This window comes from Peribacillus simplex NBRC 15720 = DSM 1321 (genome assembly GCF_002243645.1).
GTDB classification, from domain to species: domain Bacteria; phylum Bacillota; class Bacilli; order Bacillales; family DSM-1321; genus Peribacillus; species Peribacillus simplex.
Genome location: NZ_CP017704.1, coordinates 4,232,474 through 4,693,846, shown reverse-complemented (window position 1 = coordinate 4,693,846; position 461,373 = coordinate 4,232,474). Strand labels below are relative to the sequence as shown.

Annotated in this window: 455 protein-coding genes, 1 other RNA gene, 6 pseudogenes, 4 riboswitches and 4 other annotated features (2 of these 470 only partly in view); of the genes and pseudogenes, 69 read left to right on the top strand and 393 right to left on the bottom strand. The window is 40.9% G+C overall.

All coding sequences use genetic code 11. The features are described from left to right. The 16 genes from hpaI to BS1321_RS22655 form a co-directional block, all read right to left on the bottom strand. Positions 1–793: the 5' portion of a 2,4-dihydroxyhept-2-ene-1,7-dioic acid aldolase gene (gene hpaI / locus BS1321_RS22730; protein WP_063233344.1), read on the bottom strand. The gene continues 128 nt to the left of window position 1, outside the view; only the first 793 of its 921 coding nucleotides appear in the window; its start codon is at positions 791–793; its stop codon lies off the left edge, out of view. Positions 794–899: 106 nt separating this feature from the next. Beyond that, positions 900–1,577 carry a GntR family transcriptional regulator gene (locus BS1321_RS22725; RefSeq protein ID WP_063233241.1) on the bottom strand — a complete coding sequence of 226 codons (678 nt, stop codon included), beginning with the start codon at positions 1,575–1,577 and terminating at the stop codon, positions 900–902. A 289-nt stretch (positions 1,578–1,866) separates the two neighbouring features. Further along, positions 1,867–3,051, bottom strand: coding sequence for a pyridoxal phosphate-dependent aminotransferase (locus BS1321_RS22720; RefSeq protein WP_063233240.1), 1,185 nt, complete (start codon positions 3,049–3,051; stop codon positions 1,867–1,869). A 19-nt stretch (positions 3,052–3,070) separates the two neighbouring features. Continuing rightward, positions 3,071–3,547 (bottom strand): cell wall elongation regulator TseB-like domain-containing protein, encoded by a 477-nt coding sequence (locus tag BS1321_RS22715; protein ID WP_063233239.1) that lies wholly within the window; start codon positions 3,545–3,547, stop codon positions 3,071–3,073. A gap of 18 nt (positions 3,548–3,565) precedes the next feature. Next, positions 3,566–3,736: a YpmA family protein gene (locus BS1321_RS22710; protein ID WP_065310840.1), complete on the bottom strand. Its 171-nt coding sequence runs from the start codon at positions 3,734–3,736 to the stop codon at positions 3,566–3,568. Between the two features lie 156 nt (positions 3,737–3,892). Beyond that, the gene (gene dinG, locus BS1321_RS22705) at positions 3,893–6,673 is read right to left on the bottom strand and encodes an ATP-dependent DNA helicase DinG (RefSeq protein WP_063233238.1); all 2,781 of its coding nucleotides are present in this window, start codon (positions 6,671–6,673) and stop codon (positions 3,893–3,895) included. A gap of 160 nt (positions 6,674–6,833) precedes the next feature. Next, positions 6,834–7,217 carry an aspartate 1-decarboxylase gene (panD, locus tag BS1321_RS22700; RefSeq protein WP_054400285.1) on the bottom strand — a complete coding sequence of 128 codons (384 nt, stop codon included), beginning with the start codon at positions 7,215–7,217 and terminating at the stop codon, positions 6,834–6,836. A gap of 25 nt (positions 7,218–7,242) precedes the next feature. Beyond that, positions 7,243–8,091: a pantoate--beta-alanine ligase gene (panC, locus tag BS1321_RS22695; protein ID WP_063233237.1), complete on the bottom strand. Its 849-nt coding sequence runs from the start codon at positions 8,089–8,091 to the stop codon at positions 7,243–7,245. Continuing rightward, positions 8,088–8,924 carry a 3-methyl-2-oxobutanoate hydroxymethyltransferase gene (panB, locus tag BS1321_RS22690; protein ID WP_063233236.1) on the bottom strand — a complete coding sequence of 279 codons (837 nt, stop codon included), beginning with the start codon at positions 8,922–8,924 and terminating at the stop codon, positions 8,088–8,090. Before panB ends, panC begins: the two co-directional genes overlap by 4 nt. Before the next feature lie 339 nt (positions 8,925–9,263). Then, positions 9,264–10,244, bottom strand: coding sequence for a biotin--[acetyl-CoA-carboxylase] ligase (locus tag BS1321_RS22685; protein WP_063233235.1), 981 nt, complete (start codon positions 10,242–10,244; stop codon positions 9,264–9,266). Further along, positions 10,229–11,410, bottom strand: a complete 1,182-nt coding sequence (locus tag BS1321_RS22680) for a CCA tRNA nucleotidyltransferase (protein ID WP_063233234.1) — start codon at positions 11,408–11,410, stop codon at positions 10,229–10,231. The genes BS1321_RS22685 and BS1321_RS22680 overlap by 16 nt, the downstream gene beginning before the upstream one ends. 13 nt (positions 11,411–11,423) lie before the next feature. Further along, positions 11,424–12,563: an N-acetyl-alpha-D-glucosaminyl L-malate synthase BshA gene (gene bshA / locus BS1321_RS22675; RefSeq protein ID WP_063233233.1), complete on the bottom strand. Its 1,140-nt coding sequence runs from the start codon at positions 12,561–12,563 to the stop codon at positions 11,424–11,426. 4 nt (positions 12,564–12,567) lie between these two features. Then, positions 12,568–13,281: a bacillithiol biosynthesis deacetylase BshB1 gene (gene bshB1 / locus BS1321_RS22670; RefSeq protein ID WP_063233232.1), complete on the bottom strand. Its 714-nt coding sequence runs from the start codon at positions 13,279–13,281 to the stop codon at positions 12,568–12,570. After that, a complete protein-coding gene (locus BS1321_RS22665) occupies positions 13,265–13,690 on the bottom strand; it encodes a methylglyoxal synthase (RefSeq protein ID WP_063233231.1) in 426 nt (141 codons plus the stop codon). Before BS1321_RS22665 ends, bshB1 begins: the two co-directional genes overlap by 17 nt. A gap of 18 nt (positions 13,691–13,708) precedes the next feature. Next, on the bottom strand, positions 13,709–14,509 hold the full coding sequence (gene dapB / locus BS1321_RS22660) for a 4-hydroxy-tetrahydrodipicolinate reductase (RefSeq protein ID WP_063233230.1): 801 nt from the start codon (positions 14,507–14,509) through the stop codon (positions 13,709–13,711). After that, positions 14,502–14,861, bottom strand: coding sequence for a nucleotide pyrophosphohydrolase (locus BS1321_RS22655; protein ID WP_063233343.1), 360 nt, complete (start codon positions 14,859–14,861; stop codon positions 14,502–14,504). The genes dapB and BS1321_RS22655 overlap by 8 nt, the downstream gene beginning before the upstream one ends. A 167-nt stretch (positions 14,862–15,028) precedes the next feature. On the opposite strand from BS1321_RS22655, the gene BS1321_RS22650 reads away from it, so the two are divergent. After that, positions 15,029–15,901 carry a YitT family protein gene (locus tag BS1321_RS22650; protein ID WP_063233229.1) on the top strand — a complete coding sequence of 291 codons (873 nt, stop codon included), beginning with the start codon at positions 15,029–15,031 and terminating at the stop codon, positions 15,899–15,901. Positions 15,902–16,040: 139 nt separating this feature from the next. Here the strand turns inward: BS1321_RS22650 and BS1321_RS22645 are convergent, their stop codons facing one another. The 33 genes from BS1321_RS22645 to BS1321_RS22485 all read right to left on the bottom strand — a co-directional run bounded on the left by BS1321_RS22645 (position 16,041) and on the right by BS1321_RS22485 (position 49,593). Then, a complete protein-coding gene (locus BS1321_RS22645; RefSeq protein ID WP_063233228.1) occupies positions 16,041–16,715 on the bottom strand; it encodes a zinc metallopeptidase in 675 nt (224 codons plus the stop codon). 85 nt (positions 16,716–16,800) lie between these two features. Beyond that, on the bottom strand, positions 16,801–17,586 hold the full coding sequence (gene ypjB, locus BS1321_RS22640) for a sporulation protein YpjB (RefSeq protein WP_063233227.1): 786 nt from the start codon (positions 17,584–17,586) through the stop codon (positions 16,801–16,803). 118 nt (positions 17,587–17,704) lie between these two features. Further along, on the bottom strand, positions 17,705–18,301 hold the full coding sequence (lhaT, locus tag BS1321_RS22635) for a lipoprotein heptaprenylglyceryl N-acetyltransferase LhaT (protein WP_063233226.1): 597 nt from the start codon (positions 18,299–18,301) through the stop codon (positions 17,705–17,707). Between the two features lie 176 nt (positions 18,302–18,477). After that, the gene (locus BS1321_RS22630; protein WP_063233225.1) at positions 18,478–19,245 is read right to left on the bottom strand and encodes a menaquinol-cytochrome c reductase cytochrome b/c subunit; all 768 of its coding nucleotides are present in this window, start codon (positions 19,243–19,245) and stop codon (positions 18,478–18,480) included. A gap of 56 nt (positions 19,246–19,301) precedes the next feature. Next, a complete protein-coding gene (qcrB, locus tag BS1321_RS22625; RefSeq protein WP_053346766.1) occupies positions 19,302–19,976 on the bottom strand; it encodes a menaquinol-cytochrome c reductase cytochrome b subunit in 675 nt (224 codons plus the stop codon). A gap of 3 nt (positions 19,977–19,979) precedes the next feature. Continuing rightward, positions 19,980–20,486, bottom strand: a complete 507-nt coding sequence (locus BS1321_RS22620; RefSeq protein ID WP_063233224.1) for a QcrA and Rieske domain-containing protein — start codon at positions 20,484–20,486, stop codon at positions 19,980–19,982. 160 nt (positions 20,487–20,646) lie between these two features. Beyond that, positions 20,647–21,108, bottom strand: a complete 462-nt coding sequence (locus BS1321_RS22615; protein WP_063233223.1) for a YpiF family protein — start codon at positions 21,106–21,108, stop codon at positions 20,647–20,649. A 162-nt stretch (positions 21,109–21,270) separates the two neighbouring features. Beyond that, positions 21,271–21,822, bottom strand: coding sequence for a ReoY family proteolytic degradation factor (locus BS1321_RS22610; protein ID WP_063233222.1), 552 nt, complete (start codon positions 21,820–21,822; stop codon positions 21,271–21,273). Between the two features lie 41 nt (positions 21,823–21,863). Further along, positions 21,864–23,135 carry a tetratricopeptide repeat protein gene (locus BS1321_RS22605; protein WP_063233221.1) on the bottom strand — a complete coding sequence of 424 codons (1,272 nt, stop codon included), beginning with the start codon at positions 23,133–23,135 and terminating at the stop codon, positions 21,864–21,866. A gap of 367 nt (positions 23,136–23,502) precedes the next feature. Next, positions 23,503–24,789: a 3-phosphoshikimate 1-carboxyvinyltransferase gene (gene aroA / locus BS1321_RS22600; protein WP_063233220.1), complete on the bottom strand. Its 1,287-nt coding sequence runs from the start codon at positions 24,787–24,789 to the stop codon at positions 23,503–23,505. Positions 24,790–24,812: 23 nt separating this feature from the next. Further along, entirely contained in the window at positions 24,813–25,916 is a 1,104-nt protein-coding gene (locus tag BS1321_RS22595) for a prephenate dehydrogenase (RefSeq protein WP_063233219.1), read from the bottom strand. Positions 25,917–25,963: 47 nt separating this feature from the next. Next, entirely contained in the window at positions 25,964–27,076 is a 1,113-nt protein-coding gene (gene hisC, locus BS1321_RS22590) for a histidinol-phosphate transaminase (RefSeq protein WP_063233218.1), read from the bottom strand. An 81-nt stretch (positions 27,077–27,157) separates the two neighbouring features. Beyond that, on the bottom strand, positions 27,158–27,526 hold the full coding sequence (gene aroH, locus BS1321_RS22585; RefSeq protein WP_063233217.1) for a chorismate mutase: 369 nt from the start codon (positions 27,524–27,526) through the stop codon (positions 27,158–27,160). Positions 27,527–27,550: 24 nt separating this feature from the next. Next, positions 27,551–28,630 (bottom strand): 3-dehydroquinate synthase, encoded by a 1,080-nt coding sequence (aroB, locus tag BS1321_RS22580; protein ID WP_063233216.1) that lies wholly within the window; start codon positions 28,628–28,630, stop codon positions 27,551–27,553. Positions 28,631–28,633: 3 nt separating this feature from the next. Continuing rightward, on the bottom strand, positions 28,634–29,806 hold the full coding sequence (gene aroC / locus BS1321_RS22575) for a chorismate synthase (protein WP_063233215.1): 1,173 nt from the start codon (positions 29,804–29,806) through the stop codon (positions 28,634–28,636). A 255-nt stretch (positions 29,807–30,061) separates the two neighbouring features. After that, positions 30,062–30,835, bottom strand: a complete 774-nt coding sequence (locus BS1321_RS22570) for a CheR family methyltransferase (protein ID WP_063233214.1) — start codon at positions 30,833–30,835, stop codon at positions 30,062–30,064. Between the two features lie 188 nt (positions 30,836–31,023). Then, positions 31,024–31,470 carry a nucleoside-diphosphate kinase gene (gene ndk / locus BS1321_RS22565; protein ID WP_034308008.1) on the bottom strand — a complete coding sequence of 149 codons (447 nt, stop codon included), beginning with the start codon at positions 31,468–31,470 and terminating at the stop codon, positions 31,024–31,026. Positions 31,471–31,566: 96 nt separating this feature from the next. Next, on the bottom strand, positions 31,567–32,529 hold the full coding sequence (hepT, locus tag BS1321_RS22560; protein WP_063233213.1) for a heptaprenyl diphosphate synthase component II: 963 nt from the start codon (positions 32,527–32,529) through the stop codon (positions 31,567–31,569). Positions 32,530–32,563: 34 nt separating this feature from the next. Then, on the bottom strand, positions 32,564–33,274 hold the full coding sequence (locus tag BS1321_RS22555) for a demethylmenaquinone methyltransferase (protein ID WP_063233212.1): 711 nt from the start codon (positions 33,272–33,274) through the stop codon (positions 32,564–32,566). 3 nt (positions 33,275–33,277) lie between these two features. After that, a complete protein-coding gene (locus BS1321_RS22550; RefSeq protein WP_063233211.1) occupies positions 33,278–34,108 on the bottom strand; it encodes a heptaprenyl diphosphate synthase component 1 in 831 nt (276 codons plus the stop codon). A gap of 247 nt (positions 34,109–34,355) precedes the next feature. Then, positions 34,356–34,604 (bottom strand): trp RNA-binding attenuation protein MtrB, encoded by a 249-nt coding sequence (gene mtrB, locus BS1321_RS22545; protein WP_063233210.1) that lies wholly within the window; start codon positions 34,602–34,604, stop codon positions 34,356–34,358. Positions 34,605–34,624: 20 nt separating this feature from the next. Next, entirely contained in the window at positions 34,625–35,191 is a 567-nt protein-coding gene (gene folE / locus BS1321_RS22540) for a GTP cyclohydrolase I FolE (RefSeq protein ID WP_063233209.1), read from the bottom strand. A gap of 305 nt (positions 35,192–35,496) precedes the next feature. Beyond that, complete coding sequence (locus BS1321_RS22535) at positions 35,497–35,769, bottom strand: HU family DNA-binding protein (RefSeq protein ID WP_034308023.1); 273 nt, start codon at positions 35,767–35,769, stop codon at positions 35,497–35,499. A gap of 504 nt (positions 35,770–36,273) precedes the next feature. Then, positions 36,274–37,752, bottom strand: a complete 1,479-nt coding sequence (spoIVA, locus tag BS1321_RS22530) for a stage IV sporulation protein A (RefSeq protein WP_034308024.1) — start codon at positions 37,750–37,752, stop codon at positions 36,274–36,276. Positions 37,753–37,984: 232 nt separating this feature from the next. Then, positions 37,985–38,710: a hypothetical protein gene (locus BS1321_RS22525; protein WP_375781422.1), complete on the bottom strand. Its 726-nt coding sequence runs from the start codon at positions 38,708–38,710 to the stop codon at positions 37,985–37,987. Between the two features lie 13 nt (positions 38,711–38,723). After that, complete coding sequence (locus tag BS1321_RS22520; protein ID WP_048681698.1) at positions 38,724–38,921, bottom strand: DUF2768 domain-containing protein; 198 nt, start codon at positions 38,919–38,921, stop codon at positions 38,724–38,726. Between the two features lie 712 nt (positions 38,922–39,633). Next, positions 39,634–41,007: a putrescine aminotransferase gene (locus BS1321_RS22515; protein ID WP_063233207.1), complete on the bottom strand. Its 1,374-nt coding sequence runs from the start codon at positions 41,005–41,007 to the stop codon at positions 39,634–39,636. 308 nt (positions 41,008–41,315) lie between these two features. Next, positions 41,316–43,421 carry a sigma 54-interacting transcriptional regulator gene (locus tag BS1321_RS22510; protein ID WP_063233206.1) on the bottom strand — a complete coding sequence of 702 codons (2,106 nt, stop codon included), beginning with the start codon at positions 43,419–43,421 and terminating at the stop codon, positions 41,316–41,318. 399 nt (positions 43,422–43,820) lie between these two features. After that, positions 43,821–44,030 carry a hypothetical protein gene (locus tag BS1321_RS22505; protein ID WP_063233205.1) on the bottom strand — a complete coding sequence of 70 codons (210 nt, stop codon included), beginning with the start codon at positions 44,028–44,030 and terminating at the stop codon, positions 43,821–43,823. Positions 44,031–44,368: 338 nt separating this feature from the next. Then, positions 44,369–45,706, bottom strand: coding sequence for an APC family permease (locus tag BS1321_RS22500; RefSeq protein ID WP_063233204.1), 1,338 nt, complete (start codon positions 45,704–45,706; stop codon positions 44,369–44,371). A gap of 385 nt (positions 45,707–46,091) precedes the next feature. After that, a complete protein-coding gene (locus BS1321_RS22495) occupies positions 46,092–47,144 on the bottom strand; it encodes an NAD(P)H-dependent glycerol-3-phosphate dehydrogenase (protein WP_063233203.1) in 1,053 nt (350 codons plus the stop codon). Between the two features lie 16 nt (positions 47,145–47,160). Next, the gene (gene der / locus BS1321_RS22490; protein ID WP_063233202.1) at positions 47,161–48,471 is read right to left on the bottom strand and encodes a ribosome biogenesis GTPase Der; all 1,311 of its coding nucleotides are present in this window, start codon (positions 48,469–48,471) and stop codon (positions 47,161–47,163) included. 501 nt (positions 48,472–48,972) lie between these two features. Beyond that, positions 48,973–49,593 carry a YphA family membrane protein gene (locus BS1321_RS22485; protein ID WP_063233201.1) on the bottom strand — a complete coding sequence of 207 codons (621 nt, stop codon included), beginning with the start codon at positions 49,591–49,593 and terminating at the stop codon, positions 48,973–48,975. Positions 49,594–49,706: 113 nt separating this feature from the next. Between BS1321_RS22485 and BS1321_RS22480 the strand changes: the two genes are divergently transcribed. Further along, positions 49,707–49,838: a YpzI family protein gene (locus BS1321_RS22480; RefSeq protein ID WP_069981702.1), complete on the top strand. Its 132-nt coding sequence runs from the start codon at positions 49,707–49,709 to the stop codon at positions 49,836–49,838. A 65-nt stretch (positions 49,839–49,903) separates the two neighbouring features. Here BS1321_RS22480 and fni read toward each other — a convergent pair whose 3' ends face one another. The 20 genes from fni to BS1321_RS22380 all read right to left on the bottom strand — a co-directional run bounded on the left by fni (position 49,904) and on the right by BS1321_RS22380 (position 68,916). Next, entirely contained in the window at positions 49,904–50,950 is a 1,047-nt protein-coding gene (gene fni, locus BS1321_RS22475; RefSeq protein ID WP_063233342.1) for a type 2 isopentenyl-diphosphate Delta-isomerase, read from the bottom strand. Between the two features lie 19 nt (positions 50,951–50,969). Continuing rightward, entirely contained in the window at positions 50,970–52,109 is a 1,140-nt protein-coding gene (gene rpsA / locus BS1321_RS22470; protein ID WP_063233200.1) for a 30S ribosomal protein S1, read from the bottom strand. 215 nt (positions 52,110–52,324) lie between these two features. Continuing rightward, on the bottom strand, positions 52,325–52,906 hold the full coding sequence (locus BS1321_RS22465; RefSeq protein ID WP_063233199.1) for a lysophospholipid acyltransferase family protein: 582 nt from the start codon (positions 52,904–52,906) through the stop codon (positions 52,325–52,327). 2 nt (positions 52,907–52,908) lie between these two features. Beyond that, on the bottom strand, positions 52,909–53,583 hold the full coding sequence (gene cmk, locus BS1321_RS22460) for a (d)CMP kinase (protein WP_063233198.1): 675 nt from the start codon (positions 53,581–53,583) through the stop codon (positions 52,909–52,911). A 378-nt stretch (positions 53,584–53,961) separates the two neighbouring features. After that, positions 53,962–54,147: a YpfB family protein gene (locus tag BS1321_RS22455; protein WP_048681726.1), complete on the bottom strand. Its 186-nt coding sequence runs from the start codon at positions 54,145–54,147 to the stop codon at positions 53,962–53,964. Between the two features lie 66 nt (positions 54,148–54,213). Continuing rightward, positions 54,214–54,873, bottom strand: coding sequence for a flagellar brake protein (locus BS1321_RS22450; protein ID WP_063233197.1), 660 nt, complete (start codon positions 54,871–54,873; stop codon positions 54,214–54,216). Between the two features lie 164 nt (positions 54,874–55,037). Further along, positions 55,038–56,393, bottom strand: coding sequence for a germination protein YpeB (gene ypeB / locus BS1321_RS22445; protein ID WP_063233196.1), 1,356 nt, complete (start codon positions 56,391–56,393; stop codon positions 55,038–55,040). 14 nt (positions 56,394–56,407) lie between these two features. Continuing rightward, positions 56,408–57,247, bottom strand: coding sequence for a spore cortex-lytic enzyme (gene sleB / locus BS1321_RS22440; RefSeq protein ID WP_063233195.1), 840 nt, complete (start codon positions 57,245–57,247; stop codon positions 56,408–56,410). Between the two features lie 125 nt (positions 57,248–57,372). Beyond that, a complete protein-coding gene (gene prsW, locus BS1321_RS22435) occupies positions 57,373–58,059 on the bottom strand; it encodes a glutamic-type intramembrane protease PrsW (protein ID WP_063233194.1) in 687 nt (228 codons plus the stop codon). Positions 58,060–58,156: 97 nt separating this feature from the next. Further along, positions 58,157–59,122 carry an asparaginase gene (locus tag BS1321_RS22430; RefSeq protein ID WP_063233193.1) on the bottom strand — a complete coding sequence of 322 codons (966 nt, stop codon included), beginning with the start codon at positions 59,120–59,122 and terminating at the stop codon, positions 58,157–58,159. Positions 59,123–59,148: 26 nt separating this feature from the next. Continuing rightward, positions 59,149–60,117 carry a YpdA family putative bacillithiol disulfide reductase gene (locus BS1321_RS22425; RefSeq protein ID WP_063233192.1) on the bottom strand — a complete coding sequence of 323 codons (969 nt, stop codon included), beginning with the start codon at positions 60,115–60,117 and terminating at the stop codon, positions 59,149–59,151. Between the two features lie 152 nt (positions 60,118–60,269). Next, a complete protein-coding gene (locus BS1321_RS22420; protein ID WP_048681753.1) occupies positions 60,270–61,547 on the bottom strand; it encodes a Glu/Leu/Phe/Val family dehydrogenase in 1,278 nt (425 codons plus the stop codon). A 268-nt stretch (positions 61,548–61,815) separates the two neighbouring features. Further along, positions 61,816–62,391 (bottom strand): genetic competence negative regulator, encoded by a 576-nt coding sequence (locus BS1321_RS22415; protein WP_063233191.1) that lies wholly within the window; start codon positions 62,389–62,391, stop codon positions 61,816–61,818. 91 nt (positions 62,392–62,482) lie between these two features. Further along, positions 62,483–63,376, bottom strand: a complete 894-nt coding sequence (locus tag BS1321_RS22410; protein WP_063233190.1) for a MerR family transcriptional regulator — start codon at positions 63,374–63,376, stop codon at positions 62,483–62,485. A gap of 98 nt (positions 63,377–63,474) precedes the next feature. After that, entirely contained in the window at positions 63,475–64,290 is an 816-nt protein-coding gene (locus BS1321_RS22405) for a metallophosphoesterase (RefSeq protein ID WP_063233189.1), read from the bottom strand. Positions 64,291–64,385: 95 nt separating this feature from the next. Continuing rightward, positions 64,386–64,844 carry a YpbF family protein gene (locus tag BS1321_RS22400; RefSeq protein ID WP_063233188.1) on the bottom strand — a complete coding sequence of 153 codons (459 nt, stop codon included), beginning with the start codon at positions 64,842–64,844 and terminating at the stop codon, positions 64,386–64,388. Between the two features lie 144 nt (positions 64,845–64,988). After that, positions 64,989–65,753, bottom strand: a complete 765-nt coding sequence (locus BS1321_RS22395; protein ID WP_094246650.1) for a LysM peptidoglycan-binding domain-containing protein — start codon at positions 65,751–65,753, stop codon at positions 64,989–64,991. Next, positions 65,731–66,357 (bottom strand): CPBP family intramembrane glutamic endopeptidase, encoded by a 627-nt coding sequence (locus tag BS1321_RS22390; protein WP_063233173.1) that lies wholly within the window; start codon positions 66,355–66,357, stop codon positions 65,731–65,733. Before BS1321_RS22390 ends, BS1321_RS22395 begins: the two co-directional genes overlap by 23 nt. After that, complete coding sequence (locus BS1321_RS22385) at positions 66,347–67,852, bottom strand: RecQ family ATP-dependent DNA helicase (RefSeq protein ID WP_063233172.1); 1,506 nt, start codon at positions 67,850–67,852, stop codon at positions 66,347–66,349. The genes BS1321_RS22390 and BS1321_RS22385 overlap by 11 nt, the downstream gene beginning before the upstream one ends. Beyond that, positions 67,852–68,916: a YpbB family protein gene (locus BS1321_RS22380; protein ID WP_063233171.1), complete on the bottom strand. Its 1,065-nt coding sequence runs from the start codon at positions 68,914–68,916 to the stop codon at positions 67,852–67,854. Before BS1321_RS22380 ends, BS1321_RS22385 begins: the two co-directional genes overlap by 1 nt. Positions 68,917–69,206: 290 nt before the next feature. Between BS1321_RS22380 and BS1321_RS22375 the strand changes: the two genes are divergently transcribed. Then, positions 69,207–69,455 (top strand): ferredoxin, encoded by a 249-nt coding sequence (locus BS1321_RS22375; RefSeq protein ID WP_034308087.1) that lies wholly within the window; start codon positions 69,207–69,209, stop codon positions 69,453–69,455. 140 nt (positions 69,456–69,595) lie between these two features. Here the strand turns inward: BS1321_RS22375 and BS1321_RS22370 are convergent, their stop codons facing one another. Further along, entirely contained in the window at positions 69,596–70,177 is a 582-nt protein-coding gene (locus tag BS1321_RS22370) for an ECF transporter S component (protein WP_063233170.1), read from the bottom strand. Between the two features lie 162 nt (positions 70,178–70,339). After that, positions 70,340–70,476, bottom strand: a riboswitch (FMN riboswitch). 338 nt (positions 70,477–70,814) lie between these two features. On the opposite strand from BS1321_RS22370, the gene serA reads away from it, so the two are divergent. After that, positions 70,815–72,389, top strand: a complete 1,575-nt coding sequence (gene serA, locus BS1321_RS22365; protein ID WP_063233169.1) for a phosphoglycerate dehydrogenase — start codon at positions 70,815–70,817, stop codon at positions 72,387–72,389. Positions 72,390–72,491: 102 nt separating this feature from the next. Here serA and BS1321_RS22360 read toward each other — a convergent pair whose 3' ends face one another. From BS1321_RS22360 to BS1321_RS22275, 18 genes are all read right to left on the bottom strand, one after another. Beyond that, a complete protein-coding gene (locus tag BS1321_RS22360) occupies positions 72,492–73,715 on the bottom strand; it encodes a GerMN domain-containing protein (RefSeq protein WP_063233168.1) in 1,224 nt (407 codons plus the stop codon). Further along, positions 73,687–74,241, bottom strand: coding sequence for an RNA polymerase sigma factor SigX (gene sigX, locus BS1321_RS22355; protein ID WP_063233187.1), 555 nt, complete (start codon positions 74,239–74,241; stop codon positions 73,687–73,689). Before sigX ends, BS1321_RS22360 begins: the two co-directional genes overlap by 29 nt. 218 nt (positions 74,242–74,459) lie before the next feature. Beyond that, positions 74,460–76,253 (bottom strand): ATP-binding protein, encoded by a 1,794-nt coding sequence (locus tag BS1321_RS22350; protein WP_063233167.1) that lies wholly within the window; start codon positions 76,251–76,253, stop codon positions 74,460–74,462. Then, positions 76,250–76,966 (bottom strand): response regulator, encoded by a 717-nt coding sequence (locus BS1321_RS22345; RefSeq protein ID WP_063233166.1) that lies wholly within the window; start codon positions 76,964–76,966, stop codon positions 76,250–76,252. Before BS1321_RS22345 ends, BS1321_RS22350 begins: the two co-directional genes overlap by 4 nt. A 295-nt stretch (positions 76,967–77,261) precedes the next feature. Continuing rightward, positions 77,262–78,440 carry a c-type cytochrome biogenesis protein CcsB gene (gene ccsB / locus BS1321_RS22340; RefSeq protein WP_063233165.1) on the bottom strand — a complete coding sequence of 393 codons (1,179 nt, stop codon included), beginning with the start codon at positions 78,438–78,440 and terminating at the stop codon, positions 77,262–77,264. After that, positions 78,433–80,082 (bottom strand): cytochrome c biogenesis protein ResB, encoded by a 1,650-nt coding sequence (gene resB, locus BS1321_RS22335; RefSeq protein ID WP_063233164.1) that lies wholly within the window; start codon positions 80,080–80,082, stop codon positions 78,433–78,435. Before resB ends, ccsB begins: the two co-directional genes overlap by 8 nt. Before the next feature lie 18 nt (positions 80,083–80,100). Then, positions 80,101–80,631, bottom strand: coding sequence for a thiol-disulfide oxidoreductase ResA (gene resA / locus BS1321_RS22330; RefSeq protein WP_063233163.1), 531 nt, complete (start codon positions 80,629–80,631; stop codon positions 80,101–80,103). A gap of 208 nt (positions 80,632–80,839) precedes the next feature. Next, positions 80,840–81,580, bottom strand: a complete 741-nt coding sequence (gene rluB, locus BS1321_RS22325) for a 23S rRNA pseudouridine(2605) synthase RluB (RefSeq protein WP_053535625.1) — start codon at positions 81,578–81,580, stop codon at positions 80,840–80,842. Between the two features lie 313 nt (positions 81,581–81,893). Further along, positions 81,894–82,433, bottom strand: coding sequence for a spore maturation protein (locus tag BS1321_RS22320; protein ID WP_144478470.1), 540 nt, complete (start codon positions 82,431–82,433; stop codon positions 81,894–81,896). A gap of 1 nt (position 82,434) precedes the next feature. After that, the gene (locus BS1321_RS22315) at positions 82,435–83,028 is read right to left on the bottom strand and encodes a nucleoside recognition domain-containing protein (protein WP_063233162.1); all 594 of its coding nucleotides are present in this window, start codon (positions 83,026–83,028) and stop codon (positions 82,435–82,437) included. Continuing rightward, entirely contained in the window at positions 83,021–84,181 is a 1,161-nt protein-coding gene (locus BS1321_RS22310) for a D-alanyl-D-alanine carboxypeptidase family protein (RefSeq protein WP_063233161.1), read from the bottom strand. Before BS1321_RS22310 ends, BS1321_RS22315 begins: the two co-directional genes overlap by 8 nt. A 156-nt stretch (positions 84,182–84,337) precedes the next feature. Then, positions 84,338–85,984 carry an FAD-dependent oxidoreductase gene (locus tag BS1321_RS22305; protein ID WP_063233160.1) on the bottom strand — a complete coding sequence of 549 codons (1,647 nt, stop codon included), beginning with the start codon at positions 85,982–85,984 and terminating at the stop codon, positions 84,338–84,340. A 177-nt stretch (positions 85,985–86,161) separates the two neighbouring features. Next, positions 86,162–86,725 carry an alkyl hydroperoxide reductase subunit C gene (gene ahpC, locus BS1321_RS22300; protein WP_063233159.1) on the bottom strand — a complete coding sequence of 188 codons (564 nt, stop codon included), beginning with the start codon at positions 86,723–86,725 and terminating at the stop codon, positions 86,162–86,164. 859 nt (positions 86,726–87,584) lie between these two features. Then, positions 87,585–88,460 carry a superoxide dismutase gene (locus BS1321_RS22295; protein ID WP_063233158.1) on the bottom strand — a complete coding sequence of 292 codons (876 nt, stop codon included), beginning with the start codon at positions 88,458–88,460 and terminating at the stop codon, positions 87,585–87,587. Between the two features lie 121 nt (positions 88,461–88,581). Then, complete coding sequence (locus tag BS1321_RS22290; protein WP_034308117.1) at positions 88,582–89,070, bottom strand: YpuI family protein; 489 nt, start codon at positions 89,068–89,070, stop codon at positions 88,582–88,584. 22 nt (positions 89,071–89,092) lie between these two features. Next, positions 89,093–89,509 (bottom strand): hypothetical protein, encoded by a 417-nt coding sequence (locus tag BS1321_RS22285; protein ID WP_063233157.1) that lies wholly within the window; start codon positions 89,507–89,509, stop codon positions 89,093–89,095. A 55-nt stretch (positions 89,510–89,564) separates the two neighbouring features. Further along, positions 89,565–90,146 carry an SMC-Scp complex subunit ScpB gene (scpB, locus tag BS1321_RS22280; RefSeq protein ID WP_063233156.1) on the bottom strand — a complete coding sequence of 194 codons (582 nt, stop codon included), beginning with the start codon at positions 90,144–90,146 and terminating at the stop codon, positions 89,565–89,567. Beyond that, a complete protein-coding gene (locus tag BS1321_RS22275; RefSeq protein WP_063233155.1) occupies positions 90,133–90,900 on the bottom strand; it encodes a segregation/condensation protein A in 768 nt (255 codons plus the stop codon). Before BS1321_RS22275 ends, scpB begins: the two co-directional genes overlap by 14 nt. A 215-nt stretch (positions 90,901–91,115) precedes the next feature. Here BS1321_RS22275 and BS1321_RS22270 point away from each other — a divergent pair, with 215 nt between their 5' ends. Continuing rightward, the gene (locus BS1321_RS22270; RefSeq protein WP_081108854.1) at positions 91,116–91,208 is read left to right on the top strand and encodes a YjcZ family sporulation protein; all 93 of its coding nucleotides are present in this window, start codon (positions 91,116–91,118) and stop codon (positions 91,206–91,208) included. Positions 91,209–91,374: 166 nt separating this feature from the next. Then, the gene (locus BS1321_RS22265; protein WP_063233154.1) at positions 91,375–91,911 is read left to right on the top strand and encodes a DUF309 domain-containing protein; all 537 of its coding nucleotides are present in this window, start codon (positions 91,375–91,377) and stop codon (positions 91,909–91,911) included. 34 nt (positions 91,912–91,945) lie between these two features. On the opposite strand, the gene BS1321_RS22260 is transcribed toward BS1321_RS22265, so the two are convergent. Next, positions 91,946–92,284, bottom strand: coding sequence for a GNAT family N-acetyltransferase (locus BS1321_RS22260; protein ID WP_063233153.1), 339 nt, complete (start codon positions 92,282–92,284; stop codon positions 91,946–91,948). Positions 92,285–92,866: 582 nt separating this feature from the next. Here BS1321_RS22260 and BS1321_RS22255 point away from each other — a divergent pair. Beyond that, the gene (locus tag BS1321_RS22255) at positions 92,867–93,736 is read left to right on the top strand and encodes a DUF1002 domain-containing protein (protein ID WP_063233152.1); all 870 of its coding nucleotides are present in this window, start codon (positions 92,867–92,869) and stop codon (positions 93,734–93,736) included. A 37-nt stretch (positions 93,737–93,773) separates the two neighbouring features. On the opposite strand, the gene lysA is transcribed toward BS1321_RS22255, so the two are convergent. From lysA to spoIIM, 17 genes are all read right to left on the bottom strand, one after another. After that, positions 93,774–95,102: a diaminopimelate decarboxylase gene (gene lysA, locus BS1321_RS22250; RefSeq protein ID WP_063233151.1), complete on the bottom strand. Its 1,329-nt coding sequence runs from the start codon at positions 95,100–95,102 to the stop codon at positions 93,774–93,776. Positions 95,103–95,371: 269 nt separating this feature from the next. Then, positions 95,372–96,865: a spore germination protein gene (locus BS1321_RS22245; RefSeq protein ID WP_063233150.1), complete on the bottom strand. Its 1,494-nt coding sequence runs from the start codon at positions 96,863–96,865 to the stop codon at positions 95,372–95,374. Beyond that, positions 96,843–97,424, bottom strand: a complete 582-nt coding sequence (gene spoVAEA / locus BS1321_RS22240; RefSeq protein ID WP_063233149.1) for a stage V sporulation protein SpoVABEA — start codon at positions 97,422–97,424, stop codon at positions 96,843–96,845. Before spoVAEA ends, BS1321_RS22245 begins: the two co-directional genes overlap by 23 nt. Positions 97,425–97,467: 43 nt before the next feature. After that, the gene (locus tag BS1321_RS22235; RefSeq protein ID WP_063233148.1) at positions 97,468–97,890 is read right to left on the bottom strand and encodes a stage V sporulation protein AB; all 423 of its coding nucleotides are present in this window, start codon (positions 97,888–97,890) and stop codon (positions 97,468–97,470) included. Then, on the bottom strand, positions 97,880–98,500 hold the full coding sequence (locus BS1321_RS22230) for a stage V sporulation protein AA (RefSeq protein ID WP_094246728.1): 621 nt from the start codon (positions 98,498–98,500) through the stop codon (positions 97,880–97,882). The genes BS1321_RS22235 and BS1321_RS22230 overlap by 11 nt, the downstream gene beginning before the upstream one ends. Positions 98,501–98,655: 155 nt before the next feature. Further along, on the bottom strand, positions 98,656–99,945 hold the full coding sequence (locus BS1321_RS22225; RefSeq protein ID WP_063233185.1) for an NCS2 family permease: 1,290 nt from the start codon (positions 99,943–99,945) through the stop codon (positions 98,656–98,658). 291 nt (positions 99,946–100,236) lie between these two features. After that, complete coding sequence (gene sigF / locus BS1321_RS22220) at positions 100,237–101,004, bottom strand: RNA polymerase sporulation sigma factor SigF (protein WP_034308137.1); 768 nt, start codon at positions 101,002–101,004, stop codon at positions 100,237–100,239. Positions 101,005–101,017: 13 nt separating this feature from the next. Continuing rightward, positions 101,018–101,458, bottom strand: a complete 441-nt coding sequence (gene spoIIAB, locus BS1321_RS22215; protein ID WP_034308139.1) for an anti-sigma F factor — start codon at positions 101,456–101,458, stop codon at positions 101,018–101,020. Position 101,459: 1 nt separating this feature from the next. Further along, the gene (gene spoIIAA, locus BS1321_RS22210; RefSeq protein ID WP_034308142.1) at positions 101,460–101,810 is read right to left on the bottom strand and encodes an anti-sigma F factor antagonist; all 351 of its coding nucleotides are present in this window, start codon (positions 101,808–101,810) and stop codon (positions 101,460–101,462) included. 131 nt (positions 101,811–101,941) lie between these two features. Further along, positions 101,942–103,108 carry a D-alanyl-D-alanine carboxypeptidase family protein gene (locus tag BS1321_RS22205; RefSeq protein ID WP_063233146.1) on the bottom strand — a complete coding sequence of 389 codons (1,167 nt, stop codon included), beginning with the start codon at positions 103,106–103,108 and terminating at the stop codon, positions 101,942–101,944. A gap of 207 nt (positions 103,109–103,315) precedes the next feature. Next, the gene (locus BS1321_RS22200; protein ID WP_063233145.1) at positions 103,316–104,620 is read right to left on the bottom strand and encodes a pyrimidine-nucleoside phosphorylase; all 1,305 of its coding nucleotides are present in this window, start codon (positions 104,618–104,620) and stop codon (positions 103,316–103,318) included. A gap of 68 nt (positions 104,621–104,688) precedes the next feature. Next, positions 104,689–105,501, bottom strand: coding sequence for a purine-nucleoside phosphorylase (locus BS1321_RS22195; protein ID WP_063233144.1), 813 nt, complete (start codon positions 105,499–105,501; stop codon positions 104,689–104,691). Further along, positions 105,502–106,704, bottom strand: coding sequence for a phosphopentomutase (deoB, locus tag BS1321_RS22190; RefSeq protein WP_063233143.1), 1,203 nt, complete (start codon positions 106,702–106,704; stop codon positions 105,502–105,504). It abuts the gene before it with no gap. Positions 106,705–106,987: 283 nt separating this feature from the next. Continuing rightward, complete coding sequence (gene xerD / locus BS1321_RS22185; protein WP_063233142.1) at positions 106,988–107,881, bottom strand: site-specific tyrosine recombinase XerD; 894 nt, start codon at positions 107,879–107,881, stop codon at positions 106,988–106,990. Positions 107,882–107,886: 5 nt separating this feature from the next. Beyond that, positions 107,887–108,117, bottom strand: a complete 231-nt coding sequence (locus BS1321_RS22180) for a YqzK family protein (protein WP_375781423.1) — start codon at positions 108,115–108,117, stop codon at positions 107,887–107,889. 165 nt (positions 108,118–108,282) lie between these two features. After that, positions 108,283–108,732 (bottom strand): ferric iron uptake transcriptional regulator, encoded by a 450-nt coding sequence (fur, locus tag BS1321_RS22175; RefSeq protein WP_034311309.1) that lies wholly within the window; start codon positions 108,730–108,732, stop codon positions 108,283–108,285. Positions 108,733–108,851: 119 nt separating this feature from the next. Further along, on the bottom strand, positions 108,852–109,499 hold the full coding sequence (spoIIM, locus tag BS1321_RS22170; protein ID WP_034308157.1) for a stage II sporulation protein M: 648 nt from the start codon (positions 109,497–109,499) through the stop codon (positions 108,852–108,854). A 138-nt stretch (positions 109,500–109,637) separates the two neighbouring features. Between spoIIM and BS1321_RS22165 the strand changes: the two genes are divergently transcribed. After that, positions 109,638–110,201, top strand: coding sequence for a GNAT family N-acetyltransferase (locus tag BS1321_RS22165; protein ID WP_063233141.1), 564 nt, complete (start codon positions 109,638–109,640; stop codon positions 110,199–110,201). Positions 110,202–110,218: 17 nt separating this feature from the next. On the opposite strand, the gene BS1321_RS22160 is transcribed toward BS1321_RS22165, so the two are convergent. Both BS1321_RS22160 and BS1321_RS22155 read right to left on the bottom strand, forming a co-directional pair. Continuing rightward, a complete protein-coding gene (locus BS1321_RS22160; protein ID WP_063233140.1) occupies positions 110,219–111,418 on the bottom strand; it encodes an endonuclease Q family protein in 1,200 nt (399 codons plus the stop codon). Continuing rightward, complete coding sequence (locus tag BS1321_RS22155) at positions 111,419–111,970, bottom strand: NUDIX hydrolase (protein ID WP_063233139.1); 552 nt, start codon at positions 111,968–111,970, stop codon at positions 111,419–111,421. It abuts the gene before it with no gap. Between the two features lie 75 nt (positions 111,971–112,045). Here BS1321_RS22155 and mciZ point away from each other — a divergent pair, with 75 nt between their 5' ends. From mciZ to BS1321_RS22140, 3 genes are all read left to right on the top strand, one after another. Further along, positions 112,046–112,207 carry a Z-ring formation inhibitor MciZ gene (gene mciZ, locus BS1321_RS22150; protein WP_081112906.1) on the top strand — a complete coding sequence of 54 codons (162 nt, stop codon included), beginning with the start codon at positions 112,046–112,048 and terminating at the stop codon, positions 112,205–112,207. A 56-nt stretch (positions 112,208–112,263) separates the two neighbouring features. After that, positions 112,264–113,172 (top strand): aldo/keto reductase, encoded by a 909-nt coding sequence (locus BS1321_RS22145; RefSeq protein ID WP_063233138.1) that lies wholly within the window; start codon positions 112,264–112,266, stop codon positions 113,170–113,172. Between the two features lie 288 nt (positions 113,173–113,460). After that, positions 113,461–113,886 (top strand): Ohr family peroxiredoxin, encoded by a 426-nt coding sequence (locus tag BS1321_RS22140; RefSeq protein WP_053535641.1) that lies wholly within the window; start codon positions 113,461–113,463, stop codon positions 113,884–113,886. Positions 113,887–114,255: 369 nt separating this feature from the next. Here the strand turns inward: BS1321_RS22140 and BS1321_RS22135 are convergent, their stop codons facing one another. Together BS1321_RS22135 and BS1321_RS22130 are read right to left on the bottom strand one after the other, a co-directional pair. Then, positions 114,256–114,693 carry a MarR family winged helix-turn-helix transcriptional regulator gene (locus BS1321_RS22135; RefSeq protein WP_063233137.1) on the bottom strand — a complete coding sequence of 146 codons (438 nt, stop codon included), beginning with the start codon at positions 114,691–114,693 and terminating at the stop codon, positions 114,256–114,258. A gap of 154 nt (positions 114,694–114,847) precedes the next feature. Beyond that, entirely contained in the window at positions 114,848–115,108 is a 261-nt protein-coding gene (locus BS1321_RS22130) for a YqkE family protein (RefSeq protein WP_063233136.1), read from the bottom strand. A 129-nt stretch (positions 115,109–115,237) separates the two neighbouring features. Here BS1321_RS22130 and BS1321_RS22125 point away from each other — a divergent pair, with 129 nt between their 5' ends. Next, positions 115,238–116,137 (top strand): alpha/beta hydrolase, encoded by a 900-nt coding sequence (locus BS1321_RS22125; RefSeq protein ID WP_063233135.1) that lies wholly within the window; start codon positions 115,238–115,240, stop codon positions 116,135–116,137. 41 nt (positions 116,138–116,178) lie between these two features. Here the strand turns inward: BS1321_RS22125 and BS1321_RS22120 are convergent, their stop codons facing one another. The 3 genes from BS1321_RS22120 to BS1321_RS22110 form a co-directional block, all read right to left on the bottom strand. Beyond that, positions 116,179–116,502, bottom strand: a complete 324-nt coding sequence (locus BS1321_RS22120) for an iron-sulfur cluster biosynthesis family protein (RefSeq protein ID WP_063233183.1) — start codon at positions 116,500–116,502, stop codon at positions 116,179–116,181. 219 nt (positions 116,503–116,721) lie between these two features. Continuing rightward, the gene (locus tag BS1321_RS22115) at positions 116,722–117,054 is read right to left on the bottom strand and encodes a YolD-like family protein (RefSeq protein WP_063233134.1); all 333 of its coding nucleotides are present in this window, start codon (positions 117,052–117,054) and stop codon (positions 116,722–116,724) included. A 26-nt stretch (positions 117,055–117,080) separates the two neighbouring features. Beyond that, on the bottom strand, positions 117,081–118,340 hold the full coding sequence (locus BS1321_RS22110) for a Y-family DNA polymerase (protein WP_063233133.1): 1,260 nt from the start codon (positions 118,338–118,340) through the stop codon (positions 117,081–117,083). 414 nt (positions 118,341–118,754) lie between these two features. Here BS1321_RS22110 and BS1321_RS22105 point away from each other — a divergent pair, with 414 nt between their 5' ends. Then, positions 118,755–119,414 (top strand): C40 family peptidase, encoded by a 660-nt coding sequence (locus BS1321_RS22105; protein ID WP_057278768.1) that lies wholly within the window; start codon positions 118,755–118,757, stop codon positions 119,412–119,414. A gap of 82 nt (positions 119,415–119,496) precedes the next feature. Here BS1321_RS22105 and BS1321_RS22100 read toward each other — a convergent pair whose 3' ends face one another. The 3 genes from BS1321_RS22100 to BS1321_RS22090 all read right to left on the bottom strand — a co-directional run bounded on the left by BS1321_RS22100 (position 119,497) and on the right by BS1321_RS22090 (position 121,957). Then, complete coding sequence (locus BS1321_RS22100) at positions 119,497–120,024, bottom strand: DUF3221 domain-containing protein (protein ID WP_063233132.1); 528 nt, start codon at positions 120,022–120,024, stop codon at positions 119,497–119,499. Between the two features lie 150 nt (positions 120,025–120,174). Further along, entirely contained in the window at positions 120,175–120,966 is a 792-nt protein-coding gene (locus BS1321_RS22095; RefSeq protein WP_063233131.1) for an SDR family NAD(P)-dependent oxidoreductase, read from the bottom strand. A 22-nt stretch (positions 120,967–120,988) separates the two neighbouring features. Further along, complete coding sequence (locus BS1321_RS22090) at positions 120,989–121,957, bottom strand: MBL fold metallo-hydrolase (protein ID WP_063233130.1); 969 nt, start codon at positions 121,955–121,957, stop codon at positions 120,989–120,991. A 508-nt stretch (positions 121,958–122,465) separates the two neighbouring features. Between BS1321_RS22090 and proC the strand changes: the two genes are divergently transcribed. Further along, positions 122,466–123,311 (top strand): pyrroline-5-carboxylate reductase, encoded by an 846-nt coding sequence (gene proC / locus BS1321_RS22085; RefSeq protein ID WP_063233182.1) that lies wholly within the window; start codon positions 122,466–122,468, stop codon positions 123,309–123,311. A 103-nt stretch (positions 123,312–123,414) separates the two neighbouring features. Here proC and BS1321_RS22080 read toward each other — a convergent pair whose 3' ends face one another. After that, on the bottom strand, positions 123,415–123,846 hold the full coding sequence (locus tag BS1321_RS22080) for a VOC family protein (RefSeq protein WP_063233129.1): 432 nt from the start codon (positions 123,844–123,846) through the stop codon (positions 123,415–123,417). Positions 123,847–124,130: 284 nt separating this feature from the next. On the opposite strand from BS1321_RS22080, the gene BS1321_RS22075 reads away from it, so the two are divergent. Further along, positions 124,131–124,682, top strand: a complete 552-nt coding sequence (locus tag BS1321_RS22075; protein WP_063233128.1) for a MerR family transcriptional regulator — start codon at positions 124,131–124,133, stop codon at positions 124,680–124,682. A gap of 149 nt (positions 124,683–124,831) precedes the next feature. Here BS1321_RS22075 and BS1321_RS22070 read toward each other — a convergent pair whose 3' ends face one another. The 5 genes from BS1321_RS22070 to rnz form a co-directional block, all read right to left on the bottom strand. After that, positions 124,832–125,626, bottom strand: a complete 795-nt coding sequence (locus tag BS1321_RS22070) for an ABC transporter ATP-binding protein (protein ID WP_063233127.1) — start codon at positions 125,624–125,626, stop codon at positions 124,832–124,834. Beyond that, on the bottom strand, positions 125,601–126,632 hold the full coding sequence (locus BS1321_RS22065; protein ID WP_063233126.1) for an ABC transporter permease: 1,032 nt from the start codon (positions 126,630–126,632) through the stop codon (positions 125,601–125,603). The genes BS1321_RS22070 and BS1321_RS22065 overlap by 26 nt, the downstream gene beginning before the upstream one ends. Before the next feature lie 32 nt (positions 126,633–126,664). Next, positions 126,665–127,660: an ABC transporter substrate-binding protein gene (locus BS1321_RS22060; protein WP_063233125.1), complete on the bottom strand. Its 996-nt coding sequence runs from the start codon at positions 127,658–127,660 to the stop codon at positions 126,665–126,667. 203 nt (positions 127,661–127,863) lie between these two features. Further along, positions 127,864–128,682, bottom strand: a complete 819-nt coding sequence (locus BS1321_RS22055; protein WP_063233124.1) for a squalene/phytoene synthase family protein — start codon at positions 128,680–128,682, stop codon at positions 127,864–127,866. A 64-nt stretch (positions 128,683–128,746) separates the two neighbouring features. Next, on the bottom strand, positions 128,747–129,688 hold the full coding sequence (gene rnz / locus BS1321_RS22050; RefSeq protein WP_063233123.1) for a ribonuclease Z: 942 nt from the start codon (positions 129,686–129,688) through the stop codon (positions 128,747–128,749). A 229-nt stretch (positions 129,689–129,917) separates the two neighbouring features. Between rnz and zwf the strand changes: the two genes are divergently transcribed. Next, positions 129,918–131,417 carry a glucose-6-phosphate dehydrogenase gene (gene zwf / locus BS1321_RS22045; RefSeq protein ID WP_063233122.1) on the top strand — a complete coding sequence of 500 codons (1,500 nt, stop codon included), beginning with the start codon at positions 129,918–129,920 and terminating at the stop codon, positions 131,415–131,417. Positions 131,418–131,461: 44 nt separating this feature from the next. Here the strand turns inward: zwf and BS1321_RS27635 are convergent, their stop codons facing one another. After that, positions 131,462–131,623: a hypothetical protein gene (locus tag BS1321_RS27635; protein WP_155726464.1), complete on the bottom strand. Its 162-nt coding sequence runs from the start codon at positions 131,621–131,623 to the stop codon at positions 131,462–131,464. Between the two features lie 304 nt (positions 131,624–131,927). On the opposite strand from BS1321_RS27635, the gene BS1321_RS22040 reads away from it, so the two are divergent. Continuing rightward, positions 131,928–132,101, top strand: a complete 174-nt coding sequence (locus tag BS1321_RS22040; RefSeq protein ID WP_034308217.1) for a hypothetical protein — start codon at positions 131,928–131,930, stop codon at positions 132,099–132,101. 138 nt (positions 132,102–132,239) lie between these two features. Here the strand turns inward: BS1321_RS22040 and gndA are convergent, their stop codons facing one another. From gndA to mce, 5 genes are all read right to left on the bottom strand, one after another. Beyond that, positions 132,240–133,652 (bottom strand): NADP-dependent phosphogluconate dehydrogenase, encoded by a 1,413-nt coding sequence (gndA, locus tag BS1321_RS22035; RefSeq protein ID WP_063233121.1) that lies wholly within the window; start codon positions 133,650–133,652, stop codon positions 132,240–132,242. A 42-nt stretch (positions 133,653–133,694) separates the two neighbouring features. Then, entirely contained in the window at positions 133,695–134,969 is a 1,275-nt protein-coding gene (locus BS1321_RS22030; RefSeq protein ID WP_063233120.1) for a DNA polymerase IV, read from the bottom strand. 555 nt (positions 134,970–135,524) lie between these two features. Beyond that, entirely contained in the window at positions 135,525–136,646 is a 1,122-nt protein-coding gene (locus tag BS1321_RS22020) for a tripeptidase T (RefSeq protein WP_063233118.1), read from the bottom strand. A gap of 235 nt (positions 136,647–136,881) precedes the next feature. Continuing rightward, positions 136,882–138,432 (bottom strand): acyl-CoA carboxylase subunit beta, encoded by a 1,551-nt coding sequence (locus BS1321_RS22015; protein ID WP_063233117.1) that lies wholly within the window; start codon positions 138,430–138,432, stop codon positions 136,882–136,884. Further along, positions 138,429–138,854 (bottom strand): methylmalonyl-CoA epimerase, encoded by a 426-nt coding sequence (gene mce, locus BS1321_RS22010; protein ID WP_063233116.1) that lies wholly within the window; start codon positions 138,852–138,854, stop codon positions 138,429–138,431. Before mce ends, BS1321_RS22015 begins: the two co-directional genes overlap by 4 nt. A 167-nt stretch (positions 138,855–139,021) precedes the next feature. Between mce and prli42 the strand changes: the two genes are divergently transcribed. Next, positions 139,022–139,117 (top strand): stressosome-associated protein Prli42, encoded by a 96-nt coding sequence (prli42, locus tag BS1321_RS28805; RefSeq protein WP_155726463.1) that lies wholly within the window; start codon positions 139,022–139,024, stop codon positions 139,115–139,117. A 41-nt stretch (positions 139,118–139,158) separates the two neighbouring features. Here prli42 and BS1321_RS22005 read toward each other — a convergent pair whose 3' ends face one another. The 15 genes from BS1321_RS22005 to BS1321_RS21935 all read right to left on the bottom strand — a co-directional run bounded on the left by BS1321_RS22005 (position 139,159) and on the right by BS1321_RS21935 (position 158,629). After that, on the bottom strand, positions 139,159–139,674 hold the full coding sequence (locus BS1321_RS22005) for a L,D-transpeptidase (protein WP_063233115.1): 516 nt from the start codon (positions 139,672–139,674) through the stop codon (positions 139,159–139,161). Positions 139,675–139,706: 32 nt separating this feature from the next. Then, a complete protein-coding gene (locus tag BS1321_RS22000; RefSeq protein ID WP_063233114.1) occupies positions 139,707–140,696 on the bottom strand; it encodes an aromatic acid exporter family protein in 990 nt (329 codons plus the stop codon). Positions 140,697–140,887: 191 nt separating this feature from the next. Further along, a complete protein-coding gene (locus BS1321_RS21995; protein ID WP_063233113.1) occupies positions 140,888–141,610 on the bottom strand; it encodes an amino acid ABC transporter ATP-binding protein in 723 nt (240 codons plus the stop codon). Continuing rightward, positions 141,603–142,262 (bottom strand): amino acid ABC transporter permease, encoded by a 660-nt coding sequence (locus BS1321_RS21990; protein ID WP_063233181.1) that lies wholly within the window; start codon positions 142,260–142,262, stop codon positions 141,603–141,605. Before BS1321_RS21990 ends, BS1321_RS21995 begins: the two co-directional genes overlap by 8 nt. A gap of 131 nt (positions 142,263–142,393) precedes the next feature. Then, the gene (locus BS1321_RS21985) at positions 142,394–143,197 is read right to left on the bottom strand and encodes a transporter substrate-binding domain-containing protein (RefSeq protein ID WP_174524163.1); all 804 of its coding nucleotides are present in this window, start codon (positions 143,195–143,197) and stop codon (positions 142,394–142,396) included. Between the two features lie 831 nt (positions 143,198–144,028). Next, on the bottom strand, positions 144,029–144,466 hold the full coding sequence (locus tag BS1321_RS21980) for a BrxA/BrxB family bacilliredoxin (RefSeq protein WP_034308239.1): 438 nt from the start codon (positions 144,464–144,466) through the stop codon (positions 144,029–144,031). 209 nt (positions 144,467–144,675) lie between these two features. Further along, a complete protein-coding gene (meaB, locus tag BS1321_RS21975) occupies positions 144,676–145,803 on the bottom strand; it encodes a methylmalonyl Co-A mutase-associated GTPase MeaB (protein ID WP_063233111.1) in 1,128 nt (375 codons plus the stop codon). Continuing rightward, positions 145,803–147,995: a methylmalonyl-CoA mutase gene (gene scpA, locus BS1321_RS21970; RefSeq protein ID WP_063233110.1), complete on the bottom strand. Its 2,193-nt coding sequence runs from the start codon at positions 147,993–147,995 to the stop codon at positions 145,803–145,805. The genes meaB and scpA overlap by 1 nt, the downstream gene beginning before the upstream one ends. Position 147,996: 1 nt before the next feature. Further along, on the bottom strand, positions 147,997–149,868 hold the full coding sequence (locus BS1321_RS21965) for a methylmalonyl-CoA mutase family protein (RefSeq protein ID WP_063233109.1): 1,872 nt from the start codon (positions 149,866–149,868) through the stop codon (positions 147,997–147,999). A 354-nt stretch (positions 149,869–150,222) separates the two neighbouring features. Then, the gene (locus BS1321_RS21960; RefSeq protein ID WP_063233108.1) at positions 150,223–151,509 is read right to left on the bottom strand and encodes a dihydrolipoamide acetyltransferase family protein; all 1,287 of its coding nucleotides are present in this window, start codon (positions 151,507–151,509) and stop codon (positions 150,223–150,225) included. Positions 151,510–151,535: 26 nt separating this feature from the next. Continuing rightward, the gene (locus tag BS1321_RS21955) at positions 151,536–152,519 is read right to left on the bottom strand and encodes an alpha-ketoacid dehydrogenase subunit beta (RefSeq protein WP_063233107.1); all 984 of its coding nucleotides are present in this window, start codon (positions 152,517–152,519) and stop codon (positions 151,536–151,538) included. Positions 152,520–152,531: 12 nt separating this feature from the next. Next, positions 152,532–153,527 (bottom strand): thiamine pyrophosphate-dependent dehydrogenase E1 component subunit alpha, encoded by a 996-nt coding sequence (locus BS1321_RS21950; protein ID WP_063233106.1) that lies wholly within the window; start codon positions 153,525–153,527, stop codon positions 152,532–152,534. Between the two features lie 24 nt (positions 153,528–153,551). Further along, positions 153,552–154,973: a dihydrolipoyl dehydrogenase gene (gene lpdA, locus BS1321_RS21945; RefSeq protein ID WP_063233105.1), complete on the bottom strand. Its 1,422-nt coding sequence runs from the start codon at positions 154,971–154,973 to the stop codon at positions 153,552–153,554. A 133-nt stretch (positions 154,974–155,106) separates the two neighbouring features. Next, positions 155,107–156,204 carry a branched-chain amino acid dehydrogenase gene (gene bcd, locus BS1321_RS21940; RefSeq protein WP_063233104.1) on the bottom strand — a complete coding sequence of 366 codons (1,098 nt, stop codon included), beginning with the start codon at positions 156,202–156,204 and terminating at the stop codon, positions 155,107–155,109. Between the two features lie 367 nt (positions 156,205–156,571). Continuing rightward, a complete protein-coding gene (locus BS1321_RS21935) occupies positions 156,572–158,629 on the bottom strand; it encodes a sigma-54 interaction domain-containing protein (RefSeq protein WP_063233103.1) in 2,058 nt (685 codons plus the stop codon). A gap of 205 nt (positions 158,630–158,834) precedes the next feature. Here BS1321_RS21935 and BS1321_RS21930 point away from each other — a divergent pair, with 205 nt between their 5' ends. Beyond that, entirely contained in the window at positions 158,835–159,071 is a 237-nt protein-coding gene (locus BS1321_RS21930; RefSeq protein WP_063233102.1) for a DUF2627 domain-containing protein, read from the top strand. 43 nt (positions 159,072–159,114) lie between these two features. Here the strand turns inward: BS1321_RS21930 and BS1321_RS21925 are convergent, their stop codons facing one another. From BS1321_RS21925 to BS1321_RS21790, 28 genes are all read right to left on the bottom strand, one after another. Beyond that, on the bottom strand, positions 159,115–159,849 hold the full coding sequence (locus BS1321_RS21925) for a glycerophosphodiester phosphodiesterase (protein WP_063233101.1): 735 nt from the start codon (positions 159,847–159,849) through the stop codon (positions 159,115–159,117). 140 nt (positions 159,850–159,989) lie between these two features. Continuing rightward, positions 159,990–160,727 (bottom strand): flagellar assembly protein A, encoded by a 738-nt coding sequence (locus tag BS1321_RS21920; protein ID WP_157732821.1) that lies wholly within the window; start codon positions 160,725–160,727, stop codon positions 159,990–159,992. A gap of 354 nt (positions 160,728–161,081) precedes the next feature. Continuing rightward, positions 161,082–161,873: a sporulation transcription factor Spo0A gene (gene spo0A, locus BS1321_RS21915; RefSeq protein ID WP_063233099.1), complete on the bottom strand. Its 792-nt coding sequence runs from the start codon at positions 161,871–161,873 to the stop codon at positions 161,082–161,084. A gap of 329 nt (positions 161,874–162,202) precedes the next feature. Next, positions 162,203–163,495: a SpoIVB peptidase gene (spoIVB, locus tag BS1321_RS21910; protein WP_063233098.1), complete on the bottom strand. Its 1,293-nt coding sequence runs from the start codon at positions 163,493–163,495 to the stop codon at positions 162,203–162,205. Positions 163,496–163,656: 161 nt separating this feature from the next. Continuing rightward, positions 163,657–165,372 carry a DNA repair protein RecN gene (recN, locus tag BS1321_RS21905; protein ID WP_063233097.1) on the bottom strand — a complete coding sequence of 572 codons (1,716 nt, stop codon included), beginning with the start codon at positions 165,370–165,372 and terminating at the stop codon, positions 163,657–163,659. A 22-nt stretch (positions 165,373–165,394) separates the two neighbouring features. Further along, positions 165,395–165,844: a transcriptional regulator AhrC/ArgR gene (gene ahrC / locus BS1321_RS21900; RefSeq protein WP_034308279.1), complete on the bottom strand. Its 450-nt coding sequence runs from the start codon at positions 165,842–165,844 to the stop codon at positions 165,395–165,397. Positions 165,845–166,174: 330 nt separating this feature from the next. Next, positions 166,175–167,002 carry a TlyA family RNA methyltransferase gene (locus BS1321_RS21895; RefSeq protein WP_063233096.1) on the bottom strand — a complete coding sequence of 276 codons (828 nt, stop codon included), beginning with the start codon at positions 167,000–167,002 and terminating at the stop codon, positions 166,175–166,177. A gap of 4 nt (positions 167,003–167,006) precedes the next feature. Beyond that, positions 167,007–168,899 carry a 1-deoxy-D-xylulose-5-phosphate synthase gene (gene dxs / locus BS1321_RS21890; protein WP_063233180.1) on the bottom strand — a complete coding sequence of 631 codons (1,893 nt, stop codon included), beginning with the start codon at positions 168,897–168,899 and terminating at the stop codon, positions 167,007–167,009. A 249-nt stretch (positions 168,900–169,148) separates the two neighbouring features. After that, entirely contained in the window at positions 169,149–170,042 is an 894-nt protein-coding gene (locus BS1321_RS21885) for a polyprenyl synthetase family protein (protein ID WP_063233095.1), read from the bottom strand. A 1-nt stretch (position 170,043) separates the two neighbouring features. Continuing rightward, positions 170,044–170,277, bottom strand: a complete 234-nt coding sequence (locus BS1321_RS21880) for an exodeoxyribonuclease VII small subunit (protein ID WP_034308286.1) — start codon at positions 170,275–170,277, stop codon at positions 170,044–170,046. Continuing rightward, on the bottom strand, positions 170,274–171,626 hold the full coding sequence (xseA, locus tag BS1321_RS21875; protein WP_063233094.1) for an exodeoxyribonuclease VII large subunit: 1,353 nt from the start codon (positions 171,624–171,626) through the stop codon (positions 170,274–170,276). Before xseA ends, BS1321_RS21880 begins: the two co-directional genes overlap by 4 nt. A gap of 150 nt (positions 171,627–171,776) precedes the next feature. After that, positions 171,777–172,652: a bifunctional methylenetetrahydrofolate dehydrogenase/methenyltetrahydrofolate cyclohydrolase FolD gene (folD, locus tag BS1321_RS21870; RefSeq protein WP_063233093.1), complete on the bottom strand. Its 876-nt coding sequence runs from the start codon at positions 172,650–172,652 to the stop codon at positions 171,777–171,779. 69 nt (positions 172,653–172,721) lie between these two features. Next, positions 172,722–173,114 (bottom strand): transcription antitermination factor NusB, encoded by a 393-nt coding sequence (nusB, locus tag BS1321_RS21865; RefSeq protein ID WP_063233092.1) that lies wholly within the window; start codon positions 173,112–173,114, stop codon positions 172,722–172,724. 452 nt (positions 173,115–173,566) lie between these two features. After that, positions 173,567–173,971: an Asp23/Gls24 family envelope stress response protein gene (locus BS1321_RS21860; protein WP_222620245.1), complete on the bottom strand. Its 405-nt coding sequence runs from the start codon at positions 173,969–173,971 to the stop codon at positions 173,567–173,569. Positions 173,972–174,008: 37 nt separating this feature from the next. Further along, complete coding sequence (gene accC / locus BS1321_RS21855; RefSeq protein WP_063233091.1) at positions 174,009–175,361, bottom strand: acetyl-CoA carboxylase biotin carboxylase subunit; 1,353 nt, start codon at positions 175,359–175,361, stop codon at positions 174,009–174,011. 14 nt (positions 175,362–175,375) lie between these two features. After that, on the bottom strand, positions 175,376–175,873 hold the full coding sequence (gene accB / locus BS1321_RS21850) for an acetyl-CoA carboxylase biotin carboxyl carrier protein (protein WP_063233090.1): 498 nt from the start codon (positions 175,871–175,873) through the stop codon (positions 175,376–175,378). Positions 175,874–176,496: 623 nt separating this feature from the next. Beyond that, a complete protein-coding gene (locus BS1321_RS21845) occupies positions 176,497–177,090 on the bottom strand; it encodes a SpoIIIAH-like family protein (protein ID WP_063233089.1) in 594 nt (197 codons plus the stop codon). Between the two features lie 14 nt (positions 177,091–177,104). After that, a complete protein-coding gene (gene spoIIIAG, locus BS1321_RS21840) occupies positions 177,105–177,776 on the bottom strand; it encodes a stage III sporulation protein AG (protein ID WP_063233088.1) in 672 nt (223 codons plus the stop codon). Between the two features lie 7 nt (positions 177,777–177,783). Further along, positions 177,784–178,392 carry a stage III sporulation protein AF gene (gene spoIIIAF / locus BS1321_RS21835; protein WP_063233087.1) on the bottom strand — a complete coding sequence of 203 codons (609 nt, stop codon included), beginning with the start codon at positions 178,390–178,392 and terminating at the stop codon, positions 177,784–177,786. Positions 178,393–178,408: 16 nt separating this feature from the next. Further along, positions 178,409–179,617, bottom strand: coding sequence for a stage III sporulation protein AE (gene spoIIIAE / locus BS1321_RS21830; RefSeq protein WP_063233086.1), 1,209 nt, complete (start codon positions 179,615–179,617; stop codon positions 178,409–178,411). Between the two features lie 33 nt (positions 179,618–179,650). Then, a complete protein-coding gene (gene spoIIIAD, locus BS1321_RS21825) occupies positions 179,651–180,040 on the bottom strand; it encodes a stage III sporulation protein AD (RefSeq protein ID WP_094246647.1) in 390 nt (129 codons plus the stop codon). Between the two features lie 14 nt (positions 180,041–180,054). Next, entirely contained in the window at positions 180,055–180,258 is a 204-nt protein-coding gene (gene spoIIIAC / locus BS1321_RS21820; RefSeq protein ID WP_034308319.1) for a stage III sporulation protein AC, read from the bottom strand. Between the two features lie 21 nt (positions 180,259–180,279). After that, positions 180,280–180,795, bottom strand: a complete 516-nt coding sequence (gene spoIIIAB / locus BS1321_RS21815) for a stage III sporulation protein SpoIIIAB (protein WP_063233084.1) — start codon at positions 180,793–180,795, stop codon at positions 180,280–180,282. Then, positions 180,788–181,720, bottom strand: a complete 933-nt coding sequence (spoIIIAA, locus tag BS1321_RS21810; protein ID WP_063233083.1) for a stage III sporulation protein AA — start codon at positions 181,718–181,720, stop codon at positions 180,788–180,790. The genes spoIIIAB and spoIIIAA overlap by 8 nt, the downstream gene beginning before the upstream one ends. A gap of 168 nt (positions 181,721–181,888) precedes the next feature. Then, positions 181,889–182,446 (bottom strand): elongation factor P, encoded by a 558-nt coding sequence (efp, locus tag BS1321_RS21805; RefSeq protein ID WP_034308328.1) that lies wholly within the window; start codon positions 182,444–182,446, stop codon positions 181,889–181,891. 26 nt (positions 182,447–182,472) lie between these two features. After that, positions 182,473–183,534 (bottom strand): M24 family metallopeptidase, encoded by a 1,062-nt coding sequence (locus BS1321_RS21800; RefSeq protein ID WP_063233082.1) that lies wholly within the window; start codon positions 183,532–183,534, stop codon positions 182,473–182,475. Then, positions 183,535–183,981 carry a type II 3-dehydroquinate dehydratase gene (gene aroQ / locus BS1321_RS21795; protein ID WP_063233081.1) on the bottom strand — a complete coding sequence of 149 codons (447 nt, stop codon included), beginning with the start codon at positions 183,979–183,981 and terminating at the stop codon, positions 183,535–183,537. A gap of 94 nt (positions 183,982–184,075) precedes the next feature. After that, the gene (locus BS1321_RS21790) at positions 184,076–184,588 is read right to left on the bottom strand and encodes a YqhR family membrane protein (RefSeq protein ID WP_063233080.1); all 513 of its coding nucleotides are present in this window, start codon (positions 184,586–184,588) and stop codon (positions 184,076–184,078) included. A 333-nt stretch (positions 184,589–184,921) separates the two neighbouring features. Between BS1321_RS21790 and BS1321_RS21785 the strand changes: the two genes are divergently transcribed. Together BS1321_RS21785 and BS1321_RS21780 are read left to right on the top strand one after the other, a co-directional pair. Next, positions 184,922–185,872 carry a DUF1385 domain-containing protein gene (locus tag BS1321_RS21785; protein WP_063233079.1) on the top strand — a complete coding sequence of 317 codons (951 nt, stop codon included), beginning with the start codon at positions 184,922–184,924 and terminating at the stop codon, positions 185,870–185,872. A gap of 136 nt (positions 185,873–186,008) precedes the next feature. Further along, positions 186,009–186,383, top strand: coding sequence for an SA1362 family protein (locus BS1321_RS21780; protein WP_063233078.1), 375 nt, complete (start codon positions 186,009–186,011; stop codon positions 186,381–186,383). Between the two features lie 22 nt (positions 186,384–186,405). Here the strand turns inward: BS1321_RS21780 and BS1321_RS21775 are convergent, their stop codons facing one another. Together BS1321_RS21775 and splB are read right to left on the bottom strand one after the other, a co-directional pair. Further along, positions 186,406–187,287 carry a patatin-like phospholipase family protein gene (locus tag BS1321_RS21775; protein ID WP_063233077.1) on the bottom strand — a complete coding sequence of 294 codons (882 nt, stop codon included), beginning with the start codon at positions 187,285–187,287 and terminating at the stop codon, positions 186,406–186,408. Between the two features lie 85 nt (positions 187,288–187,372). Then, entirely contained in the window at positions 187,373–188,398 is a 1,026-nt protein-coding gene (gene splB, locus BS1321_RS21770) for a spore photoproduct lyase (RefSeq protein ID WP_063233076.1), read from the bottom strand. A 136-nt stretch (positions 188,399–188,534) separates the two neighbouring features. Between splB and BS1321_RS21765 the strand changes: the two genes are divergently transcribed. Next, positions 188,535–188,720: a hypothetical protein gene (locus tag BS1321_RS21765; protein WP_063233075.1), complete on the top strand. Its 186-nt coding sequence runs from the start codon at positions 188,535–188,537 to the stop codon at positions 188,718–188,720. A gap of 147 nt (positions 188,721–188,867) precedes the next feature. Here BS1321_RS21765 and BS1321_RS21760 read toward each other — a convergent pair whose 3' ends face one another. Together BS1321_RS21760 and BS1321_RS21755 are read right to left on the bottom strand one after the other, a co-directional pair. Beyond that, positions 188,868–191,438, bottom strand: coding sequence for a vitamin B12-dependent ribonucleotide reductase (locus BS1321_RS21760; RefSeq protein ID WP_063233074.1), 2,571 nt, complete (start codon positions 191,436–191,438; stop codon positions 188,868–188,870). Positions 191,439–191,829: 391 nt separating this feature from the next. Beyond that, positions 191,830–192,666 carry a lipoate--protein ligase family protein gene (locus BS1321_RS21755; RefSeq protein WP_063233073.1) on the bottom strand — a complete coding sequence of 279 codons (837 nt, stop codon included), beginning with the start codon at positions 192,664–192,666 and terminating at the stop codon, positions 191,830–191,832. 203 nt (positions 192,667–192,869) lie between these two features. On the opposite strand from BS1321_RS21755, the gene BS1321_RS21750 reads away from it, so the two are divergent. Next, positions 192,870–193,253, top strand: a complete 384-nt coding sequence (locus tag BS1321_RS21750) for a rhodanese-like domain-containing protein (protein WP_063233072.1) — start codon at positions 192,870–192,872, stop codon at positions 193,251–193,253. A gap of 158 nt (positions 193,254–193,411) precedes the next feature. On the opposite strand, the gene gcvPB is transcribed toward BS1321_RS21750, so the two are convergent. From gcvPB to gcvT, 3 genes are read right to left on the bottom strand one after another with little or no spacing between them, the layout of a single operon-like run. Further along, positions 193,412–194,869, bottom strand: a complete 1,458-nt coding sequence (gene gcvPB / locus BS1321_RS21745; protein ID WP_063233071.1) for an aminomethyl-transferring glycine dehydrogenase subunit GcvPB — start codon at positions 194,867–194,869, stop codon at positions 193,412–193,414. Beyond that, complete coding sequence (gene gcvPA / locus BS1321_RS21740; RefSeq protein WP_063233070.1) at positions 194,862–196,208, bottom strand: aminomethyl-transferring glycine dehydrogenase subunit GcvPA; 1,347 nt, start codon at positions 196,206–196,208, stop codon at positions 194,862–194,864. Before gcvPA ends, gcvPB begins: the two co-directional genes overlap by 8 nt. A gap of 17 nt (positions 196,209–196,225) precedes the next feature. After that, the gene (gene gcvT / locus BS1321_RS21735) at positions 196,226–197,332 is read right to left on the bottom strand and encodes a glycine cleavage system aminomethyltransferase GcvT (RefSeq protein WP_063233179.1); all 1,107 of its coding nucleotides are present in this window, start codon (positions 197,330–197,332) and stop codon (positions 196,226–196,228) included. Positions 197,333–197,470: 138 nt separating this feature from the next. After that, positions 197,471–197,554, bottom strand: a riboswitch (glycine riboswitch). Positions 197,555–197,557: 3 nt separating this feature from the next. Then, positions 197,558–197,645: riboswitch (glycine riboswitch) on the bottom strand. A 376-nt stretch (positions 197,646–198,021) separates the two neighbouring features. On the opposite strand from gcvT, the gene BS1321_RS21730 reads away from it, so the two are divergent. Both BS1321_RS21730 and BS1321_RS21725 read left to right on the top strand, forming a co-directional pair. Then, on the top strand, positions 198,022–199,710 hold the full coding sequence (locus BS1321_RS21730; protein ID WP_063233069.1) for a DEAD/DEAH box helicase: 1,689 nt from the start codon (positions 198,022–198,024) through the stop codon (positions 199,708–199,710). Next, entirely contained in the window at positions 199,688–200,485 is a 798-nt protein-coding gene (locus BS1321_RS21725; protein WP_063233068.1) for a YqhG family protein, read from the top strand. The genes BS1321_RS21730 and BS1321_RS21725 overlap by 23 nt, the downstream gene beginning before the upstream one ends. A gap of 46 nt (positions 200,486–200,531) precedes the next feature. On the opposite strand, the gene BS1321_RS21720 is transcribed toward BS1321_RS21725, so the two are convergent. The 9 genes from BS1321_RS21720 to BS1321_RS21680 form a co-directional block, all read right to left on the bottom strand. Next, positions 200,532–200,717 (bottom strand): YqzE family protein, encoded by a 186-nt coding sequence (locus BS1321_RS21720; RefSeq protein ID WP_063233067.1) that lies wholly within the window; start codon positions 200,715–200,717, stop codon positions 200,532–200,534. Between the two features lie 111 nt (positions 200,718–200,828). Beyond that, positions 200,829–201,215: a competence type IV pilus minor pilin ComGG gene (gene comGG / locus BS1321_RS21715; RefSeq protein ID WP_063233066.1), complete on the bottom strand. Its 387-nt coding sequence runs from the start codon at positions 201,213–201,215 to the stop codon at positions 200,829–200,831. Next, the gene (gene comGF / locus BS1321_RS21710) at positions 201,208–201,687 is read right to left on the bottom strand and encodes a competence type IV pilus minor pilin ComGF (protein ID WP_081112903.1); all 480 of its coding nucleotides are present in this window, start codon (positions 201,685–201,687) and stop codon (positions 201,208–201,210) included. Before comGF ends, comGG begins: the two co-directional genes overlap by 8 nt. Beyond that, on the bottom strand, positions 201,635–201,973 hold the full coding sequence (locus tag BS1321_RS21705; protein WP_063233064.1) for a hypothetical protein: 339 nt from the start codon (positions 201,971–201,973) through the stop codon (positions 201,635–201,637). Before BS1321_RS21705 ends, comGF begins: the two co-directional genes overlap by 53 nt. Continuing rightward, positions 201,960–202,403: a competence type IV pilus minor pilin ComGD gene (gene comGD, locus BS1321_RS21700; RefSeq protein WP_063233063.1), complete on the bottom strand. Its 444-nt coding sequence runs from the start codon at positions 202,401–202,403 to the stop codon at positions 201,960–201,962. Before comGD ends, BS1321_RS21705 begins: the two co-directional genes overlap by 14 nt. Positions 202,404–202,410: 7 nt before the next feature. Further along, positions 202,411–202,722, bottom strand: coding sequence for a competence type IV pilus major pilin ComGC (gene comGC / locus BS1321_RS21695; protein ID WP_063233178.1), 312 nt, complete (start codon positions 202,720–202,722; stop codon positions 202,411–202,413). Between the two features lie 77 nt (positions 202,723–202,799). Then, positions 202,800–203,834 carry a competence type IV pilus assembly protein ComGB gene (comGB, locus tag BS1321_RS21690; RefSeq protein WP_063233062.1) on the bottom strand — a complete coding sequence of 345 codons (1,035 nt, stop codon included), beginning with the start codon at positions 203,832–203,834 and terminating at the stop codon, positions 202,800–202,802. Continuing rightward, positions 203,818–204,903 carry a competence type IV pilus ATPase ComGA gene (gene comGA / locus BS1321_RS21685; RefSeq protein ID WP_411836501.1) on the bottom strand — a complete coding sequence of 362 codons (1,086 nt, stop codon included), beginning with the start codon at positions 204,901–204,903 and terminating at the stop codon, positions 203,818–203,820. Before comGA ends, comGB begins: the two co-directional genes overlap by 17 nt. Before the next feature lie 94 nt (positions 204,904–204,997). Next, positions 204,998–205,378, bottom strand: coding sequence for a Spx/MgsR family RNA polymerase-binding regulatory protein (locus tag BS1321_RS21680; protein ID WP_063233061.1), 381 nt, complete (start codon positions 205,376–205,378; stop codon positions 204,998–205,000). Between the two features lie 215 nt (positions 205,379–205,593). Here BS1321_RS21680 and BS1321_RS21675 point away from each other — a divergent pair, with 215 nt between their 5' ends. Beyond that, the gene (locus tag BS1321_RS21675; protein ID WP_063233060.1) at positions 205,594–206,295 is read left to right on the top strand and encodes a helix-turn-helix transcriptional regulator; all 702 of its coding nucleotides are present in this window, start codon (positions 205,594–205,596) and stop codon (positions 206,293–206,295) included. Positions 206,296–206,380: 85 nt separating this feature from the next. Continuing rightward, the gene (locus tag BS1321_RS21670) at positions 206,381–206,623 is read left to right on the top strand and encodes a DUF2626 domain-containing protein (protein WP_034308393.1); all 243 of its coding nucleotides are present in this window, start codon (positions 206,381–206,383) and stop codon (positions 206,621–206,623) included. Positions 206,624–206,675: 52 nt separating this feature from the next. Here the strand turns inward: BS1321_RS21670 and BS1321_RS21665 are convergent, their stop codons facing one another. Both BS1321_RS21665 and BS1321_RS21660 read right to left on the bottom strand, forming a co-directional pair. After that, a complete protein-coding gene (locus BS1321_RS21665; protein ID WP_063233176.1) occupies positions 206,676–207,776 on the bottom strand; it encodes a class I SAM-dependent methyltransferase in 1,101 nt (366 codons plus the stop codon). Positions 207,777–208,140: 364 nt separating this feature from the next. Further along, the gene (locus BS1321_RS21660; RefSeq protein ID WP_063233059.1) at positions 208,141–208,767 is read right to left on the bottom strand and encodes an MBL fold metallo-hydrolase; all 627 of its coding nucleotides are present in this window, start codon (positions 208,765–208,767) and stop codon (positions 208,141–208,143) included. Between the two features lie 233 nt (positions 208,768–209,000). Here BS1321_RS21660 and BS1321_RS21655 point away from each other — a divergent pair, with 233 nt between their 5' ends. Continuing rightward, positions 209,001–209,174, top strand: coding sequence for a DUF2759 domain-containing protein (locus BS1321_RS21655; protein ID WP_034308396.1), 174 nt, complete (start codon positions 209,001–209,003; stop codon positions 209,172–209,174). A gap of 41 nt (positions 209,175–209,215) precedes the next feature. On the opposite strand, the gene BS1321_RS21650 is transcribed toward BS1321_RS21655, so the two are convergent. From BS1321_RS21650 to BS1321_RS21630, 5 genes are all read right to left on the bottom strand, one after another. Beyond that, complete coding sequence (locus BS1321_RS21650) at positions 209,216–210,388, bottom strand: YqgU-like beta propeller domain-containing protein (protein ID WP_063233058.1); 1,173 nt, start codon at positions 210,386–210,388, stop codon at positions 209,216–209,218. Between the two features lie 173 nt (positions 210,389–210,561). Beyond that, entirely contained in the window at positions 210,562–211,728 is a 1,167-nt protein-coding gene (locus BS1321_RS21645) for a M14 family metallopeptidase (RefSeq protein WP_063233057.1), read from the bottom strand. Between the two features lie 142 nt (positions 211,729–211,870). Next, positions 211,871–213,724, bottom strand: a complete 1,854-nt coding sequence (locus BS1321_RS21640) for an LTA synthase family protein (protein ID WP_411836500.1) — start codon at positions 213,722–213,724, stop codon at positions 211,871–211,873. Between the two features lie 184 nt (positions 213,725–213,908). Next, positions 213,909–214,880, bottom strand: a complete 972-nt coding sequence (locus BS1321_RS21635) for an ROK family glucokinase (RefSeq protein WP_063233056.1) — start codon at positions 214,878–214,880, stop codon at positions 213,909–213,911. 14 nt (positions 214,881–214,894) lie between these two features. Further along, a complete protein-coding gene (locus tag BS1321_RS21630; protein ID WP_063233055.1) occupies positions 214,895–215,104 on the bottom strand; it encodes a YqgQ family protein in 210 nt (69 codons plus the stop codon). Between the two features lie 214 nt (positions 215,105–215,318). On the opposite strand from BS1321_RS21630, the gene BS1321_RS21625 reads away from it, so the two are divergent. Next, positions 215,319–216,176 carry a hypothetical protein gene (locus BS1321_RS21625; protein ID WP_063233054.1) on the top strand — a complete coding sequence of 286 codons (858 nt, stop codon included), beginning with the start codon at positions 215,319–215,321 and terminating at the stop codon, positions 216,174–216,176. On the opposite strand, the gene BS1321_RS21620 is transcribed toward BS1321_RS21625, so the two are convergent. The 5 genes from BS1321_RS21620 to BS1321_RS21600 all read right to left on the bottom strand — a co-directional run bounded on the left by BS1321_RS21620 (position 216,171) and on the right by BS1321_RS21600 (position 219,790). After that, the gene (locus tag BS1321_RS21620) at positions 216,171–217,709 is read right to left on the bottom strand and encodes a rhomboid family intramembrane serine protease (protein WP_063233053.1); all 1,539 of its coding nucleotides are present in this window, start codon (positions 217,707–217,709) and stop codon (positions 216,171–216,173) included. The genes BS1321_RS21625 and BS1321_RS21620 overlap by 6 nt on opposite strands. Before the next feature lie 178 nt (positions 217,710–217,887). Next, entirely contained in the window at positions 217,888–218,076 is a 189-nt protein-coding gene (locus tag BS1321_RS21615; RefSeq protein WP_063233052.1) for a hypothetical protein, read from the bottom strand. 76 nt (positions 218,077–218,152) lie between these two features. Then, the gene (locus BS1321_RS21610; RefSeq protein WP_063233051.1) at positions 218,153–218,725 is read right to left on the bottom strand and encodes a 5-formyltetrahydrofolate cyclo-ligase; all 573 of its coding nucleotides are present in this window, start codon (positions 218,723–218,725) and stop codon (positions 218,153–218,155) included. A 179-nt stretch (positions 218,726–218,904) separates the two neighbouring features. Beyond that, a complete protein-coding gene (rpmG, locus tag BS1321_RS21605) occupies positions 218,905–219,054 on the bottom strand; it encodes a 50S ribosomal protein L33 (protein WP_028391797.1) in 150 nt (49 codons plus the stop codon). A gap of 118 nt (positions 219,055–219,172) precedes the next feature. After that, entirely contained in the window at positions 219,173–219,790 is a 618-nt protein-coding gene (locus tag BS1321_RS21600; protein WP_063233050.1) for a hypothetical protein, read from the bottom strand. 412 nt (positions 219,791–220,202) lie between these two features. Between BS1321_RS21600 and BS1321_RS21590 the strand changes: the two genes are divergently transcribed. Both BS1321_RS21590 and BS1321_RS21585 read left to right on the top strand, forming a co-directional pair. Then, positions 220,203–220,583 (top strand): hypothetical protein, encoded by a 381-nt coding sequence (locus BS1321_RS21590; protein WP_063233048.1) that lies wholly within the window; start codon positions 220,203–220,205, stop codon positions 220,581–220,583. A gap of 2 nt (positions 220,584–220,585) precedes the next feature. Continuing rightward, positions 220,586–221,038 carry an endolytic transglycosylase MltG gene (locus tag BS1321_RS21585; RefSeq protein ID WP_063233047.1) on the top strand — a complete coding sequence of 151 codons (453 nt, stop codon included), beginning with the start codon at positions 220,586–220,588 and terminating at the stop codon, positions 221,036–221,038. Between the two features lie 68 nt (positions 221,039–221,106). On the opposite strand, the gene phoU is transcribed toward BS1321_RS21585, so the two are convergent. The 9 genes from phoU to BS1321_RS21540 all read right to left on the bottom strand — a co-directional run bounded on the left by phoU (position 221,107) and on the right by BS1321_RS21540 (position 231,032). Next, the gene (phoU, locus tag BS1321_RS21580; RefSeq protein WP_063233046.1) at positions 221,107–221,760 is read right to left on the bottom strand and encodes a phosphate signaling complex protein PhoU; all 654 of its coding nucleotides are present in this window, start codon (positions 221,758–221,760) and stop codon (positions 221,107–221,109) included. A gap of 20 nt (positions 221,761–221,780) precedes the next feature. Further along, positions 221,781–222,608 carry a phosphate ABC transporter ATP-binding protein PstB gene (gene pstB / locus BS1321_RS21575; RefSeq protein ID WP_081112900.1) on the bottom strand — a complete coding sequence of 276 codons (828 nt, stop codon included), beginning with the start codon at positions 222,606–222,608 and terminating at the stop codon, positions 221,781–221,783. Positions 222,609–222,623: 15 nt separating this feature from the next. Continuing rightward, the gene (gene pstA / locus BS1321_RS21570; RefSeq protein ID WP_063233045.1) at positions 222,624–223,502 is read right to left on the bottom strand and encodes a phosphate ABC transporter permease PstA; all 879 of its coding nucleotides are present in this window, start codon (positions 223,500–223,502) and stop codon (positions 222,624–222,626) included. Between the two features lie 3 nt (positions 223,503–223,505). After that, a complete protein-coding gene (gene pstC, locus BS1321_RS21565) occupies positions 223,506–224,405 on the bottom strand; it encodes a phosphate ABC transporter permease subunit PstC (RefSeq protein ID WP_054400661.1) in 900 nt (299 codons plus the stop codon). A gap of 138 nt (positions 224,406–224,543) precedes the next feature. Next, positions 224,544–225,506 (bottom strand): PstS family phosphate ABC transporter substrate-binding protein, encoded by a 963-nt coding sequence (locus tag BS1321_RS21560; protein WP_063233044.1) that lies wholly within the window; start codon positions 225,504–225,506, stop codon positions 224,544–224,546. 206 nt (positions 225,507–225,712) lie between these two features. Beyond that, the gene (locus BS1321_RS21555; RefSeq protein WP_063233043.1) at positions 225,713–227,881 is read right to left on the bottom strand and encodes a peptidoglycan D,D-transpeptidase FtsI family protein; all 2,169 of its coding nucleotides are present in this window, start codon (positions 227,879–227,881) and stop codon (positions 225,713–225,715) included. 192 nt (positions 227,882–228,073) lie between these two features. Next, positions 228,074–229,294 (bottom strand): MFS transporter, encoded by a 1,221-nt coding sequence (locus BS1321_RS21550; protein WP_063233042.1) that lies wholly within the window; start codon positions 229,292–229,294, stop codon positions 228,074–228,076. Between the two features lie 500 nt (positions 229,295–229,794). Further along, positions 229,795–230,403, bottom strand: coding sequence for a superoxide dismutase SodA (sodA, locus tag BS1321_RS21545; RefSeq protein WP_034308436.1), 609 nt, complete (start codon positions 230,401–230,403; stop codon positions 229,795–229,797). Positions 230,404–230,546: 143 nt separating this feature from the next. After that, positions 230,547–231,032: a DUF456 domain-containing protein gene (locus BS1321_RS21540; protein WP_063233040.1), complete on the bottom strand. Its 486-nt coding sequence runs from the start codon at positions 231,030–231,032 to the stop codon at positions 230,547–230,549. 163 nt (positions 231,033–231,195) lie between these two features. Between BS1321_RS21540 and BS1321_RS21535 the strand changes: the two genes are divergently transcribed. From BS1321_RS21535 to ispG, 4 genes are all read left to right on the top strand, one after another. Further along, entirely contained in the window at positions 231,196–231,963 is a 768-nt protein-coding gene (locus BS1321_RS21535) for a DUF1189 domain-containing protein (RefSeq protein ID WP_063233039.1), read from the top strand. A 226-nt stretch (positions 231,964–232,189) separates the two neighbouring features. Further along, positions 232,190–232,282: a hypothetical protein gene (locus tag BS1321_RS28800; protein WP_419555892.1), complete on the top strand. Its 93-nt coding sequence runs from the start codon at positions 232,190–232,192 to the stop codon at positions 232,280–232,282. Between the two features lie 113 nt (positions 232,283–232,395). Next, positions 232,396–232,728 carry a type IV pilus assembly protein FimV gene (locus BS1321_RS21525; protein WP_063233038.1) on the top strand — a complete coding sequence of 111 codons (333 nt, stop codon included), beginning with the start codon at positions 232,396–232,398 and terminating at the stop codon, positions 232,726–232,728. A gap of 213 nt (positions 232,729–232,941) precedes the next feature. Continuing rightward, complete coding sequence (gene ispG, locus BS1321_RS21515) at positions 232,942–234,054, top strand: flavodoxin-dependent (E)-4-hydroxy-3-methylbut-2-enyl-diphosphate synthase (RefSeq protein WP_185116202.1); 1,113 nt, start codon at positions 232,942–232,944, stop codon at positions 234,052–234,054. A gap of 103 nt (positions 234,055–234,157) precedes the next feature. Here ispG and BS1321_RS21510 read toward each other — a convergent pair whose 3' ends face one another. After that, positions 234,158–234,625 carry a hypothetical protein gene (locus BS1321_RS21510; RefSeq protein ID WP_094246646.1) on the bottom strand — a complete coding sequence of 156 codons (468 nt, stop codon included), beginning with the start codon at positions 234,623–234,625 and terminating at the stop codon, positions 234,158–234,160. A gap of 167 nt (positions 234,626–234,792) precedes the next feature. Between BS1321_RS21510 and BS1321_RS21505 the strand changes: the two genes are divergently transcribed. Next, positions 234,793–235,377: a 5' nucleotidase, NT5C type gene (locus tag BS1321_RS21505; protein ID WP_063233035.1), complete on the top strand. Its 585-nt coding sequence runs from the start codon at positions 234,793–234,795 to the stop codon at positions 235,375–235,377. Between the two features lie 35 nt (positions 235,378–235,412). On the opposite strand, the gene BS1321_RS21500 is transcribed toward BS1321_RS21505, so the two are convergent. Genes BS1321_RS21500 through BS1321_RS21490 form a run of 3 tightly spaced genes read right to left on the bottom strand, consistent with a single transcriptional unit; the run spans position 235,413 to position 237,473 of the window. Continuing rightward, positions 235,413–235,838, bottom strand: a complete 426-nt coding sequence (locus BS1321_RS21500; protein ID WP_063233034.1) for a Fur family transcriptional regulator — start codon at positions 235,836–235,838, stop codon at positions 235,413–235,415. Positions 235,839–235,853: 15 nt separating this feature from the next. Continuing rightward, a complete protein-coding gene (locus BS1321_RS21495; RefSeq protein WP_063233033.1) occupies positions 235,854–236,687 on the bottom strand; it encodes a metal ABC transporter permease in 834 nt (277 codons plus the stop codon). 21 nt (positions 236,688–236,708) lie between these two features. After that, positions 236,709–237,473, bottom strand: coding sequence for a metal ABC transporter ATP-binding protein (locus BS1321_RS21490; protein WP_063233032.1), 765 nt, complete (start codon positions 237,471–237,473; stop codon positions 236,709–236,711). Between the two features lie 215 nt (positions 237,474–237,688). Between BS1321_RS21490 and BS1321_RS21485 the strand changes: the two genes are divergently transcribed. Further along, the gene (locus tag BS1321_RS21485) at positions 237,689–237,949 is read left to right on the top strand and encodes a DUF2624 family protein (protein ID WP_063233031.1); all 261 of its coding nucleotides are present in this window, start codon (positions 237,689–237,691) and stop codon (positions 237,947–237,949) included. 109 nt (positions 237,950–238,058) lie between these two features. Here the strand turns inward: BS1321_RS21485 and BS1321_RS21480 are convergent, their stop codons facing one another. Next, entirely contained in the window at positions 238,059–238,955 is an 897-nt protein-coding gene (locus BS1321_RS21480) for a deoxyribonuclease IV (protein ID WP_063233030.1), read from the bottom strand. A gap of 12 nt (positions 238,956–238,967) precedes the next feature. Further along, the gene (locus tag BS1321_RS21475) at positions 238,968–240,281 is read right to left on the bottom strand and encodes a DEAD/DEAH box helicase (protein ID WP_063233029.1); all 1,314 of its coding nucleotides are present in this window, start codon (positions 240,279–240,281) and stop codon (positions 238,968–238,970) included. 644 nt (positions 240,282–240,925) lie between these two features. On the opposite strand from BS1321_RS21475, the gene vrrA reads away from it, so the two are divergent. Together vrrA and BS1321_RS21465 are read left to right on the top strand one after the other, a co-directional pair. Next, positions 240,926–241,612, top strand: a complete 687-nt coding sequence (gene vrrA, locus BS1321_RS21470; RefSeq protein WP_063233022.1) for a VrrA/YqfQ family protein — start codon at positions 240,926–240,928, stop codon at positions 241,610–241,612. A gap of 125 nt (positions 241,613–241,737) precedes the next feature. After that, complete coding sequence (locus BS1321_RS21465) at positions 241,738–242,682, top strand: 4-hydroxy-3-methylbut-2-enyl diphosphate reductase (RefSeq protein WP_063233021.1); 945 nt, start codon at positions 241,738–241,740, stop codon at positions 242,680–242,682. Positions 242,683–242,730: 48 nt separating this feature from the next. Here BS1321_RS21465 and BS1321_RS21460 read toward each other — a convergent pair whose 3' ends face one another. From BS1321_RS21460 to rpsU, 26 genes are all read right to left on the bottom strand, one after another. Further along, positions 242,731–243,849, bottom strand: coding sequence for a Nif3-like dinuclear metal center hexameric protein (locus BS1321_RS21460; RefSeq protein WP_063233020.1), 1,119 nt, complete (start codon positions 243,847–243,849; stop codon positions 242,731–242,733). Then, complete coding sequence (locus BS1321_RS21455; protein ID WP_063233019.1) at positions 243,846–244,553, bottom strand: tRNA (adenine(22)-N(1))-methyltransferase; 708 nt, start codon at positions 244,551–244,553, stop codon at positions 243,846–243,848. The genes BS1321_RS21460 and BS1321_RS21455 overlap by 4 nt, the downstream gene beginning before the upstream one ends. Positions 244,554–244,768: 215 nt before the next feature. Beyond that, positions 244,769–245,137: a cytochrome c550 gene (gene cccA / locus BS1321_RS21450; RefSeq protein ID WP_063233018.1), complete on the bottom strand. Its 369-nt coding sequence runs from the start codon at positions 245,135–245,137 to the stop codon at positions 244,769–244,771. A gap of 234 nt (positions 245,138–245,371) precedes the next feature. Continuing rightward, the gene (locus tag BS1321_RS21445) at positions 245,372–245,902 is read right to left on the bottom strand and encodes a hypothetical protein (protein ID WP_063233017.1); all 531 of its coding nucleotides are present in this window, start codon (positions 245,900–245,902) and stop codon (positions 245,372–245,374) included. Positions 245,903–246,107: 205 nt separating this feature from the next. Beyond that, positions 246,108–247,241, bottom strand: coding sequence for an RNA polymerase sigma factor RpoD (rpoD, locus tag BS1321_RS21440; RefSeq protein ID WP_034308477.1), 1,134 nt, complete (start codon positions 247,239–247,241; stop codon positions 246,108–246,110). A 35-nt stretch (positions 247,242–247,276) separates the two neighbouring features. Next, on the bottom strand, positions 247,277–249,082 hold the full coding sequence (gene dnaG, locus BS1321_RS21435) for a DNA primase (RefSeq protein WP_094246725.1): 1,806 nt from the start codon (positions 249,080–249,082) through the stop codon (positions 247,277–247,279). Positions 249,083–249,133: 51 nt separating this feature from the next. Then, entirely contained in the window at positions 249,134–249,589 is a 456-nt protein-coding gene (locus tag BS1321_RS21430; protein ID WP_063233028.1) for a YaiI/YqxD family protein, read from the bottom strand. 511 nt (positions 249,590–250,100) lie between these two features. Next, a complete protein-coding gene (locus tag BS1321_RS21425) occupies positions 250,101–250,922 on the bottom strand; it encodes a pyruvate, water dikinase regulatory protein (RefSeq protein WP_230160715.1) in 822 nt (273 codons plus the stop codon). Between the two features lie 16 nt (positions 250,923–250,938). After that, positions 250,939–251,577: a transcriptional regulator CcpN gene (locus tag BS1321_RS21420; RefSeq protein WP_063233015.1), complete on the bottom strand. Its 639-nt coding sequence runs from the start codon at positions 251,575–251,577 to the stop codon at positions 250,939–250,941. A 162-nt stretch (positions 251,578–251,739) separates the two neighbouring features. Then, positions 251,740–253,809: a glycine--tRNA ligase subunit beta gene (glyS, locus tag BS1321_RS21415; protein ID WP_063233014.1), complete on the bottom strand. Its 2,070-nt coding sequence runs from the start codon at positions 253,807–253,809 to the stop codon at positions 251,740–251,742. After that, positions 253,796–254,692 carry a glycine--tRNA ligase subunit alpha gene (glyQ, locus tag BS1321_RS21410; protein WP_034308488.1) on the bottom strand — a complete coding sequence of 299 codons (897 nt, stop codon included), beginning with the start codon at positions 254,690–254,692 and terminating at the stop codon, positions 253,796–253,798. The genes glyS and glyQ overlap by 14 nt, the downstream gene beginning before the upstream one ends. Before the next feature lie 99 nt (positions 254,693–254,791). Further along, positions 254,792–254,968: a binding site (T-box leader), on the bottom strand. A 58-nt stretch (positions 254,969–255,026) separates the two neighbouring features. After that, a complete protein-coding gene (recO, locus tag BS1321_RS21405; RefSeq protein WP_063233013.1) occupies positions 255,027–255,779 on the bottom strand; it encodes a DNA repair protein RecO in 753 nt (250 codons plus the stop codon). A 33-nt stretch (positions 255,780–255,812) separates the two neighbouring features. Beyond that, complete coding sequence (locus tag BS1321_RS21400) at positions 255,813–255,956, bottom strand: YqzL family protein (RefSeq protein WP_069981699.1); 144 nt, start codon at positions 255,954–255,956, stop codon at positions 255,813–255,815. Between the two features lie 100 nt (positions 255,957–256,056). Next, positions 256,057–256,986 (bottom strand): GTPase Era, encoded by a 930-nt coding sequence (gene era, locus BS1321_RS21395; protein WP_034308493.1) that lies wholly within the window; start codon positions 256,984–256,986, stop codon positions 256,057–256,059. Beyond that, positions 256,979–257,377: a cytidine deaminase gene (locus BS1321_RS21390; protein WP_094246724.1), complete on the bottom strand. Its 399-nt coding sequence runs from the start codon at positions 257,375–257,377 to the stop codon at positions 256,979–256,981. The genes era and BS1321_RS21390 overlap by 8 nt, the downstream gene beginning before the upstream one ends. Before the next feature lie 41 nt (positions 257,378–257,418). Continuing rightward, the gene (locus BS1321_RS21385; RefSeq protein ID WP_063233011.1) at positions 257,419–257,796 is read right to left on the bottom strand and encodes a diacylglycerol kinase family protein; all 378 of its coding nucleotides are present in this window, start codon (positions 257,794–257,796) and stop codon (positions 257,419–257,421) included. Then, positions 257,774–258,250 (bottom strand): rRNA maturation RNase YbeY, encoded by a 477-nt coding sequence (ybeY, locus tag BS1321_RS21380; protein ID WP_063233010.1) that lies wholly within the window; start codon positions 258,248–258,250, stop codon positions 257,774–257,776. The genes BS1321_RS21385 and ybeY overlap by 23 nt, the downstream gene beginning before the upstream one ends. Then, positions 258,247–260,421, bottom strand: coding sequence for an HD family phosphohydrolase (locus BS1321_RS21375; RefSeq protein WP_063233009.1), 2,175 nt, complete (start codon positions 260,419–260,421; stop codon positions 258,247–258,249). Before BS1321_RS21375 ends, ybeY begins: the two co-directional genes overlap by 4 nt. A 191-nt stretch (positions 260,422–260,612) precedes the next feature. Next, entirely contained in the window at positions 260,613–261,575 is a 963-nt protein-coding gene (locus tag BS1321_RS21370; protein WP_063233008.1) for a PhoH family protein, read from the bottom strand. Between the two features lie 3 nt (positions 261,576–261,578). Next, entirely contained in the window at positions 261,579–262,766 is a 1,188-nt protein-coding gene (gene yqfD / locus BS1321_RS21365; RefSeq protein ID WP_063233007.1) for a sporulation protein YqfD, read from the bottom strand. Between the two features lie 15 nt (positions 262,767–262,781). Further along, positions 262,782–263,066: a sporulation protein YqfC gene (gene yqfC / locus BS1321_RS21360; protein ID WP_034308511.1), complete on the bottom strand. Its 285-nt coding sequence runs from the start codon at positions 263,064–263,066 to the stop codon at positions 262,782–262,784. 117 nt (positions 263,067–263,183) lie between these two features. Continuing rightward, positions 263,184–263,687 (bottom strand): hypothetical protein, encoded by a 504-nt coding sequence (locus BS1321_RS21355; RefSeq protein WP_063233006.1) that lies wholly within the window; start codon positions 263,685–263,687, stop codon positions 263,184–263,186. A 22-nt stretch (positions 263,688–263,709) separates the two neighbouring features. Continuing rightward, positions 263,710–264,702 carry a flotillin-like protein FloA gene (floA, locus tag BS1321_RS21350; protein WP_375781440.1) on the bottom strand — a complete coding sequence of 331 codons (993 nt, stop codon included), beginning with the start codon at positions 264,700–264,702 and terminating at the stop codon, positions 263,710–263,712. Positions 264,703–264,752: 50 nt separating this feature from the next. Continuing rightward, positions 264,753–266,078, bottom strand: coding sequence for an NfeD family protein (locus tag BS1321_RS21345; RefSeq protein WP_063233004.1), 1,326 nt, complete (start codon positions 266,076–266,078; stop codon positions 264,753–264,755). Positions 266,079–266,375: 297 nt separating this feature from the next. Further along, positions 266,376–266,819 carry a GatB/YqeY domain-containing protein gene (locus tag BS1321_RS21340; RefSeq protein WP_063233003.1) on the bottom strand — a complete coding sequence of 148 codons (444 nt, stop codon included), beginning with the start codon at positions 266,817–266,819 and terminating at the stop codon, positions 266,376–266,378. 14 nt (positions 266,820–266,833) lie between these two features. Next, a complete protein-coding gene (rpsU, locus tag BS1321_RS21335) occupies positions 266,834–267,007 on the bottom strand; it encodes a 30S ribosomal protein S21 (protein ID WP_028391853.1) in 174 nt (57 codons plus the stop codon). 236 nt (positions 267,008–267,243) lie between these two features. On the opposite strand from rpsU, the gene BS1321_RS21330 reads away from it, so the two are divergent. Beyond that, on the top strand, positions 267,244–268,176 hold the full coding sequence (locus BS1321_RS21330; RefSeq protein WP_063233002.1) for a Na/Pi symporter: 933 nt from the start codon (positions 267,244–267,246) through the stop codon (positions 268,174–268,176). A 250-nt stretch (positions 268,177–268,426) separates the two neighbouring features. Here BS1321_RS21330 and BS1321_RS21325 read toward each other — a convergent pair whose 3' ends face one another. The 14 genes from BS1321_RS21325 to gpr form a co-directional block, all read right to left on the bottom strand. Next, complete coding sequence (locus BS1321_RS21325; protein WP_155726462.1) at positions 268,427–268,798, bottom strand: hypothetical protein; 372 nt, start codon at positions 268,796–268,798, stop codon at positions 268,427–268,429. 374 nt (positions 268,799–269,172) lie between these two features. Continuing rightward, entirely contained in the window at positions 269,173–269,844 is a 672-nt protein-coding gene (deoC, locus tag BS1321_RS21320; RefSeq protein WP_063233000.1) for a deoxyribose-phosphate aldolase, read from the bottom strand. Between the two features lie 157 nt (positions 269,845–270,001). Next, the gene (gene mtaB, locus BS1321_RS21315; protein WP_063232999.1) at positions 270,002–271,339 is read right to left on the bottom strand and encodes a tRNA (N(6)-L-threonylcarbamoyladenosine(37)-C(2))-methylthiotransferase MtaB; all 1,338 of its coding nucleotides are present in this window, start codon (positions 271,337–271,339) and stop codon (positions 270,002–270,004) included. A 6-nt stretch (positions 271,340–271,345) separates the two neighbouring features. Then, positions 271,346–272,098: a 16S rRNA (uracil(1498)-N(3))-methyltransferase gene (locus tag BS1321_RS21310; RefSeq protein ID WP_063232998.1), complete on the bottom strand. Its 753-nt coding sequence runs from the start codon at positions 272,096–272,098 to the stop codon at positions 271,346–271,348. Positions 272,099–272,236: 138 nt separating this feature from the next. Next, positions 272,237–273,178: a 50S ribosomal protein L11 methyltransferase gene (gene prmA, locus BS1321_RS21305; RefSeq protein ID WP_063232997.1), complete on the bottom strand. Its 942-nt coding sequence runs from the start codon at positions 273,176–273,178 to the stop codon at positions 272,237–272,239. Between the two features lie 36 nt (positions 273,179–273,214). Then, positions 273,215–274,330 carry a molecular chaperone DnaJ gene (dnaJ, locus tag BS1321_RS21300; RefSeq protein ID WP_063232996.1) on the bottom strand — a complete coding sequence of 372 codons (1,116 nt, stop codon included), beginning with the start codon at positions 274,328–274,330 and terminating at the stop codon, positions 273,215–273,217. A gap of 300 nt (positions 274,331–274,630) precedes the next feature. Beyond that, positions 274,631–276,463: a molecular chaperone DnaK gene (gene dnaK / locus BS1321_RS21295; RefSeq protein ID WP_063232995.1), complete on the bottom strand. Its 1,833-nt coding sequence runs from the start codon at positions 276,461–276,463 to the stop codon at positions 274,631–274,633. A 37-nt stretch (positions 276,464–276,500) separates the two neighbouring features. Further along, positions 276,501–277,091, bottom strand: coding sequence for a nucleotide exchange factor GrpE (grpE, locus tag BS1321_RS21290; RefSeq protein WP_063232994.1), 591 nt, complete (start codon positions 277,089–277,091; stop codon positions 276,501–276,503). Positions 277,092–277,190: 99 nt separating this feature from the next. Then, complete coding sequence (gene hrcA / locus BS1321_RS21285) at positions 277,191–278,219, bottom strand: heat-inducible transcriptional repressor HrcA (protein WP_063232993.1); 1,029 nt, start codon at positions 278,217–278,219, stop codon at positions 277,191–277,193. 124 nt (positions 278,220–278,343) lie between these two features. Continuing rightward, positions 278,344–279,495 carry a radical SAM family heme chaperone HemW gene (hemW, locus tag BS1321_RS21280; RefSeq protein ID WP_063232992.1) on the bottom strand — a complete coding sequence of 384 codons (1,152 nt, stop codon included), beginning with the start codon at positions 279,493–279,495 and terminating at the stop codon, positions 278,344–278,346. 89 nt (positions 279,496–279,584) lie between these two features. Continuing rightward, positions 279,585–281,420, bottom strand: a complete 1,836-nt coding sequence (gene lepA, locus BS1321_RS21275; RefSeq protein WP_063232991.1) for a translation elongation factor 4 — start codon at positions 281,418–281,420, stop codon at positions 279,585–279,587. A 176-nt stretch (positions 281,421–281,596) separates the two neighbouring features. After that, a complete protein-coding gene (locus BS1321_RS21270; protein ID WP_053535740.1) occupies positions 281,597–281,920 on the bottom strand; it encodes a YqxA family protein in 324 nt (107 codons plus the stop codon). A gap of 21 nt (positions 281,921–281,941) precedes the next feature. After that, on the bottom strand, positions 281,942–283,141 hold the full coding sequence (gene spoIIP / locus BS1321_RS21265; RefSeq protein WP_063232990.1) for a stage II sporulation protein P: 1,200 nt from the start codon (positions 283,139–283,141) through the stop codon (positions 281,942–281,944). An 82-nt stretch (positions 283,142–283,223) separates the two neighbouring features. Next, positions 283,224–284,342, bottom strand: coding sequence for a GPR endopeptidase (gene gpr, locus BS1321_RS21260; protein ID WP_063232989.1), 1,119 nt, complete (start codon positions 284,340–284,342; stop codon positions 283,224–283,226). 274 nt (positions 284,343–284,616) lie between these two features. Here gpr and rpsT point away from each other — a divergent pair, with 274 nt between their 5' ends. After that, positions 284,617–284,883, top strand: coding sequence for a 30S ribosomal protein S20 (gene rpsT, locus BS1321_RS21255; protein ID WP_034308554.1), 267 nt, complete (start codon positions 284,617–284,619; stop codon positions 284,881–284,883). An 88-nt stretch (positions 284,884–284,971) separates the two neighbouring features. Here the strand turns inward: rpsT and holA are convergent, their stop codons facing one another. Next, entirely contained in the window at positions 284,972–285,985 is a 1,014-nt protein-coding gene (gene holA / locus BS1321_RS21250; RefSeq protein ID WP_063232988.1) for a DNA polymerase III subunit delta, read from the bottom strand. 343 nt (positions 285,986–286,328) lie between these two features. Here holA and BS1321_RS21245 point away from each other — a divergent pair, with 343 nt between their 5' ends. Then, positions 286,329–286,463, top strand: coding sequence for a YqzM family protein (locus BS1321_RS21245; RefSeq protein ID WP_081112897.1), 135 nt, complete (start codon positions 286,329–286,331; stop codon positions 286,461–286,463). A 76-nt stretch (positions 286,464–286,539) separates the two neighbouring features. On the opposite strand, the gene BS1321_RS21240 is transcribed toward BS1321_RS21245, so the two are convergent. The 3 genes from BS1321_RS21240 to BS1321_RS21230 form a co-directional block, all read right to left on the bottom strand. Further along, on the bottom strand, positions 286,540–288,846 hold the full coding sequence (locus BS1321_RS21240) for a DNA internalization-related competence protein ComEC/Rec2 (RefSeq protein WP_063232987.1): 2,307 nt from the start codon (positions 288,844–288,846) through the stop codon (positions 286,540–286,542). A gap of 17 nt (positions 288,847–288,863) precedes the next feature. After that, positions 288,864–289,424: a ComE operon protein 2 gene (locus BS1321_RS21235; protein ID WP_063233027.1), complete on the bottom strand. Its 561-nt coding sequence runs from the start codon at positions 289,422–289,424 to the stop codon at positions 288,864–288,866. 78 nt (positions 289,425–289,502) lie between these two features. Next, a complete protein-coding gene (locus BS1321_RS21230; RefSeq protein ID WP_063232986.1) occupies positions 289,503–290,138 on the bottom strand; it encodes a helix-hairpin-helix domain-containing protein in 636 nt (211 codons plus the stop codon). A 143-nt stretch (positions 290,139–290,281) separates the two neighbouring features. On the opposite strand from BS1321_RS21230, the gene comER reads away from it, so the two are divergent. Beyond that, on the top strand, positions 290,282–291,079 hold the full coding sequence (gene comER / locus BS1321_RS21225) for a late competence protein ComER (RefSeq protein WP_063233026.1): 798 nt from the start codon (positions 290,282–290,284) through the stop codon (positions 291,077–291,079). Positions 291,080–291,183: 104 nt separating this feature from the next. On the opposite strand, the gene BS1321_RS21220 is transcribed toward comER, so the two are convergent. Genes BS1321_RS21220 through BS1321_RS21185 form a run of 8 tightly spaced genes read right to left on the bottom strand, consistent with a single transcriptional unit; the run spans position 291,184 to position 296,197 of the window. After that, positions 291,184–291,927, bottom strand: coding sequence for a class I SAM-dependent DNA methyltransferase (locus BS1321_RS21220; RefSeq protein WP_063232985.1), 744 nt, complete (start codon positions 291,925–291,927; stop codon positions 291,184–291,186). Next, on the bottom strand, positions 291,924–292,280 hold the full coding sequence (rsfS, locus tag BS1321_RS21215; protein WP_063232984.1) for a ribosome silencing factor: 357 nt from the start codon (positions 292,278–292,280) through the stop codon (positions 291,924–291,926). The genes BS1321_RS21220 and rsfS overlap by 4 nt, the downstream gene beginning before the upstream one ends. Beyond that, positions 292,280–292,852, bottom strand: a complete 573-nt coding sequence (yqeK, locus tag BS1321_RS21210; RefSeq protein WP_063232983.1) for a bis(5'-nucleosyl)-tetraphosphatase (symmetrical) YqeK — start codon at positions 292,850–292,852, stop codon at positions 292,280–292,282. Before yqeK ends, rsfS begins: the two co-directional genes overlap by 1 nt. Then, positions 292,842–293,411: a nicotinate-nucleotide adenylyltransferase gene (locus BS1321_RS21205; protein ID WP_063232982.1), complete on the bottom strand. Its 570-nt coding sequence runs from the start codon at positions 293,409–293,411 to the stop codon at positions 292,842–292,844. The genes yqeK and BS1321_RS21205 overlap by 11 nt, the downstream gene beginning before the upstream one ends. A gap of 11 nt (positions 293,412–293,422) precedes the next feature. Further along, positions 293,423–293,713, bottom strand: coding sequence for a ribosome assembly RNA-binding protein YhbY (yhbY, locus tag BS1321_RS21200; protein WP_063232981.1), 291 nt, complete (start codon positions 293,711–293,713; stop codon positions 293,423–293,425). After that, on the bottom strand, positions 293,707–294,549 hold the full coding sequence (gene aroE, locus BS1321_RS21195) for a shikimate dehydrogenase (protein ID WP_063232980.1): 843 nt from the start codon (positions 294,547–294,549) through the stop codon (positions 293,707–293,709). The genes yhbY and aroE overlap by 7 nt, the downstream gene beginning before the upstream one ends. Positions 294,550–294,569: 20 nt before the next feature. Continuing rightward, complete coding sequence (gene yqeH, locus BS1321_RS21190) at positions 294,570–295,679, bottom strand: ribosome biogenesis GTPase YqeH (RefSeq protein WP_375166213.1); 1,110 nt, start codon at positions 295,677–295,679, stop codon at positions 294,570–294,572. Continuing rightward, positions 295,676–296,197 carry a YqeG family HAD IIIA-type phosphatase gene (locus tag BS1321_RS21185; protein WP_034308582.1) on the bottom strand — a complete coding sequence of 174 codons (522 nt, stop codon included), beginning with the start codon at positions 296,195–296,197 and terminating at the stop codon, positions 295,676–295,678. Before BS1321_RS21185 ends, yqeH begins: the two co-directional genes overlap by 4 nt. Positions 296,198–296,662: 465 nt before the next feature. On the opposite strand from BS1321_RS21185, the gene BS1321_RS21180 reads away from it, so the two are divergent. Next, positions 296,663–296,803: a sporulation histidine kinase inhibitor Sda gene (locus BS1321_RS21180; RefSeq protein WP_034311351.1), complete on the top strand. Its 141-nt coding sequence runs from the start codon at positions 296,663–296,665 to the stop codon at positions 296,801–296,803. A 52-nt stretch (positions 296,804–296,855) separates the two neighbouring features. Here BS1321_RS21180 and BS1321_RS21175 read toward each other — a convergent pair whose 3' ends face one another. Further along, complete coding sequence (locus tag BS1321_RS21175) at positions 296,856–297,641, bottom strand: phosphatidylserine decarboxylase (RefSeq protein WP_063232979.1); 786 nt, start codon at positions 297,639–297,641, stop codon at positions 296,856–296,858. A 136-nt stretch (positions 297,642–297,777) separates the two neighbouring features. Here BS1321_RS21175 and pssA point away from each other — a divergent pair, with 136 nt between their 5' ends. Next, complete coding sequence (gene pssA, locus BS1321_RS21170) at positions 297,778–298,317, top strand: CDP-diacylglycerol--serine O-phosphatidyltransferase (RefSeq protein ID WP_063232978.1); 540 nt, start codon at positions 297,778–297,780, stop codon at positions 298,315–298,317. Positions 298,318–298,384: 67 nt separating this feature from the next. Here pssA and BS1321_RS21165 read toward each other — a convergent pair whose 3' ends face one another. Both BS1321_RS21165 and sigK read right to left on the bottom strand, forming a co-directional pair. Then, a complete protein-coding gene (locus BS1321_RS21165; protein ID WP_063232977.1) occupies positions 298,385–300,175 on the bottom strand; it encodes a M3 family oligoendopeptidase in 1,791 nt (596 codons plus the stop codon). A gap of 660 nt (positions 300,176–300,835) precedes the next feature. Then, on the bottom strand, positions 300,836–301,558 hold the full coding sequence (sigK, locus tag BS1321_RS21155) for an RNA polymerase sporulation sigma factor SigK (RefSeq protein WP_034308596.1): 723 nt from the start codon (positions 301,556–301,558) through the stop codon (positions 300,836–300,838). A gap of 190 nt (positions 301,559–301,748) precedes the next feature. On the opposite strand from sigK, the gene BS1321_RS21150 reads away from it, so the two are divergent. Further along, entirely contained in the window at positions 301,749–301,931 is a 183-nt protein-coding gene (locus BS1321_RS21150) for a hypothetical protein (RefSeq protein WP_063232975.1), read from the top strand. A gap of 321 nt (positions 301,932–302,252) precedes the next feature. On the opposite strand, the gene BS1321_RS21145 is transcribed toward BS1321_RS21150, so the two are convergent. From BS1321_RS21145 to BS1321_RS21120, 6 genes are all read right to left on the bottom strand, one after another. Further along, positions 302,253–302,393 (bottom strand): YrzI family small protein, encoded by a 141-nt coding sequence (locus BS1321_RS21145; protein ID WP_072273247.1) that lies wholly within the window; start codon positions 302,391–302,393, stop codon positions 302,253–302,255. Positions 302,394–302,880: 487 nt separating this feature from the next. Then, a complete protein-coding gene (locus BS1321_RS21140; protein ID WP_069981698.1) occupies positions 302,881–303,147 on the bottom strand; it encodes a YrhC family protein in 267 nt (88 codons plus the stop codon). Between the two features lie 113 nt (positions 303,148–303,260). After that, entirely contained in the window at positions 303,261–304,397 is a 1,137-nt protein-coding gene (locus BS1321_RS21135; protein WP_063232974.1) for a bifunctional cystathionine gamma-lyase/homocysteine desulfhydrase, read from the bottom strand. A 1-nt stretch (position 304,398) separates the two neighbouring features. Next, on the bottom strand, positions 304,399–305,322 hold the full coding sequence (locus BS1321_RS21130; protein ID WP_063232973.1) for a PLP-dependent cysteine synthase family protein: 924 nt from the start codon (positions 305,320–305,322) through the stop codon (positions 304,399–304,401). A gap of 93 nt (positions 305,323–305,415) precedes the next feature. Continuing rightward, complete coding sequence (gene mtnN, locus BS1321_RS21125; protein WP_063232972.1) at positions 305,416–306,111, bottom strand: 5'-methylthioadenosine/S-adenosylhomocysteine nucleosidase; 696 nt, start codon at positions 306,109–306,111, stop codon at positions 305,416–305,418. A gap of 16 nt (positions 306,112–306,127) precedes the next feature. Next, positions 306,128–306,766 (bottom strand): class I SAM-dependent DNA methyltransferase, encoded by a 639-nt coding sequence (locus tag BS1321_RS21120; RefSeq protein ID WP_063232971.1) that lies wholly within the window; start codon positions 306,764–306,766, stop codon positions 306,128–306,130. 154 nt (positions 306,767–306,920) lie between these two features. Here BS1321_RS21120 and BS1321_RS21115 point away from each other — a divergent pair, with 154 nt between their 5' ends. After that, the gene (locus tag BS1321_RS21115; RefSeq protein WP_048682770.1) at positions 306,921–307,133 is read left to right on the top strand and encodes a DUF2536 family protein; all 213 of its coding nucleotides are present in this window, start codon (positions 306,921–306,923) and stop codon (positions 307,131–307,133) included. Positions 307,134–307,200: 67 nt separating this feature from the next. Here the strand turns inward: BS1321_RS21115 and BS1321_RS21110 are convergent, their stop codons facing one another. The 8 genes from BS1321_RS21110 to mltG form a co-directional block, all read right to left on the bottom strand. Then, positions 307,201–307,914 carry a YrrS family protein gene (locus tag BS1321_RS21110; protein WP_063232970.1) on the bottom strand — a complete coding sequence of 238 codons (714 nt, stop codon included), beginning with the start codon at positions 307,912–307,914 and terminating at the stop codon, positions 307,201–307,203. A gap of 87 nt (positions 307,915–308,001) precedes the next feature. Next, the gene (locus tag BS1321_RS21105) at positions 308,002–309,753 is read right to left on the bottom strand and encodes a peptidoglycan D,D-transpeptidase FtsI family protein (RefSeq protein WP_063232969.1); all 1,752 of its coding nucleotides are present in this window, start codon (positions 309,751–309,753) and stop codon (positions 308,002–308,004) included. A gap of 110 nt (positions 309,754–309,863) precedes the next feature. Further along, entirely contained in the window at positions 309,864–310,340 is a 477-nt protein-coding gene (gene greA, locus BS1321_RS21100) for a transcription elongation factor GreA (RefSeq protein ID WP_063232968.1), read from the bottom strand. 304 nt (positions 310,341–310,644) lie between these two features. Continuing rightward, on the bottom strand, positions 310,645–311,283 hold the full coding sequence (gene udk / locus BS1321_RS21095) for a uridine kinase (RefSeq protein WP_063232967.1): 639 nt from the start codon (positions 311,281–311,283) through the stop codon (positions 310,645–310,647). A 1-nt stretch (position 311,284) separates the two neighbouring features. Then, on the bottom strand, positions 311,285–312,556 hold the full coding sequence (locus BS1321_RS21090; RefSeq protein WP_063232966.1) for a peptidase U32 family protein: 1,272 nt from the start codon (positions 312,554–312,556) through the stop codon (positions 311,285–311,287). A 32-nt stretch (positions 312,557–312,588) separates the two neighbouring features. Beyond that, the gene (locus BS1321_RS21085; protein WP_063232965.1) at positions 312,589–313,518 is read right to left on the bottom strand and encodes a peptidase U32 family protein; all 930 of its coding nucleotides are present in this window, start codon (positions 313,516–313,518) and stop codon (positions 312,589–312,591) included. Beyond that, positions 313,505–314,170, bottom strand: a complete 666-nt coding sequence (locus BS1321_RS21080) for an O-methyltransferase (RefSeq protein WP_081112895.1) — start codon at positions 314,168–314,170, stop codon at positions 313,505–313,507. The genes BS1321_RS21085 and BS1321_RS21080 overlap by 14 nt, the downstream gene beginning before the upstream one ends. A 255-nt stretch (positions 314,171–314,425) precedes the next feature. Then, positions 314,426–315,562, bottom strand: coding sequence for an endolytic transglycosylase MltG (gene mltG / locus BS1321_RS21075; RefSeq protein ID WP_063232963.1), 1,137 nt, complete (start codon positions 315,560–315,562; stop codon positions 314,426–314,428). A gap of 336 nt (positions 315,563–315,898) precedes the next feature. Here mltG and BS1321_RS27925 point away from each other — a divergent pair, with 336 nt between their 5' ends. Further along, complete coding sequence (locus BS1321_RS27925; protein WP_169803977.1) at positions 315,899–316,054, top strand: hypothetical protein; 156 nt, start codon at positions 315,899–315,901, stop codon at positions 316,052–316,054. 58 nt (positions 316,055–316,112) lie between these two features. On the opposite strand, the gene BS1321_RS21070 is transcribed toward BS1321_RS27925, so the two are convergent. The 14 genes from BS1321_RS21070 to cymR form a co-directional block, all read right to left on the bottom strand. Continuing rightward, positions 316,113–316,403 carry a DUF1292 domain-containing protein gene (locus BS1321_RS21070; RefSeq protein ID WP_063232962.1) on the bottom strand — a complete coding sequence of 97 codons (291 nt, stop codon included), beginning with the start codon at positions 316,401–316,403 and terminating at the stop codon, positions 316,113–316,115. Positions 316,404–316,414: 11 nt separating this feature from the next. Further along, positions 316,415–316,840 carry a Holliday junction resolvase RuvX gene (gene ruvX / locus BS1321_RS21065; protein ID WP_063232961.1) on the bottom strand — a complete coding sequence of 142 codons (426 nt, stop codon included), beginning with the start codon at positions 316,838–316,840 and terminating at the stop codon, positions 316,415–316,417. Beyond that, positions 316,840–317,109 carry an IreB family regulatory phosphoprotein gene (locus BS1321_RS21060; protein ID WP_034311358.1) on the bottom strand — a complete coding sequence of 90 codons (270 nt, stop codon included), beginning with the start codon at positions 317,107–317,109 and terminating at the stop codon, positions 316,840–316,842. The genes ruvX and BS1321_RS21060 overlap by 1 nt, the downstream gene beginning before the upstream one ends. Positions 317,110–317,175: 66 nt before the next feature. After that, positions 317,176–319,812, bottom strand: coding sequence for an alanine--tRNA ligase (gene alaS, locus BS1321_RS21055; RefSeq protein WP_063232960.1), 2,637 nt, complete (start codon positions 319,810–319,812; stop codon positions 317,176–317,178). Between the two features lie 310 nt (positions 319,813–320,122). Beyond that, a complete protein-coding gene (locus BS1321_RS21050) occupies positions 320,123–321,199 on the bottom strand; it encodes an AI-2E family transporter (RefSeq protein WP_063232959.1) in 1,077 nt (358 codons plus the stop codon). Positions 321,200–321,425: 226 nt separating this feature from the next. Next, complete coding sequence (locus BS1321_RS21045; protein ID WP_063233024.1) at positions 321,426–321,641, bottom strand: hypothetical protein; 216 nt, start codon at positions 321,639–321,641, stop codon at positions 321,426–321,428. After that, positions 321,631–322,089: a PRC-barrel domain-containing protein gene (locus BS1321_RS21040; protein ID WP_063232958.1), complete on the bottom strand. Its 459-nt coding sequence runs from the start codon at positions 322,087–322,089 to the stop codon at positions 321,631–321,633. The genes BS1321_RS21045 and BS1321_RS21040 overlap by 11 nt, the downstream gene beginning before the upstream one ends. A 147-nt stretch (positions 322,090–322,236) precedes the next feature. Next, positions 322,237–323,010, bottom strand: coding sequence for a TPM domain-containing protein (locus BS1321_RS21035; RefSeq protein ID WP_063232957.1), 774 nt, complete (start codon positions 323,008–323,010; stop codon positions 322,237–322,239). Further along, on the bottom strand, positions 323,010–323,579 hold the full coding sequence (locus BS1321_RS21030; protein WP_411836499.1) for a LemA family protein: 570 nt from the start codon (positions 323,577–323,579) through the stop codon (positions 323,010–323,012). The genes BS1321_RS21035 and BS1321_RS21030 overlap by 1 nt, the downstream gene beginning before the upstream one ends. A gap of 89 nt (positions 323,580–323,668) precedes the next feature. Further along, complete coding sequence (recD2, locus tag BS1321_RS21025; RefSeq protein ID WP_063232955.1) at positions 323,669–326,074, bottom strand: SF1B family DNA helicase RecD2; 2,406 nt, start codon at positions 326,072–326,074, stop codon at positions 323,669–323,671. A 36-nt stretch (positions 326,075–326,110) separates the two neighbouring features. Then, positions 326,111–326,776 carry a tetratricopeptide repeat protein gene (locus BS1321_RS21020; protein ID WP_063233023.1) on the bottom strand — a complete coding sequence of 222 codons (666 nt, stop codon included), beginning with the start codon at positions 326,774–326,776 and terminating at the stop codon, positions 326,111–326,113. Positions 326,777–326,898: 122 nt separating this feature from the next. Then, complete coding sequence (gene mnmA, locus BS1321_RS21015; protein ID WP_063232954.1) at positions 326,899–328,014, bottom strand: tRNA 2-thiouridine(34) synthase MnmA; 1,116 nt, start codon at positions 328,012–328,014, stop codon at positions 326,899–326,901. 29 nt (positions 328,015–328,043) lie between these two features. After that, positions 328,044–329,189 carry a cysteine desulfurase family protein gene (locus BS1321_RS21010; protein ID WP_063232953.1) on the bottom strand — a complete coding sequence of 382 codons (1,146 nt, stop codon included), beginning with the start codon at positions 329,187–329,189 and terminating at the stop codon, positions 328,044–328,046. 60 nt (positions 329,190–329,249) lie between these two features. Further along, on the bottom strand, positions 329,250–329,669 hold the full coding sequence (cymR, locus tag BS1321_RS21005; RefSeq protein WP_034308657.1) for a cysteine metabolism transcriptional regulator CymR: 420 nt from the start codon (positions 329,667–329,669) through the stop codon (positions 329,250–329,252). Between the two features lie 338 nt (positions 329,670–330,007). On the opposite strand from cymR, the gene BS1321_RS21000 reads away from it, so the two are divergent. Next, positions 330,008–331,279 carry a replication-associated recombination protein A gene (locus BS1321_RS21000; protein WP_063232952.1) on the top strand — a complete coding sequence of 424 codons (1,272 nt, stop codon included), beginning with the start codon at positions 330,008–330,010 and terminating at the stop codon, positions 331,277–331,279. 738 nt (positions 331,280–332,017) lie between these two features. Here the strand turns inward: BS1321_RS21000 and BS1321_RS20995 are convergent. The 3 genes from BS1321_RS20995 to BS1321_RS20985 all read right to left on the bottom strand — a co-directional run bounded on the left by BS1321_RS20995 (position 332,018) and on the right by BS1321_RS20985 (position 333,222). Further along, on the bottom strand, positions 332,018–332,416 hold the full coding sequence (locus tag BS1321_RS20995) for a hypothetical protein (protein WP_094246645.1): 399 nt from the start codon (positions 332,414–332,416) through the stop codon (positions 332,018–332,020). A gap of 133 nt (positions 332,417–332,549) precedes the next feature. After that, complete coding sequence (locus tag BS1321_RS20990) at positions 332,550–332,762, bottom strand: hypothetical protein (RefSeq protein WP_094246644.1); 213 nt, start codon at positions 332,760–332,762, stop codon at positions 332,550–332,552. Positions 332,763–333,003: 241 nt separating this feature from the next. Next, entirely contained in the window at positions 333,004–333,222 is a 219-nt protein-coding gene (locus tag BS1321_RS20985) for a hypothetical protein (protein ID WP_063232949.1), read from the bottom strand. A gap of 413 nt (positions 333,223–333,635) precedes the next feature. Between BS1321_RS20985 and tagU the strand changes: the two genes are divergently transcribed. Next, entirely contained in the window at positions 333,636–334,565 is a 930-nt protein-coding gene (gene tagU / locus BS1321_RS20980) for a polyisoprenyl-teichoic acid--peptidoglycan teichoic acid transferase TagU (protein WP_063232948.1), read from the top strand. 1,058 nt (positions 334,566–335,623) lie between these two features. Here the strand turns inward: tagU and BS1321_RS28530 are convergent. The 3 genes and pseudogenes from BS1321_RS28530 to BS1321_RS20965 form a co-directional block, all read right to left on the bottom strand. Beyond that, positions 335,624–335,755, bottom strand: coding sequence for a YwzD family small protein (locus tag BS1321_RS28530; RefSeq protein ID WP_257790326.1), 132 nt, complete (start codon positions 335,753–335,755; stop codon positions 335,624–335,626). A gap of 927 nt (positions 335,756–336,682) precedes the next feature. Continuing rightward, positions 336,683–336,799, bottom strand: coding sequence for an anti-repressor SinI family protein (locus tag BS1321_RS20970; protein ID WP_081112894.1), 117 nt, complete (start codon positions 336,797–336,799; stop codon positions 336,683–336,685). 6 nt (positions 336,800–336,805) lie between these two features. Next, positions 336,806–336,889: riboswitch (cyclic di-GMP riboswitch) on the bottom strand. Positions 336,890–337,289: 400 nt separating this feature from the next. Beyond that, positions 337,290–337,603: pseudogene (locus tag BS1321_RS20965) on the bottom strand (ATP-binding cassette domain-containing protein); the annotation flags it as partial. 765 nt (positions 337,604–338,368) lie between these two features. On the opposite strand from BS1321_RS20965, the gene purF reads away from it, so the two are divergent. Then, positions 338,369–339,739, top strand: a complete 1,371-nt coding sequence (gene purF / locus BS1321_RS20960; protein WP_063232944.1) for an amidophosphoribosyltransferase — start codon at positions 338,369–338,371, stop codon at positions 339,737–339,739. Between the two features lie 292 nt (positions 339,740–340,031). On the opposite strand, the pseudogene BS1321_RS27920 reads toward purF, so the two are convergent. From BS1321_RS27920 to BS1321_RS20920, 9 genes and pseudogenes are all read right to left on the bottom strand, one after another. Next, positions 340,032–340,188: pseudogene (locus BS1321_RS27920) on the bottom strand (ABC transporter ATP-binding protein); the annotation flags it as partial. Positions 340,189–341,367: 1,179 nt separating this feature from the next. Continuing rightward, the gene (locus tag BS1321_RS20950) at positions 341,368–343,167 is read right to left on the bottom strand and encodes an ABC transporter ATP-binding protein (protein WP_063232942.1); all 1,800 of its coding nucleotides are present in this window, start codon (positions 343,165–343,167) and stop codon (positions 341,368–341,370) included. A gap of 270 nt (positions 343,168–343,437) precedes the next feature. Next, positions 343,438–343,920, bottom strand: coding sequence for a lasso peptide biosynthesis B2 protein (locus tag BS1321_RS20945; RefSeq protein ID WP_063232941.1), 483 nt, complete (start codon positions 343,918–343,920; stop codon positions 343,438–343,440). A 31-nt stretch (positions 343,921–343,951) separates the two neighbouring features. Then, on the bottom strand, positions 343,952–344,257 hold the full coding sequence (locus tag BS1321_RS20940) for a lasso peptide biosynthesis PqqD family chaperone (protein WP_063232940.1): 306 nt from the start codon (positions 344,255–344,257) through the stop codon (positions 343,952–343,954). Beyond that, positions 344,250–345,188: an HPr kinase/phosphorylase gene (locus BS1321_RS20935; RefSeq protein WP_063232939.1), complete on the bottom strand. Its 939-nt coding sequence runs from the start codon at positions 345,186–345,188 to the stop codon at positions 344,250–344,252. Before BS1321_RS20935 ends, BS1321_RS20940 begins: the two co-directional genes overlap by 8 nt. A 211-nt stretch (positions 345,189–345,399) precedes the next feature. Next, complete coding sequence (locus BS1321_RS27625) at positions 345,400–345,531, bottom strand: paeninodin family lasso peptide (RefSeq protein ID WP_155726460.1); 132 nt, start codon at positions 345,529–345,531, stop codon at positions 345,400–345,402. A gap of 14 nt (positions 345,532–345,545) precedes the next feature. Further along, positions 345,546–347,486: an asparagine synthase-related protein gene (locus BS1321_RS20930; RefSeq protein ID WP_063232938.1), complete on the bottom strand. Its 1,941-nt coding sequence runs from the start codon at positions 347,484–347,486 to the stop codon at positions 345,546–345,548. A 1,637-nt stretch (positions 347,487–349,123) separates the two neighbouring features. Beyond that, positions 349,124–350,854: a right-handed parallel beta-helix repeat-containing protein gene (locus tag BS1321_RS20925; RefSeq protein ID WP_155726459.1), complete on the bottom strand. Its 1,731-nt coding sequence runs from the start codon at positions 350,852–350,854 to the stop codon at positions 349,124–349,126. An 885-nt stretch (positions 350,855–351,739) separates the two neighbouring features. Beyond that, the gene (locus BS1321_RS20920; protein ID WP_063232936.1) at positions 351,740–352,939 is read right to left on the bottom strand and encodes a nucleotidyltransferase domain-containing protein; all 1,200 of its coding nucleotides are present in this window, start codon (positions 352,937–352,939) and stop codon (positions 351,740–351,742) included. Between the two features lie 2,077 nt (positions 352,940–355,016). On the opposite strand from BS1321_RS20920, the gene BS1321_RS20915 reads away from it, so the two are divergent. Both BS1321_RS20915 and BS1321_RS20910 read left to right on the top strand, forming a co-directional pair. After that, positions 355,017–356,408 (top strand): glycosyl hydrolase family 28-related protein, encoded by a 1,392-nt coding sequence (locus tag BS1321_RS20915; RefSeq protein ID WP_063232935.1) that lies wholly within the window; start codon positions 355,017–355,019, stop codon positions 356,406–356,408. Between the two features lie 592 nt (positions 356,409–357,000). Further along, positions 357,001–358,284 (top strand): annotated as a pseudogene (locus BS1321_RS20910) (IS3 family transposase). A 196-nt stretch (positions 358,285–358,480) separates the two neighbouring features. Here the strand turns inward: BS1321_RS20910 and BS1321_RS20905 are convergent. The 15 genes from BS1321_RS20905 to BS1321_RS20835 all read right to left on the bottom strand — a co-directional run bounded on the left by BS1321_RS20905 (position 358,481) and on the right by BS1321_RS20835 (position 374,808). Beyond that, positions 358,481–359,740, bottom strand: coding sequence for a lipopolysaccharide biosynthesis protein (locus BS1321_RS20905; protein WP_063232934.1), 1,260 nt, complete (start codon positions 359,738–359,740; stop codon positions 358,481–358,483). 9 nt (positions 359,741–359,749) lie between these two features. Next, positions 359,750–360,919 carry an O-antigen ligase family protein gene (locus BS1321_RS20900; RefSeq protein WP_063232933.1) on the bottom strand — a complete coding sequence of 390 codons (1,170 nt, stop codon included), beginning with the start codon at positions 360,917–360,919 and terminating at the stop codon, positions 359,750–359,752. 21 nt (positions 360,920–360,940) lie between these two features. Next, positions 360,941–362,107: a glycosyltransferase gene (locus BS1321_RS20895; protein WP_063232932.1), complete on the bottom strand. Its 1,167-nt coding sequence runs from the start codon at positions 362,105–362,107 to the stop codon at positions 360,941–360,943. A gap of 47 nt (positions 362,108–362,154) precedes the next feature. Next, the gene (locus BS1321_RS20890) at positions 362,155–362,571 is read right to left on the bottom strand and encodes a serine O-acetyltransferase (RefSeq protein WP_063232931.1); all 417 of its coding nucleotides are present in this window, start codon (positions 362,569–362,571) and stop codon (positions 362,155–362,157) included. A 10-nt stretch (positions 362,572–362,581) separates the two neighbouring features. Further along, positions 362,582–363,790 carry a glycosyltransferase gene (locus BS1321_RS20885; RefSeq protein ID WP_063232930.1) on the bottom strand — a complete coding sequence of 403 codons (1,209 nt, stop codon included), beginning with the start codon at positions 363,788–363,790 and terminating at the stop codon, positions 362,582–362,584. Between the two features lies 1 nt (position 363,791). Then, positions 363,792–364,601: a glycosyltransferase family 2 protein gene (locus tag BS1321_RS20880; protein ID WP_063232929.1), complete on the bottom strand. Its 810-nt coding sequence runs from the start codon at positions 364,599–364,601 to the stop codon at positions 363,792–363,794. 485 nt (positions 364,602–365,086) lie between these two features. Further along, positions 365,087–366,466 (bottom strand): nucleotide sugar dehydrogenase, encoded by a 1,380-nt coding sequence (locus BS1321_RS20875; protein ID WP_063232928.1) that lies wholly within the window; start codon positions 366,464–366,466, stop codon positions 365,087–365,089. 153 nt (positions 366,467–366,619) lie between these two features. After that, complete coding sequence (locus tag BS1321_RS20870) at positions 366,620–367,732, bottom strand: glycosyltransferase family 4 protein (protein ID WP_063232927.1); 1,113 nt, start codon at positions 367,730–367,732, stop codon at positions 366,620–366,622. Continuing rightward, on the bottom strand, positions 367,726–368,613 hold the full coding sequence (locus BS1321_RS20865) for an NAD-dependent epimerase/dehydratase family protein (protein WP_063232926.1): 888 nt from the start codon (positions 368,611–368,613) through the stop codon (positions 367,726–367,728). The genes BS1321_RS20870 and BS1321_RS20865 overlap by 7 nt, the downstream gene beginning before the upstream one ends. A 46-nt stretch (positions 368,614–368,659) precedes the next feature. Next, positions 368,660–369,268, bottom strand: a complete 609-nt coding sequence (locus BS1321_RS20860) for a sugar transferase (protein ID WP_063232925.1) — start codon at positions 369,266–369,268, stop codon at positions 368,660–368,662. Positions 369,269–369,338: 70 nt separating this feature from the next. Continuing rightward, entirely contained in the window at positions 369,339–370,220 is an 882-nt protein-coding gene (galU, locus tag BS1321_RS20855; RefSeq protein WP_063232924.1) for a UTP--glucose-1-phosphate uridylyltransferase GalU, read from the bottom strand. A gap of 19 nt (positions 370,221–370,239) precedes the next feature. After that, positions 370,240–372,060, bottom strand: a complete 1,821-nt coding sequence (locus tag BS1321_RS20850) for a polysaccharide biosynthesis protein (protein ID WP_063232923.1) — start codon at positions 372,058–372,060, stop codon at positions 370,240–370,242. Between the two features lie 443 nt (positions 372,061–372,503). Then, positions 372,504–373,214: a tyrosine-protein phosphatase gene (locus tag BS1321_RS20845; RefSeq protein ID WP_232522825.1), complete on the bottom strand. Its 711-nt coding sequence runs from the start codon at positions 373,212–373,214 to the stop codon at positions 372,504–372,506. 198 nt (positions 373,215–373,412) lie between these two features. Continuing rightward, positions 373,413–374,099 (bottom strand): CpsD/CapB family tyrosine-protein kinase, encoded by a 687-nt coding sequence (locus BS1321_RS20840; protein ID WP_232522824.1) that lies wholly within the window; start codon positions 374,097–374,099, stop codon positions 373,413–373,415. A 28-nt stretch (positions 374,100–374,127) separates the two neighbouring features. Next, positions 374,128–374,808, bottom strand: coding sequence for a YveK family protein (locus tag BS1321_RS20835; RefSeq protein WP_063232921.1), 681 nt, complete (start codon positions 374,806–374,808; stop codon positions 374,128–374,130). A gap of 473 nt (positions 374,809–375,281) precedes the next feature. Between BS1321_RS20835 and BS1321_RS20830 the strand changes: the two genes are divergently transcribed. Then, positions 375,282–375,581, top strand: a complete 300-nt coding sequence (locus BS1321_RS20830; protein ID WP_063232920.1) for a helix-turn-helix domain-containing protein — start codon at positions 375,282–375,284, stop codon at positions 375,579–375,581. Between the two features lie 248 nt (positions 375,582–375,829). Here BS1321_RS20830 and BS1321_RS20825 read toward each other — a convergent pair whose 3' ends face one another. Beyond that, positions 375,830–376,111: an SGNH/GDSL hydrolase family protein gene (locus BS1321_RS20825; protein ID WP_063232919.1), complete on the bottom strand. Its 282-nt coding sequence runs from the start codon at positions 376,109–376,111 to the stop codon at positions 375,830–375,832. Positions 376,112–376,557: 446 nt separating this feature from the next. Between BS1321_RS20825 and BS1321_RS20820 the strand changes: the two genes are divergently transcribed. From BS1321_RS20820 to BS1321_RS20810, 4 genes are all read left to right on the top strand, one after another. Further along, positions 376,558–377,736, top strand: a complete 1,179-nt coding sequence (locus tag BS1321_RS20820) for an MFS transporter (RefSeq protein ID WP_063232918.1) — start codon at positions 376,558–376,560, stop codon at positions 377,734–377,736. A 277-nt stretch (positions 377,737–378,013) separates the two neighbouring features. Beyond that, entirely contained in the window at positions 378,014–378,205 is a 192-nt protein-coding gene (locus tag BS1321_RS20815) for a hypothetical protein (protein ID WP_063232917.1), read from the top strand. 126 nt (positions 378,206–378,331) lie between these two features. Next, positions 378,332–378,457: a VOC family protein gene (locus tag BS1321_RS27620; protein WP_155726457.1), complete on the top strand. Its 126-nt coding sequence runs from the start codon at positions 378,332–378,334 to the stop codon at positions 378,455–378,457. Between the two features lie 899 nt (positions 378,458–379,356). Further along, entirely contained in the window at positions 379,357–379,737 is a 381-nt protein-coding gene (locus BS1321_RS20810; protein ID WP_232522823.1) for a helix-turn-helix domain-containing protein, read from the top strand. Between the two features lie 137 nt (positions 379,738–379,874). On the opposite strand, the gene BS1321_RS20805 is transcribed toward BS1321_RS20810, so the two are convergent. The 16 genes and pseudogenes from BS1321_RS20805 to BS1321_RS20720 all read right to left on the bottom strand — a co-directional run bounded on the left by BS1321_RS20805 (position 379,875) and on the right by BS1321_RS20720 (position 396,563). After that, positions 379,875–381,758 (bottom strand): S8 family peptidase, encoded by a 1,884-nt coding sequence (locus BS1321_RS20805; protein ID WP_063232915.1) that lies wholly within the window; start codon positions 381,756–381,758, stop codon positions 379,875–379,877. A 757-nt stretch (positions 381,759–382,515) separates the two neighbouring features. Then, a complete protein-coding gene (locus BS1321_RS20795; protein WP_063232914.1) occupies positions 382,516–383,223 on the bottom strand; it encodes an ABC transporter ATP-binding protein in 708 nt (235 codons plus the stop codon). Next, positions 383,223–384,005: an ABC transporter ATP-binding protein gene (locus BS1321_RS20790; RefSeq protein ID WP_034308746.1), complete on the bottom strand. Its 783-nt coding sequence runs from the start codon at positions 384,003–384,005 to the stop codon at positions 383,223–383,225. Before BS1321_RS20790 ends, BS1321_RS20795 begins: the two co-directional genes overlap by 1 nt. Then, a complete protein-coding gene (locus BS1321_RS20785) occupies positions 383,977–384,942 on the bottom strand; it encodes a branched-chain amino acid ABC transporter permease (protein ID WP_063232913.1) in 966 nt (321 codons plus the stop codon). The genes BS1321_RS20790 and BS1321_RS20785 overlap by 29 nt, the downstream gene beginning before the upstream one ends. Before the next feature lie 13 nt (positions 384,943–384,955). Continuing rightward, on the bottom strand, positions 384,956–385,834 hold the full coding sequence (locus BS1321_RS20780) for a branched-chain amino acid ABC transporter permease (RefSeq protein WP_063232912.1): 879 nt from the start codon (positions 385,832–385,834) through the stop codon (positions 384,956–384,958). A 164-nt stretch (positions 385,835–385,998) separates the two neighbouring features. After that, on the bottom strand, positions 385,999–387,177 hold the full coding sequence (locus tag BS1321_RS20775) for an ABC transporter substrate-binding protein (RefSeq protein ID WP_063232911.1): 1,179 nt from the start codon (positions 387,175–387,177) through the stop codon (positions 385,999–386,001). Between the two features lie 547 nt (positions 387,178–387,724). Beyond that, complete coding sequence (locus BS1321_RS20770; RefSeq protein ID WP_063232910.1) at positions 387,725–388,432, bottom strand: ABC transporter ATP-binding protein; 708 nt, start codon at positions 388,430–388,432, stop codon at positions 387,725–387,727. Beyond that, entirely contained in the window at positions 388,432–389,211 is a 780-nt protein-coding gene (locus BS1321_RS20765; RefSeq protein WP_063232909.1) for an ABC transporter ATP-binding protein, read from the bottom strand. Before BS1321_RS20765 ends, BS1321_RS20770 begins: the two co-directional genes overlap by 1 nt. Continuing rightward, positions 389,186–390,157 carry a branched-chain amino acid ABC transporter permease gene (locus BS1321_RS20760; protein ID WP_063232908.1) on the bottom strand — a complete coding sequence of 324 codons (972 nt, stop codon included), beginning with the start codon at positions 390,155–390,157 and terminating at the stop codon, positions 389,186–389,188. The genes BS1321_RS20765 and BS1321_RS20760 overlap by 26 nt, the downstream gene beginning before the upstream one ends. A 13-nt stretch (positions 390,158–390,170) precedes the next feature. After that, positions 390,171–391,049, bottom strand: coding sequence for a branched-chain amino acid ABC transporter permease (locus BS1321_RS20755; RefSeq protein WP_063232907.1), 879 nt, complete (start codon positions 391,047–391,049; stop codon positions 390,171–390,173). 76 nt (positions 391,050–391,125) lie between these two features. Then, positions 391,126–392,313, bottom strand: a complete 1,188-nt coding sequence (locus BS1321_RS20750) for an ABC transporter substrate-binding protein (RefSeq protein ID WP_063232906.1) — start codon at positions 392,311–392,313, stop codon at positions 391,126–391,128. Between the two features lie 187 nt (positions 392,314–392,500). After that, on the bottom strand, positions 392,501–393,262 hold the full coding sequence (locus BS1321_RS20745) for a tRNA threonylcarbamoyladenosine dehydratase (protein ID WP_063232905.1): 762 nt from the start codon (positions 393,260–393,262) through the stop codon (positions 392,501–392,503). A gap of 111 nt (positions 393,263–393,373) precedes the next feature. Next, positions 393,374–394,480, bottom strand: a complete 1,107-nt coding sequence (locus BS1321_RS20740) for a M20 family metallopeptidase (RefSeq protein ID WP_094246722.1) — start codon at positions 394,478–394,480, stop codon at positions 393,374–393,376. Positions 394,481–394,687: 207 nt separating this feature from the next. Continuing rightward, positions 394,688–394,961, bottom strand: a pseudogene (locus tag BS1321_RS28240) (DUF2325 domain-containing protein). Between the two features lie 252 nt (positions 394,962–395,213). Next, positions 395,214–395,507, bottom strand: a pseudogene (locus tag BS1321_RS20725) (ATP-binding cassette domain-containing protein); the annotation flags it as partial. A gap of 12 nt (positions 395,508–395,519) precedes the next feature. Continuing rightward, positions 395,520–396,563: an ABC transporter substrate-binding protein gene (locus BS1321_RS20720; protein WP_232522713.1), complete on the bottom strand. Its 1,044-nt coding sequence runs from the start codon at positions 396,561–396,563 to the stop codon at positions 395,520–395,522. 610 nt (positions 396,564–397,173) lie between these two features. Here BS1321_RS20720 and BS1321_RS20715 point away from each other — a divergent pair. Then, complete coding sequence (locus BS1321_RS20715) at positions 397,174–398,085, top strand: TauD/TfdA dioxygenase family protein (RefSeq protein ID WP_063232903.1); 912 nt, start codon at positions 397,174–397,176, stop codon at positions 398,083–398,085. A 277-nt stretch (positions 398,086–398,362) separates the two neighbouring features. On the opposite strand, the gene ssrS is transcribed toward BS1321_RS20715, so the two are convergent. The 4 genes from ssrS to BS1321_RS27915 form a co-directional block, all read right to left on the bottom strand. Further along, a non-coding RNA gene (gene ssrS, locus BS1321_RS20710) (6S RNA) lies at positions 398,363–398,548 on the bottom strand. An 86-nt stretch (positions 398,549–398,634) separates the two neighbouring features. After that, positions 398,635–400,404 carry an aspartate--tRNA ligase gene (aspS, locus tag BS1321_RS20705; RefSeq protein ID WP_063232902.1) on the bottom strand — a complete coding sequence of 590 codons (1,770 nt, stop codon included), beginning with the start codon at positions 400,402–400,404 and terminating at the stop codon, positions 398,635–398,637. A gap of 12 nt (positions 400,405–400,416) precedes the next feature. Then, positions 400,417–401,688, bottom strand: a complete 1,272-nt coding sequence (gene hisS, locus BS1321_RS20700; RefSeq protein ID WP_063232901.1) for a histidine--tRNA ligase — start codon at positions 401,686–401,688, stop codon at positions 400,417–400,419. Between the two features lie 97 nt (positions 401,689–401,785). Next, positions 401,786–402,022, bottom strand: a binding site (T-box leader). Positions 402,023–402,100: 78 nt separating this feature from the next. Beyond that, positions 402,101–402,274 carry a hypothetical protein gene (locus BS1321_RS27915; RefSeq protein ID WP_057911594.1) on the bottom strand — a complete coding sequence of 58 codons (174 nt, stop codon included), beginning with the start codon at positions 402,272–402,274 and terminating at the stop codon, positions 402,101–402,103. Between the two features lie 129 nt (positions 402,275–402,403). Here BS1321_RS27915 and BS1321_RS20695 point away from each other — a divergent pair, with 129 nt between their 5' ends. Beyond that, positions 402,404–404,173, top strand: coding sequence for an N-acetylmuramoyl-L-alanine amidase family protein (locus BS1321_RS20695; protein WP_063232900.1), 1,770 nt, complete (start codon positions 402,404–402,406; stop codon positions 404,171–404,173). Between the two features lie 74 nt (positions 404,174–404,247). Here the strand turns inward: BS1321_RS20695 and dtd are convergent, their stop codons facing one another. The 6 genes from dtd to BS1321_RS20665 form a co-directional block, all read right to left on the bottom strand. Next, a complete protein-coding gene (dtd, locus tag BS1321_RS20690) occupies positions 404,248–404,691 on the bottom strand; it encodes a D-aminoacyl-tRNA deacylase (RefSeq protein WP_063232899.1) in 444 nt (147 codons plus the stop codon). A gap of 15 nt (positions 404,692–404,706) precedes the next feature. Beyond that, complete coding sequence (locus tag BS1321_RS20685) at positions 404,707–406,905, bottom strand: RelA/SpoT family protein (RefSeq protein ID WP_063232898.1); 2,199 nt, start codon at positions 406,903–406,905, stop codon at positions 404,707–404,709. A gap of 316 nt (positions 406,906–407,221) precedes the next feature. Further along, the gene (locus tag BS1321_RS20680; RefSeq protein WP_061464220.1) at positions 407,222–407,734 is read right to left on the bottom strand and encodes an adenine phosphoribosyltransferase; all 513 of its coding nucleotides are present in this window, start codon (positions 407,732–407,734) and stop codon (positions 407,222–407,224) included. Then, complete coding sequence (recJ, locus tag BS1321_RS20675; protein WP_063232897.1) at positions 407,725–410,100, bottom strand: single-stranded-DNA-specific exonuclease RecJ; 2,376 nt, start codon at positions 410,098–410,100, stop codon at positions 407,725–407,727. The genes BS1321_RS20680 and recJ overlap by 10 nt, the downstream gene beginning before the upstream one ends. 146 nt (positions 410,101–410,246) lie before the next feature. Continuing rightward, on the bottom strand, positions 410,247–412,508 hold the full coding sequence (gene secDF / locus BS1321_RS20670; RefSeq protein WP_063232896.1) for a protein translocase subunit SecDF: 2,262 nt from the start codon (positions 412,506–412,508) through the stop codon (positions 410,247–410,249). A 197-nt stretch (positions 412,509–412,705) separates the two neighbouring features. Next, positions 412,706–413,011 (bottom strand): post-transcriptional regulator, encoded by a 306-nt coding sequence (locus BS1321_RS20665; protein WP_063232895.1) that lies wholly within the window; start codon positions 413,009–413,011, stop codon positions 412,706–412,708. Between the two features lie 170 nt (positions 413,012–413,181). On the opposite strand from BS1321_RS20665, the gene spoVB reads away from it, so the two are divergent. Beyond that, complete coding sequence (gene spoVB / locus BS1321_RS20660) at positions 413,182–414,744, top strand: stage V sporulation protein B (RefSeq protein ID WP_063232894.1); 1,563 nt, start codon at positions 413,182–413,184, stop codon at positions 414,742–414,744. Positions 414,745–414,772: 28 nt separating this feature from the next. Here the strand turns inward: spoVB and BS1321_RS20655 are convergent, their stop codons facing one another. Beyond that, a complete protein-coding gene (locus BS1321_RS20655) occupies positions 414,773–415,429 on the bottom strand; it encodes a DUF421 domain-containing protein (protein ID WP_260399481.1) in 657 nt (218 codons plus the stop codon). 193 nt (positions 415,430–415,622) lie between these two features. Here BS1321_RS20655 and BS1321_RS20650 point away from each other — a divergent pair, with 193 nt between their 5' ends. Continuing rightward, positions 415,623–415,994, top strand: a complete 372-nt coding sequence (locus BS1321_RS20650) for a TIGR04086 family membrane protein (protein ID WP_174524159.1) — start codon at positions 415,623–415,625, stop codon at positions 415,992–415,994. A 45-nt stretch (positions 415,995–416,039) separates the two neighbouring features. Here the strand turns inward: BS1321_RS20650 and yajC are convergent, their stop codons facing one another. The 10 genes and pseudogenes from yajC to safA form a co-directional block, all read right to left on the bottom strand. After that, positions 416,040–416,324 (bottom strand): preprotein translocase subunit YajC, encoded by a 285-nt coding sequence (yajC, locus tag BS1321_RS20645; RefSeq protein WP_063232891.1) that lies wholly within the window; start codon positions 416,322–416,324, stop codon positions 416,040–416,042. A gap of 42 nt (positions 416,325–416,366) precedes the next feature. Next, on the bottom strand, positions 416,367–417,506 hold the full coding sequence (gene tgt, locus BS1321_RS20640; RefSeq protein ID WP_063232890.1) for a tRNA guanosine(34) transglycosylase Tgt: 1,140 nt from the start codon (positions 417,504–417,506) through the stop codon (positions 416,367–416,369). A 38-nt stretch (positions 417,507–417,544) separates the two neighbouring features. Continuing rightward, positions 417,545–418,573 (bottom strand): tRNA preQ1(34) S-adenosylmethionine ribosyltransferase-isomerase QueA, encoded by a 1,029-nt coding sequence (gene queA, locus BS1321_RS20635; protein WP_063232889.1) that lies wholly within the window; start codon positions 418,571–418,573, stop codon positions 417,545–417,547. A 38-nt stretch (positions 418,574–418,611) separates the two neighbouring features. After that, entirely contained in the window at positions 418,612–418,818 is a 207-nt protein-coding gene (locus BS1321_RS20630) for a DUF2905 domain-containing protein (RefSeq protein ID WP_063232888.1), read from the bottom strand. Then, a complete protein-coding gene (ruvB, locus tag BS1321_RS20625) occupies positions 418,815–419,813 on the bottom strand; it encodes a Holliday junction branch migration DNA helicase RuvB (protein WP_034308811.1) in 999 nt (332 codons plus the stop codon). Before ruvB ends, BS1321_RS20630 begins: the two co-directional genes overlap by 4 nt. 11 nt (positions 419,814–419,824) lie before the next feature. Continuing rightward, entirely contained in the window at positions 419,825–420,439 is a 615-nt protein-coding gene (gene ruvA / locus BS1321_RS20620; protein ID WP_063232887.1) for a Holliday junction branch migration protein RuvA, read from the bottom strand. 177 nt (positions 420,440–420,616) lie between these two features. Next, a complete protein-coding gene (locus BS1321_RS20615; protein ID WP_375781439.1) occupies positions 420,617–421,126 on the bottom strand; it encodes a BofC C-terminal domain-containing protein in 510 nt (169 codons plus the stop codon). A gap of 101 nt (positions 421,127–421,227) precedes the next feature. Then, positions 421,228–421,827 carry a YhcN/YlaJ family sporulation lipoprotein gene (locus BS1321_RS20610; protein ID WP_063232885.1) on the bottom strand — a complete coding sequence of 200 codons (600 nt, stop codon included), beginning with the start codon at positions 421,825–421,827 and terminating at the stop codon, positions 421,228–421,230. Positions 421,828–421,929: 102 nt separating this feature from the next. Continuing rightward, positions 421,930–422,892 carry a phosphotransferase gene (locus BS1321_RS20605; protein ID WP_081112886.1) on the bottom strand — a complete coding sequence of 321 codons (963 nt, stop codon included), beginning with the start codon at positions 422,890–422,892 and terminating at the stop codon, positions 421,930–421,932. A gap of 2,448 nt (positions 422,893–425,340) precedes the next feature. Then, positions 425,341–425,485 (bottom strand): annotated as a pseudogene (gene safA / locus BS1321_RS28795) (SafA/ExsA family spore coat assembly protein); the annotation flags it as partial. Positions 425,486–425,859: 374 nt separating this feature from the next. On the opposite strand from safA, the gene ypfJ reads away from it, so the two are divergent. Beyond that, positions 425,860–426,705: a KPN_02809 family neutral zinc metallopeptidase gene (gene ypfJ / locus BS1321_RS20595; protein ID WP_063232848.1), complete on the top strand. Its 846-nt coding sequence runs from the start codon at positions 425,860–425,862 to the stop codon at positions 426,703–426,705. A gap of 97 nt (positions 426,706–426,802) precedes the next feature. On the opposite strand, the gene nadA is transcribed toward ypfJ, so the two are convergent. The 3 genes from nadA to nadB are packed head-to-tail and all read right to left on the bottom strand — an operon-like array spanning position 426,803 to position 430,321. Beyond that, positions 426,803–427,909 (bottom strand): quinolinate synthase NadA, encoded by a 1,107-nt coding sequence (gene nadA, locus BS1321_RS20590; RefSeq protein ID WP_063232847.1) that lies wholly within the window; start codon positions 427,907–427,909, stop codon positions 426,803–426,805. Further along, on the bottom strand, positions 427,906–428,757 hold the full coding sequence (gene nadC / locus BS1321_RS20585) for a carboxylating nicotinate-nucleotide diphosphorylase (protein ID WP_063232846.1): 852 nt from the start codon (positions 428,755–428,757) through the stop codon (positions 427,906–427,908). Before nadC ends, nadA begins: the two co-directional genes overlap by 4 nt. Continuing rightward, positions 428,738–430,321, bottom strand: coding sequence for an L-aspartate oxidase (nadB, locus tag BS1321_RS20580; protein WP_069981690.1), 1,584 nt, complete (start codon positions 430,319–430,321; stop codon positions 428,738–428,740). The genes nadC and nadB overlap by 20 nt, the downstream gene beginning before the upstream one ends. Positions 430,322–430,424: 103 nt before the next feature. On the opposite strand from nadB, the gene BS1321_RS20575 reads away from it, so the two are divergent. Together BS1321_RS20575 and BS1321_RS20570 are read left to right on the top strand one after the other, a co-directional pair. After that, the gene (locus BS1321_RS20575; protein WP_063232845.1) at positions 430,425–431,552 is read left to right on the top strand and encodes an IscS subfamily cysteine desulfurase; all 1,128 of its coding nucleotides are present in this window, start codon (positions 430,425–430,427) and stop codon (positions 431,550–431,552) included. Between the two features lie 49 nt (positions 431,553–431,601). After that, on the top strand, positions 431,602–432,132 hold the full coding sequence (locus BS1321_RS20570; protein ID WP_063232844.1) for a transcription repressor NadR: 531 nt from the start codon (positions 431,602–431,604) through the stop codon (positions 432,130–432,132). Between the two features lie 57 nt (positions 432,133–432,189). Here BS1321_RS20570 and BS1321_RS20565 read toward each other — a convergent pair whose 3' ends face one another. The 11 genes from BS1321_RS20565 to BS1321_RS20515 form a co-directional block, all read right to left on the bottom strand. Beyond that, positions 432,190–432,882, bottom strand: coding sequence for a DUF6944 family repetitive protein (locus BS1321_RS20565; RefSeq protein ID WP_063232843.1), 693 nt, complete (start codon positions 432,880–432,882; stop codon positions 432,190–432,192). A 401-nt stretch (positions 432,883–433,283) separates the two neighbouring features. Then, positions 433,284–434,159, bottom strand: a complete 876-nt coding sequence (gene pheA, locus BS1321_RS20560; RefSeq protein WP_063232842.1) for a prephenate dehydratase — start codon at positions 434,157–434,159, stop codon at positions 433,284–433,286. 130 nt (positions 434,160–434,289) lie between these two features. Further along, a complete protein-coding gene (locus BS1321_RS20555; RefSeq protein WP_230160348.1) occupies positions 434,290–434,682 on the bottom strand; it encodes an ACT domain-containing protein in 393 nt (130 codons plus the stop codon). Between the two features lie 97 nt (positions 434,683–434,779). After that, positions 434,780–436,069 (bottom strand): GTPase ObgE, encoded by a 1,290-nt coding sequence (gene obgE, locus BS1321_RS20550; protein ID WP_063232840.1) that lies wholly within the window; start codon positions 436,067–436,069, stop codon positions 434,780–434,782. 48 nt (positions 436,070–436,117) lie between these two features. Next, complete coding sequence (locus BS1321_RS20545; RefSeq protein ID WP_063232839.1) at positions 436,118–436,669, bottom strand: Spo0B domain-containing protein; 552 nt, start codon at positions 436,667–436,669, stop codon at positions 436,118–436,120. Between the two features lie 540 nt (positions 436,670–437,209). Beyond that, a complete protein-coding gene (gene rpmA / locus BS1321_RS20540) occupies positions 437,210–437,500 on the bottom strand; it encodes a 50S ribosomal protein L27 (protein WP_034308845.1) in 291 nt (96 codons plus the stop codon). A gap of 12 nt (positions 437,501–437,512) precedes the next feature. After that, positions 437,513–437,845: a ribosomal-processing cysteine protease Prp gene (locus BS1321_RS20535; protein WP_063232838.1), complete on the bottom strand. Its 333-nt coding sequence runs from the start codon at positions 437,843–437,845 to the stop codon at positions 437,513–437,515. Between the two features lie 13 nt (positions 437,846–437,858). Further along, positions 437,859–438,167, bottom strand: coding sequence for a 50S ribosomal protein L21 (gene rplU, locus BS1321_RS20530; protein ID WP_034308849.1), 309 nt, complete (start codon positions 438,165–438,167; stop codon positions 437,859–437,861). A 13-nt stretch (positions 438,168–438,180) separates the two neighbouring features. Next, positions 438,181–438,264: a sequence feature (ribosomal protein L21 leader region), on the bottom strand. A gap of 75 nt (positions 438,265–438,339) precedes the next feature. After that, complete coding sequence (locus BS1321_RS20525) at positions 438,340–439,812, bottom strand: Rne/Rng family ribonuclease (protein ID WP_232522822.1); 1,473 nt, start codon at positions 439,810–439,812, stop codon at positions 438,340–438,342. A gap of 42 nt (positions 439,813–439,854) precedes the next feature. After that, entirely contained in the window at positions 439,855–440,721 is an 867-nt protein-coding gene (locus tag BS1321_RS20520; protein WP_063232836.1) for a M50 family metallopeptidase, read from the bottom strand. Then, positions 440,714–441,463, bottom strand: coding sequence for a M23 family metallopeptidase (locus tag BS1321_RS20515; RefSeq protein ID WP_063232835.1), 750 nt, complete (start codon positions 441,461–441,463; stop codon positions 440,714–440,716). Before BS1321_RS20515 ends, BS1321_RS20520 begins: the two co-directional genes overlap by 8 nt. 260 nt (positions 441,464–441,723) lie before the next feature. Between BS1321_RS20515 and BS1321_RS20510 the strand changes: the two genes are divergently transcribed. Continuing rightward, on the top strand, positions 441,724–442,167 hold the full coding sequence (locus tag BS1321_RS20510) for a S1 domain-containing RNA-binding protein (protein WP_034308861.1): 444 nt from the start codon (positions 441,724–441,726) through the stop codon (positions 442,165–442,167). Positions 442,168–442,297: 130 nt separating this feature from the next. On the opposite strand, the gene minD is transcribed toward BS1321_RS20510, so the two are convergent. The 10 genes from minD to BS1321_RS20460 all read right to left on the bottom strand — a co-directional run bounded on the left by minD (position 442,298) and on the right by BS1321_RS20460 (position 451,800). Then, the gene (gene minD / locus BS1321_RS20505) at positions 442,298–443,101 is read right to left on the bottom strand and encodes a septum site-determining protein MinD (RefSeq protein WP_034308862.1); all 804 of its coding nucleotides are present in this window, start codon (positions 443,099–443,101) and stop codon (positions 442,298–442,300) included. Positions 443,102–443,103: 2 nt separating this feature from the next. Then, positions 443,104–443,787 (bottom strand): septum site-determining protein MinC, encoded by a 684-nt coding sequence (gene minC, locus BS1321_RS20500; protein ID WP_063232834.1) that lies wholly within the window; start codon positions 443,785–443,787, stop codon positions 443,104–443,106. 116 nt (positions 443,788–443,903) lie between these two features. After that, positions 443,904–444,422 (bottom strand): rod shape-determining protein MreD, encoded by a 519-nt coding sequence (mreD, locus tag BS1321_RS20495; protein WP_063232833.1) that lies wholly within the window; start codon positions 444,420–444,422, stop codon positions 443,904–443,906. After that, the gene (gene mreC / locus BS1321_RS20490; RefSeq protein ID WP_034308869.1) at positions 444,419–445,291 is read right to left on the bottom strand and encodes a rod shape-determining protein MreC; all 873 of its coding nucleotides are present in this window, start codon (positions 445,289–445,291) and stop codon (positions 444,419–444,421) included. Before mreC ends, mreD begins: the two co-directional genes overlap by 4 nt. Positions 445,292–445,427: 136 nt before the next feature. Then, positions 445,428–446,447, bottom strand: a complete 1,020-nt coding sequence (locus tag BS1321_RS20485) for a rod shape-determining protein (protein ID WP_063232832.1) — start codon at positions 446,445–446,447, stop codon at positions 445,428–445,430. A gap of 150 nt (positions 446,448–446,597) precedes the next feature. Continuing rightward, a complete protein-coding gene (gene radC / locus BS1321_RS20480; protein WP_053537324.1) occupies positions 446,598–447,272 on the bottom strand; it encodes a RadC family protein in 675 nt (224 codons plus the stop codon). A gap of 59 nt (positions 447,273–447,331) precedes the next feature. Continuing rightward, positions 447,332–447,901, bottom strand: coding sequence for a Maf family protein (locus BS1321_RS20475; protein WP_063232831.1), 570 nt, complete (start codon positions 447,899–447,901; stop codon positions 447,332–447,334). Positions 447,902–448,094: 193 nt separating this feature from the next. Then, positions 448,095–449,069, bottom strand: coding sequence for a hypothetical protein (locus BS1321_RS20470; RefSeq protein WP_144479544.1), 975 nt, complete (start codon positions 449,067–449,069; stop codon positions 448,095–448,097). A gap of 307 nt (positions 449,070–449,376) precedes the next feature. Beyond that, positions 449,377–450,129 carry a prepilin peptidase gene (locus BS1321_RS20465; RefSeq protein WP_063232829.1) on the bottom strand — a complete coding sequence of 251 codons (753 nt, stop codon included), beginning with the start codon at positions 450,127–450,129 and terminating at the stop codon, positions 449,377–449,379. A gap of 381 nt (positions 450,130–450,510) precedes the next feature. Next, complete coding sequence (locus BS1321_RS20460) at positions 450,511–451,800, bottom strand: bifunctional folylpolyglutamate synthase/dihydrofolate synthase (protein ID WP_063232828.1); 1,290 nt, start codon at positions 451,798–451,800, stop codon at positions 450,511–450,513. Between the two features lie 98 nt (positions 451,801–451,898). Here BS1321_RS20460 and BS1321_RS20455 point away from each other — a divergent pair, with 98 nt between their 5' ends. Further along, positions 451,899–452,840, top strand: coding sequence for an ATP-grasp domain-containing protein (locus BS1321_RS20455; protein ID WP_063232827.1), 942 nt, complete (start codon positions 451,899–451,901; stop codon positions 452,838–452,840). Beyond that, a complete protein-coding gene (locus tag BS1321_RS20450; RefSeq protein WP_063232826.1) occupies positions 452,809–453,651 on the top strand; it encodes an ATP-grasp domain-containing protein in 843 nt (280 codons plus the stop codon). The genes BS1321_RS20455 and BS1321_RS20450 overlap by 32 nt, the downstream gene beginning before the upstream one ends. Positions 453,652–453,724: 73 nt before the next feature. On the opposite strand, the gene BS1321_RS20445 is transcribed toward BS1321_RS20450, so the two are convergent. Next, positions 453,725–456,376 carry a valine--tRNA ligase gene (locus BS1321_RS20445; RefSeq protein ID WP_063232825.1) on the bottom strand — a complete coding sequence of 884 codons (2,652 nt, stop codon included), beginning with the start codon at positions 456,374–456,376 and terminating at the stop codon, positions 453,725–453,727. A gap of 44 nt (positions 456,377–456,420) precedes the next feature. Next, positions 456,421–456,650, bottom strand: a binding site (T-box leader). Positions 456,651–456,876: 226 nt separating this feature from the next. Between BS1321_RS20445 and BS1321_RS20435 the strand changes: the two genes are divergently transcribed. After that, positions 456,877–457,071 (top strand): hypothetical protein, encoded by a 195-nt coding sequence (locus BS1321_RS20435; RefSeq protein WP_063232823.1) that lies wholly within the window; start codon positions 456,877–456,879, stop codon positions 457,069–457,071. A 56-nt stretch (positions 457,072–457,127) separates the two neighbouring features. On the opposite strand, the gene ysxE is transcribed toward BS1321_RS20435, so the two are convergent. The 3 genes from ysxE to hemL all read right to left on the bottom strand — a co-directional run. Continuing rightward, entirely contained in the window at positions 457,128–458,198 is a 1,071-nt protein-coding gene (gene ysxE, locus BS1321_RS20430; RefSeq protein ID WP_230162594.1) for a spore coat protein YsxE, read from the bottom strand. Between the two features lie 95 nt (positions 458,199–458,293). Then, on the bottom strand, positions 458,294–459,703 hold the full coding sequence (locus BS1321_RS20425) for a LysM peptidoglycan-binding domain-containing protein (RefSeq protein ID WP_063232822.1): 1,410 nt from the start codon (positions 459,701–459,703) through the stop codon (positions 458,294–458,296). 389 nt (positions 459,704–460,092) lie between these two features. Next, positions 460,093–461,373, bottom strand: the 3' portion of a protein-coding gene (gene hemL / locus BS1321_RS20420; RefSeq protein ID WP_063232821.1) for a glutamate-1-semialdehyde 2,1-aminomutase. It continues 9 nt past the right edge of the window; 1,281 of the gene's 1,290 nt are visible here — the last part of the coding sequence; the start codon falls outside the window, past its right edge — the gene reads right to left on this strand; it ends in the stop codon at positions 460,093–460,095.

Here is a 461,373-nt window from a genome sequence, read left to right as displayed (position 1 = left end):
TTGCAGCTTTTAAAGGTCCTGGATTGGTTTCTTTAAACAAAACATCATTCAATGGCATTAATTTGTAATGGAGGTCAAGTGCCTTATCCACATCACCCTCCACCCAATGGTTATAAATTTCCGCCACTTCTTTAGGAGTGATATTAGCTGTAGCACTTATATGTCCAGCCCCTCCAATAGCCAACATTGGATAGCATAATAATTCGATGCCCGAATATAAGAGAAAATCCCTTCCACAATTCAATAAGACACGGTTAACATGTTCAAAATCCTTATTTGATTCCTTCACACCAATAATATTTTCACAATCTTCAGCAAGACGTGCCAATGTCTTCACTTCTAAATTCGTCGCCGTTCTTCCGGGAATGTTATAAACGATAAGCGGGATATCAACAGAATCAGCTACCGTCTTAAAATGATTGTAAAGTGCCTGTTGATTCGGTTTATTGTAATAAGGAACGATGACTAATGCAGCATCCGCGCCCATTTCCTGTGCCCTTTTTGTCAAATGCAACGTTTCTTTCTGATTAGCAGATCCAGTACCTGGTGCAACTGGAACACGGGCTTTTGCTGCTTTAATTGCCGTTTCCATCACTAATTCCCGTTCCTCAATCGTTAGTGAACTCGGCTCGCCGGTAGTCCCGCATACCGAGACACCATGGGAACCGCTTTCAATATGCCAGTTTACTAGATTTTCAATTGCCTTTACATCCACTTCCATCTTGTCATCAAACGGAGTGATAACGGGAGCGATGGATCCTCTTAAACGACTTTTGATTTCCTCGTACATTATTTCTACCACCTTTTTATTATTTGAATATTCCGAATAATTCAAGTGAAAAAATCGGCTTTGATTTTATGAATAATCGATCGACTATTATAAAACAAAGCCTGGGTCATCAAAGTGCCTGATCGTGATTAGTTTCCGCCCTCTGCTTGAATGTGCTGATGGCATTCAGTTTATGCTTTCTCACCAATGATTCAATTTCTTCAAAAGATGCTTTTTCCTTTAGAAGCTTTATGATGCTTTCATGTTCGCGAATCGATTGGACTGCGCGTTGCGGCACCATGGTGAACATGGACTTTCTGACTCTATTCATTCTTTGTTGCGCTTGTTTAATTTCTTCCTTTAAAAAGGAATTTCCGCACTTTTCATAAATTTCCGCATGGAAGCATTCGTTTAACTTACCAAACAGCTCTAATTCAAAGTTATGGAGGGCTTTTTCCATTTCTTTGTTTAAATTAATTAGATTTTCAAAATCATGATCATTCATCGTTAAAGAACTGAGGGCAGCTGCATATCCTTCAAGCAAAGATAAAACTGAAAGAGTTTCAATGTATTCGCTTTCATTAATGCTTGTAACCACTGCTCCACTATATGGCTTATATTGAATAAGGCCGTCAGATTCCAGTTGTCTGATTGCTTCCCTGACAGGAATCGGACTTAAACTTAGTTCTTTTGCCGTTTGATCGATAATGATCCGCTGTCCAGAACCATATGTTCCATCCAAAATTAATTTACGAAGGTGCTCATAAGCTATTTGCTTTTTACTAGGGTTTTTGTTTTTATCTTCCATATTTTCATCATATATGAAATCATATATGATTGCAATCGATTTTTATTAAAAATCATATATGATTTTCATTTTTCTTTACAAGCTTGGTTTGCCATATATAATGATCGGTTCCTATGAATAGTCTGAATGTAACAAAAAAATCAAGTAGTTCACCTTTTCCTTTGCCATAGTGAAGTGAGCTAAAATGCTTATCATGCCTTCTTCCCGAAAGTACCATATCGAAATATAATCCAACAAAAAAACCTGCAGATCCTGATGGTAGCCAGGTAGTCTGCAGGTTATTAAAAATTTATGCCATTTTTGATTTAACGAATGAATGTATTCTTTCAACGGCTGCTTCCAGCAGCTCCAGTGAAGTCGCATAAGAGAGCCTGATGTTATCAGGTGCACCAAACCCTGAACCTGGAATAACAGCCACTTGAGCTTCTTCCAGTAACGCAGTCGTAAAATCTTCGACATTGCTGTACCCTGTTAATTCAACTGCACGTTTAACGTTCGGGAATAAATAAAATGCCCCTTGTGGTTTAATGCAGCTAAAGCCTGGAATTTCAACCAATTTATCATATATCTTATTCAAACGGCCTTCAAATGCCTGACGCATTTCTTCAACAGGCTCCTGAGTACCTTCATAAGCGGCAATCGCACCATATTGAGCAGTTGTGGTAGGGTTGGAGGTGCTATGGCTGGCAAGGTTCGTCATTGCTTTAATGATGGACTCTTCACCGACTGCATAACCAATTCTCCAGCCAGTCATCGAATGCGATTTAGAAACACCATTGATGATGATCGTTTGCTTTTTCAATTCAGGTGAAATCTCTGCAATAGATGTATGTTTAGCATTTCCATAAACCAATTTTTCGTAAATTTCGTCGGAAACGATCAAGATATCATGAGCCAGGCAAACTTCCCCGATAGCCGCCAATTCTTCCCTGGAATAAAGCATGCCCGTTGGATTGCTTGGCGAGTTGATGATAACCGCTTTCGTTTTTTCGGTAATTGCTTGTTCTAATTGTTCTTTAGTAATTTTATATTGATTTTCTTCCGTACCGACTACATAAACTGGCTTTCCGTCAGCAAGCTTGATTTGCTCAGGATAGCTCACCCAATATGGTATCGGAACAATGACTTCATCTTCTTCATCCAAGATAGCTTGAAACAATGTGTAAAGCGCGTGCTTTGCACCTGAGCCAACTAAAATTTCAGACGGTTTGTATTCCAGGCCTTGATCACGCTTCAATTTAGCCGCAATTGCTTCTTTTAGCTTCGGCAGACCAGCGGATGGCGTGTATTTAGTTTGACCTTCATTCATGGATAGAAGTGCTGCATCTATGATATGTTTGGGCGTATTATAGTCTGGTTCACCAGCACCCAAACCAATTATATCTAGACCTTGGGCCTTAAGTTCCTTTGCTTTTGCCGTGATGGCCAATGTTGTTGATGGCGTTAATGACTGAACGCGGTTCGCTAATTTCATTTTAAATTAATCCTCCATTCTAAATGCTTCGATAATACTTTAGCCATTCCCCAGTTTTAAAATCATAATAGTCATAGTTAAAACGCTCGGATTCATCAAGATACGTTACTTCCCAAAGCGGAACGTTCTTTTCCATGCCTAGCTTAACCGATATGATTTTTTGGGGATTAAGCTTTTCTTTGACAATGTTTAAGATCTCTTTTTTTGATTTACCATCTTTATAGTTTTCCACTACTATTTCTTTCTTCTTGTCCTCAGGAAGCCAGACTATTTTTTTAGTCCCTTTTTCTCCCTTACCAATGATGACGGAGTATGAATCCTGCCCATTATAAAGGTAGAATTCTTCCATGGTCACAAGGCCGCCCTCTTCCTTCGCCTTTTTAAAAGCCTCATTACCAGCCTCTTTTTTAGGCTGCAACGCTTTAATATATGCCCCGCTGACAAATCCGATAAAACAAAGGACTAGGATGGAAGCAATAATCAACCATTTTTTCAAAGTTGCTTTTCCTTCTTTCTATGTACGATAAATTGTAAATATCGCTTTTTCTTGATCTTGGGAATCTAATGCCAGACCGAACATTAAATCATCTTTTTTCAATGTTCGGTTCAAAGAATCCACAATTTTATACAGATCAGGAGAATGTTGCAACCTGACTGTTGAAATTACTTCGATTTTACTTTCCATGAAAACGCCCCTCCATTTTAATAAATTGTCAACAACCACTGGTATGAATAGGATTTGAAGGCTCTACCACCTATCACATTATACCAGTTCAAAGGTTATTTTTCTTTATAAATTCATAAAAATTCATTTTGGATTAATGAATAATCTAAAGATTCTTTAAATCCACTCTTCTATCATTTCGGCCATTTCTGTTATTGAGGCTTGGTGCCAGTCCACTTCCGGAATGGACTTCTGAAATTCAGGTCCATATTTGGCAGTGATGATGCGGCGATCAAGAATAACCAATACCCCTTTATCTTCTGGAGTGCGTATAAGCCTGCCGAATCCTTGTCGAAACCTTAACAGGGCTTCAGGTAAAGAATACGCAGAGAAAGGATTACGCCCTTGCTTCTCGAGAAGTTGGCATTTTGCAGCTGTCACTGGTTCATCCGGTGGCGAAAAAGGCAGCCTGACAATGATTAAACAAGATAAATCCTCGCCTGGGATATCGACGCCTTCCCATAGGCTGGTTGTCCCAAACAGGACGGCTTTCTCGAAGTTTTGGAAATTCCTGAGCAGCCTCATCCGGCTTCCGCCAGAAATCCCTTGCGCAAACAGGGTGAACTCATCCAGAACGCCACTGTCTTTGATGGAATGATAGGTTGCCCGCAGCATTTCATGCGAGGTGAATAATACCATCATCCTCCCTTTCGCTGCCTGAGCGGCTGCAATAATATGGTTTGCCGCGGTTTCGGAGAATTCCTCCACCGATAAGCAATTAATATCTGGTAGATCATTTGGAACCAGTACCTTTACGAGTTCCTTATAAGGAAAGGGTGAAGGAAAACTTGCTGTCTGCATTGGCTCATTCTCTAAACCGAGTTGTTCTTTAAAATACTTAAAAGAATCCTTCACCACGAGGGTTGCCGATGTCATGACCACACTTTTCTGGCGCCCGAAATAGGAATCCCATAACCGTTTACTTCCTGCAATCGGCTGAACCGTCAAAGTCACCCCATGCTGAGGTGCTGCATTCGTATAATCAAGCCAATAAATATTTTCCTCATGCGGCTTGATGAAAAATTCATGCAAGGAGTCCCTGGTATCCTGTAAATGTCCAAGCAGCACCTCGATATCATTCAAGTGAAATAATGAATTTTTTCCTAAGGGGGACTCATTATTCAATAAAAGAGCCAATCTTTTCTCTAACTCCGTGATGATGTATCCTAATAAATCCACCAATCGCTCAGCAACAAGAATCGCTTTACCCCATCTTCCATCATCTATTTTGAATGAAAGCCGCTTCGGACTCATGGAACGTGAAAGTTTTCCTGACTGATTGGAAATGTAATAAAAAAGCTGTTCGAATTCATACGAAAAATCACTAAGCTTTTGATCTAATTCATGCTTAGACTTCACATCCGTCAGTCCATTATTTAAGAGCATCCTGTCCAATTTATATAATAATTGCTTTTGATCTGATGTCCCTAGCCTGTTCAAAAACGTCTTCACCGAAATGTAATTAAGCCTGCTCCCAAGCTGTTTGGATGCTGCCTGTTCCAAATGGTGTGCTTCATCGAGAATCAAGTACCCTTTTTTTGGAATCAAGGCGTCTTCTGTAAGCAGATCTGTCATCAAAAATGAATGATTAGTAATGATGATATCCGCCTTGGCAGCTGTTCTTTTTGCCCGTTCAAAAAAATCCAATTCAAGCCAGGGCTGTTTTAAACCGGCGTATGTAAGACCATCACTTTGAAGCCTATTCCAAAATAGCTGACCGCCGCTTGTAAGATTCAATTCATCTTTATCGCCTGTTACGGTTTCAGTAAGCCAAACCAATATCTGCATTTTCGTTAATGCCGTTTCATAATTATCTTCCTTCTCACGCAATGCCCTTTCGAACTTTGCCAAGCTCAAATAATTACTTCTCCCCTTTAGCAAAACTGCTTGAAAGGTGAATGGAAGGATTTTCTTAAGCTTAGGAACCTCGTTTTGAAGAAGTTGATCCTGTAGCTGAAGCGTATACGTCGAAACGACGACAGGTTTATGATGCTTTTTTGCAAAATAAACGGCCGGAAGCAGATAGCCTATGGATTTTCCAATACCTGTCCCAGCTTCAATGATTGCATCCTGGCTGGATTCGAAGGAATGGTGAATCATGTTCATCATATCAAGTTGTCCGCTTCTTGCTTCAAAGGCAGGGAATGCACTTTGAAGCATGGCTATTTTTTCCTCATCAACGAGCGGGAATTTCGACTCCGTATCTTTGTGTTCATCTTCTTCTTCGGCCTTTTTAAATGCAAGGCCCCTATAAGTAATGAGATCAGGTGAATGGACTTCTGCTTTAGAAAGTTTGCTTGCAATGCAAGCATCTATTAATTCGGAAACCTCACTTTGTAAGGAATAAGATAATCGATATAACTGTTTAAGTGTCATGACTGGAAGATTCATCAGCTTTTTTTTCAATTCCAACAATAATAAAGCGGTGGCATATGCATCACTATCCGCTTGATGGGGCCTGGAATGATCTAGGTTTTCTTCTTTAGCCAGCTGGTGCAGCTTATATCCATCGGATGTTGGTTTTAATATTTTCGCTAACTCTACTGTATCAAGGGTGGAACCATAAAACGGCTCAAACCCGCATCGTACTAGTTCTTCCTGTAAAAAAGATAAATCAAATAAAACATTATGGGCAACAAAACAAGCCCCTTCTATAAGCCGGGCAATATTTTCTGCTACATCTTCAAAGTCAGGTGCATTTTTTACCGTCTCGTTGCTTATTCCGGTCAATTCTTCAATAAACAAGGAAATTTCCTGTCCAGGGTGGATGAATGTCGAGTATTCATCCACAATTTGGTCATTTTCGATGACCACTCCAGCAAATTGAATAATCCTATCTCCTTTTTTCGGAGAATTCCCTGTTGTTTCCAAATCGACCACTACATATCGTTGCATCATGAATTGTACACCTCAAACTTTGCTTTCTTCACTTCCTGATGGAATTCTCTTATCTTTTTTATACCATAATAATCGTAATAAAGGAAACAAGCCGTTCATCAACAGACTAAAAAGGCCGGCATCTGTATGCATGATTCATGCACATGTGCCGGCCCTCCGCTTACATGATTGTAGCCGCAGGTTCGTTTGAAATCAAATCAATGATTTTGTTGTTTTCATCCATGATCGCAACTTTTGGTTTGTGATCTCCCAGTTTATCCTCTGAAACCATTACATAAGAAATGATTATCACGATATCATCCGGCTGCACCAGTCTAGCTGCCGCTCCATTCAAACACACGACACCGCTGCCCCGTTCACCCGCAATCACATACGTTTCAAGTCGTGCACCATTATTATTATTCACGATGGCGACTTTTTCATTAGGCAGAATACCCACCGCATCAATAATGTCTTCATCAATCGTAATACTGCCTACATAATTCAAATTAGCTTCAGTTACCCGTGCACGGTGGATTTTTCCATTCATCATCGTTCGAAACATCTCTATTCCCCCTGATCTTCATGAATTATTCTACATATAAGGTGATATTATCAATTAGTCTTGCATGCTCGAACTTTACAGCCATTGCAATGATGACGTTTCCTGCCAGCGATTCAAGTGGTTTAAGTTCAGGGTATTGATAGACTTCAATATAGTCGATCACTCCGCTTGTATGGGCAGCAATATGTTCACTTACTAAGGCCAAGACGGTTGCTGCATTTCTTTCACCTGATTCAACCGCCTCTTTGGCCTTTAATAAACTTTGGTACAGCTCTTTAGCCTCCATGAGTTCTTGATCTGATAGGTTAACATTTCGCGAGCTCTTCGCTAACCCATCTTCTTCGCGAACGGTATCTACAGCAACAAGCTGGATAGGGAAATTAAAGTCTTTGATCAGTCCATCTATCACGGCGACTTGCTGTGCATCCTTCTTACCAAAGTAAGCTCTATCCGGAAGGATGATATTGAAGAATTTCGTTAAGACTGTCGCTACACCATCAAAGTGTCCAGGCCTTTGCCTCCCGCATAAAACATCCGTCCTGCTTTGGACAACAACTTTCACAGATGGTTCTTCACCGTACATTTCGTGGACTGTTGGATAGAAGAGATAATCCACTCCGCCATTGGCTGCGACATTTTCATCCCGTTCCAAATCCCGCGGATATGTTTCAAAATCCTCATTGGGTCCAAATTGCATCGGATTCACAAAAATACTCAATACCACAATATCATTTTCTTCGCGCGCCTTTTCCAAAAGGGTGGCATGCCCCTCATGTAAAAACCCCATTGTCGCTACATAGCCAATGCTTTTGTGATTGTTTTTTTCCTCTCTAAGTGCCAGTTGCAAATCAGCTGCTGATGTAAAAGTTTTCATCTTTTCCCTCCGTAAAGTTCAGAAAGCTGCTCTTCCTTCATCGTAAAAGTATGTTCTACCGACGGAAAATCTTTAGATTTCACTTCATTCACAAAACTTGTTATCGATTGGCCTATCAGTTCATTTGCATCTCCATAAACTTTTACGAATTTCGCTAGCCGGTCTACCCCATACTTGATAACATCATGGTAAACGAGAACTTGTCCATCCGTTTCTGCGCCTGCCCCAATTCCAATGGTTGGAATTCCGAGGTTCCGTGTGACGAGTTCCCCCACTTGATATGGAACACATTCAAATACTACTGCCATCGCCCCCGCCGCTTCACACTTTCTCGCATCTTCCAAGAGCTGTGCTGCACTTTCGGCATCTTTTCCTTGCACTTTATATCCGCCCAGAACGCCGACTGATTGAGGAGTCAAGCCAAGATGGGCTACAACCGGGATGCCCGCCTTGGTCAATGCTGATATTTTTTCAACAACATCATCCGCTCCCTCAAGCTTCACGGCATCCGCATGACCTTCCTGCATGATCCGGGCTGCATTCTTGAGCGTTTCATCCATAGATAGGTGATAGCTCATAAAGGGCATATCCGTCACGACAAAAGTATCTGGTGCCCCGCGTTTTACTGCCTTTGTATGATGGATCATGTCATTCACCGTAACTGGAATCGTTGAGTCATATCCCAATACGACCATTCCTAAAGAATCGCCGACTAAAATCATGTCTACACCTGATTGTTCGGCTAACTTTGCTGACGGGTAATCATAAGCCGTCAGCATGACAATTTTCTCTTGATGTTGTTTCATTTTCAAAAAATCTCCGGACAATTTCATTACGTTTCCTCCTTTTGATGGAGGAGATGAAAACATCAGCGAAAACTGGTGTCTATACATTCATGCGCAAAAAAAAGATTGACTAAAAAAGTATCTGTTTCGCTACGAAAAATGGCTTAAAAAGCCAAATATCGATCAATAAACAGACTTATCTTTTTAGTCAACCTTTGTTTCATCAGAAGTTTCATCCCTCCGTCCCCGTCCAGTTCTCTGGATCAAGGCAGATTTTCAAATAATTTGGTATTGATGGGGGTGCAGTTCACATGAGATACTGCCCACTTGCATTATATCAAGACAAATTGAAAATTTCTATTTAATTTTCACGAATTTGACAAAAATCTACTGAATTTCGATATCTGCAGAATATATCGAATGTACGGTTCCTTTTCCGTCTTCAAGAAGTAAAACGCCTGAATCCGTTATTCCTAATGCTTTTCCGACAATCGTGTCATTAACGGTGCTGGCTTTGATAACCTGACCAAGACTGATCGCATAACTCTCCCATAAATCCTTTATTGGCATGAAGCCTTGATCTAAATAGAGTTCGTACAAATTTTCCAGACGAAACAATGCTCGTTGTATGACCTTGGACCTTGAAACCGTCCCTCCACTTTCTATGAGAAGGGAAGACGCTTTTTCCTGCAGTTCTTCAGGAAAATCCTCCAATTGCTGATTGATATTCATTCCAATTCCGATAATGACAGAATGGATTCTATCAGACTCCGCCTGCATCTCCGTCAGGATGCCCACCACTTTCTTGCGATTCACCAAAATATCATTCGGCCACTTTATTTGTGGCTTCAAATCAGTGGTATCCTCTATAGCCTGAGCAACTGCGACCGCGGCCAATAATGTAAGTTGTGGAGCCTCATGAATCGGGATTTTCGGTCTTAGGATGAGACTCATCCATATGCCGCTGAATTTTGGGGAATGCCAAGATCTCATTAGCCTTCCTTTACCGGATAACTGCTCCTCGGCAACGACGAGGGTTCCCTCCTGAACGCCTTCATTTGCTAGTTGATGCGCAATTTTTTGAGTGGATTCTACAGTTTCCTGATAGTGGATCATCTTGCCGATCGTTTTTGTTTCCAAGCCAAGTTGTATTTCGCTCTCGGAAACTTTTTCAGGCGCTGATAAGATCCGATAGCCTTTTTTCCTAACGGCTTCTACATTATAACCTTCACTGCGCAGGTCTTCTATATGCTTCCAGACGGCTGTGCGCGAACAGCCAATGTATTCAGCAATTTCCTGACCGGATATAAACGCACCATCCGCTTTTGAGAGGGCTTCCATCAGCTTCGTTCTTAACTCAGATTGCATTTCACCAGCCACCTCTTTATTTCTTCTTTATCATTTCTTAATTCTTCATTCAAGACAGCTTCCAATATTTTTTCCAAGTATTCTTTGACCCATGGACCTGGCTTTTCTTGTTGCCAATTCAATAAATCCGTCCCCGTAACGGCAAGATCCGACATTTGTTTTATAATAAGTTCATTGTAGCGTTGATGTGCATTCTCCTCCGCATCCGATACATTACCGCCAGTCAGTGCCGCCCTGACTTTAGCAGCTTGTACAGTTACGCCATGACCTGCCTGAAATACATCGATGACTGATGGTTCTTTCTTCACTAGCTGTATCGTACGTTGAACGTTTCTTATAGTTTTCATTGGCAGCTTCCAGGCCCTCAAAGATTCTTCCATTTCCTGATCCTTGGTGTGAATCATGATTATGGACCATATTTCTGCCGCTTTTAGCTGATGAAGCGGCAGGTTCAGCAATTCCATTAAATGATCTTTTTTACTCGAGAATAGAGGCAGGTATTGATATAATCCGCTTTCCAGCAAGAGTGAGAAAGCCCTTATCTTATTGGAGCCGGCCACTAGCTTCTCAAATTCAACCAGGATCCTTTCGACAGCGATTTCACTGATGATCTGGGCGTTCTCCTTAAGGGAATCAAAGGTTTCTTGATCCAGTTCAAAATCTAGTTGACTGACGAACCTTAAAGCACGCATCATTCTCAATGCATCCTCATGAAACCTTTCATGCGGGTTGCCAACCGTGATAATCCTTTTTTCTGCCAAATCACACTTACCATTAAATGGATCTATGATCTTTCCGGTCTTATCCATTGCCATTGCATTCATCGTGAAATCTCTTCTTTGCAAATCCTCAGTCAAAGAACGGACAAATTGCACAGCATCGGGTCTGCGAAAGTCCGAATACCCGCTTTCCGTTCTAAACGTTGTAATTTCGTATGTATCCGTATCCGTAATGACAAGCACTGTCCCGTGGTCGATCCCGATATCAGCCGTATTAGGAAAAATCCTTTTGATTTCCTGGGGTGTTGCTGAAGTAGCGATGTCCACATCGTTTATGGGCCTGCCAAGGATATAATCCCTTACAGAGCCGCCAACGAAATAAGCCTCGTATCCTGCTTCTTCAATCAATTCCAGAATGGGTACTGATTTTAAGAATAACCGATCCATCAGCATCCCCTCCCTATTCCATGGATTTACCTTCAAGTGCTTGAATGTAGATGGCTTCATATTCTGACATTATCGTATCGGAGTGAAAATTAGTATTGGCCCTTTCCAGCGCAGCTTCAGAAAAGCGTTTATGTAAAATCGGGTCGCTTAAAAGTCCAATCGCTTTTTCAGCAACCATTTTGACATCTCCCAATTCACAAATATAACCGGTCTCCCCATCAACGATGACTTCAGGAATTCCCCCGATATTCGTCCCGATACAAGGAACTCCACATGCCATCGCCTCGAGCAGCACAAGTCCGAAACTCTCTTTTTCCGATAACAGGAATATCAAATCACTGATTGAATATAATTCGGCAAGGTTATCCTGCTTACCAAGAAACAAGACCAAATCATCGATTCCAAGATCTTTAGCCAATTTCAATACGGTTGTCACTTCAGGCCCGTCTCCTACGAGTAGAAGCTTTGCTGGCATTTTCTTTTGAGTTAAATAAAACGCCTGGATGACGTCTTTCACTCGCTTGACCGAACGGAAATTCGAAACATGTATGATCACTTTTTCATCTTCACTGATTCCGTATTCATCCTTAAGGTAATCGGAATCAGATTTATGGTAATCTCTTTCATCAATAAAATTATAGACTGTTTTGATTACCTTATCCGGCGCGATTAATTCGTGCGTTTGCTGAACAAGGGAATTAGATACTCCCGTAACGACATCGGATTGCTCTATCCCGAATTTTATCAAATTGGTCAAAGAGGGATCATGGCCTAATACGGTTATATCCGTACCATGCAGTGTGGTTACGATCTTTACTTCATTACCTGACATCTGCTTTGCAAGGATCGCACAAACAGCATGTGGAATTGCATAATGAACGTGAAGGATATCTAATTTCTCTCGTTTTACGACATCAGCTATCTTGCTCGCAAGCGCCAGGTCATATGGTGGATATTGAAAGACTGAATATGAGTTCACTTCAACCTGGTGATAAAAAATATTACAGTACATCTTATTCAAACGAAAAGGGATGCTTGAAGAAATGAAATGTATTTCATGTCCTTTTTCTGCAAGCATCTTACCTAATTCAGTTGCTACGACACCAGAACCCCCAACTGTAGGGTAACAGGTAATTCCAATTTTTAATTTCATAAGATTATTTTTCTCCTAACAAGTCGGCATCGATCATTAACGGTTTTTTTGTCATGAATCCCTCCGCATAGGCGACACCCACTTCTTTACCGAACATTCGCTCCCGTGCCTCGACAGTCTCGATATAGCCATTAACTAACGGTGTTTCAACAGATACTTGACTTTTTTCGAATTGGCTGCCATATGCCCTAAGGCTATCCAGCTTTTTCGATATTGTCGAAGTGATGTCCACGACGAAGTCCGGTTTGTGAAACCCATTGATCATATAATAGTACATATTTTGGACACGATGAGAATCAAGGCCTTCTTCTTCCATATACTTTCTTACTCCTGCCGAAAAAACTGCTTCCTCGACTAATTTGGCACAGTTACCATGATCGGGATGGCGATCTTCCAAAAATGGTGCAAATACAAGGGCAGGTTTATATTGGCGAATGACCTTAATGATTTGATTTATGTATTCCGCTTTCATGTATAGTCCCCGGTCGGGTAGATCAAGGGAAATCCTCTTCACCCCAAGGATTTCAGCAGCTTTATGCGCTTCCTCTTGCCGCAATGGAACGGTTCCATTGGATGACATTTCAGCTTTTGTCAAATCACAAATGACAATTTTCCTGCCTTGTTGCACATATTTAGCGATCGTGCCACCCATACCGATTTCAACATCATCCGCATGTGCGCCGAAAGCCAGGATATCTATGTTACTTTTGTTTATCATTTATCTCACCTTGTTTTTGCCGTAGTTTTAGCCAGTCCATATACCCATGTTTCAAACCTTGAATCAGCACTTCTGCCGTGCCCATATTTGTCGCCAATGGAATTTCATATACATCTGATAGGCGTATAAGCGCCGATACATCAGGTTCATGTGGCTGTGATGTCAATGGATCGCGGAAAAATAGGACCATGTCCATTTCTCCGCGTGCAATCATTGCACCTATTTCCTGATCCCCGCCAAGAGGTCCTGAATGAAAACGATGGACGGGCAGTGATACTTCTTCCATGATTCGTTTCCCGGTCGTACCTGTTGCAAATAATTCATGCTGTTCAAATACAGTTTTATAAGCTGTTACAAATTGAATGATATCTTCTTTTTTCTTATCATGGGCAATTAAGGCAATTCTCATCGTAAATCCTCCTGATCCCTATTCGATAATATTTTCCAGGCCGTATACAAGAACATCCAATTTCATGACGGAATCGACAGCAAGTTTGACACCTGACATGAAGGACGCTCGATTAAAGGAATCATGCCGAACCGTCAATAGTTCTCCATCACTTCCGAAAAGCACCTGTTGATGGGCAACCAGTCCCGGTAGCCGTACACTGTGGATATGCATGCCATCTATATTTGCACCTCTTGCCCCCTGGATGGTTTCTTTTTCATTAGGGTGCCCCTGTTGTTTTGTTTCACGTACCGCTGCAATCATGTCTGCCGTTTTGGAAGCAGTGCCAGAAGGAGCATCCAGTTTTTGATCATGGTGCATTTCTATGATTTCCACATCCGGGAAATACTTTGCGGCCATTTGGGAAAACTTCATCATCAAAATGGCTCCAATTGCAAAGTTTGGCGCGATGATGCAACCAATTCCCTTTTCTTTTGTTAATGAATCAAGCTTCGCTAAATCTTCCTTGGTAAAACCAGTCGTTCCCACTACAGGGCGGATGCCATGATTAAGTGCCGTTTCGGTATGTAACATCCCCACTTCTGGTGTGGTCAAATCGATCAATACGTCCGCCTCTATAGATGAAAAGCATTCATTTATATCCGAAAAAACCGGTGCTTCAATACCGTGAAAACCTTCTATTGCGGAGAGGCTTTCCCCGTTATGCTTGCGATCTATGACGGCTGCCAATTCAAACCCTTCTGTCCTATGTACAAGCTTCACCGCTTCATTTCCCATTCTGCCACGTGGACCAGCTACAATCACTTTCACTTTACTCATCTTTACCTTCCTCCTCCATTTTCTCTTCTTTTCTTGTCCATCTATCTTTATCGCGGGTTGTAAACTTTTGCATGACCAAATCATGCGAGTTTTGAAGGTCTATCCCTAAAGAATTGGCAAAACAAATCAACACAAAAAGCATGTCCCCTAATTCCGCTTCAATCGTATTCTCTTCCTCTGTTGCCTTCTTAGGTTTTTCACCATGGTAATGATTGACTTCCCTAGCCAATTCCCCAAGTTCTTCAGACATGCGGGCGAGCATGGCCAGAGGGCTGAAATATCCTTCTTTAAATTGTCCTATGTATTGGTCGACTTCCGTTTGCATTTGTTGGATCGTCTTATGCTTTTCCATATAGTCACCCATTCTTGATTTTCGTTTTCAAACATCATACCTTCTCCATGTTAGCTAAAAGTGAAACAGATGACAACAGATACGTTCGCAAATTCAAATTGCCCATAGTTGGTTAATTAGTTATAATAAGTAAATTAATGATATGCAAACCTTTGGAGGTATGGGACATGCTTTTGGGCTTAAAATTGAAAAATATTATATTCATCCTTTTTGGGGCTGGAATCTTCGCCTTTGGCCTCGTGCATTTTAACATGCAGAACAACTTGGCCGAAGGCGGATTCACCGGTCTCACCTTGATTATATATCAACTTATCGGGATAAATCCTTCATATTCTAATTTGATTTTGAATATTCCTTTATTTTTAATAGGGTGGAAATATTTAGGGCGAACATCTTTCTTTTATACGATTATCGGAACGGTTGGCCTCTCCGTTTGGCTATGGGTTTTCGAGAGATACCAAATCGAAATCGATCTCGGAAACGACTTGATGCTGGTGGCATTGTTTGCCGGGGTCTCTGTTGGAGTCGGGCTGGGCATAATCTTTCGTTACGGCGGAACAACAGGCGGAGTGGATATCATCGCCCGTTTTGCCCATCGTTACTTAGGGATGGGCATGGGACGGACCATGTTCATCTTTGATGCCGTCGTCATTGGCCTTTCAATCCTTACCTACCTGGATTACCGGCAAGCGATGTATACCCTCGTTGCCGTATTTATAGGTGCCAGAGTAATCGACTTTATGCAAGAAGGAGCCTATGCTGCTAGAGGTGCAATGATCATTAGTGATAAAAACAAGGAAATTGCTGAAAAAATAATGAATGATATGGAGCGGGGCGTAACCGTATTAAGGGGATATGGGTCCTTTACACGCAATGACCGGGAAGTACTCTATTGTGTTGTTGGGAAAAATGAGTTAGTCCGCTTAAAAAATGCCATAACATCGGTGGACCCTCACGCATTCGTATCTGTAAGTGAAGTGCATGACGTATTGGGTGAGGGCTTTACCCTTGATGAAAACAAGAATCCCATTGAAAGGTAATCAAAGTGATTTGTTGCATACCGATGGAATGCAATCCTTATGAATGTTGCCCTGTCTAACTGAATTTTATTAGCAATATGCAACAAATACTTTTAAAAATGAAAAAGGACCCCATCCCAAGATGGTGTCCTTTTTCAAATTAATCTTCTTCCCGCATTCCTGTATACATAAGCAGAAGACGAACTAATTCCAGTACGGCTACAAGAGCGGCAGCAACATAAGTCATCGCAGCAGCACTTAATACTTTTTTCGTTTCTCGTTCTTCATCATTCCGGATGACCCCAGCGGAAACGAGTTGATCCATCGCCCGAGAAGAGGCATTGAATTCAACCGGCAGGGTTATCACTTGGAACAATACAGCGGCTGCCATAAATACGATACCCGCCAATAGCAACCCAGGAAGTGAAGCTAACATCCCGATTAAAATCAAAATCCAAGATATGTTAGAGCCAAAATTAGCTACCGGTACTAATGCATGGCGGAAACGCAAGAACGCATATGCTTCTTTATCTTGAATCGCATGTCCAACTTCATGGGCTGCAACCGCTACACCGGCAACTGAATGGCCGTGATAGTTATCCGTTGATAAACGCACCGTTTTATCCCTTGGGTCATAATGGTCCGAAAGCATTCCAGGCGTCTCTTCGACTCTGACATTGAACAGTCCATTTTGATCCAAAATGGCCCGCGCCGTCTCAGCACCATTCATACCAGATGAGGCCGATACCTTTGAATATTTTTTATACGTGCTTTTCACTTTCATTTGTGCATAAATCGGGATTAAAATGATAATCGCCAAATAAATGAAATACATGGTATCCTCCTATAACTATTATTACTCTTAATTCTATGGATTGAAGGCAACCGTGTCAAATATAGTGTTCTCTCCCCCTGTCTTTTTAATCATTATGTTCTTTCCTTGGTTTTTCCCTATCACCTTTATATTTTCTCCAGCCTACATAAGAAAGCGTCATAATAATGATTGAGCCTGTCGATATGATGACCCACCAAAGGGAAGGATCTGCATCATCTTCCCCCATATCATCAAAAATTGAGGTTAGTTCGCTTTGCAACGCATCCAGTTCCTTTTGACTTTCTCCATCATTGATTACCTCAGGACGGTATTGGTTGATGTATTGAATCCTCGTGTCCAGTTGCTGCATCGTTTCTTTAGAAAGGTCGACTTTCAAGCTTGGATATATCATTTCATATTGTGATAGGAATAAGTTCAATTGGCTATTGAATGTAATTGTGTCTTGATTGATCGCGGCATTCTTTGTCTGCTGGAAGGAATTCATCATTTGATCCTCCATCTCTGTCCAAAGGGGCTGATGTGTAGACTTGACCGCATCAACAACAAGCCGGAACTTTGTAACAGAATTAACCTTTTCGGAATCTCCCTTGTTCATATCCTTTATTGTCATCAACGCCTCATTATGAGCTACAGTAATAATTCGAAGTTCGTCCATGTCAAGGATCTGCTCTTTCGCTGTCTCTTTTAAAAACCGGTCAGAAAAAAACGTCAGCATCTTTTCCGAATCTCCATATCGCTTCAACTTGGTCATTTCCAAGGCTCTATCGGAAATGTTATCTAATTGCTCCAAACTTGAAGAGGATTCTGCATAGACAGGGAAATGTAAGACGACAAATAAAACAGCAATGGTTAATATGAATTTTTTCAACATGCTACTCGTCCCTCCTCATATCTCTACTAAAACGATATGAAAGAAAAAACATGAGTAGACCTCGTTCAACATAAAAAAGTTAACCCTGCTTTTACAAAGCTTATGCAGGGTTAACTTTTTAATGGATGAAGGATAGGGTGATTCGCTTTTTTCTATATCCAAAGTACCAGCCGACAAAAATGGAAAGTATGCTGAGCCAAAAAGTGAAATAACCTATCGAATTCATATATACCAATAAATCACGGTATACGGGCATCATTTCAAAAACATAATCGATTATGTCATTATGTATGGTCCAAATCCCTGCCACTATCAAATGCCAAGGTTTTATTCGATAAAATGGTGCATATAATACTCCTTGAATCGCCATTCCCAAATGAGAAGCCATTAACATATAACCTTCCCATGGCAATGAACCTGTTGTCACGAAGGTCATCAAATTCATTAAAACTGCCCATATGCCATATTTGAATAGTGTTATTATCGCCAATGCTTCCATAAGTCCGAAATTCCTTCTTAATAGGAACCCCAATAAAACAAATACAAAAAACAGGCTAGCTGTCGGGCTGTCCGGTACAAATGCCAAAAAAATCGCAGGAGTGTTTTCCAATTGACTACCGTACCAATAATATCCATAGGCGGTTCCGAATATATTTATTAATAATAACAAAACGAGCATTTGCCGATTTGCAAGCCAACTGTAGATAACATTCATTCTTTAACCCTCACTTACATTCTCATGTATACTCATTTTACAGGCCATCAACCAGAAAACCAAGCATTCATTTCAATTTCTTCTCATTAACACTTCAATTTACCAATAAAAAAGCCGACAACCGTGGTCGTCAGCTTCTTTTGCAGCATATGAAAGAAAATCTGTTGATGGCTATATTATTTTGTCGATAAACCTGATACAAATTCAGCTAATGTTGCCAATTCTTCATCTGTACCTTTGAACATGCCAGCTGGCATGGCTCCCTGGCCTTTGACTGCGATCTTAGAGATTTCTTCTGGCTTTAATCCAGTGTCAATTAAGCTTGGCGCTCCTGCTCCACCAGTTAATTCTGCTCCGTGACAGCTAATACAGCCATTAGAATCCATCAATTTATACCCATCGCTCTCTTTATCAATGTCTGCACCTTCCACGATTGCTCCTTGCTTCTTGGAAGCTTCCCAATCGTGATGGGCTGCGGACTCCCATGTTAAATAGAAAACGCCTGCCATTGCCAATAGCATGAAGCCTACAGCAAAAGGACGTTTCGCTGGGCTCCGCTCTGGACCACGATCTAGAAAAGGTGCCAAGAGCAATGCCCCGAAAGCCAAACCAGGTATTACCATGGACCCGATTGCATTGTAAGGACCTGAAGCATAGGTATACTTAAGTAATTGGTAAAGGAATAGGAAATACCAGTCCGGCAGCGGAATATACCCTGTATCTGTTGGATCTGCTATCCTTTCCAATGGTGACGGATGTGCGATTGTCAGGCAAAGATAACCTACAAGAAATACAGCTCCTACCATCCATTCTTTTAAAAGGAAATTAGGCCAAAATGCTTCAGTTTTCCCAGGATATTCTGAATAATCTTTCGGAATATTCGGTTTACGGTCCGCGGAGATACGCGAGTCACCTACGAATTTCATACCTTTCCCACGATGCATTGAACAATTCCCCTCCTTTATGAAAAGGTTTTTTTGGTTTTTGGTTCACCATTCTTTTATAGCGGACCTGAAATACCTTGTTTTCGGATCATCAGGAAATGAGCCGCTAGTAAAGCAAATAATGCTGCTGGCAGGAAGAATACATGTATTGCAAAGAATCGTGTCAATGTCTGTGCTCCAACGATGGTTGGATCTCCTGCTATCAATGTCTTGAGTGCTGGTCCCATTAACGGTACCGAATCGACAATTGTCAAAGTAACTTTCGTTGCGAATAGCGCTTTCATATCCCATGGCAATAAATAACCAGTCAAGCCTAATGCCAGCATGATGAAGAAAATCAATACGCCGACCATCCAGTTCAATTCACGCGGTTTTTTGTAAGCTCCCTGGAAGAAGACACGAAGAGTATGTAAAAACATCATAACGATAACTAGACTTGCTCCCCAGTGATGCATACCACGAACAATTTGACCGAAGGCAACTTCATTTTGCAAATAATAAACAGATTCCCAAGCGTTTTTAATGTCCGGGACATAGTACATCGTCAAGAACATGCCTGACAAGATTTGGATGACCGTAATAAAGAAAGTTAACCCACCAAAACAATATACGAATGCAGAAAAATGATGTGCGGGGTTAACATGTTCAGGAACCTCATGGTCAGCAATATCCCGCCATAACGGCGTAATATCTAAACGCTCGTCCACCCAGTCATATAACTTTGTTAGCAATGTTTACGCCTCCCCGTGCGGTTTTAGTTGACCCAAATAAAGTATTCCATCTTTTTCTTTCGTGTCAAAGACGTCCAATGGTGAAACCGGCGGTGTCCCTTTGACATTCATCCCATCTTTCGTATACCTGCCATAATGGCAAGGACAGAAAAATTGATTCGGATTAGTCTTATCCGTATTCCAACCTACCGTACAGCCTAAATGCTTACAGATTGGAGATAAAGCAACGATATTACCATCATCCGTTTTGTAAACCCAAGCTGTATTTGTTTCTTCAGACTCATACCAACCATCGACCTGTTTAAAACTAAAGTCGACACGGGTTGGTTCGGTAGTCAGTTCACTTACCTTCTGTTTAGTTGCAACGTAATCCCCGCCTTTATCTGCTGATAATACAGGATCAATTGCAAACCTAACCATAGGCATCAACATACCGGCCGCCATAAATCCACCAACGCCAGTAAGTGTGTAATTAAGGAATTGACGTCGTGAAACATTATGCTTGCTCATGCGTTTTCCCCCCCTCTATTACTATACTGAGAGCCCAAAGGACCAATTAATAGCGACACTATAAAACTAGGACATTTCCATGATATCTCAATAATTTACCAAGGTCAATATTTGTAAAACCCAAAAGGTGGCAACTATGTGTCAAATAATGCGAAAAATCCTACTTTTTTTCATTTTTCCAATTATAAGAGAAAATATCAAGGATTTGGAGAACTTGCTGGTTAATCATTTCCTTTGCTTGTTCAATTTCAAGCCCCTCCAAGGGGATGGCAGGAATCCATACTAAATTATTTTCCAATTCCCGCTCTTCCTTTTTCCACTCAAAATCCGATGTAAGAAAAAAAACATGCTCGAAATCATTTTCTTTCAATTCATTGGCCCAACGCTTTAACCGCTCAACCTTATCCATTTCACCACTCAAATAATGAAATGTTGGCAATAAAAGAATTCTTCCTTTCATCTGCTTTTCAATTTCCAAACTTAAAATGGTAAGAAATTCATTCATTGAGCCCGTTTGCTTCATTTGCCCTTTAAAAGATAGGGGAACCAAAGGAATCAAAACGGTATCCACATACTCTTTTGATTGCATATACATGTCAAGATCTTTTGCTGTCCACTTCATGTTTTTTCTTCACTCCCGATTTTTTAAATCAACTCCTTATCATTTTACCATTATTTTTATAACATCTTTACCATATACCCATAGTCTTTACAAAAATGTGGATTTTATCAATGTTTTATAAAAAATAAAAACCTTTCCTAATTACGGAAAGGTCAATTTATTTCATCCAAGTACTTTTAATTGATTCAATTGTTCGGTTAAGTTCTTAAATGCTTGCTCATCATGCTTATCAAGGGCTTCATCGATTTCCTTAAGCAGACGGTCCCTTTGAAAATACAACATGCTTCTTTCTAAAAATTGTTCAGCCAGCAACTGATCTTTTTCATTTGATGCCGTTGATTTCGGCATGAAGGGATTGTGCTCGAGTACCGCTGCATATTGATAGGAAGAGTATGACGATTTAAAATTGAGCTGAATATATATGTCTTCATCCCTATTTAAACGGATATCATGAAAAGATTTCTCTGCATCGGTCGTCATGATATTGGACTTATAAAACCTGAAAGGGACTTCATCCACACAATGTGTCGACATAATCAGTCCACGTGGGCAATATTGTGCATTTTCTACAAAATGAACCTTTTTCATTAGTTGGTCATGACTCATTAAGTAATTCAATATCCACACGCATTCTCTTCGTTTCAGTTGATAATGATTTAAAAACCACCGAATAAAATCCTTCTTCTCATTCACAGAAACAGGGGCAGCCACCATGAATTCCCTCCTCTGTCTTGATTTAGTTTTGTTTCGCTTATCTACATTTCATCTGTACTTTCACCTAGCCGCTCCAAAATCATCGCATACTCATCATTTGCCGGGTTCATCTCAAGCAGCTTATTAAATACTTCTCTAGATGTGGCTCTGTCTCCTTCTTCAATTAAAAAGAAACCATAATCTTCAAGGAAATCTTGATTGTTCTTGAATGAATTATATGCTTTATGATAGCTGGTTAATGACTCTTTAAATTGTTCAGTATGCTGATAAGATACAGCAGCTATCCATTCAAACTGCGGATCATCTTCTCCATATCGCCTTACTTCACCAATACACTCCAATACATCTTCATACCTTTCGTGGTGCATATACAATTTCAAGAGCGTAAGTGCAGCTTCCAGGTATCCCGGATCAATGGCAAGTGCTTCTTTAAATAGATTTTCCGCCTCTTCTTCATGCCCGCTTTTCAAGGCTATTTTTCCGCCGAAGAAGTAAAGTTCCTTATTGAATTCATCAGCCTTGATTCCTTCTCTGACCGTTTTCAAGGCATTTTCCAGATCTTCAAGATGCTCATAACTCTTTGCCAGGTACAAATATAAAGAATGGTATTCATGATCTAATTCTTTCAGTTCAATAAACTTTCGTACGGCTGTCTCATAAAGACCTGCCTGAAAAGCTGTAAATGCATATTCAAATAGGGTATTGATTTCAAGTCCATCATTTAAGGCCTTTTCAAAGTGCGGAAGGGCCTCCTCGAACTTCCCCGAACTGCTTAATGCTTCAGCAAGCCTCTGATTGACATTAACACCAGCGATTTCTTGTTCCTGTTCCAAAACCTTTATGTAATTTGCAATGGCTTCCTGATCCCTACCTTGATGAAAGAACAGTTCAGCTAGTGCAAAATCAATGATGATCTCATCTGGAAGCATTTCCTTGGCCTGCAGTAGCTTCCGTTCGCTGACCTCATCCATTCCCTGTAATTGATAAAGGTCCGCCTCCAAAAGCAAAGCACTTGGATATACTTCATCATCTGCACTTACTTTTTCAAGCATCAGCATCGCTTCATCTTCCTGGTCCATGTCAATCAGGATTTCCGCCAACGAAACAATCAATTCTCCTTCATCGGGATAGAGTTGCAGCAGATGTTCAAAAAGATCCTTTGCCTCCTCCGCAAAACCAAGCTGGAGCATTTCTTCGGCCAGCAACAATATGTCCTCTGCTGACTCTGATGATTTAATTCGATTTATATGTTTAAGAGCTTCTGTTAATTCCCCTTTTTTTAAATGCTGTATAACTTGTTCCACTGTGTTCATTGTTGAATCCCCTTTTGCATGATAGACTTGGTCCCTAGTCATACACACTCACGCCATAATGTAACATACCCTGCCAATAAGAACAAAATACCCATGTAATCGCGAGATGCATAGTAAACAGTATTCATTAGTTTACCATACTGTAGCCCTGTATTCCATTGATGAAGTCCCCTCCCATTCTCATTAAAAAAAGGTTACTAGTTAATTCTCCACGCTACGTTAAATCTCCTTTTTGATCTTGAACCCCTTTTTCATTATTTTCATGATTAATACAGGTTTAAAAAGCCAGGATGTTAGCGCTTTCAACACTTTCAAGCATTTAAAAAAAGTTTACAGACCAAATAAGGAATGTAAACTTTTTTTATATTTACTTTATCAATTGCGTCAAATGCCCAAAAAATTGTGGATATGATACATCTATGGCATCAGGGTCAGCAAGTTCCACTTCACCATCCGTTATCAAAGCCGCTACAGCAAGCATCATTCCGATACGATGATCTCCGTGGCTTGTAACCGTACCTCCATTCAGGGCTTTACGTCCTTTGATGATCAATCCGTCTGCTGTCGGGGTTATATCTGCCCCCAGGATGGAAAGCTCATTTGCAACAGTATCAATTCGATTCGTCTCTTTCACTTTAAGTTCTGCTGCATCCTTGATTGTCGTTATCCCTTCAGCCTGTGTTGCCAGAAGTGCAATTACCGGTATTTCATCGATGAGACGGGGAATTAAATCACCGCTGATGGTCGTTCCTTTTAGTCGGGAGCTTCTGACAGTAATGTCTCCTGCAGGTTCACCCTCGCTCGTCTTCTTCTCTATCGTAATATCCGCCCCCATCGATTTCATGACTTCGATTATTCCAGTCCTTGTCGAATTAAGGCCCACATTTTTTAACACCACTTCACTATTTTCCGTAATCGCTGCAGCCACCATGAAGAAAGCCGCTGAAGAAATATCACCCGGAACATGGATGGTGGTCCCTTTGAAGACTTGATTTCCGCTTACTTTAATCGTTTGACCGTCCTTTTCGATTTTCCCGCCAAACTCTTGGATCATTCGTTCTGTATGATCACGGGTCTCTTCCGGTTCGATAATGAGCGTTTCACCTTCTGCCTGTAAACCAGCCAAGATTATCGCTGATTTTACCTGCGCACTTGCCACAGGCAATTCATAGCGAAAACCTTGTAATTTGCCTCCTCTTATGAAGAGCGGGGTGTATTCGGCCCCTTTTCGGCCATCAATGACTGCTCCCATCTCGCGAAGAGGGTTTACTACCCGGGTCATTGGCCGTTTGGCTATCGATTCGTCACCTGCCAAAACGGCCGAAAATTCCTGTCCTGCCAAAATGCCCATCATTAACCTGATCGTGGTACCCGAATTTCCGACATCCAGCACTGATTCAGGTTCCGTTAATCCTTTAAAACCTTTGCCTACAATTTTGACGTGCTGGCCATCTTGTTCAATATGGACTCCAAGCTGCTTAAAACAGGAAATCGTACTTAAACAATCCGCTCCTGGAAGAAAATTAGTGACTGTCGTTTCCCCCTCGGCAAGGGCTCCGAACATTATCGAACGATGGGAGATCGACTTATCTCCAGGTATGGCAATCGAACCACGTAATGTTTGGATGTTCGTTTGTAATTTTTTTGTATTCATAAAACCATCCTTCCCTATTAATATTATGCCAGGATCGTTTCATAATCTGTATGTCTTGAAATACACTCCGCAGCTTTAATGCGATCAACATCCGTTTGGAAGCTGATGACCAGCACACCGTATATCTCTTCCCTGGTTTCAATGATCCTTATATTTGTAATGCTGATACCTTCTTGTGCCAAATATCCGGTAATCTCAGAAATTATTCCGGCATAATCCGGTATATCGATATATAAATCATAAAACGCTGGTATGGCGCCTTTCGCAGATGCTGGCAAATCATCCCTGAAAATCTTGGCATCGGTAAAGAATCGAAGGATTTCTTCACTATCTTCATTCGCGACCAGACCTTTTATATGCTCCATTTCATTCAGCCAATCATTCATTAATTCAAGTAGCACTTCCCGGTTATGTAACAAAATGTCACGCCACATTTCCGGACTGCTTGAAGCAATTCTTGTAATATCTCGAAATCCACCTGCTGCAAGCCTTGAAATCAACTTATTTTCCTTACTATAATTTTCTGCCTGCTTAACGAGCCCCGATGCGACAATATGCGGAAAATGACTAATGACCCCAGTCAGCTTATCATGAGTGGCAGGACTTACAACCAGAAAGTTCGCTCTTGTCCCTTGCAGCCACCCTTTCAACTGCTCAACTTTTTCTTCTTCGATGGAATCTCCGGGAGTAAGCAAATAAAATGCATGTTCGAATAAATGCAATTTGGCTGCCGCAGCGCCGCTTTTATGGGAACCAGCCATAGGGTGCCCCCCGATGAAGGCCACCCCTTTATCTATCAATGGTTTTGCTGCCTTAACGACTGTATCCTTCGTACTTCCTGCATCCGATATGAGGACATCACTTTTTAAATCCATATCAGCCAATTGAGCTAAAATCTTCACGGTTTCATTGACAGGCACAGCAAGTAGAATCAAATCAGCTTCACATGCTCCCGCTTCCAAAGATGATACAGAATCATCAATGATCCCCAATAGCATCGATAGTTGAATATTCTTTTCACTTAGGTCCGTACCAACAATCACGGCTTCGGGATGCGCATGGCGTACAGCCATGGCCAGTGATCCGCCAATTAGACCTAGACCTATTACAAAAACCTTACCCTTCACTCTTCTCTCCCCCGCATCTTTTATGCTCCTCTAGGTTTGATGAAACCTTAAAACAGCGAATCAGAAGGTGCCTCAACTTCATTCAAAAAAGTTTTAATAGCATTAATCATTCCTTCATTTTCTTCCGTAGAACCAATCGTTACCCTTAGGCTGTTAGGAAAACCGAAAGATTTCCCCGACCTTGCGATGTACCCGCGCTCAAGCAAATATTGAAACACCACATCGGCATCCTGTTCAAAATGGATAAAGATGAAATTACCTTGTGACGGGTAATAAGCTAAATTTTCCTTTTTGCAAAATTCATAGTACCGCTTGAGTCCTTTTTGATTTTCTTCCTTGCATTTTTCAATGAAGGCTTGATCTTCCAAAGCGACGATAGCAATATTCTGTGCGAAGGTGTTGACATTGAATGGTTCCCGGGAAGGATCTAGTTTCTGAATAATATCCTCATCCGCCAAACCGTACCCTACCCTAAAGCTCGCAAGTCCATAAATTTTTGAGAATGTCCTGAGTATGATCAAATTTTTATATTTATTAATCCATTGATTCGTTCTCGGGTAATCCTCAGCCGTTGCATATTCACAATAAGCTTCATCCAAAACGATAAGAACATCTTCCGGCACTTTTTCGATGAACGATAATAAGTCCTGTTCCGAAATGTATTTACCTGTTGGATTATTTGGTGTACAAAGCCAGACAACCGCTGTTTTGTCATCTATTACTTTAAGCATTCCTTCTAGATCATGAGCACCGTCAATATGAGGAACTTCCCTGATTTCAGCACCTTCTAGCGTGGCATTATGGCGATACTGCGAAAAAGTGCCTGTTGCCATGACCGTATTCTTTCCAGCTCCCAATAGACTCCTGGAGATGATTTGAATGTTCTCATCAGATCCATTTCCAAAAATAAGCTGAGTTTCTTTCACACCTGTATGTTTTGCAACAGCTTCCCTAAGCATCGTTGCATATCCATCCGGATAGATGGCAAACGAATGGGTTGAATTCCTAACCGACTCCTTGACCTTTTCCGAACAACCAAAAGGATTTTCATTTGAAGCTAATTTCGTGATTTTTTCCAACCCGTATAATTTTTTCACTTCATCAGTGGATTTTCCCGGTTGATAAGACTTCAAAGAAAGGACCGCTTCATTCCATTTCATGTCAATCACCTCTATATTTTTATCACTTTAAAGTAAGAAAGTGTGAGAATAGTATATCATATTCATAGCTTTAAATTCATCTTATATCTGCTTTGTCAAATCTGGCCGTAATACAGTAGCCCCTGCCTGGTATACATGCTTTATCTCTTGTTGAGATTTCGTCGTATTTACGTGGATCATGACCCGGATGCAAAATGGCAAGGAATTGCTCACCGGTATTTCTTTCATGCATGTAACCGGTACATAAGTCCAGCCTTCGAATTTCCTCAAGGCTTTGGCAGGGAAGACAGAACGAATTTCTTCCGTAGCAGAAAAAAATACGGAAGCCACCATATCAGGATCAATCTCGTTGACCTGAATGATCTCTGCCATCAACTTTTCGACAGCGGAAATCACTTCTATTTCTGTGTCTCTTTCTACTGTAGTGGCACCCCTTATTCCTCTTATCACACTTAGTCCCCCTTCTCCTGTACTCTATATCATATCCGCCATTTCCTCTATCAGCTCAGAGTCGCCTATATCCATTAACTGCGGTGACCCCACTTCGTTTAGCAGGACAAAGGTAGCTGCATCATTGACTGATTTTTTGTCCGTTTTCATTAATTCAAGTAGCAATGCATGTTCAAGTCGGGTTGGAATGGTTATTTGATAGCCTAAAGAAGAAACCCAGTTAATAAACTCATCTAGTTTAAAATCGAGATCCACTTTCTTTCTGCTTAATTTAAGAGCATATACCATCCCGATTAAAATGGATTCCCCATGCGTAAAGTTCCCATATCCCATTGAACCTTCCACTGCATGCCCAAGTGTATGACCAAAATTCAAATAGGCACGAATGCCGTTTTCCTTCTCATCCTCTTCGACAATTTTAGCTTTAATGCCAATCCCTTTTGTAATCATGGTTAGGAATTGCTCATCCGTTATATCATTCAAATCAACAATATTCGACTTTAACCATAGATAAAACTCATTATCGGCTATCAAGGAATGTTTAATGACTTCTGCAAAACCTGACCTTAATTCTTTAAGAGGCAATGTTTTTAAAAATTCAAGATCATAAATGACCGCTTCAGGCTGATGAAATGCCCCAATCATATTTTTCCCTAGCGGGTGATTGATGGCAACCTTACCGCCCACTGCACTATCGTGGGCGAGCAAAGTAGTCGGAACCTGTATAAATGGAATCCCTCTCATAAAAGTAGCCGCAACGAATCCAGCCAAGTCACCGACTGCACCACCGCCAAGGGCGATAATCAATGACTTGCGATTGATCTGTTGGGATAAGCAGAAGCTTTGGCATTCATAAAACACATCGAAAGTTTTAGCATGCTCCCCTTCTGGCACTACATGATGCAGGACCGGTTTTCCCGTCTTGATCAGGGCGTTTTTCACAGTCTGCAAATGAAGTGCAGCCACTTTCTCATCAGTTATGATCAGAATCTTGTTTAGATGATTTAATTCATGTGTTATTAATTCAGGCAATTCATTTATTGCCTTCTTGCCAATTAAAACCGGATATTGCTTGGATGCCGTTTTTATTTGGATGGATTCCATGATTTAAAACCCCTTTACTTCTTCCCTATATGATCTTATATATTCTGCTAATTGCTCATAACGATCTGAAGGGAATTGATCAACGATGGCAGCCGCCAGTTCCCATGCTACTACCGCCTCAGCAACTACTGCTGCTGCTGGAACCGCACAACTATCGGAACGTTCGACACTTGCTTCAAACACTTCCTTCGTATCAATATCAACACTTTTCAAAGGTTTATATAAAGTGGGAATCGGCTTCATCACACCGCGTACAACTATAGGCATTCCAGTTGTCATACCGCCTTCAAAACCACCAAGGCGATTGGTTTTCCGGTAATAACCCTGTTCTTCGTCCCATGCGATTTCATCATGGACATCACTGCCGAATAGATGGGCCGCTTCAAATCCAAGACCTATTTCCACCCCTTTAAATGCATTGATGCTCATTATCGCTGCGGCTAGTTTTGCATCAAGCTTACGGTCATAGTGCACATAACTTCCCACACCCACCGGCATTCCTTCTACAATGACCTCAACGATGCCGCCGATGGAATCTCCTTTTTGTTTCGCTTCATCAATTGCATCCTTCATCTGCTGCTCTACGTTTTTGTCAAAACATCTAACAGAAGATTCTTCTGTTACTTGTTGCAATTGCTGAATCGTTTCGTATTTTGGCGGTTCTGCCTTCACTCCGCCAATTTCCAAAACATGCGATGCCACTTCTATACCCAATAAAGACAATAGCTTTTTAGCGACAGCACCTGCTGCCACCCTTACTGTCGTTTCACGGGCTGAAGAGCGTTCCAGAACATTTCTCAAATCGCGGTGCCCATATTTAATCCCACCGTTCAAGTCGGCATGACCAGGACGAGGCCGGGTGATTTTACGTTTAATTTCTTCAGCTTCCTCTTCTGAAAGCCCTTCACTTCCCATAATCTTTGTCCAATGCTTCCAGTCATCGTTCTCAACCACCAAAGCAACCGGTGAACCGAGTGTGTAGCCATGTCTGATTCCCGAAGAAATAAAAGCCTGATCTTTCTCGATCTGCATCCTTCTTCCACGTCCATGCCCTTTTTGCCGGCGTCCTAATTCTTGATTAATATCCTCATTCGTAATCGGCATTCCTGCCGGTAATCCTTCAATGATAGTAGTCAGTTGCGGACCATGTGATTCTCCCGCTGTTAAATATCTCATCTTCCAGCCCCCTTTTAGCACTTTAAAGTGTATATGTATCAATATACCACAATTTTATGAAATGTGGGTATATGTAAAACGTAAAAACCATATTGTTTGAATTTAATCACTTTTCTTTCAATTTTACAAGTACTTAAACATTTTCGATATAGTTTAATCTTTCAAATTGAAGTTCTACTGGATTTGCTATTTACACGACAAACGAAAAGGGGCTGAATGCTCATGTGCAGAATCAGTCCCTTTTTTCAAAAGTATTTACTTTTTCTTATAAAAAAATGTGTCGATCGTTTCAAATTGATATTTTCCTGGTGTGAATATTTGCTCTGTACTTCCTACAAAAAAAACCCCGTCGCTTCTTAGTGATGCACTGAATTTTTCATATAATAAATTTTTGGCTTCTTCAGTGAAATAAATTAAAACATTGCGGCAAACGATTAAATCGAACCCCTGTTCGAATCGGTCTGCGAGAAGGTTTTGCTTTTTAAATGTCACCCTTCTCTTGATTTCATCATCGACACGATAAAGATCCGCTTTTTTTTCAAAGTATTTCTTTTTGATTTCTTCAGGAACTTCATTTAAGGAACGTTCAGGATAAATCCCCAATTTCGCTCGCGCCAATACATTTTCATCCAGATCCGTCGCCAATATCTCTATCTGGTTAAGTGGAACCAGATTGGATAATATCATTGCAATCGTATAAGGTTCCTCGCCAGTTGAACAGGCCGCACTCCAAATTTTCAACTTTTTTTTGCTTGCTAATAACCCAGGAAGGATTTTCCGCTCCAACACTTCCCATCTTTTCGCATTTCTATAAAATTCGGAAACATTGATTGTCATTCTATCCAAAAACTCATTTAAAACTCCGGGATTGGTTTGAATGTCTTTATAGTATTCACGAAATGAGTGATATCCTCTTTTTTCATATAGAGATGTTAGTCGCCTTTTCATTTGCCCTTCCTTATATAATGCCAAATCAATGCCTGTCAACATTTTGATATTACGAATAAACTCTTCATATTCTTGAGGCATTCCTACTACTCCCCTGCACATAATTATTTTAAGTGGTCCTTCCCTTTATATATCGGAGAGTGCCATATTTTCTTTAAACTAAAATAATTCCTTATGTTGCTGCTTGAAACTAAAAAAGCAATACAAAAAAAGCGGGTTCCATCGCATATTGACGATGGAACCCGCTTTTTATATAGTGATCGTATTAATTAATAAACCCACTCGTTTACAAGTTTAGAATACTCAACAAGTTCTTCTTCTTTGAAGAATAAACCGATTTCACGTACAGCGCTTTCAGCTGAATCAGATCCGTGAATAATGTTTTTGCCAACAGTTACGGCAAAATCGCCACGAATTGTTGCTGCTGCTGCATCTTTAGGGTTTGTAGCACCCATCATTTGACGTGCAGTAGCGATTACGTTTTCACCTTCCCAAACCATTGCGAAGACAGGACCTGAAGTAATGAAGTCCACTAATTCGCCAAAGAAAGGACGTTCTTTGTGCTCGCCATAATGTTGTTCAGCCAATTCTTGAGAAATGACCATTAATTTTGCTCCTGCTAGAAGGAAGCCTTTCTTTTCAAAACGGGAAACGATTTCACCGATTAAATTGCGTTGTACGCCGTCAGGCTTAACCATTAAAAATGTTCTTTCCATGAATGTCACTCCTAATATGTATCATTGTTATTTGCCTATATAAGGCAATACTTTTAGAATATTACCATTGTTTGATGAGTTTCGCAACTCCCATTATCAAAACTTTCTTTTTCCGATATTTTTCGCGATATCCGATAAAGTTTTTCTAGCTTTAATGGCAGGAAGACCTTTCAACTCAGTAAAAGCCTTTTCTAAATACATATCACTGATCCTCGCTGCTTGTTCAATGGCACCGGAAGTTTTTATCGCATTGATTATATGGGACATTTCGTCTTTTGGCGTATCTTCCCGAACTGTTTCGATAAGCTTTTTTAACTTTGGATCTTCCATAGCAATCAAAACGGGTAAAGTGATATTACCTTGAATCAAATCACTACCGGCTGGTTTCCCAAGCTCTTCTTCCGAAGCCGTAAAGTCCAATATATCATCGGTGATTTGATAGGACATACCGACATAATATCCGAATTTAAATAGCTTTTGGTGAATCCTCTCTTCAACACCTGCTGAAATGGCTCCCAACTGGCAGCTGGATGCAATGAGCAAAGCCGTTTTCCGTTTGATCCTTCTAAAATATATCCGCCAATTCTGTTCGAAATTGTACTTATCTTTTATTTGTTCAATTTCCCCAAGACATAGTTCAACCATGGTATCAGCGAGAATTTGATGCGCAAGCGGAGACTCGATAACCGCCATCATTTCCAGTGCACGAGCAAAAATGAAGTCGCCTGTGTACATGGCGACACGATTATCCCATTTTGACTTAATGGTAGCAGATCCCCTGCGTAAATCCGCATCATCCACAACATCATCATGTACAAGGGAAGCCGTATGGATCAGTTCCAAAGTCGCTGCGACATGCTTTACGACATGAATATCATAGTTGCCAAACTTCGCGCCCAATAGGACGAATACCGGACGGATCCGTTTTCCACCGGATTGCAGTAAATGCAGGGAAGCTTCCCTTAAAACCGTGGAATCCGCTTCAATTGCGGCTTCCAGTTCTTTTTCTATTAATTGCAAATCTGCATTCAAAAATGAATACATCATTTTAAATTTCATACATTCCACCCAGCTTTGTCCATTGCTATTATGCTTATTTTGAAGGCTTGTACCCGAAATGTGTTGCTGCTACACCACCGAAATGGGCCTTGTAACTTACATTTTCCATTCCTGCCTGCTTGAACATGTTTTCAAGCTTTTTCATGCCAGGGAAATCTCGAGCTGATTCCTGCAGCCATGAGTATTCGCTATAGCTTTTTGCGAATAATTTGCCGAACATGGGCATGATGAAACGGAAATAAAAATAATAGCCCTGTTTAAAGCCAAGCATCGTTGGCTGTGAAGTATCCAGGCAAACGACCATTCCACCCGGCTTGGCTACCCGGTTTAACTCTTTAAGCACTTTCATGTAATCGGGGACATTCCGCAGCCCGAAACCGATCGTGACATAGTCAAAACTATTATCCTCAAAAGGAAGCTCCATTGCATTCCCATGCATTAGGGACACTTGATCTAGATTGAGTTCAGTCACCTTTTGTTCGCCGATTTTCAGCATGTTCTTACTAAAATCCAGACCAACAACCTTTCCTTCTGGTCCTACTTCATTAGCAAGGGCAATGGTCCAGTCCGCTGTTCCACAGCATACATCCAGTGCATGGGCGCCTTTTGGGACATTCATGATGGCCATTGTAGCCTTCCGCCATTTAAGATGCTGTTTAAAGCTGATGAGGGAATTCATCTTGTCATAATTTCCATAGATCTTTTCAAAGACATGATGAACTTTTTGCTCTTTAGACTGCTCCATGATTCACCCTTCTTTCACATATGAATTTGCTATACTCTCTGTTTGTTCCAAGATGGCCTTCACTCTTTCCAGAAGTTCATCATCCAACTTTGCCAACTTCCGCATTGAGCGCTCTACGGATTGCCTGGCATCCCTAAGGCACTTGTCGAATTGGGTGCGTACCTGCTCTTCTTTTTCCGAAATGGGGACTTCCCCACTAATCAAGTCATCAAAAGGCATTTCCCTTAGGACATCAAAAACTATCGATTGCCCCGACTTCATATAACTGCTCTTCTCGGCATGCAACCGTTTTAAAAGCAGCAGATTTTCCGATATTTCTATCCAGGCAGGCTCATTATAGTAATCCGCAAGTTTATGAATCAGCGAAGCCTCGATTGCTTTTATCGTCATTAAAAGCGTTGGTACATCATTAATGAACCCTTGTTGGTAAAGAATGATTTTATTATCATTTATTTTTTTTATCGCGCTTGAAAGTATACGGATCATATCAACATTACCTACACTGGCAAGCCCTTGATAATATAAGCCACTATAGTAATCACCGGCAAGCACTTGTAATTGACGATTTTTCAATACCTCGGGCAACTCGATTCCTTCACCTGAATTCGAGACGATTTCATGGGTATCCAGAGCTACTTGCACTAACATGGTTGAAATGATGTATTGATTCCGTTTTTCGCTTGTAACGTCCAAATCGTTAAACAATCCCCAAAGCAATATCAGTTTATCTTCGTCCAAGCTTGGCTTTTGTATATGCTTCAATAAATATGGATGTTGAGCTTTCGTTTCTATTAATCGTTTTAATTGCCTTATGTCGTCCGTTATGTTTAACAATTGAGATCACCCTTGCATCCCCGAAAGATAATTTTTTTCATACATATTGGTTTCTGTCTGTGTAAAATACACATTATTATACCATAAAAACAATCAGATGAAATGGTCAACGTTTATAAAATGAAACTTCCAAAAATAAGGAAACCATCGTCTTTTGCTCTTCAAAAAATGGATGCGGGAAATTTGCAGCTTGTTAAACGCGATATCAGATGATTGATTTACTAATTAACCATGCATTGAGAAGCTATCATTTGTCAGGTGAATTCTTTTTGGAATCACTTTCTATCTCTCCGAATGGAGTATAGACTTTTGCATGGCCCCTGATTTTAATTGCCGAGGTATGCTCCGTGAATTGTGCGATCATCACCTCACCTGAGTCAAGTTTTTCGGAGTGATGAAACTTGGTGTCCGTTCCCCTTGTCAACCCGATGACATTCACACTATCCTCAATGGCTTTGATTACGACAAAATCATTCTGAATCTTTTTTTCATTCATTTTTTCCTGCCCCCATGTCCTTAGTCTTTAATGAATGCCAGCACTTCAGCTCTAGTACGGTGATCCTTCGCAAACGTTCCCCTTACAGCTGAAGTCACTGTTTTAGATCCAGGTTTTTTTACACCCCGCATGGTCATGCACATATGTTCAGCCTCTACTACAACCATTACACCGTGAGGCTCGAGCTTTTCCATTATTGAGTCAGCAACTGTAGAAGTGATGCGCTCTTGAAGTTGCGGACGCTTCGAAACAGCCTCAACCGCCCGTGCCAATTTACTTAAGCCAGTCACTTTTCCGTTTTTCGGAATATATGCTACATGGGCTTTCCCGTAAAAAGGGACTAAATGATGTTCACATACTGAGTAAAACGGAATATCCTTTACAAGTACGAGTTCTTCATGGTCCTCTCCAAAAACAGTATCGAAATATTCCTTTGGATCCTGATTAAGTCCGGAAAAAATTTCTTCATACATTCTGGCTACACGGCCAGGAGTATCCAGCAGTCCTTCCCTCGTTGGGTCTTCCCCTACAGCCTCAAGAAGCATTTTAACCGCTTCTTCTAATTTGGCATGATCAACATTAGCCATTTTTTGTACCTCCTAAAAATCAATAATATTATGTATTCAGATAAAAAATCCAAGGCGTTGCACTCGGATATACTTAATTGCAATTATTAAAGAAGACCCATTCCCCCATACATGACGCCCTTGAAAGAAAGTTTCGTCGGAATCGGTTTTCGGATGGGTATTTCTTTGTGACGGATTTACCATCTGCAGCGTTTCTAAAATATTCACTGTCTTTTATATTATCACAGATAGAAATTAAGAAGCAAAAAAAGGGCCGCGTTTTCACGCGGCCCTTTTCGGTTAAGCACCCGTATGTAATGGTAGAATTACTTCACTGCATCTTTCAGCGCTTTACCGGGTTTGAAAGCTGGCACTTTGCTAGCTGCAATTTCGATTTCGTCACCAGTTTGTGGGTTACGGCCTTTACGTGCCGCACGTTCACGAACTTCAAAGTTACCAAAACCAATCAATTGTACTTTATCACCGTTTTTTAGAGCTTCTAAGATTGTATCAAAAACAGCATCAACAGCTTTTGTAGCGTCTTTCTTAGAAATTTCAGTTGCTGTAACAACTTCATTAATCAATTCTGTTTTGTTCATGCCATTCACCTCCTCCCAAAAGGAATCTTTATAAAAAATCATTATTACAACACTATAATAGTGATTTGATATTAGCTTCGGTCCAAAAATTTTCATTTCCTGGCAATCAAGAATTACCAAGCCGAATTAATTTCCAAATAATTCATCTAGAAATTTAAAAATAGGTTGAAATCGCTGATATAACGCGTTTTCTGTATGTAGATTATCACAAATCCTATTAGCTTAGCAAGGGAATTCAAAAAATAATGGGAATCTTTTCATTAATAATTGTATATATTATAAATTTTGTCTTTCGCTATTCATCATTTCCCTTTTTTATAGAAATTAAACTTATTATATTGCTGAAAATCGCTTAACCACAGGGTTTTTTCAAGATTATACTAAAAAACAGCAGATTATTTCAAATATTAGCGTTCATAAATGATATTTTTCTTGCGAACCTGATGTCAGTTGCATGCAAAAAGACCAATCCATAAATGGAGTTGGTCCAGCTTTTAAACGTTTTTATAAGATGATGGCAATCAATCCCCCACTGCCCTCATTAATAATCCTCTCCAGTGTTTCTTTCAATTTATAGCGCGCATTGTCTGGCATCATCGCTAATTTCACCTGTATGCCTTCCCTTACGTAGGAACTTAGGCTTCTGCCAAAAATATCGGAGTTCCAAATGGAAAGTGGATTGTCTTCGAAATCCTGCATCAGATACCGGACTAATTCCTCACTTTGCTTTTCCGTACCGATGATTGGCGAGAATTCGGATTCGACATCGACCTTGATCATATGGATGGAAGGAGCTACGGCTTTTAGCCTGACACCGAACCTGGCTCCCTGACGGATGATTTCCGGTTCATCAAGACTCATATCGTTAAGGGATGGGGCTGCGACACCATATCCAGTTTGTTTGACCATTCTCAATGCATCGGCCACCTGATCATATTCTGCTTTCGCATACGCAAAGTCCTGCATCAAAGATAACAGATGATCCTTGCCCCGAATCTCTACGCCGACAATTTCCTTCAGAATATCATCATAGAGTTCATCAGGGGCGTATAGGTCGATTTCTGCAACACCCTGCCCCATCTCAATGCCTGCAAGCGCGGCACGGTCAATGAATTCGAATTCATTGAAATGACCCACTACACGATCAACATCCCTCAGGCGTTTAATATCCTTAACGGTCTCTTTAACCGCTTCCTGGTAACTTTCCCTTAACCAATGATCCTCGCGAAGAACCATTACCCAGCTCGGGAGATTAACATTGACCTCGAGAACAGGAAATTCGTACAGGGCCTCGCGCAGTACGCTGTAAACATCCGATTCCCGCATTCCTTCGACACTCATGGCCAATACTGGGATATCATACTTTTCCTGCAGGGATTCCCTTAGTGCTACCGTATTCGGGTGGTGAGGCTGAACGGAATTGACAATCATGATAAATGGCTTGCCAACCTCCTTCAATTCTTCTACAACCCTTTCCTCGGCCTCTAAATAATCACTTCGCGGAATTTCTCCTATTGATCCATCCGTCGTAACGACTACGCCTAATGTGGAGTGATCCTGAATTACTTTGCGAGTACCGATCTCAGCCGCTTCATTGAACGGAATCGGCTCTTCATACCAAGGCGTGTGAATCATGCGGGGACCATTTTCATCTTCATACCCTTTAGCCCCAGGTATTGTATAACCGACACAATCGACTAACCGGATGTTCACGTCGAGACCTTCAGCTACTTGAATCGATGCTGCTTGGTTCGGTACGAATTTGGGTTCCGTTGTCATGATCGTCTTTCCAGCTGCACTTTGAGGCAATTCATCCTGTGCTCTGGCACGGTCCGCCTCTGAAGGAATATTCGGAATGACGACTAGCTCCATGAATTTTTTAATAAATGTGGATTTTCCAGTCCTGACGGCACCGACCACCCCCAAATATATATCGCCACCGGTCCGTTCAGCTATATCTTTAAAAATATCTACCTTTTCCAAGGTATCCCCTCCCGAATTAGAGTTTTGGGATTTCGTTTATCCATTTGCATTTATTTAGGACATTATATATCTATGATGTTGTCCTAAAAATTTATTCCAATTATTTCCCTGGTTCTATCCCTTCCTCCACCAGAAATTTTATATAAGGGTTGTTATTTTAAAAGTAAGATGAAATAAAGATAAAAGAAATAACCCTTCCCCTACAATATATTTTGCAGAAGAAGGGTTATGCCTATTTTGTAAGAAATATTGGATTATTTGTTTTTTCATCAATTGTATATGGTAATGAATAGGCAGGGACGAACTCCGAACTCTGAACCAGCAGTTCCCGGATATCATCACCTGGCTTTATTTCCCCCTCATGCTTCTTCAATGCCTCAAGTAAGTCCGGGGTATAATCAACAAAAATGCTGCCTTGACCATCGACTACAAGATATAAGTCTTTTTGTGAAAATGGGCTCGTGACCGTCGGAGCTTCCTTCAGGCCCATTTTCTCATAATCAAGCGTGAAGACATTATCGGATAACCTTTCCTTAAATGGCGGGTATCCGTTGCTTTGCTGATAAGCAGTCAATCTCAAGGAAACATCCTGAATCTTCTGCGCCATCCTGACATCCAACAGCTTTACAGTCGGATCCTTTTCAACATTAACGAGGATGTATTGAAAGACACCTCCTGATTCAAAGGCATTGTCCGGTGGTTCAGCCATATACCTCGGTGAAATCTTAGAAAATTTTATGACATATTTTTGATAAATCGGTGTAACTGCATCTTTTGTAACGATGGGCAGTATGCCGCCTTCATCTTTCTGAAATTGGTCCACTGCACTTTGGACGGATTGTATTTGCTCTTTATAAGGCAGTTGGTTTTGCATTTTTTGCTTCTCCGGATATAAGCAGCCAGATAATGATACAGAGATGCATAATAAACATAATATTTTGAAAAAATTTCTCATCATTTCTCCTCACCTATCAAGTGGTTGGCCCGCTAAGAACAACGATAAGGATGATCAAGCCGGCTAGAATCATAAGTATGTATGCGATAATTGCTGTCAAGACTCTCCAAAAACCTTTTAATTTATAGCGACTTAAGTAGATTAGAAATATGGAGATAACCATAAAGCCCATAGCTATAAAGGATATCCACATTTTTTGCAGAGCAGGTGTCATATCTTCATCACTCCTTTTTCCAGAAATTATTATAACATACCAAATTACGTTAAAGGAATTAAATCCTTGTCCAATCTGTGTAATTCCCGTTTTCATGACTTATTTTCGCGAAAAAAATTTTTGAGGTACAGGTATATAACAAGAAATATGTATAGTAATTTCCATACCTCCTCCCTCCAATCAATAAAAAAACAGCCTAAAGGCTGTTTCAACTTATAGACAAACTCGATAATAATTGAGTTTGCCTAGTTTTTTAAGGTGTTTAAAATTTGACCGTTGAAAGGAACGTAGGACACTCGCTTTCCGCAGGAGTCTCGTACCTTCCGTTCCAATCAACTTTGTTTTAACATTAAGTTAGAACTCCTTTTACCTACAGTCTTTTTAAAATAGAAGGTGAAAACTTGAGGTGATGAGGATACTCTCTAAACATGATTCTATTCAGCAAGATCAGCTTGAAATGATTACTTTAGACCAACTGGTGCAACGAACCATTTGGTTCATAAAATTGAGGCTGCCATTAATGTAAAGAAGATGACCAACTGGACTTGGCGAAGTCTAGGAATGGCCTAAATAATGGCCTTGGGGAGGTCACTATTCTCTATAACTGTTTCAAATCCAATAAAAAATCAAAAAGGTTTCGGAATGAGACCATTCCGAAACCTTTTTGTCTAAAGTCAGAAAACGCCCAAAGGCTGTTTTCTGCTTACTTAAATTAAGATTGAAGCGTCGGCAAGACCTCTTTGAACGCTTTAATGACTGTATCGACTTCATCTAACTGAATAGTCAAAGACGGCTCAATCCTGATTGTTTTGGAATTTATAAGCGTACCTGCTACCAAGATGCCTTTATCAAAGAGGGCTTTTGAGAATTCATAACCCACTTCGTCTTTATGGAACTCAATACCAATCATCAAACCTTGGCCGCGAATCTCCAAAACCTTATCTTTGTGCTCATCAGCCACTTCCCTTAACCCAATTAAGAAGTATTCACCAACTTCTGCAGCACGCTGCGGTAAGTTTTCTTCCAAAAGTACGTCGATCGTAGCAATGGCCGCAGCACAAGCTAGTGGATTTCCTCCGAATGTGGTAGTGTGCATGAATGGATTGTCGAACCAGCTTTTAAACACTTTCTCATTGGCTACGACAGCCCCTGCAGGCATTACTCCGCCGCCAAATGCTTTCGCTAAACAAATAATGTCCGGAACAACATCATATAGCTCAGAAGCGAACATTTTACCTGTACGGCCCATTCCTGTTTGCACTTCATCCAAGATCAATAACGCATCATATTCATCACATAATGCCCGAACCTGCTTTAAATAACCTTGCGGAGGAAGGATGACCCCACCTTCGCCCTGGATAGGCTCCAACAGCACAGCAGCAACATCTTCACCGACCAACGCACAACTTTCAAACGTTTTTCTCATCATATCCACATCACCGAAAGGTACATGACGCACACCTGGTATCAATGGAATGAAAGGTTTTCTGAACATTCCCTTTGCCGTTGCCGATAGTGAACCAAGACTTTTCCCATGAAATGATTTTGTCGTGGAAATAATCGTGTAACGGTCACTGTACATTTTAGCAAGCTTAAGTGCAGCCTCCACGCTCTCTGTACCGCTATTCGTAAAGAACGAGTATTTTAGATCTCCCGGCGTGATTTCGGCAAGGATCTTGGCAAGCATTGCACGTAATGGATCAAGTAAGTCCTGGCTATGAAGGGCTTGTCTTTGCAATTGATCGGTTACGGCCTTTACTACTTTAGGGTTACGATGGCCAACATTATAAATACCAAAGCCACCTAAACAATCAATATATTTTTTTCCATTTACATCCGTAAAACAGGAATCTTGATCAGACCACTCCACCGAAGCGAATTGTGTGTCTTTAGTGACCGTCTTCCGGTATTCCAAAAACCCTGGATTTACATGGTTACGGAAATTCTCGACCGTTTCTTTTGTTACCCACTGCGCATCTTCTTTTGAAATTTCTTTTTGTTCGATTAATTGAAGCACTTTTTTAATATAATCTTGGGTTGCTGATTGGTTAGCTTGAGTGTTTTTACTCTCTACGTTAATTGACATTTTATAATCTCCTTTTTTTATAACTTTAGTGGATGGTTAATTGTTAATTAAGATTGCTTCTTTATGAAACTTTGATGCTTACCTCCCTTTTTTCTTATACTTACTAATCAAGCAAGAACCATGCCAAGTTAATTAACCATTAAAATCGCATTTTTTTTGATAAATCACTCTAAAACTATGCAAATATGCATAGCGTTATTTCCCTTTGCATAATCACCCTTGGAAAATCACAAAAAAGCTTCCCAAATGCCTGCATAAAAATAAAAGCCGTTGACAAGTGATTTTCATCACTCGGCAACGGCCTTTATTCAATATGCATTTTTTTCGATTTTCTTACTCTGTTCAGCTAACACTTTTTGATACTTCCTACTCACTGACGATTGACTTATCCCGAGCGCTTTTGCCGCTTTGGTCGTAGTTTTATACTGTTTCATGGCAAGCATGATCAATTGCTCTTCGACATGATCCTGCGCTTCCTGCAGTGGAAGAATTCTCGTAATGATTGGTTTCGTTTGTTTAAAGTCACTGCCCACAGGTATGAACCTTTGAATGAAGTCAGCATCGATCATCTCTTCATCTGCAGAAACAACCAATCTTTCAATCATGTTCTGCAACTCACGAATGTTCCCCGGCCAGGTATAGACTTCCAGTATATTTAACGCATCGGGGGAAAAGTGGTAATTCCGCTGATACCTTTCATTCAGTTTTTGCAGGAAATGAAAGGCTAGCGGTGGTATATCCTCCGGCCTTTCCCTTAAAGGGGGCACATGTATGGGTATGACATTCAATCGATAGAATAAATCTTCTCTGAACGTCCCCTTCTCGACCATTTTTTCCAGACTCTTATTCGTGGCCGCAACAATTTGAACATCAATGGAAATAGGTGTAGTGCTGCCAATCGGAATCACTTCCTGTTCCTGGAGGACCCGCAGCAGCTTGACTTGCAGATGTATAGGCATGTCACCCACTTCATCAAGGAATAAAACACCTTTATTGGCCTGTTGAAAGTATCCTACCTTCCCATTTTTATCCGCTCCTGTAAAGGAACCCTTCGTATAACCAAACAATTCACTTTCGAGGAGGTTTTCGGGAATCGCCCCGCAATTTATCTTCAGGAAAGGTTGCTTGGATCGCCTGCCCATTTTATGAATGGCTTCGGCTATTACTTCTTTACCTACTCCCGACTCCCCGTTGATTAATACAGTAGATGAAAAATGTGCGATTTTCTTGACTTGGCTGATTATCTGCTCCATTTTAGGACTTGCAAAAACCAACTCTTTATAAAACTGATCCTGTTTTTTGAAAGAGTCCAGCTCTTTCCTCATTTCATTTAATTCCGATTTCAATTGTGTCGTTTCCGTTATATCCCTTGATGCAATGACTATTCGATCTATATCCCCTTTTTCATTGAACACAGGGGTGCCGACGGAAAGGACTTTCTTATTCATTTTCGTATCTTGGACAATCGATACTTTCTTTTTTTGTTCAAGGACTAACCGGGTGACCGAAGGATTAAATATCCCTTCATCTTCTAATTGCAAGAGATTCTTCCCGATATAATCTTTTAAATTCTTCCCCCAGAATCCTGAGATGATGCTGTCACTATAGCGCAGCAGCTCTCCTTTTTGATTGACTACAAGTATTTCATCATAGATATTCGCTAAAATGGCATTCAAGTCTTTATTCGAGCTTTTTATCAATTCTATTTCCATGGCCATTTCCTCAACCATCGGTAAATCCTGAACGATGATGATCAGACCTTCGACTTCTTTTTCATGGTTCAAAATCGGGCTATAGTCGACAAGCACACTCATGACATCAGTAATCTCCAGCTGATTCAGAATACTGCTCCCGCTGGCAAACACGCTATGTATATGCTGCTTATTGAAGATGCTCGCAGCAGGTTCATTAAGGACTTGTTCTGAAGGTTTTTTTATCATCTTCAAGCCTGATTCATTGAAGTTCACGATATTTTTTTCTTTATCAGCCACAAAAATCCCCATAGGAATGGAGGTTAAAATAACATTTAGCAGGTCTAAATTTTGTTTGCTGTCCTGTTTGAATAATTCAGCTAACACATCTTCCCTTTTTACATAACCGGTAAGCAAGCCATCATCCGTTTTTATCAGTACGATAGGTTCACCGATAATTTGAAACAGTAGCGGCAAGGAAATGTTAGGATGCAATTTACAGACATTATCAATCGAAAAAGCATACTGTAAAAGCTGATCGACTGTCGTTATTTTTTCATTTAACGGGAGGTCATCCATGCGGATATACGCAAACACTTGATTTTCCTTCATAAGAAAGAAGAAAGGTTCCTGTATCTCATGAATTTTTTGGTCTGAAAATGTAGGCTGATCAATTGTTATAGTTATGAATGGTCTAATTTTATCATCCGGAATAGATAACACAGTTTCACTCTCCTTTTGTAACCTAACCTATATTTTATCACAATTCCGAATTGCAAGATAAAAAATAACATGTACCATTACTCATATCCAGCATTTACCTTTATTCGTTTCACAACAAAAGGGTCCTTTAACGGACCCTTTTAACCTAAAAACCAGATATGTACCTTAGACTTATTTATAGAGAACGGTTCACCTTTTCTAATAAATTCTAATCAGGTTAGCCTTTGCTTAACCTGATTGTTATGATTCGTGGATGGTCTTTAGTCCTCGTCGCCCTTGGCTTTTTATACAGATAGGTCAGCTTTATCCATCATTACGTTTGCTAGGTTAATAAAACACTTTAAGGACCCAAGGGTATATGATTTCAAAGCTCTGCTACCGTCACTTTTACTTGTTCATTCATGTAATTTCACGGATAGATAAAACGATGAATATGACCATGAAACGCAAGGCGACGAACGTTAGTACAGCATTTGCTTTCAAAGCTATTCTCACCCCCATGACACTGATAAACGTCACAATAATCAGTAAATTCAGTATCCATGCATAAACCGGTACAAAAGGAAAAGCTGCTAAAAAGAAAATGCTGAACAACAAGTAATTGACCATCGGAATGAATAATTAATCCATCAGTATCGACTATCCTACAAGAAAACCGGCATATGTATTAATAGATCTATGCGTATACGCATATACCGAAACTGCCGAAGGAATGACTTTGCCATCAGACCATAACTGTATGCCGTGAAAAGCATCACCATTATACCGAGCTCGCAGGTTCCCGGAACCATTCCATGTGACATCTATGCAGCAATCCCATAAATGTTAAAAACCCTTGCTAACGCCAGAACGAAAAACGAATAGAACAACAGGCATGAGCATTAACGACCACTTCATTTTCTCATCAGCCATATAACAACCTCCTTCGTTTCATGAATTGAGTAGATTCACTGTGCTTCTTCAAAACGGAATAGCGGAGGGGATTCCGTAAACCATTTTGTCCGATACAGAAGATAACCAATCCCAATTACCGCCCAGACAATTCCTAAAATCAAGGAATTTATCTCGAGATTAAGCCAAAGGATGAATACCGAAGCCGCGCCTAAAACCGGGGACAGAATAGTTGAAAGAAATCCTTTAATCGTTCTGAAGCTTTTGTTTCTTATTGCATGGACGATTACGCAAATATTCACGAAGGTAAAAGCGATTAAAGCCCCAAAGTTTATGAGGGAAGCGGCCGTAACCAAATCAAGGAATAAGGCAACCATTGATATGGACCCGACAAATATGACATTAAAAAATGGCGTGTTGTATTTGGGGTGGACAAACCCAAATAGTTTTTTCGGGATCATTTGGTCACGCCCCATGACATATAGCAACCTAGAAACACTAGCATGAGATGCAAGACCGGAGGCAAGGGTACCGCATAAGGTTCCTGCAAGAAAGAAAGACTGAAATAACTTCCCGCCCACGAAAAGGGCAATTTCCGGAGAAGCTGCTTCAGGATCGCTAAAACGGGAAACATCCGGAAAAAATAACTGTGTAAAGAATGATGCCGTAACAAATAAAACCCCTCCGATAAGGGCAGTCAAAAAGATGGCCCTGGGAACCGTTTTGGATGGATTCGGTGTTTCTTCCGATAAAGTAGTGACTGCGTCAAACCCCAAGAAAGAAAAACAAAGGATTGTAGCACCAGTTATGAGCGTCGACAATTCCATATGAGGCCCGATGAATGGCTGAACCGATAAGACCTCTCCAGTCCCTTCTCCACCCATGACTCCTTTAACGACAAGTGCCACAAAAATAACGATGACCAACATTTGAAAAAAAACAAGGAAGCTATTAAAGTTGGCTGCAAAATTAACATTGAATAAGTTAATGACTGTCATTAAAAGGACAAATGCCACCACCCATATCCACGGGTATACTTCCGGAAAAAGAGCAGTTAAGTATATTTTTGTTAAAATGCCGTTCACCATAGGTAAAAATAAATAATCAAGTAACGAAGACCACCCGACAAGGAAACCTAAATGTGGATTGATCGTTTTTTGTGTGTAAGTATAGGACGAACCAGCCTGCGGATAAATTTTCACCATTTTCCCATAACTGGCTGCAGTAAATAACATCGCTAAAAGGGCAATAACATATGCGGTTGGCACATGCCCCCCCGTTTTTCCGGAAACTATCCCGAATGTATCAAAAACGACCATCGGCGTCATATATCCAACACCAAGCAATACGATATGCCATAAGTTTAAAGACCTTTTCAGTTTACCTGTTTGCATGTATCATTCCCCTTCCTTTTTTAGCGAGAAAAGTTAACCAACTTTTCTCACCTCCCTTATAATTTTTTTGGTCATATTACACTTCGCAATTTTCATACCAAAAAAAATAGTCGATTTTTAATAAAAAACAAGGAAATATGTAGAATGCTTTATGCAAATTTGAATAACTTATTCAATTATTCATAAGTTAAAAGGTACCAGATGATTTTTTGCCCATAAAAAAGCAGAAGATATCTAGATATCTTCTGCTCAATTGACTAAATCCCCCGTGCCGAGGTCAAATTACTAGTTTACTTTCGTTGCATTGTATGCTGATACACGGCAAGGCGCATCATCAAATGCCTAATTTAATGAAATTCTTTTATAAAAATCAACAGATTGTAGGTTAATCCTGCTGCCTGCTATCCAATATGTTGAAAAGTTCTTCCATCTCATTCGTTTTTGAACGATTCATCAAAAGGTCAACTGCCTTTTTCACTTCTTCCCCATTGAATAAAACATCGTACAGGGCTTCAGTGATCGGCATGTTCACTTCGTACTTTTGAGCTAGTTGAAAGGCAGCTTTAGTGGTTCTGACACCTTCAACGACCATACCCATGTTTTCCAAAACTTCTTCAAGCTTTTGCCCTTTTCCAAGCATATTCCCAGCTCTCCAATTACGGGAATGGACGCTTGTACAAGTGACGATCAAGTCGCCAATCCCAGCTAAACCTGAAAACGTTAATGGGTTAGCCCCCATGGCCACCCCTAGACGGGATATTTCAGCCAATCCTCGTGTCATTAATGCAGCCTTGGCATTATCCCCGTAGCCTAAACCATCCGTAATGCCGGCAGCCAAAGCAATGATGTTCTTTAATGCCCCTCCGATTTCAACACCTATCAAGTCCGGATTTGTATAAACACGGAAATTATTATTGATAAAGATGTCCTGAACCCTTTCGGCAGCTTTCATATTCTTTGAAGAAACGGCAACTGTTGTCGGGTGACGTAGACTGACTTCTTCTGCATGACTCGGTCCTGAAAGAACCACTATATCTTTAAGCCAATCCGCCGAAGAGACTTCTTCAATCATTTCAGATATACGAAGCAAGGAATCAGGTTCAATCCCCTTACTTACATGAACGATTGTCAATGGCTTATCATGAGCCTCTTCAATCTGACCAAGCACTTCCCGGTAGGCTTTGGTCGGCACAGCCAAAATTATTATTTCAATCCCGACCAATGCTTCCTTAATCGAAGAATAGCCTTTAATCCCCAAAGGCAATTCAATCCCAGGCAAGTATTTTTCATTCGTATGATTTTGATTTATTTCATTGATTTGTTTCTGATTATGTCCCCATAATCTCACTTCATGCTGGTTATCAGCGATTACGAGCGCTAAAGCAGTTCCCCAGCTCCCAGCTCCAATCACTGCGATACTTTCTTTATCTTTCACCATGTTATAACCACCTTTACTATTTCCTCTGGCGTCCAAAAATTCGTATTGGTGTTCCTTCAAAACCAAAGGCATCCCTAATTCGATTTTCTAAAAATCTCTCATATGAGAAATGCAATAACTCCGGATCGTTAACGAATACAACGAAAGTTGGCGGCTTGATAGCTACCTGAGTCGTATAATAAATTTTCAAACGGTTGCCATTATGTGTCGGTGTCGGATTCATCGCCACGGCATCCATGACCACTTCATTCAATACATTTGTCTGAACTCGGATAGCATGATTCTCACTAGCCTGGTCAATGACCGGTATTAAGGTATGTGTCCGTTTTTTCGTTAAGGCAGAAAGATAAATGATTGGCGCATAATCCAAGAATAGGAAATGGGCACGGATCTTTTCTTCAAAATCCTTCATCGTTTTTTCATCTTTCTCGATGGCATCCCACTTATTGACGACGATGATGACCGCCCTACCCGCTTCATGGGCATATCCGGCAATTTTTTTATCCTGCTCACGAATACCTTCTTCAGCGTTCAGGACCACAAGAACAACGTCTGAACGTTCAATTGCCCTTAATGCACGAAGTACGCTATATTTTTCCGTGCTTTCATACACTTTACCTTTTTTCCGCATCCCTGCTGTATCAATAATGACATATTCTTTGCCATTGTATTTATAAGGAGAGTCAATCGCGTCGCGAGTCGTACCTTCAATATCACTTACAATGACACGTTCTTCACCTAACAATGCATTGACCAGTGATGATTTACCTACGTTCGGTCTTCCAATCAAACTGAATTTAATGACATCATCAGCATAATCCTGGCCGCTGAATTTAGGGAAATGTTTGGCCGCTTCATCCAGAAGATCACCAAGACCAAGTCCATGAGACCCGGAGATCGGGAATGGATCGCCAAAACCTAACGCATAGAAATCATAAATTTGATCTTTCATTTCTGGGTTATCGACTTTATTTACTGCAAGGACAACTGGCTTCCTCGATTTATAGAGTATCTTAGCGACTTCTTCATCAGCAGCCGTTACCCCTTCACGACCATTCGTCATAAAAATTATCACATCGGCTTCGTCGATGGCAATTTCAGCCTGCTGGCGAATTTGTTCTAGGAACGGCTCGTCACCGATATCAATTCCACCTGTATCAATAATGTTAAAATCATGTGTCAACCATTCACCAGAACTATAAATCCTGTCCCGAGTTACTCCAGGAACGTCTTCGACAATCGAAACCCGTTCTCCAACTATCCTATTAAAGATTGTCGATTTTCCCACGTTCGGACGACCGACTATCGCAATTACCGGTTTTGGCATTGCTATTCACCCTTTCTGCTACTATATCTCTGTCAAAGTCACGAAATTCATGAATGCATTTATTACGGTTGCTTTGCATTATTGATTTTCATTATTTCCTTTAAAAGGAAAAGGCTGTATCCATCATCATTTAAAGGAATCTTTCATCAGTATGAAAATCCCAACTGATGTTCAGTTAATCTCATCTAGTATTCACGGGCAGTTTGTCCACTTGACGCCCCAGTTCCTAAGGTGACGTGAAGCTGAACCCTCTGCATGCTCAAACTTGATTATAATCAGCCCAAAAAAATGAAGAAAGCTTCGACATACGGCTTCCTTTTTAATTGTTTAGAGCATTTTACGATTTATCTACAGACCTCTAACTATCCTATAGTAACAAATTTCTCGCCAATCAACAATGATTGTATGAATAAAAGCCTTCCAATTCCAATTGGTTCCATTTATACTTCTGCCTTTTGATAAAGCGGCTAATACCCCATACCTACTTTTCCAACATACTCTTCATTGATTAAAATTCTCTTTTCCTTGTTTTGATAAAAATCTCGATTGGGATATTAAATAAATGTATTGGCCAACCAGTTCCAACATTCTCCACAGTATGTTTGCGCCCAATACCAGAACTGCATTATCATGCCATGCGTAAGCAAGTGCCACATAAGGTAAAGAGTGGTAAGCAAGCAATCCAGCATATATGATATCTCCCATCATCATCCCAATTAAAAGGACGAACAATCGATGTTTCCAATTTTTAAAAAGTAGTAGGATAAGATAATTCAGGAAAATACACAAAAGATAAGAGGGTTTCATGATAAGCCATATCGGATCAAGCAAAGAAAAAAGTTGAAAACTAGCATAAGCGAGAGTGATAATAAGACTTCCGCTGATCAGTTCCATCATCTTGATGATTGATTTCTTCCTAATATACACACACAGTATAAAGAAAAGATACGGACCGCTCAAATGCACGGAAACCAAGGGAGCCTCCAGTTTATAGCACGCTAATACCATAACGGCTAATAGATGAAAAATAAAATCAAAACGAAAGGGAACCGTTTTCGGAATAAAAAACATGACAATGACCCAAACTATCCATGAAATCCAATAAAATATAATTCCATCCATGCTGCCGTCCCCCTTTTAGGAACATTATGGCTTGTTTATTCAAAGTATAAACGTAAAGCACGGCATTTGATGAGGAAAACCTTCCCCCTACCATTTAAAAAGGAGGTGTGAACATGGGAAAAGATCGGCAAGAGAAGAAATTGAAAGAAAGTAAACGGGTGGAGTCCGACAGGGACCAATCGCTGGATCATAAAGGGGCAACAAGAATGGAAAGCCCTGAAGAGGCACGAAAAAGGAATAGTTAAGTCTATTCCTGAACAAAAAGAAGCATCTCAATTCGTTTCAATTGAGATGCTTCCTTTGTGGTCATTCATTTAGCATAAGCCGAACAATCAATGCCTCTTTGAGATAACCAATGATAGGTATTTCCTTTGATGACTAATTTCGATTTCCTTAGCTCTGAGATATTAGCGCACCCGAGTGCAGTCATGATGACCTTCAAATCTTCATGTATGTAATTTACTTCTTTAATCAATTTTTCCAAGCCCAACTCTTTATAGAGCTTGAGGAAATGTCCGGCCAATCCGACACCTTTCGCTCCTAATGCCAGGCTTTTTGTAATTTCCAAAGGGCTTTGAATGCCACCCGACCCAATGACTGATAACTGTGGTGAAACATTAACTGCTTCGACAATCGAAGCGGCTGTCGGTATGCCCCATTCATTAAAATATCCGAGTATTTTTGCTCGTCTTTCATTCTCGATTTTAGCAAAATTCGTTCCGCCAAACCCGCCTACATCAATAATCGAAACACCCACGGAATGTAATTGCTGCACCGTTTCCATACTCATCCCAAATCCAACCTCTTTTACGATGACAGGAATTCCGATCGTTCTGCTGATTTTTTCTATTCTCGAAAGGGTACCCGCAAAATCCCTGTCCCCTTCAGGCATCGTCAATTCTTGGATGACGTTAATATGTATCTGAAGGGCATTGGCCCTGATCATTTCGATGGCCCGCTTAGCCTGTTCGACTGTTGCTTCACCACCGAGATTACCAATCAACACACCATCAGGATTTTCCTTCCTTACAACTTTAAAGGAAGCTTGCTGGCTAGAATCCTTGATAGCTGCCATTTGCGATCCTACCGCCATGGCGATTCCTGTTTCCCGTGCAGCAATGGCTAGGTCACCATTCAATTTTTCGGTTTCAGGGCCTCCGCCTCCGGTCATGGCATTTATAAAAATTGGCGAACTTAATTCAAGTTCGCCAACTTCTGATGTGAGGTTCACATTATTCAAGGAAATACCTGGTAAGCTTTGGTGAATAAACGAAATATCTTCTAGTCCTGTTTTATGCTGCTGTCCTGTCTTTAGCGCAAATTCTATATGATCTAATTTTCGTTGTTTTCTCTCCAAGGCCATCACCATTATTATCTTATTTTAGTTTTTTCAATTGATCACCGATCATTTCACCTAGCTGAAAGCCCTTCGATTCTTCAGGGAGCTCATAATCTGATGTGTTGTAATTGGATTGAGGTTCTTCAAGTTCCTTAATGCTCAATGATAGACGTTGATCCGTTTCATTGACCTCCAGCACTTTCACTTCCACAGACTGGCCTTCTTTAAGTACTTCTTGCGGTGTGGCAATATGCTTGTGTGAAATCTGTGAAATATGGACAAGCCCTTCTACTCCTGGAAAAATCTCCACGAAGGCACCGAAAGAAACAAGGCGTTTAACGATACCTTCCAGTGTAGAGCCTTTGGCCGCTTTTTCTGCAATGCCTGCCCATGGTCCCGGAAGGGTATCCTTAATGGAAAGTGAAATCCTTTCATTATCACGATCGATGGATAGTACTTTCACCTGCACCTTATCCCCTTCGGAAACGACATCGGATGCCTTGTCGACATGCTGATGGGAAAGCTGGGAAATGTGGACAAGGCCGTCTACGCCTCCAATATCCACGAAGGCACCAAAATCGGTAATCCTTTGGACCACGCCCTCAAGCACTTGCCCGCTTTCAATCTTATCCAAAACGTTTGCTTTTTGCTTTTCCTTTTGGTCTTGGACCACTGCCCGATGTGAGAGGATTAAGCGATTCTTGTCTTTCTCAAGCTCAACGATCTTGAATGTTAAAGTTTTGTTTTTGTAATCAGAAAAGTCTTCAACGAAATAGTCTTCTACTAGAGAAGCTGGAACAAAACCACGTACGCCTAGATCTACAACAAGCCCGCCTTTGACGACATCTTTAACTTCAGCCTCAAATACGTCTCCATTTTCAAATTTCAATTCCAGGTCATCCCATGCTTTAAGAGCGTCAATTTTACGTTTTGATAGAATGAGAGCTTCTTCTTCGACTTTAATTACTTCCAGCTCCAATGCATCACCTTCCGAAACGGCATCTGACGCCTTTTCGACATGCAGGCTTGAAAGCTCGCTGATAGGTATGATTCCATCAGTCTTGCTGTTTTCCACATTGACAATGACCTGTTTTTCTTCTACCTTCGAAACGGTTGCTTTAACTTGATCCCCAACTTTGTAATTGTTCACTTCTACCTGGTTCATATCTTCTGTCATTACTAACTCCTCCTTAACCCATGACTGATCAGCAAATTTCCTCTTCATCGGCCACATATTTTATTTAAAGTGGTTCAATAAAAACACTTTCCTAATAAAGATAAAAACAGTTTTTTTAGAGTAATAAAATTTATATTCCCTTTCATTCGCAATAAGGAACAATACCCTTATTTTATAAATTCTAACAAAATCAGAAAATTGTCAAGTATGAAGGACTATTTATGCTCGGAAATCAATTTCCCAATTTGGTCCATGATGATTTTTGTAGCTTCATCGGCTGATATTTTCTGTTCGCGATATTCGGTAAAATTTATTGGAGGACCGTAAACGACTTTCAACGGACGCAAAAATTTATATGGGCCGATGATTGCACAGGGTATGATAACGGCATCAGACCGCAACGCGAAAAATCCAGCACCCGCCAAACCTTCTCCCAATTCACCAGTCTTGCTTCTGGTTCCCTCGGGAAACAGACCAATCGCCTTGCCCTCCTTCAAAAGCTTTAAACCTTTTCTAAGGGATTCACGATCGCTATTGCCCCGCTTGACCGGAAAAGCATTCACTCTGGGTAATATACCCTTTAAAACAGGTGCTTGAAACAACTCTTCCTTCGCCATGAAATGAATATCCCTTGGAGATGTCATACCAACTACAGGCGGATCCAAATTATCAATGTGATTGGCACAGATCAATACTCCGCCCTCTTTAGGGATATGTTCCTTTCCGAGCGTCTTAACCCTATACGCAGGCGTTAAAACGCCTTTTACGACGTTTTTGGCAAATGTGTAAAAATCCAATTTTATCTTTTCCTCTCTTCTATTAAAGACATGATACTTTCTGCAACTTCCTGAATCGATAAAGAAGTCGTATCAATTTCGATAGCATCTGCCGCCTTTTTCAGGGGCGATACCTCGCGTTCCGAGTCTAGCTTGTCCCTTGTTGCAATTTCTTCCCTTAATTTTTCGATATCTGATGGAAAACCTTTCAATATATTTTCCTGATGCCTCCGCTGTGCCCTTTCATCCACAGAAGCGATTAGAAATACCTTTACTTCGGCGTTTGGTAAAACATGCGTACCGATGTCCCTGCCATCCATGACGACACCGCCATTTTCACCAAAGATTTGCTGCCTGCGAACCAATTCTTCCCGGATGCTCCGATGCTTTGCCACTTCCGAAACGGAACCAGTCACTTCATTGTTCCTGATTTGGGCTGTCACGTCCTCATTATCCAAGAACACCAACTGTCCATTTTCACTTGGTCTTAATTCGATTTCTGTATTGATGAGAACTTCAGATAATGCTTGTTCATCATCCAGGCGAATCTTTTGATTAAGGGCCTTATAGGTAAGCGCCCTGTACATTGCACCTGTATCCACATATATGTAATTGAACTTTTCTGCAACAATTTTAGCAACCGTGCTTTTTCCAGCAGCTGCTGGTCCATCGATTGCGACTGATAATTTTTTTTCCATAAATCCTCCCAAGAATCCTACAATCATGCTGATTATTTAGTACCCTTTCATTTTATCACAACTAGCGGGAAAATCATTAATAAAAGGGATGTGTACGTTCAAAATCACCGTTGTTCTTTTTTTTGATCACTACAGCCATCAAAAGTTTTCCTTAATTGAAAATCTTCATACAAAAAAAGCGGATCACCGCTTCAGACTGTAGACAAATTTGAAGAAAAACGAGTTAGCCTGCAGTTTTTTATTATACGTGCCAGTTGATTTCAGAAATCCGGTCCCTTAGTAAAAAACATGAAGAAAAACAAGTTTATTTTAAAATCATGGTTCGGGGAGAGCATTCCGAATCTCCTTTTATCGACAAACTGAAGCGGATCACCGCTTTTACTTATGGGTCCCATTGAATGTTTCAATGATTTTCGTATAATTATTGCTAGTGACACCTTCATACCTCGAGAGCTTGGTCAAATCAAAGATTTGATCCTCCCTGCTCAAAAGGAACTGGAAAAAAAATAAGCAGGCTAATTGGATGATGATCACTTTAATTAATAGTCTTTCAAATGTTTTCAAAAGCCGCACCCTCCATCTGTTTATATTAGCAGTATGGATGGAATCGCTGATTTTCATTCAATCATGTTAAACATACAAGCCTTTTTTCTTTAAATCGACCTGCTTTTCAAATATAAATCTCATTAATGTCTGTACATCATTTTTTGTAGGTTCAAGAAATTGGACGTGCAGCAGCATATTTCCATGTTCTTTCTCCGTTACGCGAATGACTTTGCTTTTTAACCTTAAATAATGAATTTCACCTGATTTTAGCGTAAGCGCCATCCACAGGTATAATTGCGAAACCGATTGTATATTAGTGCCTTTTAAAAGCCTTATGGAAGCTCCGCCTGCACTGATATCCTCGGTTAATGCGCGAAAAGGGGTAAACTCGGAATGTTCTGGATGAACGGCTGTATCCAAGGTTACATGCAGGCGCACGTATTGCCTCCGTTGGATTTTCACAAACGCTTCTGCTTCGGGCAGTAATAGTTGCATCATGGTTATTCTACCTTTCACTTTTCCAAGCACTTCAGAATCGAATACATAAACAGCCTGCTCTTCATTGGAAAATGTGACATTCAAGTGTGTCCCATCCATGAGGAATGCAATTTTTCCAGTCTCTAAATTGATTGGAAAGTCCGTATAGACACACCCCGTTCCCATTTCGACAACCATACAATTGAACTTTTCCTTCTGTGATGGATATTTCGGTTCGAGCATTAATATATCACCAATTTTAAACATCGTCGTCCACGTCCTTTTTGATAGGAAGAAAAACACATAATATTACCCATTAATTTTCTCATATAATCCAATAATCATTTAAGTTATTATTTCATGAAATAAGAAAAAGGGAAAGTGACTAAGCACATTTCCCTACAACTAATGATTCATGATAACAATTTAAATTAAATTAAATTCTCGTATACCGGTTCGGAATTCTTTAATTTATCCACCTTTTCTTCTTGACCGGTATCTGCATTAATGAAAATACGGTAGGTATCATCTTTAATCGTACCGAGAAATTCATAACAAAGAACTTCTTCACCAATATCATTGGTGATTAACGCCTTTCCTTCTTCCATTATTTTTACATTACTGTTGATTTTGTCCTTAGCTTCTTTCTCGGATATGTTTGGATTCCCTATTTCCCTGGTTTTATGTGATTTTAAATACTCGTCGGCTGAAAATCCTATAACGGATCCATCATCCAATGCGATTTTGACCTTGACTGAATCAGGATAAATCTTGACGCCATTTTCTGATGTCACGAAATTCAATAATGCAATATTATCGTACTGAGCACTTTCAAATAATTCAAGTGAACTGAAATCATGTTCCTTTAAAAAATCTTCGGCTTTTGTATAGGCTTGATTCAAATCAATATTTGTTTTGTTCACGTCCCTATTATTTATATACCAAATAGGATAACCGCCTTTTTTTGTCAAATCCATATTCAATTCGGTATCGGAACCTTTATCGAGGATACTGACACTATAAAATCCATAATCGGAACCTTTTCCATTTTCTTCAACATTCACCTGCAAATTTTCGCTTTTTGAGTGTGCATAGTTTTTTGCCGTCGCAATTGCTTCTTCCTTTGTAATGGTTTCACCTTGCAAATTTTTGAAGTTCTCATCCCTCTGTTGTGCGGAAGTAAAAGTCGGATTCATCTCATTCGTTTCCCCGTACCCAGATACTTTTTTCTCTACCGTCTTTAATCCGTCGATGATCGTGTTATCCGAATTTTCTTTCCCTGATGCAAGAGCCATTTCGACATCCATCCATCTTAAATTGTTTTTAAGGACCAGATACTGCACTTTTCTTAACTCACCCTGGATGTCCGCTGCCTGTGTGTACAAGGATTGTAGAGTCGCATATTCCTTATCATTAAGTGGTTCTTTTTCAAGGTCACGTACCGCTGTTTTATAACTGAAGTCCGCAATTTTTGCTAAGAATTCCTCTGTCTTATTAAATGGAAGCAAGGTCAATGGCAACTGCCCGACATCACTTTGGGCTTCGGAAGTGATACGCCAAACATCTGTTAAAGCCGGACTTAATGAATAACGTGAATTCATAGCCAAAGTACTGCCGACCTTATCGTGCAATAAATCTACTTGATAGCTTAAATCATGAAAGGCTCGCTGATACGTATTTTCCGCGTTGATTAATACAGCATTTTTTTCCTTATGTTCTTGATAGCCCCAGAATGCAGTTCCCGCAACAACTACAACAAGCAGGGCAATCACTATATTCCTGATCATTTCCCTTCACCTCTTTACTTACAAAAGATATGTTTTCCGATTCTTTTAATTTGTTGTCTTGACCAGATCCATTTGCTTGTTGCCGTATCGGGATTAAAATAATATTCTGCATTACCGCTTGGATCCCACCCATTAATAGCATCCACCACGGCTTCTTTCGCCCTTTCGTTCGGTGTCAGCCAAATCTGTCCATCTGCAACAGCCGTAAAGGCCCCAGGTTCAAAAATCACTCCCGAAATGGTATTAGGAAAGGCAGCACTTTCCACCCTATTCAGTATTACTGCTGCAACGGCAACCTGACCTGTATATGGCTCCCCTCGTGCCTCTCCATAAACAGCATTGGCCATCAGCTGTATATCGTTTTGAGAATATCCTCCTGGAAGATTGGCTGATGTCGTTGTTTTGGAAGGGGCCTTACCGGAAGTGGTCCCTCCAGACGAAGATCCATTTCCTTTCGTTTTTACCTGTTTCTCAATGGGGACTCCCCCATAATAGGTGAACTCGTTCCCTTTATTGATCTGTTCATGAACAAATTGTTTATTGAAATTAGAGGCATTCGTCAACTTCTGTTTTGTTGTAGTCCCTGCCAAACCATCGATTGGAAGACCGAAATCTTGTTGGAAGTTTCGAAGAGCCCAATAGGTGCCCCATCCATAGACTCCATCAATCTTTCCATTATAGTAACCGATGTTTTGTAGGCGTGCCTGCATTTCAATTACATCATCACCAACCGCACCCTTTTGAATGACTTGGCTCGAAAAGGCATTTGTTCTTGTTTCCGGGTAAATTCCGAAACAAATAGTTATACACGAAAACAGCAAAAGCCATTTCCATTTTGACGAAATTCCTTTCATCAAAAACACTCCTCTTTTTCTTGAATTAATGTAATTCTATTTTCTTCTTTACCGGCTTTTTTATTCCAAACATAAAAAAAACGGAGCGGGCAAAATATGCCAGCACTCCGTTTTGATAATATTCGTCATTTGCTGAGGTAATGATTTTGTGAAATTTTTTCTGCGTGAAAGTCAGACAACAAACGTGCTTTCTTTACTTTTTTCATGCCTAACCACCATAGATAAATCATGAATGGCATGATAAAGTACACCCATAATTTTTGGGAAACTAAAATATAATCGTAAACCCCATGTAACGAAATTGGTATGATCAATGCCAATAATAAATAGACCCTATTATTCGAAGCCGAAAATTTCGCCTTGCCCAAATAATATCCCATGATTACACCGAACAAAGCATGACTGGATACAGGGAGAACGGCCCTGAGAAAAGCGTGTTCCACCCCGTTGGCCAGCAGGTACAAAATATTCTCCATTGTAGCGAATCCAAGGGAGACTGCAGCTCCGTAAACAATCCCATCATATGGCTCATCGAATGCCACATGCTGATAAATAACATAAATGAGTATGAACCACTTGAAGAATTCCTCAAGCAGTGCAGCCCATAAAAAAGCATTTGCTAAATCGGTATTCAAGATATGTTCGGTTTCGAGCACATACTGTATGAACATAATCGGCAATACAAGGAATACACCGAATAAAAATGTTTTGACCACAACCGATATCGGTTCGGTTTCATATTGATCTTTTAAATAGAAATAGCTCAGTAGCGCCAATCCTGGCGCAATGGCCGCTGACAACATGACCAGCATTAGCTGACCCTCTTTTCATCTTCTTTTCCTTAATCGTACCATGGATTGAAGAAAAACTGAATCCAAGAATCAAGTCTTCCAAATTTTATTTAATCCTTCAATACTTAAAGAAGGTCTCATCCATAGGATTTTCGCTTGCCAGCATGACAGCTAATTTAATTCGAGCCTTCTTGCTGTCATAATCAGCGCCTAATATCACACCGCGTTGTTTTAAATCAAATGCGCTACCTTCATAATCATAAGCTGGGTAAACTTTTCCTTCTTCTGCACTTGTAGTCATGATGATCGTTATGCCTTTATCGATTGCAGCTTGTATGGAAGTTACCATTACAGGGGTAACTTGTCCCCTTCCTACACCCTCGAGCACAATGCCTTTCGCTCCGTTTGCAACCGCAGCATCAATAAAGAGGCCATCAGCGCCTGTATGGCACTTGATGATATCCACCCTGGGGATACTTTTCTGAATATCATAACACTCCCTATGTAAAGGTTTTTGATAGATGCTGACTACATCATTATCAATTATCCCCAAATAACCATAGCCAAAAGATTCGAACCCCTGCAAATTGGAAGCATGCACTTTTTTGACATACTTTGCTGAATAGATCCGCTCATTAAAAACGACCACTACGCCAACATCCCTAATAAGATCACTCGCAGCGCATAATATCGAATTCCTTAGATTGGAATATACATCAGTGCCCACCTCTTGAGGAGACCGTTGGGAGCCGGTTAATACGATTGGACGTTGATCCTTACTCGTGACATCAAGGAAATATGCCGTTTCCTCAAGTGTATCCGTACCGTGGGTCACGACGATTCCCGTAACTTCAGGATCCTCCAGTTCCTTTTGAATGGCTGATTTAAGCTGTTGCATTTTCTCAAAGGACATGGACATGCTTGAAATCTGGAAAAGATCAACCACTTTAACCTCGATATCGTTGGGCAATTCGCAAAGTGATGCCAACTCATGGCCAGTCAATGCACCAGAGGCCAACATACCATTCGCAGTTTCTTTACTGGCAATAGTCCCACCAGTCGTTATTAATGATATTTTTTCCATACGGTCCCAGCTCCTCATTTATATAATTATTTTTCTTTAACAGCCAAATGATAAGCAATCAATCCACCATGAAACCTGCCGTTCTCGATGAAGATTTCGTTCGCATTATTTCCAGCTGCCAGAACTCCTGCAATATAAAGACCTTTAACGTTCGTCTCCATCGTTTCCTCGTTATATGCAGGCCTTCCAGTCTCCTTATCAATAGTAATGCCCATTGAAGCTAAAAAGGAATGGTCAGGATGGTAACCAGTCATAGCAAATACAAAATCATTTTTAATAACTTTATCCTCATCACCTACGTGATAGAGAACGCTGTCTTCCGTTACCCTGTCAACATTCGCATTAAATTCCATCTTGATCGTTCCATTGCGGACTAATGATTCAAATTCCGGAAGAATCCAAGGTTTGATACTTGAAGAGTAATCCGATCCTCTATAAAGGACTGAAACCCTTGCTCCTGATTTGACCAATTCCAGTGCTGCATCCACACTTGAGTTTTTGCCACCGATGACTGCAACATCACAATTAAAGTAGGGATGGCCCTCCTTGAAGTAATGAAACACTTTAGGGAGCTGTTCACCCGGTATGCACATATAGTTAGGATGATCATAGTATCCGGTCGATATGATCACATGTAGAGCTGTATAGTCACCTTTCGATGTTTTGACTAAAAACTTCCCGTCTTCTCGTTTTTCCACCTTTTCCACTTTTTCGAATTTATTGACCCGCAATTCTTTCCTTCTGACTACCTCCCTATAATAGGCTAGCGCCTGATTGCGGACCGGTTTACGGTTTTCGATTATAAAAGCGATATCACCAATCTCCAGCTTTTCACTCGAACTGAAAAATGTTTGATGTGTCGGATAACGGTAAATGGAATCAACCACATTGCCTTTTTCAATGATCAGGGACTGTATTCCCACTTCTTTAAGAGCGATTGCAGCAGCCAATCCACAAGGGCCCCCACCTATGATAATGACTTCTTCAACATTCATCTTTATTCCACTGCCTTTCCATGCACTATGTAATTCGTTCGTCTAAAAAATAAAAACTCCTATCAATACATGATAGGAGTTTTTACAAATCATTTCAATGATAATGCAATGAACATGATTTTAACTATAAATTTATACATGATTTGAATCTTTTAGATCCAACCACGGAAGCGAGAAGCTTCAGCCATTTTTCTTACACCAATCATATAAGCCGCTAGGCGCATATCAACACGTCTTGATTGTGCAAGTTCATAAATGTTATTAAAAGATTTCACAAGGATTTTTTCCAGCTTTTCGTCCACTTCTTCTTCAGACCAGTAATACCCTTGATTATTTTGTACCCATTCGAAGTAAGAAACCGTTACACCGCCAGCAGAAGCAAGGACATCAGGAACAAGAAGGATTCCGCGATCCGTTAGGATTTGTGTCGCTTCAATTGTTGTAGGTCCGTTAGCTGCCTCGACAACGATTGATGCTTTGATATCAGCAGCATTTTCTTCAGTGATTTGGTTTTCAATTGCCGCCGGAACTAAAATATCACATTCCAATTCAAGCAGTTCTTTATTTGAAATTGTGCTTTTAAACAATTTCGTTACGGTTCCGAAACTATCTCTCCGATCGAGAAGATAATCGATATCCAATCCTTCTGGATCATGAAGAGCACCATATGCATCCGAAATCCCAATGACTTTAGCACCTGCGTCATGCATGAATTTAGCCAAGAAACTACCTGCGTTACCAAAACCTTGAATGACGACCCGTGCCCCTTTAATATCGATGCCGCGTTTCTTGGCAGCTTCATTGATACAAATGGTTACACCTTTAGCGGTGGCTGATTCACGGCCATGAGAACCACCAAGTACTAGCGGTTTACCCGTAATGAAACCTGGCGAGTTGAATTCATCCATACGGCTGTATTCATCCATCATCCAAGCCATGATTTGAGAATTTGTAAATACATCAGGTGCCGGGATATCTTTAGTCGGCCCCACGATTTGACTAATTGCGCGAACATAGCCCCGGCTCAGCCTTTCAAGCTCACGGAATGACATATTACGAGGATCACAAACGATACCGCCTTTTCCCCCGCCGTATGGCAAATCAACGATGCCGCATTTCAAACTCATCCAAATGGATAATGCCTTCACTTCACGTTCAGTTACATTAGGGTGAAAACGGATACCACCTTTTGTAGGCCCAACAGCATCGTTATGCTGTGCACGGTAACCTGTGAAAATTTTAACCGAGCCATCATCCATGCGGACCGGTATCTTCACCGTTAATAAACGCAATGGTTCCTTCAACAGCTCAAAAACTTCTTCCGGGTAACCCAGCTTATCCAAAGCTTTATGTATTACAGTTTGGGTAGACCTCAGTACGTCGTGTTTTTCTTCTTCATTTACATGGCTATTGCCTTTTGCCGATTCCATTAAAAGTACCTCCTAGAAAATCTCATCCATATATAAAATTATAATGTACAAATAGTCCTCTTCATGTGCTAGTATACACCTTCGTTACATTTATGCAAGAGTAAAAATGGGAATTTAAAAGTTGGAAATATTCTAAAAATGAAAACGTTATCATATCAACTGTTTTCTTACTCTTTTTCCGTTTAGCTTCTTCGGCAGAAAGTTGAGACAAATAAGGCAAACCGCATTGTTTTACCATAATGTGGCTGCCTTGTCTCATTCGTTTTACTCAGCTAAAGTGTTTGAGCAAAACATGTATCGCTTCATTTTCGATTATACATGTTCCATATTCATTGATGCGGCTGAGTGTCAATGTAGATGCATGGCCATACTCAGCCGCTAAAGATATGACCGTGTCATAGGTCGTGTCTTTAACATTTTCGATAAGTAAATAGTATCTTTCCTCAAAATGATAAAGAGTACTCTTAAGCAAACCTTGAAAAGATAATCTAAGAGATAATTGGACGATATCTTCAAAGTCATTGAAAACATACAGAATATGGGGGAAGTCATCAATTTTCACTTGTAAATCCAAGAATTCCTCTTCGTCAGTCAATAATTCCTCTTCGTCCTTTGTCACAATGATTATCAACCCTTGAGCAGGCAAGGAGAAAATTTCGATTGCAATGGAACCACTCATTTTAAAGCTGAGTTCTTCGCACGCTTCTTCGACCATATCCTGAAATAGCTTGTGGACCTTTAAGGAATTCCCTAAAATATCTTCTTTTGTTATACCTCTATCAATTAAATCATCAAGGGTCAAAAAAATCTTGATTTTATTATTAGTTAATCGCTCCAGCTTCATAAAAAAATGCCCCCTGGTTACCATCTTCATACATCATATGAAGCCTTGGTTGCAGGGTGCATATCCATTATTTCTCCTAAGCAGTCTGCCGCTAACCTTTCAGCCATTCCTCCCATTTAGATTGCGTGTCCCCCATTAAAACTCCGCTGAAGGCCGTACGGTTTTCTTCGGAAATAAGGCTCAGCGCCGCACCGCCAAGACCCACCTTCAAATCCGGGAAATCCTTTATTAACGCTTCAACCAGCCTAAATGTTCCATCAAGATTCTCTTTCAGTGAACATGACATGAATAGGTAAGAGGGCTTTATGATGTTTAATACGGTGAAAAGGTCCTTATCAGCAATGGATTCACCTAAATAAATGGTTTCATACCCTTTTCGCTTCAAAAAAATGGTGAAGACCAACAGTCCAAATTCATGTTTTTCACCGGGAGCACAAACGGTAAGGGCTTTCGGAAGAAAACCATTAGTCGGAATCGTATGCATAACTGAACTGATTCTGGATTTTAGGATGTTCGACGCAAAGTGTTCATGAGCGGAAGTAATTTCCCCTCTTTCCCACTTATCCCCAATCTGAATTAATATTGAACCGAGTACATCAACTATGGTTTGTTCGATTGTATACATGCTGAATGCTTGGCTTATCAGCATATGGGCTTTATTTTCATTGAAATTCAATAGAGCTTCAATTAATTCATCCGATAACTTAATCGCTTGTTCATCCTTACGATTCGTTTCTTGAACTCCAGGCGCTAGAGTGCCGGTACTTTCGAGAAGTGAAACAGCTTGGCTTATTGTAAAACCTTGCTTTGTTTTATTAATGAGCCACTTAAGGATTTGCAGATGTTTTTCTGTATACAGCCGGTGCCCTGATTCATTCCTGACAGGTTCGATAATTTTATAGCGCCTTTCCCATGCCCTAAGGGTTCCCGACTGAATGTCTAGCAGTTTTGAAACTGCCTTTATATTATATTTACCTTCTTGCATGGTTTTACAAGGCCTCCAATAACTGTACGATCATTTGTTGAAATTATAGTGGATTTTTCAAAGTCTGTAAAATCCCGATATGCTCAATCAAAAGCAGCCTAATAGGTTTTTTCCACAGCTTCGCCTATTTCAGTGTCTGTCCCCCTTTTCAGGGTGAAGAGGTGTGTTTCCGGCTTAGCCTCAAGCCTTAAAGGCACTGCGCTTGTCCCATAGCCGTTACTCGTCATATATAAACAGTCCCCCTCTTTTTTAATGCTGCCGATCTGATAGGGCCCGAATCCTAATATGCGAATCTGCCCGCCATGGGTGTGACCTGACAGGACGAGACTAATATGGTGTTCTGGAGTCAACTGTTTCTTGACCAATGGATTATGGCTCACCAAAATCCGAAAATCTTCATTCCCGCAATCCGACAGGGCAAGGTCAAGCCTATCACGTTCTTCCGATATATCATCAATGCCCAGAAGAGCGATTTTACTGCCATTTTGAGACTCAAAAGAAACAGCAGTATTATCAAGGATTTTCACACCGTGTTTCAAAAGAGTCGCATCCAATTCATGGAAGTCTCCTTCATAATCATTATTACCCCAAACAAAATATAGGGGACCAAGTTCTTTTAGTTTCAATATATTTTTTTCCACACGTTCTAAGGGAACCCCGCTTTCCCTAATGTCACCGCCGATTATCACCAAATCTGTCTTGTCACGAGCGTCCTCAATTAATTTGTCCGCAACGATCCGTCGATGAAGATCGGATATGAAAAAAATCCGAACATCGCCAAAGCCTTCAGGAAAGTCTTTGAAATATAAGTCTTGAAAAATCAACCTATCTTGCATTGCCGTACGCCACATGTAAATAATTGTGGCAAATAACAGCAGAATGATGACTAAAAATAATCCAGATAACCATAACATCTTAGTTAAACCTTCTTTCCATCCTTATCCCAAACGTACTTTCATATAACCATAAATCCATATTACCCGCAATTAAATATGATTTAACGCGATCATCATTTATTTTCATGATATAAGTTAATATCATAATTCTTCTTCATCATTTCAAAAACCTTATGGCGGCTTTTCCATTCTTCCTCTTTTTCCCACAATTGCTTACTTTTATTAATGATTTCACAGCGTAGCAGTTGAAACTCCTTTTCAGCTTTATCAAGCTTTTTTTTAATTAAAACCATATATCCATATAGACCAATTGCTGCCGCCAAAAAAAGGAAATGGCTAAAATGGTCGACGAAAACACTAAACATACTGAAAAAGGAATAGGAATAAGGTACAACGATATAAAAATAAAGATAAATCATAAAAAGGGCAGCAACAATCATGGTCGCCCATAAGCTTTGAAGGTGTTTCTTTTTAAGTGCCTCGAATTTTTTCTTTCGATCCACGACATTCTGCAGCATTTGTTTTGTTGCTTGATCCGTTTTCTCATCCAATAAAATGATTGTCGATTCCATCGCATTTCCTCCTCTACTCTTTCAAATCATGATATGAAAGAGTAGAGGAAAAAATGATAAAGTACCTATCACGTTTGCCTTCATACTGAACCAAGTCAAACAATTAAAAAACACCCTGCCTATAATAAAGACAGAGTGCCATCATTATTTCTTGATTGGAATTTTCAATACCTGACCTTTGGAAATTTCATTGCCATTCAGCCCATTCCACTCCCTGATCAGAGCAATCCCTTCCTGTGATTTGTAGTATTTCATGGAAATGCGAAATAATGTTTCTTCACCTTGAACAGTATGTAAAACAACTTTATAACTCTCTTTATCCGGTTTCGCGGCTTGAACATTTTCGGCAGCCTTTTTCTTTTCTGCTGCTGCCTTCTTTGCTTTTTCGTCAGCTATTTGCTGTGCTTTGGCTTTTTCCGCAGCTTCGTGCTCCGCTTTGGCCTTTTCCTCAGCTTCTTGCTCCGCTTTGGCCTTTTCTTCAGCTTCTTGCTCCGCTTTGGCCTTTTCTTCAGCTTCTTGCTCCGCTTTAGCTTTAGCCTCAGCTTCTTCTTTTTCTTTCTCAGCTCCAGCCTTTGCCGATTCTTTTTCCTTTAAATCATCTGCCGTTGCTGTAGTTGGAATCGATTCTTTATCTTCCTCTTTCAAAACGACTTGGTCACTTTTCGTAACAGGTACAGGCCTATCCTGCAGATATGTATAAAGGCTGTAAAATCCAATTGGAAGCAAAATAAAAAATAACGCTAATAATTGTATCATTGGGAACTTAATCTTCACTTTACTTTTTTTCTTTTTATTCTGGTGGACTTTGCTCCGCTTGGGCAATGATGACTTAGCCTTCTGACGTTCAATTCGCGAACGAAGTTCACCAGCCTGATCGTTTTCTTTTTCATTCTTTTGTACTCGGCTCATTCAAGTCACCCCCTTTCTTGCTAAACCCTCTTTGTTTTTTGTTCCTGATTAAAATACCAAGGATAAAGTCAATCAAAAAGTGGGCCGTTATCGTCACGATGATATTATTCGTCATTTCAAAAAGAAAACCGATAAAGAAGCTCAAAACCAAAACATTTAAAAATAAAAACCAATTAAAAAGGTAACGATAATGAACGGCTGCAAAAATGAGGCTGGTAAGAAGCAAACCAAAATGTGTTTGCAACACTCCACGGAATAATACTTCTTCACTTATCGCTACCACTAAAGCTACGACAAAAATCAACGGGTATGACAAATTACTGAAAATGCGTTCGTTAATACCACCATCATCCTGATAGGAAGATGGCGTCACTTTCATAAGCAATAAGTCAAATAACACGACAATGACTCCAGCGGGAATTCCAATCAGCAAAATGTTCAGGTCATCAAAGATAAATAAGTCGAAAAAAGCAGAACGGTCTTTAAATAAAATAATACCTAAAAAGATGGCTAACGTTAAGAGAATAATTTGTGTAAGAAATAAATTATATAGCAACTGTTTATCTGTAAGTTGTTTAATTATTTCTGCTTGCTTATTTTTCATTGCCATTTTCCTTTTTTAATAAGATATAAGCCAATTCCTTTTTCCACGTGGTAAAGGAATTGACCGGATCCACCTTGACTTCCGGCCATACATCAGCCATTTTTTCGGCATCCATCCCACAGATATCACAGCAGATGGGGTTTACTTCCCGATGCTTTTCTCCAAAGTAGTCCAGTATCCCTAAACGGCGACATTCCTGTGCATATATCCAGTGAAGGAATTTATGCAGCTTTTCTTGATTCCTTGATTTCCTCTCTTGACAATACTCTTTCATCTCTGCCACTTGATGTAAGTTATTGCCCGTAATAAACTGGGTAAAAAAACGCAGCTGGATTTCGTTCAAAGAAAAGGATTGAGAGAGCTGTTCTTGTTCTGAGAGGGTCAAATTCACCAGGATTTTTTGTGATGCATTTAGGAAAGAACATACACCATCGATTTGCGAATCCGTAGGCAACTGTTGCTCCATCAAATGAAGGGGAAGCCCTTCATCCCCTTCGCCATATAATAAGACAGCCACACTTTGCTTCCTATCCCGTCCCGCCCTGCCTATTTCCTGAAGATATGCTTCCATTGTCGATGGGAGATGAAAATGTATAACATATCTGACATCGGATTTATTCACACCCATTCCAAAAGCACTTGTTGCACATATAATTTTTAACTGGCCGGAAATGAATTGCTGCTGAATGAGCATCCTTTGTTCCTGTTCCATTCCACCGTGATAATAATTGACACTATCGATCCCGTTTTCCTGTAAAAACCCAGTGACCGATTCCGCCACTTTTTTAGAGGAAAAATAAATAATCCCACTTCCGGTAAATTTCCTGACAAGCTCCAGCACACGGGCTAGCTTCTCATCGTAGCTGAACATTCGCTCGACAATAATTGCAATATTTTCCCGATCAACAGATGAAACTGTTTCCTTGACCTGCCCAATGTTGAGTTTACCAACGATGTCCCTCCGGACCTCATCGGTTGCAGTTGCTGTCAGGGCAAGAGTCAACGGATTGTTCAATTCACGCCTCACTTCTCCTAAATTCAAATAATCCGGACGGAAATCATATCCCCATTGTGAGATGCAGTGTGCTTCATCTATGACGAACAAACCTATTTCTATGGATTTCAATGATTTTATCACTCCATCCAGGCTAAGCATTTCAGGAGATAAAAAGATAAAACGATAACTATGTAACCGGTCGAAAGCTTTCCTTTTTTGATTTAGCGTCAAAAAAGAGTTGAGCGTCAATACACTTTTTTCGCCACTCATCTTCAGCTGATCTGCCTGATCCTGCATTAATGATAATAACGGGGAGACAATTAGGACAGTCTTATTTAAAAGATAAGCCGGCAGCTGGTAACATAATGATTTACCTGATCCGGTCGGTAGCATCGCTAAAGTATGACGGCCGGACATCAATGATTCAACCACTTCCTTTTGTCCAGGACGGAATTCATCAAATCCGAATTTTTCTTTGAGGACTCGTTCTATATTCATCATCCATCACCTATTTTCGCAAGTACAAGTCTTATTTGGAAAAAGCTTATCTGTTTATTATCGACCATCTGCTTGATTGCTTTAAGCTTTTTCGTTCCAAGTTCCTTAATAGCTTCATCAATTTCCCTCTCATCCTCGATAGACACATAATCTGAAATCGGAAAACTCTTGTCAGATAAAACAATTTCTACGAGGTGATCTTCGATGGTGTTGACTTTCAATCTACGGATTTCGGCTATTTCGCCCAAATTTTTCCCTTCCTGGATGTATCGTAAAGTAGTCTGTGTAGATTGTGTCAAATGAGGATTCCCACTTCTTTTCCAATCATTGGTTAATGTGGACAAGAGAGGGTAATCCTTTCCCGATTCCATTTCTGCAAGCATTTGATGCAATGAGTCAAGGAATGTAAAGCGAACATACTCTTCTTCTACATCCTTCCTTTTTGCAATCTGTTCAAACGTAAGTCCAATCCTGTTTATCCCAGTTAATTTCAAAATGAAAATGTCTCGTTTCATATCACTTTGACTTTCTAAAAGGGATATCAGTTCATCATATAGATGTTGGGCAATCAAGGCTCGATCCTGACGATTGGCATGTAAAAATTCCTTAACGAAGAATTGGATTTTGGGATTTCGTTGTATCGGATAAAAACGTCTTTCATTGTGGACAATATGGGATATGGTTTGAATGAGTAAGTTTAACCTTCCCCAGAAAACCGGGGTGATATTGTGATACTTCCAACCATTTATATACGTCGGAAATGGATTATTTTTAAAGTAATCGACTAACATTCCCTCACCTTGCAAACTAATTTCATATGCATCTGATTTATCCGTTAAATTAATCAAGTCATGCTTAAGTAAATGTTCAATGTTTTGATTTAATTGCTGACGGGTAAATCGAGGTATTGTCCCAAATATATCCGTTAACCCGAATAAATGGGCATCCTGGATTGTTTGTGACGATTTCTTCCCCTGCAGCATATGGTATATAGCATAAATGGAACGCTCGCCTTGAAATTTTTTTATTGCATATAGAATGATGGCCTGTAGATAATTATTCATGGGACTCACATCCTTGCTTCATTTAACCAATAAACCCATTGTAACAAAAAACTGCAAAAATCGCCGTTATTATTGCTGAATACAAGGGAAATTATGTGACTAAATGACGAACCAAGGAAAGAACCAAGTTAATTATTTCAATGTTTTTTGTTGACATTCAGCTACATGATAGTCATTATCAATACAATTTCTATTGAAAAGTTTGGCATTCGGTCTTACAATAAGAAAGAGATAATAATCTGAAATAAAAAGATTATCAGTTGTTAATCAACTTAGGAGGGGTTATATTCATGGCTAAATTTACTATTGTGGATAAAGAAACATGCATAGCTTGTGGAGCTTGCGGAGCAGCGGCACCAGATATATATGATTACGATGACGAAGGGATTGCATTTGTTACCCTTGACGATAACGAGGGAATCGTTGAAATTCCAGATGTACTAATAGATGACATGATGGATGCATTTGAAGGATGCCCAACGGATTCTATTAAAGTTGCTGACGAGGCATTTGACGGAGATGCACTAAAGTTCGAATAGAGGTACAAGCCATTTTCAATCGAGAATGGCTTTTCTTTTTGCCAAAGTCGCATTACATGTTCTCATACAAAAATTATATAGACATAAAAAACAACCGAATATGGATATCCGGTTGTTTTTTATGTCTATCGTCAATGCCTTTAAGCATTTTTATATAATGTTTGCTTATTGATCCATGTCTGTAATTTAATGAACAGCAACATGAATACAGATGTGATGAGCACGCCTTTTATCACGTTAAAAGGCAAGATTGCCGTAGTAACGAACTTTCTTGACTCGGGTGCCGACATTGCATCCCATCCCATAAAGAATGTATAAGCCGGTAAAAAGACAAAATAGTTTAAAACACTCATGAATACTGCCATGGAAACTGTCCCCGCAAGTAAAGCGAACGTCATCCCTTTTTTTGAATTGATTTTCTGAAAAACATAATAAGTTGGCAAGACGAACAGTATTCCGGCTATAAAGTTAGCGATATGCCCCACAGGTACAGCAGTCAAGGTCCCTGTCATGACTAAATCCAATAGGTTTTTAATGAACTCGACTAGAATTCCAGCCATCGGACCGAAAATCAATGCCGCCATCAGTGCTGGTATGTCGCTAAAATCAACATTGAGAAAAGGCGGGAATCCTGGAAACGGGAAATTTAAAAGCATCAATAAATAAGAAATGCTTCCCATCATGGCAAGTGTGACCGTTTTTTTCACTTTGTTCTTTTTCATAGTTCTCTCTCCTTCTTTTCCGATCTACCTGAAAAAGAGGTTAGGGTTCCAAAATGTTGATGCTCAATAAAAAACCTTTAATTCCAATAGAATTAAAGGGATAAATTAAAGGTTACATCAAACAAACGTTCAGCAAATAACTGTTGAAACGCACTCAGGAACCTCCATCTTCTCCCATCCAGACTATACTGTCGGCTTTGGAATCACACCAAATCCTGCCTTGTAAGGCTCGCGGGCTTAGAAGAAGAGATTCCTTCATCACCGCCGGTGGGGAATTGCGCCCCGCCCCGAAGATAGACCTATAAAATTTTTTATACTTCCCATTATATCTGAAATCCCTTTTTTTTGATAGCATTTTTTCTCAGTTGATGCTTTTAGAATGAATATCGATCGTCACAGTGAATGGCTTAAAACACATAGTGATATACAAAATGTCAATTCTAACTAATGAAAATTTTTTTTGTATTGCGTAAACTAAGACGAAGCCATTTATATCGCGACATTAAACAATTGATCAGATGATAATCTTTTTATTAAGCGCTTACATACAGATAAGCCAAATTGACATAAACAGCATTTCAATTGTAAAATTAACTGAAATTTAAGATAATTCTTTTCCCTAGGAAGGTGTTTAGACGTGTATCGGATTTTAGTAGCAGACGCCATTAAACCAGAAGGACTCGGACCGCTATCAGAGGCATCCAATATTCATCTCATTCAGAAGACCGTAGAGGAAGCTGCAAACGAACTTGATCAGATCGATGCAATTCTTGTGAGAAGTGCAACGAAGGTTTCGGAAGATTTAATGAACCGTATGCCGCAGTTAAAAATTATAGCACGCGCCGGTGTCGGTGTTGATAACATAGACATCCCCGCGGCTACAAAACGCGGGATTGTCGTGGTTAATGCACCTGACGGCAATACTATTTCAACAGCTGAACATACATTCGCCATGATGGCTTCATTAATGCGCCACATTCCGCAAGCTTATGCTTCACTGAAGAATGGGGAGTGGAAACGTTCTTCATATACGGGAACTGAACTTCGTGGTAAAACATTAGGTATAGTTGGCTTTGGACGTATCGGAGGGGAAATTGCCAAACGTGCTAAAGTGTTTGGCATGGATGTCATTGTCTATGATCCGTTCCTGACTGTCGATCGTGCAAAGAAAATGTCCGTAATGGCCCTGCCATTAGATGAATTGCTTCCTAAAGCAGACATCATTACTGTTCATACACCACTAACGAATGAAACTAGAGGATTAATCAATAAAGAAAAACTGCTTACCTGTAAAAAAGGGGTTTATGTACTGAACTGCGCCCGTGGTGGAATTCTAGACGAAGATGATTTATATGAAATGTTAGTTGAAGGACATGTTGCAGGGGCTGCACTGGACGTTTTCGTCGAAGAACCTCCAATTGGCCATAAACTCCTTGAACTGGATAGCGTCATTGCTACACCGCATCTAGGTGCTTCCACAAAAGAAGCCCAATTAAATGTTGCCGTACAGGTTGCCCAAGAAGTATTGACCTATTTCGAAGGAAATCCAGTCTCAAGTTCAATCAACCTTCCAGCCATATCTAAAGAAGTGTTTGAAAAGGTACAGCCATTCTATCAACTTGTTCAGCAAATGGGATCCATTGCTTCTCAGTGCATGAATGAAGGGATTCAGGAAATCTCCGTTACGTATGCAGGGGAATCATTGGATTTCGATACAGCAATTCTTACAAAAAGTCTAATCTCTGGCTTTTTCAGATCAAGAGTTGATGCATCAGTCAATGAAGTGAATGCCTTGTTGATCGCAAAAGAGCGTGGCATAACCGTTGGTGAAAAAATCTCTGCGGACTCTTTAGGTTACTCGAATTTGATCAGCCTTAAAGTAAAAGGTGATAACCGTGAATTAACAATCAGTGGGACCTATATCGAAAATTACGGTTCTCGGATTGTAAGTTTGAATGGTTTCAAAATCGACTTTCATCCAGAATCGAATTTACTTTATATCCAGCATACCGATAAACCTGGTGTAATCGGTAACGTAGGTAAGGTCTTAGGTGATCACGGAGTGAATATCGCCACCATGCAGGTTGGCCGAAAAGAAGCTGGCGGGGAAGCCATCATGGTTTTGAGCTTTGATTTACCATTAGAAGACAACATGAAACAATTTTTAATGGAAACAGAAGAAATTACATTCATGGCCCGTATTTCATTATAAGAAGAAAAAAGTGCCCGTAAGCGCGGGCACTTTTTCTATGAATGCAAGGGGCTTATACCAACCATAGACTGGGTGTTTTTAACGCACCATCATATAGTTGCATCAATTCACTTGGTTCGGTGCTTTGGGCACCAATATATCTTCAGTTAAATTCAGCTGGCCTACCTCTTCAATAGGAGCATTTTCAAACTTCACTTTTTCAAAACCAAAATCCTTAGCTATGAAGAGTATGGCTTCTAAAGCTTGAAGGGATTCCTCATTATTTTCAATGGCAGCTTGATCTGATAATTGAATGATCACAAGATCTCCATCAGAGCTTATCCTTTCCCATTTCAGGTCATGCGGGATTGCAGGTGAAATCCCCTCGATGTCCGCCTCCCCTTTTCCAGCTTGCAGCGCCTCCTCAAAGTCCTGATAACCCATATTGCTTGGAACAAGGAACCTTGGGGAGGTCTTATCCCTTTGGTATAGAAGGTATGTGCGATTTTTTTGATGAGGTATATCCTCCTCCTTTAAATATCCCGCATGCGCAAACATGGCACCTTGCTTACCACCTGTAGAAAATGTCATTTTCTCTATATTGGTATAGGAAAGCGTTTCCTCCATCGAATGGAGAAAAAGGGTATCTTCGTCCAATAATTGGCTTTTTTCTTGAAAATCAATATTAGCAGTGGTCATATCGTTTCCTTGGCTAACCTTTATATCAAGTGGAAAATAATCAGATAGCCCATATTGCTCTTCATCGATTTCGGACATTTGATTAACTAACTGATTCAGCGTATCACTTTCGTCATAATGTTTGAGTTTAATTGAAATGGGAACGATGAAATTCATTTGATCATCTGGGACACCCATCGTAATGATCGATGCATTTTTAAGGTCATCTTGATAGATTGCTTGTGCAAATGTTTTTTCCTTTCCCCTTTTTCGAGGTTCCATTTCTGAAACCTTGTCTTTAGATTCGATTTCCGCTTGCTTACTCGAAAACTCTTGATTATACTGTTTATCTTCTGAAGGATTTTCTTTGTTACTTGCATCCTGCTGTTCAAGATCTGCCATTTCCTTATTTTCAGATATGGATAATTTCCCACTACTGCCGCTGCCCTCTTGACTTGTCGTTCCTTTTTTATCAATAATTATCGAAGATGCCAAAACAACCATTAAGAATAAGGAGGCAACACCCGCAATTAGTGGTATCCAGTGTTTCTTTCTCTTCTTTTCATGTATTCTCGCAAACACCTCTGCCTTGGTTCGGTCATCTTTTAATTTCGGAAGCTCGCGTAGCATGTCTTCAATTTCATTTTCTTTCCAACGGGTTCTTCTCAATGCGGTGGTCCTCCTTTCCTGATAATTCTTCCATCAACTTTTTGATTGCCTTCAAAGCACGGTGCTGGGTCGTTTTTACCTTACTTTCACTCCAATTCAATACTTCAGCAGTTTCCGTAATGGACAATCCCTGAATATATCGTAAAATGATGACGGATCTTTGATCGACGGTACACCGGTTTAAGCATTGATAAATATCTTGCATTTCATCGTTCATGATAGCCACTTCTTCGGGAATGGGCTCTTTATCTATTATCAATTGCCTATCCCAATCAAAGTTAGGAAAGATTTTGTCTTTCCACCCTTTTTGTTTCCGAAAGTAATCTATCGTCACATTTCTTGCAATCGAATACATCCACGTTTTTTCACTGCTTTTTCCTTCGAAGCGTTCATAGGCCTTCATTACCCGGATATAAACCTCCTGAACAAGGTCCTCAGCCGTTTCTCGATTTTTAGTCATATAAAAAATGAATTGATAAATTTCCTGATGATATTTTTCATAAAGATCGTGGAAAACGGAATCCATCATTTCCCCACATCCGTTCATAAATATAGTCGTCAATCCTAAATAAAAGTTACATACCTCGGCTTCAATCTTATTATAACATTCCGTTAATTTCCACTTATCAAGGACTTCTTATCTTGTATCCTAAAAAAAAACAAAGACAAGTTGGAAAGAAATCCAATTGCCTTTGTCTTCTCAGTTCCTTATGAAACAAGATTTTTTGGCATGCCACCCGTCATTCATTCAGCATTTTCCATAATTCGAGGCAGAATAAAACTGAACGTCGTCCCTTTATTAGGTAAACTGTTTACCGAAATGTAGCCATCATGGGCATTGATTATATTTTTTACGATTGCCAAACCCAATCCGGTACCCGAACGGCCGCGGGTCCTTGCTTTATCCGCTTTATAAAACCTCTCGAATACAAAAGGTAAATCTTCTTCGGGAATTCCAGATCCAGAATCCCTCACATCAATGATCAGACCCCTTCGATCACTTGTCCTCTGAATGACATCAATGTTACCGCCTGGAGGAGTATGACGGATTGCATTATCAATTAAATTGGTCAAAACCTGTTCAATACGGTCGGGATCGAAATGCCATTCGATTTGATTGTCTTGCAGACTGGCTGATATTGTAATCCCTTTTTCTTTGGCTAGTCCGGAAAACTTACTTGTAATCCTCTTTAAATAAGGCGAAATAGGTACACATTCATAGCTAAGGGTCATTTTACCCGATTCCAATTTAGCTAGATCGAGAAGATCATTGACTAAACGACCCATTCTCAAAGACTCATCATAGATGATGCGGGCCATTTCCACCTTTTCCTCTTCACTGCTCGCAATGTCATCCACGATCGCTTCACTATAACCTTGCAACATTGAAATTGGCGTTCTTAACTCATGGGAGACATTCGCTATGAAATCCGTCCTAAGTTTGTCCATACGCCTTTCATCACTCATATCCCGTATGATGGCCACCGCTCCGCGAATATTGTCGGCATTTGTATATAGCGGACTGACAATAAATCCCCAATCACGGCCCTGCAAGGTGATTTCACCGACTTGCTCCTTATCGAAGGACTCTGATTCATCAAATAGATTCATCAAAACCAAGGGGACATTCACGTCATCTTCCCGGTTAAAGCCCTTTTCAAAGTACCAAGATTGCAGAAACCTTTCCGCTGGCGGATTCGTTTCCAGAATTGTGCCATCTTTATTGAAGGTAATGACCCCATCAGCCATACTGCTAAGGATGCTTGAGAGATGTTCCTTTTCCTGACTAAGTGCATTCATATTGAATTTCAGTTGCTTCCTCATCTGATTAAACGCTATGGCCAACTCACCGATCTCATCTTGAGTCAGAATCGGGACCTTCGTATCAAATTTCCCCCGGGCAATCGCTAGCGCTGCTTCCCTCATCTTCACCAATGGGGCATTGATTCTTGTAGATAAAAAGAAAGCAAAAATCGTTGTCAAAATAATGGCGATGCCCGCTGCCAATAAAATGAACTGTGTAGTGGATTTTGTGGTTTCTTCCATGGACTCCAACGATTGAAATAGGAAAACTTCATCTTGTTCCCCGTTCAATTCAAGTGGAATGCCTACAACGATTGCGGATAATTCCTCGTTACCTGCATCATCGGATAATGCCATTTCTTTTTTTACAGTCTTTCTTTCCGTAAAAACCTTGAGCAATTCAGAATCATTTTTAATGGATTCCGGCGTGATTTCAAACTCATTATCTCCTCCGATGGACGAGAATACCATTTTGTCATCATTAAGAATGATCATTTTCGTTTCGTTGCCTATTAATTCCGAAGCTATTTGTAAAACCTCGTTGCTGGATCCCTGATGTTCATTGGTTACCTTAATGATTTGTTCAGCCGTTTTGGTTAAATCATTTTCAATATTTTCAATTTGGAAATTCTCAAAGAATTCGACCAGCAGAACTGTTAAAACGATTAATACAAACGACACGAGCAACAGGATCGTTGCCCATAGCTTCCCTACAACACTGCCCCATAGCATCAGTCATTAATGACTTCGAACTTGTAACCTACACCCCAAACGGTGACAATCATCTTGGCTGCGTTTTCGGATATGCGGTTTAATTTTTCACGTAAGCGTTTAACATGCGTGTCTACAGTTCGAAGATCTCCAAAGAATTCATAGTGCCAGACTTCTTTTAACAATTGCTCCCGATCGTAAACCTTATCTGGGGATTTCGCCAAGAAGTATAATAATTCATATTCTTTTGGTGTTAATGAAACCTCTTTGTCATCAGCAAGTACACGGTGTGCATCATTATCTATGGTTAGATGCGAGAAGACGATCACATCTTTTGCCGTCGTTTCCGTCTGCATATAACTTGTGCTTGAAGAGCGACGTAATAAAGCTTTGACCCTTAACACGACTTCACGAGGACTGAACGGCTTCACGATATAATCATCGGTCCCCACTTCGAACCCTTGTACGCGGTTCACTTCTTCCCCTTTAGCAGTCAGCATGATAATCGGTGTCGTTTTCTTTTCCCTTAATTCACGGCAAACTTCGATTCCATCTTTACCAGGCATCATAATATCCAATAAAATTAAATCATAATCATTTTCAAGGGCTTTCGTTAAAGCCATATCTCCATTTTCAGCTTCATCGATTATGTATTCTTCCCTTTCCAAATACATCTTTAGCAGCCGGCGGATTCTTTCCTCATCATCCACCACGAGAATTTTAATAGCATTATACATTATGTAATCAGCCTCCTATCATATATTCTACAAAATGAAAACTTCCATGACTAATAATTTTTCCTTATAAAGTACGATAAAGGGCCATTTTCACATAGCTTCCATGAACCTTTCACTATTTTGTCACAAAAAAAGTCTTCTACCGCTCACTAAGAGTTCATACATGCTATTTCACCGAAATATTCTTATTAAAGGGAGTGACGGAAAAAGGGATCATTCTCTAGAAAAATCGATAAGCCAACTCCTCGACGTTTCTATCAAAAGACCCCCTTCATCTAAATATTACAATACAGAATCAAGCATATGAATGCAAACCAGCAATTACAAGATTAACGAATATCAGGTTAAACATTATGATGGCAAAACCGATGACGGCAAGCCAAGCTGATTTTTCCCCTTGCCACCCCTTTGACATGCGCAGATGCAAGAAAGCCGCATAAAACAACCAAGTAACCAGTGCCCAGACCTCTTTCGGATCCCAGCCCCAGAATCGTGTCCAGGCCACTTGAGCCCAGATCATTGCAAAAATGAGGGCACCGAGTGTAAAGATCGGAAAACCGATAAGGACAGAACGATAACTAATCTCGTCCAATAAATTCAAATTCACATTTTTAACGATCGGTTTAATCAATGCTGCCACTCTTTTGCGAGCAATCAACCTTATTAAACCATACAGGACGAGTCCCATACCGACTGACCAAAGTACAGTATTCAGTTTCTTAGCATTGATCAGTGCAGGCATGTCCAACAGTGGTTCAAATCGATCCGTCTCGATAAGTTTCCCTTCATTGGGTCCTACCAATGCCGGTAGGTTGAATTCCTGTTTGACCTCGGCACCATGTTTATCGACCCAATCAAAATTCGACTTATAATCCATGGCAGCAAAAGAAGAAGTGCTGATGACGAAACCGATGGTGCAGACTAATATGAACATGATGACTTCAAGCCAGAACGTTCTTTTGCTTGATTGTGTCTGATCGACGAATTTGATTAAATAAATGATGGCAGTAACGAAACTTATGGCAAGGATCGACTGTCCTGCCGCTGCAGTCGTTACATGAATATGAAGCCAATCACTCTGCAAAGCAGGAATGAGTGGCGAAATTTCTGTAGGGAACATACTTGCATATGCGATTATCAATAACGCAATCGGTAAAGCGAATAGCCCAAGGGCAGGTGTTTTATAAAGAAAATAAATTAATATGAAAGCACCGACCAGCATCATTCCGAAAAAGGTCGTAAATTCAAACAGGTTACTTACCGGGGCATGGCCGGCAGCAATCCATCTAGTGATGAAATACCCAATTTGCGCCGCGAAACCGAGAATGGTGATGAAAATGCCCAGTTTAGCCCATCTGTTTTGTTTCTTTTCCTCCTCTCCGCGTTTATCCTTGATCGATCCCCCAAATAAAAAGGTAGCGATCAGATATAATAAGAAAGCTGCATATAAAAAGTTACTGCTTAATTCAGCCATTTAAAACTTCCCCCTTACTAGAAGATTTCTCCTCTTCAAGTTGATCCATTGGTTCGGAAAGTGATGTCGATTCTATCGCTTGTTTTATATCTCTTTTAATACCGTGCCAGTTTTTGTTTGTATGGCCGGCCATTAATATCTCATCATCTTTCCTCTTAATCCATATACGCCGGTGATTCCAATAAGACCCTTGGACAACGCCGATCATGAAAATGATACCACCCGTGAATAGGATCCAAAGCGTTAAATCCTTCCTGACGGTCAAAGCCGTGACATCTTGGGTTTCCACACCATTAAAAGCCATTTTATAAGTGTTTTCCCCTAAAGGCTCCACAGTCTCCTTAATCGCTACGAAACTGACTTCACCCTCTGGCTTATCCGGAGTATGCATTTTAAAGATAAATGCTGGATTATTCGGAATTTTCGATATCGTTCTAGGTTCGCCTTTTTCATCGAACTCGAAATCGGGGAAGTAACTGATCAAGTCAACGGAATATCCTTCTTTCAACTCGTATTTCTTTTGAGGATTATTCAAATCAACCTTTAAGCTTCCATATTTCTCTTCGGTTTTTTTATTTATCAAATTAAAAGCCATCGTACTGAGCTCATCCAGTTTATAGTCTACTTGGTAGAGGGCATAATGATCATGTTTCAGAGGTTCATTGACTTTGATTTTATAATCTTTAAGCTTATCAAGGTCCACTTTTTCCCCTGGTAAGGTTTCTCCCTTGCGCTCATACAACGTAACATCGGATTGATAGGTTTTTGCGATCGTACCGGTTTTATCAATTGCAGCACTGTACTGCTCATCTTCTTCATTCTCTTTGTCATACACCTCTAAGGTAAATTCATTATTCTGGAGGTAATATTCACCATTTGTACCCGGAATTTCTTTTCTCTCGCCTTCACGCAGCCAAAGTACTTTGTCGATATACATCCCAGGGACGGAACGCAATAATGCTCCAATTAAGAAAATGATAAGTCCAATATGGTTTACATAGGGTCCCCAACGTGAAAAACGACCCTTTTCGGCAAGTATATGACCGTTTTCCTCTCGTATATGATAACGCTGCCTTTTTAGTCTATCCTTTACTTCTTCAAGGTTTATATCTTGGTCTTCAAGCTTTGTCACCCCATAAATCCGCTGACGTTTCATGAAACCGTCATGACGTGTGACCCCTTGTTTTTTTAACGATCGATATAATGGAAAGAACCGATCGATACTGGCAATCAATAGTGATATGCCCAGCATGCCTATGATAATCAAATACCACCATGAACTATACAAGTTATGAAACCCGAGTTCATAATACACCATTCCGAACCAGCCGTATTCCTGTTCATAATGCTCTGCAGGCGTAGCTGTTGAAGGGATGTACATTTCCTGAGGTAAAATCGTCCCGATAGCTGAAGCGATCAAGGCAATGACAATGAGCGTCACCCCTACCTTAACGGAAGAAAAGAAGTTCCATATTTTATCGATGATCGTTTTTTTATATGTTTGTGAACGCCTGGCACTTCCTTCATATCTCATATCAATAAGCTTGTTTTCTTTTTCGTTACCAAGCACCATCCCGCATTTCCCACAAATCTTTGTGCCAAACGGATTTATATGACCACAATCGCATTTTACTTCTTTCATGTCAAAAACTCCCCAATATTATGGTTTAATTCTCTCCATATGCTTTTGGATGCTCTCTTCTGTCAAAGCTCCGGTGATGGTATCTATCACTTTCCCCTCTTTATCAACCAAAAAGGTGACAGGCAATATATCCACGCGATAAGCATTTTCCACTTCCCTACCTTTATCGATCATGACAGGAAAGGTTAGATCATGCTTTGTAATGAAATTATTGACAGCATAGTCAGATTCCCCGACATTAACCGCCAATATTTCAACGCCCTGATCTTTAAAGTTTTTATATTGATTTTCCATATAAGGCATTTCATATTCACACGGCTTGCAATATGTACCCCAAAAATTCAGGAAGACGCCTTTTCCCTTGTAATCGGAAAGTTTATGCTCTTTGCCTTCCATATCAGTCAAAACGAAATTGGGTGCATCGGATCCTTTTCTCAGACTTTCATTCTTATCTTTAGTGAAGTTCGTATAAAGGGCAAACACTAAAGCTGCACCTAAAAGCAGGAGAATGATGGTTCTACTAATTAGGCGTCGCTTCTTTTTATCCATAGAAATCCTCCTAAGGCCACACTAAATTTAACCATACCATTATACCATTTAACGCCATGTCCTTTTTATTTACATTTCTGAAGGTTTTGTGACATTCTTTCCCGATTCATGAAGGAAAAGGTATTTACAGGTTGTTTTCCACCACCTATTCTTCCAGGGGAAGAATGGGGTAGTGGTTTCAACCTATTAATACAGGAAAAATTCTTTCTTACATTCTCCGCTGTTTAGGTTCGGTCGTTGCTAAAGTCCGCATTAATTTAACTTCATGTGGAGTCAGCTCCCGGGAATCTCCTGCTGTTAAACCGTCCAAGGTCAAGAAACCATATTGTTCCCTCTTCAATTTAATGACGGGATGGCCAATTGCTTCGAACATCCGGCGGACTTGCCTGTTCCTGCCTTCATGTATTGTGATTTCAACTATCGCCGTTTCCTTTTTCTTGTCGGTAGACAATACCCTTGTCTTGGCTGGTGCGGTCTTGCCATCCTCCAACTTGATACCTTTATCCAACTTTTTCAAGCTTTCACGCAAAGGCATCCCTTTCACTTTTGCCACATACACTTTATCCACTTCATGCTTCGGATGCATTAACGTGTTTGCAAATTCCCCGTCATTGGTTAAAATCAACAAGCCCGAAGTATCGTAATCCAAGCGGCCAACTGGATAAATCCGTTCATTAATGTAAGGGAAATAGTCCGTTACGACTTTTCTATTCTTATCATCAGAAACTGCTGAAATGACGCCACGCGGTTTATAAAATAGGAAATAAACCGGGGCTTCTTTTTCAAGCGGGACTTCATTAACCTCAACTTTATCATTAGGCCCAACTTTCACACCTAATTCCTTCACTACTTTGCCGTTCACTTTTACCTTACCTTCTAAAATCAACTCTTCTGCTTTACGGCGGGAAGCCAGTCCAGCATGTGCTATAACCTTTTGTAATCGTTCCATCTATCTTCACCCCATAGTATAATCATTCGTTTGTTATTGTCTATACATACACAATCATACAATTATTACATATTGAGAAGCAAAAACAAAAGGTTTTTCGCGATTAAGAGCTTTTCTTTTATTATTACACCAATAATGGGACGGTTAAATGGGTTGGTTTCCATAATGAGTGTAACATAGCTTATTTTTCCATACAAAAAAATGTTTCTTTTAGATGAAAGTTTGAATCCGCTTAAAAATGGAGAGCGTAACATAGCGTTGTTTAAGAAAAAAGACAAAAAAAAAAGAAATGGAATCGCCCATTTCCCTACCTTTAATTCATACCGAAAACCAGTGTGACGACGACCACGGCAGCTATGATTCCGATCAAGTCCGCCAAAAGACCGACCTTAAGGGCATCTCCCATTTTTTTGATCCCGACTGCTCCAAAATAAACGGTCAATACATAGAAGGTGGTATCTGTACTTCCCTGAATCGTGGCAGCCAAGCGCCCAATAAAGGAATCCGGTCCATAAACAGATATCAGGTCGCTGGTTATTCCTAAAGCGGCTGTTCCGGATATTGGTCTAATAATCGCAAGGGGTAAAACCTCAGACGGAAAATGAAGAAGGGAAAGCAAGGGGTTCAGTGATTGTACAATGAAATCCAAGGCCCCTGATGCCCTAAATACTGAAATCGCCACAAGCATCCCTACCAGGAAAGGGATGAGGGAAAAAGACATGCTGATTCCTTCTTTCCCCCCCTCAACGAAGGTCTCATAGGTGGGAACTCTTTTCAATGTGCCATACAGTAATATACAGAGGATCAAAATCGGTATCATCCAAATTGAAATGGTGGTCATCCAGTGCAACATCCTATTCCCTCCCGCTCCTCTTTCTCCTGTAATAAAAATATCGATCTATCGCGATTCCTCCAACGGCAGAAATGGCCGTTGCTATAATGGTCGGAAAAACGATGTCCGTCGGGGAGTGGGAATCGTAATTCATCCGAATCGCAATGACAGTAGTTGGAATCAACGTTACGCTAGATGTATTGATTGCTAAAAAAGTGACCATCGAGCGGCTGACCGTTGTTTTTCCTCCATTTAGTTTCTTTAGTTGTTCCATGGCTTTTATACCAAGAGGCGTAGCTGCATTCCCCAATCCGAATGTGTTTGCCATCATATTGGAAAGTATATACCCCATAGCGGGATGATTAGCAGGCACTTCAGGGAATAGCCATCTCATGAACGGCTTGAACAAGTTGGATAGTTTATCTAACAGCCCCGATTCCTCCGCTATTTTCATCAAACCCAACCAAAAGACAAGTATGCTCATCAGTCCCAGGCAAAGGGTGACCGCTTCCTTTGCGCTGACAAATAAAGCTTCATTCACCTGATCCATCGTCCCATTAATCATGCCAAAGACAATACCGATCACAAACATCCCGACCCAAATGTAATTAACCATTGCGTCCGATTCCCAATACCGCTTCAAATACCTCAGCCCATGAAGATTGGAATGATTGTTGCTTGAAGCTTTCTTTTGATTCCCCATAAAAAATCGAACGCGTACCTATTTTCTTACCATCGAGATAGATGGATGCTCTTCCGACCACTTCCGGGATCTTCCTTTTATCTTTCCAAGCCTTCTGGGGCTTCAACAATTTCATTTTCACATTGACCAATTTTCTCTCTTCTTTTGTTAGTGGGTACGAAAAATCATTTTTAATGTAAACATGTCCTTTATACATTTTATTTTCCATATTTTTCACCATGCCTTCAGGTAAAATTTCTGTCGGCTTATAATCCTTAAAGGCTAATTCGTACATTTGTATATGATCATTCCAATCATCCGGACCATTCAATGTCACAGCAATCAGGTCATGCTCGTTTTTTGTTGCCGTCGTGACCAAGGTCCGTTTTGCTAGTTTGGTATACCCTGTTTTCCCCCCTGTGCAATACTCATATAATTGTGTAAGCAGGCGATTTTTGTTTTTCCATACATAATCCCATTGTTCTGTGGAATTAGGTGCCCTGTGTTCCTTTGTGCCGGAAATCTTTGCATACGTTTCATTTTGCATGGCATAACGAGTGAGTATGGCCATATCATATGCGGTTGAATAATGGTTCTTCGTATTATCCAAACCATGTGGATTTGAAAAATGGGTATTTTTCATCCCGATTTCTTCCGCCTTTTGATTCATCATCCAGACGAATCCATCCAGGCTTCCGCCAACCTTTTCGCTGATTGCGACTGCTGCATCATTACCTGAACGAAGCATCAAGCCATAAACCAAATCTTCGAGCTTAATTCTTTCTCCTTCTTTTAAATAAAGGGAAGAACCCTCCGTCCCGAAGGCATTGCTGCTTACCTTCACTGTTTCATCCATTTGTCCCGATTCAATAGCCAAGATAGCCGTCATTATTTTCGTAATGCTTGCTATGCGATTCTTTTCATGGGCATTCACTTCATAAATGACCCTTCCGCTATCCTCATCCATTAAAATTGCACTATGGGCACTTACGGATACATTTGCTTTGACGCTTTGTACAGGTGCCATAAAAGACAACAGGAGAATGACGATACACAAACTTGATAACCCTTTATATGGAAAACGCATGAGTGCCCCCTCGTCTCTTTACTTGTTTTTGTACAAGTTTATGCAAAGGGACAAGGGTTATGAATAAAAGAATGTAACCCTCCATGATATCTACTGATTTTCAAGGGCATAAAAAAAATCGATAGGAGGACATGCCCCTATCGATTTAGTGTTCTATCATACTAATAATGCAGCGATTTCATCAATTTTCTTAGCTCCGAATACCACTTCTTCATCATTGATGATCATGGCCGGCACGCTCATGACTTTATATTTCTTCTTGATTTCCTGGAAATTGCTTATATCGACCATTTCAGCTTCAACGTTAGGGTTTTCAATCGCTATGCGCTGTGCACCTACTACAACATCTGGACAGTAGTGGCATGCCAATGAAACCATAACCTTAATGTTCGCTTTTTTACTGATTCCCTTAATTGAATTCAGTACGACTGAATCCAATGCTTGACCAGGTCCGGCCAGGTTATAGATAGCCAAAATGAAAGAATTCAACTCATGGCCGCCTGGTACACCGTGGTATTTGACGCCACTGTATTCACCATTTGCATTTAAGAGGGAAACGACAGGGAACTTATCTGCATTGATTTTTTCTTCAATTTCCGTATTTTCCCCCTTGTTGTATAACTCAAGATGAAGCTTATCTCCTAATTCCGCAACATCCAACAAGAAGTCTCGCAATTCGACTGATTTTGGCAAACTTTTATCGACGATGGACACCAATGTAACGTCGCTCTCCATCTTGCCGAAGATTCCTTTTAATTGGCCACGTAACGCATCACTTAATAAAGCGCTCTTGCCTGCTGGGACAGCGGCCTGTTCTTTTTTCGCCGGTTTTTCAACTTCAGGTTCATCTTTGATTCCTAGGCGATCTTTTTCTTCTTCAATATATTTACCGGCATCCGTTGCTGCAATCGCTCCATCAGATACAGCTGTGATAATCTGGCGTAAGGATTTTGGCCTTAGGTCGCCCGCCGCATATACACCATTCACATTAGTCTTCATATCATCATCGGTTAAAATGTAACCAGCATGATCCATTTCGATATGGCCCTTGAAAATCTCTGTTTTCGGCTCGTAACCTATGAAAACGAATACTCCAAACGTATTGTCTTCTTCCTTAGCCTGATATTCAAATTCTTCTTTAGTCGCGTTATTGATGAAACGTGCACTTTGAATCATCCCGTCTCCATATACCCCAAGGATTTCCGTATTGAATTTCACTTCAATCTTATCATTTGCCATTACTTTATCAACAATGGACGGGGCACACGAGAAGTTTGATTCTCGGGCGATGATTGTAACTTTTGTAGCAAAGCGTGTCAGGAATATTGCTTCTTCAGCGGCTGCATATCCTGCCCCGATAACGAAAACTTCCAACCCTTCAAAGAATTCACCATCACATGTTGAACAATAAGCTACACCGCGGCCAGTAAATTCCTCTTCACCTGGAAATCCTAGTGTTCTTGGAGAAGCACCCGTTGCAATGATGACCGCGCGTGCATGGTAGTCCCCGCCAAGGGTTTTAACGACTTTCACCTCACCGGAGAAATCCACGCCCGTTACATCAGCTTTGGCGAATTCAACGCCAAAATCTTCGTTTTGAAGCTTCATTTCTTCAACTAACCTAGGGCCCGATATATGACGGATACCAGGATAATTGGCTATTTCCGACGTAGTTGCAGCTTGTCCGCCGCCAGTCCCTTTTTCAAGAATTATTGTTTTTAACTTAGCTCTTCCTGCATAAACGCCGGCTGAGAGGCCCGCAGGTCCGCCACCAATAATTAATAAATCATATATTTTTTTCATCTTTTGTGCTCCTTGCTGAATGATAATACGTGCAAAACTGATTATTTTGAAAAACAAAAGGCACTTATTTTAGGTAAGTGCCTTTTGTCATAAGATCTTGTAGGACGAATTGTCCCAGTAATCGTAATCAATGCTGGGTATGTCCATTACCTGTTTAAATGGACCATCCCATTAAAATTAAAGTTTACCTACAAGGTCTAGGCTTGGTTCAAGAGTAGCTTCACCTGGAGTCCATTTTGCAGGGCAAACTTTATCTCCATGTTCCGCTACGAATTGTGCAGCTTGAACTTTTCTTACAAGTTCTTCAGCATTACGGCCAATTCCTAGGTCATTAATTTCGTATGCTTTAATTTGTCCTTCTGGATTTACGATGAAAGTTCCACGTAGAGCCAATCCATCTTCTTCAATCAATACACCGAATTGACGGGATAAAACGTTTGCTGGGTCAGCTAACATTGGATATTGGATTTTACCGATTGTATCAGTAGCATCAGCCCACCCTTTGTGGCTGAAATGAGTATCTGTTGAAACTGAGTAAACTTCACAACCAATTTCCTTGAATGTTTCATAGTTATCTTGAAGATCAGCTAATTCAGTTGGACATACGAAAGAGAAGTCAGCTGGGTAGAAAAAGAATACTGCCCATTTTCCTTTAACATCTTCAAGTGTAACTTCTTTGAATTCTCCTGCATGGTAAGCTTGTACTTTAAAATCTTCAACTTGTTTATTGATCAATGACATAATAAATTCCTCCAATAGCTAATTTTTTTATCTGCTCCTGTTTATAATAATTATTAAATAGAAACTAGTCAATAAATATACCTTAATAATTTTTAAGTTCACAAATTGGTCACAGTTTTTATATTGATATAAATTAATTATTTTTAAAAACCCATAGTACTTAAAAGTAGCATATTTAACACATTTCCAATGTTATTTCAAGGATTTAAATAAGACACATGCTCATTATTTCGTGAGATGATATCATCTCCTTTTCAATCTAATTATAATATCCAAATGAGAATCATAAGTCGCTTTCAAATAAAATTTGCTGCTCCCTCTTCATATCTTTCCCAGATTTTCCCTAAAAAATTCTTGATACAAAATTTCAGGCAAAAAAAAAAAACGAAACTTCATGACTCGTGTCAGACTAAAGACAAATTCGATGAAAATCAAGTTTGTCTTCAGTTTTTTTGAGGGTCTGTAAAAACTCCAACGTTTGATTGGAGCGTAGGGCACTCGCTTTCCGCGGGCGGTCCGCCCTCTGCGCCTTTGCGCCTGTGAGGTCTCCCTTGGACGGGCTTTTCCCGCAGAAGCCTCGCACACCCATTCCAATCAACTTTGTTTAACTTTTAGATAAAACAACTTTTACCTTCAGTTATTTGTTTTAAAATACAAGTATTAAGGTGATAAAGATGCTTTTTTCAGCGAGATGATTAGTTTAGATCAAATGGTACCATCGTCGTAAAATGAAGGGCGCCATTGATTTAAAAAGGGTTTCGGAATGAAACCATTCCGAAACCCTTGTCTACAAACTGAAACTAACCTTCACGACTCGTATATTTGTAATTGGTTCTCCAAAGACTTTCCTATATTTTAGTTATTGCTTTTTCCAAATAAGCTTTTTCGCTTCGGTGAACCTTACGGCTGTTTTTGGCCAGTTTACAATGTCCCACCATTTGTCCACATATGCTGCCCGATTATTTTTATATTGCAGGTAATAAGCATGTTCCCATACATCAAGAACAAGGATTGGGATCGTATCCCACTGGGTCAAAACCATATGCAATTCCGATTGAAGTATTTCTAGCCGCCGCGCACGCGGAACCCAGACTAAAATTGCCCAGCCAACACCTTCTACTTGCTTGGCAGCTTCACTAAAATGACTTTTAAAAGCTGCAAAGCTTCCAAAATCCATCTCAATCTGTTTAAGTAAATCCCCTCTTGGCTGTCCGCCCCCTCCCGGAATCATCACTTCCCAGAACAGCGTATGGAGATAATGGCCTGATCCATGAAAGGCTGCTTCCTTTTCCCAATGTTTCAACAAGGAAAAATCATTCGTTTCCCTCGCTTTTTTCATCATCAATTCCGCTTTATTCAGACCATCTACATATGCTTGATGATGCTTATCATGGTGCAGATACATGATTTCCCTTGAAATCGTCGGTTCCAACGCATCATAGGCATAAGGTAACGGCGGTAGCGTATGCTTCCCAATCGGCACTGATTGCCTTTCCTGTATATTGAATTCCCTAGCAAGTTCTTCAATTTCCTCGTAGACCCGAGCCATCTCTTCTTCAATCAGGACCATATCCTCATAATCCATTTCTTCCTCATCCATATCTTTTGTCAACTCGGAAAGCCGTTCAATATTTGACAGCAATGGCGAATCGGTGATATCGATCTTCTCAAGATATTCCATCACTCCATCAACCCAATCACTTACCTCTTTAGAATAATCTCTTACTTCAGACATCTTGCAACCTCCTCTTAACCTTTATGCACATAAATCATCAAAGTATTTTATGTTTCGATTAAGCGGAGATTCCATTTATAGCTAAAAAAAACAGCAAGGCCTATTAAGCCTAGCTGTTTCATTATCTTGACTGTAACATTTTCGTCCGGTAATCCGTTTCATAAAACTCCAATTCTTCACGCATGGTCTGGAATCCACTTTCCACGGCCTTCAGAATGGATATAATGCTGTCAGGTACACTTTGGTGAAATTTAATCGAGTTTTTTCCTGTATAGGCAGATCTGCTGTCCTCAAACCACCGATCTGATTTTGGGGAAAAGTATTCTTCGATACATTGATGATAAACTCTATAAAGCGTCTTTTCAGCTGCAGCTTTATTGAAAACATCATTTTTCAGAACGATTTGGCAAGCCTCCAAGCCCTCTTCACAACTTACAAGCATTCTTCTTAAACTAGAAAGAATCCCTTTATAATAGGTTTCATCCCCGCTTTTTTCCTCTTGCAGCTTAGAATAGGTCGTCTCATTTATAAATTCTTCTAACTGAGCCACTGTCGTTTCTAAAAAGCCTTTTACATCCTCAAGCTGAGATTTTACCAATGTATTCCCCAACCGTGAACCCTCCTCAAAATGATTAAGATTGAATAAAATAGTCAACATGTGATTCTATATCATATGGTTTAGCTTGGTCAATAGATATAAACACTTTCTCCAATTTTTCAAAATCTATATTTTCGAAATAACCAGCCAGCTCTTTTTCTGCATTTATATATATACGTTTTCGGTTAACCAGGCTCGGGTCTTTGAGTAGACAGACCATGGCAATGATATCAGCCATATAAATATCTCTGTTAGGGCTTTTGAATATAGGATTGGCGGGATATGGGGTCCAACGAGTTACCATCTCATCAAAATAGCGAAGATACAGTACATTCAGCGTCTTTTCTTCTCCATCCTTTATGAATTGTATAACGGATCGATTAAAGAAGTCCTCAGGTGAATTTGACTTTTCCTTTTCAAGCCCAAATCCATTGCATGCTACAATTTGCACCCGCAATCCCCCCGCATTCATTTTTTTCTATATTATCACAATTTAAAGAAAAATGTTATTCGATTGTTTGCTGAAATTTTTCAAAAAACAGATCGGCTTCACCATTTTCAAAGCTATCATCCGAATTATCGGCTAGAGGCGGTAATTCATCTATGGAATTCAGGCCGAAGTAATCCAAAAACTCTTTTGTTGTCCCATATAAATAAGCCCTGCCTGAGCCTTCAGCACGTCCGACCTCTTTTATTAAGACTTTAGTGACAAGCGTATGAATGGGGCGTTCCGTTTTCACTCCGCGAATTTCATCAATTTCAGCTCTAGTAATCGGCTGCTTATAGGCAATGATAGCGAGTGTTTCCAAAGCCGCCTGGGACAAGCCTTGAGTGCTTGATGTTTCCACTAGTCTTTTCAAGTAATCCGAGTGCTCTTTCTTTGTCGTCATTTGATAAACACCCGCTATTTCAATCACCTGAATCCCGCGTACATCCGATATATATTCTTCCTTTAAACTTTCAACGATGTCCGTTGCTTGATATTCCGTAATTTCCAGGACAGAGGCAATTTGTTTGATGGAGAGCCCTTCATCTCCGGCAGCAAACAATAATGCCTCAAGAATCCCTTTCCAATTAATAACTTCCAACTGGTTCTACACCTTCCTTAGCAGCAATCATGATCTCCGAAAAATTATCTTCCTGTTCAACGATGATTTCATTTAATTTCATCAGTTCCAGCACCGCCATAAAAGTGATGACGATATGCTCTTTAACCGGGAGCGAAAACAGTTCAAAAAAACTTTTCTTCCCTTTAATTGATTGTAACTCAATCATGATTTCATCCATTCGTTTCTCTATCGATATCTCTTGTTTCGTTACTTTCGTGTAAAGAGGCTTTTGAATTTTTTGCCTTCGCAGCAGTTTTTGCAGAGCCCCCAACATATCGTATAGACTTACGTTCAACTCTTGTTTATCACTTTCCGCTTCTTTAACATAAACAGATAAATCACTTGGGGGTTTAGTGAACATCAAGCTGCGCTCTTCTTCCATCCCTTTTAATTCTTCAGCTGCAAATTTATACTTTTTATATTCTAATAGTTTTTCCACAAGCTCATCCCGTGGATCTTCCTCAAATATTTCCCCATCTTCATCAATCAATTGTTCATCCTCATGCTTTGGCAGCAACATTTTACTCTTGATGGCAAGCAGTGTTGCAGCCATCACCAGATATTCGCTGGCCACATCCAATTCCAGATGCTGCATCGTATGGATGTACCCTAGGTATTGATCTGTTATATCAGCCATCGGAATATCATAGATGTCTATTTCCAGGCGATTAATCAAATGCAGGAGTAAATCCATCGGACCTTCGAAAGCGTCAATTTTAATATTATAACCCATTAAATTACCTCATTTAAATCTAATTGGCCGATAAAGGCCTATTTCTTTTACTTATCAAGTATAGTGGATTGCCGCCCTTTATCCAAATAATAATTTACTGTCCTCAGAAAAGTTCTTTAAATGGATTTCCGACAAATGGGTTGATGCCCAATCACATTCCGAAATCCAACATAACCTAGAAATGTAAGAATAGCAGAACAAAGGAGGTACTCATTATGGGTGCAGGTGGTTTTGGACACGGCGGCGGATTCGCGTTTATTGTAGTATTGTTCATTTTATTAGTTATCGTCGGTGCTTCTTGGTGTTAAATGAAGGCTGATGAATCAAGCTGATTGCCTTGCAATCGGCTTTCTTTATTTTCCAAGAAAAAATTCTATGCTAAACTTATTGAGTATACATTGCGTGTGTTAAGCTATGGAAAATTGCTTTTTGCCTTACCTTACTTGATTCCATCAAACAAAAGGGGTGCTCCTATTGAATTACGCGGAAGACTACCTTTCTTTCCTTTTCCATTTCCATGGGACAAGGGATTACTTCGAATGTCATGAAATTCTTGAAGAATATTGGAAGGAAACCGCACCAAAAGAGCGTGACTCTCATTGGGTCGGGCTCATTCAAATTGCGGTTGCCCTGTATCATGATCGTAGGGGAAACAAAAAAGGGGCTGCAAGGACCCTGTCTAAAGCCCTGTCAAATCTTCACTCTAAAAAGACCGAGCTCCTGAAGTTGGGACTCGATCCAGAACGACTGTTCAAATTGCTCGAGGACACCCATGAGCGAATGTTATCACCAAAGCCATATGAAAGCATTAATCTGCCGATATCGGATCAAAGCTTGATCGAAAAATGCCAATCCATGTGTTTGCATGAAGGGTACATATGGGGTGCAGATAGCGACATGGCTAATTCATCAATAGTCGATAAGCATCTAATGCGCGATCGTTCGGATGTCATTTCTGAAAGAGCTCGACAGCTATCCCTTAGAAAAACAAGAATGGAGGACCGCCCTTAAAGGTGGTCCTCCATTCAAGCTTTCATATTCAAAATTATTCACACTTGTCAAGAAAGCTTTCCGTAAACTCATTTGCTTTTAATTCTTTGTCAGGATATTGTTCCTTGATGGCCCTGACCATCGTTTTACCGATACCTTGCTTCCGAAAGGATGGATTTACAGATATATGTTGTATCTCAATGTGGTTTGGAGAGACTTCTATCCCGATCAAGCCAGTAATCTCTTCATCTTTCCATAAGAACAGCTGTAGATTTTCATCCGTTTCATAATTCTTCATCGTATTTCGAAGCGTTTTTATCTCTTTTTCATTTGGCATGAAAGATAATAATCCCATGGCAAACTTCTCATAACTTTTCTTATACTTAATCAACATAATATCCCTCGTTACTAAATAACGTTTTTATTATCTTTCTGTTTCCAATTAATTTGCTTTGAATAATAATCCTCACATATAACATTTACATCATACATAAAAACCTCGTTCGTTTCAACATCACTTTCAGCACTTGATTTATCGATGTGCTATATGCTAAGCGATAAATAGCCAGTATACGATTCCCCACATCAAAGCGATAATAAGCATCATAAGTAAAAGAGTCTTATTACTTTTCCTCATCCCATACTCCCTTTATGAATGGTCCAAATATTTAAATAACGAATTCATTCTACTATAACTTAACACAATCTGACAAATATCCTTGCAATCTTGCTTCAATTTTACTACATTGGTAAAGTGATATAGGTTCATTGAGTGCCCTTCTTAGGTATAAAAGACAAAGATACACCCAACTTCTTCGTTAAAAAAACATAGCTTTCTTGGGCTATATAAATTTTTTTCCGGAAAATATGTATCTTTTTTATCCTTTGTTTCGTCAAATACTATGAATCTGATATAAAGTGCCGCCCTTTTATTGAAAGATTCCCAATTCAGCAGGAAAAGTTAAGGAGGATTATCATGAAAAAAATGAATAAATGGGTCATTGTAACCATTTTATTATGTCTATTATTGCCATATAAAGCTTTTGCAGATGCAGCTGTTGGTGAAATGATCGTCACACTTGGTGAGAATTTGACAAATGAACAAAAAAATATGATTTTATCAGAAATGAAAGCACCTAATGATGTTGAGGTTCTAACGGTTACAAATGCGGAGGAACATGAATACTTAGGAGACTATATCGCTAGCCGTCTGATCGGTACAAAAGCGATTTCATCTTCTGCCATTACTTTGGAGGAAAAAGATACCGGACTTAAACTGGAGTCGAAAAACATTAACTGGGTTTCCGATGAAATGTATATCAATGCACTGGCAACTGCTGGAGTAAAAGATGCTACCGTTTATGTCACCGCACCTATACCCGTTTCCGGTACAGCGGCTTTGACAGGGGTCATTAAAGCCTATGAAATCTCTGCCGACAAGAAGATTCCTGAAGATGTGAAACAGGCAGCGAATGAAGAAATGGTGAAAACAGCAAAATTGGGTGACGAAATCGGTACAGAGGAAGCCTCTGCACTGGTTACGAAAATCAAAGAGGAAATGGCTGCAAATCCACCAGCCAATACCGAAGAGGTCCGCGAGGTTGTCGAGTCTTCAGCAAAAGACCTTGGAATCGCCTTAAATGATGATCAAGTCCAAAGTTTAATTGATTTATTCAATAAGCTAAAAGAATTGGATATTGATTGGAACGCTGTCGGTGATCAGCTTACTGCAGCTAAAGATAAGCTTTCCAATTTTCTTGAATCCGAAGAGGGTCAATCGTTTCTTGATAAATTGAAAGAAGTCTTCAGTAGTTTAATAGACGCGATCAAATCACTTTTCAGTTGAATCAAATAAAAAAAGGATGGCCAATGCCATCCTTTTTTTATTCTTTATTGACGACTGCCGCTTCATGAAGGGCCAAATCCAAATGGATAAGATCTTCGTACGTCTCGCGTTTGATGACCAACCGTGCTTCTCCATTTTCGGCAAAGACGACAGCGGGTCTTGGAATCCGATTGTAATTATTAGACATGGAATATCCATATGCCCCTGTACAAAATACCGCTAAGACATCACCGCGGCCAGCTTTTGGCAATGGTAAATCCCAAATCAACATATCTCCGCTTTCGCAGCATTTCCCAGCAATGGACACTGTCTCTTCTACAGGGTCAAGTGGCCGGTTTGCAAGAATTGCATCATACTTTGCTTCGTAAAGAGCTGGACGTATATTATCACTCATGCCCCCATCAACGGCAATATATTTACGGACATTAGGCACTTCCTTTTCTGAACCTACCTTGTACAGTGTCACACCGGCGTCTCCGACTAATGAACGCCCTGGTTCGATCCAGATTTCTGGCATCACTAAATCAGAATCAGCAATCAGGTTCTGCACTTCCCTGACGATTTCCTCGACATATTGAGACGCAGGTAGCGGGTCATCCTCTTGTGTATACCGGATCCCGAATCCTCCTCCGAGATTCAATACCTTTGGTTGAAACCCTATCGAGCCATGCCAATCATTCAACTTACCGATAATTTTTTGGGCTGCAAGAAGGAAACCGGTCGTTTGAAAAATCTGGGAACCGATATGACAGTGCAGTCCTAGAACTTCCAGAAATTCACTTTGCAGTGCTTGTCGAAGGGCTCCTTCGGCCTGGCCGTTTATAAGATCAAAACCAAATTTCGAATCTTCTTGCCCTGTCAAGATATAATCATGCGTATGGGCTTCGATACCTGGTGTTACACGAAGTAGGATTTTCACCTTTTGTTCACGGTTTGTACAAATTTCCTCCAACAGTGTCAACTCTGAAAAATTATCGACTACTATACAGCCAATGTCATAATCCAAAGCCATATGTAGCTCTTCTTCACTTTTGTTATTTCCATGAAAGTGAATCCGTTCAGTTGGGAAATTTGCTTTAATTGCCGTATACAATTCCCCCGCTGAGACAACATCGAGAGAAAGTCCTTCTTGCTCAGCCAACTGGATCATGGCAATCGAAGAAAAGGCCTTACTTGCGTAAGCAACTTGAGCTGAAATCCCCAATTCCTCAAAAGTTTTCTTGAACCCTCTTGCCCGTTCGCGAATTAGCTCTACATCATAAACATATAATGGTGTACCAAATTTTTCGATCAGTTCGATCGTGTCCACTCCGCCAATCTCCAGATGTCCATGTTCATTGACACCACCGGTTCCGTACAAATGCATATAGCCTCACCTTCCTGACTTAAAACTAAAGATTAATAAGAAATGAGGCAGCCTCAAATAAAGAAACCCTGCTTAAGTGATAAAGGGTCCTCTATATGAACAAGCCTCATCCGAATCCTAAATATTGTTCTCTATGACTGCTTAGTAGTTCGAAGGGAAAGACAGATTGGTTTAAACTCCAAAGAGTCATAGTTGCTCTATCTCTTTGTGAAGCCTAACATTACCGCTTTATCCGAATAAAATTAAATTACCACAACTTTTCGACAACATCAACCTTTAGATTTTCTCGGCTGCCTATATAGATCCTGGGGATGTACAATACTCGGACGTTCTATAGTACCTGGATAAGGCCTTCTAAATATTATATGTGACAAGGCCTTTGGCTGAAACGGGAGAAGCGGCCATAAATAAGGTGTATTTAACGTTTTTATATTAGTAAGCATAATAATGTAGAGTGTGATGCCTATAATTAAGCCAGGCACTTTAAATAAAGCAACCAACACTAGCAGGACTAAACGGGAAATTTTATTTGCAACCCCTAATTCCAAACTTGGAGTGACAAATGTACCGATTGTCGCTACGGAAGCGTAGAGAACCACCTCAGGAACAAATAGGCCAACATCTATCGCTATCTGTCCTATCAAAACTGCCGCAACCAAGCCCATTGCCGTAGAAAGCGGGGTCGGGGTATGTACGGCTGCCATCCTTAAAAATTCTATCCCAATATCGGAAATGAAGATTTGGATTATAATGGGTATATGCGTTTTCTCATTCGGCCCGATATACTCGAACTTCTCCGGCAGGAGGGAAGGCTCTAAACAAAACAATAACCAAATCGGCAGTAAGAATAATGAAACGAAAATCCCGAGAAACCGGACCCAGCGCACCAAGGTTCCAACGGCAGGTGCCTGCCGATACTCCTCAGCGTGTTGCATGTGATGGAAAAGAGTGGACGGGGTAATGATGACACTCGGTGACGTATCCACATAAATAAGGACATGCCCCTCAAGCAAATGCGTTGCCGCCACATCAGCCCGTTCCGTGTATCTGACAAGCGGGTATGGGTTATATCTTTGCTTGACGATGAACTCTTCGATCGTTTTATCAGACATCGTTATGCCATCAACCTCAATACTATTCAATTCCTTACGAATGATATCTATCAAATCTGGATCGGCAATATCTTTAATGTAGCCGATGGATATATCCGTTTTCGATCGTTCCCCTACATGCAACATTTCGAAACGTAATCTTTCATCCCGGATCCTCCGTCTTGTTATCGCTGTGTTAACGATGATATTCTCAACAAAACCATCCCTTGATCCACGGACGACTTTTTCCGTATCGGGTTCTACTGGCTGTCTCCCGGGATAACTCCTGACATCTACAACCAATCCTATTGGTTTACCATCAACAACAATGACGATTAAACCGGATAATACCTGATCAACAAGCTCATCCATCGTCTTTATTTCTTCAACGGATTGGTGTACGAGCAAATCTTTGACTGCATCAAAAACTTTAGTAGTCAAGATTTCAGCATTTTTGTTATGAATAAGAGATTCGAGGATTTCCATGATGAACTCTGTATCCGTCAACCCGTTTATATAGTAAAGATGCACATCTTTTCTAAGGACCTTTATCCTTCTTACCCCTAAGTCGAAGCTGACGCCCAGACCTACTTTCTCTTTCATGTACGCGTCAACTTCCGCTACCCTACTCGGAATCGGTTTCATGTTTTCAGGTTTTTCTGAAGTCATCATGACCACTCCTTTCCAATATGATTTCCACCGCTAGCTTCGTTATTGGTGCTCCTCTTTTAAAATCGTCCTGATGGGACATTTTTCCGATATCCCCTATCCCCACTACTATGGGAACATGCAATTGATCGATGCAATACACCGTATCTCCTGTAATCTTGCCCAGTTCAAATTCCTCGGCGCCGTATTTATCAACCCCGTTCGGTGTCAAATTGCCATCACGGTCAATACAGATATCCACCTTGGTCCATTCTTCCCTTCTAGTCTTTGAAGCGACCGCTATCACTCCAAGGACATTAATATCAGGGTGACCGGTAACTACCTTCATTGCCTGTTCGCCGGATCCTTCACCAATAAAACCGCTATCATCAAACATGACCAATACAGGATCATACTTCGCCTTTTTTATTAATTCAACTAGCTCCAAGCCCGTATATCGTGATGGATTACCCTGGGACATGGAGATACATCTTCCCCCAATTTCCTTGGCTACATGCTCGACAGCCCGTTTCGCATACTCATCTCCATCCGTAATCAATATCACTTTTCTTTTGGTCACCATCTTGGGCCTACCTTTCATCATCAGGAATAGTTACCTCATAAACTTATAAATCGACAAAATAAATCCATTGGAATAATGATCCGGCTATTTTTCCCAATACGAGTGCCATTAACAGATAAATGATTTTCTCTTGAATTCCGATTCGCTTTGACAGAACCGGAAATACATTCAGGACTTCAGTTAAGGCAGCAGCAAGCATCCCATTAAAGATCCCGTCAGCCAAACCGATCGGAATTAATAAAAAATGCGGGAGGGAAAATTCCGTTTCCTGTAATCCGAACCATGTTCCTGCGACAACGCCGGCAATGATAGCGCCTTCGTAGTAATGTATCATTTTCATTGTTTTTGTCAGTTGAGTCAGTCTCGGAATCACCCCAAGTACAGTTAAAAACGCTACAAAACCAGCACCTGTCGCAAAACCCCCGGCTAAACCGACAAAGATTCCGAAGATGATTTTACCGGTCATCAAGGCGGCGCACGTTCTCCTTATTTTCATTCATGATTACATAACTGTCCAAATCCTGCTGATAGTTGAACATTTCAACCTCGAGCGGACTAGGTTCCTCATTGAAGCGTTTTTTAAAGAAGTGATTAAAAAATAGAATCATGCCTATACCAAGACCGAAGCTGTATGGGATTTGGATCAATAACGGCTTATCTTCCACTTTTCCCGTTATTATAGTAAAGATTTTTTGATGCACTTCCCCCATGCTGACATCCACATGAAAATTCATGATCGTCATCCCGCCGCCGACAAATAACAAAAACCAAACTAAGGCGAATGTCAGGTATGACATTTTCTTTTTCGAGAGGATGATTTCGATGATCGTTTGGGAGGGCCCGAATGTCTCCACTTCAATATTCTGATCCATTTTGCGGATGGCCATGATAACTTGAGCCAAATCAATGACAATAATATTCCTATCTTCCTTCTTGACCGTTAATAATATGATTTCTTCAATTATGGTAATCACTTCTTCAGGTCCGATTATCCTTGCAATATCTTTTATCCTCACCGTTTGATTTCCCTTTACTTGTACACGGTTCCTCATCCTGATATATACAACTGCCACTATCATCACATCCCGACCTTTTATTTCCTTATGCTAGTAGTATGGATTGGAAACTGATTGAAAATGCAGAAAGTGAACCATGTCCAAATATTACTAAATTGAAAACAAAAAAAGACACGCTGCAATGACAGCATGTCTTTTTGATTTACATTCATACATTAATGAGTGGGGAAGAAAATCAGCTGAACCAAAAATATCAATCCAAAAATATAAATGAGCGGATGTACCGATTTTCCTTTTCCACTGAATACCTTCATAAGGGGATATGTAATGAACCCAATTGCAATCCCTGTAGATATACTTGAAGTAAGCGGCATCGTTAAAATGATCGCAAATGCCGGAAAAGCTTCATCAAAAATTTTCCAATTGACTTTAGCCAGTCCTTCCATCATGAAACATCCTACGATGATTAAAACCGGAGCTGTAATTGCTTGAACTGAAGAAATTGCCGATATTAATGGAGAAAAGAAAATCGATGCAGCAAACAAGATTGCCACGACAGTAGCGGTTAATCCCGTACGTCCGCCTGCGGCCACTCCCGTGCTCGATTCAACATAGGCCGTTGAAGGGCTTGTACCAAACATCGAGCCGACTGTCGTCGCAATCGCATCACCTAAAAAGGCTTTCTTGGCACGAGGGATTTTCCCATCTTTCGTTAGTCCTGCCTGTTCCGTCACGCCAATCAAGGTTCCTGTCGTATCAAAGATCGTCACAAGTAAAAAGGCGAAAACAATTGAATATAAAGAATTCGTGAAGACCCCAGCAATATCGATATCGAAAAATACCGGTGTTGGAGGTACAGATAAGACCCCATCGAAGTTGAGCAAACCGATAAAGTAGCCAATGATTGCCGTAATGATCATACCAATGAAAATTGCCCCTTTAATATTACGGGCCATAAAAATCAAGGTAATGAATAAGCCTGCTAACGCTAAAACGGTTCCAGGCTGATGCAAATCGCCAAGCGTCACCATCGTTGATTCATTAGGCACTACGATTCCAGCATTTTTCAATCCGATAAACGCAATGAATAAACCAATTCCGGATGTGATGCCATATTTTAATGAGTTAGGAATCGCATCAATTATCATTTTACGCAAGCTTGTCACGCTAATTAATAGAAATAGCAAACCAGCAATGAAAACCGTACCGAATACAGTCTGGTATGAGAGGCCCTGTGCCCCCACCACGCTGGCAAAATAAGCATTCAAACCCATACCTGGTGCTATCGCAATCGGGTATTTTGCAACGAGCCCCATGATAAGGGTACCAATCACCGCTGATATGACCGTTGCCATGAAAACTTGTTCAAATGGAATTCCGATTGAAGACAATAAAGCCGGATTCACAATAAGGATATAAACCATAGTTAAAAATGTCGTAACACCCGCCATGACTTCTGTACGGACATCCGTCCCATTTTCTTTCAGGGAGAAAAACTTTTCCATAAACATTTTTTAGACCTCCAGATCTAAAGGAAACACCGACAACCGTTTGCACGAAAAGGCAAGGTGTCCTAAAATTGTACTGCATCGACGCTTTTCGTGATCATTATTCGTTGAAAGAAAGATAAAAAACGAATGAGAAACGCGACCTTTACTATAATATTCGTTTTTAATCCTAAATTCAACTAAAAAATTCGATCCCCACTCATATTTTCATCCTACCTGATAAGGAATCACTTTTACTTTTTCCTAAAATCAAGATTTATTTTCAGGTCAATAAAAAAACCACATGAATCACTGATTCATGTGGTTTTTCATTTGCTGAAGAATCTTCTTTTCCAGCCTTGACACCTGGACTTGGGAAATACCAAGCCTTGCCGCCACTTCTGATTGCGTCTGATCTTTATAATACCTCAGGAAAACAATCAGCCTTTCACGTTCATTCAATTCATGTATGGCTTCTTTCAAAGCGATTTGATCGAACCAGGATGTTTCATTATGGTCGGCAATCTGGTCAAGAAGAGTAATCGGATCTCCATCATTTTCGTAAACCGTTTCATGGATGGATGAAGGGCTCCTGCTAGCTTCTTGGGCCATGATGATTTCCTCTGGCGACAGCTCAAGGTGTTCCGCCAATTCATTGACAGTCGGAACACGGCCATACGTCTTTGAAAGTTCCTCTTTGGCCCTGCGAATTTTATTCGCCATTTCCTTTAATGACCGGCTCACTTTAACCGTTCCGTCATCACGGATAAAACGTTGGATTTCACCAATAATCATAGGCACAGCATACGTTGAGAATTTCACTTCAAACGATAAGTCAAATTTATCCACGGACTTCAACAGACCAATACAGCCTATTTGATAAAGGTCATCCGGTTCGTAACCTCGATTGAGGAATCTTTGCACGACTGACCATACAAGCCTCAGATTGCTATTTACAATCAGATTCCTCGCATCTTGGTCACCGCTCTGGCTGCGTTGGATTAAATTCCGCAATTCCTCATCTTTTAAATGGGGCTGGCCTTTCTTGCTCTTCTCGTTTTTAACCTCCACATCCATATGCAAGTCTCCCTTAATTGCACAAAGCTCTGCTTGTAGTTAAGTGCTTTTTTAATCGAATGATCGTGCCTTCGCCCTTATGGGAAATTATATTGATTTCATCCATGAAGTTTTCCATGATGGTGAATCCCATACCGGAACGTTCAAGTTCGGGTTTTGTCGTAAATAACGGCTGTTTAGCCTCCTCGACATCTTCAATGCCCAGTCCTTCATCCCGGATGGTCAATTCCACAGTATCTCCTTCGATGACCACTGAAATGTAGACCCAACCTTCCGGATCACTCTCATACCCATGGATAATCGAATTTGTAACGGCTTCCGACACGACAGTCTTGATCTCTGTCAATTCATCCATCGTCGGGTCCAGTTGGGCGATGAAAGCCGCAACAGTTACCCTGGCAAAAGATTCATTTTGGCTAAGTGCAGAAAATTTCGTTTCCATTTTATTTTTCATCTTAGGCAACCCCCAGTCTTTGCAAAGCGTTTTTTTCGGATAGTTCCATTTTAACAATTTTAAACAACCCTGACATCTCAAATAACCGCTTTACTGCTGGAGAAATTGCACAGACCACCATTTCACCTTGCTTTTTGTTTACCTGCTTATAGCGCCCTAGAATAACTCCGAGTCCTGAACTGTCCATAAAATCCAATTCTTCCATGTTAAGGATAATATGCTTGATATTATGCTTTTGAATGGCTGCCTCTGCCTGGTTTTTCAATTTTTCTGCTGTATGATGATCTAAATCACCTTTGAGACGAATGCACAATACGCGATTTTTCGCCTCCATATTAATCGTAAGACTCATTATATACAGCCTCCTTCACTGTCTTATAAAGAGTCAAATTCTCTTTTTCACCTGCCGATTCCTCCTTACTAGCAAAACTAGTGGAGTTTCGCCTAAATTAGTACGATTAACAGGCATTGCGACAATTTATTCTATTTCGCCTGGGTAAACATGCCGAAAGCCCGTTTATACAATTGCCACCAGCTGGCATTTTCAACAGTTTCCTTCGCAACAATCGGAGATTCGACATACACCTTACCATTTTTCTTCAATTCAAGCGTCCCAATTTCATCACCTTTTTTAATCGGGGCATCCAAATCTTTATCAAGCGTGATTTTTTTTGTAAAGTCCTTTGCCGTTCCGTTTTTGGCTGTCAAAACTGAAATAGGTTCACTCGTCACTCCCACCACGGATTTCTTTTCGCCTTTACTTAACTTAGCTTCACCTAACACCTCGCCGCGTTTATAAATAGGGTATGTGATGTATTGTGAAAATGCATAATCCAGCATCTTGGTGACCTGAGCGTTTCGTTCCTTTGGAGAAACAGCTCCGAAAACGACGGCAATGACACGCATATTCCCTTTTTTAGCAGTCGCTGTCAAACAATACTTCGCTTCATTTGTGAATCCTGTCTTCAGTCCATCGACCCCAGGATAAAATTTCACCAATCTGTTCGTATTGACAAGCCAGAATTTCTTTTCGGTATTTTCACGGAGATAATCTTCATATGTACCCGTGAACCTTGTAATCGTATCGTATTTCAATAATTCCTTCGCCATGATCGACATATCATGTGCAGAACTGTAATGATCTTTAACAGGAAGGCCTGTTGCGTTTTGGAACTTTGTATTTTTCAACCCGAGGTCTTTCGCCTTTTTGTTCATTTTCCTAACAAACTCTTCTTCCGATCCTTCAAGACGTTCAGCCATCGCCACCGATGCATCATTCGCCGAACCAATCGAGATGCCCTTGAGCATTTGTTCTGTGGTCATTTCTTCACCTGGCTCGAGGAAGATCTGGGAACCGCCCATCGATGCTGCATACTCACTAGTCCTGATTTTCTCCTTCATGCTAAGTTCGCCTTTATCGATTGCCTCCATGATCAGCAGCATCGTCATGATTTTCGTCATGCTTGCCGGTGAAAGACGAACATCTGCATTTTTATCATAGAGAACAGTACCTGTATCCCGTTCAATCAAAATAGCGGATTTAGCATTTGCCGCCAATTCGACTCCTTTTTCTTCAGCTGCTTTTGTATGCGGGATGCTAAAACCCATTGCTACCAATACGGTTAAAAATAGAGAAAGAATCCGCTTCATCTCCATACCCTCCAATCTTTATAGATTTTATTTTTTCCATTAAACCCATTTTTATACAAATAAAGATGAAATTTGAACATATACTGGATAACAAGTAACAAAATTAACCAAATTAAAAGAGGATGCGCATGGGCATCCTCTTTTAAACATTCAATGGGATAGACGTAAAAAGGCCGCTCAAAAGCGCGGCCTTTTTTTGGAAAATGTTTATTCCATGATCTCTTTATAGATCAATGTAGGTTTTTCTATTTTCTCTTTTGAAATCGCAATGCTCTCATACAATTTTTCTTTTACCTTTGAAACATCTTCAAAATTGCTGTAAATCGTCACAAGGGATTCACCTTTTGCCACCGTTTCCCCGATTTTTTTACGAAGTACCAGTCCGACTGCCAAATCAATCTCTGATTCTTTTGTCGCCCGCCCGGCGCCTAACAGCATGGCTGCCGTTCCTACTTCATCAGCGATGATTTCCGATACATATCCGTCCTCTTTCGCTTCCAGCTCGAAAGTATGGGCAGCCTGCGGTAGTTTTTCCGGCTGATCTACAACCGAACCATCGCCTCCCTGCGCTTCCAGGAAAACCTTGAATGAGTTAAGTGCAGAACCATCCTTAATCGCTTTTTCCAGCAAGGTTCTTGCTTCTTCCAGCGAGCTAGCCTTTTTGGCAAGATACACCATATGGCTTCCTAGTGTTAAAGAAAGTTCCGTTAAATCTTCCGGTCCCTCTCCTTTAAGCGTATCGATGGCTTCCTTCACTTCTAAAGCATTTCCGATTGCGTAACCCAACGGTTGGCTCATATCGGAAATGACAGCCATCGTGTTTCGCCCCACATTGTTTCCAATGCTAACCATTGCATGCGCCAACTCTTCGGAATCTTCGAGAGTTTTCATGAAAGCGCCCGCTCCTGTTTTAACATCAAGTACGATTGCATCAGCACCAGCTGCGATTTTCTTACTCATGATCGAGCCAGCAATCAAGCCGATACTGTTAACGGTAGCCGTAACATCGCGCAATGCATATAACTTTTTGTCGGCTGGAGTCAGGTTACCACTTTGTCCAATGACAGCTATCTTATTTTTATTAACAAGTCGAATGAACTCGTCATTTTCTATTTCGACATGAAATCCTTTTACAGACTCCAACTTATCGATCGTTCCGCCTGTATGGCCAAGACCGCGTCCTGACATTTTTGCCACTGGAACACCTACAGCAGCAACCAATGGTCCAAGCACCAGAGTTGTGGTATCGCCAACACCGCCTGTAGAATGTTTATCGACCTTAATTCCTTCAATCATCGATAAATCAATTTGATCTCCTGATTCGACCATTGCCATGGTTAGATCAGCACGTTCCTGCTCATTCATGCCTTTGAAATAAACAGCCATTGACCAAGCGCTCATTTGGTAATCCGGAATCGATCCATCGGTAAACCCTTTGATGATGAACTGTATTTCTTCTGTAGTAAGAGCCTTTCCATCACGCTTTTTCTCGATTAAATCTACCATTCTCATATTAGAATCCCCACTTTTTTTAAGACACCGCTTCTCTTTAGGTGTACTTGTATTTTTTTTGGTTCGTTTTATATGTCTTTAACGATATTCTTAACAAATTCCAGAAAACTGCTTTTCACTTTTTCTGTCGTTTCAATTACCTCTTCATGCGACAAAGGCTGATCCAGAATGCCTGCGGCCATATTGGTAAGGCATGAGATTCCGAGCACCTTCATATCACTATGCCTTGCTACGATAACTTCCGGAACTGTCGACATACCAACTGCATCCCCGCCAAGGATCCTTGCCATTTTCACTTCTGCTGGTGTCTCATAGGTCGGTCCTGTATTTCCGATATAGACGCCTTCTTTAATATCCAATCCTAGTGAAGCTGCTATTTTTTTTGCTTGCGCCCGAAGGTCTTTATTATAAGCCTCCGACATATCAGGGAATCTAGGGCCGAAACGCTCTTCATTAGGACCAATCAATGGGTTTGCCCCCATTAAATTAATATGATCCGTAATGAGCATCAAGTCACCTGGTTCATAGCTTTCATTAACGCTTCCGGCAGCATTCGTTACAATTAGCTGCTCAACACCAAGAAGTTTCATTACACGTACAGGAAAAGTGACCTTCTCCATAGAGTAACCCTCATAAAAGTGGAAACGTCCTTGCATGGCTACAACTTTTTTGCCACTTAAATGTCCAATGACAAGCTGTCCAGCATGTCCTTCAACAGTCGATACAGGGAATTCCGGAATTTCGTGGTATGGAATCGTTATGGGATTTTCAATTTCATCCGCCAATACTCCAAGTCCGGAACCAAGGATCAGTCCTATCTCCGGAGAACCTTCAATTTTACTTTTTATAAATGACGCAGCAGTCTCTATTTTATTAAACATCTATTTAATCTCCCCTAAATTTAGATCGCCCAATATATTTTTCCCGAAGGCAGGCATTTTCACATCAAAATTAGCAGCGACCGTCGCCCCAATATCAGCAAATGTATCTCTTATCGGGAGTTCGGCACCTTCTGTAAATCGTTTGGAATAGACTAATAATGGTACATATTCACGTGTGTGATCGGTTCCTTCATGGACCGGATCATTCCCGTGATCTGCAGTGATGATCAATAAATCATCCTCTTTCAGTTTATCAAGGACTTCCGGCATCCTAGCATCGAATTCTTCCAATGCCTTACCGTATCCCTCGGGATCGCGGCGGTGACCGTATAAAGCATCGAAGTCGACCAGATTAAGGAAACTTAACCCTTTGAAATCCTGTTCTACCGTTTGGATTAATTTATCCATTCCATCCATATTGGATACGGTCCGTAATGATTCAGTGACGCCTTCCCCATCAAAGATATCCGAGATCTTCCCGATTGCGAGCACATCATATCCAGAATCTTTCAACTCATCCATTACTGTCCGGTTAAAAGGCTTCAATGCATAATCATGACGGTTTGGCGTTCTTTTGAAGTTGCCCGGTTCACCTGTGAACGGTCTGGCAATCACGCGTCCAACCTTGAACTCATCAGCCATTGTCACTTCACGGGCAATTTCACAAATCTTGTATAATTCGTCTATCGGGACGATATCTTCATGTGCAGCAATCTGTAATACGGAATCAGCTGATGTATATACGATCAGCGCACCCGTTTTCATATGTTCCTCGCCAAGCCTTTCAATGATTTCCGTGCCGCTTGCCGGGACGTTCCCAATAATCCCCCGACCCATCTTCGCCTCGAGTTCATTGACTAATAATTCAGGGAAACCATCTGGAAATACACGGAATGGAGTCGATATGTTCAATCCCATGATTTCCCAATGTCCAGTCATCGTATCTTTTCCTGTAGAGGCTTCCTTCATTTTCGTATAGTATGCGAGAGGTTGCTGAGCTTTATCAATTCCCTTGATTTCACGGATATTGCCTAAACCCAATTTTGCGAGAGTCGGCATGTTCAATCCATTCATTTTTTCTGCAATATGGCCGAGTGTATCCGCCCCTTTATCGCCGAATAAATCTGCATCAGGTGCTTCGCCAATTCCAACTGAATCCATAACTATTACAAATATTCGTTTAAATGCTGAATTCCCTTTCATAAGTCATTCCTCCTAAAATAGTAAATCACTTTTTATACTCCCTATAATACCCTTATTCTGCTCAGTTACTCTTCATTTAAATGAAATCGCGAGAACGTCAGAAGTCTGACCTCTCTACATTGTAAACGATTACCATGATGGAGACAAATAATATATTTCGGAATGAAACAAAGTGCCATTAGACTGGCAAGAATCATCAGCAGCCATTATAGCAGGAAAAAAGGCTGCTCCTTCAACTGCCTCACAGTTAAATTCACAACCTCTCTATCATTCTACTATTCTTTTAAGCTCGCGGATGGAATTTTGAATATACATCCTTGATCCGTACGTTCGTAATATGTGTATAAATTTGAGTTGTCGAAATATCCGCATGACCAAGCATTTCTTGGACGGCACGTAAATCAGCCCCATTCATCAATAGATGTGTCGCGAAAGAATGTCTTAGTGTATGCGGTGTTATTTCTTTTTCTATTTGTGCCGATTTTACAAGTCCTTTTAGAATCTTCCAAAATCCCTGCCTTGTCAGCCTGTTTCCATGATGATTCAAAAAAAGTGAATCTGTCCTGTGCTTGGGGCTAGCCATTTTCCCCCGGGAACTTTCCATATAATGTTGAATCGCACCCAATGCAGTTTGTCCAATCGGAATGATCCTCTCTTTATTCCCTTTCCCTACACAACGGACAAAACCCATCGATGCATGGACATCACTCACATCCATGGATATCAACTCACTGACACGCATACCCGTCGCATACATCAGTTCTAGCATCGCCTTATCGCGTAAACCGAATTCATCCATTTTCTTCGGTGCTTCCAATAGTGCTTCAACCTCTTCCATGCTTAATACCTTTGGAAGGCTTCGTTCCGGTTTTGGCGTTTCTATATGTATGGACGGATCCTGATCGGTTACTTTTTCCCTTAGAAGAAATTGATGAAAAGACCGAATGGAGGCTATATGACGCGCCACCGTCTTCGATGATTTCCCTTGATCCTTCAAATGCATTAGAAAATGCAGGATGTTCCCCCGCCGTGAATCATTCCACTCTTCAATGGTTTCAACATCTTTCAGATAGCTCCAATATGATCTTAAGTCACGCTCATACGAGACGAGCGTATTCTTGGCAAGTCCTTTTTCAATGGTTAAAAAATGAATGAAATCCCTAATTTGATTCTCCATATTCATTACTCCCCGTTTAAATAAAACAACATTAAGCGTTCAAGCCATGCATCATCACCGGTATCAACAGCCTTCGATACTTTTACAGCCATGCCTTTCGGTTCATCATAACGATGATAACTTTGATATTCCTGATTTAACCATACCATTCCTATATAAAAAAGAACAGTGAAGCTAACAAAGAGAACCATCACTTTAGCCGTGTGCAAAAAAAGCGATAATGATGTTTTCATCATCTTTCCCCTCCCATTCGATCCTTTGTATCAATCTATGCCCAACCGGACAAGTTTTATACGTGTTTCGGAAAGGAGAAAACGAAAACAGCTCTTACTTGAGAAAATAGGCTTTTAAAATGCAGAAAACCTTCTCCATTAAATGGAAAAGGCCCAACTTCATTCACCTTAATTTTCTTCTTTGTCATGACATCGATGACAAATGCCATGAAAGGTTAATCTATGGTCTTTTATCTTGAAGTTCCAGTCGCGTTCCACAATGTCTTCTACGTCTTCAAGTAGGTCTTCCTGGATCTCATCTACCGCACCACATTCCACACAAACAAGATGATGATGGAAATGCGCAGCTCCTTCTTGTCTTAAATCATAACGGGAAACCCCGTCTCCAAAGTTAATTTTATCTACTATCTTCAATTCAGTCAGCAACTCTAGCGTACGGTAAACTGTTGCCAATCCTATTTCCGGCGACTTTTCTTTGACAAGGAGGTAAACGTCTTCTGCGCTTAAATGATCCTCTTCATGCTCAAGTAAAACGCGGACGGTCGCTTCTCGCTGAGGCGTTAATTTGTAGCTGGACGAGTGTAACTGCTTTTTTATCCTATCAATTCTGTTTTCTATTTCCATACCTAATATTCCCTCCCGCGCCGCTATCCTATCCATTATATCAAAAGAGGGAAAACTGTCAAAATAGATTTCTTGTTAATGATAAAAAAATTTCCGCGAACGGTAAATTTCCATCAATGACCCAATAAACTTACGACATTTTTCATTAAAGAAGGAGATAGGTACGCTTCAAATGCAGCAGCTGTAATCAAAAATAACCCCGACAAAACCAATGAGAAAATATACCGTGAAATTATCGGCTTCAGCGGTTCACGAACCTGCTTAAGGAAAATCCGGCTGATCATTTTCATTGATAGTGAGACGGCAAGGACGGTTATTACGATGAATATCGGGACGATGAATATATTTTGGGGCAGAATAGCGACAAACGATAATAAGAACCCGCTCCATCCCATTTGATTGACTAAAAAGCCGACTGTGAATCCAACAACCATCCCTTTTATAAATAACAAAACCAGGATGACAGGCAAACCGATGACCGATATTCCGAGAATCCAGATGACCCCGATATATTTTATATTATGCATAATACTTTGGCTGAACATATCATGCGAAGATGCAAATTCACCTTTGGATACTTGTCCGAAAAATTGCGATAAATAATAGAACAAGTCTTCCTTTTGGGTAAAGCTCAAACTATTCACCAATATTGCCCCAAAAATGACACCCATCAAAAAAAGCACAGTGATAAAGACATATAATGAGGAATGTTCGTTAATATGTTTCATTACGGCATTTTGTACGACAGATTTTTTTTTCATCTTTCATCCTCCCAACTCCGCTTACTAGAATCTATGTTTTCACTCTCTCGTTTATGCTAAGAAAACTTACCCATCAGCCGAACACCTTGAACCCATTTTATGTTATAATTTTCCACATCAATGATATGGAGGCAGGATATGAAAGCTATATTAATGGATTTCCCCGAAAAAATTGAAACCCCACGATTATATCTAAGACCTTGTCAGCCTGGCGATGGCCTGGACGTTCACGAAGCCATTGTCCATCCTAAACCTGAATTGAAACAATGGCTGCCGTTTGCCCATCAAGATGTTTCTTTGGAAACTTCTGAACAGAACGTCCTTAAGTCCTTTTCGGACTTTATTTTAAAAGAGGATATTAGACTCCATATTTATAGGAAAGAAGACGATCAATTCATCGGTTCCACTGGTTTGCACCGAATTAACTGGGATATCCCTAAATTCGAAATTGGCTATTGGATTGATACGAGATATAGTAAACTAGGCTACATAACGGAGGCAGTGGAAAAGTTAACTAAATTCGCCTTTTACCATTATGGCGCAAAACGAGTCGAAATCCGCTGTGACCCTAATAATATTGCCAGCAAAAGTATTCCCGAGAAGCTGGGGTATACCCTTGAAGGAATTTTGCGTAACGACTGCCTTAGTGCAGACGGCAAGGAAGTACGGGACACCTCCATTTATGCAAAAACATCAAACTAAAAAAGCCCTGACAGACCTCATCTGTCAGGGCTTTTTTTCAGTAATTCCTTTTTGACCTTTCCGTACTTTCCTCCGCCCCCCACTTCAAAAGAAAGCGTTCCTTTTCTGGCAGAATCGATGTAGCCCGCCAATTTTTCAGGAACGATTTCCATGAGCTGTTCAAGCGTAACTTCATGAAGGATATTCATCTCTGTTCCAAATGCCACCAGCAGTTTTTCCATGGATTTAGGTCCGAGTCCTGGAATGAAATCGAGTGGTACTTGATGGATATATGGCGGCCTTTCCCTTCCATATCTTCCTTCCATCTCGGAAATGGAGAGTTCTTCGATCCTGGACGATACCCCTTTAATAATGGATTTATTACCACATTCGGGACATTGTTCACTATCCCTCAATACCTGATGTAAGCACCCTGAACATACGGTTTGATGATACTTTCCCAATAAGGGGTTCAATCCATAATTACTGGTCACCTTACGATTCCCTTTTTCTTTAAGGGCTTTTGCCAGCTCATTGAAACTTGGTTCTTCAAGCAGGACTTTTTGATATTCACGAGCGATTTTCCCAAGCGAATGCGCATCGGAATTTGTCACGAATACATAGGAGTCCAACTCCTCGATATCCTTGACCATTTCTGTATCTGAACTTAAACCAAGTTCGATGGCATCAATTAGCTTCGGATCGAATACTTCTGTCAGGCTGGATCGCACCCCTTTTCCATACAAGCTTTTAAATGGGGTGAAAACATGTGCCGGGATAAACAGGCCGCCCAGTGACTTCACGATCTTTTGCAGCGTTCTTCCATCACAATAAATCCTTTGGGAGCTCAAGGTGATATTTTTGACATGTCCGCTCATCCATGAGGAGAATTCCTTCATCGCTTTTAAAGTGGGAAAATAGGCGAGGACATGGATCGGTCCATTACAATTCTGATCATAAATTTCAATCTCCGAGCCTGGAATGATGGTTGTATTCTTGTATTGAAGTCCGCCTTCAATCTTTTCCGTGATCTCGCCAACCAGAATCCCCGCTTCGATCTCTTCGATAATTTCAGGAGAATGGCAATCGATTATCCCGATCAGATCAAGACCCTTCCTTTCACTTGCCACTTGCAGCACTTTGCTGAAGGTTAACGTTTTAGCACCTGTTATTTTAACGGCCCTTCCGCTTCTCGTTCTGCCTATATGGATATGCAGGTCAGCGTAAAACTCTTTCATTTATGATGTCATCGCCTTTTTCAACTGCAGATACTGAACTGCATATGCCGTTTTGGCATCCTGGATCTTCCCTTCATCCATGTAAGCTTGAGCTTCCTCCAACGTGAGTTCAAGCATCTCGACAAATTCATCTTCATCCAGTGGAGCCGCATTTTCTTTCTTTTTCAAATTGTGGGCCACATACAGATGGACCAATTCATCGGCGAAACCTGGGGATGTATAGAAGGATATGATGTGCTCCATTTTTTCACATTCATAACCTGTCTCCTCTTCCAGCTCCCGTTCAGCCGACAAAACCGGTTCTTCGCCTTTTTCCAGCTTTCCTGCAGGAATTTCCACCAAGCTTCTCTCCAGCGCTTTACGGTACTGTTCAACCATGATGATTTTATTTTCTGCCGTGAGAGCTATGATGGCAACCGCTCCCGGATGTTTGATTATTTCACGTTTACCCGTTTTCCCATCAGGAAGCTCTACATCATCCACTTGCAGGCTGATTACCTTTCCTGTGAAGATTTTTTCCGAAGACAGCGTTTTTTCTTCAAATTTTTTCATCCTGACCACTCCTCTGTTCTAATTGCTGCATGATTCCTCATACATTTTACCATAATAGAGATGGAGGGCGATTTAATGAAAGTTTACGTATTGGAAAAAAGCGTTACTTTATCCGGAAAGAGTTGGGAAATCCTTCAAAAACTAAAACAATTACAAAGTCAATATGTCTATATCAATGATTGGATTGCCGACATACACGATCAGGTGCCGTCCACTCCTCTAAAACGGATCAAGTGAATTCTTTGAGTGAAATGGATTTCTCCTTTACAATGAATGTAAAGGGAGTGGATAACATGAAAAAACGAAAACTAGGAAATTCAGACTTGCTAGTTTCTGAAATTGGGCTCGGATGCATGTCATTGGGGACTGTTGAAAATCAGGCATCCGAAATCATACAGGCCGCTTTAGATGAAGGAATCAATTACTTTGATACTGCTGACTTATATGATTTCGGTATGAATGAAGAAATCGTCGGAAAGAATTTAAAATCGGTCCGCGATAAGGTATACATAGCCACCAAGGTCGGAAACCGCTGGAATGAGAATAAAGATGCCTGGAGCTGGGATCCATCTGGCGCTTATATTAAAACGGCAGTAAAAGATAGCTTAAAGCGATTGGGGACTGATTATATTGATCTTTATCAGTTACATGGCGGCACCATTTCAGACAATATCGGAGAAACGGTAGAAGCATTTGAAGATTTGAAAAAAGAAGGCTATATCCGATATTATGGAATTTCCTCGATTCGTCCGAATGTAATCAAGGAATTCACTGAAAAGTCTGAGCTTGATTCCGTGATGATGCAGTTTAATCTACTTGACCGCCGCCCAGAAGAGTGGATATCCCTTTTGGCCAACAAACAGATCAGCATCATTGCCCGTGGCCCCCTTGCCAAAGGGCTGCTCAGTGAAAAAATGCTTGAAAAGGCAAATGAGGATGGATACCTTGATTATAGCTATCACGAACTTAAAGATTTGCTTCCGCACATAAAGGACAAACTTTCTGATAGGAAGTTGAATGAAACGGCACTTCAATATGTATTGTCCCATCAAAGCGTCGCTACCGTTGTACCAGGAGCAAGCTCAATACAGCAGCTCCGTGAGAACTGCCAGGCCGCTAACAACCCTTCACTGTCCAAAACTGAGTTGGATATCTTGAAGCAGTTGACCAAAGCAAACAAATATGAAAGTCACCGGGATTAAAAAGAATAGAACTAAACTATATGTTTCAAATGAATGTCAGGATGACATTTAGGCTGCACTATCTCCGTTTAACCAACGTGATAGGCAGCCTTTTTCCGTTCCATTTTTTCGCCATGCTGCTTCTGTACCGCTTTCAAGTTTCCTATCATTCCAATCCCTCTCCAAACCAATTTTGATCGATTACTTCATACAAATGTTTTTTCAACTTTTTCATTGGACAATTTAAAATTAGTGTTGTACAATTCAGTTGTGCACAATTAAAAATAAGAAGATAAGGGAGAAAAAATTATGACAAAAACATTATTTACAACGTCTGTAACAGTTGATGGCGGAAGAGAAGGAACGGCAATTTCAGCTGATGGCAACTTCACGGTTGATATTGCAATGCCTGGAACACCAAGGGCTAAACAGATGCCTGAAGCATCTAATCCGGAACAGCTTTTTGCAGCTGGATATGCTGCATGTTTTGATAGTGCTTTGCAATCAGTTGGTAAAATTGAACGCGTTTCTTTCGATTCCAAAGTCACCGCAAGCGTCAGCCTATTGATGGGTGAGATGCATCAGTACAGCTTGGCTGTAACTTTGGCCGTGAAGGGATCCGGGGTCGACAAGGAGACATTCGAAACCCTTGTTCATAAAGCACATCAAATGTGTCCTTATTCAAAAGCAATTAATGGCAATGTGGATGTCGCCTTTGAAATAGATGTAGATTAACGGATCTTCTTCGTGAATATCCGACAAAAAGACGCTTGGGGTTACCAAGCGTCTCAGACTGCAGACAAACTCGAAGAAAAGCGAGTTTAGTCTGCAGTTTTTTATTTAAAAAACGTTCCAGTTGATTTTAGAAATTCGCTCCCTTTCCGACGACTGTCTGCCAAGCCTCCTCGCCGCAAGCGTCTGTGGGGTCTCGGCTAGCCAGTCAGGAGAGTTCCCAATTTCTTCAATCTAGTGAGAGTTTCTTCTATATAAAATAAAAAACATAAAGGATAAACAAGTCTTCTTTTAAAATCATGGTTCGGGGTGAGACCAATCCGAACCTCCTGTCGTAAACTCAGACGCTTGGGTTTCCCAAGCGTCTCTTTGCTAAAATTCCTGTAATGTTTTCAATAGTTGGATCAGTGAAGCCTTTAAATCCTCAACCACCTTCTTATCCTCACCCGACATAGCTGAAATGCGATCGGGAATGAAACAGGCCTCTTCCTGTAATCCAATTCCCTTTTCCGTCAACTTAATCATGACAGACCGTTCATCTTCAGTCGAACGTTCACGGACAATCAAGCCATTCTGCTCCATTCGTTTCAACATGGGGGTAAGCGTTCCTGAGTCGAGGGCAAGGAGCTCCCCTAGTTTTTTTACTGTAAGTGTATCCTGTTCCCATAATAGAAGAAGAACAAGATATTGAGGATATGTCACTTCGAGTTTATCAAGCAGCGGTTTATATTTCTTCGTCATTTCCCTTGAACTTGCATAAAGCAGGAAACATAATTGGTCTTCCAGTACTTTTTCTATTTTACTTTGCATCATATCACCAGCTAATAGTAGTCCATCCGATATGAAAGCATATCGAACTTATCTTTAATATAATCGTTATACTTTATAAAATAAAGGGATATCAGCAAGTCCTGAACAGAAAAAGGGAGCCAGCCCTCTTAAAACTTAAACTGCTCCCTGCTCTTCATTTATAGTTCTTCCAGTTCAGATTGCTTTCACCCAATAGTTCTTCGAATGATTTATTCTTCTCCCGCCGCTTTCTTTCTTCGCGTTTTTTTTCTTCTTCCGCTGCCCTTTTTTCTTGTTCAGCCTCATTAAGTTCCTTTTGCTTTTGACGAAGCTGGGACATGATATCTTGATTGATCATATCACCAAGTTTCAATGAAGATGAATCTTTATCTTGGCTTTTGCTTTGATTTTGATTTCGCTGCTGTTTCTTTTTCATCCTTAACCCCCCCTGGCCATTTATGAAATTATTATATCACGACTGCCGTTTTCCTCGTCATGGTTTTCAAACAGTGTTTTCCCATTTCCCTCATGGTAAAATAAAGAAAATCACTGAGGAGGACCTTTCATGAAGAAATGGTGGTTTACACTGGCTGGAATCCTATCGTATATCATCGGCGTCGGCATTTATTTTTCCAATCGGATCATGTACATGAAAAAGAAGGAAGATGATTTTATCCAGAATCGTGAAATTATGGCTAAACGCCTGATCACGGAGGATTTTGATAATTTGCCTAAAACGGAAATTTGGGTATCGTCTCCATCCGGATATTCCTTGAAATGCTTGTTTATCGAACCGCATGATACCAATAAGTGGGTGGTCATTTCTCATGGTGTGACGGAGAATAAAGTCAATTCGATTAAGTACATGAATATTTTTCTTAAGCGGGGCTTCAATGCAATCATTTATGACCACCGCCGGCATGGGGATTCCGGTGGCAAGACGAGCAGTTATGGACATTATGAAAAATTCGACCTGAAAGCCGTAATCGATGAATTGAAAAGACGTAAAGGTCCCGACCTTCATATTGGCATTCATGGAGAATCCATGGGGGCCGTAACCCTGCTTTTATATGCCGGAATGCTTGAAGATGGTGCTGACTTTTACATTGCCGACTGTCCATTTTCAAATTTCGAGGATCAGATCAAACACCAGCTTAAGCATGTAGTCCCACTTCCCTCTTGGACCGTGTTTCCGCTTGGGCGTACGTTCATCAAACTCCGTGATGGATATTGGACCAATGAAGTGTCCCCAATCGATTATATGAAAAATATCCGAAACCCCGTGCTCTTCATCCATAGTGAAAATGACAGTTTCATTCCCGCTTCCATGACAGCGGAATTATATGCAGCAAAAGAGGGCCCAAAGCAGCTGTACATCGCTAAAAAAGGGGCCCACGCTCAATCTTATAATGAAAATCCAAAAGAATATGAAGATCAAATCGATCAGTTTCTAAAACTTGTCTGAGAAGAAGAGAGAGGGTATTCAAGATTCCCTCTTTGCTTCATTTAGATTTTATTAAAATAGCTCATCCTCGGATTTAAGATTTGATTCGGACTTTTTAATTGAAAGCTGTTCGCTTCCGGAACAAAGTCTATTTTCATGACTTCATCAAGAAAAATCATTTTTGATTTCTCCACATATAGAGAAATTCCGTTTGTTTCCACTTTTTCGGTACCTTCTTCAGGTTCGTTGACCCACCATAGCGCCGTCACACCACTTACCACGCAGCCACAGCCATCAGTATCATATTTCAACTGTAAATATCCTTCTTGTCCCTGTACCTTATGGGCTATTTTCTCAGCCGCTGTTTCCGTCCATTCAATATACATGATTGCACACCTCCCGATGTCTTTGCATTCCCCCATTATAAACGATAAAAACGCTTCTGTTAAAGAAACTGCTTCCTTTTGCAAGATCACCCATACGAAAATCACATTCTTCATTGACCGTGCTAACAAATGCTGATTCTCTTATGTCACGTGATTCCTTTCATCACGATGTCGTTTCGAAAATGAAAGGCTGTCCCTTGGGAACAGCCCTTCCGCTCATCATTCCATTATCCTTACATCCGCTATATCGGAAAGCCTGATATAGTGAGCCCGATCAAACCGATCAACGATGTGAAGCTTGTGGCTAAGCTCATTATAATAATGGATCCTGCCGATTAACAGCTGATACCGGTTTCCTTCATAATGAGCAATCGTGACATCCTTTCTTTCCTCCATCGCTTCCCCCATTACCGCATTCATTTCTTCCAGTTGCTGCTCATCCAGGATGCGCTTCGTTTCATAGCCATCTTCCACCACCCAATCCCGAAGCATCTTCACATGCTCCGGCAACATCATCGATGTCCATTTGATACGGCCGCGATCACGAATCATTCTTTTCCCTCCCTTCAAAGTCACTCTTACGCCTTATGCCCACCAAGCAGCCTGCTTCGGTAAACGGCTGTCCCCGCTTCCGTATACGAAACTGCACGCAATAGCGATTTGGCTCCATATTTATGGCGGATTCGATCAACCGTGTAACTCAATTCCCGCTTCTTCCAGCGCGAAGCATCAAATAAAGTCAGCTGCATTTCGTTATCATCCACAATATTCGAGAGTCTTACCTCTATGCTCCGAACCGTTTTTTGCTTATAGTTCTCATGAAAAAGCTCCAGGCACACTTTATATAACTCCATCGTAATGTTGGTCGGTTCGCTAATCGAACGTGAACGATGGAAACCTCCGCCAAACTCATCCTTGCTGTAGCCAATGCTTAGGCTCACCGTCCTTCCTGCCTTGCGATGGGTGCGTGCCCTTCTTCCAACTTCTTCGCAAATTTCCAGCATGACCTGCTTTACCTCCTGCTCCTCCTTATAATCCCGCAGCAGGATTTGACTTTTGCCGAAGCTGACCTGCCCTTCGATGATCGCTGCCCCCATATCAGATAAATCTATTCCCCACGCATGGTGGTAAAGCTGATTGCCCATAATTCCAAACTTCGCTTCAAGTAATTCAAGATCATAATTGGCAAGCTGCCCAACGGTAAATATTCCCATTCCATGAAGGGTTTTTTCTACGCGCCTGCCGATCCCCCACATTTCACGAAGCGGGGAAATCGGCCAAAGTTTGCTTGGCACATCCTCATACTTCCATTCTGCAATCCCTTTATGTTTGGCTTCCAAATCAAGGCAAAGTTTTGCCATAAGCATGTTCGGTCCAATTCCAATGGCACAGGGGAGCTGTAATTCCCGTTCGATTTCATCTTTTATCTTTTCAGCTATCATCCGGGCATCTCCCCATAAAGAAGCGGCACCATCGACTTTCACAAAACTTTCGTCCACACTATATACGTGAATCGCTTCTTTGGGCACATAACGGTTGAACAAGCGGGTGATTTCCGTCGAGACCCTTAAATAGGTCGCCATTTTAGGTTCAACGACCACAATCCTTGGATCATTCGGGATCTCAAACATCCGCGAACCTGTCTTGATGCCAAATTCCTTCTTCATCTTTGGAGAAGCCGCAAGCACAATGCTCCCTGTTCTCTTCAAATCACCAACCACCGCCAGATAACAATCAAGCGGGTCCAGACCAAGCATGACCGCTGAACAGCTTGCATAAAAACTTTTCATATCGATACACATAATTGATTGTTTCGGCATCGTCCCATAATCCATCATTTCTTCACCCTAACAAGAATATACGTTCGCTTTTATTATATTCACAACTTTAACCGAATATACGTTCTTATTCAATGGAAGTTTTCATACAAATTTCTACTTTTTATTGTAATTTCCTTGAAAAATATAATAAATACTAAAAATGGATAATATACCAAATTTATACTATAAATCCAAATAGTTTTTTAAAAAAGAATCAATTGGTAGCTTGAATAATTTTCAATAGATCCTTATACTTAGTTTTTTTAATTTTTTTCACCCTATTCAACAGGCTTTCGTCTATTTAAACTTTAGTCTTAATGCTCATTTTTTGTAATGAAACTGTAACCAAAATTATGTCTAATTGTCATAATGGTATTGTAGGATAATATTGTTAAGAATAATAGAGAGATAGATAGAGAGGAAATGAAAATTATGAAGAAATGGATCGCTTCAGCTGCTGTTGCATCTGCCATGATGCTAACCCCACTGCAAGCCTTTGCCAATATTGGAGACCAAACCCTCAGACCCGGAATGACACATAGTGATGTCAAACAACTACAACAACTTTTAAAAACCAAAGGTTATTTCACATATTCAGGTTCACTGACTACATATTATGGTACCTATTCTGTATCCGCAGTAAAAAAATTCCAAAAAGCCAAAGGGTTAACTGCCGATGGAATTGCCGGCCGTGGCACATTTAATGCGCTTGGTGTTTATAAGGTCAATAATACAAGCTTGATCAGCTATGCAAAAACCTTAATAGGCAAACCCTACAAATGGGGCGGAACAACACCAACTGGATTCGACTGCTCAGGCTTCGTCTATTACGTATTCCAGAAATCACAAGGAATTACCTTACCGCGTACAACATCCTTGCTCTATTCCAATACGGGTTTAAAAGTATCTTCACCAGCTAAAGGTGATCTTGTATTCTTTGATACTTCTTCTGGAAGAACAGGAGTATCCCATGTTGGGATCTATATCGGAAATGGTCAATTCATTAGTGCTACGTCTTCAAAAGGAATAACCATCACGGATATGGATAATTCTTATTGGAAACCAAAATATTTAGGTGCGAAAACTTTATAAAATCCAGGACATGAGCTCATCCCTGCGAGCGAAATCCCATAAAAAAACCGGACTGAATTCGATTCAGTCCGGTTTTTTTGATTTATTTTATATATAATATTTCATCCGTTAAATCCTCTACAGTCACGATGAATGATGAATCTAAGTTGGAACGATTCATCATTTCGATATTATAAACATGCTCTGAGGGCAAATGGACGACATCAAGAACCATGAATCGCTGACTTTCCGCTTTGCTGACATGATCGAGGGCAGCAGTGACCGCCCTTTGTTCGGCTAAGCTTTTTTCATCCGTCAAAACAAGAATCAATTCCGCCTCCGCTTTCCCAGGAAATGATTTCTTCACCCCACCCCGATGCCATGGTTTCACTTTCATCCCGATCTCCAGGTCAGAGAAATCGAGGTCATTACCATGTTGATCTTGAATATATGTATCATTGGTCACCTTATAGTACGTCCCTTTAATCAAAATCCTTTTATCGTCAAGATCCGTAATGAAACCTTCTTCCCCCTTATCTATGGCTTCATGCATGTTCCAATCAGAGGATTGACAGCTAACCAGAATAAAGGCAACAATAATATATATAAAAAGCTTTACAATCATCTTCATGAAAATCCCTCCTAAGAAATAGACGGATTCCCCATGAAATAGTTACCAATTTATTCAGAATAAAACTTCCGTTATTTCATAAAAAAGGGGAATGTCATCGACATTCCCCTTTGCCTATTATTAGACCATCTTTCGCCTTTTTGAACTAGCCTACTTTTTAAAAAATGCTTTTTTCCCTAATGTTTCGGTGATCTTTGGGAACATGTTATACCATTTCCCAGCTAAATTCATCCAGCCAGGGAGATTGATTTCCCTCTTATTGGTCAGCATCGCCGCTACGATTTTAGTAGCGACATCTCCAGGCTTAAGCATGAATTTTTCAACGTTCTTTAAGTATGTACCTGATTCATCCGCAATGTTAAAGAAATTCGTTTCTATGGGGCCAGGATTGACGGTGGTCACAAAAACACGATCTTCCATCAGCTCGAGCCGAAGTGCGTTTGAATATCCAAGAACTGCGAACTTGGTCGAAGAGTACAATGTTGATTTAGGAGTGGCGATTTTACCGGCCTGTGAAGCGATATTGATGATATGCCCCGATTTTCTCTGCTTCATATACGGAAGAACCAGTTTTGTGCAGGCCATTAATCCAATGACGTTGACAGCAAACATTGCTTTCGTTTCATTCAATTCCGTATCCTGCGCTTCTTTAAACGTGCCGAAACCAGCATTGTTAACCAACACATCCACTTCACCTATTTGCGCATGGATGTCATTAAATACATTTGTCACCTGATCAGTGTCTGCAACGTCAAGCTTATAGGCATATGCATCAATCCCATATTGGGTGATCAGTTCATTCTTTAGCAGCAATAATTTATCCATGCTTCTGGCCAAGAGGACGAGACGGCCTCCCTGCTTTGCACTTTGAATGGCAACTTCCTTGCCAATCCCTCCGGAAGCACCCGTAATAACAATAACTTTGCCTTGCAACTTATTCAAAAAAGTGGCCTCCTTGCGAACATTAAGCGATTGAATACAGAATGACCCCTGATTGGATTTCTGTTTGGACTTCACCCAAGTCTTCTAAATAGTCCAGCTGACCGACCGTTTCAGAAAGTGTCAGGCCCACTTCCTGAAGGTATACTTTCGGAAACAACTGCTGACACACTTCAAAGGCCGATAAAGGCTTATCTTGAAGCATGCTTTTCACCTGCATGGCACGGTTATGCTGACGCTCGAATCTATATTGAATCAAGTCGGCAACCGCATCTCCTTCCACTTCAGATCCATGTCCGGAATAAACAGTGGATATGGAAAAATCTAATAATTTCTGAAGTGATGCATTATATTGCAGTAATGGACGAGGTCTCATGCCTCCGGGAAGTAAAGGTGGTTCCATTAATGGATTAGGTGAAATCTTTGCAAGCAAGTGATCGCCAGCGATCATGACCCCGTCACTTTCCCGGTAAAAAGATAAATGGCTTTGCGCATGGCCTGGAGTCTCGATCACTTTCCAGCCTGGAAGACCAGGGAGCTCATCCCCCTCAGCCAAATATCCATGCAGCTTCCGTTCACTAAGGAAACTGATTTCGTCGCGGTTATGGATCAGTTTATTTTTCAGCTCTTCTGCCACTCCGAACTTTTTGGCATAATCAAGGAAAAAACGATTATGGGTTTCAAGGAAATCATCACTGATAGTCAGCCAGCGCTGATTGTTTTTGTGTCCATAAACCGGGATTTCCTTTTCAAAGAAATCGAGTGCACCAGCATGATCAGGATGATGGTGGGTTAAAATGATTTGTTCGATATCAGTCAGTTTCAGACCCAAATCCCCAAGTCCGTTAGTCAAGGCTTCCTTTGATCGTTTTGTTTTCACTCCAGTATCGATTAACGTTAGAGCATCCCCTTTAACTACATAAACATTCACATCACCCACTGCAAACGGTGTGGGCAAGGCAATTTTTGCAATATCTCCATTCCAATTCGCCATAATCTTTTCCACCTTAGAAAATTATATTTATATAAATCTTTTTATACGCTAAACAGGATTCTAATTATACTTATCATGTATAATTACCATTTTACATGTATTTTTAATTACTGTCATTATTTTCACATAATTCATGTCTACTTTTTATCGTCCATGCATATATTATCATTGACAGAGTACTGATATATCCTTCATAATCACAAGTAATTAAAGACGGCGTGGCTTTGATTAAGGCCAAGTAAATTATTGATGGCGTAAAGAGAGTGAAGCTCGGAATGTGCTGAAAGGCTTCATCGCCCCCTCATTATTGAACCTACCTTATGAGCCTTCAGGAAAACCTGACGTAATTCCCGCGTTAGAGGAATCAAGTGCAGCTATTCTGTTATTTATAATGGAAAAGTTGAACAAAGGTGGTACCACGGAAGCAGACCTTTCGTCCTTTATTGGATGAGGGGTCTTTTTGTTTTTCAAAAAAGGCCGAAATTTAAAAGAAAAAGGAGCGGAAAATATGAAAAAAATCGCGTTTATCGGAGCTGGATCGATGGCAGAAGCAATTATTTCGGGGCTGGTGACCCAACAGGTAATTGAACCAGCAAATATTTTTGTAACAAATAAATCAAATGATGATCGGTTCGATTATTTAAAGAACCAATATGGTGTAACTGCTACAAGATCGCTGCAGCTATTAGTACAGGATGCAAACCTTGTCGTACTGGCGGTGAAACCGAAAGATATTTTAGAAACGATGCAATCAATAAAAGAATACATTCGTGAAGAAATGCTGTTCATTTCCGTTGTTGCCGGGGTTCATACAACAAGCTTGGAAGGAATCGCCAATAAGCGGTTCTCGATCGTCCGTGCCATGCCTAATACATCGGCAGCGGTAGGAAAATCAGCAACGGCCCTTGCGGCTAACTGTCATACGAAAGAATCGCAATTACAAACGGCGATTACCCTTTTCGAAACGGTAGGTACGGTGGCAGTCGTCGACGAAACCCAGCTAGATGCGGTAACAGGCTTATCAGGCAGCGGTCCGGCTTATATTTATTACTTGGTCGAGGCATTGGAAAAATCAGCAGAAAAAATAGGTCTCGATTCCGAAACCGCTAAGCAATTGATTCTCCAGACACTGATGGGTGCGGCCGATATGTTACAGAAATCACCTAAAACGCCTGCCGTACTAAGAAAAGAAGTAACTTCACCAGGCGGAACGACTGAAGCAGGTCTGAAAGCACTTCAAGCACATCAAGTGGAAGAAGCATTCATTGCCTGTGTACAAGAAGCGACGGAGCAATCGAAGCGAATGGGAGATCAAATAAGTAAAGAACTAGCCAAATATGTAGTTTCACAGTAAGAGCGCATGCTGTTGCTTGGCCACTCCCGTACGGCCGTGGCCAAGCAACAGCCCTTTTTATGATCCGGACTTTTTCTAAGGGGTAATCCTTCCGGTGTGAGCGTTACTTTATAATCAGCATATCATTTTCATCAAAACTCCAATCCTTTGAATACGCAACCTCCCAATAGTAACCATCGGGGTCTGAAAAATATCCGCTGTATCCTCCCCAAAAAACATCCTGAGGAGATTTCTCGATTGTTCCCCCAGCCTTTTCAGCCTTGTTGATCACATCATCCACTTCTTCAATTGATTTAGCATTATAAGCGAGCGTAAGACCCGGGAAACCATTTTTCTTAGGCGGTTCTTTCTGATTGATGTCTTTTGCTAGCTCCTCTAAAGGATACAAAGCAAGTTTCGTTCCGGCATTATTAAAAAAAACGATTGCGGGTTCGTCCTCTTTAATCGATGTATGGAATCCCAACCCGTCCCGGTAAAACCTTAATGATTCAGTAATATCCCTGACACCTAAAGTTATAATGTTGATCCTGTTCATACTAGTCCTCCTTTTTCCATGTTTTAAGGGTAATTCGACATCTGGATCACTTTTCCCTTTTTAGCTTGATTGACCATCAGGCACATCATCACAAATGCTTCTTAAAGTTCCTAACAACGCTCACCATTTGCAAAAAGCGGCTCCAAGGGTAATTCCACCTTGGAGCCGCTTTTTGCAAATTACGTAAGAATTCCACTTTCTTTGCCGAATGAATACATGTTTTGTCATCTGTAAAGGAATTCCCTCATACTTCTCGAATTCAACAACCAAAAGGGGGAATCTCGATGAATACAAGTGCAGTTGCCCGGTTACTGAATGTTTCCCATAGTACGATTCAACGCTGGGTCACCCAATTGAACATGGAAGTAGAACGGAATCAACTTGGCCACTACCAGTTTTCGGATGAAGACATTGCATTATTGAGAAAAATCCAAGATCAGCTGAACGAGGGCATCATTCTCCAAAAGGTCAGCATCTCAGAGAAAAAGATTAGAAAAGCAACCATCCAAAAACACTCCGAACCGAATAAAGAACATGATCAACTGCTTGAACGGGTCATCAGGCTTGAAAATGGACTGAAAACAAAAGCGGACGATGTTGTATCCTATCAGATTTTACAGCACAGAAGTGAAATGGAAGAAATGCACAAACTCGTTAAGAAGCTCGAAGCCCGTATCGAAGCGTTAGAAACACCAATAGGTCAGCCATTTGATTATTTCCTCGCGGCTGAAGAAGCTGCTGCCACTAAAAAGACGAAGAAAAGGCCATTCATAAAAATGATTTTTGGAAACAAAAAGAACGATAGTTCATCATGGAGCACAGCCGACAGCGATTAACATTCAAGATCGTTCAAGATCACCCCACGATAGCCATTTTTCTTATGCCAAGCATTTCTTCAGTAATAGAAACTGACCTGATTAATTACCCCAAAATAAAAAGGCCCTGACCCAAGATTAATCTCACTGGGTCGGGCCTTTTCATCATCTTAAATCAACACTGAACGGTCATTGAGCATTTTTTCGCCTTTGATGCGCTGGAATTCGTTAAGCAGCTTTTCAACGGTTAGCTTCTGCTTTTCAGCGCCTCTAGCTTCAAAAATGATCTGTCCCTTATCCATCATGATCAAGGAATTTCCAAGATCGATTGCCTGCTGCATATTATGAGTCACCATCAAAGTCGTTAACTGGTTCTTTTCGACGATTTCCTTCGTCAGATTTGTAACGAGCTCTGCCCGTGAAGGATCAAGTGCTGCTGTATGTTCATCAAGAAGCAGGATTTTAGGGTCGGTGAAGGTCGCCATCAGCAATGATAGTGCCTGGCGCTCCCCTCCTGATAATAATCCCACTTTTGCAGTCATCCGGTTTTCCAAGCCTAAATGAAGGGTACCCAAACATTCTTTAAAAAGTTCTTTCCGTTTTTTTGTCACCCCAAAGCCTAACCCTCTTCTATTGGTTCTGCCATAGGCAATCGCCATATTTTCTTCAATCGTCATATGTGGTGCCGTACCTAGCATGGGATCCTGAAAAACGCGGCCAATCATTTTAGCACGGGCATGTTCTTCAATTGCCGATACGTTTTCACCATCAATGATGACTTCACCGGCATCAGGGAGAATCTTACCGGAAATCATATTCATCAACGTCGATTTACCTGCTCCATTACTTCCGATGACTGTTACGAATTCACCTTTTGTCATCTGCAGTTCCAGATTTCCAAGGGCTAGCTTTTCATCTGGTGTTCCCTCATTGAAGACCTTATAAATCTGATTTAATCGAAGCATATTCTTCCCCCCCTTTCGATAAAGTCCCATCATGACGCATCTGTATTTCTTTAAGCCGCCTTTTCTTCCGGCCTTTTTCCTTTTGTTTATCGGAAATTTTAGGAATGACAAGTGCCCCGACCACAATAAGTGCCGTAATTAATTTAACATCACCTGTTTCAAGAAATTCTACGCGAAGCGCCAAAGTTACGACGATTCGGTAAATGATCGCCCCTCCAATAACCGCAAGCGTCGCACGAGCAATCGTTTTTGCACCAAATAAAGCCTCACCGATAATGACGGATGCCAATCCGATTACGATGATTCCAATCCCCATGCCTATATCACTAAAACCGTTATATTGGGCAACCAAGGATCCCGAGAAAGCCACTAGTGCATTTCCGATTGCAAGTCCCAGGATCTTCATGTTGCCGGTATGGGCGGAAAAACTCTTGACCATAGCTTCATTATCACCAGTCGCCCGTAAAGCAAGACCAATTTCCGTTTTTAAAAAAGCTGACATTCCAGCTTGGATGACTACAGCCACAATCAGCATAACGATTAATATTGCCCACGTTTTTGGAAGGCTGTCACCGAGACCCACGAATGATAAAAGACCATTCAACAAATTGTCCAGCCCGGTGGCAGCCCAGGCATCCTGGATATTCGTGATAATGGTTGTTTGAGAAAGCAACGGAATGTTGGATGCACCCATGATCCTCAAATTGATTGAGTAGAGCGCGATCATCATTAAGATACCTGCCAAAAGAGGATTGATTTTCCCTTTCGTATGCAGGAACCCCGTTATCGTCCCAGCGATGAACCCAGCCACCATTGCACTTAACGTGGCAACGATCGGCGAGAAACCGTTAACGATCATAATGGCAGCAACAGACGCCCCTGTCACAAAACTGCCTTCCACTGTCATATCCGGGAAGTCGAGAATCCTGAATGTTAAATAGACACCAAGTGCCATGATCGCATAAATCATTCCCGACTCAAAAGAGTTGAATAAGGCTGAGAACATTTTTTTCTTCCTTCCCCGAACAAAAGCAGAGTTTATTTTACAAACTCAGCATCTGCTTTCCATTCTTCTTTTATTTCAACACCCATATCTTTTGCTGCTTTTTCATTGATGACCAATTTCAGTTTTTGTGGATATTGAACCGGGATATCTCCAGGCTTTTTGCCATCCTTCAGGATTTCAACCGCTTTTTGCCCCGCTTCATAACCAATATCATAGTAACTGAAGCCATAGGCTGCAAAACCACCAGCATTCACGGAATCAAGCTCACCAACAAACAATGGAATATCTTTATCATTTGCCACCGAAATGACCGATTCCAGTGCGGAGACAACGGTATTATCAGTAATGATATAGAAAGCATCGGCTTTTCCGATTAATGATTCCGTTGCCTGTTTAACCTCGGCTGAAGTGGAGACGGATGCTTCCACGACTTTCAATCCCGCTTTTTTCGCTTCCGCTTTCACATTTTTTATTTGGACGACGGAATTTTGCTCCCCTGTATTATAAACGGTCCCAATTGTCTTGGCGCCAAGTTCTTCAGCTAGGAATTTCATTGATTTGGCAATGGCTTCAGGATGGGAATCCGTCGTACCCGTCACATTTCCGCCTGGCTTATCCAAAGATGTAACGAGCTCCGCCGCTACAGGATCGGTAACCGATGTAAAAACGATTGGTATATCCTTTGTCGCATTCAAAGCGCTAAGAGCACTAGGAGTAGAATTGGCAAAGATTAAATCCACTTTATCCCCAACAAAGTTATTGGCGATCGTTTGACTGTTATTTTGGTCACCCTGTGCAATTTGAAGATCATATTTGGCATTGATGTCACTGTCCTTCAATGCCGCCTGGAATCCTTCATAAGCCTGATCCAGCGAATCATGCTGAACGATTTGTGTTACCCCAATGTTGAAGGTATCCTTTTTGCTGTCATCCTTTGCCGCATCTTTTTCCTTGTCATTTCCACACCCAGCCAATAATAACCCTGCGACCAATGTCATAGCTGCAGTTGAATATAATTTCTTTTTCATATTTTCCCCCCGCTTTTTTCTTATTTAAGATTAGGTTTTTTCTAGCGACGTCAACTTTTTCGCTTTTATTTCCTAAATTATAATCGTTTAGTCCCAATTATTCCAATATATTTTTTAACTTTTTAGAATTTTTTGAGTTCTGAATGTAAAAAATGAAAAAAGCTGCTGTGAAAGGTATGGTTTCACAGCAGCTTTATGAAAAATTAGTGTTCGACAACCTGGCTGACAATTTCGGTAACTGTAGTACGATCGATTTTTTCTTTGCCTTCTTTTAGGGCTTTCAATGTGGCTTTTGCCAATTCCAAGGGTATTTTACAGAAGTGGATGATCTCTCTCGTTTCAATCTCTCCAATGTATGCATCGGCTAATGCAAGATTATGTTCCGTATGGGCAAGCATCTCGTCGAAACCCCAGCCATCCGGATAAAAGTTTACACCGCGTTCTGCATCTTCCTCACGGTTACGCAGGATATTGACCGTTTGAAGACCACGGCCAAATGCAATGGCAAGTTCACGGTCCGTTTCGGTTCCATCGTACCAGTTCCACATATCAGACAGCATGACTCCCACTAAACCTGCAACATAATATGTGTAATCATCGAGCTCTTCTTTATTATGGATTTGCCAGTCCTTAGTAACCCATTTTGCCATGCCTTCAGCCATTTCCTTTGTCGACTCCAAGACTTTGGCTTTTGCACCGGGAGGACAAAATTCAATCCAATCCGAAAGAAGCAGGGTCACTTCGGGCAGATCATCCTTATATGGTTCAAATAACGATTGAAGATCTTCTTCCCTGTAATCCGCATCAAGCATCTCACTAAGAGCTTGTAACAGGGAAACCTTATTATCTGCAGGAAGACCTGGGTGATCCTCGATTTCATCGATGGCTCGCATGCAAAGGTATGCAGCTCCAATGGCCTCTTGTAATCCCTTTGGAAGATAGCTGATTGGAATGAAAAAAGTCCGGCTAGTTTTTAAGAGAAAATCCATTGCTTTAGTATGTAGGTCGCTATTATCAGTCATATTTACACTCCTTTAAGTCTCCAATGAAACAATTGATTAATTATATCAAACATCGGCTTTGATTTCAGCTGCCCGATTCCTCTGAATATAAAGGAACTTTAATTGCCATTAGATCTTCACCCATTATCGTGTTTGAAAAGATCGCTTCGCTTTCCTTTCTTAACCTCTCAGCATCCTCCGGAGTATACCGTGAGCTGATATGGGTAAGGATTAGATGCTTGGCTCCCGCGTTCAAAGCCGTTTCTGCAGCCTGAACGGTGGTCGAATGATAATAGGCTGAAGCCAATTCAGATTCTTCCGCCGAAAAAGTAGCTTCATGAACAAGGTAATCCGCCGATTCCGCGAGAATGAGAGCATTGCTGCACATTCTTGTATCACCAAGAATTGTGATGATCCGGCCTTTTTGCGGAGCACTGAGGTAGTCCTTCCCATTTAAGACACGGCCATCGTCGAGACAGACTGTTTGCCCATTTTTCAATGCTTTAAAAAGCGGCCCCGGCTTCACACCTTCGGACCGCAGCCGGTCAACCAGTAAGCTTCCCGGACGATCTTTTTCCACAATCCGGTAACCGATGCTGTAAATGCCATGATCAAGCGACATGGCCGTCACTGTGAATTGTTCGTCCTCAAACACTGTGCCTTCCTCTATTTCGATGATTTCCAAGGGATATTTTAAATGAGTTCCACTCACCTGTAAGCTCGTCTTAATAAATGCATCTATGCCTTGTGGACCATATACGGTCAATTTCTCCACTCCGCCCTGAAAAGATCTGCTGCTTAAAAATCCAGGGAGTCCGAAGATGTGGTCACCATGTAAATGGGTGATGAAGATTTTTTCAACCTTTCGCGGTTTGACCGCCGTTTTTAAAATTTGATGCTGTGTTGCTTCCCCACAATCGAATAACCAAACCGTCCCTCGCTCTTCCAATAATTGAAGGGCGATTGATGTCACATTACGCGCTTTAGCCGGAACGCCAGCGCCTGTACCCAATAAAACAAAATCCACGATACTACCTCCGTTGCAAATACTTTATGACTTAACTATAGCATAACCAAGGTGCTCTTTCATTTATGACCCATTAAAACCAAAACCCAAATTAAACTTTTAATGAAATATGAGAAAAAATGCGCAAATTGATTGCTTTGAGGGAAAGCTAAACGTAAAATTAGAAATTGGTACACATAGGGGAATTCCAACTTTATAGACAGATTTAACGGAAAGTTGAGGTTTTAACATGACAGAAAATAATAAACCCACAGCATTGATCATGATTTTTGGTGCTACCGGAGATTTAGCGAAAAGGAAATTGTTTCCTTCCATATATCGACTATTTCAAAAAGAGAAAATCAATAAGTTCGCCGTCGTTGGAGTGGCAAGGAGGCCATTGACGAACGAGGAGTTCCAAACAAGTGTAAAGGACTCGATACTTACGTTCGGACATGCGGAAGAAAGGGTCGATGAATTCATTTCCCATTTCCATTATCACTCCCATGACGTCTCCAGTTCGGAATCATACCTGCAATTAAAAGACATTGCCAAAAAATTAGACGGACAATATCAATTAGAAGGAAACCGGATCTTCTATTTGGCGATGGCACCTGAGTTTTTCGGAACGATTGCCGAACAGATAAAAGCTCAAGGCCTAACTGACACGAATGGATATAAGCGCCTGGTCATAGAAAAGCCATTTGGACACAGTTTCGAAACAGCACAAAAATTGAATGAACAGATTCGAACTGCATTCGCCGAAGATGAAATCTACCGTATCGATCATTATTTAGGTAAAGAAATGGTACAAAATATTGAGGTCATACGTTTTTCCAATGCCCTATTCGAGCCGCTTTGGAATAACAGATATATATCTAACATCCAGGTAACTTCAAGCGAAACACTTGGCGTTGAAGAACGTGGCCGTTATTACGAAACCAGCGGTGCCCTAAGGGATATGGTCCAAAACCATCTGCTGCAAATGGTGGCCTTGCTTGCCATGGAACCCCCGATCGCTTTGACGACAGAAGAGATTCGAAGCGAAAAAGTGCGGGCATTGCGTTCACTTCGACCAATGAAAGTGGAAGAAGTCAATCAATACTTCGTCCGTGGCCAGTATGGTGAAGGTACGATAGATGATCAAACACTTCCGGCCTACCGCAATGAACATAACGTAAATTCCGAATCCAACACAGAGACCTATGTTGCGGGTAAATTGATGATTGATAACTTCCGATGGGCAGGTGTTCCTTTTTATATCCGTACCGGTAAGAGAATGGATGTCAAATCAACGAATATCGTTGTTCAATTCAAAGATATCCCAATGAATCTGTATTATAAAACGGAAGAAACGCTGAACCCGAATCTTCTCGTTATCAATATCCAGCCTGACGAAGGTATAACACTGTACTTAAATGTTAAGAAATCCGGGACGACATCCAATACAAAGCCAATGAAGCTGACCGTCTCAAACAAAGGGATCGAACACATCAATTCTCCCGAGGCATATGAAAAGCTATTGTTTGACAGTATGCGCGGGGATGCTACAAACTTTACGCACTGGGACGAGGTTGCCCTCTCATGGAAGTTCGTCGATACCATTTCTAATGCCTGGGAAAACACTAAAGACGAGTCTTTCCCTAACTATGAAGCGGGATCCACAGGTCCACTTGCATCCGATGAACTCCTTGCAGAAGATGGACATATTTGGTGGCAAGTCAAGAAAAACGAAAATAATGATGATTGAAATGAAGAAGGGATGCAGATTTGAATCTGCATCCCTTTTTTCATTCATGAAACACTCTTCCTCAGCAATTTATCCCGGATAATATCAAACATTTCCTTGGGCTTAGACATTTCTTCCTCTATTTCTGAATTAAGCCAAAATGAAACACCAGATTCTAAGGCAATGAAAAATATAAAAATGGCTACAGCCCACCAGATGATGAACATAAGTCATCCGCTCCTTCTCTCTTCTTTCTGCCTACTGTATCCTACAGTCCGTCCATCTCTTTCAATGTTTATATTCCTTTTTCCGCAGGTGTTTAAACCTAAAAAGCAAGGATGAATGACATACATCATACTACGTTTTCCCTAAAAAAGGTAAATTAATTGGCACTATTTACAACTAGTTCTTTTTTATCATTTTCACCCTTTTGATCTCTTTATTGAAAAAGAATGTTAAGGTCTTGCTAAGGTTACACTAGAAAAGGTGCCAGTGACGGCACCACTAACTTCGACGTGGAGGGATTAAACGATGGACATTCGTGAAGGATTAATTCCAACAGCGTTGGGCACAGCCGTGACAGCTGCGGGTTATGCAATGAAGCAGACCCGGGGCTCAAACAAAATGGTAGCTAATACGGTTTTTGGTTTCGGTTTGGCACATGTTGTATTAGGGGTCATTGACCTTGTAGAGCATCGGAGATAGTAAAAAAAGAGGGCGCATAGAAGCGCACTCTTTTTTTCTGTACATTCGAGGTCCTTACATGATGAATATTACAACTGGATTCCTTAACAAAAAAAGCCGGTATAAAAGGGAATCCCCTTTTAAGCCGGCTTGAACTTTTTATTTTTCCATCCATTCGGTATGGAACGTTCCTTCTTTATCAATGCGTTGATAAGTATGAGCTCCAAAATAGTCACGCTGAGCTTGAATCAGGTTAGCTGGCAGCGTTTCTGTACGATAGCTGTCGAAATAGGCAAGTGCAGATGACAAGCAAGGAACCGGAATTCCGTTCATCACTGCTGTTGATACCACCTCACGTAAAGCTCCTTGGTAGCTTTCAACGATCCCTTGGAAATAAGGATCAAGAAGCAAGTTATTCAAGTTCGCTTCACGATCGTACGCTTCCTTGATTTTTTGTAGGAATTGTGCACGAATGATACATCCGCCACGGAAAATCATTGCGATTTCCCCATATTGTAAGTTCCAGTCATTTTCTTCGGATGCTGCCTTCATTTGTGCAAAGCCTTGTGCATAGGAACAGATCTTGCTCATATAAAGTGCCTTACGGATACTTTCAATCAAAGCCTTTTTATCTCCAGTAAATGATTCGGCTTTTGGACCGCGAAGGATTTTACTCGCTTCAACACGCTCGTCCTTGATTGCTGAAATAAAGCGAGCGAATACGGATTCCGTAATGATTGGAAGTGGAACACCAAGATCAAGCGCACTTTGGCTTGTCCATTTCCCTGTTCCTTTTTGGCCAGCTTTATCTAAGATGACATCGACCATCGGCTTGCCAGTTTCTTCATCATATTTATTGAAAATATCAGCAGTAATTTCAATTAGATAGCTATCCAGTTCCCCATTATTCCATTCCGTAAAGACTTCATGGAATTCTTCAGCAGATAGTCCAAGAAGATTTTTTAAAAGGAAATAAGATTCGGAAATCAACTGCATGTCACCGTATTCAATACCATTATGTACCATTTTCACATAATGACCTGCTCCATCCGGTCCGATATACGTACAGCAAGCATCACCATCGACTTTAGCTGAAATATCCTTCAAGATCGGTGCAACAAGTTCATATGCTTCTTTTTGGCCTCCAGGCATGATGGACGGACCCGTTAGAGCTCCTTCTTCCCCACCTGAGACGCCTGTACCGATGAAATGAATGCCCAACTGGCTTAACTCCTCATTGCGGCGCTGAGTGTCCTTGAAGAACGTATTCCCTCCATCAATAACGATATCGCCTTTTTCAAGCAACGGTTTTAATTGCTCGATTGTTGCATCTGTTGCCGCTCCGGCTTTAACCATCAATAAAATTTTGCGTGGTGTTTCCAAAGAATTGACGAATTCTTCAAGCGTATATGCAGCTGTTACGTTTTTGCCTTCCGCTTCCTTCATCATTTCGTCCGTTTTTGATCCTGAGCGATTATACACGGAAATTGAATATCCCCTGCTTTCAATATTAAATGCAAGGTTCTTGCCCATTACGGCTAGTCCGATAACGCCAATCTGTTGTTTTGACATGATTCATCTTTCCCTTCTCTATATCTTTACACAGCTTGTACGCTATTCTTTGTCAAAAGAAGAATCATTCCTCCTGGATTGCTCAAAGAAATCTTTACTGAAGCTAGTGTCTGTTCCAATTGAACGGTTTTTCAAGGGTAATCCCTTTTTAATAATATTTTCTCCGTACTTATTTTGCAAGTGTTCCATCGCTTCATACAGAGGTTCTTTTTCCGCATCCTCTTGAAAGGAGAAAATATCCAGTTGCTTGAAGGCCGACTCTTTTTCGATGACATCATAGGCAGTGACACCAAGAAGCCTGATTCCTTCCCCATTCCAATTTTTCATAAAGAGATCGATAGCTCCATCCAAAATATCCTTTTTTTCAAAAACTGGATTAGGAACCGTTCTGCTTCTCGTTATTGTGCGGCGGTCTTTGTAACGGATCGTCACACCTATTTTTTGACCAAGCAGGCGTTTATTTCTCAAACGGACGGCTACCTTCCCGGAAAGCTTTTCCAATACACCGATCAGTTCTTTTTGATTGGTGGAGTCATGAGGAAGAGTTGTCGAGTTCCCAATGCTCTTATGCTCAAAAATCGCTTCGGGATCCACTACCCTTGGGTCGATTCCATTAGCCCTATCTTTTAAACGGATGCCATTGATCCCAAGAAGCTGTTTAAGTTGACTATCATTGGCGTGTGCAAGGTCCCTGATCGTCATTATCCCGATGGTTTGAAGCTTTTCCGAGGTCTTATCCCCGATGCCATGCATCTCGCCCACTTGTAAAGGCCAGAGTTTTTCTGAAATGTCCCGTTTCCTTAACACGGTGATTCCCATTGGCTTCTTCATATCAGAAGCAGTTTTGGCCAAAAATTTATTAGGGGCAATCCCGATGCTGCAAGGGAGATCCATCGTATTAAAAATTCTTTCCTGAATGCTATTGGCTATATCTAAAGGCGAACCCAATTCGGCGCATTCACTAATATCCAGATACCCCTCATCTATCGAAACCGGTTCAACCATCTCTGTATATTGCCTCAAAACATCGAAAATAGCCAGTGATGCCTTTCGATAGCGCTCGAAATTCGGTTTCTGAATGACTAATTGGGGACATAGTTTTTTCGCCTGCCAAATCGGCATGGTCGTTTTAACCCCGAACTTCCTCGCCTCATAGCTGCAGGTGACGATTATGCCCCTTCTCTCTTCAACATTGCCTGCAATGGCAAGCGGTTTACCTTTCAATGAAACATCATATGACATTTCCACTGAAGCATAGAAACTATTCATGTCTACATGGAGAATGACCCTGCCATTTTTGGGATACATGTCCTTCATGTTTGACCGTCACATCCTTGTAAAAATAAAAAACACAGGATAATAGGGCCAATAAAAAACCATTTCTATTAAGGTACCCCTATTTATCTTTGGTAACCACGGTGAAAGATGCTTCCACTCCAAGAAAAACAGCCATCATGTCATTGATGACTGTACATAAATTCCTTCAATACTTTGAACACCTTGGCAAATATATACGAGTTTTTTTGCTGATCAATGATCAGTAATCAAACGGCAACACCTTGAATATATTTTGTTTTTTGATAGCTTAATAAGACACCGTAAAAGGGTATTTCGGAAAAATTTAAGGATTTCACGGGTTCCTGGACAATGGTTTGATGGAGGCCGTCTTAATTGCATTCCGCATTTGACCATCATTGCCGAGAGCTGATTTACCTGGTTGCAAGAAACCCAGGAAAGCAAGGCATCAGGTTTTTCGATGGAAACACGGATTCAATCGGCAAGGCATATTCCCCGTCCTCTGCAAGAAATACGACAACCTTTATTGATTTACTCAGGAAACTCCCCTCCATCTCCCTGTCATATTACGGGTGATTATTCCCCTGATACTTCTTTGATGATACTGACAACCATTTCAGCTAACTTCGTTAATTCCTCAACTGGAATTCTTTCATTCGTAGTATGGATATCTTCATAGCCCACTGCGAGATTGACAGTAGGGATGCCAAAGCCCGCAATGACATTCGCATCGCTTCCTCCGCCGCTTTTAACCAGCTCGCATGGACGGCCGATTTTCTCTGCTGCTTTTCTTGCGATTTCGACTACATGATCACCAGCACCATATTTAAAACCAGGATACATGACGTTAACTTCAACTTCAGCACGTCCGCCCATTTCTATGGCTGCAGTCTCGAATGCCTCTTTCATTTTCGCTACCTGTATTTCCATTTTTTCAGGAATCAAGGATCTTGCTTCTGCAAGGATTTCAACATGGTCACAAACAATATTGGTTTGCTGTCCACCCTGGAAACGTCCGATATTTGCTGTCGTTTCATCGTCGATTCTGCCTAATGGCATTCTAGAGATTGCTTTGGCAGCGATCGTAATGGCCGAAACGCCTTTCTCGGGAGCGACACCAGCGTGAGCAGTCTTGCCTAAAATGGTTGCAGACACTTTCGCCTGAGTAGGTGCAGCAACAACTACATTGCCCACTTTTCCATCACTATCAAGAGCAAAACCGAATTTAGCCGTTACAAGGGAACGATCCAATGCCTTTGCCCCAACCAAGCCAGATTCTTCACCGACTGTAATGATGAATTCGATTGTACCATGTTCGATATTCTGTTCTTTTAACACTTTAAGCGTTTCTAACATGACCGCTAATCCAGCTTTGTCATCCGCCCCTAAAATGGTCGTTCCGTCTGAAACTATGTATCCATCTTTGATGGAAGGCTTGATTCCGTTCCCAGGTACAACCGTATCCATATGGGAGGTGAAATAAATGGTATCCACGCCTTCTTTCATACCTTTTAAAGTACATACTAAATTCCCTGCACCATGACCGGTAACTGCTGTTGTATCATCTTCAAAAACTTCTACACCCAGTGCCCCGAATTTTTCTTTCAGCACTTTGGCGATGGCTGCTTCATTTTTCGTTTCGGAATCAATCTGCACCAATTCCATAAATTCATTAACTAAACGTTCTTCATTAATCATAAAATAAAACCTCCAAAAAAGTTTTCCTCTTTAATTATACTTCTAAAAGCGGCGCCCCGGCAAATAATGTGAAAAGGAAGACCCCATCTTTAAAAAGCGTGCTGGTCATTTCCCTGCCAGAAGGCCGTTTTAAAAAGGTGAATGATGACTTATAAATGGTTTTCTTTAGAATGATATCTTCCCCAGTATGGAAAAGAGCCCAAAACAGATAGTTTGGGCTCCTTGCAATGTTGAATCACAACGGGATATTTCCGTGTTTTTTCCATGGTCGAGTTTCTTTTTTGTTACGTAGCATATCAAGAGATTGAATGATCTTAATCCTGGTTTCACGAGGATCAATAACATCATCCACCATTCCAAGACTTGCGGCAACATATGGATTGGCGAACTTCTCACGGTATTCTTCAATTTTTGCTGCACGTGTCGCTTCCGGATTTTCGCTATTTTGAATTTCACGGGCAAAAATGATATTTGCCGCTCCAGCAGAACCCATTACTGCAATTTCAGCATTCGGCCATGCAAACGTAAGATCCGCACCGATGGATTTACTATTAAGAGCCACGTAAGCTCCCCCGTATGCTTTACGGAGAATGATCGTCAATTTTGGTACTGTTGCTTCCGAATAAGCGTATAGCAGCTTTGCACCGTGGCGAATGATTCCGCCATGTTCTTGTTTAACACCCGGGAAAAACCCTGAAACGTCCTCAAAAGTAATTAGCGGAATGTTAAACGAGTCACAGAAACGAATAAAACGGGCAGCCTTATCTGATGAATCAATATCAAGTCCCCCTGCCAACACCTTTGGCTGGTTACAGACAAGCCCCACTGATTTTCCTTTGATCCGCGCCAAGCCGACCACTATATTTTTCGCAAAGCCCTCTTGAACTTCCATAAAGGAATCCTCATCGACAACCTGCTTCAATACTTTCCGAACATCATATGGACGGATCCCTTCATAAGGGACTACATCCGTTAAGTCCGGACGGTAGTCATCTCCATCGTCGGCTTCCAAAACCGGCGGCTTCTCTTCATTATTTTGTGGAAGATAGCTTAGGAGACGTCTAACGTCCGCCAATACTTGCTCCTCAGATGCTCCCTTGAAATGGGCATTACCACTTATGGTATTATGTACAGTCGCTCCACCCAGTCCTTCAGATGAAATCTTTTCACCCGTAACCGTTTCAATGACTTTAGGACCTGTTATGAACATTTGGCTCGTTTTTTCAACCATGAAGACAAAGTCGGTAATGGCTGGGGAATATACGGCTCCGCCTGCACAAGGTCCCATAATAACCGAAATCTGTGGAATAACCCCTGAATAAATGGAATTCCGGTAAAATATTTGGCCATATCCGTCAAGCGAAACTACGCCTTCTTGAATACGCGCACCGCCAGAATCGTTCAAACCTATGAAAGGGGCTCCATTCTCCGCTGCCAAATCCATAACATTGGCAATTTTCAGAGCATGCATTTCACCGAGTGCACCGCCAAAAACAGTAAAATCCTGTGAAAACAGATAAATGTCGCGGCCGTTGACCTTTCCGTAACCGGTGACGACACCTTCTCCCGGCCCTTCTTCCTTTTCCATGCCAAAATTGGTATTACGGTGTTTTATAAAAGGATTAAGCTCTATGAAGGTACCTGGATCAACTAAAAGTTCAATTCTTTCCCTTGCAGTAAGTTTTCCCTTTTCATGCTGCTTATCGATTCTTTCTTCACCGCCGCCCATTTCCACTTTGCGGCGTCTGTCATATAGGTCATTGATCGTATCATATATGTCTGTCATTCCTGCTCCTCCTTTGATAATGCTTGTTCACAAAGCTCATATAATACACCCGCGGTAGACTTGGGATGAACGAAAGCAACATCCGCATTGTGCGCTCCCTTTCTTGATGAATCATCAATCATGCGCAATCCAGCTTCTTTGATCTCTTTTATTCTATCTTCGATGTCATCGACGCCAAGTGCCACATGATGAATCCCTTCACCGCGTTTTTCGATGAATTTGGCGATTGGGCTTGCAGGTGACAACGCTTCCAACAACTCCAAACGGGTATTGCCTGCCAAGATGAAGGCCACTTTCACTCCTTGGCTCTCCACTGTCTCGATTCCTTCAAGTTTCAAGTTCAACGTTTCCGTGTAAAGCGGCAAGGCTTCATCTAGTGACTTGACGGCAATACCGATATGATCGATATTTTTAATCATCATTAAAACCCCCATGCTATGTACTATTGGATGACTCCATTAAAATACTACTAATCTTGCATTAAAGTCTTTTAAGATTCGGAATAATATGAACATTATACTTTTACTTGTTTCTACTAAATGTTCAAGTTAAAATAAAATCAATTAAACTGTATTAAGGGAGAGAGCATATGGGAAACAAGAAAATCAGAAAGATCGTCGTGTATTTAATGCTTATCTCAATGTTATTAACTAGCTTATTATCAGGTATCGCATTTCTTCTGTAATAGACACCGTAATGGGGAGGGGAGCAAAAGCTTCCCTCTCTTTATTTTATCGCTCCGTTTTTCTTTGCCAACGTTTTGAAATCCTCGTTCGATATGGTGATCAACACCTTAGTGCCGATGGGGACTTTTTCGTACAAGCGCTCTACATCGGATTTATGCATCCGTACACAGCCATTAGAAATATATTTACCAATTGATGATGGCTGATTCGTACCATGTATGCCGTAAATCCTCCCATCGGTATTTCGTGCATCGAATCCAATCCACCGCGACCCCAGAGGGTTCCTGGGATCGCCGCCAGGAATATTTTTTTTCCGGTAATATGGATTGACCGCTTTTACTTTGACCGTGAAAATCCCTTCAGGTGTCAGTTCCTGACTCTTTCCCGTACCGACCGGCAGAATCTCCTTGACTTCGTTATCATCAATGAACGCCAATTTATTGTTGGCTTTATTGATGATGATAAACGGATCGCCAGGCTTAACCGATTGAGGTTGGGCTTGTACCTGCAACGGCCACAAAGATAGCATAAGCAACAAAGAAAGGATCCATTTCATTTGTATCAATTCCTTTTACTTTTTTGCTTAGTTTAAGCCAAGTGCCTCTTTTTCATTCGGTTGCTGGTTAGCTTGGGTAATCCCTTGAAGGAATGCTTCAACAATAAATAGCGCTCCATTTCCTTCATGAGCTGCAGTAATGCGGCCCTAGATTCGAACTCTTCCCGTGTTTGCGGCAGTGCCATTCCCCTAAAATGAATCTCCATTTCTTCAAGCTTCTTCAGATAAAGGATAGCCGTATTTTGTGGGTGTACGTTTTCTGCCAAATCTTCTATAAAATCAGCCACTATCCCGCTTTGCTTGACGACCAACGGAATATTCGTGACCAGGGGAAGAATTCGTTCAATTATTTCAAATTGCTTTTCACGCATTTTGAAATAATGGTAATACAGGTCTTCTTCCCTTAAAAAATGATTTTCCACGTCCCTGAAGGCAAGGCTTTTGGCTTGATTAAGAAGATTGGCTGTTTCGGTGATTTCCCTACCATCCCATGTGTGATCATTATCCCTTAAATAGCGGACAATTCCCATCAAGATCGCACTAAAGTTCGTTTCGATACTTTCCTGATAGGCAAGCAGTTTGTCATCGACACTGGGCATGTACAGATTCATGACAAGCGCCACTCCAACTCCAACTGCAATTAATATCGTTTCATTGATCAGCAGGGAAAAAGTGATGTCACCCGCCCCGTATAGGTGCATGATGATGACGCTGCTCGTCACAATCCCCTCATTAATCTTCAAGGCAACTGTCGTTGGAATGAAAATCAAGAGGATCAAACCTATTATCAGCGGATGAAATGCGATGAACTGAAACAATAGGGATGCATAGGTCATTGCAATCAAACAAGCTAAAAACCGGTGCCAGGAGGCATACACCGACTTCTTTTTTGTAACTTGAATGCATAAGATCGCAATGATTCCCGCAGCAGAGAAATATTCGAGATTAAGCATTTGCGCAATAATAATTGCCAGGGTGGCCCCCAAAGCAGTTTTAATCGTCCTGTATCCGATTTTAAACATTGTTATGTATCACCTGGCTCTTTCTCTATCTATTATAATACTATCAGGAAATCAGATATTTTCACAGTCCTTTGCGAGTTAAATTTCCAATTTTTCTAAATACATTCACGCAAAAATACATTATAGGAAAAAAATAAAAAAGGTAACCTAAACGTTACCTTTTTTCTCAATTATATACTATTTGTTTTAGCTTATAAAACTTTTTCCAAGAAGTCTTTTGCACGCTGGCTTTTTGGATTGGAAAAGAATTCTTCCGGAGCACTTTCCTCAACGAGCAGACCCCCGTCCAGGAATAGTACTCGATCGGCCACTTCTTTTGCAAATCCCATTTCATGCGTTACGATCAGCATGGTCATCCCTGTATGTGCCAATGACTTCATAACCTCGAGCACTTCTTTTACCATCTCAGGATCAAGCGCTGAAGTGGGCTCATCGAAAAGCATTACTTCCGGGTTCATTGCCAATGCCCGTGCAATCGCAACCCTTTGTTTTTGCCCGCCTGACAGACGATTCGGGTAAGCCGATTCTTTATCGGCCAAACCGACTTTATTCAAGAGCTCACGAGCTTGTTTTACAGCCTCAGCCTTTGATAGTTTTTTCACCTTCATAGGTGCATATGTCAGATTCTCAAGTACTGTTTTATGTGGAAATAAATGAAAATGCTGAAATACCATTCCGACATTTTCACGCACTTTCATGATATTGGTCTTTTTTTCAGTGATGATTTGATCTTTAAACCTGATTTGACCATCAGTTGGAATTTCAAGCATATTGATGCAGCGTAAGAAAGTTGATTTTCCCGAACCGGAAGGACCGATGATCGCTAACACTTCACCCTGCCCTATCTCGGTGCTGATTCCTTTTAATACTTCGAGCTTACCATAATTTTTTTTGAGTCCATCAATTTTAATCACTGCGTCTCATTCTCCTTTCAATCACTTTGCCTAAGATGGTGAGAACCATGACCATCACATAATAAATGAGGCCGGCAAATAATATCGGTTCGAAGAATTTATATGTCTCACCGCCGACAATATAAGCACGGCGCATGATATCCCCTAATCCAATAATTGTGACAACGGCTGATTCCTTCGTTAAGGAAATCAATTCGTTAACAAGGGACGGCAGGATATTCTTGATGGCCTGCGGAAGGATAATATTAAGCATCATCCCTGAATAAGGAACCCCAAGTGCAAGCGAAGCCTCTCGTTGGCCTTTATCGACAGCTAAAATGCCTCCCCTGATAATTTCAGAGATGTATGCCGCTGAATTTAGCCCGAATGCTAAAAATGCTGCTTGGAACGCTTCGATTTGAATCCCTAATATTTGTGGTGAACCAAAATATATCAGCATTAATTGCAGCACCAAAGGGGTACCGCGAAAAATGGATGTATAAAAGTCAGCAATCCAATTTAAGGGCTTGATTCTGCTGATTTTAAGTATAGATAATAATATTCCTAAAACAAATCCGATTACTGCCGCTACCGCTACAACCTTTAATGTAGTCGGTATTCCCTCCAGGATATATGGAAGGGAAGGTATAATCCTTTCAAATTCCAGATTCACTCCATTCATCCTCTCTTATGAAGGCCGTTATATTAGGTCCTTCCTCCTGCTTCATTTAACTAACAATAAAGCGCGGAAAAACGTTCAGAAGGCATACTAAATCTCTTCTGAACGCTTTTCATCTCTCTGTATTATTCAGTTTCACTGCCACCGAACCATTTTATTATTAATTTTTCCATTTCACCATTCTCTAACATTTTTTTCAACTCGGCATTGAATTCTTCAGTTAACTTGCTTCCTTTTTGGAAAGCGATTGCCGAACCGGCATCTTGTTCACCGGACTCGATCAAATGGCCCACCAATTCTTTATTATCTTTCAAGTAGCCTTTTGCCACAGTATCTTCCATAATCACGGCGTCAAAACGTCCTGTTGACATTTCTTGTACAACCTCAGGAATACGATTCCGTTTTTCAACTTTCATCCCGATATCTTGGGATTTATTCAAGTCATTTGCCAATGTCTCCTGAATGGATGCAAGCTGTACGCCTACCGTTTTCCCTTTTAAATCTTCAACAGTTTTGATTTTACTGTCCTTTGTCGTGATGATCATGTTTTTAGCTGTATAGTAAATATCACTGAAATCGACTGATTGCTCACGTTTTTCTGTTGGAGTCATTCCAGAGATAACGAAATCGACCGATTTATTCTCCAGGGCAGGCACAAGACTATTAAAGTCAATGTCCTTCACTTGGACCTCATAACCTAATTTTTTTCCGATTGCTTTAGCGATATCAATGTCAAATCCTTTGATTTCATCACTTTTAGATGTTTCAACAAATTCAAATGGCGGATAATCCGCAGATGTTCCCATTACCAGGACCTTTTTGTCTTCTTTGTCAGCTGTGTTCTTATCTTCTTTTTCTGATGTTCCGCATGCCGCTAAAATACCTACTAATAAAACAGAAGTAAGCAACAATGCTAACTGCTTTTTCAACTTCATTATTATTCCTCCAAAATGATATTTTCAATTCTCTTGTTATTAAATTTGATTTAGTTAAATTTCGAATAACTAATATTCATACACTAATGTGTATTTTAACACACTCTAATAATTATTCAATAACGTAAATAATAGATTCATTTTTCAGAATATTGCTATAATTTTATTTCTGAGATCCGCGCTTTTTCACCAAAGGGAATATATCGACATCCTTATCTATCTTCTTTCCCAAATGTTCCTGACTTATGCAAATTCATGAATAAAAAAACCCGCCGATTGGGCGGGTTTCAGACTGGACAAACTAGAAGAAAATCTAGTTTGCATACAGTTTTTTCTTAAAAAAATTCCAGTTAATTTCAGAAATTCACTCCCTTTCCGCCGACTGTCTGCCAAGCCTTCTCGCCGCAAGCGCCTACGGGGTCTTGGCTAGCCAGTTATTCGGCAGGAGTGTCGCAAATTTCTTCAATCTAATAAGGGTTTCATCCAAATTTAAGAAGATCCAGTTTGCCTAAAGTTTTAAAAAACATTCCAGTTGATTGGACAGGAAGGTACGAGACTCCTGCGGGGGAATGCGTGTCCAAGGGAGACCCCCTAGGCGCAAGGAGCGCCGAGGGCTGACCGCCCGCGGAAAGCGAGTACCTGGAGTGGAAATCAACGTTCTATTTTAACAAACCTAACATTCAGTTGATTTCTTAAAACATTAAAAAACATAAAGGATAATCCAGTCTTGTTTTAAAATCATGGTTCGGGTGAGAGCACTCCGAACCCCCATTTTGCCGTCAAACTAAAACCCGCCGAATGGGCGGGTTTACTTATCGCTATAGGTTACACTTCTTCGCAATATTGATCGAAGTAGTCTTGTAATTTTTCAACTACAGACATCGGGTGGTGCCCTTCAATTTCATGGCGTTCTATCATGGTGATGATTTTTCCATCTTTCAGCAATGCAAATGATGGGGATGATGGCGGATACCCTTCGAAATAATCACGGGCTTTCTCCGTCGCCTCTTTATCCTGCCCAGCAAAAACGGTTACAAGCTGATCTGGGCGTTTATCATTATGGATTGCATGAGCCGCTGCAGGTCTAGCTATTCCACCAGCACAGCCACAAACGGAGTTTACCATAACAAGTGTCGTTCCTTTTTGTGCAAATACTTCCTCTACTTCCTCGGGAGTAGTCAATTCTGTATATCCAGCAGTCTTTATCTCATCGCGAGCCTGTTTGACTACGTCGTTCATTAAAAAATTAAAATCCATATTCATGGCATTTGCTCCTTCCAAGTTTTCTCTTCAATCCTATCATAACAATTGCCACTTCGTGATTCAATAAATTTACCTGTTAAAACCGCATAAACCGTTTCCGAACATGTTTAAAACGAAAGGGCAGCGGGAATCATGTGTGTAACAACAAGACTTACAAAAGGATGGGGCATGCTGGGAGACAATCCACGCATGCCCCATCCTTTTTCTGTTTAATTTGACTTAAATGTATCGGTAAAAGATTGAAAGACCTGCTTAACAGCAGCAGTAACCGTTTTATTCCCTGACATCACTTGATTTTCGAGTATTGGGAGAAGACTCTTGACGGTTTCATTTTTATAAAACATCGTTTTAAGCTGGTGATCCATCAATGAATAAAGCCATTCCTTAGATTGCATTCTTCTCCGTTCTTGAAAAACACCTGATTCCTTGGTCATATCGGAAAATTCATTCAATACATCCCAAAGCTCAGGAATTCCTTTACCGGTTATCGCGGAACAAGTATATGCCTTTCCTGCCCATCCCTTTGTTGCTGGCTGAAGGAAGTGCAAGATTCTGCTATATTCGGACTTAGTCCTATTCGCCAGTGGAATGTTCTCTCCATCGGCTTTATTGACCACAATTCCGTCCACAAGTTCCAGAATCCCTTTTTTCATCCCTTGTAATTCATCTCCGGCACCTGTAAGGACAAGGAGCATGAAGAAGTCGACCATACTTCGAACTATAGCCTCACTTTGACCGACCCCGACAGTTTCTATCAGTATCACATCAAATCCTGCCGCTTCACAAAGCAACATGGTTTCCCTCGTTTTGCGGTGAACCCCTCCCAGAGTGCCTTCGGATGGTGAGGGTCTTATGAAGGCATGGGGGTTTTTTGCAAGCTCCTCCATCCTTGTTTTATCGCCTAGTATACTTCCACCATTGATCGAAGAGCTTGGATCGACGGCTAGAACAGCAACCTTATGGCCCCTGTCACATAAGTAGGTTCCGAACGTCTCGATGAAGGTACTTTTTCCGGCACCGGGCACTCCGGAAACCCCGATGCGAATCGAGTTCCCTGTATGAGGAAGGATGGCATGCAATAATTCCTGTGCATGATCTAAGTGTTGGGATGCATTGCTTTCAACCAATGTAATCCCTTTAGCTAGCTTGGCCCTGTCCCCTTTTATGATTCCCTCTTTAAGTTCATGGACCGGTATGTTTACATTATGTTTTTTGACGAATTTGCTTTTTGAAGGTTTGTTATGGCTTGCTGCTAATTCAACACCTGGCTTTAATGAAGAAGCAAAACCTTCCTGATTGTTAAGATCGACCCATTCGGGCTTCTTGTCTTCACTCATTATTGGGCCACTTCCTCATATCCGAGGCGATTGTATATTTCCTGAAGCACTTTCTTTGCTGCCTGTGGAATGACCGTACCAGGTCCAAAAATGGCTGTAGCGCCATTTTCCATTAGGTAATCATAATCCTGTGCAGGGATGACGCCGCCTACGATCACTATAATGTCCTCACGGCCCAAGTTCTTCAGTTCCGTCATAAGCTGCGGCAACAATGTTTTATGACCGGCAGCAAGCGAACTCATTCCGACTACATGCACATCATTTTCCACGGCCTGGATGGCGGTTTCTTTCGGTGTTTGGAATAATGGACCGATATCGACATCATAGCCTAAATCCGCAAACCCCGTTCCTACTACTTTAGCTCCACGATCATGACCGTCCTGACCCATTTTAGCCATTAACAAACGCGGTCTTCTTCCTTCATTTTCAAGGAACTCTTTCGTCATGCGGACGACTTCCTCAATTTCAGCTTCTTTTGAGTATGCCGAGCTATATACGCCGCTGATAGACCGGATCGTTGCTTTGTGACGTCCAGCCACCTCTTCGATCGCATCGGAGATTTCACCTAATGAAGCCCGTACTCTTGCAGCTTGCACAGCCAGTTCAAGAAGGTTACCTTCACCAGTTTTGGCAGCCATGGATAGCGCTTGAAGAGCTTCATCCACCTTTGCCTGATCACGTTTCGCTTTTAATTCGCTCAAACGCTTAAGCTGACTTTCGCGAACTGCTGTATTATCAATTTCCAGTATTTCAATCGGATCTTCTTTTTTCAAACGATATTTATTGACGCCAACGATCGTTTCATCTTGAGAATCGATTTTAGCCTGACGCTTTGCAGCCGCTTCCTCGATCCTCATTTTTGGAAGACCGGTTTCTATTGCCTTCGCCATTCCTCCAAGACCTTCGATTTCTTCTATGTGAGCCCAAGCCCGATCGATCAATTCATTTGTGAGCGATTCTACATAGTAAGAACCCGCCCATGGATCGATTACTTTTGTAATCCCGGTTTCCTCCTGCAGATATAGCTGTGTGTTACGTGCAATGCGTGCCGAGAAATCCGTTGGCAGGGCAATGGCCTCATCCAATGCGTTCGTATGCAGGGACTGTGTATGCCCAAGTGCAGCAGCATGCGCTTCAATAAGGGTCCTTGCGACATTATTAAACGGATCCTGTTCGGAAAGGCTCCAGCCGGATGTTTGGGAATGAGTCCTCAATGCCATCGCTTTATTATTTTTCGGTTCGAATTGTTTCATCAGTTTTGACCAAATGAAACGAGCCGCCCTCATTTTCGCCACTTCCATGAAATAGTTCATTCCTACAGCCCAGAAGAATGACAGGCGTGGTGCAAATTTATCGATATCAATACCTGCTTTCATTCCGGTACGTGCATACTCAAGCCCATCCGCCAACGTATAGGCAAGTTCAATATCAGCCGGCGCCCCCGCTTCTTGCAGATGATAACCGGAGATGGAAATTGAATTGAACTTGGGCATATATTTGGATGTATACTCGAATATATCAGCTATGATTTTCATGGACATTTCAGGTGGGTAGATATACGTATTCCGAACCATGTATTCCTTTAAGATGTCATTTTGAATCGTGCCTGATAGCTTATCCTGTGTTACGCCCTGTTCTTCAGCTGTAACGATATAAAATGCAAGGATGGGTAATACAGCACCGTTCATCGTCATTGACACGGACATCTGATCAAGCGGAATGCCGTCAAACAAGATTTTCATGTCAAGAATGGAATCAATGGCAACTCCCGCCTTCCCCACATCACCGACAACGCGTGGATGATCGGAGTCATAACCGCGGTGTGTAGCTAAATCAAAGGCAACTGAGAGCCCTTTTTGCCCCATCGCCAGGTTACGTCTGTAAAATGCATTGGATTCTTCAGCAGTTGAAAAACCTGCATACTGACGTACCGTCCAAGGACGATTGACATACATCGAAGGATAGGGCCCTCTTGTAAAAGGAGCGATGCCTGGCACGCTTTCCATATGCTCCAAGTCACGATTATCTTCCTCAATATAAAGAGGTTTGATTTTTATTTGTTCATTGGTTTCAAACAGAAGATCCTCAATGTTTTTCCCAACTGCTTTTTCGGCTTCCTTTTTCCATGCTTCCACCGTACCTTTATTCTCAGACTTAGCAGGATTTATAGCAGAAAAATTCGGTATTTTCATTTCAGTTCACCCCCAGCTTTTGCAATAATTCCAGTAAAATGGCTATTGCATTTGTTTTAACATGGATAAAATCTTGGACTCCGGCTTCACTTAGTGTAATCTCCAATTCTTCTTCCTGCTTGCCGGCACTATAAATAGTGATTTCAGGGAATTGCTTTTTAATTTCTTTAATGGTGATTGGCGCTAATTCCGAGTAGTCACCATCACTGCCGCAAACACAATAGATAGGGAGCCTGGTCGCAGCTACATAATCGACTGCTTCCTCAACCGTTTGACACCCCTTACTGCCGATTGTTTCAATACCACCTGCTGCAGCAAGACTTTTAACGAAATCTGCACGAGGTTTATATGATTTAAGATTTTTCAAATTAATTAAACCAATAGTTGGGGCCGTTCCACTTATTTCTTTATACTTTTCACTCCGAAGTCTAATCTGTTCAAACTGAATGGATACCCGATTCTTGGCAAGTGGGGTAATGCCAGCCGGATTCTCAACTTTCATATATGACACATGGTTATCCTGTGTCGGGGTTTTAATCTTATCAGCCGGATTCGGATATACATTCGTTCCGATGATACTTTCTTTTCTGAACGCCGCATTTTGAACTCTTCCTTGATAAACTTCAGCTATTTCTTTCTGAAGGGTGCCTTGTTTAATTAGCTCTAAAATCCCTCCGGCTGCATCGATTTCAAGGAATTTCGCCCAAGCCTTTTCAGCCAATTCATCCGTTAATTGTTCCACATACCATGAACCGCCAGCAGGATCGACCACTGTTGTGATATTTGTTTCTTCTTTTAAAATCAAGTGAGTATTACGGGCAATTCTTTCTGAAAAATCATCGGTTTCACCAGTTGCGTGTGTAAATGGATGAATTTGAAGATATTGAATGCCTCCAATAGCAGCAGCGAAAGCTTGGTTTGTGGTCCGTAGAATATTGACATGCTGATCATATAGCGTTTCTGTCAACTCGGAAGTAACGGCATGTATCGCCATTTTAAAATGGTCCGATGCTGTATCGAAAGCTTCTGCAAGACCTGCCCAAAGCCTTCTGGCAGCCCGCAGTTTAGCGATGGACATGAAGTAATTGGAATCCACAGCAAAAGAGAAAACTATTTTTTCGGAAACCGAAGCAATAGAAAGCCCTTGTTTTTGCCCTTCCAATAGATATTGGACGGCCGCCGATAATCCGTACGCTATTTCTTGTACGGCATTAGCTCCTCCATTATGATAGACTGCCGTATTAATCAAAACAGTCTTTAGATCCCTGCCTACCTTCTGATAATCTTGGATCGTCTTCAGCCATTCTGCAAAATAGTTATCCGTATCTTCTGGCAGCTGACCGCAAATGAGCCATTCTGCAATGGGATCTTCTGCAATAACGCCTTTCAATTGGGTATTTTGTGCTTCGGCAACAGCATTGAATTGAGGGAATAATCCTTTTTGTTTCCCCTTAAGGTCAATGAAAACCGGGATTTCTTTTAATGGGATATCCTTAAACAATTTTTCAGCCCTTGCTCCCTCGGCAAGCAATCGTGCAGGGTATGCCACGACATTTTGACCGCGCTTGAATGAAGCCTTCATCTTTTCATTTGCTTCTTCAGCCGTGATACCGCTTACAGGTTGAACGGCAAGCCAAGGTTTTTCATGATAACCCGTTGGGAACGTCCCTCTGGTGAAAGGGAATAATCCTGGCAATTCAGCCACTTTTTCGTCCGCCTTTTCTGTATAGAGCGGATATAAAGTGATGTCCTCATATGTATTCGTTTTTAATTTTTCTACACTTTTCCCTTTTAAACTTGCTTCCGTAGCTTCTTTCCACTCTTCAAAAGAAGGCTTAGGAAAGGTTATGTTTTTTACATCTTTCAGTTCCATCTGTAATCGCTTTCTTATCTTCTGCCGCCTCACACGCCCTGTCCTTTCATTGGGAGAACGAACGCTCAGTCAGTTTTGGATAAGAAAACCACCCTCCCATCAATTTGATCTGGATTATACTAACATTCTACCATAATTTTCTTGAAATTTAAGACAATAGAAATTAGCAAACCTGTTATTAGGGAAACCACTAGCCTATTTCGCCTCTTTATAAATCAAGTACAGCCCCTGATCTGTATTAGAACAGCTCTTAATAAAATAATAGCAAAAATAAAATATTTGTCGATGTTTTTCTATGGAAAAGTGAAGCACAAAACAAAAAGGAAGGACCTACCGGCCTTCCTTTTCTTCATTTTAGTATATGGAAGTGTTATCTTTGGAAATCTTTTCGATGATTTCTTTAACCCTCGCGAGGAATCGGCCGCATACCAGTCCGTCCAAAACACGATGATCAAGTGATAAACAGAGATTCACCATATCTCGTACTGCAATCATGTCATTTATGACCACTGGGCGTTTTACAATCGTTTCAACTTGTAAAATGGCCGCCTGTGGGTAATTAATGATTCCCATGGACTGGACAGAACCGAATGAACCAGTGTTATTAACAGTGAACGTACCACCTTGCATATCCTCTGCTTTTAACTTACCCGCCTTAACTTTGGATGCGAGTTCCTGTATCTCCCTTGCTATACCTTTGATTGATTTTTCATCCGCATTTTTAATGACCGGTACAAATAAGGCATCTTCAGTTGCAACGGCTATTGATATATTGATTTCTTTCTTTTGTATGATCTTTTCGCCTGCCCACATCGAATTGAGCTCTGGAAATTCCGTAAGGGCTTGAGCAACCGCTTTTACGAAAAAGGCAAAGTACGTTAAATTATAGCCTTCTTTTTGTTTAAAGCCGGATTTTAGATTATCACGCAACTTCACCATATTGCTTGCGTCAACTTCCACCATCGTCCAGGCATGTGGAATTTCGTGCTTACTTTTCAACATATTGGACGCAATTGCCTTTCGGATGCCGGTAACAGGTATTTCCTTGTCACCAGCCGCAGTAGTCACGTTTGTTACTGGACTGGTTTGACGATTAACTTGAGGAGCGATCGCTTCAGGAACCGAATCGGATATTGCGGAAGGCTCATCCGCCTTAGGAAGATTCCCTGATTCAACAAGTTTCAATAAATCTTTACGGGTGATCCGTCCCTCATTCCCCGTTCCTTTAACTTTTGAAAGATCTATTCCATGCTCCTGGGAAAGTTTTAACACAGCTGGCGAATAGCGAGCTTTCCTTGATGGTTCGGCCGACGCTTGCTGCACATCTCTTGTAACAGGTGCTTCAACATTTTCCTCACTATGAGAAACCTGCCCAGCATTTCCGTTATCCGTCTTTGCCGCTTCAACTTCAATCGAGCAAATGACTTCCCCGACTGCCAATGTTTGATTCTCATCCGCTTTCAATTCCTTGATGATGCCGGTGAAGGAAGAAGGAACCTCAGCATTTACTTTATCTGTCATCACTTCAGCTAGCGGGTCGTATTTCGTGACATGATCCCCTGGCTTCACAAGCCATTTACTGATGGTTCCCTCTGTGACACTTTCGCCTAGTTGAGGCATCTTCATTAATTCCATAGCCATAATTCATTCCTCCTTCTTAACAGTCATTAATACTCGGCCAATTCCCTCATAGCTTTTTCCACCTTATCAGGATTCACCATAAAATGTTTTTCCATCGTAGGCGCATATGGCATGGCAGGTACATCAGGTCCGGCCAATCGTTTTACAGGGGCATCCAAATCAAAAAGGCAATGCTCAGCAATGATGGCTGCGACCTCACTCATGATGCTTCCTTCTTTATTATCTTCCGTAACCAGTAATACTTTCCCCGTTTTAGAAGCTGCTTCTATAATAGCATCCTTATCCAAAGGGTAGACCGTACGCAAGTCAAGAACATGTGCAGAAATTCCATCTGCAGCTAATTTTTCCGCTGCCTGAAGGGCAAAATGCACACAAAGGCCATAGGAGATGACAGTAATGTCTTCCCCTTCCCTTTTCACATCCGCCTTACCAATTGGAAGTACATAATCTTCAGTGGGTACCTCACCCTTGATCAAGCGGTATGCGCGTTTATGTTCAAAGAAAAGCACTGGGTCTTCATCGCGAATGGCAGCTTTAAGCAAACCCTTTACATCATACGGAGTGGAAGGCATCACAATTTTCAAGCCCGGCTGATTAGCAAAGATTGCTTCAACCGATTGTGAATGATAAAGAGCTCCATGAATCCCTCCTCCATATGGAGCACGGATTACCATAGGACAGCTCCAGTCATTATTAGAACGGTATCTAATCTTGGCTGCCTCTGAAACTATTTGGTTAATGGCAGGCATGATGAAATCAGCAAATTGCATCTCAGCTATCGGCCGAAGCCCATACATGGCGGCTCCAATTCCCACTCCTGCAATTGCAGATTCAGCGAGAGGGGTATCGATGACCCTGGCTTCACCGAATTGGTCGTATAAACCATTAGTAGCTTTAAAGACCCCACCTTTTTTTCCTACATCCTCTCCCAATACGAATACACGGGAATCGCGTTCCATCTCTTCCCTCATTGCCATTGTCACGGCATCTATATAAGAAATCACTGGCATTCTATTACCCCCTTACTTTTGTGCATACACATGATTCATAGCACTTTCAGCCTTCGGATATGGAGCATTTTCAGCATAATCGGTTGCTTCGTTGACTATCTTCATGACTTCATCATTCATTTGTTTCTCAATGTCATCATCCATGATTCCCACTTCTTTTAAATACGCTCCAAATGTCATTATGGAATCCTTCGTTTTGGCTTCGGCCACTTCGTCCGCTGTCCGGTAGCTTCGGTCATCATCATCACTTGAATGAGGTGTGAGCCTGTATGAAACGGTTTCTACTAGTGTAGGGCCTTCTCCCCTTCGTGCACGGTCAGCCGCTTCTTTCACCGCTGCATACACTGCCAATGGATCATTGCCATCCACCGTTATTCCAGGCATCCCATAGCCAATCGCCCTGTCGGAAACATTTTCACACGATAGCTGTTTGGAAATAGGAACAGAAATCGCATATTTATTATTTTCACACATGAAAATGACCGGTAGCTTATGCACACCTGCAAAGTTGGCCCCTTCATGAAAATCGCCCTGATTGGATGAACCTTCCCCAAACGTTACGAAAGTTACCAAATCCTTACCTTCCATCTTCCCTGCAAGTGCAATTCCAACAGCATGCGGGACCTGTGTCGTTACAGGCGATGAACCAGTGACGATCCTATTTTTCTTTTGACCAAAATGACCAGGCATTTGGCGCCCGCCGGAATTGGGATCTTCCTCTTTCGCGAAACCTGAAAGCATCAAGTCTTTTGCGGTCATTCCGAAGGTAAGCACCACACCTACATCCCGATAATAAGGCAGTACATAATCCTTTTGCCGATCAAGCGCAAACGCTGCCCCAACCTGTGCAGCTTCTTGCCCCTGGCAGGAAATCACGAAGGGAATTTTCCCGGATCGGTTTAAAAGCCACATGCGCTCATCAATTCTGCGGGACAAAAGCATTGTCCGGTACATATCTAAAACCGTTTCCTCATTTAAGCCTAATTGTTCATGACGATTCTCTACCATCATAAAACCTCCTGACCTTATTCTTTATGAATGAATGGCACGTCCATCGACAGCAAGGGCCGCCTCTCCGATTGCTTCAGAAAGACTTGGGTGCGGATGAATTGTCTTGCCTATCTCCCAAGGTGTCGCATCAAGCACTTTTGCAAGTCCCGCTTCTGAAATCATATCCGTAACATGTGGTCCGATCATATGAACGCCCAGTATATCATCCGTTTTCTTATCGGCGATGATTTTGACAAAACCATCCGCTTCCCCGAAAACAAGGGCCTTACCAACTGCACGGAATGGGAATTTCCCAATTTTAAGATCATAGCCTTCCTTGTTTGCCTGTTCTTCCGTCAAACCGACACTTGCAGCTTCAGGGCTTGAATACACACATTTTGAAATGAGCGAATAATCCAGCCGTTCCGGTTTTTGGCCTGTTATATGTTCAACAGCCGTAATACCTTCATGGGAGGCAACGTGAGCCAATTGCAGACCGCCGATACAATCACCGATCGCATAGATATGTGATTCCTTCGTTTGGAAGAAGTCATTGGTTTCAATAAAACCTTTTTCTTTCACAATTTCCGTATTTTCAAGGCCGATCCCTTCAACATTTGCTGATCTGCCTACGGAAACCAGCATTTTTTCAGCTGTGAATTCCTCTAGCGAACCTTTGACTTCAGCAGAAATGGATACTGAAACATCCGTTTTCAGGGTTTCAGGCAATACCTTGGCACCTGTAACGAATTTGACGCCCTTTTTCGTTAGGAGACGAAGCATTTCACTGGAAATATCATGGTCCTCAGTCGGGATGATTCTATCTGCATATTCCAGTACTGTCACTTCCACGCCAAAATCATTGAGCATCGAAGCCCATTCAATGCCGATTACTCCCCCGCCTACAATAATCATTGATTTTGGCAGACTCTCAAGCTTTAGAGCTTCATCCGATGTAAGCACAAATTCCCCATCAATCGTCAAACCAGGCAGTGTCCTCGGACGCGAACCGGTGGCAATGATGACATTCTGAGGAATGAGCATTTCATTTTCACTGCCATTATTCATTTCCACGGAAATTGTCCCAGGCATCGGTGAAAATATAGATGGACCAAGTATACGTCCTAACCCTTCATAAACCGTTATCTTCCCTTGTTTCATCAAGTGCTGGACACCTTTATAGAGTTGATCGACCACTTTATTCTTTCTTTCCTGCACCTTAAGGAAATCTACCTTTACATCCCCGGTAACAACACCGAATTCCTCACTTTTCACTGCAGTCTGATAAACTTCCGCACTCCTTAAAAGTGCTTTTGAAGGGATACAGCCTTTATGTAGACACGTTCCGCCGAGCTTGCCTTTCTCCACGACAGCCGTTTTCAATCCTAATTGAGCAGCCTTTATCGCTGCCACATACCCGCCTGTTCCTCCGCCGAGGATAACGAGGTCAAATTCTTCAGCCAAAACCGCTCCTCCTCACAAATACATACTATTGTCACCATTTTTCTTGCCCTATGTTTATTACGTTATCCATGTTGAAAATTCCTGTGTTTATTAAAAAAAACACAGGAATCTATATTATCTTGTAAAACTACATTCACTTTCTTCCATTCAAGATGTGTTTTTCATTTTGCAAGAATTGGCTCCTTGAATTCCTCATGCGAGCAATGCGCTCCTCTGCCATCCTATCCGCTGCTTTATAAGTTGGGATTTGATCACGTTTTGCAATCTCGATGACTCGTTCAATTGTATCATAAACCGTTTCCACTTTCTTAAGGGCTCTTTCCCGATTATACCCTAGAAGCTCATCGGCTACATTTATGACTCCACCTGCATTAATTACATAATCAGGTGCATATATAATACCTTTTTCATGAATTTGATCGCCATGAACAGGTTCCTTTAATTGATTATTGGCTGCACCTGCAATGACCTTCGCCCTGATTTGATTGATTGTATGATCATTTATGACCGCCCCTAACGCACATGGTGCATAGATATCACAGTCGACTCCATAAATTTCATCAGGATTCACTGCAGTCGCCCCAAAGGATTCAACCGCACGGGCCACGCTTTCTTTATTTATATCCGTAACGATCAGCTTGGCGCCCTCCTCATGAAGGTGACGGCATAAGTTATAAGAAACATTCCCGACGCCTTGGACTGCAATTACCTTGCCTTCTAAAGAATCAGTTCCGAATGCTTCTTTTGCAGCAGCCTTCATACCGCGATACACCCCATAAGCAGTTACAGGGGAAGGGTTACCCGAAGAACCGAATGCAGGGGAAATCCCAGTGACAAAATCCGTCTCCTCATGAATGAGATCCATATCCTCAACCGTTGTACCTACATCTTCAGCTGTTATATAACGCCCATTCAGCCCTTGGATATACCTTCCGAATGCACGGAACATTTCTTCATTTTTATCCTTACGCGGATCGCCGATGATGACGGTTTTCCCCCCGCCTAAATTCAAGCCGGCAGCTGCGTTCTTATATGTCATTCCTCTCGAAAGCCTTAAGGCATCTTCAATGGCTTCTTCTTCAGATGCATACGTCCACATCCTTGTGCCTCCAAGCGCAGGCCCTAATGTTGTATCATGAATGGCAATAATCGCTTTCAAACCCGATTGTTTATCCTGACAGAATAGCAGTTGCTCGTAATCATACTTCTCAAGATATTTAAAAATTTCCATAAAGGAATCCTCCCTAGATGTTTTAATACATGTCAGATATGAGGACACTAAATTACTCCTCATTCTTACTTGTTCCTACGTTCATTTTAAATAAAATCCGCTACTCACATGATATTTTCCCCATGGGGAATGGTCCCTTGAAAAATCCATGCACCTTCTAAATATGCAAATAACATGCCAATAAAATACATTATGAGAGCCTTTTTATCCAAAAAAAGGAGATGAAGGTTAATATGTTGGCAACTATAGCCTATAACAAATTCAAAAAAATTTCATGTTAGAAGTGGAGTCTCGCTTAAATTAAAATAAATCAGAAAATTCCGTGCAGTTTTTTTCATAGTGCGCAATTTTTTGCGTGCAAAAATTTTCACAGTTTTAATTTTTCCATTTTGTAATATAGATTTCTAACTGAAATCCCTAATGCTTTTGCCGTAAGTGTTTTATTTCCCTTGTGGGTATGGAACGCTTGCTGAATGATTTCGGCTTCATACTGGTCTATTATCTCCGAGAGCGGTTTCCCCGATACGTAGCCAGAAGGCTTCATTACTAATTTCTCCTGTTTTAATGGAACCTCTTCGATAAAATCCGGAATATGATGTATATCAATGATCGTCTCGTTCAATTTCATGAAAATGATTGCCCGTCCTAAGATATTTTCCAGTTCCCTCACATTACCTGGCCAGTTGTATATTTGCATCTTATGTATAGCTGCTGCTGTAATTCCCTCTATGCTCCGTCCATACTCTTGATTGATTTTATTAATCAAATGCTCCGCCAATTCTCTCAAATCTTCTCTTCGCTTTCTTAGTGGAGCAATGAAAATAGGCATGCGGTTCAGCCTGAAATACAAGTCTTCCCTGAATGATCCGGTAGCGATGGCCTGTTCAAGATTGATATTCGTAGCGGCTATGACCCTGACATTGATGGGAATCGGCTTCGTCCCACCCACTCTGATGATTTCCTTTTCTTGTAAAACCCGAAGTAATTTAGCTTGGATGTTGGCTGGTAATTCACCAATTTCGTCCAAAAAGATACTCCCTTGATTTGCCTCTTCAAAAAAACCGACCTTTCCTCCCCTGCTTGCCCCTGTAAAGGCTCCTTCATCATAACCGAACAGTTCACTTTCAAGTAATGATTCCGAGATGGCCGCACAATTTACACGTACGAATTTATTGAATTTCCTATCGCTTGCATTATGTATGGCGTGTGCAAATAACTCTTTGCCAGTCCCTGATTCCCCTCTTAATAAGACAGTAGCAGGTGTTTTTGCCGATAACTTCGCCTGTTCAATCGGAAGCTTCATCTCTTCGGAAGCCCCAATTATATCATCAAAGGAATATTTAGCCTGCAATGTACGAATAATCTGTCTTGCCCGATTCAGTTCATGGGTCAAGGCTTGAATTTCCGATACATCATGAATGACGCCAACGCTCCCTTTCAGGCACCCATCCACGATGATTGGAGCAACATTCACGATCACTTCCTTATGTTTTGGGCCGACACGCATATTGACACCCCGAACAGGTTTTTTTGTCTGAAGCACTTTCATATGCATACTTTCACCTTCGTAAATATCGATGGAAGCCGGCTTACCAATCACTTGGGTCTTTGTTAAGCCAGTGATTCTTGTATATGCCGGATTGATCAAAAGCCCCCTGCCTTGATCATCGACAACAGATATGGCTTCATCACTGGATTGAATGATGGCCTGGAGCATCGTCTGTATCTCTTTTAAATCAGTGATCTGCTCCGCCAATTGTACAGCCTCCGTTTTATTCCTAAACACGGAAAAAGCCCCTATGATTTCCTTATCGGCATTCACCAGAGGTATCCTTGTCGTTATGAGTTCCATCCCATTGCTGAGGGTGATTTCCTGATTTACTTCTTTTTGGTTCGTTTGCATCACTCGCAGCAATCCAGTTGAAGGGATGAAATCTTTGATATGTCTGCCTATCACATCCTCGCGCTTTGTGTCAGATGCACGTTCCGCACTATCATTGAACATGATGATGAATCCTTCATGATCAATCACCACCATCCCTTCACTGGTCGTATTAAGGATCAAGTCCATTTTTGCCGAGGTATTCTCCAATTTACTTATTAAGCGATTTTTCTCTTCAAACAACTTTGCCATTATGAGGGCGACACTTCCAGGAATAAGAATCGTTTGTTCGCCCATGTCCCTTTTTATCTTTTTATAGACAGACGGGTCACCGGTCGTATCAAAAATGATGTCCAAGTCCCGCTCCAATCCCATGCTCCAATTGGTCACTGTAGGAATCTTTCGTTCCTTTGCAGCAAGCATCCCTTCAGCGGATTCATTCGTATCAGCCATACAAACAATGGAGAATACTTCACTTTCCGATAGGAGTTTCAACACAGTTGTCCCTCCCACTCCTCCCCCTACTATCATGACCTTTTGCATGAGCCATCCCCCTTAAAATATAATTACCCCTTTTAATAGATCATTCCCTGCAATTTTTTTCATACTGCACACCATTTTACCATATCGGCAGGCTTAAAAAACAGCCACCAACTCCCAGTCATTATCTAGATTCCCGAAACTTGACAAATAATTTATATCCTTTATCATTTTTTAAAGACAGAATTTTCGGAAGGGATTTGACCGCATGAAACGTTTAATCGCTTTTTTGATTCTTTTTATACCCGGTGCCTTTGCTGCCTATGGCATAAAAATAATGAGGGACATGGTGTTCGGTATTTTACAGCCTCCCTATCCAATCCTTTGGCTGCAATTTTTAATCGGACTGCTCATTACAATTGGCGGAATAGCCTTTATCGCCGGCTTCGTCCTTCATCGAGATCGAAAGCAAAATAAGGTCCAAAGCAGGTTCAATAAATTTTAAACGCAAAAAGAAGGTGTCATGTATCATATGGCACCTTCTTTCTTCATCTTGATTTCAAGCCTTCTCTGATCCGTACGGCTGCCTCGGGAAAATCGGTTATGATGCCGCTGCACCCCAATTTGAATAACCGCTTCATCTCGGCTTCTTTATTAATGGTATATGGCCGTACAGGAACACCCATACTCACCGATGCTTGAATAAGTGCATCAGGGGCAGACAGGATATTTGGGTGGATTGCACTTCCGCCTATTGCCTTGGCATATATCCACGGCATGTATAGACCATCCCTATAAAGCGTTGCGGTTTCCAATTCAGGTGCTAATTGATGGCAATTGACTAAACTGTAATGATTGAAAGAAGAAAGGATTACCCTTTCCTCCATTTCGTAAGTACGGATGAGCCGGATGACTTTCTCTTCTAAGCCTGGATACAGAAAGAGCGTATTTTTCAATTCAATATTGCAAAAAAGCTGATTATCGTTAAGCCAAATAAATATTTCTTCAAGCGTCGGAATCTTTTCTTTACCCAATTTACCCTTATGGGTTGAGGACGCATTAAGAGTTTTCAACTCCATCAAGGTCCGGTCTTTTACATACCCCGTTGCATTCGTGGTCCGATCGAGCTTTTCATCGTGAATGATGACCACTTCTCCATCTTTCGAGAGCTGGACATCCGTTTCAATTCCGTCCGCCCCGACACGGGCAGCTTCATTGAACGCCGACATCGTATTTTCCGAATGTGTTCCTGCAGAACCTCGATGTGCAAAGATTAAGGTCATGATGAAATGCCGCCTCTCTCAATAATTGTTATATCCCAATTTTATGAACAGAAACAGCAAATTATTTTCATCTAGATCAATCATTTAATCAAAATGCAGGTGATTATTTTCTGCATAGAAGGTTCCTTTCGTCAAATCACTCAATTTCTTTTCCAAGCTTTTGATTTGCAAACGGGTATCCGGAAAGCAATCTTCCCTTCCCTAAATTCCACCACTCCATCGATCAATGCCCTTAGAATGAGCTTTCCGTCTTCCTCGATAGCAGCAACCGTTTTTTGATCATAAAGAAGTTTCTTATCCTTTCCTTTCCTGGGCAAGGCTATTTCCCCTGTAATCCGCCTCCCCATCTCACCAGATGAAGGCGGTATCCTTTCTCCCAGCCAATCTCCCCTTTTCACTTCATCAAGAAAACTCATATCATAATAATCAGCTTTCCCATCTTCACGGACCGCTGGTTTTCTGTCCGATCTTTTAAAATAGGTAACCACTGCATCTTTGGCATGGACTGGTTCTATTCCTTTCGCAATGATTATTTGATCTTTGATGCTCAGCTCATTTTGCAATACATGCATTAAAACCCCTTCGGAAATACCTTCACTTTGAAGACTCTCTAAAATATTCCCCATAATTACTGAATAGTTCTCTTTCAGGTAGTTTTCTGAACAATTGAGTTTTACACTTGCGGACATTTTATCAGCCGCTATGTCCAACTCCGCGATCGATTTCCGCCTTCCCACTTGAATTCTTTCCCCGCTTGCCTCTGTAAGTGCATCCTTTAATTCTTTGACGTTCTCCAACATGATTTGCGGAAAATCCAACAGGATAGGATTCAATTGAAGAATGGAAAAGCCTTTTTGAAAAACGGTGATAAAAATCATATCCCTATCCGCTTCCAATAAAAAATACTCATTTTTTTCATAAATCATTAAAAATTAAGAAAAGGAGCTATATAGCCCCAAACTTCGTCTAAAATAATTTGTGCCGCTTTTTCAACCAAACAAAAACGCCTTTTATTTATGGGATTTCCTGCAAAATCCAATAAATAAAAGGCGTTTAATTTTTTTACCGGCAGCGTAAAAAATTTTGAAGTTGCCGATTAGAAAAAATCACGAAGCAACTTCTTCCTGTCCTTTACCTCCAGATGGAGAATTCCTATTTATATTTAGCGGCTCTAGCCTCTATATGGTCAATTGTTACCCTGAATCTTAACAACCGGTGTTCCCCTACCCCTGTCAAGAAGCCTTATGTTCGAGACGCAGCTTATCGGCAACCATGGCAATAAATTCGGAATTTGTAGGTTTTGCCTTAGTCATGCTTACGGTATATCCGAAAAGAGATGAAATGGATTCTATATTTCCACGGCTCCAGGCCACTTCAATCGCATGCCGGATAGCACGTTCAACACGGCTGGCCGTAGTATTGTATTTTTTTGCGATATCCGGATATAAAACTTTGGTGATAGAACCCAATAGTTCGATATCATTATATACCATGGATATGGCTTCCCTTAAATACAAATAGCCCTTAATATGTGCTGGCACTCCAATCTCGTGAATGATGCTTGTGATGCTGGCATCGAGGTTCTTCGGCTTGGATTCATTTTGGGGACGATAGCTAAATTGACTATGATTTTTTAAAACCGCCTGCCCTTTACTGCTTACCTGACGAATGTGATTGGCCAGATTTTCCATATCAAATGGTTTCAGGATAAAGTAAGACGCGCCCAAATCAACAGCTTTTTTCGTTACATCTTCTTGACCAAAGGCAGTAAGCATAATCACATTAGGCATAGCACCCCGTTTTACTTCACGAAGTTTTTCAAGTACACCTAACCCATCTAAATGAGGCATGATAATATCGAGGATCAATATATCCGGATCAACGCTTTCAAGCATACCCAGGCAATCTTGACCGTTATGTGCCACCCCAATTACTTCCATGTCTTCCTGTGCAGAAATGTATTCTTCCAGAAGGCCAACAAGTTCTCTATTATCATCTACAACGCACACCTTAATTTTTTTCACGCTTGATTTCCTCCTCAACTACAATTGGTCTTTTTTTCTATATGACTAAATTCTATTGTAATTGAACTTTTCGACAATGGAAACTAAATTCCTTTTATTTTTGAAAAAATATAAGGAATTCAATATTATTCTCCGGATATCTCTTGTTTTCGACTTCGTTTGCTATTCGAATAAACCGTTTGTCGAAAAATCTTCATATCGTTTTCATTTTATCACATCGTTTCAAAAAAACCTCTATTTTTTGAAGAAATCAAATTTAATTCCTACACAAACCTATGCTAATCATAAATTTCCATTAAAAAGGGGCATCCAAAAGGATACCCGGATTCTTAGCTTGCCTTTTCATAATTATCTTTGTCGTATATATTTATACCGGCTTCGTTTAACATCCATTCGATATGGACTCCATACCCACTTGTAGGATCATTAACGAATACATGGGTGACTGCACCGATTAATTTCCCATTTTGTATGATAGGACTGCCGCTCATACCTTGAACGATCCCACCCGTTTTTTGAAGCAATTCTTTATCCGTCACTTTTAAGACCATTCCTTTAATTGCAGGAAACTTCTGTGGTATGGAACTGACGATTTCGACATCGAATTCCTCCACTTCAGAACCATCCACCACTGTAAGGATTTTTGCTGGTCCTTCCTTTACCTCATGGGAAAGGGTGATAGGGAGTGGCTTTTCGTTAATTCCATTTTTAAAATCTTGATTTAATTTCCCAAAAATTCCAAAGGGGCTATTGCGATTGATATTTCCAATTTTTTCTTTATTGGAAGAAAAGCGTGCCAATTTTTCTCCCGGATCACCATTGCTTCCCTTTTCAATAGATGTGACCGTCGATTGAACAATCTGTCCGTCCTTTACAACAATAGGCTTTTTTGTATCCATATCGGATATGACATGTCCCAACGCCCCATATTTTTTCGAATCCGGGTGATAAAACGTCATCGTTCCAATGCCAGCTGCCGAATCACGGATATATAAACCTAATTTGTAAGTTCCTTCATTCTTATCCTTTAGAGGTAATAGGGTACTATGAAGCACTTCATTATCACGGTTAATGACAAGATTCAACGCCTCACCCTTTTCGCCTGCCTGCTGAACAAAAGGGGTTACATCCCCCATCTTCTTTATCGTCTGACCATTGATTTCTGTAATAATATCACCGATTTCAATTTTCGCTTTTTCTCCCGGTGATTTTTTCCCCTGCGCAGTATCAATAAGATGATGACCTACTACGAGAACTCCAAGAGTATTCAGCTTTACTCCAATGGATTGGCCTCCAGGCATGACTTTAAAGTCTTTTAACACCCTGATGTCGACCTTTTTGGCAGGTAAGCCTGCAACATCGAGTAACACTTCATTCGTACCTGGTTTCTCAGCACCAAGCGTAATCGAAGCTTGTTCATCATGAAGCGAAATTCCATCACTGGATCCCGAAGTTTTTGCAGAAACAGGCAATGATTTGGAAATACTATATTGACTTCCTTCAAATAGTACAAGATGATTTGGAATTAAAAAATATTCACGAGATGGCTGGTATAACCCTAATGTTAATAGCGAAACAAGGAGAATTCCACCGATGATCCTGTTTATCCATACAAATTTCAATCCATTCACTCTCCTCGCTCTCTGAAACTTTATGGCTACACCTTTAATTTAGCCCTCATGACAGTCATTTATAACAGGTGCAAAAAATAAAAGCTATCCGTTTTTGGATAGCTTTACAATGAATGCTTATGATAATTTTAAATAATCTTCTTACCGGCCCATCAAGATGTAATCTTCAGCCTTTTGGCCAGCTGGATTAATTCATTGGCATGCTGCTTCGTCAAATCCGTTATCTCTACTCCTGAAATCATCCTGCCAATTTCTTTTACTTTTTCAGTTTCAATTAGCGGCTTGACCGAGGTATTCGTGCGTCCGGCCCTTACATTTTTCGCTATGAAAAGATGAGTATCCGCCATAGCTGCCACCTGTGGCAAATGGGATATGCATAGTACTTGTGATCCAGTTGCCACTTTATAGATCTTTTCGGCAATGGATTGTGCAACCCGCCCGCTCACACCTGTGTCCACTTCATCAAATATAATGGACGTTATGCCTTGGTGCTTGGAGAAAATACTTTTCAAAGCCAGCATGATCCTCGACAGCTCTCCGCCAGATGCGATTTTAGAAAGAGGTTTTAACGGTTCGCCTGGATTGGTGGAAATATAAAATTCCATTGAATCCAGCCCTGACTGATTAATGCCCCTATCTGACATTTCATCGAAAGTATAGGCCGTTTGAAGGAAATGTGGTTCGAAAATTGTCTTTTCCATGTATAAATCTTTTAATTCCTGATGGATCTTTTTGGTTAACTGCTGAGCGAATTTCTGGCGAAGTTCAGAAAGATTCTTTGCTTCGACAATTAAATCTGCCTTGATGGATTTCATTTCCTTTTCAAGCTTCGCTATATGGGTTTCCCTATTTTGCAGTTTTTCGACTTCTTCTTCTATAGCGGCTCCATATTCCAGGATTTCCTCGATGGTCCTCCCGTATTTACGCTTTAATTGATTTATTTCATTAAGGCGACTTTCAATGAATTCCACACGTTCAGTATCATAATCCAAAGAGTCTAATTGGTCTCGGATGTTTGACACGGCCTCTTCAAGCAGGAAGTAGCTATTTGAAACGGTTTCAGAGCTGTTCTTTAAACCTTCATCAAGCCCTGCCGCTTCCTCCAAATTATTCATGGCTACTGAAAGCCAATCAATTGCATGCTGCTCACCATTTAAAGCATTATAACTGGTTTGCAGCGCTTCATGGATTTTTTCGAAATTATTAATTTTCTTCCGCTCTTCCATCAATTCTTCATCTTCGCGTAATTTCAAATCAGCTTTTTGGATTTCATCGAATTGAAATTGGATCAAATCAAGGCGGTGGACCATTTGCTGTTCATTTTGACTCAAACCATTCAATTGTTTAGAAGCGGTTTCATAACGTTTATATAGCTTTTGGTATTCAGTGAGTGCAGATGCGATTTTTTCACCGCCGAATTGATCGAGTAGCGGAAGATGGAGTCGTTCATCCATTAATTCCTGATGTTCATGCTGTCCATGGATATCTATCAATGTCCGTCCTATCTCTCGTAAAGTGGAAATCGTTACAAGTTTTCCATTTACCCTGCAAACGCTTTTGCCGCTCTGTGAGATGTCCCTTCGAAGTATCGCCATCCCATCATTCATATCCAGGCCAAACTCTTCCGCTTTGGCAAAGACCGGGTGTTTTTCATCTTCAATTTGGAATAATCCTTCTATTTCGGCCTTAGACTCACCATGCCGAATGAACTCTGCAGAACCACGCCCCCCAACCAAAAGATGAACGGCATCTATTATGATTGACTTCCCTGCCCCTGTTTCCCCTGTCAAGACCGTTAAGCCTTTCTCAAATGAAACGGACAGGCTGTCTATGATCGCAAAATTCCTAATCGATAGTTCTGTTAACAAACTAGGTCACCTCACAAAATTATTAGAGCATGTCCAAGAATTTGCCGGAAATGATCTTTGCATCTTCCTCAGAACGGCAGATAATTAAACAAGTATCATCGCCGCCGATCGTCCCGAGTATTTCTTGCCAATTTAAATTATCGATCAATGCACAGATTGCCTGGGCATTACCTGGGAGCATCTTCATAACCAGTAAATTGTTGGCTGAGTCAATGCGTACAAATGCATCAACAAGGATTCTCTTTAATTTTTGAAGTGGATTGAAACGTTGGTCGGCCGGCAGACTGTATTTATACCTTCCATCCGTTAAAGGAACTTTTACAAGGTGAAGCTCTTTAATATCCCTTGAAACAGTAGCTTGAGTTACATTGTATCCAGCTAATTTCAATTCTTCAACTAACTCATCCTGGGTTTCGATATCATTATTCGTTATAATGTCCCTTATTTTTATATGTCGTTGTCCTTTATTCATAAGTAGAAGCACCTCTTCTCAACTGTTGCACATTTAATGGTAACGTATCACTTTCATTCCTTACTTAAGCAAGCTGCCCAAATATGGGATTGCTTCGGTATCATCAGTACGTGCAAATAGGCCGCTTTAGAAAGTGGCTAATATTAATGTTATCGGATTTTTATGCAATTGTACAACTTTTTCTCTAAAATGAATGAATACAAGTCTATTTTTTGTACTTACCTATTTTATGTATCCCCTATAAATGATTCAAGTGCATGACGCACAATGTATAGTTAAAAAGCTCCTTTAGCCAACCATTCAGCCAAAGGAGCCCATACAAAGTTCTAGCTATTCTTTTTTAAATTGGGCATGGGCCTCTCCAACGATGTCATCAACCGTTTTCGAAAGCAATATCGATCCATCTTCCTTCGACCCTTGCCAGTGTAAATGAAGTAAGAATTCAATATTTCCATCACCCCCGGTAATCGGTGAGAAGGAGGCATCCTTAATATCATAGCCTTCCTTTATAGAAAAAGAAATGATCTTATCCAACACTTGTTTATGGATTTTAGGATCACGAACAATCCCCTTTTTACCCACTTGATCCTTCCCAGCTTCGAATTGCGGTTTAACCAAAGCAACGACATCACTATTCGGGACGAGCAAGGTCTTTAGCACCGGTAAAATTAACGTAAGCGAGATGAAAGAAACATCAATGCTTGCGAAGTTTGGCATCTCCCCATCGAGATCGGCGGGTGTAACATAACGGAAATTGGTCCGTTCCATAACTTTAACCCGCTCATCCTGCCTAAGCTTCCAGGCAAGTTGATTATAACCCACATCAAGCGCATAAGACATTGTGGCACCATTTTGCAAAGCACAATCCGTGAACCCACCAGTTGATGAACCGATATCAAGCAGTATTTTTCCATTCACTTGTAAATCGAATTCCCTTAATGCCTTCTCAAGTTTAAGACCGCCTCTTGAAACGTAAGGCATGACTTTTCCTTTGATCGTAAATTCGAGATCGACCGGCACTTTTTCCCCCGGTTTTTCGTACCGCTCTTCATTCGCGTAGACAAGGCCTGCCATAACCATACGCTTCGCTTTTTCACGTGTATCGGCCAAGCCTTGTTCTACAAGTAATACATCTACTCTTTCTTTCATCACTTTCATATTGTCAGGCCCTTTTTTCTTTTTTGGGTGTTATCATTTTAATCTTTTTGATGGCTGTCTCAGTCGTTAAACCGATTTCTTCAAGAAGTTCATCGACACTTCCATGTTCAATGAAATAATCAGGTATTCCCATTCGATCTATAGTTGCCCCATAAAAACCTTGATCATGAGCATATTCAAGAACAGAACTACCAAAACCACCTTGAAGAACCGCTTCTTCTATTGTCAAGATAGGCATTTTTTCACCAAGGAGACTGCTTAGCATGTTCTCATCCAAAGGCTTAATGAACCGGGCATTGATCACCTTGACTGAATAATCCTCTTTCTCCAGCAGTTCTGCCGCTTCAAGAGCCATGGGAATCGTTGTACCGAACGTTAAGATGGCCGCATCCGTTCCTTCTTTAAGAACTTCCCACGAACCGATTGGAATCTGCTGTAATTCGGTATCCATCACAACTCCCCAACCATTCCCACGAGGGAAACGCATAGCAATCGGACCATCATTATATTTTAAGGCCGTATTGACCATATGCTGACCTTCGTTTTCATCTTTCGGCATCATCAAAACCATATTCGGAACGTGGCGTAAGAAAGCAATATCGAAAACGCCTTGATGCGTTTCACCATCGGAACCAACCAATCCGGCACGATCGATCCCTATGAATACGTTCAAATTCTGACGGCAGATATCATGCACAACTTGGTCATAAGCCCTTTGCAGGAAGGTTGAATAAATAGCCAGAAAAGGTTTCATTTTTTGCGTTGCCAATCCGGCTGCAAAGGTTGCAGCATGCTGTTCGGCGATCCCTACATCATAGAAACGCTCTGGGAACTCTCGGGAAAAGCCCACCAATTTCGAACCTACGGGCATTGCAGGTGTAATCGCGACAATCCGCTCATCGTCACGTGCTAACCTGCTGACAGTATCACTTACAAGAGCGCTCCAAGCAGGACCTTTACTAGGCGATTTCACGAAATCACCTGTCTCGATCTTGTATGGGCCTGTCCCATGCCAGTTTCCTGTTGTATCCAACTCGGCAGGTGAATATCCCTTGCCTTTTTTCGTGATGACATGCAGCAGTACAGGTCCCTTCGTTTTCTTGGCATATCTTAAATTCTCCAGCAATTCCTCATAATTATGACCATCTACTGGTCCAAGGTATGTGAAACCGAGCTCTTCGAAAAAGATTCCTGAGACCAATAAGTATTTCATGCTATCCTTCAAGCGTTCAGCTGTAGCCGCAAGTTTACCACCGACTGCAGGAATTTTTTTCAAAAGCAGCTCCAATTCATCTTTTGCCCAGTTATATTTACCTGCTGTCCGCAATCTTCCCAATATCGTGTGTAAAGCACCTACGTTAGGCGCTATGGACATTTCATTATCATTCAGGATAACGATCATGTCCTTTTTTTCATCACCGATATGATTCAATGCTTCAAGCGCCATTCCGCCTGTTAGAGCACCGTCCCCGATTACAGGCAAAATAAAACTGCTTTCACCTTTGATATCACGGGCAGCCGCCATTCCCATTGCAGCTGAAAGGGAAGTCGAACTATGACCGGTTTCCCAAACATCATGGGGGCTTTCAATCATTTTAGGAAAACCGCAAAGACCTTTATATTTCTTTAAGGTGTCGAACTCTCCTGCTCTGCCAGTCAGGATTTTATGGACATAGGATTGATGTCCGACATCCCATAAAATTTTATCATTCGGACTGTCGAATTCTTTATGCAAGGCTATAGTCAATTCGACGACACCTAAATTGGGACCAATATGCCCACCGGTCACCGATAATTTTTCCACAAGGAATTTACGTACTTCCACACTTAACTCGACAAGTTCTTCATTATTCATCTTCTTCAAAAAAGAAGGGTCTTTTATAGATAGAAGATCCAAACAGGACCACTCACTTTCTGTCATCTTCGGTTGTAAGCATAAACAAAGCCTCATAAAAGAGGGCTATGGAAGACTTGACCGAAAAATTGGTTTTAAGTTAAAAAATAGCCGCCAACACCCAGGTGATTTCGGCGGCTTATTATACCTATTTTATCACGTTTCTCAATTAAAAAATTCATTTTGATTTTCACATATTTTTGCACAATGAGTATACCATAAAACCTCAATTGATAACAAATTTAGCCACAATCAATGGTTACGGTTCGCTATTAAATCAGTTAGTTCATTCAACAAACACGTTTGTAAGTTTGTTTTTCCTAAAGCGGCATGGGCAAGTTCTATATGATGTTCCAACTTTTCCTTTGCCCCTTGCAGTGTAAGTAAAGAGGGATATGTGCTTTTATGATTCCCCACATCACTGCCAACCGGCTTGCCGATCAACTCGACGGACCCTTCAATATCCAGAATATCATCGCGAATTTGAAAAGCAAGCCCCAGGTGGTATGCAAAGTCACGTAAATGCAGTTGCTCTTCTTCATTCGCTCCAGCTAATATAGCTCCGGAAAGGATGCTTGCAGTCAATAACTTCCCTGTTTTATGTTCATGGACATACTCCAATTCCTGAAGAGTCAACTGTTTATTTTCCCCTTCCATATCGGCAACTTGACCTCCAACCATTCCTTCGGCTCCGGCAGACTTCGCAATTTCACTTACAAGGTTCAGCTTCATTTCAGCCGTCACCTCGGGATCGATCATTTCCGTCACCAATTGAAAGCTATATGTAAGAAGCGCATCACCTGCCAGTATTGCTACCGCTTCACCGAACACTTTATGGTTCGTCGGTTTTCCGCGGCGGAGATCATCATCATCCATCGCCGGAAGATCATCATGAATCAAAGAATATGTATGAATCATTTCAATAGCAGCCGCTGCAGGAATCCCCATCCTCAAGCTTTTTCCAAAGGCCTCCAGAACCGCAAAGACCAATAACGGGCGAATCCGTTTACCTCCTGCCTCCAGTGAATAGATCATAGCTTCTTTGACCACTGCCGGGGCTTTAAGTTTATTGACATATTCCACGATTTCCCGTTCTATAACCGTCTTATATTCTTTAGAAAACATTTCAAAGGACGCCGTACCCATGTCATTCTTCCTCCTGTACAGCGAAGTTTTCAAGTTCCCCATCTTCGCGTAAAATTTGAGTCAACTGATCTTCAACAGCCTTAAGCTTTGAATGGCAAAGCCTTGATAAATCCATTCCTTGTTTATATATGGAGATGGCTTCTTCCAAGGGCACATCGCCTTCTTCCAACTGTTCTACAATTTTTTCGAGATTCTCCATCGCTTCTTCAAATGTAGCTTCCTGTTTTTTTGTCATGGTTCAATCCGCTCCTTTATTTCTTTAATTTCACATTCAAGGGTACCATCTTTAATCGAAACCGCTATCTTATCCCCTTTGGATACTTGCTGTGTACTTTTCACTAATGTCTCATCCTCAGCAAAAACCAATCCATAGCCCCGTTCCATGATTTTTAGTGGACTGAGGGCAGACAAAGTGGCTGTAATATGGACGAACTGCTGTGATTTTTGCCGATAGATGGCTTCCATGGCCCTCCGTAAAACCTTTACATGCTGCTGCAATTCATCTTTCGCATTTTTCACCGCTTGTTCAGGATGCTGCTTTTTCAGAATATCGTTCAGCTGATTCAGCCCATCTCTCTTTTTCATGAAATATCGCGTGCTGGTCCTCCCCAGCCTGTCCATCGTCTTGTCTAGCTGTTCAAGCTTCTGTTCATACATTTTATGTGGATAACGGAAAGCATAAGACCTCTCCATCCTGGTCAAACGGGTTCGTTCAAAATTGACCGCTTCTTGAATCGAGCGGGTCAATCGATTCTTGCGGTTCATAAGGCGTTCGAGTATTTCATTCAAGTGAGGAACCGCTAACTCTGCTGCACCAGTCGGTGTAGGAGCACGCATATCGGCGACAAAATCAGCAATTGTAAAATCGGTTTCGTGACCGACAGCAGAAATTACTGGTATATCGGAATCATAAATCGATTCAGCCACTATTTCCTCATTAAAGGCCCATAGCTCCTCGATCGACCCGCCGCCCCTTCCAACAATGAGAACATCACTTTCCGCCCTTGCGTTAGCCATGGAAATTGCCTTCGCAATCGATTTGGCGGCATTATTCCCTTGTACAAGTGCTGGATAAACGATGATCCTGGCGATTGGATATCTCCGCTTGATGGTTATCAGGATATCTCTTAGTGCAGCTCCGGTCGGCGATGTTATGACACCTACAGATTTAGGGTACTGGGGAATCGGCTTCTTATGTTCGGCCAAAAACAAACCTGCCTCCTCCAGCTTTTTCTTCAGCTGTTCATAAGCAAGATACAAATCCCCCACACCATCAGGGGCCATGCTTTTTACATAAAGCTGATACTGTCCCCCCGCTTCATATAATGATATATCACCCTTAACAAGTACCTTCATACCATTCTCGGGCAGGAATTTCATCCCTTTATTATTGGCGGCAAACATAACGGAGAGGAGTCGGGCCTTCTCATCCTTTAAAGTAAAATACATATGTCCGCTTGTATGTTGTTTAAAATTTGAAATTTCACCTTTTATGTATACATTTTGCAAATGGGGGTCGGCATCGAACTTCCTTTTGATGTACTTCGTTAAAGCCGACACACTCAAATATTGTTGGTTGCTCATATATTGTCTCCTTCCGATGGAAATCGGATATAAAGAAAACTCTCCTATAGATTACACTTAAAACTTGATTAATCCATGAATGGAAAAAAAGCGGTCTCCCGTTATTATAAAACAAGAGGTCCGCTTCTTTAAAATAATTTAACGTTTTTTTCAGCTTTTTAATGCTTGCTTGTTCTGTTCAAGTGCTTTTTGAGCAGATTTGACCGTATTCTTCATAAGCATCGTAATCGTCATGGGACCAACGCCTTTAGGAACAGGGGTAATGTATGAAGCCTTATTTTTCACTTCATCAAACGCCACATCACCGCAAAGCTTCCCTTCATCATTCCTGTTCATTCCGACGTCAATGACGACTGCGCCTTCTTTAATATGGTCACTCGTGATCGTGTCCCTCTTTCCGACAGCTGCCACAACGACATCGGCTTGCTTGGTATAATATGCAAGATCCTTTGTCCGTGAATGACAGTAAGTAACGGTTGCATTTGCATTTAAAAACATTTGTCCGGCTGGTTTTCCGACAATATTACTTCTCCCTACGATGACAACATGCTTACCTTCAAGGTCATAGTCGATATACTCAAGCATCACCATGACGCCGTATGGAGTACAAGGTAAAAATGCATCCTGTCCCGTCATCATCCTCCCAATATTAATCGGGTGGAATCCATCTACATCCTTTTCAGGGGAAATCGCTTCAATGATCGCTTTTTCCTGAATATGTCCAGGCAATGGCAGCTGCACCAATATACCATGAATGCTGTCATCCAGGTTTAATTCAGCAATGCTCTGAATTAATTCCTCCTGAGAGAGTTCCGACGGCTTTTTAATTAATACGGAATGCATGCCCAAGTCCTCACAGGCCTTTTGCTTATTGCGCACATAAGTTTGTGATGCTTGATTGTCACCCACCAGGATTACAGCCAAACCCGGAACGACATTTTTTTCACGTAACTGTTGAACTTCCTTACTGATTTCCTGCCTAACTGACTCTGCAATTTCTTTACCATTAATGATTTGAGCTGACATGTGTTTATTCCTCCCAAGTTAATTTTGCTAAAGAAATTGCTGAGAGAATCCTTGTTCAAGGCTGCAGCTTTAGCTGCCGCTTTTCACCTTTACTTTGGATAAAACGGCATTTACAAAGCTGCTCGATTGATCATCACCGAATTTCTTAGCAATTTCAATAGCTTCATTCATTGCAACACTTACAGGAACACCTTCACTGTGAACCATTTCATAGACCGCGATCCGCAGTAAATTCCGATCAATGTTCGCCAGTCTTTCCAACGTCCAATTCTCTAAATTGTCCCTGATCATTCCATCAATTTGTTCTCGATTTTCCGTTATCCCCATTACTAATTTCTTGAAATATTCATCAGTAGGAGCACCATCCAGTACGCTTTCCATTGCTTCCTCTGCATTCGAGTTGGCAATATCTATCTGATATAGTGCTTGAAGGGATTTTTCACGGGCTTCTCTTCTTTTCATAATCTTACTCCTTTAACATCTACTATTATATATGAAAACGCTAGAACAAACGAACATTAAATAACATTTTTTCAAAAATATTAAGATTTTCGCTATATTATTAAAAAAACAAGCTAAATCTCACTAAAATCAAGGCCAAAAGACTCAAAATCTTGATTCAAGATAACATCTCAAGATTACTTTCCAAATTAAACGGCCAACACAGTCCCATACTTTTTGAAAGTGTCAAAAAGCTCATGCCTAGCTTTCATGCTCATATTTCACCTTTTACACTCTAACAGAAATCACCCTTGAATTAAAGGGAAACTTCCAGACACCGCCTTATTATGTTCATTTATATTTAATATTATAAGCAGGCTCCATAAGCGGGGTATCAGGGAAGTATAAATTCAAAAAAAACAAAAACCCGGCTTTTTGCCGGGTTTTTGCAGGTGTGAATCGAATGTAGCCACTTACACTTCTTGTTCGTAATCCGCTTCTTGTTTAGCGTTTTCAAACGCAATGCCCACTACATGAATGTTCACTTCGCCAGCGTCGATAGCGGTCATATTCAACAAAGCTTCACGAATGTTATCTTGCACTTCCTGAGCAACTTTCGGAATTGAAACACCAAACTTCATGACACAATAAAGTTCGACTTTGATGGATTCTCCCGTTAAGTCCACTTTAACACCTTTGCCGTGGTTCTTTTTACCAAGCTTTTCAACAACACCAGTAGCGAAATTCCCGCGCATATGTGCAACACCTTCAACTTCCGATGCAGCGATACCCGCAATCACCTCTATCACCTCAGGCGCGATCTCCACTTTGCCAAGCCCACTATTATAATCATTCATTTCAAGTAATTGGCCTTCCATTTCACTCATTCAAAAGCACCTCCTGTCTTCCTTTACATTATGAGTTCATTACATCATATATTTCAAGGAATTTGGTATTAAATTCCCCGGAAACAAATTGTTCATGCTGAAGTAACTTAATATGGAAAGGAATTGTGGTACTGATCCCTTCAATGACAAACTCACCTAAGGCGCGTTTCATCTTCTCGATCGCCTCTTCTCTAGTCGGTGCATGGACGATCAATTTAGCGATCATGGAATCGTAATATGGCGGTATCGAGTACCCAGGGTATGCCGCGGAATCCACACGAACTCCGTAGCCGCCTGGCGGTAAATACATTTGAATCTTACCCGCGGAAGGCATGAAATTCTTTTCTGGATTTTCCGCATTGATCCGGCATTCGATAGACCAACCGTTAAAAGTGACATCCTCTTGCGAAAGCGATAGTTTGTTACCTGAAGCAACTTTGATCTGTTCTTTAATCAAATCCACGCCCGTTACCATTTCTGTAACTGGGTGTTCAACCTGAATACGTGTATTCATTTCCATAAAGTAGTATTTTCTATTCACATAGTCATAAATAAATTCTACTGTTCCGGCACCTGAATAGTTAACGGCAAGTGCAGCCGTTACTGCAGCCTGCCCCATTTCCGCACGTGTTTCACCATCCAATGCTGGTGACGGGGTTTCTTCAACAAGTTTTTGCAAACGTCGCTGAACCGTACAATCACGCTCACCTAAATGGATGGCGTTGCCATGATTATCTGCCATGACCTGTATTTCAACGTGACGGAAGTCCTCGATGAACTTTTCAATATACACGCCAGGATTCCCAAATGCCGTCGCGGCTTCCTGTTGCGTGATGTTAATTCCTTTAATGAGTTCTTCTTCCGTCCTTGCGACGCGGATACCTTTACCGCCTCCGCCGGCAGTAGCTTTGATGATGACTGGATAGCTCATTTCATTAGCTAGGGCTACACCCTCATCCGTATCTTTAATTATGCCTTTAGAACCTGGAACGATCGGTACACCAGCTTTGCGCATGGTTTCCCTTGCTACGTCCTTTGTTCCCATTTTATTGATCGCTTCGGGGCTAGGACCGATGAAAATGATATTGCATTCACGGCATAGCTCAGCAAAGTCGGCATTTTCAGCTAGGAATCCATATCCTGGATGAATAGCATCGGATCCCGTTTTCTTGGCTGTGCTGATAATGTTCGTTGTATTTAAATAACTGTCTTTTGATAATTTAGGACCGATGCAATATGCTTCATCCGCAATTTGAACATGTAATGCTTCTTTATCTGCTTCTGAATAGACCGCAACAGTCTCGATTCCTAATTCCTTGCATGCCCGGATGATTCGGACAGCAATTTCCCCACGATTGGCAATTAATACCTTTTTAATCATTTAGAAACAGCTCCTCATTCCGGCTTTACTAAAAATAATGGTTGACCATATTCTACAAGCTGACCCTCTTTTACAAGGACTTCAACGATTTCACCGCTTACTTCGGCTTCGATTTCATTGAAAAGTTTCATGGCTTCCACGATACAGACGATGGAGTCCCCCGTTACTTTATCCCCTGTTTTTACGTATGCAGGTGAATCCGGTGCAGGAGATTGGTAGAATGTCCCTACCATCGGAGAAGTGATTTTATGTAAATTTTCCTGTTCAGTGACGGCAGCAGCCGGTTTTGCAGGTTCAACAGCTTTCGGCACTGCAGGCGCAGGGGCTGCTGCGGGCTTGACCTCTACAGCTGCATTGGCTTGAACAACTTCTGGAGCAGCTGCTGGGTGTAATACTGTACCCGTTTCAGTTTTTTTCAATTTAATTTTCGTTCCTTCATTTTCAAAAACGAATTCACTGATATTTGATTGATCGACTAGCTTAATAATTTCACGAATTTCTTGCACTTTCATTTTGTGGCACCCCTTGTCTAATTTAATATGAGTTTGTGAGGCAATAATATTTTATGTAACCTTACCCTTAGCTTATCCTACTTTGTCCAAAACTGCACAAAGTAGCCGCTTTCTTTATGCGAATGCGAATAAACCGAATACAAACCTCTTCTGTATTATAACAAATATTTCACTTTCTCAAAATATTGTTTCCCTTAGAGAATTGAATAGTTTATGACCAGCTTCTAACATCATACAATATTAGCTTATACAAATTCAATGATAGATTAGTTGTGACTTATTATCCATACTTCTATCTTACACCTTTATTATAATATTGTGAATATTTTTCAACCGGGGCACCCTAACGCTTTCTCTAGTATTTTGCATTTTACTCGTAGAAAATCTGTTGTAATATCCATTATAATTACTTTTCTAGAATATTACGGATGATCATGATCGCCATTTCTATTTGAGTTCCTGTTACCAATTTACATAAAAAAACTTTTCCTCTAAAGTTTCCCGGTTGTAAGATGGTTAAAAAAAATCCTAATAAAAAGCCTCCCTTTTTTTTATTAAGGGGGGCTTTCAAATTTTTATGATGTTGAACTGTTCTGTATCAGTACTTTTTTCTGTATGTGTGTTTACTTTTCCGGTTGGAAATCGACCACTACATTTTGTGCATCGCTCACTTCTTTCCTTACGAGTCGGATAATGTTATTGGCCTCTGTTTTCGTTTGTTTATCGGCCTTGACACTCACCTTTACATCCGTTCCGTCCACCCGGACCAGTGCGGCATTGTAATCCATGGCAACAATTAAGTTTTCGATGATATTTTCTTTTACTTTCGTTTCACTTAATTGTTCGATTTTTGCATAAGCCTCGTCTCTTTCTTCAGCTGATAGTTCTGTGTTGCCCATCTTTGCAGTCAATTCTTCATTCAGCTTCGCCCGTTCATCTTCAATCTGCATCCTTAACGATTCAAACTCATCTCCAGATGCAATGGTTACAGAGGAACCTTCTGTATTTTTGGACGTTTCTTTTTCACTTTTATTTTCACCTTTTGTATCCGCTTTGTTCTCTGTTTTACTTTCTGTTTTATTTCCTTCCTGTTCCATTTGCTCTGTTGCCGTCATATCGGCGGCATTTTCTTCAGGAGCGGTTAAATAATAGACTGAAAGCACAACGACTAGACTTAGCATAGTCAATAACCAAACGGTTTGTTTTTTTAATAACATGTAGATTTTCCCCCTTATTTTTTAGGCATGACAGAAACCCTGTGACTCGGTACATCAAGTGAGCGTGTGACAGCCTCGATGATCCACTTCTTTATTTGAATATTTTCGGCTCCTTTAGCGACTACCAGGACTCCTCGTACACTAGGTTTTTTCGTTTCCGAAATGATCGGTCCTTCTTTTTCACCGCTCTTGACCAAAACTAGCTGTTCATCAACAGATGTATCTTCGACCGTCCTTTTGCCGCCTTCCTGGTCGGTTTCTTCAGTGACTTGTTTTTGGGTGACTTTGTTTCTTTCATATACTTTTTTCTCGGATGCATCGACGTAAATTACGACTTTTACATCCTGGACGCCTGCGATGGACTCAAGCGCCTCCTTCATTTCATTTTGAAGATATATTTCATAGTCTTTTGTTGTCTTGAATTCTGATTTCTTCTGGCCGAATGTTTCAACATCCCCTTCATCATCCTGCTGTTTATCATTATTGAATACAGTCTTCACTTCAGGTGTTTGTCCCGTCTGGTTGGTGGTTAACAAATTCCCGGCCATCATGATTCCCGCTCCCAAAAGGACAACTATTAGAGCATAGACATACAGGGAAGGTTTTTTTTCCTTAGGCTCTTTTTGGTCAGGGTCTTTATTTAATAGTTTTTGCAGCCAGGATAATGGACCTTTGTCTTTGTTCAATACTCAGTCACTTCCTTTCCCCGGCGATTTCAATGATCTCTTCATCTACAGACCAACTTGTTGCCAGAAACCTTTTGACAGCATCCAGATTGGCATCATTCGAAGTGGATGGGCTATCTGCATTGATATCAACCTTCGCTATTGCCTCTATCTCCGAGTTTTCTTCCCCTTCTGCTTTTTCCAATGAGATGGTTATGTTCTGCAGATCATCAACACCTGGTTCTTCCTCATCCTTGACCCCTACATCAATTGAACTAATCTTCATGTTATAATCCACCATCAGCTCCTCTTCCACTTCTGCCTGTAAGTCAACAGCCATTTGTTTTAAAATATATGCACCCTGGGTAGCTTGTATTTCTTTTTTCTTCATTTCTGTCAAATTTCCTAAATCTTTTTTTTTCTGATCCTCAAATTCACTAGTAGCCGCAGAGAGGATATCGTCGAAATCCTTATTGAATAATCCCAATATAGGAGTGATGATGATCGCAATCAGCAAAAGTCCGATGACCATTTTGGCATACTTCTGTAAAGCTGAATTCGGAAGAAGCATATCGATCACAGTAGCCAGCAATACAAATATGATGATGTTGGATACCCAGCCAGCTAAAAAACTCACCAAGCCCTCCTCCTTTCTAACGAACCATCAGGGTAATGTTTCCAGAGGCGATAATTACCGTGATACTTAAAAAAAACATGAGTGAGACAATGGCCAATGCAGCGAAAATATAAATCATGCTTTTACTTATTATGTCAAGGCATTTTATTACAGGTCCTCCGCCCAGCGGCTGCAAAAGACTCGCTGCCAATTTATAGACAAAAGAAATCATCAAGATCTTTATGGCGGGAAATGTGGTGATGAGCAAAAGAATGATGACGCCTGACAAGCCCACTGTATTTTTCAAAAGGACAGAGGCACTAATGACCGTATCCGTTGCATCAGTAAACATGCGCCCTATTACCGGTATAAAGTTACCTGTCACGAATTTGGCTGTCCTGATCGTCACTCCATCAGCTACAGCTGAGGATGCTCCCTGAACGGAGATCACACCAAGGAATATGGTCATGAATGCTCCCAGGATACCGATGGCAAAATTACGGAGAAGTTGTGCCATCTGTGTCACTTTGTAATGTTCGGTCAGCGTGCTGACTATGCTTAAAATCGCTGCAAAGAATAATAACGGAAGGACGACAAACTGGATCAAGATGCCGCTTGTATTCATCAAAAACATCAATACCGGATGAAAGAATGCTGCTGATACAAGTCCGCCTGAAGCAGCTATCAATGCCAAGAGTAAAGGGATGAGCGCCATTAAAAAGGAAATCATCAAATCTATCGTATCTTTTGTATATTCAATCGCCACATGAAAACTGTTAAGTGCCAAAATGATCAGCACCATATAAACGATTGCATAAGCGACCTTACTTACGGAGCTTTGCTCGAACGCATTCTGCAAAGACTGGAGGAACATGCTGAAAACGGTTAACAAAATGAGTGATCCCAGCAGCTTTCCATTCACGAGCAGTTCATGAAAAATGAATTTTGTCATTCCCTTTATCCATTGGTCAAAGGAAAATTTCTTATCGCCGCTTACAAAATCCATGAAGCTCCCTTTTTGGCTTTCCGGTAAGAATCCTCCATATTCCGTAACGATGTCATCCCAATATTGTTTGAGCTCATCGACACCCAGCCTTTCTATTTGGGCTTGTACCAGTTCGGACTGCATGATCGGCTCTTGATCGATTTCACCATTTTCGGGATTTTCGGCAGCTTGTCCAATAGATGTATGCAAAAAAAAGAGTAAAACGAATAGAATGGATAAGTAAGGCATCCGCTGCTTCATACATTCACCTCATTGACTAGTAGGAGTAATCCGTTAACTTGGGAGCATCTGTAAAATCGTTTCGATAATGACCGTCAAAATCGGAATCGCCATGGCAAGAATCAAGATTTTCCCGCTCAATTCTATTTTGGAAGCGAGCGAACCTTGCCCTGCATCTTTTGTAATTTGAGAAGCGAATTCTGCAATATAGGCAATTCCGATTATTTTTAAGATGGTCTCTAGATACACGGTATTTACATTCGCATTTACCGCAATTTTTTCTAACATTAAAATAATTTCGTATATTTTGTCAGCTAAAAAAAGAAAAATGGAGCATCCTACAAAAACGACAAGCAGGAATGCGAAATTTGGTTTTTGCTCTTTGACGATCAGTGCCAAAAAGGTGGCAACTAGGGCAATGGCCACGATTTTTATGATTTCAATCGCGAATCCCTCCCTTACTGAAATAGAAATACAGATTTAATTTTTTGAAATAAATCCTCTACTACAGAAGCTACCATGAATAAAATATAGATAAATCCGAAAAGTGTCACCCACTGGGCATATTCCTTCTTCCCAACCTGATCGAGTATCGTGTGAAGAAATGCCACAACTAGCCCCACACCCGCTATTTTAAATATGATGTCCACATCAATGCCCATTTTCATTCCCCCCACATATTCCTACATCAGCAAGATGATCAATAATAGCCCTGATAAAAAACCAAGACTTTTCATCATTTTTTCATATTTTCCCTGTCGGTCGAGCGCATCGCTCTCCTCCCGTTCCAAGTGTGCCATCGTTAGCATGATTTGCTTTTGCTGATGATATTTATCGCTTTTTCCAAGCGTCTCCCCAAACTGTGAAAGAATCTCGAATTCTCCTTGTTTTAAAGCAAGGGATTGCCATATTTTCTTCAAACTATCATCCCATGCTTCTTTGACGGTGGTCTCTCCTGACTCGAGTCGATTCGCAAATGTTTCGAAAAAGATGGATAAAGGTTTGGCCATCTGTTTAGAAAGCTTCCTTGCCGCTTCTTTCAAAGGTGTATGACCATACATGATTTCAGCTTCAAGCGATTGCATGGCGACTTTCAGCTGTCTCAGTTGACGAGGCCTCATACTTAATTTTTTCGCGGCTTCGAAACCAGCCCATGTCGTTGCAATAATAATTATCGCTGCTCCTATTAACTTAAACATGCCGGTTCACACTTTCTCCCAAGAAAATGGGAACCCCTGCTGCATCAAGGACTTTGTAGCTCCTCTTACCGGATTTACTTTTCTGTAATTCTATAAAACGTTCAAAGATGTTTTGCTTTAATATTTCCGCGATAAAAGGTCGCTTCTTAACCTCATCCAGTGTATGGCCATGAGTAGTTATCATGAGTTTAATACCTGCGTTCGCTGCTTCCAGCACAGCCTGTGTATCCGCTGCACGGCCTATTTCATCCACGATCAATACATCCGGGGACATCGAACGGATCATCATCATCATCCCTTCCGCTTTAGGACATCCATCGAGCACATCAACCCTTGTTCCAAATTCGAGCTGCGGCACTCCATGAACACTTCCGGCAATTTCCGAGCGCTCGTCCACTATCCCCACCTTTTGAGGGGCAATGCCGCGTTTTTCATTACCACTAGATATCATTCTTGCGATATCACGTAATATGGTCGTTTTTCCCGTTTGCGGAGCACCGATCAACATTGTATGTTGCCATTCCCCGTCATATAGATATGAAGTGAGCGGTTCAGCTGCACCTATTTTTTCACGTGCAATCCGAATATTGAATGAGGAAATATCCCTGATCGCTTTGACCGACCCATTTTCCAGGATCACCTTGCCAGCAAGCCCCACCCGATGTCCGCCCGCTATGGTTATATATCCCCGCTTTAATTCTTCCTCAAGTGTATATAACGAAAATTGACCTATTTGATTCAATAATTGATCTGCATCCGAATGGGTCACTTCATAGGAAAAGAAGTATGGTTCCCCTCCTACAATGACCTCAAGCGGCCTTCCAACCCGAATTCGCAGCTCTTCCATCTTATCGATCATCATCGGTGTCATACCCCGGAGTTGCTCGTATAATTTTTTCGGTAAAAAAGAAAGAATCGTTTCCATTTTGACAATCCTCCTGTATACACCACTTTCAATAAAATATATGCCGACCAGCCCGCAATGATGACAGGCTATTAAAGAAACCGACCATTTATTGATTTTTTTATAACTTCCGGGATCTAAAAAAGACCAAAAAAAAAGACCGAGAAATTAATCTCGGTCTTCTTTCATTTATGCACGTGATACGTAAGAGCCTTCATTTGTATTGATCAATAGTTTGTCACCTTGGTTGATGAAGAATGGAACTTGAACCGAAAGGCCCGTCTCAAGTACGGCTGATTTGGTGCCGCCTGAAGATGTATCGCCTTTAATTCCCGGCTCAGTCTCCGCCACTTCAAGTTCCACTGTGTTTGGAAGCTCGACACCAAGTGTTTCCGCTTGGAAAGTCATGATATGTACTTCCATATTTTCCTTAAGGAATTTAAGTTCACGTTCAATGCTTGAAGCAGGCAGTTCGATTTGGTCATACGTTTCGTTATCCATGAATACATGGCTATCTCCACTTGCATAAAGGTATTGCATCTTACGGTTTTCGATATGTGCTTTTGCAACTTTTTCACCAGCACGGAATGTTTTCTCTTGGATTGAACCCGTACGAAGGTTACGAAGTTTAGAACGTACAAAAGCTGCACCTTTACCAGGTTTAACGTGTTGGAACTCGATAACCTGCCAAATTCCATTATCTACTTCAATCGTAACACCCGTGCGAAAATCGTTTACAGAAATCATAAATTTGTCCTCCTACATGTACATGTTTACAGAATGATTAACTCTTTGGTTGAGTGAGTAAGTGCTTCGTTACCTTCAATTGTAACGATTGTATCATCTTCAATCCGCACTCCGCCTACCCCAGGTAAATAAATGCCCGGTTCAACGGTTACAGCCATACCTGGTTCTAAAATGATATCAGACCTAAGGGATAATGCTGGACCTTCATGAACTTCAAGACCGATTCCATGTCCGGTCGAATGTCCAAAATACTGCCCATATCCCTTTTCTTCAATTAGATTACGAGTTAGTGCATCCGCTTCCCTGCCAGTCATACCGGGTTTGATTCCAGCCATTCCTCGCAGTTGAGCTTCTAAAACAATGTCATAAATATTAATAAGTTCTTCACTTGGCTTGCCAACTGCTAATGTCCGAGTGATGTCAGACACATACCCGTTATAATATGCCCCGTAATCCAATGTGACAAAATCGCCTTTTTCGATGATTTTATCCGTAGCCACTCCATGCGGAAGTGCGGACCTTATACCGGATGCTACAATAATATCGAATGAAGAAGAAGTTGCCCCTTGTTTCCTCATAAAGAATTCAAGTTCATTGGATACATCCAGTTCCGAGATCCCTGGACGCAGGAAATCCAGAATATGTGTAAACGCAGCATCAGCAATAGCAGCCGCTTCCTTTAATATCTTAATCTCTGATGAAGTCTTTATCAAGCGTAAATTCTCAATAACCCCGGACACCGGCAAAAGTTGACCATCAATGGCCATTTCATATGCCTTATATGTAGCATAAGTCAGGTGTTCTTGCTCAAACCCCAGTTTGCTGATATTCATCGCTTCAGCCTGCTTACCGACTTCTTCAATGATGGTTCCTTTGTGTTGAACGATCTCATAGTCTGGTGCCTGTTTGCCTGCTTGTTCCACGTATCTGAAATCAGTGATGAATTTAGCTTCTTTTTGGGAAATAAGGACAACGCCTGCACTTCCCGTAAAGTTGGTCATGAATCGGCGGTTATATGTACTGGTGATCAAAAAACCGTCAATGCCCACCTTTTCCATTGAGGCTCTTAAGCGCATTAGTTTATTCATTTAATTTCTCCCCTTTGCAATCTTTGTGATCGCCTGCAAAGCCAATTCATATCCGTGTATCCCCAAGCCGACAATCTGTCCCGCCGATACCGCTGCGGTCACTGATTCATGCCGAAAGCTTTCACGGGCATGTATGTTCGAAATATGCACTTCCACCACTGGAACATCAATTCCGGCTATTGCATCACGAATCGCATAGCTATAATGAGTAAAAGCTCCAGGATTAATGATAATCCCGTCGATCCCATGATCCTCTGACCAATGGAGCTTGTCGATAATCGCTCCTTCATGGTTAGTTTGAAAAGAGGTTAATTCCACATTTAACCCTTCAGCTTGCTGCATTAATTGCGCTTCCACATCCGCAAGCGTCGAGAATCCATAATGCGCAGGTTCTCGCTTCCCCAAGCGATTTAAATTCGGACCATTGATTAGTAAGATTTTTGTCATCATCAAACACCTGCTCATGTTAAAAGAATGCTTTCCAAGAACATTCTATCATAATTACAAATTGTCTTACTACTTTTTTACAACCGAGAAGCAATCAGCTTTCCGATTGCTTCTCGGCTTTGTCTTTTTGACGTATATATTCCTGATGATCGTATGATATAGAAAACCCTACAAAAAGACCGTATATAATAAAAATGCATAAACTTGATACAACCGTATTTGCTGACATTTTAGAAAAGGTTGGCAAATCGATGAACATCGGTTTTAGGACAAATACCAGCAAAGCCCAGCAAACCACTCCTAAAAAAATACCCGTAAAAATACTCTTCATCCTTTTAAAAAGACTATAGTATATAAAAGCGATCCCCACGGATAGAATTCCGAATAAAATTATGGTCATTACCGTACCGAGCCAATGGTCGATCCAGGTCATATTTGACCATGAAGTTAGTATGAATTTTGGGCTAAAATCCATAAAGTTAAGATAATGGGCTATGATTCCGATAAAACTGGCCAAAGCCCCCCCAACAAAACCGACAGCAAGTACATTGTAGATCAACATGTTTTGATATTCCTGTTGAATTTGTCCATTTTCATTAGAAGACATATCAAACACCTCCGCTACGTAGTATGCCCTTTGTTAAATAGAACTATTTTTTTTTATTGTTAGGGAGGAGAATCACTAGAGGTTTTGTGATTTATTATGTATGATTAAATCATAAATAATCTACTTTTTTCAGAGGAAAATACCCAACCTCTGTTGAAATTTATAATGTACACAGGATATTACCTTCCTGTGATTCAACATTCATAAAGTAATTACAGGGTTAAAGTCCCCATTCAACTTTGGAGGACCGCGTTTAACCCTTGTGATGCTTGATAATAAACATGTTAGCACCCTTGAGAGAGCTACGTGAATAACTATTAGGTTGGTGTAGAAATGTCTGAGGTTCAAAAACCCGTTTATGGAGGGCAGGCTGTAGTGGAAGGCGTCATGTTCGGCGGCAAACATCACACAGTCACAGCGGTACGCCGCAAAGATTCGACGATTGTATATTATCATCTGCCGCGTAAATCGAAACCTGTTGTCAATCGCTTAAAAAAAGTACCGTTTCTACGGGGTATCGTTTCACTGATTCAGTCAAGTGCAACCGGCTCGAAACATCTAAACTTTTCAACTGAACAATATGAAGAAGAAGGGGAAAAGCAGGAAGAAAAGAAAAAAGAAACGAAGGAACCTTCTAAAATAAGTGTATGGCTTGGAGTTGCCGTAATCGGTGTTCTTTCCTTCCTATTCGGGAAGCTGCTTTTCACTTTGATTCCAGTCTTTCTTGCCGAATTGACAAGACCCTTCTTCAGCGGCCATATGGCCCAGGTTTTAATAGAAAGCTTGTTCAAGTTAATATTATTGCTGGTATACATTTATGTAGTTTCCATGACGCCATTGATCAAGCGGGTCTTTCAGTATCACGGGGCAGAGCATAAGGTGATCAATTGCTTTGAAAGCGGAAAAGAATTGACCGTAGCAAATGTGCAGGCAAGTTCACGCCTTCATTATCGCTGTGGCAGCAGCTTTATTTTATTTACAGTCATTGTAGGTATGTTCGTCTATATGGTTGTTCCGACCGATCCATTATGGCTCCGTGTCGTGGATCGCATTTTGCTTATCCCTGTAGTGCTTGGCATAGCCTTCGAGGTATTGCAGTTGACCAACAAAGTAAGAGATACTCCAATACTTCGTTACCTTGGCTATCCCGGCCTTTGGCTTCAGTTATTGACAACCAAAGCCCCTACAGATGATCAAGTCGAAGTCGCACTGGCATCCTTCCAAGAACTGTTAAGGATGGAAAAAGAAACTGAAAAAGGTTTAGAATCGGATGTAATTGTGTAAAACATCTATACACATTTTGATGATGAAAAATCATATACTAACTAAGGGAATGATCTTCATTTTTTCAAATATTTTACATGAAGAATGTTTAAAATAAGCAAAAACTGCTTATGATGCTCTTAAGGAGGTGTCTTTGTTGAAACGTTTCATATCTTTCATGATATACGGAATCATCGCCCTCGGAGTCCTCGGACTAATGAGCCGACTATTTAATGACCCGATTGGCTTTTTTAGAAACATTCTCATAATAGCCATTGTCGCAGGGATTATTTATATGATTTATACGGGATTAACAAAGGGAAAACCAGTTAAAAAAGAGCAGCAAGCATTCCGAAAGGCTGCCCGCCAATCGAAAAAAAGGCTAAAAAACCGAACTTCGAAAAAAGATAATGTGGCTAGCTTCTCTGCAGCAAAATCATCAAAGAAAATAAAATTGAGAAAGAAAACCGATAGTCACTTAACCGTCATCGAAGGGAAAAAGAATAAAAAGAAAAATCGGGCTTCTTTTTAAGAGCCCGATTTTTTATTTATCATTAATAAGTCCACCTTTTTAGGAATTCTTTAGTGCACTGCCTGCCCCTATTCATCAATTCACCCTTTTTTTCATCATTCAGATTGAAATCCATTGCAGAAATTCCCTTCATCGGGATAAATACAATATTATGGACGTGTTTCTTGGAAATATACCGTGCATCATGGGCATCTTTCATCGTTTTGAATAGTGCGGAGAACAATTCAACCGCATTATCCACCTCATGCGGTTTCCATATCTCATCGACACTTAGCCGCAAGCCTATAACCGGCCTTTCCTTTCTTACATGATCTGAATTGAATAACCACATTGGAAAATTGCTTAATACACCACCATCAACAAAAAGGAACTTGCTTTTTCCGACATCAAGTTTGACTGGCTCAAAGAAATAAGGAATGCTACAACTCATTCTTACTGCCTTTGCCACTGGAAAAGTGTTCGGATCAATTCCATAGTTCGGTAAATCATCAGGCAGTACGACCAATTTCCCATTTGTAATGTCAGAGGTTATGATACGGAGGGATTTCGGTCGAACATCCTTAAAGGTGACTACATTCCTTACGGCAAGTTTACTGGCGACCCAGGCTTCCAAAGCGTCTCCTTTATAAAGGCCAAGTTTCCAGTATACAAGGAGCCATTTGGCAAGCGGGATAGGCAAAAGACCACGCCTTTTATCCAGCAGCCCGCTTAAATCTATATCAAGAAAAAGCTTTTCCATTTCTTTTCCTGTGTACCCAGCTGCTACGAAAGCTGCAATTATGGAGCCTGCACTTGTACCCGCTGTCCGATGGAATACAAATCCCCGTTCTTCTAATTCCTGCAGGGCTCCCACTAAACCATAGCCTTTAATCCCGCCTCCGGAAAAAACGCCGTCAATAATCATAGCTGCCCTCCCCTAATCCGGTCTTTACATTTCTAAGCAGGATTAGAGCGATTTATGACAGTTTTAAATAGAAAATTGCCTTGATTCAGGTAAAATACTGAATTTCCGCTTTCGGGAAGAATTCCGCTATATACCCACGAATGGTCGTTTCCAGTTCTGCGGCTTCTTCGTTTTGATAAACATATTTACCGATTCCATATCGGCCCCATTTATATTTACGCTTCGTTTCGTCCAGTTCCAATTTTGTTTTTGGGTAGTTTTTTTGAATCACTTTTTTTGCTGGACCAGTAAACCGATGCTGGATTAATTCAAAAGTCAAGTCAGGGATATCCACCCCTTTTAACGCCTCACTCAACCGTTCAAATAATTCATGGTAGCCCTCCTTCCATGCTTCATGACGATATATGGGAGCTACGATAAAACCAAGGGGATATCCGGCACCTGCCACTTTACGTGCCGCTTCTATCCTTTCCTCAAAGCTAGATGTACCGGGCTCGAAATTCTTTATCACATAACGTGAATTTATACTGAAGCGAAATCTCGTTTTTCCATTATGTTCAGCATCCAACAGATGGTCGACATGATGAAATTTAGTAACGAACCTAAGAACCCCATATTCACTTTTGCCAAAATATTCTATAGCCCTTTTTAACGAATGTGTCAAATGGTCAATTCCGACGATATCCGATGTACAAGCTGCCTCAAAACGGGTAATTTCAGGCTTTCTCTCATTTATATATTTTTCGGCTGCCTCGAAAATCTCGTCAAGATTCACATATGTCCTAATATATGGTTTTGATCCGAGTGTCGTCTGTAAATAACAATAGTGACAATGCCCCATACACCCTGTAGCAAGAGGGATGGCATATTCAGCAGATGGCTTTGAAGAATCGAACTTCAATGTTTTTCTGATTCCTACCACAAGCGTCGATTTGGCGACACGATATTTTTGCAGGTCATTTTCTCCAGGAAGATCCCTAATTTGGTTATGCGATGTGGTCTCACGGATTTCAATGTTCAAATCTTCGAATTTCTTTTTCAATTCACGGCCGAGCGGGTATTCCAGTGCCCTGGGCTCGATATATACTAACTGTGGCATAAATGGTTTCATTTCGTTCTCCATTCTTTTATCGATTTGTTCATACTTTCAATCGAACTACACAATCTAATCATAAGGATAGTTTTTCTTTATTCTGTTATCCTCATGATTGTTTTTACTTGGAAACTCAAAATGAAGGAGATGCGATATGGCTAATAAACGAGACTTCTTGACGAATGGAATGGGGAAACAAACGATTACCGTCCAAACAGATAATAAATATCCAAATCCCAGGAATATACCTGGAGACTCGGTCGATGAATTTTCGGTATTAAAGGACGGAAATCAATATCTAGCCGAAAAGGAAATAAGGCAGCAAAATGAAAATGGTTGATTGAACGCAAAAAGAAGACCGAACTTCATGATTCGGTCTTCTTTATTTGTATATAATTGAACAGACTGTCACTAACCTACATTTAAGACACTAAAAAAGCCGTTAAGATAGCTTTGCAGCATACTTAACGACTTCCCTTCCATCAGCTTATAGCCCGCATTTTAATTGCGCTCCGCAATTCGTGCAAGTATTGCATCCGCCCATTTCCTGGACTTCACCCTTACGGCAGACCGGGCAAGTGTTACCCACTTCCGACCCAATCGTAACATTCGTCGAACGCAGTTCATTTATGGTATCGACCAATACAACTTTTTTCTTTACTTCAACATCTGTCAATTCATCCATTTCAAGCTGCTCGTCCATTTGGTTTTCTTCCGCTTTGAGCGTAAGAACCTGACTGTCACGGCTGCCATCCACATATACAGTACCGCCTTTTGCGCCGCCTTTGTATAGACGCTCATATACTTTTTCAACTTGTTCGACAGTATATCCTTTTGGAGCATTGACCGTCTTACTGATCGAGCTGTCAATCCAGCGTTGAATGATGCATTGAACATCAGCATGAGCTTCTGGAGCTAATTCCATTGCGGAAATGAACCATTTTGGAAGCTCTTCTGTATCGGCTTCTGGATGACGGTCCAAGTATTCCTGTACAATGTCAGCCTTAACTTCAATGAATTTACCCAGACGGCCGCTGCGGAAATACGTGAAGGAGAAATATGGTTCAAGACCTGTTGATACCCCAACCATCGTTCCTGTGCTTCCTGTAGGAGCCACTGTCAATAAATGAGAGTTACGGATGCCATGTGCAGCAACACTTTCCCTGATATCTTCCGGCATTTTTTCCATAAATCCGGTTTGTGTAAACCGCGTTCTAAGCTCCTCGGTTTCTTTGTCCGTTGACCCGATCAAGAACGGGAAACTGCCTTTTTCTTTAGCAAGTTCCACGGAAGCCCTGTAAGCTGTAGTCGCAATCGTTTCAAACACCTTGTCAACCAGGATATTTCCTTCTTCAGAGCCATATTCCGTTTCACAGTAGATCAACAGGTCATGCAGACCCATTACACCTAGTCCAACCCGTCGCTCTCCCAGTGCCTGTTTTTTGTTTTCATCCAAGAAATAAGGAGTTGCATCAATGACATTGTCCTGCATACGCACACCGACTTCGACGGTCTGCTTAAGTTTCTCGAAATTAACCGTTTTGCTATCTTTATCAGCCATTTCAGCCAGATTGACTGCCGCAAGGTTACATACTGAATATGGGGCCAATGGCTGTTCGCCACAAGGGTTCGTGGCTACGACTTGTTGACCGTATGCTTTGGCATTCGTCATTTCATTAGCATTATCGATAAAGAAAATACCTGGTTCAGCAGAATATGTTGCACAAATGTTTATTAAGTTCCAAAGCTCTTTAGCTCGGATTTTACGGTAAACACGGACTTTGTGACCCATTTTCTCCCATTCACGAACATCTCCGACTTTATGCCATTCTTCATTGTAAATGGCCATTTCTTCGGCATTATAGCTTTCAACATCAGGAAAACGCAATTCGTATTCAGCGTCTTGTTCCGCCGCTTCCATAAATTCCTTAGTCAGGCAAATCGAAATGTTGGCTCCAGTCAGGAAATCCGAATTATGGACACTGTATGTTCCTCCTGTACGGATCTTTTCCTCTGCATCCCTAATGATTTTCTCGCTGAATCCACCTTGGCCAGGAATCTCCTTATAATTGATGATCCCTTGATACATAGCCGTTTCCTGTTCAGTGTGCGGCGTGAATTTCAATTTATCCGTCGCATATTTCTTGATGGCTTCATCTTTAGTGTTTTCCACTAGGTAACGCAGAATCCTTGGATTTTGCATTTTAGAAATGATGAACTCTGCAATATCAGGATGCCAATCAGCAAGCATGATCATTTGCGCGCCGCGTCTGCTACCGCCCTGTTCAACAAGATGCGTCAATTTCGCAATATCGTCAAGCCATGACACTGAACCCGAGGATTTTCCATTTACGCCTTTTGCCAGAGTGTTTCTTGGACGCAGTGTCGATCCGTTCGTACCCACTCCGCCGCCGCGGCTCATGATTTCCATCACTTGTTTCCTATGTTCTGAAATCCCTTCACGTGAATCCGGTACGAATGGCATTACATAGCAGTTGAAATAAGTAACATCCGTATTGGAACCCGCACCGTATAATACTCGGCCTGCCGGAACAAAATTAAGGTTCTTTAATTCTTCATAGAATTTATTGAACCATTCCGTTCTTTTTTCTTCCGTGGTTTCCACTGATGCCAAGCCCGTTGCATTACGTTTCGCAATTTGTTCATAGTATATTTCAAGCGGCTTTTCGATTATATCCAACGGACGGTTTACAATCCCCGACTCCACTTCTTCCGGATTATCCAATACGCCACGGAATTCTTCATCCACCAATACCTTGGCTTTTTTTGTTTCCCAATCTATTTCAACGATGTAACCGAGACCCCTTGCCGGGAATTTCGGATCTTCCTTAATCGTCAACACGACGAAATCGCCTGCCGAGAGTGTGATTTTTTCAGTATCCTTAAAAGAATAGCGGTCAAGCATGACTAGACGGGACACTCCCTTATGCGCCATTTTCATATCAGCAGTTACAGGGTGAACCTGGGGAAATAAAGAAATATCCTTATTCAACCTTTCTAGATCAACCTTTAAAGCTTCTTTTATTACAACCGACATAATTCCCTCTCCTTTATATGTTTCAAGATCCGTTCTTGCTGCCGCAAAAATCCTTATGTAGCCTTACATGTCCGTTTCGCTTAACAAGTACCCTAAATTTATCATAGCGAAACTCAAAAATCAATATATAGTGTTGCATTAAATATTTCAACTACTATATATTGTGTTTGTTTTGAATAACTTTTAATTTTGTCAAACGGTAAATCAATTAATATAGTTAGCAAAAGGGAGGAAAATGTCGATTTACAATAATTTTTCATCAGATTTCAATTAATTTGGACCTTGCTTTTTCCCCATCCCTTTCAGGGCTTATCCCTGCAAGGGAAAGCTTATTTGGTCAAACAAATCTGAAAAATCTTTTTTATTATCCACTCTAATTATCCGGCTTCGTCTATCTCATAAAATTCCATTCATCGCTTTCATATTTGCTTTCTGCAATGTCCTTAACTTCCAGCAATTGCTTTTCGGTGAGGACGTATGGCTCTAAATCGATCGAAAGTCCTTCGGCAAAACCTTTTTCAAAAGCTTCTTTCGCTTCAGGGATGGTAACCTTTCTTCCGGCAACGTCATTTATGGCCACAGCTTTATTTTTTAAGCTTTTTTGCATTCTCTCTTTAACCCTGTCATTTGAGAATTTAAATACGCTAAAGAGCTTTTCATCATCAAGTTCAAGCAAAATGGCCCCGTGTTGAAGGATGACGCCTTTTTGCCTGGTTTGAGCGCTGCCAGCAACCTTCCTGCCCTCAACGACCAGTTCATACCAGCTTGGAGCATCAAAGCAGACGGAAGACTTGGGCGCTTTTAAAGCCGCTTTTTCCTGCTCGGTTCGAGGCACGGCAAAATAAGCATCCAATCCAAGATTCCTGAACCCCATTAATATCCCTTCAGAAATGACACGATATGCTTCAGTAACGGTAGTTGGCATTCCCGGATAGGATTCTGAAACGATTACGCTATAAGTCAATTCATGCTCGTGCAGTACCGCTCGTCCTCCTGTTGGTCTGCGAACAAAACCAAGGCCCTGCCTTTTGACCTCTTCCATATCAATTTCCGATTCTGCCTTTTGAAAATAACCAATCGACAATGTCGCTGGATCCCAGCCGTAAAAGCGTATGATTGGCGGAATTTCCCCTTTGCTTTGCCAGTTTAACAGTGCTTCGTCCAGCGCCATATTAAAAGCCGGTGAACAATACCCCGAATCTATAAAACCCCATTTTTCTTTAGTCATCCTTACCCCTCGTTTCAATAAACTGTTTTTCAATACCCCACAAAAAACTCACATGTAGTAGTTTAACAGACTTTAACACTCTAAAAAAGAAAGTGCTATCAAGTCGATGAAGAATTTGATGAAAATTCTTTTTGATTATTGGGTAAAGCAATTATATAATAAAGATTGTCTGTATTCGTTAAGGTAGAAGGGAGTTTTTATGTTTGGAAATATTATATACACTGCTCATCATCTTAGGAGTGGTTATTGCGTATTCACTTTTTAATTGGTACCGCCAGCGTAAAATCGTTAAAACATTAACACAGGACGAATTTATCGCTAACTACAGAAAAGTGCAGCTAATCGATGTGCGGGAACCGAATGATTTCGATAATGGTCATATCTTAGGCGCAAGAAACATCCCTATGACTCAAATGAAAACCCGCTTGGTCGAAATTAGGCCGGACAAGCCTGTATATTTGTACGCTCAAAGCGAAATCATCAGCGGCAGAGCTGCAGCCATGTTATACAAAAAGGGCTACAAGGAACTTTTTCACCTAAAGGGCGGTTTCAAAATGTGGACCGGGAAAATCAAAGCAAAGAAATAAGACCCCATCTCCGCATGGGCTCTTTTTAATTAAAAAGCCTTCATGTACTTCATGCGGGCTCTAGGAAAATGAAAGTTAATTGTTGGACTTAAATGAATTCTTACATAACGAAAAATCCCCGCCGGCAGGCAGGGATTTTTTTCGTGTAAGCTATCAATCTAGGCTTGATAACGCAGAACAGGTTTTCTTGCAGCAAGAGTTTCATCAAGCCGCTTTATAACAGTTGTATGCGGAGCTTCCTGAACGATTTCCGGGGTTTCTTCCGCTTCCTTGGCAATCTGGATCATCGCATCGATGAACGCATCCAGAGTTTCTTTTGACTCGGTTTCAGTCGGTTCTATCATCATTCCTTCTTCCACGTTCAACGGGAAGTAAATGGTTGGAGGATGATACCCGAAATCCAGCAATCTTTTGGCTATATCGAGAGTCCTTACCCCCAATTTCTTTTGCCGACGGCCGCTTAATACGAATTCGTGCTTACAATGACGATTATATGGTAAGTCAAAATAAGGTTCCAACCTACGCATCATATAATTGGCATTGATGACCGCATTCTCGGTGACGGCTTTAAGGCCATCAGGACCCATTGAACGAATGTACGTATATGCTCTCACGTTTATCCCGAAATTACCATAATAAGGTTTTACCCTGCCAATGGATTGCGGACGATCATAATCAAGAACGAATTGCTCACCTTGTTTGACCACAAGCGGTTTAGGCAAGTAAGGAATCAAGTCCGATTTCACCCCTACAGGACCAGAACCCGGACCGCCGCCGCCATGCGGGCCTGTGAATGTTTTATGGAGATTTAAGTGAACCACATCAAAGCCCATGTCACCCGGACGTGCTTTTGATAGGACTGCATTCAAATTGGCTCCATCATAATAAAGCTTCCCGCCTGCGTCATGGACAAGTTGTGCCATTTCCAAAATGTTTTCTTCAAATAATCCCAATGTATTGGGGTTCGTCAGCATCAAGGCCGCCGTATCAGGTCCGACAACTCGCTTTAAATCTTCAAGGTCTACTAACCCATTTTCATCGGATTTCACTGTAATCGTTTCAAGTCCGGCAACAGTGGCAGAGGCAGGATTCGTACCATGTGCAGAATCAGGTACAATCACTTTCGTCCGTTCTGTATCGCCATTCGCTTCGTGAAAAGCGCGAATCATCATCAATCCTGTCCATTCACCGTGAGCACCTGCTGCAGGCTGTAATGTCACTTGGTCCATCCCGGTGATTTCCGTTAAGTGTTCCTGCAAATCAAATAATAGTCCCAATGCTCCCTGAACAGTAGCCGGATCTTGATATGGATGGATATGGGCAAAACCGTTGAAGCGTGCCACATTTTCATTTATTTTCGGATTATATTTCATCGTGCATGAACCCAGCGGATAAAAACCCGAATCCACCCCATGATTCCGTTTGGAAAGTGCTGTATAGTGACGCATGATATCCAGTTCGGACACCTCAGGAAGCTCTGCCTCTTCTTCACGGATGTAGTCGGCAGGAAGAATTTCTTCGAGCGGAATAGTTACAACATCCATTTCTGGCAGACTGTATCCGATTCGACCGGAAGTACTGATTTCAAAAATGAGTGATTGATCTTGATTATTCATGTTGATCCCCCAATTCCTGCGCAAGTGCATCAATTTCTTCTTTTGTTCTAAGTTCAGTTACCGCAACCAGCATATGGTCTTTCAACTCAGGATAAACAGTCCCTAAATCGAAGCCGCCGATCATCCCTTTTTCAAAAAGGTTTTTATTGATTTCTGAAAACGAAGCAGGCAGTTTAATGACAAATTCATTAAACGAAGGACCGTCGAATATGACTTCCACCCCTTTTGCCATAATTGCTTTTTTCGCATAATGCGCTTTTTGAATATTTTGCACGGCCATTTCTTTGACACCCTTTTTCCCAAGCGCGGTCATTGCAACAGAAGCTGCCAAGGCATTCAAAGCTTGATTGGAACAAATGTTGGATGTGGCTTTGTCACGGCGAATGTGCTGTTCACGAGCTTGAAGCGTCAGCACAAATCCCCTTTTTCCATTTTCATCCACAGTTTGACCGACGAGTCGGCCCGGGACTTTCCGAACAAGTTTATTAGTAACGGCAAAATATCCACAATGGGGTCCACCAAATGCCGCCGGAATGCCGAATGGCTGAGCATCCCCCGTTACGATATCTGCACCGAGTGCACCAGGCGATGTCAAAGCTCCCAATGCCAGCGGATTACTTGAAACGATAAACATGGACTTGACGCCATGAATGATTTCTTCCATTTCTTTCAATGGCTCGATACGGCCAAAAAAGTTCGGATATTGCACGATCACCCCTGCAATGTCATCATTCGCCAATTCCCTTAAAGCAGCTAAGTCCGTCACACCGTCTTTAAATGGAATTTCGATTACTTCCACACGTTGCCCTTTCGCATATGTCTTCACAACTTCTCTTGATTCAGGATGAACCGCTCCTGAAATGAGAATCTTCTTGCGTCGTGTCTGGCCTGAAGCAAGCATGGCTGCTTCAGCTAGCGCCGTCCCGCCGTCATACATGGAGGAGTTAGCAACATCCATGCCAGTCAATTCACAAATCATTGTTTGATATTCAAAAATTGCCTGAAGCTCGCCCTGTGAAATTTCAGGCTGATAGGGTGTATAAGCCGTATAAAACTCAGAACGCGATAGAACATGATCGACGATGACCGGTGCATAATGGTCATAGACACCCGCACCAAGGAAGGAAGCATAGTTTTTAAGATCCGCATTCTTGGCAGCAAGCCTTGATAATTCTTTCATTAATGCAGGTTCCGATTTAGCAGGCTTGATATCGTATTCTCCTTGAAAACGAATGCTTTCAGGGATATCGTTGAAAAGTTCTTCTGCAGTAGTTACCCCTATCGCTTCCAGCATTTCTTGTTTATCTAGCTCTGTCATGGGTAAATAACGATGTTTCATCTAATGACCATTCCCCTCTATTTACGTGGTTTTTTATAAAAAGGTGTTTGTATTATAACGGCTTTCAAACGTTTGGAACGGATTTCCACTTCGACTTCCGCATCCAGCACCGAAAATTCCTTATCGATAAGTACCAATCCCACGTTTTTCTTCAACGTTGGTGATTGGGTACCGGTCGTGACCTCGCCAATGACTTTGTCACCGCTGTAGACCTTATACCCATGACGTGGAATGCCACGGTCAATCATTTCAATTCCCACAAGCTTGCGGGGAGCCCCTTTCTCCTTTTGCTCAGCAAGAACGGCTTTCCCGAAAAAATCAACTTCCTTATCCACTTTTACCGCAAAACCAATCCCGGCTTCTATCGGGGTGATGTCCGCTGAAAGCTCCTGCCCATACAGCGGCAGTTTCGCTTCAAAACGCAAGGTATCACGAGCACCTAAACCAATCGGCTGAACCCCCTCTTCCTTTCCGGCATCCATAATCGCCTTCCAAAGGGCAGGACCATTTTTACTGTCGCTATATATCTCAAAACCATCTTCACCAGTGTATCCAGTACGGGATACAATCGTGGATATACCGCTTATCATGACATTTTCCTTGAACTTGAAAAATCCAATTTCACTTAGCGCAGTATTTTCCGATAGTTTTTGTAATATCTTCTCTGCAGATGGTCCTTGAAGTGCCAGCTGTGTATAGTCACTCGATACATTCGTAATTTGGACATCTTCCGTTAAATTAGCTTGCAGCCAATTGAAATCTTTTTCTGTATTCGCTGCATTGACCACGAGAAGGTAGTCGTCCTCAGCCCTTTTATACACAATAAGATCATCAACCGTGCCTCCGTTTTCATAACACATGGCTGTATATTGGGCACCGCCCTGTTGCAGCTTTGAAATATCATTAGTCAGCATCTTCTGTAAAAAGGAAAGGCTCCCAGGACCCTTAACATCGACTTCCCCCATATGGGAAACATCGAATAACCCCGCTTTTGTACGTACGGCTTCATGTTCGTCCTTTATACCCGAAAATTGGACAGGAAGTTCCCAGCCGCCAAAATCAATCGTTTTACCTCCGTATTCACGATAAACCTCAAATAGTGGTGTTCTTTTTAAATTGGTCAAAAAATAACCCCCTTCAGATTTTTTTAAATTAATTGGCTTCATTATCAAAAGCTTCTTGTCATTACGCATCAGATATATCCTGATTCATGATGTAAAAAAAGCACAAAAAAGGACAGAGAAAGCCCGTTTGAGCTTTTTCTCTGTCCTGAAACCTGAAAGTTTACCTATATAATAGGTTTTCCCCTTTGGTGGCCCTCCCAAAACGGGCGGCGCTCTCCAGAGTTGCGTCCAATAAGAGTTCTTTTGCCTGAGAGATTCACTGCTAAGTTTGCTCCTTCGGCGCTACATCCGTAGTCTCTCCCCTTATCTTCACCCGCATATAAATGGTCTACCAATGAAAGGAAGCTAATAAGCCCCAAGCATCGGTAAAACCTTTGAGCATCATGGAATGCATTCTCTGCCAATTCTCCTAAAACTTCAGAAACCATTTGAGTGATCTCCTTCAGTAATCTTGGATAAATTAGGAGCCTGTAGCCCATACTAAGAAAACGCGAACTGCAAAAATCGATGTACAAAGATTCTTTGTAGCGTTTGGAAATTGGAATTTTCTAAATATACTTATATCCTACCCTAAGAAACTTAACTCTGCAATATCTTTTGAAGAGAAATATTTTTCTCACTTCACATATGAAATGTTCGGGTTTTGACCTTTTATTAAGGAAATTATGATTTAAGAGGGAGTTATTTCTATGAAAATCAATATATCCTTCAATTCTGAATGGAATGACGAGTTTCTGCAAAAGATGGAAAATGACGGTCCATGGGGAAATTGGGAGCTTTATAAATTGGCGGTTCAAATGGAGGAAAATCTTATCATCCCTGATTTTGAAGGTTTACAGGCGCCTAAGCACCTTCCGCAGTTAACCCCGCTTCCCCATCAATTGGAAGCAGCCAAGCAAGTGGTGGAAAAGATGAATGGAAAGGCCATTTTAGCTGATGAGGTAGGTCTCGGAAAAACAATTGAAGCAGGCTTGATCCTAAAAGAGTATATGATTAGAGGCCTTGTAAAAAAAGTATTGATCCTTGTTCCGGCTTCCCTTGTCACACAATGGGCTTTTGAATTGAATACCAAGTTTCATATTCCTGCAGTCGTTCAGAGAAAAAGTTATGTTTGGGAATCCTGTGATGTGGTCATTTCATCCATTGATACAGCGAAACGCGCCCCACATCGAGATATCATTTTCAATCAGGAATATGATTTCATCATTATTGATGAAGCTCATAAACTTAAAAATAATAAGACGAAGAATTATGAATTCGTCCAAAATCTGAAAAAGAAATTTTGTTTACTCCTGACAGCGACTCCGATTCAAAATAAAGTCGAGGAAATCTTTCACCTCGTTTCATTATTGAAACCAGGTCACTTGGGAAATGCCTCACTCTTTTCGGAAAAGTATAAAGGGAAAGGCCGGAACATAATTGAAGATGAACACCTAAAGGAACTGGTCAACACTGTCATGATTCGAAACCGGCGGGCCGATACTGGTATTGAATGGACAAAACGACATGTGGAAACCATCACCATTGAATTTTCTCCAACGGAACAAGCATTGTACGATGCTGTTTCAAAATTCAAGCCTATTTCGGACGGATCAAAAGGAAGCGCCTTTTCGGCTCTCACTCTCCAAAGGGAAGCATGCAGCAGCAGAGAGGCGGTCTTTTATACATTAAAGAATATGAGAGATAAATATGATCAGCCTTCCCCTGACTTTTTGGCAAAGCTTGATGATTTATTTTCTAAAGTGAATGAAACGGTTCAGAACTCCAAGGCTGAAAAAGCTTTGGAACTGATCAAGAAGATTGATGACAAAGTAATTATCTTTACCGAATACCGGGCGACTCAGCTATATCTTCAATGGTATCTACAGCAGAATGGAATTTCTTCAGTTCCTTTCCGAGGCGGTTTTAAGCGCGGAAAGAAAGACTGGATGCGAGAATTATTCCAAAAGAATATACAGGTTTTAATTGCAACCGAAGCTGGCGGGGAAGGGATAAACCTTCAGTTTTGCCATCATTTGATAAATTTTGACCTGCCATGGAACCCCATGAGGCTCGAACAGAGAATTGGCCGGATTCACCGCCTTGGTCAGGAAGAAGATGTGATGATTTATAACTTTGCCACGAAAAATACAGTAGAAGAACACATTCTGAAGTTGCTATACGAAAAAATTAATTTATTTGAAAAAGTAATTGGTGAATTGGATGATATTTTAACCAAACTGGATATTAACAACATTGAAGAATATTTAATTGATGTGGTCGGCGAGTCCAAAACAGAGGGCGAAATGAAAATCAAGATGGATAATTTTTCATCGTTAATCCAATTCGCACAATCAATGAAGGAAGGTGAGGTACATGCAGCAACGGGAAATTCATGATTTTTTATTAACTTACTTTAAAGCCAATGATTGTGAAATACTGGATAATACACCAACCCACCTTACAGTCCAATTGACAATCGAAATGGATAAAGAATTAATGAACAGACCCTTTTATTGGCACTATCTCGAAAAAACAGGTGGCGTTCCGAACCCAGCCCAGATGACGTTCATTACCGATTCCGAACAAGCTCCATCCGACTTAAAGGGAGAAATGATTCATTTTGGCTCCCCCCGCCTTCATCAGATTGTACAATCAACCAAAAAGCTTGCAGGGTATACTAGACTTTTTGAGGATACTCCTCCATCAAAAGGCGGAAATAATCCTTTGTTTCCTTGGCTGACCCTGAATGTGAAAATATCCTATCAATGCGACCGTAAAAAAGATACTTTCATGTCGATAGGATTGAATTTAATCTCGGGTGAAATCATGGAAGGGTTTCACCGTCGGGTTTTACCGATTAAGGTCACTCCAAAAATACCGGATTACTCCTTTACGCTTTCACCGCTCATCATGCCCAAGAGTGGATTGGCAAGACTGGATACATATATAAGAACCAGTTTCGAGGATGATGATCATACCTGGGCGGAGGAAGCAATGCTGCGCTGGCAGAATGACTTAAATTTATTGGAACATTTTTACAAGGATATGGACGAAAAAAGTGAGAGCTATTTTACCGAAAAAGAAGCCTTAAAAGCTCAATATGAACCCAACATCCGAATATCCATAATCAATGGAGGATTATTTTACCTTTCAGATAGGGCGTTGGGATAAGTAAAGAACGATAAAAAACAGATGTCCTAAGTTCAGGACATCTGTTTTACTTTTTGATATTTTTCCTTACGAACATCGACAAAGCAAAAGGGACAATGCCAAACCAATGGGACATTCCATGATTTTTATCCTCTTTTCTATGACGGCGCTTTTCTTTTCGTTCTTTTTTCGTCAGATTAAAATACTCGACAAGCTGCTGCGTCAGATATTTAATATAAGCGTTTGTAGACATATAAAATCATCACCCTATGCAAAGTATGCCCGGTTTACGCTACTTTTATTCCTTCGATTTTTACACGTAAACCTGTCGCTTTCCGTTTTAAAAGAGTGTTGATCTTGCGTATTACACAGCCTGCTTTTCCAACCATTCTTTCACGTTCCCCGCTTCTTTATCGTATTGAATGATAACCCTGCCCTCACGGTCATTTTTAGTCGTGGAAGAAAACTCGATATAGACATAAGGACCCTCTTGCTTCATTAAGGAATACCGCACCACACCATTGGGATATGAAATTTCCCCCTCGATGATTTTTGGGATCTCTTCGCCCCACTCTGCCGTCACATCCTTGATGGCTAGATGGACAAGATGGTCGGCCACAAGCGATTCTTCCACTTCTTTATAAAACTTTTTATCAATGATAAACTGATCGATCATTAGTATCGTGAACATGATGAAAACACTCGCTACAATCATGACCATCGGGAAAACGACTCCTTTTTGATTATTCATCGACTTTCGCAACATTCCTAAAGAAAGGATGAAATCTTCGACTGAAAGTAGTCCCTGCTTTATCCGTAATATTTATAACAATGACACTGCCATCCTTCTCAACCCGGAATTCCGAAATGTTCTGTAAGATGACCTCATGCCCCATACCATTCACTCGTCTTCGGACCTTATCTTCATATTGTTCAAATGATGATAATTGTTCACCTGAAAGCAAATATAATTTATTTCCCATTACATCCTGAACTTTGGAACTCCGGACCTCCTGCTTCATTTGCATGGTAAAGACCTCCCACTCTTTAGGATGCAATTTATCAACGGACCCCATCTGGGTGTTAATGATTGAAAAAAGCTGTAGAACAAAAAGGGACGTCGTCATTAAAATCATTAAAGAAAAAAGCATTTCGATCATCGTAAAGCCATCATTTTTTCGCAGCATCACAAATGGATTCCAGATTACCCGATTCATCTTCATAACGTACACACCCTTCAATCATTCCCGGAAAATCCCCATGGTCCTTCCAAACCAATTCATAGGATCTTTTTTTGTAAATGATTTCCTGACCAACTGCTTGTATCTCCCCTTCCATGAACGCCGTCAATCTTTCATATAATAAATGGTGGGCTTCTGTCCTTACGGCAATATCTTTCCGATGCGTCAATAACTCTTCAAGAATTGGTAAAATGGCAAGGACCAGGAATAGACAAACGGAAAATGCGGCTATCATCTCAAGGTAAACGTAACCTTTACAATTTCTCAATCCTGAACCTCCCTTTACCGATATTGAGGACCAACTTGTACTTTCCCTTTGAGGTGTCAATCATAATCGTTCCGGCTTTTGAAGCATTTCCATACTGATTAAAATGAAAGCTGAACCCCAAAGTGCCACTTAAAAACTGTATATCCTTTGGGATGCTTCTCTCTAGAACGATCCCCTCCTTATAAGACGAAACGGTATAAACCTTTTTGGTATTATCAATATGGAGGTAAATCAAGCTCTCATGACTGATGGCATACTGTTGTGCATAGAAAAGATCTTCATGGAATTGAGAAAGAAAGAGCCTATTTTCCATTCCTTTAGTGAAGCTAGGATATAGATTAGGGCCGATGGAAATCAGGAGTACAAAAATACCGAGGACAATAAGGGTTTCAGATAGTGTATACCCCCCATTGGAATGCCGTATATTCACTTCTCTCCTACTCAACGACCGTTATCTTTCCTTTACTATCCAAACTAATATCATCCCCATTAGGACAGGATGTCTGTTTGAGATAGCCTTGACTTTCCAATTCACCGATACTTCCGGGCAGTTTAGCATTGTCAATCTCATAAGCCTGTACCTGTGCTTGGGCCATCTTCACGAATGCTTCACATCCTTTAGACTGGATCGTGGATTGGTTCTTCGTGATATTGGGGATTGTTATAATCAAAAGGATGGATATTACCAGTAAAACAATAAGCATTTCAATTAGTGTAAAACCACGTTCATTCATTACTTTCTTCAACATATCATCATGCTCCTGAAACCATCTGAATACCAGATGAATTTCGAGCATTTTCACCTCCAGAATACAAAAATAAAATCCTATATACCTTCGAGCAGTGAGAACATCGGCAGCAAAACCGCCAAATAAATGGACACGATCAAAAGACCTATCAGTGAAAACATAAGAGGCTGAATGATTTTTAAGATTGCATTCATTCTCTCTTCAATTTTCTCCAGTATAAAACGACTGTAATGAAGTAGCTCCGCATCAAGTCTGCCGTATTTTTGACCATTTGCAGCGACCATCGGTAAATTCCCATCAAAATATGGGAGCTCCCGAAAAATCATTTCAAGTGATCTGCCCTCGATCAGATCATCCTTAATGATCGCGCATAGTTTTTGGTAAAAAGGCTGCTGTTGATTTATCGAGAATAATTTGATGCTATCGTTAATCGATAGCCCTCCGGAAAGTAAGCCACTGAATTGGCTAGCAAAAAAATAAGTTTCGTATAATTTGATGAAGGTCCCGAATATCGGAATTCCCATCAAAATCCTCCGTTGCCTTAATGGGCACAATCCGTTAAACCAAAATCGTTTGAATACATACAAGAATAGGAGCAATCCGAGTAAAAAGAAGGGGAGTGCTGGAAGAATGAATGTGAGGGCTGACATTAATCTCAAAAGTGTATGCTGATCGACATCCATCGTGAAATAGATTGTCTGGAATTTGGGAAGGAGAACACTCTGAAGAATATAAAAAACGATGCTTACAAAAAAGACTAAGAATATGGGATACAGCATTAACTTTTTTACTTTATCCATATCCTCGGTTCTTTTCTTCCAATATCGCCCTCCTTCTTTCAACGCCCGTTCCAGGCCGCCATATTGTTCTCCATAAAATATATAACTTACAAGCTGAGGATGAAAATTAAGATGGGTCAGAACCATGTGCAACGGGTAACCGTTCCTTAAATCGGCTTTAGCCTTAGTGAAGTCTTCCGCTTTCTTCTTTGATTCCTGAAACTCAAGAAAATGTAAAGCGTCCTCCAAAGGATAACCATGATTCAATAATTCACCTAGCTTCGAAATAAAGACCGCCTGCTCTTTTACCCTCCATTTACTTTTTGGTTTCATGGTATACCAGCCGTTCATATTCCTGAGAATCTACATAGCCCATCGCAACCGCTTTTCCGATTTCATCCTTCAATTGGCGGTAGCTGACCGTTGCCTTTCCCTTTTCATCTCCCATTATCCGGAGAACCTCAGCCAGGCTTTTTCCATATAGCAATTCATATACACTTGCCCTTTTATTCCTGGCAGTCATTTTGCAAGCTAAAGCACACTCCCCTTTACATGGAAGACATCGCAACTCAACCAGCCGCTGTGCTGTCACGCCAATCAAACTCTGTTCAACCTCAAGCAAGCTGACACCAAACTCCAGTAACCTGGAGATGGCGCCCTGGGCGTCCCTTGTATGCATGGTTGTAAGTATCAAATGACCTGTTAATGCGGCACGCACTGCGATTTTGGCTGTTTCTGCATCCCTGACTTCCCCAACCATGATGACGTCAGGGTCATGCCTTAGGACAGCTTTTAGACCGACAGAATACGTAATGCCCGCCTTTTCATTGATTTGGACTTGCAATACCTTTTGGGATACATTTTCAATGGGATCTTCAAGTGTAATAATATTTCGATTGATCATTTCATGGGCATGGTGAAGCAAGGAATAAAGTGTCGTGGTTTTTCCACTGCCGGTCGGACCGGTAAATATGAGCATGCCATGGGAATGCTTCAGGAGTGCAATCAATTTTTGAACGGTGTTTGGAAATAAGGATAACTGTTTGAGAGGAAGGATATTCTGTTGGGGTATTAAGCGGATGACCAAACTTTCGAGATGGGCAGTGGGTAAAGTGGAAAGGCGGAGTCCGACCACCTGGTTAGCTAAATTGATGGTGATGGCACCACTCTGGGGCCTCCTTTTCTCCCCTATATCCATCGAGGCAAGGAACTTCAAATGAGCGATCAGCCTTTCAGCTTCAAAGAATGATAATGTTTCCTGGGGAACAAGCTTATTGTCTATCCTAAATTGGATGAGAGGTCCCTCTCTGCGAAAAAAAATGTGGATATCCGATGCCGATTCCTGTACTGCACGGGTTAGTATTTTTTCTGCGGTCTTTTCAATCGATATCAATTCATTCATCACCTCCTATGTTTCTTGTTGTATAGATTCGACAATCCACGACAAATTCCTGCTTTAGAATAAAAAAATTCCCGAAAAAACTTCGAGAATCATCTCACATGCTCATTTTCAAATCAATCCTATGGGAAACCAAATTCCTTAATGCGTCTACATTATGACCAATCACAAGTTTTTCCCCGTGTATGAGGATGGGCCTTCTTAATAACTTCGGTTCTTTTGTTAATAATTGGATGACATCAGAAAGCATCATTTCGTCAATATTAACTTGTAAGTCTTTGTAAGCTTCACTTCTTGTTGCTAAGACTTCATCAAGTCCTTCCGATGTCAATTCAAGAATTCTTTTTAACTCTGCTACAGTTGGAGTCTCTCTGAATAAATGCCGCTCATCGAAGGAAACTTGATTGGCCCTTAACCATTTTTTTGTTTTGCGGCAAGATGTACAACTTGGATACGAAAAGAAAGTTAACTGTGCCATACTAATCACTCCCCGTTCACATTTTGTATACATTAATAATCTATATAACCATTGTATAATATTTGTACAATAAATGTATATATATTTGCTTTATAAAACGGTTTTAAATGTGAACTTTTTTTAAACTAAAGGGAGTTTGCCCTTTCTCTTATTCCATTTTTTTATGCCTGCATTATAATGAACATAGGAAAACTATGGAATAGCAGGAGGGTGTAATGGAACAAACGTTAAAAATAACAAACGTGTTAGCTGATCCCACCAGATATTATATATATCAGCATATTGTGAACAACCATGGTGATGTATCGGTACAGCAAATCGCCGATTCATTTAACATCCATCCAAATGTTGCCCGTCTACATTTGTCAAAACTTGAGGATATCGATATGTTGACATCGGATGCCCGAAAGACCGGGAAAGGCGGTCGCCCCAGCAGACTTTATCGATTATCCGATAAAGTCATTCAGCTTCATTTCCCAAATAGGAATTATCAGCTGCTTTCAAGGATTGCCATCCAGACGATGATGACATTAGGGGAACAAGGAAAACAGGCTTTTTATGAAACGGGAAAAGTATTCGGGGAGGAATTGATCAATCAGCAACTAGCCCTGAACTCGACGACGATCGATCGACTTGCTTTTGCGGAAAAAGTCAACATGCTTAAAAATGCGGCAACCATCGCAGGGGTATCTCCTGAAATACAAGCAAGCGAAGAAGAAAATAAAATATACTTCCGTATCTTCAATTGCCCGTTTAAGGAAGTTACTGAAGTGGAGCCAGGAACAATCTGCTCCATGCATAATTCATTTTTAAAAGGTATGTTCGAAGCCTTGTTTGAGAATGTCAATATTGTGGAATTAGAAAATATGATGTCCAATTGTGCAACATGCTCTTACCAGGCTTCGGTTCTCACATAGAAACAAAAGGCATCCTTTACATTACCTTACAATTTCATTTATAATTATTTAGAATGTACACGACTAGACATAAGGAGGGATTCGGGTGGAACGCATGTTCAGAGTATGTGGATTTTGGACAGGAATTATGGCAATTTTCTTTTATCTTGGCCATATGCATCAAACGTCTTTGCTTTTCTTTGCACAAACGATCTTTTTTGTACTTTTAAGTTATTTGAAATTATCTGAGCGCATGTATATTTATGTTTTCGGCGCCTATCTTACCGTTTTCTTTGCAGGATTTTCCTACTGGAGCGTATTTATGATGACTCCGGGTGCTGCGCATTAAGAACAAGCAATATTACATAACCCATGAATTTTGATTCATGGGTTTTTACTTGTCACCATTCAGGAAATATTCTTACATCTTCTGCTAAATTCTTCGATTGAAGCAACACTTTGAAATGTTCACTAAATCCCCCTGGAACGATTAGCCCCCGAATTGCACGATTACGCTTTGCCGTTTTCGAGAATGGATCAGTTCCTTGATGATCCTTCAATTCCTCTAATATCCCTGCTTTAAGCAAAAATTCATTTTGAAGAAAAAGCCCCTGAATGGAAAGATCCTTTCTTTTTCCAATCTCGATTAATGTGTCAAAATGGATATGTGTCGTCAAATCCATATCGCCAGGATACATAAGTGCATCTTTAATCATTTGATGCTGATAATAGCCCCTCAAGCTCCCTTGAAGATGAGCTGGCTCCTTCCATTCCTTATCGGTATAGCCATAATCAATTGTAAGGAGAATGCCCGATTCGATACAAGAAACGATCTTCTCATATTCACGGACCATTTTTAATGGAACTTCGTATCGTTGTTTTTCATTTAAGGTGATAGTTCGTTCTGTAAGGTAAGATAGAATGTCAGGGTTGTCCAAAGGTTCCCTCTCTTCTACCAAATCGCCTTCCTTTTCAGTGACGAATACCTCTACCAGGGCTCCCTTATACTTTTCAATGACATGTACAGGCAACGCGTCGAAAAGTTCATTTGAAAAAACGATTCCATTTACATTCGTCCATTTTTCTAAACTGGCAGCAGAAACTGCCTGTTTGAATATCCCTATACGTTCTTGCTGTATCTTTCTATGAAATGGACTGCCATCCACAAGGATATAAGTCAGAGAGTCCCATATCTGCGGTTCTATTTCTTTTATGAAAACGAGGATGTCATAAGCCAGCTTACCGTCCCCTGCGCCGACCTCGATGATTATTGGTGAAACTCCGCAACTTTTTATCAAATAAACGAACCATCTGGCCAGTGATCTCCCAAATGCATCCCCAACATTGCCAGACGTATAAAAATCCCCTCTTGTGCCAATCTTCTCTTTTGCGCGTGCATAGTAGCCTATATTTGGCGTATATAAAACAGCATCCATATAGTCATGATAGGAGATTCTTTTTTGGGGGCTGCCTGCAATCAATTCCTTCAAGTGATTTTTCAACACAATGCCTCCGTCTCCATGATCTTCCATCATATTAAAAATTAAACTACCCTTTTTCTTTATAAAACTAGGTGCGCTGACATGAATAAGTTTATTTATCGACAATCATACTCAAAACCAAATTTTAAAGTTCACAAAATTCCAAATTTTTAATCTCGCAGTCATAAGATTGCATCATTACAAAATGATGGTTTCCAACAATGTTAATATATGCAACTTACTTCAGAGCAGAATCAGAAAAGTCATGCACACTAGGGAAGACCCCGGTTTTATATTCAGTATAGTTCCGGAAATGAACCATTTCAATATTTTTACATAATTAAGAACTTAAAAAGCAGATGCCATATGGCACCTGCAAAAGTCATTATCTCAAAAAGGGATTAGTATTCTTTTCATCTAGAATGGTCGTGACAGGCCCATGACCAGGAAAAACGATAGCATCATCAGAAAGTGTCAGCAGCTTCGTTTCAATGCTATTTAACAGCACTGCCTCGCTTCCGCCTATTAAATCGGTTCTGCCAACGCTTCCTTGGAACAAGACGTCCCCTGAAAAGAGGAGACGTTGCTCCTTCGCATAATACGAAACGCTTCCTGGTGAGTGTCCGGGGGTTTCGAATACTTCGAAAGTGAATCCTCCAATAGTAAGCTCTTGCTCATTTGCCAGGATGTGATCGGCAGGCTTCATGCGCATTGGATTTTCTGGGAACCAGTTTTGGGAACCATTCAATGCGGGATCAAGTAGCCACTTGGCCTCTTTTTCATGAATATATGCAGGTATCCCATAATGATCTCGAATAGCATCAAGAGCACCGATATGGTCAAAATGTGCATGTGTCAATAAAATCGCCAAAGGCTTTAATTTTTTTGTTTGTATGTACTGTATGATTTTCTGTGGCTCTTCACCCGGATCGAAAATGATGCAATCCTGTCCATCGGAAACTATATAACAATTCGTTTGCAGCGGGCCTAGAGGAATTTGTGTCCATTTCATTTCCATCAACTCCAATATGATTTTCTATCTTCATCTTACACTAATTAAGCTGCTAATGTTAATCCAGATTACTCAAGTCATAGAAGTGTCACCTTTTAAACCTCGACAAATAATTGAAAAAATATTAAGATATTAACAAATGCAATCTTTTCTACATATTTTTGGTAGTTGCTTTATTCTCTGGGTATATTATTAGGGATTAGGTATTCATTACGAAAAAAGGGGGGTTTGACATGATATTAATGGTTGTTTTCGGACTTGTGGCTATTTTAGGAGTAGCAGCTGTGTTTACCTCATTAAAAAAGAGAAACTTCTTAGGATTCATTTTTGCAGCCGGCAGTGCAGTCGTGTTTGGCTGGTTCACTGTAATGACTGTCATCAACAGCGGTTTTCCTGTTGCCCATTGAAGAAAAAAGCTCGCCATCCGGCGAGCTTTTGTTTTAGGTCATCATGTTTGTTTGAACAATCTTTGTATTTGATGGGTTTTCATATCAATGATTTTCTCAAATTGATATCCATATAAGCAGAAGTTGCCATCAAGCGAACAGCTTAATGGTTCATTTTCCATGTCCTTCATCAATTCTTCTTGTGTGCCTTTTTCCCAATTAAATTTAGTTAAGGTAAACCTTCCCTCATATTGGTCCGCATCTTTTGATTCATTAGGAATAAACGTTATGAATTCCTTGTTTTTTTCAATGAAATCATAGGATGGAATCACCCAATCTGAAAAGCTTTTCAATAGTGGCACGGAAAAAGAGTAGATCGGCTTGTTTGTTTGATCATAAAATGCATATGTACCCCGATCTTTTTTTTCTGTCTCCACTTGGATCGTCATCAGCGCTTGTTTCATTTTTTTAAAGTGAATGACATCGAGCATAAGGCTGTCAGCTCCATCCTCATTCAGCGCTTTTTTTTCTAGGGGAGCCGTCAAAGCAGGTTCTTCCCTGTCCCAATCGAGAAACATCAATTCATTTTCACTTGCCCATTGAGCAAAGGGCTGCGGAAAGTCCAATGTTTCCATTGTTTGTTCATCTGGGTTCAACATATAACTGTTGTATGTCCAATCTTCATAAAAACTCGATAAAAACAACCGGCCATCTTTATATGAATTCCACTCATAAGCTAATTCATAGGCTGGTATCGCCACGGAATACAGTGGATTTCCCGTTTTATCAAGTATGGTGATTGATGCTTTACCCGAAGAGGTGAAGGACGATAACAAAATATGCGTACCAGATGGGCTGATCGATACTTCAGAAAACGCAAAAGCCGGCTGATAGAATATGGAAGTATCATTCGTTTCCAAATTCCATGCCATCAACTGGGATAATTCCTTACCATCCCGCTTCACAGAATATAAAATGGTTTTAGAATCCAGCCATCCAAAAATGGCTTCAATTTTTTCCGATTCTGCAGTCGGGACCTTTAAATTGCTTACTGAAGTTTCCAGGTTAGAATGGGAGTGTTCTTTTTCCGTATCATTTACGGGTTTACTAAGGTCCTTGGAAGGCTCACAAGCCGAGATAAGAAGGATAGTGGAGATAAATAATGGGACGAAACACAACATCTTACAAATGGAAAGCCGCATACAAAGTGCCGCTTTGGATACTTTAATCCCCACACACCTCCCACTTCAAAACTAAAACGCCTGGCATTTGTGAGCGAGACATTAGAAAGAGAGTAAGGAATAAACCAATCGAATCCTTACTCTGTTTCATTATAAAGGAAAAAAGAGAAAATGTGGCGGATAATAATCTTATATTTTTTTGGAAGTATATTCCTTAGAGGAAAGCATCACATATATAGACCTGCCATCAAAATCTTGACAGAATCTTTATATATACCAGGCAAGTGGGATAGCGGAAGCGGATTGATGCCCTTTCCCAGTTCGATTGTGAATCCGCCGCGTTTGAATTCCTGAATGAACCAATCTTTATACCCGGCATGGCTGTCCACGTATTGCACTGCCCGATATCCGCTGCGCTCCTCAAACTCCCTCGCAACATTCGCTGCCTGTTCAGGTTCATGTCCCTCATATCCCCAATAGAATTCTTTTCCCTGGGTGTGAAGTGCAAGCACTCTTTCAAAATTCCGTCTTATTGCCAGCTCCTTCATGGCCAATGCTTCTGGTTCTGATAACGCGGTCTCTCCTGGAAAATCTCTCGGGGCAGGGGATTTTGGAATCTTTCTACGCTTTTCAATCTCCCAATTGGCAGGATATTGATTATTCAGGTCTACACCGCGGATATTGGCTTTCCAAGCATAAAAGGCAGGATTACCATTATTTATTTTTAAAACATCAACCTTCCCCTCTGCCGCCTCCTCCCCCTTTAGGACAAGCTCGACTCCATCCGGATTCACCATTGGAACCATCGAAATGGTCATATCTCGATAGAAGGGCATACAATCCATTCCGCATAGTGTATGATCATTCGTTACTGCTAGAAGAAAATCATTAAACCATTTCATCAAAACCGCCGAAGTAATCCATTCATTGGCATGGAATGAACCGTTATAATGTATGATCTTATCACCTTGACCGATTCTGACCTCAAGGAGTTCTTTTCCCAACACACTCCTCCCGATCGATTCAACCTTAATAAAGGGATAATGAAAAGATAGAATATCAAGATCGTCAAGAAGTGATTGATATTCATAGGGCTTGTCGGTGACAATCATGGGATTCATCACCCGGACGGGTACGGAAAAAGGTTTTTGTCCATCTTGATTCATCAATAATATCCCATCGATGGGCAAGTGATATTGTAAAGCGATTTCGGCAAAGTCGATATCTAACCGGGACTCTTCCTGAACAATGTATCCAGGTATCTGTACTTCCACGCCATTTGGCAAAACACCGCCAGTAATGGCGGGATTGGCATCCTCAATCAAAATCTGAGGAATTTGGAACAATTGACTGTAATATGCCAAAGCATCCCCGCTTCTGCTCACAACTTTCATTCTGCTCCGCCCCTTTCATTGTTTTATCTTTATGAAGCGAAAGACAGAAAGATGTTCAGGAAGTCTCACGTGTTTCATAATTGTAATGGTACTGATTCTCCTGAAATAAACAAAAAAACCTGGATTGCACCAGGTTTCTTTTTCAATGTTGCTCATAAAATCGGAGCAAATCCCCGTAAATGATTTTGTCGGAGTAATCAAGCTCCTGTTTTGCCTTTTCCAAATACTTCTCACATGAATCCTTTTCAGTCGCCACTCCGGTCTTTTTATCATAGCAGGTATCCATCGTATAGAGATAATCCTTCGTGATGAAACTGCTATCGCGAAGAACGGTGAATTCTAATTTCTCTTCAGAAAATAGATCTTTGCCGAATTCGATATAATCATCATTTTCAATCCCCAATAAATGAAGGAGAGTCGGCCTTACATCAATTTGGCCGGAAACGGTGGAAATCGTTTTCCCTTCCTGCCCTGGGACATGTATGATGAGCGGGACACGCTGAAGTTGGATGGATTCGAAAGGCGTGATTTCCTTCCCAAGGAACTGGCTCATGGCAGAGTTGTGATTTTCCGAAATTCCATAATGATCTCCATATAGTACAATAATGGAATCCTCATATAATCCATCACGTTTCAAATCACCGATAAATCGTTCCAAGGCTTCATCCGTATAACGTACGGTCGGAAAATACTGATTCAATGTTTTGGAATTCGAATCGTATGGTTCCAATGTACGGTCTTCTTCATTCAAAGTGAATGGAAAATGATTGGTTAACGTTATGAACTTGGCATAAAAAGGCTCAGGCATCCTCTTCAAGTGAGAAATTGATTGCTTGAAGAACGATTTATCATTCAAACCCCAATTGATGGAATTCCCTTCAGAAATTTTGTATTCATCACTATCATAAAACCGTTGGTACCCAAGAGAATCGTACATTATGTCACGATTCCAAAAGCTCTTATTATTGGCATGCAAGGAAGCCGTATAGTAACCTTTTTCCGTTAAGATTTCGGGGGTAGCTTTGTATTCATTTTGAGCATGAGTGAAAAATACTGCACCTCTACCTAAAGGATAGAGGGAATTCTCAATAATGAATTCTGAATCAGATGTTTTCCCCTGGCCAGTTTGGTGATAAAAGTTATTGAAATAATAGCTCTCTTTAATGAATTGGTTCAGAAAAGGAGTGATTTCTTCACCGTTGACAGTTTTATTGATGACAAAGCTTTGAGTGGATTCCAATGATACAAGAATCACATTTTTGCCTTTTGCCAGACCATAAAGGTCATCATTAACCTCTTTTTGATTGGCACGGACATAATTTTCAATTTCCGACAATTCACTGCCATCTGCAAGGGCACGTTGAGCTGATGATTTCGTCTGTAATATTGCATCATAGAGGTGATAATGGTACGTACCGATATTCTTAACGAGGATTTCACGGTCAAACGTTCTTGTCAGGAGTTCAGGACGCGCCGCTTCCGCTAAAGCTAAGTTAAAAAATGTCACTCCTAAAGTCATTAACAAAAAGAATTTACGGTCTTGTGGATTGTATCGACTTTCTTGGAATGTTTTTGGTTTGTATTTCAGCAGAAGCATCAAGAACAGGATATCGGCAAAATACAAAAAGTCACTCAGATTGATCAATTCATGTACACTGCTTCCAAGGTCGTTCATATTGCTCGTTTGAAAAAGAACGGGAATGGTTAAAAAGTCATTGAAAAAGCGAAAAAAAACAAGGTTGGCAAAGAGGACGAAGGTGATGAAAAAACTCATGATCAATAAGTATGCTGTCCTTCTATTTTCTTTTAAAAATATATTAACGCCAAGAGTAAGTAAAAGGAAACTGACAGGATTGATGAATAGTATGAACTCCTGGATCCAATTATCAATATCTATCTCAAAACTTGTTTTATAAGCAATATATGTTTTAAGCCAAAGTGAAATTAATACGACCCAAAACAATGAATATCCCTGTTTTTTGAAGACCCTTTTCAAATCCTGGTCCCTCCTCATCGAAGAAGCGCTGGAGCTATTGATCCAGAGCGCCTCAATCATGGGTCATGGTTCTCTCCCCCTATACAAAAGCAGGAACGATAGCCCCCACCCCTCAAAACGGGGAACTTTTTGAAGATTCCATCTTTTTTTCTTATAACCCTATTTGCCACAGGGCAGCAAGGGATCACGTATTCAGTTGGCTTTTAATGAGCCAGGCTGCACCTATTACCCCTGCATCATTGCCTAGTGTGGCCAGGCTGATTTTCGTTGATTTACTTACCCGTTTGAATGCATACTTTCCGAAGGCAGAACGGACAGGATCAAGCAAAATGTCTCCCGCTTGTGAAACGCCCCCACCAATGACTATTTTATCTGGATTCATGACATTCCCAACATGTGATAGTGCCAGCCCCAAGTAATTGCCTACCTTATCCACCACAGCTTTGGACAAAGGATCACCTGCTGCAGCGCATTGGAATAACAGTTTGGAAGTTACCGCATTTCCCTCTTCGACTTTCTGCTGAAGCATTGACTTTTCATCGGCGGCATTCAAGGCTTCTAAAGCCATACGGACGATTCCCGTTGCCGAAGCAACCGTTTCCAAACAACCAGTCTTGCCGCAATTGCATGGTGCCCCTCCGTCCGTTACGACCGTTATATGCCCTACTTCTCCAGCAGCCCCACTGGTACCATGCACGATTTGCCCATTATGGATGATCCCGCCGCCTACACCCGTTCCTAGAGTTATACAAACGAGGTCTTTGGCACCATTACCGGCACCTTTCCACATTTCTCCCAAAGCTGCCATATTGGCATCATTATCGATAACTGCTGGAAGAGATGTCTCCACCTCCAATAAATCTTTTAACGGATAGTCCTTCCAGCCAAGATTGACGGCTTCATATATGGAACCGTTAACAAATTTCACAGGGCCGGGAGCCCCCATACCTATCCCTACTATCTTACTCTTCGGTTCATTAAGTTCCACGAGCTTCGCATCAATCGCTTTGGCTATGTTAATCGTAATGAATTTTCCCTTTTCGGAGATGTCCGTGCTGATTTCCCATTTATGAATAATCTCTCCGTATAAATTGATCAGAGCAAGTTTGGTAGTTGTACCGCCTAAATCCACACCCATAAGCCACTTTTCCATCATTCTCACCCTTTTTATCAATTTTTTCTCTGTTTTTCCCTTTCAAGAGACAATTGCTGCCTAATTAAAAGGATCGCCATTTGATAATCTTTCGTATCCATCATCTGCATACGGTGGATTTCCCTTATTTCGGCTTCCATCAGTTCAAGCTCGGCTAAGCGATCACCAATATAGATAAATGTACCGAATCTTTTCAAGTATTGTTGAAGATCATAATATGTTTTCATAGTAAACCTCTTTACTCTTTTCTATATGAAAGTATATCGAATCAGCCTCTTTGTAACAAGCGCCCATTACCCCTTTTGATAATTTCCCCCATCCCCCTCATACATGTCCAACTGTATTCATATGATGAAATATCAAGATTGTGGACTCTTTCGATTTGATTTGACAGCTTCATGTTTTAAAACCATTCATCACGCGTGAAAACGGAGGGGAAAAATGAAAGTACAATTGAAGTATACCGTCTTTTTGGTCTTAACCACCATTTTTGTCATCCTTTATTTATCAAATCATAAACAGACAGAGGAAACCATCATTTTTTTTCCCATCGATTCCTCGCTCCATTTTGAACATGCTTCCACCCACCTGACTCCGAAGGGTACCGGGGATTCCACCTATACTATTACTTGGAGGGTGGACTCTTCGTTGGACCGGTCTGCTTACTTACGTCAGGACGTATCGCTTTTATACAAAAATGGAAAATTAGCAGGAGCTTTAAAAAATTGGCGCCAAAATAAACAAGACCTCTCTCAAAAAGCGAAATCTAAAGAATCCGAGAGTGGGCGCTATGAAGCGGTAACGTTTCATTATGCCGAGGTTCATCCGAGTGACACAATTTTCACCAGTGCCCAGCAGCTAAGTAAAGATAAACTCTATACAGTAACAACACCGGCTTTTCAATTTTTCCACCGCCCCCTTTCAGAAGAACAGATTCAATGGAAAAAAACGCTGGACGGCTTGACAGATCAAACGGTTCGAAATGGTTTGGAGAAAGCCGGTCAAGCATTTCAGGTTAATCTGGATCAGTACAAAATCATCTCTTTAACAGATCTGCCCTCAAAGAAAAATCAATGGCTTGCTGCCTTCCCCCAATTCAAACGGGAAGAAATTGTAGGAAAACTGTGGGAAGGACTTTACAAAAATTATGTGTTGGGAATAAAAAAGGAGGATGGATCCACTGTGAGTCCACAAGGTAGCACCATCCCCCTATTGCTTATGGCGAAGAATCAAAGTGAAATACTTGTCTTGTTTACCCTGAAAGACGGTACCCCAATCATGCTGCGTCAAAAGTTATAGTTGCTTTTCAATTTCTGCCAGCAGTTTAGTGTAAGACTTATTATCCGGGGCAAGCTCAATAGCCTTATCAGCTTGCTCCTTAGCTTGATCGAATGAATCAAGTTTCATGTAAACTAAGGCAAGATTGTAATGGGCTTCATGCAAATCCGGATTACTTTCAATCGCTTTTTCATAATAATCCCTAGCTTTGTGAATGTCCTCTTTATCAAAAGATAAATTTCCTAGCATAAAAAGCGATAGCGGTGCATCAGGATTTGCATCAACATAATTGAGTAGCATCTCTTCCGCTTTATCCTCTTCATCATCATCAATATACTTTTGCGCCACCATGGCCATGGTATTATCATCGATGGCTGCACTTTCCTGATGATTAAAACCAAATTGAAGCAGGGCATAGGTCAGTATTGCCGTCCCTAACAGAAAAGCCAGCTGCCGAAAGATATTCTTGGATTTTGGCAGATGGACCACGCCTGCAGCCAAGAACCCCCCGATCAAACCTCCAATATGTCCTGCATTGTCAATTCCCGAAACGGTGAAACCGTATATTAAGTTAATGATGATCAATACGATCACCGATGAACCCATCGAGCGCATGAATAATTTCGGATAGACGATGCCAAAGTACAGAAGTGCCCCAAAACAGCCAAAAATGGCTCCGCTCGCTCCTGCGGAAAGATTCGGAGTCATGATGAAGCTGCCTAGAGTTCCAGCGAAACCAGCGAATATATAGATGAAAAGGAACCTGGCATTACCGTAAATCCTTTCAACTTCAGCACCGATCAAATACAATGAAAATGTATTCATCAGTAAATGAATGAACCCAATATGGACGATCATCGGTGTAAAGAACCGCCACCATTCCCCTTGTATGATATAAGGGGAAAATTTAGCGCCAAACTCAATCAAAGTTTTGGAATTGGTGCTGCCCCCATTAAACTCCATCAAGATGAACACAGCTATTTGTATCGCCATGAATATATATGTAAAGAATGGCTTATTGGCATTTTGAAATACCTTCTGCTCAGCCTTAGCCTTTTTGACTGACTCAGAGATGGCATCCTTCTTTACTGCGAGAACCTTTTCCTCATCTATTTCATTTTCTTCAAGAATTTGAATTGAAAGTGGTTTTTTCAAAACATGTTCAAGGTTTTGCAACGAATCATGAAAGTTTTCACAAGTTAGAAGAAACGTGTTAACATTCGTTTTATTAAAGGAGGCCACCCGTGAACTAAAGTCATGATCATCCACCGGGGCGAATTTACTAACATAGATACTTAATATGTTTATGGGCTTTTTGTATAATTTCCTTCTGATTCTTTCCCCATTCTGCAATGTTCGGTCGATATCGCGTTTCAGCCAATTAGCCCAATCCAAATCATGTCGAATGAGTCTTATGACTGGAAACTCCTTATTCTTATCGCTCTCAAGCCAAATCTCCTGATGGTTTTCCGTGACAGTGATCATTCGATAATCATAATGGGCAGACAACTCCCTTATGGTTTCCCAAAACAAATAATCCTCTTTAAATCCCAATGCCTTCCCCACTTTCCAATGAAACTTAAGCTTCTAAAATTCCTGTTTCTTTAATTAAAACTATAGACGAAATCCTGTAAAAAGTAAAAAAGGAGACTGTTTAAAATCCACTCTCCCCAAATCCTTATAAATAAAAAAGGAACCCCTGATCAGGTTCCTTTTTAAAATGCCGGCATCCTCATTTGGTCTGAGTGAACATGCTTTGCATCATTTTATCCCTGAACATTGGCATATCCAAGGATTTAGTCACTAGAAATCTTCTCAGTATGCCGTTGGACAGCGCAACATTTATCAGGCGGTACCGGTTTTGGTAACCTGCATAAACAACTAAACCAACCAAGAAGATTTGAATAATTAATCGAAGCATAACAATCCCTCCTATCAATAGTTTGATACAGGACAGGATTTTTATGAGCTAAAAGTGATAAATAATTAACTTCTTCTTAATGGGCGTACGTGCGTATAACCCTGGATGGGGTAATGAGTTTGCCGACCGCAATATCATGTACCTCTATCGGGAGTTCATCCATTAACTGAAGCTCGTATGTAAGGGCCAATGTATCTCCTCGGTAATAAGATAGGAAACGGTCATAATATCCCCCTCCAAAGCCTAGGCGATACCCTTCCTTGGTAAAAGCAAGACCGGGTACGATCAATGCATCTAATTCCTCTTTGCGGGCCTTGGCTGTTTCAGCCACTGGTTCTAGCAATCCGTAATAAACAGACTCCAGCTGATTGAAGGACGAAATTTTTTTGAATTCCATTGTCTTTTTTTCAGGATCACATTTTGGTACAGCCACTTCTTTTCCTTCACTCCATGCTTGTTCGATGATTCGTACTGTTGGAACTTCAGGCGGGATGGAGATGGTGATGCCAATTGTTTCAGCTTTTTTCCATTCCTCCAGGGAAAATAAGTTTTCAGCGATTCTGTTCGATAGTTCTTCATGTTCCTTTTTAGACAGCTCCATTAAACGGGACCTAACTTCTTTGCGGAGCTTATTCTTGTTTTCTCTCATCTTTTCCGACTCCTTTAGTCTACTTCTATCATTATCTCATAATATTTGCTCATTTACGAAAATACGGTGTCGGTAATCGCTGAATCATTAGTGCATTCTGAAAATATTCACTAAAGGAAAGAGAGAACGAAGAAATTAAAAAAATGCATAAAAAAAAACAACAGGAAAAATCCTGTTGCTTACTTTGTTTCACGGTGAGTCGTGCTGCGTTTTTCTCTTGAGCAGTATTTTTTAAGCTCAAGACGGTCTGGATTGTTACGTTTATTTTTTTTAGAAATATAGTTACGGTCTCCACATTCAGTGCAAGCTAATGTAATATTTACGCGCATTGTGTATTTCCCTCCAAACATATTGACTTTTTCACATAGGACTTTTCTATAATAGCATTATTCAATGCGAATTGCTAGTATGTTTTTTGGGAAATCCAACATTAACTTTTTTGAATTCTTAAATGTTTACGTTTTGCATCGTCAGGAGGAGCTGATTATTTATAACTTTCGCTTCTTCTTTCGTTTCAGCATGAATGACCCAAGCCACAGCTTCCACACATTCTTTCGGTAAAATTTCCGTCTCTAACGTAAACACGCTGGTAACTTCACCTTTGGCGAGCGGTGAATAAGCAAGGAGCCCTTCTTTCAATGATTTGAAGCATCCCTCTTGATAAAGGCTTCCCTTACCTTGAATGCAATATTGAGCGATGCTCTTTCCTTTCACCAATCCACCCAATAAAGCAATCGATTGAGGGGCTACATGTAAAATCGCCCGTTCATTCGGGCTGTAAAAAGCGACCGCCTGCCTTTCGAAAGCGTTTTCATAGTGAAAAAACACTTTAGGGCGCTTAATCTCGAATGAGGTATTCCTGATCGTGAACTTCGAAAAGGTCACCTGCCCTTGGGTATATGTTTGTGAAAGTGTCCGGATCTCTCCATTAGGATGACTCATCATATCTTCCTCAGGATACCAATCAAAACTCTCATCCATCCATAACCCTGCCTTTAATCCTTTACGAAATATATCCTGGTTATCCTGCGGCATATACGCGAATAGCGAATTCATAATAATCATCCCTTCCCCTTCTTTATCCTTATATAACTTATCGTTAGGCGCTGACAGTGAAACTATCCACTTTAGAATCTGCACACCATTTTAGGTTCGTATATTTTTAACTATTCAAAATATTTAGTTTTTTCGATTTATTCTATCTTTATGTTAGCACTGAATTGGCTGATGGACAATATACACATTTTGTCGAATTTTATGTATGTTATCTCTCAAAGGCTTTTTTCCCATTTTAATGCCTAATTTTTTTTCTTCAACGACGGTCATTAGGCTTTTCGACAATATTTGAAAAAAAACAGACAATAAATGAAGTATACGGCCCACTTTCGAAAATATAAAAATATGAAAATCTCCAATTTTATTAAAATATGTGTAAAATATAAATATATTGTCGAAAATTATCTTTTGAGGTGAAAACATGGAAACGCTTATCATCCTTCTTTTTTCATTAGCGATCGTCCTTCTCATCATTTCCTTTTTCGGTAAAGATAAAGTTGCAAAATTAGAAGAAGATTTAGAACAGATGACACTAACGTATACACAGGATATCTACCAATTAAAGAAGAAGGTGAAGATTCTTGAAGAGGAATTCGTTATCCAGGACGACCCTGTTCCCCCTGTAAAGAATAAATCAACTGTCAATTCCAATGATATCGAACCTATTCATGAAATTCTAAAAAGCCAGGTTCTATCTTTATATAGTCAAGGTCTTTCGTTGGACCAGATCGCTAGACAATCCTCGTTAACGAAGGAACAAACCATTTCAGTGATCGAGCAGCAAAGATTGCGGGGTGAATGAGAATGAACAAAGCAAGACTGCAAGGTCTTTCCGCCGGTATCATTTTTACAACAACAATCTTTGCTGGCTTTTATTATGGCACCGGATTATTCGAAGGCGCCACTCCTACTACGGAGGAAGCTAAGGAATTGCTCGTGAAGCAGGGATTCGTCGTTACTCTTCCTATGAAGGAAGCTAAAAAGACCGTCCAACCAAAGGATCCGGATAAAGATTTAATGGAGGAAGAGGCTTCAAAAAAAGATCCCTCCATTGTCTCCTATACAATTAAAGTGAAAACGAATATGACCACAACCGAAATTGCCGATAGCCTTTCCAAGGAAAAAATCATCGATGAGGCTGCTGAATTTGAAGCTTACATGAATGACCATGATTTCTCAAAAAAAATACAAATCGGCGAGTTTGTTGTTACGAATAATATGACATATAGACAATTGGCCAATACTTTGACCCATTAATGAATAAGAGAGACTTTTAAATGGACCATGTCCGAGAAAAAGCCTCTCTTTTTTCAATTAGGATGGGTTCATTCATTCCTACTGATATATCTCCCTCTTACCAGGAAGTAAATATTCTCTGCGATATTCGTTGTATGGTCCGCTGTCCTTTCCAAATATCGAGCAATTAAGGAAAGCTGTGTAACCTGCTGAAGGTTTTTTTCATCTGAAAGGCGAAGGAGACTTCGGATCATATCTCCATAAAAGCGATCAACCTCATCATCCATTTCAATGATTTCTCTTGAAAGAACAACATCTTCCTTCTCAAATGCTTCTATTGAAAGTTGAATCATCTTTAATGTAATATCATGCATCTGCTTTAATGGTGTTAAAGGCAGGATAAATGGCTGGTCACCGATTCGGATGGCTGATTTAGCGATATTCACACCAAAGTCCGCCATCCTTTCAATATCCGAGGCGATTTTTATTGCAGCTATGATACGCCTTAAATCAATCGCAACCGGCTGCTGCTTAGCAATCAGTAAAATCGCAAAGTCATTAATTTCCTCTTCCAGTAAATCAGCTATTGTATCATCATCAATAACTTCAAGAGCATCATCTACATTATTGTTTTCTAGTGCGGCATATGATTTCGATATAGCACCTGAAGCTAAATTAGCCAATTTCACGATTTTCTCCTTTAGCTCTTTCAATTGAAGCTCGAAATTTTCACGAACGATCATTATCGCATCTCCCTTTCTCTTTAACCGAAGCGCCCGGTAATGTAATCTTCTGTTCTTTTATCATTCGGATTAGAGAAGATGGTGTTTGTATCAGAATATTCGATGACTTCCCCATTTAAGAAGAAGGCCGTTCTATCAGAGATACGTGCAGCCTGCTGCATGTTATGGGTAACGATGATGATGCTGAAATCCTTTTTCAGTTCTTGAACCAGTTCTTCTATTTTCAAAGTGGATATCGGATCAAGGGCAGAAGTCGGTTCATCCATTAAAATGACATCTGGTTCGATTGCCAAACATCTGGCAATACAAAGGCGCTGTTGCTGTCCACCTGAAAGTCCATATGCATTTTCATGCAGACGGTCTTTCACTTCATCCCAAATGGCTGCCCCTTTTAAACTCTTTTCAACGATCTCATCAAGAATTTTTTTATTTTTAATTCCATGGATCTTTGGTCCGTATACAACATTTTCATAAATTGATTTAGGAAAGGGATTAGGCTTTTGGAAGACCATCCCCACCTGTGTCCTTAAATCTTCCACCTTATAGGACTGATCGAGGATATTTCTGTTCCTATATTTTATCTGGCCTGTCGTTTTCACATCCGGGACTAGCTCAATCATTCGGTTCAATGTTTTGATGTATGTGGATTTCCCACATCCTGAAGGCCCGATGATGGCGGTCACTTCATTCTGATGCATATCCAGATTAATATTTTTCAAAGCATGGTTTTCTCCATACCATAAATTGAGATTGGATGTTTCATACACCTTTTCCGTCACGGCAGCTGATCCGACATTTTCGAACCCGATTGCCGGTGACTCTTCTTCTCTCGTTAAGGTCATATTCATGCTTCCTTCCTCCTATCAGTATCTTTTCTGGAATTTATTTCGAATTATAACCGCTATTGAATTCATGATTATTAACAGGATGAGTAATACGATGATTCCCGCGGCAGCAACCTGCTGGAATTCCTCCTGCGGACGAGATGTCCAATTATAGATTTGCATTGGCAGCACTGTAAATGTATCCATGACCGATTGTGGTAAAAAGGCGATGAACATTGGTATGCCAACCACCACCAATGGCGCCGTTTCACCGATTGCCCGTGACAAAGCAAGTATTCCTCCAGTTAAAATGCCAGGTATTGCAGCCGGAAGGACCACTTTCAATATGGTTTGCCACTTTGTTGCACCCATTCCAAATGAAGCTTCCCTTAAATCACGAGGTACGGCACGTATGGCCTCTTGGGCAGCTACTATGATGACCGGGAGAACGAGCAGGCTCATCGTCAAGCCTGCTGCCAATATGGACCGGTCCAAGGCTAGAGCACGAACGAAAACCGTTAAGCCCAGCAGTCCAAATACTATTGACGGGACACCTGCCAGATTGGAAATATTCACTTTGATAAAAGTGGTGATCCAATTCTTCCTGGCATATTCCTCTAAATAAATGGCCGTTCCAACACCAAGCAGCAGAGAAACTGGAGCCACGACTACCATCAACCATATTGAACCGATCAGTGCTGCTTTTATACCAGCCTCTTCAGGTTTCCTGGAAGCGAAATTCTGAAGGAAATCCCCATTCAGACTGCCAATTCCTTGAGTGAATATCCGATAAAATAAGATGGCCAATACGAGGAGGCCAACCAATGTTGCCAAGAAGAATAATCCTTTACAAATCGTGTTAACAGCCAGCCTAGCAGGCATTTTTTTCGCAACATGACTTTTGTTTATCAGTTTCATGTCTTAATATTCCTCCCTGAACTTGCGAGAGATGAACTGCGCCAGTAAATTCATGACAAGCGTAAAGACGAACAGTGTCATTCCAACCGCATATATGCTGTAGTAAATCGTTGTCCCGTACCCTGCATCCCCCGAACTGACCTGAACGATATAAGCGGTCATCGTTTGAATCGATGAAGTGACATCCATGCTCATATTTGGGGTCGAGCCACCGGCAACGCTCACAATCATGGTTTCCCCAATCGCTCTGGATAAAGCAAGAACGATGGATGCCACAATTCCTGAAATGGCTGCTGGCAATACCACTTTAATTGTCGTTTCGAGTTTCGTTGCTCCTAAAGCATACGCACCTTCGCGAATCGACTTAGGTACCGATACAAGGGCATCTTCCGATAATGAGGCTATCATCGGCATGATCATGATACCTACAACGATCCCGGGACTTAGAGCATTGAACATGTCAAGGGAAGGAAATAAATCCCGCAAAACCGGTGTTACAAAAGTTAAGGCAAAAAAGCCGTAAACGATAGTAGGAATCCCAGCTAAAACTTCTAAAATCGGCTTAATGATTCTCCGTGTTTTCTCTGATGCATATTCACTCAAGAAAATGGCTGTTGCAAGCCCTACTGGAACTGCAACCACCGCTGCTATGACTGTTATCTTCAACGTTCCAACGATAAGGGGCATAATCCCATAGGAAGGTGTAGATGCAAATGGCAGCCATTTAGCTTCTGTAAAAAATTCGACGATAGATACTCTGTCAAAAAAGATAAATGTTTCAAAAATAAGCGTCAAGATGATCCCGATTGTAGTAAAAACGGAAATTGCCGCCGTAAGGAACAAAAGCTTAGGTATTACTTTTTCCATATTTATTTTTTTCTTACTTTTCTTTTCCAGGATCATTTGCTGTACAGAATAGGTTTCTGTTTTTCTAAGTTCCAACTTGCATCCTCCATTTCAGACACGCAATATTTGGATTTACAAGCTGTTACCCCCGCCTTAATCGAGTCAAGGCGGGATATCAGTAGCCTGTAATATCGTTTATTTTTCCAGTTCTTTTAATTTATCAAGATCTTTCTGGTACTCTTCTTCCGGCAGGCTGATATAACCCACTTCTTCTGCAAGCTCTCCTGCATTTTCAATGACGAATTGAGTATAATCTGCGACTTGTTCTTTTTCAGCTACCGACTTATTAGCTACATATGTGTAAAGTGGACGTGACAATGGTGCATACTCCCCACTTTTAATCGTTTCATGTGTTGGCTCTACAGCACCTTTGCCGTTGTCGATGGAAATGATTTTTAACTTATCTTTATTTTCAGAGTAGTAGGCATAACCGAAGAATCCAATCGCATTTTTATCACCTTCTACACCTTGTACAAGAACGTTATCATCTTCTGAAAGCGTAGCATTTTCCACCATCGGTTTTTCTTCAAGGATCACTTCATTGAAATAATCATATGTGCCTGAATCTGTTCCCGGAGAGTAGAATTTAATTTCTTCCTTCGGCCATTCAGGACGTATATCAGACCATTTCTTCACCTTTCCATTATCAACCCACAGTTTTTGAAGCTCTTCGACTGTTAGTGAATCGATGAATTCATTATCTTTATTGGCGACGATTGAAATACCGTCAAATGCCAGTTTCAATTCTGTATATTTAACTCCATTTTCATCAAGTAAGGCACTTTCTTCTTCTTTGACCGGGCGGGATGCATTGGCTAGGTCTGTATCACCAGCGATGAATTTCTTGAATCCCCCACCTGTTCCTGACGATCCCACTGAAACCTTCACATCAGGCTGTGTACCCATATATTCTTCTGCAACTGCCTCCATGATCGGAAAGACCGTTGAAGAACCATCCGTAATAACTTCGCCCTGCAGTTGGCCAGATCCTTTTCCTTCACTGCTGCTTGTCTTAGTGTCATCGGATCCACAACCCGCCGCTACTGCAATTACTCCACCCATTACTGCGGTCATAGCCATAAATTTGAAACGTCTCATTTGTAAATCCCCCTAAGAATTTTATATGATTATTTTGTCCTACTCTCACATCATACGTTCAGACTGTAAATTCCGTTTAAAGCGTTTGTAAATATTCAGTAAATAATTGTGATTTATTTGTAAAGACGAAAAAACTGTACTGATCTCGTTCTTAAAATGCAAAAAAAACACGTTTTCGGTTTTACCCAAAAACGTGTTTTAACCTTTTATTCATTTTCTTGACTTTCCCTAACTTCAGCCTGGTCCTTTTGAACGTCTTTACCATTCTCCACTTTCAAATCAGTCGAGGTTTCGGTATTTTCCTTCTTAGCCCGTTCTTTTTTCAGTTCGAAATAAGTATCCATAATTTCTTCACCTATCTCTTTACTCATGCTGTGGCCCGAATGTCCTTGATAAGCCCACGGGACAACAACAGCAAAAGCAACTTCCGGATTTTTAGCAGGGGCATAGCCGACCAACGTGATATTCATCGTATCTTGAGGTTCGCTATAATCCGCTCGGTTCGGACCATCATAGAACGCTTGCGCCGTTCCGGTTTTAGCCGCTACCGTATATGACTTATTCCCAAAGTAAGTATAAGCTGTTCCGCCTTGTTCCATCGAAACTTTCTCGAAACCGCTCTGCACACGTTCTATCCATTCTTCCTTCATCTCAAGACGATTAAGGACAGTTGGTGAAACGTCTTCCGCAACAGGACCCAATTCCTCATTATTATCAACAGGATCACGGATTTCCTTAACCATATGCGGCTTCATGCGGTTACCGCCATTTGCAATGGCTGAAACATACTGCACAAGCTGCATCGGTGTGTACGTATCGTACTGTCCGATAGCGAGGTCAAGTAGCTTACCTGGTGACGTTTCCGAACCTTTGAATCCACTCATTTCATTCGGGAGGTCGATCCCCGTTCGGACACCCAAGCCAAACTGGGCAAATGAATTACGCATGGTTGAAAAGGCGCTTGAACTTATATTTAATGGTTCGTTCGGAACATATTTTGCACCTGCAATATTAATTGCCGTTCTGAACATATAAACGTTCGAGGATACTTTCAATGCGGTCAAATCATTAATGTTCCCGAAGTTACTATATGAGCCTTTTTCCTTTGTACCCTTAATCTTCAGCTTCGTATCATAAAAGTATGTACCTGGCTGAATGGCTCCTTGCTGATAACCAGTCAAAACAGTTGCGCCTTTTACTGAGGAGCCCATTGTATAGGAAGTCGTGATATTTCCTAATGCGAAGTCCTCAATCGAGGATTTCCCCGTTTTTGGGTCCTTCTCATATTTCTTCCCAGCCATCGTTAATACTTCCCCTGTATCGGGATCCATCATGACGACAAAGGCCCTGTCCAAGAATTTGGTGTTACCCATTTTTTTCTTGGCAATCAATTGCTTTTCAATGATTTCCTCTGTTGCAAGCTGTAAATCCATATCAACTGTCAATATAAGATCTTTTCCTCGCGAACCTTCAGTAATCACTTCGGAATCGACAACATTTCCTGATTTATCGGTCACATTCCTTACTTTCGCTTTCTGCCCTTGGAGGATATCCTCATATTGCGCCTCAATATAACTCTTACCTACACGGTCATTCCGGCTGTAATCACGTGCAAGGTAGTAGTTCAGGCTTTCACTAGGCAACCCCTCTTCAGATGAAGAAACTTTACCTAATACAGATTTAAGTGTTTTATTATATGTATAAAAACGATCCCAATCTGTTGATATATCGACCCCAGGAAGCGAATCAAGGTTTTCACTCACTTTGGCGAATTCTTCTTTTGTTACTTTCTTGTTTTTCACAATTTGCGGGGTAAGGGCATATCCGCTTGCAAATTCCCTATATATAGCAAGGACTTCCAGATCTTTTTCCGAAAGCTTCATTTCGTCTAAAGTAATCCGATCAAGCTGAAGCTTATACAAATCACTTTCTTCCATCTCGCCCTCTTCCACTTTTTTCCGCTCTTTATCCGTAATCTTTTTCTCGGCCAACTTTGGATTATTTAAAATCCAAAAATCCTTTTTATCGCGCTCAGTCACTTTATTTGTTTCTTTATCGATCAACTTCGCGAGTTTCTCAGCCGTCTCCACCATTTCTGTTTGTTTCGTACCTTGCTTTCGTGTATATGTAATTGCATCCAGTGGTTGGTTATCGACCATCAGTTTTAAATTACGGTCATACATTTTCCCACGGGGCACCGAATTATTCACGGTCACTTCCTCTGTTCTTTCAATCTCACGCCGGTAATCATCACCATAAACAATCTGAACAACACCCAAGCGTAAAATTAAAGCGGAAAACAAAACAAACACTAAAAAGAAAAGAATATTCAATCTGAAAGGCACATGCGTCTTTTTCTTTTTCTTTTTATTCACACTAAGCCACACATCCTTTTTACATAGTCATAATAGTCCTATACTATTCTATAGAACATTTATATTTTTTTCTACCTTAGTGTTCTAGAAATATTAAACATCTAACGAACTTAACATAAAAAGTGACTTACGGCTCATAAATCCTAAAACCGTAAGTCATGTATATTGAAAAGAGGCCTCCAAGGCCTCTTTTCAATCTTGGTCAATGATATCGATTTTCCGTACAAACCAATATATCACGGTATGCCCTGCACCGACGATTAACAGATAAATCGGCAGTAATTGCTTTAGGTCGAAAAACATGACGGAAAGTATGAATCCTGATATGGATACAATCCTTCCAATATGAACGAACAGTTCCCGGACAACGATATATTCAATCCTCATTTCCGCTGCTTTCCAAGCGCGGCCTATAATGTCATAAGTCAATGATATATAAGGGACCAAAAGAATAGGATAAGCGGTAGCGACGATTGCCCCATAAATGAGAAGCTTCCCGAATGTGATATCAAATGCAATCAATAAGACCCCTGCATACAACAGGATTCCTCCAATAAGAATCGCTTTTTTTCGCATCGGCTGTTTTATATATCGTGAAGCAAAAAAATACGCAACGAATGATATGGCCGAATTTAACAGACCATAGCTCCCTAAGGCAAGTTCACTATCCGTCTGAATGAAAACGATAATCGAAATGATGAACATGAATGTGCCCTCTCGTATCCCTTGAAAAAAGTGAGCACGAGTGATCAAGAGCCAATTCCGATTATTTTTCCGTTCCTGCAATATCCGAAGGAAACAGTATCTGCCATGCGCTGGACGTCTTTTTAACGAAAAGCTAAGAAACACCGCAACGGAAAACAATAGCAAAGACAATCCGAATACAATGGAATATCCCGTGAATTTTTCAAGCCTCGAAATGATGAACCCTGAAAGAATCGGACCGACCATTCCCCCAAGTGATGATAAAATCCCTAAGAAACCATTGAAGAAATCCCTTGTTTCCGGTTCAGTTATCTCAAAAGTCAATACATTATAGGCAAGCCAATAAAACCCATAACCGATTCCTAACAGTCCTCCAAGCAACCAAAGGAAATCCGTTGCCCGTGTGCCGACCAATAGGACTGATAAATAAAATAGGGCCAAAAAGATAACACCCAGACGCAAAACAATGATTCGATCAACCTTTTTCGCCAGCCTGCCAGCAAAGACAAAAGTAAGCGGTTGAAAAAGCACCACGGTTAGATTATATACGGCAATATCAACAATTTGACCGGATTGTTTCCACAAGTACACATTAACGAATGTATTGGATAAAGCAATACTTAGGCTGTACAGCCCGCCAATAAACAAAAGGAGGTGCAGATCCTTCTTCCCTCCCGCTTCACCCAACCATCTCTCTAAAATACCCATTGTTTTAACTCTCCTTTAAATTCCACTCTAGTGTTTGAAAAAACAAAAGAATTTATGTGAAAAAAGGTAAAGAAAACTCTTCGACTGGCGAAGACAGAGAAGTAGTTGCACTTACACTGGTTTCCTTAAGAGCTTTCCTTTTATATCAAAATCAGTGTAAAGAAAACTCTTCGACTGGCGAGACAGAATGGCGAAGACAGAGAAGTAGTTGCACTTACACTGGTTTCCTTAAAGCTCTTCCTTTTACATCAAGAACAGTATAAAGAAAACTCTTTGACTGGCGAGACAGAATGGCGAAGACAGAGAAGTAGTTGCACTTACACTGGTTTCCTTAAGAGTTTTCCTTTTAAATCAAGATCAGTGTAAAGAAAACTCTTCGACTGGCGAAGACAGAGAAGTAGTTGCACTTATACTGGTTTCATAAAAGCCATATAAAAGAAACAAAAAAAGACGGGCTCCCCTGAAAAGAGGATTCCCGTCTTTTGTTAACTAATTACAAATTATTTAGCAGCGCTGTAACGTTTTGCAACTTCATCCCAGTTTACAACATTCCAGAAAGAATTGATGTATTCAGGACGACGGTTTTGGTAGTTTAGGTAGTAAGCATGCTCCCAAACGTCCAATCCAAGAAGCGGTGTTTTACCTTCTGATAATGGATTGTCTTGGTTCGGTGTACTTGTTACTTCCAACTCACCATTGTTGACTGCAAGCCAAGCCCAGCCAGATCCAAAACGAGTAGTAGCCGCTTTAGCGAACTCTTCTTTAAAGCTGTCAAAGCTTCCGAATTTTGAAGTGATAGCATCCGCTAATTCACCAGTTGGTTGTCCGCCGCCGTTAGGTGAAAGGATTTCCCAGAATAAAGTGTGGTTAGCATGTCCGCCACCATTGTTGCGTACAGCTGTACGAACAGCTTCAGGTACTGCGTCAAGGTTAGCGACGATTTCTTCAACGCTTTTGCTTAGAAGTTCTTGGTTGCCTTCTAGCGCATTGTTCAGGTTTGTCACATATGTGTTGTGATGTTTAGTGTGGTGAATGTTCATTGTTTCTTTGTCGATGTGTGGTTCTAATGCATCATATGCATACGGTAATTGTGGAAGTTCAAAAGCCATAATAAAATTCCTCCCTATGTAAGCTGTTTTTTTGAGGGCTTCAGTTCTCGAAAGATACCTAAAGCTCGCTAGCAATAGAGTATCAAATTTTTGTAACCGTTTCAAACCTTATGCCTCAATTTTTCATTTTTCGATTATATTTCCTATGAGAATACCACGAATATAAAATATCCAATCATCAGAAGTTGAATGATGCCTTTTGTGATTACGCTGCTTATAAAGCCTACAACGGAACCAAGGCCGATTTTGGAAGCAGTGACCGGGTCTTTTTTATGTACTAGGATCTCTGCCAGGAATGCCCCGATGAATGGACCTATTAGTATTCCGACGAAGGGAATCACGAATGGCCCGACCAGAAGCCCAATCGTACTGCCCCAAATTCCCGCTTTCGTGCCGCCATATTTTTTGACCCCGACCATGTTCGCAATATAATCAGCTGCGAATAAAAGGATGACGAATAAAATTTGGACCGTCCAGAAAAACCAACCAAATGGTTCAAATGAATAAAATAGTCCATATAACAATATTCCGCCGAAAATGAATAAAACACTTGGTATGATCGGAAAAATCAGACCGACAAAGCCCATTATGAACATGAGGATAATTATTATCCAAAATAGTGTATCCATAACTAAAACGCCCCTTTCTCATTTCATTTATAATTTGCCTTTATCTCTCCATAATTGCCTCTTTACTGATGGTTGAAACCAATGAAGCAGAATACAGGTTGTTTTATTTTTCCCATATAGTTAAAATTGGTTAGGAATCTTATATAGTTAGGTGCTGAAAACATTGAACATATTCAAACAACTGTGGGTAAGCTTATATTCTCCTAAAGATATCGCTTCCTTTCAAAACCAAGGTATCGGGAAAACGATTTTATTCGTATTCTTTATAAGTCTCATCGCCTTTCTCCCTTCAGCTTTTTATTTCGGTACAATGATAGTTCACGGGATAGATGCCATGCACGAAACAGTATCTGAGGACTTACCGGCATTTGAAATCAAAAATGGCACGTTGACGACTGAAAAAGATGAGCCATTTAGCCTGAATAAAAACGGATATCAAATTTTTGTAGATGGTACGGGGACCTTGACCCCGGAAGAAGTAGCTACAAAAGCTGATGAGGCTGTCGCGCTTTTAAAGTCTGATCTGGTTTTCGTATCCGGAGGCAACGTACAATCCTCTCCATATTCCGTTCTGGAGGGAGATAATCAGGAAATATCCGCTTGGCTTGATTCAGTTGAATCTGTGCTGCCGATCATCCTTCCATTGCTTCTACTTATATTATACCTGTTTACCGCTAGCGGTATCTTCATTAAAGTGACAATCCTTGCCGCTTTCGGCCTTCTTTTCAAAAATGCTCTTGGCCGTTCTCTTTCCTATAGGCATCTATGGAGAATTGCTGCTTACAGCATTACGCTTGCCACCATATTCTTCACCATCATGGATGCTTTTCAAGCTATTGTACCATTCGCTTCAATCATTAGCTGGTTTGTTACATTGATGATGTTATATTTATCCATTAAAGAAACATCAGCCGATAAAATTGAAAATTGACCCTAAAAGCAAAAAGATCCGGACCCACCTGTCCGGATCTTTTTGCTTGCTTAAAATCGGTAATCCATTCTTTTTCCCGCATATGACTATAGTCATCATTTTTTTATATCTACTTAATTCGACAAAATACTCACCAAGTTATTCCTATACTTATGGTTGAAATAGTATTTAAGAGGTGATAGACGTGAAGGAGAGTCATATTGATGTACAGTGGTTGTTACTCGTAATGGAGGCAAAAAAGAGTGGTCTGACCCCAAAGGAAATTCGCTCCTTTCTTAGCACTCATTCTAATAATAAGGATGTTACTCAACTGAAATAAAAAATTTGAATGGTCACTCTCACATTCCATTTGAAAAGTCGCCCATTTTTAGGCATATTTTTTGCCCCCTCCAAGTATAGATGAATTAAAGACAAGCTTGGGAGGATGGAAAATTGAAACGGCTACTGCTTTTTATCTCATTCTGTTTCACTTTATTTATTATTTATTTTGATCTGACTACGGGTACCCTGCCGGCTTCCCATCCACCGGCCTCTACGGGCGAACCGGCCGTGCCGGCCAGCCAGCCTGCATCCGCACCATCTGCCGCTTATAAAGAAATCACCATGAAACCCGGGGATACCTTACTCTCCATCGTTGAAACGGCAAAAGGCGGATCCAATCAGCCAATCGAAACGATCATCTCTGACTTTCAAAGTTTGAATGAAGGATTGAATCCCGAAAATATGCAGATTGGCAAAACATATAAGATTCCCGTTTATAAATGACTGTCAAATGGGGTTCTGCGCCTTCACAAGAACCATTAAGAGGGATTTCCAAGCCTTGGATATATCTAAAAATAGGAAATGATTCGTATCGAAAAAAGAATATGCGTCCTATTTCCTTGTCAAGCGGTATGTACATTGATACAATATTTCAGAGAAACAAATTAAAAATCAAAACTGATTTTTTCCTAAAGGAGAGAATTCCACTTGAGTGAAATCATACATCGCACCAAGACGCGGCCAATTAAAGTCGGAAACTTAACGATTGGCGGCAATAATGAAGTTATAGTACAAAGCATGACAACTACAAAAACACATGATGTTGAAGCAACGGTAGCAGAAATCCTTCGTCTTGAAGAAGCGGGATGTCAAATCGTACGTGTCGCCTGTCCGGATGAAAGAGCAGCTGACGCGATCTCTGAGATAAAAAAACGGATAAACATCCCTCTTGTAGTCGATATTCATTTCGATTATAAACTTGCTCTGAAGGCAATTGAAGGCGGAGCGGATAAGATCAGGATAAATCCTGGTAACATCGGACGCCGTGAAAAGGTTGAAGCAGTCGTAAAAGCTGCGAAGGCTAAAGGAATCCCAATCCGCATCGGGGTCAATGCTGGTTCTCTCGAGAAGAAAATCATCGAGAAATATGGCTTCCCGACTGCTGATGGAATGGTGGAAAGTGCTTTACACCATATCAAGATCCTGGAAGATCTCGATTTTCATGACATTATCGTTTCCATGAAAGCTTCCGATGTGAATTTAGCCATCGAAGCATATGAAAAAGCTTCAAAAGCATTCGATTATCCTTTACATCTTGGGATAACTGAATCAGGTACACTGTTCTCCGGGACCGTAAAAAGCGCTGCCGGACTAGGTGCCATCTTAAGTCAGGGTATCGGAAGCACGATGCGTGTTTCCTTAAGTGCCGATCCTGTCGAAGAAGTGAAGGTGGCAAGGGAACTTCTAAAAGTATTTGGCCTTGCTTCTAATATGGCCACTTTAATTTCCTGCCCTACTTGCGGTCGAATCGAGATTGATTTGATTTCCATCGCCAACGAGGTTGAAGAGTACATCCAGACAGTTAAAGCACCAATCAAGGTATCTGTGCTTGGTTGTGCGGTAAACGGCCCTGGAGAAGCCCGTGAGGCTGATATCGGCATAGCCGGTGCCCGTGGTGAAGGATTACTGTTTAGAAAAGGTCAAATCGTACGTAAAGTGCCTGAAGAGACAATGGTCGAGGAACTGAAAAAGGAAATTGACAAAATCGCTGAAGAGTACTATGAAAAACAAAGAGCGGAAGCTGCTGCTGCAGCTTTACTAAATAAATAAAACAAAAAATCCCGAATTTTCATTATCGGGATTTTTTGTTTTATATCATTTGAAAAACCCTTTGATGCATTTTGAAAAATGACATCAAAGGGTTTAATGCTGCTTAAAAGAACGGCAGGATGAATATGCCAACGATGATGGAGACTGCACCAATGCCGATGGCCCAAGTACCCAAATTCGATCCCCGGCTTCTGGCCACTATCCCTACAATGATACCCACAATCCCTAAAATGAAAGGCATCATGAATAAAGATAAAATGGAGATGATCAAAGCTATGACACCAATCGCTTTCCCTCTTGATGCCACATCCCCGGAACCATCAGCCTCTGCAGGCTCATCCTTATAAGATCTGATTAGCTGAGGCGGTGTTGAAATTTCGGCAGACGTTTCTTCCTTATACCGGTTATCCATATTGTTTATGGTCCCTCGGCTTTCATATCGTCTGTCATCTTCAGGTGTATCTTCATTATAATACCGCTCATGAAGCTGATCATCCACAACGGTTGGTTCACTGCCCTCTTTCGCCAATTGCATTTCATCGTCAATACTGGAGTATTGATCTTTTTCCATTCGTGCATCCCTCACTTTCGTTTGTGAAGCATTTATAGTGTATGTAAAAATTGCAGGAACCAACGTGAAAATGGTTTCTTGTCTTGGAAATAAATACGGGTTTTTACCAAAGCTATGATGGGATATGTTACACTATTACAAGTATTGAAAATGAGGAGAGATTCATCATGAAAAAACGTTTTGGCATCGATATAGACGGGACTGTTACAAGACCTGATTCCATGGTCCCCTTTTTAAATAAAGCTTTTCAGCTGAATTTAGCTTATGAAGACATTACCGAATATGACTTATTCCCCTTCGTGAATATTCCAAAAGAGGATTTCACAAAATGGTTCATTGAGAGCGAGCCACTCATCTATTCCGAATCATTATTGGCTGAGGGTGCGAAAGATGTATTGGAAAAATGGACAGAACAAGCTAACCTTTATTTCATCAGTGCCAGGAGCAACCGTTTATTGGATGTAACCAAAAATTGGTTCACGACGAATGAAGTCCTATATGATCATATAGAGCTTGTAGGTTCACACGATAAAGTGGCTGCGGCCAAAAAATTCGAAGTCGATCTCTTTTTAGAGGACAAGCACGATAATGCAGTGGCGATTTCAGAAGAGTGTAAAATACCCGTGATTTTATTTAATACCCCTTATAACCAAGATCCCGTGCCTGAAAGGGTGATTCGGGTCAACAATTGGCAAGAAGCCTCTGCCTGGGTGAATAATTGGATGTCAGGGAAACCAGTAACTATAAAATGAGACAAGAAAAAACCATTGACTGAGGTCAATGGTTTTTATGCTTCCAAAGAAACGCTACATGCGGGACAGCGTCCGTAAATTTCGAATTTATGCCCCGAAACATCGTAGTCCTTCAAGCTTTCCTCAAGTTCCTGCATCGGGCACAATTCGATTTCTTTCGTTTTTCCACAATTCAAACAGATGAAGTGGTGATGGTGGGAAGAATGACCGCATGTAAAACGAAAATGCTTCTCCCCTTCCAACTCGGTCGTTTCAAAGATGCCCAGTTCAACAAATAAGGAAAGATTTCTATAAATCGTATCGAAGCTTAAACCAGGATAATCCTGTTTCATATTCTCCAATACATCTTTTGCCGTTAAATATTTATCGCTGGAAGAGAAAAGCTGAAGCATTTCTTCCCTCTTTCCTGTATGTTTAAAACCTTTATCTTTTAATAGTTGCATGGCTGTAGTTACGTTCAAAATACATCACCCCATCTATCGATTTTTCCACTTATCAAACAAAATTGACAAGATGAGAATTAGCACAGCTATTATTACAATGGTCCCACCTGGAGCGAGATCAAGGTTGTATGATAAAAATAATCCGCCTATGACAGAAACTTCACCGAATAATACCGAATAACCAATCATCTGCTTAAAGCCCTTCGCAAAGCGGAGACTAGCAGCTACCGGGAGCGTCATGAGCGAAGAAACAAGTAATATGCCAATGATTTTCATGGAAGCGGCAATGACCAATGCGACCATGACAATAAAAATAAAATGAATCGCTTTATAAGGTATTCCAGACGCTTTGGCATGCTCTTCATCAAAAGATAACAGAAATAATTCTTTATACAATAAGGTGAGCATCAAGGCAACGACTATCCCCACTGCCAAAATGACATACAAGTCCGCCCGGCTGACGGCACTGACACTGCCGAATAAATAACCATATAAATCGGTATTGAAACCATCTGCAATGGATATGAAAATGACACTAAGTCCCATGCCGCCGGACATTATGATCGGGATTGCAAGCTCTTGGTAATGCTTGTAAACCCCTCTTAATTTTTCAATGAATAATGAACCACCTACAGAAAACGCCATTCCTATATAAAGTGGATTCAATCCTGCTAGAGATAGAAAGCTCTTCTGCAGCAATAAACTAAACGCTATTCCAGCAAGCGCTACATGACTGAGCGCATCGGAAATCATCGACATCCGCCTTACCACGACAAAAACGCCCACTAATGGCGCAATCGCTCCGATGATGATTCCGGTCAAGAATGCGTTCTGCAAAAATTCAAATTGCAATATCCCCGATATCATTGGGCTATCCTCCAAAACATATTAATGATCATGATTTAAAAATTGGACTCCATGTCCATAAATGGACGAGAGTTCACCTTCATCCAACTCATTATATTCACAGGCATCCCCGTGAAAATGAAGCTTTTTATTTAAGCAGGCGACATGTGTGACTTTATCGGTCACAGTACCAACATCATGAGTTACTAAAATCAGGGTTATTCCTAATTTTTTATTCAACATCTCAAGCATTTCATAAAATTGGTGGACGTTTTTTGAGTCAACGCCAACCGTGGGCTCATCCAATATCATCAATTCCGGCTCGCTTACCAGTGAACGAGCAATGAATACCCTCTGCTGCTGGCCTCCGGACAATTCCCCGATATTACGGTTCTGATATTCAAGCATGCCCACGGATTCCAGAGCCTTCTTCACCTTTTGCTTATCCTCTTTGCCAGCGAACTTGAATAAGCCTATTTTTTTGGTCAAACCGCTCTGAACCACCTCAAATACAGTGGCAGGGAATCCTGAGTTGAAGGAATTCGCCTTTTGGGAAACGAACCCGACCTTTTGCCAATCTTTAAAGCGTCGAATGTCTTCCCCGAATATTTCAATTTTCCCCTTTTGGAGCTTGAACAGACCAAGCAGCAACTTCAAAAGCGTTGATTTACCTGATCCATTCGGCCCGACGATAGCTAGGAAGGCCCCTCTGGGAATTTCAAGCGAAACATGTTCCAGCACTAGATCTTTTGTATATTTGTAAGATATATCTTCAAATTTAACTATGGGGTTTACTACATTATCCAAAGAGATCACCTATTTTTTAAGAATCATTACGATTAACAATCGTTAGTATAAATCAAAGAAGTCCAGATGTAAAGAATCCGGTCCTTTGAACAAGTGCCGATCGGCCCTGAACCACCAAAAAAATGTTAGCTTAAACAATTTCCCAAAAATCAAATAAAGTTTCATGTTCACTTACGTCTTCCCCCTTCATATGTTTTAACAAAGGAGGAGATTGTTTGAAATTATTTGAAATGATGGTCAATCATAAAATCAACAGTATACGCCCTGATGAATTGCTTTCCCTTGCTAAACAGCATAAGGTTGCACTTACCCAAAAACAAGCACAGGATATTACTGCACTTCTAGCAGGTAAAAATATTAACATTTTTGATATACGTCAAAGACAGAACGTACTTGGTCAAATTACAAAAGTTGCCGGAGCAAGCACAGCCAGGGAAATAGAATCCCTTTTTAACAACCTTACTTCCACTTTTTAAAGGATCTTAGCCTACCTTCCGGCAGTCTTTGAATGGGCATACTTAAACCAAATGCAAAATGAAAGGACGATTCATCTTTATTTCGATGAATCGTCCCTTTCTATTATGATTATTGTTGGAATTTGATTTTTTCCAATAAATCTTCTTCGAATTGATTATTCTTGAACATATCAATTTCAAATTTATATGGTGCCTTTTTGTCTTTTTTGTCTTCCCCTACATAAGGTGTTTCCAGGATTTTCGGAACGGTGCTTAATTGTGGATGGTGGACAATATCATTTAACGCCTTAAAACCGATATGACCAAATCCAATGTTTTCATGGCGGTCCTTACGCATGCCGCGTTCGTTTTTGCTATCGTTAATATGAAGGACTTTGATGCGGTCAACACCAACCAATTTATCAAATTCATTCAGTACGCCATCAAAATCATCAATGATATTATATCCGGCATCGTGAGTATGGCAAGTATCGAAGCATACCGATAATTTTTCATTATGGGTTACACCATCAATGATCATCGCCAGCTCCTCGAAAGACCTGCCACATTCAGTACCTTTACCCGCCATCGTTTCAAGAGCAATCTGAACTTTATCGTCGGCAGTCAGCACTTCATTCAAACCTTCGATGATTCTCTTGATTCCCAGTTCACTGCCTCCACCAACATGCGCACCTGGATGAAGTACGATCTGCCTTGCGCCAATCGCTTCAGTCCGATCGATTTCGCTGCGTAAGAAGTTGACTCCAAGCTCGTATGTGGCTGGATTCGTGGTATTTCCTATATTAATGATATACGGGGCATGAACAACGATATTGCTGATTCCATTCTCCTCCATATGCAGTCTTCCGGCTTCGATATTTAAATCCTCGATTTTTTTACGTCTTGTATTTTGAGGGGCCCCTGTATAGATCATGAATGTGTTGGCGCCATACGAAGCCGCTTCTTGACTCGCAGCAAGAAGCATACCTTTCCCGCTCATTGAAACATGCGATCCAATCTTCAGCATCTGATTTCTCCCCTATTTCTTTCTCTGTATACGACGTTCGCGTTTTTTAAAGTTTTCCACATCTCGTTGAATTTTCTTCTTATATCCTGGCTTGACTTTAGTCGGCTTCTTGACGTGCCTGCTCGCTTTAACATCGATATCAGATTTTTGTTTTTTACGGTTTTTCCGTTTATTACGCTCATCGATATCAACCCAATCACCGTTTTGGATATCGGCATCACGGAATTCAATGCCCATTTTTTCAAGGCGGTTCAATGAATCTTCATCGGATGTATCGTAAATGGTAGTGGCAATGCCTGAATATCCGGCACGAGCCGTCCTTCCCGTCCTATGGATGTAAAAATCCAAATCTGAAGGCAATTCATAGTTAATGATATGACTTACACCTTCAATATCGATTCCACGGGAAGCCAGATCTGTCGCAACGATGAATTGATACTCCAAATCATTGATTTGCTTCATCATTTTTTTACGCTCACGAGGCGATAAATCACCATGAATACGGCCGACATTCAACCCTTTTTCGATCAAGGAGTTAGCCACATGATCCGCCATTTTCTTTGTGTTCGTGAAAACGATCGCCAAATATGGATTATAACGAACGATAATATCATGAAGCAACTGCTCTCTGTTACGGTGGCGAAGCGGTACAAGAACATGTTCAATTTTCGAAGCGGTCGCCTGCTTTGGATTCACTTGAACATACTTTGGATTCTCCATATATTTATTTAAAAACGGCTTCAATTTTTCTGGGATGGTTGCCGAAAAGACAAGCATTTGAATTTTTTCAGCCATACGTGATGCAAATAAATCGACATCTTCAATGAACCCCATGTCTAGCATAAGGTCCGCTTCATCGACTACAAGCATTTTCGCTGTATACACCTGTAGTGCCTGAGCTTCAACCAAATCCTTGATCCGGCCCGGCGTACCGATTACCAGTTGCGGCTGTGTCTTCAATTTATCTATCATTCGCTGTTTATCAGTACCACCGATGAAACAACGGACTTGAATCTGCTCATCCTCAGGGAAATGGTCAGCAATTTTCAAAGCTTCTTTGTAGATTTGGTTCGCTAACTCACGGGTTGGTGCGGAAATAATCGCTTGAACCTCATTTTTACCAGCATCAAGCCTGTTCATGATCGGCAGCAAATAGGAATGTGTCTTTCCTGTACCTGTCTGCGACTGGCCAATTAAGCTACTTCCCTTTATAAGCGACGGAAGCACGCGCTCTTGAATTTCCGTCGGCTTATCGAACCCTAAAGTACGAACCGCATCTAGAATGTAGCTTTTCAAATTAAATCGTTCAAATTGATTTTGTTTCATCAAAAAACTCCTTTATCCTGTCAGTCATTAGACATGTCCTGTTATTATAATAAATTTTACACAAAAAGCGCAAGCGCCTGGGTTGCTCGTGAAGAAAATAGGGATTGACCCATAAGGCGCTTTTTGCCTTGTGAGGGCAATCCTCTTTTTCACAACGAGCTAGGCGCTGAAGCTGGATTACACAAAAAGTGCAAGCGCCTGGGTTGCTCGTGAAGAAAATAGGGATTGACCCATAAGGCGCTTTTTGCCTTGTGAGGGCAATCCTCTTTTTCACAACGAGCTAGGCGCTGAAGCTGGATTACACAAAAAGCGCAAGCGCCTGGGTTGCTCGTGAAGAAAATAGGGATTGTCCCAAAATGGGCAGGCAATCAACTTTTTTCACTGTGACCCATTTACTTAAATCACAAAAAGCGCATGCGCTGAGGCTAGTTCTCTTAAAATGGACTCCTGCAAATGAAAAGCCCCTGTCCTGGTCATAGCGTATCCCCCGCAGACATGGAGCTAAAAGACTACCGTTACCATCTTACCTTCTTTCCGGTTACTTCACAACTGCCCAGTCACTCTTTCCTCAAACCTTTTTTGTCGAGTTGCATAATTTATATAGAAGATTACACCAGCATATAAAATCTGAGGAGGTGAAACCTATGTTCCCAAATAATAATCGTCAACCTGGACCCGGTTTTCAGCCACCCAATGGCCGAAGGATGCAGCAGCACCCTGCTCCATTCAGACAGTCACCGCAAATTCCCCACCCTTATCAGCAGCTGCAGCGGCCGATGGTTCAAAACAGACGGCAGGGGCCACAGGGACCACAAGGTTTCCGAGGCCCTTTCATCCAACCGCAGCGGCAGGAAATGCCGCCAGCAAAGAAAGAAGGGTTATTGTCAAAAATACTTGGTAAGTCGAAAAAAAAAGCAGCTTCACCCAATTTGTTTGCGCCAGCTGCTTCCAATAACCAAGGTTCTTCAAGAAGCAGCGGAGGCGGTATCTTAGAAACATTAAAAAATCCCGATTCCCTTAATAATATGCTATCCAACACGCAAAAAGTGTTGCAAGCAGCAGAACAATTCACGCCTATGGTGGAACAATACGGACCAGTGATTAAAAACCTGCCTTCCATGTGGAAAGTTTTCCGGAGCATATCATCCGCCGGTGATACCGAGGACCAGGGAGCTTCCGTTGAAAGCGAGCCAAATGTTGAGGCACAAAAAAACAATGATGTAAAAACGGATTCGAAGAAAAAAGAAAAAGTTAATGAAGCTAACCCCATCACCCAAGTTCATTCCGAAACCAGAAGGAAAAGATCATCCGGTCCCAAGCTTTATATTTAAAGTCTACAAAAATTCACCAATAACTGATTTTATGTAAATATGATGTTTTGTAATATCATCTATGGTCTTATATAATAGAAAGGTATAAAAAGTGAGAGTTTCTTGCCTTGAAGGAGGACACATAGATGAAAGTGATTAAAATTTCCCCGCGCGGCTATTGTTATGGCGTTGTCGATGCCATGGTCATCGCCCGAAATGCGGCTTTAGATAAAACCTTGCCACGTCCCATTTACATTTTAGGAATGATCGTGCATAACAAACATGTGACGGATGCGTTTGAAGAAGAAGGCATAATCACATTGGACGGCAGCAACCGCAACGATATCATCGAACAGGTGGACAGCGGAACCGTCATCTTTACTGCTCACGGCGTTTCACCTGAGATTAGAAAAATCGCTGAGAAAAAAGGTCTTGTCACGCTCGATGCAACATGTCCCGATGTTACCGCAACACATGACTTAATTCGGGAAAAAGAAGCGGAAGGCTATCAAATCATTTATATTGGCAAAAAAGGCCACCCGGAACCAGAGGGTGCTGTCGGAGTTGCTCCCGATGTCGTTCACTTGGTCCAAAAGGATGAAGATGTGGAAGCTTTGACTTTGAATAGTGATAAGATCATTGTCACCAATCAAACAACGATGAGCCAATGGGATGTTTTGGATATCATGGATAAGGTCAAGGAAAAGTTCCCACATGCCGAAGTCCATAAGGAAATTTGTTTAGCGACACAGGTTCGCCAAGAAGCGGTTGCCGAGCAAGCTGGCGAAGCTGATGTTTTAATCGTTGTCGGGGACCCCAAGAGTAATAATTCAAACCGCCTTGCACAAGTTTCCAAAGAGATTGCCGGCACGCGAGCTTATCGAATCGCTGACATTTCCGAGCTGAACCTTGAATGGCTAAAAGATGCAGAAACGGTTGCCGTCACTTCGGGGGCTTCTACACCAACTCCGATCACCAAAGAAGTTATCGCATTTCTAGAGCAATATGAAGCAAATGATGAATCGACTTGGAATACCGAAAAGAAAACGCCATTGCATAAGATTTTACCTAAGATTAAAGTGAAGAAATGATTGAACAAAAACAAAGGCAGCCACTAAAGGCTGCCTTTTTCGTGTTATTTAAATGAAGCGGAAAGGGTCTGTATTCAGCCGGGATGGAATGAATTCCACATCGTAGTTCTTTTCGCGGCACATTTTTTCAAGGATTCGTGCTACACCTTTTTTCATCACCTTTTCAACATTGTGGCCTGGATCCACGATATTCAATCCAATCATCATCGCGTCATGAGCTGTATGGTAATACATGTCACCTGTAACGTATACATCTGCTCCCTTGAATTTCGCTGCCGTAAAGTATTTATTGCCGTCCCCGCCCAAAACGGCCACTTTTTTTATCGGACTTTGCAAATCTCCAACGACACGCACCTTTTCAACATCGAGTGTCCGCTTCACATGTTCGGAAAATTGTTCAAGTGTCATTTCTTCAGCAAGTACACCAATCTTCCCTAAGCCAAGAGACTCCCCTTTATTCTCCAGTTTATATATATCGTGAGCAACTTCTTCATATGGATGGGCTTTAATCATCGCAGCTAGCACTTTCTTCTCGATATTTTCCGGGAATATCGTTTCAACCCGCATTTCAGCTACTTCTTCAAGCTTTCCTTTAGAGCCAATTACCGGTTCACTGCCTTCACCTGGCAAGAAGCGTCCGGTACCTTCCCCCGAAAACGAACAATTGCTGTAATTCCCGATCGCTCCCGCCCCTGCCTTACCTAGGGCTTCTCTCACCTTTTGTTCGTCGGTCTTTGGAACATATACGACCAATTTCTTTAGAGCTGTCTCGTAAGTTGGAATCAATACCTCTGTGTCCTGCAATTGTAGCGCTTCGGCAAGTAAATCATTCACCCCGCCCTTAGCAACATCCAAATTGGTATGTGCAGCATAAACAGCGATATCATGTTTGATCAGCTTTTCGATGATGCGACCTCCAGCTGCGTTTGTATCAATCCTTTTCAATGGTCGATATATAAGCGGATGGTGGGCGATGATCAATTCCACGCCATGTTCTATCGCTTCGTCTACAACCTCTTCCAGCACATCAAGGGCAATCAGCACTTTAGTAACCGGCTTATTGAGCTGACCGACATGCAGCCCGATCGGATCTCCCTCCATTGCATAATGCTTTGGGGAGAATTGTTCAAACGTTTCAATGATTTTGTGACCATTCACTGTCTTCAACCTTTAAGTACCTCCTCAATTACTGAAATTTGGGATTTTAATTCATTGCGCTTCGCTTCCAGCCCGCTTCTTCCGCTTTCATCCAATTGTTCGATGATTCTTTCCAAATGTTTTTTCTCAAGCTGCCATTTTTTTATGAAAATGTCACTGAATTGCTCTCTTAGGTATGGACCGAAAGTGAGGCCAGCTTGCTTGTTTACCCCATAAGGACGGAGCGGGTCTCCTTTTTCGGCAATTAAGATCTCGTAGATTTTCCCATCTTCCTCAAGGATTTCCTCTCCACTAAGTTCCCAGCCGTTATCGATTAGCCAGCTGCGAACATTCGCAGCACCGACATTAGGCTGAAGGATAAGCCTTTCTGCCTTGCCGAGTTTCCCTTTTCCGCTTTCCAATATACTTGATATTAAAGTCCCTCCCATGCCTGCAATCGTAATGCATGTCGCTTCATCGGGATTCAATACTTCAAGCCCATCTCCTTTACGGACCTCTATCTTGTCCTCAAGCCCCGTCATTGCCACTTGCTTGCGTGCTGACTGATAGGGCCCTTCTACAACCTCACCAGCTATAGCGCTGTCACACAAGCCATTAGTCACCGCATAGCAAGGCAAGTAAGCATGGTCTGAACCTATATCTGCAAGGATGCTTCCTTTTGGTATATGTATGGCAACACGTTCTAATCTCATCGATAGTTTTTCATGATTCATATTTATCAACTCTCTTAATTCAAATAATGTCTTACTATAATTAGTTTCCCATTCGATTATACCAAGTTCAATCGAAAAATTACAGAAAGGAGAAATAGGGCTCTTTCTATCAGTGGGCAAAAGAAACCACCCATCCGGAATCTTCCTTTTCTGAATAAATGAAAAACTGACTCAAAAAGTCGCCTTCCAACGATTTCTTGAGTCAGTTTCATGAATTATTTCAGTCCATGAATATATTCGGCCATGGCGTCAATGTTCTGTTCTTCGACTAAACCTGGTGGCATTCCACCTCGTCCATTAGTGATCACGTCTTTAACCTCGTCAACCGACAGATGGTCGCCAACTCCTTTTAGTGCAGGTCCGACACCGCCTTGATAGGCGTCACCATGACAAGAGATACAAGTTTGCTTATAGATGTCCTCAGGTGATGCCGAGGCGCTTTCTTTTTCTTCTGTCTTTTCGCCGCCCTCTTTTTCCTTAGCAAGATCTTTGGCATCACCCAAACCTTTAAACGAAAGTAAAAACATAAGTCCAATACCAAAAACCATGATAATAATAAAAGGCATTACTGGATTGCGATTCATAGTATTTCCTCCCCTATGTAGAACCTTAACTTACCATATTTAATATTATATACAAACAGCTATATATTATTTTACTTGAAAAGAGTTTCAAGTAAAAGCCCAAAAATAGAAGATATTATATAATTTCTTAAAATTGTCAAAAACTTATGTATATTTCCAAACAATTTTACTTTTTCTTACATATGTTTCATACTACCCTAAAATCATTATTTAAAACCGCTGAAATCTCATGAATTATATTAATAAAAAGTAAAGAGTGACCAGTGCTCCCAGGCCTCCCGCTATGGAAAAATGAAGCAGCTTCAGTTTATTGCCCATTAGAATCCAGAGTCCGCAATTAATGAACAAGAAAATATAAAGGATACCCACTTTGCCGGGTGCCATGAATTCCGCCAAATTGACAGTTAATAATAGCAATGATAGCACCATTCCCATCAACGCCATTTGAAAAATGATTTTCCTGCCGTTTAAGCGGCTGACCGCCAGCCCAAAGACAAGCATTGAAATTGTTGTCATAAGCATTTGCATTCTTATGGGTATTTCAGTAAAATAATTCAAAAATACAATTAATGCAAAAAGGGTCCCAATCAACACCCCGGAAAAGATGTCATTTTTTTTGCTCCCGGTTTTATTCGATTTTGATGGCGGCAGTTCGCCTTGACAGTATAATGCAAGCAGGTAATTACAATATTGCTCCGGAAGCATACGACTTTCCTTCCAGGAGTTTATTTCTTGAATGATGATTTTCTTTCTCATCTCATCCATGAATCTCACATCCCCGTGATGATCATTTCTTTTTAATGGCTTAGCTTTTTGTGTGAAATTGTTTCTTTTGTAAAATTAATTTCCATTATACAGAAAAATTGATAAGTATTGTTCTTCCAAGGATATTTTTACATTGGAATTAAAAAAAAGAGCCGCTCCCGAACGCTGGGCATTCAAAGAGGGCTCTGTTAAGGGCATATTTATTCTATTCCAGGAAATCTTTCAAGCGTTTGCTGCGGCTTGGGTGTCTCAGTTTACGTAGCGCCTTCGCTTCGATTTGACGGATACGCTCGCGGGTGACCCCAAACACTTTACCTACCTCTTCAAGTGTACGGGTGCGGCCATCATCAAGTCCAAAGCGGAGTCTCAAGACGTTCTCTTCACGGTCAGTAAGAGTATCCAATACGTCTTCAAGCTGTTCTTTCAATAGTTCATATGCTGCATGTTCCGATGGGGAAGTCGCATCCTGATCTTCAATGAAATCACCTAAATGTGAATCGTCTTCTTCACCTATTGGCGTTTCCAATGATACAGGCTCCTGAGCTATTTTCAAGATTTCACGAACTTTTTCAGGAGTTAAGTCCATATCCTCCGCAATTTCTTCTGGAGAAGGTTCACGTCCTAAATCCTGAAGAAGCTGTCTTTGGACACGGATCAATTTATTAATGGTTTCCACCATATGCACCGGTATCCGGATCGTTCTTGCTTGGTCGGCAATGGCACGGGTTATCGCTTGGCGAATCCACCATGTTGCATACGTACTGAATTTGAATCCCTTGCGGTAATCAAATTTTTCCACTGCTTTGATAAGTCCCATATTACCTTCCTGAATCAAATCAAGGAAAAGCATTCCGCGTCCGACATAGCGCTTGGCTATACTGACAACAAGACGAAGGTTAGCTTCTGCCAAACGGCGTTTCGCTTCTTCATCTCCATCTTCAATTCTCGTCGCCAAAGAGATTTCCTCTTCTGCCGATAAAAGGTCGACCCGACCAATTTCCTTTAAATACATGCGTACCGGGTCATTAATTTTAACGCCAGGAGGAACACTTAAATCATTTAAGTCAAACTCTTCTTCTTTTGCAAGTTTCTTCTCATCTGGATCATCTTCATCCTCGTCTTCCTCACCATCAGTGAGTATTTCGACGCCGTTTTCTGCTAACACCTCATAGAACTCATCCATTTGATCGGAATCCAACTCAAAACCGCCAATCATTTCAGCGATTTTTTCTAAAGTCAAAGAGCCTCGTTTTTTACCTAGCTCTAGTAATTTTTCTTTCACCTGTTCAAGGCTAAATTCATTATCAACTTGTTTGGAACGTGCTGGTTTTTCAGCCATTAGTTCCCCTCCTTCCAGGACTTACACCTAAACGACTACAACATTTTACGCAATTTAATGATTTCCATGGCAATTTGTGCAGCAGTGACATAATCACTTCGTCTAACTGCATCTTTTTCTTCAACTTGTTTTTCTTTTATCTTTAACAACTTTTCATATTTCAACACTTGATTTATACAATCGGTCAGTTCTTTATCGGTAACTTCCTCATTCACTGACATCATTTCTATTTCCGAAACGATCCTTCTCAAGTTTGGATCCGGTAAATAAGTAAGGAAAAAGCTTGTATCCGGTTCGTGTCCATCTTCATAGAACGCATATAAATAGGTGATGATTGCCTGATGTTCATCTACATGAAAGACCGTTTGCCCAAGCAACTGCTGAATTTTAAAAGTCATATCCCTGCTTTTTAGCATATGGGCAATCAACTTCGTTTCAGCATTATGGTGAGCAGGCTTTAACTTGTGCTCATATTGCAGGGCCATTTTCTTTTGGGCTGCTGGCTGCGGCAGTGTCCCCTTCTTGCGTTCCGTAAAGAACACCTGACGCTGCTGCTGTTCCAGCGCATCCAATGAAAGGGAAAATTCAGAGGATAGCTGCCGAAGATAATGATCCCTCTCTACTGCATTGGGCAATCGCGAAATTTCTTTAAGGACTTCTTCGATATATTGAATTCGATCTCCTTCATTATTTACATTTTTCCCTCGACGCAAATAATGCATTTTGAATGCCATGTAGGTTAAACTGGCCCCTATTACTTCAGAAACAAAGCTTTTTTCACCGAATTCCTTTATGTAGTCATCGGGGTCCAAGTTATCAGGCATAAGAGCGACTTTCACGGAAAACTCCTGGTCCTGTAGCATATTAACTGCACGATTGGCAGCGTTCAATCCCGCAGAGTCCGAATCGTAGCAAATAAGTATCTGGTCAGTATTTCTTTTTAAAAGCTGGATATGCTGGTCCGTCAGGGCAGTACCCATTGTAGCGACCGCATTCTCAACACCTGCGCCAACTGCTGAAATGCAATCGGCAAAGCCTTCAAAAATGACTACTTGTTCTTTCTTTCGTATGTGTGGTCTTGCATGATGGAAATTATATAAAGTTTTACTTTTATTAAAGATTGGCGTTTCAGGACTATTCAAATATTTGGGCTCATCGTCCCCCATCGCTCTTCCTGAAAACGCAATCGTATTTCCTTGATGATCCATAATTGGAAACATGACTCTATTTCTGAAACGGTCAAAATATGACTCGTCTTTTTCCCTGTAAATAATAAGCCCTGCCTGCTCCATGTATTCCGCTGGAAACCCGCGTTTTAAAAGAAACTTGGACACGAAGTCCCATGAATCCAAAGAGTAGCCAATTTGGAACTTTTCTATCGTCTCTTCAGTAAACCCGCGTTTAAGTAAATATTCGAGAGCATCCTGCCCCTCTTTCGTATTAACGAGGAGATGATGATAAAACTTCCTCAGCAGGTCATGGGCTTCAACCATTTGCTGCGAGCCTGCCGGCATGTTAGAACGCTTGGAATCCTTATTGATTTCAACATCCAAAGGAACATTTCCTTTTTCAGCTAAAACTTTTGCAGATTCCACAAAGCTGTAGCCTTCTATATCCATTAAGAAGGTAAAAATATTTCCGCCTGCCCCGCAACCAAAACAGTGAAAGATTTGTTTTTCCGTTGAAACGGAAAACGAGGGCGAGTTTTCACCATGAAAAGGACATAGGCCAAAGTAATTGCGTCCCTGCTTCTTAAGCTGGACATACTCCCCAATTAAATCAACAATGTCAACAGCTTCACGAATTTGATTAATTTTCTCATCTTCTATACGGCCATTTATCATTTTTCCACCTTGCAATATTGGTGATAGTTTCTAATTCGATATTGTTTCCTAATCCCCTGCAAAGTTCGACAATGTTTTCAAAAGTTTATTTGTAAAACATGCACGATCTTCCTTTGTGAATGCTTTCGGCCCTTTCGTATGCTTGCCCTGCCTGCGGAGTTTCGCCGACTGATAACGCATATCCAAGAGCATGAAAATATTCTCGTCTGTGTATTCTTTTCCCCTTGGCGAAAGGACATAAACGTTTTTAGGAAGCAGGGTCCCAGCCAAACCAATATCTGCAGTAACGACAATATCACCCTTTTTTACTGAGTTTACTATATAAAGATCTGCCGCTTCTTTGTCTGCATCGACATATACCCATTTACCTTCAGGGTTATTCATCATATTTTTATATGATGCAACAAAACAGACTTCAACATCGTGCAAACTTGCACAATGAAGGATTTCGTCTTTCACCGGGCATGCATCGGCATCGACGTGTATCGTAGGTTTATTATTCATACCTTCTAATTCTACATCTTTCTGCATAATCCTTTTTCTCCCCTAAACTTTATGAAGTTATGGTGAATTCAGCATCGATTCAGAGGGTTCCCTCTAAAAGAGCACACATTATTCTTCAAAGAATACCTGCTTATTTAAGTGAAAGCGCCTCTTTTGCCTTAAAAAAGACCAACCCCTCCTGAATTATACGGAACATGTCGAATTATTTTTATGATAAAAACCTTGACATCTCATTAACCTTTAGTTTATTCCTTATTAATTAAGTCTAAACCTTAAGATTACTTTTTTCTCACAATTTTTTATTATAGTCTATTTGATTAGAAGATGCCAACATTTAAATTCCGAATGTTTTTTCATGCAAATCAGTGGATTTACATTTGGAAACTAAGAGGAATTTTATGTAATTATTTTGATCTTATTCTTATTATTCCCTTTTTTGACCTTGGCATTAAAATGTGAGCTGACACATAAAGTGTCTAGCTCACATTTTGATTTGCCTTAATTATAAAGATCAACGGTTTTTGTTTTGAAGGATATTGATTATCAAATTGGCTGTTTCTTCAACAGCTTTATTGGTTACATCAATGATAGGACAGTTCAACCTTGATATGATTTTATCAAAGTATGTCAATTCTTCTTTTATGCGCTCCACATTTGCGTAAATGGCATGATCATTGAGCCCAAGTGACTTTAATCGTTCTTTACGAATATGGTTCAGCTTTTCCGGGCTGATCTTTAAACCAATGCATTTTTCAGGAGGTACCAGGAACAGCTCTTCTGGAGGTTCCACTTCAGGCACTAAAGGTACGTTCGCCACTTTATAGCGTTTGTGGGCTAAATACTGTGATAATGGCGTTTTGGAAGTACGTGAAACACCCACAAGGACGATATCTGCACGTAAAATACCCCGAGGGTCTCGTCCATCATCATATTTTACAGCAAATTCAATGGCTTCCACACGCTTGAAATAGTCATCATCCAGCTTTCTTACAAGACCAGGTTCATTAAGCGGCCCTTTTGGCGCTCTTTCCTGAAGGATATCCATGAGCGGCCCTAAAATATCATAAGCAGACAGGTTTTCTTTCTCGACCTGTGCTTTCATATACGCTCTAATAGCTGGCTTCACAAGAGTATAAGCAATGATTGCACCATCCAACTTAGCCAGTGATATCACTTCATCCACGTTTTGTTCATCTTCAATATACGGAATTCTCTTTATGGAAAATGCAGATCCCGAGAACTGGCTTGCAGCGGCTTTTGTAACCAATTCCGCTGTTTCCCCTACCGAATCCGATACAACATATATAATAGAACCGTTCATATTCTCCGTCATTCCTTTTGCAAGCCCCCTAATAGCCTTCATCAGCCAAAGCTACGAATGCTTTCGTAATATTGGTTTTTGTAATCCTTCCAATTACTTCATAGCCTTTTTCTGTGTCTTTGACGACCGGTAATGAGTCGATTTGTTTATCAATCAATTTTTTGGCAACATCAATCAAAAGGTCTTCTTTTGAACACATTGTAATATTGGGCATCCTAGTCATGATGATATTGACTGGAATGGAGTTAAGTTCTTGTTTCCCAATACTCGCACGCAACAAGTCTTTCCTTGATAAGACACCAACAAGCAATGCATGCTTATCGACTACGAACATTGTTCCGACATCTTCTAAAAACATCATGACGATTGCATCATATACGGAAATGCCCTCGTCAACAACGACAGGTATCGATTGGTAGTCTCGTACATAAAGATGGTTAAGACTATCTGTCAAGAGCTGTGTCCCTGACCTGCCTGTATAGAAATACCCCACTCGGGGCCTGGCATCAAGAAAACCTGCCATCGTTAAAATCGCTAGATCCGGACGAAGTGTCGCCCTGGTAAGGTTCAATCTATCCGCAATATGTTCTCCAGTAATCGGTCCGTTTTCTTTTACAATTTGTAAAATTAGTTCCTGACGCTTATTCAATTGGATTATAATCACCACCCCACTGCTTTCGCAGAGTAAAGTAACAAAAGTTATTCATTTAATAATTATATACTAAATTATTTAATTAGGGCATTTTTGTCCTATTTATTGACCATTTATCTTTTTAAGAAATCGGAAACCCTTATTTAAAGGGTTTCCGATTTCCATACATCCTTTCGATCATGAAAGGATGATTTTATTCATGGCAGCAAAACCTGCAACTAAATCACTGATTTCCTTCATTAAGGATAAACGGTTATTACGGATTGCTTCATCATCTGCCATGACCATTGTATTCTCGAAGTATGCCTCTATTTCAGATTGAAGCGAAACAAGCTGTTCAAATCGCTCATTCTCATCTTTAGATTCATTATAACGCATTGCCACTTTTTGATATTTTACGTATAACGCATTTTCTTGATCATTTTCAAAGGCACTAGGGTCAACGGTCACCTTATTGTCACATTTTACGGCAATATTCATGACCCGACTTAAAGCTTCCAGGCTTTCTTTAAAGCCTGCTTCGTCTTTTTTCGTATCCAAGACATGTGCACGTTCCACGATAGAGTGGATATAACCGATCTGATTGAACAAGACTGCATCAATCAAATCGTAACGGATTTGCTGTTCTTGAAGCAGGTGTTTGACACGGGCTTTAAAGAATGTGAACATATCTGCTTTAACTTCTTCAAGATCACGTTTTAAGATGTCTTTTGATTCCAGTCCTTTAAGGCCTAAAACAATAAGCTCCTCTAAAGAAATATTCCATTTCTTCTCAGCTAGAATTTGGACGACACCGCTCGCCTGCCTTCTTAAAGCGTAAGGATCCTGGGAACCTGTCGGAATGATGCCAATAGCGAAGAATGAAGACAAAGTATCAATTTTTTCGGCTAAACTCACAACCGCTCCAATGACTGAAGGCGGTACATTGTCATCCGCATGTCTTGGCATATAATGTTCATTGATAGCCGCGGCCACTTCTTTGGCTTCCCCTTTTAAGAGCGCATATTTTTCACCCATATACCCTTGCAATTCAGGGAATTCATAAACCATATGACTCACCAAATCGAACTTGGCAATTGCCGCTGTACGAAGCGCCATTTCTTTTTCCGCCTTTAAATTCAAAGCATCCGCTAGGGCACCGGTCACTGCAGTTACCCGGGCAGTTTTCTCGGCTAATGTACCGATTTCTTCATGATAAACGATGCTGTCAAGCTTTTTCAAAGCATCCGAAATCTCTTTTTTCTGATCTTCTTTATAGAAGAATGCTGCATCCGATAAGCGGGCACGCAATACTTTTTCATTACCTTTAGAAACCTTATCCAAATGGCGGTCATCGCCGTTACGCACGGTTACGAAGAAAGCAAGCAGTTTCCCGTCCTGATCTTTAACAGGGAAATATCGTTGGTGTTCCTTCATTGATGTGATAAGTACCTCAGCAGGAAGCTCAAGGAATTCTTCTTCAAAATGTCCAAATAACACCGTAGGATACTCTACCAAATTATTGACTTCTTCAAGCAGATCTTCATCGACTGGGATGATCCAGCCTTTCTCCTGCTCAAGCTCTTTAATCTGATCCAATATAACTTGTCGGCGTTTATCTGGATTCGCCATTACAAATTGTTCTTTTAGCGTATCTTCATACCGTTCCGGCTGCTCGATGATTGCACTATCGCCCAAGAAACGGTGTCCTTTTGTTTCACGGCCCGTTTCCACATCAGCAATGCTAAAAGGCACAATGTCATTGCCGAATAAGGCAATCAGCCATTTAATCGGACGGACGAAGCGGAGCTCCTGATTGGCCCAGCGCATATTTTTCGGGAACGTCATGCCGCTGATGATTTCCTGCAGCTCAGATAAAAGCTGAACGGTTTGCTGCCCTTTTATGAATTTATTCACATGGGCATATTCCACACCCTTGAGTTCTTTAAAATAAATGTCCTCTGAAGTCATGCCTTGACCCCTGACGAATCCCAATGCGGCTTTAGACCAGTTGCCTTCGCTGTCCAAAGCGATTTTCTTAGCCGGACCTTTTGCTTCTTCTTCGATATCCTTTTGGGATTCTTCCACGTCTTTCACCAATACGGCCAAACGTCTTGGTGTGGAAAAAGCTTCAACCGTTCCGAATTCAATCGCTTTTTCTGTTAGCCATTGCTGCACTTTATCTGACAACTGTTTCATTGATGCTGTCACAAAACGGGCAGGCAGCTCTTCCAATCCAATCTCCAATAACAAATCACGCTTGTTCATTTGTGTTCTCCCCTTTCACTTTCAGGATCGGGAAGCCTAATTTTTCCCGCTCTTCATAGAAGGTTTTGGCAACCTTACGCGCTAAGTTACGGCACCGGGCAATATAACCCGTTCTTTCCGTCACCGAGATGGCACCTTTTGCATCCAAAAGGTTAAATGTATGTGAACATTTCAAAACATAATCATATGCAGGATGTACAAGTCCTTCTTCCATTTGGCGATGCGCTTCCTTTTCATACATCGTGAAAAGCTGAAACAGCATATCAAGGTCGGAGGTTTCGAAAGTATATTTCGAATGTTCGTATTCCGGCTGTCCAAATATATCCCGAACTGTGAATCCATCTGTCCATTCTAGGTCAAATACGTTTTCCTTATCTTGAATGTAAGAGGCGAGACGTTCAATCCCGTATGTAATTTCCACGGAAACCGGCTTACACTCAAGGCCGCCCACTTGTTGGAAATATGTAAATTGCGTGATTTCCATTCCATCAAGCCACACTTCCCAACCGAGACCAGCACACCCTAGTGATGGATTTTCCCAGTTGTCCTCCACAAAGCGAATATCATGCTCAAGCGGATTTATCCCTAAAGCGCGTAATGAATCCAAATATAACTCTTGGATATTGTCAGGCGACGGCTTCATGATCACTTGGAACTGATGATGCTGATACAGTCGATTAGGATTCTCACCATAACGACCGTCAGCAGGACGGCGGGAAGGCTCTACGTAAGCAACGCTCCAAGGCTCCGGTCCAATGGCTCTCAGGAACGTGTATGGGCTCATCGTTCCTGCCCCTTTCTCGACATCATAAGCATTCATTAATATGCAGCCTTGTTCAGACCAATGCTTTTGTAACGTTAAAATCATATTTTGAATATTCATCGTACACCTCCAGGTTATTTAAAAAGACTCTTTTTAAAATTAAAGGTCGGAACCCAATACATTTTGGCAAACAAAAAACTCCCGTCCCTATGCGAAATGCATAGGGACGAGAGTATACCCGCGGTTCCACCCTAATTGCCGTTTATAAAACGGCCTCTTTTCAAAGCAATATGCTCCGGAAACGCCCTTCCCTGTAAATCCATATCCCGGCTTCCACCATCCCGGGTTCGCTTTTTATGGAGAATGACAGATACTCTTTTCCATCAACGCAATCTTCTTATTTTGATGATTAGAATTTTATACAAACTAGCATGGAATGTCAATAGGTCAGATCCTAAAACATATCTTTCATCGTATCAATCTGTTTCAGGAACTTTTTTGATTTCAAATGCAGACCAGAATATTCCTCATAATAAGCATCGATGATCTTCTGCAGTTCTCTTTTCGTTTCAGGCTTGACGGAAATGTTTCCGAGCCTTGATAAATCGAAATAATAAAAGATCCGCAGCAATTTGACGGCTGCAGGTGAAATTTTATAGTGATAAGGGTCTTTCCCCAGACAGCGGTGACAGATAAAGCCCGCTTCTCGAAGCGAGAAGGAGAATTCCCCTTCCGTTTCACCACATACAGCACACTGATTCAGCACTGGGTTAATCCCATTGACAGGCAGCATCTTCATTTCAAAAATGAATTTCAAAACCTCTGCGTCATATTCTTCGTTTATGTAATGCAAAGTTTGCGAAAGTAATTCATACAAATATGGATTCGGTTTCTTATCCTCGACGCTTTTATCAAGCAATTCAACAATATATGAAGCATAAGCAGTGGCAAAAAGATCCTCCCTTATGAAACGGAGTGAATCGACCATTTCGCCTTGCTGAAGACTTCCGAGTCCGGTTGATGTGGTTACAAGAAAATACCCGGAGCAAAAAAGCTGTGTGACGGCAGAAAGCCTGCTGTTAGGTTTACTGGCTCCTCTAGCCATAACGCCAATTTTTCCTAGCTCACGGGTATATATAGTAATGATTTTGTTATTTTCTCCATATGCAGTTCGCCTTATGACAATGCCTTCACATTTTTGGAGCATACCAAGACACCACCCATGCTCGCCAAGACTAACCTATGAAACAGGAAAATCAAATTCTGCTAGCTCATCATTCAATACCAAGTGTCTTTCCTGTCTCTCGACTTCTATCTCCTTAAACAGCAAATAGGTGTCCACATTACCTGTTTCACTAAATAATTCCCAGGTAAAATCCAACATATAAAGCCCACCTTTCATTTTTAACTAGCAATTATGAATATCCGACCATATGATTAGCTTGACCGTTTTCCAAGCTTTCATGACGCGTAAATTTTGTTAATTAATACTCGCTCTCATTGAAACCATAATCGCGGAGCTGGCTTGCTTTGTTACGCCAATCCTTCTGCACCTTCACCCACAGTTCCAAGAAAACCTTCGAGCCCAATAAATTTTCGATATCCACTCTGGCACGGCTACCTACTTCTTTAAGCATTTTCCCTTGCTTTCCGATGACAATGCCTTTTTGCGAATCACGTTCGACAACGATCGTCGCCATGACATTAATGGTGTCGCTGTTGTCCATTTTTTTAATCGAATCGATGACAACAGCCACTGAATGCGGAATTTCTTCCCGTGTCAGGTGCAGTACCTTTTCGCGGACCAATTCGGAGATGATAAAACGCTCAGGATGGTCGGTCACTTGGTCAGCTGGATAAAACTGGGGACCTTCAGGCAGATGTTCCTTGATTTGTTCAAGCAGTGTATCAACGTTATTCCCTTCAAGCGCAGAAATCGGAACGACTGCCGCAAAAGGGTAAAGCTGTTGGTATTTTTCAATGATCGGAAGTAAATCATCTGGATGCATCGCATCGATTTTGTTTACAACTAGGAAAACAGGCGTTTTTACGGATTGAAGTTTTTCGATGATAAACTCGTCACCGCGTCCGTATCCTTCAGTCGCATTGATCATGAAGAGAATCAAATCGACTTCTTTCAATGTATTCGTTGCCACTTTCATCATGAAATCACCAAGCTTATGCTTTGGTTTATGAATGCCAGGGGTATCGATGAAAATCATTTGTGAATCGTTTTGCGTAAGTACTCCCTGGACCTTATTTCTTGTAGTTTGCGGTTTATCGCTCATAATGGCAATCTTTTGACCGATGACCCGATTTAGAAACGTACTCTTTCCAACATTAGGTCGTCCAATAATTGAAATGAAACCTGATTTGTAACCTTTTACTTGTGTATCGTCAAATAGTTTATCCATTTAAATCCTCCGGTGAAAAAGCTCCTGGAAGCAATTCCTGTACTGTTAGTTCTTTTATATCCCCATTTAAGTTGGACAAAACGACCGGCATATCCTTTTCGCACAGTTCTGAAATAACCTGCCTGCATGCCCCGCATGGAGAAACGGGACCATCGGTATCTGCCACGACTGCAAGTTTAGTGAATTTTTTATCGTTATGGGCATAAGCGCTGAATAAAGCTGTCCTTTCGGCGCAATTACACATGCTGTATGCAGCATTTTCTATATTACAACCATGATAGACCTTTCCATCAGCGGTTAAAAGGGCTGCCCCCACCTTAAATTTGGAGTAAGGCACATAAGCTTTATCCCTTGCTTTTTTAGCTTCCTCAATCAATTCTTTTGTATTCAATTCACATCTTCCTTTCAAATTGAGTACCATTTCGGCGCAACCTACAGGCCAAACTTAGGCAAAAAGATAATCAATCCAACTATTATAGAAAATATAGCATATATGAATACAGCTCCGGCTGCAATATCTTTTGCCTGCTTGGCAAGCGGATGGATTTGATCCGTTACCAGGTCCACTACCCTTTCAATCGCTGAATTAACGAGCTCCAACGTGATTGTACCGGCTATGGCTGCCAAAATGAAAAGCCACTCCATCCCATTCAATGAGAAGTACCAACCAAAAAATACGACGATTGCCGTTAACGCGAAATGAATCTTGATATTGCGTTCAGTCCGAACAGCCTCCAAAATTCCCTGACAGGCAAAAGAGAAACTTTTTAATAAAGGATACCTTTTTTTATCCTTCTCTTGAAAGTCCATATTCTTCCAAGATCTCCTTTTGTTTTGTGAACATCACTTTTTCATCTTCTTCATTCATGTGGTCGAATCCCAATAAATGAAGAAAACCATGCAGCGCTAAAAATCCAAGTTCCCGGTCAAATGAATGACCATATTCTTCAGCCTGTTCTTTCGTACGTTCAATGGAAATGATGATATCCCCTAACATGCGGGGCATTTCCGCTCCGACAATTTCCACTTCATTTTCTCCCATTTCTTCAAGTGCAAAAGAAATGACATCTGTAGCTGAATCTTTATGACGATATTCTTTATTGATTTCCCTAATCCTATCATTGTCTACAAATGTAACGGACAACTCGGTGTCTTTTTCAATGTTTTCTTTTCTTGCCGCAAATTGCAGAATGCTTTCAACAAGCTGCTGAGCTTCCTCCGTTACTTCATTCGTTTCATCCATTAAATCGATAGCCAAAATCATTCTTTCACCTTCTGTCCTAATTTATCCAGCTCCGGATATTCAATCCTGGAGTGGAAGATACCATTCAGCGATTCACATAAGGAATGCTTCACGATACTCAATTCTCTCATAGTAATGTCACATTCATCAAATTGACCATCTTGAATCCTGTCCTGAATGATGAAACTTACCAGCTCTTCAATCTTCTCCGGAGTTGGGTGCTTCATCGATCTCACTGCAGCTTCCACACTATCGGCTATGCCGATGACGGCTACTTCCTTCATTATCGCCCTCGGCCCTGGATATCTGTATGCCGTTTCGAGTGTGGCCTCATCCTGTTTTTTTGCCTTATGATAGAAAAACTTCAATAAAGTGGTCCCATGATGCTGCTCTGCAATATCCACAATCTCTTTCGGGAATTTGTGACTGCGCAGCATCTCCCCGCCATCTACGGCATGGGCAATGATGATATCCCTGCTCGTTTCCGGCTGCAGACGATCATGCGGGTTCTCTTCACTCATCTGATTTTCGATGAAGAAGTGCGGGCGCTTCGTTTTACCGATATCATGATAATAACTGCCGACCCTTGCCAGCAATCCATTCGACCCGATGGCTTCACAAGCCGATTCCGCCAAATTGGCGACCATTACACTGTGATGATATGTCCCCGGAGCCTCAATCAAGATCCTCCGCAGTAACGGATGATTGGGATTCGCGAGCTCGATAAGCTTAATCGATGATAAGATCCCGAAACCAGCCTCGAAAAACGGTAACAGGCCCATTGTCAAAACGGCTGAACCCACTCCAGAACCTATGGCAGCAGCAGCATAATACAAGTACTCCATTCTAGTATAATGGCTGTCCATAATAAAGATGAGCGAAAAAACAAATGTCATATTGATTAAAGACAATAGCAGCCCTGCTACCAGCACCTTTGATTTGAAATTGGGCCTAGATAGAATGATGATCGCCGTTAATCCCCCGAAAATGATATAAAGCCCCATCGAGAAATCCAGATTTCCAGGTGTATCACCATTAAATATAATCGTACCATACGAACCTAACAATATGATCATTGCTACCGCTAACTTATCATTCAATAATATCTTGATGAGCATCGCCGCCATGGCACCCGGGAAAATGTATTCCAAATTCGAGTTTTTCAGGTCTGCCAGAATGCTGACCGTTTTCATGGTAGCCATTGAAAGGATAAAGACAAGACTGAATATCAATAACTGATTGTACTTGTTATCCTTTTTGGAAATGGAATAGTAGAAAAAGTAATAAAAAGCGGCAAAGGTCAGGAATATGAATAACAGCAGGCCGATATACGGGTAAATGGTAGACTCCGTATTTAGGAAGCCTGCCAGTTCAAGCTGTCTAAATACATCCCTGTCCACTAATTGATTTTCTTCAACGATGATCTGACCTTGAAGGATCCTGATTGGCTCGACGCTTTCAACCGCTTTCCTTCGCTGTTCCTCGGTTTTGTCCTTATCGAAAAATACATTCTGAATGATTGCCGTACGAGCAAGGGAAGTGGAGGCTTTTTTCATATCGCCACTAATGCTCATATAATCCAATTCCTCTACAACCTTTTTCTTGGCATTTTCGACGTCACTTGCAGCGATTCGGGAGCTCATCACATTATTCACGGCTGTAATGGTTGAATCCTTCGCTATTTTCAACTCATCTTCATCCGCCTGCACTAAAGCAAGGAAAACGGATTCCTCGATATTTTTATTGACTTCATCGGTCAATTTTTCTTTTAATATGGAAACTTTTTGAGCATCCGTCTTAACAACCTCTTTTTTATCCTCTTTTCCCTCATCTTCTTTATGATCTTCATCGGGGTCCGTTTCTTTATTCACCTCTATCGCTGAATCGAAAATGGATGAAATGAGATCGACTTTATTTTTGGCATATTCTTTTTTTAAAGAATAAACATCCGCCACCTGTTTTGAAATCTCTTCTTTTTCCTGTTCAGTCTTATAGGTATCTTCTACAGTCTTGGTTGAACGGATCGTTTGTTCCGCAGGCTTAAAAAGCTCTACCTGGACCCTTTCCGGCTTAACATTGGAGAACATTAACCCATAAGCAAATAAACCAAGTATTATAAACAATAGCACTTGAAAAAAGCGATGGACCAACAGCCCTTTTATTTGAGTGAAAAATTTCTGGATACGATTCAAGGAAGGTCCTCCTAAAAAAAAATGATGTTTATTATTCTAGATATGTAAAATCATAACAGTTTTCATGTGAATTTTCACCTTCGTATTGATAAATGTAAAGCTTCTTTCATTCCATATCCACCTTTTAACCAAAAAGTTTATCATTTAGACACATCACGAAAAATCCGCCGATTGAAATGGCGGATTTTTTCTTATGACTTCGCCTGCTCGTAAGCAGTAATGATTTTGGCGACAAGCGGATGTCTCACAACATCACTTTGTTCAAAATAAACGAAGGAAAGGCCTTTAACATTCTTCAAGATCTCTTCTACCCGGATCAGACCTGACTTCATACCTTTTGGAAGGTCAATCTGGGTCCGGTCTCCCGTAATGACCATTTTCGATCCGAAACCAAGCCGGGTCAAAAACATCTTCATTTGGGCTTCCGTCGTATTCTGGGCTTCATCCAATATGACAAAGGCATCTTCAAGCGTACGGCCCCTCATATAAGCCAGAGGAGCTATTTCTATCGTTCCGCGCTCTATCATCCTTAGCGTCTGTTCCATCCCTAGAAGGTCATGGAGAGCGTCATACAGCGGCCTTAGATAAGGATCTACCTTTTCCTTCAGATCACCCGGCAGAAAACCGAGGCTTTCCCCTGCTTCGACGGCAGGCCGTGTCAGGATGATCCGTTTAACATGTCCATTTTTCAATGCATTTATGGCCATCACTACAGCAAGATAGGTCTTTCCGGTTCCGGCAGGCCCTATTCCAAATACAAGGTCCTGTTTCTTTATTGCCTGGATATAGTACCTCTGCCCGATTGTTTTGACTTTAATGGATTTCCCCTTAGCCGTTTTAGCGATTTCCTCATCATATAATTCTCCGAAATACTCCAATGTGCCTTTTCTTGCCAATTCAATTGCATAAAGCACATCTCTGGAACTGATTGCAATTCCTTTTCTGATAACTGTCAATAACGCCTTAAGGATTTCCTCCCCCATCGTTACCCGCTCGATATCCCCGGCAACACTCACCGCTTCACCTCGGGTTATGACGGAGATGCCAAGCTCCTCTTCAAGCACTTTTACATTTGAATCCCCATTGCCCAATAACGCGATCGCTTCATTGGGTGATTGTATTTCGAGCTTAATTACTTTCACATCATCTGCCATTCGTTAGTCTCCTTGAATGATTGGTTGTCCAATCGCTATATCTTCAATAACTTGGTAATGTATAGATAATTTAACTTTACCATTCTCCATGCTTTCGTGCAAAATTTTTTCCTCGACGATTTCATCTTCCTCGTCCAAATGCTTTTTCAATTCTGCTTTAGCCATTTTCCTGCCTTCCTTTACCGCTTCTTCCTCCGTATAACTTCGTACAATATCTTCCTTGCTCCTTAACGTCACTTGTTTATAGGAAATGGGCAGTTCCCATTGAAGAAAGTGAAACGGCCTCACTGTCGTTTCTTTTTCCTGTTTTTCATATCCCGGATCCTTGAACCCCCATACCGGCAGGGAAAAGTCTCCCATTTTCAAAAAGTGCCTGCTCGTTTCATTTCCGTTAAAAACGGAAAACTTGGTTTTTAACGGTACTTCCACTTTCGCTTTATACCAAGTTTTCCCTTTTATTACTCCCTGTGCGGATACGATTTCCTGTTTATCATCTTTTCCGATCAGTCCTGAAACAAGAAGCTGTCCTTTTCCTACATAATCATTCACATTAACAATAGATTGTCCTTTTTCAACGAACATATCAGTGATGATCGCTTTTTTAGACGCTACCAAATTCTGTGGAGATGTTTTCTCGACTTCTTTAGGCTGACGCTTTTCTACAACCCGAAAATGGTATGTCGTTCCCTTTAGCTCAACCCCTACCCACGTCAATGCACCAATACGGTCCGACAGCTTACGCTGAATCGTATCCACATCATCAACAAAGAATTGCACTTTACCGATTTTCACGCCCATCTTGTCCAATTCTTTTCGGATGGCATGCTCGGTAGCCGGTTTGGCATCTTGAACCTCGATGCCCCATACCATATTGGAAAGTACAAATATGCAAAGCAGGAAAGCGATCATCCCCGCTAAAAACCCGCTGTTTTTCATGACTCTCTTCATTAGGAAAGGGAAACCCTTTCCTTGCATGAACTTTACTTTACAATCGCTCTTACGCATGACCTGACGGAGTTTAGGGATATCCCTGACATCCATATGAAAAATCAGGGATTCGCTTCCGACACGCTTCACATCCCAGATATGAAGCCCCCTTCTCGTCAGCATATTAATCAGCCGTTCTGCACCTTTGCCATAAGCCTTCACCTTTACATAGCCTGTATAATAGTTTGTCCATTGGTTTTTCATGGAGACCTCCCGGGATCATTCATTGATAAAATAAACCTTGTCAATTTTGCCTTCGAGCATGATTTCTTCCGGCAAAATCGTCTTTATGACAAAGGCATTTCCCTTTATCAGCAACTGCCCATTTTTCAGCATCAATCTCACTTCGCTGTCTGTAAAAGCCAATAAGCCACGATGGTTTTCAATATAAATATGTAATTGTCCGATCATTGTAATTCGCGGCAGGTCCATCATGACATCTTGCGGAAGGTCCATTGTTTTGGTCATTAGCTGTTTCACTTTTTTTCCCCAATTGCGAGCCATAAAAAAGAACCCCCTTTCATCTCAATGTATGAAATGAAAGAGGGTTCTAGCACAAAATTATAAGGGATTGAAAGTCTATTTTTTCAGGATGGACTGAAAAAAGTCAGGAATTCTGAATTACCTTCTGGACCTCTGAAGACTTCGCTTCGCCCTTGGCGGTCCCAACACTTCTGACATGATGATGCCATCAATCAGCTGCTTTTTGCCAAAAGACGGTCCTTTGCGATAGACCGGACTGTTATTATCAGTAATCGCTGATGTAATTTGATCCGCCTTCGCTTTTTGATACAAACGCTCTTGATCGTACTTCTGCTGAAGCCGTCTAAGCTCCGCAATCCTTTTATTCGCATCGTTCTTCGTCTCATCGATCACTTCAACAGCCTGTGCTGCCTGCTGTTCGACTTTCCTTACGGGAGCAGGTGCAGGCCTTTGCTGTTGATTACCTTGCGCCATTTCACCTTGAAGCTCCCGCATGACCTCCTGCCATTTCTTTTTCGGAGGCGTGTTTGGATTATCACTTTGCTGAGGCTGCTTTTTCTTTCCTAACATGGACGTTAAAATACCGATCAAGACAATGATAAGGAATGGGTTCTTGAGAAAGAAATCAATAAAATCTCCCATTTAAAGACCTCCCTTCCCTGACCTAATTATTATTATTATGGTTATTGTTGTTATCTTTTGGATTTTCGGATATTTTACTGATGGAACCGCGCATATCCGTATCGGCCGTGATATTTTGGATATTCATATAATCCATCACACCAAGGTTTCCGCTTTTCAGTGCATCGGCCATGGCCAACGGAACTTCCGCTTCGGATTGAACAACCTTCGCTCTCATTTCCTGAACACGTGCAACCATTTCCTGTTCAAGCGCAACAGCCATTGCACGGCGTTCTTCGGCCTTTGCCTGGGCTATTTTCTTATCGGCTTCGGCTTGGTCCGTCTGTAATATGGCCCCGATATTTTTACCGATATCCACTTCAGCGATATCAATGGAAAGAATTTCGAATGCTGTTCCTGAATCCAACCCTTTTGATAAAACCGTTCGTGAAATCAAATCGGGATGTTCCAGTACATCCGTGTGCATTTTAGAAGCACCGATCGTCGATACAATCCCTTCCCCTACACGGGCAATGATCGTCTCTTCACCGGCACCACCGACTAAGCGTTCAATATTGGCTCGGACCGTGATCCTTGCCTTCGCTTTCACTTCAATACCATTCATCGCCACACCAGAGATGAACGGTGTTTCAATCACTTTCGGGTTAACGCTCATTTGAACAGCCTGCAATACATCACGACCGGCAAGGTCAATAGCTGCACCCCGTTCGAAAGGTAACGTGATATTGGCGCGTTCTGCCGCAATTAATGCATTCACCACTCGATCGACATTACCGCCTGCAAGGTAATGGCTCTCCAATTGATTCGTTGAAACATTGATCCCAGCCTTATGGGCCTTGATAAGAGGATTGACGACCCTGCTTGGTATAACGCGGCGAAGCCTCATCCCAACTAATGTAAAAATACTGATTTTGACTCCTGCCGCTAAAGCGGAAATCCATAACATTACTGGTACGAATGTGAAAAACACTGCCAACACGATGATGGCAGCAATCACTGCCAGTACAATAAATATCGTTCCTGAAGTTATCACTTAATGATTCATCCTTCCTGTATCTCTTAATTTTAATTTGAATCCGGAATTTCCCGGACGACTACCCTTGATCCTTCAACTTTTACGATAATGATTGACGAACCTTTGGAAATAAAGCTTCCTTCTGTCACAACATCCACTCTTTCTTCTTTGACCAAGGCTGTTCCTGAAGGCCTCAAATCTGTAAGTGCCTTCCCTTCTACACCTAATAAATCCAAACGATTAGGATTGCTGACATACCCTTGTTCCGTTTTTGTTGCATCTGTTAATATCATTTTCCTGAAAAATTTCATCTGTTTTCCAAACACCTTTACAAGTAGGATGAATACCAAAATGGATACGGTGACCGCAATTAGCAAGGATATCGTCATATGGACCGGATCTCCTGTTGCAAGGAACAGACTCCCCACTATCGCTGTAAATCCGAGCAGCCCGATAATCCCCCCTGGGATAAAAAATTCAACTAGTACGAGAATGACCCCAATGATGAACATCGCTAACGATTCGTATCCGGTGATACCGGCGACAAGATGACCATAGAAGAATAAGACAAGACTGGTGATTCCAATGACCCCCGGAATACCAAAACCGGGTGAAAATAATTCCATCACAATCCCGATTCCCGCTATCGTTAATAAAATTGGAACAACGATCGGGTTGGTCAAAAAGCGGGCAAGTTTCTCAGGAAAGCTTTCTTCGATTGACCGAATATCAGCATCTTCAACTCCAAGTATACTATACAGCTCCGCTTTCCCAGAGACGGTGCCTTCACTATATCCAGCCTTTTTTGCCTGTTCAGCTGTAAATGTCAGCAACTTCCCTTTTTCCGCTCCATATTCGGGTAGATCGATGTCAACATCCGCCATCGCCTGGGCGTATATGGGATCACGTCCATTTTGTTCTGCAGCAGTCTTCATGGCAGCTAACCAATAAGATTGCGCTTTCTTACCTGCAGCGTTCCCTGTTGAATCAATCACAGCCGCAGATCCCATGGTGGCACTCGGAACCATATAAATCTCATCTGCACTTAGAGAAATGTATGCCCCTGCAGATAAAGCCCTGTTGTTGACGTAGGCAACTGTCTTGATTGGTGAATCCGACAGTAACTTTGCAATTTCCCCTGCTGCATCCACAGCACCTCCAGGGGTATTCACCTCGAAAACGACAAGATCTGCATCAGCTGCTTCAGCAGTGGTCAGCGCGCGTTCCAAAAAGGCCGAGAGTCCCTTTTCCACCGTTTCTTCAATTGGTACATGGTAAACGATCTTCTCGTTTGCAGATACCGTCGATCCCCCAAAAGAAGAAATGGTAAACAGCAATCCAAATAAGAGTACAGATAAATAACGCCAAATTTTCAACGGAACGCCCCCTTTCCCGTATTAAACGCGGTAAGTGCCTCCAGTTTCAGGAGGATACCTACCAGTAAATTCAGCACGCAACTAAAATTCGAATAAGGAGCAAATGAAGCAACCCTTTACTCTGTTCTTTAGTTATTACGTATGTATATGAAAAAGGTTTCAAAAAAAGCAAATAAAATTAAAAGTGCCTCTATTATCTTGGGCTTCGTTTGAATAATATACGCATAAAAATCATGAAATACACAAAAACCACAGGCAATTTGCCTGCGGTTAGGTTTCGAGTTTTAAGTTTAGAGTTTAAGATAGATGTTGTTGTACTAATTTGTTTACTAGTGAACCATCCGCTTTACCTTTAACTTTAGGCATTAAAGCTCCCATAACTCGGCCCATATCTGCTTTGGATGTTGCATTGACTTCTTCAATCGTTTGTTTAACGATTTTAGAAATGTCTTCTTCTGAAAGTTGCTCAGGCATATATGCCTCTACGTATACTAGTTCGGTGCGGACTTTATCCACGAGATCTGAACGACCTGCGTTTTCAAACTCCTGGAGGGAGTCTTTGCGTTGTTTTAATTCGCGAGAGAGCACTGTCAATTCTTCATCATCTGTTAAATCTTGTCTCTGCTTCAGAGCTTCGTTTTGAATAGAAGCTTTCAGCATCCGAATAACAGATAGTTTGTCCTTTTCCTTGTTCTTCATCGCTTGTTTCATATCATTATTTAAACGCTCGAGAAGACTCATCTTTCCACCCTCTCTTAGAATTTACGTTTTCTTGCAGCTTCAGACTTTTTCTTACGTTTTACGCTTGGTTTTTCATAAAATTCACGCTTCCTAGCTTCCTGAAGCGATCCTGCTTTAGATACAGTACGTTTGAAACGACGAAGAGCATCTTCAAGCGATTCGTTTTTACGAACGACGGTTTTAGACATCTCTTTCCCTCCCTCCGAAAACAACACACTAACTCAAGTTGTCAACATGTTATACATGTACTAAACAATTATAATATATCATCTTTAGCAGGTCAACCAATAAAATCAAACTTATTTTGAATATCATCATGTTATTATCATAATTTTTCACTAAACAATCATTCAACATGCATGAAAATCCAATTTATAGCATGTCTCACGTTAATGGGCCATAAGCTTACTAAGAGGTGACAGTCATGTATGAGCTATTTTTATTCCTTTTATTCATTGCGATATTTTTGGCAGGTATGTCAGTTTTACGAATCGGACTATTCAATATGTCCGGTGCAGCATTAAAAACTTTTCTTTCAAAGGTTACGGATAAGCCCTGGAAAGGCTTCATGGCCGGAACCATCTTTACGGGGATCCTGCAGAGCAGCTCGGCTGTCATGGTCATGACGGTCGGCCTCGTTTCCGCAGGAAGCTTAACGTTCCCGCAAACAATCGGGATTATTCTTGGAACGAATATCGGCTCCACCTTTACAGCAGAGTTCATGACCTTCTCTTTGGATCGTTGGATCATTCCCGGTGTCGTAAGCGGCGCTTTCCTTTGCTTCATGCCAAAAGCATTACCGAGAAGCTTAGGGATGTCCCTGATCGGAATCTCGGCCATCTTCGCGGCGATGAGTGGTTTTAAAACGCTTTCGACACCGATTGCAGCCTATCCATCCATTCAAACGCTCATCCATTACATAGAGGGCCATATGAGTTATGCCCTATTAGCAGGGATATTATTGACAGCACTCATTCACTCCAGTTCGGCAACCATCGGGATAGCCATGAGCTTTTTGATGAATGGGGAGTTATCCGTCTCCTCCGCAATCATCATCATGCTCGGATCGAATATAGGCACTTGCATCACCGGATACATGGCCAGCATCGGTTCTGGTAGACAAGCCGCCTTCACAGCTTATGCACATATTTGGCTAAACGTCATCGGGGTTGCCGCATTCCTGCCTTTTGTGGACATCCTGGAAAGCACCGCTGCCTTTTTCACCGAAAACAAAGGGACACAGCTCGCTCATGCCAGTGTCATTTTCAATATCTTGAATTCTTTGGCCGTCTTGCCATTCGCACGGCAATTCTCCAACCTCATTCTTTTGGTGCATCGGCCACACATCAAAAAATAATGGGCTGTCCAAAAGTCGTTGGCAACTGACTATGGGACAGCCATAAATAAGATATACATAACCTAAACGCATAGATATTAAGGGCGGTAAACGATTTCAGCTAATCTTTTTATAATTAGTTTTATGGTTTAATAAGCTCAAACCACTCAATATAACAGCAGCTACTATCAAAACGATCATACCTTTACTAGAGAAAGATGTTAGATAAAAAAACGTTACTGCCATTATAAATAGAACGGTTATTAAAGTGTTATATACCCAAAAGTTCACCATATATTTCACCACTCATCGTAAGTAGTTTTAGTTTCCCTTTATAATTTTTTTCCTTATAGTGCACTGTTTTAATTATACCAATCTTACCAGATTTCGTATTCCTTTTCACGTAAGATTTATAAGAAGCGTATCCGTATAATTCTTTCACACCTAATGCAGTTGCTGAAAGGAAGGAAGGTATCCCAACTCCAGGAATAAGACCACCAGCACTAACGGCCGTTATACCAATGAATACCCCTTTTGATCTATCTTTATTACTAAACATTAATTTATAACTTGTAGGTAAAGTAGATCTGGACATACATTTGTATGCTGGATAACATGCTTCTGCTTTTTTAGGTACAGCCATTGAAACGCTAATTAAAGAAAAAGCTAATGTTATTGATAAAAGTAAATTAAAAACCCGTTTTTCATTTTCCTCCCCCTGTTTATGTATTTAATATAAGCACGTTTACTCCCCTCTTTACCCCCTAATATCTATTAAATCCACAATAAGCTTATTTTTGAATTTATGGGTTCCAAAAATGACAAGTACAAATCCAGAAATGATACGAGGCCACCTTTTTCAGGAAGTAATAGGCGCAATGCACAAAGGCATGGGATATCACCATTTGAATTACAATCCGATTTATTTATGGAAGTAATAAAAAACAGGCGTAGAAAAATAATTCATTTTTCTACGCCTGTTTTATTTCAGGGACTTATTATACGCCCCTTACAAAATCAATAATCGGAATCAGCCGTTAAGCCCTTTACGATTGAGACACCTGCACTCGCTCCAATTCTTGTTGCACCAGCTTCAATCACTTTCTGAGCATCGCTCGTGTTACGGACTCCGCCTGAAGCTTTGACACCGATATCCGGGCCAACCGTTTTTCTCATAAGCGTGATATCTTCAACAGTCGCTCCGCCGGTCGAAAAACCAGTTGATGTTTTCACATAATCCGTTCCGGCTTTTACGGCCAATTCACATGCACGGACTTTTTCTTCATCAGTCAATAAAGAAGTTTCAATGATCACTTTTGAAAGAGCCTTACCAGTTGATGCCGCTACCACAGCACGAATATCCCGCTCTACCAACTCATCATCCTTGTCCTTCAATGCGCCGATATTGATCACCATATCGACTTCGTGAGCGCCATTGGAGATGGCGTCTTTCGTTTCAAAAGCTTTGGTTTCCGGTGTGGTTGCACCTAGAGGGAAGCCAATAACCGTACAAACTTTCACTTCTGAACCTTCCAAAAGTTCGCTTGCATATTTCACCCAAGTTGGGTTTACGCATACGGAAGCAAAGTTATACTCTCTCGCTTCTTCGCATAATACCTTTATTTGCTCTTTGGTTGCATCTGCTTTTAATAACGTGTGGTCAATTAAACCTGCTACATTTTGTGACATTAATAAATCCTCCTCAAAAACAATCTATAACTAGTTGTACGTACCTCTCATGATACCATAGTTTATCCACTTTGACGATATATATAGTCTTTACCCGAAAGTACCAAGATAACACATCTAAAAGAGGATAAAAAAAAGACAGCGATTTACCGCTGTCTTAGATATTGGATGCTTGTTGCAACGGAAAATCCTTCACGACCGTCACGAACTGACCTTCACTAAATGGATAGCCAGACTTTGTAATTTTCACTTTGACAATTTCACCGACCATTTCTTCCGAAGCCGGGAAGACGACTTTCATGTAATTATCGGAATAGCCCTCATAAAGGCCATTTTCCAACTTCGTTTCAGGAATGACTTCAAGAACTTCCCCCTCGAATCGTGAGGCATACTCTTTTGCCAGCTGATCCGACAAAGTGATAAGGCGGTGGACACGTTCATTTTTAACCTCTTCATCCACTTGATCTTCCATACGGGCAGCCGGAGTCCCTGTCCGTTTTGAATAAGGGAAAACATGAAGTTCGGAGAATTTATATTTTTCTATAAAGTTATATGTCTCCATGAATTCATCTTCGGTTTCACCTGGGAAACCTACGATGACATCAGAGGTAACAGCAAGACCAGGAAGTGCAATTTTCAACTTTTCGATTCGATCACCGAAGAAATCCATCGTATATTTACGTCTCATCCGCTTTAGAACTGTATCGGAACCCGATTGGATTGGTATATGCAAATGACGTACCACTTTTTTCGAATTCGTCAGCACTTCAATGATCTCATCTGTAATTTGGCTGGCTTCAATGGATGAAATTCGGATACGCTTCAGCCCATCGACTTTTTCCAAGTCCCGCAGCAACATCGCCAAATTATAGTCTTTTAAATCGTCTCCGTAGCCGCCAGTATGAATTCCGGTGAGGACTAGCTCTTTATAGCCTGCCTCGACAAGCTGTTCAGCCTGGTGAACGACTTCTTTTGGATCACGGGAACGCATCAAGCCACGAGCCCAAGGGATGATGCAGAAAGTGCAGAAATTATTGCAACCTTCCTGAATCTTAAGTGAAGCGCGCGTACGGTCTGTAAAAGCAGGTACATCCAACTCTTCGTAGACACGGTTTTTCATGATATTTCCTACGGCATTGATTGGTTCACGTTCAACCTTGAATTGCTCGATGTAATCAAGGAGTTTAACTCTATCTTGTGTTCCTACAACAATATCCACTCCAGGTATGGCCATGATTTCTGCCGGCGATGTCTGTGCGTAACAACCCGTTACTGCTATGACGGCATTCGGATTTTTACGAATGGCACGACGGATGACCTGACGGCTTTTCTTATCGCCAGTGTTTGTCACCGTGCATGTGTTGATGACATATACATCTGATGTATTTTCAAACTCAACACGATCATATCCCCCAGTTTTGAATAATTGCCATATAGCCTCTGTTTCATAATGATTCACTTTACAGCCTAATGTATGGAAAGCGACCGTTGCCATTTTTCATCACCTCAAAAGTTCTACATGATAAGAAACAGCGGAAAGTGCATATAAAGGTGCTGTTTCAGTTCTTAATATTCTTGGTCCAAGACCGCAAGCCAAAAAACCGGCTTCAGTCAGTTTTTCAATTTCCTTATCTGCTAAACCACCTTCAGGCCCAAAAACGAATAGGATGGATTGCCCAGCGGTGATATCTTTCAATACAGAAGCGAGTACAGAAGTTTCCCCCCGTTTTGCCTCTTCTTCAAAAGCGATTAATTTATGATCGAATCCGGAAGCATACCCAGCTAGCTGATCTGCCGTCATCGGTTCCTTGATGGCAGGGATAACCGTGCGGTGAGATTGCTCAGCCGCCTCTTTTGAAATCTTCTGGAGCCTCTCCAATTTCTTACCTACCTTTTTGTGGTCCCATTTTACCACCGAACGAGCAGCAATAAAAGGGATAAATTCAACGGCACCCAGTTCAGTACCCTTTTGAACGATATATTCCAACTTATCCCCTTTAGGCAGACCGCTCGCTATCACAACCCTCACAGGAAGTTCCTTTTCTTCATTCTTCCATTCGGTAACGGTCCCTATAACAGCATCATCAGTAATTTCCGAAATTTCCGCGACAGCCGTCATACCATTACCTTTCACCGTGATGATCCGCTCCCCTGGTCCCATTCTCATCACCCTGGCGATATGGTGAAAATCATCGCCTGATATCGTCACCGTGTTTCCATTGATGTCTACTTCGTTAAGAAAATACCGTTGCACACTGCCACCTACTTCGTCTAGTCTAAAAAACTCACAGGCTAACAGTCAGGAATCCAGAATGCAAGCCGTGCAAAGATTCAAGCTAAAAAAAGGTACTCTGACTATCCAAATACCCGATAATCAGAGTAACTTTTTCAATTAATCATTTCTTTTCGCGATTATTGCCACCCAATCTTCCATCAAGATCGTTTCTTCAACAGTGAACCCAGATGCTATAATCGCATCCTTCACATCTTGTTTCTTAGTTTGAATGATTCCTGAGGCGATGAAATATCCGCCAGGTTTAACTACTTTCGCTACATCATCCGTAAAACGCATGATCACTTCGGCAAGAATATTAGCCACGACGATATCCGCTTGTTCATTCACACCATCCAGCAAATTGCCTTGTGAAACGGTCACTTTATCCTGCACGTTATTCAGTTCCACATTTTGTATGGCTGACTGTACTGCCACTTCATCCAAATCAAGGGACTGAATTCGTTTTGCGTCCAATAATGCAGCTGCAATGCTTAGAACACCAGAACCCGTTCCAACATCAACGACTAAATCCCCAGGCCGTACTGTACGTTCTAGCGCTTGGATGCACATGACCGTCGTCGGGTGTGTTCCCGTTCCGAAGGCCATGCCTGGATCAAGTTCAATGATCAATTCGTCACTGCTTACTGGAGTGTAGTCTTCCCATGTTGGCACGATTGTAAAACGTTCGGATATTTTGACGGGGTTATAATATTTTTTCCAAGCCGTCGCCCACTCTTCTTCATTCACTTCACTAATTGAAACAACATTTTTCCCAAGGTCTATATCAAAAAGAAGGAGATTATTGATTGATTCCTTAATAGCATCAATGGTATCGCCAAGGAAGCTGTTAACGGGCAGGTAAGCCTTAATGACTACACCTTCATTCGGATAATCATCTGGGTTTAAGTGGTAGATTTCGCCAAAAACATTTTCACGTTCCTTGACTAATTCTAGAGGATCCTCAATGACAACACCACTCGCACCTGCCTCATGAAGAATATTCGAAACAGGTTCAACCGCTTCATTCGTTGTTTGGATTGCAAATTCAGACCACTTCATAATCTACCAACTCCCAATTTGTTCTTTTACTTTTATTCACCTATCTTTAAAAGCACGCTTTACTTTTGAGAAAAAGCCATCTTCTTGTTCATCAACACCTTGTCCGCTGATATCACTGAACTCACGAAGCAGGTCCTTTTGTTTTTCCGTTAATTTCTTAGGTGTGACCACTAATACGACCACATGCTGATCTCCTTGGCCATATCCTCTGACATTCGGAACACCTTTCCCTTTTAAACGGAAACGAGTGCTTGTTTGTGTACCTGCTGGAATCTTCAGCTTCACTTTACCATGCAGCGTCGGAACTTCTATTTCATCGCCTAATGCTGCCTGGGCAAAAGTAACCGGCATTTCACAATATATATCATCGCCATCCCGCTCAAAGAATTCATGGCTGCGCACATGGAAGACTACATACAGGTCTCCTGCCGGACCGCCATTGATTCCTGGCTCTCCTTGGCCGGTTACACGCAACTGCTGGCCATCATCAATTCCTGCTGGCACCTTGACTTGAATCTTTTTACGTTTTTGGACTTTTCCGTCGCCGCCGCATGTTGAACATTTATTAGGAATGATTTTTCCTGTTCCTTGACAATGGTGACATGCTCTCCGGTTCACAATCCTTCCGAACGCTGTGTTTTGTTCAACATTCAATTGACCGGTTCCATGACAATGTGAACAGTTTTCCACTTTTGTACCCGGCTTGGCACCTGATCCTTTACATGTATCACAATTCTCTTCACGCGGAATTTCGATCTCAGTATCTTTTCCGAATGCAGCCTCTTCAAAAGAAAGTGTCATCGTATACTGTAAATCCGCACCTTGACGCGGCGCATTAGGATCTCTTCTGCGTCCGCCGCCACCAAAGAAGCTACTGAAAATATCTTCAAAACCGCCGAAACCGCCAAAGTCCTGACCGCCAAAGCCCTGATTGGGATCTGTATGTCCGAATTGGTCATAATGGGCCTTTTTCTGTTCGTCACTCAACACTTCGTAAGCTTCCTTGATTTCCTTGAATTTATCCGCAGCATCGTCCGCTTTATTAATATCAGGGTGATATTGTTTGGAGAGCTTTCGATACGCTTTTTTGATTTCATCCTTCGAAGCACTCTTCGAAAGGCCTAACACCTCATAATAATCGCGTTTACTCATATCTAAAATCCACTCCCGATTCGATTCACATAAAGGTAATATTATCACTGAACGAAGATAATAATCAACTAGAAAAGTACAAACGGCTTTAACACATTTTTGTAAATGGTATTGCAAGCCCCAATTTGCACACATTTTTCTCTAAAATCCCACGATTCCCCACCAGTGATTGTAGCACTTCCCGACAATGATTCCATCCACTGTAAAAAAAGCCAAAGTCAAGATAACCTGACTTTGACTTTTTTACAATGGCAGGCAGAAATACTGCCCAATATATCAGTGTCCCGATTGGGTCACTTTTTATTTTTTCTCTTCTTCGTTAACTTCAGTGTATTCAGCATCAACCACATTATCGTCTTGAGCAGACTCGCCAGCACCGGCTTCGCCAGCTTGCTGAGCTTTTGCCGCTTCTTCATAAAGCTTCATTGTCAAAGCTTGAACGATTTCGTTAAGCGCATCTTTTTTCACGCGGATTTCTTCAAGCTCATTTTTCTCGATTGCAGCTTTCAGTTCATCCTTCGCTTCATTCGCTTTTGTTACTTCCGCTTCGTCCACTTTGCCTTCTAGATCTTTTAGCGTTTTTTCCGTTTGGAAAACTAACTGATCAGCTTCGTTACGAAGTTCAACTTCTTCTTTACGTTGTTTATCGCTATCGGCATTTTCTTCCGCTTCACGTACCATGCGTTCGATCTCTTCATCAGAAAGTCCTGAAGATGATTTGATGGTGATCGCTTGTTCTTTGTTCGTGCCAAGATCTTTCGCACGAACATTCACGATACCATTTTTATCGATATCGAATGTTACTTCTACTTGTGGAACTCCACGCGGTGCCGGCGGAATGTCACTCAATTGGAAACGACCAAGAGTTTTGTTATCCGCTGACATTGGACGCTCACCTTGAAGGACATGGATATCCACTGCCGTTTGATTATCAGCCGCTGTCGAGAATACTTGTGATTTACTTGTCGGAATCGTAGTATTACGGTCAATCAGTTTCGTGAATACTCCGCCCATCGTTTCAATTCCAAGTGAAAGTGGAGTTACATCAAGAAGGACAACGTCTTTAACATCCCCTGTTAATACGCCACCTTGAATTGCAGCACCCATAGCAACCACTTCATCAGGGTTTACACCTTTGCTTGGTTCTTGACCGATTTCCTTTTTGATTGCTTCAACAACCGCAGGAATACGTGTAGATCCACCAACAAGGATTACTTTGTCGATTTCAGATGCTGAAAGACCAGCATCTTTCAATGCTTGACGAGTTGGTCCCATAGTACGTTCCACAAGACCTGTAGAAAGCTCATCGAATTTAGCTCTAGTCATCGTTACATCCAAGTGAAGCGGGCCAGCATCTCCAGCTGTGATGAATGGTAAAGAAATTTGAGTTGACGTTACGCCGGAAAGATCTTTTTTCGCTTTTTCAGCTGCATCTTTCAAACGTTGAACTGCCATTTTATCTTTTGAAAGGTCGATTCCGTTTTCTTTCTTAAATGCTTCAACTAGGTAATCGATGATGACTTGGTCGAAATCATCCCCACCTAGACGGTTGTCACCAGCTGTGGACTTAACTTCGAAAACGCCGTCTCCAAGTTCCATGATCGACACGTCAAATGTACCGCCGCCAAGGTCGAATACAAGGATCGTTTGATCTTCTTCTGTTTTATCCAAACCGTATGCAAGTGCTGCAGCTGTCGGTTCGTTGATGATACGTTCCACTTCAAGACCGGCAATTTGACCAGCATCCTTAGTTGCTTGACGTTCTGCATCATTGAAGTAAGCAGGTACAGTGATAACCGCTTTAGTAACTTTCTCGCCAAGATACTCTTCAGCGTATGATTTCAAGTATTGAAGGATGATTGCAGAAACTTCTTGAGGTGAGTATTCTTTTCCTTCAATTACTTCTTTATGGTTGGTACCCATATGACGTTTAATGGAAATGATCGTGTTAGGGTTTGTAATCGCTTGGCGTTTTGCCACTTCCCCTACTTGCCTTTCTCCATTTTTGAATGCCACTACGGATGGTGTTGTACGGTTTCCTTCTGGATTCGGGATTACTTTTGGTTCCCCGCCTTCAAGTACAGATACACAAGAGTTTGTTGTACCTAAGTCAATACCAATAATCTTGCTCATAGTTTCACTACCTCCCAATTATTTATATGTAAAAATCCTATTCGTTCACTTTTACCATTGCAGGTCGAATTACACGGTCTTTAAGAAGATATCCTTTTTGGAATTCCTCAACGACGATGTTCGAACCAAAGTTTTCATCTTGAACTTGCATGACCGCTTGATGCAAACGCGGATCGAACTCTTCGCCAACCGAACTGATCGGTTCGATGCCTTCTTTAGTCAATGCATCAGTAATCGCTTTATAGACCATTTCCATGCCTTGAAGCAAGGATTTCGTCTGTTCATTTTCCGCTTCGATTTTTGTAGCTCTTTCAAAATTATCAAGAGCCTCCACTAAATCACTAGCAATACTTTGAACTCTATATTTTTGAGCCGCCTCCATATCAAGCTTGGCACGGCGTCTTGAATTATCAAAATCGGCCTGCAGACGAAGATAACGGTTATCCATTTCTTCGATTTTTGCCTCAAGCTCGGCAATCTTTTCATGAGCCAATTGAAGTTCATCCTTTTCAACCTGACCATGGTTTTCTTCCGCTGGAATTTCTTCTTCAGCGAAAACTGCTTCTGCAGCGCTTTCCTCGATTGTTTCATTTTCCAATGTTTGTTTTTCGTTTTTATTTTCTGTCACAATCTCACCTCCCTAAAAGGGTTATACAATTTATGCTAAAGTAATATGCCAAGCCGCGGAGTATGCTCCTCCGCCACCTTAACAATATTACCTTTGCTACTATTTTTGATACAGTTTTGTCATCAGGGCCGTTAAATCCTTCGAAAAAAACGAAAGCAAACTGATCACTCTCGAATATTCCATTCTCGTTGGACCCAATATGGCCAAAGTGCCCACTTGCTCCTGCCCGATTGAGTAAGTTGCCGTTATCAAACTGCAGTCATCGAGCACTGTGTTTTGATTTTCACGGCCAATCTTGACGTGGATGCCCGATGGATTTTGAGTAATGAGTTCATAAAATCCCTGTTCCTGCTCAATCATCGATAAAAGCGTGCTTACTTTAGCAATATCATGGAACTCCGGCTGCCTCAGCATATTCGTTTTCCCGCCGAAAAATATTTTTTCGGGCTTTGTGTCCGTCAGCGTCTCCGCCAGGACGGAGACCATTGATCCATAGTTATGGATATGGCGGCTCAATAGAACTGCCACTTCCTTATAAATCTTATCTTTCAGATCAACCAACGGAACATCGACCAAACGGGAATTCAATATGTTCACCATCTTTTCAATCTCGTTTATATCAAAAGAAGGCGGTAAGGAAATCATTCGATTCTCCACATGACCTGTATCCGTTATAATGATGGCTATTGCCGTTTCAGGACTCAAAGGAATGATCTGGATTTTTTTCAGCTTATGCTCATTCACTTTCGGCCCCAGTACAATCGCCGTATAATTCGTCAGTTCCGAAAGTATTTTCGCTGACTTTTGAACGATCTTTTCCAATTCATAAATTCGTTCTACAAAAACGGATTTTAATATCTTCATTTCATTCTTTTTCGGAGCTTGAGGAGAAAGTAAATGATCCACATAATATCTATACCCTTTTTCAGAAGGAATCCTACCGGAAGAAGTATGGGTTTTTTCTAAAAATCCCATTTCTTCAAGATCAGACATTTCATTGCGAATTGTGGCAGAGCTGAACGTAATTTCATCTTTCTTCGACAAGCTTCGTGACCCGACTGGCTGGGCAGAATGGATAAAATCCTCGATTATCACTTGTAGAATCAATAATTGACGATCAGTTAGCATGTAAGATCACCTCTGTTAGCACTCTGTCTCATCGAGTGCTAATATACTAATAAATTATCAAATGAAGCTTATGATGTCAACAATGAAAACCGCTAATTCATCGTTAAAATAACATAGATTTCCTTCAGTCGGAATCAATAACGCCTAAAAACGATTGGAACACTTCATTTCCTAGCAGTTTGCCCCGCTCAGTCAAGCGCACGAACCCGCCTTCCACCTTAAGTAGACCCTTTGCCGATCCTTCTTCGAGCGGTTTCCTGAAAATCTCCGTCATTTCAACAAAAAATTTATTCTTGAAGATTTCCAATGAAACACCTTCCGTTTTCCGGAGCCCCAAAAACATCTCCTCTTCCATCCGTTCATGAAGCGGTACTGTATGCTCCTCCAATACAGGCAGCTCGTTCGCCAGCAATGGCGTGATATATTTCTTCACAGGCCCATGATTGGCCACCCTTTTACCTCCAGTATAGCCATGTGCCCCGGCACCAATTCCATAATACTCCACATTATCCCAATATGTCAGGTTGTGCCTGCTTTCAAACCCAGCTCGGGCAAAGTTACTGATTTCATATTGATGCAGACCATGCTTCTCCATCTCTTCCATCAGCCTCTCATACATCAACGCCTCGAGCTCCTGCGGCGGCAGGTTTAATTTCCCCCTTCGCATCTGATTATAAAAAACCGTCTTCGGCTCAACGATCAATGAGTAGCTCGAGTAGTGCGGCAATTGAAGGGCAATCGCCTTATCCAGCGTATCTTGGAAATCTTCCATCGTTTGGCCCGGCAATCCATAAATCAAGTCGATGCTGATATTCGTAAAGCCAACATCTTGAGCCAAATGAATCGTTTCATATACTTCAGAAGCCAGATGAGTCCGGCCAATTCGTTTTAATAATTCATCATTGAAGCTTTGCACACCAAAGCTTAATCTATTGACACCTGAATGATAAAGTATCTCGAGTTTTTCCCTCGAAAGATCCCCTGGATTGGCTTCGAATGTATATTCAGCCTTTTTTGGATCAAACGGCAAGGTTTCATTGATTGCTTCACATAAGAATGCAAGCTGCTTTTCATCTAGAGAGGTCGGTGTCCCTCCACCTACGAAAACCGTATCCAATCCGGCAGTCGGGTATTTGGAAAGCTGCATACCCATTTCCTTTTTCATCATCTGTAAATATTCGTCAACCGGCTGTCCCTGCAAAAATACTTTATTGAAATCACAATAGTGACAAATATGTTCACAAAATGGGATATGGAGGTAGGCGCTTTTAATCATTGTGTTCACAACCTTTTAATCGAATGAGTCGATAGAAAAAGAGGCTAGATCTCCTCTACCCTCTTTTTTCTATCTATCGTTTATTTTATTTATTTCTTAGGTGTCGTATCATCCATTTTCAAAACAGCCATGAAAGCTTCTTGCGGAACTTCAACGGAACCTACCTGTTTCATCCGCTTTTTACCTTCTTTCTGTTTTTCGAGCAACTTACGTTTACGGGAAATATCGCCGCCGTAACATTTAGCCAATACGTTCTTGCGCATTGCACTAATCGAAGAACGGGCCACGATTTTTTGCCCGATTGCTGCTTGGATCGGCACTTCAAATTGTTGTCTCGGAATCAGTTTCTTCAATTTTTCAACAATCACTTTACCGCGTTCATAAGCAAAGTCCTTATGAACGATGAAACTTAAAGCATCGACAGTTTCAGAATTCAGCAAGATATCCATCTTCACAAGCTTGGACGGTTTATAGCCGATCATCTCATAATCGAATGAAGCATAGCCTCTTGTATTGGATTTCAATTGATCGAAGAAATCATACACGATTTCCGATAATGGTATTTCGTAATGAATGCTTACACGAGTCTCATCGATATATTCCATATCAATGAAGTTACCGCGTTTATTTTGACAGATTTCCATGATCGCCCCGACAAACTCCGTCGGTGCCATCATCGTTGCTTTGACATATGGCTCCTCGACCCGTTCGATCTTTTGAGCATCCGGCATATTCGACGGGTTATCCACTTTCAGGACTGTTCCGTCTGTTTGGACCACATCATAAATAACACTCGGTGCAGTGGTGATCAGATCAATTTTGAATTCACGTTCAATGCGTTCCTGGATAATTTCCATATGAAGGAGTCCAAGGAATCCGCAACGGAAACCGAAGCCCAATGCTTGCGATGATTCCGCTTCGAACTGCAACGCTGAATCGTTCAATTCCAATTTCTCCAACGCATCCCGTAAATCATTGAATTTCGATGCGTCAATTGGGTATAAACCGCAATATACCATCGGATTCATCTTCCTGTAACCCGGCAATGGTTCTGTCGCACTATTCACAGCGCTGGTAATCGTATCACCAACAGTTGTATCACCAACGTTTTTAATGGCTGCCGTAAGGAAACCTACATCACCGACGTTCAGTTCATCCAACAGCTGGGTCTTAGGGTTGAAGACACCCAATTCGGTAACATCGAATTCCTTGCCAGTGGACATCATTTTGATTTTGTCGCCCACTTTAATGGAACCCTCAACAACACGGATATAGGCAACTACACCGCGGTACGCATCAAACAGTGAATCGAAAATAAGCGCCTTGAAAGGAGCATCGGGATCACCTTTTGGAGCTGGAACCAATTCAACGACCTGTTCCAAAATCTCCTCGATTCCGATTCCCGCTTTAGCCGAAGCCAAGACTGCATCGGAAGCATCCAATCCGATTACTTCCTCGATTTCTCCACGTACCCGTTCCGGATCTGCACTCGGCAAATCAATTTTATTGATGACCGGAAGGATTTCCAGATTGTTGTCCAATGCTAAATACACGTTTGCAAGCGTTTGGGCCTCAATCCCCTGTGCCGCATCGACAACAAGGACAGCACCTTCACACGCTGCAAGGCTTCGTGACACTTCATACGTAAAATCGACATGTCCCGGTGTATCAATAAGATGGAAAATATATTCTTCGCCATCTTTTGCGTTATATTTCAATTGAATCGCATTCAATTTAATCGTAATTCCACGCTCACGCTCTAAATCCATGGAATCCAACAGCTGACTCTTCATTTCACGCTGAGTCATGGCGTTCGTTTTTTCAATAATACGATCCGCCAATGTAGATTTACCATGATCAATATGAGCGATGATGGAAAAGTTACGAATCTTTGATTGTCTTTTTAATTTTTCTTCTCTATTCATGACGTTCACTCCCACTAGTCGACACAATACACTATTTTTTATTATATCAATAGAAAATGCAAGATTCAACAGAATAGTTACAAAAGAAGCATCATTGCAGGGCATTGGATAAAAAAAGGCTGCATTCCGGATTCGGATGCAGCCTTTTGGCAGGGCACACTCAACTTATTCTATACCTATATCATATCAATAAGCGCTTGAAAGGCCCCTGATATGGTCTCTCCAAGCGTTTTGCCGATTGATGAGAAAAAGTTGAAGGCTTTCATTTCTTCAAGCTTTTCTTTTTTCGTCTCCAAATCATGACTCGTTACTTTTTCGCCAAGTATATCCGCTTCCATCTCCCCTTGGTCCGATTGGTTAATAATGAATGCACTATTCAAAGAGGGATCTTCATACCCCTTCATTTTTTTCATCCCGTCGTTCGCTTGCTGCATCCCGATTAGAACACCTAAAAATAATACGAGCACAATCCCTGTACATTTCAACCAAAATCGGACCATGTTAAGAGAACTCCTTTCAAATTACTTCGCTTCCGAATCCCCAGTCGTGTTATCCACCGCTTTGGCATCCCAGTAAAATTCACTGAAAACATCGGTAAAGGCATCAACGGTCAAGTACATTTCCTCGAAAGTATTATCCACACCGCCAATTTCAATAAGCATGGCATTGCCTGATAAATCCTGATTATATATACCATTATGGCTAGATCCGCCCTGTTTCATAACCCCTCGTGAAATACCTGGGTATTTTTTCTCCAATGCTTTATGAATCTTATTGGCAAGTGCTGCATTTTTTTCAAAGTTCGGGTTATTCCCCCCGATCACGAAGGCGATCTTGGCATACTCTTTACCTTTGATCGTAATTGTCGTATGTTTTTTCCGCTTCGAATCGCGGTGAATATCGATCAGGTATTCTAAATCTTTATTATTGGCCAATGCCGTCTGAACAGACCTTCGGGATTCTTGATAGGATTTGGCATAATTCAAACCTTTATTATTCAGATTTCCCATGATATCCGTTTTATCGAGCGAGGAGCCAATCCCCTTATCAGCCAAATCTTCAACCATCCGTTCCCCGAGTTTCGTAATATTGATTTTCGAATGGTAGGCTAGGTCGGGATTGGTCACTCCTTTTAAATATGGAAGATATGACTCCCGGTTATGGCTATGGTATATCTCGACCACTTTCCGTCCATTGGTCGTTTGTTTCGGCTGATCGGCCACTCCTTTTTCCGGTTCTTCAATCTCATCCAGGTTTTGCAGAGATGCATCCCTTTCTTCATTCAGGACGTCTACTGGCGGTGAGGATTCGTATGGCATATTCGTATAATTCGTTCCTTCCCCAGCAACGAGAATTTCATTATCAAAAATCGAAAAGCCAGGAAGTTCCCTGCCAAGTAAACTTCGCGGGTCCTCGAGTGAAATATTGGTCGAGGCTTTTATCAATTGATTCGTGATCATCGATTCCTGTTTACCTTCCGGCAGGGCATTAAAAAGATAATGATTTTCATTGGCCAGCATCGAGAACAGCATTTTTCCCGAGAATTGGTTGGCTACAGTATGTACGGAATTAGAAGATATCCGATACTCCGGTCTTAGGGAAGTCATGACCCCACTGACTGAAAAAACAAAAAGAAGCAAGGCGAGAATACCTAGAAAAGTTTTTATTATTGTTGATCCGTGAATGGCTGTTATGATTCCTGGGGAATTTCTTCTTTTCATCCTTCCACCCTCTCTATAGCTTGTCTATTAATACCTATGACTTTGCTAGAAAGGGTAGAACACCATTTTTGGGCACTGAAGTTTAACGGGTGTAGTAGCCGGTATTATCTTGATTTATTGAATGATGCAAGGCTGCATTTAACCCATTGGCTATCAAATTGGCCATATCCTCAATGAAAACATCGACTTCTTTCGGTGTAACCATTAAATTTTGACCAAGCGGTGACAGTACCTCATAAATCAATTTCCGTTTCTCTTCATCAGGGAGGACACCTATCATTCCCAAGAAGGTTTGGCGCTCCTTTTCACCTGGCATATCCTCTTCCGTCAGCTTTGTGCGCTTCCCAAAACTGAATCCAGCGGGTGCCAACGAACGTGATGGTCTGTCCCCTTCATTCAGTTCCTTGCCAAAGTGCTTCAAAATATAATCTATCGTATCGCTGGCAATTGATACGGCATCCACGACAGTAGGTATTCCAATTGCTATAACAGGAACTCCCAGTGTATCCTGGCTCAATTCTTTTCGTTTATTTCCAACACCAGACCCTGGATGGATGCCTGTATCCGTAATTTGAATCGTCGAATTCACCCGTTCGATCGAACGGGCAGCCAATGCGTCAACGACGATCAGGAAATCAGGATTACTTTTTTCGATGACTCCTTTTATGATGTCACTCGTCTCGATTCCCGTAATCCCCATCACCCCGGGGGAAATCGCACTGACCGGCCGATAGCCTTCCTTGACGGACTCCGGCTGCAATTCGAACAAATGTCTTGTGACTACAAGGTTCTCAACGACTGCAGGCCCAAGAGCATCGGGAGTAACATTCCAATTACCAAGACCGACAACCAAACAACTGCTTTCTTTAGTGATTTTATTCCGTTTCAAGAAGTAAGCCAGTTCGTTGGCGAACACCTTTTCCACCCGTTGCTGCGTATCCGTGTCCTGCTGGCGGATTCCCTGCACTTCGATGGTCAAATAGCTGCCCTGCTTCTTGCCGATTTCTTTTTCACCCTCAGCCGTGACCTCGACTAAGGATACCTTGAGATCATCCACATCTTTTTCCTTAATAATGACCCCTTCGATACGGGATACATCCACTTCCTCTACAACACCTTTATGTTCAAGGGCAATTTCCTTTGCTTCAATCGCCAAATCTGTACGAATTCCGTATTCACTAAGGTCCAAATTATTTTCCATAACGGCCTCCTGATGTTTGAATTGTATCTAATCTAGTATTTTCAATAGTCTCTCTTAAACATTCTGTCATTTTTGCTTTTTTATTATTCATTTTTTTGGTACAATGAGTAATGACGAGATGAATTTATTCCCGAAATTATAATTCCTTTTCGATTCTCAATCTGAAGTATTGCATATTTATGAGCAGTCTGATAGAATATCACTTGTGCTATTTGATATGGATTTGAAAAGTCGAGTTCATATAATCTCGATTTCTTTGTAGGAGGTGAACGGAATGCCAAACATTAAATCTGCTATTAAACGTGTAAAAATTAACGACAAAAAACGCGTTCATAACATTACTGTTAGATCAACTATGCGTACTACAGTGAAAAACGCTGAAGTTGCATTAGCTGGTGAAAACGTTGAAGCTGCTAAAGAAGCTCTTTTAACAGCTGCTGTAAAATTAGACAAAGCTGCATCTAAAGGATTAATCCATAAAAATGCGGCAGCCCGTAAAAAATCTCGTTTAGCGAAAAGACTTAACGCTCTTAACGCATAATGACAAAAAATTAAACGATCCAATCGGATCGTTTTTTTTGTGCCGTTTTTTCATAAAAAAGGTGACAGGATATCTGCCACCTTTTTTATCATCTAATTTTTAAAAGCAGCAGCTCAAGCGTGATCGCCTTATCAGCTTGGCCGGTCTTCATTTTATAATCCGCTTCCGCTAAGTCGTTCATGATGCTCAACAGCTCGCGTTCCTGGAATTTCCCCGTCTTTTCAAGTGCCAGTTTTACCCTGTAAGGATGTACCTTCAGCTGACCTGCAATTTTTTGCTGGCTATACCCCTGACGGGAAAGCTCCTTCACTTGATACATAAGCCTGATCTGACCTGCCATAACACTCAAAATCTTGATCGGCTCTTCATTCTGCCTGAGAAGATCGTGCAGTATCGTCATGGCACTCTCCATCTTTCGCTGTAACACATGATCAACAAGCGTGAAGATATTCTGTTCAAGGGATTTAGCGACCAGCTTTTCCACTACCTCGACCGTAATGTGTTTATCAGCTTCTGCATAAAGCACCATTTTATCTAGTTCATTCGTCAGCATCATCAGATTCGTTCCTGCAAGTTCAAGTAAAAGCTCTGTAGCCTGTTCATCTATTTGGACCGAAGAAACTTCGACCCTCTCCTTCACCCACGCCTTTAACTCATGATCACCAAGCTTCTTCGCTTCAACCAGAACTGCCTTACGCTTCAGTTCCTTGGTGATTTTTTTCCGTTCATCCAGTTTCTCATAAGGTGCGGTCAATACAACAATAGAATAAGGAACCGGGTCAGCCAAATACGCTTCCAGTCTTTTCACATTATGTTCAACTCTTGATTTCGTTTTTTCAGCTGTCAAAAAAAATGGGTTTTGCATGAAAACAAGGCGCCTTTCCCCGATAAACGGGAGGGTTTCGACATCATCAAGCGCAGTTTCAACAGGCGTCTCTTCTAAATCAAATTGAGAAAAGTTAAAATCCATCTCATCTTCGTGAAGGACATTCTCGATCAATAGCTGCTTCGTTTCATTAATTAGATAGGCTTCCGTCCCATATAACAAGTATACTGGCGCGAATTGCCCTTTTTTTATACTTTTCCAAACGTCTAATACCAATAGAATCCGCCTCTTTACTATGTATTCTTCTCTAATGGTATAGGTGGATGGACCATTTGACAAGCTATAAAGGGAACTAGCCCTTTAAAAGGGCTAATTCCGGATCTATATGAACACTTTCAAGAAAGGCCCGGGTAATCTTCCTTAAAAGCGGGTAGAGTATTCATGTAGAACAAAAAATGAGCTTTTCTTTTTCGCTTGCTTTGTTTGTACTTTTATTTTGACCTCAAAATCCCAAACTATTTGTGACAACTCTTGTCAGTAAAGGAAATGAAGGAATGAAGCCTGTAGATTTTTTTTTGGTAATGTTTTATACTATTAGCAGAAATAGGAGGGGTAAATAATGAACGAATTCGAAAAGGATGTTCAATCAAAGACAGATGACGTCGCTGATTCCGCTATTGGATTCATCGGTTCTTTTGTATTTTTCGCTGCCATGTTCACCATAGCTGTCGTCATTAAAGCTGTCGGATCCTGATTTCATTAACTACATGCACTTATTTTTCCCGATGGAGGCTGCCGCTGCAGTCTCTTTCTTATTGATTTTCTACATACTATGGGAGAGTCTTCCGAAAGGTTCCACTGCTTTTGTAATACTTGTAAATAATAGAACCATCCTCGTCAGTCCTGAACACCTTTATGCCATTTCCCTCCAGATTCCCAATTACGTCTCCATGAGGGTGACCGTAGCCATTATCTTTTCCAACTGAAATAAGCGCCGCTTTCGGCTGTAACTGTTCAAGGAAGGGCTTGGAAGAAGAAGTTTTACTGCCATGGTGTCCAACCTTCAAGATATCTGCCTGCAACTGCGGAAATGTGCTCAACAGTTCCCTTTCCCCTTCTTCTCCCATATCGCCAGTTAATAACCATGACAATCCCCCAAGCTCAGTGAATAGAACTATGGATGAATCATTCTTATTTTCTTCTTTCTCATATGGACTTAGCACAGCAAACGGCGTTCCGCCCGCCACCCAATGGTCCCCCCTTTTCAGGACGGTCATTTTCATTTTTTTATCCCTTGCCATGGACACAAAATCCATATCCCTGTATTGCTCTTCACTCCACCCTCCAATGATGATCTCCCCAACTTTAAAATTTTCAATTAATTCTTTTGCACTTCCCATATGATCTGCATCCGGGTGGGTTAAAATGAGTTTGTCCAATTGGTGGATTCCCTTACTTTTCAATAATGGAATAATGATATCATCCGCGGTGTTGAACTTCTTTCGCTTTTTTGCCCACGTGTCGATTGGAAATGTAATTTGCCCACCCGTATCAATCAAATAATTACCGCGATTGAACGGCAGGACAATTAAAATGGAGTCACCTTGTCCAACGTCGATGATCTGCACTTCACCAAAAGGTGTGAACCTTTGTAAATTATATTGCAAAAGTAAAAGGACAATTAATATTCCGCACCAGATTTTACTTTTTTCAAAAGATACATCCCAAGTCAGGAATAACCCTAAAAGGGAAATAACAAGTAATGCCATCATGATGAAAGGTGGTTTTCCAAACGGAATGGAAGCCAACGGCAAATCCGATGCTGCATCCGCAGCTTTATTGCAGAGTACGAAGGTGAAATTCAATAATGATATGAGGGGTTGCCCCAAGGAGGGCAGTAATAAATGAATAAGGAGGGAAATCAGTGAAAATGGCAGCAATATGATGGAATAAAGTGGAACATACATTACGTTCAGAAACACGCCAAGAAAGGATACTTCAAAAAAGTGAAAAAGCAAAATCGGAAGGGCTGCCAATTGGCAGATGGAACTGATGATGAATAACTGCGTTGTTTTCTTCGGGTATTGCAAGAAAATGCTTGAAGACATGATAATGGAGAAAGTAACTGCGAATGAAAGCTGAAAACCTATATCATAGAGCATATTAGGCCGAAAAAACAATAGTGCCATATAAGCCGATCCGATTGCGGCACCCGCCGAGATCCGCTTCTTGAATAGCAGGAGTAGAAAGAAAAGCATAGCCATTAAACAGGATCTCACCACTGATGGACTGGCACCTGAAAGTAACATGTAAACAGGAAGGAAGATTAAGATGGCCACCATCATTCTTTCCCGTGTAAACCCAACCCTGATGCCGAAGTAAAATAACATCCCCGTTAAAAAACTGACATGAAGACCGGAAATCGCCAGTAAATGAACCAGACCCAACCGCCGATAATTAGTAAGGTCGCCTTCATCTATATATGTCTGGTCGCCGAATATGAGAGCTGTTACAAAACCGCTCGATTCTTCCGGAAAGTGTTCTCTAATATACGTAATTCCCTTCAGGCGCAAATTACGAATCGAAACTAGAATCGAGTTTCCACCCTCTTTGCATTTTTGAAATGAAATGGAATCCGCTCTGAATATCCATTGGATGCCTTGGCGCAGAAGATAACGCTGGTAATCGAAACTGTTTTCATTCCTGTTTTTGTCAGGAATATGCAATGTCCCTTCAGCCGGACATGATAAACCGATTCGCAGAAACTGACTCAACTTTTCCTGTTCCAACTCGGAGGTGATTTTATAACGAAGCACTAGCCGTTCGCCTTTCTCACTGCCCACGAATCCTTTTAATGAATTTCCATCTATATTCGGTTGGTCGGTAAATGTGATGATAAATTGGCTTTCCGTTCCATGATAGGCAGTTTTGTTTCGGTGATCGGAGAAGGAGGCGGCCCCTAAAAATATCCCCATGATCACCAAATGAAAACTAAGGGCCTTCACACATAACCCCACCGAAAAATATAGGAAACAGAGAAAAATAAGGATAATGATCAGCAGCATTACATTTAAATAAGAATGGGCCGTAACACCAAATGTGGCCGAAACGGCTAGTAAGATAAGATGTCTAGCCATGCCTGCCCCCGTCCTATTTAATTTTCAAATATCTGATCGGCCTGCTTTTCCAGCTCCAATAAATCTTCTTTTACCATGCCTGTTCTTTCAAGTTGAGCTAGCAATGAGAATACAAAGTCCTTTTTTTGTTTTCCATTAACATCGATGGCCCCTTTTGCTTCAACCTTCTCGGTCTTGACACCAGCCTGTTTAAATAATTCCAGAGCATATGGATGATTTTTGTAATCCTCCGCATAATAAACAGCCTTGATGCCAGCTTGGATGAGTGATTTACAGCACTGAAGACACGGAAAATGCGTCACATATATTTCTGCCCCATCAGTAGGCACCCCAAATTTAGCGCATTGTAAAAGTGCATTCATTTCTGCATGTATCGTTCTGACACAATGATTATCAATTACATAACAGCCGTCATCAATACAATGTGTCCCTCCCGCAATGGACCCATTATATCCCCCTGCAATGATTCGGTTGTCCCTTACGATCGTCGCCCCTACAGTGAGGCGTGTACATGTGCTCCTTAATGCTAATAAATGGCTTTGCGCCATGAAATATTGATACCAACTAATTCTGTTCATGTTGTATCCCCTTACCACTAGAATGATTTTCTTCAATTTTACCCTCTTCCTGTCCATTTGTGTAGCATATTCAATCATTCATTTCACCAAAATGGAATCCCGTAACCTTTCAAACGTTTTATCGCCGATTCCCGTTACCTTCTTCAATTCATCGACCTCCTTGAATTTCCCTACCGTTTCCCTATATTCCAGGATCGCATTCGCTTTGGATGGTCCAATTCCCGTCAAGGTTTCCAAATCTTCCTGTGTAGCTGTATTCAAGTTCACCAGTCCTCCTGACGTCCCCCCAGAAACGGCATCCCCAGACGACCCGACTTGCATATTCTCCAAGTACCCCTTGTCTTCTTCACCTATTTCCGGAACATAAATGACCATTTGGTCTTCTACGATTTGGGCAAAATTCACTTTATCCTTATCAGCCTTGTCCGTAAAACTGCCCGCAGCCGAGATCAAATCAATCACCCGGTCACCTGCCTGTGCAGTAAATATGCCTGGGGACTTGACCGCTCCTTTAACGTCTACTTTAATAATCACAGGCTCGGTATCCGTTTGATTTTCACTTTGTTCGATTTCAGCTTCTTTTGCAGCAATGGAAAATATATCTTCCGTATCAGCCGGATTATCCCCTTGTTGCAAAAAAAAGTAAATGCCCGTTGCCACAAATGCCACGGCAACGGTAATCATCGTCATTTTCCTTTTTAAAATCCCTTCCATTTCTTTGCCTCCTTGTTGGATTTCGCACAATACATTGTCATAGGACAGATTAAAAATACATAGTGTTTTTAGGAGAATCAATCGCTTTAAGTGAGAGGAGTTGATCGGAATTGAAGAAAATCGGTGTTATTGGAACCGGAAATATGGGTACCATTTTAATCGAGGCATGGCTGGAGGCAAAAATATTGAATCCGGCAGATCTAATCATTACAAATCGCACGCTTTCCAAAGCATTGGTGCTGAAAGAGAAACACCCTGGTATCAAGGTTGCGGAAAGCGCAGCCGAAATCGTCCAACAAGCGGACTTTATCTTTCTTTGTGTAAAACCATTACAAATTAACAGCCTATTACAAGGCATCAAACATCATATAAAAAGGGATCAGCTGGTTATTTCCATCACAAGCCCAGTTTCAGTCTCCCTGCTTGAATCGGCAGTGAATGCCCCCTGTGCCCGTTTTATACCGAGCATAACGAACCGTGTGGGTTCAGGGGTATCGTTACTGAGCTTCAGCAAGAGCTGCAGTAAGGAGAAAATGTCAGCTTTATATGATTTGGCCTCCGCCATATCGGCACCGGTCATAATTGAAAATGATATCACCCGGGTAGCTTCCGATATCGTCAGCTGCGGTCCTGCCTTCTTCAGCTATTTAGCGCAAGCTTTTATTGAAGCGGCTTGTCAAACGACGAAGATCGATAAAGAAACTGCTACGACTTTGACTGAAAACATGCTGGTTGGCTTAGGGGAACTGCTTGGTAAAGGAGTTTATACATTGCCGACCTTGCAGGAAAAGGTTTGTGTAAAAGGTGGAATAACGGGTGAGGGGATCAAGGTTTTAGAAGCTGAAACCGGGGAAATGTTCCATCATCTTTTTCAAGCGACACATGAAAAGTTTGCAGAGGATCTATACGAAGTAGAAAAGCAGTTCGGCCATCCTTATTAGTATTCGTAATCTATATCTCATTTCCTTCTTAAAATAAAAAAAAGAAGAGGTCAGACCTCCACTCGTACGTGTGATGTACGACGGAGATCGTTTTGACCTCTTCATTATTTACTGGCCACAAACAAGATTCTTTCGGTTTCTGTTGCAAGCGGTGCTTCTTCGAGATCCGCCATAATTTCTGAAACCGTAAAACCTGCTTGCTCCAACCACTTTTTATATTGTTCCACCGGATAGGTCCGTTGATAATGCAACTCATCAAAACGGTCATACAGACCGCTTTCATCGTCCCTTACGAAAAAACTTAAATCATGTTCCACACTGTAAGGTTCTTCACCAGGGAAGCAGTCCCATATATAGGATACTTCTTCTCCATTGACAGCAAACGTATTATCACGAAAAATTTCTTCCATTTTATAAATGGAATGGATATCAAACAAGAATAATCCGCCATCCTTCAAATGCTCATGAACCCGGCTGAACGTCTTGACTATATCCTCCTCATCGCGAAGGTAGTTCAGCGAATCACAAAAAATCGTGACACAATCAAATTGGCCAAGTCCCTCGAGTTCTGCCATATTCTGCTGGAAAAGCGGAATCGATAATCCAAGCTTAACCGCTTTTTCATTAGCAACAAGAAGCATTTCATCAGATAAATCCACGCCAGTGACTTCAAATCCGTGTTGCGCCAATTCAACGGTCATTTCCCCGGTTCCACACGCTAAATCCAGGACTTTCCTTCCACCAATTCCATACTGTTCCAGCTTCGCCGTAAGGATCATCAGCCATTTTTCATAAGGTGCGTCCTTCATCAATTCATCGTATACATAGGCAAAGCGTTCGTAGGTCATGAAGTCAGTTCACTCTCTAGATCTTCAAAAGGTGCATCTCCCCATAAACGTTCGAGGTTATAGTAGTTTCTTTCATCTTTATGGAATATGTGGGCCACTACATCGCCAAGATCCACAAGAACCCATTTCGCCTCGTCAAAACCTTCAAGACGTTTTATATTGATTCCTGATTCATCAGCTTTGCTCTTCATTTCACGAGCTATTGCTTGTACTTGTTTTTCAGAATTACCGTGGCAAATCAAAAAATAATCCGCTACAAGGGAAATACCTTGCATGTTCAATGCCACGATATCCTCCGCTCTTTTATCATCTGCCGCTTTTGCTGCAATTACAAGAAGTTCACGTTCAGTCATTACATCTTCTCCTTCAAATTCATGATCAAATCATTATATGTCTTAAATGTGTCAGGATAAATTGCCTGATTTCTTTTCATTAAAAAAACAACTGTATTCCTTAAAGCCTGGATGACAGCATGATCCAAATTTATCTTTGCTGTCTGCCTGACTTCGTCGACACCGGGAAAAGAACGTCCCGGCTCAATATAGTCAGCAAGGTATACGACTTTATCCAAAAGGCTCATGCCAACCCTGCCAGACGTGTGATAGGCAATCGCATCCAAGACTTCAGCGTCCTGAATGCCAGCTTCCTTTTTCACCAGATAAGCCCCGACAGGAGCGTGCCACAGCTCCATATTGTATTCAAGTAACGCCGGGTTCATTTTTTCAGCGATTATAATTTGCTCCATTTCCTCTTTTGGGCGAAATTTTGCATAATCATGGAAAATGGCTGCCAGTTCCGCTTTTTTGACGTCGGCACCATACCGTTCAGCAAGTTCAATCGCTGACTCGACCACACCCAAGGTATGAATGTACCTGCGTTCGGTGATTTGTTCTTTGACCAGCGCCAATGCTTTCTCACGATTCATATAAACCATTCCCTTTAATATACTTCACCACTGGATCTGCTATTAAATATTTCACGGTTTTCCCCGTTCTTAACTTCCTTCGTATCATGGAAGACGAAATGAACATCTGGGGGACTTTCACCATCGTGATTGGGTATACGGTATTTTCATTATATCCAGGGCGCTTCACCCCTACGAAATTGACCATATGCACCAGCTCGTCGATACGGTGCCAATTCGGTAAGTACTCAATCATATCTGCGCCAATTATGAAATAGTACTCATTGGTTGGCTCAAGTTCTTTCAGCAATTTTATTGTGTCATACGTATAAGATGTGCCTTTTCTTTCTATTTCAATACCCTCAATATAAAAAGATGGGTTTCCGGCTATCGCGTTTTCCAACATGGCAAGCCTGTCCATATCGGTTACTTCCTCCGACTTTTCCTTATGTGGAGGAACGTGATTTGGCATGAACCTGATTTCATCTAGCTCAAGGGCATCCAGCACTTCATTCGCTATAATTAAATGCCCGATATGCGGAGGATTGAATGTACCGCCAAGAATTCCAATTTTTTTCATAGATAGGTTCCTTAAGGTAATTTAAGTTGTTTGTTTTCTTTTGATTCTTTATACAGCACAATTGTGTTGCCGATAATCTGAACCAATTCCGCCCGTGCACCTTTTGATAAAGAAAATCCCACATCATTGCGGTCCTCTTCACAGTTTTGTAAGATGCTGACCTTGATTAATTCACGTACTTCAAGCGCCTCACCAATTTGCTTGATGAGATTATCATTGACGCCGCCTTTACCAACTTGAAAAATTGGATTGAGGTGATGGGCCTTTGATCGTAAAAATCTTTTCTGTTTTCCTGTTAACATGTGTTACCTCCTAGTTTGTTCAAGACAATATCTGTCATTCTTGCTGTATCCGGCATAATGCCTGTCCATATCTCAAATGCGAGCGCGGCCTGGTTGATGAACATACCCAGACCATTTTGCGTTTCCGCCCCTTTTTCCCCAGCTTCACGCAGTAGCTTGGTTTGCAGAGGGTTATAGATGATATCACTGACAATTGCACCGGTTTTAAGCTGGTCGACCTTTAACGGTGAATGATCCAATTCCGGACTCATTCCAGAAGAAGTCGTTTGGATGATTAAATCATATTGTGATAAGCTTTCTTCCGCTTCGATAATCGAGAGTGCCTTCGATACTTTATCATATGGGCAATCAGAAACAAGCTGGGCCGCTCTTTCCTTTGTCCGGTTTGCAATATCAACTTGCTTTACCCCTTCTTTTACGAGGGTAAAATAAATCGCACGCGCAGCACCGCCCGCTCCGATCACTAACGTTTTTTTAGCCTTAATGTCACTTGATATTTCATCGCATAAAGATTTGAAAAATCCTTTTCCGTCTGTATTATACCCTATAAACCGACCATTTTTGTTAACAACCGTATTTACAGCCCCGATTGCAAGGGCAAGTTCATCCACTTCATCAAGGAAAGGGATGATTGAAGTCTTATGAGGAATCGTGATGTTAAACCCTTCTATACCAAGGGCTTTCATGCCTTTCACGGCATCGTTCAAACGCTCTGGTGTCACATGAAAATGATGATAAACCGCTTCTATATTTTCTTTTTCAAATGCATCATTATGAATGTCCGGTGACATCGAATGTGCAATTGGATCTCCCATTACCCCATATATCTTTTTCATAGACTAGACGACCCCTATATTTAGATTAATGATTTGCGAACGATCACATTGACGCCCTTTGGAACATGTGCAACGATTTTCGCTCCTGGCTCATTGACCGTCACCCAGCCAAGACCAGAAAACACAATATCCATTTTACCATCTTTCAAGGAAAATTCATGTGGAATCAGCTTCGGAAACTCCTCGATTTGTTCAGGCCGTGGGGGCGTCAGTAATTCCCCGGCATGGTTTTTATATAATTCATCGGCATTTTCCAGTTTCGTACGGTGAATATTCAATTCATTAGAAAGATAGCAAGTCAGTGAACGCCTTCCGCCTGAGACATAGTCCAATCGGGCCAACCCTCCGAAAAATAGCGTCTGCCCTTCATTCAGTTGGTACACTCTCGGCTTGATTTCCTTTTTCGGCATAATCACCTTAAAGTCCCGTTTGTCCACATAGTGAGCCATTTGATGATGATTAATGATTCCTGGTGTATCGATCAATGCCTGTCCATCATCCAAAGGAATTTCGATCATATCCAAGGTAGTACCAGGGAAGTGGGAAGTAGTGATGATATCACCTTCACCGCTCACTTCTTTTATAAGACGGTTGATGAAAGTCGATTTCCCTACATTCGTACAGCCCACCACATAGACATCTTTACCTTTTCGATACCGCTCAATCGCATCAGCAGCTTCAAGGATGTGCTTTCCCTTTTCCGCACTGACAAGCAGGACATCAATCGGGTTAAGACCCAATTCCTTGGACGATTGCTTCATCCAATTGATCAACTTGTTCGGTTTTACGGATTTAGGCAATAAATCAACCTTATTTCCGATCAGAAGAACATCATTTCTTCCTACAAATCGATGCAGGCCAGGCAGCCAGCTTCCATTGAAATCAAAAATATCGACGATTTTGACGATTAAAGAGTCGGTTTCGCCTACTTTATTCAAGATTTTCAAGAAGTCATCGTCTGTTAAGGATACATCCTGAACTTCGTTATAATGTTTCAATTTAAAGCAGCGCTGACAAACGATGCTCTCTTTCTCCAGTGCCGATTTAGGGGCAAAACCCAACTCCTTCGGATCTTCAGTCTGGACCTTGACACCGCAGCCGATGCACACTAATTCTTGATGATTGTTCAATTGTGATCCTCCCATTCTATCATTCCTTTTCGTTTAAAAAACGCCATGATCTTTCTTTCAAAATAACGATTGATCCTTGTTCTGAATTCGTCGGTTTGTGCCACAGGGACCACTAAGATCGTATGAAACCCGCCTCGGTTCCCTCCCAATACATCCGTCAATAACTGATCGCCGATTACCACCGTTTCTTCTAATTTCAATCCCATTGTCTTACGGGCTTTATGAAAAGCTCTTGCCATCGGTTTTCTGGCCTGGAAGATAAATGGAATGTGAAGCGGATCGGAAAAAGCCCGAACCCGATTTTCATTATTATTGGACACAATCGTCACTAAAATCCCATGATCCCGCATATTGTCGAACCATTTGATTAAATCGGGAGTGGCAGTTGGCCTGTCCCATTCAACGAGAGTATTATCCAAATCGGTAATGACTCCCTTAATACCTCTTTTTTTCAATTCTTGAGGATCTATATTAAAAATGCTTTTAACATGTTCACTCGGCAAAAATAATTTAAGCATATTGGCACCTCTATATTTTCATTAAAATTTACCGTCTCCATCATATCGAATTTTCAGCTCACTTTCAAAAAAAATTAGGAAAGAAGGGCTGACGGTAAAAAAACATCATAATGTATGTTTTCAGATATGGAAAGGCATTTTTTATTAAAGAATGGGAAATTTGCAGGCAGACCAGAACCAAAGAACTAATTATTCATAAAAGATTTCGACAAAAATTTCATATAACCAACCTGTGGATAACTTTACTAACATTTTCCATACTGATGTGCACCATTTCGTTCACCTTGTAAACAACTTAACCACAGGTTATCCACTTTTAACTGTGGATAACAGAACGATTGTTCTCCACGTTTATTTCTGATACAGTAGGGGTACATCAAGGAAGACTTATCAATATATGCAAGTAAACACCAAATTATTCCTCGCAATCCCTACTGGAGGTGAGCAGCCGTAAATGGCGTTCTGATGCAAAAACTATCTGATGACCTGTTGCTTGAATCCTATTTTAAAGCGCAGAACTTAAAGTTGAGTACCGATTTCATCCGCCTCATAGAAACGGAAATTCATCGACGATCCTTAACGCATAAAATCCGATCAATATTTTAATATGAAATACATAGGCTGACATCAAATGTCAGCCTCTTATTTTCATTTGAAGTTAGACGGCTCTCATGAATCCGATTGTTTCACCCACACGGACATCTGCGGGAATGGATATGTTTCCTTCAAGTTCAAAACTGCCTTTTTCAAAGAGAAGCACCACTGTGGACCCAAAGCTGAAATAAGAAAATTCCTGTCCTTTTTCCAATTCATCCGATTCATCAGTGATGACGATCGAATTTATGAACATCGCCCCGACTTTCACCATTGCCAGACTTCCCGCTTCATTTTGAAGTTCAGTTATTGTCCGATAATTTTTTGATAATGGCTCTTTTCCATATTTCATCCCCCATTTATTAACGGGGTATGATTTCCTTCCAAGGGTCCAACGTTTGACTACAGAACCCTTAATTGGTGCATGTATCCGATGGTAATGACTCGGGCTTAAGTATAACACGAGATATTTGCCGCCTAAGTACTTTTCCAACAAAAGCTCATCCCCGAGCATTTCCTCCATTGAATATACCTTTCCCTTAACGACGATCTTTTTATCACCGCGTATCTCCCCTGAATCCTCGAGAACACCGTCCACAGGACAAGCTACCGCAGAAGGAACTGCCGTAATTGGCCTGGCGTCCGCCTTTAACTGCCTTGTAAATAGCTCGTGAAGATTGGTATAAGCTTTTAACTCCTTACCAAATTCCTGTTGATTAAGGTTGAATGTTTTTACATAAAATAAAATTAAGGGTCTGCTCCAACGAGATTGGCTAAAATGCTTTAATAAACCTGATGAATACTGACCATTCGTCAGTTCAATAAGAATGCGATAAAAAGACTGAAACAAATAAAACCACTCCAAATTGTAAAATTATCCTAAAAATCCCTTGCATAAATTGTGTTAAATAAAATATTATTATATAATAAATACTTATGTTTACTATAATTTGTTTTAATTTGTTTCATTTGAAAGGAGTGAAAAGATGTTTTTATTACACGCCCTAGATCAAACCATTAAAAAAGTGAAAGCACAAACAGCAAATATACTTACTTTAATGAACTTATCCCTTGGTGGATTTGCAATAATTGCCGTGATGCACGGCCAATTGAATTTAAGCCTGCTTTTGATCTTCCTGGCTGCCCTTGCAGATCGCTTTGACGGTATGGTTGCACGGAAGTTCAACATTGAATCGGAATTGGGTAAGCAACTTGATTCCATGTGTGACATCATATCCTTTGGCGTCGCACCAGCTCTATTATTATACCAAGGAATATTAATAGAATTCGGAGCACCTGGCACACTCTTCACGGTTTTCTATATTGGCTGTGGCGCATTTCGTCTCGCCCGCTTCAATATTAGTGAAAGCAATGGATATTTTACAGGAGTGCCAATTACGGTTGCGGGCTGCATCGCTACGTTAAGTTATCTAGCCATCCCGTATTTCCATCCGGTCTTTTTCTTATCCCTCATGATTATATTATCATTACTTATGGTCAGTCCATTTAAAATGAAGAAAGTTTAAATAAGAAAGCGGATGTCCTTTACCGGACATCCGCTTTTTTCGTTCATATTCCAGCCTTAAACCCACCTTATGCTTTTCGGACTAGGGGGTCGGTCAAACGCATGAATTCTTCTACATCCTCCATACAGGCATTGACCGCTTCTTCCCAAAAATCCCGGGTCTTTAAATCGACGCCTAAATGTTTCTCCGCCAAATCCTCGACCTTCATGGAACCGGTATCCTTTAAGAGAGCGATATATTTTTCTTCGAATCCTGCAGGCTCTTTCAGGGCATTCGCGTATATGCCTAATGAGAATAAGTATCCGAATGTGTACGGAAAATTATAAAATGGTACACCTGTAATATAAAAATGGAGCTTTGAAGCCCAGAACGTTGGATTATAATCACTTAAAGCATCGCCATAAGCTTCTTTTTGTGCATCGACCATCAGTTCATTCAACCGTTCGGCACTTACATATCCTTGTTTCCTCTCATCATAAAACCTTGTTTCAAATAAGTAGCGGGCATGGATATTCATCAATAATGCCACGGAACGCTGAATTTTATCTTCTAAAAGCACCAGCTTTTCTTCCTCACTGGCCGCTTCCTTCACAGCTGCATCCGCTACGACCATTTCAGCAAAAGTAGAGGCGGTTTCAGCCACATTCATTGCATATGACCGATTCAATGGATGGATATCCCTCATCGCATAAGAATGGAATGCATGTCCCAATTCATGAGCCAATGTCGATACATTGGATGGGGTGCCCGAATACGTCATGAAAATTCTTGACTGCTTATTTAATGGAAAGCCTGTGCAAAAACCGCCTGGTCTCTTACCTGGTCTGTCCTCTGCTTCAATCCAGCTGTCTTCAAAAGCTTTTTGGGTGAAGTTTGCTAATTGAGAGCCGAACTTAGAGAATTGCTGTATGATAAAGTCTGCACCTTCTTGATAATCCATTACTTTGGACTCTGCTGTAACAGCGAGCGGTGCATCCAAATCCGCCCAACTTAATTTATCCAAATCCAGTAACTCCGCTTTCCTTTGTAAAAACTTCACAAGCGGCTCCTTATGATCGGCAATTACATTCCACATGCTTTCGAGGGTTTCTTTTTTCATCCTCCCTATTTCAAGAGGCTCTTTCAAAATATCATCCCAGCCCCTTTTTTCATTCACACTGAGACGGAATCCTGCCAAGTGGTTCAAAGTCCGGGCAAAAAGGTCACTTTTTTCCTCCCAAGCCTGTTCCCACGCAGTAAATAATTCTTTCCGTGCCCTTTCATCAGGATCAGAAAATTTATTCGCCGCTTGGCCTACAGAAAGCTTTTCACCCTTATAAGGAATGGTCATTGATCCGACGATCGCATCATACATTTGGCTCCAACCTTCGAAACCGTCCATGGCCAATTGGGTGATTAATGATTCTTCCTTCACGGAAAGCTTTTCCTTTGCCTTTTCCCGACGTTCATTCAATACGAATTTCAATTCATTCAATGGTTCTTTTTCGAGGATTTTTTTAAAAAACGCATCATCAAGCTGTATCAACTTTTCATCCAGCTTGCTTAACACCATTTTTAGTGAAGCGACTATCTTCATTTGTTTGATCCGCAGCTGACCAGCCTTTTTATCCTGCGCATTTTGAGCTTCCAGGCATCCAATGAAAGCACTTGCCTGTGAAGATTTCATATTTGTATTTTTAAAAAGATCAAATGCCTGGATTAAACTGATTTCATCATTTCCTTCTGGATTGATATTGCTTACAAGTCGGTCTAATTCTTTTACCTCATCGTTAATTTCATCTAAAAAAGTCAGGAACTCCTTAGAAGAGCTTCCTCCTTTAAAAAAGATATCCAAATCCCACGTCAAAGAATATCCCATCCTGCATTGCCCCCTTTTTATCACTAATCCCATTATAGAGGTTAATTCAATATTTTTCTAATTAAAAGGAATTTTCAGTATTTTTATCAGAACATTTTTCTATATCCCGGATTAAAAGCATGTTATGATGAATATATTCTTGGGAAAGGGGTGGTTGATTCATATGAAATTCTTTATTCACATGTCTGCCATCATCCTGCTCCTTTGGACACTTCCCATACAGTTCCATAATCATGCACAGCAGCTAACCCTTGAAGAACATACCGATGTTCATCATTGGGATAAGGCAGACAAGAAACAGCCTTTCGTGCCTTCCTTTAGTTCCTGGCAGTCACTTATCATTATTCTCATTTTCGAATTTTCCATTTTAAGTTTTCTATATTTTCACTCAAATCTTCGCCAACGATATCTCAGCCCGGTTTTTTTTCAGGCGAATTACGTAGCCTTACGCTCTGACATTTTATAAATAAATAAAATGGAGGAGTGATTCATATGTGGTTCCGATTAATTATGGTAGGGGTCTTTTCTTTAACCGCTTCACGTCTGTTCCTTTTTCAGGGGATCGAGATTTATCATGCATTTGCAGATTTGATCAGAAATAAATCTTAAAATAAAGAGTGCGGGGAAATTTCCCCGCACTCTCTTTGACTTTTACCATTCCTATCCTTTAGCTTTCTTTTCCTTCTCTTTTTCTGCTCTGTAAAATTCGTGGAACATCTTCATCAAGGCACGTTTTTCGATCCTTGATACATAACTGCGGGAAATGCCAAGCTCTTTAGCGATTTCCCTCTGGGTTTTTTCCTTTTTCAAATCCAGTCCGAACCTGCCTACAATGACTTCCTTTTCGCGTTCATCCAAAATATCAATATACTTTTTCACTTTTTCAATTTCCATATTGAGCTGAATCGTATCGATGACATCTTCCGATTCCGATTTCAGTACATCGATTAAACTGATTTCATTTCCTTCTTTATCTTGACCGATCGGATCATGCAGGGAAATATCTTTCTTCGTTTTCTTTGTCGCTCGTAAATGCATCAAGATTTCATTCTCAATGCATCGCGCCGCATATGTGGCCAGCTTCGTACCCTTCCCATCCGAATAACTCTCAATGGCCTTTATCAAACCAATTGTCCCAATCGAAATCAAATCCTCTGTATCTTCGCCCGTATTCTCGAATTTCTTGACGATATGGGCAACAAGCCTGAGATTATGCTCGATCAGGATGTTACGGGCATCACCGTCTCCCTCACTCATAAGCTTCAGATATTTCTTTTCATCCTGAGATGACAAGGGCTGGGGAAAAGCGTTGTTTTTCACATAGGAAACGAATAAGTAAAATTCTTTGATAATATAACCGACAACTGTAAGTATTCCGGGCATTGGTTTCATCCCCCGTTTCTTTGGCTTCCCTATTCATACCTATGCAACATTGGGCTTGTTCGTGTCTGTCCCACTAAAAGAAATCATGAAAGTGTAAAATGTTCAAACCAGCTTGGATGAATTCCCAAACGAACGAAGGCAAATGTTCATATATTGATAGGGGAATTTTTAGGGAAAGGGGGTTTTTACAATGGGATATAACTATGGACCATACGGATGCAGCTATGGTTATCCGGCTCCTTGTTATGCAGGGTCCGGTTACGGCTTTGGTTATGGCCTGTTTATTGTCCTCTTGATTTTATTGCTCATTTTCGGGTTTTGGTGGTTGCCGGGATGTGGATTTGGTTATGGAGGATCAGGTCCGTGCTGCTGATTCAGGCAAAGAAAAAACTCGGCCCGAGTGCCGAGTTTTCCATTTTACATATTCATTTCTAATGTTGCAGTTCCGAGTTAATCTACGTCATGACCATTAATCAACATCCCTTCAATTTTTCATGTTTCCAATGGCCTTTTCCACTATATATAAACATACAACCATGACAATGCTGGCAATGCACCGGCAAATCCGTTAGCCGGTATCCTTCTCCTGCCAATAGCAACGCTTCTCTCCTTTTACGTATAACAAGTTCATCATTTTAACCTCCACCTTTCTTGAATTTATTTTTATGAAACGGGATACCAACCTCGTATATTTTTAGAAAAAAGGACGATGCTTCATCGCTTTATCTAGATGTTCTTCTCGAATCTTGTGGATTCTCTCCTGTTGCAAACATTCCTCGGCAGTCATTTTTTTCATTTTAATCGTGATTGTGAAAAAAAGCATATTCAGTGTCATAATATCACCTCCTTTAAGGGAGCGGCCCAACAAAAAGGCATAAAAAGGCCGCAGAAAGTTACGTCCTCCTGCGGGATTTTTTAGAAAATATAAAAAGGCCGCAGGATAAAACACTTCTCCCTGCGGCCGCTATGTCTGAATGATTAATAAAGCCAAATTGCTTTAGAAATATTCCGCTTGGCACAGGTCGAATGGTATGTGATTGTCATTTGAAACGGACCGGCTAATAGTGGCGACTCCATATAGATACAATGTCATTTTCTTCGACCTCCTTTGGAATATTTTTTATTACTTGGTAAGTATATCCATAAATTCAATATTTGTAAACGGCTTTTGCCCATTTTTTTGAAATTTCTATCTTTTTACCCATTTTCAAGAGCGATTATTACCTTAAAGGAGGCAAGTAGTATGATAAATCTTCCCCTGTAAGGGCAACAACGTCTGAAAAACAAAAAAACCTGATTCTTTTAAAGAATCAGGTTTGCTTCTATTGTTGTAAAGAGTCCTGGTCATCCATTTCGGCCAAGATCTTTTTATATTTTTTGGATAATCGGAAAAATACTATGGATATGCCCAGGAACATTATTGTCGCTCCCATATAGACATATGTGTCAATCATCGCTTTGTCGCCAGAGGGAAGGATGGTTCCTAAATAGAAGAACGAACCCACGCATAACAAAGTGATCGCAAATTGTTTGAAATCGACCATTTTCGAACGCAGCATTGCCGCCGTTTGTTTTTTGCGGTTTTTCATGCCATTCCACCTTCTTTCAAGCTAATAAGATATCGATATCTCATTCTACCATATTTATTCCAAATGACAGGGTGTAAATAATGGCAGTCAGCTTTGAAGCGATCCCTCCCCGATTATCCTTGTAGCGCTTGTTCCAAGTCTTCCAATAAGTCTTCTACATCTTCCAGACCAACTGAAATGCGAATCAACCCATCGGTTATTCCAAGCTCTGCACGGCGCTCAGCCGGAATGGAAGCATGTGTCATCAAGGCCGGAATGGAAATTAAGCTCTCCACCGCCCCCAGACTTTCCGCAAGTGTAAAGAATCTCACTTTATTCAAAACGGACTCGGCTTTTTCGGCACTGCCGACATCAAATGAAACCATACCACCGAATCCACGCGATTGTTTTTTGGCAATATCATGATTTGGGTGGTTTTCAAGACCTGGGTAATAGATTTTCGAAACATCTTTATGCCCGGATAGGAAACGTACGATTTCAGATGTATTTTTTTCATGTTCTTCCATCCTGATTCCCAGCGTTTTAATGCCTCGCATCAGCAACCATGAATCCTGGGGCCCTAGCACGCCTCCTGTAGAGTTTTGGATGAAATGAAGGTCATTGCCAAGTTTTTCATCATTCACCACGACAAGACCCGCTACAACATCGCTGTGTCCCCCCAGGTACTTCGTAGCGCTATGAAGCACGATATCGGCTCCAAGTGTAAGTGGATTTTGCCAATATGGCGTACTGAAGGTATTATCCACAATGGTGAGGATGCCGTTTTCTTTAGCTATTTTTGATACTTCTTCCAGATCGGTGATTTTCAATAATGGATTCGTCGGGGTTTCAATGAACAATGCCTTCGTATTGTCCCTTATCTCTTTTTCGATTGAGTGTATGTCACTCGTATTGATGAACGTAGCTTCCACCCCGAAGCGGTTAAGCACTTTAGTGATGACCCGGAAAGACCCTCCATAAACGTCATCGGTCATCAATACATGATCACCTTGACTAAACAGCATCATGACCGCGGTCATCGCTGCCATTCCAGATCCGAAGGCGAAACCTCTTTTTCCTTCTTCGAGATCCTTGATCAACTCTTCGAGGGCATGGCGGGTTGGGTTGCCCGTACGGGAATATTCATATCCCCGATGATTCCCCGGCCCATCCTGTTTATAGGTGCTCACTTGATAAATCGGCACCGAAACCGCTCCTGTTTTTTCATCACCAAAAATGCCGCCATGGATCAATTGTGTTTTTTTTCTCATTTTACATACCTCCCTGATAAATTTTTTTGCTTAAGTATCGTTCACTGGAATCCGGAAATATGACGACGATATTCGACCCCCGGGAAGCCCTGGCTGCTTCTTTCATGGCCGCTGCAAATGCCGCGCCGGAAGAACTCCCGACAAGAAGGCCTTCTTTAATCGCCAATTCCTTTACCATATGGAAAGCGTCACGATCGCTTATCGTATGGATTTGATCAAAATACGTTTCATCCATATAGGCAGGTAAAAATTCCATCCCGATCCCCTCTGTTTTATGGGGTCCTGCTTTGCCGCCATTTAAAATCGATCCTTCTGGTTCGACAATGACCGTTTTGACAGCAGCGTTCTTTTCTTTTATATATCGCGATGTTCCCATGAATGTCCCGCCCGTCCCGGCACCGGCAACAAACACATCCACATCACCTTCCATCTGTTCCCATATTTCAGGTCCCAGCGTTTTATAATATGCATCAGGATTGGATGGGTTGGCGAACTGCTGGGGACAATAAGATCCCGGAATTTCAGCCAGCAGTGCCTTAGCCTTGGAGATTGCTCCTGTCATCCCTTCCTCTGTCGGGGTCTGGATCACATTCGCTCCAAGGGCACGCATCAATTCCTGTTTCTCGGCACTGAATTTCTCCGGAACGCAAAATATCACGTCCACTCCACTGTTTATCGCAGCCAACGCCAAGCCAATTCCAGTATTTCCGGCAGTCGGTTCGATGATCGTCCCGCCCTTTTTCACCTTCCCTGTCTTTAATGCTTGGGCTAACAGTTCTTGACCAAGCCGATCCTTCACACTGCCTCCCGGATTAAAGTATTCCAGTTTGGCAAATATACGGACTTCATCCGGAAGCGGGAAATGGGTGATTTCCATCATCGGCGTTTCCCCTATCAACTCATGAATGTTTTGAAAGACTTTCATATTCGACATCCTTTCATAGTTATCCTACCAATTTAATAAGGATTATGCAATAAAGAATGATCAGCAGAAAGGCTTCCGCTGATCACTTACCATTCATTTCATTTTTTCAACCATTTTCAAAATCAGTGCCGCTGAATGAAGAGCCGCTGTTTCCAGGAATTTATCAAAGGAAATATTCGACTCCTTACCTGCAATATCCGAAAGGGAACGAATGATGACAAACGGTGTTTTGAATTGGAAGGCTACCTGTGCAATGGCTGCCGCTTCCATTTCCACCGCGTATAAATCAGAGAATTTCCCTCTGACGAATTCAACCCTGACAGGATCATTCATGAAAGAATCCCCCGTCACGATCAACCCTTTCGCCACTTGTATATCCTCGATTTCTTTTGCTGCTTCTTCTGCGATTGCGAAAAGCTTTTCATCCGGGATGAAAGCTGCAGGCAGCTGAGGGACTTGACCGTACTCATATCCAAAAATCGTCACATCGACATCATGGTGCCGTACTTCCGTCGATATGACCACATCCCCTACATTAAGTGCTGGATGATAACCGCCGGCTGAGCCAGTATTGATGACAGCATCCGGTTTGAATTTTTCTAACAGGATCGCAGTGGACATTGCTGCATTCACTTTACCGATTCCCGATTTAAGCAAAATGACCTCGACACCATTCAGTGTGCCTGTATTGAACTCGGAACCGGCAATGTTCACCTGCTCCAAACCTTCCAATTTATCACGTAAAATCGTAACTTCTTCTTCCATTGCTCCGATTATGGCTACTTTCATTAGTAAAAACCTCTTCCTATAATTTTTCCGCCTCCATAATCCAGACAAATTGATTGCAGCGCTCGAAGTTCACTTTATATCCATTTTCTTCAAGCACTTTTCCCAAAAAAGGAATCGTAGTATAATATTCCGTTTGCAAATCGTTCGCCAAATTATGAAAGCCTGCCTGCCTTGCATCTTGAATCGCTCGTTCATGCGCTTCCCTTGATTGATACATCGTATCCGCAAACACTATTTTACCACCAGTATTCAGTAACTTTCCATAGTTGACTATCGCTTTTTCTTTTTCTTCATCGGTTAAATGATGAAACGCGTACGTACTTACGATCGAATCAACCTGTTCCGGCTTCGGAAAATCGATAAAATCGCCATCTACAATTTCTGTTTTTCCGCGCAGCTTGCTTACCGCTATTTCCCTCATCGCGGGTGAAGGTTCTATTCCCGATACTTTTAGACCTTTATTCAAGAGCCTTTCCGTCAAATTCCCGGTACCTACTCCAAACTCCAGCACATGACCATGAGCCCGATCCGTGACGCTGTCCAATATGCTATCATAATGTTTAAAAACCTCTTGATACTCAATATCGTGTCCACCAACAGTATCATCATACGATTTCGACCATTCTTCAAATAAATCTATAAATTCTCTGCCCATTTTTAATCACCTTTTATGATAAGATAATAAAACCTATAAGCATAATATGAAATAAACACAGAAACAGTTCTTGTTTTTAGGCAAATTCATTAGGTTCAGATTCGGCCAAAATGGTGTTAAACTAACAGTATCTGAATGTTGGAGGGGAACAGTCATGAGTTTTCAACTCGACTTAAACTTATTCGAAGATAAAATAGAATTTTTCGAGGCAGAAAGCATTAAGAATCTTGAAGAAAAAATTCAATCACAAATTGAAATCAATAAAGCGATAATGCTTCAGGTGGAATCCGTATCACACCAAATGTATGTAAGTGAAGAAGGCAGACGTTTTTATAGTGCAGTCGTCCACTTTAAAGCAAAAAAATGATCACCATGAAAAACCCCCGAAAAGTGGAATTCCTTTCGGGGGTTTTTTGTTTATAAATTTTTGACCATTACCTTTTATCGTTTGTCTTCAGCTCTTCGACTTTTACAGGTTTCCAACCTGATCCGTCCACCCATTCAATATAAACGCGGAAGGTTTTAGGATTATCTCCTTCAGAAACGGTACCGATTGCCGTGGTGGACGAACCACCGTTTTGCAGCCACCATATCTTCATGCTGCCTTCATCGATTCCAGCTCCACTTGCTATGGCTTTACTCATTTCATTCCAATCGACCGAGTCCTTGTCAAAGCTTGTAGTGTGCTCTCCGGATTGCTCAGTTCCTACTGGTTTCCAGCCCTCACTTGTATATGTAGACGCAACATTGCCATCGCCGCTGCCTTCCACTTCCACAAGTTCGGCATCTCCTGCTTTTTCTGAATCTGCATCATCTTCTGCATCTTCCTCTGTTGCTTTACTATCTTCTTTTTCTGCATCTTCTACTTTTTCTGCATCTTCTTCTGTTGCTTCACTATCTCCTACTGCGTCTTCTTTCTCTGAATCCGTTTCTTCCTCTTTGCCAGCAGGTTTGTCCACTTCTTTCCCCTTATCTGTCTCGGCGATTTGCTTTGGTTCAGTCGTGGCTTTTTTTGATTCGGTGCCATCATCACTTAAGAAAATCGTGACTGCGACAATGACGATTAAAATGGAAACGATGGTGATTGCAATATTATATATTTTATTTACTTTTCTTTTTTGATCTCTCTGATTGAAACGTGAGCCCAAGGTCCATTCCTCCCTTACCATTTCTTACTGCCTCATTTTAACATGATTTAGCCAGATATAGAAGGGAAGGGTTTCCTACTCTTTTCGTCAATTCTCGCTATTGTCCTGGTCCTTGGAGTACAGGACTTTTACAATATCTGAAAAAAGAGGCGTCATGCTGGAACTGTTTTCCTTCGTTTCAAAACTTACGGTAACAAGAGCATATTTGGGATTTTTATATGGAAAGTAGCCCGCAAACCATTTATTGAGCTCCCCTTTTTCGATATTGGTCTGAGCTGTTCCAGACTTGCCAGCGACTTCAACAGGCAAATCTCTCAAGGAAGCGCCAGTCCCTTTCTCTTCCGTCACGACCTTCCTAAGAAGATGCTGCATCTTCATCGTTGTATATGGAGACAGTGTTTCGCCGCCAATACTTTGATTGGGAAAGTCGACTACGGTCGTACTATTGTTAAATTCGACCTTGGAAACGGCTTTGACCTGTTCCTTCTTGCCGCCGCGGGCAATCGTAGCCATCATATTCGCTATCGCTAATGGTGTCGTTTGGACATCCTGCTGGCCAATTGCTGTTTTGGCAATCATTTTGGGATCTTTTTTTAAATCGTCATCATGCCAGACCTTCCCGGTTTGTTCATGATGCAATTGAGTAACTTCGGTGTGATAGACGTCCCCTTGCCAGCCCGTTTCACCAACCAACCCTAACATTTTTGCATATTTATCCAAAAACTCCGGATCCTTTTCAGCTATTTCCTGTGACAATTCGGCAAATGTCCTGTTGCAGCTTTGGGCAAAGCTATTTTCAAAATTAAGCATGCCCAGTTCCCTCTGTTTATCCGTTTTGCCGTCTATCGTCAAATTACAATTAAATGTCCGGGTGGGACTAGCCGCTTCATAATCGATGGCCGCTGCTGCCGTGACCGTTTTAAAGACGGAACCCGGCGTTTTTTGAGTCAGCATCATATTGACGGCCCCTTCGCCATTCGGATCTTTTATATTAAGCGCCGGACGTGATACCATGGCGACGATTTCACTTTTTTCAATATCGATCAGTACGAGACCGCCTTTTTTTATCCCGCGTTCATCGACGAGTTTCTCCGCTTTCTCCTGAATTTCTTTATCGATCGTCGTCACGACCTTCACCGGGTAAAGCGGATTCGCAGGTTCCACATATTTAACATCGACACCGAACATTGGGCCTCCACTGGCGTCCACATGAAAAACGAGCTTTGATTCACCTGCGGAAAGCAAGAACTCATCGAAAGTCCTTTGCAGCCCCGTATTGCCTATTTTCGTTTCAGGAGATAAATTCATGTCCGGATAACGTTTTTTCTTTTCCGCATCAGATATATTCGTCGTTCCAATCAATTGCGCTGCAGGGGTTTGATCATGATATAATTTCTCGTTCACGGCAAAGACCCCCGGAATCTTCAATTCATTGATTGCCTTCGATTGGCTGGACGTCAACTCTATCGGATCATCCCCGCCAAAGACGAATGGTTCATCCGCTTGTTCTATCGCCCGTTTTAACTCCGCTTCCGATTTGTCTATAATCGAGGCCACTTCATCTATAGGCCATGTCATTTTTTTCAAAAATGGAAATAGGACGAGCGTTGGGATTTCTTCATGTGCAAGCGGTTCCCCATTTCTGTCATAAAACTTTCCGCGTCCATCATCAATCTTTAATATCTGTGAACGCTGATTCACGCTTGCTTCTAACAGGTTCACATCATGCTTTGAAAAAGATTCTGTCGATACAAGTTGGATGTAGGCAAGCCTGCCTATGAGCATCAGCATAAAAGTGGTCAAAAAAAGAGCCAGCAACCTCATTCGTTTCTTTTTCATAAAATACACCTCGTACCCATTGTTGACGACGTGCGAATTTTTAAACAATTACGAACAATTTTTCCGATAAAAAAGAGGATGCCCCCATGGACATCCTCTTTTGCATTTAATTAGCTGATGGAAACAATCTTGACGCTCATTTCGCCGCCAGGTGTCATGATCGATACCTTGTCGCCGACCCTTTTCCCTATCAGGCTTTTCGCGATTGGGGAATCATTGGAGATTTTCCCTTCGAAAGGATCCGCTTCAACGCTTCCTACGATAGAATATGTTTCTTCGTCACCATTTGGAAGTTCCACGAATGTTACCGACTTTCCAAGTGAAACTGTATCTGTATTCGTATCATTGCCTTCAATGATTTTTGCATTACGGATCATGTTTTCGATTGTTGTAATGCGTCCTTCAACGAAAGCCTGCTCTTCTTTTGCGGAATCGTACTCTGAGTTCTCGGAAAGGTCCCCAAAACTGCGGGCGATTTTGATTCTTTCCACCACTTCTTTACGTTTAACCGTTTTTAACTGTTCCAGTTCCTGTTCAAGCTTTAACTTACCTTCTTTAGTCATTGGATATTCTTTTTCAATTGCCAAAACCCTTCACTCCTTCAAATTCTTACAGCAAGCATTCGCTGTGACAAGTTTATGTACTATATAGTGCTTAACCCTGAAATCGAGTCAAAATATATAATTGCGCGACTTAAAAAGTACGCGCTTCGATACTAAGAAACAATCCGTTCCTTAGTATATAAACCGACTGCGGTGAGCAGCCGGTTCGTTCTGTATCAAGAATAGAGTATTGCGTTTTCCAACATTTGTCCAGTCTTTCCCAACAAATAAATGGGATTATTTAAATAAACGATGGAAAATAGCACCTATCATTATTTATGCTATGTTATTACAAAAAAGACTTTTGTTCAAGGATTGTTTGAATTTTTGTCACCATAAGGTCAATCGCCACATGGTTCTGACCGCCTTCTGGAATGATAATGTCGGCATAACGCTTCGTCGGTTCTATGAACTGATTATGCATCGGACGGACTACACTAATGTATTGTTCGATGACGGAATCTATGGAACGGCCTCGTTCTTTTATATCACGGGTCATCCGACGAAGGATCCGCAAGTCTGCGTCCGTATCGACATATAACTTCATATCCATCAGGTCTCGGAGGCGCTCATCCTCCAGAACAAGAATCCCTTCAAGGATGATGACATCCTGGGGCTCAACTGTGATGATCTCTTCGGAACGCGTATGGATTGAATAATCATAAACGGGTTTTTCTATCGTTTCATAGCGCAGCAATGCGTTAAGATGATCGATTAGCAAATCATTATCAAATGCAAGCGGATGATCATAGTTCGTTTTCAAGCGCTCTTCAAAAGGCAGATGACTTTGATCTTTATAGTAATAATCTTGTTCGATCATCAAGATGGAATGTCCTTGAAAGAATTCAAAAATGGAACGGGTAACACTTGTTTTACCTGATCCCGACCCTCCTGTAACTCCGATGACCACTGGTTTCTTTCCTGTCATGTCAATTCTCCTTCCGCATCATATTGTTCACATAAACTCTATTATCTACTTGAATGCGGACAATTTGAAGCGGATGGCGGGCTGCCTCCAGCTCCTTACCTGACTCATCCCAGATCGTACCGATTTTTTGAGTGAAGTTTTCGATTTCCGGTCCAAAAAACTCCACTTCATCCCCAGGCTTGAAGAAGTTACGTTGCTGCATGGTAACGATTTTAGTTTCCTCGTCGTAATCAAGTACCAATCCAGCGAAGTCGAAGCGAGTCTTTACGGTATGATTCCCGAACATTTGCTGTTTATACCCAGGAATTTCCCCTTCCATGAACGATGATGCCGTCTCACGGTTTGCACACTTATCAAGCTCTTCCAGCCATTCTTGTTTAATCTTGAAATTGTCCGGATCGGCACAATACGCATCAATCACTTTACGATAGACGCTGACAACTGTAGCGATATAGTGAATGGACTTCATTCTTCCTTCGACTTTCAGGCTATCTATGCCAATTTCAATCATGCCTGGCAGTGATTCAATTAGCTTCAAGTCTTTTGGACTCATTGCGAATGGAGCATCTTCTTTATCGAATAAAGCCTTTTCCCCGTCTTGATCCAACTCATATAAATCATAATCCCAACGGCAAGACTGACAGCAGCCGCCGCGGTTCGAATCACGCGCAGTCATATGGTTCGAAAGGGTGCAGCGTCCAGAATAGGCAATGCACATGGCCCCGTGAACGAAAGCTTCGATTTCGATATCGACCTGCTCCTTCATTTCACGGATTTCATCAGCACTCGTCTCACGTGCCAAAACAACACGCTCCAAGCCTTCCTCTTTCCAATACTGAACAGCCTTCCAGTTCGATAGCGATTGCTGTGTGCTTAAATGGATCTCGACGTTCGGAGCGACCCGTTTACAGGTTTCGATGATTAATGGATCGGCGACGATGATACCATGAACCCCAGCCTCCTGAAGTCCTTCCAGATATTCATCCAGACCATCGATATTTTCATTATGTGCGAATATATTTGTGGTTACATATACTTTAGCACCATACTTTTTAGCGAATTCGACGCCTTCCTTCATTTCCTCAAACGTGAAGTTGCCGGCATTGGAACGAAGACCATATTCCTGACCGCCAATGAACACGGCATCCGCGCCGTAATGAACGGCAATTTTTAATTTTTCCAGATTGCCGGCAGGAGCCAGCAATTCCGGTTTTTTTACAATGACTCTCTTTCCATCAACGATCTTGGAAATTTTATCAGCAATAGCATTCAAGGCTATTCCTCCTCTTTCTCTTACCCTTTTCTTTAATAAACCGATTCTTTAAAGAAGAACCCGGTATCCAACTCACGGCTATCCGGCTGAACCGCTTTGACTTTTTCAAAAAGTTCCGATTTCAAATCATCATACCGGTCAGGGTCTTCAGCACATACGTCAATCGCTTCCCGATATAACTTTGTCATTTCCATGATATATTCCGGTGTTTGTAATACCCCTTCGATTTTCAGCGAATCAATTTCCGCTTCAATCAATTCCTGAAGTTCATCAATCATGCACATATCATTCGGACTCATGATATGTGTACCATTTTCATCTTCATAAATCGGGTATTTATTTTCACGTTCGTTATCATGCAAGAACATATTTCTATGTTCCTTCCGATTTTCCACTTCCAATGCCTTGCCTTGGTATTCAAAGTAATTACCTAGGAGAGTACGCTTCGATTGGAACATGCATGTCATGCCGTGCACTTGCACTTCAATCTCCACTTCGGCATTTTCCTTCATTTCCACTATCTCGTCCAGACTTATCTCACGGGCAGCCACGGCACGGACAGCACCGCGTTTCCCCCAATAATTACATGTGTACCAGTTCGTTACCGTCATCTCTGTGTTCCAGTGCAGGGGCATATCAGGTGCCACGGCACGGACAGCCATTAAGACTGCGGGATCACCGAATATGATCCGATCGGCACCCGCCTGCTTAAGGAAAGTTACATACCCTTCAAGCTCGTCCACTTTTTCATTATGAAAAATGGCGTTCATGGATACGTATACTTTCTTTCCCGCGGCATGTGCAAGCTCAATCGCCTTCTCTACATCTTCACGTTTGAACTCCCCTGCCAGCCTAAGCGCATAACGTTGTTCGCCAATGACGAAGGCGTCAGCGCCAGCATCGATGAGTTCTCTTATATGATCGACACTTGTCGGAGTCACAAGTAATTCAGGCTTTTTCATTTTTGTCACCTCTATGTTTACTAATGGCCACACCATCACCAATCGGCAAAATTACGGTATCGAAATTTGGATGGTCATGTAACCAGATGTTAAAATCTCTGATTTTTTTGATGAGAGCTCGCTTTCTTCTCGTCATTTCCATTTCTTCAATGTTTTCGGCAACCAGGCCTTTGAATAAAACATTATCTGTAATGATAATGCCAGCACCAGCAAGGAATGGTTCAAACAGTTCAAAGAATCGCTTGTACTGCCCTTTAGCTGCATCAACGAAGATGATATCAAACGGACCATGTTCCATCACTTTCGGCCCCGCTTCAAGGGCATCCCCTTCAATGAGGGTAATCCTATCCGACAGTCCCGCCTTCTTAAAGTTAGCTCTTGCCTGCTCAATACGGGCTTCATTCCGTTCAAGTGTGACGATTCGAGCTTCTGGAAGGGTCTCAGCCATCCTTATGGCCGAATAGCCAATCGCCGAACCTACTTCCAATATCGCCTTTGGCTGATGAAGCCTTAAAATCTGAAGCAGCACCTCAATGCCTTCAGGCTCCATGATTGGCACACTATTTTCCATCGCAAAATCTTCCAACTCCTTAAGCAAACCCGTACGCTCCGGAATTAAGGAATGAAGATATTGTTCTATTTTTCCGTTCAAAACGTTTCCTCCAATTATAAGGAAAACAAAAGCGCTTGGTCAGTAACATGAAAAAATTGATTGGACAATTTCTTCACAAGGAGCTGAAACAAGTATGCTTGACGATCTACATTTCCTTATCTTTCAAAATAAAACCCGGCATTCGCCGAGTTACGTCACCGATAAAAATCGGATCAAAAATTCACTTGTACTATTCTATCATAAAAACAAGGGGAAAGTAATATCTCTCCCCCCCTCAGTCTCATTGCATTTTTTTTATTTATTGGAAATATGCTCTGCCTTTTTGTTATTGTGGTCATCCAAGGTCTTGGAGTAAAGGACTTCCCCTTCAGGTGTTGCCAAAAAGTACAGATAATCCGTTTTCTCAGGTTTCAGTACCGCATCGATCGATGTCGTTCCAGCATTGGCAATCGGCCCTGGCGGCAGCCCCTTGTTCTTATACGTATTATAAGGGGATTTTACCTCAAGGTCTTTATAATACACCCTGCTCTTATGTGATCCCTTTGCATACAAAACGGTCGGATCCGTTTGAAGCGGCATATCTTCCTCAATACGATTGTAAAAGACGGATGCTATCTTTCCGCGATCGACTTGTGCCGTCGCCTCTTCCTCAACAAGCGAAGCGAAGGTCAGCATCTGATGTACGGAATAATCGTTCTTGTCCATTTGGCTCTCGTAAGCCTGCAATGTCTCTTCCGTTTTCTTCAGCATCTCGATGACGATCGATTCCAGGGTCGGCTTTTCCTCATAAAAGTCATAAGTAGCTGGGAAAAGGTACCCTTCAAGCGGATATAAAACCTTTTCATTTTCAATTTCCGAGGTCAAGAGCTGCGGAAATTTCTCTTGCATGGAATTTACGAACTTCTTATCATTCAATTTCTTAAAGACCTTTTTCGGGTCTTCACCCGTCTTCACTGCGATGATATCGGCAATTTGGATAAGCTGCTTTCCTTCAGGAATCGTTATCTTCATTGCAGCTTCCTTCATGAGTTTTCCGGTTTTGATGCTTGTGACGATATCTTCAATTGGCATGGAAGGTGATAATTTATACTCCCCTGCCTGAAAACCGGATTCATTGCGGAATTTAATATAATATTTAAATACGCGTGCGTCCTTGATTATTCCCTGCTCTTCAAGCAGTGTTGAAATTCCGTTAACGGTAGAACCGATTGGGATTTTCACTTTCTTGATGGTGTCATCATCTGGATCGACTGGTTTCATGGCTGAGTTGATATATAAAAAGCCGACAAGACCAACTATCCCAATTAGTAAAATAAGCGAAGCTATCGTAATCATGATGATTTTACGAACCAGCTTGGCTTCTCCTTGCTGTTCTAACAATTTCATTCGGATATGTTCCTTTTTAGATAAATTTTTATCTTTTTCATCCATTTTCATTCCCCCTGCAAACTCACACCAACTACAGAATGGTTTCTAGGTGATGCTTTCTCTAATTAATCTTTGCTTCGAACATTATACTAAAATCAACAAATAATTACATGTTTTTTGCAAAACTACATTCATCAATACTCTATTTATGGCAAAAACGCACTGGTTTTGTCAATATGCAGGTATTATTTAATAGGAAAATAGTGATATCTTATTTCTTCAGCTTAAAAAAATGCACTCAAATTTGTTTCCTGCATGTGTTAGGCATTTCAGGCGATGACAGGAATATCCATGTAGGAATGGTATTATTAATTTAAAATGAAGAAAGGTGTGAAGGAGTTGGATAATTCTTATTTTGTAGGTTGGGGGACATTGGCACTCATAAACGCCGGACTTGCTCAAGGTAAAAATAGAACGGCGTTGAATTGGTTTTTGCTATCATTATTTTTGGGTCCGCTCGCTACATTTATACTTTTATTCGCAGAGAAAAGATAAGGGGTTACTGGTACATAAATGAAAAAACCGACCTTTAGGGGCCGGTTTTTTTCTAATCTTATTCTTCTTCTGCTTCTTCTTGGTCAAGGAATGTATTTAACATTTCTTCGACAAGATCCCATTCTTCTTCTGTTTCGATCGGTGTAAGTTCACCATCTTTATTATCTTCGCTTGGTACGAATGATGAAGCGTGGATTTCAATTTCTTCCTCATCATCTTCTGCAGACATCGGATAGTAAAGTACATAAGATTTGTTGAATTTATCTGAATCGAATGTGAAAAGGATTTCGCAAAGCTGCTCGTTTCCGTTTTCATCTACTACTGTAATGTTGTTTTCGCCGTGTTCCATTTGTATTCACCTCATAAAGAATTTGTTTGTCTGTCCAAGAATCCTTGCAGAATCATGACAGCTGCCATTTTATCAATGACTTTCTTGCGTTTGCTTCGGCTCACGTCCGCCTCAAGAAGGACACGTTCAGCCGCCATAGTTGTCAACCGTTCATCCCAGAGAAACACCGGCAGCTTGAATTTGTTTTCTAATCGTTTAGCGAAATCTTGGCTGATCTCGCCTCGCGGTCCAACAGTCCCATTCATGTTTTTAGGTAAACCGAGGACAATTTTAGAAACATCATGCTCTTTTATAATTTCATTGAGGCGTTTAAAGCCGAAGTCATTTCCAGCTTCGTTAATTTTGATCGTTTCCAATCCTTGTGCAGTCCAACCCATCGCGTCACTCACGGCAACGCCGATGGTTTTTGAACCTAAATCAAGTCCCATTGTGCGCATTAGTATTCCTCTCGATGGTTCTTAAGATACGACTTAACCAATTCTTCGATGATTTCATCGCGTTCAAGCTTACGAATAATGTTTCGAGCATCCATATGGCGCGGGATGTAGGCCGGGTCACCAGATAATAGATATCCGACAATCTGGTTTATCGGGTTATAACCTTTTTCCTGAAGTGCAACATAAACTTGAGACAATACTTCTTGTACATCTCTTTCGAATGGTTCTTCGGGAAAATTAAATTTCATCGTTTTATCAAAGGAACTCATTAACATGCACCTCTCCTCAGCGTCCAGAATCCACTATTACCTACATTGTACAACACTTTCCATTGATTATGAAATCGATAAGACCCATTCTTCAACAAAATTAAGTGCTGCATCCAATTTTTCAGGGTCTTTTCCGCCGGCTTGGGCCATATCTGGACGTCCGCCACCGCCACCGCCGCAACGGGAAGCAACTTCTTTGACCAATTTACCAGCATGGAAACCGCGGTCGATGTAATCCTTAGTCACCCCGGCAATCAAATTGACTTTATCACCTTGGGCCGAACCTAATACGATAATGACAGAATCAAGCTTTTGTTTCAAATCATCCGCCATGGCACGCAGATTATTCATATCGGTAGCTTGAACCTTTGCCACCAATACTTGAACGCCATTTACGTCTTTTACGTTAGAAACAAGGCTGCTTGCTTCGATATTACTTAATTTTGCAGTAAGGCTTTCATTCTCACGATGAAGATCCTTCACCTCAGCTAGAACCGTTTCAATTCTTGAAGGTACATCTTTCAAGTTCGTTTTCAATTTAGCAGCCGCGTCTTTCAAGACACCGATTTGATCAGTCATCAATTTGTATGCCCCGGCACCCGTTACCGCTTCTATACGGCGAGTCCCTGCACCGATGCCGCTTTCGGAAACGATTTTGAACAAGCCGATTACCGCTGTATTCGGAACGTGGACACCGCCGCATAGTTCAAGACTGTAATCGCCTATTTGAACGACACGGACAATCTTGCCGTATTTTTCGCCGAACAAGGCCATTGCGCCCATAGCTTTGGCTTCTTCGATGTTTTTATAGTCCGTATTCACTTGTAAGCTTTGCCAAATCTTTTCATTTACAATCGTTTCGATTTGTTCAATCTCTTCCGCCGTTATCTGGCCAAAATGAGAGAAATCGAAGCGAAGGCGCTCAGCCTGTACAAGTGAACCAGCTTGGTTGACATGTGTACCAAGCACATCTTTCAACGCTTGATGCAGAAGATGCGTCGCTGTATGATTTTTCGTGATATGGATGCGATTTTCTTGATTTACTGTAGCAACGATATTGGAATCTGATGTTAAAGTGCCGGCAGTAACTGTTACACGGTGCAGATTTTGGCCATTCGGAGCTTTTTGGACATCATGGACATCAACCTTCACGGATTCACTGGCCATCGTTCCTATATCGGCTATTTGTCCGCCGCTTTCCGCGTAGAAAGGAGTCTTGTTCAGTATCACTTGAACTTCTTCTCCTTCTTGTGCCTCCGTTACAAGCTCGCCATTTTTTATGATGGCAGCAACTTTGGCTTCAACAGCAACTTGATCATAGCCGACAAATTCACTCTCAACTTTAATATCGCCCAATACCCCGCCTTGGATTTGCATGGAATCAACATCTTGACGCGCTGAACGGGCACGTTCACGCTGTGCATCCATCTCTTTTTCAAATCCAGCTTGATCGACCGTCATGCCTTCTTCTTCTGCATATTCTTCCGTTAACTCAATTGGGAAACCATATGTGTCATATAAACGGAATGCATCACTGCCCGGAATGGTCGTGCCGCCTTTTTCCTTTTCCTTTTTAATGACTTCAGAAAGGATGGACAGTCCATCATTTAGAGTTTCATGGAAGCGTTCCTCTTCATTTTTGATTACTTTTGCAATGAACTCTTTATTCTTGAGGACTTCAGGGTAGAAGTCTTTCATGATTTCGCCTACGACCGTCACAAGCTCGAACATGAATGGTCGATTGATGTTGATTTGCTTAGCATATCGAACCGCTCTGCGGAGTAAACGGCGCAGTACATAACCGCGGCCTTCGTTGGATGGAAGAGCCCCGTCACCTACTGCAAAGGCTACCGTACGAATATGGTCGGCAATGACCTTGAATGCAACATCTTTTTCTGAATCAACACCATACTTCACATCGGAAATCTCTTCGACTGCCCGGATGATTGGCATGAATAAATCTGTATCATAGTTCGTAGCCACATCTTGAACGACGGAAGCCATACGTTCAAGGCCCATGCCTGTATCGATATTTTTCTTTGGAAGCGGTGTGTAAGAACCGTCAGGATTATGGTTGAATTGAGAAAACACAAGATTCCAGACTTCTAGATGCCGTTCATTTTCCCCGCCTGGATATAGTTCCGGATCATTCGGATCATCGCCATAAGCTGGTCCGCGGTCATAGAAAATCTCTGTATTCGGGCCGCTTGGACCCTCACCGATATCCCAGAAGTTTTCTTCCAGGCGAATGATCCTTTCAGCAGGAACACCGATTTTCTTATTCCAGAGTTCGAATGCTTCATCATCTTCAGGATGGATCGTCACAGCTAATTTCTCTTTGTCGAACCCAATCCATTTTTCATCCGTCAAAAATTCCCAGGCCCATGTAATGGCTTCTTCTTTGAAATATTCACCAATGGAGAAGTTTCCGAGCATTTCGAAAAACGTATGATGACGTGCCGTTTTCCCCACGTTTTCAATATCGTTTGTACGGATGGCCTTTTGAGCATTTGTAATCCTTGGATTTTCAGGGATCACACGTCCATCAAAATATTTCTTTAACGTCGCCACCCCGGAATTGATCCATAGCAATGATGGATCTTCATGAGGAACCAATGACGCACTTGGTTCGATGTTATGGCCTTTTTCACTAAAAAAATCTAAATACATTTGGCGGATTTGAGCACCAGTTAAATACTTCATATATATATCCTCCTTTTAAAATTATGTAATTTTGAGCACACAAAAAACCCCCATCCCAAAAACAGGGACGAGAGTTGACTCGCGGTACCACCCTGATTACGGACGCAGGAATTCATCCCAGGCCCATCACCTTCATAAAAGCCTTAACGCGGCATGACGGCAGGTATTAGCTGCTCTCAGGACTAGCTTTCTGCTGCTCTTCACCTGGCAGTCCCTTTCAGCCTGGGGGACACCTCTCTTTTAGATGGACTTCAGCATACTTCATCCTTCAACGAATTATCTTATGTAATGGATTATATTCACAAGACTTTTATTTGTCAATAAGGGGCGGCTTCTTTCTAAAGTGAACGCGGGCATGAAGTACAAAAACTTTCAACACAGCCAAGATGGGAATCGAAAGGACCATGCCCGCGATACCTCCTATTTCACCTCCGGCCAATAATGCGAGCATGATGAACAGCGGATGCATATGGAGGCTTTTGCCGACTATGAGCGGCGACAGGATATTCCCCTCAAGAAATTGAAGTACAAGCACGATGACCGCGATGATCAACACCATTTTAACTGACATTGTCGCGGCGATGATCACTGCTGGAATGGCTCCAATAATCGGTCCGAAATACGGAATGACATTCGTTATTCCGATTATCGCCCCCAATAGAAGCGGATATTGCATTCCGACTACCCAGAAGAGCAGTGAGGAAATCAAACCGATCACGACACAGACGATGATTTGTCCGCGGATATATCCGCCAAGTGACGCATCCACATCACGAACGAATGCCCGTCCCTGCTTGCGCCATTTTTTCGGGGTCATATACCATGCCATTTTTTTTAAAACAGTGAAATCTTTCAGGATATAAAAAGCAATGAATGGAATCAATGCAATCAGGATGATGAAATCAAACATCTTCATTGCATACTCCATCGCCTTTTCAGGTATACGCTTCAGCCAATTTTCGAAAAGGGTTACACCTTCTTCGAATCTTTCATGAATTCCGAACGGCCAGGCCGCTGTTTGATGGTTGAGTTTATCAATCCTGCCCTGATACTGTTCAACCAGTTCCGGTACGCTTTCCGACAGCTCGCGTACCTGGCTGACCATCACTGGAATACCTTTATAAACAGCATAGCCGATTCCTCCGAAAAACAACAAATAGATAATCGTAATCGAAAGCCAGCGACGCATCCCTTTCTCATTTAAATATTCCACTACAGGATGCAGCAAGTAACTAATGAACGCACCAATCAAAAAAGGCAACAGTACCGTCACACATACAGTAAAGGCAGGTCCCCACAGGGGCTTAAGTTTCATAAAAATATAGATAACGAAAAATAAGAGCAATAAAAAACCCAGGCGATAAAACCACTTTAGACGAATACTCACTATAAACACCTCCCGCTCATTTATTCTTCGAAAGGCGGAAGGTTTTCATACATAAAAAAGGTGCCCTCATTATCAGGACACCCATTCCCGCTATAATAATGACTTTAATCTTTTGCGTATTTTCTTCATATTCCGTTTGATCATCTTCGAGTTCATCAAGTCCGAACCCATATTCATTAGAGTATTGCGTGAACGTCTAGCCATTGCAAACACCTCTTCCGTTAAATTACATACTGAAGCGGCGGTCATTTTCCTCAAACAAATCGTCCAATGAGCTTAAACTTCCATCTTCCTCGACTTGGTGCGTATTAATTAGGCCTTCGGATAAGGTCATTTCAATAAAGCAATTCCAACAATAATATTGATTCACGCCAATCTTCCCAACATCTTTACTGCGGCAATTCGGACATTTAATTTCCAAAATGGACACCTCACTGTTCATAAACTGAAACAATGATGGTATCCTTCCCTAATGCAGGCGGCTGTTTTGATTCTATCACTGTCGACTCCGAGAAAAACCCATCCGTTGTTTCATACGCTATAATCGTGCCCATTTTCTCCTTGAAATATACATCCTGCAGTAAACCCAGTTCTTCGCCCATTTCAGAAAAAAGCATGCGTCCCAATAATTCGTCCTTCGATAGGCATATGGAATCCGCAGGCACTTTCCTTAAGCTTGAATCCTGTTGCATGATGACGATCCCATCTGGACCGAATGAAGAAATATCGTCAAGTTTCAAATGAAAAGCTCTTTTGAACAATGCTTGCTGATGAACGACCAAGCCTGTTACCTGACCCATTTCAGAAATTGATAAATCGTGGACCGTGCCGACTCTTTCTCCTTTGATTGTAAAAACCGGCATTCCTTTCAATAATGAAAACGTCCGCAAGGTCATCCCGCCTTTCCGAACATTCTTATTATCTCTTTTCTGCTGAAAATAGATGTGCTGAAAGGTTTTCCATTGTTGCTCGATCTTCCGGAAATACAGGGAACAGGCATAAAAAAAAGACCGGTTTCCCGGTCTGATTCACCTGTTTTACCATCCCCTGCTGGCACCTCCGCCACCGGAACTTCCTCCGCCGCCGCCCCGTGGACCGCCGCTGCCGCCTCCACGGCCACCGCCGCCTCCGCGACTGATGATTATCAAAAGGATATTGATTAGCATTTGAAGGAAAAATCCTTTAAAGAACTTGGCATCGAGGATGAATACGATGATGACTACGATGATAAAGAGGAAAATCTGTAAACCTGATGGCTGAAAGTTTTCTGACTCAGGCTGAACGGAGAGATCTTGATAAAACTCGTCACCTAGGTTGTATTCTTTCGTGACATCGTTATATACGGCCTTATAGGTTTCCGTCAGGGCAACATCATATTTACCCTCTTTCAGCGCAGGGATAGCCACATTGTCCAAAATCTGTCCAGATTTTATATCGGTAATGGCCCCTTCCAAACCGTAACCCACTTCAATACGGATTTTCTGTTCTTCCATGGCCAGAACAATGAGGACTCCATTGTTCAGCTCGGCATCACCAAGCTTGAATGATCTCAATGCCTCGACCGAGTACTCCTCGATCTCGGATCCTTCCATCGAATCAACCGTCAAAACGGAAATTTGTGCTTTTGTGGCATCATCCAATCGTTTCCCAAGTTCGATGAGTTCGGATTTTTCCTGATCATCCAGGACTCCGGCGAAGTCCTGAACATATATATCCCCGACTGGTTCAGGGATGTTAGGTTGTGCTGCGACCACGTTTGCTAAACTGCACGTGAGAATGAAGATTAGCGCAAACACAGCGAGTTTTTTCATTATTTATCGCTCCCGAAATCAACCTTTGGCGTTTCTTTTTCTTGATCGGTCACTTCAAAATATGGTTTGGCATCGAACCCGAATGCTCCTGCCATCATATTCTTCGGAAATCGTTTAATCATCTTATTATAGTTGGTAACTTCATCATTATAGTCTTTTCGAGCTACCGTCAGCCGATTTTCCGTTCCTTCCAAACTATCCATGAGACCCTTAAAGTTCTCATTGGCCTTTAAATCCGGATAGTTCTCGACAACCACCAAAAGACGGCTCAATGCCCCACTTAATTCTTGATCAGCATCAATCTTATCTTCAGTCGAATTGGCACCGGCCAGCTTCGAGCGTGCATCACTCACCGCTTTAATGGCTTCCGTTTCATGCGAAGCATAACCCTTCACCGTTTCGACAAGATTCGGAATCAAATCCGCTCTTCGTTTCAATTGGTTATCCACCTGTGACCATTTATTGTCGACGTCTTCATTGGCACTTACAAGGCCGTTGTACGAAGATGCCCCATAAATGACCAGTAAAACGACAACGACTATTCCTATTATCCACCCTTTTTTCATCAAATCCCCCCTGCTCTTTCACGTTTAAGTTATATTCTATATTAGTTCCACCAAAACTATGAATTTTAAACAAAATTGATCAAAAGAACCTGCTACATAAAATCATAAGGCGTGACATTCTCCATCCCGATCATCGGGTCAGCATGCATGAGAATATCAAGATAACTTGATTTTTGATGTGCCTCTCCCTTTTCCACCGGCATTTCTTCCTCACTCAAAATCTCCCGCAGCTTTTCACGCAAAGTCGTTTTCCGGCGCATTTCATCATTACGCTCGATCCCTAGACGGAATGCATCTTCTTCACCACAAAGGATCAAGAAATTTTTACTGCGGGTAATCGCCGTATACAATAAATTACGGCGGAGCATCCGATAATAACTTTTCACTACAGGTAAAATGACAATCGGGAATTCGCTTCCCTGCGACTTATGGATGGAACAGCAGTAAGCATGTGTAATCTGGTTCAAGTCCTGTTTCGTGTAAGTCACTTCGATGCCTTCGAACGATATGATTACTTTATCGACAGAATCGGTATTTTCTTTAGCGAACAATATGGAGACGACTTCACCCATATCGCCATTAAAGACACCCTCCTCTGGCTGGTTCACCAGTTGAAGCACCTTATCTCCCGTTCTGTATATCACATCTCCGAATTTTATTTCCCGCCTCTTTTCATTCGCATTGCTATTGAACACTTCCTGAAGCATTTTATTCAATGCATCAATCCCGGCAGGCCCTCTATACATGGGAGCCAGCACCTGTATATCCTTGGCCGTGAAGCCTTTCGTCCTGGCATTGGCAACCACTTTCTCGATTACTTGGGGGATTTGACCGGTTTGGCAGCGAATGAACGATCGATCTTCTTGCTGTTTCGTGACATCATCCGGAAGCCTTCCTTTTTTGATTTCATGGGCCAGTTCAATGATCGATGAACCATCAGCTTGACGATAAATATGTTCCAGACTGACAGTCGGTACACAATTCGATGCAAGCAAATCCTTTAAAACCTGCCCAGGGCCAACAGATGGCAGCTGATCTTCATCACCAACCAATATCACTTGAACATTTTCCGGCAGAGCTTTAAACAATTGATGGGCAAGCCACGTATCCACCATGGAAACCTCATCGATGATTACGATACGGCCATCCAGCTGATTATCCTCATCATGGGAAAAGCCTTCACTCCCGTTCCACCCCAGCAAACGGTGGATCGTAACAGCTGGGAGCCCAGTCGATTCGGCCATGCGTTTCGCTGCACGGCCAGTAGGAGCCGCAAGTACGAATGGAAATGGATCGCTTCCTTCTTTTTTATAATCATTAATGTCCATGGATACACCATGCAGCTCTGCATATAGCTCAACGATGCCTTTGATGACTGTCGTCTTACCGGTACCCGGTCCGCCCGTCAAGATTAACATGGGTGATTGCAGGGCTGTTTGGATCGCTTCCTTTTGGGCCGGGGCATAAGAAACATCCAGCCGCTCTTCCAGCTCCCCAAGTGCCAGCAAGAACTCCGATTCCGGGAACTGGTCTTCATAATCGGTTTGAGCAAGCAGCCTCTTGATGTTCATCACGATTCCCTTTTCCGAATAGAATAGCGAAGGCGGATAAATCCGTTGATCCTCGACAACTATTTTCCCCTCTTGCGTCAATTCGATTATTTCCGAGGAAATGTTCGTGAACTCAATGCGATCCCGTTTATTTTCCTCCAGCAGACGTTTGACCGCTTCCAATAACTGCTCGGCTTCTATGTAGATATTCCCGTCCTGGAGACATTGGGATTCAAGCGTATACAAGCACGCCGCCTTGATACGGTCGGGATGGCTGCCGGAAATGCCAAGATGATGCCCAAGCTCATCCGCCCGTCCAAAACCAATCCCTTCAATATCCTCCACGAGCTTATACGGATTTCCCTGAACCATCGTGATCGTATCCTGTTTGTACATTTGATATATCTTCATCGACAGCTGCGGACCGAAACCATATTGATTCAGGGCAATCATCACCTGCTCCAGACCTTGATGCTCGACCAATGTATCATAGAGGCCCTTTGCCTTTTCCCCAGATAGCTTCGGGATATCATCAAGTAGCGAAGGCTGAGCCAGAATTTTTGAAATTGCCTTTTCACCCAGAGTCTCAACAATGCTTTCGGCTGTTTTTTTCCCAATGCCCTTAAAAAGGTCACCTGATAAATAACTGACGATGCCTTCCTTGGATTGAGGCAGATCCTTGCGGAAATGCTCTACATGGAATTGAAGGCCAAAACGCGGATGTTCCTTCATGGCCCCATAAAAAATATAGATCTCATCCTCATGCATCCTTGGAAAATAACCTGTTACGACCGCTTCCTTCTCTTCATAATTCAGATTCGTTTCATGCACGCGAATTCTTACAACCGAGTACATATTTTCTTCATTATGAAAGATCGTCACTAAATGACTCCCTTTCATAAACATTTTCTCTTCTGAAAACAAATCCAACGAATCTTGCTGGCTCAACGCTTCTCCCCACCTTTCCATGCATATGCCGTTTATTTACTCAGCATTCATTTCTTCCAACAGTTTCTTACCGTGCGCAGCAAGCATATGGTCAGGCTGTGCTTCCAAAGCCTTATCAAAATAAACCATCGCTGCTTTCGCATCCTCACGATACCCTGCAAACGCAACACCTAAATTATAAAAAGCATCGGCATGGCCCGGATCCTGTTCCACAACTAAATTCAGTTGATTGATCAATTCATCATATAATTCCGCATTAGCAAGACATAGCGCATATTGGAATCTCGCATCAACGTCCTCAGGGCTCAGCTCCACCGTTCTCTGTAAATAAGGCATCGCCAATTTCGGCTGATCTAACGCCATCAATGTCAATCCAAGCATGAAGAAAGCATCGCTGTTATCCAGTCCCAAACGGATTGCCTTTTCAAACATATCCTTCGCTTCGATTAGTTTAGAATCGGATTCATAATATAAGTTTCCTAATGAATAGTAAGCCGCTGCTGCATTTTCATCCAGCTCGATCGCCTTTTTGTAAAACTTGACCGCTTTATCCGTTTCACCCACGGCAGTCAATACATTCCCAAAGTTTATGTAAGCAACAGGCTCATTCGGATTTTCCTCGATCGCCTCATTAAAAACTTTCGCCGCTTCTTCGTATTTCCCTTGCTGCATAAATTCAATTCCTTGTTGATTCTTATCCATATCCATTCACACTCCATTTTTATAATAAAAAGTATAGCATAAGCCAGTGGTCGAATTCAGGCGGTACACCCGCAATCCAAAAGAAGTCCCCAACCGCAAACACAGCTGGGGACATGCTTATTTTACCCTACGTAAGTCAGTTTTTCACCTTTTTTAAATACTTCATCAATCGTACCGCCACCAAGGCACACTTCACCATCATAGAATACGACTGCTTGTCCAGGTGTGATCGCGCGGACTGGCTCGTCAAAGATGACTTCAACATCACCATTTTCCAAGACCTTCACCTTAACACCGCTATCCTCTTGACGGTACCTGAACTTTGCCGTACATGTAAATTCACCAGCCGGTATATGTTCAGCCACCCAGCTGACATTCACTGCACGAAGGGAATTGGAATACAGCACATCATTATCAAAGCCTTGACACACGTATAAAACATTACGTTTCAAGTCTTTTCCCGCAACAAACCAAGGTTCGCCGCTGCCGCCAATCCCTAGACCGTGACGCTGACCGATAGTGTAATACATCAATCCGTCATGCTTGCCCATTACTTTGCCATCCATCGTGACCATATCACCGGGCTGAGCTGGGAGGTAATTGCTTAAAAACTCTTTGAAATTGCGTTCACCGATAAAACAGATCCCTGTAGAATCTTTTTTCGTTGCCGTGGCAAGACCCGCTTCTTTCGCAATTTCACGGACTTCCTTCTTATCAATGTGTCCAAGCGGAAACATGACTTTTTCCAACTGTTCTTGAGTAAGCTGGTTCAAGAAGTACGTTTGATCTTTATTATTATCGACACCGCGAAGCATTTTGTATTCGCCATCCCGGTATTCAACCTGTGCGTAATGACCTGTAGCCACATAATCGGCACCCAGGCTTACGGCATGTTCAAGAAAGGCCTTGAACTTGATTTCCTTATTGCACATTACATCCGGATTCGGGGTACGGCCCGCTTTATACTCATCCAAGAAATAAGTGAAAACTTTATCCCAATACTGCTTCTCGAAATTGACCGCATAATAAGGGATGCCGATTTGATTACAAACGGCAATTACATCATTATAATCTTCCGTTGCCGTACAGACTCCGTTTTCATCTGTATCATCCCAGTTCTTCATGAAAATCCCGACCACATCATAGCCTTGATTCTTCAATAGCAGGGCTGACACAGAAGAATCCACGCCTCCTGACATACCCACGACGACGCGGGTGTCCTGTGGTGCTTTTCTCATTCTGTCACCTCATTTATTTAAAGTAGGAATTATCTTCCCACTAATCTATTAACGATTTTAACGGTAGTTTCAGCCGCCTGCCTTACTTCCTCTTCCGTGTTGTTCAGACCGAAGCTGAAACGAATCGAATTCTTCGTCCGCTCCGAATCTTTCCCGAACATCGCCACAAGAACATGCGACGGATCGATTGACCCAGCAGTACAAGCGGATCCGCTCGATACCGCAACACCTGCCAAGTCCATATTAACGAGCATCGATTCCACATTCGTACCCGGAAAACTAACATTCAGCAAATGCGGCAGCGACTGTTCCATAGATCCGTTAATTTCATATTGTACATCCGCCTCATCAAAGACGGCAAGCAATACGTCTTTAAAACGCTTGTATTGCTCGTTTTTCTTTTCCATCGTGCTTTGTGCAATTAAAACAGCTTCTGAAAAACCGGCAATTGCCGGCACGCTCTCCGTACCAGCACGGCGTTTGCGTTCTTGTTCCCCGCCATATAAATGCGGATTCAGCTTCAAGCCTTCACGAATATAAAGAAAGCCGATTCCTTTAGGACCGTTAATTTTATGCGCGGATACACTCAGCAAATCCACACCCAATTCACGGACGTCGATAGAGATCAAACCATATGCCTGAACCGCATCCGTATGGAAAAAGGCTTGATGACCCTTGAGCAGCTGTCCAATTTCAGCAATCGGCTGGATCGAACCAACCTCATTATTGCCGAACATGACCGAAACCAAAATCGTGTCGTCCCGCAATGCCGCCTTTAAATCGGCAATTGAAATAAGCCCCGCTTCATTCACAGGTAAATATGTGACCTCAAAGCCAGACTTTTCAAGGTATTGGCATGTATGCAAAACCGCATGATGCTCAATCTCCGTCGTAATGATGTGCTTCCCTTGTTCTTTATAAGCATTCGCAACACCAATGATCGCCGTATTATCAGCCTCGGTTCCACCGCTCGTGAAAATGATTTCATTCCGCCCCGCACCGATGCTCGCTGCAATACTCGAACGTGCCTCATCCAAAACATGGCGCGCCTCCCGCCCGAAAGCATGAATGCTCGACGGATTTCCGAAGTCATGGCTCATGACTGTCATCATCCTATCGATCACATTCGGGTGCATCGGTGAAGTCGCAGCATGATCTAAATATATTCTGTCCACTTTTTTGTCGCCTCCATTAAAAAACGCAAGCGCCTACATAATAGGCGCATTGCTAATCACTTAAATATAGTACATATAAGAATCGATTTCACCCGTATCCTTGTAGCTCGCCAAATCCATAAGCGTCGTATTATCCAATACATCCTTCACAGCATCGCGAATCCGGATCCAAAGCTGGCGCTTCACCGGCTCCTCATCCTCAATCCCTTCAACAGGGGTAATCGGCCCTTCCAATACACGAATGACATCACCCGAAGTAATCTCCTGAGGATCTTTAGACAGTACATACCCGCCATACGCACCGCGGACACTCTTCACCAACCCAGCATTACGAAGCGGCGCAATCAACTGCTCCAAATAATGCTCCGACAGATTATGCGTCTGGGCAATCGATTTCAAACTCTTCGGGCCTTCTCCATAATGTTTAGCAAGCTCGATCATAATCGTTAAACCATAACGGCCTTTAGTAGATATCTTCATACATATACACCTCAAATTATTTATCCGTTTCTAAATTCTTCTGAAATTATAGCATATTCCCGCCGGAAATGCATTCACCCGCCCTCCATTTGTCAAATTATCCTAATTGGAGAGGTAGGAAAAATGAAAATACAGAGTGGAATTCAACTAATTAGATGACATATTTTTGATCGGGTGGGGACGGATTTCATTGTTAGGACGGTCGATTTATCAACCTTACATTACAAATTAAATCTGCAAACGGACTACCATAATACAAATTCACCCTCTTTTACAGCATAATCAGCGCATTTCCCCCATCAGTTGTGATACCTTATATAAATAAGGAGAGGTGCGCAATGAATATAAAACCGCTTGCTTTCCGGATGCGGCCTCGGTCGATTGATGAGATCATCGGGCAGGAGCATCTGGTCGGTGAAGGAAAAATTATCGCAAGGATGGTGAAAGCCAAACAGCTTTCTTCCATGATTCTGTATGGTCCGCCGGGAATTGGCAAGACTTCAATTGCAAGTGCGATTGCCGGAAGCACGAAGTTTGCTTTCCGGACGCTGAACGCGGTGACCAATAATAAAAAGGATATGGAAATCGTGGCAGCCGAGGCTAAGATGTCCGGGAAAGTGATTCTGCTGCTTGATGAGGTTCATCGACTCGATAAGGCGAAGCAGGATTTCCTTTTGCCTTATCTTGAAAATGGGATGATCACCTTGATCGGTGCAACGACCAGCAATCCCTATCATGCAATCAATCCGGCCATCCGAAGCAGGTGCCAGATTTTCGAGCTCAAATCATTGGAAACCAATGATATAACCAAAGCTCTGGAACGGGCACTTCATGATGAAGAGCGGGGGCTTGGTGCGTATAAAACCGATGTCAGTTTTGATGCCCTTACCCATTTCGCGACTGCTTCGAACGGAGATGTCCGCAGTGCCCTTAACGCTCTTGAGCTCGCCGTCATTTCCACCGAACCCGATGAGTCCGGAACGATTCATATAGATCTGCAAATTGCCGAGGAATGCATGCAGAAAAAAAGCTTCTCGCATGACAAGGATGGAGATGCCCATTATGATGTTTTGTCGGCTTTCCAAAAATCAATTCGCGGCAGTGATGTGAATGCAGCCCTTCATTATTTGGGGCGCTTGGTCGAAGCCGGCGATCTTGTCAGCATTGCCCGCCGGTTAGTAGTCATCGCTTACGAAGACATAGCTCTTGCCAATCCCCAGGCTGGTCCTAGGGCCCTCGCTGCAGTCGAAGCCGCTGAACGACTCGGTTTTCCTGAAGCCCGGATTCCACTTGCCAACTCGGTGATCGAGTTATGCCTATCACCTAAATCGAACACAGCCATTGTCGCAATCGATGCAGCTCTGTCCGACATTCGCAGCGGCCATAGTGGAGATGTACCAGATCACCTTAAGGATGCCCATTACAAAGGGGCCACCGATCTCGGACGCGGAATCGGCTACCTTTATCCGCATGACTACGAGAATGGCTGGGTGAAGCAGCAATACTTACCGGACAAACTGCGCAGCAAAAAATATTACAAACCGAAAAAGAGCGGGAAATTTGAACAAGCCCTTGCCTCGGTCTATGAAAATATCGAGAAAAAGAAATAACTCCGGATCACTTCAGACCCGGAGTTTCTTTATTGTGGAAAATGAAAACTTTTAACTTACGTCCTGCTGGCAAAAATCGCCTCCCCTCATTCACCAACCGTACTGCTCATTCCAATGTTCTGCGGATGCATAACTAAAAAGAGCACGACCAGAGTATTGGTTTGTATACGGGAAAAGTGTACAGCTACATTCCATTTCGGCACATTAAAGATATCTCCTTGCCAAACTAAATATCCAAACTTACTTAAATTAAAATCCCAAATACATGAATATTTCCAGAGAGTCCTAGTTCAATATACTGACCAATATATTTAGATATCATTTGGTGACCACCATTCTGTAAAAATACATCTTAAATCCCACCAGTAAGCCAATGTGTCCAAATCATCCACAGGCAGTATGTAAAATTGTCATCCAAACGCTCCGGCTAGGCTTTTCTTAGGTCGAAACCCGAATGTTCCATTTTAATCGCCTAGCTTGGCTAGTTCCCCCGGAAATCGTCCGCAATCCTGTTAGGGTTTCATCAAGGGCAGAAACAACATTTCAATATATGATTCTAGCCCGATAACTTTTACAGCATTTAAATTTAGATTATTGCAGATTACAATCCGCGTACTTTCAGCCGCAGAAAAATCAGGCTCCTCGTATCCAGTAAGAGAATATGTCAATACGAGTGCTAGGAGCATGTCCACTCTTCATATGAAGGCACAGCAACTTTTAGTTGCTGTACCTGTATGGTCAATCTTCTTTATAAATACCCTTCGATGCTTTAATCATATTATCCAGCCACATTTTCTTAAATACATTCACACGACGAGGACTGGCAGTCTCTTCACCCTCAGTTGAATTTTGAACTTCTTCTGCGGTGTCGGAAAGGATTTCATTTGAATTGCCATCATCAGCTGAACTTTCCGTTGAGCTACTTTCATCCGATGAGCTTTCCGTTGAGCTACTTTCATCTGATGAGCTTTCTGTTGAATCACTTTCGTACGATGAGCTTTCCGTTGATTCACTCTCGGTCGATGAGCTTTCCGTTGATTCACTCTCGGTCGATGAGCTTTCCGTTGATTCACTCTCGTATGATGAGCTTTCCGTTGAATTACTTTCGTACTCTGAACTTTCAGTTGAATATTCCATTTATTCTTTAGCCTCCCATATTTATTAATCCTTTAGGGATATCCGTACTGCATATATATTTGCGCCTGCTTTTTAATAGGGACTTTCTTATCACCCATTTTAAAGTAAACCTTCGTTATAATTTTAAAATTAGTTAGTCTGATGAGCTTTCTGTTGATTCACTCTCGGTCGATGAGCTTTCTGTTGAATCACTCTCCGTCGATGAGCTTTCTGTTGATTCACTCTCGGTCGATGAGCTTTCCGTTGATTCACTCTCGTATGATGCGCTTTCCGTTGAATCACTCTCGTATGATGCACTTTCCGTTGAATCACTCTCGTACTCTGAACTTTCAGTTAAATATTCCATTTCTTTAGCCTCCAATAATTATTTATTCTTTAGGGATATCCGTACTGCATATATATGCGCTTTCTTTCTAATAGGGACTTTGCTAATCACCCATTTTAAGGTAATACTTCATTCATTTAGAAATATTCAGAAAATCTATTTTGCCTGGTCAAATTCATTAGGATCAAAGACTTTTCTCCTTGCAAACAAAAAAATAACCTCGGAATCCTTTCCGAAGATACTTTATTATTTTTCCTTCATATTAGCTATGATGTCCCATTAGCCAATCGACCATCGATTTCCCACTACTTTCACGAAGGTCCTCGACATCCTCCTTGGAGATGATCTCGCCATCATTAATCAGAATGACTTCATCAATGATGTTCTGGATTTCATGAGTGGCCATGATAACCATTTGCTCTTCAAAATTGATATAAGACAGCAAGCTCTTTACAATCCACTCCCGGACTATAACGTCCAAGCCTGCAAAAAAACGACCGGTGCCTCCCGAGACAGAGCTATTACTAATTTAAGCCCCTAACACCCCATAATCTTCCCGACTTCAAACGTGAGTCACACACCATCAAGTGCAGCAATGCTGGCTGTTAGAACAGGATTACCCATGTACACATATAAAAACCTGCAACTTCCAAAAATATTGATGCTAAAAAAAGAAATAAACACTAGGCCAAATTGCACAACCAATAACCAGAAAAGTGTGGATTTTCCGATCAGCCACTCCTTTAGCATTAAACCTTTAAATGAAGAATTGTTCTAGCTAAATTACACTAAAATATGCCAAAGGTATTATAAAATAGCAAAATATACTATTCTTTTATATTGAAATTAAATATAATAGATGAAGTGGTTACAAATAGAGGAAGGAAGTAAAATATGAGACATGAAAAAAAGAAGAAAAAGAAACGGACATGGCTGAAGGTAGTTGGTATAATTGTCCTACTTTTTATATTAGCAGGCGGAGCCTTTGCCTACTCCGTATGGAATTCACTGACAAAAACCGTTGACACGATGCATACACCAATAGACCGTACCACGGATAAACGAACTAAAGACCTTGCACTATCAGATCAGGAGCCCTTCTCGATGCTCATGCTCGGTGTCGATGAACGTGATGGCGACAAAGGCCGTTCAGATACTATGATCGTCCTGACAGTCAATCCACAAAAGAAATCGGTCAAAATGCTAAGCATTCCACGTGATACACGGACCGAGATCGTCGGTCATGGTACACAGGATAAAATCAACCATGCATTTGCCTTCGGCGGCGCGAAAATGTCCATGGATACCGTTGAAAATTTCCTTGATATCCCAATCGACTATTACATGAAGATCAATATGGAAGGCTTTAAGGATATCGTTGACGCAGTCGGCGGCGTGACTGTGCAAAACGATTTGGACTTCACATCCGATGGCATTCATTTTGCAAAAGGTACGCATACCCTTAACGGGGAAGAAGCCCTTGCCTATTCAAGAATGAGACATGATGATCCGAATGGTGATTATGGCCGTCAATCCAGACAACGTTCCATCATCGAGGCAGTCATCAAGGAAGGCGCTAGCCTTTCATCATTGACGAAATACGATGAAGTCTTCGATGCACTCGGTAATAATATCCAGACGAATTTGACGTTTGATGACATGATGGACATCCAAAAGAACTACAGGGACGCAAGCAAAAGCATAACCCAAGCAACCATTCCAGGAAATGGAACGAAAATCGACGGAGTCTACTATAATATCGTGTCGGATGAAGAAAAAGAAAAGGTTCAGTCCGAATTAAAAGAACAATTATCCATTAAATAAGAAAAAATGAAAGAGCTGTCCGGACCCGCATCCTGACAGCTTTTTCATTTTTTCCGTCCAATATTCTGACAAAAAACGAACACCAATTGTAGAGATTTGTTGGAATTTTTGTTGTTTACTAGGCATAAAAAGACGGTATAATCTAATATGAGCTGAAAATTCCATCTTCCCCTGCCCCTTTCATCACTTGACACTATTATTCTTTGGACCCGGAATTCCATCAACCACCATTCATCAACTATAATAAATAATCCTAAACAAAAGGAGTGGATTTAAATGAAAATCAAAGCAGGCAGCTGGGCTATGCTAAGCACACAGGACAAAATGTTTATTCTGAAAGCCATCAGTGATCGTTCAAGAATGAAATATGTTTCATGAGAAGTAAATCTTTTCTGCATTACATGAGAGCATCGCCTCTCCCTTTTCAATAAAACGAACTTGAGCCTGAAAAAGGAGAGGAATCTATTTAAACTGATAATCCCATAACAAGCGCCATTCGCCTTTTTCTCTTACGACATAGCAATTTTGTTCCAAAGTAAACATTCCATAGCGAGAATTGAAGACCTGTGTAACTCTGGTATTTCATAGGCCGATTTATGCTGCCTTCCAACCTTATCCAGACTCCAGTTCTTTACTTTCTTAAGTAGCGGCCTACATCAAATCATACTGAAAGGCCTACATATCCATATTGTAATAATACAACGCATCGATGTCGCACATAGATTAAATCTCAGCTTTGAAACGCTTTTTCAACCGCGCGGCCAATGCAAAATGATACAAGCTCCTGCACCAGAGAATAATCGCCTTACTTTTTTCTCCTCACCTCAAAGGGTATCATTCATAAACAACAAAAAAGAAGCATGTTGTTAGACATGCTCCTTAATTAAATGTATTGGGAATCCGATGACGCCTTCTCCTTCGATAAATGAAAAGAAAACAGAAGATTCCAAGCAAACCGCCAAACGTGTCCTTTATGACATCCTGCCATAAAGGGGTACGGCCACCGGTTAGTTTCCAAACACCCAACATCAATAAGCCCGGGACGAAGTATCTACGGATCATATTCTTTCAGGTTGTTCAATGATTCCGCTTAATTTCTCCTTAATCTCATCCACAAGTTCATTTACAGTAACTTCTTGTCCAGACTCACCCTTGGCAAAAGTGTCTTTTAAAATATCAAAAAAATCCATTAGAAATTTCCACTCCAATATATAATTGAGCCACCATTTCATACTGCTGTCCTAATCCTTTTTTCAAAAATAAGGAATATAGCTCATTTATTTGATAATCACATATATAGTAGGGATTGGCAAGCGGAATCTACTATATTATCAGAAAAGTAACTAAAAATTAACATTCCCTTAATATTCAATGGAAGGAATACTACTAGTCAATATGTGTGGATAAAAAACAAAAACGGACCGATTCCTCAGCCCCTTCGATACCCCATATTACAATTGTCCCATAAAATAAGTCATTAATGAAATCAAAACTATTGTAATGGTAATATAAGTCCCAATAAAAATTTTCTTGCTTCTCTGTTTCTTTTCATAAACTTCCTCGAACGTAATGAATTTATTTTTTGTCATCAAATAATCTCCTTTTACTTTGATGGCAGCTATCTGACATCGCCTTTTGCGATGTCCCTTTGCTTGATCTCTATAGTGTAGTATCGGCACACTACCAAAAATATTTAAGCATTATTAACTATTTTTTTATAGGCTATATTTCTTAAATCTGTAGAAGGTTTCGACTAACGTATTATGTACTTTAACTAAATTCTATGATCATTCTGTTAAATCCTGCCTAGTTATCATTTTAATATCTAATTTTATTAAGCGCTTACTTAATAAAATTCATTATTATTTTTATCCAACCGAAAAATGACAACCATAACGGTACACTGAATAAAGTTCCCCATATTAATCCCTTTATAAAAGCATTAAGTCTATCCATAATAAAAATCCCTCTCAATTTAGGTTACCTTTTTATTATTGTCCCCATGTTCTATATTCTAGATACCTTTTACGGTGATTTCCTTTAATGAAAATAAAAAAGAAGACCGTATAACAGCCTTCCCTAACGTAATTTTTATCCCCTGATTTGCTTTTTCCAGTTCATTTTCCCTTGATGAACTCCCGCACATCTTCAATAGATAATCCTAGATTTTTAGCCTCTAAAATTAGATAAACCCATTCTTCCCGTTCATTGTTAGCTTCTATGATAAATCCCACCCAACTTGTGGTAACACAGCCGTCTTAGCATTTAGCCTTAGACCTGTAATTTTGCGTCCCTACTTTTCAATAGGTTTGCCTTTCTCAAGAATATTTCACATTAATTATTCTCCAAGATTAATAAATCCCTTGAATTCCCTGTTTCCTTGGGGCTAAATAAACCATCATGCCCTCAAAAAATTCCCCTTAATTAAAACTATATTAATGTTAATTATACTTAAAAACGTAATAATAGCTCTTAATACTATTCGTTCTTTTCTATCATTTTTCAACATCATTCATCAAAAAGTGACATCACAATGCAAAAACACTGGTATAATACGCTTTCTTTACAACTCTTTTAATAAAAAAAGATTTATAATAGCTATGATAATCTCGAATTTACTATTCTACAAAAATAATATTTTCGGAATAAGTGGGCTAAGTGATTCAGTTTTAATTTATTTTCCCTAAGAAAAAAAGCCAGCATTACAATGCAATAATACGGCTGTAATAAATTGCTAAACATCCCTCTTTTTTCATTCGCTAACTGGTTATATTCACCGACCTGAATGATTTCCCCATGACCAACACTTGATCGGCATTGCGAATCTTCGATAATCGATGAGCTATGACGATGATGGTCATTTTTCCTTTTAATCTTTCAATAGCGGATTGAATCTTCGCTTCGTTCTCCGTATCCAAAGTACTCGTCGCTTCATCCAATACCAGGATGGCCGGTTTACGTAAAATCGCTCCGGCTAACACTAGACGCTGACTTTCTCCTCCCGATAGTCGCACACCTCGATCGCCGATGAGTGTATCTTTTTATTCCGAGCCTTTAATTTATTTTGAGCCAACCGAAAAATGACAACCACAATGGAAAGCTAAAAGTGTTCCCCACAATAGTCCCACAACAAGAACTTCTGAAAATAAAGTCTCTTTTGTAGACTTAGGACTCTTAACTCCTGTGACTACCCATTTCGACAAAAGAAAAGCTCCCTGCATACTTCCTCTTTCACCTACTTAACACAAAAAAGGACTGATTTCTCAGCCCTATTTAACACCAGTTATGATTTACCAAGAAAAAAAGTCAATAAAGAAATCAAAATTAAAATAATAGTAATATAAGTCCCAATAAAAATTTTCTTACTTCTTTCTTTCTTTTCATGAGCTTCCTCGAACGTAATAAATTTGTTTTTTGTCATCAAATTCTCCTTATATTTTGATGGCAGCTTGACATCGCCTTCTGCAAAGTCATATTAAATTACCGCCAATCGGCAAAAATATTAACTGTATTATTCACTATTTTTATACTGAGCTAGATTTTATAAATTAATATCTGTTCTTTACTATATAGTTTACTATAAATCATACAAAATACACTTATTCAAAATATTCCATTATACCCAAAAGTCTTTTATTCCAAGATAATAATGCTAAGCAATTATCCCTACCTGTTGCACAGAACTATTTTTAGAGCTGAGATTTAATTAATCCCTATCCATTTACCGATTAGTAAATAAAAAGGATAGAAATTCTCCTTTTGCCAAAAATAACAAAAAGGATATCAACGGGAGGAAGAGAAAAATGGATTCAGAAATGCAGGAGAAATGCGGGGTATTTGGAGTGTTTAATCACCCCAAAGCAGCTGAATTAACTTATTACGGACTTCATGCACTTCAACACCGTGGTCAGGAGAGCGCAGGAATTGTGGCTAGTGATGGGAAATCATTCAGGAATCACAGGGGAATGGGATTAGTTACCCATGTATTTTCACGGGATATCCTCGATGGACTAAGCGGAAATATGGCCATTGGTCATGTACGATATTCAACTTCTGGTGAAAGTTTATTGCAAAACGCACAACCCCTCGTCTTTAAATATAGCGAGGGGGACCTGGCTGTTGCTCATAATGGCAACCTCGTAAATGCAAGGATAGAACGGGATGTGTTACAACAGCAGGGAAGCATATTTCAAACAACAACCGATACTGAAATTATTGCTCACTTAATAGCTCGTTCAAGTAAAAAGCATTTCGCAGAAAGTGCACCTGATATGCTTAAACGTATCGACGGTTCATTTGCCTTGATTATAATGACTGAAAAACAAATGCTAATTGCCCTGGATCGTCATGGGTTACGTCCGCTTAGCCTTGGAAAAATTGGTGAATCAATCATCGCCTCCTCAGAAACATGCGCTTTAAATGCGGTTGATGCTAAGTTCTGGCGGGAAGTTGAACCAGGTGAATGGCTTCTTATAGATGAAAATGGAATTCAAACTGGAAGATTTGCGGAAAAAGGTAAGGTTTCCCTTTGTTCCTTTGAATTTGTCTATTTTGCCCGTCCAGATAGCGTTATTCAAGGAAGAAGTGTCTTAACAATCCGAAGGGAATTAGGTAAAATTCTGTCAAAAGAACATCCGACACAAGCTGATGTTGTCGTTGCAGTTCCTGAATCAAGCGTACCTGCCGCCATTGGCTTTTCCCAACAATCAGGAATTCCATATGAAATGGGGATTATTAAAAACCCTTATGCTGGTCGTTCATTTATTGAGCCCACGCAAGAATTGCGCGACTTAGCTGTTCGACTGAAATTAAGCGCTGTGCAAGAAATTTTGGAAGGAAAAAGGGTGGTATTAGTCGATGATTCGATTGTTAGGGGAACGACAAGCAAGCGCATTGTCCAATTGATTAGGCAGGCAGGTGCCAAGGAAGTCCATGTAAGAATTAGTTCACCTATGGTTAGAAACCCTTGTTTTTATGGAGTGGATATGCCAACTAAGGAAGAACTATTTGCCAACATACATGAACACGAACGAGCTATGGGACAGGTTATCGGGGCAGATTCATTAGCCTTTTTAAGCACCGAAGGGTTATTAGAGGCTGTAGATGTGGATCTTGGAGAAACTAGCAGTCGCTGTGTAGCCTGTTTTAGTGGTGCATACCCAACTAATATTTGAAGTGATACAGCTTAAGTAGGATAAAAATGGCAGGCACCGCACAAAAACAACCGTCTTTGTGTGATGTCTGCCATTTTCCTACTATTAAACCTTGGAATTTGTCACTGTTTTCTCTTACCACTTACAATTACTTATCTCTTTCTTTCATCTCTACAAATGGATGGCTCCACTTATCTATACAACTTTTTTAAGGTGTTCAAGTTTATGCTGAACCGGGATTTAAGAGATTCGTGTTACTAGGCTTCTTCACCCTACTCCAAAACCAATACTGATCCGCATTACGAATCGTCTATAACCGATGAGCAATTACAATAATGATCAAAGTTCCTTTGAGTCTTTCAGGCACTTGTTGTTTCATCTAGAACAAGGATCGATGGTTTACGTAAAATTCTTCGGGCTACACGAGCTGTCTCTCCTCCTAACAGTCGAACTTCTCGATCACCAATGACCAATGAGTGTATCTTTTTATTCCTAGTCTTTAATTTCTTAACTTATAAAATTCATTATAATTTTACTCCAATCAAAAAATGACAACCACAATGGTAAACTGAATAATGTTCTCCTCAATAGTCCCCTCACAAAATTGCTAGGTTTATTTATAATAAAATATCACTCATTTATATGATTTTTTATTATTGTGACCTTGTTCCTGTTTTAACACAGCAATTAATTCCATTTAAACAAAAGGAATAGAAACAAGTTTGTGGTTGATTAGAAAAGTTCATAAAAAAAGAAGGCTGATTAACAGCCTTCCCAACGTACTCATATTCTTATATTTTCCATTGATATGATGACTTTTCAAGTTCTGTTCTCTCCTAATGAAGTCACGAACGATAATCCTGAATTTTTTCCCTTTATACATACCATTCTTTTGCTCTATACCTATTACCTCATACAAAATACCTTTCCTTAAATGATCTGAAGTTTGTATTTTTATGACAGGTGATTTCACCGATTTTCTTCATACCCATGTGTCCCCCTAGACACCTTTTATCATAATGTTACTTCGCTTACACATATCATGATGGATCTTTAAAACCACGCATACTAAGGAGCTAAAACTTTTTTATTTTAGGCTCCCAATAAACAAACTAATGACTTTTATTTAACACGCTATCTGCTCTGCTAAAGTGGTTCTCCTAACACTTTGGATGTACATTTAGGTTAATACTCATTATATCAAAACATATTACTTTAACCTTCTTCGGTGTTGGTTAAAAACCTTGATGAAAATACTATTATCATCGGATTTAAAAAACTTAACTCCAACTAATTTTAAGGGTGTCCATATTTCTCTCATTTGGTATAAAGGCATTAAAAAAAAATTCATCCTTTCTTAATTAACCCAGTCAATAGAGCAACCGCTCCTAGATATGAGTCATAGCTTTTAATAGTTTCTCTTTCTTTAATTATATTTAATAATACCCAATATTTGATTGATTAATCCACATATCAGAAATTCATTTTTTTCTATTCTTTTCTAACTTATGCATTGTAATGTCATATAATCCTGATGTTAGAACTATTCATAAGAAATAAGCTTGTTACTTCATAACATTCAACGAACCTTTCGTTCTTTATCTACTCAATGTAAAAGAAAGGTCAGCAAATCGGATTAAATTAGAGAATCACATACTTGATTCTATTTGGATACCTAGTAAATTGCTAAACATCCCTCTTTTTTCACTCGCTAGTTGGTTATATTCACCGACTTGAATAATTTCTCCCTGATCCATTACCAATACTTGATCCGCATTACGAATTGTCGATAACCGATGAGCAATGACAATAATGGTCATGGTTCCTTTTAATCTTTCGATAGCGGCTTGGATCTTCGCTTCATTTTCCGTATCTAATGCACTTGTTGCTTCATCTAAGACAAGGATAGATGGTTTACGTAAAATGGCCCGAGCCAGTACAAGTCGCTGCCTTTCTCCTCCTGACAGTCGAACTCCTCGATCACCAATGAGTGTATCAAGACCTTGTGGAAGCTTCCTGACAAAATCATCAGCAGCGGCGAACTCTAAAGACTCCCAAATGGATTCATCACTTGCATTAGGGTCAATAATGATCAAATTTTCCCGTATAGTCGCATTAAAGAGAAACGGATCCTGCGGTATATAACTAATTGATTTCCTTAGTGATAATAAGTGATCACTAGTAAGTGGGATATCATCTATACTGACCTCGCCCCGATCAGGTTGATTTAATCCCATTAATATATCAATTAAAGTACTTTTTCCCGCCCCTGACCGGCCTACTATAGCCGTCATACGGTTAGAAGGTATGTGTACATTTATATTTTTAAGTGCATACGTACTTTCATTTTGATTATACCTAAAGTAGACATTACGACAATCTAGCCCATTTTTTATTTCGATTGACTTACTATTTTTATAATCCAAATCATATAACTCTCTTGCTTCTCTACATTCATTTTGTAAATCTAACAATGCTTTAAAAGATGGAAGAGTAGATCCTATTTGCTCTAAATTAGATTGGATACTTGTAAACCTTGGCCATAACCTTGAAAAAATAACCATTATCAACATTAATTGTGCTGGCTGGGCCATGAACATCTTTATCGAAAAAAAGACAAAAATCGCAATTAATAATGAAGAAACAATTTTGAAGATCATTTGAGAAGTTGTATTTAATGTAGTTAACTTAATTCTGTTTTTTTCCATTTTTTCAGTTAAGGAAAGAAACCAACTCAAATGAGAATCTTCTAATGAATTACTTTTGATATCCTTCATTCCATTAAGGTGATCAGTAATACCCGCTAAATATGTTTGTGTTAGTTGAAAAGTTTCTTTTCCTAAAGACTGAGACTTTTTGATGAATTTCCTGGAGAAGAAGATTAGGATCAATCCAAAAGCTATGATAAAACTAGTCATTGTAACAGATAAATAAAGAGCTATACAGATTTGAATGAAAGTAAAGATAAGAGAAGATAAAAACTGTAAGAATAAATTAATACCCGCACTCACATTAAAGGTTTCATTGGTCATGATGTTGATGATATCAGTTTTCCTCTTTTTCAGGTAAAATCCCCAATTTACTTGTAGCAAACTTCCATAGGTCTCATCTCTTAAATGTCTAATAAAACCTTGTTGGATTTTCACTCCTAATATTGTTTGATTCCTCTTAAAAATACTTTGTCCAACCATTAATAACACGTAAACCCCCAGTATCAATAAAAGACTTATCGTTTCAGGAATTCCTATGAATAATTCATTAACCCAACTTAAAAAAGGAACTTCCTCTGTACTAATATCTAAAATACCGGTCAATCCAATCAACGGGATTAATAAGAAAATTCCTACACCCTCTAATAAACCTATTAAAATCATACAAATAAGATTGATATAAAGAATCTTCCCCGAATAATCATGTATTCGCTTGGTAAAATGCAAGAGATGCTTCAAAACCATATCCTCCTATCACAGAGCTTGTTTCTTCGTTATCCCGAATGTCTACATAGCATTTTGCAATATTGCTGAATTACGACATTTGAAGGAAAGGCATTGGGGCACATTGTAGGTTTATAAGAACTTCTACCTAATAGATATAATAGAAAACGAATGGGGTTGGTGATTCGTAGAACTAGGGATTTGTTTCTATATATACTTATAAGCAACCGTTTCTGGAGGAAATCGTGTTAAACGTTCCCCCTGTTATAATATGTATCGAGAACATTAACTAGATTCTTGTTCTTCTAGATTTTCATTACTGTTCTCTTTAGCGAATTTAGAAACGACCGTGAACCTATCCATCACTTCAGCACCGGTTATATAAAAAGGACCGCTGCGTAGCCAAGCATGTGCAATGAGTTCTCCATTCTCATCTTTAGCTGTACCTAAATAAAGAGTACTATCAATATTTCTTTTCTCCAGCATTTTCATTCCAGCCATTGCTTTTACAAGACATTGGCTTTCCCAAAAAGTATAGCGACTCATAATATGAATAGCTCGCGATATACTTGCTAAAACCTCTTTATTCGATGAATTGGAGGTATATGAGGTCTCTTTCATTTGTACACCCAGTGAAGGAGCAACTTTTGAAAATGAGATGCTCTTAAGATAACGGGCTCTACCTAAATGTAAAAAGGCCTCAATAAGCAGCAGCTTTGTTTTATAATTCAATCGAAGAAAATTACGAGCTTTCTTTGTGATATTCATTGTTTCCTCCTAGAGCTAGAAATTCATGATACTAGGAATTGATTCTATCTTCTATTTTAACTAGGCCTTGCTCTAACAATTGACTTAAAAAGTCAGTGACTTGTTCCTCACACTCGGTTTGAGCTACATCATATTGAGACTTTAATGTTGTAACTAACTCTTGAATCGTAATGGGCTCCTTCATTAGCCCCCATATCTCTCCACCCAATTCACCTAAATTATAATACTTACCTTTGTGAACGCTTAACATCACTTTTTCTCCATCCATATCACTAACAATGTTTCCTGGACTTTGACTATATAAATGGTTCTTGGTAACTCTTTGGTTTTTAATCATGTACTATTTCCTCCATTTTTAGCATGTTTATTATTAAATCCGATAAGTCTAGAGCGGTGAAACGGTTTGTAGGTCGACGTAATTGATAAAAATCAATTTTTTTGATCATTTTGGCGGAGATATTGAAATGCCAGTCCATTAATCCAGATTGTTGAATAAAGGAATTTCGGTATGTATGATAGTACAACTTATAAAATCTTTGGAGATGTTCTATTGGTTTAACTTCTATCTCGTCATTATCTCCCTTGACCAATTCAAATACACCAGCAAGTGGGAGTGGTTCGGTAACAAACTGTGCTTGTACAGGAATAGCGAATTTATTTTCTCTAACTGTGAGTGATTGAAAATTAGTTGAATCCATTTCAAAATGATTTAAGCTTTCCAACCATAATTTCTGTTGAGGATATGAAGGTGTTACAAATGGTACATTTTCATTAGTAAGTGTTACTGGTATGACATCATCACTTATGAGCTGATAGCCTCTTTTTAATAATGCTGAAGCAAGAGTAGATTTCCCAGCACCAGAATCACCCACAATTGCATATGCCTTGCCATCTATGGCTACCGCACTTCCATGTAAAGGAAGAATCTTTCTTTGCATCAATATTGCTCCCATACAGGTCCCAAGGATATAAAGTCGAATTTCATCTTCATAAGCCTCATTAAATGGTGAAACGACTATTCTACTTCCGCTTTGTATCAAAAAAATGGCTGTTCCTGTCACACGGAACATAATCCAGTCTTTCTTAATGACAAAATCTTCATTAGGATCCGAATGTTCGTTCCATAATGGATAGAGGTCAGCTTTTTCAATAACAAGATCCGTTATATCACTCTCTATATTAATATGAAGTAATTCCGATAGAGGGATTTCACTTGAAACTGTTAAACCAAAAGCTTCGTAAACAGTCTTTTTTTCAATACCAATCATATAAACCCCCCAAAATATTAACATTTCATCTAAGGAAGTAATCTCTACTTATAAAACAAATTCTTTTCTTTTTATTTTCGTTTAAATTACAACAAGAATACAATCCCTTTTATAAATTATTAAATGAATTTTTCAAGCCAGACCCCTATTAACTCGATAAATAGGGGCTCAGTTCTTTTACTTTGCAATCTACAAGTACGTGAGGTAGAAATTAACTAAAAGTCAAATCGCCTTTACCTGTGCCTGCTGGAAATGCGGCATCCGTGTAATCACCATCTCTTCCAAGCATTGTTTTATTAACATCAAGAACTTCTAACTCAGGCTTTTTCCATTCCTTTTTCATATTAATCACCTCCTTTAATTAAACTTTCTTAAAAATCGATGCACGATTAAACTGCGCATTAAAAACTTATATTCAGGATTAGTAGCAAATTCTGCCCTAGCTCCTTCTTTAATCTTTACTAGTGCTTTCTTTATCGCATGGCCATCTAGAAATTCTAATGCTTTTTTATCTGTGCTAAGTTGCTCTATCTCTTCTATAAATCCACCCCATTTAGGAAGCATACGGTGAACCCAATCAGCTCCTTGCACACCTCTGTATCGTTGGTTTAATCTGACTTTATCAGGTAAGTAATTTACTGTGGCATTTCGAACAAGTGCACGATCTACACCATTTTGTACATATTGATTTTCTGGGAGAGATAAACAAAAACGAATTACACGGATATCATTAGTTGGATCTCTTTTCCACAACTTGTATCGTAAGGAAAGCTTTGAGGAAAGTGTACTCCCAGCATTCCACTGAAAGACATCTTCAAAATGCTTTTTTCTTTCTTTAAACATATCAGAATTTGAATACCATCCTGTTTGGTCAATTCCGTGGTCTTTGAATTTTTCATATACGCTTGTCTTTTCTGCGAAGCAAGGATTAATTAAGGAAGGAATTTTATATGGAACACCTTCTGGAAAAACACGATCAATAACTGGAAATCCGATCCTTGCAATAGTTTGCATCTGGCGCCGTCTAGACCCCCCCACATTTTTCCGATATTGGTCTAATTCCTGATAAAGACAAACCCATTTTAATCTTTTTAGAAGGAGAGAGTAATACTCTAAGGGGAACCCCCAGGAAATAGAAAAGTTCCCTCTATCACCATTAAGTAATACCCCTATGTCATTCTCTTTTGCCTTTTCAAACATCCCCTTCAACCAAAAGGAATTTTCAAAGAACTTGTATGGCATTTCCATGATGTCTAGAAAGTCATCAATTTCAGAATAAGAGTCTTTTCCCTTAAAGTCACAGTAATGATCTGTAATACCACCAACATGATTTACTGTAGATTTAATGAACGGCCTCTCATCTGCCAATAAGTATTTAGGTGTAAAGTCTTCAAAATCTTCGGGAGGAATATAACTATATGTATGTAGTTTATTGTTTTCCCTTTGCAGCTTCTTTACAGCAAATCCAACAACAGCTCCTGAATCTAAGCCTCCGCTCAACTGTGCGCCAACGTTTCGATATGTCCTTAATCTAGAGGTTACAGCCTCCTGAAAGACACTTTGAAATGCTTCGATATATTCTTCATTTGACTTTAGTTTTAGTCTTTTCCCCTGAGTTAAATAGGAATATCTTTTTAGAGTCAGCTTATTTTTCTCAATCGTCATGCTATGAGATGGCGGTATCTGATATATATTTTTATAAGGTGTTATTAAAGAATCTACCGCATCAATCATTCCCGATATCGCCAAATATTCAGCCAGCCACTGCTCATTTAATTTTTTTTCAATAAATGTTAGTGACAAAAGAGGATCTATCGTTGTACAAAATGCAAATTTCTGATTACTTTGGTGATAGTAAAGAGTCCTACTGCCTGAGAAATCTCTTGCCCCAAACATCTTCTGTCTTTTTTCATCCCAAATCACAAAAGCAAAATCTCCTACCAAGAACTTAGGGGCATCTTCCTTCCACTTATAGTAAGAAAGTAGAATCAGTTCACTATCAGTCATGCCTTTTTGATTCATTGGTTTTATTTGCAACATCTGAAATAAATCTTCACGATTATCAATAATGGCATCAGCAGTGATTGTACATTGCCTTTCAAAATCGTAAAACGGGAGCTCTTCGCCTACCGATTCAGGAGTAATCCATTGAGCGTGACAACCGAGAAAAACCTTATCAGAATGCCATATTTGGATAGAATCAGCAGGGTACCTTTGTAATCCTGTCATCAACTTACGACACTGCTGGAGATTTAAAGGCTCTTCATTCAAATGATAAATACCGGTGATAGCGCTCATGTTTTCCCCCTGCTTACTTTGTGATGTTTATAGAGTTTCTAATATAATCTACTATTTCAGGATTTTTATTAATTCTGAGTTAATGTGATGGGGCGATCCGTACTTCTTTGCATAAATCTTAAATGATGTGTATACGAAATTATGTGAAATAACCTATTAATAACTAACTTTTTTATTTACCTACTCATCATTTTCACCCTAATTTAGCTATATTCGAATCTTATTTTCACCAACAGATTTATTTTTTTAGAAAATTCTAAACATATCACTTTATCTTTCTTCGATGTTGGTTAAAAGCCTTGATGAAAATACTTCTATCATCTGACCTAAAAAATTTAATCCCAACTAATTTTAAGGGTGTCCATATTTCTGTCATTTGAAATAAAGGCATTTAAAATTCATCCTTTCTAAATAAAACGGAAGTCAATATGAGAATGCTTTAGGGTTGTATCTTTAGGTCTTTACTTTATAGTAATTTATCTCTTTAATAAAATCACACTATAGTTAATGTTAATAAACCTTTATGTTTAATTCGTCCTTTCAGTTAAAAATCAAAAAAAAACAGATATCGGATTCAAATTGTTCCTTTTTCTTATTAATTTTTTGTGTTCAACTTGTGTTCAACTAACTTAGGATTGGAGTCCTCTCCGCTTGAAATGAACATTTCGTTTGTACTATTCCGCGAACCACTTGTTCTTAATAACGAATTATATAAGCTAAAATTACCACCTATTTATGCCTATGTCAATAACTTTTCCTCCCGTATATAAAAGTCCTATAAAGCGTTAAACAATCTTTCGATTTTTAAATGTTTTTGATAATCTAAGTTTGAGCCACTGGATTTATCCAATTATCTTTTAACGTGATGGGTATACGTAATAGCTGCTACCCAATTCTCATTAATTTCTGTGTAGTAAGTCTCGTTTAAGAAAATTATATAATTGAATAACATTTTTTTGTATGGATGATAAAACGGATTCACTCCTTGTTAATTAAAAGATGAAAACGCTATAGACTTAGGGAAATCTCTTTTGTTAGATTTATATCTTGGGAGTCCAATAACGCCCCTTACTTACCAGGTAAATAAGATGAATTTCATTTGTTAGTTTTTTGTTTCATGTCCGCGATTTGTGACACCGAAGTTGCTATGGCTTAAAACTTTGGTAGACTTCTATAGAGTTCAATTTTCAAAGTGCGGCACTTGAATAACTCCTTGCATATAGGCCTATATATCAATACTTCTAAAGATAGAAAGGATACCTGAACTACCAAGAACATCAACCTTATATTAATAAAGATATTCTATTAACGATACCTTTCCTTTTTCAAATTCTGTTATAGATGTTGTCGTTGATTTTCTCCTTAGAAGCTATCCACTTTAAATTTGAAGAACATTTTATCTATCAAGCCCAATAAGGGTTATTATTATTCAAGGGTCCAAACAACTCTATATATTAAAGTTTTTCAAACCAACTATACCAAGTCCATAATTGGAAATTCCAAGACACCTTGCTTAATAAACATTTTTGGGGATATACAGAACTTTCACAAGTCATATTTATTCATCTAGATATTTCTAAAGCTTCCGTAAGATTCGATCTGACTATGTTTAAATGATGTCAGTATTTGCCGGTTTACTATACTACTAATGTACCTTTTAAATCGTACCATCCTGTCCCGTTCCAAAATATCGGCCTCCTCTCTTCGCTGTCCATTAGGTAGAAAACGTGGCCGATTTGGAGAGTGTACCCTTGTGGTCTATTTGCTTTCAGTCCAAAATCAAAATTAACTATTTTTGAACCAGGTACATAAGTGATTTCACTTTTAACTTGTGAAGCATTCACATATAATAAATTCCCACTACCTAATAGTGTGTTTTGTGAAACCCTAACTTTTAAAGCGGGATGGTTTATTTTTATATATTCCGTATAGGCACCATCAAATGTATTGCCGATAATATCAATTCCAGTAATACCAGTTGAAACGGTATCATCTATATACACAGCTCTTAGATCTGCACCTTTTTTCAGGCTGTTATTCGAGATTTTGTAGTTTTTGCTACTTAGTCCGTAGAAAGTTACACCAGATTGGAATACATTATCTCTTATAACACCGCCGTTTATATACGTATATTGCAACGATAGATCAGAAACACTTTTACATTTATTACCTAAAATACTCACTTCTTCATTTTGAAGTGTTGTGCTAATCGGACAGTAGGTGAAAAACCCAACATCATTACCCATACAATTAACAGTATTACGCTCAATAGAAAGGTTTTTTACATTTTTATAGCTAATGAACCTATTCATGTTTTTGATTTTTATAATATTGTCCCTTATATCAGTCTCAGCTACATGTGAAAGGTTTATAAGAGAATGCGTATTTCCTACCGCAGAACTACTCAGCATACGTACAGTATTGTTAGAGAAAGTCACTCCATTTACAATTTCTGCTAGCAACACCATCGGCGGAACTACAGCACTTACAATAATTTCATTATTGGAAATAGCTACATTTTCAGAGTTTTGGACACGCATAACCCCTGATCCGTACTGTGTATTTTGTACATAGAATTTGTTACTTTTAATTGTGACACCGCTACCCTGTACTTTAATATTTGACTTACTATCTTGATAAAAGGTGTTACTTTCAATCTTTACTTCTTTTTCGGAAAATTTACGATTCATGATATCCAAGGATTCCGTAAACGGCCAATAAACTGCTTCATTCAGAGTGTTTTGAACATGAATATAATCTCCATCCTCGTAACCTTTCATATTCTTAAAAGTGTTATGTGTGATAATGCAATCAGCATCGAGACAGTATATTGCCCTCGAAGCTCCAATGGCATCACCAATAATAGAATTTTCAGAATAAGGTTCAATTGTATCAAATAGGTTATTATCAACTAGTGTCCCATCTCCACTTACAGCTAAAACGACTGTGCTTCCTGCTGTTCTACTCTTGAAATTTTTGAATTTGTTGTTAAATATTATAGAGTCATTACCTACTGCAAGTATTCCACCGCAATTCATATTGCCATCAAACTCAATACCTTCTACTATAGCCCTTTCTCCAAAAGATAATGTTCCCCCCATAATGATTTTGGCATTCCTGCCTACTAGATTTACATAATTCGGAAAGTTTATATCTCTGTTAACTGTGATAGTCATATCCATTAAATGAAGATTAGCTCCGTAACCGTTTGGAATACTATTAATTATTTGTTGTAAGATAGCAGTCTGGTCGCCTGTTGGGGTTACTCCTTGTAATCCTGAACCAGGGCTACTTAGATTTATATTTACCCTCACAATATCCGACGAATGTTCTGTATAGACCATAATTTCATAAGCAATCGACTTCACTTCCTTATCTTTAGTCTCGGTTGTATCTATCCCTTCAACTGCAAATTAATTCCAACTCTTATTTTTTCTCCCTTTTTCTCAAGATTTACTCTTCCTACCAGAGACAATGTGAAGGCCAATTCGTTGTGATATTTCGCGTATGATGCAAACTAGGGTTCAAAGTTTGCTGAAGGATTCCCCCCCTTTTATTTACTAGTTATTAACATAGGAAAACCTCGCTATTTATACTTTGGACCCGCTCATTTCCTAAAGAAATTATTCCCCACTAGCTGAACATTGACCCTGTAGAATAAATAAACGATCTCCATCTTGAGAGATAGATACAAGGGATAAAAGGATAAAAGTGAGAATGATAAGAAAAGGGCCTGCTTTATTGTATTCAAAAAGAGCACACGAAGTATGAGTAAAATGTTTATGGGTGATAAATATCCTTAATTTTTTTATGGCTGGAGACTAAAATCTGAAGTTCATGAATAATAGATAGAAATGCAGTAGGGGTAAGCAAATCATATGATATATGAAGTTCCTTTTATGTATAGTTGAAGTCTACCAAAACACTAACTAACCGTGGGTGAGAATCCCCACTATGCTCTATAAAGATTTATGAGGGGCTATGCCCTGCTTTATTTTCTTGAAATGCTTTCAGCTTAAAAAATCTGGCTATAAGCTATAGATTTTAAAATACATGTGTTACATTTGGATTATTCTCTACTATCATTTGAATTTCATAAAATAAAATTTTACTCATTTTACTTCCTCCTCTCATATATTTTTATACGATGAAAAGCGGCTTTCTAGTATAAGAAATTAGAAAACCCCGAATAAAGAGACTTTTTTACAATGTCCTTTATTCGCGGTACAGTTTAGTGGCATTTATGGAAATAATCAAGTGATTTTTGTTGTTGTATTATTCTCATTCCATTTTTTAGAAAATTTACCCACTATCTTTCTCCAAACCCATAATAATGGGCGTAACGGAAAATATAAAAAGTGTAGGAGTTTAGGCAACTTTAAGGTTTTTTCATCGACTTTACTAGGATAAAATAAGATCAAGATGGAAAGGAATTTCTGTTTGTTTGATTTTAATGAATATAAATAACGCTTATAATCTTTAGTAGACATAATCTCTTCTAAAGATTCCGTTCCTTTGACAAAATATAATGCCTTTCGTGCCAACTTTTTTGAACCATTTCTTTCTGTAAATATTTGCATATCTCCTATAATTGGAGTATCTAATAACTGTGAAGCCAATATAATTGCTTGTCCCAACATATTATGGTTATGGTAATCCTTTAGTAATAAATTAATTTTTTCAATATTTATTCCTTTTCTTAAATTCCTATCAATATCTAACAACCAACGAAGACGAAACCAACCATGACGAGCACCGTGAGAAATAAGAAATAAAAACAGATCCTCTTCTCCCAAGAAATAGACAGGATAGGTTGTAAGTTTACTTAATCTTTTACGTTCCCACAATTCAAAAAAGTTAGGTTCCATAGATGGTCTACGTTGAAGTCTCCAATGAATTTCAAGATGGATATTCTTCTGCGGATGTATGTATGTTACATGATGGTCTCTATACTTCCACTCATTTAAGAAACTTGCCCTCTTCTCCCTCTCATATCCAAAATTCAAAAGAAGTTCATCTACTCTTTTTAAATCGGTTATCGGAATTAAAACGTCTAAATCTCTGGAAGTTCGCAGTGAAATATCTCCATATAGATCTGCTGCAATTACTGGGCCTTTTAAATATAGAAGAGGTATCTTATTCTCGGTAAACAATTTACTTATTTGTTCCATTTCTCCGGTTAGAAGAAGCATTCGAAAAGTATTTTCTTTGTATTCTTGGCGCAAAATTCGAATAACATATGAAGGAATCCATTCTTTATCTAACTTTTTTAACTTTGAATAAATTAATGAATAAACTCGATGATGCAACGCTAAATGAAGGAATTTTCCCCAATCAATCTCATTCATTGATATTGGTATCTGTATATTATCTTCGTCCGTCTTTAGTATTTCAAGTAACAAACTTAATTCCTTAGGTATTTGTGCCAAGTCACTGTCGAAAATGTTATCCATTGTCTTCTCCTTAAATATATTATTGATTTATTTTATTTCGAAAGTACATCAAGAACAGAACATCTAAATCATTTCTGATCCTTTATTAAGTGGAACAAGTCACCAGTAAAATTCAAGGGTATAAAAAAAATGAAAAAATAGTAGTTTACATTATCCTCTAAACCTTAAAACGACAACTCATATGGTGAATAGTAACCGAAACGCTTTCACAAGTAAAGACCTACCTGTAAGTAGATTTTTCACAGTTATTACTATATCCTTTCATTCGGTTACATGGATGCAAGACTTTTAAAGCAAAAAGGGACATTTTAAAAAGAAGCAAATAAAATAAAGCTGCACTTTATTATCATCATCCGTGCCAAAATTGTTCTTACGAAATTTTGGTGATGGGAGTTTGGCCTAATTATTGTAGGGATGCTTTGAAAATGGATTTTCGATTCTAGAAATTTGTTACTACTACAAAGAATGCGTTCAATCTATCCAACTTTACAACTGCTTTCCTTGCTGCAAAACTGTTTCATCTAAAATACACCTTCGATACTGGCAAACCTTAATAGAAAATTCTATTCAGTCACTCCAACTCTATTTTCATGTAAAAATCGAGAGAGTTTTTTTACGGTAATACAGACTTTATTCAGCGTATTTCCAATGAAAAACACACTGAATTATTTAGCCTAATACATGGCGACCCAATCGTTTGAACTCATTTTTGAAGGATATGACTTATTCATTAAACGCGGTAATAGTTAGTAAAATAACTATTTAATACGGAGCACCGCTTAGTGTCGATGCATTTTTTTTATATCTCCTCCCACTATCATTTATTAGCGGGCTCTCTTTACTATTTGAAAACTTCAAAGGGAAGAACTTATGAATAGGAAACAAACGACCAAAGATAATTGTCAAGTCTTCAAAATTATCTTTGGTCAAATCTTCACTGTAAACCATAAGAAGAAAAACCTTTTAACAAAAATTCAGTAATAAAAACTTGAAGGAACTCTTCGAGTCATTACAACGCATAATGAACGAGCAACGAAATGAATCAGCTTTGGAAGACTGCTTGTGGAGGTTGCAAAAAAGCGAATAAAGATAAACGATAGTTTTACATTCCCAGCAATAATGTTGGTGAGTTCTCTAAAATGGTTAATATTTTTCTAGAAAAATATTATTCGGGCTGGCATAGAATCTTCTTCCATTTCTAAAAAGACCAATATCAGACCCTCCATCATTTTAATCTTGAAAAGTAATTTAGTGTACTAATACTAAATAAAAACAAGTATCATAAAAGGAAATTGACCACACCCTTCCATTCCAATCCATGCATCTATGACACAAAGATAAAGGATACAGTAAATTATCACTGAAGTAGTTTCAAGGACCTTAGTTAATTCCTTCCTATGACTTTTGAAAGGATGTGTCCGTCTTGGCACTTTAGAATACAGGGTAGAAATATTATAATAAATTAAAGATGGCCATTGTAGATCTTTATCACTCTGATAATTCTGTCAATGATTTAATAGGCCTATATAGTATCAGAAATAATCATTCATAAATGGCTTAAAAAAGAATTTACTCCATTGGCTTCTTTAATGAGTAAGCATGGCAAATTTCGTTCTATCACTAAGAATAAGTACCGTCCCGTTCCATTTCCAAAGAAAAGGTTATTCTATGAGATAATTTGCTTAAACCAGACTTAACAATGCAAACCTTTTATGAGAAATGTTCAGCAGTTATTATCGTGTTATTTAACTTCTGTATTGGGTCTTCATTCTAAGAAAACCTTATTTATAAAACAGCAAAATTAGCGATTTTTCAATTTGGTAGTATGAAAGAAAAAGAATTCATAGCAGCTTTGTATATCAAAATAAATCAGCCATTGAAGATCGAATTAGAAATAGTGCTTAAGATATAACTTTCATTAATATCGACTCTAATCCACACCTTTGAGATATTAAATGATGAAGTAAAGATAAGTTAGTTACCAAGGTATTGAAAATAGTTATACATTACTTTAAGAAAAGTATGGATAATTTTCTATATGGCAGGAATCACTATCTATTATCAGGAGGGCTAATCATTGAAACGAAGAAACTTATTAAGAAATTTTATAATTTTTATTTTTGCTTTTATTTTTGGTTATACGATAAAAAAAGAAGGGCAAAATATGGTATTACAAAGAATCAATTCGACTAATTTTGAGGGTGAAAACGGTAAATCCATTATTAAAGAAATAAGGTTTTTAGCGAAACAGGCTGAGGCAATAGAGACAGAATTAGGAGACAGGGGTGTTAATGTTAAACAGTTTGGTGCTATAGGTGACGGTATTACAAATGATACTAAGGCCATTAAAAAGGCTCTGGCTTCTTTAAGAAAAGGGCAATTAATAATATTTCCTACCGGTGGTAAATATTTATTTAATGAAACTCTTATATTTGATGGTATAAACGTAATGGCGGTTGGTTGTGAGTTTATCTATAATGGTAATGTATCTCCAGCTATTCAAATAGGAAACAAAACTGAATATAATAATCGAGTTAAAGTTGAGGGTCTATTTGTAAGAAAATTCACCAGAGACTGGGCAAATAATATAATAGGAATACTTTTTATTAACAATATGGAAAGTAGTTTTTATGATATAGGAGCTGAAAACTTTTATAGAGGTATTGTCTTTAAAGGTAACGGCAAAGGAACTTCTTATAATAGACTTTTTCCTTCGAGGGTATATAACAATAGATATTCCCTCGTCTTTACTTCTGATGATAGGGGATGGGCAAATGAAAATACTGTTATTGGAGGTCGTTTTAGTTGGTCTTCTATACCTTTCAAAGACGGTGAATATGCTCATTTAGTTATTGAAAAAGCATCTGACGGATATGTTCAAAATAATATAAAATTTTATGGTTGTTCACTAGAAGATGGTGGGTTTGCGAATGGATTTGCCATAATTTGCGCTGGTAACTACAACTCCTTTCATGATTGCCGATTTGAAGGTGCCGAAAAAATTAAGTTTCTTCAATACTCTAAATTGAATATTGTATCCTCTGGCTATGGTTTAGATGTTTCTAAAGTAGAAGAAGAATTAGGGGCTAATAGTAACACTATAATATCAGGTAGTGGTTCTCAGATTAGAGGTGGAACTGCTAAAAACCCAACACTAACGATAAGTAATGACACAGGAAATACTAGTAAAGTATTTTCGGTAATTAACCCTATGGGTACTGAAACAGTTAATATTAATAATTCCGGTGATATAACTTCTAGAGGCGTAGCCTACTATGAAAAAGGCTTTCGTTTTTTCACTTCAGATGGTACCTGCAATGATAGAGGAATTTTCCAAGGTGCTGGAAGTCCAGAAGGCGTCGTGACTGCTAGAACAGGTTCTATTTACTTAAATAGAAGCGGAGGAGCCGGAACCACAATGTATGTGAAAGAAAAAGGAACCACCAACACTGGTTGGGTCGCTAAGTAAAGAAATAACCCGTTGATTATTATGAAAGGTATAGGCATTCAGACATTATATTCTGTAAATTCTATTCATACGACTCAAAAAGAAGATAAATTGAAGTTCAAGCCCTAGTTGGACAACAATTACATAATGTCTACACATGAAACTCATTCGAGAAAAAATAAGAATAGTATAAAAAGAAATATCCACATATCTAAGGGAAATCGGAGAAACAACTATTAAAAAAATTACCTGTTATTCTGTAAAAAGTCAGACCTCTCAATAAAATTACCATTTAAAAAACAGACAAGAAAAATAAGGAAACATTAAATGTACACTGGTGAATTTTCGAAGTAAACTTACTAACGAATTTATCCTAACGGCTAAGTTAGGTCTTCCAACAAATTTATGCTATTAATTTAGGAAAGATAATAGTGTCCAAATCAGCACACAAAGTAGATAAGAAATTACCTAAAGTCCTGTTCTTAAGATCAACTAATTTTTATACCAGGAGCAGGTGATTAGTACATTAGTGCTTCTCGATTATTTTACCTATTTTTAAAGAACGAGAGCCGATTCATGAACTGCCCCCCAATTGTTAGACAATCATCTAATAATTAGTGGTGCAGTTTTTTCAACTAAATATAAGATAGACGAAAAATCACATGCAGTTCTAGTGTACTTGGAAGGGGAAAAATCCTATTATTCCATTGCACAAGAAAGAAATGTAGGTTTATCCCCTCTGAAAAGATGGGTCGCTTGCTATCTAGAATATGGGACGGAAGGAATTGCTTCATCCTATACAAATTACACTCTGCCTACTTAAATATATGAACCTATATGGGGCATCGATCAGCAAGACCGCTGTACACTAAAACCTTCCTACAATTCTACACTTTTGAAATGGGCAAATAGACGCCCTTAAACCAAAGAAAAAAGCGTCAATCCATGAAAAAAGAAACCAAGAAAACATCGCCAGCTAAAGGCTCTCAAGAAAAACTTCTTACGTGCAGAGAATGCCTATCTAAAAAAGTAAAATGCCTTAGTTCAAAAAAAGGAAGCCTTACAAAGAAAGACAAAGCGAAAGTAATCCATGAACTAAGGAAACAATTTGATTTAAATCTGCATCTATCCGTTTCTATCATGGCACGGAGTAAATACTATTACCCTTCGGGCGTGAGGATAAATACACAGAAATTAAATCCCTTATCCAAGAGATTTTCCATACGCATAAAGGAGTTATGGGAATCTGCGTATCACCCTAGAATTAACTAACCGAGGTGATCCATCAATCATAAAACAGTTAGCCGATTGATGAATAAATAGGATTGATGTCTTTGGTTCGCATGAAGAAATATCGTTCGTACAAAGGGAAAATCGGCAAGATTTCATACAACATTCTAGCACGTGATGTAAAGACAGCAAAATCAAATGAAAAATGGGTGACAGACTTCACAGAATTCCAACTAGCTAGGGATAAACTATACTTATCGGCCATTCTTGATCTTTTTAATGGATAAATCATCGGCTATAATATCCATCTCGGCCTCGTTCCCAAAATGCAGGATAAAACCTTTGACCGCTTGGAATCGAAAGATTCACCCATTCTTCATTCAAATCAGGGCTAGCATTTCTAGATGAAACAATACTCGCATAATTTGAAAAGACATCACATTTGACAAAGAATGTCCCGCAAAGGAAATTGTCTCAATAATGCGGTCATTGAGAACTTCTTTGGCATATTAAAATCGAGTTACTCTATCATCAAGAATTTGAAAGCATGAAGCATTACAAATAAGAACTAGAGGAATATATCCATTACTACAATCATCAACGAATCAGGAAATTAAAAGGCATGAGTCCGGTAGATTACCGGGTTCATGCCCTCAAGGTTACCTAATTAAATAAAGTGTCTAACTTTTTGGGTTCACTTCACTGGTTCTCTATCACTTTTAACACGAGTTTAGACCAAAGTATCTGAACTAATACCTTTGATTTTTATGCCAATTCCAAGCACTCTCTATGATAGTCTCTAAATTCTTCTCTGCTTTCCATCTAAGCTCTTCATATACTTTTTTTATAAAACTAATTTCATCTTACTTCCTTTTATTTTTACTTATCATAATATACATAAATATACAACTAGATAAATATACAAGAGATACTGAACCACCAAGCAACTTAAAAAACATATCGATATCTAATTTATTGATTTGGCAATATAAAAATGCACCAAATACACAAACGATAGATCCTATATTTAAAATCAAATTAATATATTGCTTATTTAAAATAATAAAGCTATGGCCTAAAGAAACAACATAAAATTTCAAGACGTACATTGTTGCAAGATAGGAGGTATACACTCCTGCCGTTCTCCACTCTTCACCAAATATAATCCCAAATATATCTTCCGAGAAAAATCTCAAAACAATCCATATCGGAATAGTAGAACAAATAATCACAATTGAAAACTTTTTATATAATTCAAAAAAACTCCCTTTTTCATCATACATAAGAGACGCACTTCGAAAGAAAACTGTAGCAATATTTTGGCCTAAAACAACGGTGGGAAGAGCTAATAATCTATAAGACAATGAATACTGACCTGCCTGCTCAAATCCATATAGCTCAGTAACACAAAACGTAATTGCAGAAGTAGATAAAATTACAATTAATCCTATTGGCATAGAATAAAGGGGATATTGAATATAAGCTCTTAAAGTTACTTTAATGTCTTTCAGTTTAACAGTCCATATATCTGCTATATTACGTATTGAATATTTCATCTGTATAATAATAGTTAGAATACATGTAATGAGATGACTAAGGATCAAGCCCCAAGAATTGAATTTAATTAATCCGAACCCAACTTGCCCTAATGACTGAGATACTGAACGAACAATGTTATATCTAGCAATGATATTATAGTTTTGATACCTGTTATTCAAAGCAAGCAGCAAATTAGAGATTGCAGTAAAAATTGCTATAGGAACAGCTAAATAAATAATGAATCCAATTTCTTGAAATATGTTTTCATTAAAAGTCAAAATAACTGATAAAATAATTAATGATAATATTGTCACTATAGACAATATTCCCATACAAATTTTTATAAGTGCATTGACTTCCTTTTCTGTCTTGGCTTGAATCACAGCAATTTCATATTTCAACATAGATAATTGAACTATAATAGACGCAATAGAGATAATATAAGTATAGGTACCCATTGCAGAAGGTGTGTATATCCTAGTAATTATAGGAGATACAGCAATAATTATGATTTGTGCAATAGCAGAAGATCCTGCCATTACTGTTATATTTTTCAGGATTTTACCAACCTTTTTCTTCTTCATAAAAAAACCTCAAGTCGTCCTATAACTATCCTCTTGCTTATTCTTCATGTTTACAGCACACAATCCAAATGTAAACATTAGAGGATACATTAAATTAAGATATGTATCTGAAAAAAACAATTTAAAAAAAGTAGAAAATATCAATAGTAAAATAAGGTGTCTCTTTACAAAATCTTTCTGAATATACCCTTTATATAATCTAATTAATATAATGATTATAAGTATATTTCCTAAAATGACACCAAAATGTGCTAATAACTCAATATAAATATTGTGTGGAAAAGGTTGTCCTGTCATCAATCTATCTACTCCAATACCCACACCCTTATATAAATTATTTTCAATCAAATTCCAATAGATTTCTTTTATATAATTTCTCCCATTATCTGAAAAAAACATAGAAGCTTCCAATTTATCAATTACAGTACGTGAGGATGAGGTATTTGGAGCTACACTGCTTAAAGTATTTATAATAAATCCTGAAAAAGCGATAAAAAGTAGGGAAACTAATATTAAACCATATGCATTCTTAACTTTTTTTACCATAGAGTTATTTGTAAATAATAATACTAATAAATAACTTATCAGTATAATCAATGCTCCTCTTGATGAGAATAATATACACATTACAAAAAAGTATGCTACTACTAAGTAATGAAATTTAGATTTATGATAGAGGTTAGTATATAGCATGACTATTGATACCGATAACAGTACTTTATAACCATACATCATACCAATTTGATTAAAATCACCTACAAAAGGTTGATAAGCTAATAAAAGCATAGAGCAAATGGAAACATAATAAAGGTTTTTTAATAACTTTTCAGGTTGTTTTATCACAACTCCGCAAATATAACCAAGACTACCTAGAATTACGAATTTATATATATATTCATTAAAAACGAATCCATAATTAGGGAATAAAAAGTAACAATATACTATAAGGAACACGAGAAATGCTATTCCGCCGAATGTTCTTAAGATTAGATGCTTATTTATTACAAAAAATAGAAATAAGCAAAGTACTAATATGACATTAAGCAATAGATCCAATATATTTAATACCGATAAACCAAAAAAACGACCTATTTCTTCCATTATAGGTACACCACATAACTTTACTGAAATAATTAGATATATCCAATTTTCATAAAAATTTTTTTTACTAAATGTCATCTTAATTAATCAGCCCCCTTTTTAACTTTGGCTATAGTCATCAATTATTTTTTTATTCTGTATCGACCAATCAAAGTTATTTAGGGCATACCCTCTAAGTGTTTTGATAACTTGATCCATATCACCAATATTATTTAAGAAATTTAAAACTCCCTCAATATCAACTGGGCTTTCATCAGAGGGTACCTCATAAATATATTTCTGTACTTCACCTAAACTTCTTGTGCTTGAACATATAAAAGGTATTCCTTTAGCACAATATTCTTTTTCTTTTAAGCTAGAAACATTTTTCACCTTACCAATTCTATGCATACCCAGTAGATTAACCGCAACATTAGAATTGTCAAATATTGCATCTAATTCTTCCCCAACTTTATAACCATGAAATATAACGTAATCTTCAATATCTAATTTTTTGCATAACGTTTGTAAAGTTTCCTTTTCTCTTCCCTCTCCTATAACATCAAAAAATACCTTTGTATCAATATTATTTTTCAAACTATTTTTGTAGTATTCATGCAGGCCATACAAGACTCTATCATATCCATGCCAAACTGCAATATTAGCGACAGCAACGATTCTAATTTCGGTAGATTGGTTAATTTTCTTAATTTTCAAAGAATTAATAGAAACCCCATTAGACAATGGTATAGCTTTTATTCCCCAAACTCTGTCGTATCCATTGAAATTAATAATCCTATCCACACCAAATCGCACAAAAGGTATAGATGAAGCATCGATTATATATCTTATGGTAGATTTACTTAGACTAGAGTAATCTCCAGCTTTGAACAAATCTCTTAATGTTTTCATGCGTTGTGGGTAAATTGGAAAAGTTGGTATTTCTAAATAAATTTTTATAGTACGCCTTAAAGAGGCTAATGATAAATAGGTATAAAAATTTAAATATTCCCATCTAGCATGAATCAACTTTACATTATATTCTTTGCAGATTTCAAATACTTTTTTAAATATTACTTTTTGTTTATTAAACACACCCTTTTGTAATAAATTAATTTCAATTTTTCTATCATTAGAAAATTCAAATACGAATTTATCACTGAGCATGTATCCAAAGATTGTTTCATATCCTAAATCTTTATAAGCATTAACTTGCCCTATATTTTTTTTATAAACGCCAACACCCATTTTACTATCTGCTTTATTAGAACTCAAAAGCAAAATCATTTTATTCACTCCCATATAGGATATTTATTTCGCAATATCCTATATTATTATCTTTCTATAATTCTAGCGGGTACTCCAATTGCAGTGGCATTAGATGGGATATCTTTTACCACAACAGCATTAGCCCCAATTTGGACATTATCTCCAATTTTAATTTCACCTAACAAACATGCACCTGCTCCTATTAAAACATTATTCCCTATTGTTGGTGGACCTTGTCCTTTTAAACCACCTATAGTGACATTTTGATAGATAATTGTATTTTCTCCGATTTTAGCATCAGAGTGGATAACCACACCTGTTCCATTATGTGGAAAGCGAGTTCCCATGCCTATTTCACTTGTATAAAAAATATCGCATCCGTATACAGTTCTTATGTATTTACGGATGAGATTTGGTAATACAGGAATTCTTTTTAGATATAATTTTTTCATCAAAACATAATTTTTATATACCCTATCCATAACAACACCCTTATTCATTTATTAAATCATATACTTTTTCAAGTTCATCAATATTATCATGTACTTTTTGCTTTAAAATTTGTGAAAAAGCTTCCCCCAAACTTCTATCGTTTATATACTTTTCCAACCCTTCTGCAATTGCTTCAGGAGATTTTTCTGTAATAATTCCATTTATTCCGTTATCAATTTGATCACTAGCAGTTGAAAAATTTGTAAGAAGTATAGGTTTTGTCAAAATCATTGCCTCATCTACCGCTATGGGTTTTCCTTCATGTCTTGAGGTTTGAGCATATATGTTTGCTTGACGCATATATGTATATGGATTTTTAGTAATTCCAGAGAAAATAAATACTTCTTCTACTCCATATTGTTTCACCATTTTTTTTAATTTGTATTCATCTGGACCTTCTCCAAAAATATGCCATCGAATATTATATGTTTTAGCTAAGATGGCACAAGCCTGAATTGCCAAATCAAGGCCTTTTTGTGACTCTAATCTTGCTAAAGAAATTATTCTTATTCCATTAAATTCATCATCAAAACCTTTATTTTCGATTGACATTTTATGGATCAAGTTAGGGGAAACTATATTATGAATAATATTTATTTTTTCTTCAAACTCCGGAAAAGCACAAACAAAACCTTTTCCACAAAGATCTGAAACGGTTACTATTTCATCTAATAAATTGAAATAAGATTTATCTATTTCTGTATTTCTCTGAACGGTTCCATAATCATTATGAATCCAGCCAATTTTCTTTTTTGCATTAACTTTATCTATTACCATATATGATGTGGTAATACTATGGTATCCAATGGCCACATCATATTCTTTTTCCATATTTTTAATAATATAATTACATTTAGTCCATAAAGATTGTCTTTGCATTTCCATATTTTTAGTAAACAAACCTTTGACAACACTAGAAAATATATTAAAAGCGACTTTCTTATCAAAGAATCTAAAGCTATTAAATAAGTCTTTAAATATCGCGTTTTTTCTTAATAAAAGGTATTTTATGTCCTTATTAATTGGTAATACATTCACTTGACTAGGTATCATATCTAAAAAGAGGCCATTATGTTTAAAAATAAATAAATCCACGTCATATTTACAATAATCAATGTTCAAAAGCAATGAAATCAAACTTTTTTCAACACCACCAACGTTCATTGAATCCATAACAAATAATATTTTTTTCTTTTCATTTTCATACATTTTATATACTTCCCCATAATTCTTTATATTTTTTCATAAAAAAACCAGGAACTAGACCAATTATCAAGGGTTTTAAGACATACACATATCCCCATAAAGGGATTTTCAATTTTCTATAGTTTTTAAATCGAATTACTGCTTCTGCTATACGATATTTGTATTTTCTCCTAGAATATGCTTCTTGGTCTTCTCTAACTTCGTATAAAATATCTGAAATATTCATTCCCTTTTTTCCTATTGACATCATTCTCATGAACATATCGTAATCCTGACCTCTTTTAGTCTCCCAGGACACCCTGTATCCTCCAACTGCTTCTAAACAGGATTTGCGAAACATTGTTGAAGCGTGAATATAGCATAACCCTTTTATAGCATGTTCATTAACAGGTATTGGAATATATTTTTTAGAAGGTTTCCATTTTAAATCATTATCAAAATACATTACATTAGAGCTAATAAAATCAATATCTTTATATTTTTTAAAATTGGAAAGCAAAATTTCAATTCGATTAGGCAACGAAATATCGTCAGCATCTTGCAACAGAATAAATGTACCTTTTGCCACCGAGATACATTTGTTCCTTGTAGCTGCTGCCCTTAAATTGCTTTCATTTTTTAAAACTTTTATTCTAGTATCATTCCGAGAATAATCTTTTAGAATTTTAAAGCTAGAGTCGGTTGAGCAATCATCACAGCATATTAGCTCCCATTTATTATAGGATTGCTTTTTTATTGATTCAAATACTTCAGGTAAATATTTTTCAGCATTGTAGACTGGCATTACTATACTAACTAGTGGTAATTCTTCCATTTTTCTCTCCTTTAATAATTAAGATATTACATAAGTTTTCAAAAGTACGTTGAAAATAGGTTTATAAACGATAGTTATAATTAAATTACTTTCATAATTCCTTAAAGTATTAATTTCACCTACTTCATGGAACAATTAAATAGAATGATATATCAAGGAATTTAGATAAAACACTAAAATTTTTTTCGAGATTACTTAAATTTTTGTAATAATAAGAGTAATATTCATTATCTCCGAACTTTCATTCAATTATTCGGTATAGCCATATACCTTCCCTAGGATCCAGATCTATCCAAATTGATGGAAGGTATAATGACACATATAAAAAGGGAGAACCATTTTAACTATTGAAATTTTAAAGTAAAAAATAGTTCTGCCGGACTTCTTTAGACTAATATCTAGCTACTTTGAGAATGTGGACACTTTATATTAGTCATTGCATTATAATCATAAAATTCTTTACTACTTACTTGTTACAATAGACATTAAAGTCTCCAGTACAAATAACCCATTTTTTCTACTTCTGTCCTATTATAAATACCTTTGATATCTATTAAGACATTATCATTTTTCTTATTAACTACCTCAGTTGTAGCAGCGACTTCATTAATAGCTTGGAGATATTGATTGTTATTATTTTCTCTATACATATTTTTTATATCCTGTAATGGTATCTTTGTAAACTCTTCATGAGGTACAGCAAATACTACCGCATCTATACCTTTAATATCTTCCATCTTATGCAGTTGAATTTGATACTCATTCCATACCTCTTCTGCATCTGCTACTGGATCTACAACTTTTATTTCGATACCATACTCTAGTAGTTCATTAATAATATCTATTACTTTTGTATTTCTAGAATCTGGACAATTTTCTTTGAAAGTTATTCCCATTATCGCGACTTTTGCACCATTTACTTTTTTATCTGCTTGAATTAGTTTCTTTACCACATTTTCTGCAACAAATTTCCCCATGTCGTCATTGATTCTTCTGCCAGAAAGAATAATTTGTGAATGATAACCTAATTCTTCTGCCTTATAAACGAAATAATAAGGATCTACACCTATACAATGTCCTCCAACTAAACCTGGACTGAATTTCAGAAAGTTCCATTTTGTTCCCGCAGCCTCCAGCACTGACTTTGTATCGATACCCATTTTATTGAAAACAATAGAAAGCTCATTCATAAATGCAATGTTGATATCCCTTTGTGAGTTTTCAATTACCTTTGATGCTTCCGCTACTTTAATGCTTTCTGCCCTATGAACACCTGCTTCAATAACCAATTCATAAGTTTTAGCTATAACATCTAATGATTCTTCATCCATTCCAGAAACCACTTTTACAATTGTTTCCAATCTATTTATCTTATCTCCAGGATTAATACGTTCTGGAGAATATCCCACTTTAAAATCTACTCCACATTTTAAACCGGATTCCTTTTCAAGGATAGGTACACAAATATCTTCTGTTACTCCTGGATATACTGTCGATTCATAGACAACAATTGATCCCTTTACAAGATTTCTCCCTAAAGTTATACTTGCTCCTGTTACAGGTGTTAAATCTGGTGTTTTATCAGTTGATACCGGTGTTGGTACTGCTACAATATGAAATTTACAATTCCTAAGTTCCTCTTCATTTGATGTAAAATGTACTTTTGATTCTTGTAATAACTCATTCCCTACCTCTTTAGTAACATCAATTCCATTTATATAGTTTTGTACCTTTTCTTTATTAATATCGAAACCTACTACTTCTGCATGTCTTGCAAATGCCACAGCAATAGGCATACCAACATACCCTAATCCTATAATGGAAATTTTTTCTTTCCTGTTTTTAACTTCATTATACAAATTCAATTTCATCATCCTCATTTCTTAAGATTTTTCCAGTTCATTTCTCTTAAAAAAACCATAGAATTCAACCAAAAAATACATATTATTTTTTCTGTCCTTTAATAATCTTTGATTATAGAAAAAGTTATTTAACTAAGCGTGCAATATCTTAATCGCTTAGATAGTATTCATAAATATTTCCCATCTCTCTATTAGTTCAATAGAATAATTATTAATAATTTCAAGGTTATTTTGACTAAATCTTTTTCTGAGTTCTCCATTAGCATATAGCTCATAAATTTTGTCCGCAAAACCCTCAATATCATGTAACTTAATCACAAATCCATTATTAAAATCTTTAACTAAATCCCTATTCCCCCTACAGTCAGTTACGATTAGAGGTAATCCTGTAGCCATTGCTTCCATGATATTAACAGGTAAGCCCTCTTGCCTTGAAGAAGAAACTGCTATATCTGACATCAATAATAGGTCTTTAACATCATTTCGGTACCCTAATAAATGAATATTATCACTTAAGCCTAAGTTATTAACCATTTGTTTATATTTGTCCGATAAATCCCCCTCACCAGCGAGTAAAAGCTTAATATTAGGGATTTTTTCTTTCAGGATGCTTATCACACTTATAAGGAGTTCTTGATTTTTTCTAAAACTAAGCTCTCCAGCAAAAAATAAGATAAAATCACTATCGTTATATTTTTGCTCGCTACGGAGAAATGCCTTTTTTTCACTAGTTTGTGGTTGGAATTTATCTAAGTTTATACCAACACCATTAACTAATTTAATTTTTGAAGATTTAAAATTTTTTTCAACTAAGTTATAATCTTCTTCGTTAATTGTAATTAAACAGTCGGTAGATCTGGACATCCATTTTTCAATCGGATAGTAGAGTAACCAATTTATTAGAGGTGCACCTTTAAAAAAATGAAAGCCATGAGCTGTATAAATAACTGTTGTTCTTTTTTTACTAACATTTATAGCAGCTAATCTAGTTAATACACTTCCCATTGGAGTATGACAATGTATTAATTCATAATTATATTTTTTTATTAAATTTTTCATTTCTCTATAAGCCTTTATATTAGCTTTATTATATGGAGATCTGTTGAATGGAACGTTGTGCTTTATATCTACAAAAGGGATAGCCGAATTACCTTTACTTGCTACGTGAACCTCATAACCTTGATTTTTAAACCATTTAAGAAAGGGAATATGAAAGTTTAATATATGACTGTCAACAGTTGCAGTAAATAGAACCTTTTTCATTACAATAACACCTTTTCCTTATCTTTCGATTCACAAATGACAACAGACTTAGCAAGATCTGCTACACAATAATTAAAATTAAGGTAATTAGATAAGTTTGAATCAATTACTAAGTTTCCAAACACCTTATCAACTATATTTATTTGTTTTCTAAGTTGGAATATTCCGAAGGCCAATACTCTTGAAAAATATATTTTTTTTGAATTTTCTTTCGAAATGAGTTTAACCAGCTCGGTAGTATCAACAAATTCTTTGTTCTGTGGAAAAAACAAACCAAAATCTTTATTCTCAATTATCAACCTAATAAACTCAGAAAGATTATCAATAAATATCATACTTCTTTTATTGTTGATATTTGGGAAAATCGGTATCAGTTTCACTAATTTACGCAAACGAGCATAATTACCCGGGCAATTGGGTCCGTATATCATAGGAGCTCTCATGATAGCTACTTTAAAATTTTCATCATTTAGTTTACTTAATTCTATTTCCGCTTTCAATTTGCTTTTTCCGTATAATGTTGTTGGATTACAAGGTGTATATTTGTCAATCACTAGCTCTTTTCCAACGTTTCCACTTAGACCATATACAGAGATTGTACTCATGAAAATGAAATGATTGATTCCTGACCTTTTAGCCTTATCTGCTAATTCGATAGTTAAATCCCGATTCACTTTCATGTAACTACTTTCCATATCTAAATGTTCTTTTAAATGAACTAATGCAGCAGCATGAAAAAGAACATCATAAACAGAAAAGTCAACTTCCTTCCAATTATCATTCCTTAAAGAAATAAAATCTACTGTGTATTTATCCGGAAACTGGATGAGCCATTTTTTTAAATTTATCCCAACATAGCTCTTTTCACCTGTTATAAGTATTTTCATATTTATTCCTCAACTTTTTTTGAATTCACTAGGAGAATAGTTTAATTTATTTTTTTATATAACGTGCTCTCTGACCTTCTCTAACTCCCTCACTCCTAATTACACTCAAAACTGTCTTTATAAACACCTTCACATCAAATGCAATACTCAGGTTTTTAACATACTCACCATCAAGCTTTGCTTTTATATTTATAGGAAGTTCATCCCTTCCATTGATTTGGGCCCAACCTGTAAGTCCAGGTTTAATATCATTTGCCTTATATTTGTCACGCTCTTCAATTAAATCATATTGATTCCAAAGCGCGGGTCGAGGTCCAATTATGCTCATCTCACCCTTGATAATGTTTATTATTTGTGGAAATTCATCTAAACTCGTCTTACGTAAAAACTTACCTACACTTGTAATATAGCTCTCTGGATTTTTTAAAAGGTGTGTGGGCGTATCCTTTGGTGTATCAACCTTCATTGTTCTAAATTTTAAAATGTAAAACTCTTTTTTATTCATGGCTATTCGGCGTTGTTTAAATAATATTGGCCCTCTTGATTCTAGCTTAATAATAATAGCTAATGCTAAGAATACAGGTGATAAAATTAACAACCCGACTAAAGAGAGCAAAAAATCTATCATTCTTTTCACATATGTTTTATAAATCACTATCATCACCCTCCCAATATATGTTTAGACTTCTATCAAACTTTATTTATAGATACTAACATAATTGTACTTATTTAACTTTTTCGCAATCCAATATTTGTGTTACAAAGGACAGTATATCTTTCCTTAATGAGGGATTTTCCAAAGCAAACTCTATCGTTGTTTTCACAAACCCCAACTTTTCTCCAACATCATATCGTTTTCCTTCAAAATCATAAGCAAAAACTTGCTGTATTTGGTTTAACTGTTGAATTGCATCTGTTAACTGAATTTCTCCTCCAGCACCAACTTCCAGCTGATCAAGAATACTGAAGATTTCAGGAGTAAGAATATATCTTCCCATTATTGCCAAATTGGAAGGTGCTGTTCCTAAAGATGGTTTTTCTACAAAGTTTTCAACTTGATAAAGACGTCCATCTTGAAAAGCAGGGTCAATTATCCCATAGCGATTGGTTTCTTCTTTAGGTACAGTTTGAACTCCAATAATAGAATTGTTTGTTTCCTCAAACTGATTAATTAACTGCCTTAAGCAAGGAGTTTCACTCTGGACAATATCATCACCTAAAAGTACTGCAAATGGCTCGTTCCCAATAAATTTACGTGCACACCACACTGCGTGCCCTAATCCTTTTGGTTCCTTTTGTCTAATGTAATGGATATTAGCAAGATTTGTGGAGTATTGTACTTTATTGAGTAAATCCAGTTTTCCTTTTTCCATTAGATTTTGTTCGAGTTCTGGAGCGTAATCAAAGTGATCCTCAATCGCACGTTTCCCTTTTCCAGTTACAATTATTATATCTTTTATTCCTGATGCAACGGCTTCCTCAACTATGTACTGAATCGTTGGTTTATCAATGATCGGCAGCATCTCTTTTGGCATCGCTTTCGTGGCTGGCAAAAAACGAGTACCCAACCCTGCCGCGGGGATGATAGCTTTTGTGATTTTATTCACTTATTGGTCCTCCTTATGTCTATTTCACTACTGAGAAAGTTTTGTTCTTTCTTCGATTAGCAAGATTTATTACAAATTCTTTAAGTTCTGTTATAGAAAAATCATCATAAGCGTTTAATAGATACTGTATTTCCTCTTCCTGTTCCAGTACGGCTTTTCCTATAAAGATTTTAGGGAATACAGCTTCACTATGAACCTCTTTCTCCCCTAATAGTTCTTCATACATTTTCTCACCAGGACGGATTCCTGAAAATTCAATTCCAATTTCCTCTATGGAATAACCTGATAACTGAATAAGGTTTGTCGCTAATTCTACAATCTTAACAGGCTCCCCCATATCAAGAACGAAAATTTCTCCACCTCTAGCTAGAGAACTTGCCTGAATGACTAATCTGGATGCTTCGGGTATTGTCATAAAATACCTCGTCATGTCTGGATGGGTGACCGTTACTGGTCCACCTGCCTGGATTTGTTTTTTAAACAAAGGAATGACACTCCCTCTACTGCCTAAAACATTTCCAAAGCGAACTGCGACAAATTTTGTTGAGCTATTTTTTGCTAACTGCTGGATAATCATTTCAGCAATGCGCTTGGTCGATCCCATGACGTTTGTTGGGTTAACAGCCTTATCAGAAGAAATCATCACAAATGCACCCACACTAAAAGTATCTGCCGCTTCTGCAACATTCTTTGTACCAAAAACGTTATTCTTAATAGCTTCACGAGGATTGTATTCCATTAGTGGAACATGTTTGTGAGCAGCCGCATGGTAAACAACATCAGGTCGGTAGGTTTCCATTACTTCAAAAATCCTATCACGATCTTGAATATCTGCGATGACAGGTATGATCTCAATTTGATTGGCATATAACTTTTTCAGTTCCATATCAATTTGATAAATACTATTTTCTCCATGTCCTAATAGAATAAGTGTTCCAGGAGAGAATCTGCATATTTGACGACAAATCTCGGAACCAATAGATCCCCCAGCCCCAGTAACTAAAATGTTCTTGCCGGTTACGTATTTCGAGATACTATTAATATCTAACTCAATGGGTTCTCTGCCTAATAAATCTTCTACTTCCACTTCTTTAAATTGATTAACAGCTACTTTTCCTAACATAATATCTTCAATCATCGGCATGATCTGTGTTTTCGCATTTGTTTTCACACATTCATCAAAGATGACCTTTAATTCTTTTTTACTTAATGAAGGAATAGCAATGACAATATTATCAATATGATATTTTTCAACCATTTCAGGAATATGTTTAGAGGTGCCAACAACGGGTATTCCTAAGATGTCTAATTTGTCTTTATTCGGGTCATCATCAATGAAAGCTACTGGTTTAAGTGCTGTATCATGATTATTAAGAAGTTGACGAACAACCATGGTTCCTGCCGATCCCGCCCCAATAACCAATGTATTTTTGATTTCCATTTGATTATTTACTAAGCGGTCACGCAGCATTCTCCACGAAAAACGGGAACCACCAATAAGTATGACATGCATCATCCAAGTTAATGCCATTGCTCTTACATACACATCCTGAAAAACCAAAATTTGAATGATAACTACACTGATGACTGATAAGGTTACGGCTTTTACTATGGATAGTAACTCCCCTATACTTGCATACTCCCATGCTTTTTTATATAGCTTATAAATAGAAGCGAAAATATGATGGCTAATTAATAAAGCGACTGAGCTGACTAAAAGTGCTGTTAACTTAAATATTTCTAAATATGGATGTAGGACTAAATAACTTACATAAATGGCCGATAATACAATTAAGGAATCTAATAGTGCCAGTAGTGTTAGTCGATTTCGGTAGGCCAACCAAATTTCCCCCTTTAATAAATTGTTATGGATACTCACTTTTAAATTCAGGAAAAAGCAGTATCCTCTAATGTTTTAGGCCTTTACTTTTCAATGAAAACAGGTATTAATTTCATTTCAAAACATAACCTTGTATTAACATTAATATTTAAATGACTCTCATAGTTTCTTTTCCTTCTTTTGTAGAGTTTCTTTTCTTTTCTTGATAGACTTTGTGAGGCTCGTCTCTAATTGATTGAATAAGACTAAGGACGCATCTTGATGTATGTAACGTAGTGCTTTCTTTATAGATTTCGGATAATCATCAAACCTTTTCAAACGAATCTATCTCCTTATTAATTCCTTTTACACTGAAACCAATATTTCAAATGACCCCCAAAAAACTTTACACATAGACGAATATTATTTATACTAATGTAAGCGTTTCCTGATTAACTATTATTCTAAAAGATACCTAAAAATTTCTTATTGAACGGCAATGGTTTTTCTACAGAAGGACTTTGTCCCTTTATTAGCTGTTCAGCATTTTCTTTAAAATTAAATGTACGTTGTATTCCATATGCCTTTGTGATTGTTTCATAGGCTTGTTGTAACGATAAGCCTCTTGTACCTATATTATGAGCATCTGTTGCAACAAAATGAGCGAGATTATGTTCGATTATTTTTTTTGAAAATGATTGAACACTTTTCCCAAAGAGACCGATAATACTACCAGAGGTAAGTTGAGTTAACGCGCCCTCCTGGACCAATTCAAATAATAGTTTATGATTCCTAATCAATTCCTTATTTCTCTCAGGATGTACAATAATCGGTGTTATTCCTTTAAGCAGCAGCTCATAAATCACTTCTTGTGTGTATGTAGGGACTTTTCCCGACGGGAGCTCTAGCAGCAAATACATACCGTTATCGTCCAGAGTTAGGATTTCTTCCTTTTCAAGTGAAGTGAATATGTCCCGGTGTATTCTTACTTCTTGTCCGGGATGAATGGTAAGAGGAATATTTTCTTGTTGAAAACTCTCATTTAACCTCACAACACGATCCATGATGTCACTCTTAACATTTACATATTTCTCATTTAAGTGATGTGGCGTGGCAAATAAATGGGTGATCCCTGCTTCTACAGCTTTTTTTGCCATGTTGAAGCTCTCCTCCATGTCCGCGGATCCATCATCAACTCCCGGGAGAATGTGACAATGTATGTCGATCAAATTTCACACACTTCCTTTTTAAATAAATAGGATATTAGCCTTAATCACAGAGAAATCAGATAGGAATTAATACCCCGATTAATAGTAGCATATAAAACTCCCATTAAACAGGGTGTTATTTTGTCGAAAATTGTATTATTTCGATTAAGATTTATAGTAATAATAATTGCTGTTATCCGTCCCAACGCCATTCAAAACGACTCCCAGCAAGGATGTGTTAGCTTTCATTAAAAGGTCCTTTGCTTTTACTGCACTTTGTTTGTTTGTCTTGCCGCTTGCCACTACCATGATCACCCCATCACATTTATTAGCTACAATCTGGGAATCCGGCACTACCAGAACGGGCGGAGTATCAAAAATGATATAATCATAGATTTCTTTTAGTTCATCAATGGCTGTCTCTATCGCTTTAGAATTTAATAACTCTGAAGGATTAGGTGGTATCGGCCCACTTGTTAAAATGTCTAAATTTGAAACATTTGAATTCAAGATAGTTTTTCTTAAGTCCATTTTCTTTGTCAATACGCTTGTAAGTCCATGTATATTACTAAGGTTAAAAGCATAATGAACCGATGGTTTCCTTAAGTCCGCATCCACAAGTAATACTTTTTTCTCTTCTTGAGCAAGCACAATCGCTAGGTTGGCAGCTGTAGTCGATTTCCCATCATTAGGCTCTGATGAAGTAACCACAATGGTTTTGATTTCTTTATCTACTGAAGAGAACTGTATGTTTGTCCTAATTAATCGATATTGTTCAGTAATAGGCGATTTAGGATTATTCTGCGCAATTAAATTCACTTGTTTTTCATCTTTACTTCTCAAAAATCCCACTTCCTTTCTTAATGCCACTGAATGTTCTTTATTTATGTTGCGATATTTTTTGAATAGATCCAAGTAATGGTAAGTCAAGGAGTCTCTCTATATCATCCTCGTCCTTAATCGTATTGTCCAAATACTCTAGTAGGAATGCCAAGCCTATTCCAGCCATCAATCCCACCACAACTGCAATAGCGATATTCAATAATGGATTAGGTTTTACAGGCGAAGGATTCTCCTTAATTTCTGCCTTAGCAAGTATGCTAACATTGTCTACTTTCATAATATCTTTGATTTCCTTCTGAAAAATTGAAGAAACCGTGTTGGCAATCTTAACTGCCTTGGCCGGATTACTATCCTGAACCGTTAATGAGAAGACTTGCGAATTTTCTTGACTGTTAATCGTAATTTTTTGACTAAGTTGATCTACGCTTTGGTCTAGTTCAAGCTCATCAATGACCTTCTCCAATATGGCAGGGCTTTTTATGATCACACTGTATGTATTGATCATGTCGATATTAGATCGTATTTGATTCGAGTCCAATTGGTTCCCAGATTGTTTCTGATTAACGAGAATCTGTGTTGAAGATTGATAAACGGGTGTTAATAAGAAATAAGAAATTGTTCCACTAATCAGAGCGGCAATCAATGTCAGCAGCATGATTAGCTTCCAACGTTTCTTTAATGTTTTAAAAATATCTTTAATACTAATAGTTTCTTCCATTTCATCCTCCTGATATGTTAAAAATGACCTATTGCATTATACCATAATATTACCTAGTTTTTATGTATTTTCAAGGAAATTTACATGGAAATTACAATCAAAGAATACTTTTCAAATGCCAAAGTAATTTTACAAAAAAGAAAATAGTAATACAAAGGTAATAATTGTTAATTTTTATATTGTATTAATCACATTAAATACCCCGTTTTCCAGAATATTTTCACCAGCAATTTTATTAATCCTTAGTATACACCCATTGCCATAATTTGTTAGGTCTTTTTGTTATTTAACAATATTTTCTAGAAATAACCTAACTAAATGCCTACCAAAACCGGAAAATCCGTTTATACATATAATTGTGTCAAGTATTTTAGTGCCTAGTTATCATTAAAAATGAAAGGAAAATGTGTAAACTAAAAGTAATAGTTTAAATGAGTATATAATTTTCATATTAATGGTTAGGTGTGGTCTATATGATAGGTTACCGAGTTAAATTGCTTAGGGAAGAAAGGAATATGTCAATTAGTGAACTCTCCGCAAAATCCGGCGTTGCCAAATCCTATATAAGCTCACTGGAAAGAAACCTTCAAACAAACCCTACTATTTTAGTTTTGGAAAAAATCGCTAGAATCCTTTGTATTAAGGTCGATGCTCTATTGAATGAACAAGCAGACAAGGGCATGGATGAAGAGTGGATGGAAATTATGCAGGATATTATGGGTTCAGGAATATCGAAAGAGGAAATGCGCGAATTTATTCAAGATAGAAAGTGATGTCTTTAAGGATTGAGAAATTATGATACCGCTTTCTTTAGGTGCAAATGCAAAGAGTAAACTTTAAAAGGAGAAAAGTGGATATAGCTACTTTTCCCCCTTTTATTACTTTTTAAAATATTCCTCAATCGCCTCGAACCATATGTAATGCCCTTGGTAATTAGGATGGATGTTAACATTAGTCAGTATATCAGCCAATCTCCTATTCTTTCTCTTTAGCTTCTTTTCTATCCCTCTTTACTATTCATTTATGCCCATTTATTCGTTTTGATGACCTGCTCGAAAGCTTGAATATAATCCAAATAATTCAACCCTAAACTATACTCCATTTTACTATTTGGGTTTGGTGAAATGATTAGAATTTTTGCATTCGGCAGCTCTTTCTGTAACTTTGTCATGATATTTTCCAAATCTTTTTCCGTCTGTTCCAAGCTAAGTGATTGATAATGATTATTTATCAGCGAATTTTCAAAAATAATCAGATCCGGATTATCTTGTATTACCTCTTTATTTAGCTTTCCTTCCAGCAAATCCTCTATTGAATCCCCCCAAGTCCATGATTAATGAAACTTAGTGTTTCCAAGTCATCACGATCAACGCGAAAACTCTTCTCAAAGCGCCCTGTATAATATAGTAGAAATGCATCAAATGCCTCATACAAATAGAGCGTTTTTATTTATAATTATCACAAGAAAACCAAGCCGAGAGGTGTGTTCAATATGGTTGGTAAAAATGAAGGGAATTTCTTTAAAGGACTTTTGTTTGGTACATCTTTGAGCATACCGTTATGGATTTCTTTTATCGGATGGATAAAGTTGATCATTAATAGTTTATTTTAGAGCCCTGGGGCTCTTTTTATTTTGTAATAGTCAATATTACTTAGATTTATAGTGATCACTTAATTTTTATAGATTGTTCTCTATAACTTTAGTAAAATGAGAATGATAATTACTATCAATTGAGGAGAATAACTATTATGGGTGTACCCTTGTTAAAAGAAGAACTTCCGGTTTCTAATAGAATCTGGACACGTGATTTTATTATGATTTTCTTAGCTAACTTCTTTGTTTTTTTATCCTTTCAGATGACTTCCCCTACCCTCCCGCTTTTTGTAAAAGAGCTTGGCGGAAATGAACGGTATATTGGGTTAGTTGCTGGCATGTTTTTATTTTCTGCTCTGATTGTCCGCCCCTTTGCTGGACAGGCCTTGGAAACAAAAGGTAGACGTTTTGTTTTCCTGTTCGGTCTAGCCCTTTTGGCTGTAGCGATTGGCTCGTTTGGATTTATGATGAGTATTTTCCTTCTATGCGCTATGAGGATTGTACAAGGGATTGGCTGGGGATATACGACCACCGCATCAGGTACGATTGCCTCCGATCTTATCCCGGCAAAGCTTCGGGGTGAGGGAATGGGATACTTCACTTTATCGGGTAATTTGGCAATGGCTTTTGGTCCTTCATTTGGGCTTTTCTTAGCGGATGTTTTAACCTTTCAACATTTGTTTTTATTTTGCGGAGTATTAAGCCTGGCAGCTTGGATCATGGCTTCAACAATTACTTATAAAAAAGTAGATCATGCTTCTGTCCCAGTAAAAACTAATAGGTTTGACATTTATGAAAAAAGCGCTGTTGCTCCATCCGTTCTTGTTTTTTTCATCACGGTAACTTTTGGCGGGACTGCTACCTTCTTACCGCTCTATACAATCGAAAAAGGTCTGACAGGTATTCAAGGATACTTTTTTCTTTACGCTTTAGCCCTTATTTTCACACGTATGTTTGCTGGAAAAATCTATGATCAAAAAGGACATCAAGCTGTCTTCATTCCGTCTACTCTTTTTATCGTAGTAGCGATGCTATTGCTAGCCTGGATGCCAAGTAACATGATTCTGTATATGGCAGCTATTTTTTATGGCATTGGATTCGGTGCTGTCCAACCCGCTCTTCAAGCGTGGTCTCTTGAACACGCTGCCCGAAACCGAAAAGGTATGGCCAATGCCACTTTCTATTCCTTCTTTGATCTTGGAATCGGTTTCGGTGCCATCCTCTTCGGACAAATCGGCTATCTTTTCGGGTATATAAGCATTTACATAATGTCAGCAGTCTCTGTGGGGATTTCAATATTGGCTTACCTATGGATTTTAAGAAAAATGAATTAATTACACATTATAGGACATCTTTATGGATGTTCTTTTTTTGTGAAAACAGAAATGATCTTGTAGAACAGTTTTATACGAAGATCTAGAGCCCCAGAGAACCACAAGGTCTTTAATGAAATTGTTCCTGACACAAGCCTAATACACATGAATCAAATTAAGCATTTTTTAACCCCATGTAAACTATGTAATGGTTTTATTTGTTTTAAGTAATGTTATTGTATTTCCTGTTTCCTTCTCTCTTTTTCGTTGTATGATAGAAAAAAAAGGAGTTTTGGGAATGATTATTCTGCAGTATATTGGAAAAGTTTTTTCATTCATGCATAAGGATATACCGGAAACTCATGTTAAATGCCATGTTTGTGCAGGTACAGGTGCCTACGATATTTATACAGATTGTCTTACCTGTAATGCAAAGGGATTAATAAGTAAAATTGAGTATAATAGGAGGCTTGAAGAGGGTGAGATTTAAAGAATTTCATGAGGTCGATATATGTAATCAAAGAAGCAATATTGACTATTGCTTCTTTTTTTTGTCCAAAACGGTGCCGTTTGTCCCTCACCTTAAAAGGGTATTTTATTATCAGGGGGGATACATATGACAGCAATTACTAACATTGGATTGGCTGTACCTGATTTGGATACCGCGATTAAATGGTATGAGCAGGTATTGGGATTCAAATTTGTGCCCCATTTTTCGGACAGTATAAAAAAGCGCCTATGAAGCTAATAAGTGGTCCCCGTATTGTACCGTGGCTATTTTCTTTAGCCCCTATTGATAACGACACTCATTATATTCTTCAATAACTCGATCAACTTCTTTCTTCACATCCGTTAATGATTCTGCTATATCTTTAAAGTGGCCAAAAAACTTTCCATCGTCGCATCATTAACCCAACAGTTTCCCTTGCGGAACATGGATTGGGTAGCCCAAGTTCCTTCACTTTGTTTTGAAATTGCGGAATAAGTGTATTGGAAGCCTTAGTCAGAATGCAGGATTGCACTCCGATGGAACTCGTGATTCACAGCCTGCCTTAGCTTATTTATAGTCACATAAACGATATTCATATCTAATGATGTGGAATGATACATAACTATTTCTTTTTTTGGCCACATCTTTTACGCATGACAAATACGCCTTTTGATCCTTCCATAATAAAGGTAGGTAATGTCTGTATCGTACAACTTTAACTCTTTAAGTGCCTCTATCCAAAGACGTAGCATTTCATCGTCGTCTGTTAAAACTACAATAATCTTAATATCATCACCTATGTATACGAATTAGCCCGGGGTTCTTCCAATGACTAAAGCTATGTAACTCTCCTTCTTGATGTTATATAGGGAATATAGACAATTCAGAATAATTGTTTATTCCTTTTTTTAATTAATTGCTGATATAAATAAATATATTAGAGATACAAAAGAATTTTTAATTTATACAAACAATAATTAAGCCCCTCTCTTTTTAGAGAAGGGCTTTAACAATGGAGAAGTACCTTCGGGGTAGCACAATAATAGAAGAGTGATTAGTGAAAAGCGCTTAAGCCTATCACATATCAGATTGGCTACTTATAGATTTTGTTAGTTTAAAAAATGATAAGTCAAGGAGTGTTAAATTTGAAAGTGGAAGGTGTATATACTTATTTATGTAAAAATTGTCAAACACTGTTTGGCGTAGTATCTCGTCTTTCTGTTATGGAAGATAGAATTGATACTCTGACGTGTCCTAAGTGTTCTAAGAAAGTAGCAGTATGCATTGGAGAAGGGCATATAAATTACGTAACTCATGAAAGAAGGGAAAAAATAATAACGAACGAAACGGATGAGATATCACAACTACCAGAATTATTAACTGTAGAGCATTTGGCAGATTATTTAAATGTTAGTGAAAGAACTGCTGATGAATACATGGGAAGTCCCGATTTTCCTTTAATTCGTTTAAAAAGGTCCAAGAGGGTTTTCAGGGATGACTTTTTAGACTGGTTACAATCAAAGAAAAAATAAAACAAGAAGAAATCGTTTAGAAATTGTAAAGCTGGGGTGCTACGTAATGGCAGCACCTTATTTGTGTTTTTAAAATAAAACGAAGATAGCAGCAAGAACAGCCCCCAAATCGAATATTGGGGGCCGCCGTTTTCTTATCACTTTTTAACCGTGACTTTTCTGGATTCGCTTACGTTTTTCGCTTTGTCTTTGGCATAGGTATATAAGTTCTTCCCGGCTTTTTGCTTGGGAATTTTAACCGAGAATGTGCCTTTAGTCGTTGCTGTGGCAGAGCCGATCACTTTTCCTGATGCTTTGATGGAGATTGTGGAGTTGGCTTCTGCTTTGCCTGTTACTTTTGTCGTTTTTGTGGTTACTGTGTTGACCGTCGGTTTACTTGGTGCTGTTTTGTCTGCGACGGTCACGGTTTTGATCGAGCTTATATTTCCTGCTTTATCGGTTGCTGTAACGGATAGGACTTTTCCGGCCTTTTGTTTTTTTGACATCGTTACGGTGAAATTCCCTGCACTGTTGGAATTTGCTTTGCCAAGAACCGTACTGCCGGTTTTGACGGTGACGGAAGATCCCGCTTCTGCTTTGCCGGTTACTTTAACGGTATTGTCACCTACCGTATTTACGGACGGTCTTGCAGGAGCCGTTTTATCTGCCACTTTAAATGAAACCGGGATACTTTTATTTCCCGATTTATCGATGACCCTAGTAGAGATTGTCGTTCCGGCTGTTTGTTTTGCGATAGTCGCTGTAAACGTTTTTTCGCCGTTGATCTTCACTGTGGCGAGTTGTTTTTTATCGGTATAAATGGAGACGGTCCCCGTTTTGAAATCAGTCGGAATTTTCCCATTGATCTTGGTATCCTTATCGGAAATCGCGGTCACGGCCGGCTTGGTTAGCGTCTTCATCTCCAGTGCTTTTTTGGCATTGACCCGCCCGTTTCCATAGTATATGTCCTTCCCTTTTGTACCTAGGTCCACGGCTGAATCATAGAGGCGGTATTCTACCTCGGTTTTGTTAAGTTTGGGCTCATGTGACCAAATCAGTGCCGCTACACCCGCAACCATCGGCGTGGCCATCGATGTTCCGCTCATCCAGCCGTATTTACCATATGGCAAGGTTGAAAGGATATCATCTCCAGGGGCCGCAATATCGACTGTTGAATGGTAGTTGGAATAACTGGGACGCTTGTCCCTTGAGTCAGTGGCAGCAACGGAAATGACATGGCTGAATGCCGCTGGGTACACACGCTGTACATTTTTCCCCATATCCCCTTCATTCCCGGCAGCCGCGACGATCAGTACGCCTTTTTTATAGGCTTCCTGGACAGCCTTGTTCAAGGCCTCCGAATAACTGGTATCTCCTAAGCTCATATTGATAATGTTTGCCTTTTGCTGAACGGCATAATGTATCGCCTCAATGATATCAGCAGTATCGGCATACTCTCCATCAAAAACGTTAATCGGCAGTAGTTTAACATTCGGAGCAACACCCGTTCCGCCTAAGCCGTTGTTCGCAGAGCCGGCAATGATGCCAGCGATATGCGTTCCATGTGCCCCTTTTGGTATGATATGCTTCCGATTGTTTATCGTATCATAGGCATTGACGATCTTCCCTTTTAAATCTTCGTGGTTGCGATCGATGCCGTCGTCAATGATGGCCACTATTATTTCATTTGATCCCGTTGATTTTGTCCACGCTGCATTCGTACCAAGCTTTTTATGATGCCACTGGTCTATGTAGGCTGGATCGTTCGGGCTTTCCATCTTCTTGAAAAGATAGTTTGGTTCTGCATATTCCACATTCTTCTGTTCTTCAAGTTCCTCGATCAGGTTGTCGGTTGTTTCCCCTTTAGGGACCTCCACCTTTTCTATCAACTCTTTGATCGGCTCATCGTTCGTCTCTTTATATTTGACGATGACACCATCGGATTGCGGTGTCTCTTCTGCAGAAGCAGAATTCGGCTTGTAGATTGGAAGAATTATAAACAGCAATAATACCGGCAGTAAAACCTGAATAAGTTTGTGCATGAAATCACTCCAAAAAATATGATTAAGAATAGTTGTGGATGAAATTTAATTATGAACCCATTCTACTATTATCCTTAACTAGATTGTATACCGTGTGATTTGGTTTTACTAACCTTTTTATCTAGTTAAAATAGCTTATTTAAAAATCAAAAAACCGCTTTAAAGCGGACTCAGTTTGCCGGAAAAATTAGGTTCTGCCTAAATTTCATATGAACGGAAGGTACGAGACTCCTGCGGGAAAAGCTCGTCCAAGAGAGACCACGCAGACGTGAAGTGGCGAGGGCGATCCGCCCGCGGAAAGCGAGTCCAGAAGTGGAAATCAACAATCCCTCAAAAAGACTGTAGGCAAAAGGAGTTCTATCTTACTATTAAAACTAAGTTGATTGGAGCGGAAGGTACGAGACTCCTGAGGGAAAAGCGAGTCCAGGGGAGACCCCGCAGACGCGAAGCGGCGAGGGCGGACCGCCCGCGGAAAGCGAGTGCCTGGAGTGGAAATCAACAATCCCTCAAAAAGACTGTAGGCAAAAGGAGTTCTATCTTACTATTAAAACTAAGTTGATTGGAGTGGAAGGTACGAGACTCCTGCGGGAAAAGCGAGTCCAGGGGAGACCCCGCAGACGCGAAGCGGCGAGGGCGGACCGCCCGCGGAAAGCGAGTGCCCTACGTCCCAATCAACGTTCGAGTTACAAATAAAAAAACTGCAGGCAAACTCGAAATTCATCGAGTTTCTCTGCAGTCTGAAACGCTATAAAACGGTTTAATGTCCTCCTAAATAGGCATTCTTGATTTCTTCGCTTGCGGTCAGTTCCTCTGATTTGCCTGATAGGACAATTCGGCCGGTTTCGACAACATAGGCTCTGTCCGCGATGGATAGTGCTAAGTTGGCATTTTGTTCGACCAGCAGAATCGTTGTACCTGTTTTATTGATTTCTTCGATGATATGAAAGATTTGCTTCACCAATAATGGAGCAAGTCCCATGGATGGCTCGTCCAATAACAGAAGCCGGGGCTTGGCCATGAGTGCCCTGCCCATTGCGAGCATTTGCTGTTCCCCGCCGGAAAGGGTTCCGGATTGTTGTTTCAGGCGCTCTAGCAAACGCGGGAATAATTCATAGACTTTCTCCATATCCTGCTTGATGCCTGCCTTATCCTTACGTAAATAAGCACCAAGCTGAAGGTTTTCTTCTACGGTCATGTTGGCAAAGACCCGCCGGCCTTCAGGGACATGGGAGATGCCCATTTTCACGATGGATTGTGCTGCCTTTCCGCCGATGGATTGCCCTTCGTATATAATCTTCCCTTGTTTTGGTTTTAATAGGCCGGAAATGGTTTTCAGCATCGTGCTTTTCCCGGCTCCGTTTGCCCCGATCAGGGTTACGATTTCGCCTTCGTTAATAGAAAGCGAGATTCCTTTCAAGGCTTGAATGTTTCCGTAATAGACGTTGATGTCCTCGATTTTTAACATTATGAAACCTCCTCGCCCAGATAGGCCTCGATGACTTTTGGATTGTTACGGATTTCCTCAGGCTTTCCTTGAGCGATCAGTTGTCCGTGATCGAGTACGTATATGCGTTCGCAAACACCCATGACGAGTGGCATATCATGTTCTATCAATAATACGGTCAAATCAAATTTCTCACGGATGAGGGCAATAAGGTTCATGAGCTCATGCGTTTCCTGTGGGTTCATCCCCGCAGCCGGTTCATCCAGCAAAAGCAGTTTCGGGTTGGCTGCAAGTGCACGGGCGATTTCCAAACGTCTTTGTTTACCATATGGCAGGTTCTTCGCCTTTTCATCCTTATATTGATCAAGGTTGAAAATCTTCAGGAACTCAATCGCCTTTTCATCCATTTCCTTTTCGCCTTTAAAATGAATCGGCATACGGAAGATCGAACTTAAAATGCCATGCTTCGAAAGCGAATGATAGGCTACTTTTACATTATCGATCACGGATAGTTCACTGAATAAGCGAATGTTCTGGAATGTCCGGCTGATCCCTTTTTGCGTGATTTTATATGGAGGCAGTTTTCTTAAGTTCTCACCTTCTAAAGAAATCGTGCCTTCTGTCGGGACGTAAACTCCTGTCAGCAAGTTAAAGAAAGTTGTTTTTCCAGCGCCGTTCGGCCCAATCAAGCCAATTAGTTCTCCTGGATATAACTCGACGTTAACATCAGAAACGGCTTTGAGCCCTCCGAACTGGATGCCGACCGAATCGACTTTAAGCAGCGGTGTTTTTATTTTTTTCATGGCTGCTTCCTCCTTTACGTTTGAACATGGATGTTATTTCTTTTGTCCCCATTAAACCCTGTGGACGATATAGCATCATCACGATAAGCACAAGGCTGTAGATGATCATTCGTGTTTCCGGATAATCCTGCAGGAAAGTCGTGACAACCGTCAGTAATATCGCGGCCAATACGGCACCGGAAAGACTTCCAAGACCGCCAAGTACGACTAGGATCAAAATGTCGAAAGATTTCAGGAATCCGAAGTTCGATGGCTGGATGATATAGAAGTTATGAGCGTAAAGCCCTCCAGCAATACCGGCAAAAAAAGCACCGATCGCAAACGCGACAACTTTGTAATAAGTCGTATTGATTCCCATCGAATCGGCAGCCGTCTCGTCCTCGCGGATCGATATGCAGGCCCTGCCATGGGTCGAGCTAGTAAAGTTTCGGATGACGATGATCGTAACGATGACGGAAGCGAATACCCACGGCCAAGTGGTCAAATGGGAAACCTGTATGCCGCTCGCCCCGCCGACATAATCAATATTCAAAAGCATGATCCGGACGATTTCCCCAAAACCCAGGGTCGCAATCGCCAGGTAGTCACCTTTTAAGCGTAAGCTTGGAATTCCGATGATCAAACCTGCCACCGCTGACGCCAAACCGCCAACTATCAATGCCGCATAAAATGGCATTTCCAGCTTCATCGTCATAACGGCTGAAGCATAGGCACCGACTGCCAGGAATCCGGCATGTCCGATCGAGAATTGTCCGGTTATCCCGATGATCAAGTGCAGGCTCGCTGCCAGAATGATATTGATCCCGATGAACATGAGCGTATTTTGATAAAAAGGATTTAGCGATCCGCCGCCGATTAACACTTGAACTACGGCGAAAAAGATCAATGATAGTGAAATCGAGAGCCAAAAACCTTTTGCTCGCTTAATTGTAGTCATTGCTTTGTCTCCCCTATACTTTTTCTTTTTTGTTTTTACCGAATAAGCCTTGTGGCATGAAAATCAAGATAAGAATCAGTACGACGAAGGCTACAGCATCACGCCATAATGAGTAACCGGCGGCACTGACCAAAGCTTCGATGACACCTAGCAATAGTCCACCGACCATCGCGCCCGGTATAATCCCGATCCCTCCAAGTACGGCGGCAACGAATGCCTTCAATCCCGGAAGCACACCCATGAGCGGCTCGATCTTAATATAGTAAATACCGAAAATGACGCCTGCTGCCCCAGCCAAAGCGGAACCGATTGCAAAGGTGGCAGAAATCGTGTTATCAACATTTATCCCCATCAGCTTAGCAGCATCCGCGTCGAAGGAAACGGCACGCATCGCTTTTCCTATTTTTGATTTATGAACGATGATTTGAAGGATGATCATCAGGACTACAGCCACTCCAAAAATCAAAACCGATTGACTATTGATGGAAACTCCAAAAATATTGAACTTGTCTGTCGGCAATACATCATTCGGATAAGCTTCCGGCTGTGCACCGCGGACGTAGATGAATCCGTATTCGATTAAAAGGGAAACACCGATGGCAGTGATAAGTGCCGCAATACGTGTTGCGTTACGCAATGGCTTGTACGCGATACGCTCGATCAATACCCCAAACAGCGCACAGACCGTCATCGAGATTAATAGGGCTGGCACGAATGACAAATCCAGAACCGTTATCGAGTAAAACCCAACGAATGAGCCGACCATGAATACATCGCCATGTGCGAAGTTTATCAATTTAACAATCCCGTAAACCATCGTATATCCGAGAGCGATAAGGGCATAAATACTTCCTAGTGAAACCCCGTTTATTAACTGTTGTATCAATTCCATGTTCGACTCTCCTTGAAAATCTATATTTTATAAGTGATAAGTCCAGGCTCTTTGCATTCCTCTTAGGGGATGTTCAGCGAGCTGGTATGCTTGAAAAATGAGAATTCGCCAGCACCTTCTTTTTAATGAAGGGCCGGCGAAAGGGTTGGAGTTGTTCTCCGAAATTAAGGATTGATTTTTGTGTTAAATACTTGTTTTCCCTCTTTAAATTCAAGGATGGTAGCAGATTTGATTGGATTATGTTTTTCATCCAATGTGAATGTACCCGTTACAAGCTCAAGGTCAGCCGTTTTTTCCAGCGCTTCTTTGATTTTTTCTGAATCCGCTGAACCAGCACGTTTAATCGCGTCTGCAAGGAAGTATCCTGTGTCATATCCTAGAGCGTTAAATGCATCCGGGGATTTATCTTTGTACTTCGCTTTAAACGCTGACACAAAATTCTGAATTTTCTTATCAGGGTCACCTGAAGAATAATGGTTCGTGATGAACGTATTATTTAGAGCTTTTGCACCGGCAATTTCAATTAGCTTAGGAGAATCCCAGCCGTCGCCGCCCATGAATGGAACGTCAAGTCCAGTTTCCCGTGCCTGCTTCACGATCAGACCAGCTTCCTCATAGTAACCAGGAAGGAAAATGAAATCAGGTTTTGCCGATTTCAAACGAGTCAATGTGGAACGGAAGTCAGTATCCTTGGCAATGTAAGCTTCCTCAGCTACGATCTTTCCGCCATTTTTTTCGAATTGTTCTTTAAAGGCTGCGGCTAACCCTTTTGAATAATCACTTGCGCTGTCAATATAGATGGCTGCACTTTTCGCTTTGATTTCTTTACTGGCAAAGTTCGCAGCTACCGTCCCTTGGAACGGATCGATGAAGCTTGTCCTGAAAATGTAATCATTCAATTTATCCTTGCTGAAAGTGATTTCAGGGCTTGTACCAGAAGGTGAGATGACTGGCACTTTATTATCCTGTGCAATCTGTACTTGTGCAATTGAGTTCGTGCTTGTCGCTGCCCCTACGATCGCTGCAACCTGATCTTGTGATGTCAGCTTGATCGCTCCGCTTGTCGCTTCGGACGCTTCAGATTTATTATCGACTTTAATTAGTTTGATTTTTTTACCGTCAATGCCTTCTTTATTGATTTCTGCAGTTGCAAGCTCCAGGCCTTCTGCAATCGATTGTCCATATGAAGCGACACCGCCTGATAACTCAAGGTTGACACCGATCTTGATCGTATCTCCATCCCCGCTTGATTTTTCAGATGAACCAGAGCCGGAACAACCCGCTAGCACTCCTGCAGCAAGTGTTAGAGAAAGGAATGCACTTGCTAATTTTTTCTTTTTCATAAATAATCCCCCCATTTTGTAATCAAGCTCTGATGCATGAATATTTATTCATAATGCTTCAGAAAAAAATTGATTAGATGAAATGTTTCAAATTAAATTAATATTTCGAAAAATAGTTTACCGCATAATTTTCATTCCGTCTATACAATAATTGCGAGAAGATTCCGCTAAATAGGATATTTTTCACAGGGAGTCTATATCATTTTTATCTTTATATATTTTAAATATTGTGAAAATAGGCGGTATAATCAGAAAAAACTGATAATTAAATTATATTGATATTTTAAACTCCTTATTTACTGATCAAAAAATTTTATTCATTCTCTTATTTTTTTCATCCTATTAATTACATTTTTGCCAAAATACAAGTATATTGATAGGGAATTAAACCCAGTTTTTTCGTGCTTTTTTAGTCTTAATTCCTATATCAAAATTGAATAATACTATATTGGATGTATAAAATCATGCATGAATCTCCTGAGCCTTTTTATCTTCCTGTATATTTTGCATATCCCAATATCAATTAAAAAAACCGCCAAACGGCGGTTCAGTGGCCTCCTAAATAGGCCATTTTTATTTCTTCACTTGATGTTAGTTCCTCGGCATTGCCCGACAGGACGATTCGGCCCGTTTCAACAACATAGGCCCGATCTGCAATGGATAAAGCGAGGTTGGCGTTTTGCTCGACCAAAAGGATCGTTGTGCCGGACTCACTGATTTCCTGAATGATGTTGAATATTTGCTTCACCAGAAGTGGTGCAAGGCCCATCGAAGGTTCATCGAGCAGTAATAAACGTGGTTTCGCCATTAAAGCCCGGCCCATTGCAAGCATCTGCTGTTCTCCGCCGGATAGGGTGCCGGCCTGCTGCTTGATTCTCTCCAGCAGCCTCGGAAATAACTCATGGACCTTTTCCATATCTTTATTGATGCCCTCTTTGTCTTTTCGCAAATAAGCCCCAAGCTCCAGGTTTTCGGCAACCGTCATGTTGGCGAAGACACGCCGCCCTTCAGGTACATGGGATATGCCCATTTTCACGATGGACTGTGCAGCTTTTCCTCCGATCGGATTGCCTTCGAACAGGACTTTTCCTTGCTTTGGTTTTAACAGTCCGGAAATCGTTTTGAGCAGTGTGCTTTTTCCCGCTCCGTTCGCCCCGATCAAAGTCACGATCTCCCCTTCGTTTATCTCCATGGAAACCCCTTTTAACGCTTGGATATTGCCATAATAAACATTGATGTCCTCTATTTTCAGCATCAGGAAACCTCCTCCCCTAGATATGCCTCGATAACCTTTGGATCGTTCCGGATTTCTTCCGGCTTTCCGTGAGCGATAAGCTGTCCATGATCAAGGACATAAATCCGTTCGCATACCCCCATGACCAGTGACATATCATGTTCGATTAGCAAAACGGTAAGGTTGAATTCCTTCCGGATAAAAGCAATGAGGTTCATCAATTCTTTTGTTTCATGCGGGTTCATCCCAGCTGCGGGTTCGTCCAGTAAAAGAAGTTTCGGATTGGCGGCAAGAGCACGGGCGATTTCCAGCCGCCTTTGCTGTCCGTATGGGAGATTCTTCGCTTTTTCATCCTTAAAATGATCGAGGTTAAGTATCCTCAAGAATTCCAACGCCTTTTCATCCATTTCCTTTTCCCCGGAAAAATGTCCCGGCAGCCGGAATATGGAGCTTGGAATTCCATGCTTGGCAAGTGAGTGGTAAGCAACCTTCACGTTATCGATTACGGATAGCTCACTGAAAAGGCGGATATTTTGAAAGGTCCTCGATATCCCTTTTCTCGTAATTTTATAAGGCGGCTGCTTATTTAAATTTTCCCCGTTCAAGGCAATCGTCCCTTCTGTAGGGACATACACACCCGTCAATAAATTGAAGAAGGTCGTTTTCCCTGCCCCATTCGGTCCAATCAGGCCTACAAGTTCCCCTGGAAATAATTCCACGTTCACATCGGAAACGGCTTTCAATCCGCCAAAACGGATACCCACCGAATCTACTTTAAGCAACGGTATTGTGGCTTCCATCCTTTGGGCCCCCTTTCGTTTTTTTATGTGTGAACAATGATGTGATTTCTCTTGTTCCCATTAAACCCTGTGGGCGGAAGATCATCATCAGGATCAGGACAAGGCTGTAGATGATCATCCTCGTTTCCGGATAATCCTGAAGGAATGTCGTCACGATCGTCAGTAAAATGGCAGCCAAAACCGAACCTGAAAGACTTCCAAGACCGCCAAGTACGACGAAAATCAGTATATCGAAGGATTTTAGGAAACCGAAATTCGATGGCTGGATAATATAAAAATTATGGGCATAAAGCGATCCGGCAATTCCGGCAAAAAAAGCTCCGATGACAAAAGCCGCCACTTTATAATAGGTCGTATTGATTCCCATCGCATCAGCCGCCGTTTCATCTTCCCTTACGGATATGCATGCACGTCCATGAGTCGAATTGGTGAAATTCCTGATGACTAAGACGGTGATCATGACACAGGCAAAAACCCATGGCCAAGTAGTCAGGTGGGATACCTGCATCCCGCTTGCACCGCCTACATATTCAATATTCAAAAGGACGATCCGGACAATTTCCCCAAATCCAAGGGTAGCAATCGCCAGGTAATCCCCCTTCAGACGCAAGCTGGGTATCCCGATCACCATACCCGCAACAGCGGCTATTACGCCCCCAGCCAATATAGCTATGATGAAAGGAAGTTCCAGCTTCATTGTCATGACTGCGGAAGCATAGGCCCCGACCGCTAAAAAACCTGCATGCCCGATCGAGAACTGGCCGGTTATTCCAATGATTAAATGAAGGCTCGTCGCCAGCATTATATTGATGCCGATGAACATGAGCGTGTTGATATAAAAGGGATTGAGCATACCGTTTGAAATGGTGTACTGCATGATTCCGAAAAAAATAAGTGCGAGCACGATCGAGATCCAAAAACCCTTTGAATTCTTTAAAGTAGTCATCGCCATGTCTCCCCTATACTTTTTCTCTTTTATTTTTACCGAACAGTCCCTGCGGCAAGAAAATCAAAATCAAGATAAGTACTACGAAAGCCACACCATCACGCCATAATGAGTAACCGGCTGCACTGACCAAAGCCTCGATCACTCCAAGCAGTAGACCGCCGACCATCGCTCCCGGAATGATGCCGATTCCGCCCAAGACGGCTGCAACAAATGCTTTAAGGCCAGGAAGGACACCCATCAACGGCTCGATTTTAATATAGTAGATTCCAAAAATGACACCAGCCGCCCCTGCCAGGGCCGAACCTATGGCGAACGTAGCTGAAATCGTATTATTCACATTGATTCCCATCAGCTTAGCGGCTTCGGAATCGAATGAAACGGCACGCATCGCTTTGCCGATTTTGGTTTTATGGACAACGAATTGTAGGATGATCATTAAAATGATGGATACAGATAAGATCAATATCGATTGACTGCTGATGGAAACTCCAAATATATCGAGTTTATCCATCGGAAGGACGTTATTTGGATAGGCTTCCGGCTGGGCGCCCCGGATGTAAATCAGCCCATTTTCTATCAGAAGGGAAACACCGATGGCCGTTATCAAGGCCGCAATCCGTGTTGCATTACGAAGGGGTTTATAAGCAATGCGTTCAATTAAAACGCCAAAGATGGCACATGTGACCATCGAAATCAATAAAGCTGGGATGAAGGATAAGTCCATTACGGTAATGGCGTAAAACCCTACAAATGAACCGACCATGAATACGTCGCCATGGGCGAAGTTTATGAGCTTGACGATTCCATATACCATCGTATAACCAAGCGCGATCAAAGCATAAATGCTTCCGAGTGAAATGCCATTTACCAATTGCTGAATCAGTTCCATATTGCACTCTCCCCGTTAAGGTGTTTTTTAAGTGAATATAGAATAGGGGGGACTTGCCCCCTATCCACGTAAGGTATTATGGATTGATTTTTGTTTTGAATTTTTGTTTGCCATCTACATATTCCAAGATGGTCGCCGATTTGATCGGATCATGATTTTCATCAAGGTTCAGCGTTCCGGAAACTAATTGAAGATCTTTGACATCTTCCAACGCTTGTCTGATTTTTTCGGGAGAAGCATCTCCAGATCTCTTTATGGCATCAGCCAGGTAGTACCCAGTGTCATAGCCAAGTGCGGCAAAGGCATCCGGTGTTTTATCGTATTCCTTTTCGAAGGCTGCAACGAAATCCTGGATTTTTGCATCTTCATCTTCCGGTGAATAGTGATTCGTGATATAAGTATTTTTTAAAGCCTCCGCTCCGGCAATTTCAACGACCTTCGGGGAATCCCAGCCGTCTCCACCCATGAATGGAAGGTCTATGCCGTCTTCACGTGCCTGTTTTAAGATCAATCCGACTTCTTCATAATAACCAGGAAGGAATACGAACTCTGGTTTTGCGGATTTGATACGTGTCAATGTAGAGCGGAAATCAGTATCTTTAGTTACATAAGCTTCTTCCGCCACGATTTTACCGCCCTTGGCAGTGAACGCTTCTTTAAAAGCTGCGGCCAGTCCTTTAGAATAATCACTTGCGCTATCCACATAGATCGCAGCCGTCTTAGCCCCTATTTCGTCAGATGCGAAATTGGCTGCCACTGTACCTTGGAATGGATCGATAAAGCAAGTTCTGAATACATAATCATTTAATTTTCCAGCTTTGTTTGTAATGTCGGGATTTGTTGCAGTTGGTGTAAGTAGAGGAACTTTATTATCCTGTGCGACCTGAACCTGTGCCAATGTATTCGTGCTTGTCGCAGATCCGACTACAGCCACGACTTTGTCCTGGCTGACTAACTTGATCGAACCGCTTGTAGCTTCGGCTGCATCTGATTTATTATCAACCTTGACAATTTCCAGTTTTTTACCGTCGATGCCTTCTTTATTAATTTCATCGATGGCCAGTTTCAAACCATCTGCAGCCGATTGGCCGAATGATGCCGTACCTCCGGATAATTCAAGGTTTGCCCCAATTTTTATCGTGTCACCCGATTTTGATGAGCCCCCGCCTGAACTGCTAGTTTTTGAGTCGCCGCTACAACCTGCCAGCGCCCCTGCAACCAATGAAAGTGATAGAAACACTCCTGCTAGCTTTTTCTTCTTCATTTGAAACCCCCTTGTTTTGTATGTTCTTTTAAACAAATAGAATATCAGAATAAAAATAATATTCTGAAAACAGTTTATCTCATTCTTTCGACCCCGTCTATATGATATGGATAAAAAAGTTATTAAAAGGGAATATCTACTATTCGACAAAAAAAAACTGACCCTTTATAGAGTCAGTTACTTTTTATCAATCGTTTACACGGCGAACTTCAATGTCTTTTAATATATCATTGATTACCCAGCTTGCTGCAATTAAGCCAGCTACGGATGGTACGAAAGCATTCGAAGACGGAGGCATTTGGGCTTTACGGATTTTAGCCTCATCATTGCCGACTTCTTTTCGGACATCTTCACGAATGACAATAGGGCTCTCGTCGGAGAAAACAACGGGAATTCCCTTTGTTATGCCCTCTTTACGCAATCTAGTACGAATGACCTTTGCAAGCGGATCGGTATGCGTTTTGGAGATATCGGCAATTTGAAAACGCGTCGGATCCATCTTATTAGCGGCCCCCATGCTTGAAATCACCTTGATATTCCGTTTCAGGCATTCCTTCATCACATGTATCTTATAAATGACCGTATCCGATGCATCAATGACATAGTCCAGGCCATAACTGAAGAATTCCTCAAACGTTTCTTCTGTATAGAACATTTTAAGAGCGATCACTTCGCAGTCGGGATTGATGTCGTGAATGCGATTTTTCATCAATTCCGCTTTCGGTTGACCGACTGTTGATAATAGAGCATGGATCTGCCTGTTTACATTTGTGATGTCGACATCGTCTTTATCCACTAGAATAATACGGCCTACCCCCGTACGTGCCAATGCTTCGGCTGAAAAAGAACCAACGCCTCCTACACCCAGGACAGCAACGGTCGTGTTTTTCAGTATATCGATTCCTTCCTTGCCAATTGCCAATTCATTTCGTGAAAACTGATGCAGCATATATATTCAACTCCAATAAATTCTGTTCTTATTTAGCTTCCCAATTAACAATATATCATAAACATCATTTATGACAAGCGAAATATGAGCAGTCTAATCGGAATTAGTGCACTAGGTCATTTTTGATAATTTTTGAATGACGGTTGCCAATAGGAGTGTCCTTTCAGTCAGGCTTGGTATTTCCAAATACTCCTCTACACTATGTGCATTCCCTCCAATGGGCCCGAGTCCATCCACTGTCGCGATTCCCAAATCAGAAGTGATGGAAGCATCCGAACCCCCACCCGTGGCCGTATCCGTGATTTCGATGCCGATTTCCTTCCCAGCCTGACGGATCGTCTCTAGAAGAGAGTTCGTCTTCTCATTCTTTTCCATGGGAGACCGGTCCATTTTCCCGCTTAATGTCGTTTTCGTTCCTGAAATATAGGTTTCAGCACAGATTTTTTTCAGCTGCTTGAGGATGATGTCTTCCTGCTTTTTTTCCGAAATCCGCACATCCACAAAAGCAGCCGCATGGGAAGCTATCGTATTGACAGCGGAACCTCCTTCAATAATACCGACATTAACGCTGATTCCAGTCTTTTGATCATTCAATCGGTGTAAGGCGATGATCTTATGGGCCAATTCTTCAATTGCACTTCGTCCCTTTTCCGGTTCGATCCCTGAATGGGCGGCCACCCCCACGATATCCACTTTAAACTGACCGCAGCCCCTTCTTGCCGTGACAAGTGAACCGTCTGTCCTTGCCGGTTCAAGAATTAACGCGATCTTCTTATCGGCCGCTTTTTCCGATATGAGTGAAGCGGACGAAGGAGACCCGATCTCCTCATCACTATTAAGAATGATTTGGACATGCTTATAGCCTGTCTGCCCCGTCTGCTTCAAACAATAGATCGCATAAAAAAGCTCAACCAGACTAGCCTTCATATCAGCTACACCAGGACCGTATGCCCGATTTCCATTCACTTTAAAAGGACGTTTTTGCGCTGTGCCTTCCGGAAAAACCGTATCCATATGGGCGACGACCAGAATATGCGGTTGATGCGCTTCACGATGCTGGATGACAAGCTGATTGCCATAATTCTGCTGCTCAACGGTATTCACAATAAAATCCAGGCTTTCAAATTTCGTTTTTAAAATCGTACCAATTTCATCAATACCCTTTTTCGTATGAGAACCACTATCTATATTCACTAGCCGCTCCACTAATTGAAGCATTTCCATCCTCTTTGCATACAATAAATCTTTCAAAGCCCTCACTACTTTCTATCCTTGGCTGACTGTTGCTCAGCCTTACTATAATTTACGAATCTATATTGAGGAATGTTACTTAAATGGGGATATTTGAAGTTCATTCGATGTTTTTTTTGGTTTTTTCGTGAGTTTGGTGTCTTTACTCGGCTTTTCACCTAGATTAGCTATGAATCATAGGTGTTTTTTCAATTCAATATATATGGAGCACCAGGAACGTTTAGAAAAACGAATGGGTATCTCCTGTTTTTTTGAGCTTTTCTTTTAATAACCATTGAAAGGTTGTGATTAATGTAGTCAGTCAAAACTTAGATTAAATCGACTTTCCTTGATATTTCCTTTCGAGTCATCTGTGTGTTCCTTCCGTTAAGATGGATCACTTCCTTAAACCCTTCCTGCTCTAGCTTTTGGTGATGTTACCGAGTTTATCTCCACCAACAACTAACAATGATTACATATCCTAATTCCCCTCCTTTAAATAGAAAAAACTTTAACTCTTAGGCTTAAAAACTCCTAAGGGTTAAAGTCATTAAACCTTCCACTGACAATAAAAAAAGTTTACGCGTCCCAAAACAATTTCTAATGTAGCCGCACAAAGGAGCGATGATTCCCGTCGCCAGGGTGAACCCTGTCGTGAGCCATTGCACCGTAGTCAAATCCGTATCGAAAATATCCATGAAACCAGGTAATGAGCCATTCAAGGAAACAACGCATACTGCTGAAAGACAATCCCACGATCTAAACCAGGCCCCTCAATCGGTTTTCCATCCAGCAAAACCTGTCCCGAAGTGGGTTTTGTTAAACCACCTAGAAGATCAAGCAACGTCGATTTTCCGCATCCTGATGGCCCTACTAATGTAAGAAACTCTTCACTTTTCACGGAAAAATGAACATTTTTAATGGCCGTAAACTCTTTAACCGCTCCCTTTCTTTGATCTGAATCTCTTATTTTAAAAACTTTACTTACATATTCAAACTGAATTTTGTCTACCATACCATCACCTCATTATTTTCTTTTCAACTCATCTTTATAAGGATTAAATTCATTCGTATATAAATCATCCAATTTCACTTGACCTTCTTTAAACTCACCACTTTTCTCCAGCCAGTCGACCCACACTTGGAATTCTGGTTCCTGAATAAAGCCGCCTTTCTCCGCTATACCTGGGCTCTTCCAATATTGAATCGTTTCTGTATCTTCCTTACGACCCCTTTTCTCAATAATCGATTCAAAACGAGCAATGACTTCTTCTCGAGGCGTTGTCCGTGTCCATTCAATGGCTTTTGCTGTTGCTTCTACAAACTTGTTCACCGTGTTCGGATTTTCTTTAATAAATGCCTCTTTAAAGACAAGGCTACCTGCTGTAAAGGAGCCAAACAAATCATAATCACTAAAGAGCTTTCTGATTCCTCCTTTTTCTAATGCTCGATCACGCAACATTCCACTTAAAACCGCTACATCAATTTGTTTCTGACGAAGCGATTGTTCTGTATTCACTGGTGGCACAACAACTAAAGTAACTTGCTTAATTTCCTCATTCGTTAGCCCATTTTGTTTTAAATATTCTTTTAAAATGAATTCAGAATGTGCTCCCATCGTGTTCATACCGACTTTTTTACCAATTAAATCTCGAGCGTTTTTAATCGGGCTGCCATTCAATACATAATAACCACTAAACGTATCTTTATCACTGCCGTAATACCCAATGACCGATTTAATCGGTGCCCCGCTTGCTATCAATTTGGCAATCGCACCGTTAAAAGCACCGCCAAAATCAGTTTCACCCGTCGCTGCATTTTGAATAGACGATGGTCCACTAGTTGTATTTCCTATCCATTCCAATTTAATTGGATCAAGATACCCTAAATCTTGTGCTAACTCTGGATAAGTAACAGTTCCAACAGAGCCCTCATATTTTAAACTAAGAGTTTCATACTCCCCTTCACTTTCCGCTACCGTTTTCTCCTCCTGACATCCAACCGATAAAACGACTGATAATACAGCTATTAATACAATTCCTGTTGCTCGCCAACTCTTCAAAATCTTCAATTCCTTTCCCTCCATCTTCCCTCCAATAGAAAAAACCTTTACCACAAACGAATAACGCTCGCTGTAAAGGCCTCCAGAAGACTAGTCGGCTATTTCATCTACCAAAAAAACCGGAGACATCACTTTAAATTAAAGAGAAGTCTCCGGTTGTCCGGTCAATGAATTAATAATTCCTATTGAAATACTATGTATTTATTTTTCTTATACTAACAAGTTAATTTTCAATAGTCAACCCGAAATTCAGATAATTCTAAATTAACTATATGATCTCCTGTTCAATTGTCGATTAACTGTTCCCTAAAACTGAGAAGCTTTTTAATAAAGGATCTTCATTTATTTTTGGAAAGTTATCTTTATAATCAACGAGTCCATTTCAATTTGTAACCAACCAATTTGCCCATTTTTGAATTAACAAAAAATTCAAAATTATAATTGACATACTTATCCTACCAGTTTAATATTTTATCAAACCGATAGGAATTATATTATTTCGGATTCGTTTTGCTGACCAGTCACCTGGAAGCCAGAGCTCTTATGCTCTGGCTTTCTTTTGTATTATCGGTTTACCATAAATGCTCGCTATGCGGTCTAAAAACAAGGAGGCAATAAAATGAGTAATGTCAAACAAGTTCAAAATTCATCAACAATCGTTGTAAAACAAGTTGCTGCACGTATTGGTGCAGACATATCAGGGATTAAACTCTCTGAAGATCTGGATGCTAACACAGTTAAATCAATCCGCGAGGCGATCTTAAAGCATAAAGTTGTATTCTTCCGTAATCAGGATCATCTAGATGATAAGGGACAAGAAGCTTTTGCAGGACTACTTGGAAAACCAGTTGTTCATCCAACTGTTCCAGTAAAGAATGGCTCAAATTATATATTGGAATTGAATTCTGATCATGGTGGTGGTCGAGCTAACTCATGGCATACAGATGTTACGTTTGAAGCCGCATACCCGAAATTCTCCATTTTACGGGGAGTTGTGATACCGGAAGTAGGTGGCGATACCGTTTGGGCGAATACAACCACTGCTTATGAAAACCTGCCAGCAGAATTACGAAATCTTGCTGATCAATTATGGGCACTCCATACTAATGACTATGATTATGCTGCAAAACGCTCCAATGTCTCTTCTGAGACTAATAGTCACTATAAAGACGTATTTACTTCCACTCTATATGAAACCGAACATCCAGTTGTCCATGTACACCCTGAAACCGGAGAGCGTCATCTTTTACTCGGCCATTTTGTGAAGAAATTTGTCGGCCTTTCTTCCTTAGATTCAGCCCAATTGTTTTCCGTCCTCCAAGAACATGTTACACAAATAGAAAATACCGTTCGCTGGCGATGGAGTGCTGGAGATGTCGTCATCTGGGATAACCGTGCAACTCAGCATTATGCAGTAAATGACTATGATGATGCACAAAGAGTTGTTCGAAGAATTACAATTGACGGGGAGGAACCTATTAGTTTAGATGGTCGTCGTAGCATCACAAGAACGAAAGTTAAAAATAATTAATAGCAAGTATCATCATCACCATCAAGCTAAGGAAAATCATTACCCCAAGTATGAAAAGGACGCTATTCTTTCTATTTCTTGATGGAAAGGATGGTGTTTTTTTATGTGTCGCGAGTTTTCAGACGAACTTAACCCCCTTTTCACTCTGGCTTAAAAAGTTGTGAATTCTCGCCATTTACTCGTGGATTCGCTCTATTCACGCCCTTCGCTCGTAAGTTCACTATTTTAACGCACAAAAAAACCCATGTTATTTAACATGAGTTGCTTTGTAAGGTGTAAGAGTCCCAATTGTGCCGTTTACGCCTTTGTTTTGAACCCGCTCTCCGCAGGTGGGTGCTCGGTTCCTCGCGTTTGTAAGTCCTCTTCGAGGGAGGCTTTTACGCGGCCAGGAAACTAGTGCTCCCGGTAACTATAAGTGTTCGGTCAAAACTTATAGGTTAAAGAACGAACACATCAGGACTCTTACTTATTGAAGATATCATATCATAATGCTTAACTCTATTTCAAGAGAAAGCACCTAGGTATTTTTTCATATTTTTCCCAAATAAATTATTTTTTAAGTGCTGCTAGTCTTAGGTTAAGTTCGGCCAATTGCTTGTCACTTACAGTACTCGGTGCGTCAACGAGCAGGTCGCTTGCGCTTGCTGTTTTCGGGAACGCGATGGTGTCGCGAAGGTTCGTGCGGCCTGCAAGCAGCATGACCATGCGGTCCAGTCCAAGGGCGATTCCGCCGTGTGGAGGCGTTCCGTATTCGAATGCATCCATTAGGAAGCCGAATTGTGCGTTTGCTTCTTCTTCTGAGAATCCAAGTACTTTGAACATTTTTTCCTGAACGTCGCGTTCGAATATCCGCAGTGATCCACCGCCAAGTTCGTAGCCGTTCAAGACAAGGTCATATGCTTGTGCACGGACGCTTGCTGGGTCTGATTCCAATTTGTCCATGTCTTCACGGAATGGCATTGTGAATGGATGGTGTGCTGCATAGTAGCGTCCTTCTTCTTCGTCATATTCAAGTAATGGCCAATCCGTCACCCATAGGAAGTTGAATTTGCTTTGATCGATCAAGCCTCTTTCTTTACCAAGCTTGTTGCGAAGTGCTCCAAGTGCATCAGCGACTATGCCTTTCTTATCCGCCACGAATAAGATTAGATCGCCTACTTCAGCTTCCAATACAGATACTAATTGCTCTTGATCTTCTGCGAAGAATTTGGCGATTGGCCCTTTTACGCCGTCTTCTTCAACTTTCAGCCATGCAAGGCCTTTTGCACCGTAAATCGCTGCAAATTCAGCCAATCCATCAATATCTTTACGTGAATAATCCGCATTTCCGTCCTTAACGACGATCGCCTTAACTTGTCCGCCGTTCGCAACAGCGCCGGTGAACACTTTGAAATCACTGTCTTTGACGATTTCGGAAACATCTTTAAGTTCCATTCCGAAGCGTGTATCCGGTTTGTCGGAACCGTAACGGCTCATTGCTTCATTGTATGTCATTCTAGGGAATGGAAGTGTTACGTCCAGTCCTTTTACGTCTTTCATCACTTTAGCCATCATTTTTTCTGCGGTGTTAATGATATCTTCTTGGCTCATGAAGCTTGTTTCAATATCGATTTGCGTGAATTCAGGCTGTCTGTCAGCACGTAAGTCTTCATCACGGAAACAGCGGGCAATTTGATAATAACGTTCGAACCCGGATACCATCAATAGCTGCTTGAAGATTTGCGGTGACTGCGGAAGTGCATAGAACTCACCTTCGTGTACACGGCTAGGCACTAAATAATCACGTGCTCCTTCAGGTGTACTTTTTGTTAAGATAGGTGTTTCGATATCAAGGAAGCCTTCACCGTCCAAGTAATCACGGATTGCTTTTGTTGTTTGGTTACGCATTTTCAACGTTTCGAACATCGCTGGACGACGCAGGTCCAAATAACGATATTTCAAGCGGATGTCTTCTGATACATCCGTTCTTTCATCAATGATGAATGGAGGGGTCTTTGCTTCGTTTAAAATTGTAACGTTTTCGGCTTGAACTTCGACGGTCCCTGTTGTTACGTTCGGATTGAAGTTGGCTTCATCACGTTTGATTACTGTCCCTTGAATATCAAGGACGTATTCATTACGGATTTTTTCGGCTGTGGCCAGCGCGTCTGCCGAAATGTCTGGATTGAAAACGACCTGGACGACTCCGCTTCTGTCACGTAGGTCGATAAAGATGACCCCGCCTAAATCCCGGCGTTTTTGTACCCATCCTTTTAATGTTACTTTTTCACCAATAGCTGCTTCTGTCACTTCACCATTGAAGTATGTTCTGCCAAACATGGTATTTCCCCCTTAAGCCTGTAGCTTTTTGAATTGTTCAACGAATGTCGCAAGTTCCATTTGGACTTGTTCACCGGTTTCCATGAACTTCACATTGATTTTATTATTTGCCAATTCATCATCCCCGAGTGTCGCCACATATCTTGCTTCGAGACGGTCGGCTGATTTGAATTGTGCTTTCACTTTACGGTCTTGATAGTCTTTTTCGACGGTAATACCGGCATTCCGCAATTGATGGGCAAGTTTGACGGAATAATCCTTGGCTGTTTCGCCTAATGAGACAAGATAGCAGTCAATTCCCTTTTTGATCGGAAGCTCGATGTTTTCTGCTTGGAGGGCAGCAATCAGGCGTTCAATGCTAAGTGCAAAGCCGATTCCGGGTGTTTCCGGTCCGCCAAGTTCTTCAGACAGCCCGTTATAACGGCCGCCTCCGCAAAGGGTAGTGATGGCGCCAAAGCCTTCTGCATCACTCATGATTTCAAATGCGGTATGATTATAGTAATCCAAGCCCCGCACTAGAGTCGGATCTTCGACGAAATCGATTTCCAAATCGGTTAAATGCTGTTTCACCTTTTCGAAATATATGCGGGATTCATCATTTAAATATTCAATGATCGAAGGAGCCGTGTTCATCAATTCGTGATCGTGATCCTTTTTGCAATCCAGGATACGCAAAGGATTTTTTTCCAGACGGTTTTGACAATCGCCGCAAAACTCGCCGATGCGGGGTTCAAAATGTTTGATTAACGCATTGCGATGCGCTGTCCGGCTTTCCTTATCACCAAGGCTGTTGATCACAAGTTTCAGCTTTTTCAAACCAAGTTCCTTGTACAGGTTCATCGCAAGTGACAGAACCTCTGCATCGATTCCGGGATCCTTACTTCCTAAAGCTTCGATGCCGAATTGAACGAACTGGCGGAACCGACCTGCTTGCGGACGTTCGTAACGGAACATCGGCCCGATATAATAAAGCTTGACCGGTTGATTGGCCCACCCGAACATTTTGTTCTCGATATATGACCGTACAACCGATGCAGTGCCTTCCGGACGAAGGGTTAAGTTCCTTTCACCGCGATCTTGAAATGAATACATTTCTTTTTGTACGATATCGGTTGTATCCCCTACACCACGTAAAAATAATTCCGTGTGCTCAAAAATCGGAGTCCGGATTTCTTTATATTGGTAACGGTGACAAATCTCACGCGCTGTGTTTTCGATATACTGCCAAATTTCCGTTTGGCCAGGCAATAAATCCTGGGTACCTCTAGGAATCTGAATAGACATGTGTGTTTCCTCCTTTAAAGCAAGGCGCCCTTTCTGATACGGCGCTATACTGATTTTTTCCAAACAAAAAACTCCCGCCCCTTGTAACTTATATGTTACAAGGGACGAGAGTTTGGATATCCCGTGGTGCCACCCTAGTTGAAGCACAAAAAAAGTGCCCCCGCTCAAAAACAGTTAACGCCTGTTTTACGTCCATCTCCTATTAAGTAAATCCGTTCGGAGTGAAGCCTACGGAGGGTTCTTTCATTAAGTCATCATGTGGAATGCTTTCAGCCTCGGCATTTCCTCTCTTTTCATGTGTTTCTTAATTACTCTTCTCCATCATTGGTTATTGCAGTAATAAGTCTGATATTTTATAATCATACGGACGTTAACATCAAATGTCAAGGTAGACTGAGGATTTTGTCGCATTTTATTGGTTCAAATGCTTTTTCAGATTTTTGATCGTCCGGACATTGACTCCGAATTCGGATGCTAGTTCAACAAGGTTTGCGCTTTGTTCCTTTTGGATGAAATCGTGAAAGTCGACACCCAATACTTGATTGCCTCCGCTTAAGCTCGTTTGATCTTTTTCGCTGAATTTCATGTGGTTTCCCTCCTAGAGTTATATAAACTCTATTCTTTCCTAAAAAAAATGTTTTTTGCACGGGGAAAGAGGGAAATTTTCATTGAACGAGAATACATACATATAGACATTAAAAGGGAGAGACAACTTATGAAGAAGAAATCGGGTTTATTCGGCCTGACACTGATGCTGATATTATCAGCGATTTTCCCCATCAATCACGCTTTTGGAAAAGATGAAGGGGAAAATATCGTGACGACCCAAGTGGTCAATGTCCGTGAAGGTGCAGGTCTCAGTTTCCCTATCGTAAAAAAACTGGCAAAAGGGGAATCGTATCCCATTCTGAATGAAAATGGCGACTGGATCGAAATCCGGATTGGCGCCGGCAAAACGGGATGGGTTGCCAATTGGTTAGTTGAGAGACAAACAGGGGCTGATACCAATCAGGTCAAAAAGGAATCCGGACAAGGTATGATAACAGGCAGTTCGGTCCGCGTCCGTACAGGTCCCGGCACTACATTTCAAACGGTTGGGTCCTTGAGTAAAGGAACGGCTGTTGACATCATTGAAAAGAATGAAAATTGGATAAAGGTCAAAATGGCGGATATCGAAGGCTGGGTCTCTTCTGACTACCTTAAACTTCCCGCCGCATCTGGAAATGCAGCGAAGAAAGATTCTACTAAGGAAAAAGAAACGAATCAATCCGTAAAAACCGGAGTAACTTTGGTGGACCGGCTCAATGTCCGTTCGGAACCATCGAAAAACAGTGCCACGCTCGGAAAGCTGAATAAAAATACGTCAGTGACCGTTTACAGGGTAGAAAATGAATGGGCTGAAATTGATTTCCAAGGAGTCCGAGGTTGGGTAGCTGAACCTTACATACAAGTAAGCGAAGATCAAGATGATAGGAAAAATGATACGTCAGGCGCAACTGCAAGGGTGACCGCTACGGGTTTAAATGTCAGGAAAGAAGCCTCTCTCTCAAGCAAGGTCATCGGTTCGGTGAACAAGGATGAGACTTACGCCGTGCTGCAAACAAAGGGAAATATGACACAGATAAAGCTCTCCGGTTCAAAAAAGGGCTGGGTCGTGAGTTGGTACCTGGAAAAAGAGAATGTTGAACAAACGACGAAGGAAAAAAAGGTTGATGTAAAAGGAAACAAGATTACCATCATTCATGATGGTACGATCCTTAGAAGTAAGCCTGATGGCAACTCGGAGATTGTAGAGCAGGCCAATGCAGGTGATACGTTCTCCGCATCAGGTATGGAAGGCGACTGGTATTCCATTAAACTAAAGAGCGGAAAAACAGCTTATGTGGCCGGATGGATCGTGACGATCGAAGGGAATTCCGAGCAGATCCAACGACCTGGCGTTGAGAAATATTTAAAGGATAAAACCATTGTGATCGATCCCGGCCATGGCGGCAGGGACAGCGGTACAATCGGCGTCGGTGGAACACTTGAGAAAAACCTGACGATTCGGACGGCAGAATTGCTGCGGGACAAACTTCAGGCGGCAGGAGCTAAAGTGATCCTGACCAGAAGCGGAAATACCTATGTTCCACTCCCTTCCCGGGTCAGCACTTCACATATACATAACGCGGATGCTTTCATCAGCCTCCATTATGATAGCACCAAGGACCAAATCACCAGTGGGATAACCACATACTACTATCATGACTACCAGCGTGCATTGGCGGCAACACTGGCCAATTCACTCGGTTCGACCATGCAGGTGCCCAATCGCGGATCACGATACGGGAATTTTCATGTTACCCGTGAAAATAAACGGGTAGCTACACTTATTGAACTAGGTTATTTAAGTAATCCAGTGGAAGAATTAACGTTAACATCGAATGAGTATCAAGAAAAAGTCACATCGGCAATCTATAATGGATTGGCGCGGTATTTTAAATAAGAACTAGAAAAGCCAGCTTCGCATCGAAGCTGGCTTTTCTACTTTTACCCAAACAAAAAACCTGCCGGAGCAGGTCATTTTTTGCTTTCAAGTATTAATGTAACGGGACCGTCATTAGTAAGCTGAACATCCATCATGGCACCAAATTGACCTGTTTCCGTATGGACGCCTTTCTTGCGGAGTTCCTCGTTAAATGCTTCGTATATTTCATTCGCCTCTTCAGGACGGGCGGCGTCCATGAAGTTCGGTCGACGGCCTTTACGGCTATCTCCGTATAAGGTGAATTGTGAAACTGATAAAATCGAACCTCCTACATCCAATAGTGAGTGGTTCATCTTTTCATTTTCATCTTCAAATATTCTGAGATTGACAATCTTATCGGCCAAATAGGCGGCGTCATCGATGGTATCCCCATGAGTGACACCGACCAACAGGACGAGACCGCTATCGATTTGCCCGATTATTTGGTTTGCGACAACTACTTTTGCTGCTTTGGAACGTTGTAAAACAACACGCATGGCAATAAAAACTCCTTAGTTCATGATCCTTCTGACGGAATAAACATCTGAAATTTGTTTTATACGGTCGACGACCTTTTGTAAATGGGCAATGTTATGAATATAAATCGACATGTGAATGGTCGCCACCTTATTCCTGTCGGATTTACCCGAGACCGCTGATATGTTGGTCTTGGTTTCATTGACGGCTTGCAGCACTTCGTTTAATAAGCCGCGACGGTCATAGCCGCTGATTTCAATTTCAACGATGTATTCCTTGCGTTCGTTAATCGTACTTTCCCATTCAACAGGTACAAGGCGATGATCGGCATCCCCGCTATCCAGGTTCGGGCAGTCTTGTCTATGAACTGAAACTCCACGGCCTTTGGTTATATAACCGACGATTTCGTCCCCTGGTACTGGGTTGCAACAGCGTGATAAACGGATAAGCAGGTTATCAATCCCCGGTACCTGTACACCTGAGTCACGTTTTTTCGATGTATTGGAGAAGGTTTTCAGATCGGCTACCGCTTCAGAAATATCTGCTTCTTGCTCGACCATTTTCTGCTTACGCCATTTTTCGGTAAGGCGGTTAGCTACCTGAAGGGCCGTTATTCCGTTATAACCGACTGCTGCATACATATCCTCTTCATTCAGGAAGTTGAATTTATCCGCAACACGCCTGATATTCTCGGCAGTCAGGATTTCCTTCAGGTCGAACTCCATATCCTTGATTTCCTTTTCAACAAGCTCTTTGCCTTTTTCGATATTTTCTTCCCGGCGCTGCTTCTTGAAAAATTGGCGGATCTTATTTTTCGCCTGAGACGTTTGCGTTAGTTTAAGCCAATCTTGACTTGGACCATATGAATGCTTCGAAGTTAAGATTTCTATGATGTCGCCAGTTTTCAGTTTATAATCCAGCGGTACCATTTTCCCGTTCACTTTGGCACCAATCGTTTTGTTTCCGATTTCCGAGTGAATCCGGTAAGCGAAATCAATCGGGTTGGATCCTGATGGCAGTTCGATGACATCGCCTTTTGGTGTGAAAATGAATACCATATCAGAAAAAAGATCTATTTTAAGGGATTCCATGAATTCCTCTGCATTAGTTGCATCATCCTGGAATTCGAGAATTTCCCGGAACCATGTCAATTTTTCTTCCAATGAAGGCTGTTCACCGACATCTTTTCCCTCTTTATAAGCCCAGTGCGCGGCAACCCCGAACTCGGCAATGCGATGCATATCGGATGTACGGATCTGCACTTCCAGCGGATCGCCTTTCGGTCCGATCACTGTCGTATGGAGCGATTGATACATATTCGGCTTCGGCATCGCGATATAGTCTTTGAATCGGCCAGGCATCGGCTTCCAGCATGTATGGATGATCCCTAAAACGGCATAGCAATCTTTTATGCTATTGACGACGATCCGAACTGCAAGCAAATCATAAATTTCGCTGAACTGCTTATTCTGCAAAGCCATTTTGCGATAAATGCTGTATATATGTTTCGGTCTGCCGGAAAGGTCAGCCTTAATATTGACTTCCTCAACGTTTTTACGCACTTCATCGATGACTTCTTCCAGATACTTTTCACGTTCAGCACGTTTTTTCTTCATCAGGTTAACGATTCGGTAATATTGCTGAGGATTCAGATACCTTAGTGCAGTATCTTCAAGTTCCCATTTAATCGTGCTGATACCAAGACGATGAGCAAGCGGTGCGAAGATTTCCAACGTCTCGTTCGATATCCTTCTCTGCTTTTCCTGCGGCAGATGCTTCAAGGTCCGCATATTATGCAGTCTGTCCGCAAGCTTGATCAAGATGACCCGTATATCCTGAGCCATCGCCACGAACATTTTCCGATGGTTTTCCGCCTGTTGCTCCTGCTGTGATTTATACTTGATTTTCCCTAACTTGGTCACGCCATCCACAAGCATGGCGACTTCAGGACTGAAATTTTCTTCAATATCCTTCAGAGTGATCTCCGTGTCTTCAACAACATCATGTAAAAAACCTGCCGCAATGGTTGCAGGGTCCATTTCAAGATCAGCCAGAATGCCCGCCACTTGAATCGGATGAATAATATACGGCTCTCCCGATTTACGGAATTGTTCTCGGTGAGCATACTCTGCATACTTAAACGCTCTATGAATAAATTCAGCTTCTTCCGGCTGAAGATATAAGCTGGCCCGTTCTACAACCTGCTCGGCAGTCAATATTTGATCATTAGCCATTTAATCACCTTAACCCCACTTTAACTGCCACCGGATATCATCCGGATTGAGTATGATTGGTAGCACTTCCCTTTATTCTGCAAAACGTGACAATTTTTGCGAAAAAAAATAAATCCGCTTAAACGGATACAAGTGCAAATAAACTTATTAGCAGAAAAACTCTTTATTATTACTATTATCGAAAAAAAAGGCAAGGATGTAAAGAGTTAAACGTGTATTTTATTAAGAATAGTGCATTTTTTCACTGGAAATTCGACAAAATCCAGTTAAAACGAGTAAAACAGAAAGAGCACCCTGGTCAGAGTGCTCTTCTTTATTAAAAGCTCATTAATGTCAAGACATCATAGCCGTCTAATTTATCTTTTCCATCCAAGTCAGTCAATTCAATAAGGAATGCAATCCCGGCTACAATTCCGCCTAGCTGTTCAACCAATTTGATCGTCGCTTCGATTGTTCCCCCGGTAGCAAGCAAATCATCCGTAATCAGGATACGCTGTCCCGGTTTAATGGCATCTTTATGGATTGTCAATACATCCTTGCCATATTCTAATCCATATTCTACTTTTATCGTTTCACGTGGAAGTTTTCCTTCTTTTCTCACTGGCGCAAAGCCCACTTCCAATGAGTATGCGACTGGACATCCGATAATGAATCCGCGTGCTTCCGGCCCGACCACCAAGTCGATATTTTTATCGCGAGCGTACTCGACGATTTGGTCTGTTGCGTATTTATAAGCTGCGCCGTTATCCATTAATGTTGTAATATCTTTGAAGACAATACCCGGTTTTGGCCAGTCTTGCACAATTGTTACATATTGCTTTAAATCCATTGCTTTGTTTCCTCCTCAAGGTCTGTTGCCTCATGAACTAAATAATGATTGAACCAATCGAATAATTGCTGATAGGAAGAATAAACAAGCTCTTGTTCAAGCTCAAATTGCTCTTTCTTTCTTGTATACGATTCAGATTCACTGAGATCGCGTTTTTTCGCATTGGTTGTGAGCATAATTAACCCATTCTCTATTGTAACAAAATCAAGCTCAAAAAACACCTTAGAAATGAAATCCACGGTATCTCTTGACCAGCCACGATATTTGGCTAGGTCATCACCATATCTTTTCACGTCGAGCGGCCCCTTTTTGGCAAGGAAGGCATAAAACCATTTAAAATGATCCCTTGTTGGCATCGTACTTAAGAAATGGTCCTGTTCATGGGAAAGGTGAGCGTAGATACGCGAAGGGTTCTTATTGGCAATCACCCGTTTCAAATATTCCCTGGACGGCGGCATGTCCATAAATACCAAATGACCTTCGAAGCAGTCGAGCTGCTCTGCATCCAGTTCATTCTGGATATGAACGAGATCTGGATGGTTTTGCAAAAATGGATATCTGCCATAAATATCTTCCGAAAAAATGACGATCTTCCGGTTTTGTACTGGAATGTCGGCAAGCCACTTCTCTGCCTGTCCCTTACCGCGGTAATCAAATAACTGCCAATGGTTTACCGAAACATCTTGGACAAAGATCTGAGGCTTTTTCATATTATTCCACTCATTGATGGAAAGCTCACCAATAACCGAGACTTCAGCGTGCGGAGCTATTTCATCGACAAAATGACCGAGACCGAAGCCCACACCGTCAAGTTTGTGATTTTCACCATCTTCCAGCTGGACCTTCAAGTGATTTTGGTTGGCACCAATTTTGCGGACACTTGAAAGCTGGACGGAATCTATCAAGATCTTCGGTTTGGGATTCGTCACCCCAAATGGCGCCAGCAAGCTCATCTCCTGAATCGTTTGAATAGAAACTTCAGCTAATGTAGTAGACCCGTCCAAATTGGTAATGGGTGTGAAGTCTTCTTCGCTAAGTTGTTCCCTCGCAATCAAGTTCATGCGGTCCCTAAGCTCCTGAACATCTTCAATTTTCAATGTCATTCCAGCAGCCATTGGATGTCCGCCAAAATGCGGCAGTAATTCACGGCAGGTGGAAAGACTTTCGAAAAGATCGAAACCGGCTATGCTCCGAGCAGAACCTTTAGCTAATCCCTTTTCCCGGTCAAAGCTCAATACAATCGTGGGCCGGTAAAAGCGTTCAACAAGTTTAGAGGCCACAATCCCTACAACTCCGGCGTTCCAGCCTTCCCTGCCGATGATGAGCACGCCATTGGAATCCGGCGGGAAGTTTTCCTCGACTTCAGCAATCGCTTCTTCCGCCATTGCTGCAACCATTTCCTGCCGCTCTTTATTGATATCATTGATTTCATTGGCAAGTTCCGTTGCTTCTTCCAGGTTAGTGGACATCAATAAATCGACAGCGGGGTCGGCATCTCCAAGGCGCCCGACAGCATTGATCCGCGGTGCCATCGCAAAGCCGATCGATTCTTCATTCAATGCTTCCTGCTGAACATTCGCCACTTTCATTAAGGCAACAAGTCCCGGGCGGCGAGTCAAACGTAACTGCTCGATGCCTTTTGCAGCAATGACGCGGTTTTCCCCTTGTAAAGGCACTAAATCCGCTATCGTGCCGATTGCCGCTATTTCAAGCAAATCCTCAGGCAATTCCCCAAGCAGGGCGTGTGCCAGCTTAAATGCAACCCCTACTCCGGCAAGGTCTTTAAATGGATAGGAACTGTCCTCAAGTTTAGGATGGATGATTGCCAATGCCTCAGGCAGTTCCGGTCCCGGTTCATGGTGGTCGGTCAAAATATAATCCATGCCAAGCTCGCCGGCAAGTTTCGCTTCATCGACTGCAGAAATTCCGGTATCCACGGTTATTAATACCTTCACCCCTTGCTCAGCTGCAAGGCGGAATGCCATCGGATTCGGACCATATCCTTCTGTAAACCGATTCGGGATATAAAAGTCAACATCGGCACCCAATCTCGTCAGCGCCGTCATCATCACTGTGGTCGATGTCACGCCATCCGCATCATAATCACCGAATATACGTATTTTTTCTCCATTTTGTATGGCTTCTCTTATTCTATATACCGCTTTATCCATATCCTTCAATAAAAATGGATCATGAAAAGTTTGATTTTTTACAAATAAAAATGATCGGGCACTTTCAATCGTATCCAGGCCTCGATTCACAAGCAGGGCTGCAACCAAAGGTGTGATATGAAGCTCTTCAGCTAGTACAGCAACTTTGTTTTCATCGGCAGTTCGTAAGTTCCACCGGGTTTTTGGCTTTAACATTTATTCACCCCTCAACTTACTCATTATACAAAACGAATATACCAGATTCAATTTTATTTTAAACTCATAATTGGCTGTAATTCCCTATTCAATAAACTTGGTTCAACAAAAAGAAGGCTGGCATCATGCCAGCCCCCTCTCCCCTATTAAACTTGTCCTTCAAGACTTTGTTTCTTTTCTTTTGCGGTATTCAGCGGACCTTTCTTCTTCAATTCCCTGATTTTCAAATCAAGCCAGAATTGGGAAGCGATCAATAGCGATGAATACACGCCGCATATTAAACCGATAAACAGGGCGATGGAGAAGTTACGGATAGCTTCACTACCGAAGATCATCAACGCGATAACCGTAATGAGAACGGTCAGAACCGTGTTAATGGATCTCGTCAAAGTTTGCCTGATACTGATGTTCACAATGTTCTCAAGTTCTTCGACGGTTTTGATTTTACGGCTGAAGCGCAGGTTTTCACGTATACGGTCAAAGGTTACGATCGTATCATTGATCGAATAACCGACGATCGTCAGAACCGCAGCAATGAAGGTGATATCCACTTCGAGCCGGAGTAAGCTAAAAATCGTGATGATGAAGAATGCATCATGTATAAGCGCGACCACGGCAGGAACAGCCATTCGCCATTCAAATCGTATCGATACATACAAAATGATACCGATTGATGCAATCGCTAACGCAAACATGGCATTTTTCGCAAGCTCTTTTCCTACAGTCGGTGATACGGTGCTGACATTTGGTTCTGCTCCGTAATCCTCCTTGAAATGGTCCTTCAATTCAGCGATTTCCTGTTTATCGAGGACACCGACTGTCCGAACGACAGCATTTTTATTTTCTTTTCCAGCGAGCCTGACATCCTTGATATCCTTCTCATCAATACCGACCTTGCCCATTTCGGTTTTGACTTGCTGAGTCGTCAAGACATCTTTGGACGCAATCTCGATTCGGGTGCCGCTCGTGAAATCAATCCCTAGATTCAATCTGAAGACGAGCAGGAAAATGATCCCAATAATGGTGACACCGATTGAAATGCCATAAAAAACTTTCCGATGTTTGACGAAATCGATTTTATCAAAGCGCGTTGGCAATGACATTAAATCAATTTTATCGGATAAATCGTGAATGTATTTCTTCTTCACGCCAAACCATGTTGTACGTTTGTCAAGGAACCCGCTATTCACCCACAGGCTCATGAAAAGGCGTGTACCATAGACAGCTGTTATGAAACTCATTAAAATCGAAATGATCAAAGTGGTGGCAAACCCTTTAACCGAGCTAGTTCCATAATAGAACAGAACGGCCGCAGCAAGTAAGGTCGTTAAGTTCGCATCCGTAATTGTAGAAAGTGAATTTTTCGTACCTTCTTTATAAGCCGCTTTAACAGATCTACCAAGTTTCAATTCATCCCTGATTCGCTCGTAGGTTATGATATTGGCGTCGACAGCCATCCCGACCCCGAGTACCAATGCCGCAATACCAGGCAGCGTAAGGACCGCATTCATCCAATCAAACACTAATAGCGTCAAGAAAATGTATATGCTTAAAGTGACGACTGCAATGAACCCCGGGAAGCGGTAATACACAAGCATGAAGATAAAAACAAGTGCAATTCCGATGATTCCCGCAAAAATAGTATCATTCAGTGCACCTGCACCAAATTGGGCACCTACAGAAGTGGAATACTTTTCTTTTAAATCTACAGGCAGGGCACCTGCATCCAGAAGGGCTGCAAGCTCTTTCGCTTCTTCAACCGTGAATTGACCGGTAATATACACCTTCTTCGTATTGAAAACCTCACTGACAGCTGGAGCGGATATCATATTGTCCTGTGAGGCTGTATCCTTAATGGAATCTTTTCCTTCCTCGAAATCCAGCCAGATTGCAAGTACATTAGTCGGACTTTCCATCGAGGATATTTTTTGGGTGATATCCTTAAACTTATTTACATCTTTCAATGTGACTTCGACAACCGGTTTATTATCTTGGAACGTTTGTTTCGCGCCGCCTTCTTTCAAGTCGGCACCGGTCATCATTTCCTTATCGTTGTAGTCACGGAAAGATAATTTTGCTTGTGTCGAGAGAATCTCCCGTGCGTTATTTTGGTCTTTGACTCCAGCCAATTGAACGCGGATCCGGTCTTTCCCTTCGATTTGAATGTTAGGTTCGCTAACGCCCAAAACATTGACACGCCGCTCAAGTGAGCTTACTGTAGCCCGTAAAACATCCGGGGTGATCTTTTCCCCAGACAGCGGTTTTACTTCATACAACACTTCAAAACCGCCTTGAAGATCAAGACCCAGCTTGATATCCTTTAGGATTCCTTTTGAAGTCGTCCCCATCGCTGCGAAAATCAATAGTGCGATTAGAAAAAACGCAACGATCCTGCTTCTTTTTACCATTATGTAGTAGGCCCCTTTCTATAATACGCCTGTTCCTGAAGTTAAAAAAACTGTCATTTTTAGTTTATATGATTACTGCATACCCTTTGTTTCTTGAGAAAAAAAGACACAGCTTCTCATGCTTTTTCCAAAAAAAGCATAACCATATCTATTATGAGACATATACAAACAGCTGTCAATTTTAGTATATCTTTGCATCATTCTTTCAAAAGTTCCTTCAGTTCCTCTTCAGAAAGCGGCTCAAATAGGTTTGGTGATTTATAAGCTTCGACCATTTGGAAGGTCATGAACTGGTTGCTTGAAAATGTCACGATATCTGCGACAAGTTCATGAAGGTGAATATTTTCCTGCGGACGCTTCCATTTATTTTTGGTTAAGGTTCCCCATATGTCTTCCTCTGTTACGGCATTCAATCCGATCATTTGAAATTCCTCACGCTTGCTCTTCAAAAATGGACGTACCTTTAGATAATACCTTTGATAGGGATGATTCTTTTTTACCATCACTTTGCCTCCAGTAAAAATGATTCTCAAATGAATGCTTATTTTCTTAGAAGGATTTCGATCATTTGTAAGAACGCAAACAAACACTTTTGTCATGCTTTGTCCAAGTACAAGCATATAGATAATTGTATAGCATAACCGCTTTTTTGAGAAGGCAGGGAGGGAGTTCAATGTCCAAATTTTTAAAAGGGACGCTGATTTTATTAATCGCAAGCCTGATTACAAGGGTTCTTGGTTTCATTAACCGCATTGTCATCGCCCGCTTCATCGGCGAAGAAGGCGTTGGTTTATATATGATGGCTTTACCGACCCTCTTTCTCGTCGTGAACATAACCCAGTTAGGCCTGCCAATCGCCATTTCGAAATACGTGGCTGAGGCCAATGCCAGAGGCGATGAGCGGAAAATCAAGAAAATCCTTGTCGTCTCTTTGGCCTGCACCTTTACTCTATCGATGATTTTCACTCCTGCGATGCTGCTTTTCGCACCGGCTCTCTCAGAATACCTATTCACTGACGAACGGACGGTATGGCCTCTAATGGCGATTGCCCCTATCGTACCGATCATCGCCATTTCATCCGTACTGCGAGGTTATTTCCAAGGCAAGCAAAATATGAAGCCCTTCGCTTTCTCACAAGTTATCGAACAGGTGGCCCGAATCACTTTCATAGCCGTCCTGACGAAGGCCTTTTTGCCATATGGAATCGAATATGCTGCAGCCGGGGCGATGTTCGCATCGATTATCGGTGAGCTTGTATCTCTCATCTACTTATTGACCAGCTTTAAATTAAAGAAACATTTTAAGTTCAGAAAGGGTTTTTTCAAGAATGTCAAATCCGGAAAAGGAACGTTCACCGAATTGATGGGGATTGCCCTTCCTTCCACCGGAAGCAGGATGATTGGATCGGTTTCGTGGTTTTTCGAACCGATAGTGGTCGCCCAGAGTTTGGCACTTGCCGGAGTCACCGCGGCCGCAGCCACAAGTCAATACGGAGAGTTAACAGGGTACGCCCTGCCTTTACTCATGCTACCTTCCTTCGTTACATCATCATTGGCGACGGCACTTGTCCCGGCAGTGAGTGAAGCCCGTACGACCGGAAACTTTTTACTCGTTGAACACAGGCTTCAGCAGGCCCTGAAAATCACCTTTATCACAGGCTGTTTAGCTATCGTCATTCTGTTCATCTTTGCCGAACCGATTTTACAAGTCATGTATGGCTCTTCGCATGCTGCTGTTTTCATTAAATTCCTGGCACCTTTTTTCATCCTTTATTACTTTCAATATCCGCTGCAATCCATGCTGCAAGCACTGGATCTTGCAAAGGCAGCAATGTTCAACAGCCTGGCTGGGAACATCCTTAAAATCGGTGTGATCTGGCTGCTGGCGTCAAAGGAAAGTTTCGGGATCATGGGAGCCGCAATTGGGATAGCTGTCGGTACGATGCTCGTTACCTTCCTGCATTTTTCAACCGTGCTGAAGGTCGTCCCTTTCACGCTTCATTTCCGCAGCTATATGTCAGCTTTGGTCCTTGCTTTAATTTCCGGATGGGGCGGTTATTATCTTTATCAATTCCCGCTCTCCTCACAGCCTCTTGGCATACGGCTTTTGCTTTCCGTGACGGTCGTTATCCTGCTGTTCACATTTTTCCTGCTCATGACCGGCAGCATAAAAAAGGCGGATTTGATCAGGATTCCTGTAGTGGGCGGCTTTTTATCAAAATTCGCTTGGAAATAAAATGAACCGAAGCATTAAAAGGCTTCGGTCATTTCTTCGTTTCATTTTTATCAATGTAAAATTGGCCATCTATGTACCCGCAAATCGAAATCTCTTTAATATTCGTTTCTCCCAATTTTTTCAACTGGTGCCGGAGCCAAAAATGGTTTTTCCCAATTTTATCAAGATTTTCTTCCTGTATCTCTCCGTCGACAATTAGTGGGAATGGTACCTGACTTTCCGACCTTTCTTCGTCGCATTTTTTAATCACTGAGAGCCTTCCTGAAGTTTCAAGGATGGCAAATTGAACTTCGTTTATATCAATAATTCCTTGTTCACGAAGCTGGGTCAATAAGTCATCAAAATTATATCGTTGTCTGCGCATCGCTTTTTCATCTATTTTCCCCTGATTAATGATGATCTGCGGCTTACCGTCCATGAAATAGCGGAATTTGACACTTTTCAATGAGGCAAATGCCAATGTAATTTGGAGGATCGCGAGGACAAACATTGGGATGGTCTGCCGGATAAACGGTTTTTCCAAATCTTCAAAGGATAGCACAGCAATGTCCCCTATCATGATGGATACCACTAAATCAAGAACGCTCAGTTCCCCAACTTCCCGCTTACCCATCATTCGAAAAAGGAACCAGATGACTAGATAGATTACCGTCGTTCGAAAAATAACCCCTAGATAGATATCCACTTCAATAACACTTCCTTCATCCATAGCATGGCTTGTGAACTGAAAAATTACTCCATAATCTTTTCTAATTTTACGGGAAGCTTCTTAAACCTGGTCTAAAGGTTCGATACGGGGAATATGCTTGTACAAACACATAAACAGGCTATACGTATCAGCCTTTTAAAAAGGAGGAATACCCATCGAAACTAAAAAAATGAGTGTCGCCGTAATTTATGGCGTAGGCTCCATCTTTGCGATAGCGATGATTGCAAGTTTAATCGTTTCCATCCTTCTTCGTTTTACTTCACTGACGGAATCATCCCTGACATACGTGATCATGATCGTGTCCTTTTTATCGCTGTTCATTGGTGGATTCATTTCAGGAGGCAAAGGGAAAAAGCAAGGACTATTCTTGGGCGGAAGCACTGGGCTGCTTTATCTGTTGGTCGTGTTCCTTTTTCAATATTTAGGTCACGATGCACTTTTCACGATCAAGCAATGGATATACTATGGCTGTTTTGTGATTACGGCCATGATGGGTGGCGTACTTGGGGTCAACATGAGCTCCGACTCCCGAACCGATTAAAAAACACAGCAAAAAACCGGGCAAATGGCCCGGTTTTCGTTTGTTTTATAGAGTTGCTTCTTTATTCGGTGCGCTTTCCGTAATTTCACGGATTGCAGCACGGTCAAAAGTTAGTTTTGTACCGTCTGATGATTTAATGACGATTTGCAGTTCATCGATTGCATCGATTGTTCCGTGCATGCCGCCGATAGTCGCAACCTTATCACCTTTTTTCAAGCTGCTTTGCATGTTTCGCGTAGCTTTTTGGCGTTTTTGCTGAGGGCGGATCAATAAGAAATAGAACAATACGAACATTAAAATCAACGGAAGTATTTGTGTTAAAGAACCCATTTTGTATATTCACTCCTTTCGTTCATTAAAATATGTATGGAATTAGAAGTTTCTCGCATTTGGTTCATTGAAACCATACTGCTCAAAAAACTCTTCCCTAAAGTCTCCAAGACGATCTTCTCGAATAGCTTGTCTGACCTGTTCCATCAAGTTTAACAGAAAATGAAGATTATGGTAAGTCGTAAGACGAATCCCAAAGGTTTCTTCACATTTAATCAAATGGCGGATATATGCCCGGCTATAATTCTTGCAAACATGGCAATCGCAATTTTCATCGATTGGACCGAAATCGCGTGCATACTTCGCATTTTTCACAACCAGCCGCCCATTGCTCGTCATGAGCGTACCATTACGCGCAATTCGCGTCGGCAGTACACAGTCAAACATATCGACACCGCGGAGTGCCCCATCGATCAAAGAGTCCGGTGAACCGACCCCCATCAGATAACGCGGTTTGTCAGTTGGCAGCAGCGGACTTGTAAATTCAAGGACGCGGTTCATGATATCCTTCGGTTCCCCTACGGATAGTCCTCCAATAGCATAACCCGGGAAGTCAAGGGAGACAAGGTCTTTTGCACTTTGTTTGCGAAGATTTTCAAACTCCCCGCCTTGAACGATTCCGAACAGCCCTTGGTCATTTGGACGCTCATGTGCATTTAAACAGCGTTCCGCCCAGCGCGATGTCCGTTCAACCGACTTCTTCATATACTCTTCAGTCGCTGGAAATGGCGGACATTCATCAAATGCCATCATAATATCAGAGCCAAGCGCATTTTGTATTTCCATCGCTTTTTCCGGAGATAAAAATAATTTATCGCCATTCAGATGGTTCCTGAAATGTACACCCTCTTCTTCAATTTTGCGGAACTCGCTTAAACTAAAGACTTGAAAGCCGCCTGAGTCGGTCAAAATCGGCCGATCCCAGTTCATGAACTTATGCAATCCGCCAGCTTCCTTGATGATTTCATGCCCCGGACGCAGCCATAGGTGGTATGTATTGCTCAGGATGATACCTGCCCCCATTTGTTTCAAATCTTCCGGGGACATCGTTTTGACAGTAGCCATCGTTCCAACCGGCATAAATGCCGGCGTTTCAAAAGAACCATGCGGCGTATGGACCCGGCCTAGCCGTGCCCCTGTCTGTTTACATGTTTTGATTAACTCATATCGTATTGCAGTCAACGCAATAACTCCCTTCAAGAGCTTCTCACTCTTATATATTACTTAATTAACATTGCATCTCCAAAACTAAAGAACCTGTATTTTTCTTCCACTGCCGTTTCATATGCATGAAGGACATGCTCCCTGCCTGCAAGTGCAGAAATAAGCATGATTAAAGTCGATTTAGGCAAATGGAAGTTCGTTATCATCGCATCTATCCCTTTGAACTCATAACCAGGATAAATGAAGATGCTAGTCCAGCCATTCTCTTCCTTGAAAACCCCATCATTTCGGGACGCAATCGTTTCCAATGTCCTTGTGGACGTAGTGCCGACCGTAATGATTTTCCCGCCTTTTTCTTTCACATCATTCAGTAATCTGGCAGTGCCTTCCGTCATTTGATAAAATTCCGAATGCATTTCGTGGCTGTCAATATCGTCGACACTTACTGGACGGAACGTACCAAGCCCAACATGCAGCGTGATGAAAGCGATGTGGACACCCATCCCTTTAAGTTTCTCGAGCAAATCCTCTGTAAAATGCAGGCCAGCGGTAGGTGCCGCTGCAGATCCCCGTTCACGCGCATAAACCGTTTGATAACGGTCCTGGTCGTCGAGCTGTTCCTTGATATATGGAGGTAATGGCATTTCGCCAAGCTTCTCTAGTATTTCATAAAATATGCCTTCATATTTAAATTCAAGGATACGGCCGCCATGCTCGAGTACTCCTGTACAGACGGCACTCAGCTTACCATCGCCAAAAACGATTGTCGAGCCTTCTTTAATCCTTTTGGCTGGCTTCACAAGCGTTTCCCATACATCATCATGGTCTTGCTTAAGCAGCAATACTTCGATTTTTGCACCCGTTCCTTCTTTACTGCCGTATAGTCGTGCCGGCAGCACCTTCGTATCATTCAACACTAGGCAATCTCCCGGTTTGATATATTCCGTGATATGGCTGAATACATCATGCTGGAGCTTACCAGTTTCTTTGTCCAGCACCATCAATCTACTCGCTTCTCTATCCTCCAAAGGAACTTGGGCAATCAGTTCCTCCGGTAAATGAAAATCAAACATATCCAATTTCATCTGTTCCACTTCCTTACGTGTCTATCAAGCTGTAATCATTATTTAAAACGGCCGATCAAATAAAAAATCGCGGACAACACAACACTGACGATGATTGATGTAACGATAGGGAAGTAAAACGTCGTATTCCCCTTTTTCAGTAATATATCTCCCGGCAGCCTGCCGAGATGAATATATTTCATCGCAAAACCAATCACGAATATAATCACACCCAGAATCATGACCATCTTTGGTATATTCATCATTCAGGCATCTCCATGCCGAAATGCTCATAAACCAGCTGTGTTGCCATCCGGCCTCTTGGGGTCCGCTGAAGAAAACCGACCTGTAACAGATATGGTTCATACACATCTTCGATCGTATGTGCCTCTTCGCCAATCGTTGCAGCAATCGTTTCCAGTCCCACGGGTCCGCCACGGAATTTTTCAATGATCCCTTTAAGTAATTTATGGTCAATATGATCGAGTCCTAAACGGTCGACCTGCATTAATTCAAGCGCATAATCGGCAAGTTCGGCCGTTATCGTACCATCACCGCGTACCTGGGCGAAATCCCTGACCCTCCGTAAAAGCCGATTAGCGATTCTCGGGGTGCCCCTAGACCTTCTTGCCAGCTCAGCCGCTGCTTGGTCATCCATTTCCGTATCCATGATTCTTGCTGTACGGATGATGATATCGGTCAAATGGTTTTCCGTATAATATTCAAGACGGCTCAAGACGCCAAAACGGTCCCTGAGCGGTGCAGACAGTGAGCCTGCACGTGTCGTGGCACCTACGAGTGTGAACGGCGGCAAGTCGATCCTGATCGAACGGGCTTCCGGCCCCTTACCGACTACAATATCCAGACAGAAGTCCTCCATAGCCGGGTATAGCACTTCTTCAACGACACGTGGAAGACGGTGAATCTCATCAATGAACAATACATCACCCGGTTCAAGTGCACTCAAAATGGCCGCCAGATCTCCCGGCCGCTCAATGGCGGGACCGGAAGTCGTGCGGATATTCACACCCATTTCATTGGCGATGATGACGGCAAGCGTCGTCTTTCCAAGGCCAGGAGGTCCATATAAAAGTACATGATCGAGCGTTTCTTCACGCATCCTTGCCGCTTCGATGTATACACTCAAATTCGCTTTCACTTTATCCTGTCCGATATATTGCTTTAAGTTTTGCGGCCGCAGGCTTTGTTCAAAGGACAGTTCGTTCAAATCGGCTTCCTGATTGAATATTCTCTCCTCCATTGCGCCACTCCTTATCTTAACATCATTTGCAATGCTTTCTTAATATATTGCTCGGTCGTCATATCTTCAGCTTGCAATTTCTTGGCAACCTTTTGGACTTCCTTTTCAGAATAACCAAGAGCCTTCAAGGCAAGAATGGCTTCATCCAATTCCTCCGTATAACCATTTGGACTGAGTGCAGCCGTGACGCCTTCGTTAAACAAGCTTGGAAACGCATCCGGAATAATGTTCTCAAGTTTCCCTTTTAAATCGAGAATCATCTGCCGTGCCGTTTTCTTTCCGACTCCCGGGAATTTCACCAAGAACGATTCATCTTCATTTTCGATTGCCTGCACCACCTGATCAACTTGGCCTGATGCCAATATGGCTAGAGCACCCTTCGGCCCGATTCCGGTTACATTCAATAATTTTGTGAATAACGCCTTTTCTTGACGAGTCTGAAATCCGTATAATGCAGCCATATCCTCACGAACATAATGATACAAAAAAACTTGGACTTCCTTCTGGTATTGAGCGGAAAAAATAAAAGGATTCGGCGTCATCACTTGATATCCGATCCCCCCATTTTCCACAACTATGTATTCAGGCCCAATATAATCGACCTTGCCTTTTATATAATCATACAAATTAATTCTCTCCCTGATTTTGCTGTACCTCTCATTTTATCATAAAAAGGGTAGGTTGTTCATTAAAAGTTATTTAGTTGGCGCAATGACTTTTACAATGGAGGATATCCCATTTTATTGCATATGGGGATTTTGGTTTTTCGTTGAAAAACAAAAGAGGATGGGTGTCATCCCATCCTAATTTACCGAATATGGCTCATATTCTTTAATGAGCTGTTTATATTGGTCTTTATTCATGATCGGAATCCCTTTTTGCAGTTCCTCCTGCTTGTATACTTCAAGTTTACCAATGTCTATTTGGTAGAAAGTATGAATGATCTTGGCGTGCTCTGGCCTTCCGATAAAAATGGATAACGTACCATCTTTCCTCATCCCAAGGTAACCATTCGCTTTTAAAAGCGGAGATATGTCATTTTCAATTTTCTTCATGACAATCTGCTCTTCATTTTGATCGACTACTTTCCATCCTTCATATTTTGACCAAAAGTCCTCCATCGACCAAATTGTTTCTGTCAATTTCTCTTCACTTAACTCGCCATCCAAATACATACGCTGAAGAATGACCTTCCTTTCAATTGGATCATTTTCCTTTTGAACGGTTTCTTCGGCAAAAACGGTTAAGCAAAATGGCAATATGAAAAGTGTCATGAAAAATTGGATTCTAAGTTGATTAGTCAATATACTCACCTCTTAAGGCGTTTACTTTTTATGTAGTTTGACCCCAAATAAGGATTATTAACCAGAAAAAAATCAAAAAGAGCTGACTCCATATCGGGTCAGCCCACTAATTATTTCAAGTGATTTTCGTGAATGTTAAGGTTATCGAACATGTCATTGGCATCCAAAATGATCATTTCCCTCGTATCGCCATCCCGAAGATCGTTATCCAGTGTCATCGTCCTGAAATAGACACCTTTATCGGTGGTGACATATAGGGTCCGGCCATTGGTAAGCGGCCCGATTTCCTTCTTGATTCTTTCTTTAACATCTTTTGCTTGGCTGTAATCATCAAGCAGCAAGGCTACCAGCATTTCGTCTTTCATGATAATTGTCCTGGCATCGGTAACCGGCTCGACTTTATTGGCGGCACCATTGACTTTGTCGGCTAAATCGCCTTCATAAGAATTATAATAAGATGATCGTGCCTTAAGCGGTTTACTTTCATGTCCATGGTAGTTACGATCACTCTTACTGTACGAACCATCTTTATCGTATAGACCTTGCACCATATTCTTATAATTGATGTTGCGTACCAATGCATCTTTTTCATGGTACCCTGTTTCATTTGTGATATTTTCATTTTCCGCTGTATCATTATTAGCACATCCAACCAAACTGACGGCGGCCAATACCGTACAAAGCGGCAGTGCCCATTTTATTTTCTGCACCAATAACCCTCCCATTGCAATAGAATGAGCTATATTCCGCTCATAATTAGCATGGGTGTCGAACTGGAAATGTACTCTGTAAGTTACGGCCAAAAACCCGTTTTAATTCCTATTTAGGGAAGAAATCCTTTTCGCCAATTTTTCATTCATCTCCATTCGCTCCGAAAAACCTTCCACGGACATTTTCCAGACCGAATGAAGCTGAGAAGAACTTTTATTAAGACGATTCCATTCACGGAAAATATCGGTAGGATAAGTTAAAGCATATAAAAAGGCCAGGTCTGACTGATATCTTTGCAATTGCGGCACTTCCCACAGCTCGGTGGCCGCATCTTCCAAATGATGCGAAATTCGATTTGCATATTGTAAATAATCAATGCACCTCGGGGCATTTGCCATTAAGTCAAAATCGATTATAGTCAAAGTGCCGTCCGCTCTCCGCAAGAAATTATGGTGGGCACAATCACCATGAATGATGACTTTCTTTTCCTTATTCCATAAAGACTGATTTTTATCAAACCCCTCTAGCGACCATTCACCCCATCTGATCCATTCCTTGATAATATCCTCGGAAACATATTGGCGAACATAAGAAAAGTTCTTTTTAAATAGTGATAAGCGTTCTTTCCACTTTTTTGATTGATTGAACGCAGGAGCGTTAATGGAGAGATGTTCCGACACATCATGGAAGCTTTCCAGTAACTGAATGCCCTCTAAGCGGTCCTTATGATTGGAAAATTTAAATTTTTTCTTATTCGGCGGAAAATAGTCCATACTGCCATACCATTTCCCTTTAAATTGAAAGGGCATTAAATTCTGATGAATATAATACGTTTGATGAAATCCCTTTTGTTTTAACAAAGAAGTCAATTCTCTTTGCCGATCCCATTTTTCAAAACTGTCAAATCCTTTAAGGATCATTGGATGACCCTTTTCAAAAGATATTAAATAGACACTGCTTTGAATATGGTGGACTTTCTTAGGCTTACGATTTAAATAAGACAGGAGACGAGTGTTAAAAACACTATCTCCTTGATAATTAGTAGTCATTGCTTTCATCTGCATATGTCGGTATCCCAAATGTTTCAGGCGCACGTACGCCCCCGAATTGGCCTGGCTGGCCTCCCATTTGTCCTGGTAACATAGCTTCCGGCTGACCACCAAACTGTTCCGGCATCATCCACGGCTGACCACCAAACTGTCCCGGCATCATCCGTGGCTGGCCTCCATTTTGACCGCCCATCATGCCTGGAGGACCTCCTATTTGAATCTCCTTTATGCTTGGTAGGCCTCCGTTTTGACCACCCATCATCATACCTGGCTGACCACCGTTTTGGCCGCCCATCATCCCTGGCTGACCTCCGTTTTGGCCGCCCATCATCCCTGGCTGACCTCCGTTTTGACCGCCCATCATCATACCTGGCTGGCCTCCGTTTTGGCCGCCCATCATCATACCTGGCTGACCTCCGTTTTGGCCGCCCATCATCATGCCTGGCTGGCCTCCGTTTTGGCCGCCCATCATACCTGGCTGACCTCCGTTTTGACCGCCCATCATCATACCTGGATGGCCTCCGTTTTGGCCGCCCATCATCATGCCTGGCTGGCCTCCGTTTTGGCCGCCCATCATACCTGGCTGACCTCCGTTTTGACCGCCCATCATCATACCTGGCTGGCCTCCGTTTTGGCCGCCCATCATCATGCCTGGCTGGCCTCCGTTTTGGCCACCCATCATCATACCTGGCTGGCCTCCGTTTTGGCCGCCCATCATCCCTGGCTGGCCTCCGTTTTGACCGCCCATCATCATACCTGGCTGGCCTCCGTTTTGGCCGCCCATCATCATGCCTGGCTGGCCTCCGTTTTGGCCACCCATCATACCTGGCTGACCTCCGTTTTGGCCGCCCATCATCATACCTGGCTGGCCTCCGTTTTGACCGCCCATCATCATACCTGGCTGACCTCCGTATTGGCCGCCCATCATCATGCCTGGCTGGCCTCCGTTTTGGCCGCCCATCATCATGCCTGGCTGGCCTCCGTTTTGACCGCCCATCATCATGCCCGGCTGGCCTCCGTTTTGACCGCTCATCATCATGCCAGGTAAGTCTCCGTTTTGGCCGCCCATCATCATGCCTGGCTGGCCTCCGTTTTGACCGCCCATCATCATGCCCGGCTGGCCTCCGTTTTGACCGCTCATCATCATGCCAGGTAAGTCTCCGTTTTGGCCGCCCATCATCATGCCTGGCTGGCCTCCGTTTTGACCGCCCATCATCATGCCCGGCTGACCTCCGTTTTGACCACTCATCATCATGCCAGGTAAGTCTCCGTTTTGGCCGCCCATCATCATGCCTGGCTGGCCTCCGTTTTGACCGCCCATCATCATGAATTCATCATACGATTCTACTGACTCATCTTCATATTGATATTGGTGATAGTCTGGATGGTGTTGTGCATTTGCATCCATTTTTTGGTTTCCTTGATACTGCCCCTTCACTTCCGGCCCATAAGTTCCAAGTAATCCCTTATTACAGCCGCAATCTTCTTCTTCTTCACCGGCAGTCTGGTTATACTGCTGAGGGAAGTTATAGTTATTGTTATTGTATGAAGATGGCGATTCGTCTGGTGACTCAAAATCTTGTGGCATATATGAACCTGCTACTTGAGCTTGTTGATTCATCCCTCCATAATAATGGTGCGGAACCGGTGCGGAGGCTTGATATGGATAATGTTGCTGGCTTGGTGTATTCATGCTCGCCCCTTGGACGAATCCTTGATCCATCATTTGCATGTCAGGAGATTCTCCCCAAACACCGGAGCTCTCTTCCATCATTTGATAACCATGTGTTTCCGGAGCCGCCTGATACCCTTGAGCGCCTTGATATGGGGCTTGCATGGGCATATGCGCCCACGGTGGCGGCTGAATACAATAACCGCTTCCTGGAAAAATTGGCGTTACCGGGATACAATCATCCACCGGCTCAAAATCTTCCTGAGCTGGCTGTACAGCTGGCTTTTTCTTCTTCTTTTTAGTGACTGCAGGTTCTTCTTTTTTCTTTGGTAAAGGTGGTGGTGCAGGAGGCTTTTGCACACTCATATTGGTCATGTTGACCATATAATAATTATTGATATCGATTTCCGGTATCACTGGCATGGGCACCGGCACTTCTTTTGGAACGATTATTTGCTTTTCTTTAATGATTGGCTTTGGCTGAACGATCTGCTGCTCTTTCTTAGGCTGTTGAACGATCTGCTGCTCTTTGACTGGTTTCTGAACAATTGGCTGTTCTTTTATCGGTTGTTGAAATTTCGGTTGCTCTTTTATCGGCTGTTGAAATTTAGGCTGTTCTTTTACGGGCTGTTGAAATTTAGGCTGTTCTTTAATAGCCGGTTTTTGCATAACTTGTTGCTCTTTCATAGGTGCAGGCTGAGCCTGGTACGGTAGAATTTGGGATTCTTTCATTCCCGGCTGAATATTCACGTTTGGTTTACCCGTTTCTTTTATTACTGCTCCGGATGTCCCTGGTATTTTAATTTTCATTCCGGGCATCATCATGTCCGGGTTGCTCAATTGCGCGTTAACTTTTTTAAGTTCTTCAAAACTGACGCCGTATTTTTTGGCGAGTTTCCAAAGTGTATCGCCTTTTTGGACTATATGAATTTTCACGCTGTTAACCCCTCCTGTGCATATGTCCATATATTCTATGAAGCAGTGGGTGAATTGCTATTATTTTTATCATGAAAACTTATGCGTGAAAAATGACTTTTATGATTGGATCAATGATTTAGGGAAATGGAAAGTACTTTTTGGAGAGGAAATAAATGATTTGATATCTCTCTAATAAGGAAATCCACCACTTTGGATTTCATCTATATAACTAAAACCATTGCATTCATCTAATAAAAAGAAGCAATGGTTTTTAGGTTAGTAAGCCATCATGTATGATGCTCTGTCTAAATCAAGGGAAATCCGGGTATAAGAAAGTAAATGACCTAAGGCTTGTCTTCAGGTACTTATCTTATATCCTGGGAGGAATAATAATGAAATGGAAAGGTAGACAGGGCAGCTCGAATGTCGAGGACAAAAGAGGCATGAGCGGAAAAGGCATGGCCGGAATCGGCGGAGGGGTCGGATTGGTAATCGTATTGATCGTGACGCTCCTTGGCGGTAATCCAAGCGAATTGCTAGGCAGCTTGAATTCTACTGAATCTAACAATGGCAGCACTTATGTCGAAACTGATGAAGAGAAGGAACTTGCGCAGTTCGTATCTGTCGTCCTTGCAGAAACGGAGCAGGTCTGGACAGAAGAGTTCCGTAAAAATGGCATGGAATATAAGGAACCGACCCTTGTCTTGTATTCAGGTAGTGTCGAATCTGCTTGCGGGATGGCAGCTTCTTCAGTAGGGCCATTTTATTGTCCGGGTGACATGAAACTATATATTGATCTCAGCTTTTATCAAGAGTTGAAGCAAGAATTCCAGGCACCCGGAGATTTCGCCATGGCCTATGTCATTGCCCACGAAGTCGGACATCACGTTCAGACACTTATAGGGACAACGGAAAAGGAAATGCCCGATCGTTCAAAGGTCAGCGAGACCGAATATAATAGGTACTCTGTCCGTCTTGAATTACAGGCCGATTATTTGGCTGGAGTTTGGGCACATCATGTCCAAGGAGAGAATTTGCTTGAAAAAGGTGATCTTGAGGAGGCCTTGAATGCAGCAAGTGGTGTGGGGGATGACCGTATCCAAGAAAAGGCACAGGGGTACGTGGTGCCAGACAGCTTCACGCACGGTACATCCGAACAGAGGAAACGGTGGTTCAATAAAGGATTTAAATCCGGAGATATGAATGAAGGCAATACTTTTAAAGCGAATAACCTTTAAAAGTTCTTACCTGTTTCGATTACATAAAAAAAAAGGGGGGGCCTTGCCCCCCTTTTTCTTATGATCCCAAAGTCTTTTTAAGATGGAAGGCACTTACTCAAACGCGTTCCAGCATTCTGTTTAAAGCTAGGATGGCATTATCCGCAATGCCCTTCTCCACTTTTATCGGATTGATGATTATACCTTCTTCAATGGATTCAAGCGCCCACAGCAGGTGAGGCAGATCAATCCGGTTCATTGTAAGACATGGACACATATTCGGATTTAACGAGATGATGTTCTTATCAGGATTATTGGCAATAAGTCGCTTGACAAGGTTCATTTCCGTGCCGATTGCCCAAGAACTACCTGGTTCGGCTCTTTCGATCATATTTATGATGTACGATGTCGAACCCGCATAATCTGACAGTGCGACTACCTCACGGCGACATTCGGGATGAACGATGATATTCATTTCTGGCTGCTCCGCTCGAAGCGTTTCAATATTCGCCGTAGTGAAATTTTCATGGACCGAACAATGTCCTTTCCAAAGAAGTACCTTCAGATCATCAAGTTCCCCTTCATAGATCAATTCATCATTATGCGGATCCCAGACAGCCATTTCATTCAATGGAATTCCAAGGTCAAAGGCTGTATTCCTCCCAAGATGCTGATCGGGAAGAAAAAGAATCCTTTCTTTTTGCGAGAGGGCCCACGAGACCATCCCTTGTGCATTGGAAGACGTCACGGTCGCCCCGCCATTTTTCCCTACAAAAGCTTTGATGGCCGCGGTCGAATTAACATAAGTAAGCGGTAGGATCGTATCGCCAAATACATCCTGAAGCTTTGTCCACGCCCGTTCCGTTTGTTCAATATCCGCCATATCTGCCATGGAACAGCCTGCACGCATGTCAGGAAGGATAACCGTCTGCCCTTCTTCCGTCAGAATATCGGCTGTTTCAGCCATGAAATGCACGCCACAAAACACGATATAATCCGCTTCGCGATTTTGCGCGGAAAGCTGAGCCAATTGAAGTGAATCTCCCGTTGAATCCGAAAATTGAATGACTTCCTCCCGTTGATAATGATGACCTGGGATATAAAGACGGTTCCCCAGTCGTTTCTTGATGTCATGGACCCGATTCTCCATATCTTCCTTTGTCATCGTTTTATACTTTTCAGGCAATGCATTTCCTGCTGTACTAGCCATCTCCAATATGTTCATTTCATTATCCCCTCACGTTCTTTGACCTTCGCGCTAATATCAAGTGCCCTGACACTGTGCGTCAAGCTGCCCAACGAAATATAATCTACCCCTGTTTCCCGATATGAGGCTAGATTTCCTAAATGGATCCCTCCAGAAGCTTCAGTTATGATGTGGGCGGGAACCAGTTTAATCAGTTGCTTGATTTCTTCGGGGCTCCGGTTATCGAACATGATGATATCTGCACCGGCTTCCACTGCTTCAAGCACCTGTTGTATTGATTCCGTTTCCACTTCCACTTTAGTGGTATGTCCCAGTTTGGATTTTACCGTTTGAACCGCTTTCGTTATGGACCCAGCGAAAGAAATATGGTTGTCCTTTATCATGACTGCATCATACAGACCATATCGGTGATTGAATGCCCCGCCGGAACGGACCGCATATTTTTCAAGCATCCGCAGGCCTGGTGTAGTTTTCCTCGTATCACAAGCTCTCGTCTTCGTCCCCGCTAAAATCATGGCAGCTTTATGAGCCTGCGTGGCGATGCCGGACATACGCTGCACTAAATTCAAAACAACCCGTTCCCCTTTTAAAAGAGAGGCCATATCGCCGGTCATTTTTGCAAGCTGCTGTCCTTCTGCAAAAACTTCGCCATCTTGAACAAAAAGGAAAACCTCGATTTGCTCATCCAACAATGCAAATCCCGTCTTGATGACGTCCCCTCCACTAAAGACCCCGCCTTCTTTTGCGATGAAAGTCAAAGTTCCTTGTTCACCTTGATCAAAAATCGTATCACTCGTTACATCGCATTCCCCTATATCTTCCATTAAAAATTGTTGCAGCATCTGCTTAAGCTTCAATATATTCATATAGTCGTCTCCCTTTCACTCGGTTTTTCACATCCGTGCAAGCAAGGATAACCGAATTTTCAAGCCATTGGGCGTCATTTTCGCTTGGATGGTCACTGCGGAAATGACCGCCCCTGCTTTCCGTTCTGGTCAATGCGGATTCGGCAATCAGCCACGCCACGATTATGGCATTGATTTTCGTTATTTCTTGTATCGGTAATGCCGTTACTTCCATATGCAGCAATTTTTCGATATTGAATGTCTCAAGATAATCCTTCAGTCGAGTTAAACCCGCTTCATTTCGAACGATTCCCGCTTCATTCATTAATTTTTCCTGCAATGTCGTGAGATCAGGTAAAAAGGAAAATTGACTGGAACTCTTGGACTGCTCTTTTTCTTCCGGTATCGACCTTGCCGGCACTTTAGCAAGCAAACGGCCAAGCGTATTTCCAAAAACCAGCCCTTCGAGAAGGGAGTTGCTTGCCAATCGGTTCGCACCGTGTACACCCGTGCATGCCACTTCACCAACTGCATACAAAGATGGGACAGAGGTTTGCCCCGATTCATCCACTTCAATCCCTCCCATTAGAAAATGGTTTCCAGGTGCAACGGGAATTTTTCCCAATTGAAGGTCCAGCCCGCTTTTTTCACATAATGAGCTCACTGTCGGAAAACGATTTTTAAAATCCTTAATCATCGAAATATCCAAAAATACCTTTTCACCGCGCTGCAAATAAGAAAAAATCGTCTGTGCAACAATATGCCTTGGTGCTAGATCTTTCAAGCTATGGACATCCTCCATGATCGGCCTTCCCATTTCCGTCACTAATCTCGCACCATCCCCGCGAACAGCTTCTGAGACCAGCCCTTTCGCTTTGCCATTTACAAAAAGCAGGGTCGGATGGAACTGTATGAATTCCATGTCACGAACTTTTGCACCGGCCTTGAATGCAAGTGCGATTCCATCACCTGAAACCGTTTGTGAATTTGAAGTGAAATGGTATAGGGAACCACAGCCGCCTGTCGCCAAAACCGTCTGTTCAGCATGATAGGTAACAAGTTCCCCTGCCTTATCAAGTGTGTTGACGCCTATGCAAGAATCATCTTTCCCGATGATCAACTCCACTGCAGCAACATTCTCCATTACAGTAATCGATGATTTTTTCAAGCACCCTATAAGATGTTCCATGATGTACTTTCCTGTAGCATCCCCGTGACTATGAAGGATTCTTCGTTCACTGTGGGCGCCCTCCATGCCAAGTAATAGAGTTCCGTCATGATCATGGTCAAATCGCATACCCGATTCAATAAGTTCAGCTATAACCGAAGGTGCCTCTTCGACGAGTTTTTCCACTGCCTTCACCTTGTTATATCGCTGACCAGCCGCCAGCGTATCTTTTTTATGTAAAGATACTCTGTCACGATCAGATATTGCAGCAGCAATCCCGCCCTGAGCTAAATAAGAATTACCATGACGGATATTTGATTTTGTGATGAGTATCACATGCTTATGTTCACTTGCTTCCAATGCCGTTTTCAAGGCAGCAATCCCGCTGCCTATCACGATGATTTCCGCTTTTACCATTTTTTCATTCCTCCTGTTTATGACAGGTGTCTTGACAACTATATTTACATATTATTAAACTATAATCAAGAGTTTTTTAAGTTTAAAGGATGGAAGTGATTTCTTGATTTATTTGGATTACGCCGCTACAACTCCGATTGATGAGGAGGCTCTCGACGTATTCAGCCAAGCATCCCGGAAGTTTTTCGGGAATGCGAGCAGTTTGCATGATATTGGCTCTGAAGCGGCACGTTTATTGGATATGTCACGGCAGCAACTAGCAGAAATGCTGAACATAAAAAAGGAAGGAATCATCTTTACGAGCGGCGGATCAGAAAGCAACATGCTTGCCATAGATACATTCATCGCTTCGAAACCATCCTGGCAGAACCACTTGATTGTAAGCCGAACTGAACATGCATCACTTGGCAATTTCGTGGCAAAGCTTGAACAAGAAGGTTTCGAGGTTACTTATTTACGGCATTTGGAAGATGGCCGTGTTGATATTGAACATCTGCAGGAATGTATGTCGGAGAAAACATGCTTGGTCATTGTCCAGCATGTGAATTCGGAAATCGGGGTCATTCAACCCATTGAGCAAATAAGTGAAATCGTTCGAAAACACCAGGCTTTTTTTCATGTGGATTGTGTCCAATCATTTGCTAAATTACCGCTTGGGAAGATTGCTGCCTCATGTGATGGACTATCCATTTCCAGTCATAAAGTTTATGGTCCAAAAGGGACTGGGGCCGTCATTTTCCCGGCCATCCATCAGTTGAAGCCTTCGGTACCGAATATCACTCATGAATATGGTTTCCGACCAGGAACAGTGGACGTCCCCGGAATAGCTTCCTTTGTAACCGCTGCTAAGAAATTGGGGGATATCATGGAAGATGAACGAAAAAGGATTTCCACACTTAGGATGCAATTGATTCAACGGCTAACGGAAAGGAAAATCGATTTTCAAATCATCGAAGCAAAAAACGAGCAATTGCCTCACATTCTGGCGCTGACCTTCGCTGGATTGCAAGGACAGTACATCATGCTGGAATTAAACCAGAAAGGATTCGCTGTTTCGACGGGAAGCGCCTGTCAAATCGGTAAACAGGATCCTTCAAAAACGATGATGGCCATTGGGAAAAGCGAAGATGAAGCCCATCAATTCGTCCGCTTTTCCTTTGGCAAAAACACGACGGCCGACGACATTCAGAAGTTGGCAGACTGCATCGAAGGAATAGCTGCCATTCGATAAAACCGTCCATTCTGTGTTAGAATGATTGTAATTAAAGAGGTGAATGTTTATGGAAAGAAAGAAATTACTCGGGGAAGAAAGACGGACGAAACTCTTACATTTATTGCAAAAAAGCACGGAGCCAGTAACAGGCAGCGAGCTTTCGCAGATAACGAATGTAAGCCGGCAGGTTATCGTTGGTGACATAACCCTCCTGAAAGCGCGGAATGAACCTATCATTGCCACGAGCCAAGGCTATCTGTACTTACAAACGGGGAGCACTCAAAAGCCGGAAAGGATCATTGCTTGCCAGCACGATCCTTCCCGGACCCAGGAAGAGCTATATTTACTCGTGGATATCGGCATCACGGTGAAGGATGTCAAAATCGAGCACCCCGTATACGGCGACCTAACTGCTTCCATCATGGTCAGCAGCCGTAAAGAAGTCCAGCAATTCCTTTCAAGGGTGACGGCAACGAACGCATCTTTTTTATCGGAACTAACGAGCGGCATCCATCTTCATACACTGAGCGCATCATCTGAAGAACTGCTCGACGAAGCGGAGTGTGCTTTGAGGGATGCAGGCATTTTAGTCGATTGAATTAACGAAAAACCCTCAAAAGCCTAAATTTTGAGGGTTTTTTTATTGGCCTTATGCTCACTCATCATTGGCATTGCTATCATTTGAGCTGTCATCCCCGGAGTTTTCTTCGTTACTTCTCAACTGCCCTATAAGACTGATGACGGAGCCGACTGCCTGAATCCAGCCTCCCATCACTTGAACCAATTCAGCATCAGATGGCTTCTCTTCCAAATCAGGATATTGATATTTTTGTAGCTCCTGCTCCTCCTTATCTTGTTCTTCTTGCTCTTGATCCTTTTCTTGGTCTTTATCTTGAACACTATTTTTAAGTTCGGCAATTCCACCTATCGCTTGCATCGAATTCCCAATCGCCTGCAACAAATTTCCCGTAACATTGAAAGCCTGCTCCGGTTCATCTGGATTTTCGAATGCCCCCGCCAAAGCGGTACCTCCGCCCAACGCTTGAATCAGATTGCCTTTAATGATCAATTCCTGTTTGGTTACTTCATCGAAATCAATGACTAATCCTAAGATAACCGTCGAATTCCCGATCGCCTGTAATACATTACCGAATTTATCCAGCGACCAGGTTTCTTCTGCGTCCGCCAATAGGGCATTTCCTGTTGCTTGAAGTTCATTTCCAATCAAATCCAACTTTTCACGAAATTCTTCGTCCAAGACATTGGATGGTGTACCCGCAACAGCAGAAATGACAGTTCCTATCGCTTGAGTCCAAGAACCGAAAGTTTCTTTGAATTGACTATCCATCTCTGCTGACCACCACCCTCTCTCTGCATTTTTGATTAAAAAAAGGTGCATCCACTGATTTAGTCATCAACGTATGTATTACTGTTCCTATTTCCACAGGCGGCCTACCGGGATTTACTTATTGTATTTGCGTTCATTACAATAGGTGTTTGTTTTTCATCCAGAATCATGTGCTCTATTTATAATGAAAAACTTTCGCCCATCATCCTCAAAATTAAAAAATGAATGCCTTCCTTCCTGCCCTTTACCTGCCTATTTCTATATTCATAAAATGACAGCCAACCGTTTTAGGAACTTGTACAAGGTAAATATAAACCACACAAAAAAACGCCCCGGAAATACTCCCGGGGCACCCTTCTTATTCATTGTATAAAACTCAGCTGAAGTTCAAAAATGATAAATCATCGTTGCGGTACTCCAGTTTGGACTTTAAAGCATGAATAGCTTCCCATGATCGAAACCGTACACCCTAAGGCCTCAAGCTCAGATATCGCTCCTGGGATGAGAACATCATCAAGGGGCATTTCAATGTCGATGATGAAAAAGTAATTGCCTAATCCTGTTTTCATGGGTCTTGATTCAATCTTTGAAAGGTTAAGTTTCCTCCAGGAAAACGCGGAAAGGACTTGGTGCAACTGCCCTGAGTGGTCGGCAGGCAGCTGAATCATCAAGGTCGTTTTCTTGTCCCCTTCAACGGTCAAATGCCCTTCATAGTCGACTTCACTGTTGGATACGACGATAAACTTGGTGTGATTATGTTCGTAATCGTGAATATTTTGTTTTACAATCGTCAATCCGTACTCCTCTGCAGCCATATCATTTGCAATCGCAGCAATATTGATATCGGGATTCTCCATCACCATCTTCGCAGCGGCTGCAGTGGATGTAACATACTCATAAGGAATGCCCCTTAGCTCATTATGTAGAAATTTGCGGCATTGAGCGATGGCATGGGAATGCGAATAAACCATGTCAGGTTTGAAACCAGGATATGCATGATCCGGATGTACCATATAATGCTGTTGGATTGGAATCGTCACTTCGCCTTTCATCGGTAATGTGACTTCATGAACTAAGTAATCCATCGTTATATTTACCGAACCCTCCAAAGCATTCTCGATCGGCACGAGCGCGTGATTCACTTCCCCGTCCCGAACAGCATCAAGGCAGTCCGGAATCGTGTTCATCGGTATTTTTATATCATTAGGAAATAGTCGCGATACAGCTAAATCCGTGAACGTTGCTTTTGGTCCAAGAAATGCAATTTTTGATGTCATATTATAAACTCCTTCTCACGGAAAATCTACTGTTTATGTTATGCCATTTTCTGATTTTTTACAATAGTTAATCGTTAATTTCCTCTTACAAATAAAAACAGCCTGTACATGTGAAATGTACAGGCTGTTTTCATGCGCCGTTACCAATGATTTCGACTTTTTCGACGAACTCCATTTTACGCAGTTTAGTAAGCAGTTCATCAATATTCATCGTCATCCCACCTGTATTCAGGGATAGGGTGACATTTGCACGTCCTTGCAAAGGAATCGTTTGGTGGATGGTCATGATGTTGCATCCGGATGAGGCGACGAGCCGTAAGAGCTCCGATAGAGTACCAGAACGATCTTCGAGATAGAAGAACAGTGTAATCAGCTTTTCCTTAACAACTGTATGAAACGGAAAAACCGTGTCACGGTATTTGTAAAAAGCACTCCTGCTTAGATCCACTCGCTGTACCGCTTCCCAAACTGATTCTGCTTTTCCCCGTTCAATCATTTCTTTTGCATCCAGCGTTTTTTTCATCGCTTCGGGAAGGACATCCTCTCGAACGAGGAAAAACTTCTGATCGGCCTTATTCAAACTCCGCACGCCTCCTTTTGCCTGCCATCATGGTTTACAATCAATCAACAAATTCAAATTCATATTCAAGGATACGGACGATGTCGCCATTTGTCGCACCTTTTTGGCGAAGGCCTTCGTCGACTCCGAATGAACGAAGCTGTCTGGCGAAACGACGTATTGACTCTTCACGGGTGAAGTCAGTCATTTTGAATAGACGCTCGATCTTGAATCCTGATACGGCAAAGCTGCCATCGGACTCGCGTTCAATGTTAAATTCATCAGTCTGTGATGTATGTTTATATAGAACCCGGTGGATTCCAGTATTCTCTTCTTCATGTTCAAGAGGGAACTCAGGCGTCTCTTCGATTTTATCGGCAATTGCATAAAGAAGCTCACGGATCCCTTCACGCGTCACGGCAGAAATAGGGAAGACAGGATAGTCTTCTTCCAGCTTTTCTTTGAATGCCGCTAAGTTATCTTCTGAGTCCGGCATATCCATTTTACTTGCTACAATGATTTGCGGACGTTCAGTCAAGCGCAGGTTATACTCTTCCAACTCTTTATTGATTGTTTGATAGTCTTCATATGGATCTCGGCCTTCAAGACCCGACATATCGATTACATGAACGATTACCCTCGTTCTTTCAATATGGCGCAGGAATTGATGTCCAAGGCCCACACCTTCTGAAGCGCCTTCGATCAGACCAGGTAAATCGGCCATGACGAAGCTGCGGTGATCTTCCGTTTCCACCATTCCCAGGTTCGGTACGATCGTCGTAAAATGGTATTCGGCAATTTTAGGCCTTGCTGCGGATACGACAGAAAGCAACGTGGATTTCCCTACACTTGGGAAACCAACCAAACCGACATCAGCCAATAGTTTCAATTCCATGACTATATCGCGTTCTTGGCCCGGTTCCCCGTTCTCCGCGATTTCAGGTGCAGGATTGGCAGGTGTGGCAAAACGGGAATTTCCCCGGCCTCCGCGGCCACCTTTGGCGATAATGGCGCGTTGCCCGTGCTCAACTAAATCAGCAATGACTTCCTTCGTTTTATCATCAATGACAACCGTGCCAGGTGGAACCTTGATGACCATATCCTTTGCGGCCGCACCATGCATGTTTTTGGACATGCCATGTTCTCCGCGAGGTGCCTTAAAGTGACGTTGATAACGGAAATCCATTAATGTACGCAAGCCCTCTTCCACTTCAAAAACGACATTGGCCCCATTACCGCCATCTCCGCCGGCAGGTCCGCCTTTAGGTATGAATTTCTCACGACGATAAGCAACTATCCCGTTACCACCGTCTCCGCCTTTTACATAGACTTTCGTTTGATCGACAAACATGCTATCACTTCCTTGTTTTCTGCAAGTCATTTCTTGCTGTATACTTCTCTAAAAGTTAATATCCATCTTAAAAAATATTTCATCCTCATTACATTCAAGAATTTCAATTGATTGCTCAGCCGTTAATGAACTTCCCAAAAACTCGATCACTGGTGATTGATCAATGAACCTGCCTTGCATATGAAATGAACAGTGCATATCGCTCACTTCTTTTTTACACAAGGAAACAGCCAGTATATTTTCAAAAAACGGGTCCAGATTCTTATCCAGAATTTTGAAGAAATCGTTTGTCCAGCGATACATCAGCCCGTCCATTTCAGTTGAGCCTTCAAAAACATCAATGATTTCATATTCGCAATAAAATGATCCATTATTCCAATTCGACGTCAACAACATCTCGGTGAACTTAGGTAAATTCAAACTGGAGAGGCGTGCTTCATTCTGGGTTTCAACAATGATTTCATCAATGATTTCATCAATGATGCCCTTGACACGATCGATTCTGTTCAACTCCAGATTCCCTTTGATGATTTGAATTTTATTCAGCCAGTCATGCCTGGTTTGACGCAGAGTTTCAATAGTCGTCCAATTTTTATCCATTATTAACACCTTCAATTATGATAAAGAAACTTTTTTTCAGCTCTATCATGTTGAATACTTCCATTTGTACAGTATATCAAAAAAACAACAAACAGGAAATGAAGCTCGATTCACATGCCTTCACATGAAAGCCCCCGTCCAAAAAATACAGCCGCACACCCTGAGTTCTTTGGACGATGGTAGAGCCATTTGAACTAAAAAAGAGAATGGGCCTTATTTATGCACCAATTGGAGATATTATAGTTGAATTGGAGTGTCTATGTGGTTTAACCAAATCGGATGGATGAGTAATCTTGGATTTCTCCCCCTGAAAGTTTAAGAAAGCCCGCCGATTGGCGAGCCTTTTGTAAGTCAGAGGTTGTTTTCCTTATACTAATGACTAAAGTCTCCTGCAAACTGCTGGTTCGTTCCTATAGTATAAATAAAGGGCCGGACCCCTTCATCACTATATAGCATACCATTATTAAAAATGACGCGGTATATAGTGTCTTGTAGAAGGAATCAGACCCTTTTGAGTCAGCCTCTGTTCAAAGATGCCAATTATGCTTCTTGTGCAACTGGATATACGCTTACTTTTTTACGGTCACGTCCGAAACGTTCGAATTTAACAACACCGTCTACTTTAGCGTATAGAGTATCGTCTCCACCACGGCCTACGTTCTCACCTGGATAGATTTTTGTTCCGCGTTGACGGTAAAGGATAGAACCACCAGAAACGAATTGACCATCTGCACGTTTAGCGCCAAGACGCTTAGATTGAGAGTCACGTCCGTTCTTTGTAGAACCTACTCCTTTTTTCGAAGCGAAGAACTGAAGATTTAATCTTAACATTTGTTCCACCTCCTATTGGTTGAGGATAATTTTCATGTATTTACCATAATCACGTTCGATAGTTTGCAGCGATATGAGCATACTGTTCAAGAGCAGCTGAACCTTCTCTTCCGATTCCAATGAAAGATTCCCCGGAATGACGCAGCGAAGATAGCCGCCTTCTCTCCCTTGCTCAATCTCAGGCTCTACGTCCGTTAAGGACATGATCGCATTGACTGCCCCGAAGGAAACAGCCGATACACCTGCACAAACGATATCAGAACCTTTTTTAGCAAAATTAGCATGTCCGCTTAAGGTGAACGAAGCAATCCGTTCCTGCGGAGCATCAAATACAACTTTAATCATCTAGAATCAGCCCTTACGCGTTGATTGCTTCGATAACAACTTTTGTGTATGGTTGACGATGACCTTGTTTTTTACGATTGTTCTTTTTCGCTTTGTATTTGAAAACAGTGATTTTCTTTTGCTTACCTTGTTTTTCGACAGTACCTGTTACAGTAGCGCCTTCAACTAGTGGAGCACCGACTTTCACGTCTTCGCCACCTACGAATAAAACTTTGTCAAATGTAACAGTTTCGCCTGCTTCTGCGTTTAATTTTTCAATGTAAACCGCTTCGCCAGCTGCTACTTTAATTTGTTTACCGCCAGTTTCGATAATTGCGTACATACTTGCACCTCCTTAAATGTCTCAGACTCGCCAATCACAGGCGTTTTACCAGAAAGGCAAAAGCTTAAAACCTGTTGTTGAGCGGTTGTAGCACGGGTGCTACAAACATAACATTAAAATCCTAACATGAAACAGGAAAGGCTGTCAATATATTTATAAGAATTCCTGCTCTTCACCCGAAAGCCCGCCCGATTTCCTGAATGCTCCCGAAGCGCTTGATGGAATAGGCATTCCTCGAACCTGGGATAAAAGATAGGAATATCTTTTTAGCGATCAATTCCTCCAGTGTAGGCCGATATGATTCCTTTTCACCCAGCAGCACGTCCGCCACCGCTTTACTGACCTCCACCCAGACCGCTTCTTCATCCGTCTTCCTGTGTTCCAGCAGTTCCCGTTCCAACCGGAAGGCCACCGTTTCCGGGCTCTCGATTTTACCGCTTCCACTGCACACGGGGCAAGGCACCGACATCATTTCACTTAAAGACGGGGAGGTTCGCTTTCTCGTCATTTGTAAAATGCCCAATTCCGTAAAGCCGATGACCTGGATTCGCTTCTCATCCCTCACCGCTTCCTTTTTCACGATTTCGATGATTTCCTGCTCATGCCGTGAATTGTCCATATTGATGAAATCTATCAAGATGATTCCGCTGATATTCCTCAATCTCAGTTGACGGGCTACCTCTTTCGCAGCAGCCTGATTAACCGCAAACAATGTTGCTTCCTTCGCCACCTTGCCGGTGAACTTACCTGAATTGACATCGATTACGGTGAAAGCTTCCGTTTCTTCAAAAATTAAATATCCGCCATTCTCAAGCCAAACGATTTTCTTGGCCATTTTCTCAACTTGCGCTTCCACATTCCATTCGGAAAAAACATTCTTCGGACCAGATACATGGGATATTACCCACTCCTTACGGTTTTCCTGTATCCACTTTTTCAACTCCCGATAAGCCTCGAAATCATCGATGGTAAGTTCCCCGGTCGCCGTTCCCGACATTTCTGAAATGATCATGTCAAGGTATGCGTCCCTCTCATAGAGAAGGGACGGGGCCTTGAGGGAAGCAGCCTTTACTTCAAACCCTTTATAGAGCTCCCGCAATCCAGTTAACCTGTCAAGGAAGACCGATTCACTTTCGTTCTCCATCGAGGTGCGGACAATCAATCCCTCATCAGGATTTTTATATTGCAGGGCCGTTTCCCGCCACTGCTTATGAAGATCATCGTTTTTGAATTTCTTTGAAACACCAACATAATCTATTCCATGTATGTATACGAGGGAATCTGTTGAAAACTCGATCAACCCAGTCAATTTAGCTCCTTTGGTGCCCGTTTCATCCCGAGTCACCTGAACTAGCAGCTTTTCTCCTTGACGGACAAGTTGACCGATGGATGCTTTCCCATCACTTTTTTTTGTCAGCTGGAAAGAGGGAATCTCGTCACGGTGTAAAAAACCATTCTTCTCTGCACCATAATCTATGAAGACGGCATCCATTCCCGGTAACACCTTCGTCACCTTCCCAAGATAAATATTACCGACCGTACTGCGCTTTTGAGGCGGCATGATTTCAAGTTTACGTAAAACACCATTCTCAAGTACGGCCACTCTTTTTTCGCGTGAAGCTAGGTTCGCGATCATTTTTTTCATCAAAAAAAATCCTCTCCTCAATTTGAAGAAAGGATAACATATTTAATAAGAATATAATAGGTCGCCGATTTTCCCGTTTGTCATTTTCTCTGAAAAATATGCATGAAGGATTTCCGTTTCATCCAACGAGCCGCTCTCTTTCCCGTTTTTCATGATGATGACGGGGTGTTTACAGCCGCGTTGAAACAGTTCCAGCACTTTATAAATCGGTTCTTGTGAATCCACCGAAATCGGCTTCAGTTTCGCCAAATCATTCGTATGCCCGTAATGGCGCTGCAAAAGAAAGCGGATGAACGCATAATATCTCTGCCGCCATTCCATTACGAGTGAGAGACTTATGAAAAAGATGATGAGCCAGATGTTCAAATTGAGCGGATCCAGAATGAGCCAGGTCAAAAAAGCCAGGACAGCGAATACTGCAGAAAAGTGAAGTGTATGTTTCTGCGCTTCCAGAAAGGTGCAGTATAGGGATACACCGATGAATAGCAGCCGTCCCCCGTCCAAGGGCCAAATTGGCAGCAGATTAAAAATCAGCAGCATAAGATTCATATACAAAAAGGGTTGATACAGCTCATATGGGATAATGGTAAAGAAATAGAGCAAAAAAGCTGCACCAATGAGCCAAACATGTTGAAGCGGACCGGCAAGCACCACCGCCAAATCCTCCTTCAAACTCTTATTTCCGTACTCCTCAGTCTCGACAGCCCCACCAAAAGGAAGCAGCTGGATTGACTTTATCCGCCATTTGAAGTGCTGGGCACAGACAGCATGCCCCATTTCATGAATGAAGACGATGAGCAACAGCATCATCACTTCAATGAAATGGGCAGTGAGGATGGCGATGCCAATTACAAACCACAATGTCGGGTGCACCCTGATTTTAAACAGCAATTTCCCATATTCACTCAAAGGAAATCACCTTTTTAGGATCGACGAAAGCATCATTTTCTTTTATCGCTAAATAAAATCTGCCCTTGGATCCATCTTCACTTAGTGTAACCTGTCCCACTTCATTGCCCTTTTTAACGAACTCATACAATTTCACATCAATTCCTTCCAGCTGCCCATACCAAGATTCACTTTTATTGGCATGCTGTATGACGACAGTCTTTCCAATCCCCTCCTTTTCACCAGCAAAAATGACTACTCCTTCATTGACGGCCTCGACCTTTGAGCCTTTGCTCGTTTCCAATATGATTCCCTCACCGTTCGTCTCGAAGGTTTGGGTAATCTTCGCAGAAGCTGGCATTGCATATTCTTCATTCGAATCAACAGTTTCCGTATTGGCTTCATTCGGTAAAAAAGCGATCGGTTTACCAAACGCACTTTCATACCAGTTGGAGATTGAAGCGAACTGAAATTCCTTGTTCATGTTCTCCGTGACAAAACTTCTGGCAGGGTCCAGCCGCACAGAAGGGTGTTTGAACATCACCGCGATAATCAGGAAAAGGCATACACTGGCAAGGATTTTAAAGAAAAAATATTCTTTCTTGAAGAGCGGATGATCTTTCTCGGAATACCCGTTATATGAATCAATCCCATATGGTTCCTCATTGTTGATCTCCGTCCAACTACTGCTTCCTGCCGGTTTATCATTAAACTTACGTCTCTTGGCAATACGATTGCGGATATCTTTCCTGCGATCATCCATTCCAGATTTCCCCCCCCTGCTCATGTCAAAGCGCTATATTACAACGTATGAGCAACTTGTCCGGACTATGACGGAGAAAATATTTTCTTTCTACACATCCCTGAAAAAATTTTTTCCAATGAAAAATTCACCGGAAACTTATGAATTTCCAAGGAGATTCGGACATCGATTCAGAAAATCGAATAATTGAGATTGATATTGTTCCCTAGAATTTGTTATAATAAAGTGGTTTTAACATTATTGAGGGGGAACATTTTTTTATGTCAATCGAAATAGGCAGCAAAGTACAAGGTAAAGTAACAGGTATCACTAATTTTGGAGCATTCGTAGAATTACCAGGAGGCTCAACAGGTCTTGTGCATATCAGTGAGGTAGCAGATAGCTATGTAAAAGACGTAAATGACCATCTTAAAGTAGGCGACCAAATTGAAGTAAAAGTGATTAGTGAGAAAGACGGAAAAACTGCCTTGTCCATCAAAAAGGCTATAGATAGACCCGAAGGGCAAACCTCTTCTTATACCAAACGCCCACCACGCCAAGGGGATAGCCGTTCTAAAGATTTTCGTTCAAAAGGTAATTTCCAACCAAAGGAAAATTTCGAAGATAAAATGGTTCGCTTTTTAAAGACTAGTGAAGAAAATTTATCGACTCTTAAACGCAGCACTGAATCAAAACGCGGCGGCAGAGGCGGAAGACGCGGATAACCCGCTGGATTTTAGCATATTGAACAGGCAAGCCAATATATGGCTTGCCTTTTTTATTTACATGAAGTTCCGTGCGCAAAAAAAAGCGAGGGCATCAAATGCTCCCCGCTTCTTGATATGAAATATAGATTTACCGCACGCTAAAGAATTTTTTCAATTTGGACATGAATCCCTTTGGTTCGCTGCCAATTGGAGTCAAGGGCACAGATTCACCAAGGATCCTTCTGGCAATGTTCCGATAGGCAAGCGAAACTCTATTGTCCGGATTATAGGCAATGGGTTCCTTTTTATTCGCTGCCACTATGACTTGGTCATCATCAGGAATGACGCCGATCAAATCAATCTTAAGAAAATCGGCAACTCCATCGATATCCATTTCTTCATCCTCATGAAGCAAATGGCCACGTATCCGGTTAATGATCAATTGAGGCGGTTCAATATGCTCTTCTTTTTCAAGCAGGCCAATAATACGGTCAGCATCCCTTACAGCCGGTCTCTCTGCAGTCGTAACTATGATCGCCTTGTCTGCCCCAGCTATGGCATTCCTGAAGCCCTGTTCAATGCCTGCAGGGCAATCAATGATGACATAATCATAGTCAGGCTTCATATCGCTTATGAGTTTCCTCATCTGCTCTTCATTCACCACTGTTTTATCACTATTTTGCGGAGCTGGAAGCAGATAAAGCAAATCCTCGAAATGCTTATCTTTAATAAGCGCTTGATGTATCTTACAGCGCCCTTCGACCACATCGACCAAATCATAGATGATGCGATTCTCCAATCCCATGATCACATCCAAATTCCGAAGACCAATATCCGTATCAATCAAGCAAACCTTTTTGCCTAGAAGAGCTAAAGATGTTCCTAAATTGGCGGAGGTGGTCGTTTTCCCGACACCACCCTTACCGGATGTTATAACTATTGCCTCTCCCACGATTAGAGACCCCCTTCTAATCTATTTAAATTAGGTCTATATTTCTTTAAGACTTGCAGTTTTTCTATTATGATATTTTCTTCTTCATCCATGAAGGCACATTCCAGGTCATGTCCCCATTTCGTATATTGGTCAGGAGATAAATTCACTTGTCCGGCAATGCGCAGCTGTGCAGGCTTCATGACGGAGGCAGCTATAATGGCCTCATTATTCCCTTTATATCCGGCATGGGCTATTCCCTTGAGCTGTCCCATGATATATATGTTGCCACCCGCACGAACCGTTCCGTCGGGATTGACATCCCCAATTAGAAGTAAGTCTCCAGGAACTTCAAAAACCTGTCCCGACCTTATCACCTTGGTCACGGTCGTCACTTGGTTTTCATCTTTCCATCGTTTCGCTTCATCCTTCGTCAGGACATTCGAAATCATCTCATCTACGAAAAGCTTCTTCTTTTTATGGATGACCTCTTTAATCTTTTCTTCTTGTTGTTCATCAAGATAGCGGTTCCCTGTATGTACTTTTACGGAAATGGACGGGTCATTTTCTTGAAACTGATAGTTTGCCGAAAGCTTCACTTCTAACTCTTTCAATAATTCGGAAAATGAGCAAGAATCATCGAGATGAAGCATAAACCCGTCTTTTGTTCCCTTAATCATGACATTTTGCTGAATTCTTTTATTCATGACGTTTGTTTCACCTCAATGAAATATAATTCGACATAGGAAAACAAATTTCCTTTTTCTACGTACACGGAAAAGAGAAAATACATTTCTCACCTGCTTCTTAAGACACAGGAACGTTATTCCGTTTCACCTTGCAAATCAAGCTTTTCAATCATTCTCTTTAAAGGATAGCAGCTGATAATAATGAATGCGAGATTCAATAATAATGTCGGAATCAATCTCCGTTCCGCAAATTCACCAAATCCCATATCTGCAAATGATAGGATGATATTCATCTGAAAGATGACAACCTCTAAAACTGCCGTGGATAAAAGCGCAGTAAGGCAGGCAATCAATATATTATTTTGCAGGATTTTCATGCTTTTCGAGATCAGATAGGCAAGAAAAGGCAGCAGGAACATGTAAATCCCAAGGATTTCCGTATATACAACATCATAAGTCAACCCAAGAATCGCCCCATAAAACATACCCATTTTCCTGGACCCGTACATGGTCAGGAAAAAAACGAAAATCATCATGAAATGGGGCACGAGGATTTTATCGGCCCCGAATGCGTCGCCAGCGAACATCTGGGCGAAGATGCTTTCAAAAACAAAAAAAACCAAGGCTATAAAAGAAAGGATGAAATATCTCACTCAGCTTCATCCTCCCCTTCACTTTCTTTCGGTACACCGTCCACTTCGCGCTGAACGACCATAACATTATTAATATCATAAAAATCCGTCGAAGGTTCAATATATGCGGTCTGGTTCAATCCATATTGATCCACTTTGACATCGACAACTTTACCGATCAGCAGACCTTTCGGAAAGATCCCTCCATAACCGGATGTGATGACCAATGAATTTTTCTTGATCTTTTTATCATATGGAATCCGTTTCATCAGCAAAAGGTTCTTCTTATCATCGAATCCTTCAATCAAGCCATATGCTTTATCATCACCTTGAACGATCGCCGAGACACGGTTGGCTTTATCGATCGAACTTAAAAGTTGAACCGAGGCCGTGAAATCCGTCGCTGATTTCACCTTACCGACTAGCCCATTGGACGTGATGACAGCCATGTTTTTTTCTACCCCATTACGCTTCCCTTTATTAATCGTCAGCATTTCATGCCAGCGGTCGGGATTACGTCCAATGACCGTCGCCTGGGTGGGCGAATACTTCCGCAGGTCATCTTCTTTTTTGAGGTTATCGCGAAGTTCTTCATTTTCTTCCTTTAAATCTTGGACTTGGGTTTTCAATAATACATATTCATCCAAGCGGGCTTTTAATTTTTTGTTTTCATCGTATGTATGTTGAAGGTCTTTTAAGCCCCCTACAAAACCTGTTATACCCGATACTGGCTTATTAAACACATTTCCGACCCAGCCTGTCGTATCTTTCAGGAATTGCTCCGGCCAAGTCAACTCTTCTCTCTCCCTTAATGAAAAACCGATCAATGCCACGAGAACGATAATACTAACGAGCAAGAGAAGGAGCTTTTTATTAAAAAACTGTGGCATGGTGATTACACCTCTATCTAAAATTTACTCTATGGTCTTAAACTTACACTATGGATTTAATTAAACAGCAAAACATAAGAAAAACCGGCTCAAAATTGCACCTTTTGTTGAGCCGGCCCTATTTGAGAAGTAATGCTTATCGCGAATCTCTTGATTTAGTCTTGAATAAATGAATGTGGTCCAGCGCTTTTCCCGTTCCGATTGCAACACAATCCAGTGGATTTTCAGCGATGATCACCGGCATTTGCGTTTCTTCACTGATGACTTTATCCAAATTGCGCAGCAAAGCACCCCCGCCTGTCAATACAATGCCTCTGTCCATGATGTCAGCGGCTAATTCAGGTGGTGTTTTCTCTAAAGTGTTTTTCACGGAATCCACAATTGCAGAAACTGTGTCGCTTAATGCTTTGGATATTTCCTCAGCTGTAATTTCGATCGTTTTCGGTAATCCTGTCAATAGGTCACGGCCGCGAATTTCCATGTTTTCTACGCCTTCCGTGTCTCCAGCAGAACCAATTTCCATTTTGATCGCTTCAGCAGTACGCTCACCGATCATCAAATTGTAGTTCTTACGGATGTAAACGATAATGGCATCATCCATTTCGTCACCGGCAATTCGGATCGATTGGCTTGTAACGATACCGCCAAGGGAAATGATTGCCACTTCCGTCGTTCCTCCGCCGATATCAACGACCATGCTGCCTGTAGGCTCCCAAACAGGAAGGTCCGCACCGATCGCTGCTGCAAACGGTTCTTCGATAGGATATGCGTCACGGGCTCCAGCTTGTCTAGCTGCAGCGATGACTGCACGCTGCTCAACTGCCGTAATTCCAGAAGGCACACAAATCATGACATATGGCTTGTTGCCGAATACGCCCTTCTTTTGAGCTTCCTTCATATAGTACTTCATCATGGTAGCCGTCGTTTCATAATCGGCAATTACTCCATCCTTCATCGGGCGAAGGGCAACCACGTTACCAGGTGTACGGCCGATCATGTTTTTCGCATCGTTTCCTACTGCAACGATTTGCTTTGTATCTGTTTGCACAGCTACAACCGATGGTTCACGTACTGCGATACCTTTTCCTTTCACATAGACAAGCGTATTCGCCGTCCCTAAATCAATCCCTATATCTCTAGCGCCAATTCCAAACATTATGGTATCTCCCTTTCGTAAACAAAAATGCCTTTTTTTATAAGTTCAAATAATAATTTGTCGTTTTTTGACAATAAGAGTTTTGAAAAAGTTTCCTCTTTTAAAAATCATAAACAATATTATATCGTATCGTCAAAAATTTTGATAGTGTCATAAATAACCTTTTTCCTTCAAACTAACATATTTATGCTCCCCGATGATGATATGGTCCAATACTTCAATCCCGATTATTTTACCACATTCGACTAGCCTTTTCGTCACTTCAATATCTTCTCTGCTGGGAGAGGGGTCTCCGGAGGGGTGGTTATGAAGACAGATGATAGAGGCAGCGGACCTTTTGAAAGCCTCTTTAAAGACCTCGCGCGGATGCACGATCGAGGCATTGAGGCTGCCGATGAATACCGTAGTTTTTTGAAGCACTTGATTTTTCGTATTTAAATAGAGACAGACGAAATGTTCCTGTGATAAAAACCGCATTTCTTCCATGCAATAATTGGCTCCATCTTCAGGAGATCGAATCACATAACGGTCTTGATCATTCAAATTGTTAATTCTCCTGCCAAGTTCGACAGAGGCAAGGATTTGAATCGCTTTTGCTTCACCAATCCCTTTAATAACTGTCAGTTCTTCCACTGAGGCTTCTTTTAGTAGGCGCAGGCCCTTGAAGGAATTGATGAGTCTGCCAGATAGTTGCAGGACTGATTCTTCCCTTGATCCCGTCCTCAATAGCAAAGCGAGCAATTCCTGATTGGAGAGACTTTGCGGTCCGTCCTGCAGAAACCTTTCGCGCGGCCTCTCTTCTTTCGGGTAATCCCGTATTAACATTTTTTCGCTCAAAAAATCAACCCTTCCTTAGAAAAGGGAAGATGCCAGAGGAAATCAGATTATCCTAACTCTTCCTGCATCGCTTTAAGTTCCCGGGCCAGTCTTGAGACCGGAAGCCCGACGACTGAGAAATAGTCACCTTTGATTTGTTCGACAAGAAGAGATCCGTATCCTTGAATCCCATAGCCGCCAGCTTTGTCAAAAGGTTCCCCGCTATCCAGATAACGTTCGATTTCATTTTCTGGCAGCTCCCAAAATGTCACTTCCGTTTTTTCTGCAAATACTCTGCGATGCTTGCCGAATAGGATGGCGACACCTGTGTATACTTCATGTGTCCGTCCTGATAACATTTCCAGCATTCTTTTTCCATCCGCCCGGCTTGTCGGCTTACCCAATATCTCACCATCAAGGACAACAACGGTATCCGAGCCGATTACCCAGCTTTCCTGAAATTTTGCTGCGATGGCTTCCGCTTTACGGGTGGCCAGTTCTTTCACCGCTGCATCAGGAAACATGTTTTCATCAATACTTTCATCGACATTGGAATTCATGCTTTCAAAGGGGATTTGAAGAAATTGTAGAAGTTCTTTACGACGTGGTGATGAAGAAGCTAAAATCAATGGCTGCATAATATAAAAGTCACCTTTCTTTACATAGGGAGATACATATCTATCCTATCAAATTATGATGCAATCCACAATTATTGTTTACTAGGAATCGACAAATGCCTGTAAGTATTTCCCGGAAAATAAAAAAGGTGTCACAGATGACTTCATATTGGGGAGCTTATCCCATTAGGCAGCCCCCCTTTTTTTTCTCTACTTAACTCGATATATTTTGGAAATTCAATAAAAAATCAAGAAGACTTTCCTGAGCCAGGAATAGCTTTTCTTCATTTTTGGAAGTCTCATATTCGTCAATCGACTTAGCGGCAGCAGTCAGGTCATCGTTCATATTCGAAAACTCCGGCGATAATTTCCCCGCCTTCAGTTCATCCATGTTTTTTTTCAGGGTTTCTTCGCTTACCGTCCCTTCCTTTCCACGAAGCTTTGTTGCGGATGTTTCTGCCAACGAAGCATATACTGCCTTCATCTTGTCGAGGGTTTTCTCATCTTCTTGGCTTGTCCCAGCAGCTTCAAAATTGATTTCCTTCCAATATACGTCCACATCATAGGACTTTAAGAACAAGGCCAGCTCCTTACTTGCAGCTAGACTCTCTGCCGATCCCAAGAATAGATAATAGCTGTCTTCCAATTTGAAAATTTCAGCAGGAACCTGCTTTTCAATGATTTTCTTTTGTACTTGCCTTGCCGCATCCTCGCTGCTGAATACTCCTCCCTGTACAAGGAATGTCTTCAGCTGGTTTCCTGGTTCAGTCACTGCCGCTTTTTTATCCTCAACAGTAGCTTCCGTTGGAATCGAGGTCTCGACTGAAGATACTTCGGCTTTTTCCTTTGTTATCGTTTTAACGGCGATCAAGCCAAGAATCGACCCAAAAAAAACAGCACAAATGACAGCGATCATGAATGTCTTGAACGGTCTTTTATCCAAACTTTTCAGCGAACTGGTACCAAAACCGATGAGCTTAGGCATTTTCTTCTTTGGCGGTGTGGGAACCAAAACGATTTTGTTTTCGTTTGAATCCTCAGGGAGTATCCATTCGAAACTCTCATCTGTGTGTTCCTGTTCCTGCTCCTTACTCGCCGCCTCTTGACTTTCAATCTTTTTATCGGCAAATATTTTTTCTTCCCCATTTATTTTAATCGTTACACCCTTGCTTTGTTCCGGCTTGCCCAATTTTTTTCCTCCCCTCCAGATCATTTTTTTCATCCTAACATAGAGGTAAAAAAAAATAACAAGACTTTTGTCGTCTTGTCATTAATAGGTTTCGTCAAATTTCCCTATTCATATATGGGTAACCAAAAGGGAACTCCAGGTACTGGTACTTCTGGTTCATGAACCATTCAATATCGCCTCTCACCAATTACATGCATTCCTCTTTCATGTCATCTTCACTTGCGGTCAATTGGGGATAGTTCCCTACTGCACTATTGTTCAGGTGATTTGTGACAAATTCCTCTTGGATTAGGATGGTCCTTTAAGCTCATCTTAAAAAAGTTACATACCAATGTAATAGGGAATCGCCCCAAAAATAAGCAGTCAATGTCCCAAAAACGATATACGGTCCGAAAGGAATAAGTGTTTTCTTTTTTAGGATTCCGGTCAACAACCCGATGATGCCAAAGAATGCCCCATAAAAGCACGCAATAAGGAACGATAACAGCACCATCTTCATTCCCAGTACAAAGCCAATCACTGCAAATAGCTTGATATCACCGCCACCCATGCCACCCTTACTTATGACAGCGATTAATAACAGCAGGCTAAAGCCAACCGCTGCTCCGAAAATTGAATCCCACCAGGGCGACAGCGGAAATGAGACTCTTAGAACGATAAAAATCACTGTAAAGAAAAGCAGAATTTTATCAGGTATGAGCATATAGGCGACATCAGTCACGAAGATGATCATAAATAATGAAATCAATGTCCAGCCAATCAAGAGTTCGTTCGACCAGCCAAGGAATATGGGAGCAGAGGCAAACAAAACACCGGTCAGCATTTCCACTACCGGATAAAGGGGGGAAATCCTTGTTTTACAGCCCCGGCATTTTCCGTCTTGCAACATATAAGAAATAACCGGTATCAACTCGAAGAATGTCAATGTACGCCCGCAAGAAGGACAGGCGGAGCGACGATTCGCAAATGAATGACTGGCTGGGACACTTAAACCGACAACGTTAAAGAATGAGCCTAAAATTAAGCCCAAGACGAAGAGATAGATATGGATAACCATCATTTATACAAAGTGCATGAGGATTCGATTGCCTTGCTTTGAAACCCTAATATAAAAGTCCCTTCCGCTATGTAATGAACACTTGGGTTCTTCATGATTATTCATTCCTCCCGTCTTTTTATTAAGTAGATCCTACTATTCATCCGTCATATAGAATCAATATATAAACATATTTTAACAAATATACTTGGTGAATTGTTATCAATCACTCTATTAGAGTTTTTTCTTTTCAAGAGACTCTGTTAACAAGAGAAAAAGGACCTTTTAAAAGATCCTTTATCAGGTTACTCATTAAGTTGATCATTCACTAGTTCTCTCTGCATAGTAGAAGGAAAGATAATTAATCCACAAGTAAGGCACATCCCTCACCACTCTAGAAAAACGTCAATCATTCCCTCTGATTAGGAATTCCCTCACAAGTGAAAGGAAATGAAGGGACCCTGTGATGACAAGAATCTCTTTTTCCCCTGTTTTACTTCTGCCTTCCGTTATCGCCGCCTGCCAATCCTTGTTTATACTTTTATTTGGATGACTGCATTTTTCATATAGCGTTTTCGCATCCGCCGCCCGTTCATGGTCGAATTCGGTAATGATGATTTCCATCGCTTCCGTTTCCAATCCATGAAGCATCTCGGAATAATTTTTATCTTTAAATGAACTGAATACGAATCGGTACTTATAGTCGGGGTAATGCACTTTTAGTGTTTCCTTCAGTACGTCGATGCCGGCAGGATTATGGGCACCATCAATGATCACCAACGGCTCATCCGATATTTTTTCAAAGCGGCCATCCCATTTCGCTTCCCCTATTCCTTTACGTATGTTTTTTTCATCGATATATTCCATTCCTAGTGTGACAGCAGCAATGGCCAGTGCCGCATTCTCCATTTGATGACGGCCTAACATCCGCATTTCCACATTTTCGATGGATCTATCGGCAAGAGAAAATGAGAAACTTTGCCCTCGTTCACTTTGCTTTATATTGCCTACATGAAAGTCTTTCCCTAATTGGTAATACGGTACGCCTAATGATGACGCTTTTTCTTCAATTACTTTTGCTGGTTCCCCGGCTGTGACTCCGCTGATGATCGGTGCCCCACTTTTAATGATGCCCGCCTTCTCAAAAGCAATTTCCCCAAGCGTGTTACCCAGGATGTTCGTATGTTCCAAAGAAATCGAGGTAATGATCGAAAGAAACGGCTGGATGACATTTGTTGTATCAAGCCTGCCTCCCAAACCGGTTTCCATCAAAACCAAATCCACTTCCTTTTTGCTAAAATAAGAGAATGCCATCGCAGTCAAAATTTCGAACTGAGTGGGACCATTCCCCTTACTGTCCATCTCTTGGATGATCGGCCAAAGCTTCCGGAAGACAGCGATAAAATCCTTATCACTGATTTCATCCTCATTTATCTTCAGCTGTTCATTCATCCTTATTAAATAAGGCGAAGTGAAGGAAGCGACCCGAATCCCTTGGGCAAGTAAGATTTCTTTAATATATTGCAGTGTTGATCCTTTCCCGTTGGATCCTGCAATGTGAATATACTTTAGCGCCTTGTGCGGATCACCTAATTCAGTTAACAATGCTTCCATCCGTGATAAGCCAAAATTCATGCCCAATTGAACTTGGCGCCGTTCAAAAAAATGATTGATTTCTTTCATGGTTGTTACCATTATCGTAGAGCCTCCTCTTTCTTTATACCGCTCTTATGCGTTAAGATTATTTTATCAATATATGAACGATTAACCTAGATGAAAGGTAGTGTTTTACCATGAAACCTTCAGATTTCCACTGTTGGATTGTCGTTAACGGCTATTTACAGCATGATAAGTTTTCCAGTTTAGCTTTGTTCATTAAAGAGGCGGCTGAAAGGAAAGATATCACGGCAACCCTTATCCGTAATTCAGATCTCATTCCCATAATCGAAAAAGGAGTGCCACTGCTTAAAGGAACCTTTGATAAGCTGCCTGATTTTGTTCTGTTCATGGATAAAGACATTCATTTGGCACGCCATTTGGAATTGCTCGGCATTCCCGTATATAACAGCAGTACAGCGATCGATATTTGCGACAGCAAAGCAAAAACACATCAAGCATTAACCGGACATGGCATACCGATGCCGAAAACCTTATTTCCCCCTTTTACGTACGAAGGGATTGAAAGGGTCAACATGGATGCTTTTATACAAATCGGCAATGAACTTGGTTATCCTCTTATCGTTAAGGAAGCATACGGTTCTTTTGGGGAACAAGTATATTTAATCCAAACAGAGGATGAGTTACTAAAGACGATCCGTAATCTTGGCCACAAACCATTTATCATCCAGGAATTCATCGAGCACAGTAAAGGTCGGGATATTCGTGTGAATGTCGTGGGCAATCAAGTCATAGCAGCGATGCAACGCCATTCCGAACAAGACTTCCGAGCTAATATGACTGCCGGGGGGCAGGCTGCACCATATATACCCACCAGTGAAGAAGCACAACTTGCCATCCGCTGTGCGCAAATTCTGGGTGCCGACTTCGCTGGCGTCGATTTGTTGTTCGGTGAAGAAGGTCCTCTTTTGTGCGAAGTGAATTCGAATTCGCATTTACTAAATATTTATGAATGTACAGGCATCAACATCGCTGATAGCATGTTCGATTATATCTTGAAAGAATTAGGAAAAGGAAGTGCATCTGATGAAAAAACAAGCAGGCTGGTTGATTTATAACCGTGAGGATGCCTTGAAAAATAAGGGATACATAGATTGGATGCTTGACGAAGCCAGTAAGCTTGATCTTGATTTACACTTTCACTTTCGGGAAGACATTAGGATTGGTCATCGTTTCAACGAGTTATACGTGGAACATGGGACACAGCCAATTTCATTGCCAGACTTTGCTATCGTCCGGACCATCGACCCTTTTTTTACAAAGCAACTGGAGCAACTGGGGATTGCTTGCTTTAACTCCTCCTTCGTATCGGAAATCGCGAATGACAAAGCAAAGACGCATCAATATTTGTCATCGCTGGGGATTCCAATGGCCGATACGGTATATTGTAACGGAAAGCCGAGTGCCGATGACATGGAGTTCCCTTTCATTGCTAAAGAAACTCGTGGCCGCGGAGGGAAACAAGTATATCTAATCGAGCATGCCGATGATCTTGCCGAACTGAATGATGGAAATTGGATAGTTCAAAAACCTGGCTTATTCGGAAGGGATATCCGCGTCTTTGTGGTTGGTAAAAAAGTGAAGGCTGCTGTACTTAGGGAATCCGCTTCCAGTTTCAAGGCAAATTATACGCTGGGCGGATCGGCTTCTCTATATGAGCTGACTGCATCCGAATTAGCCCTTGTTGAAAGAGTAATGAGGTCGTTTGATTTTGGCCTCGTCGGTATCGATTTCATATTTGCCGAAGATGGCAGCCTCATGCTCAACGAAATCGAGGATGTCGTCGGCAGCCGGACATTAAGTGCACTAAGTGATATGAATATCGTATGGGAGTACCTTACATTCATAAAAGAAAGAATATCTTCCTGACTGAATATTTTTGTTAAATAGCGTTTAAACACAAAAAGGATGAACCAGCTCAAAGCTGGTTCATCCTTTTGTTTTACAGTTGTTTCAGTTCGTTGATCCTGTGGATTACAGAGTCGCGTTTTTCACTATAGTCTTTTTCCTTGGCACGTTCTTCTTCGATGACGCTTGCCGGCGCCTTTTTAACGAAGCCCTCGTTGCCTAATTTTTTCTGTACGCGCTCAACTTCTTTATTAAGTTTGTCGAGTTCTTTTTCAAGACGTTTCACTTCTTCGTCAATATTGATCAGTCCTGTAAGCGGAAGGATTAGTTCTACGCCAGTTACGACAGCTGTCATGGCTTGAGCAGGTTCTTCGACTTCGATTCCGATCGTCAATTGTTCAGGATTACAAAAACGCTCGATATAGCTGCTGTTTTTCTGTAATGTCCCTAAGATGGACTCATCTTTCGCTTTTAAAATCAAATTGATTTTTTTGCTTAGCGGTGTGTTCACCTCAGCACGGATATTACGGACGGAGCGGATGATTTCAACAAGCAGCTTCATTTCCTCGGCTGCAGCTGTATCTGTTAACCCTTCATTCACTTCCGGCCAAGCGGCAACAGTGATGGACTCACCTTGATGCGGTAGGTTCTGCCAGATTTCTTCGGTAATGAATGGCATGAACGGGTGTAACAATCTCATCGTGTTATCCAGTACATAAGCCAAGATCGAGCGCGTCGTTTTCTTAGCTGCTTCGTCTTCGCCATATAGCGGAAGCTTCGCCATTTCAATATACCAGTCACAGAAATCATCCCAAATGAAGTTGTAAAGCACACGGCCCACTTCACCAAACTCATAACGGTCCGCAAGTCTGGTTACGTTTGAAATCGTTTCATTCAAACGCGTCAAGATCCATTTATCGGCTACAGATTTCTCACCGCTTAAATCGATTTCGTCATAAGTCATGCCATTCATGTTCATCAAAGCAAAACGGGAGGCGTTCCAAATCTTATTGGAGAAGTTCCAAACCGCTTCCACTTTTTCCGTACTATAACGAAGGTCCTGGCCTGGCGAGCTGCCCGTAGATAAGAAGTAACGCAGGGAATCGGCACCGTATTGATCGATGACATCCATCGGATCGACACCATTGCCTAGCGATTTACTCATCTTGCGCCCCTGTTCGTCACGAACCAGACCGTGAATCAATACATCTTCAAAAGGACGTTCGCCCGTGAACTCTAGTGCCTGGAAAATCATCCTTGAAACCCAAAAGAAAATGATGTCGTAGCCTGTCACAAGCGCTCCGGTTGGATAGTATCGTTTGAAATCAACACTATCTTTGTCAGGCCAGCCCATAGTCGAGAACGGCCATAATGCCGAGCTGAACCATGTATCCAGAACATCTGTATCTTGTTCCCAGTTTTCAGCGTCCGCAGGCTCTTCGTGACCTACATACACTTCACCTGTTTCTTTATGGTACCAGGCTGGAATGCGGTGACCCCACCAAAGCTGACGGGAAATGCACCAGTCGCGGATATTTTCCATCCAGTGCAGATATGTTTTTTCGAAACGATCTGGTACGAAATGAACTTTTTCCTCATCGGTTCCTTTTTGAAGCTCAACGGATGCATCAGCCAACGGCTGCATTTTAACGAACCATTGAGTCGAAAGATATGGTTCAACAACAGCACCGCTTCTCTCTGAATGGCCTACTGAGTGAAGGTGATCTTCGATTTTGAAGAGTACTCCTTCGTCCTGAAGGTCCTTGACGATTTGTTTACGGCATTCAAAACGGTCCATGCCTTCATATTTACCGGCCTTTTCATTCATCGAGCCATCTTCATGCATGACAAGGATGCGCTCCAAATTGTGGCGGTTCCCGATTTCAAAGTCATTCGGATCATGAGCCGGTGTAATTTTTACCGCACCTGAACCAAATTCCATATCGACATAATCATCCCCGACAATCGGGATTTCCCGGCCTGTAATTGGCAAGCGGACCATTTTGCCGATCAAGTGTTTATAACGATCATCCTCAGGGTGTACGGCAACCGCTGTATCGCCAAGCATCGTTTCTGGACGAGTCGTGGCTATTTCAATTTCGCCTGATCCGTCAACCAATGGATATTTCATATGGTAAAATGCGCCCTGCACATCTTTGTAAATAACCTCGATATCGGATAATGCCGTTTTCGTTGATGGATCCCAGTTAATGATGTATTCGCCGCGATAAATCAAGTCCTTGTTATAAAGCGATACGAACACTTCACGCACTGCCTTTGAAAGCCCCTCATCAAGAGTGAAGCGTTCACGGGTATAATCAAGGCCAAGACCAAGCTTTGACCATTGTTCACGGATATGGCTCGCATATTCTTCTTTCCATTTCCATGTTTCTTCTACAAACTTTTCACGTCCTAGGTCATAACGGCTTACGCCTTCGGCACGAAGTTTCTGTTCAACTTTCGCTTGAGTGGCGATACCAGCATGGTCCATGCCCGGCAACCATAAAACATCAAACCCTTGCATTCTTTTCATGCGTGTTAATATATCTTGAAGTGTTGTATCCCAAGCGTGGCCAAGATGCAGCTTACCTGTCACGTTCGGTGGTGGAATGACAATCGTATATGGTTCTTTTTTATCGTCACCCGTCGTTTCGAAAAACTTCCCATCAAGCCACCATTTGTAGCGGCCTTTCTCTATCGTCTGCGGATCATATTTAGTCGGCATCGAAATTTGGTTTTCTTCCATATCATTTCCTCCTTTTTTGGGCATAAAAAAAACTTCCATCATCATAAAAGGACGAAGGAAGTTGTTCGCGGTGCCACCTTTTTTCCGAAAAAGAAAAACATCTCTTTTCGGCTCTCAAATCTGATAACGGCTCTTCACCGGCCTTCGCTACTACGAGGTTCACGAAAACTGCTCGCGGACGACTTCGGATGCTGCTACCTGGAAACCTCGCACCAATTTGGTTTCCTCTCTGAAAAGTGCATTTCATCTTACTATTTCCGGTCTTTGCATTGATTTATATTCATATGTAAAATCATTGAATGCATATAGTATATAGTACAAAAAATATGGGGCTCGAGTCAATCATCTTTTCGCTTACTTTCTCAGGAACCATCCCATTTCATACATTCAAGGTCATTTTCTTTATTTTATCCACCTAGACCAATGAATGTGACGGCTTTTTCACCTTTTCCACTACCCACCCATAGAATATAAGAAGTCCTATAAAGGAAGGTAATAATATGAAAAAGCGAAGATATACTCCCTACACTTTACCGCCTTGGATGAAGAAATTCCGCGGGGTCTGCCAGCAGTTCATCGTCCCCTTTATCGTATTCCAAGGATTACGTACGCTGATTTTCCCGACTTTCTTCGATATGCTCCTGCTAATCGCATTTATTTTTCTGGCCATGTCTTTATATTTCGAATGGATTTAATTATTCCCTTACAGCAAAAAAATATACATGACTGGAGATGATCCAATCATGTATATTTAGCTTGGGGGTGATTGTTCCTCTTTGGCAGCCTCAGCAGCCGCCTTTTTCTGCTGTTCAATTTCTTCGATTTTCATCACCATATATTCAATATTTTTCAGCAGCCAAAATTGCCGCTGCAGTTGAGTGACATTATCAAGCTCTGAACGATGGCCCCTGCCATCGGAATAACCCTTCACTAATTCCAATGCTGATCCAGGGAATGCCAGATAACTTTGCATGAGCAGCAATTCATCTTCTTTTAACGGAAAATAACGAAAATAGTTATAGAGCCAGTCAACGCAGTCGTCGCATTGGACAGGATAGGTCCTGGCCGATTTAACGAGAAATGGCAGTAAATCAAAATGCGGCGGTGCCGTATTCGAATTCTCAAAATTGATGAAGTAGCCATATCCCCGCTCATCATAAACGAAATGCTTCAAAGAAAACTTTCCGTGCGTGACCACGGTTCGAACCTTTTCACTTTCCTTCGTCTTTTCATACCAGGTTTCAAACTTCTTGATCGAGTACTTCAGCGCCTGTGAAATATCATTGTAGAAAGAACATACCGTCAGTTCAAATGGAGACATATACCACTTCTTTTCACAGCTGACAATATACTCATCCATAAATTCCTTCTCGTTATTCCAGGCATCAAGCGTCCGCTCATAATGGGCTTCCCGTTCCTCAATATCCACTTGTATTTCCTTAACGGAAAGTGTATGCATCCGAGCAAGCTCCCTGAACATTTGCTTATGTTTTTCATCGCGCTCCCCGTCCCTTTCATTATTGAGCCAGGGCATCAGGTAATACAAACGTCCATTATGAAGAACGGCGTAACGCTGATCCATCGTTTGATAAATCGGAACGATCCGATTATAGCCGCGATGGTACAGTTTTTGAACATTTTTGATAAAATCCATGCCGTTCTGAGGTAACATGGATTTCAAGGCAAATGTACCGCGATCACTGTATACTTTTTTTACACGCCCGAAGTCCTCAATATATTGTACATACATGGCATATTCCTTCAATACGGTCTCCGTGTCCTGATCCCGATTGGCAGGCTGCTGATTCTCGTTTTCCCTCACGAGACTCACTCACTTTCTCTAAAAAAACTAAACAATCCGATTCCTCTAGCACCTAAAAAACAGGAGCAGACCATATGCTCTGCTCTCTGTCCTGGTCAATTCTTATATGCAACCGCCTTCGGTATATAGATGACTTGCCCTTCATGGACGTTCTGATTCGATTCCAATTCATTGCTGAAAAGTATCGATTGAACCGTAACATCATATCGTTGAGCCAAGTCATCAAGCGTTTCCCCTTGCTGAACAATGCAAACCTTCATCCTTACCAGTTCTTCTTCTTGTTTCCGTCCGAATAAATCCATGATGGAAGTCTGCTTTTCATCATGATCGGCCGTATCTTTATCATCACGTTCCGCGGCTTGTTTCCTGCCTTTGAAATTCTTACCCTCTTTAGCCGGAGGCACAGGTCTTTCCCTCTTTTTGAATAGATCGCTTATGGACGAATTGAATTCCTCTCCCTGCTCCACCTTCACATTCTCATTAAGGATAGGACCAGCTGCAACTTCATCTTCTTCCTGCCGGATGACATCCTCGGTTTCTAAATTTGAAACTGGGCTATTTTGATGATTGGTTGCATGACTTGGATCTTTTACTACTTCTTCTCTCAATGTCACGCTAGGAATCTCCATCTTCTCCATGGAATCCTGCCTGCTTGGTTCTTCCTCCAGTTTCGCCTCACCCAGGGAAGGTACCTTTTCCGTGGAGTCAGGCGGATCACCAATCACTTCTTCCTCTACAGCTTCAGCTTCTTCCTGTCTATGCACTTCCGTTTCCCACTCTTCCTCTTCAGGATATGGTGAAACGGGAATTTCAAAAACTGGGGCATTATGCTGATCGCTTAAATAAATCGGTTCCTCTTCTTCTTCTTCGTTTGCTTCAGAAACTCGTTTTGCCTCTGCAGAAAAAGGCGAGTATAACTCTTCTTCCTCCTCATCACGGAAAACAGGCTGAAAATCCGGGATTGGCGGCACTGAAGCTGCATAAGGAATATATGACTCATTTTCCCCATCCGTTTCTTCCTGTTCCTCTGTTTCCCCAGCTTCCTGCTCAGTATCGAACCGTTCTTCTACATATGAATCATTATAGATTCCGGTTATCAAAAGGTCCGCCTGCAATTTCAAACAGTTATGCTCAGGCATGGCATAATCAAAGCTCTGAATCGAGACATCGACCTCATCCAATGAGGCAATCCGATTATTCGGAATCGTTATATCAACCGGAAAACGGTGTGTGAACTCATTAAGTCCATTGAGATGCCTCTCGACCTTTTGAACCGCTTTTGGCAAAAAGGTCTGCGAAAACTCCTCTTCTTCACCATTTTGCGAGTCTTTGTATTCACCGCTTAAATCTAACGAGCCTCGTATAAAAACATATTGATCACTTTCTTGAATCGACACATTTGGATCAAGGGAAATGGAATATAGCTCAGCCACTTCCTGTCCCTTCTGGAACCAAACGGATTCCTCTAAAGAAAATCGTAAATACGATTCATTTTCTTGCGACAAGACAACTCCTCCTTTCAGCTTCAAGAAACGGTACCTATACCAATATCAATCTATGAGGGAAGGTAGCTGATTATTCCTTAATTTCATTTGCAACACTCCAGGCCTTATATTTCATGAACCTTTTAAAAAGAAGGAGATTCAATTCTTCCAGGCTAAAATTAATGCTGGATTGTATCAATCGGCCTGAAAAATTCGGCATGAAACCATTTATTCGGCCTACCGTCTTATTAATTGACTTACCTTCATATCCTTCAACGTTTGATTCGGTTCTTCCACGTACTGATTGAATTCAAAAAAACTGGCTACCTTTCTCCAAAAGTTTTTGGAAAAATGGTAGCCAGTTCAAATTTATTATTATCGAATATAGAAGTCGTTCATGAAGCCTTGCATCATTTTTTTAATTTTGCAAAAGCCTGTTCTGCCGCTGCAATGGTCTTTTCGATATCTTCATCACTATGTGCAGTGGAAAGGAATAAACCTTCAAACTGTGACGGCGGCAAGTAGATGCCTTGATTCGCCATTTCCCTATAGTAAGAAGCAAAGAACTCTAAATCGGATGTTTTTGCTGTTTCATAGTTTACGACTTCTTCATTAGTAAAGAAAAGTCCAATCATGGAACCGGCACGGTTGAATGTATGGGGAACTCCGTACTTTTCCGCTAATTCTCCTATTCCTTTTTCGAGCATATCCCCTTTTCGGGTGAACTCATCATAAGATTCTGGAGTCAATTGGCTCAGCGTTTCAAGGCCGGCCGTCATGGCAAGAGGGTTACCAGACAATGTTCCTGCTTGATAGATTGTCCCACTCGGTGCAATTTGTTCCATGAATTCGCGCTTGCCTCCGAATGCTCCGACAGGCAAGCCGCCGCCAATTACTTTCCCAAGGCAAGTCAGGTCCGGTACGATGCCAAAATAGCCTTGTGCACAATTATAGCCGACACGGAACCCTGTCATAACTTCGTCAAAGATCAATAGCGCTCCGTATTGGGTCGTCACTTCACGTAAGCCTTCGAGGAAACCAGGTTGCGGCGGAACCACGCCCATGTTCCCTGCAACAGGTTCTACGATGATACAGGCGATGTCTTCGCCAAATTGTTCAAACGCATATTTGGTTGCAGCAAGATCATTATATGCTACGGTAATCGTATTTTTGGCAATACCTTCCGGTACTCCTGGGCTATCCGGTAATCCTAATGTTGCAACGCCGGAACCCGCTTTGATTAGCAATGAATCGCCATGGCCATGATAGGAACCTTCGAATTTCAGGATTTTATCACGGCCTGTAATGCCTCGTGCCAGCCTTAGTGCACTCATCGTCGCTTCGGTACCTGAAGATACCATCCGGATCATCTCAATCGAAGGCACCCGTTCAATGACCAGCTTAGCCAGTTCATTCTCAATCAGCGTAGAGGTACCAAAGCTTGTACCGGATTCCGCTACCTTTTTCAATGATTCCACGACACGGTCATTCGTGTGACCCAGGATTAGCGGTCCCCATGAAAGAACATAGTCGATATATTCATTTCCATCGATATCATACATTTTTGAGCCTTTTCCTCGCTCCATGAAAATGGGATCCATGTCCACAGAATTGAAGGCACGTACCGGGCTGTTCACGCCGCCTGGCATCAAATTTTTTGCTTCGGCAAACGCTTTTTTCGAGTTTTCATA

Excerpts from the sequence above, each read along its gene's own strand:
- BS1321_RS22725 (WP_063233241.1), bottom strand. The coding sequence starts at position 1,577 with ATGGAAGATAAAAACAAAAACCCTAGTAAAAAGCAAATAGCTTATGAG.
- BS1321_RS22720 (WP_063233240.1), bottom strand. The coding sequence starts at position 3,051 with ATGAAATTAGCGAACCGCGTTCAGTCATTAACGCCATCAACAACATTG.
- BS1321_RS22710 (WP_065310840.1), bottom strand. The coding sequence starts at position 3,736 with ATGGAAAGTAAAATCGAAGTAATTTCAACAGTCAGGTTGCAACATTCT.
- dinG (WP_063233238.1), bottom strand. The coding sequence starts at position 6,673 with ATGATGCAACGATATGTAGTGGTCGATTTGGAAACAACAGGGAATTCT.
- panD (WP_054400285.1), bottom strand. The coding sequence starts at position 7,217 with ATGTTTCGAACGATGATGAATGGAAAAATCCACCGTGCACGGGTAACT.
- panC (WP_063233237.1), bottom strand. The coding sequence starts at position 8,091 with ATGAAAACTTTTACATCAGCAGCTGATTTGCAACTGGCACTTAGAGAG.
- panB (WP_063233236.1), bottom strand. The coding sequence starts at position 8,924 with ATGAAATTGTCCGGAGATTTTTTGAAAATGAAACAACATCAAGAGAAA.
- BS1321_RS22685 (WP_063233235.1), bottom strand. The coding sequence starts at position 10,244 with ATGCAATCTGAGTTAAGAACGAAGCTGATGGAAGCCCTCTCAAAAGCG.
- BS1321_RS22680 (WP_063233234.1), bottom strand. The coding sequence starts at position 11,410 with ATGGATCGGTTATTCTTAAAATCAGTACCCATTCTGGAATTGATTGAA.
- bshA (WP_063233233.1), bottom strand. The coding sequence starts at position 12,563 with ATGAAATTAAAAATTGGAATTACCTGTTACCCTACAGTTGGGGGTTCT.
- bshB1 (WP_063233232.1), bottom strand. The coding sequence starts at position 13,281 with ATGATAAACAAAAGTAACATAGATATCCTGGCTTTCGGCGCACATGCG.
- BS1321_RS22665 (WP_063233231.1), bottom strand. The coding sequence starts at position 13,690 with ATGAGAATTGCCTTAATTGCCCATGATAAGAAAAAAGAAGATATCATT.
- dapB (WP_063233230.1), bottom strand. The coding sequence starts at position 14,509 with ATGAGTAAAGTGAAAGTGATTGTAGCTGGTCCACGTGGCAGAATGGGA.
- BS1321_RS22655 (WP_063233343.1), bottom strand. The coding sequence starts at position 14,861 with ATGGAAAAGCATAAGACGATCCAACAAATGCAAACGGAAGTCGACCAA.
- BS1321_RS22650 (WP_063233229.1), top strand. The coding sequence starts at position 15,029 with ATGCTTTTGGGCTTAAAATTGAAAAATATTATATTCATCCTTTTTGGG.
- BS1321_RS22645 (WP_063233228.1), bottom strand. The coding sequence starts at position 16,715 with ATGTATTTCATTTATTTGGCGATTATCATTTTAATCCCGATTTATGCA.
- ypjB (WP_063233227.1), bottom strand. The coding sequence starts at position 17,586 with ATGTTGAAAAAATTCATATTAACCATTGCTGTTTTATTTGTCGTCTTA.
- lhaT (WP_063233226.1), bottom strand. The coding sequence starts at position 18,301 with ATGAATGTTATCTACAGTTGGCTTGCAAATCGGCAAATGCTCGTTTTG.
- BS1321_RS22630 (WP_063233225.1), bottom strand. The coding sequence starts at position 19,245 with ATGCATCGTGGGAAAGGTATGAAATTCGTAGGTGACTCGCGTATCTCC.
- BS1321_RS22620 (WP_063233224.1), bottom strand. The coding sequence starts at position 20,486 with ATGAGCAAGCATAATGTTTCACGACGTCAATTCCTTAATTACACACTT.
- BS1321_RS22615 (WP_063233223.1), bottom strand. The coding sequence starts at position 21,108 with ATGAAGTGGACAGCAAAAGATCTTGACATGTATATGCAATCAAAAGAG.
- BS1321_RS22610 (WP_063233222.1), bottom strand. The coding sequence starts at position 21,822 with ATGGTGGCTGCCCCTGTTTCTGTGAATGAGAAGAAGGATTTTATTCGG.
- BS1321_RS22605 (WP_063233221.1), bottom strand. The coding sequence starts at position 23,135 with ATGAACACAGTGGAACAAGTTATACAGCATTTAAAAAAAGGGGAATTA.
- aroA (WP_063233220.1), bottom strand. The coding sequence starts at position 24,789 with ATGAATACAAAAAAATTACAAACGAACATCCAAACATTACGTGGTTCG.
- hisC (WP_063233218.1), bottom strand. The coding sequence starts at position 27,076 with ATGAAATGGAATGAAGCGGTCCTTTCTTTGAAGTCTTATCAACCGGGA.
- aroB (WP_063233216.1), bottom strand. The coding sequence starts at position 28,630 with ATGGAATCCATCCAAATAAAAACGGCATCCAAGCAATATCCGGTTTTA.
- aroC (WP_063233215.1), bottom strand. The coding sequence starts at position 29,806 with ATGAGATATTTAACAGCGGGAGAATCACATGGTCCGCAACTGACTACT.
- BS1321_RS22570 (WP_063233214.1), bottom strand. The coding sequence starts at position 30,835 with ATGCCTCAAGAATATGAAGAGTTTATTCGTAATATCAAAATGTTGACA.
- ndk (WP_034308008.1), bottom strand. The coding sequence starts at position 31,470 with ATGGAAAGAACATTTTTAATGGTTAAGCCTGACGGCGTACAACGCAAT.
- hepT (WP_063233213.1), bottom strand. The coding sequence starts at position 32,529 with ATGAAATTTAAAATGATGTATTCATTTTTGAATGCAGATTTGCAATTA.
- BS1321_RS22555 (WP_063233212.1), bottom strand. The coding sequence starts at position 33,274 with ATGGAGCAGTCTAAAGAGCAAAAAGTTCATCATGTCTTTGAAAAGATC.
- mtrB (WP_063233210.1), bottom strand. The coding sequence starts at position 34,604 with ATGAATGAAAAAAAGATTCAGAATGATTTTGTCGTAATCAAAGCCATT.
- folE (WP_063233209.1), bottom strand. The coding sequence starts at position 35,191 with ATGGCTAATGTTGATCATGCCAAATTAGAAGAAGCGGTTAAAATGCTT.
- BS1321_RS22535 (WP_034308023.1), bottom strand. The coding sequence starts at position 35,769 with ATGAACAAAACAGAATTGATTAATGAAGTTGTTACAGCAACTGAAATT.
- BS1321_RS22525 (WP_375781422.1), bottom strand. The coding sequence starts at position 38,710 with ATGATGAGAAATTTTTTCAAAATATTATGTTTATTATGCATCTCTGTA.
- BS1321_RS22520 (WP_048681698.1), bottom strand. The coding sequence starts at position 38,921 with ATGACACCTGCTCTGCAAAAAATGTGGATATCCTTTATAGCTATGGGC.
- BS1321_RS22515 (WP_063233207.1), bottom strand. The coding sequence starts at position 41,007 with ATGTCAATTAACGTAGAGAGTAAAAACACTCAAGCTAACCAATCAGCA.
- BS1321_RS22505 (WP_063233205.1), bottom strand. The coding sequence starts at position 44,030 with ATGGTCAATTACTTGTTGTTCAGCATTTTCTTTTTAGCAGCTTTTCCT.
- BS1321_RS22500 (WP_063233204.1), bottom strand. The coding sequence starts at position 45,706 with ATGCAAACAGGTAAACTGAAAAGGTCTTTAAACTTATGGCATATCGTA.
- BS1321_RS22495 (WP_063233203.1), bottom strand. The coding sequence starts at position 47,144 with ATGGTGAAAGATAAAGAAAGTATCGCAGTGATTGGAGCTGGGAGCTGG.
- der (WP_063233202.1), bottom strand. The coding sequence starts at position 48,471 with ATGCCAAAACCGGTAATTGCGATAGTCGGTCGTCCGAACGTGGGAAAA.
- BS1321_RS22485 (WP_063233201.1), bottom strand. The coding sequence starts at position 49,593 with ATGGATGGAATTATATTTTATTGGATTTCATGGATAGTTTGGGTCATT.
- BS1321_RS22480 (WP_069981702.1), top strand. The coding sequence starts at position 49,707 with ATGGGAAAAGATCGGCAAGAGAAGAAATTGAAAGAAAGTAAACGGGTG.
- rpsA (WP_063233200.1), bottom strand. The coding sequence starts at position 52,109 with ATGACAGAAGATATGAACCAGGTAGAAGTGAACAATTACAAAGTTGGG.
- cmk (WP_063233198.1), bottom strand. The coding sequence starts at position 53,583 with ATGGAAAAAAAATTATCAGTCGCAATCGATGGACCAGCAGCTGCTGGA.
- BS1321_RS22450 (WP_063233197.1), bottom strand. The coding sequence starts at position 54,873 with ATGTTTAAAATTGGTGATATATTAATGCTCGAACCGAAATATCCATCA.
- ypeB (WP_063233196.1), bottom strand. The coding sequence starts at position 56,393 with ATGATCAGGAATATAGTGATTGCCCTGCTTGTTGTAGTTGTTGCGGGA.
- sleB (WP_063233195.1), bottom strand. The coding sequence starts at position 57,247 with ATGAAAGGAATTTCGTCAAAATGGAAATGGCTTTTGCTGTTTTCGTGT.
- prsW (WP_063233194.1), bottom strand. The coding sequence starts at position 58,059 with ATGCTGGTCATGTTGTCAGCGGCCATTGCGCCAGGATTGGCGCTACTG.
- BS1321_RS22430 (WP_063233193.1), bottom strand. The coding sequence starts at position 59,122 with ATGGAAAAAATATCATTAATAACGACTGGTGGGACTATTGCCAGTAAA.
- BS1321_RS22425 (WP_063233192.1), bottom strand. The coding sequence starts at position 60,117 with ATGAATGTTGAAGAAGTCATTATCATAGGTGGGGGCCCTTGTGGATTG.
- BS1321_RS22420 (WP_048681753.1), bottom strand. The coding sequence starts at position 61,547 with ATGGAATCGGCAAAAGGCAATAGCCATGTAAATGAAGAAGAAAAACAC.
- BS1321_RS22415 (WP_063233191.1), bottom strand. The coding sequence starts at position 62,391 with ATGAAGCTGGAGCGATTAACTAATAATAAAATCAAGATTTTTTTGACC.
- BS1321_RS22410 (WP_063233190.1), bottom strand. The coding sequence starts at position 63,376 with ATGCAAGAAGGTAAATATAATATAAAGGCAGTTTCAAAACTGCTAGAC.
- BS1321_RS22405 (WP_063233189.1), bottom strand. The coding sequence starts at position 64,290 with ATGTTATGGTTATCTGGATTATTTTTAGTCATCATTCTGCTGTTATTT.
- BS1321_RS22400 (WP_063233188.1), bottom strand. The coding sequence starts at position 64,844 with ATGGAATCGACAATCATTTTATTGGATGAGAAAACGGATCAAGCAACA.
- BS1321_RS22395 (WP_094246650.1), bottom strand. The coding sequence starts at position 65,753 with ATGAGCCGAGTACAAAAGAATGAAAAAGAAAACGATCAGGCTGGTGAA.
- BS1321_RS22390 (WP_063233173.1), bottom strand. The coding sequence starts at position 66,357 with ATGAAAAATAAGCAAGCAGAAATAATTAAACAACTTACAGATAAACAG.
- BS1321_RS22385 (WP_063233172.1), bottom strand. The coding sequence starts at position 67,852 with ATGAATATAGAACGAGTCCTCAAAGAAAAATTCGGATTTGATGAATTC.
- BS1321_RS22380 (WP_063233171.1), bottom strand. The coding sequence starts at position 68,916 with ATGAATAATTATCTACAGGCCATCATTCTATATGCAATAAAAAAATTT.
- BS1321_RS22375 (WP_034308087.1), top strand. The coding sequence starts at position 69,207 with ATGGCTAAATTTACTATTGTGGATAAAGAAACATGCATAGCTTGTGGA.
- BS1321_RS22370 (WP_063233170.1), bottom strand. The coding sequence starts at position 70,177 with ATGAAAAAGAACAAAGTGAAAAAAACGGTCACACTTGCCATGATGGGA.
- sigX (WP_063233187.1), bottom strand. The coding sequence starts at position 74,241 with ATGGATTCCGTTTTCCACGATCTTTATGAAAAATATCATCAGGAAATT.
- BS1321_RS22345 (WP_063233166.1), bottom strand. The coding sequence starts at position 76,966 with ATGTATAATGCTATTAAAATTCTCGTGGTGGATGATGAGGAAAGAATC.
- ccsB (WP_063233165.1), bottom strand. The coding sequence starts at position 78,440 with ATGGCTGAATTAAGCAGTAACTTTTTATATGCAGCTTTCTTATTATAT.
- resB (WP_063233164.1), bottom strand. The coding sequence starts at position 80,082 with ATGAAAGAAGTAAAATGCGATTGTGGTCATATAAATCCGTTTGGCACA.
- resA (WP_063233163.1), bottom strand. The coding sequence starts at position 80,631 with ATGGATAAAAAGAAGCGACGCCTAATTAGTAGAACCATCATTCTCCTG.
- rluB (WP_053535625.1), bottom strand. The coding sequence starts at position 81,580 with ATGGAACGATTACAAAAGGTTATAGCACATGCTGGACTGGCTTCCCGC.
- BS1321_RS22320 (WP_144478470.1), bottom strand. The coding sequence starts at position 82,433 with ATGTTGCACTGGATGACCACCATTTCAATTTGGATGATACCGATTTTG.
- BS1321_RS22315 (WP_063233162.1), bottom strand. The coding sequence starts at position 83,028 with ATGGTTAATTACATTTGGGTCGGGATGTTTGTGATCGGTATTGTCTTT.
- BS1321_RS22310 (WP_063233161.1), bottom strand. The coding sequence starts at position 84,181 with ATGCGTTTTCCATATAAAGGGTTATCAAGTTTGTGTATCGTCATTCTC.
- BS1321_RS22305 (WP_063233160.1), bottom strand. The coding sequence starts at position 85,984 with ATGAAAAAAATATATGATTTATTAATTATTGGTGGCGGACCTGCGGGC.
- ahpC (WP_063233159.1), bottom strand. The coding sequence starts at position 86,725 with ATGTCATTGATCAATAAACAAGTTGAAGATTTTAAAGTACAAGCTTAC.
- BS1321_RS22295 (WP_063233158.1), bottom strand. The coding sequence starts at position 88,460 with ATGTCTGAAGTAAGAGATTATTCTAAAGAGGTAAGTGATTGGGTTGAT.
- BS1321_RS22275 (WP_063233155.1), bottom strand. The coding sequence starts at position 90,900 with ATGGGTTATAATATTAAAATTGACGCTTTCGAAGGTCCGATGGATTTA.
- BS1321_RS22270 (WP_081108854.1), top strand. The coding sequence starts at position 91,116 with ATGGGTGCAGGTGGTTTTGGACACGGCGGCGGATTCGCGTTTATTGTA.
- BS1321_RS22260 (WP_063233153.1), bottom strand. The coding sequence starts at position 92,284 with ATGTTGATTAAGTATAAGAAAAGTTATGAGAAGTTTGCCATGGGATTA.
- BS1321_RS22255 (WP_063233152.1), top strand. The coding sequence starts at position 92,867 with ATGAAAAAAATGAATAAATGGGTCATTGTAACCATTTTATTATGTCTA.
- lysA (WP_063233151.1), bottom strand. The coding sequence starts at position 95,102 with ATGCATTTGTACGGAACCGGTGGTGTCAATGAACATGGACATCTGGAG.
- BS1321_RS22245 (WP_063233150.1), bottom strand. The coding sequence starts at position 96,865 with ATGATGACTTCAGAAAAACCTGAAAACATGAAACCGATTCCGAGTAGG.
- spoVAEA (WP_063233149.1), bottom strand. The coding sequence starts at position 97,424 with ATGGTGACCAAAAGAAAAGTGATATTGATTACGGATGGAGATGAGTAT.
- BS1321_RS22235 (WP_063233148.1), bottom strand. The coding sequence starts at position 97,890 with ATGACCGGTAAAATCATCTTCGGAATCTTTGTCGGTTTAGCCGGGGGT.
- BS1321_RS22225 (WP_063233185.1), bottom strand. The coding sequence starts at position 99,945 with ATGGAAAAGTTTTTCTCCCTGAAAGAAAATGGGACGGATGTCCGTACA.
- sigF (WP_034308137.1), bottom strand. The coding sequence starts at position 101,004 with ATGGATGTGGAGGTTAAAAACGAGAAGAGCAAGAAAGGCCAGCCCCAT.
- spoIIAB (WP_034308139.1), bottom strand. The coding sequence starts at position 101,458 with ATGAAAAATAAAATGGAAACGAAATTTTCTGCACTTAGCCAAAATGAA.
- spoIIAA (WP_034308142.1), bottom strand. The coding sequence starts at position 101,810 with ATGAGTCTTACGATTAATATGGAGGCGAAAAATCGCGTATTGTGCATT.
- BS1321_RS22205 (WP_063233146.1), bottom strand. The coding sequence starts at position 103,108 with ATGAAGCGGATTCTTTCTCTATTTTTAACCGTATTGGTAGCAATGGGT.
- BS1321_RS22200 (WP_063233145.1), bottom strand. The coding sequence starts at position 104,620 with ATGAGAATGGTAGATTTAATCGAGAAAAAGCGTGATGGAAAGGCTCTT.
- BS1321_RS22195 (WP_063233144.1), bottom strand. The coding sequence starts at position 105,501 with ATGTTTAATAAAATAGAGACTGCTGCGTCATTTATAAAAAGTAAAATT.
- deoB (WP_063233143.1), bottom strand. The coding sequence starts at position 106,704 with ATGAAAGGGAATTCAGCATTTAAACGAATATTTGTAATAGTTATGGAT.
- xerD (WP_063233142.1), bottom strand. The coding sequence starts at position 107,881 with ATGGAGAATCAAATTAGGGATTTCATTCATTTTTTAACCATTGAAAAA.
- BS1321_RS22180 (WP_375781423.1), bottom strand. The coding sequence starts at position 108,117 with ATGATGAAAACATCATTATCGCTTTTTTTGCACACGGCTAAAGTGATG.
- spoIIM (WP_034308157.1), bottom strand. The coding sequence starts at position 109,499 with ATGAAAAAAAAATCTGTCGTACAAAATGCCGTAATGAAACATATTAAC.
- BS1321_RS22165 (WP_063233141.1), top strand. The coding sequence starts at position 109,638 with ATGAAAGCTATATTAATGGATTTCCCCGAAAAAATTGAAACCCCACGA.
- BS1321_RS22160 (WP_063233140.1), bottom strand. The coding sequence starts at position 111,418 with ATGAAAGAGTTTTACGCTGACCTGCATATCCATATAGGCAGAACGAGA.
- BS1321_RS22155 (WP_063233139.1), bottom strand. The coding sequence starts at position 111,970 with ATGAAAAAATTTGAAGAAAAAACGCTGTCTTCGGAAAAAATCTTCACA.
- mciZ (WP_081112906.1), top strand. The coding sequence starts at position 112,046 with ATGAAAGTTTACGTATTGGAAAAAAGCGTTACTTTATCCGGAAAGAGT.
- BS1321_RS22145 (WP_063233138.1), top strand. The coding sequence starts at position 112,264 with ATGAAAAAACGAAAACTAGGAAATTCAGACTTGCTAGTTTCTGAAATT.
- BS1321_RS22140 (WP_053535641.1), top strand. The coding sequence starts at position 113,461 with ATGACAAAAACATTATTTACAACGTCTGTAACAGTTGATGGCGGAAGA.
- BS1321_RS22135 (WP_063233137.1), bottom strand. The coding sequence starts at position 114,693 with ATGCAAAGTAAAATAGAAAAAGTACTGGAAGACCAATTATGTTTCCTG.
- BS1321_RS22130 (WP_063233136.1), bottom strand. The coding sequence starts at position 115,108 with ATGAAAAAGAAACAGCAGCGAAATCAAAATCAAAGCAAAAGCCAAGAT.
- BS1321_RS22125 (WP_063233135.1), top strand. The coding sequence starts at position 115,238 with ATGAAGAAATGGTGGTTTACACTGGCTGGAATCCTATCGTATATCATC.
- BS1321_RS22120 (WP_063233183.1), bottom strand. The coding sequence starts at position 116,502 with ATGTATATTGAATGGACGGAAACAGCGGCTGAGAAAATAGCCCATAAG.
- BS1321_RS22115 (WP_063233134.1), bottom strand. The coding sequence starts at position 117,054 with ATGATTCGTGATCGCGGCCGTATCAAATGGACATCGATGATGTTGCCG.
- BS1321_RS22110 (WP_063233133.1), bottom strand. The coding sequence starts at position 118,340 with ATGATGGATTATGGGACGATGCCGAAACAATCAATTATGTGTATCGAT.
- BS1321_RS22105 (WP_057278768.1), top strand. The coding sequence starts at position 118,755 with ATGAAGAAATGGATCGCTTCAGCTGCTGTTGCATCTGCCATGATGCTA.
- BS1321_RS22100 (WP_063233132.1), bottom strand. The coding sequence starts at position 120,024 with ATGAAGATGATTGTAAAGCTTTTTATATATATTATTGTTGCCTTTATT.
- BS1321_RS22090 (WP_063233130.1), bottom strand. The coding sequence starts at position 121,957 with ATGGCGAATTGGAATGGAGATATTGCAAAAATTGCCTTGCCCACACCG.
- proC (WP_063233182.1), top strand. The coding sequence starts at position 122,466 with ATGAAAAAAATCGCGTTTATCGGAGCTGGATCGATGGCAGAAGCAATT.
- BS1321_RS22080 (WP_063233129.1), bottom strand. The coding sequence starts at position 123,846 with ATGAACAGGATCAACATTATAACTTTAGGTGTCAGGGATATTACTGAA.
- BS1321_RS22075 (WP_063233128.1), top strand. The coding sequence starts at position 124,131 with ATGAATACAAGTGCAGTTGCCCGGTTACTGAATGTTTCCCATAGTACG.
- BS1321_RS22070 (WP_063233127.1), bottom strand. The coding sequence starts at position 125,626 with ATGCTTCGATTAAATCAGATTTATAAGGTCTTCAATGAGGGAACACCA.
- BS1321_RS22065 (WP_063233126.1), bottom strand. The coding sequence starts at position 126,632 with ATGTTCTCAGCCTTATTCAACTCTTTTGAGTCGGGAATGATTTATGCG.
- BS1321_RS22060 (WP_063233125.1), bottom strand. The coding sequence starts at position 127,660 with ATGAAAAAGAAATTATATTCAACTGCAGCTATGACATTGGTCGCAGGG.
- BS1321_RS22055 (WP_063233124.1), bottom strand. The coding sequence starts at position 128,682 with ATGACTGATAATAGCGACCTACATACTAAAGCAATGGATTTTCTCTTA.
- zwf (WP_063233122.1), top strand. The coding sequence starts at position 129,918 with ATGACAGAAAATAATAAACCCACAGCATTGATCATGATTTTTGGTGCT.
- BS1321_RS27635 (WP_155726464.1), bottom strand. The coding sequence starts at position 131,623 with ATGTTCATCATCTGGTGGGCTGTAGCCATTTTTATATTTTTCATTGCC.
- BS1321_RS22040 (WP_034308217.1), top strand. The coding sequence starts at position 131,928 with ATGGACATTCGTGAAGGATTAATTCCAACAGCGTTGGGCACAGCCGTG.
- gndA (WP_063233121.1), bottom strand. The coding sequence starts at position 133,652 with ATGTCAAAACAACAGATTGGCGTTATCGGACTAGCCGTAATGGGCAAG.
- BS1321_RS22030 (WP_063233120.1), bottom strand. The coding sequence starts at position 134,969 with ATGAAGGACATGTATCCCAAAAATGGCAGGGTCATTCTCCATGTAGAC.
- BS1321_RS22020 (WP_063233118.1), bottom strand. The coding sequence starts at position 136,646 with ATGATTAATGAAGAACGTTTAGTTAATGAATTTATGGAATTGGTGCAG.
- BS1321_RS22015 (WP_063233117.1), bottom strand. The coding sequence starts at position 138,432 with ATGACAGACATATATGATACGATCAATGACCTATATGACAGACGCCGC.
- mce (WP_063233116.1), bottom strand. The coding sequence starts at position 138,854 with ATGATGATTAAAAATATCGATCATATCGGTATTGCCGTCAAGTCACTA.
- prli42 (WP_155726463.1), top strand. The coding sequence starts at position 139,022 with ATGGGAAACAAGAAAATCAGAAAGATCGTCGTGTATTTAATGCTTATC.
- BS1321_RS22005 (WP_063233115.1), bottom strand. The coding sequence starts at position 139,674 with ATGAAATGGATCCTTTCTTTGTTGCTTATGCTATCTTTGTGGCCGTTG.
- BS1321_RS22000 (WP_063233114.1), bottom strand. The coding sequence starts at position 140,696 with ATGTTTAAAATCGGATACAGGACGATTAAAACTGCTTTGGGGGCCACC.
- BS1321_RS21980 (WP_034308239.1), bottom strand. The coding sequence starts at position 144,466 with ATGAATATGGATTTTAATTTTTTAATGAACGACGTAGTCAAACAGGCT.
- meaB (WP_063233111.1), bottom strand. The coding sequence starts at position 145,803 with ATGAGTGAAGACAAGAAGCCCGAATGGGTCGATCTTAACAATCAGGAA.
- scpA (WP_063233110.1), bottom strand. The coding sequence starts at position 147,995 with ATGAAAATACCGAATTTTTCTGCTATAAATCCTGCTAAGTCTGAGAAT.
- BS1321_RS21965 (WP_063233109.1), bottom strand. The coding sequence starts at position 149,868 with ATGGAACTGAAAGATGTAAAAAACATAACCTTTCCTAAGCCTTCTTTT.
- BS1321_RS21960 (WP_063233108.1), bottom strand. The coding sequence starts at position 151,509 with ATGGCTATGGAATTAATGAAGATGCCTCAACTAGGCGAAAGTGTCACA.
- BS1321_RS21955 (WP_063233107.1), bottom strand. The coding sequence starts at position 152,519 with ATGCCAGTGATTTCTTATATAGATGCCGTGACAATGGCAATGAGGGAA.
- BS1321_RS21950 (WP_063233106.1), bottom strand. The coding sequence starts at position 153,527 with ATGGTAGAGAATCGTCATGAACAATTAGGCTTAAATGAGGAAACGGTT.
- bcd (WP_063233104.1), bottom strand. The coding sequence starts at position 156,204 with ATGGAAATTTTTAAATATCTTGAGAAGTATGATTACGAGCAACTGCTA.
- BS1321_RS21935 (WP_063233103.1), bottom strand. The coding sequence starts at position 158,629 with ATGCAAAAGGTCATGATAGTAGGGGGAGGAGTGGGAGGGACAACTGTG.
- BS1321_RS21930 (WP_063233102.1), top strand. The coding sequence starts at position 158,835 with ATGAAACGTTTAATCGCTTTTTTGATTCTTTTTATACCCGGTGCCTTT.
- BS1321_RS21925 (WP_063233101.1), bottom strand. The coding sequence starts at position 159,849 with ATGACCTTAATCTTTGCACATCGAGGTTCTGCAGGAACACATTCGGAA.
- BS1321_RS21920 (WP_157732821.1), bottom strand. The coding sequence starts at position 160,727 with ATGATTTTTATCACCGTTTTTCAAAAAGGCTTTTCCATTCTTCAATTG.
- ahrC (WP_034308279.1), bottom strand. The coding sequence starts at position 165,844 with ATGAATAAAGGACAACGACATATAAAAATAAGGGACATTATAACGAAT.
- BS1321_RS21895 (WP_063233096.1), bottom strand. The coding sequence starts at position 167,002 with ATGAAAGTGATGAAAGAAAGAGTAGATGTATTACTTGTAGAACAAGGC.
- BS1321_RS21885 (WP_063233095.1), bottom strand. The coding sequence starts at position 170,042 with ATGGGTACGGCGTCCTTTGAAATGTTTTCTAAAGAATATAAGACGGTT.
- BS1321_RS21880 (WP_034308286.1), bottom strand. The coding sequence starts at position 170,277 with ATGACAAAAAAACAGGAAGCTACATTTGAAGAAGCGATGGAGAATCTC.
- xseA (WP_063233094.1), bottom strand. The coding sequence starts at position 171,626 with ATGAGCAACCAACAATATTTGAGTGTGTCGGCTTTAACGAAGTACATC.
- folD (WP_063233093.1), bottom strand. The coding sequence starts at position 172,652 with ATGTCAGCTCAAATCATTAATGGTAAAGAAATTGCAGAGTCAGTTAGG.
- nusB (WP_063233092.1), bottom strand. The coding sequence starts at position 173,114 with ATGAAAAGAAGAGAAGCCCGTGAAAAATCCCTTCAAGCACTATATCAG.
- BS1321_RS21860 (WP_222620245.1), bottom strand. The coding sequence starts at position 173,971 with ATGGAAGGCCAATTACTTGAAATGAATGATTATAATAGTGGGCTTGGC.
- accC (WP_063233091.1), bottom strand. The coding sequence starts at position 175,361 with ATGATTAAAAAGGTATTAATTGCCAATCGTGGGGAAATTGCTGTCCGA.
- accB (WP_063233090.1), bottom strand. The coding sequence starts at position 175,873 with ATGAAAGTGCAAGAAATTCGTGAAATTATTAAGCTAGTCGATCAATCA.
- BS1321_RS21845 (WP_063233089.1), bottom strand. The coding sequence starts at position 177,090 with ATGTTATTAAAAAAACAAACCGTTTGGTTATTGACTATGCTAAGTCTA.
- spoIIIAE (WP_063233086.1), bottom strand. The coding sequence starts at position 179,617 with ATGAAGCAGCGGATGCCTTACTTATCCATTCTATTCGTTTTACTCTTT.
- spoIIIAC (WP_034308319.1), bottom strand. The coding sequence starts at position 180,258 with ATGGGCATTGATGTGGACATCATATTTAAAATAGCGGGTGTGGGGCTA.
- spoIIIAB (WP_063233084.1), bottom strand. The coding sequence starts at position 180,795 with ATGTTTAAGTTAATAGGAGCAGCGATAATTATTATTGCAACGACATGG.
- spoIIIAA (WP_063233083.1), bottom strand. The coding sequence starts at position 181,720 with ATGGAAACGATTCTTTCTTTTTTACCGAAAAAATTATACGAGCAACTC.
- efp (WP_034308328.1), bottom strand. The coding sequence starts at position 182,446 with ATGATTTCTGTAAACGATTTTCGCACGGGTGTTACGATTGAAGTAGAT.
- BS1321_RS21800 (WP_063233082.1), bottom strand. The coding sequence starts at position 183,534 with ATGAATAAACTAATGCGCTTAAGAGCCTCAATGGAAAAGGTGGGCATT.
- aroQ (WP_063233081.1), bottom strand. The coding sequence starts at position 183,981 with ATGACAAAAATCTTACTAATCAATGGTCCGAATTTAAATCGCTTGGGG.
- BS1321_RS21790 (WP_063233080.1), bottom strand. The coding sequence starts at position 184,588 with ATGTCTTCTAATGAAAATGGACAAATTCAACAGGAATATCAAAACATG.
- BS1321_RS21785 (WP_063233079.1), top strand. The coding sequence starts at position 184,922 with ATGTCTGAGGTTCAAAAACCCGTTTATGGAGGGCAGGCTGTAGTGGAA.
- BS1321_RS21775 (WP_063233077.1), bottom strand. The coding sequence starts at position 187,287 with ATGATTATTGACGGCGTTTTTTCCGGAGGCGGGATTAAAGGCTATGGT.
- splB (WP_063233076.1), bottom strand. The coding sequence starts at position 188,398 with ATGAAACCATTTATGCCACAGTTAGTATATATCGAGCCCAGGGCACTG.
- BS1321_RS21765 (WP_063233075.1), top strand. The coding sequence starts at position 188,535 with ATGGCTAATAAACGAGACTTCTTGACGAATGGAATGGGGAAACAAACG.
- BS1321_RS21760 (WP_063233074.1), bottom strand. The coding sequence starts at position 191,438 with ATGTCGGTTGTAATAAAAGAAGCTTTAAAGGTTGATCTAGAAAGGTTG.
- BS1321_RS21755 (WP_063233073.1), bottom strand. The coding sequence starts at position 192,666 with ATGACTAAAGAAAAATGGGGTTTTATAGATTCGGGGTATTGTTCACCG.
- gcvPB (WP_063233071.1), bottom strand. The coding sequence starts at position 194,869 with ATGAATAATCAAGATCAATCACTCATTTTTGAAATCAGTACTTCCGGT.
- gcvPA (WP_063233070.1), bottom strand. The coding sequence starts at position 196,208 with ATGAAACATCGTTATTTACCCATGACAGAGCTAGATAAACAAGAAATG.
- BS1321_RS21730 (WP_063233069.1), top strand. The coding sequence starts at position 198,022 with ATGAAAATCAATATATCCTTCAATTCTGAATGGAATGACGAGTTTCTG.
- BS1321_RS21725 (WP_063233068.1), top strand. The coding sequence starts at position 199,688 with ATGCAGCAACGGGAAATTCATGATTTTTTATTAACTTACTTTAAAGCC.
- BS1321_RS21720 (WP_063233067.1), bottom strand. The coding sequence starts at position 200,717 with ATGTCTACAAACGCTTATATTAAATATCTGACGCAGCAGCTTGTCGAG.
- comGG (WP_063233066.1), bottom strand. The coding sequence starts at position 201,215 with ATGAATAATCAAAAAGGAGTCGTTTTCCCGATGGTCATGATTGTAGCG.
- comGF (WP_081112903.1), bottom strand. The coding sequence starts at position 201,687 with ATGAAGATGAATCGGGTAATCTGGAATCCATTTGTGATGCTGCGAAAA.
- comGC (WP_063233178.1), bottom strand. The coding sequence starts at position 202,722 with ATGTTGAAGAAAGTAATGAATGAACGTGGTTTTACACTAATTGAAATG.
- comGB (WP_063233062.1), bottom strand. The coding sequence starts at position 203,834 with ATGAAACCAAAAAGTAAATGGAGGGTAAAAGAGCAGGCGGTCTTTATT.
- comGA (WP_411836501.1), bottom strand. The coding sequence starts at position 204,903 with ATGAATGAATTGATATCGATTGAAAAGACCGCAGAAAAAATACTAACC.
- BS1321_RS21680 (WP_063233061.1), bottom strand. The coding sequence starts at position 205,378 with ATGGCACAGTTAACTTTCTTTTCGTATCCAAGTTGTACATCTTGCCGC.
- BS1321_RS21675 (WP_063233060.1), top strand. The coding sequence starts at position 205,594 with ATGGAACAAACGTTAAAAATAACAAACGTGTTAGCTGATCCCACCAGA.
- BS1321_RS21660 (WP_063233059.1), bottom strand. The coding sequence starts at position 208,767 with ATGAAATGGACACAAATTCCTCTAGGCCCGCTGCAAACGAATTGTTAT.
- BS1321_RS21655 (WP_034308396.1), top strand. The coding sequence starts at position 209,001 with ATGATATTAATGGTTGTTTTCGGACTTGTGGCTATTTTAGGAGTAGCA.
- BS1321_RS21645 (WP_063233057.1), bottom strand. The coding sequence starts at position 211,728 with ATGAAAGTTGTGAGCAGAAGCGGGGATGCTTTGGCATATTACAGTCAA.
- BS1321_RS21635 (WP_063233056.1), bottom strand. The coding sequence starts at position 214,880 with ATGATGGAAAAGTGGCTTATGGGTGTGGATTTAGGCGGTACAACTACC.
- BS1321_RS21630 (WP_063233055.1), bottom strand. The coding sequence starts at position 215,104 with ATGAAAACATATTATGATCTTCAACAATACTTGAAAAGATTCGGTACA.
- BS1321_RS21625 (WP_063233054.1), top strand. The coding sequence starts at position 215,319 with ATGAAAGTACAATTGAAGTATACCGTCTTTTTGGTCTTAACCACCATT.
- BS1321_RS21615 (WP_063233052.1), bottom strand. The coding sequence starts at position 218,076 with ATGCTTCGATTAATTATTCAAATCTTCTTGGTTGGTTTAGTTGTTTAT.
- BS1321_RS21610 (WP_063233051.1), bottom strand. The coding sequence starts at position 218,725 with ATGAGAGAAAACAAGAATAAGCTCCGCAAAGAAGTTAGGTCCCGTTTA.
- rpmG (WP_028391797.1), bottom strand. The coding sequence starts at position 219,054 with ATGCGCGTAAATATTACATTAGCTTGCACTGAATGTGGAGACCGTAAC.
- BS1321_RS21600 (WP_063233050.1), bottom strand. The coding sequence starts at position 219,790 with ATGATTATTATGAATTCGCTATTCGCGTATATGCCGCAGGATAACCAG.
- BS1321_RS21590 (WP_063233048.1), top strand. The coding sequence starts at position 220,203 with ATGGAAACGCTTATCATCCTTCTTTTTTCATTAGCGATCGTCCTTCTC.
- BS1321_RS21585 (WP_063233047.1), top strand. The coding sequence starts at position 220,586 with ATGAACAAAGCAAGACTGCAAGGTCTTTCCGCCGGTATCATTTTTACA.
- phoU (WP_063233046.1), bottom strand. The coding sequence starts at position 221,760 with ATGATCGTTCGTGAAAATTTCGAGCTTCAATTGAAAGAGCTAAAGGAG.
- pstB (WP_081112900.1), bottom strand. The coding sequence starts at position 222,608 with ATGAATATGACCTTAACGAGAGAAGAAGAGTCACCGGCAATCGGGTTC.
- pstA (WP_063233045.1), bottom strand. The coding sequence starts at position 223,502 with ATGAAACTGATAAACAAAAGTCATGTTGCGAAAAAAATGCCTGCTAGG.
- pstC (WP_054400661.1), bottom strand. The coding sequence starts at position 224,405 with ATGATCCTGGAAAAGAAAAGTAAGAAAAAAATAAATATGGAAAAAGTA.
- BS1321_RS21560 (WP_063233044.1), bottom strand. The coding sequence starts at position 225,506 with ATGAGACGTTTCAAATTTATGGCTATGACCGCAGTAATGGGTGGAGTA.
- BS1321_RS21550 (WP_063233042.1), bottom strand. The coding sequence starts at position 229,294 with ATGGGTATTTTAGAGAGATGGTTGGGTGAAGCGGGAGGGAAGAAGGAT.
- sodA (WP_034308436.1), bottom strand. The coding sequence starts at position 230,403 with ATGGCTTTTGAACTTCCACAATTACCGTATGCATATGATGCATTAGAA.
- BS1321_RS21540 (WP_063233040.1), bottom strand. The coding sequence starts at position 231,032 with ATGGATACACTATTTTGGATAATAATTATCCTCATGTTCATAATGGGC.
- BS1321_RS28800 (WP_419555892.1), top strand. The coding sequence starts at position 232,190 with ATGGAGGCAAAAAAGAGTGGTCTGACCCCAAAGGAAATTCGCTCCTTT.
- BS1321_RS21510 (WP_094246646.1), bottom strand. The coding sequence starts at position 234,625 with ATGGAAAAAGATCAATACTCCAGTATTGACGATGAAATGCAATTGGCG.
- BS1321_RS21505 (WP_063233035.1), top strand. The coding sequence starts at position 234,793 with ATGAAAAAACGTTTTGGCATCGATATAGACGGGACTGTTACAAGACCT.
- BS1321_RS21495 (WP_063233033.1), bottom strand. The coding sequence starts at position 236,687 with ATGATATCGGGGATATTGCAATTTGAATTTTTGCAGAACGCATTCTTG.
- BS1321_RS21480 (WP_063233030.1), bottom strand. The coding sequence starts at position 238,955 with ATGCTGAAGATTGGATCGCATGTTTCAATGAGCGGGAAAGGTATGCTT.
- BS1321_RS21475 (WP_063233029.1), bottom strand. The coding sequence starts at position 240,281 with ATGAAACAAAATCAATTTGAACGATTTAATTTGAAAAGCTACATTCTA.
- vrrA (WP_063233022.1), top strand. The coding sequence starts at position 240,926 with ATGTTCCCAAATAATAATCGTCAACCTGGACCCGGTTTTCAGCCACCC.
- BS1321_RS21465 (WP_063233021.1), top strand. The coding sequence starts at position 241,738 with ATGAAAGTGATTAAAATTTCCCCGCGCGGCTATTGTTATGGCGTTGTC.
- BS1321_RS21455 (WP_063233019.1), bottom strand. The coding sequence starts at position 244,553 with ATGAATCATGAAAAACTATCGATGAGATTAGAACGTGTTGCCATACAT.
- cccA (WP_063233018.1), bottom strand. The coding sequence starts at position 245,137 with ATGAATCGCAATCCAGTAATGCCTTTTATTATTATCATGGTTTTTGGT.
- BS1321_RS21445 (WP_063233017.1), bottom strand. The coding sequence starts at position 245,902 with ATGGATGAGATGAGAAAGAAAATCATCATTCAAGAAATAAACTCCTGG.
- rpoD (WP_034308477.1), bottom strand. The coding sequence starts at position 247,241 with ATGGCTGAAAAACCAGCACGTTCCAAACAAGTTGATAATGAATTTAGC.
- BS1321_RS21430 (WP_063233028.1), bottom strand. The coding sequence starts at position 249,589 with ATGAATAATAAACCTACGATACACGTCGATGCCGATGCATGCCCGGTG.
- BS1321_RS21425 (WP_230160715.1), bottom strand. The coding sequence starts at position 250,922 with ATGACGGAGAATATGAACGGTTCTATTATATATGTTGTATCGGATTCG.
- glyS (WP_063233014.1), bottom strand. The coding sequence starts at position 253,809 with ATGAACAAGCGTGATTTGTTATTGGAGATTGGATTGGAAGAGCTGCCT.
- glyQ (WP_034308488.1), bottom strand. The coding sequence starts at position 254,692 with ATGAATATTCAAAATATGATTTTAACGTTACAAAAGCATTGGTCTGAA.
- recO (WP_063233013.1), bottom strand. The coding sequence starts at position 255,779 with ATGCTCCAAAAATGTGAAGGCATTGTCATAAGGCGAACTGCATATGGA.
- BS1321_RS21400 (WP_069981699.1), bottom strand. The coding sequence starts at position 255,956 with ATGTTGGATTTTACCTGGGAATTATTTAGTGAAACAGGTAATGTGGAC.
- era (WP_034308493.1), bottom strand. The coding sequence starts at position 256,986 with ATGGATAAACTATTTGACGATACACAAGTAAAAGGTTACAAATCAGGT.
- BS1321_RS21385 (WP_063233011.1), bottom strand. The coding sequence starts at position 257,796 with ATGGACTTTCAAGAGAAGGATAAAAAAAGGTATCCTTTATTAAAAAGT.
- ybeY (WP_063233010.1), bottom strand. The coding sequence starts at position 258,250 with ATGATTTTGGCTATCGATTTAATGGATGAAACGAATGAAGTAACGGAG.
- BS1321_RS21370 (WP_063233008.1), bottom strand. The coding sequence starts at position 261,575 with ATGGCAGATGATGTGAAAGTAATTAAGCTCGAAATACAATCACCCAAT.
- yqfD (WP_063233007.1), bottom strand. The coding sequence starts at position 262,766 with ATGAAAAACCAATGGACAAACTATTATACAGGCTATGTAAAGGTGAAG.
- yqfC (WP_034308511.1), bottom strand. The coding sequence starts at position 263,066 with ATGGCTCGCAATTGGGGAAAAAAAGTGAAACAGCTAATGACCAAAACA.
- BS1321_RS21355 (WP_063233006.1), bottom strand. The coding sequence starts at position 263,687 with ATGGGAGATTTTATTGATTTCTTTCTCAAGAACCCATTCCTTATCATT.
- BS1321_RS21340 (WP_063233003.1), bottom strand. The coding sequence starts at position 266,819 with ATGAGTCTTCTCGAGCGTTTAAATAATGATATGAAACAAGCGATGAAG.
- rpsU (WP_028391853.1), bottom strand. The coding sequence starts at position 267,007 with ATGTCTAAAACCGTCGTTCGTAAAAACGAATCGCTTGAAGATGCTCTT.
- BS1321_RS21330 (WP_063233002.1), top strand. The coding sequence starts at position 267,244 with ATGTATGAGCTATTTTTATTCCTTTTATTCATTGCGATATTTTTGGCA.
- BS1321_RS21325 (WP_155726462.1), bottom strand. The coding sequence starts at position 268,798 with ATGGCTGTACCTAAAAAAGCAGAAGCATGTTATCCAGCATACAAATGT.
- deoC (WP_063233000.1), bottom strand. The coding sequence starts at position 269,844 with ATGTCACAAAATGTAGCAGGTTTAATTGACCACACGTTATTAAAAGCA.
- mtaB (WP_063232999.1), bottom strand. The coding sequence starts at position 271,339 with ATGGCAACGGTCGCTTTCCATACATTAGGCTGTAAAGTGAATCATTAT.
- prmA (WP_063232997.1), bottom strand. The coding sequence starts at position 273,178 with ATGAAGTGGTCTGAATTTGCAATCCAAACAACGAATGAAGCGGTTGAA.
- dnaJ (WP_063232996.1), bottom strand. The coding sequence starts at position 274,330 with ATGAGTAAACGCGATTATTATGAGGTGTTAGGCCTTTCGAAGAGTGCT.
- dnaK (WP_063232995.1), bottom strand. The coding sequence starts at position 276,463 with ATGAGCAAGATTATTGGTATTGACTTAGGTACAACAAACTCTTGTGTA.
- hrcA (WP_063232993.1), bottom strand. The coding sequence starts at position 278,219 with ATGCTAACTGATCGTCAATTATTGATTCTACAAGTGATAATCGAGGAT.
- hemW (WP_063232992.1), bottom strand. The coding sequence starts at position 279,495 with ATGATTAAAAGCGCCTACCTCCATATCCCATTTTGTGAACATATTTGT.
- lepA (WP_063232991.1), bottom strand. The coding sequence starts at position 281,420 with ATGAATAGAGAAGAAAAATTAAAAAGACAATCAAAGATTCGTAACTTT.
- BS1321_RS21270 (WP_053535740.1), bottom strand. The coding sequence starts at position 281,920 with ATGGTCCGATTTTGGTTGAAATGTACAGGGATTGTGCTCGTATTATTT.
- spoIIP (WP_063232990.1), bottom strand. The coding sequence starts at position 283,141 with ATGAAAAGAAGAAATTCCCCAGGAATCATAACAGCCATTCACGGATCA.
- gpr (WP_063232989.1), bottom strand. The coding sequence starts at position 284,342 with ATGGAAAATAATTTGGACCTTAGTGAATACGGAATTCGTACAGATTTG.
- rpsT (WP_034308554.1), top strand. The coding sequence starts at position 284,617 with ATGCCAAACATTAAATCTGCTATTAAACGTGTAAAAATTAACGACAAA.
- BS1321_RS21245 (WP_081112897.1), top strand. The coding sequence starts at position 286,329 with ATGAACGAATTCGAAAAGGATGTTCAATCAAAGACAGATGACGTCGCT.
- BS1321_RS21240 (WP_063232987.1), bottom strand. The coding sequence starts at position 288,846 with ATGGCTAGACATCTTATCTTACTAGCCGTTTCGGCCACATTTGGTGTT.
- BS1321_RS21235 (WP_063233027.1), bottom strand. The coding sequence starts at position 289,424 with ATGAACAGAATTAGTTGGTATCAATATTTCATGGCGCAAAGCCATTTA.
- BS1321_RS21230 (WP_063232986.1), bottom strand. The coding sequence starts at position 290,138 with ATGGAAGGGATTTTAAAAAGGAAAATGACGATGATTACCGTTGCCGTG.
- comER (WP_063233026.1), top strand. The coding sequence starts at position 290,282 with ATGGGTACCATTTTAATCGAGGCATGGCTGGAGGCAAAAATATTGAAT.
- BS1321_RS21220 (WP_063232985.1), bottom strand. The coding sequence starts at position 291,927 with ATGACCTACGAACGCTTTGCCTATGTATACGATGAATTGATGAAGGAC.
- rsfS (WP_063232984.1), bottom strand. The coding sequence starts at position 292,280 with ATGACTGAACGTGAACTTCTTGTAATTGCAGCAAAAGCGGCAGATGAT.
- yqeK (WP_063232983.1), bottom strand. The coding sequence starts at position 292,852 with ATGAATCGTGAGAAAGCATTGGCGCTGGTCAAAGAACAAATCACCGAA.
- BS1321_RS21205 (WP_063232982.1), bottom strand. The coding sequence starts at position 293,411 with ATGAAAAAAATTGGAATTCTTGGCGGTACATTCAATCCTCCGCATATC.
- yhbY (WP_063232981.1), bottom strand. The coding sequence starts at position 293,713 with ATGTTAACAGGAAAACAGAAAAGATTTTTACGATCAAAGGCCCATCAC.
- aroE (WP_063232980.1), bottom strand. The coding sequence starts at position 294,549 with ATGAAAAAGATATATGGGGTAATGGGAGATCCAATTGCACATTCGATG.
- BS1321_RS21185 (WP_034308582.1), bottom strand. The coding sequence starts at position 296,197 with ATGCTTAAATTATTTTTGCCGAGTGAACATGTTAAAAGCATTTTTAAT.
- BS1321_RS21180 (WP_034311351.1), top strand. The coding sequence starts at position 296,663 with ATGCAAAAACTATCTGATGACCTGTTGCTTGAATCCTATTTTAAAGCG.
- pssA (WP_063232978.1), top strand. The coding sequence starts at position 297,778 with ATGTTTTTATTACACGCCCTAGATCAAACCATTAAAAAAGTGAAAGCA.
- BS1321_RS21165 (WP_063232977.1), bottom strand. The coding sequence starts at position 300,175 with ATGGGATATTCTTTGACGTGGGATTTGGATATCTTTTTTAAAGGAGGA.
- sigK (WP_034308596.1), bottom strand. The coding sequence starts at position 301,558 with ATGCCCGGAATACTTACAGTTGTCGGTTATATTATCAAAGAATTTTAC.
- BS1321_RS21150 (WP_063232975.1), top strand. The coding sequence starts at position 301,749 with ATGGGATATAACTATGGACCATACGGATGCAGCTATGGTTATCCGGCT.
- BS1321_RS21145 (WP_072273247.1), bottom strand. The coding sequence starts at position 302,393 with ATGACACTGAATATGCTTTTTTTCACAATCACGATTAAAATGAAAAAA.
- BS1321_RS21140 (WP_069981698.1), bottom strand. The coding sequence starts at position 303,147 with ATGAAAAACCGCAAAAAACAAACGGCGGCAATGCTGCGTTCGAAAATG.
- BS1321_RS21135 (WP_063232974.1), bottom strand. The coding sequence starts at position 304,397 with ATGAGAAAAAAAACACAATTGATCCATGGCGGCATTTTTGGTGATGAA.
- BS1321_RS21130 (WP_063232973.1), bottom strand. The coding sequence starts at position 305,322 with ATGAAAGTCTTTCAAAACATTCATGAGTTGATAGGGGAAACGCCGATG.
- mtnN (WP_063232972.1), bottom strand. The coding sequence starts at position 306,111 with ATGAAAGTAGCCATAATCGGAGCAATGGAAGAAGAAGTTACGATTTTA.
- BS1321_RS21120 (WP_063232971.1), bottom strand. The coding sequence starts at position 306,766 with ATGGGCAGAGAATTTATAGATTTATTTGAAGAATGGTCGAAATCGTAT.
- BS1321_RS21115 (WP_048682770.1), top strand. The coding sequence starts at position 306,921 with ATGAGTTTTCAACTCGACTTAAACTTATTCGAAGATAAAATAGAATTT.
- BS1321_RS21105 (WP_063232969.1), bottom strand. The coding sequence starts at position 309,753 with ATGAAAAAGAAACGAATGAGGTTGCTGGCTCTTTTTTTGACCACTTTT.
- udk (WP_063232967.1), bottom strand. The coding sequence starts at position 311,283 with ATGACAGGAAAGAAACCAGTGGTCATCGGAGTTACAGGAGGGTCGGGA.
- BS1321_RS21085 (WP_063232965.1), bottom strand. The coding sequence starts at position 313,518 with ATGAAAAAGCCTGAATTACTTGTGACTCCGACAAGTGTCGATCATATA.
- mltG (WP_063232963.1), bottom strand. The coding sequence starts at position 315,562 with ATGGATGAAAAAGATAAAAATTTATCTAAAAAGGAACATATCCGAATG.
- BS1321_RS21070 (WP_063232962.1), bottom strand. The coding sequence starts at position 316,403 with ATGGAACACGGCGAAAACAACATTACAGTAGTAGATGAAAACGGAAAC.
- ruvX (WP_063232961.1), bottom strand. The coding sequence starts at position 316,840 with ATGCGCACAATGGGACTTGATTTAGGTTCAAAAACCATCGGCGTTGCC.
- BS1321_RS21060 (WP_034311358.1), bottom strand. The coding sequence starts at position 317,109 with ATGAGTTCCTTTGATAAAACGATGAAATTTAATTTTCCCGAAGAACCA.
- alaS (WP_063232960.1), bottom strand. The coding sequence starts at position 319,812 with ATGAAGTATTTAACTGGTGCTCAAATCCGCCAAATGTATTTAGATTTT.
- BS1321_RS21045 (WP_063233024.1), bottom strand. The coding sequence starts at position 321,641 with ATGAACAGTGAGGTGTCCATTTTGGAAATTAAATGTCCGAATTGCCGC.
- BS1321_RS21035 (WP_063232957.1), bottom strand. The coding sequence starts at position 323,010 with ATGAAAAAACTCGCTGTGTTTGCGCTAATCTTCATTCTCACGTGCAGT.
- BS1321_RS21020 (WP_063233023.1), bottom strand. The coding sequence starts at position 326,776 with ATGGATAAGAATCAACAAGGAATTGAATTTATGCAGCAAGGGAAATAC.
- mnmA (WP_063232954.1), bottom strand. The coding sequence starts at position 328,014 with ATGAGAAAAGCACCACAGGACACCCGCGTCGTCGTGGGTATGTCAGGA.
- cymR (WP_034308657.1), bottom strand. The coding sequence starts at position 329,669 with ATGAAGATATCTACTAAAGGCCGTTATGGTTTAACGATTATGATCGAG.
- BS1321_RS21000 (WP_063232952.1), top strand. The coding sequence starts at position 330,008 with ATGAATATAAAACCGCTTGCTTTCCGGATGCGGCCTCGGTCGATTGAT.
- BS1321_RS20995 (WP_094246645.1), bottom strand. The coding sequence starts at position 332,416 with ATGGAATATTCAACTGAAAGTTCAGAGTACGAAAGTAATTCAACGGAA.
- BS1321_RS20990 (WP_094246644.1), bottom strand. The coding sequence starts at position 332,762 with ATGGAATATTTAACTGAAAGTTCAGAGTACGAGAGTGATTCAACGGAA.
- tagU (WP_063232948.1), top strand. The coding sequence starts at position 333,636 with ATGAGACATGAAAAAAAGAAGAAAAAGAAACGGACATGGCTGAAGGTA.
- BS1321_RS28530 (WP_257790326.1), bottom strand. The coding sequence starts at position 335,755 with ATGGATTTTTTTGATATTTTAAAAGACACTTTTGCCAAGGGTGAGTCT.
- purF (WP_063232944.1), top strand. The coding sequence starts at position 338,369 with ATGGATTCAGAAATGCAGGAGAAATGCGGGGTATTTGGAGTGTTTAAT.
- BS1321_RS20945 (WP_063232941.1), bottom strand. The coding sequence starts at position 343,920 with ATGAATATCACAAAGAAAGCTCGTAATTTTCTTCGATTGAATTATAAA.
- BS1321_RS20940 (WP_063232940.1), bottom strand. The coding sequence starts at position 344,257 with ATGATTAAAAACCAAAGAGTTACCAAGAACCATTTATATAGTCAAAGT.
- BS1321_RS20935 (WP_063232939.1), bottom strand. The coding sequence starts at position 345,188 with ATGATTGGTATTGAAAAAAAGACTGTTTACGAAGCTTTTGGTTTAACA.
- BS1321_RS27625 (WP_155726460.1), bottom strand. The coding sequence starts at position 345,531 with ATGAAAAAGGAATGGAAAAAGCCTGAGTTAGAAGTTCTTGATGTTAAT.
- BS1321_RS20930 (WP_063232938.1), bottom strand. The coding sequence starts at position 347,486 with ATGAGCGCTATCACCGGTATTTATCATTTGAATGAAGAGCCTTTAAAT.
- BS1321_RS20920 (WP_063232936.1), bottom strand. The coding sequence starts at position 352,939 with ATGGATAACATTTTCGACAGTGACTTGGCACAAATACCTAAGGAATTA.
- BS1321_RS20905 (WP_063232934.1), bottom strand. The coding sequence starts at position 359,740 with ATGAAGAAGAAAAAGGTTGGTAAAATCCTGAAAAATATAACAGTAATG.
- BS1321_RS20900 (WP_063232933.1), bottom strand. The coding sequence starts at position 360,919 with ATGACATTTAGTAAAAAAAATTTTTATGAAAATTGGATATATCTAATT.
- BS1321_RS20895 (WP_063232932.1), bottom strand. The coding sequence starts at position 362,107 with ATGATTTTGCTTTTGAGTTCTAATAAAGCAGATAGTAAAATGGGTGTT.
- BS1321_RS20890 (WP_063232931.1), bottom strand. The coding sequence starts at position 362,571 with ATGGATAGGGTATATAAAAATTATGTTTTGATGAAAAAATTATATCTA.
- BS1321_RS20885 (WP_063232930.1), bottom strand. The coding sequence starts at position 363,790 with ATGTATGAAAATGAAAAGAAAAAAATATTATTTGTTATGGATTCAATG.
- BS1321_RS20880 (WP_063232929.1), bottom strand. The coding sequence starts at position 364,601 with ATGGAAGAATTACCACTAGTTAGTATAGTAATGCCAGTCTACAATGCT.
- BS1321_RS20865 (WP_063232926.1), bottom strand. The coding sequence starts at position 368,613 with ATGAAAATACTTATAACAGGTGAAAAGAGCTATGTTGGGATAAATTTA.
- BS1321_RS20845 (WP_232522825.1), bottom strand. The coding sequence starts at position 373,214 with ATGGAGGAGAGCTTCAACATGGCAAAAAAAGCTGTAGAAGCAGGGATC.
- BS1321_RS20835 (WP_063232921.1), bottom strand. The coding sequence starts at position 374,808 with ATGGAAGAAACTATTAGTATTAAAGATATTTTTAAAACATTAAAGAAA.
- BS1321_RS20830 (WP_063232920.1), top strand. The coding sequence starts at position 375,282 with ATGATAGGTTACCGAGTTAAATTGCTTAGGGAAGAAAGGAATATGTCA.
- BS1321_RS20820 (WP_063232918.1), top strand. The coding sequence starts at position 376,558 with ATGGGTGTACCCTTGTTAAAAGAAGAACTTCCGGTTTCTAATAGAATC.
- BS1321_RS20815 (WP_063232917.1), top strand. The coding sequence starts at position 378,014 with ATGATTATTCTGCAGTATATTGGAAAAGTTTTTTCATTCATGCATAAG.
- BS1321_RS27620 (WP_155726457.1), top strand. The coding sequence starts at position 378,332 with ATGACAGCAATTACTAACATTGGATTGGCTGTACCTGATTTGGATACC.
- BS1321_RS20805 (WP_063232915.1), bottom strand. The coding sequence starts at position 381,758 with ATGCACAAACTTATTCAGGTTTTACTGCCGGTATTATTGCTGTTTATA.
- BS1321_RS20795 (WP_063232914.1), bottom strand. The coding sequence starts at position 383,223 with ATGTTAAAAATCGAGGACATCAACGTCTATTACGGAAACATTCAAGCC.
- BS1321_RS20790 (WP_034308746.1), bottom strand. The coding sequence starts at position 384,005 with ATGAAAAAAATAAAAACACCGCTGCTTAAAGTCGATTCGGTCGGCATC.
- BS1321_RS20785 (WP_063232913.1), bottom strand. The coding sequence starts at position 384,942 with ATGACTACAATTAAGCGAGCAAAAGGTTTTTGGCTCTCGATTTCACTA.
- BS1321_RS20780 (WP_063232912.1), bottom strand. The coding sequence starts at position 385,834 with ATGGAATTGATACAACAGTTAATAAACGGGGTTTCACTAGGAAGTATT.
- BS1321_RS20775 (WP_063232911.1), bottom strand. The coding sequence starts at position 387,177 with ATGAAAAAGAAAAAATTAGCAAGTGCATTCCTTTCTCTAACACTTGCT.
- BS1321_RS20770 (WP_063232910.1), bottom strand. The coding sequence starts at position 388,432 with ATGCTGAAAATAGAGGACATCAATGTTTATTATGGCAATATCCAAGCG.
- BS1321_RS20765 (WP_063232909.1), bottom strand. The coding sequence starts at position 389,211 with ATGGAAGCCACAATACCGTTGCTTAAAGTAGATTCGGTGGGTATCCGT.
- BS1321_RS20760 (WP_063232908.1), bottom strand. The coding sequence starts at position 390,157 with ATGACTACTTTAAAGAATTCAAAGGGTTTTTGGATCTCGATCGTGCTC.
- BS1321_RS20755 (WP_063232907.1), bottom strand. The coding sequence starts at position 391,049 with ATGGAACTGATTCAGCAATTGGTAAATGGCATTTCACTCGGAAGCATT.
- BS1321_RS20750 (WP_063232906.1), bottom strand. The coding sequence starts at position 392,313 with ATGAAGAAGAAAAAGCTAGCAGGAGTGTTTCTATCACTTTCATTGGTT.
- BS1321_RS20745 (WP_063232905.1), bottom strand. The coding sequence starts at position 393,262 with ATGCTGCATCAGTTTTCACGAAATGAATTGGCAATTGGCAAGGAAGGA.
- BS1321_RS20740 (WP_094246722.1), bottom strand. The coding sequence starts at position 394,480 with ATGCTTCAATTAGTGGAGCGGCTAGTGAATATAGATAGTGGTTCTCAT.
- BS1321_RS20715 (WP_063232903.1), top strand. The coding sequence starts at position 397,174 with ATGAGTAATGTCAAACAAGTTCAAAATTCATCAACAATCGTTGTAAAA.
- aspS (WP_063232902.1), bottom strand. The coding sequence starts at position 400,404 with ATGTTTGGCAGAACATACTTCAATGGTGAAGTGACAGAAGCAGCTATT.
- hisS (WP_063232901.1), bottom strand. The coding sequence starts at position 401,688 with ATGTCTATTCAGATTCCTAGAGGTACCCAGGATTTATTGCCTGGCCAA.
- BS1321_RS27915 (WP_057911594.1), bottom strand. The coding sequence starts at position 402,274 with ATGAAATTCAGCGAAAAAGATCAAACGAGCTTAAGCGGAGGCAATCAA.
- BS1321_RS20695 (WP_063232900.1), top strand. The coding sequence starts at position 402,404 with ATGAAGAAGAAATCGGGTTTATTCGGCCTGACACTGATGCTGATATTA.
- dtd (WP_063232899.1), bottom strand. The coding sequence starts at position 404,691 with ATGCGTGTTGTTTTACAACGTTCCAAAGCAGCAAAAGTAGTTGTCGCA.
- BS1321_RS20685 (WP_063232898.1), bottom strand. The coding sequence starts at position 406,905 with ATGGCTAATGATCAAATATTGACTGCCGAGCAGGTTGTAGAACGGGCC.
- BS1321_RS20680 (WP_061464220.1), bottom strand. The coding sequence starts at position 407,734 with ATGGATTTAAAGCAATATGTAACAATTGTGCAAGACTGGCCAAAACCG.
- recJ (WP_063232897.1), bottom strand. The coding sequence starts at position 410,100 with ATGTTAAAGCCAAAAACCCGGTGGAACTTACGAACTGCCGATGAAAAC.
- secDF (WP_063232896.1), bottom strand. The coding sequence starts at position 412,508 with ATGGTAAAAAGAAGCAGGATCGTTGCGTTTTTTCTAATCGCACTATTG.
- BS1321_RS20665 (WP_063232895.1), bottom strand. The coding sequence starts at position 413,011 with ATGGTAAAAAAGAATCATCCCTATCAAAGGTATTATCTAAAGGTACGT.
- spoVB (WP_063232894.1), top strand. The coding sequence starts at position 413,182 with ATGTCCAAATTTTTAAAAGGGACGCTGATTTTATTAATCGCAAGCCTG.
- BS1321_RS20650 (WP_174524159.1), top strand. The coding sequence starts at position 415,623 with ATGAGTGTCGCCGTAATTTATGGCGTAGGCTCCATCTTTGCGATAGCG.
- yajC (WP_063232891.1), bottom strand. The coding sequence starts at position 416,324 with ATGGGTTCTTTAACACAAATACTTCCGTTGATTTTAATGTTCGTATTG.
- queA (WP_063232889.1), bottom strand. The coding sequence starts at position 418,573 with ATGAAATTGGATATGTTTGATTTTCATTTACCGGAGGAACTGATTGCC.
- BS1321_RS20630 (WP_063232888.1), bottom strand. The coding sequence starts at position 418,818 with ATGATGAATATACCAAAGATGGTCATGATTCTGGGTGTGATTATATTC.
- ruvB (WP_034308811.1), bottom strand. The coding sequence starts at position 419,813 with ATGGAGGAGAGAATATTCAATCAGGAAGCCGATTTGAACGAACTGTCC.
- BS1321_RS20605 (WP_081112886.1), bottom strand. The coding sequence starts at position 422,892 with ATGCAGATGAAAGCAATGACTACTAATTATCAAGGAGATAGTGTTTTT.
- ypfJ (WP_063232848.1), top strand. The coding sequence starts at position 425,860 with ATGAAATGGAAAGGTAGACAGGGCAGCTCGAATGTCGAGGACAAAAGA.
- nadA (WP_063232847.1), bottom strand. The coding sequence starts at position 427,909 with ATGAACATATTGGAGATGGCTAGTACAGCAGGAAATGCATTGCCTGAA.
- nadC (WP_063232846.1), bottom strand. The coding sequence starts at position 428,757 with ATGAATATATTGAAGCTTAAGCAGATGCTGCAACAATTTTTAATGGAA.
- nadB (WP_069981690.1), bottom strand. The coding sequence starts at position 430,321 with ATGGTAAAAGCGGAAATCATCGTGATAGGCAGCGGGATTGCTGCCTTG.
- BS1321_RS20570 (WP_063232844.1), top strand. The coding sequence starts at position 431,602 with ATGGAAAGAAAGAAATTACTCGGGGAAGAAAGACGGACGAAACTCTTA.
- BS1321_RS20565 (WP_063232843.1), bottom strand. The coding sequence starts at position 432,882 with ATGGATAGTCAATTCAAAGAAACTTTCGGTTCTTGGACTCAAGCGATA.
- pheA (WP_063232842.1), bottom strand. The coding sequence starts at position 434,159 with ATGACATCAAAAATTGCATTTCTTGGACCAAAAGCAACGTTCACGGAT.
- BS1321_RS20555 (WP_230160348.1), bottom strand. The coding sequence starts at position 434,682 with ATGAAAAAAACGCTGGATGCAAAAGAAATGATTGAACGGGGAAAAGCA.
- obgE (WP_063232840.1), bottom strand. The coding sequence starts at position 436,069 with ATGTTTGTCGATCAAACGAAAGTCTATGTAAAAGGCGGAGACGGTGGT.
- BS1321_RS20545 (WP_063232839.1), bottom strand. The coding sequence starts at position 436,669 with ATGGATAAAAATTGGACGACTATTGAAACTCTGCGTCAAACCAGGCAT.
- rpmA (WP_034308845.1), bottom strand. The coding sequence starts at position 437,500 with ATGTTAAGATTAAATCTTCAGTTCTTCGCTTCGAAAAAAGGAGTAGGT.
- BS1321_RS20535 (WP_063232838.1), bottom strand. The coding sequence starts at position 437,845 with ATGATTAAAGTTGTATTTGATGCTCCGCAGGAACGGATTGCTTCGTTC.
- rplU (WP_034308849.1), bottom strand. The coding sequence starts at position 438,167 with ATGTACGCAATTATCGAAACTGGCGGTAAACAAATTAAAGTAGCAGCT.
- BS1321_RS20525 (WP_232522822.1), bottom strand. The coding sequence starts at position 439,812 with ATGAAAAAAATGATCGCGAACCTAGCTTCACGCGAAAAAAGAGTGGCC.
- BS1321_RS20515 (WP_063232835.1), bottom strand. The coding sequence starts at position 441,463 with ATGGATGATCGCAGGAAAGATATCCGCAATCGTATTGCCAAGAGACGT.
- BS1321_RS20510 (WP_034308861.1), top strand. The coding sequence starts at position 441,724 with ATGTCAATCGAAATAGGCAGCAAAGTACAAGGTAAAGTAACAGGTATC.
- minC (WP_063232834.1), bottom strand. The coding sequence starts at position 443,787 with ATGAATAAAAGAATTCAGCAAAATGTCATGATTAAGGGAACAAAAGAC.
- mreC (WP_034308869.1), bottom strand. The coding sequence starts at position 445,291 with ATGCCACAGTTTTTTAATAAAAAGCTCCTTCTCTTGCTCGTTAGTATT.
- BS1321_RS20485 (WP_063232832.1), bottom strand. The coding sequence starts at position 446,447 with ATGTTTGGAATTGGCGCTAGAGATATAGGGATTGATTTAGGGACGGCG.
- radC (WP_053537324.1), bottom strand. The coding sequence starts at position 447,272 with ATGTTAATACGGGATTACCCGAAAGAAGAGAGGCCGCGCGAAAGGTTT.
- BS1321_RS20475 (WP_063232831.1), bottom strand. The coding sequence starts at position 447,901 with ATGCAGCCATTGATTTTAGCTTCTTCATCACCACGTCGTAAAGAACTT.
- BS1321_RS20465 (WP_063232829.1), bottom strand. The coding sequence starts at position 450,129 with ATGATGGTTATCCATATCTATCTCTTCGTCTTGGGCTTAATTTTAGGC.
- BS1321_RS20460 (WP_063232828.1), bottom strand. The coding sequence starts at position 451,800 with ATGGTAACAACCATGAAAGAAATCAATCATTTTTTTGAACGGCGCCAA.
- BS1321_RS20455 (WP_063232827.1), top strand. The coding sequence starts at position 451,899 with ATGAAACCTTCAGATTTCCACTGTTGGATTGTCGTTAACGGCTATTTA.
- BS1321_RS20450 (WP_063232826.1), top strand. The coding sequence starts at position 452,809 with ATGAAAAAACAAGCAGGCTGGTTGATTTATAACCGTGAGGATGCCTTG.
- BS1321_RS20445 (WP_063232825.1), bottom strand. The coding sequence starts at position 456,376 with ATGGAAGAAAACCAAATTTCGATGCCGACTAAATATGATCCGCAGACG.
- BS1321_RS20435 (WP_063232823.1), top strand. The coding sequence starts at position 456,877 with ATGAAAAAGCGAAGATATACTCCCTACACTTTACCGCCTTGGATGAAG.